Origin of the sequence: Microbacterium sp. zg-YB36, from assembly GCF_024623575.2 — a bacterium.
GTDB lineage: Bacteria > Actinomycetota > Actinomycetes > Actinomycetales > Microbacteriaceae > Microbacterium.
In genome coordinates this window covers 281,978-733,093 of record NZ_JANJFD020000001.1, presented here as the reverse complement: position 1 = coordinate 733,093, position 451,116 = coordinate 281,978, and the positions used below count along the sequence as shown (strand labels likewise).

429 protein-coding genes, 19 tRNA genes, 2 other RNA genes and 5 pseudogenes (2 of these 455 only partly in view) are annotated in these 451,116 nt (G+C 69.4%); 285 read left to right on the top strand and 170 right to left on the bottom strand.

Annotated features, from left to right (window positions below; translation table 11 throughout):
• Window positions 1-2,226, top strand: partial view of an aminomethyl-transferring glycine dehydrogenase gene (gene gcvP, locus NQ151_RS03640; RefSeq protein ID WP_502883565.1) — the 3' portion only. The gene continues 600 nt to the left of window position 1, outside the view; the window shows 2,226 of its 2,826 coding nt (coding positions 601-2,826); the start codon falls outside the window, past its left edge; it ends in the stop codon at window positions 2,224-2,226.
• 106 nt (window positions 2,227-2,332) lie between these two features.
• Here gcvP and NQ151_RS03635 read toward each other — a convergent pair whose 3' ends face one another.
• On the bottom strand, window positions 2,333-3,328 hold the full coding sequence (locus NQ151_RS03635) for a type IV toxin-antitoxin system AbiEi family antitoxin domain-containing protein (RefSeq protein WP_257527043.1): 996 nt from the start codon (window positions 3,326-3,328) through the stop codon (window positions 2,333-2,335).
• 226 nt (window positions 3,329-3,554) lie between these two features.
• Window positions 3,555-4,388 (bottom strand): CPBP family intramembrane glutamic endopeptidase, encoded by an 834-nt coding sequence (locus tag NQ151_RS03630; RefSeq protein WP_257527042.1) that lies wholly within the window; start codon window positions 4,386-4,388, stop codon window positions 3,555-3,557.
• Window positions 4,389-4,531: 143 nt separating this feature from the next.
• Here NQ151_RS03630 and NQ151_RS03625 point away from each other — a divergent pair, with 143 nt between their 5' ends.
• The 17 genes from NQ151_RS03625 to NQ151_RS03545 all read left to right on the top strand — a co-directional run bounded on the left by NQ151_RS03625 (window position 4,532) and on the right by NQ151_RS03545 (window position 24,735).
• Window positions 4,532-6,160: a peptide ABC transporter substrate-binding protein gene (locus NQ151_RS03625; protein ID WP_257508555.1), complete on the top strand. Its 1,629-nt coding sequence runs from the start codon at window positions 4,532-4,534 to the stop codon at window positions 6,158-6,160.
• Window positions 6,161-6,321: 161 nt separating this feature from the next.
• A complete protein-coding gene (locus NQ151_RS03620) occupies window positions 6,322-7,251 on the top strand; it encodes an ABC transporter permease (protein ID WP_257508556.1) in 930 nt (309 codons plus the stop codon).
• Complete coding sequence (locus NQ151_RS03615; protein WP_257508557.1) at window positions 7,241-8,188, top strand: ABC transporter permease; 948 nt, start codon at window positions 7,241-7,243, stop codon at window positions 8,186-8,188. The genes NQ151_RS03620 and NQ151_RS03615 overlap by 11 nt, the downstream gene beginning before the upstream one ends.
• Entirely contained in the window at window positions 8,185-9,864 is a 1,680-nt protein-coding gene (locus NQ151_RS03610; RefSeq protein WP_257527041.1) for a dipeptide ABC transporter ATP-binding protein, read from the top strand. The genes NQ151_RS03615 and NQ151_RS03610 overlap by 4 nt, the downstream gene beginning before the upstream one ends.
• Entirely contained in the window at window positions 9,861-10,418 is a 558-nt protein-coding gene (locus NQ151_RS03605; protein WP_257527040.1) for a PH domain-containing protein, read from the top strand. The genes NQ151_RS03610 and NQ151_RS03605 overlap by 4 nt, the downstream gene beginning before the upstream one ends.
• Before the next feature lie 171 nt (window positions 10,419-10,589).
• Window positions 10,590-12,329: an ABC transporter substrate-binding protein gene (locus tag NQ151_RS03600; protein WP_257508560.1), complete on the top strand. Its 1,740-nt coding sequence runs from the start codon at window positions 10,590-10,592 to the stop codon at window positions 12,327-12,329.
• Between the two features lie 92 nt (window positions 12,330-12,421).
• Window positions 12,422-13,942, top strand: a complete 1,521-nt coding sequence (locus NQ151_RS03595) for an ABC transporter permease (protein WP_257527039.1) — start codon at window positions 12,422-12,424, stop codon at window positions 13,940-13,942.
• Entirely contained in the window at window positions 13,939-14,991 is a 1,053-nt protein-coding gene (locus NQ151_RS03590; protein WP_257508562.1) for an ABC transporter permease, read from the top strand. The genes NQ151_RS03595 and NQ151_RS03590 overlap by 4 nt, the downstream gene beginning before the upstream one ends.
• A gap of 5 nt (window positions 14,992-14,996) precedes the next feature.
• Complete coding sequence (locus tag NQ151_RS03585; RefSeq protein ID WP_257527814.1) at window positions 14,997-16,691, top strand: ABC transporter ATP-binding protein; 1,695 nt, start codon at window positions 14,997-14,999, stop codon at window positions 16,689-16,691.
• Between the two features lie 109 nt (window positions 16,692-16,800).
• Complete coding sequence (gene typA / locus NQ151_RS03580; protein ID WP_257508563.1) at window positions 16,801-18,711, top strand: translational GTPase TypA; 1,911 nt, start codon at window positions 16,801-16,803, stop codon at window positions 18,709-18,711.
• A gap of 25 nt (window positions 18,712-18,736) precedes the next feature.
• The gene (locus NQ151_RS03575; RefSeq protein ID WP_257527038.1) at window positions 18,737-19,462 is read left to right on the top strand and encodes an AzlC family ABC transporter permease; all 726 of its coding nucleotides are present in this window, start codon (window positions 18,737-18,739) and stop codon (window positions 19,460-19,462) included.
• Window positions 19,459-19,773: an AzlD domain-containing protein gene (locus NQ151_RS03570; protein WP_257508565.1), complete on the top strand. Its 315-nt coding sequence runs from the start codon at window positions 19,459-19,461 to the stop codon at window positions 19,771-19,773. The genes NQ151_RS03575 and NQ151_RS03570 overlap by 4 nt, the downstream gene beginning before the upstream one ends.
• 21 nt (window positions 19,774-19,794) lie before the next feature.
• On the top strand, window positions 19,795-20,199 hold the full coding sequence (locus NQ151_RS03565) for a DUF6113 family protein (RefSeq protein ID WP_257508566.1): 405 nt from the start codon (window positions 19,795-19,797) through the stop codon (window positions 20,197-20,199).
• Window positions 20,196-20,513, top strand: coding sequence for a ferredoxin (fdxA, locus tag NQ151_RS03560; protein WP_257508567.1), 318 nt, complete (start codon window positions 20,196-20,198; stop codon window positions 20,511-20,513). Before NQ151_RS03565 ends, fdxA begins: the two co-directional genes overlap by 4 nt.
• Window position 20,514: 1 nt before the next feature.
• Window positions 20,515-21,621 (top strand): succinyldiaminopimelate transaminase, encoded by a 1,107-nt coding sequence (dapC, locus tag NQ151_RS03555; protein WP_257527037.1) that lies wholly within the window; start codon window positions 20,515-20,517, stop codon window positions 21,619-21,621.
• Window positions 21,622-21,721: 100 nt separating this feature from the next.
• Complete coding sequence (locus tag NQ151_RS03550; protein WP_257508569.1) at window positions 21,722-23,032, top strand: citrate synthase; 1,311 nt, start codon at window positions 21,722-21,724, stop codon at window positions 23,030-23,032.
• 98 nt (window positions 23,033-23,130) lie between these two features.
• On the top strand, window positions 23,131-24,735 hold the full coding sequence (locus NQ151_RS03545; RefSeq protein WP_257508570.1) for an L-lactate permease: 1,605 nt from the start codon (window positions 23,131-23,133) through the stop codon (window positions 24,733-24,735).
• A gap of 3 nt (window positions 24,736-24,738) precedes the next feature.
• Here NQ151_RS03545 and dapD read toward each other — a convergent pair whose 3' ends face one another.
• The gene (dapD, locus tag NQ151_RS03540) at window positions 24,739-25,686 is read right to left on the bottom strand and encodes a 2,3,4,5-tetrahydropyridine-2,6-dicarboxylate N-succinyltransferase (protein WP_257508571.1); all 948 of its coding nucleotides are present in this window, start codon (window positions 25,684-25,686) and stop codon (window positions 24,739-24,741) included.
• A gap of 43 nt (window positions 25,687-25,729) precedes the next feature.
• Between dapD and dapE the strand changes: the two genes are divergently transcribed.
• The 3 genes from dapE to NQ151_RS03525 all read left to right on the top strand — a co-directional run bounded on the left by dapE (window position 25,730) and on the right by NQ151_RS03525 (window position 28,272).
• On the top strand, window positions 25,730-26,806 hold the full coding sequence (dapE, locus tag NQ151_RS03535) for a succinyl-diaminopimelate desuccinylase (RefSeq protein WP_257527034.1): 1,077 nt from the start codon (window positions 25,730-25,732) through the stop codon (window positions 26,804-26,806).
• Complete coding sequence (locus tag NQ151_RS03530; RefSeq protein ID WP_257527032.1) at window positions 26,788-28,014, top strand: putative hexosyltransferase; 1,227 nt, start codon at window positions 26,788-26,790, stop codon at window positions 28,012-28,014. Before dapE ends, NQ151_RS03530 begins: the two co-directional genes overlap by 19 nt.
• An 84-nt stretch (window positions 28,015-28,098) precedes the next feature.
• Window positions 28,099-28,272, top strand: coding sequence for a DUF3117 domain-containing protein (locus tag NQ151_RS03525; RefSeq protein WP_257508574.1), 174 nt, complete (start codon window positions 28,099-28,101; stop codon window positions 28,270-28,272).
• Between the two features lie 55 nt (window positions 28,273-28,327).
• On the opposite strand, the gene NQ151_RS03520 is transcribed toward NQ151_RS03525, so the two are convergent.
• Complete coding sequence (locus NQ151_RS03520; protein WP_257508575.1) at window positions 28,328-28,963, bottom strand: O-methyltransferase; 636 nt, start codon at window positions 28,961-28,963, stop codon at window positions 28,328-28,330.
• A gap of 71 nt (window positions 28,964-29,034) precedes the next feature.
• Here NQ151_RS03520 and NQ151_RS03515 point away from each other — a divergent pair, with 71 nt between their 5' ends.
• Window positions 29,035-29,412, top strand: a complete 378-nt coding sequence (locus NQ151_RS03515) for a twin-arginine translocase TatA/TatE family subunit (protein ID WP_257508576.1) — start codon at window positions 29,035-29,037, stop codon at window positions 29,410-29,412.
• A 1-nt stretch (window position 29,413) separates the two neighbouring features.
• Here NQ151_RS03515 and NQ151_RS03510 read toward each other — a convergent pair whose 3' ends face one another.
• Genes NQ151_RS03510 through NQ151_RS03500 form a run of 3 tightly spaced genes read right to left on the bottom strand, consistent with a single transcriptional unit; the run spans window position 29,414 to window position 32,408 of the window.
• Complete coding sequence (locus NQ151_RS03510) at window positions 29,414-30,562, bottom strand: P-loop NTPase (protein ID WP_257527031.1); 1,149 nt, start codon at window positions 30,560-30,562, stop codon at window positions 29,414-29,416.
• Entirely contained in the window at window positions 30,559-31,122 is a 564-nt protein-coding gene (locus tag NQ151_RS03505; RefSeq protein ID WP_257527030.1) for a DUF1003 domain-containing protein, read from the bottom strand. Before NQ151_RS03505 ends, NQ151_RS03510 begins: the two co-directional genes overlap by 4 nt.
• Window positions 31,122-32,408, bottom strand: a complete 1,287-nt coding sequence (locus tag NQ151_RS03500) for a magnesium transporter MgtE N-terminal domain-containing protein (RefSeq protein WP_257508579.1) — start codon at window positions 32,406-32,408, stop codon at window positions 31,122-31,124. Before NQ151_RS03500 ends, NQ151_RS03505 begins: the two co-directional genes overlap by 1 nt.
• A gap of 73 nt (window positions 32,409-32,481) precedes the next feature.
• On the opposite strand from NQ151_RS03500, the gene NQ151_RS03495 reads away from it, so the two are divergent.
• Both NQ151_RS03495 and NQ151_RS03490 read left to right on the top strand, forming a co-directional pair.
• Window positions 32,482-33,156: a YflT domain-containing protein gene (locus NQ151_RS03495; RefSeq protein ID WP_257527028.1), complete on the top strand. Its 675-nt coding sequence runs from the start codon at window positions 32,482-32,484 to the stop codon at window positions 33,154-33,156.
• Entirely contained in the window at window positions 33,153-33,866 is a 714-nt protein-coding gene (locus NQ151_RS03490; RefSeq protein ID WP_257527027.1) for an alpha/beta hydrolase family protein, read from the top strand. The genes NQ151_RS03495 and NQ151_RS03490 overlap by 4 nt, the downstream gene beginning before the upstream one ends.
• Before the next feature lie 135 nt (window positions 33,867-34,001).
• On the opposite strand, the gene NQ151_RS03485 is transcribed toward NQ151_RS03490, so the two are convergent.
• The 4 genes from NQ151_RS03485 to NQ151_RS03470 all read right to left on the bottom strand — a co-directional run bounded on the left by NQ151_RS03485 (window position 34,002) and on the right by NQ151_RS03470 (window position 39,773).
• Window positions 34,002-35,327, bottom strand: a complete 1,326-nt coding sequence (locus tag NQ151_RS03485; RefSeq protein ID WP_257527026.1) for an HNH endonuclease signature motif containing protein — start codon at window positions 35,325-35,327, stop codon at window positions 34,002-34,004.
• Between the two features lie 123 nt (window positions 35,328-35,450).
• Complete coding sequence (locus NQ151_RS03480; RefSeq protein WP_257527025.1) at window positions 35,451-37,289, bottom strand: gamma-glutamyltransferase family protein; 1,839 nt, start codon at window positions 37,287-37,289, stop codon at window positions 35,451-35,453.
• A 2-nt stretch (window positions 37,290-37,291) separates the two neighbouring features.
• Window positions 37,292-38,719 (bottom strand): aminopeptidase P family protein, encoded by a 1,428-nt coding sequence (locus NQ151_RS03475; RefSeq protein ID WP_257527023.1) that lies wholly within the window; start codon window positions 38,717-38,719, stop codon window positions 37,292-37,294.
• 37 nt (window positions 38,720-38,756) lie between these two features.
• On the bottom strand, window positions 38,757-39,773 hold the full coding sequence (locus NQ151_RS03470; protein WP_257508585.1) for an endonuclease/exonuclease/phosphatase family protein: 1,017 nt from the start codon (window positions 39,771-39,773) through the stop codon (window positions 38,757-38,759).
• Window positions 39,774-39,854: 81 nt separating this feature from the next.
• Between NQ151_RS03470 and NQ151_RS03465 the strand changes: the two genes are divergently transcribed.
• Window positions 39,855-40,721 (top strand): PHP domain-containing protein, encoded by an 867-nt coding sequence (locus NQ151_RS03465; RefSeq protein WP_257527022.1) that lies wholly within the window; start codon window positions 39,855-39,857, stop codon window positions 40,719-40,721.
• A 13-nt stretch (window positions 40,722-40,734) separates the two neighbouring features.
• Complete coding sequence (locus NQ151_RS03460) at window positions 40,735-41,643, top strand: PfkB family carbohydrate kinase (protein ID WP_257527021.1); 909 nt, start codon at window positions 40,735-40,737, stop codon at window positions 41,641-41,643.
• A 51-nt stretch (window positions 41,644-41,694) separates the two neighbouring features.
• Here the strand turns inward: NQ151_RS03460 and NQ151_RS03455 are convergent, their stop codons facing one another.
• Complete coding sequence (locus tag NQ151_RS03455) at window positions 41,695-42,120, bottom strand: PLDc N-terminal domain-containing protein (RefSeq protein WP_257527020.1); 426 nt, start codon at window positions 42,118-42,120, stop codon at window positions 41,695-41,697.
• A gap of 118 nt (window positions 42,121-42,238) precedes the next feature.
• Window positions 42,239-43,675, bottom strand: a complete 1,437-nt coding sequence (locus tag NQ151_RS03450) for a DEAD/DEAH box helicase (protein WP_257508589.1) — start codon at window positions 43,673-43,675, stop codon at window positions 42,239-42,241.
• Window positions 43,676-43,789: 114 nt separating this feature from the next.
• On the opposite strand from NQ151_RS03450, the gene NQ151_RS03445 reads away from it, so the two are divergent.
• Complete coding sequence (locus NQ151_RS03445) at window positions 43,790-44,542, top strand: ferritin-like fold-containing protein (RefSeq protein ID WP_257527019.1); 753 nt, start codon at window positions 43,790-43,792, stop codon at window positions 44,540-44,542.
• Between the two features lie 21 nt (window positions 44,543-44,563).
• Here NQ151_RS03445 and NQ151_RS03440 read toward each other — a convergent pair whose 3' ends face one another.
• Both NQ151_RS03440 and NQ151_RS03435 read right to left on the bottom strand, forming a co-directional pair.
• Window positions 44,564-44,854 (bottom strand): hypothetical protein, encoded by a 291-nt coding sequence (locus NQ151_RS03440; protein ID WP_257527018.1) that lies wholly within the window; start codon window positions 44,852-44,854, stop codon window positions 44,564-44,566.
• Window positions 44,855-44,858: 4 nt separating this feature from the next.
• Window positions 44,859-45,083 (bottom strand): DUF3107 domain-containing protein, encoded by a 225-nt coding sequence (locus NQ151_RS03435; protein WP_257508592.1) that lies wholly within the window; start codon window positions 45,081-45,083, stop codon window positions 44,859-44,861.
• Between the two features lie 135 nt (window positions 45,084-45,218).
• Here NQ151_RS03435 and NQ151_RS03430 point away from each other — a divergent pair, with 135 nt between their 5' ends.
• Together NQ151_RS03430 and NQ151_RS03425 are read left to right on the top strand one after the other, a co-directional pair.
• The gene (locus tag NQ151_RS03430; protein WP_257527017.1) at window positions 45,219-48,365 is read left to right on the top strand and encodes an ATP-dependent helicase; all 3,147 of its coding nucleotides are present in this window, start codon (window positions 45,219-45,221) and stop codon (window positions 48,363-48,365) included.
• Complete coding sequence (locus NQ151_RS03425) at window positions 48,362-51,649, top strand: ATP-dependent helicase (protein WP_257527016.1); 3,288 nt, start codon at window positions 48,362-48,364, stop codon at window positions 51,647-51,649. The genes NQ151_RS03430 and NQ151_RS03425 overlap by 4 nt, the downstream gene beginning before the upstream one ends.
• A 7-nt stretch (window positions 51,650-51,656) precedes the next feature.
• Here the strand turns inward: NQ151_RS03425 and NQ151_RS03420 are convergent, their stop codons facing one another.
• Window positions 51,657-52,913 carry a phosphotransferase gene (locus tag NQ151_RS03420; protein WP_257508595.1) on the bottom strand — a complete coding sequence of 419 codons (1,257 nt, stop codon included), beginning with the start codon at window positions 52,911-52,913 and terminating at the stop codon, window positions 51,657-51,659.
• 64 nt (window positions 52,914-52,977) lie between these two features.
• Here NQ151_RS03420 and nudC point away from each other — a divergent pair, with 64 nt between their 5' ends.
• Together nudC and NQ151_RS03410 are read left to right on the top strand one after the other, a co-directional pair.
• Window positions 52,978-53,883: an NAD(+) diphosphatase gene (gene nudC, locus NQ151_RS03415; protein WP_257527015.1), complete on the top strand. Its 906-nt coding sequence runs from the start codon at window positions 52,978-52,980 to the stop codon at window positions 53,881-53,883.
• Window positions 53,880-55,637, top strand: coding sequence for an ATP-dependent helicase (locus NQ151_RS03410; RefSeq protein WP_257527014.1), 1,758 nt, complete (start codon window positions 53,880-53,882; stop codon window positions 55,635-55,637). The genes nudC and NQ151_RS03410 overlap by 4 nt, the downstream gene beginning before the upstream one ends.
• A 769-nt stretch (window positions 55,638-56,406) precedes the next feature.
• On the opposite strand, the gene NQ151_RS03405 is transcribed toward NQ151_RS03410, so the two are convergent.
• Window positions 56,407-57,849: a zinc-dependent metalloprotease gene (locus tag NQ151_RS03405; RefSeq protein WP_257527013.1), complete on the bottom strand. Its 1,443-nt coding sequence runs from the start codon at window positions 57,847-57,849 to the stop codon at window positions 56,407-56,409.
• A gap of 117 nt (window positions 57,850-57,966) precedes the next feature.
• Between NQ151_RS03405 and NQ151_RS03400 the strand changes: the two genes are divergently transcribed.
• Entirely contained in the window at window positions 57,967-59,088 is a 1,122-nt protein-coding gene (locus NQ151_RS03400) for a YlbL family protein (protein WP_257527012.1), read from the top strand.
• Between the two features lie 67 nt (window positions 59,089-59,155).
• Window positions 59,156-62,071, top strand: a complete 2,916-nt coding sequence (locus NQ151_RS03395; RefSeq protein WP_257508600.1) for a UPF0182 family membrane protein — start codon at window positions 59,156-59,158, stop codon at window positions 62,069-62,071.
• 9 nt (window positions 62,072-62,080) lie between these two features.
• On the opposite strand, the gene NQ151_RS03390 is transcribed toward NQ151_RS03395, so the two are convergent.
• Genes NQ151_RS03390 through idi form a run of 7 tightly spaced genes read right to left on the bottom strand, consistent with a single transcriptional unit; the run spans window position 62,081 to window position 67,615 of the window.
• Window positions 62,081-62,947, bottom strand: a complete 867-nt coding sequence (locus NQ151_RS03390; protein WP_257527011.1) for a prenyltransferase — start codon at window positions 62,945-62,947, stop codon at window positions 62,081-62,083.
• A complete protein-coding gene (locus NQ151_RS03385) occupies window positions 62,944-63,249 on the bottom strand; it encodes a lycopene cyclase domain-containing protein (RefSeq protein WP_257527010.1) in 306 nt (101 codons plus the stop codon). Before NQ151_RS03385 ends, NQ151_RS03390 begins: the two co-directional genes overlap by 4 nt.
• Window positions 63,246-63,584, bottom strand: coding sequence for a lycopene cyclase domain-containing protein (locus NQ151_RS03380; protein WP_257527009.1), 339 nt, complete (start codon window positions 63,582-63,584; stop codon window positions 63,246-63,248). Before NQ151_RS03380 ends, NQ151_RS03385 begins: the two co-directional genes overlap by 4 nt.
• Window positions 63,584-65,143, bottom strand: a complete 1,560-nt coding sequence (gene crtI / locus NQ151_RS03375) for a phytoene desaturase family protein (protein WP_257527008.1) — start codon at window positions 65,141-65,143, stop codon at window positions 63,584-63,586. Before crtI ends, NQ151_RS03380 begins: the two co-directional genes overlap by 1 nt.
• Window positions 65,140-66,006 carry a phytoene/squalene synthase family protein gene (locus tag NQ151_RS03370; protein ID WP_257527007.1) on the bottom strand — a complete coding sequence of 289 codons (867 nt, stop codon included), beginning with the start codon at window positions 66,004-66,006 and terminating at the stop codon, window positions 65,140-65,142. The genes crtI and NQ151_RS03370 overlap by 4 nt, the downstream gene beginning before the upstream one ends.
• Window positions 66,003-67,064 carry a polyprenyl synthetase family protein gene (locus NQ151_RS03365; protein ID WP_257527005.1) on the bottom strand — a complete coding sequence of 354 codons (1,062 nt, stop codon included), beginning with the start codon at window positions 67,062-67,064 and terminating at the stop codon, window positions 66,003-66,005. The genes NQ151_RS03370 and NQ151_RS03365 overlap by 4 nt, the downstream gene beginning before the upstream one ends.
• Entirely contained in the window at window positions 67,061-67,615 is a 555-nt protein-coding gene (idi, locus tag NQ151_RS03360; protein WP_257527004.1) for an isopentenyl-diphosphate Delta-isomerase, read from the bottom strand. Before idi ends, NQ151_RS03365 begins: the two co-directional genes overlap by 4 nt.
• Window positions 67,616-67,685: 70 nt before the next feature.
• Between idi and NQ151_RS03355 the strand changes: the two genes are divergently transcribed.
• Window positions 67,686-68,156 carry a MarR family winged helix-turn-helix transcriptional regulator gene (locus NQ151_RS03355; protein ID WP_257508608.1) on the top strand — a complete coding sequence of 157 codons (471 nt, stop codon included), beginning with the start codon at window positions 67,686-67,688 and terminating at the stop codon, window positions 68,154-68,156.
• A 52-nt stretch (window positions 68,157-68,208) separates the two neighbouring features.
• On the opposite strand, the gene NQ151_RS03350 is transcribed toward NQ151_RS03355, so the two are convergent.
• Window positions 68,209-68,285, bottom strand: a tRNA-Met gene (locus tag NQ151_RS03350).
• Window positions 68,286-68,386: 101 nt separating this feature from the next.
• Between NQ151_RS03350 and NQ151_RS03345 the strand changes: the two genes are divergently transcribed.
• Window positions 68,387-68,899 (top strand): DUF6328 family protein, encoded by a 513-nt coding sequence (locus NQ151_RS03345; RefSeq protein ID WP_257527003.1) that lies wholly within the window; start codon window positions 68,387-68,389, stop codon window positions 68,897-68,899.
• Window positions 68,896-69,705, top strand: a complete 810-nt coding sequence (locus NQ151_RS03340; protein WP_257508610.1) for a carbon-nitrogen hydrolase family protein — start codon at window positions 68,896-68,898, stop codon at window positions 69,703-69,705. Before NQ151_RS03345 ends, NQ151_RS03340 begins: the two co-directional genes overlap by 4 nt.
• A gap of 12 nt (window positions 69,706-69,717) precedes the next feature.
• Here NQ151_RS03340 and NQ151_RS03335 read toward each other — a convergent pair whose 3' ends face one another.
• Window positions 69,718-70,920, bottom strand: coding sequence for a pyridoxal phosphate-dependent aminotransferase (locus NQ151_RS03335; RefSeq protein ID WP_257508611.1), 1,203 nt, complete (start codon window positions 70,918-70,920; stop codon window positions 69,718-69,720).
• A 110-nt stretch (window positions 70,921-71,030) separates the two neighbouring features.
• On the opposite strand from NQ151_RS03335, the gene NQ151_RS03330 reads away from it, so the two are divergent.
• From NQ151_RS03330 to NQ151_RS03320, 3 genes are read left to right on the top strand one after another with little or no spacing between them, the layout of a single operon-like run.
• Window positions 71,031-72,563 carry a trypsin-like peptidase domain-containing protein gene (locus NQ151_RS03330; RefSeq protein WP_257527002.1) on the top strand — a complete coding sequence of 511 codons (1,533 nt, stop codon included), beginning with the start codon at window positions 71,031-71,033 and terminating at the stop codon, window positions 72,561-72,563.
• 43 nt (window positions 72,564-72,606) lie between these two features.
• Window positions 72,607-73,866 carry a CDP-glycerol glycerophosphotransferase family protein gene (locus tag NQ151_RS03325; RefSeq protein WP_257527001.1) on the top strand — a complete coding sequence of 420 codons (1,260 nt, stop codon included), beginning with the start codon at window positions 72,607-72,609 and terminating at the stop codon, window positions 73,864-73,866.
• Complete coding sequence (locus NQ151_RS03320; RefSeq protein ID WP_257527000.1) at window positions 73,863-75,314, top strand: CDP-glycerol glycerophosphotransferase family protein; 1,452 nt, start codon at window positions 73,863-73,865, stop codon at window positions 75,312-75,314. Before NQ151_RS03325 ends, NQ151_RS03320 begins: the two co-directional genes overlap by 4 nt.
• Before the next feature lie 7 nt (window positions 75,315-75,321).
• Here NQ151_RS03320 and NQ151_RS03315 read toward each other — a convergent pair whose 3' ends face one another.
• Window positions 75,322-76,422, bottom strand: a complete 1,101-nt coding sequence (locus tag NQ151_RS03315) for a glycosyltransferase family 2 protein (RefSeq protein ID WP_257508615.1) — start codon at window positions 76,420-76,422, stop codon at window positions 75,322-75,324.
• Window positions 76,423-76,463: 41 nt separating this feature from the next.
• On the opposite strand from NQ151_RS03315, the gene NQ151_RS03310 reads away from it, so the two are divergent.
• Complete coding sequence (locus NQ151_RS03310) at window positions 76,464-77,741, top strand: CDP-glycerol glycerophosphotransferase family protein (RefSeq protein ID WP_257508616.1); 1,278 nt, start codon at window positions 76,464-76,466, stop codon at window positions 77,739-77,741.
• A gap of 10 nt (window positions 77,742-77,751) precedes the next feature.
• Here NQ151_RS03310 and NQ151_RS03305 read toward each other — a convergent pair whose 3' ends face one another.
• The 7 genes from NQ151_RS03305 to NQ151_RS03275 all read right to left on the bottom strand — a co-directional run bounded on the left by NQ151_RS03305 (window position 77,752) and on the right by NQ151_RS03275 (window position 84,717).
• Window positions 77,752-79,134 carry a maltokinase N-terminal cap-like domain-containing protein gene (locus tag NQ151_RS03305; RefSeq protein WP_257526999.1) on the bottom strand — a complete coding sequence of 461 codons (1,383 nt, stop codon included), beginning with the start codon at window positions 79,132-79,134 and terminating at the stop codon, window positions 77,752-77,754.
• 55 nt (window positions 79,135-79,189) lie between these two features.
• Window positions 79,190-79,858, bottom strand: a complete 669-nt coding sequence (locus NQ151_RS03300) for a hypothetical protein (RefSeq protein ID WP_257526998.1) — start codon at window positions 79,856-79,858, stop codon at window positions 79,190-79,192.
• A 34-nt stretch (window positions 79,859-79,892) separates the two neighbouring features.
• Window positions 79,893-81,383: an HNH endonuclease signature motif containing protein gene (locus NQ151_RS03295; RefSeq protein ID WP_257526997.1), complete on the bottom strand. Its 1,491-nt coding sequence runs from the start codon at window positions 81,381-81,383 to the stop codon at window positions 79,893-79,895.
• Window positions 81,384-81,434: 51 nt separating this feature from the next.
• Entirely contained in the window at window positions 81,435-81,656 is a 222-nt protein-coding gene (locus tag NQ151_RS03290; RefSeq protein WP_257526996.1) for an SCO4848 family membrane protein, read from the bottom strand.
• Between the two features lie 39 nt (window positions 81,657-81,695).
• The gene (locus tag NQ151_RS03285; RefSeq protein ID WP_257526995.1) at window positions 81,696-82,883 is read right to left on the bottom strand and encodes a DUF4192 family protein; all 1,188 of its coding nucleotides are present in this window, start codon (window positions 82,881-82,883) and stop codon (window positions 81,696-81,698) included.
• Window positions 82,884-82,997: 114 nt separating this feature from the next.
• Complete coding sequence (locus NQ151_RS03280) at window positions 82,998-83,975, bottom strand: hypothetical protein (protein WP_257526994.1); 978 nt, start codon at window positions 83,973-83,975, stop codon at window positions 82,998-83,000.
• A 49-nt stretch (window positions 83,976-84,024) separates the two neighbouring features.
• The gene (locus NQ151_RS03275) at window positions 84,025-84,717 is read right to left on the bottom strand and encodes a phosphocholine cytidylyltransferase family protein (protein ID WP_257508623.1); all 693 of its coding nucleotides are present in this window, start codon (window positions 84,715-84,717) and stop codon (window positions 84,025-84,027) included.
• A gap of 197 nt (window positions 84,718-84,914) precedes the next feature.
• Between NQ151_RS03275 and NQ151_RS03270 the strand changes: the two genes are divergently transcribed.
• Genes NQ151_RS03270 through NQ151_RS03260 form a run of 3 tightly spaced genes read left to right on the top strand, consistent with a single transcriptional unit; the run spans window position 84,915 to window position 88,141 of the window.
• A complete protein-coding gene (locus NQ151_RS03270) occupies window positions 84,915-86,297 on the top strand; it encodes an ABC transporter ATP-binding protein (protein WP_257526993.1) in 1,383 nt (460 codons plus the stop codon).
• Window positions 86,273-87,835: a hypothetical protein gene (locus NQ151_RS03265; protein WP_257526992.1), complete on the top strand. Its 1,563-nt coding sequence runs from the start codon at window positions 86,273-86,275 to the stop codon at window positions 87,833-87,835. Before NQ151_RS03270 ends, NQ151_RS03265 begins: the two co-directional genes overlap by 25 nt.
• Window positions 87,836-87,874: 39 nt before the next feature.
• Entirely contained in the window at window positions 87,875-88,141 is a 267-nt protein-coding gene (locus NQ151_RS03260; protein WP_257508626.1) for a DUF3039 domain-containing protein, read from the top strand.
• A 13-nt stretch (window positions 88,142-88,154) separates the two neighbouring features.
• Here NQ151_RS03260 and NQ151_RS03255 read toward each other — a convergent pair whose 3' ends face one another.
• Complete coding sequence (locus NQ151_RS03255) at window positions 88,155-89,507, bottom strand: nicotinate phosphoribosyltransferase (protein WP_257508627.1); 1,353 nt, start codon at window positions 89,505-89,507, stop codon at window positions 88,155-88,157.
• 39 nt (window positions 89,508-89,546) lie between these two features.
• On the opposite strand from NQ151_RS03255, the gene murI reads away from it, so the two are divergent.
• The 4 genes from murI to NQ151_RS03235 all read left to right on the top strand — a co-directional run bounded on the left by murI (window position 89,547) and on the right by NQ151_RS03235 (window position 92,725).
• Entirely contained in the window at window positions 89,547-90,365 is an 819-nt protein-coding gene (gene murI / locus NQ151_RS03250; protein ID WP_257508628.1) for a glutamate racemase, read from the top strand.
• 13 nt (window positions 90,366-90,378) lie between these two features.
• Window positions 90,379-91,128, top strand: coding sequence for a ribonuclease PH (rph, locus tag NQ151_RS03245; RefSeq protein ID WP_257508629.1), 750 nt, complete (start codon window positions 90,379-90,381; stop codon window positions 91,126-91,128).
• Window positions 91,121-91,738 (top strand): RdgB/HAM1 family non-canonical purine NTP pyrophosphatase, encoded by a 618-nt coding sequence (gene rdgB, locus NQ151_RS03240; protein WP_257526991.1) that lies wholly within the window; start codon window positions 91,121-91,123, stop codon window positions 91,736-91,738. The genes rph and rdgB overlap by 8 nt, the downstream gene beginning before the upstream one ends.
• 72 nt (window positions 91,739-91,810) lie before the next feature.
• On the top strand, window positions 91,811-92,725 hold the full coding sequence (locus tag NQ151_RS03235; protein ID WP_257526990.1) for a cation diffusion facilitator family transporter: 915 nt from the start codon (window positions 91,811-91,813) through the stop codon (window positions 92,723-92,725).
• Between the two features lie 6 nt (window positions 92,726-92,731).
• Here the strand turns inward: NQ151_RS03235 and NQ151_RS03230 are convergent, their stop codons facing one another.
• Complete coding sequence (locus NQ151_RS03230) at window positions 92,732-95,152, bottom strand: ATP-dependent DNA ligase (protein WP_257526989.1); 2,421 nt, start codon at window positions 95,150-95,152, stop codon at window positions 92,732-92,734.
• Between the two features lie 60 nt (window positions 95,153-95,212).
• On the opposite strand from NQ151_RS03230, the gene ku reads away from it, so the two are divergent.
• Window positions 95,213-96,148 (top strand): non-homologous end joining protein Ku, encoded by a 936-nt coding sequence (ku, locus tag NQ151_RS03225; protein WP_257526988.1) that lies wholly within the window; start codon window positions 95,213-95,215, stop codon window positions 96,146-96,148.
• Here the strand turns inward: ku and NQ151_RS03220 are convergent.
• From NQ151_RS03220 to NQ151_RS03200, 5 genes are all read right to left on the bottom strand, one after another.
• Complete coding sequence (locus tag NQ151_RS03220; RefSeq protein WP_257508634.1) at window positions 96,145-96,948, bottom strand: DedA family protein; 804 nt, start codon at window positions 96,946-96,948, stop codon at window positions 96,145-96,147. The genes ku and NQ151_RS03220 overlap by 4 nt on opposite strands.
• A gap of 62 nt (window positions 96,949-97,010) precedes the next feature.
• Window positions 97,011-97,092 (bottom strand) — tRNA-Leu (locus NQ151_RS03215).
• A gap of 58 nt (window positions 97,093-97,150) precedes the next feature.
• A complete protein-coding gene (locus NQ151_RS03210; RefSeq protein ID WP_257526987.1) occupies window positions 97,151-97,987 on the bottom strand; it encodes a formate/nitrite transporter family protein in 837 nt (278 codons plus the stop codon).
• Between the two features lie 99 nt (window positions 97,988-98,086).
• A complete protein-coding gene (locus tag NQ151_RS03205; protein WP_257526986.1) occupies window positions 98,087-98,617 on the bottom strand; it encodes a universal stress protein in 531 nt (176 codons plus the stop codon).
• Between the two features lie 64 nt (window positions 98,618-98,681).
• Window positions 98,682-99,647, bottom strand: coding sequence for an LLM class F420-dependent oxidoreductase (locus NQ151_RS03200; RefSeq protein WP_257526985.1), 966 nt, complete (start codon window positions 99,645-99,647; stop codon window positions 98,682-98,684).
• A gap of 172 nt (window positions 99,648-99,819) precedes the next feature.
• On the opposite strand from NQ151_RS03200, the gene NQ151_RS03195 reads away from it, so the two are divergent.
• The 6 genes from NQ151_RS03195 (at window position 99,820) to NQ151_RS03170 (ending at window position 103,713) form a co-directional block, all read left to right on the top strand.
• Window positions 99,820-100,986 (top strand): TadA family conjugal transfer-associated ATPase, encoded by a 1,167-nt coding sequence (locus tag NQ151_RS03195; RefSeq protein WP_257526984.1) that lies wholly within the window; start codon window positions 99,820-99,822, stop codon window positions 100,984-100,986.
• The gene (locus NQ151_RS03190; protein WP_257526983.1) at window positions 100,983-101,840 is read left to right on the top strand and encodes a type II secretion system F family protein; all 858 of its coding nucleotides are present in this window, start codon (window positions 100,983-100,985) and stop codon (window positions 101,838-101,840) included. Before NQ151_RS03195 ends, NQ151_RS03190 begins: the two co-directional genes overlap by 4 nt.
• Window positions 101,837-102,760, top strand: coding sequence for a type II secretion system F family protein (locus NQ151_RS03185; protein WP_257526982.1), 924 nt, complete (start codon window positions 101,837-101,839; stop codon window positions 102,758-102,760). The genes NQ151_RS03190 and NQ151_RS03185 overlap by 4 nt, the downstream gene beginning before the upstream one ends.
• A gap of 26 nt (window positions 102,761-102,786) precedes the next feature.
• Window positions 102,787-102,924: a hypothetical protein gene (locus NQ151_RS03180; RefSeq protein ID WP_257526981.1), complete on the top strand. Its 138-nt coding sequence runs from the start codon at window positions 102,787-102,789 to the stop codon at window positions 102,922-102,924.
• A gap of 67 nt (window positions 102,925-102,991) precedes the next feature.
• The gene (locus tag NQ151_RS03175; protein ID WP_257526980.1) at window positions 102,992-103,270 is read left to right on the top strand and encodes a hypothetical protein; all 279 of its coding nucleotides are present in this window, start codon (window positions 102,992-102,994) and stop codon (window positions 103,268-103,270) included.
• A gap of 308 nt (window positions 103,271-103,578) precedes the next feature.
• Window positions 103,579-103,713, top strand: a complete 135-nt coding sequence (locus tag NQ151_RS03170; RefSeq protein ID WP_257526979.1) for a hypothetical protein — start codon at window positions 103,579-103,581, stop codon at window positions 103,711-103,713.
• A 35-nt stretch (window positions 103,714-103,748) separates the two neighbouring features.
• Here the strand turns inward: NQ151_RS03170 and NQ151_RS03165 are convergent, their stop codons facing one another.
• Window positions 103,749-103,889: a hypothetical protein gene (locus NQ151_RS03165; protein WP_257526978.1), complete on the bottom strand. Its 141-nt coding sequence runs from the start codon at window positions 103,887-103,889 to the stop codon at window positions 103,749-103,751.
• A 125-nt stretch (window positions 103,890-104,014) separates the two neighbouring features.
• Between NQ151_RS03165 and NQ151_RS03160 the strand changes: the two genes are divergently transcribed.
• Window positions 104,015-104,296, top strand: a complete 282-nt coding sequence (locus NQ151_RS03160) for a hypothetical protein (protein ID WP_257526977.1) — start codon at window positions 104,015-104,017, stop codon at window positions 104,294-104,296.
• Window positions 104,297-104,476: 180 nt separating this feature from the next.
• Here NQ151_RS03160 and NQ151_RS03155 read toward each other — a convergent pair whose 3' ends face one another.
• The 11 genes from NQ151_RS03155 to NQ151_RS03105 all read right to left on the bottom strand — a co-directional run bounded on the left by NQ151_RS03155 (window position 104,477) and on the right by NQ151_RS03105 (window position 112,437).
• Window positions 104,477-105,295, bottom strand: coding sequence for an NYN domain-containing protein (locus tag NQ151_RS03155; RefSeq protein WP_257526976.1), 819 nt, complete (start codon window positions 105,293-105,295; stop codon window positions 104,477-104,479).
• Between the two features lie 494 nt (window positions 105,296-105,789).
• Complete coding sequence (locus NQ151_RS03150; RefSeq protein ID WP_257526975.1) at window positions 105,790-106,491, bottom strand: hypothetical protein; 702 nt, start codon at window positions 106,489-106,491, stop codon at window positions 105,790-105,792.
• A gap of 145 nt (window positions 106,492-106,636) precedes the next feature.
• Complete coding sequence (locus NQ151_RS03145; RefSeq protein WP_257526974.1) at window positions 106,637-107,431, bottom strand: hypothetical protein; 795 nt, start codon at window positions 107,429-107,431, stop codon at window positions 106,637-106,639.
• A 9-nt stretch (window positions 107,432-107,440) separates the two neighbouring features.
• Window positions 107,441-107,674 carry a hypothetical protein gene (locus tag NQ151_RS03140; RefSeq protein ID WP_257526973.1) on the bottom strand — a complete coding sequence of 78 codons (234 nt, stop codon included), beginning with the start codon at window positions 107,672-107,674 and terminating at the stop codon, window positions 107,441-107,443.
• Window positions 107,671-107,922, bottom strand: coding sequence for a hypothetical protein (locus tag NQ151_RS03135; protein WP_257526971.1), 252 nt, complete (start codon window positions 107,920-107,922; stop codon window positions 107,671-107,673). Before NQ151_RS03135 ends, NQ151_RS03140 begins: the two co-directional genes overlap by 4 nt.
• The gene (locus NQ151_RS03130; protein WP_257526970.1) at window positions 107,919-108,179 is read right to left on the bottom strand and encodes a WhiB family transcriptional regulator; all 261 of its coding nucleotides are present in this window, start codon (window positions 108,177-108,179) and stop codon (window positions 107,919-107,921) included. Before NQ151_RS03130 ends, NQ151_RS03135 begins: the two co-directional genes overlap by 4 nt.
• 160 nt (window positions 108,180-108,339) lie before the next feature.
• Window positions 108,340-109,455, bottom strand: coding sequence for an AAA family ATPase (locus NQ151_RS03125; RefSeq protein ID WP_257526969.1), 1,116 nt, complete (start codon window positions 109,453-109,455; stop codon window positions 108,340-108,342).
• Window positions 109,452-109,751: a hypothetical protein gene (locus NQ151_RS03120; RefSeq protein ID WP_257526968.1), complete on the bottom strand. Its 300-nt coding sequence runs from the start codon at window positions 109,749-109,751 to the stop codon at window positions 109,452-109,454. The genes NQ151_RS03125 and NQ151_RS03120 overlap by 4 nt, the downstream gene beginning before the upstream one ends.
• Before the next feature lie 811 nt (window positions 109,752-110,562).
• Window positions 110,563-110,636, bottom strand: a tRNA-OTHER gene (locus tag NQ151_RS03115).
• 43 nt (window positions 110,637-110,679) lie between these two features.
• Window positions 110,680-111,003, bottom strand: coding sequence for a hypothetical protein (locus NQ151_RS03110; RefSeq protein ID WP_257526967.1), 324 nt, complete (start codon window positions 111,001-111,003; stop codon window positions 110,680-110,682).
• A gap of 87 nt (window positions 111,004-111,090) precedes the next feature.
• Window positions 111,091-112,437, bottom strand: coding sequence for a recombinase family protein (locus tag NQ151_RS03105; RefSeq protein ID WP_257526966.1), 1,347 nt, complete (start codon window positions 112,435-112,437; stop codon window positions 111,091-111,093).
• Between the two features lie 177 nt (window positions 112,438-112,614).
• Between NQ151_RS03105 and NQ151_RS03100 the strand changes: the two genes are divergently transcribed.
• The 4 genes from NQ151_RS03100 to NQ151_RS03085 all read left to right on the top strand — a co-directional run bounded on the left by NQ151_RS03100 (window position 112,615) and on the right by NQ151_RS03085 (window position 114,765).
• On the top strand, window positions 112,615-112,950 hold the full coding sequence (locus NQ151_RS03100) for a TadE/TadG family type IV pilus assembly protein (RefSeq protein ID WP_502883551.1): 336 nt from the start codon (window positions 112,615-112,617) through the stop codon (window positions 112,948-112,950).
• A complete protein-coding gene (locus NQ151_RS03095) occupies window positions 112,925-113,392 on the top strand; it encodes a TadE family protein (protein WP_257526965.1) in 468 nt (155 codons plus the stop codon). The genes NQ151_RS03100 and NQ151_RS03095 overlap by 26 nt, the downstream gene beginning before the upstream one ends.
• Window positions 113,389-113,811: a pilus assembly protein TadG-related protein gene (locus NQ151_RS03090; protein ID WP_257508643.1), complete on the top strand. Its 423-nt coding sequence runs from the start codon at window positions 113,389-113,391 to the stop codon at window positions 113,809-113,811. Before NQ151_RS03095 ends, NQ151_RS03090 begins: the two co-directional genes overlap by 4 nt.
• Before the next feature lie 774 nt (window positions 113,812-114,585).
• The gene (locus tag NQ151_RS03085; RefSeq protein WP_257526964.1) at window positions 114,586-114,765 is read left to right on the top strand and encodes a YjzC family protein; all 180 of its coding nucleotides are present in this window, start codon (window positions 114,586-114,588) and stop codon (window positions 114,763-114,765) included.
• Window positions 114,766-115,460: 695 nt separating this feature from the next.
• Here the strand turns inward: NQ151_RS03085 and NQ151_RS03080 are convergent.
• Window positions 115,461-115,643 (bottom strand): hypothetical protein, encoded by a 183-nt coding sequence (locus tag NQ151_RS03080; RefSeq protein ID WP_257526963.1) that lies wholly within the window; start codon window positions 115,641-115,643, stop codon window positions 115,461-115,463.
• 269 nt (window positions 115,644-115,912) lie between these two features.
• Here NQ151_RS03080 and NQ151_RS03075 point away from each other — a divergent pair, with 269 nt between their 5' ends.
• Complete coding sequence (locus NQ151_RS03075; RefSeq protein ID WP_257526962.1) at window positions 115,913-116,257, top strand: DUF1294 domain-containing protein; 345 nt, start codon at window positions 115,913-115,915, stop codon at window positions 116,255-116,257.
• A 41-nt stretch (window positions 116,258-116,298) separates the two neighbouring features.
• Here the strand turns inward: NQ151_RS03075 and NQ151_RS03070 are convergent, their stop codons facing one another.
• Window positions 116,299-116,634: a helix-turn-helix domain-containing protein gene (locus tag NQ151_RS03070; protein ID WP_257526961.1), complete on the bottom strand. Its 336-nt coding sequence runs from the start codon at window positions 116,632-116,634 to the stop codon at window positions 116,299-116,301.
• Window positions 116,635-116,788: 154 nt separating this feature from the next.
• Here NQ151_RS03070 and NQ151_RS03065 point away from each other — a divergent pair, with 154 nt between their 5' ends.
• Window positions 116,789-117,049, top strand: coding sequence for a hypothetical protein (locus NQ151_RS03065; RefSeq protein ID WP_257508649.1), 261 nt, complete (start codon window positions 116,789-116,791; stop codon window positions 117,047-117,049).
• Here NQ151_RS03065 and NQ151_RS03060 read toward each other — a convergent pair.
• On the bottom strand, window positions 117,046-117,396 hold the full coding sequence (locus NQ151_RS03060; protein WP_257508650.1) for a VOC family protein: 351 nt from the start codon (window positions 117,394-117,396) through the stop codon (window positions 117,046-117,048). The two genes, NQ151_RS03065 and NQ151_RS03060, sit on opposite strands and share 4 nt — an antisense overlap.
• 172 nt (window positions 117,397-117,568) lie before the next feature.
• Window positions 117,569-118,849: an ABC transporter substrate-binding protein gene (locus NQ151_RS03055; protein WP_257526960.1), complete on the bottom strand. Its 1,281-nt coding sequence runs from the start codon at window positions 118,847-118,849 to the stop codon at window positions 117,569-117,571.
• Window positions 118,850-119,066: 217 nt separating this feature from the next.
• On the opposite strand from NQ151_RS03055, the gene NQ151_RS03050 reads away from it, so the two are divergent.
• Window positions 119,067-119,510, top strand: a complete 444-nt coding sequence (locus tag NQ151_RS03050; RefSeq protein ID WP_257508652.1) for a YdeI/OmpD-associated family protein — start codon at window positions 119,067-119,069, stop codon at window positions 119,508-119,510.
• Window positions 119,511-119,537: 27 nt separating this feature from the next.
• Here the strand turns inward: NQ151_RS03050 and NQ151_RS03045 are convergent, their stop codons facing one another.
• The 7 genes from NQ151_RS03045 to NQ151_RS03015 form a co-directional block, all read right to left on the bottom strand.
• Complete coding sequence (locus NQ151_RS03045; protein ID WP_257508653.1) at window positions 119,538-119,942, bottom strand: VOC family protein; 405 nt, start codon at window positions 119,940-119,942, stop codon at window positions 119,538-119,540.
• Window positions 119,942-120,223 (bottom strand): ArsR/SmtB family transcription factor, encoded by a 282-nt coding sequence (locus NQ151_RS03040; RefSeq protein WP_257508654.1) that lies wholly within the window; start codon window positions 120,221-120,223, stop codon window positions 119,942-119,944. Before NQ151_RS03040 ends, NQ151_RS03045 begins: the two co-directional genes overlap by 1 nt.
• Before the next feature lie 33 nt (window positions 120,224-120,256).
• On the bottom strand, window positions 120,257-121,057 hold the full coding sequence (locus NQ151_RS03035) for a nucleotidyltransferase domain-containing protein (RefSeq protein ID WP_257508655.1): 801 nt from the start codon (window positions 121,055-121,057) through the stop codon (window positions 120,257-120,259).
• Between the two features lie 39 nt (window positions 121,058-121,096).
• A complete protein-coding gene (locus tag NQ151_RS03030) occupies window positions 121,097-122,764 on the bottom strand; it encodes an alpha-amylase family protein (protein WP_257526959.1) in 1,668 nt (555 codons plus the stop codon).
• Window positions 122,761-123,726, bottom strand: coding sequence for a TIGR03885 family FMN-dependent LLM class oxidoreductase (locus NQ151_RS03025; protein ID WP_257526958.1), 966 nt, complete (start codon window positions 123,724-123,726; stop codon window positions 122,761-122,763). The genes NQ151_RS03030 and NQ151_RS03025 overlap by 4 nt, the downstream gene beginning before the upstream one ends.
• A 104-nt stretch (window positions 123,727-123,830) precedes the next feature.
• Entirely contained in the window at window positions 123,831-124,160 is a 330-nt protein-coding gene (locus NQ151_RS03020) for a hypothetical protein (RefSeq protein WP_257508658.1), read from the bottom strand.
• Window positions 124,157-125,428, bottom strand: a complete 1,272-nt coding sequence (locus NQ151_RS03015) for an MFS transporter (protein WP_257527812.1) — start codon at window positions 125,426-125,428, stop codon at window positions 124,157-124,159. Before NQ151_RS03015 ends, NQ151_RS03020 begins: the two co-directional genes overlap by 4 nt.
• Before the next feature lie 26 nt (window positions 125,429-125,454).
• On the opposite strand from NQ151_RS03015, the gene prfB reads away from it, so the two are divergent.
• The 8 genes from prfB (at window position 125,455) to smpB (ending at window position 132,191) form a co-directional block, all read left to right on the top strand.
• Window positions 125,455-126,564 (top strand): peptide chain release factor 2, encoded by a 1,110-nt coding sequence (gene prfB / locus NQ151_RS03010; RefSeq protein WP_257508659.1) that lies wholly within the window; start codon window positions 125,455-125,457, stop codon window positions 126,562-126,564.
• Between the two features lie 109 nt (window positions 126,565-126,673).
• Window positions 126,674-127,498, top strand: coding sequence for a DUF4397 domain-containing protein (locus NQ151_RS03005; protein ID WP_257526957.1), 825 nt, complete (start codon window positions 126,674-126,676; stop codon window positions 127,496-127,498).
• Complete coding sequence (locus tag NQ151_RS03000) at window positions 127,498-128,142, top strand: sortase domain-containing protein (protein ID WP_257526956.1); 645 nt, start codon at window positions 127,498-127,500, stop codon at window positions 128,140-128,142. The genes NQ151_RS03005 and NQ151_RS03000 overlap by 1 nt, the downstream gene beginning before the upstream one ends.
• The gene (locus tag NQ151_RS02995) at window positions 128,139-128,729 is read left to right on the top strand and encodes an RNA polymerase sigma factor (protein ID WP_257508662.1); all 591 of its coding nucleotides are present in this window, start codon (window positions 128,139-128,141) and stop codon (window positions 128,727-128,729) included. Before NQ151_RS03000 ends, NQ151_RS02995 begins: the two co-directional genes overlap by 4 nt.
• Window positions 128,716-129,507, top strand: a complete 792-nt coding sequence (locus NQ151_RS02990) for an anti-sigma factor (protein WP_257526954.1) — start codon at window positions 128,716-128,718, stop codon at window positions 129,505-129,507. Before NQ151_RS02995 ends, NQ151_RS02990 begins: the two co-directional genes overlap by 14 nt.
• A 73-nt stretch (window positions 129,508-129,580) precedes the next feature.
• Window positions 129,581-130,723: a cell division ATP-binding protein FtsE gene (ftsE, locus tag NQ151_RS02985; protein WP_257508664.1), complete on the top strand. Its 1,143-nt coding sequence runs from the start codon at window positions 129,581-129,583 to the stop codon at window positions 130,721-130,723.
• Entirely contained in the window at window positions 130,720-131,634 is a 915-nt protein-coding gene (gene ftsX, locus NQ151_RS02980) for a permease-like cell division protein FtsX (protein WP_257508665.1), read from the top strand. The genes ftsE and ftsX overlap by 4 nt, the downstream gene beginning before the upstream one ends.
• Window positions 131,635-131,714: 80 nt before the next feature.
• The gene (gene smpB / locus NQ151_RS02975; protein WP_257508666.1) at window positions 131,715-132,191 is read left to right on the top strand and encodes an SsrA-binding protein SmpB; all 477 of its coding nucleotides are present in this window, start codon (window positions 131,715-131,717) and stop codon (window positions 132,189-132,191) included.
• 6 nt (window positions 132,192-132,197) lie between these two features.
• On the opposite strand, the gene NQ151_RS02970 is transcribed toward smpB, so the two are convergent.
• Complete coding sequence (locus NQ151_RS02970) at window positions 132,198-132,857, bottom strand: SIMPL domain-containing protein (protein WP_257508667.1); 660 nt, start codon at window positions 132,855-132,857, stop codon at window positions 132,198-132,200.
• A gap of 127 nt (window positions 132,858-132,984) precedes the next feature.
• Here NQ151_RS02970 and NQ151_RS02965 point away from each other — a divergent pair, with 127 nt between their 5' ends.
• Both NQ151_RS02965 and ssrA read left to right on the top strand, forming a co-directional pair.
• Window positions 132,985-133,200 carry a tautomerase family protein gene (locus NQ151_RS02965; RefSeq protein WP_257508668.1) on the top strand — a complete coding sequence of 72 codons (216 nt, stop codon included), beginning with the start codon at window positions 132,985-132,987 and terminating at the stop codon, window positions 133,198-133,200.
• 118 nt (window positions 133,201-133,318) lie between these two features.
• Window positions 133,319-133,688, top strand: a transfer-messenger RNA (tmRNA) gene (gene ssrA / locus NQ151_RS02960).
• A gap of 214 nt (window positions 133,689-133,902) precedes the next feature.
• On the opposite strand, the gene NQ151_RS02955 is transcribed toward ssrA, so the two are convergent.
• The gene (locus tag NQ151_RS02955; RefSeq protein ID WP_257526953.1) at window positions 133,903-134,412 is read right to left on the bottom strand and encodes a TetR/AcrR family transcriptional regulator; all 510 of its coding nucleotides are present in this window, start codon (window positions 134,410-134,412) and stop codon (window positions 133,903-133,905) included.
• Between the two features lie 98 nt (window positions 134,413-134,510).
• Between NQ151_RS02955 and NQ151_RS02950 the strand changes: the two genes are divergently transcribed.
• Entirely contained in the window at window positions 134,511-135,341 is an 831-nt protein-coding gene (locus tag NQ151_RS02950; protein ID WP_257526952.1) for an alpha/beta fold hydrolase, read from the top strand.
• 356 nt (window positions 135,342-135,697) lie between these two features.
• Window positions 135,698-136,612, top strand: coding sequence for a GmrSD restriction endonuclease domain-containing protein (locus NQ151_RS02945; RefSeq protein ID WP_257526951.1), 915 nt, complete (start codon window positions 135,698-135,700; stop codon window positions 136,610-136,612).
• Between the two features lie 51 nt (window positions 136,613-136,663).
• Here NQ151_RS02945 and NQ151_RS02940 read toward each other — a convergent pair whose 3' ends face one another.
• The 3 genes from NQ151_RS02940 to NQ151_RS02930 all read right to left on the bottom strand — a co-directional run bounded on the left by NQ151_RS02940 (window position 136,664) and on the right by NQ151_RS02930 (window position 138,601).
• On the bottom strand, window positions 136,664-136,942 hold the full coding sequence (locus NQ151_RS02940; protein WP_257526949.1) for a hypothetical protein: 279 nt from the start codon (window positions 136,940-136,942) through the stop codon (window positions 136,664-136,666).
• A 59-nt stretch (window positions 136,943-137,001) separates the two neighbouring features.
• Window positions 137,002-137,700 carry a hypothetical protein gene (locus NQ151_RS02935; protein ID WP_257508675.1) on the bottom strand — a complete coding sequence of 233 codons (699 nt, stop codon included), beginning with the start codon at window positions 137,698-137,700 and terminating at the stop codon, window positions 137,002-137,004.
• Between the two features lie 127 nt (window positions 137,701-137,827).
• Entirely contained in the window at window positions 137,828-138,601 is a 774-nt protein-coding gene (locus NQ151_RS02930) for a DUF427 domain-containing protein (protein ID WP_257526948.1), read from the bottom strand.
• A 74-nt stretch (window positions 138,602-138,675) separates the two neighbouring features.
• Here NQ151_RS02930 and NQ151_RS02925 point away from each other — a divergent pair, with 74 nt between their 5' ends.
• Window positions 138,676-139,347: a DUF1345 domain-containing protein gene (locus tag NQ151_RS02925; protein ID WP_257508677.1), complete on the top strand. Its 672-nt coding sequence runs from the start codon at window positions 138,676-138,678 to the stop codon at window positions 139,345-139,347.
• Between the two features lie 21 nt (window positions 139,348-139,368).
• On the opposite strand, the gene NQ151_RS02920 is transcribed toward NQ151_RS02925, so the two are convergent.
• The gene (locus NQ151_RS02920; RefSeq protein WP_257527811.1) at window positions 139,369-140,490 is read right to left on the bottom strand and encodes an SDR family oxidoreductase; all 1,122 of its coding nucleotides are present in this window, start codon (window positions 140,488-140,490) and stop codon (window positions 139,369-139,371) included.
• 314 nt (window positions 140,491-140,804) lie between these two features.
• Between NQ151_RS02920 and NQ151_RS02915 the strand changes: the two genes are divergently transcribed.
• The gene (locus NQ151_RS02915; RefSeq protein ID WP_257526947.1) at window positions 140,805-141,566 is read left to right on the top strand and encodes a DUF4352 domain-containing protein; all 762 of its coding nucleotides are present in this window, start codon (window positions 140,805-140,807) and stop codon (window positions 141,564-141,566) included.
• A gap of 61 nt (window positions 141,567-141,627) precedes the next feature.
• Here NQ151_RS02915 and NQ151_RS02910 read toward each other — a convergent pair whose 3' ends face one another.
• From NQ151_RS02910 to NQ151_RS02900, 3 genes are all read right to left on the bottom strand, one after another.
• The gene (locus NQ151_RS02910; protein ID WP_257508679.1) at window positions 141,628-141,792 is read right to left on the bottom strand and encodes a hypothetical protein; all 165 of its coding nucleotides are present in this window, start codon (window positions 141,790-141,792) and stop codon (window positions 141,628-141,630) included.
• Window positions 141,793-141,890: 98 nt separating this feature from the next.
• Complete coding sequence (locus tag NQ151_RS02905) at window positions 141,891-142,475, bottom strand: hypothetical protein (RefSeq protein WP_257508680.1); 585 nt, start codon at window positions 142,473-142,475, stop codon at window positions 141,891-141,893.
• A gap of 24 nt (window positions 142,476-142,499) precedes the next feature.
• Window positions 142,500-143,327: an inositol monophosphatase family protein gene (locus tag NQ151_RS02900; RefSeq protein ID WP_257508681.1), complete on the bottom strand. Its 828-nt coding sequence runs from the start codon at window positions 143,325-143,327 to the stop codon at window positions 142,500-142,502.
• Window positions 143,328-143,420: 93 nt separating this feature from the next.
• On the opposite strand from NQ151_RS02900, the gene NQ151_RS02895 reads away from it, so the two are divergent.
• A tRNA-Lys gene (locus tag NQ151_RS02895) sits at window positions 143,421-143,493 on the top strand.
• Between the two features lie 220 nt (window positions 143,494-143,713).
• On the opposite strand, the gene NQ151_RS02890 is transcribed toward NQ151_RS02895, so the two are convergent.
• On the bottom strand, window positions 143,714-144,505 hold the full coding sequence (locus NQ151_RS02890; protein ID WP_257526946.1) for an IclR family transcriptional regulator: 792 nt from the start codon (window positions 144,503-144,505) through the stop codon (window positions 143,714-143,716).
• Window positions 144,506-144,610: 105 nt separating this feature from the next.
• Between NQ151_RS02890 and NQ151_RS02885 the strand changes: the two genes are divergently transcribed.
• The 3 genes from NQ151_RS02885 to NQ151_RS02875 are packed head-to-tail and all read left to right on the top strand — an operon-like array spanning window position 144,611 to window position 147,226.
• Window positions 144,611-145,387, top strand: a complete 777-nt coding sequence (locus NQ151_RS02885) for a CoA transferase subunit A (RefSeq protein ID WP_257508683.1) — start codon at window positions 144,611-144,613, stop codon at window positions 145,385-145,387.
• Window positions 145,388-145,391: 4 nt separating this feature from the next.
• Complete coding sequence (locus NQ151_RS02880; RefSeq protein ID WP_257508684.1) at window positions 145,392-146,045, top strand: CoA transferase subunit B; 654 nt, start codon at window positions 145,392-145,394, stop codon at window positions 146,043-146,045.
• Entirely contained in the window at window positions 146,042-147,226 is a 1,185-nt protein-coding gene (locus NQ151_RS02875) for an acetyl-CoA C-acetyltransferase (protein WP_257526945.1), read from the top strand. Before NQ151_RS02880 ends, NQ151_RS02875 begins: the two co-directional genes overlap by 4 nt.
• Window positions 147,227-147,276: 50 nt before the next feature.
• Here the strand turns inward: NQ151_RS02875 and NQ151_RS02870 are convergent, their stop codons facing one another.
• Window positions 147,277-147,537, bottom strand: coding sequence for a hypothetical protein (locus tag NQ151_RS02870; RefSeq protein WP_257508686.1), 261 nt, complete (start codon window positions 147,535-147,537; stop codon window positions 147,277-147,279).
• Window positions 147,538-147,669: 132 nt separating this feature from the next.
• Between NQ151_RS02870 and otsA the strand changes: the two genes are divergently transcribed.
• The 10 genes from otsA (at window position 147,670) to serA (ending at window position 160,827) form a co-directional block, all read left to right on the top strand.
• On the top strand, window positions 147,670-149,085 hold the full coding sequence (gene otsA / locus NQ151_RS02865) for an alpha,alpha-trehalose-phosphate synthase (UDP-forming) (protein ID WP_257508687.1): 1,416 nt from the start codon (window positions 147,670-147,672) through the stop codon (window positions 149,083-149,085).
• Window positions 149,082-149,855, top strand: a complete 774-nt coding sequence (gene otsB, locus NQ151_RS02860; RefSeq protein ID WP_257508688.1) for a trehalose-phosphatase — start codon at window positions 149,082-149,084, stop codon at window positions 149,853-149,855. The genes otsA and otsB overlap by 4 nt, the downstream gene beginning before the upstream one ends.
• Window positions 149,856-150,070: 215 nt before the next feature.
• Window positions 150,071-151,777, top strand: a complete 1,707-nt coding sequence (gene ilvD, locus NQ151_RS02855) for a dihydroxy-acid dehydratase (protein ID WP_257526944.1) — start codon at window positions 150,071-150,073, stop codon at window positions 151,775-151,777.
• Window positions 151,778-151,814: 37 nt separating this feature from the next.
• Window positions 151,815-153,617: an acetolactate synthase large subunit gene (locus tag NQ151_RS02850; protein WP_257508690.1), complete on the top strand. Its 1,803-nt coding sequence runs from the start codon at window positions 151,815-151,817 to the stop codon at window positions 153,615-153,617.
• 2 nt (window positions 153,618-153,619) lie between these two features.
• On the top strand, window positions 153,620-154,129 hold the full coding sequence (gene ilvN / locus NQ151_RS02845; protein ID WP_257508691.1) for an acetolactate synthase small subunit: 510 nt from the start codon (window positions 153,620-153,622) through the stop codon (window positions 154,127-154,129).
• Window positions 154,130-154,164: 35 nt separating this feature from the next.
• Entirely contained in the window at window positions 154,165-155,190 is a 1,026-nt protein-coding gene (ilvC, locus tag NQ151_RS02840) for a ketol-acid reductoisomerase (RefSeq protein ID WP_257508692.1), read from the top strand.
• A gap of 174 nt (window positions 155,191-155,364) precedes the next feature.
• Window positions 155,365-158,100, top strand: a complete 2,736-nt coding sequence (gene adhE / locus NQ151_RS02835) for a bifunctional acetaldehyde-CoA/alcohol dehydrogenase (RefSeq protein ID WP_257526943.1) — start codon at window positions 155,365-155,367, stop codon at window positions 158,098-158,100.
• A gap of 130 nt (window positions 158,101-158,230) precedes the next feature.
• Complete coding sequence (locus NQ151_RS02830; RefSeq protein WP_257526942.1) at window positions 158,231-158,728, top strand: DNA polymerase III subunit gamma/tau; 498 nt, start codon at window positions 158,231-158,233, stop codon at window positions 158,726-158,728.
• Complete coding sequence (locus NQ151_RS02825) at window positions 158,725-159,087, top strand: bacitracin resistance protein (RefSeq protein ID WP_257508695.1); 363 nt, start codon at window positions 158,725-158,727, stop codon at window positions 159,085-159,087. Before NQ151_RS02830 ends, NQ151_RS02825 begins: the two co-directional genes overlap by 4 nt.
• A gap of 135 nt (window positions 159,088-159,222) precedes the next feature.
• Window positions 159,223-160,827: a phosphoglycerate dehydrogenase gene (gene serA / locus NQ151_RS02820; protein WP_257508696.1), complete on the top strand. Its 1,605-nt coding sequence runs from the start codon at window positions 159,223-159,225 to the stop codon at window positions 160,825-160,827.
• A gap of 3 nt (window positions 160,828-160,830) precedes the next feature.
• On the opposite strand, the gene NQ151_RS02815 is transcribed toward serA, so the two are convergent.
• A complete protein-coding gene (locus NQ151_RS02815) occupies window positions 160,831-161,376 on the bottom strand; it encodes a TetR/AcrR family transcriptional regulator (RefSeq protein ID WP_257526941.1) in 546 nt (181 codons plus the stop codon).
• A gap of 59 nt (window positions 161,377-161,435) precedes the next feature.
• Here NQ151_RS02815 and NQ151_RS02810 point away from each other — a divergent pair, with 59 nt between their 5' ends.
• From NQ151_RS02810 to NQ151_RS02765, 10 genes are all read left to right on the top strand, one after another.
• The gene (locus NQ151_RS02810; RefSeq protein ID WP_502883550.1) at window positions 161,436-162,989 is read left to right on the top strand and encodes an MFS transporter; all 1,554 of its coding nucleotides are present in this window, start codon (window positions 161,436-161,438) and stop codon (window positions 162,987-162,989) included.
• A gap of 30 nt (window positions 162,990-163,019) precedes the next feature.
• Window positions 163,020-164,069, top strand: coding sequence for a 3-isopropylmalate dehydrogenase (locus NQ151_RS02805; RefSeq protein ID WP_257526940.1), 1,050 nt, complete (start codon window positions 163,020-163,022; stop codon window positions 164,067-164,069).
• Window positions 164,070-164,121: 52 nt separating this feature from the next.
• The gene (locus NQ151_RS02800; protein WP_257526939.1) at window positions 164,122-165,222 is read left to right on the top strand and encodes a branched-chain amino acid aminotransferase; all 1,101 of its coding nucleotides are present in this window, start codon (window positions 164,122-164,124) and stop codon (window positions 165,220-165,222) included.
• Window positions 165,223-165,253: 31 nt separating this feature from the next.
• Window positions 165,254-166,021 carry a fumarylacetoacetate hydrolase family protein gene (locus NQ151_RS02795; RefSeq protein ID WP_257508700.1) on the top strand — a complete coding sequence of 256 codons (768 nt, stop codon included), beginning with the start codon at window positions 165,254-165,256 and terminating at the stop codon, window positions 166,019-166,021.
• A complete protein-coding gene (locus NQ151_RS02790) occupies window positions 166,014-167,273 on the top strand; it encodes an MFS transporter (protein WP_257508701.1) in 1,260 nt (419 codons plus the stop codon). Before NQ151_RS02795 ends, NQ151_RS02790 begins: the two co-directional genes overlap by 8 nt.
• An 11-nt stretch (window positions 167,274-167,284) precedes the next feature.
• Window positions 167,285-168,796 (top strand): glutamate--tRNA ligase, encoded by a 1,512-nt coding sequence (gltX, locus tag NQ151_RS02785; protein ID WP_257526938.1) that lies wholly within the window; start codon window positions 167,285-167,287, stop codon window positions 168,794-168,796.
• Window positions 168,797-168,868: 72 nt separating this feature from the next.
• Window positions 168,869-168,940, top strand: a tRNA-Gln gene (locus NQ151_RS02780).
• A gap of 196 nt (window positions 168,941-169,136) precedes the next feature.
• Entirely contained in the window at window positions 169,137-169,331 is a 195-nt protein-coding gene (locus NQ151_RS02775) for a helix-turn-helix domain-containing protein (RefSeq protein ID WP_257526937.1), read from the top strand.
• A gap of 549 nt (window positions 169,332-169,880) precedes the next feature.
• On the top strand, window positions 169,881-170,408 hold the full coding sequence (locus NQ151_RS02770; RefSeq protein WP_257508704.1) for a GNAT family N-acetyltransferase: 528 nt from the start codon (window positions 169,881-169,883) through the stop codon (window positions 170,406-170,408).
• Between the two features lie 598 nt (window positions 170,409-171,006).
• Complete coding sequence (locus tag NQ151_RS02765; protein ID WP_308211151.1) at window positions 171,007-171,558, top strand: phosphotransferase; 552 nt, start codon at window positions 171,007-171,009, stop codon at window positions 171,556-171,558.
• Between the two features lie 295 nt (window positions 171,559-171,853).
• On the opposite strand, the gene NQ151_RS02760 is transcribed toward NQ151_RS02765, so the two are convergent.
• Window positions 171,854-172,243: a hypothetical protein gene (locus NQ151_RS02760; protein WP_257508705.1), complete on the bottom strand. Its 390-nt coding sequence runs from the start codon at window positions 172,241-172,243 to the stop codon at window positions 171,854-171,856.
• Window positions 172,244-172,723: 480 nt separating this feature from the next.
• On the opposite strand from NQ151_RS02760, the gene NQ151_RS02755 reads away from it, so the two are divergent.
• Window positions 172,724-173,107 (top strand): hypothetical protein, encoded by a 384-nt coding sequence (locus NQ151_RS02755; RefSeq protein ID WP_257526936.1) that lies wholly within the window; start codon window positions 172,724-172,726, stop codon window positions 173,105-173,107.
• Entirely contained in the window at window positions 173,080-173,580 is a 501-nt protein-coding gene (locus NQ151_RS02750; protein ID WP_257508707.1) for a hypothetical protein, read from the top strand. The genes NQ151_RS02755 and NQ151_RS02750 overlap by 28 nt, the downstream gene beginning before the upstream one ends.
• 343 nt (window positions 173,581-173,923) lie before the next feature.
• Here NQ151_RS02750 and NQ151_RS02745 read toward each other — a convergent pair whose 3' ends face one another.
• Together NQ151_RS02745 and NQ151_RS16735 are read right to left on the bottom strand one after the other, a co-directional pair.
• Window positions 173,924-174,391, bottom strand: a complete 468-nt coding sequence (locus NQ151_RS02745) for a hypothetical protein (RefSeq protein WP_257508708.1) — start codon at window positions 174,389-174,391, stop codon at window positions 173,924-173,926.
• Window positions 174,392-174,472: 81 nt separating this feature from the next.
• A complete protein-coding gene (locus tag NQ151_RS16735; RefSeq protein ID WP_350338706.1) occupies window positions 174,473-174,652 on the bottom strand; it encodes a P-loop NTPase family protein in 180 nt (59 codons plus the stop codon).
• A gap of 89 nt (window positions 174,653-174,741) precedes the next feature.
• Between NQ151_RS16735 and NQ151_RS16815 the strand changes: the two genes are divergently transcribed.
• Both NQ151_RS16815 and NQ151_RS02735 read left to right on the top strand, forming a co-directional pair.
• A complete protein-coding gene (locus tag NQ151_RS16815) occupies window positions 174,742-175,521 on the top strand; it encodes a DDE-type integrase/transposase/recombinase (RefSeq protein ID WP_374113811.1) in 780 nt (259 codons plus the stop codon).
• 13 nt (window positions 175,522-175,534) lie between these two features.
• The gene (locus NQ151_RS02735) at window positions 175,535-176,293 is read left to right on the top strand and encodes an SDR family NAD(P)-dependent oxidoreductase (protein WP_257508709.1); all 759 of its coding nucleotides are present in this window, start codon (window positions 175,535-175,537) and stop codon (window positions 176,291-176,293) included.
• A 343-nt stretch (window positions 176,294-176,636) separates the two neighbouring features.
• Here NQ151_RS02735 and NQ151_RS02730 read toward each other — a convergent pair whose 3' ends face one another.
• A complete protein-coding gene (locus NQ151_RS02730) occupies window positions 176,637-177,545 on the bottom strand; it encodes an aminoglycoside phosphotransferase family protein (RefSeq protein WP_257508710.1) in 909 nt (302 codons plus the stop codon).
• A gap of 89 nt (window positions 177,546-177,634) precedes the next feature.
• Between NQ151_RS02730 and NQ151_RS02725 the strand changes: the two genes are divergently transcribed.
• Window positions 177,635-178,429 (top strand): hypothetical protein, encoded by a 795-nt coding sequence (locus NQ151_RS02725; RefSeq protein ID WP_257508711.1) that lies wholly within the window; start codon window positions 177,635-177,637, stop codon window positions 178,427-178,429.
• A 73-nt stretch (window positions 178,430-178,502) separates the two neighbouring features.
• Here NQ151_RS02725 and NQ151_RS02720 read toward each other — a convergent pair whose 3' ends face one another.
• On the bottom strand, window positions 178,503-180,059 hold the full coding sequence (locus NQ151_RS02720) for a hypothetical protein (RefSeq protein ID WP_257508712.1): 1,557 nt from the start codon (window positions 180,057-180,059) through the stop codon (window positions 178,503-178,505).
• A gap of 308 nt (window positions 180,060-180,367) precedes the next feature.
• Here NQ151_RS02720 and NQ151_RS02715 point away from each other — a divergent pair, with 308 nt between their 5' ends.
• Genes NQ151_RS02715 through NQ151_RS02700 form a run of 4 tightly spaced genes read left to right on the top strand, consistent with a single transcriptional unit; the run spans window position 180,368 to window position 184,526 of the window.
• Complete coding sequence (locus NQ151_RS02715) at window positions 180,368-181,153, top strand: DeoR/GlpR family DNA-binding transcription regulator (protein WP_257508713.1); 786 nt, start codon at window positions 180,368-180,370, stop codon at window positions 181,151-181,153.
• On the top strand, window positions 181,150-182,100 hold the full coding sequence (locus NQ151_RS02710) for a 1-phosphofructokinase (protein WP_257508714.1): 951 nt from the start codon (window positions 181,150-181,152) through the stop codon (window positions 182,098-182,100). Before NQ151_RS02715 ends, NQ151_RS02710 begins: the two co-directional genes overlap by 4 nt.
• Window positions 182,101-182,128: 28 nt before the next feature.
• On the top strand, window positions 182,129-184,237 hold the full coding sequence (locus NQ151_RS02705) for a PTS fructose transporter subunit IIABC (protein ID WP_257508715.1): 2,109 nt from the start codon (window positions 182,129-182,131) through the stop codon (window positions 184,235-184,237).
• A gap of 19 nt (window positions 184,238-184,256) precedes the next feature.
• A complete protein-coding gene (locus NQ151_RS02700) occupies window positions 184,257-184,526 on the top strand; it encodes an HPr family phosphocarrier protein (RefSeq protein ID WP_257508716.1) in 270 nt (89 codons plus the stop codon).
• A 66-nt stretch (window positions 184,527-184,592) separates the two neighbouring features.
• Here the strand turns inward: NQ151_RS02700 and NQ151_RS02695 are convergent, their stop codons facing one another.
• Window positions 184,593-185,231 (bottom strand): MBL fold metallo-hydrolase, encoded by a 639-nt coding sequence (locus NQ151_RS02695; RefSeq protein ID WP_257508717.1) that lies wholly within the window; start codon window positions 185,229-185,231, stop codon window positions 184,593-184,595.
• Window positions 185,232-185,329: 98 nt separating this feature from the next.
• Between NQ151_RS02695 and NQ151_RS02690 the strand changes: the two genes are divergently transcribed.
• A tRNA-Glu gene (locus tag NQ151_RS02690) sits at window positions 185,330-185,405 on the top strand.
• A gap of 47 nt (window positions 185,406-185,452) precedes the next feature.
• Here NQ151_RS02690 and NQ151_RS02685 read toward each other — a convergent pair.
• On the bottom strand, window positions 185,453-186,355 hold the full coding sequence (locus tag NQ151_RS02685; protein ID WP_257508718.1) for an alpha/beta fold hydrolase: 903 nt from the start codon (window positions 186,353-186,355) through the stop codon (window positions 185,453-185,455).
• A gap of 72 nt (window positions 186,356-186,427) precedes the next feature.
• On the opposite strand from NQ151_RS02685, the gene NQ151_RS02680 reads away from it, so the two are divergent.
• Window positions 186,428-187,687, top strand: coding sequence for a wax ester/triacylglycerol synthase domain-containing protein (locus NQ151_RS02680; protein WP_257508719.1), 1,260 nt, complete (start codon window positions 186,428-186,430; stop codon window positions 187,685-187,687).
• A gap of 61 nt (window positions 187,688-187,748) precedes the next feature.
• On the opposite strand, the gene NQ151_RS02675 is transcribed toward NQ151_RS02680, so the two are convergent.
• Entirely contained in the window at window positions 187,749-188,912 is a 1,164-nt protein-coding gene (locus NQ151_RS02675; RefSeq protein ID WP_257526935.1) for a DUF4349 domain-containing protein, read from the bottom strand.
• A complete protein-coding gene (locus NQ151_RS02670) occupies window positions 188,909-189,463 on the bottom strand; it encodes an RNA polymerase sigma factor (RefSeq protein ID WP_257509941.1) in 555 nt (184 codons plus the stop codon). Before NQ151_RS02670 ends, NQ151_RS02675 begins: the two co-directional genes overlap by 4 nt.
• A gap of 222 nt (window positions 189,464-189,685) precedes the next feature.
• Between NQ151_RS02670 and NQ151_RS02665 the strand changes: the two genes are divergently transcribed.
• The 7 genes from NQ151_RS02665 to NQ151_RS02635 all read left to right on the top strand — a co-directional run bounded on the left by NQ151_RS02665 (window position 189,686) and on the right by NQ151_RS02635 (window position 197,289).
• Window positions 189,686-190,798, top strand: a complete 1,113-nt coding sequence (locus NQ151_RS02665) for a TerC family protein (RefSeq protein WP_257509545.1) — start codon at window positions 189,686-189,688, stop codon at window positions 190,796-190,798.
• A 150-nt stretch (window positions 190,799-190,948) separates the two neighbouring features.
• A complete protein-coding gene (gene leuC / locus NQ151_RS02660) occupies window positions 190,949-192,403 on the top strand; it encodes a 3-isopropylmalate dehydratase large subunit (RefSeq protein ID WP_257509546.1) in 1,455 nt (484 codons plus the stop codon).
• 1 nt (window position 192,404) lies between these two features.
• A complete protein-coding gene (gene leuD, locus NQ151_RS02655) occupies window positions 192,405-193,001 on the top strand; it encodes a 3-isopropylmalate dehydratase small subunit (RefSeq protein ID WP_257509547.1) in 597 nt (198 codons plus the stop codon).
• A gap of 21 nt (window positions 193,002-193,022) precedes the next feature.
• On the top strand, window positions 193,023-194,405 hold the full coding sequence (murA, locus tag NQ151_RS02650) for a UDP-N-acetylglucosamine 1-carboxyvinyltransferase (protein WP_257509548.1): 1,383 nt from the start codon (window positions 193,023-193,025) through the stop codon (window positions 194,403-194,405).
• 53 nt (window positions 194,406-194,458) lie between these two features.
• Entirely contained in the window at window positions 194,459-195,175 is a 717-nt protein-coding gene (locus tag NQ151_RS02645; protein ID WP_257509942.1) for a lysophospholipid acyltransferase family protein, read from the top strand.
• Window positions 195,165-196,301, top strand: coding sequence for an NAD(P)H-dependent glycerol-3-phosphate dehydrogenase (locus NQ151_RS02640; RefSeq protein ID WP_257509549.1), 1,137 nt, complete (start codon window positions 195,165-195,167; stop codon window positions 196,299-196,301). Before NQ151_RS02645 ends, NQ151_RS02640 begins: the two co-directional genes overlap by 11 nt.
• A complete protein-coding gene (locus NQ151_RS02635) occupies window positions 196,201-197,289 on the top strand; it encodes a D-alanine--D-alanine ligase family protein (RefSeq protein WP_257526934.1) in 1,089 nt (362 codons plus the stop codon). The genes NQ151_RS02640 and NQ151_RS02635 overlap by 101 nt, the downstream gene beginning before the upstream one ends.
• Window positions 197,290-197,306: 17 nt before the next feature.
• Here the strand turns inward: NQ151_RS02635 and NQ151_RS02630 are convergent, their stop codons facing one another.
• Window positions 197,307-197,783 (bottom strand): DUF3515 family protein, encoded by a 477-nt coding sequence (locus NQ151_RS02630; protein WP_257509551.1) that lies wholly within the window; start codon window positions 197,781-197,783, stop codon window positions 197,307-197,309.
• Between the two features lie 65 nt (window positions 197,784-197,848).
• Between NQ151_RS02630 and thiL the strand changes: the two genes are divergently transcribed.
• The gene (thiL, locus tag NQ151_RS02625; RefSeq protein ID WP_257526933.1) at window positions 197,849-198,844 is read left to right on the top strand and encodes a thiamine-phosphate kinase; all 996 of its coding nucleotides are present in this window, start codon (window positions 197,849-197,851) and stop codon (window positions 198,842-198,844) included.
• Between the two features lies 1 nt (window position 198,845).
• On the opposite strand, the gene rsmD is transcribed toward thiL, so the two are convergent.
• Together rsmD and NQ151_RS02615 are read right to left on the bottom strand one after the other, a co-directional pair.
• Window positions 198,846-199,406, bottom strand: a complete 561-nt coding sequence (rsmD, locus tag NQ151_RS02620; RefSeq protein WP_257509553.1) for a 16S rRNA (guanine(966)-N(2))-methyltransferase RsmD — start codon at window positions 199,404-199,406, stop codon at window positions 198,846-198,848.
• 4 nt (window positions 199,407-199,410) lie between these two features.
• Complete coding sequence (locus NQ151_RS02615) at window positions 199,411-199,992, bottom strand: 1-acyl-sn-glycerol-3-phosphate acyltransferase (protein WP_257509554.1); 582 nt, start codon at window positions 199,990-199,992, stop codon at window positions 199,411-199,413.
• Window positions 199,993-200,069: 77 nt separating this feature from the next.
• On the opposite strand from NQ151_RS02615, the gene NQ151_RS02610 reads away from it, so the two are divergent.
• The 6 genes from NQ151_RS02610 to mutM are packed head-to-tail and all read left to right on the top strand — an operon-like array spanning window position 200,070 to window position 205,191.
• Complete coding sequence (locus NQ151_RS02610; protein ID WP_257526932.1) at window positions 200,070-202,232, top strand: ATP-dependent DNA helicase RecG; 2,163 nt, start codon at window positions 200,070-200,072, stop codon at window positions 202,230-202,232.
• Window positions 202,233-202,274: 42 nt separating this feature from the next.
• Window positions 202,275-202,772, top strand: a complete 498-nt coding sequence (coaD, locus tag NQ151_RS02605) for a pantetheine-phosphate adenylyltransferase (RefSeq protein ID WP_257509556.1) — start codon at window positions 202,275-202,277, stop codon at window positions 202,770-202,772.
• A gap of 30 nt (window positions 202,773-202,802) precedes the next feature.
• Window positions 202,803-203,369 carry a YceD family protein gene (locus tag NQ151_RS02600; RefSeq protein ID WP_257526931.1) on the top strand — a complete coding sequence of 189 codons (567 nt, stop codon included), beginning with the start codon at window positions 202,803-202,805 and terminating at the stop codon, window positions 203,367-203,369.
• Between the two features lie 2 nt (window positions 203,370-203,371).
• Window positions 203,372-203,581 carry a 50S ribosomal protein L32 gene (gene rpmF, locus NQ151_RS02595; protein ID WP_257509558.1) on the top strand — a complete coding sequence of 70 codons (210 nt, stop codon included), beginning with the start codon at window positions 203,372-203,374 and terminating at the stop codon, window positions 203,579-203,581.
• 19 nt (window positions 203,582-203,600) lie between these two features.
• Window positions 203,601-204,293, top strand: coding sequence for a ribonuclease III (gene rnc / locus NQ151_RS02590; protein WP_257509559.1), 693 nt, complete (start codon window positions 203,601-203,603; stop codon window positions 204,291-204,293).
• Window positions 204,286-205,191 (top strand): bifunctional DNA-formamidopyrimidine glycosylase/DNA-(apurinic or apyrimidinic site) lyase, encoded by a 906-nt coding sequence (gene mutM / locus NQ151_RS02585; RefSeq protein WP_257526930.1) that lies wholly within the window; start codon window positions 204,286-204,288, stop codon window positions 205,189-205,191. Before rnc ends, mutM begins: the two co-directional genes overlap by 8 nt.
• Before the next feature lie 19 nt (window positions 205,192-205,210).
• On the opposite strand, the gene NQ151_RS02580 is transcribed toward mutM, so the two are convergent.
• On the bottom strand, window positions 205,211-206,296 hold the full coding sequence (locus NQ151_RS02580) for a GNAT family N-acetyltransferase (RefSeq protein WP_257526929.1): 1,086 nt from the start codon (window positions 206,294-206,296) through the stop codon (window positions 205,211-205,213).
• A gap of 62 nt (window positions 206,297-206,358) precedes the next feature.
• Window positions 206,359-206,610: a hypothetical protein gene (locus tag NQ151_RS02575; protein WP_257509562.1), complete on the bottom strand. Its 252-nt coding sequence runs from the start codon at window positions 206,608-206,610 to the stop codon at window positions 206,359-206,361.
• A 413-nt stretch (window positions 206,611-207,023) separates the two neighbouring features.
• Between NQ151_RS02575 and smc the strand changes: the two genes are divergently transcribed.
• From smc to NQ151_RS02545, 6 genes are all read left to right on the top strand, one after another.
• Window positions 207,024-210,521 (top strand): chromosome segregation protein SMC, encoded by a 3,498-nt coding sequence (gene smc / locus NQ151_RS02570; RefSeq protein WP_257526928.1) that lies wholly within the window; start codon window positions 207,024-207,026, stop codon window positions 210,519-210,521.
• 18 nt (window positions 210,522-210,539) lie between these two features.
• Window positions 210,540-211,412 carry a signal recognition particle-docking protein FtsY gene (ftsY, locus tag NQ151_RS02565; protein ID WP_257526927.1) on the top strand — a complete coding sequence of 291 codons (873 nt, stop codon included), beginning with the start codon at window positions 210,540-210,542 and terminating at the stop codon, window positions 211,410-211,412.
• Between the two features lie 54 nt (window positions 211,413-211,466).
• Entirely contained in the window at window positions 211,467-211,967 is a 501-nt protein-coding gene (locus NQ151_RS02560; protein ID WP_257509565.1) for a DUF2004 domain-containing protein, read from the top strand.
• A gap of 139 nt (window positions 211,968-212,106) precedes the next feature.
• Window positions 212,107-213,057 carry a TetR/AcrR family transcriptional regulator gene (locus NQ151_RS02555; protein WP_257526926.1) on the top strand — a complete coding sequence of 317 codons (951 nt, stop codon included), beginning with the start codon at window positions 212,107-212,109 and terminating at the stop codon, window positions 213,055-213,057.
• Between the two features lie 55 nt (window positions 213,058-213,112).
• A complete protein-coding gene (gene ffh / locus NQ151_RS02550; RefSeq protein ID WP_257526925.1) occupies window positions 213,113-214,660 on the top strand; it encodes a signal recognition particle protein in 1,548 nt (515 codons plus the stop codon).
• 251 nt (window positions 214,661-214,911) lie between these two features.
• Window positions 214,912-215,766 carry a DUF559 domain-containing protein gene (locus NQ151_RS02545; protein WP_257526924.1) on the top strand — a complete coding sequence of 285 codons (855 nt, stop codon included), beginning with the start codon at window positions 214,912-214,914 and terminating at the stop codon, window positions 215,764-215,766.
• A 107-nt stretch (window positions 215,767-215,873) separates the two neighbouring features.
• On the opposite strand, the gene NQ151_RS02540 is transcribed toward NQ151_RS02545, so the two are convergent.
• Entirely contained in the window at window positions 215,874-217,037 is a 1,164-nt protein-coding gene (locus NQ151_RS02540; protein WP_257526923.1) for a glutamate--cysteine ligase, read from the bottom strand.
• A gap of 182 nt (window positions 217,038-217,219) precedes the next feature.
• Here NQ151_RS02540 and rpsP point away from each other — a divergent pair, with 182 nt between their 5' ends.
• Genes rpsP through trmD form a run of 4 tightly spaced genes read left to right on the top strand, consistent with a single transcriptional unit; the run spans window position 217,220 to window position 219,217 of the window.
• Window positions 217,220-217,645, top strand: a complete 426-nt coding sequence (gene rpsP, locus NQ151_RS02535; protein WP_257509571.1) for a 30S ribosomal protein S16 — start codon at window positions 217,220-217,222, stop codon at window positions 217,643-217,645.
• Window positions 217,646-217,649: 4 nt separating this feature from the next.
• A complete protein-coding gene (locus NQ151_RS02530) occupies window positions 217,650-217,880 on the top strand; it encodes an RNA-binding protein (protein ID WP_257509572.1) in 231 nt (76 codons plus the stop codon).
• Window positions 217,864-218,526: a ribosome maturation factor RimM gene (gene rimM / locus NQ151_RS02525; protein ID WP_257526921.1), complete on the top strand. Its 663-nt coding sequence runs from the start codon at window positions 217,864-217,866 to the stop codon at window positions 218,524-218,526. Before NQ151_RS02530 ends, rimM begins: the two co-directional genes overlap by 17 nt.
• Window position 218,527: 1 nt before the next feature.
• Window positions 218,528-219,217 carry a tRNA (guanosine(37)-N1)-methyltransferase TrmD gene (gene trmD / locus NQ151_RS02520; protein WP_257509574.1) on the top strand — a complete coding sequence of 230 codons (690 nt, stop codon included), beginning with the start codon at window positions 218,528-218,530 and terminating at the stop codon, window positions 219,215-219,217.
• A 2-nt stretch (window positions 219,218-219,219) separates the two neighbouring features.
• On the opposite strand, the gene map is transcribed toward trmD, so the two are convergent.
• Entirely contained in the window at window positions 219,220-220,002 is a 783-nt protein-coding gene (gene map, locus NQ151_RS02515) for a type I methionyl aminopeptidase (RefSeq protein WP_257509944.1), read from the bottom strand.
• A gap of 102 nt (window positions 220,003-220,104) precedes the next feature.
• On the opposite strand from map, the gene NQ151_RS02510 reads away from it, so the two are divergent.
• The 10 genes from NQ151_RS02510 (at window position 220,105) to NQ151_RS02465 (ending at window position 227,753) form a co-directional block, all read left to right on the top strand.
• Window positions 220,105-220,599 (top strand): MFS transporter permease, encoded by a 495-nt coding sequence (locus NQ151_RS02510; RefSeq protein WP_257526920.1) that lies wholly within the window; start codon window positions 220,105-220,107, stop codon window positions 220,597-220,599.
• Window positions 220,600-220,757: 158 nt separating this feature from the next.
• Entirely contained in the window at window positions 220,758-221,105 is a 348-nt protein-coding gene (gene rplS, locus NQ151_RS02505; protein ID WP_257509945.1) for a 50S ribosomal protein L19, read from the top strand.
• 158 nt (window positions 221,106-221,263) lie between these two features.
• Window positions 221,264-222,007 carry a signal peptidase I gene (gene lepB, locus NQ151_RS02500; RefSeq protein WP_257509576.1) on the top strand — a complete coding sequence of 248 codons (744 nt, stop codon included), beginning with the start codon at window positions 221,264-221,266 and terminating at the stop codon, window positions 222,005-222,007.
• Between the two features lie 4 nt (window positions 222,008-222,011).
• Window positions 222,012-222,671: a ribonuclease HII gene (rnhB, locus tag NQ151_RS02495; RefSeq protein ID WP_257526919.1), complete on the top strand. Its 660-nt coding sequence runs from the start codon at window positions 222,012-222,014 to the stop codon at window positions 222,669-222,671.
• A gap of 22 nt (window positions 222,672-222,693) precedes the next feature.
• Entirely contained in the window at window positions 222,694-223,017 is a 324-nt protein-coding gene (locus NQ151_RS02490; RefSeq protein ID WP_257493299.1) for a DUF2469 family protein, read from the top strand.
• A gap of 108 nt (window positions 223,018-223,125) precedes the next feature.
• Window positions 223,126-223,488 (top strand): YraN family protein, encoded by a 363-nt coding sequence (locus tag NQ151_RS02485; RefSeq protein WP_257526918.1) that lies wholly within the window; start codon window positions 223,126-223,128, stop codon window positions 223,486-223,488.
• A complete protein-coding gene (locus NQ151_RS02480; protein WP_257526917.1) occupies window positions 223,485-225,017 on the top strand; it encodes a YifB family Mg chelatase-like AAA ATPase in 1,533 nt (510 codons plus the stop codon). The genes NQ151_RS02485 and NQ151_RS02480 overlap by 4 nt, the downstream gene beginning before the upstream one ends.
• Window positions 225,014-226,204 carry a DNA-processing protein DprA gene (gene dprA / locus NQ151_RS02475; protein ID WP_257526916.1) on the top strand — a complete coding sequence of 397 codons (1,191 nt, stop codon included), beginning with the start codon at window positions 225,014-225,016 and terminating at the stop codon, window positions 226,202-226,204. The genes NQ151_RS02480 and dprA overlap by 4 nt, the downstream gene beginning before the upstream one ends.
• Before the next feature lie 48 nt (window positions 226,205-226,252).
• A complete protein-coding gene (locus NQ151_RS02470) occupies window positions 226,253-227,158 on the top strand; it encodes a tyrosine recombinase XerC (protein WP_257526915.1) in 906 nt (301 codons plus the stop codon).
• A gap of 55 nt (window positions 227,159-227,213) precedes the next feature.
• Window positions 227,214-227,753 carry a hypothetical protein gene (locus NQ151_RS02465; protein WP_257526914.1) on the top strand — a complete coding sequence of 180 codons (540 nt, stop codon included), beginning with the start codon at window positions 227,214-227,216 and terminating at the stop codon, window positions 227,751-227,753.
• A gap of 59 nt (window positions 227,754-227,812) precedes the next feature.
• Here the strand turns inward: NQ151_RS02465 and NQ151_RS02460 are convergent.
• Window positions 227,813-228,067 (bottom strand): annotated as a pseudogene (locus tag NQ151_RS02460) (peptidoglycan DD-metalloendopeptidase family protein); the annotation flags it as partial.
• Window positions 228,068-228,584: 517 nt separating this feature from the next.
• On the opposite strand from NQ151_RS02460, the gene rpsB reads away from it, so the two are divergent.
• The 9 genes from rpsB to NQ151_RS02415 all read left to right on the top strand — a co-directional run bounded on the left by rpsB (window position 228,585) and on the right by NQ151_RS02415 (window position 235,303).
• Window positions 228,585-229,559, top strand: a complete 975-nt coding sequence (gene rpsB, locus NQ151_RS02455) for a 30S ribosomal protein S2 (RefSeq protein ID WP_257526913.1) — start codon at window positions 228,585-228,587, stop codon at window positions 229,557-229,559.
• Between the two features lie 84 nt (window positions 229,560-229,643).
• Entirely contained in the window at window positions 229,644-230,471 is an 828-nt protein-coding gene (tsf, locus tag NQ151_RS02450) for a translation elongation factor Ts (RefSeq protein WP_257526912.1), read from the top strand.
• Window positions 230,472-230,552: 81 nt separating this feature from the next.
• On the top strand, window positions 230,553-231,272 hold the full coding sequence (pyrH, locus tag NQ151_RS02445) for a UMP kinase (protein WP_257526911.1): 720 nt from the start codon (window positions 230,553-230,555) through the stop codon (window positions 231,270-231,272).
• A 66-nt stretch (window positions 231,273-231,338) separates the two neighbouring features.
• Window positions 231,339-231,893, top strand: a complete 555-nt coding sequence (frr, locus tag NQ151_RS02440; RefSeq protein WP_257509946.1) for a ribosome recycling factor — start codon at window positions 231,339-231,341, stop codon at window positions 231,891-231,893.
• 8 nt (window positions 231,894-231,901) lie between these two features.
• A complete protein-coding gene (locus tag NQ151_RS02435; protein ID WP_257509604.1) occupies window positions 231,902-232,927 on the top strand; it encodes a phosphatidate cytidylyltransferase in 1,026 nt (341 codons plus the stop codon).
• Window positions 232,924-233,529, top strand: a complete 606-nt coding sequence (locus tag NQ151_RS02430; RefSeq protein ID WP_257526910.1) for a DivIVA domain-containing protein — start codon at window positions 232,924-232,926, stop codon at window positions 233,527-233,529. Before NQ151_RS02435 ends, NQ151_RS02430 begins: the two co-directional genes overlap by 4 nt.
• A 46-nt stretch (window positions 233,530-233,575) precedes the next feature.
• Window positions 233,576-234,286: an aggregation-promoting factor C-terminal-like domain-containing protein gene (locus tag NQ151_RS02425; protein WP_257526909.1), complete on the top strand. Its 711-nt coding sequence runs from the start codon at window positions 233,576-233,578 to the stop codon at window positions 234,284-234,286.
• An 11-nt stretch (window positions 234,287-234,297) separates the two neighbouring features.
• On the top strand, window positions 234,298-234,582 hold the full coding sequence (locus NQ151_RS02420; RefSeq protein ID WP_257509607.1) for an Rv1322 family protein: 285 nt from the start codon (window positions 234,298-234,300) through the stop codon (window positions 234,580-234,582).
• Between the two features lies 1 nt (window position 234,583).
• Window positions 234,584-235,303, top strand: coding sequence for an alpha/beta hydrolase (locus NQ151_RS02415; RefSeq protein ID WP_257509608.1), 720 nt, complete (start codon window positions 234,584-234,586; stop codon window positions 235,301-235,303).
• Between the two features lie 193 nt (window positions 235,304-235,496).
• On the opposite strand, the gene NQ151_RS02410 is transcribed toward NQ151_RS02415, so the two are convergent.
• Entirely contained in the window at window positions 235,497-236,570 is a 1,074-nt protein-coding gene (locus NQ151_RS02410; RefSeq protein WP_257509609.1) for an AI-2E family transporter, read from the bottom strand.
• Between the two features lie 160 nt (window positions 236,571-236,730).
• Between NQ151_RS02410 and NQ151_RS02405 the strand changes: the two genes are divergently transcribed.
• Window positions 236,731-238,518 carry a DUF8094 domain-containing protein gene (locus tag NQ151_RS02405; RefSeq protein ID WP_257526908.1) on the top strand — a complete coding sequence of 596 codons (1,788 nt, stop codon included), beginning with the start codon at window positions 236,731-236,733 and terminating at the stop codon, window positions 238,516-238,518.
• Window positions 238,515-239,459: a tetratricopeptide repeat protein gene (locus NQ151_RS02400; protein WP_257526907.1), complete on the top strand. Its 945-nt coding sequence runs from the start codon at window positions 238,515-238,517 to the stop codon at window positions 239,457-239,459. The genes NQ151_RS02405 and NQ151_RS02400 overlap by 4 nt, the downstream gene beginning before the upstream one ends.
• 323 nt (window positions 239,460-239,782) lie before the next feature.
• On the opposite strand, the gene glgB is transcribed toward NQ151_RS02400, so the two are convergent.
• Genes glgB through glgX form a run of 3 tightly spaced genes read right to left on the bottom strand, consistent with a single transcriptional unit; the run spans window position 239,783 to window position 246,147 of the window.
• Entirely contained in the window at window positions 239,783-241,924 is a 2,142-nt protein-coding gene (gene glgB / locus NQ151_RS02395; protein ID WP_257526906.1) for a 1,4-alpha-glucan branching protein GlgB, read from the bottom strand.
• Entirely contained in the window at window positions 241,921-244,008 is a 2,088-nt protein-coding gene (locus tag NQ151_RS02390; RefSeq protein WP_257526905.1) for an alpha-1,4-glucan--maltose-1-phosphate maltosyltransferase, read from the bottom strand. The genes glgB and NQ151_RS02390 overlap by 4 nt, the downstream gene beginning before the upstream one ends.
• A 48-nt stretch (window positions 244,009-244,056) precedes the next feature.
• Window positions 244,057-246,147, bottom strand: a complete 2,091-nt coding sequence (glgX, locus tag NQ151_RS02385; protein ID WP_257526903.1) for a glycogen debranching protein GlgX — start codon at window positions 246,145-246,147, stop codon at window positions 244,057-244,059.
• 75 nt (window positions 246,148-246,222) lie between these two features.
• On the opposite strand from glgX, the gene NQ151_RS02380 reads away from it, so the two are divergent.
• The 4 genes from NQ151_RS02380 to NQ151_RS02365 all read left to right on the top strand — a co-directional run bounded on the left by NQ151_RS02380 (window position 246,223) and on the right by NQ151_RS02365 (window position 251,431).
• Window positions 246,223-247,407 (top strand): cysteine desulfurase family protein, encoded by a 1,185-nt coding sequence (locus tag NQ151_RS02380; protein WP_257526902.1) that lies wholly within the window; start codon window positions 246,223-246,225, stop codon window positions 247,405-247,407.
• A gap of 9 nt (window positions 247,408-247,416) precedes the next feature.
• Window positions 247,417-248,514 carry a tRNA 2-thiouridine(34) synthase MnmA gene (gene mnmA / locus NQ151_RS02375; RefSeq protein WP_257526901.1) on the top strand — a complete coding sequence of 366 codons (1,098 nt, stop codon included), beginning with the start codon at window positions 247,417-247,419 and terminating at the stop codon, window positions 248,512-248,514.
• A gap of 28 nt (window positions 248,515-248,542) precedes the next feature.
• Window positions 248,543-250,870, top strand: a complete 2,328-nt coding sequence (gene ligA, locus NQ151_RS02370) for an NAD-dependent DNA ligase LigA (protein WP_257526900.1) — start codon at window positions 248,543-248,545, stop codon at window positions 250,868-250,870.
• 66 nt (window positions 250,871-250,936) lie between these two features.
• Complete coding sequence (locus NQ151_RS02365) at window positions 250,937-251,431, top strand: DUF4262 domain-containing protein (protein ID WP_257526898.1); 495 nt, start codon at window positions 250,937-250,939, stop codon at window positions 251,429-251,431.
• Between the two features lie 6 nt (window positions 251,432-251,437).
• Here the strand turns inward: NQ151_RS02365 and NQ151_RS02360 are convergent, their stop codons facing one another.
• Window positions 251,438-253,138, bottom strand: coding sequence for a long-chain-fatty-acid--CoA ligase (locus NQ151_RS02360; RefSeq protein WP_257526897.1), 1,701 nt, complete (start codon window positions 253,136-253,138; stop codon window positions 251,438-251,440).
• A gap of 70 nt (window positions 253,139-253,208) precedes the next feature.
• Between NQ151_RS02360 and gatC the strand changes: the two genes are divergently transcribed.
• The 6 genes from gatC to NQ151_RS02330 all read left to right on the top strand — a co-directional run bounded on the left by gatC (window position 253,209) and on the right by NQ151_RS02330 (window position 258,952).
• Window positions 253,209-253,508 carry an Asp-tRNA(Asn)/Glu-tRNA(Gln) amidotransferase subunit GatC gene (gene gatC, locus NQ151_RS02355; RefSeq protein WP_257509620.1) on the top strand — a complete coding sequence of 100 codons (300 nt, stop codon included), beginning with the start codon at window positions 253,209-253,211 and terminating at the stop codon, window positions 253,506-253,508.
• On the top strand, window positions 253,505-255,016 hold the full coding sequence (gene gatA / locus NQ151_RS02350; RefSeq protein WP_257526896.1) for an Asp-tRNA(Asn)/Glu-tRNA(Gln) amidotransferase subunit GatA: 1,512 nt from the start codon (window positions 253,505-253,507) through the stop codon (window positions 255,014-255,016). The genes gatC and gatA overlap by 4 nt, the downstream gene beginning before the upstream one ends.
• A complete protein-coding gene (gatB, locus tag NQ151_RS02345; protein ID WP_257526895.1) occupies window positions 255,016-256,545 on the top strand; it encodes an Asp-tRNA(Asn)/Glu-tRNA(Gln) amidotransferase subunit GatB in 1,530 nt (509 codons plus the stop codon). The genes gatA and gatB overlap by 1 nt, the downstream gene beginning before the upstream one ends.
• Window positions 256,546-256,749: 204 nt before the next feature.
• Window positions 256,750-258,015 (top strand): DNA polymerase IV, encoded by a 1,266-nt coding sequence (locus tag NQ151_RS02340; RefSeq protein WP_257526894.1) that lies wholly within the window; start codon window positions 256,750-256,752, stop codon window positions 258,013-258,015.
• 48 nt (window positions 258,016-258,063) lie between these two features.
• The gene (locus NQ151_RS02335) at window positions 258,064-258,384 is read left to right on the top strand and encodes a hypothetical protein (protein ID WP_257509624.1); all 321 of its coding nucleotides are present in this window, start codon (window positions 258,064-258,066) and stop codon (window positions 258,382-258,384) included.
• Window positions 258,359-258,952 carry a nucleoside/nucleotide kinase family protein gene (locus NQ151_RS02330; protein ID WP_257526893.1) on the top strand — a complete coding sequence of 198 codons (594 nt, stop codon included), beginning with the start codon at window positions 258,359-258,361 and terminating at the stop codon, window positions 258,950-258,952. The genes NQ151_RS02335 and NQ151_RS02330 overlap by 26 nt, the downstream gene beginning before the upstream one ends.
• A gap of 5 nt (window positions 258,953-258,957) precedes the next feature.
• On the opposite strand, the gene NQ151_RS02325 is transcribed toward NQ151_RS02330, so the two are convergent.
• From NQ151_RS02325 to NQ151_RS02300, 6 genes are all read right to left on the bottom strand, one after another.
• A complete protein-coding gene (locus NQ151_RS02325; RefSeq protein WP_257526892.1) occupies window positions 258,958-259,467 on the bottom strand; it encodes a DUF2017 family protein in 510 nt (169 codons plus the stop codon).
• On the bottom strand, window positions 259,464-259,769 hold the full coding sequence (gene clpS, locus NQ151_RS02320; protein WP_257526891.1) for an ATP-dependent Clp protease adapter ClpS: 306 nt from the start codon (window positions 259,767-259,769) through the stop codon (window positions 259,464-259,466). Before clpS ends, NQ151_RS02325 begins: the two co-directional genes overlap by 4 nt.
• Window positions 259,760-260,101 (bottom strand): metallopeptidase family protein, encoded by a 342-nt coding sequence (locus tag NQ151_RS02315; protein ID WP_257509628.1) that lies wholly within the window; start codon window positions 260,099-260,101, stop codon window positions 259,760-259,762. The genes clpS and NQ151_RS02315 overlap by 10 nt, the downstream gene beginning before the upstream one ends.
• Before the next feature lie 28 nt (window positions 260,102-260,129).
• Window positions 260,130-260,205, bottom strand: a tRNA-His gene (locus NQ151_RS02310).
• Window positions 260,206-260,242: 37 nt separating this feature from the next.
• Window positions 260,243-260,869: an oligoribonuclease gene (orn, locus tag NQ151_RS02305; RefSeq protein WP_257509629.1), complete on the bottom strand. Its 627-nt coding sequence runs from the start codon at window positions 260,867-260,869 to the stop codon at window positions 260,243-260,245.
• A 40-nt stretch (window positions 260,870-260,909) separates the two neighbouring features.
• Window positions 260,910-260,982: transfer RNA gene (locus NQ151_RS02300), tRNA-Arg, on the bottom strand.
• 101 nt (window positions 260,983-261,083) lie between these two features.
• Here NQ151_RS02300 and NQ151_RS02295 point away from each other — a divergent pair.
• A complete protein-coding gene (locus tag NQ151_RS02295) occupies window positions 261,084-261,296 on the top strand; it encodes a methyltransferase (RefSeq protein ID WP_257526890.1) in 213 nt (70 codons plus the stop codon).
• A gap of 4 nt (window positions 261,297-261,300) precedes the next feature.
• On the opposite strand, the gene yczE is transcribed toward NQ151_RS02295, so the two are convergent.
• A complete protein-coding gene (yczE, locus tag NQ151_RS02290) occupies window positions 261,301-261,918 on the bottom strand; it encodes a membrane protein YczE (RefSeq protein WP_257526889.1) in 618 nt (205 codons plus the stop codon).
• Window positions 261,919-261,979: 61 nt separating this feature from the next.
• Between yczE and yczR the strand changes: the two genes are divergently transcribed.
• Complete coding sequence (gene yczR / locus NQ151_RS02285) at window positions 261,980-263,410, top strand: MocR-like transcription factor YczR (protein WP_257526888.1); 1,431 nt, start codon at window positions 261,980-261,982, stop codon at window positions 263,408-263,410.
• Window positions 263,411-263,413: 3 nt separating this feature from the next.
• On the opposite strand, the gene NQ151_RS02280 is transcribed toward yczR, so the two are convergent.
• A complete protein-coding gene (locus NQ151_RS02280; protein ID WP_257526887.1) occupies window positions 263,414-263,662 on the bottom strand; it encodes a hypothetical protein in 249 nt (82 codons plus the stop codon).
• A 256-nt stretch (window positions 263,663-263,918) separates the two neighbouring features.
• Here NQ151_RS02280 and ssb point away from each other — a divergent pair, with 256 nt between their 5' ends.
• From ssb to NQ151_RS02260, 4 genes are read left to right on the top strand one after another with little or no spacing between them, the layout of a single operon-like run.
• Window positions 263,919-264,545, top strand: a complete 627-nt coding sequence (gene ssb / locus NQ151_RS02275; RefSeq protein ID WP_257526886.1) for a single-stranded DNA-binding protein — start codon at window positions 263,919-263,921, stop codon at window positions 264,543-264,545.
• 50 nt (window positions 264,546-264,595) lie between these two features.
• The gene (locus NQ151_RS02270) at window positions 264,596-265,111 is read left to right on the top strand and encodes a DUF6993 domain-containing protein (RefSeq protein WP_257526885.1); all 516 of its coding nucleotides are present in this window, start codon (window positions 264,596-264,598) and stop codon (window positions 265,109-265,111) included.
• A gap of 50 nt (window positions 265,112-265,161) precedes the next feature.
• The gene (ettA, locus tag NQ151_RS02265) at window positions 265,162-266,841 is read left to right on the top strand and encodes an energy-dependent translational throttle protein EttA (protein ID WP_257509636.1); all 1,680 of its coding nucleotides are present in this window, start codon (window positions 265,162-265,164) and stop codon (window positions 266,839-266,841) included.
• Between the two features lie 7 nt (window positions 266,842-266,848).
• Entirely contained in the window at window positions 266,849-267,325 is a 477-nt protein-coding gene (locus NQ151_RS02260; RefSeq protein WP_257527809.1) for an acyl-CoA thioesterase, read from the top strand.
• Window positions 267,326-267,331: 6 nt separating this feature from the next.
• Here the strand turns inward: NQ151_RS02260 and NQ151_RS16810 are convergent.
• Window positions 267,332-267,550 (bottom strand): annotated as a pseudogene (locus NQ151_RS16810) (sigma factor); the annotation flags it as partial.
• 159 nt (window positions 267,551-267,709) lie between these two features.
• Entirely contained in the window at window positions 267,710-268,309 is a 600-nt protein-coding gene (locus tag NQ151_RS02255) for a dihydrofolate reductase family protein (RefSeq protein WP_121659323.1), read from the bottom strand.
• A gap of 298 nt (window positions 268,310-268,607) precedes the next feature.
• Here NQ151_RS02255 and NQ151_RS02250 point away from each other — a divergent pair, with 298 nt between their 5' ends.
• Window positions 268,608-268,778 (top strand): hypothetical protein, encoded by a 171-nt coding sequence (locus NQ151_RS02250; protein ID WP_257526884.1) that lies wholly within the window; start codon window positions 268,608-268,610, stop codon window positions 268,776-268,778.
• Here NQ151_RS02250 and NQ151_RS02245 read toward each other — a convergent pair.
• Window positions 268,750-269,631 carry an acyl-CoA thioesterase gene (locus tag NQ151_RS02245; protein ID WP_502883549.1) on the bottom strand — a complete coding sequence of 294 codons (882 nt, stop codon included), beginning with the start codon at window positions 269,629-269,631 and terminating at the stop codon, window positions 268,750-268,752. The genes NQ151_RS02250 and NQ151_RS02245 overlap by 29 nt on opposite strands.
• 51 nt (window positions 269,632-269,682) lie before the next feature.
• Here NQ151_RS02245 and NQ151_RS02240 point away from each other — a divergent pair, with 51 nt between their 5' ends.
• On the top strand, window positions 269,683-270,354 hold the full coding sequence (locus NQ151_RS02240) for a DUF8185 domain-containing protein (RefSeq protein WP_257526883.1): 672 nt from the start codon (window positions 269,683-269,685) through the stop codon (window positions 270,352-270,354).
• Window positions 270,355-270,360: 6 nt separating this feature from the next.
• On the opposite strand, the gene NQ151_RS02235 is transcribed toward NQ151_RS02240, so the two are convergent.
• The 4 genes from NQ151_RS02235 to pepN (NQ151_RS02220) all read right to left on the bottom strand — a co-directional run bounded on the left by NQ151_RS02235 (window position 270,361) and on the right by pepN (NQ151_RS02220) (window position 276,267).
• Window positions 270,361-272,022: an FAD-binding dehydrogenase gene (locus NQ151_RS02235; protein ID WP_257526882.1), complete on the bottom strand. Its 1,662-nt coding sequence runs from the start codon at window positions 272,020-272,022 to the stop codon at window positions 270,361-270,363.
• A gap of 28 nt (window positions 272,023-272,050) precedes the next feature.
• Window positions 272,051-272,518, bottom strand: coding sequence for a globin (locus NQ151_RS02230; RefSeq protein WP_257526881.1), 468 nt, complete (start codon window positions 272,516-272,518; stop codon window positions 272,051-272,053).
• Window positions 272,515-273,591, bottom strand: a complete 1,077-nt coding sequence (locus NQ151_RS02225; RefSeq protein WP_257526880.1) for a mechanosensitive ion channel family protein — start codon at window positions 273,589-273,591, stop codon at window positions 272,515-272,517. The genes NQ151_RS02230 and NQ151_RS02225 overlap by 4 nt, the downstream gene beginning before the upstream one ends.
• A 120-nt stretch (window positions 273,592-273,711) precedes the next feature.
• Entirely contained in the window at window positions 273,712-276,267 is a 2,556-nt protein-coding gene (gene pepN / locus NQ151_RS02220; RefSeq protein ID WP_257526879.1) for an aminopeptidase N, read from the bottom strand.
• Between the two features lie 106 nt (window positions 276,268-276,373).
• On the opposite strand from pepN (NQ151_RS02220), the gene NQ151_RS02215 reads away from it, so the two are divergent.
• The 6 genes from NQ151_RS02215 to NQ151_RS02190 are packed head-to-tail and all read left to right on the top strand — an operon-like array spanning window position 276,374 to window position 282,289.
• Entirely contained in the window at window positions 276,374-277,585 is a 1,212-nt protein-coding gene (locus tag NQ151_RS02215; RefSeq protein WP_257526878.1) for a ferrochelatase, read from the top strand.
• Between the two features lie 35 nt (window positions 277,586-277,620).
• Window positions 277,621-278,166 (top strand): ribose-5-phosphate isomerase, encoded by a 546-nt coding sequence (locus NQ151_RS02210; RefSeq protein WP_257509645.1) that lies wholly within the window; start codon window positions 277,621-277,623, stop codon window positions 278,164-278,166.
• Window positions 278,166-279,164 (top strand): Fpg/Nei family DNA glycosylase, encoded by a 999-nt coding sequence (locus NQ151_RS02205; RefSeq protein ID WP_257526877.1) that lies wholly within the window; start codon window positions 278,166-278,168, stop codon window positions 279,162-279,164. Before NQ151_RS02210 ends, NQ151_RS02205 begins: the two co-directional genes overlap by 1 nt.
• A 48-nt stretch (window positions 279,165-279,212) precedes the next feature.
• Window positions 279,213-280,100: a hypothetical protein gene (locus tag NQ151_RS02200; protein ID WP_257526876.1), complete on the top strand. Its 888-nt coding sequence runs from the start codon at window positions 279,213-279,215 to the stop codon at window positions 280,098-280,100.
• Window positions 280,101-280,148: 48 nt separating this feature from the next.
• Window positions 280,149-280,790, top strand: coding sequence for an FMN-binding negative transcriptional regulator (locus NQ151_RS02195; protein ID WP_257509648.1), 642 nt, complete (start codon window positions 280,149-280,151; stop codon window positions 280,788-280,790).
• On the top strand, window positions 280,787-282,289 hold the full coding sequence (locus NQ151_RS02190; RefSeq protein WP_257526875.1) for an amidohydrolase: 1,503 nt from the start codon (window positions 280,787-280,789) through the stop codon (window positions 282,287-282,289). The genes NQ151_RS02195 and NQ151_RS02190 overlap by 4 nt, the downstream gene beginning before the upstream one ends.
• 54 nt (window positions 282,290-282,343) lie before the next feature.
• On the opposite strand, the gene NQ151_RS02185 is transcribed toward NQ151_RS02190, so the two are convergent.
• Entirely contained in the window at window positions 282,344-282,829 is a 486-nt protein-coding gene (locus tag NQ151_RS02185) for a Dps family protein (RefSeq protein ID WP_257526874.1), read from the bottom strand.
• A 129-nt stretch (window positions 282,830-282,958) separates the two neighbouring features.
• Between NQ151_RS02185 and NQ151_RS02180 the strand changes: the two genes are divergently transcribed.
• Complete coding sequence (locus tag NQ151_RS02180; RefSeq protein WP_257526873.1) at window positions 282,959-283,498, top strand: gamma carbonic anhydrase family protein; 540 nt, start codon at window positions 282,959-282,961, stop codon at window positions 283,496-283,498.
• 139 nt (window positions 283,499-283,637) lie between these two features.
• Here NQ151_RS02180 and NQ151_RS02175 read toward each other — a convergent pair.
• Window positions 283,638-283,711 (bottom strand) — tRNA-Gly (locus NQ151_RS02175).
• 117 nt (window positions 283,712-283,828) lie between these two features.
• Between NQ151_RS02175 and NQ151_RS02170 the strand changes: the two genes are divergently transcribed.
• The 10 genes from NQ151_RS02170 to NQ151_RS02125 all read left to right on the top strand — a co-directional run bounded on the left by NQ151_RS02170 (window position 283,829) and on the right by NQ151_RS02125 (window position 292,376).
• Window positions 283,829-283,902, top strand: a tRNA-Pro gene (locus NQ151_RS02170).
• Window positions 283,903-283,978: 76 nt separating this feature from the next.
• A complete protein-coding gene (gene tig / locus NQ151_RS02165) occupies window positions 283,979-285,577 on the top strand; it encodes a trigger factor (RefSeq protein WP_257526872.1) in 1,599 nt (532 codons plus the stop codon).
• Window positions 285,578-285,741: 164 nt separating this feature from the next.
• Window positions 285,742-286,359, top strand: a complete 618-nt coding sequence (locus NQ151_RS02160; protein WP_257526871.1) for an ATP-dependent Clp protease proteolytic subunit — start codon at window positions 285,742-285,744, stop codon at window positions 286,357-286,359.
• A 23-nt stretch (window positions 286,360-286,382) separates the two neighbouring features.
• Window positions 286,383-287,051, top strand: a complete 669-nt coding sequence (locus tag NQ151_RS02155; protein ID WP_257509654.1) for an ATP-dependent Clp protease proteolytic subunit — start codon at window positions 286,383-286,385, stop codon at window positions 287,049-287,051.
• A gap of 156 nt (window positions 287,052-287,207) precedes the next feature.
• On the top strand, window positions 287,208-288,476 hold the full coding sequence (gene clpX / locus NQ151_RS02150) for an ATP-dependent Clp protease ATP-binding subunit ClpX (RefSeq protein ID WP_257509655.1): 1,269 nt from the start codon (window positions 287,208-287,210) through the stop codon (window positions 288,474-288,476).
• Window positions 288,477-288,515: 39 nt separating this feature from the next.
• On the top strand, window positions 288,516-289,634 hold the full coding sequence (locus NQ151_RS02145; protein WP_257526870.1) for an epoxide hydrolase family protein: 1,119 nt from the start codon (window positions 288,516-288,518) through the stop codon (window positions 289,632-289,634).
• Window positions 289,635-289,772: 138 nt separating this feature from the next.
• Window positions 289,773-290,969, top strand: a complete 1,197-nt coding sequence (locus tag NQ151_RS02140) for a hypothetical protein (RefSeq protein ID WP_257526869.1) — start codon at window positions 289,773-289,775, stop codon at window positions 290,967-290,969.
• Entirely contained in the window at window positions 290,969-291,478 is a 510-nt protein-coding gene (locus NQ151_RS02135) for a hypothetical protein (protein ID WP_257526868.1), read from the top strand. The genes NQ151_RS02140 and NQ151_RS02135 overlap by 1 nt, the downstream gene beginning before the upstream one ends.
• A complete protein-coding gene (locus NQ151_RS02130) occupies window positions 291,471-291,761 on the top strand; it encodes a WXG100 family type VII secretion target (protein ID WP_257509659.1) in 291 nt (96 codons plus the stop codon). The genes NQ151_RS02135 and NQ151_RS02130 overlap by 8 nt, the downstream gene beginning before the upstream one ends.
• A gap of 3 nt (window positions 291,762-291,764) precedes the next feature.
• Window positions 291,765-292,376 carry a hypothetical protein gene (locus tag NQ151_RS02125; protein ID WP_257526867.1) on the top strand — a complete coding sequence of 204 codons (612 nt, stop codon included), beginning with the start codon at window positions 291,765-291,767 and terminating at the stop codon, window positions 292,374-292,376.
• 39 nt (window positions 292,377-292,415) lie between these two features.
• Here NQ151_RS02125 and NQ151_RS02120 read toward each other — a convergent pair whose 3' ends face one another.
• From NQ151_RS02120 to valS, 3 genes are read right to left on the bottom strand one after another with little or no spacing between them, the layout of a single operon-like run.
• Window positions 292,416-294,473 carry a M3 family metallopeptidase gene (locus NQ151_RS02120; protein WP_257526866.1) on the bottom strand — a complete coding sequence of 686 codons (2,058 nt, stop codon included), beginning with the start codon at window positions 294,471-294,473 and terminating at the stop codon, window positions 292,416-292,418.
• A 58-nt stretch (window positions 294,474-294,531) separates the two neighbouring features.
• A complete protein-coding gene (locus tag NQ151_RS02115) occupies window positions 294,532-294,780 on the bottom strand; it encodes a hypothetical protein (protein WP_257509662.1) in 249 nt (82 codons plus the stop codon).
• Between the two features lies 1 nt (window position 294,781).
• Window positions 294,782-297,346, bottom strand: a complete 2,565-nt coding sequence (gene valS, locus NQ151_RS02110; RefSeq protein ID WP_502883564.1) for a valine--tRNA ligase — start codon at window positions 297,344-297,346, stop codon at window positions 294,782-294,784.
• Window positions 297,347-297,843: 497 nt separating this feature from the next.
• Between valS and NQ151_RS02105 the strand changes: the two genes are divergently transcribed.
• The 5 genes from NQ151_RS02105 (at window position 297,844) to NQ151_RS02085 (ending at window position 303,828) form a co-directional block, all read left to right on the top strand.
• The gene (locus NQ151_RS02105; protein WP_257526864.1) at window positions 297,844-298,668 is read left to right on the top strand and encodes an endonuclease domain-containing protein; all 825 of its coding nucleotides are present in this window, start codon (window positions 297,844-297,846) and stop codon (window positions 298,666-298,668) included.
• A gap of 193 nt (window positions 298,669-298,861) precedes the next feature.
• The gene (locus NQ151_RS02100) at window positions 298,862-300,469 is read left to right on the top strand and encodes an ABC transporter substrate-binding protein (RefSeq protein ID WP_257526863.1); all 1,608 of its coding nucleotides are present in this window, start codon (window positions 298,862-298,864) and stop codon (window positions 300,467-300,469) included.
• 28 nt (window positions 300,470-300,497) lie between these two features.
• Complete coding sequence (locus NQ151_RS02095; protein ID WP_257526862.1) at window positions 300,498-301,481, top strand: ABC transporter permease; 984 nt, start codon at window positions 300,498-300,500, stop codon at window positions 301,479-301,481.
• Window positions 301,478-302,290: an ABC transporter permease gene (locus NQ151_RS02090; RefSeq protein WP_257509667.1), complete on the top strand. Its 813-nt coding sequence runs from the start codon at window positions 301,478-301,480 to the stop codon at window positions 302,288-302,290. The genes NQ151_RS02095 and NQ151_RS02090 overlap by 4 nt, the downstream gene beginning before the upstream one ends.
• Window positions 302,287-303,828: a dipeptide ABC transporter ATP-binding protein gene (locus tag NQ151_RS02085; RefSeq protein WP_257526861.1), complete on the top strand. Its 1,542-nt coding sequence runs from the start codon at window positions 302,287-302,289 to the stop codon at window positions 303,826-303,828. Before NQ151_RS02090 ends, NQ151_RS02085 begins: the two co-directional genes overlap by 4 nt.
• A gap of 6 nt (window positions 303,829-303,834) precedes the next feature.
• Here the strand turns inward: NQ151_RS02085 and NQ151_RS02080 are convergent, their stop codons facing one another.
• Window positions 303,835-304,494: a pentapeptide repeat-containing protein gene (locus NQ151_RS02080; protein WP_257526860.1), complete on the bottom strand. Its 660-nt coding sequence runs from the start codon at window positions 304,492-304,494 to the stop codon at window positions 303,835-303,837.
• Window positions 304,495-304,719: 225 nt separating this feature from the next.
• Between NQ151_RS02080 and ileS the strand changes: the two genes are divergently transcribed.
• From ileS to ndk, 4 genes are read left to right on the top strand one after another with little or no spacing between them, the layout of a single operon-like run.
• Window positions 304,720-308,163 (top strand): isoleucine--tRNA ligase, encoded by a 3,444-nt coding sequence (gene ileS, locus NQ151_RS02075; RefSeq protein WP_257526859.1) that lies wholly within the window; start codon window positions 304,720-304,722, stop codon window positions 308,161-308,163.
• Window positions 308,160-309,512, top strand: a complete 1,353-nt coding sequence (locus NQ151_RS02070) for a bifunctional folylpolyglutamate synthase/dihydrofolate synthase (RefSeq protein WP_257526858.1) — start codon at window positions 308,160-308,162, stop codon at window positions 309,510-309,512. Before ileS ends, NQ151_RS02070 begins: the two co-directional genes overlap by 4 nt.
• Window positions 309,509-309,913, top strand: a complete 405-nt coding sequence (locus NQ151_RS02065; protein ID WP_353477554.1) for a DUF4233 domain-containing protein — start codon at window positions 309,509-309,511, stop codon at window positions 309,911-309,913. The genes NQ151_RS02070 and NQ151_RS02065 overlap by 4 nt, the downstream gene beginning before the upstream one ends.
• Window position 309,914: 1 nt before the next feature.
• Window positions 309,915-310,328 carry a nucleoside-diphosphate kinase gene (ndk, locus tag NQ151_RS02060; RefSeq protein ID WP_257509673.1) on the top strand — a complete coding sequence of 138 codons (414 nt, stop codon included), beginning with the start codon at window positions 309,915-309,917 and terminating at the stop codon, window positions 310,326-310,328.
• A gap of 167 nt (window positions 310,329-310,495) precedes the next feature.
• Here the strand turns inward: ndk and NQ151_RS02055 are convergent, their stop codons facing one another.
• On the bottom strand, window positions 310,496-311,071 hold the full coding sequence (locus tag NQ151_RS02055) for a vitamin K epoxide reductase family protein (RefSeq protein WP_257526856.1): 576 nt from the start codon (window positions 311,069-311,071) through the stop codon (window positions 310,496-310,498).
• Between the two features lie 289 nt (window positions 311,072-311,360).
• Between NQ151_RS02055 and NQ151_RS02050 the strand changes: the two genes are divergently transcribed.
• Window positions 311,361-313,769 carry an Rne/Rng family ribonuclease gene (locus NQ151_RS02050; protein WP_502883548.1) on the top strand — a complete coding sequence of 803 codons (2,409 nt, stop codon included), beginning with the start codon at window positions 311,361-311,363 and terminating at the stop codon, window positions 313,767-313,769.
• A 3-nt stretch (window positions 313,770-313,772) separates the two neighbouring features.
• Here NQ151_RS02050 and NQ151_RS02045 read toward each other — a convergent pair whose 3' ends face one another.
• Entirely contained in the window at window positions 313,773-314,039 is a 267-nt protein-coding gene (locus tag NQ151_RS02045) for a DUF4031 domain-containing protein (protein ID WP_257526855.1), read from the bottom strand.
• Between the two features lie 226 nt (window positions 314,040-314,265).
• On the opposite strand from NQ151_RS02045, the gene rplU reads away from it, so the two are divergent.
• The 9 genes from rplU (at window position 314,266) to rsfS (ending at window position 320,773) form a co-directional block, all read left to right on the top strand.
• Window positions 314,266-314,574, top strand: a complete 309-nt coding sequence (rplU, locus tag NQ151_RS02040; RefSeq protein WP_257509676.1) for a 50S ribosomal protein L21 — start codon at window positions 314,266-314,268, stop codon at window positions 314,572-314,574.
• A 19-nt stretch (window positions 314,575-314,593) separates the two neighbouring features.
• Window positions 314,594-314,851: a 50S ribosomal protein L27 gene (gene rpmA, locus NQ151_RS02035; protein WP_257509677.1), complete on the top strand. Its 258-nt coding sequence runs from the start codon at window positions 314,594-314,596 to the stop codon at window positions 314,849-314,851.
• Window positions 314,852-314,934: 83 nt separating this feature from the next.
• Entirely contained in the window at window positions 314,935-316,437 is a 1,503-nt protein-coding gene (gene obgE / locus NQ151_RS02030) for a GTPase ObgE (protein ID WP_257509678.1), read from the top strand.
• 5 nt (window positions 316,438-316,442) lie between these two features.
• On the top strand, window positions 316,443-317,270 hold the full coding sequence (gene proB / locus NQ151_RS02025; protein ID WP_257509950.1) for a glutamate 5-kinase: 828 nt from the start codon (window positions 316,443-316,445) through the stop codon (window positions 317,268-317,270).
• Window positions 317,271-317,279: 9 nt separating this feature from the next.
• Complete coding sequence (locus NQ151_RS02020) at window positions 317,280-318,545, top strand: glutamate-5-semialdehyde dehydrogenase (RefSeq protein WP_257526854.1); 1,266 nt, start codon at window positions 317,280-317,282, stop codon at window positions 318,543-318,545.
• A 49-nt stretch (window positions 318,546-318,594) separates the two neighbouring features.
• Window positions 318,595-318,819, top strand: a complete 225-nt coding sequence (locus NQ151_RS02015; protein WP_257509680.1) for a hypothetical protein — start codon at window positions 318,595-318,597, stop codon at window positions 318,817-318,819.
• Window positions 318,820-318,828: 9 nt separating this feature from the next.
• On the top strand, window positions 318,829-319,425 hold the full coding sequence (gene nadD / locus NQ151_RS02010; RefSeq protein ID WP_257509681.1) for a nicotinate-nucleotide adenylyltransferase: 597 nt from the start codon (window positions 318,829-318,831) through the stop codon (window positions 319,423-319,425).
• On the top strand, window positions 319,422-320,399 hold the full coding sequence (locus tag NQ151_RS02005; RefSeq protein ID WP_257526852.1) for a hypothetical protein: 978 nt from the start codon (window positions 319,422-319,424) through the stop codon (window positions 320,397-320,399). The genes nadD and NQ151_RS02005 overlap by 4 nt, the downstream gene beginning before the upstream one ends.
• A complete protein-coding gene (gene rsfS, locus NQ151_RS02000; protein ID WP_257509683.1) occupies window positions 320,396-320,773 on the top strand; it encodes a ribosome silencing factor in 378 nt (125 codons plus the stop codon). The genes NQ151_RS02005 and rsfS overlap by 4 nt, the downstream gene beginning before the upstream one ends.
• A 3-nt stretch (window positions 320,774-320,776) precedes the next feature.
• On the opposite strand, the gene NQ151_RS01995 is transcribed toward rsfS, so the two are convergent.
• Window positions 320,777-321,202 carry a VOC family protein gene (locus NQ151_RS01995; protein ID WP_257526851.1) on the bottom strand — a complete coding sequence of 142 codons (426 nt, stop codon included), beginning with the start codon at window positions 321,200-321,202 and terminating at the stop codon, window positions 320,777-320,779.
• 128 nt (window positions 321,203-321,330) lie between these two features.
• On the opposite strand from NQ151_RS01995, the gene NQ151_RS01990 reads away from it, so the two are divergent.
• From NQ151_RS01990 to NQ151_RS01980, 3 genes are all read left to right on the top strand, one after another.
• Window positions 321,331-321,406: transfer RNA gene (locus tag NQ151_RS01990), tRNA-Ala, on the top strand.
• Between the two features lie 213 nt (window positions 321,407-321,619).
• Entirely contained in the window at window positions 321,620-322,060 is a 441-nt protein-coding gene (locus NQ151_RS01985; RefSeq protein WP_257526850.1) for a GNAT family N-acetyltransferase, read from the top strand.
• A 987-nt stretch (window positions 322,061-323,047) separates the two neighbouring features.
• Window positions 323,048-323,866, top strand: coding sequence for a hypothetical protein (locus tag NQ151_RS01980; protein WP_257527855.1), 819 nt, complete (start codon window positions 323,048-323,050; stop codon window positions 323,864-323,866).
• A gap of 143 nt (window positions 323,867-324,009) precedes the next feature.
• Here the strand turns inward: NQ151_RS01980 and NQ151_RS16805 are convergent.
• The 3 genes and pseudogenes from NQ151_RS16805 to NQ151_RS01970 form a co-directional block, all read right to left on the bottom strand.
• A pseudogene (locus NQ151_RS16805) lies at window positions 324,010-324,119 on the bottom strand (integrase core domain-containing protein); the annotation flags it as partial.
• 79 nt (window positions 324,120-324,198) lie between these two features.
• The gene (locus NQ151_RS01975) at window positions 324,199-324,501 is read right to left on the bottom strand and encodes a sigma-70 family RNA polymerase sigma factor family protein (protein WP_257527854.1); all 303 of its coding nucleotides are present in this window, start codon (window positions 324,499-324,501) and stop codon (window positions 324,199-324,201) included.
• A 55-nt stretch (window positions 324,502-324,556) separates the two neighbouring features.
• Window positions 324,557-324,849 (bottom strand): annotated as a pseudogene (locus NQ151_RS01970) (hypothetical protein); the annotation flags it as partial.
• Window positions 324,850-324,922: 73 nt separating this feature from the next.
• Here NQ151_RS01970 and NQ151_RS01965 point away from each other — a divergent pair.
• Window positions 324,923-324,995, top strand: a tRNA-Ala gene (locus NQ151_RS01965).
• A 30-nt stretch (window positions 324,996-325,025) separates the two neighbouring features.
• On the opposite strand, the gene NQ151_RS01960 is transcribed toward NQ151_RS01965, so the two are convergent.
• Window positions 325,026-325,628, bottom strand: a complete 603-nt coding sequence (locus NQ151_RS01960) for a DUF998 domain-containing protein (protein WP_257526849.1) — start codon at window positions 325,626-325,628, stop codon at window positions 325,026-325,028.
• A 165-nt stretch (window positions 325,629-325,793) separates the two neighbouring features.
• On the opposite strand from NQ151_RS01960, the gene NQ151_RS01955 reads away from it, so the two are divergent.
• From NQ151_RS01955 to NQ151_RS01925, 7 genes are all read left to right on the top strand, one after another.
• Complete coding sequence (locus NQ151_RS01955; protein ID WP_257509689.1) at window positions 325,794-326,306, top strand: hypothetical protein; 513 nt, start codon at window positions 325,794-325,796, stop codon at window positions 326,304-326,306.
• 39 nt (window positions 326,307-326,345) lie between these two features.
• The gene (locus NQ151_RS01950; protein WP_257526848.1) at window positions 326,346-327,203 is read left to right on the top strand and encodes a CPBP family intramembrane glutamic endopeptidase; all 858 of its coding nucleotides are present in this window, start codon (window positions 326,346-326,348) and stop codon (window positions 327,201-327,203) included.
• Between the two features lie 199 nt (window positions 327,204-327,402).
• Complete coding sequence (locus NQ151_RS01945; protein WP_257509691.1) at window positions 327,403-328,326, top strand: RNA polymerase sigma-70 factor; 924 nt, start codon at window positions 327,403-327,405, stop codon at window positions 328,324-328,326.
• A gap of 118 nt (window positions 328,327-328,444) precedes the next feature.
• Window positions 328,445-328,894 carry a DUF6069 family protein gene (locus tag NQ151_RS01940; protein ID WP_257526847.1) on the top strand — a complete coding sequence of 150 codons (450 nt, stop codon included), beginning with the start codon at window positions 328,445-328,447 and terminating at the stop codon, window positions 328,892-328,894.
• A 184-nt stretch (window positions 328,895-329,078) separates the two neighbouring features.
• Complete coding sequence (locus NQ151_RS01935; protein WP_257526846.1) at window positions 329,079-329,699, top strand: hypothetical protein; 621 nt, start codon at window positions 329,079-329,081, stop codon at window positions 329,697-329,699.
• 47 nt (window positions 329,700-329,746) lie between these two features.
• Window positions 329,747-330,361 (top strand): GyrI-like domain-containing protein, encoded by a 615-nt coding sequence (locus tag NQ151_RS01930; protein ID WP_257526845.1) that lies wholly within the window; start codon window positions 329,747-329,749, stop codon window positions 330,359-330,361.
• A gap of 45 nt (window positions 330,362-330,406) precedes the next feature.
• On the top strand, window positions 330,407-331,597 hold the full coding sequence (locus NQ151_RS01925) for a glycoside hydrolase family 3 N-terminal domain-containing protein (protein ID WP_257526844.1): 1,191 nt from the start codon (window positions 330,407-330,409) through the stop codon (window positions 331,595-331,597).
• Here the strand turns inward: NQ151_RS01925 and NQ151_RS01920 are convergent.
• From NQ151_RS01920 to NQ151_RS01905, 4 genes are all read right to left on the bottom strand, one after another.
• The gene (locus NQ151_RS01920) at window positions 331,582-332,469 is read right to left on the bottom strand and encodes a 3-methyladenine DNA glycosylase (protein ID WP_257526843.1); all 888 of its coding nucleotides are present in this window, start codon (window positions 332,467-332,469) and stop codon (window positions 331,582-331,584) included. The genes NQ151_RS01925 and NQ151_RS01920 overlap by 16 nt on opposite strands.
• A 197-nt stretch (window positions 332,470-332,666) precedes the next feature.
• On the bottom strand, window positions 332,667-333,383 hold the full coding sequence (locus NQ151_RS01915) for an SOS response-associated peptidase (protein ID WP_257526842.1): 717 nt from the start codon (window positions 333,381-333,383) through the stop codon (window positions 332,667-332,669).
• A gap of 57 nt (window positions 333,384-333,440) precedes the next feature.
• Window positions 333,441-334,490, bottom strand: a complete 1,050-nt coding sequence (locus NQ151_RS01910; protein ID WP_257526841.1) for an App1 family protein phosphatidate phosphatase — start codon at window positions 334,488-334,490, stop codon at window positions 333,441-333,443.
• A 5-nt stretch (window positions 334,491-334,495) separates the two neighbouring features.
• Window positions 334,496-335,179: a DedA family protein gene (locus tag NQ151_RS01905; RefSeq protein ID WP_257509699.1), complete on the bottom strand. Its 684-nt coding sequence runs from the start codon at window positions 335,177-335,179 to the stop codon at window positions 334,496-334,498.
• 42 nt (window positions 335,180-335,221) lie between these two features.
• Here NQ151_RS01905 and NQ151_RS01900 point away from each other — a divergent pair, with 42 nt between their 5' ends.
• The 4 genes from NQ151_RS01900 (at window position 335,222) to NQ151_RS01885 (ending at window position 342,704) form a co-directional block, all read left to right on the top strand.
• Window positions 335,222-336,532: an anthranilate synthase component I family protein gene (locus NQ151_RS01900; protein ID WP_257526840.1), complete on the top strand. Its 1,311-nt coding sequence runs from the start codon at window positions 335,222-335,224 to the stop codon at window positions 336,530-336,532.
• A gap of 70 nt (window positions 336,533-336,602) precedes the next feature.
• Window positions 336,603-339,185 carry a leucine--tRNA ligase gene (gene leuS / locus NQ151_RS01895; protein WP_257526839.1) on the top strand — a complete coding sequence of 861 codons (2,583 nt, stop codon included), beginning with the start codon at window positions 336,603-336,605 and terminating at the stop codon, window positions 339,183-339,185.
• A 418-nt stretch (window positions 339,186-339,603) separates the two neighbouring features.
• Complete coding sequence (locus NQ151_RS01890; RefSeq protein WP_257526837.1) at window positions 339,604-340,215, top strand: ComEA family DNA-binding protein; 612 nt, start codon at window positions 339,604-339,606, stop codon at window positions 340,213-340,215.
• On the top strand, window positions 340,212-342,704 hold the full coding sequence (locus NQ151_RS01885; protein ID WP_257526836.1) for a ComEC/Rec2 family competence protein: 2,493 nt from the start codon (window positions 340,212-340,214) through the stop codon (window positions 342,702-342,704). The genes NQ151_RS01890 and NQ151_RS01885 overlap by 4 nt, the downstream gene beginning before the upstream one ends.
• Here the strand turns inward: NQ151_RS01885 and NQ151_RS01880 are convergent.
• On the bottom strand, window positions 342,587-343,894 hold the full coding sequence (locus NQ151_RS01880) for an ice-binding family protein (RefSeq protein WP_257526835.1): 1,308 nt from the start codon (window positions 343,892-343,894) through the stop codon (window positions 342,587-342,589). The genes NQ151_RS01885 and NQ151_RS01880 overlap by 118 nt on opposite strands.
• A 175-nt stretch (window positions 343,895-344,069) precedes the next feature.
• On the opposite strand from NQ151_RS01880, the gene holA reads away from it, so the two are divergent.
• Together holA and NQ151_RS16725 are read left to right on the top strand one after the other, a co-directional pair.
• Window positions 344,070-345,122: a DNA polymerase III subunit delta gene (gene holA, locus NQ151_RS01875; RefSeq protein WP_257526834.1), complete on the top strand. Its 1,053-nt coding sequence runs from the start codon at window positions 344,070-344,072 to the stop codon at window positions 345,120-345,122.
• A gap of 22 nt (window positions 345,123-345,144) precedes the next feature.
• Window positions 345,145-346,008, top strand: a pseudogene (locus NQ151_RS16725) (GNAT family N-acetyltransferase); the annotation flags it as partial.
• Between the two features lie 11 nt (window positions 346,009-346,019).
• On the opposite strand, the gene NQ151_RS01865 reads toward NQ151_RS16725, so the two are convergent.
• Window positions 346,020-346,484, bottom strand: coding sequence for an NUDIX domain-containing protein (locus NQ151_RS01865; protein ID WP_257527806.1), 465 nt, complete (start codon window positions 346,482-346,484; stop codon window positions 346,020-346,022).
• Window positions 346,485-346,672: 188 nt separating this feature from the next.
• Window positions 346,673-346,933 (bottom strand): 30S ribosomal protein S20, encoded by a 261-nt coding sequence (gene rpsT / locus NQ151_RS01860; protein WP_257509709.1) that lies wholly within the window; start codon window positions 346,931-346,933, stop codon window positions 346,673-346,675.
• Between the two features lie 251 nt (window positions 346,934-347,184).
• On the opposite strand from rpsT, the gene NQ151_RS01855 reads away from it, so the two are divergent.
• Window positions 347,185-348,414: an MFS transporter gene (locus tag NQ151_RS01855; protein ID WP_257526833.1), complete on the top strand. Its 1,230-nt coding sequence runs from the start codon at window positions 347,185-347,187 to the stop codon at window positions 348,412-348,414.
• Here the strand turns inward: NQ151_RS01855 and NQ151_RS01850 are convergent.
• A complete protein-coding gene (locus tag NQ151_RS01850) occupies window positions 348,383-349,117 on the bottom strand; it encodes an alpha/beta fold hydrolase (RefSeq protein ID WP_257526832.1) in 735 nt (244 codons plus the stop codon). The genes NQ151_RS01855 and NQ151_RS01850 overlap by 32 nt on opposite strands.
• Window positions 349,118-349,188: 71 nt before the next feature.
• Window positions 349,189-353,904, bottom strand: coding sequence for an ExeM/NucH family extracellular endonuclease (locus NQ151_RS01845; RefSeq protein WP_353477553.1), 4,716 nt, complete (start codon window positions 353,902-353,904; stop codon window positions 349,189-349,191).
• A gap of 230 nt (window positions 353,905-354,134) precedes the next feature.
• Between NQ151_RS01845 and lepA the strand changes: the two genes are divergently transcribed.
• From lepA to era, 12 genes are all read left to right on the top strand, one after another.
• On the top strand, window positions 354,135-355,985 hold the full coding sequence (gene lepA, locus NQ151_RS01840; RefSeq protein WP_257509712.1) for a translation elongation factor 4: 1,851 nt from the start codon (window positions 354,135-354,137) through the stop codon (window positions 355,983-355,985).
• A 42-nt stretch (window positions 355,986-356,027) separates the two neighbouring features.
• Complete coding sequence (locus tag NQ151_RS01835; protein ID WP_257509713.1) at window positions 356,028-356,678, top strand: DUF1990 domain-containing protein; 651 nt, start codon at window positions 356,028-356,030, stop codon at window positions 356,676-356,678.
• The gene (hemW, locus tag NQ151_RS01830) at window positions 356,678-357,895 is read left to right on the top strand and encodes a radical SAM family heme chaperone HemW (RefSeq protein ID WP_257526831.1); all 1,218 of its coding nucleotides are present in this window, start codon (window positions 356,678-356,680) and stop codon (window positions 357,893-357,895) included. The genes NQ151_RS01835 and hemW overlap by 1 nt, the downstream gene beginning before the upstream one ends.
• Before the next feature lie 64 nt (window positions 357,896-357,959).
• Window positions 357,960-358,997 (top strand): heat-inducible transcriptional repressor HrcA, encoded by a 1,038-nt coding sequence (gene hrcA, locus NQ151_RS01825; protein ID WP_257509715.1) that lies wholly within the window; start codon window positions 357,960-357,962, stop codon window positions 358,995-358,997.
• 39 nt (window positions 358,998-359,036) lie between these two features.
• Entirely contained in the window at window positions 359,037-360,152 is a 1,116-nt protein-coding gene (gene dnaJ / locus NQ151_RS01820; RefSeq protein ID WP_257526830.1) for a molecular chaperone DnaJ, read from the top strand.
• A 3-nt stretch (window positions 360,153-360,155) separates the two neighbouring features.
• A complete protein-coding gene (locus tag NQ151_RS01815; RefSeq protein WP_257509717.1) occupies window positions 360,156-360,890 on the top strand; it encodes a 16S rRNA (uracil(1498)-N(3))-methyltransferase in 735 nt (244 codons plus the stop codon).
• Window positions 360,891-360,944: 54 nt separating this feature from the next.
• On the top strand, window positions 360,945-361,292 hold the full coding sequence (locus NQ151_RS01810) for an HIT domain-containing protein (protein ID WP_257509718.1): 348 nt from the start codon (window positions 360,945-360,947) through the stop codon (window positions 361,290-361,292).
• Window positions 361,279-362,373 (top strand): PhoH family protein, encoded by a 1,095-nt coding sequence (locus NQ151_RS01805; RefSeq protein WP_502883547.1) that lies wholly within the window; start codon window positions 361,279-361,281, stop codon window positions 362,371-362,373. The genes NQ151_RS01810 and NQ151_RS01805 overlap by 14 nt, the downstream gene beginning before the upstream one ends.
• Window positions 362,370-362,840, top strand: a complete 471-nt coding sequence (ybeY, locus tag NQ151_RS01800; RefSeq protein ID WP_257509720.1) for an rRNA maturation RNase YbeY — start codon at window positions 362,370-362,372, stop codon at window positions 362,838-362,840. The genes NQ151_RS01805 and ybeY overlap by 4 nt, the downstream gene beginning before the upstream one ends.
• Entirely contained in the window at window positions 362,837-364,174 is a 1,338-nt protein-coding gene (locus NQ151_RS01795; protein ID WP_257509721.1) for a hemolysin family protein, read from the top strand. Before ybeY ends, NQ151_RS01795 begins: the two co-directional genes overlap by 4 nt.
• Before the next feature lie 127 nt (window positions 364,175-364,301).
• Window positions 364,302-365,276, top strand: a complete 975-nt coding sequence (bsh, locus tag NQ151_RS01790) for a choloylglycine hydrolase (RefSeq protein ID WP_257509722.1) — start codon at window positions 364,302-364,304, stop codon at window positions 365,274-365,276.
• Between the two features lie 7 nt (window positions 365,277-365,283).
• On the top strand, window positions 365,284-366,183 hold the full coding sequence (era, locus tag NQ151_RS01785; protein WP_257509952.1) for a GTPase Era: 900 nt from the start codon (window positions 365,284-365,286) through the stop codon (window positions 366,181-366,183).
• A gap of 88 nt (window positions 366,184-366,271) precedes the next feature.
• Here the strand turns inward: era and NQ151_RS01780 are convergent, their stop codons facing one another.
• Both NQ151_RS01780 and NQ151_RS01775 read right to left on the bottom strand, forming a co-directional pair.
• A complete protein-coding gene (locus NQ151_RS01780) occupies window positions 366,272-366,880 on the bottom strand; it encodes a hypothetical protein (RefSeq protein WP_257526828.1) in 609 nt (202 codons plus the stop codon).
• Window positions 366,881-366,977: 97 nt separating this feature from the next.
• Entirely contained in the window at window positions 366,978-367,598 is a 621-nt protein-coding gene (locus NQ151_RS01775; protein WP_502883563.1) for a hypothetical protein, read from the bottom strand.
• Between the two features lie 224 nt (window positions 367,599-367,822).
• Between NQ151_RS01775 and leuA the strand changes: the two genes are divergently transcribed.
• Window positions 367,823-369,583 carry a 2-isopropylmalate synthase gene (gene leuA, locus NQ151_RS01770; protein WP_257526825.1) on the top strand — a complete coding sequence of 587 codons (1,761 nt, stop codon included), beginning with the start codon at window positions 367,823-367,825 and terminating at the stop codon, window positions 369,581-369,583.
• A 96-nt stretch (window positions 369,584-369,679) separates the two neighbouring features.
• Here the strand turns inward: leuA and NQ151_RS01765 are convergent, their stop codons facing one another.
• Window positions 369,680-370,414, bottom strand: coding sequence for a trimeric intracellular cation channel family protein (locus NQ151_RS01765; protein WP_257509726.1), 735 nt, complete (start codon window positions 370,412-370,414; stop codon window positions 369,680-369,682).
• Between the two features lie 64 nt (window positions 370,415-370,478).
• Between NQ151_RS01765 and recO the strand changes: the two genes are divergently transcribed.
• Genes recO through NQ151_RS01750 form a run of 3 tightly spaced genes read left to right on the top strand, consistent with a single transcriptional unit; the run spans window position 370,479 to window position 372,753 of the window.
• On the top strand, window positions 370,479-371,231 hold the full coding sequence (gene recO, locus NQ151_RS01760) for a DNA repair protein RecO (RefSeq protein WP_257509727.1): 753 nt from the start codon (window positions 370,479-370,481) through the stop codon (window positions 371,229-371,231).
• Window positions 371,228-372,031, top strand: coding sequence for an isoprenyl transferase (locus tag NQ151_RS01755; protein ID WP_257509728.1), 804 nt, complete (start codon window positions 371,228-371,230; stop codon window positions 372,029-372,031). Before recO ends, NQ151_RS01755 begins: the two co-directional genes overlap by 4 nt.
• A gap of 41 nt (window positions 372,032-372,072) precedes the next feature.
• Window positions 372,073-372,753 (top strand): DsbA family oxidoreductase, encoded by a 681-nt coding sequence (locus tag NQ151_RS01750; protein ID WP_257526824.1) that lies wholly within the window; start codon window positions 372,073-372,075, stop codon window positions 372,751-372,753.
• A gap of 6 nt (window positions 372,754-372,759) precedes the next feature.
• Here NQ151_RS01750 and NQ151_RS01745 read toward each other — a convergent pair whose 3' ends face one another.
• Window positions 372,760-373,263 (bottom strand): glutathione peroxidase, encoded by a 504-nt coding sequence (locus NQ151_RS01745; protein ID WP_257509730.1) that lies wholly within the window; start codon window positions 373,261-373,263, stop codon window positions 372,760-372,762.
• A 63-nt stretch (window positions 373,264-373,326) separates the two neighbouring features.
• Here NQ151_RS01745 and dusB point away from each other — a divergent pair, with 63 nt between their 5' ends.
• The 6 genes from dusB (at window position 373,327) to NQ151_RS01715 (ending at window position 380,270) form a co-directional block, all read left to right on the top strand.
• Window positions 373,327-374,490, top strand: coding sequence for a tRNA dihydrouridine synthase DusB (gene dusB / locus NQ151_RS01740; protein ID WP_257526823.1), 1,164 nt, complete (start codon window positions 373,327-373,329; stop codon window positions 374,488-374,490).
• The gene (locus tag NQ151_RS01735) at window positions 374,483-375,853 is read left to right on the top strand and encodes a deoxyguanosinetriphosphate triphosphohydrolase (protein ID WP_257509732.1); all 1,371 of its coding nucleotides are present in this window, start codon (window positions 374,483-374,485) and stop codon (window positions 375,851-375,853) included. Before dusB ends, NQ151_RS01735 begins: the two co-directional genes overlap by 8 nt.
• Window positions 375,853-377,721: a DNA primase gene (gene dnaG, locus NQ151_RS01730; RefSeq protein WP_257526822.1), complete on the top strand. Its 1,869-nt coding sequence runs from the start codon at window positions 375,853-375,855 to the stop codon at window positions 377,719-377,721. Before NQ151_RS01735 ends, dnaG begins: the two co-directional genes overlap by 1 nt.
• A 32-nt stretch (window positions 377,722-377,753) precedes the next feature.
• Entirely contained in the window at window positions 377,754-378,533 is a 780-nt protein-coding gene (locus NQ151_RS01725) for an ATP-binding cassette domain-containing protein (protein ID WP_257526821.1), read from the top strand.
• A gap of 62 nt (window positions 378,534-378,595) precedes the next feature.
• Window positions 378,596-378,668 (top strand) — tRNA-Asn (locus tag NQ151_RS01720).
• 252 nt (window positions 378,669-378,920) lie between these two features.
• Window positions 378,921-380,270, top strand: coding sequence for an HNH endonuclease signature motif containing protein (locus tag NQ151_RS01715; protein ID WP_257526819.1), 1,350 nt, complete (start codon window positions 378,921-378,923; stop codon window positions 380,268-380,270).
• Window positions 380,271-380,281: 11 nt separating this feature from the next.
• Here the strand turns inward: NQ151_RS01715 and NQ151_RS01710 are convergent, their stop codons facing one another.
• The 3 genes from NQ151_RS01710 to def form a co-directional block, all read right to left on the bottom strand.
• Window positions 380,282-380,527 carry a helix-turn-helix domain-containing protein gene (locus NQ151_RS01710; RefSeq protein WP_257509736.1) on the bottom strand — a complete coding sequence of 82 codons (246 nt, stop codon included), beginning with the start codon at window positions 380,525-380,527 and terminating at the stop codon, window positions 380,282-380,284.
• On the bottom strand, window positions 380,527-381,012 hold the full coding sequence (locus NQ151_RS01705) for a DUF2975 domain-containing protein (protein ID WP_257509737.1): 486 nt from the start codon (window positions 381,010-381,012) through the stop codon (window positions 380,527-380,529). Before NQ151_RS01705 ends, NQ151_RS01710 begins: the two co-directional genes overlap by 1 nt.
• 71 nt (window positions 381,013-381,083) lie before the next feature.
• On the bottom strand, window positions 381,084-381,650 hold the full coding sequence (gene def / locus NQ151_RS01700) for a peptide deformylase (RefSeq protein WP_257526818.1): 567 nt from the start codon (window positions 381,648-381,650) through the stop codon (window positions 381,084-381,086).
• Between the two features lie 46 nt (window positions 381,651-381,696).
• On the opposite strand from def, the gene NQ151_RS01695 reads away from it, so the two are divergent.
• The 3 genes from NQ151_RS01695 (at window position 381,697) to NQ151_RS01685 (ending at window position 383,516) form a co-directional block, all read left to right on the top strand.
• Window positions 381,697-382,734 (top strand): DMT family transporter, encoded by a 1,038-nt coding sequence (locus NQ151_RS01695; protein ID WP_257509953.1) that lies wholly within the window; start codon window positions 381,697-381,699, stop codon window positions 382,732-382,734.
• Between the two features lie 33 nt (window positions 382,735-382,767).
• Window positions 382,768-382,841 (top strand) — tRNA-Ile (locus NQ151_RS01690).
• Between the two features lie 171 nt (window positions 382,842-383,012).
• Window positions 383,013-383,516, top strand: a complete 504-nt coding sequence (locus tag NQ151_RS01685; RefSeq protein ID WP_257509739.1) for a DUF3145 domain-containing protein — start codon at window positions 383,013-383,015, stop codon at window positions 383,514-383,516.
• A 139-nt stretch (window positions 383,517-383,655) separates the two neighbouring features.
• Here the strand turns inward: NQ151_RS01685 and NQ151_RS01680 are convergent, their stop codons facing one another.
• The 7 genes from NQ151_RS01680 to NQ151_RS01650 all read right to left on the bottom strand — a co-directional run bounded on the left by NQ151_RS01680 (window position 383,656) and on the right by NQ151_RS01650 (window position 391,485).
• Window positions 383,656-384,894, bottom strand: a complete 1,239-nt coding sequence (locus NQ151_RS01680; protein ID WP_257526817.1) for a beta-ketoacyl-[acyl-carrier-protein] synthase family protein — start codon at window positions 384,892-384,894, stop codon at window positions 383,656-383,658.
• Window positions 384,895-384,947: 53 nt separating this feature from the next.
• On the bottom strand, window positions 384,948-385,196 hold the full coding sequence (locus NQ151_RS01675; RefSeq protein ID WP_257509741.1) for an acyl carrier protein: 249 nt from the start codon (window positions 385,194-385,196) through the stop codon (window positions 384,948-384,950).
• A gap of 74 nt (window positions 385,197-385,270) precedes the next feature.
• Complete coding sequence (locus tag NQ151_RS01670; protein WP_257509742.1) at window positions 385,271-386,272, bottom strand: beta-ketoacyl-ACP synthase III; 1,002 nt, start codon at window positions 386,270-386,272, stop codon at window positions 385,271-385,273.
• Between the two features lie 2 nt (window positions 386,273-386,274).
• Window positions 386,275-387,186, bottom strand: coding sequence for an ACP S-malonyltransferase (locus NQ151_RS01665; protein WP_257526816.1), 912 nt, complete (start codon window positions 387,184-387,186; stop codon window positions 386,275-386,277).
• Between the two features lie 97 nt (window positions 387,187-387,283).
• Window positions 387,284-388,504 carry a PucR family transcriptional regulator gene (locus tag NQ151_RS01660; RefSeq protein ID WP_257509744.1) on the bottom strand — a complete coding sequence of 407 codons (1,221 nt, stop codon included), beginning with the start codon at window positions 388,502-388,504 and terminating at the stop codon, window positions 387,284-387,286.
• Window positions 388,505-388,512: 8 nt separating this feature from the next.
• Window positions 388,513-391,242 (bottom strand): pyruvate dehydrogenase (acetyl-transferring), homodimeric type, encoded by a 2,730-nt coding sequence (gene aceE, locus NQ151_RS01655; RefSeq protein ID WP_257509745.1) that lies wholly within the window; start codon window positions 391,240-391,242, stop codon window positions 388,513-388,515.
• A gap of 171 nt (window positions 391,243-391,413) precedes the next feature.
• Window positions 391,414-391,485: transfer RNA gene (locus NQ151_RS01650), tRNA-Val, on the bottom strand.
• A gap of 53 nt (window positions 391,486-391,538) precedes the next feature.
• Between NQ151_RS01650 and NQ151_RS01645 the strand changes: the two genes are divergently transcribed.
• Both NQ151_RS01645 and NQ151_RS01640 read left to right on the top strand, forming a co-directional pair.
• Window positions 391,539-392,270: a zinc ribbon domain-containing protein gene (locus NQ151_RS01645; protein WP_257526815.1), complete on the top strand. Its 732-nt coding sequence runs from the start codon at window positions 391,539-391,541 to the stop codon at window positions 392,268-392,270.
• Window positions 392,271-392,282: 12 nt separating this feature from the next.
• Window positions 392,283-394,004 (top strand): bifunctional 3'-5' exonuclease/DNA polymerase, encoded by a 1,722-nt coding sequence (locus tag NQ151_RS01640; RefSeq protein ID WP_257526814.1) that lies wholly within the window; start codon window positions 392,283-392,285, stop codon window positions 394,002-394,004.
• Between the two features lies 1 nt (window position 394,005).
• On the opposite strand, the gene NQ151_RS01635 is transcribed toward NQ151_RS01640, so the two are convergent.
• Complete coding sequence (locus tag NQ151_RS01635; protein ID WP_257526813.1) at window positions 394,006-395,781, bottom strand: DUF4012 domain-containing protein; 1,776 nt, start codon at window positions 395,779-395,781, stop codon at window positions 394,006-394,008.
• Between the two features lie 5 nt (window positions 395,782-395,786).
• Entirely contained in the window at window positions 395,787-396,482 is a 696-nt protein-coding gene (locus NQ151_RS01630; RefSeq protein ID WP_257526812.1) for a cell wall protein, read from the bottom strand.
• Window positions 396,483-396,599: 117 nt separating this feature from the next.
• Between NQ151_RS01630 and rnpB the strand changes: the two genes are divergently transcribed.
• Window positions 396,600-396,961, top strand: an RNA gene (gene rnpB / locus NQ151_RS01625) — RNase P RNA component class A.
• 6 nt (window positions 396,962-396,967) lie between these two features.
• On the opposite strand, the gene ppgK is transcribed toward rnpB, so the two are convergent.
• On the bottom strand, window positions 396,968-397,789 hold the full coding sequence (ppgK, locus tag NQ151_RS01620) for a polyphosphate--glucose phosphotransferase (RefSeq protein WP_257526811.1): 822 nt from the start codon (window positions 397,787-397,789) through the stop codon (window positions 396,968-396,970).
• 71 nt (window positions 397,790-397,860) lie between these two features.
• Here ppgK and NQ151_RS01615 point away from each other — a divergent pair, with 71 nt between their 5' ends.
• Genes NQ151_RS01615 through NQ151_RS01605 form a run of 3 tightly spaced genes read left to right on the top strand, consistent with a single transcriptional unit; the run spans window position 397,861 to window position 402,473 of the window.
• A complete protein-coding gene (locus NQ151_RS01615) occupies window positions 397,861-398,091 on the top strand; it encodes an SPOR domain-containing protein (protein ID WP_257526810.1) in 231 nt (76 codons plus the stop codon).
• A gap of 34 nt (window positions 398,092-398,125) precedes the next feature.
• Window positions 398,126-399,463, top strand: coding sequence for a type I glutamate--ammonia ligase (gene glnA, locus NQ151_RS01610; RefSeq protein WP_257509752.1), 1,338 nt, complete (start codon window positions 398,126-398,128; stop codon window positions 399,461-399,463).
• Window positions 399,464-399,473: 10 nt separating this feature from the next.
• Window positions 399,474-402,473, top strand: a complete 3,000-nt coding sequence (locus NQ151_RS01605; protein ID WP_257526809.1) for a bifunctional [glutamine synthetase] adenylyltransferase/[glutamine synthetase]-adenylyl-L-tyrosine phosphorylase — start codon at window positions 399,474-399,476, stop codon at window positions 402,471-402,473.
• Window positions 402,474-402,639: 166 nt separating this feature from the next.
• Here the strand turns inward: NQ151_RS01605 and NQ151_RS01600 are convergent, their stop codons facing one another.
• Both NQ151_RS01600 and glnA (NQ151_RS01595) read right to left on the bottom strand, forming a co-directional pair.
• A complete protein-coding gene (locus NQ151_RS01600) occupies window positions 402,640-403,356 on the bottom strand; it encodes an NADPH-dependent F420 reductase (RefSeq protein WP_257526808.1) in 717 nt (238 codons plus the stop codon).
• Between the two features lie 150 nt (window positions 403,357-403,506).
• On the bottom strand, window positions 403,507-404,931 hold the full coding sequence (glnA, locus tag NQ151_RS01595; protein ID WP_257509755.1) for a type I glutamate--ammonia ligase: 1,425 nt from the start codon (window positions 404,929-404,931) through the stop codon (window positions 403,507-403,509).
• Window positions 404,932-405,061: 130 nt separating this feature from the next.
• Here glnA (NQ151_RS01595) and NQ151_RS01590 point away from each other — a divergent pair, with 130 nt between their 5' ends.
• Window positions 405,062-405,484 (top strand): RDD family protein, encoded by a 423-nt coding sequence (locus NQ151_RS01590; RefSeq protein ID WP_257526807.1) that lies wholly within the window; start codon window positions 405,062-405,064, stop codon window positions 405,482-405,484.
• A 223-nt stretch (window positions 405,485-405,707) separates the two neighbouring features.
• Here NQ151_RS01590 and NQ151_RS01585 read toward each other — a convergent pair whose 3' ends face one another.
• Window positions 405,708-406,418 carry a DUF4191 domain-containing protein gene (locus tag NQ151_RS01585; protein ID WP_257526806.1) on the bottom strand — a complete coding sequence of 237 codons (711 nt, stop codon included), beginning with the start codon at window positions 406,416-406,418 and terminating at the stop codon, window positions 405,708-405,710.
• A gap of 119 nt (window positions 406,419-406,537) precedes the next feature.
• Here NQ151_RS01585 and NQ151_RS01580 point away from each other — a divergent pair, with 119 nt between their 5' ends.
• On the top strand, window positions 406,538-407,902 hold the full coding sequence (locus tag NQ151_RS01580) for a hypothetical protein (RefSeq protein WP_257526805.1): 1,365 nt from the start codon (window positions 406,538-406,540) through the stop codon (window positions 407,900-407,902).
• A gap of 12 nt (window positions 407,903-407,914) precedes the next feature.
• On the opposite strand, the gene sucB is transcribed toward NQ151_RS01580, so the two are convergent.
• The 3 genes from sucB to NQ151_RS01565 all read right to left on the bottom strand — a co-directional run bounded on the left by sucB (window position 407,915) and on the right by NQ151_RS01565 (window position 412,602).
• Window positions 407,915-409,684 carry a 2-oxoglutarate dehydrogenase, E2 component, dihydrolipoamide succinyltransferase gene (gene sucB, locus NQ151_RS01575; protein ID WP_257526804.1) on the bottom strand — a complete coding sequence of 590 codons (1,770 nt, stop codon included), beginning with the start codon at window positions 409,682-409,684 and terminating at the stop codon, window positions 407,915-407,917.
• 78 nt (window positions 409,685-409,762) lie between these two features.
• Window positions 409,763-411,133 (bottom strand): dihydrolipoyl dehydrogenase, encoded by a 1,371-nt coding sequence (lpdA, locus tag NQ151_RS01570; protein ID WP_257526803.1) that lies wholly within the window; start codon window positions 411,131-411,133, stop codon window positions 409,763-409,765.
• Complete coding sequence (locus NQ151_RS01565; protein ID WP_257526802.1) at window positions 411,133-412,602, bottom strand: leucyl aminopeptidase; 1,470 nt, start codon at window positions 412,600-412,602, stop codon at window positions 411,133-411,135. The genes lpdA and NQ151_RS01565 overlap by 1 nt, the downstream gene beginning before the upstream one ends.
• Before the next feature lie 83 nt (window positions 412,603-412,685).
• Between NQ151_RS01565 and NQ151_RS01560 the strand changes: the two genes are divergently transcribed.
• The 3 genes from NQ151_RS01560 to NQ151_RS01550 all read left to right on the top strand — a co-directional run bounded on the left by NQ151_RS01560 (window position 412,686) and on the right by NQ151_RS01550 (window position 415,899).
• On the top strand, window positions 412,686-413,618 hold the full coding sequence (locus tag NQ151_RS01560) for a proteasome assembly chaperone family protein (RefSeq protein WP_257509762.1): 933 nt from the start codon (window positions 412,686-412,688) through the stop codon (window positions 413,616-413,618).
• Window positions 413,619-413,821: 203 nt separating this feature from the next.
• Window positions 413,822-415,186, top strand: a complete 1,365-nt coding sequence (locus NQ151_RS01555) for an RNA polymerase sigma factor (protein ID WP_257526801.1) — start codon at window positions 413,822-413,824, stop codon at window positions 415,184-415,186.
• Window positions 415,186-415,899 carry a coenzyme F420-0:L-glutamate ligase gene (locus tag NQ151_RS01550; protein ID WP_257509764.1) on the top strand — a complete coding sequence of 238 codons (714 nt, stop codon included), beginning with the start codon at window positions 415,186-415,188 and terminating at the stop codon, window positions 415,897-415,899. The genes NQ151_RS01555 and NQ151_RS01550 overlap by 1 nt, the downstream gene beginning before the upstream one ends.
• Before the next feature lie 209 nt (window positions 415,900-416,108).
• On the opposite strand, the gene NQ151_RS01545 is transcribed toward NQ151_RS01550, so the two are convergent.
• Both NQ151_RS01545 and NQ151_RS01540 read right to left on the bottom strand, forming a co-directional pair.
• The gene (locus NQ151_RS01545) at window positions 416,109-417,134 is read right to left on the bottom strand and encodes a sugar-transfer associated ATP-grasp domain-containing protein (RefSeq protein ID WP_257526800.1); all 1,026 of its coding nucleotides are present in this window, start codon (window positions 417,132-417,134) and stop codon (window positions 416,109-416,111) included.
• A gap of 78 nt (window positions 417,135-417,212) precedes the next feature.
• Window positions 417,213-417,437: a DUF7455 domain-containing protein gene (locus NQ151_RS01540; protein WP_502883546.1), complete on the bottom strand. Its 225-nt coding sequence runs from the start codon at window positions 417,435-417,437 to the stop codon at window positions 417,213-417,215.
• A gap of 196 nt (window positions 417,438-417,633) precedes the next feature.
• Between NQ151_RS01540 and NQ151_RS01535 the strand changes: the two genes are divergently transcribed.
• Window positions 417,634-419,715, top strand: a complete 2,082-nt coding sequence (locus NQ151_RS01535; protein WP_502883233.1) for a DNA gyrase/topoisomerase IV subunit B — start codon at window positions 417,634-417,636, stop codon at window positions 419,713-419,715.
• Between the two features lie 91 nt (window positions 419,716-419,806).
• On the opposite strand, the gene NQ151_RS01530 is transcribed toward NQ151_RS01535, so the two are convergent.
• On the bottom strand, window positions 419,807-422,287 hold the full coding sequence (locus tag NQ151_RS01530) for a DNA gyrase/topoisomerase IV subunit A (protein ID WP_257509768.1): 2,481 nt from the start codon (window positions 422,285-422,287) through the stop codon (window positions 419,807-419,809).
• 65 nt (window positions 422,288-422,352) lie between these two features.
• Here NQ151_RS01530 and NQ151_RS01525 point away from each other — a divergent pair, with 65 nt between their 5' ends.
• Window positions 422,353-423,477, top strand: coding sequence for an alkaline phosphatase family protein (locus NQ151_RS01525; protein WP_257526799.1), 1,125 nt, complete (start codon window positions 422,353-422,355; stop codon window positions 423,475-423,477).
• On the opposite strand, the gene sepH is transcribed toward NQ151_RS01525, so the two are convergent.
• Complete coding sequence (sepH, locus tag NQ151_RS01520) at window positions 423,474-424,523, bottom strand: septation protein SepH (protein ID WP_257509770.1); 1,050 nt, start codon at window positions 424,521-424,523, stop codon at window positions 423,474-423,476. The two genes, NQ151_RS01525 and sepH, sit on opposite strands and share 4 nt — an antisense overlap.
• A gap of 219 nt (window positions 424,524-424,742) precedes the next feature.
• Here sepH and NQ151_RS01515 point away from each other — a divergent pair, with 219 nt between their 5' ends.
• Window positions 424,743-425,036, top strand: coding sequence for a DUF4193 domain-containing protein (locus NQ151_RS01515; protein WP_257509771.1), 294 nt, complete (start codon window positions 424,743-424,745; stop codon window positions 425,034-425,036).
• Between the two features lie 6 nt (window positions 425,037-425,042).
• Here NQ151_RS01515 and NQ151_RS01510 read toward each other — a convergent pair whose 3' ends face one another.
• Entirely contained in the window at window positions 425,043-425,519 is a 477-nt protein-coding gene (locus tag NQ151_RS01510; RefSeq protein ID WP_257509772.1) for a DUF3093 domain-containing protein, read from the bottom strand.
• A gap of 12 nt (window positions 425,520-425,531) precedes the next feature.
• On the opposite strand from NQ151_RS01510, the gene dut reads away from it, so the two are divergent.
• From dut to pepN (NQ151_RS01480), 6 genes are all read left to right on the top strand, one after another.
• Window positions 425,532-425,984 carry a dUTP diphosphatase gene (gene dut / locus NQ151_RS01505; RefSeq protein ID WP_257509773.1) on the top strand — a complete coding sequence of 151 codons (453 nt, stop codon included), beginning with the start codon at window positions 425,532-425,534 and terminating at the stop codon, window positions 425,982-425,984.
• Window positions 425,981-426,580, top strand: a complete 600-nt coding sequence (locus NQ151_RS01500) for a DUF3710 domain-containing protein (RefSeq protein WP_257509774.1) — start codon at window positions 425,981-425,983, stop codon at window positions 426,578-426,580. Before dut ends, NQ151_RS01500 begins: the two co-directional genes overlap by 4 nt.
• Window positions 426,577-427,344, top strand: a complete 768-nt coding sequence (locus NQ151_RS01495; protein ID WP_257526798.1) for a DUF3159 domain-containing protein — start codon at window positions 426,577-426,579, stop codon at window positions 427,342-427,344. The genes NQ151_RS01500 and NQ151_RS01495 overlap by 4 nt, the downstream gene beginning before the upstream one ends.
• A gap of 104 nt (window positions 427,345-427,448) precedes the next feature.
• Window positions 427,449-430,316 (top strand): aconitate hydratase, encoded by a 2,868-nt coding sequence (locus NQ151_RS01490; protein WP_257526797.1) that lies wholly within the window; start codon window positions 427,449-427,451, stop codon window positions 430,314-430,316.
• A gap of 110 nt (window positions 430,317-430,426) precedes the next feature.
• On the top strand, window positions 430,427-432,409 hold the full coding sequence (gene dxs, locus NQ151_RS01485; protein ID WP_257526796.1) for a 1-deoxy-D-xylulose-5-phosphate synthase: 1,983 nt from the start codon (window positions 430,427-430,429) through the stop codon (window positions 432,407-432,409).
• Window positions 432,410-432,467: 58 nt separating this feature from the next.
• Complete coding sequence (gene pepN / locus NQ151_RS01480) at window positions 432,468-434,957, top strand: aminopeptidase N (protein ID WP_257526795.1); 2,490 nt, start codon at window positions 432,468-432,470, stop codon at window positions 434,955-434,957.
• A gap of 194 nt (window positions 434,958-435,151) precedes the next feature.
• Here the strand turns inward: pepN (NQ151_RS01480) and NQ151_RS01475 are convergent, their stop codons facing one another.
• The 4 genes from NQ151_RS01475 to NQ151_RS01460 all read right to left on the bottom strand — a co-directional run bounded on the left by NQ151_RS01475 (window position 435,152) and on the right by NQ151_RS01460 (window position 440,365).
• Window positions 435,152-437,299 carry a 3-hydroxyacyl-CoA dehydrogenase NAD-binding domain-containing protein gene (locus tag NQ151_RS01475; RefSeq protein ID WP_257526794.1) on the bottom strand — a complete coding sequence of 716 codons (2,148 nt, stop codon included), beginning with the start codon at window positions 437,297-437,299 and terminating at the stop codon, window positions 435,152-435,154.
• Between the two features lie 8 nt (window positions 437,300-437,307).
• Window positions 437,308-438,513, bottom strand: coding sequence for a thiolase family protein (locus tag NQ151_RS01470; RefSeq protein WP_257526793.1), 1,206 nt, complete (start codon window positions 438,511-438,513; stop codon window positions 437,308-437,310).
• Between the two features lie 72 nt (window positions 438,514-438,585).
• A complete protein-coding gene (locus NQ151_RS01465) occupies window positions 438,586-439,782 on the bottom strand; it encodes a ribonuclease D (protein ID WP_257526792.1) in 1,197 nt (398 codons plus the stop codon).
• Entirely contained in the window at window positions 439,775-440,365 is a 591-nt protein-coding gene (locus NQ151_RS01460) for a DUF3000 domain-containing protein (protein ID WP_257509782.1), read from the bottom strand. Before NQ151_RS01460 ends, NQ151_RS01465 begins: the two co-directional genes overlap by 8 nt.
• Before the next feature lie 25 nt (window positions 440,366-440,390).
• Between NQ151_RS01460 and NQ151_RS01455 the strand changes: the two genes are divergently transcribed.
• The 5 genes from NQ151_RS01455 (at window position 440,391) to NQ151_RS01435 (ending at window position 445,576) form a co-directional block, all read left to right on the top strand.
• A complete protein-coding gene (locus tag NQ151_RS01455; protein ID WP_257509783.1) occupies window positions 440,391-441,614 on the top strand; it encodes an alpha/beta hydrolase family protein in 1,224 nt (407 codons plus the stop codon).
• A 40-nt stretch (window positions 441,615-441,654) separates the two neighbouring features.
• Window positions 441,655-442,683 (top strand): cell division protein ZapE, encoded by a 1,029-nt coding sequence (gene zapE / locus NQ151_RS01450; protein WP_257509784.1) that lies wholly within the window; start codon window positions 441,655-441,657, stop codon window positions 442,681-442,683.
• Between the two features lie 188 nt (window positions 442,684-442,871).
• Window positions 442,872-444,098, top strand: a complete 1,227-nt coding sequence (locus tag NQ151_RS01445) for an ammonium transporter (RefSeq protein WP_257509785.1) — start codon at window positions 442,872-442,874, stop codon at window positions 444,096-444,098.
• A 336-nt stretch (window positions 444,099-444,434) separates the two neighbouring features.
• Window positions 444,435-444,944, top strand: coding sequence for a type II toxin-antitoxin system PemK/MazF family toxin (locus tag NQ151_RS01440; RefSeq protein WP_257526791.1), 510 nt, complete (start codon window positions 444,435-444,437; stop codon window positions 444,942-444,944).
• Window positions 444,941-445,576 carry a hypothetical protein gene (locus NQ151_RS01435; protein WP_257526790.1) on the top strand — a complete coding sequence of 212 codons (636 nt, stop codon included), beginning with the start codon at window positions 444,941-444,943 and terminating at the stop codon, window positions 445,574-445,576. Before NQ151_RS01440 ends, NQ151_RS01435 begins: the two co-directional genes overlap by 4 nt.
• A gap of 14 nt (window positions 445,577-445,590) precedes the next feature.
• Here the strand turns inward: NQ151_RS01435 and NQ151_RS01430 are convergent, their stop codons facing one another.
• A complete protein-coding gene (locus NQ151_RS01430; protein WP_257526789.1) occupies window positions 445,591-446,154 on the bottom strand; it encodes a small multidrug efflux protein in 564 nt (187 codons plus the stop codon).
• A gap of 168 nt (window positions 446,155-446,322) precedes the next feature.
• On the opposite strand from NQ151_RS01430, the gene NQ151_RS01425 reads away from it, so the two are divergent.
• From NQ151_RS01425 to NQ151_RS01415, 3 genes are all read left to right on the top strand, one after another.
• On the top strand, window positions 446,323-447,528 hold the full coding sequence (locus tag NQ151_RS01425) for a sensor histidine kinase (RefSeq protein ID WP_257526788.1): 1,206 nt from the start codon (window positions 446,323-446,325) through the stop codon (window positions 447,526-447,528).
• On the top strand, window positions 447,525-448,127 hold the full coding sequence (locus tag NQ151_RS01420) for a response regulator transcription factor (RefSeq protein WP_257526787.1): 603 nt from the start codon (window positions 447,525-447,527) through the stop codon (window positions 448,125-448,127). Before NQ151_RS01425 ends, NQ151_RS01420 begins: the two co-directional genes overlap by 4 nt.
• A 100-nt stretch (window positions 448,128-448,227) precedes the next feature.
• Window positions 448,228-449,820, top strand: a complete 1,593-nt coding sequence (locus tag NQ151_RS01415; protein ID WP_257526786.1) for an ABC-F family ATP-binding cassette domain-containing protein — start codon at window positions 448,228-448,230, stop codon at window positions 449,818-449,820.
• Window positions 449,821-449,875: 55 nt separating this feature from the next.
• On the opposite strand, the gene NQ151_RS01410 is transcribed toward NQ151_RS01415, so the two are convergent.
• Window positions 449,876-449,948 (bottom strand) — tRNA-Val (locus NQ151_RS01410).
• 146 nt (window positions 449,949-450,094) lie between these two features.
• On the opposite strand from NQ151_RS01410, the gene NQ151_RS01405 reads away from it, so the two are divergent.
• The 3 genes from NQ151_RS01405 to NQ151_RS01395 all read left to right on the top strand — a co-directional run bounded on the left by NQ151_RS01405 (window position 450,095) and on the right by NQ151_RS01395 (window position 450,393).
• Window positions 450,095-450,167: transfer RNA gene (locus NQ151_RS01405), tRNA-Gly, on the top strand.
• A gap of 53 nt (window positions 450,168-450,220) precedes the next feature.
• Window positions 450,221-450,294 (top strand) — tRNA-Cys (locus NQ151_RS01400).
• Between the two features lie 24 nt (window positions 450,295-450,318).
• Window positions 450,319-450,393, top strand: a tRNA-Val gene (locus NQ151_RS01395).
• A 68-nt stretch (window positions 450,394-450,461) separates the two neighbouring features.
• Here the strand turns inward: NQ151_RS01395 and NQ151_RS01390 are convergent.
• Window positions 450,462-450,713, bottom strand: a complete 252-nt coding sequence (locus NQ151_RS01390; RefSeq protein ID WP_257526785.1) for a hypothetical protein — start codon at window positions 450,711-450,713, stop codon at window positions 450,462-450,464.
• A 156-nt stretch (window positions 450,714-450,869) separates the two neighbouring features.
• On the opposite strand from NQ151_RS01390, the gene NQ151_RS01385 reads away from it, so the two are divergent.
• A protein-coding gene (locus tag NQ151_RS01385; protein ID WP_257526784.1) for a glycine cleavage system transcriptional repressor crosses the window boundary here: on the top strand, window positions 450,870-451,116 show its start. Its footprint extends 266 nt past the window's final position; the window shows 247 of its 513 coding nt (coding positions 1-247); its start codon is at window positions 450,870-450,872; its stop codon lies beyond the right edge, outside the window.

Genomic DNA, 451,116 nt, shown 5'->3' with positions numbered 1-451,116 from the left:
ACCGGGCGCGTGTGGGACCCCAGCGATGTGATCACCGCGGTCCACGCGCAGGGCGGACTGGTCGTCGTGGCCGCCGACCTGCTGGCGCTCACGCTGCTGCGCTCGCCCGGATCGCTCGGCGCCGACATCGCCGTCGGCACGACGCAGCGCTTCGGGGTGCCGCTCGGCTTCGGCGGACCGCACGCCGGTTACATGGCGGTGCGGGCGGGCTTGGAGCGGCAGCTGCCCGGGCGTCTGGTCGGGGTGTCGCAGGATGCGGCCGGGCACCCGGCGTACCGCCTCGCGCTGCAGACCCGCGAACAGCACATCCGCCGTGAGAAGGCCACGTCGAACATCTGCACCGCGCAGGTGCTGCTGGCCGTCATGGCGTCGATGTACGCCGTCTATCACGGGCCCGAGGGGCTGCGCCGCATCGCGACCGAGGTCGCGCAGAAGACCGAGGCGCTGGCTGCCGAGCTGCGCGGGTACGGGCTGACGCTGGCATCCGATGCCGTCTTCGACACCATCCGGGTGTTCGTGCCGGGTGACGCCGGCCGCATCGTGGAGCGGGCGCGCTCGCGCGGCTACCAGCTGTTCTGGGCCGATGACGCGAGCGTCGGGGTATCCGTCGACGAGACCACGACGGCCGCCGACCTCGCCGCGGTCGCCTGGGCATTCGGGGCGCTGGAGGAGCCGGGCGCCGAGCTCGCGTTCGCCGACGCGGAGCCGCTGGCTTCGGTGGCATCCGCGCTGCACCGCACTGAGACCTACCTCGAGCACGCGGTGTTCAACACCCACCGGTCCGAGACGGCGATGATGCGGTACCTCAAGCAGCTCGCGGACCGGGACTACGCCCTGGACCGCGGCATGATCCCGCTCGGGTCATGCACCATGAAGCTCAATGCGGCCAGCGAGATGGCGGCGGTGTCGTGGCCGGAGTTCTCCCGTGTGCATCCGTTCGCCCCGGCCGACGACGTCGCTGGCTACCTCGCGATGATCGAGCAGCTGGAGACGTGGCTGGCGGAGGTCACCGGCTACGACGCGGTGTCGCTGCAGCCCAACGCCGGTTCGCAGGGGGAGCTGGCGGGGCTGCTGGCGATCCGCGGGTACCACCGCGCCAACGGCGATCTCGATCGCACGGTCTGCCTCATCCCGTCGTCGGCACACGGCACCAACGCGGCATCCGCGGTGCTGGCCGGGATGAGCGTCGTCGTCGTCGCGTGCGATGAGGCGGGCAACGTGGAGCTTGCCGACCTGCGCGCGAAGATCGCGGCGAACGCCGAGCGGCTCGCGGCGCTGATGATCACCTACCCGTCGACCCACGGTGTGTACGAGCACGACGTGCTGGAGATCACGCAGGCCGTGCACGATGCCGGCGGTCAGGTGTACGTCGACGGTGCGAACCTCAACGCGCTGCTGGGCTTCGCCCGGTTCGGGGATCTGGGCGGCGACGTATCGCACCTGAACCTGCACAAGACGTTCGCGATCCCGCACGGCGGGGGTGGCCCTGGCGTCGGGCCGGTGGCGGCCAAGGCGCACCTCGCGCCGTATCTGCCCTCGCACCCGCTCGCGCAGCGCGCCGACCACGCCGGCGGGTTCGTGTTCGACGGCGGACCGGTCTCGGCATCCCCCTACGGGTCGGCCTCGATCCTGCCGATCTCGTGGGCCTATGTGCGGATGATGGGCGCCGCAGGGCTGCGCGAGGCGACCGGGGCCGCCGTGCTCGCGGCGAACTACATCGCCGCGCGGCTGCGCGAGCACTACCCGGTGCTGTACGCGGGGGAGGGCGGGCTCGTCGCGCACGAGTGCATCCTGGACTTGCGGCCGCTGCGCGAGGCCACTGGGGTCACCGTCGACGATGTCGCCAAGCGCCTCATCGACTACGGCTTCCACGCGCCGACGATGTCGTTCCCGGTGGCCGGGACGCTGATGGTGGAGCCGACCGAATCGGAGGACCTCGCCGAGATCGAGCGGTTCATCGAGGCGATGGTCGCGATCCACGCGGAGGCGCACGCCGTCGCGGCCGGTCAGTGGCCGGCATCCGACAATCCGCTCGTGAACGCGCCGCACACCACGCAGTCCGTGGTGTCGGGGTCGTGGTCGCACCCGTACTCGCGCGAGACCGCGGTGTATCCGGTGCCGTCCCAGGTGCGCACGAAGTACTGGCCACCGGTGCGGCGCATCGACAATGCCTACGGCGACCGCAACCTGGTGTGCGCCTGCCCGCCCCCCGAGGCCTTCGCGTAGCGGGTAGCGGGGTGGCGGCCCTCCGGCCCGCCCCCCACACCGTGAGACCACAGCTGGTCGCCGAGACGGCGGGAACCTCCCATCGTCTCGGCGACCAGCTGTCGTTTCAGCGGGCGGACGGGGGCTCGCCGGTGCGGTGCGGGGGATGCGGGGAGACGGCGCGGCGCGGCGAGAACAGCGCCGCCGAATCCTCGGGGGACTCGGGGCGGAGACCGGCGCCGGTGAGGATGCCGCGCAGCGGCGTGACCGTCGAGGCCTCACGCCATCCCCAGTGCGTCACCTCTCGCAGGTGCCGACGCAGCCGCGTGTCCCGCTCGCTCTGCCGCACCAGCACGACCGTGGGCGGTCCGTAACGGCCGTCGTACTTGAGGTCGCCGTCGCACTCACCCGCGAGGCCGATGCTCTCCCACACCAGATCGCTGCGATCCTCGCCGCCGGACCCCCGACGGAACGGCACCTGCAGCACCGGCGCGGGAAACCCGAGCCACTCGACGACAGCGCGGCTCATGGACTCGAGAGCCGACTCGGCCAGCGCGCTCGCGCGCGACAGCGCCCACCGCGCGATCGCGCGGCCCCGCTTGCTCGTACGGGCCTCGTTGAGCGCGACGAGCAGTTCGACGCTCGCGGTGGGGTCAGTGCGCAGCGCGGCATCCGCCACTGCCAACCCGACGGCGCGGTGCCGGTGCCGGGCGAGGTCCACGGCGGTGTCGGCGATGCTCGTCATCAGCAGGCCGCCGAGCTCGATGATCGTGCGGTCGCCGGAGTAGGCGTGGGTCCGGATGCCGCCGACGAGCCGGGACGCGCTGCGCGGGTGCTCCAGAATGTGCACCACCCCGGGATCGCCGAACACCGGTAGGCCCATCAGCACGGCGGCGGATTCGTGGCTGAACACGGCATCCGGGTGCACGAGCGCCACCGCGTGGACGCGCGCGAGGTACCTGTCCCAGGGCGCGAGGTCGCGCCACATCGCACCGGGGGTGTACACACCGTGGCGCACCTTGACCAGCGTCCCGCGCTCGACGGCGCGCTCGGGATGGGGCACGTCCGCGTGCCGGATCAAGGGGACGGGGGTCGGCAGGACCCCGAGAGTGAGGAGCGGCATCCGCCCACCCTGCCGCCCGCGCGCACCCGCCGTGGCCCCGCCACCCTCGATCCGTGCCAGATCGCCGGATCCCGTCCCTGTGGAGAAGCCCCCGTCCCCTCCCGTCCCCTCCGTCGCTCCCCGGCGCTCCCCGGCGCTCCCCGTCGCTGAAACGACACCTGGTCGCCGAGACGATGGGAAGTTCCCACGGTCTCGGCGACCAGCTGTGGTCTCAGCGATTTCAGGGCTACGGGGACGGGGACGGGGAGGGGAGGGGGGCGAAGATCGTGGGCCAGAGGGCGGCGGCCAGGGGATAGCCGACGAACGACACCACGTCGAGGATCGTGTGGGCCACCACCAGCGGCATCACCCGGCCCCAGCGGCGGTAGCACCAGCCGAACACGATCCCCATGACGAAGTTGCCGACCATTCCGCCGTAGCCCTGGTACGCGTGATAGGCCCCGCGCAGCGCGGCGGAGGAAAGGATGATCGGCCACCACCCCCACCCGAGACGGCGGAGTCGATCGAAGAGCCACCCGATCATGACGACCTCCTCCAGCAGCGCCGCGCGCAGCGCCGCGAACAGCAGGATCGGCACGGTCCACCACGCAGCATCCAGCGGCGAGGCCACGACGGCCACCGTGAACCCCAGCATCCGCCCGACGGCGTACAGCGCAAGCCCGGGGATGCCGATCACGGCGGTGACCAGGATGCCGCGGCCGAGGTCCCCGCCGAAGCGAGTGAAGTCCAAACCGATGCGCCGGAGCGCGTTGGCACCCGGTTCCCACAGGAGATAGACCACCAGCGCCACAAGCGCGAGGTCGAACACGATGTCGAGCGTCTGGTAGAGCGCATCCCACGCCGCGGCGGCGTCCAGGGATGGATTCAGCTGGGTCTGCTGCTGCCCGAGAGGGGTGGGGGAGAGCTCCCGGCGGATGAGCGCGAGCACCGAGTACAGGGCCGATTGGCCGAGCGAGATCGCGAGCACGATAGCGATTTCCCAGCGCAGTCGCGGACTGCTTGTGCAGTATGCGTTGTCGAGCGGGGGACTGGGAGCGGTCACGTTGTCAGATTGCCACATCCGAGGCGCGTTGAGTAAAGAGCATGTAACGCTTTCGCCCTCAGTTTTGATCATGGCGGCAGGGTTGCTTATCGTTGCCTCATCCCGTGTGGCCGGCACGCCCTGCGTAGAAGCGGTCACATCATCCCTGCACAGGAGGAAAAGTGAAGCGCAACAAAACTGCCTTCGCCGGCCTGGCGCTGCTGACCGTGGGCGCGCTCGCCCTCGCCGGCTGCGCCAGCGGCGACAGCGGCGACGCCGAGGAGACCGGCGACGCCGGCGCCTCGGACGCCATCATCACGACCAACGGTACCGAGCCGGAGAACCCGCTCATCCCGACCATGACGAACGAGGTCGGCGGCGGCCAGATCCTCGACGCGATCTTCGCCGGGCTCGTCTCGTACGAGGGCGACGGCACCGCCGTCAATGACATGGCCGAAGAGATCACGGTCGAGGACCCGCAGCACCTGACGGTCAAGCTCAAGGAGGGTCAGACCTTCACCAACGGCGAAGAAGTCACGGCTGACAACTTCATCGAAGCCTGGAACTACGGCGCACAGCTGTCCAACGCCCACGCCAACAGCTACTTCTTCGAGGACATCGAGGGCTTCAGCTGGGATGCCGACTCGGAGCTGACCGGTCTCGAGCAGGTCGATGACTACACCTTCACCATCGCGCTCAACAAGCCGGCGTCGGACTTCGCACAGCGCCTGGGCTACTCCGCGTTCTACCCGCTGCCCGACGTGGCCTTCGAGGACATGGAGGCCTATGGCCAGAACCCGATCGGCAACGGTCCGTACATGTTCGCCGGTGAGGACGCGTGGCAGCACGACGTGCAGATCGACCTCGTCAAGAACGAGGACTACCAGGGTGTGCGTCAGGCGCAGAACGGTGGCCTCACGATCAAGGTCTACGCCTCGGCAGACGCGGCGTACGCCGATCTGCAGGGTAACGAGGTCGACGTGATCGACGTGATCCCGCCGTCGTCCATGGCCAGCTTCGAGTCGGACCTGGGGGATCGTGCCGTGAACCAGGCGGCAGCCATCTTCCAGTCCTTCACGATCCCGCAGACCCTCCCGCACTTCGAGGGCGAAGAGGGCGCGCTGCGCCGTCAGGCCATCTCGATGGCGATCAACCGCGAGGAGATCACCGAGACGATCTTCCAGGGCAGCCGTACCCCCGCAAGCGACTTCACTTCGCCGGTCATCGACGGCTGGTCGGACTCGCTCGAGGGCGCTGAGGTGCTGGAGTTCAACCCCGAGCGCGCAGTCGAACTGTGGGCCGAGGCCGACGAGATCTCGCCGTGGGAGGGTACCTTCCAGATCGGTTACAACTCCGACGGTGGCCACGACCAGTGGGTCGACGCAGTGTCGAACTCGCTCAAGAACACCCTCGGTATCGAGGCGTCGGGTGCTCCGTACCCGACCTTCGCCGAGCTGCGTGAACTCGTGAACAACCGCACGATCACCACCGCGTTCCGCTCCGGCTGGCAGGCGGACTACCCGGGTCTGTACAACTTCCTGGGCCCGCTGTACGCCACGAACGCCGGCTCGAACGATGGCGACTACTCCAGCGCAGAGTTCGACCAGCTGCTGTCCGATGGCATTTCCGCGACGGACCCCGAGGAAGCCAACGCGCTGTTCTCCGAGGCCCAGTCGGTGCTGCTGCAGGACCTGCCGGCCATTCCGCTGTGGTACTCGAACGTCACCGGAGGCTTCTCCGAGAACGTCGACAACGTCGAGTTCGGTTGGAACTCGGTGCCGCTTTACCACCTGATCACCAAGGCCGAGTAACCTCGAGTGATCTCACTCGCGAGGCGGTGACGACCACGTCACCGCCTCGCGGGCTGTTCCCACCGGCCGCGCTACACCCGAGATCGCGGCGGCCCCACGCGGCAGCCCCTCGCCGCCACTAGCGGCGACGCGGCTCCCCAAACCCCAGAGGGAGAGCGTTCGTGCTCGGTTACATCCTCAGACGTGTGTTGCAGGTCATCCCGGTGTTCTTCGGCGCCACCCTGCTCATCTACTTCATGGTCTTCGCCATGCCCGGCGACCCCATCCTCGCGCTGTTCGGCGACCGCACGCCCAACCCGGCACTGCTGGAGCAGATCCGCGACCAGTACCACCTGAACGATCCGTTCATCGTGCAGTACTTCTACTACATCACCGGCGTCTTTCAAGGCGACTTCGGCGTCAGCTTCTCCGGGCAGCCCGTCAACGAGGTACTCGCCCGCACCTTCCCGGTGACGCTGCGTCTCGCGGCGATGGCCATCGCGATCGAACTCGTGCTGGCCATCGTGATCGGCACCGTCTCGGGCCTGCGCAAGGGCAAGTTCTTCGACAATGCCTCGCTCGTCGTGGCTCTCGTCTTCATCGCCGTCCCGGTGTTCGTGCTCGCCTTCCTCGCGCAGTACTTCCTGGCCGTACAGGCGGGCTTGTTCCGCCCGACCGTCGGAGCGCAGAACGGCTGGATGGACCTGTGGCTGCCGGCGATCGTGCTGGGTCTCAGCCTCTACGCGACCAGCATGCGCCTCACCCGCGCCTCGGTGATCGACACGCTCAACCAGGACTGGGTGCGCACGGCCTACAGCAAGGGCCTCCCGCGACGCCGTGTGATCCCTGTGCACGTGATGCGCAACTCCCTCATCCCCGTCATCACCAACACCGCGACGAACTTCGGCGTGCTGATGGTGGGTGCCACGGTCACCGAGGGCATCTTCAACGTGCCCGGCGTCGGCAACACCCTCTACCAGGCGGTCATCCGGCAGGAGGGGCCCACTGTCGTCTCGTTCGTGACCGTGTTCGTCATCGTCTACGTCTTGGTCAACCTGTTCGTGGACCTGCTCTACGGCCTGCTCGACCCGAGGATCCGCTATGCCAAGTGATCAGATTTCCGCGACGCACTTCGTCGCCCCCGTCAAGAACACCGAGATCACCGTCGATGCCGTGCGCGTCGACGCCAAGCCCAGCAACCTCTGGCGCGACGCCTGGCAGGACATCCGCCGTCGGCCGACGTTCTGGGTCACGGCTGTCGTCGTGGTCATCATCGGGCTGATGGCGGTGTGGCCGACCCTGTTCACGCAGGTGCCGCCGAACAACAACTGCCTGCTGGCCAACAGCAACGCCGGGCCCACCGCCGGCCACCCTCTCGGCTTCACCTTCCAGGGCTGCGACATCTGGTCCCGCCTGGTGTGGGGTGCGCGCACCTCGCTCATGGTCGGGTTCCTCGCCACCCTCATCGGCACCGTCATCGGCACCGTCATGGGCGCGCTGGCCGGCTTCTACGGCGGCTGGCTCGACTCGGTGCTCTCGCGTCTCGGCGACATCTTCTTCGCGATCCCGTACATCCTGGCGGCCATCGTCGTCATGAGCGTGTTCTCGCAGAACCGCACGCCACTCGTGCTCGCTTTCGCCATCGGTGGCTTCGCGTGGGCGTCCACCGCGCGCGTCATCCGCGCCGAGGTGCTGCGGGTTCGGCAAGCCGACTTCGTCACCGCCTCCCGCGCCATCGGGCTCTCCCGGTTCCGCATCCTCCTCACACACGTCATGCCCAACGCCATGGCACCGGTCATCGTCGTGGCGACGCTGACCCTGGGCGCTGCGATCTCCGCCGAAGCGACGCTGTCGTTCCTCGGTGTCGGGCTCGGCAGCTCCACCATGTCCTGGGGCCTGGACATCAGCCAGGCGCAGTCGTCACTGCGCGTCGCGCCGATGGCACTCATCTACCCCTCGATCGCGCTGACCATCACGGTGCTCGCGTTCATCATCATGGGCGAACTCCTGCGAGACGCTCTCGATCCGAAGGCGAGGGCACGGCGATGAGCTCGGCAAACCGCACACCACTGCTGTCGATCCGCGGTCTGAAGGTCGCGTTCGACTCCGGCAAGACCTCACGCGAGGTGCTGCACGGCATCGACCTTGACATCCACCGCGGCGAGACCGTCGCGATCGTCGGTGAGTCCGGATCGGGCAAGTCAACGACGGCATCGGCCATCGTCAATCTGCTCCCCGGAACCGGACACGTCACGGGCGGGTCGATTGTGCTGGAAGGTAACGACCTCACCTCCGCCACGCGGGCCCAGATGGAGCGCATTCGCGGTCGGGACATCGGCTTCGTGCCGCAGGACCCGATGTCCAACCTCAACCCGGTGTGGAGCATCGGCTTCCAGGTGAAGGAGGCGATCCGCGCGAACGGGATCGCCACCGGTCGCAAGGAGGTCGAGCGCCGCGCCATCGAGGTGCTGCAGCAGGCGGGGCTGGCAGACGCCGAACGGCGTCTGCACCAGTTCCCGCACCAGTTCTCCGGCGGCATGCGTCAGCGCGCGCTCATCAGCATCGGCCTCGCGGCCGACCCGAAGCTGCTGATCGCCGACGAGCCGACCTCGGCACTGGACGTCACGGTGCAGCGGGTCATTCTCGATCACATGGCGTCGCTCACGGCCGAGAAGGGGACCTCGGTCCTGCTGATCACCCACGACCTGGGTCTGGCCGCAGAACGTGCCGACACCATCGTGGTGATGCATCAGGGCGAGATCGTGGAATCCGGCCCGAGCCGGGAGATCCTCGAAAACCCGCAGCATCCGTACACCCAGCGGCTCGTGGCCGCCGCTCCCAGCCTGGCTTCGCAGCGGATCCAGGCCCGGGCGGAGGACCGTGGCATCCAGCACGAGTCGGACTTCGCCACGGCCGAGCCCGCGATCGTCGTGGCGGACCTGGTCAAGGAGTACAAGATCCGGCAGGGCTCGTTCCGCAGCGAGCGGTTCCGTGCCGTGGACGGCGTCTCCTTCGAGATCCCGCGGGGCCGCACGATGGCTCTGGTGGGGGAGTCGGGGTCGGGCAAGTCCACGATCGCGAAAATGGTGCTCGGCCTGGAAGAGTGCACCTCCGGCTCGATCCTGATCGACGGTCTCAACGTGGGCCGGCTCACCGGTCGTGAAGCGTTCGCGCTTCGGCGCCGGATGCAGCCGGTCTTCCAGGACCCCTATGGCTCGCTGGATCCGATGCGCAGCATCGGCGGCACCATCGCGGAGCCGCTGGACGTGCACCGCGTCGGCGACGCGAAGTCGCGACGTGCGCGGGTGGCGGAACTGCTCGACCAGGTGTCGCTGCCGCAGGAACTGGCGTCGCGCTACCCGAACGAGCTGTCCGGGGGCCAGCGCCAGCGTGTCGCCATCGCGCGTGCGCTCGCGCTGAAGCCCGACATCGTCGTGCTCGACGAGGCGGTCTCGGCGCTGGACGTCCTGGTGCAGGATCAGATCCTGCAGCTGCTGGCGGACCTGCAGTCCGAGCTGGGCCTGACCTACCTGTTCATCACGCACGACCTCGCGGTGGTGCGCGTCGTCGCTGACTTCGTGTCGGTGATGGAGCGCGGCAAGATCGTCGAACAGGGCACCGTCGACGAGATCTTCGCGAACCCCGCTGAGGAGTACACCCGGCGACTGCTCGAGGCCATCCCGGGTGCGTCAATCCCGCTCGGAGTCGGCGAAACGGGTGCATGAGTCGCAACGACTTGCCTGAGCGCCGGATCTTCCGTGCGACGTCGGCGACGATCAGCTTGATCGTCGCCGGCGTCGCGGGGGCGTTGGTGCTCGGCGACGCCCTTGTCCGCGGCGGCCTCGGACAGACCCTGCTGCTGGCCCCCTGGGTGCTGCTGATCGTGTGGGTCGTCTATGCGGTGGTTTATGTGCCGAGGGTGGAAATGGATGCCGAAGGCATCACCGTCGTCAACGTCCTGCGCACCACGCGGGTGCCGTGGCCGCGGGTGACCGACATGGACACGCGGTGGCAGCTGGTCGTGCACCTCGACGACGGTTCCCGGGTGGGGGCCTTCGGTGGGCCGAGCCTGCGTCGCTCGAGATCGCGTTCGGCGCAGCAGAGCGAGACGCCGTTCTCCGACATGGCACTCATCCGTGGTGAGTGGGACGCAGCGCGCGACGCGGGCGTACCGGCGGGTCCGGTGCAGCGACGGTGGAACGGCGGGGTCGTGGTGTCGCTGGTGGTGCTCGTGGCGAGTGCGGGGGCCTCGGCAATGATCGCAGGCGCCGGTGCCTGAGCGCCGCTACCGTTTTCGGGGGTCACAGGCGAGTTAACGGTTTGTAACTATTTACGTGTCAGTTATGCGTCACCTCTGAGGTGCCAATAGGTTCGCTATCAACGTCTGGGATGAACGTTGGTCGAAGCCGGCCGCATCGCCCCCCTTGCACACAACGAAGTAGGAGAAAAAATGCGTTCACGTCGAACCCTTATCGCCGGGGCCGCCATCGGCGTCACCGCCCTGGCGCTCACAGCCTGTGCGCCGCCAGCCGATGACGGCAACGGCGCGGAGACCGAGCCCACTGGGTCGGCGTCGATCTCGGTGTCGGTCGGGCCGAACGACTTCATCAGCTACAACGGGTTCACGCCCGAGACGTACAGCACGTACAACTCGTCGATCGTCGACCAGCTGAAGACCGGCTTCACGTTCTTCGGTCCGGACGGCACGGTCGAGGCCAACACCGACCTCGGCTCCTACGAGCTGATCTCCGAGGACCCGCTGACGGTGGAGTACACCATCGCCGAGGATGCCGCCTGGTCCGATGGCACCCCGATCACTGTCGCCGACGCCGTGCTGGCGTGGGGCGTGCAGAACACCAACCTCGCCGGTGCCGACGGCCCGCTGTTCAACTCGGTCTCGGCCGATCTGGGCGACGAGGTGCCCGAGGGCCCCCAGGGCGATGCGGACGGCAAGCAGTTCACCGTCGAGTTCGCCGTGAAGAACCCGGACTGGCAGATCCAGACGTGGATGCTCGACCCCGCGCACGTGGTGGCAGAGCAGTCCGGTCTGTCGACCGAAGAGCTCGTCGAGGCGATCCTCGGCGGCGACAGCGAGGCGCTCGCCCCCGTGGCCGAGTTCTGGAACACCGGCTGGTTCACCAACCCCGGCGAGCTCCCCGACGAGGCTCTGATGCCCTCCTCCGGCCCCTACAAGCTCTCGTCGTGGGATGCCGGTCAGTCCGTCACCCTCGTGGCGAACGAGGAGTACTACGGCGAGCAGCTCGCGCCGCAGAACGCCGAGCTCGTCTTCCGCTTCGTCGGCCAGGACGCCATGGTTCAGGCGCTGGACAACGGTGACCTCGACGTCATCGCCCCGCAGCCGACCGTTGACACGCTCGCGCAGCTGGAGCAGCTCGGCGATGCCGCCAACATCCTCACGGGCTCGACGCTGACGTGGGAGCACCTCGACTTCAACTTCATCGAGGGGTCCCTCTTCGCCGACAACCTGGAGCTGCGCCGCGCGTTCGCCATGTGCGTCCCGCGTGAGCAGATCGTCGAGAACCTCATCCGGCCGATCAACTCCGAGGCGGTCGTGATGAACGCCCGCGAGGTCTTCCCCTTCCAGGACACCTACCAGGAGGTCCTGGACGCGTCCTACACCGGTGAATACGACGAGCCGAACATCGAAGAGGCCGCGAGCATCGTCGCCGCGCAGGGCGCCACGGGCGCTGAGGTCCGCATCGGATACTCCGCACCCAACCCGCGCCGTGCCGACGAGGTCGCACTGATCAAGTCGTCGTGCGACCAGGCCGGCTTCAACATCGTCGACGCGGGCAGCGAGGACTTCTTCGCCCCGGGCGGCACGCAGGAGCGCGGTGACTACGAAGTCGCACTGTTCGCTTGGGCAGGCTCCGGTCAGATCGCCTCGGGCGAGAACATCTACGCCACCGACAAGCCGCAGAACTACGGCGGGTACTCCAACGCAGAGGTCGACGCAGCCTGGGCGACGCTCAAGGACAGCCTGGACCCCGCAGTGCACCTGGAGCAGACCAAGGTGATCGAAGAGCTCCTGTGGAACGACCTGTTCGGTCTCCCGATCTTCGCTCACCCCGGCGTGGACGCGGCGAGCTCGAGCGTCGACGGTGTCGAGCGGACCACGACCCAGAGCGGTATCTCCTGGAACGCCTACGCGTGGGCCAGCGCTGAGTAGTCAGCAATGAATCAGATGTGCGGGTCGGCCTGCGGCCGGCCCGCACATCTGTGTTCGCGACCGTCTGCGATTACCCGAAGGGAAGCACCTTTGTGCTGAAGTTCATTCTGCGGCGCCTCGTCCAGGCGTTCGGCGTCCTGCTGGGCGCCTCGGTCCTGGTGTATGTGCTCGTCATCAACGCCGGGGACCCGCTCGAAGACCTGCGCGAGAGCAACGCGAAAAACCGCGATTACCTGATCCAGCAGCGCACCGAGTTCATGGAACTCGATCTGCCGTGGTGGCAGCGCTATCTGTCCTGGCTGGGCGGAGTCAGTCGCTGCCTCATCGGGCAGTGCGATTTCGGCACCACTCGGGCGGGCGTCGATGTCGGCACGCTGCTCGGCCTGGCCGCCGCCTCGACCCTGCGGCTGGTGCTGCTGGCGACAGTGCTCGCCCTCATCATCGGCATCGCGATCGGCATCCTCACCGCCATCCGCCAGTACTCCGGCCTCGACTACGCCGTGACGTTCGGCACCTTCCTCTTCTTCTCGCTTCCGGTGTTCTGGGCCGCGGTGCTCCTGAAGGAGTATCTGGCCATCGGCTTCAACAACTGGTTGGAGGAACCCGCATTCACGCCGCTGCAGATCGGCCTGATAGCGGTGGTCCTCGGGTTCCTGATGCAGGTGCTCCTCGCGGGATCCGGCAAGAGGCGGGCGCTCACTTTCGCCGCCACGGCGGTGTTCTTCGCCGTCGCGCTGCCCGTACTGGCCGCGCTCGACCTGTTCCGCAACCCGCAGCTGGGCATGGTGGGCGTCGCCGTCCTCACATTCGGTGTCGCGCTGAGCGTCACCGCAATGACCGTGGGTCTGCGCAACCGGCAGGTGCTCACTCCCGCGCTCATCACGGCGGCGGTGGTCAGCATCATGCAGGTGGTGCTGTACAACGTCTTCGTCTACTACATGAACTGGGGCGTGCTCGTTCTCGGCGCCGTGCTCGCGGTCGCCCTTCCGTGGCTGCTCGGGCGGTTCATGGGCAAGCGCTATCGCACCCAGGCCATCCTCGCCGCCACGGTGACGGGCGTCGTCGGCGCGGGCCTGACGGTTCTCGACCACCTCTTCCGCGTGTGGCCGGGCTTCCTCGACCTCAAGCCTCGCCCGGTCTCCACCATCGGATCGCAGACGCCGAACTTCGGCGGGGGCTTCTGGGAGACGTTCCTGGACTACGGGACGCAGATGCTGCTTCCCACGCTGCTGCTGACGGTGATCTCCCTGGCCAGCTACAGCAGATACACGCGCACCTCGATGCTCGAAGTCAACCGGCAGGATTACATCCGAACCGCGCGGGCGAAGGGCGCACCCGAGCGCACCGTCATCTTCCGGCATGCGCTGCGCAACGCCCTCATCCCCATCGCGACGATCGCGGCCTTCGATTTCGCGGCCCTCATCGGCGGCGCGGTCATCACCGAGCGCGTCTTCGGCTGGAAGGGCATGGGAGACCTGTTCGCCGACGGCCTGGACCACGTCGATCCCGCACCCGTCATGGCGTTCTTCCTCATCACGGGCGGCGTGGCCGTGCTGTTCAACCTGATCGCCGATATTTCCTATGCCTACCTCGACCCGAGGATACGAGTATGAGCACCAACTCCGCACCCGACACCGACGCGATCTATGACCTCGCCGAAGCCGAGGACGCTGCCCTCGCCGCGAAACACACCAAGCCGCTCTCGCAGGGACGCCTGGTCCGGCGGAGGTTCCTCCGCCACCGCGCGGCACTCATCTCGGTCGGCGTTCTCATCCTCGTCGTCCTGCTCGCGTTCACCTCGATCGGCTTCGCCGGGATACCCGGGTGGTGGGGCAAGAGCTATCTCGCCGCCGGCGACGTCATCGACGGCGGTCGCCCGACGCTGAGTCTCATCCCGACGTGGCTCGGAGGGGAGGGCATCCGCTGGGGGGAGCACCCCTTCGGTCAGGACGGCACCGGCAAGGACTACTTCGCCCTGGTCATGGTGGGCACTCAGCGCTCCCTCATCATCGCGCTCGTCGTCGGCGTCGTCGCCACCACGATCGGCGCCGTCATGGGCGCCGTCGCGGGGTATTACCGCGGCTGGGTCGACAACGTGCTCATGCGCATCACGGACATCTTCATCGTCATCCCGCTCCTCGTGCTCGCTGCTGTCCTCGGGGCGATCGCCGGCAACGCCGGCGGAGGAATCTTCGCGCTGGCGCTGATGATCGGTCTGGTCTCCTGGACGGGGCTTGCCCGACTGGTGCGCGGCGAGGTGCTCTCGCTGCGGGAACGCGACTACGTCGCTGCCGCACGCTCGACCGGCGCCAGCTCTTTCCGCATCATCTTCAAGCACGTGATGCCGAACACGATCGGCATCATCCTCGTGAACGCGACGTTCGCGATCGGCGGCGCGATCCTGCTGGAGAGCTCGCTGAGCTTCCTCGGATTCGGCGTGCAGCCTCCCGAGACGTCGCTGGGGCTGCTGATCTCGCAGTATCAAGGCGCGTTCACGAACCGGCCGTGGCTGTTCTGGTGGCCGGGCATGATCATCCTGGTCATCGTGCTCGCCGTCAACTTCCTCGGGGACGGTCTGCGCGACGCGTTCGACCCGCGGCAGACCCGCAAGTGGAGCCGACGCAGTCTGCAACGGCTGCGCGAGGAGAAAGGACTGTCGTGACACACATGGACATGGACACGGCGGGCACGGGCGCTGCCCTGCGGCTCACGGATCTGCGGGTGGACTTCGCCGTCGAGGCGGGACTCGTCCGCGCCGTCAAGGGCGTGACCCTTGATCTGCAGCCGGGCGAAGTCGTCGCCATCGTGGGGGAATCCGGCTCGGGCAAGTCGGTGAGCTCGGCAGCGGCCATGGGGCTGCTCCCGGACAACGCCCTGATCTCCGGCTCCGCCCAGGTCGGCGGCACCGAAGTGGTCGGGATCGCGCCCGAGAAGATGCGCGCGATGCGTGCCACCGAGGTGGCGATGATCTTCCAGGAGCCGATGTCCGCGCTGAACCCCGTGCTGACGGTGGAGCGGCAGATGACCGAGGTGTTCGAGCTGCACGACGTCGCCTACGGTGACGAGGCGCGCCAGCGATCCGTCGAGTTGCTCCGGCGGGTCGGGATTCCCGACCCGGAGACCCGCATCGGACAGTACCCGCACCAGTTCTCCGGCGGCCAGCGGCAGCGCATCGTCATCGCGATGGCGATCGCGCTGAACCCGCGCGTCATCATCGCCGACGAGCCCACGACGGCGCTCGACGTGACGGTCCAGGCTGAGATCCTCGACCTGCTGCGATCGCTGAAGGACGACCTGGCCGCCGGCATCCTGCTGATCACCCACAACATGGGGGTCGTCGCGGACCTCGCCGATCGCGTCGTCGTGATGTATCAGGGCGAGATCGTGGAACAGGGCACCGTCGAGGACGTCCTCACGACGCCGCAGCACGCGTACACCCGCAAGCTTCTCGACGCCGTGCCGCGCCTGTCCGGACCGGGTGGGACCCTGACCGGCCCCATCCGCGAGATCCGGGAACGCACGCCCCCGGCGGACCGGGAGCCCGTGCTCGTCGCGAAGGACCTCGCGCTGGACTACACCATGCGCGGAAAGACGTTCCGCGCTGTCGAGGGCGTTTCCTTCGAGCTGGCCAAACGCGAGGTGCTGGGCGTGGTGGGGGAATCCGGGTCGGGCAAATCCACGATCGCGAAGGCCGTGCTCGGACTGCTCCCGGTGGCATCCGGCTCGCTTCAGGTGCGCGGCGCGGACCTGGCCAAGCTGCGGGGGCGGGCGGCCAAGGACGCGCGTCGCCAGATCGGCGCCGTCTTCCAGGACCCGGCGGCGTCGCTGAACCCCCGCTTCCCGATCGGCGACTGCATCATCGAGCCGATGGTCGTGCACCGCGTCGGCGACAAGCGTTCGCGCCTGGCGCGCGCCCGGGAACTCCTTGATGCCGTGCACCTTCCCACCGATGTCATCAACCGCTACCCGCACGAGCTCTCCGGTGGTCAGCGTCAACGGGTGTCCATCGCCCGGGCGCTCTCGCTGAAGCCGGAGCTGCTCATCGCGGACGAGCCGACCTCGGCTCTGGACGTGTCCGTGCAGGCGGCCGTGCTGGAGATGCTGCGCGAACTGCAGCGCGAGTTCGACTTCGCCTGCATGCTCGTGAGCCACGACCTGGCGGTCGTGGACATGCTCGCCGACCACGTGCTGGTGATGCAGAACGGTCGCGCGGTCGAGCAGGGTGAGACCAAGACGGTCCTGCACGACCCGCAGCACGAGTACACCAAACGATTGCTGGCCGCCTCACCCGTGCCTGACCCGGTCGAGCAGCGTGAGCGGCGTCTGGCGAGGCGAGCTCTGCTGGCCACCGTCGACGCTTGAGCCGACCACGCGGGGACTCCCAGCCCGCTTCCGGTATCCTGGAGTGTCGGCCCCTCGAGTTTCGGTGCGGGTCGCACCTCTTCTTTCCCTCTCCCCGCAAGGAACACTGATGGCGCACGCCCTCCGTCCGGACCTCCGTAATGTCGCTATCGTCGCGCACGTCGACCACGGCAAGACGACGCTCGTGGATGCGATGCTCCGCCAGACCGGCTCGTTCGGCTCGCATGAGCACATGGAAGAACGTGCCATGGACTCGAACGACCTCGAGCGCGAAAAGGGCATCACGATCCTCGCCAAGAACACGGCGATCACCTACAACGGCCTTCACACCGAAGTGCCGGTGACGATCAACGTCATCGACACCCCCGGCCACGCCGACTTCGGTGGCGAGGTCGAACGCGGCCTGTCGATGGTCGACGGTGTCGTGCTGCTGGTGGATGCCAGTGAGGGTCCGCTGCCGCAGACCCGCTTCGTGCTGCGCAAGGCGCTCGAGGCGAAGCTGCCGGTCATCCTGCTGGTCAACAAGACCGACCGCCCCGACGCCCGCATCGCGGAGGTCGAGGAAGAGGCGCACGACCTGCTCCTGGGGCTGGCGAGCGACCTCGTCGACGACGTGCCCGATCTCGACGTCGACGCGCTCCTGGACGTCCCCGTCGTCTACGCGAGCGGTCGCGCCGGCGCGGCATCCCTCAACCGGCCCGAGAACGGCAGCCTCCCCGACAACGACGACCTCGAGCCGCTGTTCGAGGCGATCCTGCAGCACGTGCCGGCGCCCGCCTACGACGACGAGGCACCGCTGCAGGCGTGGGTGACCAACCTCGACTCCTCGCCGTTCCTCGGCCGCCTCGCGCTGCTGCGCGTCTTCAACGGCACGCTGAAGAAGGGCCAGACGGTCGCGTGGGTGCGTGCCGACGGCACCACCAGCAACGCCCGCATCACCGAGTTGCTCAAGACCCGCGCCCTCGAGCGCTACCCGGCCGAATCCGCCGGCCCCGGCGACATCGTCGCCATCGCCGGTTTCCCGGACATCACGATCGGCGAGACCATCGCCGACCCCGACGACGTGCGCCCGCTGCCGCAGATCCACGTCGACGAGCCGGCGATCTCGATGACGATCGGCACGAACACGTCGCCCCTGGTCGGCAAGGTCAAGGGTCACAAGCTCACCGCGCGCATGGTCAAGGACCGCCTTGATCGCGAGCTCATCGGTAACGTCTCGCTGAAGGTCGTCGACATCGGCCGTCCCGACGCGTGGGAGGTGCAGGGCCGCGGCGAGCTGGCGCTGGCCATCCTGGTGGAGAACATGCGCCGCGAAGGCTTCGAGCTGACCGTCGGCAAGCCGCAGGTGGTCACCAAGAAGATCGACGGCAAGACGTACGAGCCGTTCGAGCACCTGACCGTCGATGCTCCCGAGGAGTACCTCGGCGCGATCACGCAGCTGCTGGCCTCGCGCAAGGGCCGCATGGAGAACATGGTCAACCACGGCACCGGCTGGGTGCGCATGGAGTTCGTCGTTCCCTCGCGCGGTCTCATCGGCTTCCGCACCGAGTTCCTGACCACGACCCGCGGCACCGGCATCGCGAACGCGATCTCGCACGGCTACGAGCCGTGGGCCGGTCACATCGTGACCCGTCAGAACGGTTCGATCGTCGCCGACCGCTCGGGTGTCGTCACGCCGTTCGCGATCATCGCGCTGCAGGAACGCATGTCGTTCTTCGTGCAGCCGACGCAGGAGGTCTACGAAGGCATGGTCATCGGCGAGAACTCGCGCGCCGACGACATGGACGTGAACATCACCAAGGAGAAGAAGCTCACCAACATGCGCTCCTCGACCTCGGACACGTTCGAGTCGATGACCCCGCCGCGCCAGCTGTCGCTGGAGGAGAGCCTCGAGTTCGCCCGCGACGACGAATGCGTAGAGGTCACGCCCGAGATCGTGCGTATCCGCAAGGTGAACCTCGACGCCAACGAGCGCGCACGTGCGACCTCGCGCCTCAAGCGCCAGGACGCCAGCGCCTGACACTGTGCCTCGCTAGCATCGACGGGTGAGTTTCGACCCGTCGCCGGCTGAGGCCGATGCCGACCGCCAGGCGCGGCGGGCGACACGCGAAGGGCTCGGGGTGGCTGTGGCCACCAGTGCTTACGGGGTGTCGTTCGGCGCGCTGGCGGTGGCGGCAGGCCTGGACATCTGGCAGACCTGCGTACTGAGCCTCGTGATGTTCACCGGCGGCTCGCAGTTCGCCTTCGTCGGCGTCATCGCCGCCGGCGGTGTGGCCGCAGCGCCGGCCGCGATCGCTTCGGCGGCGCTGCTGGGCGTGCGAAACGTCGCCTACGCGATGCGCATGGCCCCCGTGATCGGCGGGACGATCTGGCGGCGCGTCGCCGCGGCGCAGTTCACGATCGACGAATCCACGGCGGTCTCGCTGGCCCAGACGGCGCCCCGCGCCCGCACCCTCGGGTTCTGGGTGACCGGCATCGGCATCTACGTCGGGTGGAACCTCTCGACACTGCTCGGCGCGCTCCTGGGCGACCTGCTGGGAGACCCGAGGGCGTACGGGTTGGATGCCGCCGCCGCGGCGGCCTTTCTCGCGCTGCTGTGGCCGCGACTGCGGCAGCGTCAGGCGATCGTGGTCGGTGTGGCCGCGGCGGTCGTGGCGACCGTGCTGACGCCGGTGCTCATGCCCGGGATGCCGGTGCTGGTCGCCGCGGTCGTGGCGATCCTCGTCGGGGTGTTCAACTGGTTCGCGCCCGAGCGGGAGGGCCGGCCGTGACCCTGTGGCACGCGGTGCTGGTGGCATCCATCATCTGCGTCGCGCTGAAAGCGCTCGGCTACCTCATTCCGCCGAAGGTGCTGGAGGCGCCGCGCCCGGCACGGGTGGCCGATCTACTGACCGTCGCGCTGCTGGCCGCGCTGGTCGCGGTGCAGACCCTGGGCGTGGGGCAGGCGATCGTCATCGACGCCCGAGTGCCGGCAGTCCTGGTGGCGGCCGGCCTGCTGCTGGCGCGCGCCCCGTTCCTCATCGTCGTGGCGGCGGCCGCGCTCACCGCCGCGCTGCTGCGACTGTGGGGGTGGGCGGCGTAGGGCGCCGCCTAGACTGAAACGGTGGGATTTTCCTGGACTCGCGCGCTGACGTGGATCATCGCCCTCTTTGTGGGGCTCGTCTACGGCGCCGCCGGGACGGTCGCTCATGCGTTCATGCTCGGCTGGTTCCCGCTCGGGCTCATCCTGGCGATCATCGGTGTGGCTGCGCTGCTGTTGGCCGTGCGCCTGCTGACCGCCGATCGCTGGGCCGCGCTGGCAGCCGGCTTCGGCGCGATGATCGCGACCCTCGTCTTTTCCGGCGCCGGCCCCGGCGGGTCGATCATCGTGCCCGCCCCCGCTCCGGGGGAGTTCTCGGTGGGCATCGTCTGGACGATCGCGGTGCCGCTGCTGGTGGCCATCGTCGCGGCGTGGCCGGATCTGTCACGCCGTCCCGTTGCCGAGAGGTCGCCTAGACTGGGGGAGTGACGTATGTGATCGCCCTCCCGTGCGTCGATGTCAAGGATCGAGCCTGCATCGACGAGTGCCCTGTGGACTGCATCTACGAGGGCGAGAGGTCGTTGTACATCCACCCGGACGAATGCGTCGACTGCGGCGCCTGCGAACCGGTGTGCCCCGTCGAGGCGATCTACTACGAGGACGACCTTCCCGCGGAGTGGCACGACTACTACACCGCGAACGTGGAGTTCTTCCAGGACATCGGTTCTCCCGGCGGTGCAGCCAAGACCGGCGTCATCAAGCACGACCACCCGATCATCGCCGCGCTGCCGCCGCAGGCCTGACATGGCAGTCGCAGACCTCGCGGATTACCCGTGGGATGCCGTCGCGCCCTATGCCGCCACGGCGCGATCGCACCCGCGTGGGATCGTCGACCTGTCGATCGGTTCGCCCGTCGATCCCACTCCGCCGGTGGTCGCGGCGGCCCTCGCTGACGCGACCGACGCGCACGCCTACCCGCAGACGGCCGGAACGCCGCTGCTGCGGGAAGAGATCGTCCGTTGGTTCGCCCGTCGGCGCGGTGTGTCGGCGCTGACCCCCGACCATGTGCTGCCCACCATCGGCTCCAAAGAGCTGGTGGCGCTGCTGCCGCTGCTGCTGGGAATCGGCCCCGGCGATGTCGTCGTGCATCCCCGTGCCGCGTATCCCACCTACGAGGTGGGTGCGCGCCTGGTGGGCGCGACCCCCGTCGCCGCCGACGATCCCGCCCAATGGCCGGCCGCGACGCGGCTGGTGTGGCTCAACTCACCGGGGAACCCCGACGGCCGCGTGCTCGACCACGACGAGCTGCGCGCAGCGGTCGCCCGTGCCCGCGAGCTGGGCGCGGTGATCGCCAGCGACGAGTGCTACGCCGAGCTGGGCTGGGACGGCCGCTGGGCCGACGAGCCCGTGCCGAGCGTGCTGGATCCGCAGGTGGCAGGATCTGACCTCACCGGCCTGCTCGCGGTGTACTCGCTGAGCAAGCAGTCCAACCTCGCCGGGTACCGCGCCGCGTTCCTCGCGGGGGACCCGAGCCTGGTGGCGCGCCTGCTGACCGCGCGCAAGCACCTCGGGCTCATGCCACCCGCGCCGGTGCAGGCCGCCGCGGCTGCCGCTCTCGCCGACGACGCGCACGTCGCGGCGCAGAAGGAGCGCTACCGGCACCGCCGCGAGACGCTGCGTCCTGCCGTCGAGGCGGCCGGTTTCCGCATCGACCGCAGCGAGGGCGGTCTGTATCTGTGGGCCACCGAGGGCCGCGACGCCTGGGAGAGCATGGCCGCCCTCGCCGAGCGCGGCATCCTCGCCGGCCCCGGTCACTTCTACGGACCGCACTTCCCGCAGCACGTGCGGTTCTCGCTCACCGCGACCGATGAGCGCATCGACGAGGCGGCACGCCGGCTGACATCCTCGTAGGTTTCCTCCACCGGATCCCGAAATCCGTTGGGGTAGATCTGAGTAGGCTGCACCGCCCGTTAGGCTGTATTCACTGACAACCCGAGCGCAAGGAGGCTTCGTGAGCGACGCCAGCACCCAGCAGCCCACCGCCCCCCGGCCCGTTGCGACGGTCACGATCGGGGATCGCACCGCCGAGCTTCCCGTGCTGCGGGGCACCGACGGCACGTCCAGTGTCGATCTGTCGACCTTCACCAAGCAAACCGGTCACACGACGCTCGACTACGGGTTCGTCAACACCGCGGCCACCAAGTCCGCGATCACCTACATCGACGGCGACGAGGGCATCCTCCGCTACCGCGGGTACCCGATCGAGCAGCTCGCGAAGAACAGCACGTACCTCGAGGTCGCGTGGCTGCTGCTGTACGGCGAGCTTCCCACCGCCGACCAGCTCGGGGCCTTCGACGAGCGCATCCGCCGTCACACCCTGCTGCACGAGGACCTCAAGCGCTTCTTCTCGTCGCTGCCGCACACCGCGCACCCCATGTCGGTGCTCTCGTCGGCCACGGCGGCGCTGTCGACCTACTACGAGCACCAGTCCGACCCGAACAACCCCGAGCACGTCGAGTTGAACACGATCCGACTGCTGGCCAAGCTCCCCGTCATCGCGACGTACGCGCACAAGAAGAGCGTCGGGCAAGCGTTCTTGTACCCGGACAACTCGATGAGCTTCGTGGACAACTTCCTGCGCCTGAACTTCGGTGTGCTCAGCGAGCCGTACGAGATCAACCCCGTGATGTCGCGGGCGCTGGAGCGCCTGCTGATCCTGCACGAGGACCACGAGCAGAACGCGTCCACGTCGACCGTTCGCCTCGTCGGATCGACGGGGGCCAACCAGTTCTCGTCGATCTCGGCGGGCATCAACGCGCTGTACGGGCCGCTGCACGGCGGTGCCAACGAGGCGGTCCTGGACATGCTCGCTCGCATCCGCGACTCCGGCGAGAGCGTGCAGCGTTTCGTGGAACGCGTGAAGAACAAGGAAGACGGCGTGAAGCTGATGGGCTTCGGGCACCGGGTCTACAAGAACTACGACCCGCGCGCCAAGCTCGTGAAGGAATCCGCTGACGAGGTGCTCACCGAGCTGGGCGTGCACGACCCGCTGCTGGATCTCGCGAAGGAGCTCGAGGACATCGCGCTCAACGACGACTACTTCAAGGAGCGGCGCCTGTACCCCAACGTCGACTTCTACACCGGCGTGATCTACAAGGCGATGGGGTTCCCCACGCGCATGTTCACCGTGCTGTTCGCGATCGGCCGGCTGCCCGGCTGGCTGGCGCACTGGCAGGAGATGCAGAACGACCCGCAGACGAAGATCGGCCGCCCGCAGCAGCTGTACACCGGCGCCCCGCGTCGCGACTACCCGGGCGTCTGAGCCGCCCCGGACCGCCCGCAACGGGATGGGGTGACCACAGCGCTCGCGTCGCGTAACGTGAGCACGGCACGGACCCCGTCCTACCGGAGGCGTTCCATATGTGGCAGCAATCGACTGACCCTTTCGGGAGCCTCTGGCTCTCTGCCCTTGTCGCCGCGATTCCGATCGTGGTCTTCCTGGTGCTGCTGGTAGGGGTCAAGCTCAGCGGGCTGTATGCCGCTGCGATCGCTCTGGTTGTCGAGATCATCGTCGCGATGTGGGCGTTCGGGATGCCGGTGGATGTCGTCGCCGGCGCAGGCCTGATCGGGATCCTCAACGCCATCTGGCCGATCGCTTACATCATCGTGATGGCGGTGTGGCTGTACCGGCTGGCGGTGATCAGCGGCCGGTTCGACGTCATCCGCGCGTCCATCGGCGGCATCTCGCCGGATCAGCGCATCCAGGTGCTGCTCATCAGCTTCGCGTTCGGTGCGTTCTTGGAGGGTGCGGCGGGGTTCGGCGTGCCGATCGCGATCTGTGCCGCGCTGCTGGTGCAGCTGGGGTTCCGGCCCGTCAAGGCGGCCATGATCTCGCTCGTGGCCAATGCCGCCGCCGGTGCGTACGGTGCGATCGGCATCCCCGTGATCGTGGCGGCGCAGGTCACCGGCATCGACGTGATGATCCTGTCGAAGTCGATGGTGGTCATCCTGCAGCCGCTGACGCTGCTGATCCCGTTCCTGCTGGTGATGATCCTCGACGGATGGCGCGGGCTGAAGGAGACGTTGCCGGCGACCCTCGTGGTCACGATCGTGTTCAGCGGCATCCAGGCAGGTGTGCTGTGGTTCCTGGGGCCGGAGCTGGCCGACATCGGGGCGGGCCTGGGAGCGATGGTGGCCCTGTTCCTGCTCGGGCGGGTCTGGCAGCCCAAGCGGCAGTTCCGCGAGGACGGCGGCGCGGCGCCGACCATCGAGCACCATGGGCTGCGTAAGATCGCGGTGGCCTGGAGCCCGTTCTACATCCTCACCGCGTTCATCCTGGTGTGGAGCCTGCCGGCGTTCAAAGCGCTGTTCGCCGAGGGCGGCGCGCTGGCGTGGGCCGTGGTGAAGGTCCCCATCCCGGGGCTGACGAACGAGGTCACGTCCGCGGCGGGGTCGGTGGTGACCGCGACGTGGGACTTCACGCCGCTCAACGCGACCGGCACCGCGATCCTGCTGGCGGTGATCGTGTCGTTCTTCACGACGCCGAACCTGGATCGCCGTGCGTTCTTCGGCGAGTTCGCCGCCACGGTCCGGGCGCTGTGGCAGGCGCTGGCGCTCATCACGCTGATCCTGGCCCTGGCGAACATCGCCAACTACTCGGGGGGTTCCACCTCGATGGGATCGGCCCTGGCCGCGATGGGTGTGCTGGTGCCGCTGCTGGCGCCGATCATCGGCTGGATCGGGGTGTTCCTCACCGGCTCGGTCGTCAACAACAACACCCTGTTCGCCCCGCTCCAGGTCGCCACGGCGGAGGGGATCGGCGCCGACCCGGCGCTGCTGGTGGCCGGCAACACCGCCGGCGGCAACACCGCGAAGGTCATCTCGCCCCAGTCGATCGCGATCGCGGCCGGGGCCGTGGGGCTGTCCGGCCGCGAGAGCGAGATCCTGCGCGCGTCGATCCTCTACAGCTTCGGGATGCTCGTGGTCATCTGCCTGTGGAGCTTCACGCTGTACGTGGCGTTCTGACGCTCAGGCGTGCAGTGCCTCGTTGAGCGTGACTCCGGCGCCGTCGCGGCTGACGGCTTCGACCGCGCCGGTGAGGGAATTGCGACGGAACAGCAGGCCGTTGCGTCCCGACAGTTCTGCGGCCTTGACGACCGGGCGGGAACCGTCGTGCGTGACCGGCTCGGCGGCGAGGGTGACCTTCGTTCCTGCCGTGACGTACAACCCCGCCTCGACGATGCAGTCGTCGCCGAGGGAGATGCCGATGCCGGCGTTGGCGCCCAGCAGCGTGCGTGCGCCGATCGACACGCGGTGGCTGCCGCCGCCGGAGAGGGTTCCCATGATCGACGCGCCGCCGCCGATGTCGCTGCCGTCGCCGACGACGACGCCCTGCGAGATGCGCCCTTCGACCATCGAGGCGCCGAGCGTGCCGGCGTTGAAGTTGACGAAGCCCTCGTGCATGACGGTCGTGCCCGGTGCGAGGTAGGCACCAAGGCGCACCCGTGCGGTGTCGGCGATGCGCACGCCGGACGGAGCGAGGTAGTCGGTGAGCCGGGGGAACTTGTCGAGGCTGTGCACCTGGATGCCGTGACGCTGCAGCGCCGGGCGCAACGTGGCGGCGTCGTCCGGGAGCATCGGGCCGGCGTTGGTCCACGCGACGATCGGCAGGTGACCGAAGATGCCGTCGAGATTCAGCTCGTTGGGGGCGACCAGCCGGTGCGAGAGCGCCTGCAGGCGCAGGTAGGCGTCGGGTGTGGACGCGGGAGCGGCATCCAGGTCGATCTCGATCGAGACGGCGTCGACGGTGACGTTGCGACGCTCATCCGGGCCCGTCAGCCCCTCGAAGTCGGCGACGGCGTCGATGTCGACGGGGCGGGGACCGGTCTGCGGGTGCGGGAACCACGCGTCCAGCACCGTGCCGTCCGCAGCCGTCGTGGTCAGTCCTGTTGCCCAGATCCGTCGTGCATCGCTCATCCCTCCAGCGTATCCGCCGTGTCGGGCTGGCTAGACTCGGGGGATGCCACGGCTCGACCTGACTGCGTCCTCCGCCGAACTCACTCGGGCGATCTGCGACATTCCGAGTGTGTCCGACGACGAAACCGCCCTCGCCGATGCGATCCACGAAGCCGTGCTGGCGCTGCCGCACCTGGAGGTGCACCGCGACGGTGACACGATCGTCGCGCGGACCCGGCTCGGACGGGCGCAGCGGGTCGCGATCGCCGGCCACATCGACACCGTGCCGATCAACGGCAACCTGCCCACGCGGGAGATCGACGTCGACGGCGAGCCCTACCTGTGGGGCAGGGGCACCGTCGACATGAAAGCCGGGGTGGCGGTGCAGCTCAAGCTCGCGGCCGAGTTGACCGATCCCCGCGTCGACATCACCTGGCTCTGGTACGACCACGAAGAGGTGGAAGCCTCCCGCAGCGGCCTGACCCGGCTCGCCCGCACCCGCCCCGACCTGTTCGCCGCCGACTTCGCGATCCTGGGGGAGCCCTCCAACGGTGAGGTGGAGGGCGGCTGCAACGGCACGCTCCGCGCCGTCGTCCGCACCCGCGGCGCCCGTGCCCACAGCGCCCGGTCGTGGATGGGTGCCAACGCCATCCACGCGGTGGCGCCCATCCTCACCCGCCTGGCCGAGTATCGCCCCGAGGAGGTCCCGGTCGAAGGACTGGTCTATCGCGAGGGGCTCAATGCCGTGGCGATCCACGGCGGGGTGGCGGGCAACGTCATCCCGGACCTGTGCGAGGTGGAGGTGAACTACCGGTTCGCCCCGAGCCGCGACGGCGCCGAGGCCGAACGCCACGTTCGTGAGGTGTTCGCCGGGTTCGACGTGGAGATCACCGATCTTGCCGATGGCGCCCGTCCCGGGCTGGACGCGCCGCTGGCTCAGGAGTTCGTCGCGGCCGTCGGGGCGGTGCCGAAGCCGAAGTACGGGTGGACCGACGTCGCGCGCTTCTCGGCGCTGGGGGTACCGGCCGTCAACTACGGACCGGGCGACCCGCACCTGGCCCACCACGACCAGGAGCGGGTGCCGCTCGCGCAGATCGATGCCGTGGAGCGGGGTCTTCGCGCGTGGTTGACCGCGCCCTGATCACCGCTCCGGCGCGGGGGGTGGCAGCGCTGCCGCTCGCGCTGCGCATCGCCTTGCTGTATCTGGCCTCACGGCTGATCACCCACGGTCTGCTGCTGCTGGCCGCCGCACTCGCCCCGCCCGGATCCCGCTTCGGCGCCGACGCGACGGTGGGCGCACTGCTGGCCGGCTGGGACGCGCAGTGGTACTGGATGGTGGCGTTCGCCGGCTACCCGCAGACGCTTCCGCTGACCGACGCCGGCCTCGTCGCCGAGAATCAGTGGGCGTTCCTGCCGGTGTATCCCACCGTGGCAGGCTGGGTGGGCGCGCTGCTCGGCCCATCGTGGGTCGCGGGCGCGGTGGTGGTGTCCCTCGTCGCGGGCTACGGCGCGACGTACGTGCTGTGCCGGCTGCTGACCGAGCGCATCGGGGCCGGCGCGGCGCAGTGGGCGGCACTGATGTTCGCCTGCGCTCCACTGGCGGCGCTGTTCCACGTCGGCTACGCCGAGTCGCTCTTCCTGTTCCTGCTGTTCTCGGCGCTGTGGGCCGTGCAGCGCCGCAGATACGCGTGGCTGTACGTGCTGATCCCGTTGATGGGCTTCACCCGGCCCGGGGTGCTCGCGTTCTCCCTCTTCCTGGCACTGCACGGGGTGGCGCGGTGGCTCAAGCGCCGAACCGACCCGCTCACGACGCGCGAGATCGTGCACATCGTCGCCTCCGGGTTGCTGGGCGCCGCGGTGGGGTTGTCTTGGATGGTCATCGCGGCGCTGGTCACCGGACAGGCGGATGCCTATCTCGCGACCGAGCTGGCGTGGCGGCGCAACTGGGTGCCGGACGCGGGTGGCACCTTCCTGCCGTTCGAGGGTTTCGTCCAGGCCGCCGCGTTCTGGTTCAGCCAGTGGGGCTTGGGTGCCGTCGCCGGTTACATCGCCCTTGCGGCATCCGTCGCGCTCGTCGCCGTGCTGCTGTGGCGGGGGAAGCATGTGCGCCGGTTGGGGGTGGATCTGCGGCTGTGGTCGGCCGCTTACCTGCTCTACCTGCTGGCCGTCTTCTTCCCGCAGTCGAGCATCCTTCGCCTGCTGCTGCCGTTGTCGCCGCTGTGGGGAGCGGTGGCGATGCCGCCCTCGCGGGTGTGGCGGGTGGGCGTGATCGTGGTGTGCCTGGCGGGGCAATGGTGGTGGATCTACAACATGTACGCCCTCGGCAACACGTTCTGGCGTATCCCGTGAATATGTTTCCAGCGGCCCGGATTATCCCCTGTCGGTTGCACAGGATAAACTCAGGACCAGACCTACGACGAAAAGGAGCCCGCAATGGCAGCCATGAAGCCGCGAACCGGTGATGGACCGATGGAGGCCGTGAAGGAGGGACGCCTGATCATTGTGCGTGTTCCCCTCGAAGGCGGCGGTCGCCTGGTGGTCTCGGTCAATGACGACGAGGCGAAAGAACTTTACAACGTCCTCGGCGGCGTGGTCAGCGCAGCCTGACGCACAACGCACGTCCGAAGCGGCCGGTCATTGCGACCGGCCGCTTCCTCGTTGGTCACGGGGTGTAGACCGTGGTCAGCTGCAGCAGGCCTTCGCCGGTGATCGACAGGGCACCCACCACCGCGGCGGAGGACTGCGTCTCCTGGATGAGTGAGCGGTAGGCGCTGGTGATCGGGTCGCGGCGCACCGGGTCGGCGACGGCTCCGCCGCCGAGCACGCGGGGCACCAGAACGGTGCCGCCGGCGCGCACGAGGCGCAGGCCATGCTCGACGTACTCGATGACACCCTCGGGGTCGGCGTCGATCAGCACGATGTCGTAGGAGGCCTCGTTCATGCGAGGCAGCACGTCGGATCCGCGGCCGCTGATGAACCGGGCACGGGCGGGGGCGACGCCGGCGGCGCTGAACGCCTGGCGGGCAGCGCCCAGGTGCTCCCGCTCGATGTCGATGGTCGTGAGCGTCGCGCGCGGCGAGCCGTGCAGGAGCCACAGTCCCGACACTCCGGCCCCGGTGCCGATCTCGACGATATTGAGGGCCTTCGACGCGGCGGCGATGACCGCGCACTGCGCGCCGACGGGTGCGCTGATCGGATCGGCACCCAGTTCCAGTGCGTGTGCGCGTGCTCGCGCGATCTTGTCAGGTTCAACCGTGACCTCGGCTGCGAACCTGCGGTTCGCGTCGTGCTCGCCCATGGGGACCTCCAGCAGTCAGCGTACGCGGGCGCAACGCTCGAACGAGGCAGGCGCACGGGTAACCTGGTCGCATGGTGTTCGGGCTCACGTGGGAGAAGCTGCTGCTGATCGCTGTGATCGCCGGCATGCTCATCGGTCCCGAGCGACTGCCGCGGTACGCCGAAGGGCTTGCCCGCTTCACCGTGCGCGCCCGCGAGTGGGTTTCCGGCGCGAAGACGCGCGTCAAGGACGAGATGGGCGGCGAACTCGACGACGTGGATTGGCGGAAGCTCGATCCCCGTCAGTACGACCCGCGGCGCATCATCCGGGAGGCGCTGCTGGACGACGCCCCGACGCCCACGGTGCGCGCTGCGGCAGCGGGAGCGGCGATCAGCGCGGCGTCCGCAGCGCCTCAGCCCGCAGCTGTGCGCCCGGAGGGCCCGCCGCCCTTCGACGCCGAAGCGACCTGAGTCAGCGCGGCGCGAACGGCAGGGGACGGCCGGCGAGGCTGCGGCCCTGCGCGAGGATGCCGTCGGCGAGGCCGATGATCGCAGCCGCCGCCGGGTCGGCGGGGGCGCCGGCGACGACCGGCACCCCGGTGTCGCCGCTGACCCGCAGCGCGGGGCTGAGCGGCACGGTCGCCAGGAGCGGCACGGGTGCGGCATCCAGCGACAGCGCCGCGGCGACCGCTGCCCCGCCGCCGGCGCCGAACAGATCGAGCACGGTGCCGTCGGGCAGGGTCATCGCGGCCATGTTCTCCACGACGCCGATCACGCGCTGGCCGGTCTGGCGGGCGACGAGACCACTGCGCACGGCGACGTCGGATGCGGCGGCCTGCGGCGTGGTGACGACGAGGACTTCGGCGTGGGGGAGCAACTGCCCGACCGAGATGGCGACGTCGCCGGTACCAGGCGGCATGTCCAGCAGCAGCACGTCGAGGTCACCGAAGTACACCTCGGTGAGGAACTGCTGCACGGTGCGGTGCAGCATCGGCCCGCGCCAGGCGACCGCGCCGCCCCCGGCGACACCGTCGCGGGGGAGGAACATGCCGATGGAGATGGCCTTCACGCCGTAGGCGACCGGCGGCAGCATGAGGTCGTCGATGCGGGTGGGCTGCGGCGGGAGGCCGTCGGGGCCGACCAGGCCCAGCAGACCCGGGATGGAGAACCCGTGCACGTCGGCGTCGATGACCCCGACCGCCGCGCCCCGCGCGGCAAGCGCCACAGCGAGGTTGGCGGTGAGGGTCGACTTGCCGACGCCGCCCTTGCCGCTGGTGACGGCGATGACCCGGGTGAGCGAGTCGGGGCCGAAGGGCATCTGGCGTGCGGGCCGGCCGCCGCGCAGCCGCTCGGTGAGGGCGGCGCGCTGCTGCGGGGTCATGACCCCGACAGTCAGTGCCACGCCGGTGATGCCGGGGACGGCGGCCGCGGCGGCACGCACGTCGGATTCGATGCGCTGGGCGGCGGGGCAGCCGACGATCGTGAGGGCGATGGACACGTCGGCAACGCCCTCGCGCACGGCGACGGCCTGCACCATGTCGAGTTCGGCCAGCGGGCGGCGCAGCTCGGGGTCGGTGACGGCCCCGACCGCAGCGCGAACGGCATCGTCGATCGTGCTCACGCGGGCGTCGCCTCGTCGGTGGTGCCGACGGCGCTGTTTTCGTGGCCGACCTGGCCGCTGTTGCGCCCTTCGACGCGTTCCAGTGCGCGGTTGAGCTCTTGGCGCAGCACGTCCTTGGTGACGACTTCGCTGGTGACCTCAGTCAGCGCCATGCGCAGTGCGACGATCTCGCGGGCGAGGTATTCGGTGTCGGCGAGGTTGCGTTCGGAGCGCTGCCGATCCTGTTCGATCTGCACGCGGTCGCGGTCGTCCTGACGGTTCTGCGCCAGCAGGATCAGCGGCGCGGCGTACGACGCCTGCAGCGACAGCATGAGGGTCAGCGCCGTGAAGCCGTTCGCGGCCGAGTCGAAGCGCAGAGGTGCCGGCACCAGCGTGTTCCAGCTGATCCACGCGATGCAGAACAGGGTGAGCAGCAGCAGGAACATCGGCGTGCCCATGGCACGCGCGATCCACTCGGTGAAGCGGCCGAATGTGTCGCGCGACGGCTGCGCGGGGCGGGGGGTGAGCATCCCCGGGCGTCCGAGCGGCGCCTCGAGGGTCGCCTTTGGTGCGCGGGCCATCAGCGGCGTCCCATTCGCGACGGGGGAGCGGCGTGGCCGATTTCGTGCGGCGGCGCATCGTGCGATCGCCAGTCGTCGGGCAGCAGGTAATCGAGCACGTCGTCGACGCTGACCGCGCCGACCAGCCGGTGGGCCTGATCGATGACGGGAAGGGAAACCAGGTTGTACGTCGCCAGCAGGCGCGCCACTTCGGTCGCCGATGCGGTTGCCAGCACCGGCTCGAGGGTGTCGTCGATGATGGCCCCCAGCCGCTCGTGCGGCGGGTAGCGCAGCATCCGCTGGAAATGCACGACACCCAAGAGGCGCCCGGTGGGGGTCTCGAACGGCGGCAGCGTGATGTAGACCGACGCAGCGAGGGCGGGGTGCAGTTCGTGGCGGCGGATGAGGGCCAGCGCCTCGGCCACGGTGTTCTCGGCCGACAGCACGATGGGCTCGTTGGTCATCAGACCGCCGGCGGTGTCGGGACCGTACTCCAGGAGCGCGCGGACGTCTTCGGCCTCGTCGGGCTCCATGAGGCCCAGCAACTGAGCGATGCGCCCGGCGGGCAGCTGACCGAGCAGGTCGGCGGCGTCGTCGGGTTCCATGTGGTCGAGGATGTCGGCGGCGCGTTCGTCACCGAGCCGTTCGAGGATGTGCATCTGCTCGTCTTCGGGCATCTCTTCGAGCGCGTCCGCCAGCCGGTCATCCGGCAGCTCTTCGGCGACTTCGAACAGGCGCTCCTCGGGGAGGTCAAGCAGGGTGTTGGCGAGGTCGGCCGGCTTGAGTTCGGAATACGTCGCGACCAGCTGCTCAGCGGACTGGGCTTCGCCCGGAGTCTGGTCCTCGCGCACTTCAGCCCAGGAGGCGAACGTCGTCGGCCCCTTGGCGAAGGGGGAGGCGCTGGTCTTCGGGCGCCGCAGGAACAGCTGCGACACGTCCCATTCGCCGATGCGGTTGCGGTCGATAGCGACGTCTTCGATCACCGCGGTGCCGCTGCCGTCGCGGAGGTAGACCTTGCGGCCGAGCAGTTCCGCCATGACGCGCACTTCGCCCCCGCGCTGCTGGAAGCGCCGAACGTTGATCAGGCCGGTGGTGATCACCTGCCCGGTCACGATGGAGGTGACGCGTCCGATCGAGAGGAAGACGTTGCGCCGGCCGGGGATCTCCACGACGAGGCCGATCACCCGGGGCGGGTCGTCTTTTCGGAAGATGACGACGACGTCCCGAACCTTGCCGAGGCGGTCACCGGCGGGGTCGAAGACCGTACAGCCGGCCAGCCGCGCGACGAAAACCCTCTGCGTGCTCACGTCACAAGCGTAGTGCGCGGGCCGTGCGCGCGGCCCCGAAGCGCCGTGTGAGTGCCCATGCGAAGATGGGGAGATGAGCATGATGGGGGCCTTCGGTTCGGGGCGGAACACTGTCGGCGATACCGTCGCGACCTTCACCACCTACGAGGCTGCACAGAAGGCGGTGTCGGCGCTCATCGCCGCCGACGTGCCGGCGCGTGACATCGCGATCGTGGGGCAGGACCTGCGCTCGATCGAGAAGGTCACCGGGCGGCTGGGCTACGCCACCGCCGCTCGCCAAGGCGCCATCAACGGCGTGCTGCTCGGATTGCTGTTCGCGGCGATCTTCGTGCTCGGCACGCCGGATGTCCCGATCCAGTTGTTCGTCGGCGTGCTGTTCGTCGGCATCGCGATGGGCATGCTGATGAGCATCATCACGTATTCGTTCGTGCGCCGCCGCCGGGACTACGCCTCGATCACTCAGGTGGTCGCCGACCGCTACGACCTCACCGTGCTGCCCAGCAGCGTGCACCGCGCGCGTCAGGCGCTGGGGCGCGGGGACGCACCGGCCGTCGCCGTCGCCCCGACCCCGGTCGCTCCGGGCGCGGCGCCGGGAACCGCGCCTGCGCCGGCAGCGCGTCCCGCCCTTGATGACCCGAACGAGCCGCCGCGGTATGGCGAGCGCATCGTCCCGCCACAGGCGACACCCGCGGACGGCGCGGCGCCGGAGGATTCCGGCGACGCAGGCGAGGACGACCGCCGCGCATGACCGAGGGCTTCACCGTCGCACTTCCGACCGGTGAGGTGACCGTCTCGGCGGCATTCGAGACGCCCGCCGATCCGTGGGCGGCGATGGCAATCGCCCATGGCGCCGGAGCCGGATACTCCCACCCGTTCCTCGTCGGTTTCGCCCGCGGCGTGCGCGCCGCCGGCATGGCAACGCTGCGGTTCAACTTCCCGTACGTCGAAGCAGGGCGGCGGATGCCGGGACCGGCCGCGCACGCGGTGGCCACCTGGCGTGCCGCCGATGCCGCGCTGCGCGCCCAGGCGCCCGGAGTGCCGGTCTGGGCGGCCGGCAAGTCGTACGGCGGGCGCATGGCGTCGATGGCGGCGGCGGAGGGTGAGATCGCGCCTGCAGGGCTGGTGTACCTGGGGTACCCGCTGCATCCACCCGGGCAGCCCGAGAAGCTGCGCGTCGCCCACCTTCCCGATGTTGCGCCGCCGCAGCTGTTCGTCGAGGGGACCAACGACCCGTTCGTCGATCCGCACGCTCAACTGGACGATGCCGTGGCATCCTGCCGGGATGCCGCCGTGCACTGGGTCGACGGCGGTAACCACTCGTTCGAGGTGAAGGGCCGCAAGCGCCCCGCCGACGAGGTCGGCGAGGGATTGGCGGACGTCGTCGTGGCATGGTTGCGAGCACGCTCCGCTGCCGCTGAGATGCGGAGATCTGCCGGAATGCGGATGCCCGAGTACTGAACATCCGCATTCCGGAGGATCTCCTCATTTCGGCTCTGGGGCTGAGTGAAGCGGTACAGCCCTCGCAGTGCAGCAGGCACGAGCGCCACGGCCCGCCGTCCGGCAGTGCCGGACAGGCAGGCGGGTGCCCCGCACCTAGAACGGTGGGGGTGCGCCGCTGCTGGCGGCGGCGATGAATTCGAGCGGGCGCTGCGGGATGTCGGCGTAGACCCTCCCGGTGGGGCTGGTCCACGCCAGCACCCCGCCGGGGTGTTGTTCCACGGTCCAGGCGGTGTTGTGTTTGAGCATGTGGTGCCGTTTGCACAGGTGGGCGAGGTTGCACATCCGGGTGGGGCCGCCGTGGGTGTAGTCGACGGTGTGGTCGATGTCGCAGTGCCACACCGCGGCGCGGCAGCCGGGGAACCGGCAGTGCTCGTCCCTGCCCCGCAGGAACCGGCGTTGCGCCCTGGAGGGCCGGTAGGTGTCGGTGCTGTCGATCGCGCCGGTGCGGGGGTCGGTGAACATCCGGTCCCAGGCGGTGGCGTGGGAGGCATAGTGGCGGGCAGTGCCCGGGTCCATCGGCCCGTGCCCCACGAACGTCGCCGGCACATCCGCACCGGCGAGGGTCGCGGCGGGGACGGTGACCTGGATGTGCGCGACGATCGCATCCGTCTCACAGACGGTCCCGTCGGACGCTTCCGCAGTGGCGTGCCCGGTGAGCAGCAGGTCGCTGAGCACGTCGGCGCGGCGTTGGTCCATCGTGCGGGTGTCGACCGGCTGGGCCTCACCCGCGGCATCCGGGGCGCTGTCGTTGCTCGCCGTGCCGCCGTCTTCGGCGAGCAGCATGCGGGCGCACTGGGTGATCCGGTCCATGATCCCGTGAACGAGGTGCGCGGGGAGCAGAGCACCCAACTCGGCCATACCGTCCGCCAGGTCGTGCACCCAGACCCGGCGGGCTTCCGCCGCCGTCGCGTACCGTTCCGTGAACGGAACAGGGTCGATGCGTTGCGCGAGCGCGAGGATCGCCGGCCGGGCTCGGCCCGCGGTCTCCTTCTCCGCGACCGCGAGGGCGGCCTGTTCGAACAGGGCGCGCGCGTCGGGGTCGGTGAGCCGGGCGCCGGCTTCTTCGATCACCCGCAGGTGCCCGATGTCGATCCGGCCCTCCGCCAGTGCGGTGACGGTGGCGGGGAACCGGTCGCGCATCACCCCGGCCTGGTGGATGCGGTTCTGCATCCCCCGATCCGACCGGCGCGTCGCGGCGGCAAGCTCCGCCGCCATCGACCGCAACGGCAGTTCCCGCTCCCGCTGCGCGGACAGCGGGATCGCGGCGGTTTCCGCCGCCGCAATGTCCCCGGCCCGCCCCAGAAGCACCAGTTGCCGGGCCTGGATCGCGGCGAGCTGCCGGTCAGATTCCACCATCTCCGCGACCACCGCGATCGCCGACATCACATCGGTCGGGGTGGTGGTCGGGGAGGTGTTCATACCCCCAATCCTGCCGACCCCCTCCGACATCGAGAGGTCTAAAACCCAGGTCCCACGGGCATTGTGGAAAAGTCACACAAAATGATCCTGTGGAGGAAACGGCGCACAAAAACGCCGCGCAAATCACCGCCCGGCGGCGTACCCCTGCATCCCGCGAGCATTCGCCGCGGCCCACAACACGCCGCGGGAATGGTCGATCCCGACGGCGCTGAGCCGCCCCAGGGTCCAGTCCCCGGCGCGCGTTACATCGTGCCCGCGCGCGATCAGCTCGTCGATGACGTCGTCGCCCAACCGGTCTTCGGCCATGACTCCCGCGGGCGTCCAGGTGCGCGGCCAGAAGGAATCCACCAGTGCCGTGGTGTGCAGCGTCGGCGCGTCGATCGCCTGCTGCGCGGTGTACCCGCCGACGAGCATCCGCAGCAGCATCGGCAGCTGCCACTGGTCCTGCTGGTCGCCGCCGGGGGTGCCCAGCGCCATCACCGGCATCCGGCCTCGCAACACGAGGGTCGGGGTGAGGGTCGTACGAGGGCGTGCCCCCGGACGCAGCGCCGACGGCGCGGATTCGTCCAGCCACATCATCTGCAGCCGCGTGCCGAGGCAGAACCCGAGCTCGGGGACGGTGGGCGAGGACTGCAGCCACCCGCCGGACGGGGTGACCGCCACGATGTTGCCCCACCGATCCACGACATCGATATGGCAGGTGTCGCCGCGGGTCTGGCCCGACTTGCCCACGGTCGGCTCGCCGACGCCGGCGGGTGCGGGCGCAGCGGATGCCTCGGTCAGGGGCGGGCGGAACGGCACCCGGCCGGGCAGGTCGCCGGGGCGCCATTCGCGTGACGCACGATCGCCGATGTCGCTGCGCCGCGAGGCAATGTACGCGTCCGACAGCAAAGCATCGGTCAAGGCCGAGCCGTCGGGGTCGTCGCCGAAGTAGGCATCGCGATCGGCCAGCGCGAGCTTCAGCGTCTCGACGATCGTGTGCGCACCGATCCCGGTCGCAGGATCGAGACGCGCGTCGTCGAACCCGTCGAGGATCCGCAGCGCCTCCAGCAGCACCGGCCCCTGGCACCACGCGCCGCCCTTGGCCACCGTGTGGCCGCGGAACGTCGCAGTGACGGCCGGCTCGTACCCGGCGTCGAAACCGGCGAAGTCATCGGATGTGATGACGGCGGCGTGGTCGGTGCCCGACGAGTGCCGGTGCGGCCGGGCGAGGAAGGCGGATGCCGCCTGCGCGACGAGCCCGGTCTTCCACTCGTGCCGGGCGGCGTCGATGCGCGCACCCCGATCGGCAGCCCTGGCAGCCGCGGCACCCGCCGCACCCGCGGCACCCGTGGCCCCGTCACCGGCGGCCACGAGCCGCTCCAGCACGGCGGCATATGGCGGGTTGCGCATGAGGGAGCCCGCCGCGGGCACGCGACCGTCCGGCATCCACAGGTCGGCCGAACTCGGCCAGGTCGCCGTGAACAGCTCCGCCACGCGGGCGATGGTCATCGCGGCCTGCGGGAGCAGCGGATGCCCATCGCGGGCGTAGCCGATCGCATAGGCGAGCACGTCGCCCAGCTCCCATGTGCCGTGGTCGCGCAGCAGCAGCAGCCACGCGTCCACCGCGCCCGGCACGGCGGCGGCCAGGCCCCCGGCGCCCGGCACGAGGTCGAGCCCCTCGCCGCGGTAGTGGGCGATGGTGGCCGCCGCCGGGGCGGGGCCCTGGCCCATCAGCACTTCAGGCTCGGCCGCGCTGGCGGCGTGGAAGATGCCGACCAGGTCGCCGCCGGGTCCGTTGAGGTGCGGTTCGACGACATGCAGCACGAACCCACCGGCCACGACGGCGTCGAACGCGTTGCCGCCGCGCTCGAGCACGGCCTGCGCGACCGCCGTCGCGGTGGCGTGGGTGGACGCGGCCATGCCGAACGTGCCCTCTAGCGTCGGGCGCGTCGTGAAGGGCGCCGGGGGAGTGAAGCTCACTCTCAGCGAGCGTCGCTCGCGCGCGCGATCCAGGCCTCGACCTCGTCGGCGGTGCGAGGAATGCCGGCGGACAGGTTCACCGGCCCGTCCTCGGTCATGAGGATGTCGTCCTCGATGCGCACCCCGATGCCGCGGTACTCCTCGGGCACGGTGATGTCGTCGATCTGGAAGTACAGTCCAGGCTCGATCGTGAAGACCATGCCCGGCTGCAGGATGCCGTCGTAGTACATCTCCCGCCGCGCCTGTGCGCAGTCGTGCACGTCGATGCCGAGGTGGTGGCTCGTGCCGTGCACCATGTAGCGGCGGTGGTGCCCGCCCTTGTCGGCGTCGAGGGCTTCTTCGGCAGTCACCGGCAGCAGCCCCCACTCCGCGGTGCGTCGCGCCAGCACGCCCAGGGCGGTCTCGTGGAGCGTCCGGAACGTGACACCGGGCCGCGCCGCGGCGAACGCGGCATCCGCCGCCTCGCGCACGGTTTCGTAGATGCGACGCTGGATATCGGTGAAGGTCCCCGACACCGGCAGGGTGCGGGTGATGTCGGCGGTGTAGAGGCTGTCGACCTCGGCGCCGGCGTCGACGAGGATCAGATCGCCCGGCAGCACCGCGCCGTCGTTGCGGGTCCAGTGCAGGTAGCAGGCGTGCGGTCCGGACGCGGCGATGGTGTCGTAACCGACGGTGTTCCCGTCGCTGCGGGCGCGCTGGTGGAAGACGCCCTCGACGATCCGTTCGCCGCGGGAGTGCTCGATGATGCGGGGGAGGTTCGCGACGATGTCGTCGAAGCCCGCCGCGGTGACATCCACGGCGAGGCGCATCTGCGAGATCTCGTACTCGTCCTTGATCAGTCGCAGCTCGGACAGGAACCGGGTCAGGTCGCTGTCCTCGTCCAGCACGACGTCGCCCTCGGCGGCGGCGAAGCCGTCCACGTGGGCGGTCGCCAGTCCCAGGTCGGCGGCGACGCCGTCCAGCGCGGGGCGCGGCCCGATCCAGAACTCGCCGATCGACGCGTCGGAGTAGAACTCCGGCGTCGTGCGGTCGGCTCGCTCGCGGAAGTAGAGGGTGACGTCGTGGCCGTCGTCGGTCGGGTCGAACACCAGCACGGAATCCGGTTCACTGTCGGCGGCCCAGCCGGTGAGGTGGGAGAACGCCGAGTGCGCGCGGAACGGGTAGTCGGTGTCGTTGCTGCGCTGCTTGAGCGAGCCGGCCGGGATCACCAGTCGCTTGCCGGGGAACGCGGCCGACACGGCTGCGCGGCGCGCGGCGGCGTACCGCGCCTGCTCACGCAACGTGGGCATCGAGGCCGGACGGACGGCCCACCCGGTGGAGATCGTGTCGAGGAAACCCTGGCCGTAATTCTGCCGGCGGTTCGTCGTGGAGTCCGCCTGCTGCGGCTCGGCCGTGGTCGTGGTCGTGTCGCTGTCGCCTGACGTGTTCATACCACCAGTCTCGCACTCCGAGGCAGGGAGAACACAGTCAGCCGGTCGGCTCCAGCTGCACCACGAGAGGCCGGTGATCGCTGCCGGTGGCATCCATCGACGTCAGCACCACTGCGCCGACCGCGGTCCACAGATCGGTGGCCAGCACATGGTCGATAGGGGAGCCGGCCAGGGCGGGCAGATCGGTGGGCCAGGTGCCGACGGCACCGCTGCCGGCGGCGACGGCGGCGTCGTGGCAGCGGCCCAGATGCGCGCCGTCGATGCCCAGGCGCATCATGTGGTCGATCGTGGCGTTGAAATCGCCTGCCATGATGACGTTATCGGCGGCGCACTGGTCCGCCAGCCACTGCAGGTCATCCCGCCACGCCTGCATCGCCGACTGGCGGGGCGCGACGGCATGCGCTGCGACGATGATCGGCCCCGACCCGTCGACCGGCATCGCGACGGCGCTGGGCACTTCGGAGGTGTCGCTGGTGCCGTCGCGCGACGAGGCGATGACGGAGTAGGCGCCCAGATCCGGCGAGATCAGCAGCGTCGTGGAGTCGGCATCCCACTGGCCCTGCTCGGTATGGTGCGCCCACATCGGGTGTCCCATCTGGCCCATCGCGATGGCCACCGCTTCACCGGTCTCGATCGTCGTCTCTGGCAGCGCGACCACGTCGGCTTCCATCGTGACGGCGGTCTGCGCGATGGCCTCGGCCGAGGTGGCGTCGCCGCCGGCGGTGTTCCAGGTCATGACCCGCACGCTGTCGTCCGCCTTGGCGGGCAGTTCGGCGTTGCCGGTGCCCCGCTGCAGCACGATGACACTGCCGCAGACAGCGGCCACGACGCTCACCCCGGCGATCGACAGCGCGAAACCGCGCATCGGCCGCGCGATCGCGAGCATCAGTGCGAGCACCAGCACGGCGAGGAACCCGAGCACCAGGAGCGGGCGGAACGAGGTCAGCTGCACGATCGGGAACGTGCGCTCCACCCGGAAGAACGCCGGCCAGGTCAGGATCGCCGCGCCGATGGCGAACAGGATCGTGACGAGGATCCCCACCAGACGCAGCACGTCGCGACTCTATTCCCGCTGGCTGGGAGATCGACGGATGCCACACCCGTCATGCGTCGACGGCGCCGCTACGCTCGAGGGATGCGTTCAGGTGTGCAACGGTTCGAAGGACCCAGTGACCTCCACCTGCACTCAGTGCACTCCGACGGCACCGAACCGCCCGCCCAGGTGGTGCAGGCGGCCCACCGTCGCGGCCTGCGCACTGTCGCGCTGACCGACCACGACACCACATCCGGATGGGCGGAGGCGGCGGAGGCTGCGACGTCGCTGGGAATGACCTTCCTGCCCGGGATGGAATTCAGTGCGACGCAGGAGTGGCGCAGCGTCCACGTGCTGGCGTACCTGTTCGATCCCGACAACGCCGCGCTGCGCGCCGAGACCGACCGCATCCGCTCCGCGCGCATGGGACGCGCCGAGCAGATCGTCGCCAGCATCGGCGGAGACTACGACCTCACCTGGGATGACGTGGTCGCCCAGACCGGCGACGGCGCGACGGTCGGGCGGCCCCACATCGCCGACGCCCTCGTCGCACGCGGGCTGGCGGCCGACCGCGCCGAGGCGTTCGCCGGCATCCTGCACCCCAGTGCCGGATACTACGTGCCGCACTACGCCCCGGATGCCGCCACCGCGGTGCGCCTCATCGCCGCCGCCGGCGGCGTGCCGATCATCGCGCACCCTGCCGGGCGCGGACGGATGCTGCCGGTTCCGGTGCTGGAGGAGCTCATCGGCCTGGGGCTGGCGGGGTTCGAGCTCGGGCACCGGGAGAACACCGCGTCGGGCATCGCGGCGCTGCGCAAACTCGTGGCACGCCACGACCTGATCGTCACCGGGTCCAGCGACTACCACGGCCTGGGAAAGCCCAACCTCCCCGGCGAGCACACCACCACCGACGAGATGGTGGCCCGCATCATCGACCGTGCCAGCGGGAGCACCCCGGTCTATCCGTGAGAGAGGATGCCGCATGAGCGCTGCCCCTGACGTCGTCGTGATCGGCGAAGCGCTCGTGGACATCGTCCACGCGCCGGACGGCACCCGGGAAAGTCCCGGCGGCAGTCCCGCCAACGTCGCCCTCGCCCTCGGCCGTCGAGGGCTGCGGCCGCTGCTGGTGACCCAGCTCGCCGGCGACGCCCACGGCCGCGCGGTGCGCGCCTGGCTGGACCGGTCGGCCGTCACGGTCCACGTACCGGGTGCGCCGGCGCGCACCTCGACCGCCGTCGCGCACCTGGACGACGAAGGGGCCGCGACGTACGAGTTCGACATCGCGTGGGACCTCGCGCCGTGGCGCGCGCCGGTGACGCCGGTGGTGCACACCGGCTCCATCGCCGCGGTGCTACACCCCGGCGCCGACACGGTCGAACAGGCGCTGCGCGATGCGCGGCGGACGGCGGCGGTGACGTTCGACCCGAACGTGCGGCCCTCGCTCATCACGGACGCGGCGGACGTGCGCGCGCGGGTCGCGCGGCTGGTGGCGCTGTCGGATGTCGTCAAGGTCAGCGGCGAGGACCTCGACTGGCTGCACCCCGGGCGCGATCACCGCGACATCGCGCGGGAGTGGCTGCGCGCCGGCCCAGCGCTCGTGGTCGTCACCGAGGGCGCGGCTGGTTCGTTTGCACTGCACGCGGCGGGGGTCGTCGAGGCAGCGGCCGCCCCGGTCGCCGTGGTCGACACCGTCGGGGCGGGGGACACCTTCATGGCGGCCCTCATCGCGCAGCTGCATGCGCGCACCGGCGCGGACGTGCGCGCGCGCATCGCCGGGTGGGATGCCGCCGACATCGCCGCGGTGCTCGCCCGCAGCGCCGCCGCCGCGGCGATCACGGTGTCCCGGCCCGGCGCCGACCCGCCGTGGGCGCACGAACTGGCGACCCCGTGACGCAGTCCGGCCCCGGAGCGCGGACGCTTCGGGGCCGGATGAGCGGGGCGGTCAGCCGCCCGCGAGCGCTTTGGATTTCAGCGCCTCGTACTCGGACGGGGTGATCGTGCCGTCGTCCAGCAGCCGCTTGGCCTTGGCGATCTCCTCGCTCGGGCTGGAGCCGCTGCCGGCGACGGTCTTGATGTAGGCATCCTGCTGCTCGCGGTAGCTCTGCGCGGCCTGCGCGCTGCGCTCGGCCATGCCGCCACCGCGGGCGACCAGGTAGATCAGCGCGGTGATGATCGGGAAGAAGATGAGGAAGAAGATCCACACCGCTTTCCACCAGCCGCTGAGCTTGTGGTCACGGAACAGGTCTCCGATGATCGAGAACAGCGCCATGAGGTAGGCGAAGAACACGAACGCCCACAGGAACCACCACACCAGGTCCCAGAACGAACCCCAGAAACCCTGGTATTCCACCGCGTCGAAGAATCGCACGATACGCGCCTTTCTCACGAAGAGCGACGCCCGCCGCGCCGTCAGCGCTCACCCTAGCGACGCGTTGCCCCCACCGGAATGGCCCTGCCTGCGGACGCCCGAAGCGCCCTGATGCGGGTCAGGAAGCAGTCGGTGCGCCGGTGCCCGAGCCGCGACGACGACGACGCCTGCGGGGCGCGGTCTTGCCGTCGTGGTGCTCTTTGCCGCCACCGTCGTGCGTCCCGCCGCCATCGGCGGTGTGGGCCGTCTCGGCGGTGTCGGGCGTAGCCGTCGCAGCTTCGCCGGCGCGGTGACGACGACGGTTGCGGCTGGCGCTGCCGTCGGCGGCGGGCGCGGACTCCTGCGTCTTGACCGTCTGCGTACGAGGCGCGGTCACGATGCGACCCTTGGTGCCGGCGGGGATGTCCATATCGCTGAACAGGTGGGGGCTCGACGAGTACGTCTCGGTCGGCTCGGGCTGGCCGAACTCGAGCGCACGGTTGATGAGCGCCCATTTGTGCAGGTCGTCCCAGTCGACGAAGGTCACCGCGATGCCGGTCTTGCCGGCGCGGCCGGTGCGGCCGGCGCGGTGCAGGTAGGTCTTCTCGTCGTCGGGTATGGTGTGGTTGATCACGTGGGTGACATCGTCGACGTCGATACCGCGTGCGGCGACGTCGGTGGCGATCAGGACGTCCTTCTTGCCCGCCTTGAACGCGGCCATCGAGCGCTCGCGCGCCTCCTGGCTCATGTCGCCGTGCACGGACGCGGTGTTGAATCCGCGGTCGCTCAGCTCATCGGCCAGCTTCTGCGCGGCGCGCTTGGTGCGCGTGAAGATGACGCTCTTGCCGCGGCCCTCGGCCTGCAGGATGCGGGCGATGATCTCGTCCTTGTCCAGCGAGTGCGCGCGGTAGACGACGTGCTTGATGTTGGCCTGTGTGAGCCCCTCGTCGGGGTCGGTCGCGCGGATGTGGATCGGGTTGGACATGAACCGGCGCGCCATCGCGACGATCGGGCCCGGCATGGTGGCCGAGAACAGCTGCGTGTGCCGCACGGCGGGCACCTTCGAGAAGATCTTCTCGATGTCGGGGAGGAACCCCAGGTCCAGCATCTTGTCGGCCTCGTCGAGGACGACCTCGGTCGCGTGCGACAGATCCAGCAGACGCTGGTTGTTCAGGTCGATCAGGCGCCCGGGGGTACCCACGACGATCTGCGCGCCGGCCTTGAGCTGGTCGATCTGGCCTTCGTAGGCCTTGCCGCCGTAGATCGCCACGACGCTGGTGGCGCGGCCGGACGTCAGCATGTCGATGTCTTCGTAGACCTGCACGCACAGCTCACGGGTGGGAACGACGATGAGCGCTTTGACGCCCGGCTCCGGGTTGAGCCCCAGACGCTGCACGACGGGGATGCCGAAGCCGAAGGTCTTGCCCGTTCCGGTCTTGGCCTGGCCGATGATGTCCTGGCCGGGAAGGCCCAGCGGAATCGTCTGCTCCTGGATCGGGAAGGCGTCCACGATGCCCTTGCTGGCGAGGACATCGACGATGTCCTGGTCGACGCCGAGTTCGGCGAAAGTCGTCACAATGCGAGCCTGTCTGGCGGTGAGATGCCGCCGGGGGAGAACGTTCCACGCCCTTCACTCAGCCGCAGGCGCGGGGCCCCGATCCACTGCCGGGGCCCATTCAGCCTACCGGAGATGCCTGAACGGCCCGTCGGCGTATCGTGGTCTCTCGTGGCCTGGTCGTTCTTCACACGCAAGCGGCCTGCCGCGCGCCCGCTGGCGCTGCGGTCCCGCGGCGACATGGGCGACGCGCACCGGGTCGATTTCGAAGCGCTCGCACCCGACGTGGACACGTTCCTCGGGCAGGCGACGTATCTGCAGCTGGGCTACTTCGAAACGCTCAGCCACCTGATCGCGTCGACCCCGGAGCTGTCCCAGAAGGAGTCGCTGTCGCTCGCGTCCGGCGCGGCGCTGCTCAAGCACCGCCGGTTCGTCACCCTCATCCGGGAGCGCGGGGACGACGCGCTGGAGATCATGCTGCCGTTCCGGGAGCCGCTGGACGCGTTCCGCCGCGCCACGCACGGCGCGAGGCCCCTGGAGACGGTGCTGTCGGTGCACATCACCGCCGGCATGCTGGACGACTTCTACCTGGCCCTGTCCTCGAGCTACGGGGAGACCGGGCGGGGAGCCGCCGCGATCCTCGCCGCCGCCGACGACCGGCAGGCGCTCGTGGACATGATCGTCGCGGCCGTCGACGCCGACGAGGAGTGGCGGTCGCTGCTGGCGATGTGGGGGCGCCGGCTCGTGGGCGACACGTTGCTCATCGCCCGCGCCGCGCTGCGCCCCACGACGCTGGACGCGGCGGACGAGAAGAAGGTCGAGCCGGTGTTCACCGGACTGCTCGCCGCGCACTCGCGCCGGATGGGCGCGATGGGCCTGGACGCCTGAGCGCCGACCCGACCGCGGCGGTCAGAGAATCTTCAGTCGTGCCCGTTCGTGCGCATCGTGCGTGCGGCGTGCTCGGGTGAGGAGGATCAGGACGGGGAACACCACGACCGCAGGGGCCGCGAACGACGCGACCCAGATCCACGGGTTGTCGATGCCCAGGCCTGCCCAGGTCAGCGCCAGCCAGACCGCGCCGCCGACAACGGCACCCAGCAGGGGACCGATGGCCGCCCCGCGCGTGGCGCGACCGGCGACCAGGAAGTGGGCGAGGACGCCCAGCCCTGCTCCGAAGATGAGGGCGAGCAGGATCTGCATGCGATCAGCCGACGAAGCCGATGCGGCGGGACTCTTCGGTGCCGACCTCGATGTACGCCAGGACCGCAGTGGGCACGATGTAGGAGTTGCCCTTGATGTCCATGAACGTCACGTGTGTGGCGCCGGAATCCAGTGCCTGCGCGACGCTGGTCTTGACGGCCTCTGCCGGCTCGTTGGTCTCGAAGCCGAGCTCGCGGCCGGTGTTGACGATGCCGATGCGGATCTCCACGGGTGACTGCCTTTCCGGCCCCGGCTGTCGCCGCGGGCGCATCACGACTCTACGACACGGCGGGGCCTGCCCGGCCGCCGGAGGGCCCGCGCTCGCTGTCGGCGAACGTCGGCGGGTGCGGCTACCGTGGGCTCGATGCGACACAGCGATCGACGGGCACCCGAGCCCGCCTCCGACGCCGCCTTCGTCCCGGATGCCGCACAGCGGCGAGTGCTGGATCTGGCACCCCAGACATCGGCGGTGGTGGTCGGCGCGCCCGGGACCGGCAAGACGGCCACGCTCATCGCACGTGTGCATGCCCTCGTGGAAGCCGGCGTCGACCCCGACGCCATCGTGGTACTCACCTCCAGTCGCACCGCTGCCACCGAGCTGCGCGATCGACTCGCGCTGGCCGTGGGCCGCGCGACGGCGGGTCCGCTGGCCAGATCGGTGGCGTCGCTGGCGTTCCAGCTGGTGCGTGCGGGCGAGGTGCACGCCGGCGGCGAGCCGCCGCAGCTGCTCACCGGGGCCGATGAGGACCAGCTGGTGCAGGAACTGCTCGCCGGCGACGCCGAGGACGAGGCATCCGCCCCCTCCCGGTGGCCACAGTGGCTCCCCGCTCCCATTCGCGGTACCGCCGGCTTCCGCGCCGAGGTGCGCACCTTCCTCGCGGAGTGCACGACGCTGGGTCTCACGCCGGCCCGACTGCGCGCGCTCGCGGAGCGGCTCGACCTGCCGGCATGGTCGTCGCTGGCCTCGTTCGCGACCGAATACGAACGGGTCCGTGCCGACATGCGCGGTGCGCACCGCGACGCGGCGGGTCTCGTGCGCGAGGCGGTCGGCATCCTCCGCTCCAGCGCCCCCGGTGCGCCCGTGCTCGGCGCGTTCGCCGGGGTGCGCGTCATCCTCGTCGACGATGCGCAGGAGCTCACCCTGGGCGGAGTGGAGTTGCTGGAGGCGTGCCGCGCCCACGGCATCGCGGTCATGGCGTTCGGCGACCCCGACGTCGGGTCGGGCACCTTCCGCGGCGCCTCGCCCCGCAACTTCGCCCGCCTGGCCGCCGCCGCGCCGCCGCTCGTGCTCACCGCCGCGCATCGGGGCAGCCGCGCGCAGCGGGCGCTGCTGGCGTCGGTCACCGAGCGCATCGGCGCCGTCGGCATCGTGAGCCACCGGCTGCGTCCGACGGCGCCGGAGGAGTCCGCACCGGCGGATGCCACGGTGCGCGCGTTCACGCTGCGATCGCCGTCGGAGGAGTACGACGCCATCGCGCGGCTGCTGCGCGAACGCCACCTGCGCGACGGTGTGCCGTGGGACCGCTGCGCCGTCATCGCGCACGACACCCGTCAGGTGGCCGCGTTGGAGGCGGAGTTGGCGGCACGCGAAGTGCCGGCGCGTGCCAGCGGACCCGGCCGCGCGCTGGGCGTCTTGCGACCCGTACGCGACCTGCTGCGCCTGGTGGAGCTGTCCGCCCGTCCCGGCGACCAGTGGACCATCGACGACGTCTCCGACGTGCTGCTCGGCGTGGCAGGGGGCATGGACCCGGTGGAGCTGCGGCGACTGCGCACCACGCTGCGGCAGACCGAACTGGCCCACGAGGGCGAGCGCGGCGGGCAGGCGCTGCTGGTGTCGGGCATGGTGCGGCCGCTGGAGCTGGACCTCATCGACACCCGTGAGGCGCGTCGTGCGCGGCGGGTGGCACGCACCCTGGCGCAGCTGGCGGCCGACCACGCCGCCGGGGCCACCGTGCACGAACTGCTGTGGACGGCGTGGGAGAAATCGGGCCTGCAGGCTCCCTGGGCCGAAGCGGCCAACGGTCACGGGCCGCTGGCGGAGCAGGCCAACCGCGACCTGGACGCGGTGGTCGCGCTGTTCCAGGCCGCCAAGCGGGCCGTCGAGCGGGAGGACGGCGCCCCGCCGCTGGCATTCGTACGCGGCATCCTCGACAGCGATGTCGCTGAGGACCGCCTGACCGCGCCGCCGCCGGAAGCCTCGGTGCGGGTGCTCACCCCCGCCGGTTCGCTCGGGCTGGAGTTCGACACCGTCGTGGTCAGCGGCGTGCAGGACGGGGTGTGGCCCAACACCCGGCTGCGCGGCAGTCTGCTGGAGACCTGGCGGCTCGCCGACGCAGTGGAGGGGGAGGATGCCACCGACGTCCTCGACCGCCGGCGCCAGGCGATGCACGACGAACTGCGCCTGTTCGCCCGCGCCGTCTCCCGTGCCACGGCTCGGCTCATCGTCACCGCCGTCGATGACGATGACACCGGGCCGAGCGTGCTGTTCGAATTGCTGCCCGACCCGGAGCCGGCGCCCCGCGAGGCGGAGCATCCGCTGACGCTGCGAGGCCTCGTGGCGCTGCACCGACGGGCGCTGACGGACCCGCGCGCCCCCGCCGCGGCGCGGGCGGCCGCCCCGGGGCAGCTCGCGCTGCTGGCCGACGCGGGCGTCGCCGGGGCGGACCCTGCGCAGTGGTACGGCGTGGCAGGCCCCACCTCCACCACGCCGCTGCGCGACCTTGCCCGCGAAGCGGTGCGGGTGTCTCCGTCGAGGCTGCACACGCTCGAGGAGTGCCAGCTCAACTGGGTGATCGGCGACCTCGGCGGCGATCCCGGCGGGTCGGTGGCGGGGCTGGGGACGCTCATCCACGCTGCCCTCGAGCACGGCTCCGAACTGGACGAAGCGGGCCTGTGGCGCATTGTGGAGCAACGGTGGGGCGAGCTGGAATTCGATGCCGAGTGGCGGGGGCGTGCCGAACTCACCCGCGCTCGCGACCTGGTGCGGCGGCTGCACCGGTACCTGCGGGACACCGAACGCGATGGGGTGACGCTCTTGGGCGCGGAACCGCATTTCGAAGTGCCCATCGAGATCCCCGAAGCAGGCGCGCACGGCGCGGTCCTCAGCGGTTACATCGACCGGGTGGAGCTCGGCCCCGACGGGTCGGTCGTCATCGTTGACCTGAAGACCGGCAAGGCCGAGCCGCAGACCGACAAGGCCGTCGCCGACAACCCGCAGCTGGCGGCGTACCAGCTCGCCTTCGAAACCGGCGCGATCGAGGCGCCCGAGGGGGCGCGGCCCGGCGGCGCGAAGCTGCTGGTGCTGCGGCCCACCGCGGCATCCAAGGAGTACGTCACGCCGCGCCAGGTGCCCTTCGACGACGAGACGCGCACCGCGTTCGTCGGCCGGGTCGTCGCGGCCGTCGACGTGATGCGCGGCAGCGCGTTCGTCGCCCCCTACGAGGAGCACTGCCGCGATGAGCATTCCTATGGCTTGTGCCGCATCCACACGATCGGGGCGGTGAGCTCGTGACCACGCTCATCTCCGCGCACGCCATCGCCGCCGCCCTCGGTCAATTCCCGCCGACGGCCGAGCAGGCCGCCGTCATCGAGTCGCCGCTGCAGCCGGGACTCGTCGTCGCCGGCGCCGGCAGCGGCAAGACCGAGACGATGGCGGGGCGCGTGGTGTGGCTGGTGGCCAACGGCCTCGTCCGCCGCGACCAGGTGCTGGGGCTCACCTTCACCCGCAAGGCAGCGGGGGAGCTGGCCGAACGCATCCACAAGCGCCTGCAGCGCCTGGCGGAGTTCGAGCGGCGGGGCCTGCTGCCCCACCTGTCGGCGCTGCACGCCGAGGGGCGGCTGGACCCGTTCGCCACGGCGGACACGGATGCCGCACGCCGGGTGGTGCTGGCGAATCTCGTCGGCTACACCGGCGCGGAACCCGCCGCCGGAGACGACGAGGCGCTGCTGCACCGGCCCACCGTGGCGACCTACAACAGCTTCGCCGACAGCATCGTGCGCGAGCACGCGGTGCGCATCGGCCGCGACGGCGAGGCGGCGGTGCTCAGCGACTCCGCGGCGTGGCTGCTGATGCGTCGCGTCGTGCTGGCCTCGGACGACCCGCGACTGGAGGAGCGGGGCGAGTCGGTGCGCACCCTCATCGACGCGGCCCTGCGCATCGCGCGCGACAGCGTCGACAACCTGGTGTCGCTGGACGAGCTGGCCGCCTTCCCGGAGCGCTTCGCCGACGTGCTGGAGCGGCCGTCGGAGAACAAGCGCACCGTCGTCTACGCCGATATCGCCCGCGCCGCCGAGAAGGTGGGCGCGCTGGCGCTGCTGACCGATCTCGCGCGGGAGTACGCGCGGCAGAAGCTGCGCCTGGGGGTCATCGACTTCTCAGACCAGGTCGCCGGCGCGCTGGAGGTCGTGCAGAGCCATGAATCGGTCGCCGCGGAGCTGCGGGACCGGTACCGGGTCGTGCTGCTGGACGAGTACCAGGACACCTCCGTCGTGCAGACCGACCTGCTCGCGACGCTCTTCCGTGGCACCGGGGTGATGGCCGTCGGCGACCCCCACCAGTCCATCTACGGCTGGCGCGGCGCCAGCGCCGGCAACCTCGGCGACTTCGCCCGCGCGTTCGCCCCCGACGGCGTCAGTGGACGGTTCGCGCTGCGCACCAGCTGGCGCAACAGCCACCGGGTGCTCACGGCGGCCAATGCCGTGCTCGCCCCGCTCGCCTCGAGCGCACCGGTGCCGGTGGACGAACTGCTCGCCCGACCCGGTGCGACCCTCGGCGACGTGCAGATCGCGTTCGATGACGATCTGGATGCCGAGACCGATCGGGTGGCCGCCTGGTTCGAACAGGTACGAGCCGCTCGTGCCGCGGCGGGGGAGTCCACCACCGGCGCGATCCTGTTCCGCAGCAAGAAGCACATGGTGCGCTACGGCGATGCGCTGGCCAGACGCGGTATCCCGCATCGCATCCTGGGCCTGGGCGGATTGCTCTCCACGCCCGAGGTGGTCGATGTCGTCTCGGCGCTGCGTGTCATCGCCGACCCGTCGGCCGGCTCGGCGCTGATCCGGCTGCTGTCGGGGCCCCGCTGGGCGATCGGACTGGCCGACCTTCGGGCCCTCGCCCAGCTGGCGCGCCGCATCGTGCGCCACGATCATGCCCTCAAGCCCCTGGCGCCCGAGGTCGCCGAGCGGATGCGCGGCTCCGCGGGCGAGGATCAGGGGTCGCTCATCGACGCCCTCGACTTCGTGCTGCGCCACCCCGCCGACCACGGCTGGCTGGCAGAGTTCACCCCCGCCGCGCGGGAGCGGCTGCGCGAGGCCGGTGCCGTGTTCGCGGGCCTCCGCCGGGCGGCGCGGCTGCCGATCCCGGAACTGGTGCGCCTGATCGAGCTGGAGCTGCGGCTGGATGTGGAGCTGGCCGCCAACGAAGCCCGCGGGCCGGCGCGCATCGCCTCGGAGCAGCTGCGGGCGTTCGTCGACGAGCTGCACGGGTTCCTCGCCGCCGATGAGACCGGGTCGCTCACGAGCCTGCTGGCATGGCTGGACCACGCCGAGAAGCTCGACGAGTTCGCCCCGCGCACCGAGCCGCCCGAGGACGACGTCGTACAGCTACTGACCATCCACGGCTCCAAAGGGCTGGAGTGGGATGCCGTCGCGGTGGTGCGCCTGGTCAAAGACGAGCTGCCGTCGGCGGCCAAGGACACCAAGGGGTGGCTCGCGTTCGGTGTGCTGCCGTACGAGTTCCGCGGTGACGCGCCGTGGCTGCCGCGGCTGCAGTGGGGGCGTGAGGACGCCCCCACCCAGCAGGCGCTGAAGCTGGCGCTGGAGGACTTCATCGCTGCCCAGCGCGCCCGGCAGCTGGAGGAGGACCGGCGGCTCGCGTACGTCGCGGTCACCCGCGCCCGCGATCACCTGCTGCTGACAGGGTCGAGCTGGTCCGGCACGCGCAGTGCCCGCGACCCCAGCGTGTTCCTCGTGGAGATGGCCGACGCGCTCGGCATCGAGCCGCCCGCACCGGTGACCGACGAGAACCCCTACCTCGGGGAGCGGCGGCTGTTGACCTGGCCGATCGACCCGCTGGGTTCACGCGCCGAGGTCGTCCGCACCGCGGCGGCCACGGTCGCCGCCGCCCGCGAGGCCGACCGCCCTGCTGCGCACCCGGAGCTGGAGCTGCTGCTGGCCGAGCGCGCCGCCAGGGCCGCCGACCGGGTGCGGTCGGCGCCCACCCGCATCCCGGCGTCGCGGTACAAGGACTTCGTCGCCGACTTCGCCGGCACGGTCGCCGCCATCGCGCGTCCGCTGCCGGAGCGACCCTTCCGGCAGACGCGGCTGGGTACGCTCTTCCACGCCTGGGTGGAGCACCGCTCCGGCCTGGTCGGCGCCGGCTCCTCCGCAGACGACGCACTGTGGGAGTCCGACGACGAATCGGCCGACGGATCCGCGCCGCTGTCGGGCGACGACGCCGCGGCGATGGCGGCGCTGAAGGAGGCGTTCGCCGCCACCGAATGGGCGCCGCTGCGCCCGATCGCGGTGGAGACCGAGATCGACTTCACCATGACCGGGCCGGATGGCCGCGACCATGTCATCATCTGCAAGCTCGACGCGGTCTACCGCCGCGGGGAGCGCATCGAGATCGTCGACTGGAAGACCGGCCGCCCTCCCGGCAGCGCCGCGGAGCGGGAGCAGCGCATGGTGCAGCTGGAGCTGTACCGCCGCGCCTACCACGAGAAGCACGGTGTGCCGATGGGGCTGATCGACGTGGCGCTGGTGTACGTCGGCGCCGGTGTGGTGCTGCGCGGGTAGCGGCGCGTCAGTCGGTCGCTGTCCAGCGGCGCAGCGCATTGCGCGCGCTGTCGTCGCGGTCCTGCTCGTGCGAATCCGACTGCTCGGTGATGTCCACCGCCGGGCGGGCGGCGGGCTCGGTCGCCGCTTCGTCGGGCGAGAACAGGGACAGCTCGATGGGCTGGGTCACCTGGTCGGCCGGGTGGGAGTCGTCCTCGGAGGTGTCCTGCGTGAACATCGACATCAGCGACGGGTCGTAGGTGTCGGTCTGCATCGAGGTGTCGACGATCTCACCGGTGGCATCCGACATGCGGCCTACACGGGCCAGCGCGTCGTCGACGTCCACGGCATCCGCCGAGACCAGCGCGGTCTCGCCGACGCCCTCCGCGAGGGATTCCAACAGGGCGACCGCGTCGGCCACGACCTTCTCGCTGCCGGCGGCGTGCCCGTGGACGAGCCACTTGGCGAACTCGAGCTCGGCGTACAGCCGGGCACGGTCGCGCAGTCGCGCATCGGGCGCGCGGTGGGCGCTGGAGAGGTACCCGTCGTAGACGGCATCCGCCGCAGTGGGAGCAGACGCCAGCCACCGCAGGTCGGTGGCGGGGTCTCCCACGCTCAGGCCATGCCAGTCCAGCAGGCCGGTGACGGTCGGGCCCAAATCGGTGTCCTCGAGGAGGAACGCGGTCGGCTCGACACCGCCGAGGGTGACGGCCGCTTCGAAGCGCCACAGCTGCTCGGCAGCCAGCGCCGTGCTCCACCGGCGCAGCAGCGCGAACGGCAGCAGCCCGGTCGCCTCCGCCCGGTCCAGCAGACGCTCGGCCTCGTCGCGCACCTGCGCGGGGGAGCGTGCGGGGAGCCCGGCATCGCGGACGACGGAGACGGGAATGGCGTGCACGTTCGCCAGCGCTGCGCCCAGCGACGTGGCCACCCCGGGGCCCGGCGGCACGTGGCCGGCCTCGACGCGGTAGCCGGGAAGCAGGTCGGACACCAGCACGCGGGAGGAGCCGAGGCCGGCTTCGCCGAGCACCTCGGGGGCGCGGAAGGGCAGCACGCCGCGCACGCCCGCCGACAGCGCACGCAGCACCCGCACCTGGGCGGCGAGCTCCTCGGCGGCCTCCGGCGAGTTCGGCACGCGCACCACGACGCGGCGGCCGTCGTCGAGATCGGCGACGGCGGTATCGAAGCGACCGGTCGATCCTTCCGTCAGCTCGCCGACTCCCACCACGGCGACCCGAGGAAGGGCCGACGTGACGGACGCGGCTAGAGTGAGGGGTGAGCGTGCCATGCCCCCAAGGGTAGGTCGCGTGCGCTCCGACACCCCCGCGCCACGCCCGCAAGAGAGGTCCTGGATGACGGTGCCCGACAGTTCGCAGGCTCCCGCGACCGCCCCACTCGAGTGGGACCGTGCCGCCGAGGAGCGCACCGCCGAAGGCCTGCTCGACGCCGCGCGAGCCGATGCCGGCACCCGTGTGCTCGTCGTCCACGGCGACCGTGCGCCGCTGGCCGGCGACACCGCGCTGCGGTTCCTGAGCCCGAACGAGGTGGCAGACCAGGCGCAGTGGGCGTTCCTCGGCCGTGACGCGCAGGGCGTCGCCCTCCTGCTGGCCGCGCTGCCGGTGGACGCGCCGCTGCCGGACGGGCGGTGGGGCGCGCTGCGCGCCGTGGGCGGCGACCTCGTCTCCCACGATGCTGCGGTGTTCGTCGCGGGACTGAGCCTCGGCCGCTGGCTGCTGGACGCACCGTTCTGCCCGGCGTGCGGCGCGGCCACCCGCGTGCACGCGGCCGGCTGGGCGCGCACCTGCCAGGGATGCGGCCGGGAGCACTTCCCCCGAACCGACCCGGCCGTCATCGTCGCCGTTACCAGCGCCGACCGGCAGCGGCTGCTGCTGGGTTCCAACGCGCTGTGGGCGCAGCAGAACCGGTACTCGACCTTCGCCGGATTCGTCGAGGCGGGCGAGTCCCTCGAAGCCGCCGTGGTGCGGGAGGTGCAGGAGGAATCCGGGGTGCGGGTCGCCCAGCTGCGCTACGCCGGCTCCCAGGGCTGGCCGTATCCGCGTTCGCTCATGCTCGGCTTCCACGCCGTCACCGATGACGAGCAGGCGGCGCGTGCCGACGGCGAGGAGATCGTGGCGGTGCGCTGGTTCACCCGCGACGAGATCGGCGCCGCCCTCGCCGGCGGCGGCGACGTGCTGCTGCCCGGCACCGCCTCGATCGCCCACCGCCTGATCACGCAATGGCACGAGGGACTCGCGTGAACGTCGAACCGCTCGCAGGACTCGACGACAACCAGCTGAAGGCGGCCACGGCGCTGCGGGGACCGGTGTGCGTGCTCGCCGGTGCCGGCACCGGCAAGACCCGCGTCATCACGCACCGCATCGCGCACGGCGTCGACACCGGCGCGTATTCGCCTGGCCGCGTCATGGCGGTCACCTTCACGACGAAGGCCGCCGGCGAACTGCGCGGCCGGCTGCGCGCGCTCGGGGTGCCGGGAGTGGCCGCCCGCACCTTCCACGCCACGGCGCTGGCGCAGCTGAACTTCTTCTGGCCGCAGCTGGCCGGCGGCAGTGCGCCGTCGATCGTCAACGGCAAGGTACGCGCCCTCGCCCATGCCGCCGACGGTCTGGGATTCGACCCGGGCCCGGCGGCGCTGCGCGACGTCGCGGCGGAGATCGAGTGGCGCAAGGTCACGATGCGCTCCATCGAGGACTACGCCATCGCCCGCCCGCGCGGGGTCGCCGGGCTCGACCTGGAGCAGGTGGTGGACCTGCAGCGCGCGTACGAGAAGCTCAAGGACGAGCGGCATCAGCTCGACTTCGAAGACGTGCTGCTGGCCTGCGCGGGCATGATCGAAGCCGAACCCCACGTCGCGGCCGCCGTGCGCGAGCAGTACCGCCACTTCACCGTCGACGAGTTCCAGGACGTTTCGCCGGTGCAGAACCGGCTGCTGGAACTGTGGCTCGGCGACCGACGCGACCTGTGCGTCGTCGGCGACGCGAGCCAGACCGTCTACTCGTTCGCGGGGGCAGACCCGCAGTTCCTGCTCGGTTTCGCCGACCGGCATCCGGATGCCAGAGTCGTGCGCCTGGACCGCAACTACCGGTCGGATGCCGCGGTGCTCGCCGTCGCGAACGACCTGATGCGCGATCGCCCCGGCGCGCTGACGCTGGTCGCCGCCTCCGGCGCCGAACCCGGCCCGACGCCGGTGGCGACCACCTACCCGCACGACGCGGCCGAAGCCGCCGGCGTCGCCCGGGCCATCGCGGCGCAGATCGCCGCCGGCACCGACCCGCACGACATCGCGGTGCTGTATCGAACCAACTCGCAGTCGGCACCGCTGCTGGCAGCCCTCGCGGAACGCCACATCGCCGCGACCGTGCTGGGCGGCAAGCGCTTCTTCGACCTGCCGGAGGTGCGTCAGGCGCTGCTGGAACTGCGGGCGGCGACCGTCGCCCCGCTGGAGACGGCGTTCCTGCCGACGGTGCGCGACATCCTGCGCCGGTCGGGCCTGAGCGACGAGCCGCCTCCCGCCGGCGGCGCGGTGCGCGACGCCTGGGAGGCGCGGGCGGCGATCCTGCGCCTGGCGGAAGAGTCGCCGGAGGGCACCACGCTGCGCGGCTTCACCGACGACCTGCTCGCCCGCGCGAAGGACCAGCACGAGCCGTCGCTGCGCACCGTGACGCTGGCGACCCTGCACGCGGCCAAGGGCCTGGAGTGGGACCACGTCCACCTGGTGGGGCTGGCCGAAGGCCTGCTGCCCATTTCCTACGCGACGACCCCGGAGACCATCGACGAGGAGCGGCGCCTGGCCTACGTCGGCATCACGCGCGCCGCGCGGACACTGTCGCTGTCATGGGCTCGGGGAATGGGACAACGCGAGAGGTCGGTGTCCCGCTTCCTGCGAGAGATCGGCACCGACACTCTTCGTGTGGTCGATGCTCGTGCCACGTCGGGCGCGCGTGCCGGGCGCGGATCGTCACAGAGCGCGACACGGAGCGAGAGCCCGAGCTGACGATGCGCCGGGCCAGGATCGCCGCGTCGTAGAGGATGCTGCGCGGCGTCGCAGGCGCCGGCAGCATCAGCAGCTGGGCGGCGATGGCCGGCCACGCCGGGTCGTCGTCGCGGCGGTGGGCGGCAAGGCACGCCAGACACGGCGTCACCCCCGGCACGACGAGCGGGCCCACCTCGACGCGGTCGTGCGCGAGCACGATCGGCAGGTGCCGCACGTCGTCGCGCATGAACCGTGCCGATCGTCGCGGGTCGAGGACGTGGGGTGCCACGGCGACCACCGGGGTTCCGGCGGGCACCGGCAGCGACGCCAGATCCCACCACGGCGACACCTCGGCATCCGCCCCGGTCTCCGCGAACGCGTCGATCAGGGTGTCGGCGAGCAGCGGCGGCAGATCGTGGGGCAGCTCCAGGCGCACTGCCGGCGCCGGCGGGTCGTCGCGTTCGCACAGCACCGGTTCCAGCAGCTGCCGGAACGCCGCCGCCTCGTTCGGATCCGCGCCGAACGCTCGCGCGCACGCGTCGAATGCGGACGAGGGGATGCCGTCGCCCAGCGCCGCAATGAGCCTTGTCTGCCAGGGGGCAAGAGGATCGACGACGGCGAGGCCGGCGGCACCGAACTGCAGGCTCGTGTCGCTGCGCCACAGCGGCGGGTGGAGGGGATTGAGGCGAAGCATGCCCCGATTGTGCGCCGCCCGGTGACCGCCTGGGCGGCGCTGTCCACAGACCTCACGCCGGAACGGCGCGAGGGATGGCTGGGGAGGAGACCCCGATCAGACCGGGCGGGGACCGGCCGGGTCGTCGCCGGAAGGATCGCCCGAATCCTCGCCGGCGCTGCCGGAGCCGCCGGAGTCGCCGGAATCCGCGCTGTCGGCGGACGCGTCGTCCGCCGCCTGGCTCAGCAGCGCGTCGAGTGCGTCGTCCATCGCGTCGCGCTGCGGCTCGTCGCCGCGGGCGTGCGCCTGCAGTCGCGCCACGAGCGCGGCGGGGTCGTCGATGTCCTCCGAGCTGGGCATGAGGTCGGGGTAATCCCAGAGCGCGTCGCGGCCGGCGATGCCGACCGCGTCGGTGACGGCCCGCCACATCGCGGCAGCCTCGCGCAGCCGCCGCGGGCGCACTTCCAGTCCCACGAGCGACCCCAGCGCCTGCTCGGCCGGGCCGCCCACCGCACGGCGGCGGCGGACGACCTCGGTGATGCGGTGCGCTTCCGGCAGCCGCGTCGTGGCGGCTTCCGTGACGACGTCGACCCAGCCTTCGATGAGGGCCAGCAGATTCTCCAGACGCGCCAGTGCCGCCGTCTGCGCTTCGGAACGCTGCGGCAGCAGCGCGCCGCTCTCCAGCGCCTGGCGCAGCTCCTCGGGCTGGGACGGGTCGAACCGCGACGCGAGGTCTTCCAGCGCTTCGGTGTCGACGTGGATGCCGCGGGCGAAGTCGGTCACCTGCGAGATGACGTGCAGCCGCAGCCACCGGGCGTGACGGAACAGGCGGGCGTGGGCGAGTTCGCGCGTTGCCAGGTACAGCGCCAGTTGATCGTCGGCAATGCCGAGGTCGCGGCCGAAGTCGGCGAAGTTCTGCGGCAGGATGGCCGCGTCGCCGGCGGGCATGACCGGAAGGCCCACGTCGCCGCCGCTGACCACCTCGGTGGACAGTCGCCCGACCACCGCTCCCAGCTGGGCGGCGAACAGCGACCCGCCCACGGTGCGCATGAGGCGCCCGGCGCCCTGCACCATGGCACGCATCTCCTCGGGCACCTGGGCATCCAGCGCCGCCGTCAAGGCGTCGGCGATGCTGAGGGCCACCGGCTCGGCCAGCTCCTGCCACACCGGCAGGGTCGCCTCGACCCAGCCGCCGCGGGTGAGGGTGCGGGGCGGCTGCGTGAGCTCCGGCACGGTCGTCGCCTCGCTCAGCCACAGCGCCGCCAGCGAGAACGCCTCGCCGAGGTCGGTGCGCTCACCGGTGGTGATGCCCATCCCGTCCTGGTTGGCGATGTGCAGCGCCTGCCGTTTGGCCATGTCCCACGAGATGCCCTCCGCGGGGGCGTTCGCGAACGCGCCCTGCAGATGCCGCATCACCTGCTGCATCATGGCGGGGTCGATGCCCAGCCCCGACAGCCGGGAGAGCTGCTCGGGATCGATCGCGCCGGGCTGTCCGCCGAACAGCTGGCGCATGAGCTCCTGGAACTCGTCCTCGGGGGAGCGGTCTTCGCCGTCGGCCATGTCAGGTGCCTTTCAGCAGGTGGGGGGTGTCCCGCTCTACGCTAGTGGCACCCTTGACTCGCACCACCCGGCACGTTTTCGCCGGTCGCGAACGACCCGGCACAGAAAGGCCCCCCGTTGGCCCTCTTCGATGAGAACGTCACGATCGTTCCGGCCCCCCGGCGACAGCCGCCGCGCGGAATGATCGCCGGCATCTGGTCCCTTGTGGTCGCCCTGGTGATCCTGCTGACCCTCACGTTCCTCCCCACCGCGTACGTCATCCAGCAGCCGGGCCCGGTGTACGACACCCTCGGCACGGCGACGACCGGTGACGGCGAGGAGGTTCCCTTGATCTCGGTGGAGGGGGCCGAGACCTACCCCACCGACGGCGCGCTGGATCTGCTGACGGTGCAGGTGGTCGGCAACCGGGAACACCCCCCGTCGTGGTTCGAGCTCGTCCTGGCGTGGTTCGACCGCACCCGGGCGGTGATCCCCATCGAGGAGGTGTTCCCCGTCGGGCAGACCACCGAGCAGCGCAACGAACAGAGTTCGGCGATGATGATCGACTCCCAGCAGGAGGCCACCGCCGCCGCGCTGGGCGAACTGGGCTATGACATCGGCGCCGAGCTGACGGTGTACTCCCTCACCGAAGATTCGGCCGCGAACGGCGTGCTGGAAGAGGGCGACGTCATCCTTGCCGTCGAGGGGCGCGAGGTCGCCGACGCCGTGGAGGTGCGCGAGATCGTCGGCGAGGCCGCCGGCGAACCGGTGACGCTCACGATCGAGCGCGACGGCCGGCAACGCGACGTGTCCGTCACGCCCGCCGAGCAGAAGATCGACGGCGAGACGGCGTGGCTGCTGGGGGTGACCCTCATGAACGCGTACGACTTCCCGATCGACGTGACGATCCAGCTCGACAACGTCGGCGGACCCAGCGCCGGCATGATGTTCGCACTGGGCATCATCGACACCCTCACCCCCGGCGAACTCAACGGCGGCGCGCAGGTCGCCGGCACCGGCACCATCAGCGGCGCCGGCGAGATCGGGCCCATCGGCGGCATCCGACAGAAGCTGTGGGGGGCGGAGGATGCCGGCGCGGAGATCTTCCTCGCGCCCACAGCGAACTGCGGCGAGGTCGTGGGGCACGTGCCCGACGGGCTGGACGTGTTCGCCGTGGCGACCCTCGACGACGCACTCGAGGTGCTCGAGACGGTCCGCGACGACGGTGACCTGGAGGCGCTGCCTACCTGCACGCCCTGAGTCTGCTGAGCATGTCCCCGGCATCTCCTCGGCGTTTCCTCAGAACCCGGACGCCTAGGATTGCAGGGTGACCACCACCTCAGCGCCGAATCAGGCCACGCCGAGCACCTCACGACGCGCGATCACGATCACCCTCGCGGTCATCGCAGCGCTCGTGGTGGCGTTCTTCGCGTTCTCGACCCTCTATGCGGACTGGCTCTGGTACGAGCAGCTCGGCTTCGACAGCGTGTTGGTCACGCAGTGGACCGCGCGGGTATCGATGTTCGCGATCGGGTTCCTGGGCATGGCGGTGCCGGTGTGGGTCGCCATCCAGCTGGCGTATCGCCTGCGCCCCGTGTACGCGCGGCTGAGCTCTCAGCTGGACCGCTACCAGGAGGTCGTCGAGCCGCTGCGGCGCCTGGCGATGTGGGGCATCCCGGTGTTCTTCGGCTTCTTCGCCGGCTTCGCCGCCTCGTCGCAGTGGGAGACCACGTGGCTGTGGGCCAACGGCGTCGCCACGAACACCACCGACCCCGAGTTCGGTCTCGACACCGGTTTCTACCTGTTCGCCATGCCGTTCTACTCGGCAGCACTCGGGTTCATCTCCGCTGTCGTCCTGGTGTGCCTGCTGGTCACCGCGGTCGTGTCGTACCTGTACGGCTCGGTGCGGGTGGGCCAGCGGGAGCTGCGCATCTCCAAGTCCGCGCGCATCCAGCTGGCGGTGCTGGCGGGCCTGTACCTGCTGCTGCAGGCGGTGAGCCTGTGGCTGGACCGCTACAAGAACCTCGTGCAGGACAACGATCGCATCACCGGTGCCAGCTACGTCGACGTCCACGCGATCATCCCCGGTCAGGCGATCCTCGCCGTCATCGCGGTGCTCGTCGCGGTGCTCTTCTTCGTCACCGCCGTCATCGGCCGCTGGCGCTACCCGCTGATCGCGACGGCGCTGCTGATCGTGTCGTCGCTGGTGGTCGGCGTGGCCTACCCGTGGTTCGTCCTCAACGTGCAGGTGCGCCCGAACCAGCAGACGCTGGAAATGCCGTTCTACGAGCGCAACCTCGAGGCCACCCAGGCCGCGTACGGCATCGACGCCCTGGAGCGCACCGAGTTCGAGGCCGTCACGGACGTGGAACCCGGGCAGCTGCGCGAGGATGCCGAGACGACCGCCTCCATCCGCATCATGGACCCCGCGATCATCAACCCCACGGTGCGCCAGATCGAGCAGTACCGCTCGTACTACCAGTTCACCGACCCGCTGGACGTTGACCGGTACGAGATCGACGGGCAGTCTCAGGACACCGTGGTGTCGGTGCGCGAGCTCAACCTCAACCAGCTGGGAAACGCGGCATCGTGGTACACCACGAGTCTCGTCTACACCCACGGCTACGGCATGGTCGCGGCCAAGGGCAACGAGCGCACCGCCGACGGCAACCCGGTCTTCATCGAACGCGGCATCCCCGTCAGTGGCGAGCTCAGCGACATCGGCGACGGCTTCGAGCCGCGCGTGTACTTCGGTGAGACCTCGCCGCCTTACTCGATCGTCGGTGCGCCCGAGGGTCGGGCCCCCGTCGAGCTGGACTACCCCAGCGGTGAAGACGGCGCCAACGAGACGAAGACGACCTTCACCGGCGACGGCGGCCCGAGCGTGGGCAACATGTTCAACCGCCTCATCTACGCGCTGAAGTTCCAGGCGACGGACATGCTGTTCTCCGATGCCATCAACGACGAGTCGCAGATCCTCTACGACCGCGACCCGCTCACCCGCGTGCAGAAGGCGGCGCCGTACCTCGAGCTGGACAGCGACCCGTACCCGAGCGTCGTGGACGGGCGCATCGTCTGGATCGTCGACGGCTACACGCTCAGCGAGAACTACCCGTATTCGTCCACGGTGAGCCTGAGCGACGCGATCTCGGACTCGACCAACCCGACCCCGACGGTCGCGCTGGACAACATCAACTACATCCGCAACTCGGTCAAGGCCACCGTCGACGCCTACGACGGCTCGGTGAAGCTGTACGCGTGGGACGAGGAAGACCCGCTTCTGCAGGCGTGGCAGAAGATCTACCCGACGACCGTCGGGTCGATCGACGAGATGTCGGGCGAGCTGATGAGTCACGTGCGCTACCCGACCGACCTGTTCAAGGTGCAGCGGGCCATGCTCGGCAACTACCACGTCGACGACGCGCAGTCGCTGTATCAGCGCGACAACGCATGGAAGACCCCGGACGACCCCCAGGATGACGGCCAGCTCCAGCCGCCGTACTACCTGACGATGCAGATGCCCGGTCAGGAAGCACCGGCCTACTCGATGTTCACCACCTTCATCCCCGGCGGTGAGGACACCCGCAACGTGCTGATGGGTTACCTCGCGGTCGATTCGGACGCCGGCAGCGAGCAAGGCGTGAAGGCTGACGACTACGGCAAGCTGCGGATGCTGGTGGTCGATGCCGAGACCCCGGTGCCCGGCCCGGGTCAGGTGCAGAACACCTTCGACGCCGATCCCGAGGTGTCGTCGTTCGTGAACATCCTCCAGCAGGGTCAATCGCAGGTGCTCAACGGCAACCTGCTGACACTTCCGGTCGGTGGCGGTCTGCTGTACGTGCAGCCGGTGTTCGTGCAGTCCTCCGGAGCCACGAAGCTGCCGACGCTGCAGAAGGTGCTGGTCGGCTTCGGTGACCAGGTCGCGTTCGAGGACACCCTGCAGGAGGCACTTGACGTGCTGTTCGGCGGCGACTCCGGTGCCAGCACCGGGGACGAGGGGGTCACCCCGACCGACCCGGCCGAGCCGGCCGACCCGAATGCCCCGGCAGAGCCGGAGGCACCGGCGGTCCCGGCGGCTGACTACGAGGCAGCACTCGAGCAGGCGCGTCAGGCGATGAGCGATCGCCAGGCCGCTCTGCAGGCCGGCGACCTCACCGCGTTCGCTGAGGCGGACGAGCGCCTGACCGCCGCGGTGGAGACGCTGCTGCAGCTCAGTGAGGCGGAGGAGACCGGCGGGGAGTGACCCGGCAGCTCATGAGGTGAGCAGCCACCACCAGATGAGCAGCACCGTCACGCCGAAGCCGGCGAACTGATTGAGCCAGAGGAAGCGACGCCATCCGCGCGTCGCTTCCTCTGCTGTTTCGTCCGTGATCGACCGGAACGGCCACAGCGTCGCCAGGTACGGCAGCACCAGGACCGCGGCGAGCGGGCCGGGCCACGTCGTGCCGAGCATGACCAGACCGGATGCCGCATAGCAGGCCAGCGCGAAACGCACGGTCCACCGCGCCCCGCGCACCGTCGCGATGGAGGCGATGCCCGCCTCGCGGTCGGCCACCACGTCCTGCACGGCGCCGAACGCGTGCGAGGCGACACCCCACAGCGCGAAGGCGATGACGATGAGCACGAGTTGCCACGTCCACGTGGCATCCGCCAGCACGAAGCCGTAGACGGCCGGGGAGAAGAAGTGGATGGCGCTGGTCAGCGAGTCGGCGAACGGCACTTCCTTCAGCCGCAGCGGCGGGGCGCTGTAGAAGACGACGAAGAACAGGCTCGCCGCCAGCACCGCCCACGACGCCGTCGAGCCCGCCACCACGAGGAACACCACGAACGGGGCGCAAGTCACCCCCGCCGCCCACAGCGTCGTGGCGTGCAGCCGGCGCTCCAGCACCGCGCCGTGTACCCCGCCCTTGCGGGGATTGCGCAGGTCGGATTCATAGTCGAAGACATCGTTGACGCCGTACATCGCCAGGTTGTACGGCACCAGGAAGAACAGCGTCCCCACGATCAGGACCACGTCGACCTCGCGGGCGGTGAGCAGATACGCCGCCGCGAACGGGTAGGCGGTGTTGACCCAGCTGACCGGGCGCGAGGACACCAGCAGTTGCGTCGCGGTGTTCACGCGCGGCTCCGCGGCGTGAGCAGCGTCCACACCGCGGGGACGAGGAAGGCCGCGCACACCGGGTAGGAGAAGTCCTCGATGGGCGCGAGTCCGATGCGGATGCCGGTGATGTCGTCCTCCGGGTAGGTGAACAGGTCTGCCGCGATCATCGCATTGTCGAACACCGCAGTGAGTACCACGAGCACGGCGGCGGCCACAGCGGAGGCGATCATGCGGCGGCCGAAGTGCGGCCGGACGGCGCTGGCCCCGGTGACGACGACGGTGACCAGCGCGAACGGGAGGATGACCCAGGCGTAGGTCATGCCGGTTCCTCCCGGCGCTGCCGCAGGCGCCGGTGCACGCGCTCCGCGCCGCGGAAGCACACCAGCGCGAGATAGCACAGGAAGGCCAGGAACAGCGGCTCCTCCATGGGCAGGTGCGGAGCGAGATCGATGCCGATCAGCAGCGGGCTGTCGCCCTTGATGAAGACGCCGGCGGCGATGCCGGCGGCATCCCAGGCGACGAAGAACGCCGTGCCGATGCCCACCGCCGCCACGGTGCGGCCCGGCGCATCCCAGAACGCGAGCCGCAGCCGGGCATCAAGCAGCGCGATCCCGGCGGCGGACAGCAGGATCGCCAGCAGGTACAGCCCCGGCATCACGTCTCCGCGGCGGTGGGGACCGGCAGCGGACCTGTCGTGCGGTCGCCTCGTAGACGCTTGACGACCAGCTCCGCCGAGATGAGGCACATCGGCAGTCCGATCCCCGGCAGCACCGAGGCGCCGGCGTAGTAGAGGCCCTCGACCTTGCTCGAGGTGTTGCGCGGGCGGAACAGGGCGCTCTGCCCGAGGGTGTGCGCCAGCCCCAGCGAGTTTCCGCGCCAGGCATGCAGGTCGACGGCGAAATCGGCGGGGGAGACGGTGCGACGAACCCGCACCCGTTCGGCCAGGTCCGGGATGTCACACCAGGACGCGATCTGGTCGATGACGGCATCCGCCGCCCGCTCGATGAGCGCGTCGCCGGTGCCGGCGACGCCGCCTTGGCCCAGGGCGGGGTCGGCGGGGATCGGCACCAGCACGAAGAGGTTCTCGCTGCCGGCGGGGGCGACGGTGTCGTCGGTCGCGCTGGGGCGACACACGTACAGCGACGCCGGCTCCGGGATGCGGGCGTCGGTGCCGAAGATCGCGGCGAAGTTCTCCTGCCAGTCCCGCGCGAACAGCAGCGTGTGGTGGGCCAGTTGCGGCAGCGGCCCTTCTACGCCGAGCATCAGCAGCAGCGCACCGGGGCTCGGCGTGCGCGTGCGCCACCACCGCTCCGGGCGCTCCCGCAGCGAGGGGGGAAGCAGCGCCGTCTCGGTGTGGTGCAGATCGGCGGTGGAGACGACGACGTCGGCATCGAGGATCGCGCCGTCGACGAGGCCCACGCCCGTCGCGCGGCGCCCGCTGGCACGGATGCGCGCCACGCCGGTGCCGGTGCGGATCGTCACGCCGCGCTCCCGGGCGAGCCGCTCGATCGCGGCGATCACGGTGGTGAAGCCGCCCCGCGGGTACAGCACGCCCTCGTCCAGGTCGAGGTGGCTCATCAGGTGGTAGAGGCTCGGCACCTCGAAGGGCGAACCGCCGAGGAAGACGGCCGGGTACCCCAGCACCTGTCGCAGCAGCGGGTCGGAGAACTCCCGCTGCACAAGGGTCGCCAGCTTGCGGGTGAGCAGCGGGGCCAGCTGGGGCAGCCGGCGCAGGAGCGCCGGGTCGCGCAGCCCCGCCATCGTCTCGTACGTGTCGTAGAGGAAGCGGGTGACCGCCAGGTCGTAGGCGTCCCCGGCGGAGTCGAGGTACCGGGACAGGCGGGCGCCCGCCCCCGGTTCACGCGACTCGAACAGCGCGGTCGCCGCCTCGCGGCCCGAGACGACGTCGAGGCGGTCGGCGGGGTGGCCGCCGGTCGGCTCGCCGTACACGCGGTACGCCGGATTCAGCGGCACGAGATCCAGCTCGGCGGCGGCACTCGTGCCCAGCAGGGCGAAGAAGTGCTCGAACACCTCGGGCATGAGATACCAGCTGGGCCCGGTGTCGAAACGGAATCCGTCGCTCTCCCAGGATCCGGCGCGACCGCCGAGATCGTCGCGAGCCTCCACGAGGGTCACCTCATGCCCCTCTTGGGCCAGCAGTGCCGAGGTGGCCAGGCCCGCGATGCCGCCGCCGATGACGACCGTGCGGGTCACGTACGTGCCCCTCTCGGGCCGAACCCCAGCATCGCGCGAGCGGCGAGGGTCGCCTTCACCGGGTCGGGCACCCGCACGCGCAGGTCCTGCCCGATGCCGTCGTCTGCACGCAGACGCTGGGCCAGCGCGGCGAACAGGTCGTGGGCGACGGTCACCGCCCGGCGGCAATCGGAGGGCAGCTGCAGCACGACGGCGGCCGCCGCCGCGAGATCGGCGTCGACGCGGTCGAGCACCTCGGTGCGTGCGGCGCCCCCCGCCCGCACGCCGAGGTAGTCCCGTCCCAGCGCGGTGGCGTCGTGGGAGAGGTCGCGGAGGAAGTTGACGTCCTGGAAGGCGGCGCCCAGTCGCCGGGCGCCATCGCGCAGCTCCGCGGAAGGGGTGACGGGGGAGGAGGCCCCGATGTTGAGGAAGATCTGCAGGCACATCAGGCCCACGACTTCGGCAGAGCCGTACACGTAGCTGTCGTGGCTGCGCGCGTCGTGGGCGGCGACGGACAGGTCAGTGCGCATCGACGCGAAGAAGGGGCGCACGAGGGAAGAGTCGATGCCCGCTTCGCGCGCCGTGCGGCAGAAGGCGTGCACGATGAGGTTGGTGGAGAACCCGCGGGTGATGGCCGTCAGGGTCTCCGCCTCCAGCTCGTCCAGCACCCGCCGCAGGGTCTCCGGCGCCAGCCCCGCCTCGGCGGCGGGACCGTCGACGACCTCGTCGGCGATGCGCACCAATGCGTAGACGTTGCGCACATGCGGACGCACCCGGGTTCCCAGCAGCCGCGCAGCGAGCGAGAACGACGTGGAATACGCGGTGATGACCGTGCCGGCGGCGGCCTGCGCGGCGCGATCGTACAGTTCCAGGCCGGTGCTCATGGGATGCGTCTCTGGATCGCGTCGCACAGTTGCGCCAGCAGTAGGGTCGCCTGCGCCGGCAGCGCCTCGTCGGCGGCGGCCGCGCGGGCGTCGGCGAGGGTGTGCTCCACCAGCACCACCAGGCGCCGCCGTGCGCCGCTGGCATCCAGCGCCTGCTGCGCGTGTCGCACGGCGACAGGTCCGGTCCACGCCAGCGAGAGGGCGACGTCGACCTGCGCCCAGGAGGGGCTCTCCCGTGCGAGCGCGACCAGCGGGGTGCGCTTGGCCGCCCGCAGGTCTGCCCCCTCGACACGCCCGGCGCGCGCGGCCGGTGCGAACGCGCCGATGAGGTCGTCGACCAGCTGGAAGGCGAGGCCGGCCAGTCCGCCGGCACGCTGCAGTGCGGCGTCGGTGGCTCCCGACGATCCGGCCAGCAGTGCGCCGGCGCGCAGCGGCGAGGCGAAGGAGTAGACGGCGGTCTTGTCGTGGGTGGCCGCGAGGACCTCGTCCGCATCCGGGTAGTCCCGGCGCACGGTATTGGCGACGTCGGCGAGTTCCCCGGCGGCCGAGACCAGCACGGCGTCGTCGAGCAGATCCAGCACTGCCGCCCGGCTCGCCGCCGGCAGGTCCGTGAGGGACACCGTGCGCGTCGCCTCGTGCAGCAGCACGTCGCCGGCGAGGATGCCGGCCGTCTCACCCAGCAGCGCCGCCCCCGCGGCATCCGCCCCCTGATCCCGCGCGAGCACGGCGAACTCGCCCGCGATGTTCGGGGTGCCGCGGCGCTCGGTGTCGCGGTCGATGACGTCGTCATGGATGACGAAGGCGGTGTGGAGCAGCTCGAACGCCGCGGCGATCTCGTACACGCCGTCCGCGGCGGGAGTCTCCCCGCCGCACGCGCGGTAGGCGGCGGCCACCAGGGCCGGGCGGAAACGCTTGCCGCCCGCCGCGGCGCGGCGCATCGCCCCGGCGAGGGGCCGGATGTCGCCGGACAGCGGCGCGATGCGGGCGTCGAGTCGGTCGAAGGCCGCGTCGATGGCCTCGTCGATGCCGGTGCGGTCGACCGTCTCCAGCGCGATCATGTCGCACCCCGCCCGGACGCGGTGAGTGAATCGAACACGTGCAGCTGGCGGGCCTGCAGCACGAGCCACGGGCTGAAGGCCCACGGCGTCGCCTCGAGCGACCGGGTCAGCGCAAGCGGGTCGACCCAACGGGCCTCGGCGACCTCGTTCGGGTTGAGCACCGGCTCCGCGCTCGTGCGGGCGGTGTACACCGGGCAGAGCTCGTGCTCGACGATGCCGCTGGCATCCACTGCGCGGTAGCGGAACAGTGGCAGCGACAGCTCGATGTCGGTGAGGGTGAGGCCGAGTTCGTATTCGGCGCGGCGGCGCACCGCGGAAAGCAGGGGTTCGGCGGGCCGCGGGTGCCCGCAGAAGGAGTTGCTCCACACCCCGGGCCAGGTCTTCTTCGTGACCGCGCGGCGCGTCACGAGAAGCTCGCCGGCGGGGTTGAGCACATGGCAGGAGAACGCGAGGTGCAGCGCCGTGTCGGTCCCGTGCACGCTGGACTTGGCGGCGGTGCCGATCTCTCGGCCGTCGTCGTCGAGAAGCACGACCAGCTCTTCGTCATTCATTAGCGCTCCTGGTTGCTAGTTTATCTAGCGATCTGGCACGATGATACCGATGGTGAGCGGGGGTGTCCACATGACCGCGGAGCACCGGCAGTCCACGGAGCATGACCGCGCTGTGCGGTCAGCGCTGGAAGCGGTGAGGACGTTCAGCGACGCCGTCGACCGCATGCACAGCGGCATGAAGGACGACATGGACATGAACGCCACCGACGTGGCGGCGCTGCGGATGCTGATCATGCGCGAGCAGCGGGGGCAGCCGGTGAGTCCCCACGACGTCTCCCGGCACCTGCGGATCTCCACCGCGTCGACGACGAAACTGCTGGACCGGCTGAGCGAATCCGGGCATGTGCAGCGTCGGCGGCATCCGCGCGACCGGCGCGCACTCATCGTGGAACTCACCGATCAGACGCGCGAGGAGTTCCAGCGCACCTTCGGCCGGCGGATGCAGGAACTGCGCGCCGTGGCGGAGCAGTTCGACGACGAACAGCTGCAGGCGATCGCGCGCTTCATCGAAGGCACCGCCCAGGTGCTCGATCCGGGGTGAGACCGGCGGGGGAACGAAGAAGGCCCTCGCTGACGCGAGGGCCTTCTTCTCTTGGTTGCGGGGGCAGGATTTGAACCTACGACCTCTGGGTTATGAGCCCAGCGAGCTACCGAACTGCTCCACCCCGCGGCACGTTTAATAGCCTAACACGGCTGTGAAGGGCTCCGCGACATGGGCGGGCCCGGCGCCGCGGGTTGCCCCCGACCGGCGGCCTGGCCAGGATGAAACGCATGCCCGATGCATCCGACGACGAACCACACCGACACCTGCCGGACGGGCGCGATGAAACGCCTGCGGAACGGGCCGATCGCAACTGGAACGAGGTGCTGCAGGAGCTGCGGGTGTTGCAGACGGGCACCCAGATCCTCACCGGGTTCCTGCTCGCGCTGGCGTTCCAGCCCGCTTTCGCCGACCTCGGCGACGGGCAGCGGGTGTTCTACCTCGTGCTCATCGTGCTGGCCGCCCTCAGCGCCATCGTCGCGCTGGCGCCGGTGGCGCTGCACCGCCTCCTCTTCCAGCAGCGGGCCAAGGGCACCGTGGTCATCTACGGCCACCTCGCACTGCTGATCTCGCTGCTGACCGTCTCGCTGCTGCTGGTGGGTGTCGTCGCCTTCGTGTTCGACGTGGTCGTCAGCGACACGGCATCATGGACAGCGGGCATCGCGCTGAGCGTCCTCATCGCCGTGCTGTGGATCGTCGTACCGCTCGTGGTGCGCGCCCGCCGAGAAGGGGAGAGCCGATGAGTGCCGAATCCGTCGCCGTCGCCGTCGCGCAGTTCGGGCCCACCGCGGGGGCTGACGCCAACCTGGCGCACATCGAGCAACTCGTCGCGCGCGCCCACGACCGCGGTGCACGCGTCGTGCTGTTCCCGGAGTACTCCAGCTACTTCGTCGACCCTTTCGACGAGTCCCTCGCCCGCAACGCTCAGGACATCGACGGCCCCTTCGTGCAGGGGCTCATCCAGATCGCCGCCCGCTACGACCTGCACGTGGTCGCGGGGCTGCTGGAGCGGGGCCGGGACGCTCAGAAGGTGCGCAATACGGTCGTGGCGGTGGATGCCACCGGGGTGCTGGCCCGCTACCGCAAGCTCCACCTCTACGACGCGTTCGGGCAGCGGGAGTCGGACTGGGTGGAGCCGGGGGAGCTGACCCCACCGGAGACGTTCGAGGTCGGCGGCCTGCGGTTCGCCCTGATGACCTGCTACGACCTGCGGTTCCCGGAGGTGTCCCGGCTGCTGGCCGATGCCGGTGCCGATGTGATCCTGGTGGCCGCCGAGTGGGTACGCGGGGCGCTGAAGGAGCACCACTGGCGGACGCTGCTGACGGCCCGGGCGATCGAGAACACCCTGTTCGTCGCGGCATCCGACCATCCGCCGCCGCTGGGGGTGGGGCACTCGATGATCGTGGATCCGCAGGGCGTGCAGCTGGCCGCCGTCGGCACGACCACCGACGTCGCCGTGGCCCATCTGGAAGTGGATGCCGTCGCGCGGGTGCGCCGGGTGAACCCGTCGCTGGCGCTGCGCCGGTTCACCGTGCAGCCGCGGGGCTGACCCGGGCGCCGCTCAGCCGCCCAGGACCGCCAGGCGCGAGACCGCGTCGTCGAGCACCTCGGTGCGCTTGCACGCGGCGAAGCGCACGAGCGTCGCGTAGTCGTCGCGATGCTCGGCGGCGGCGAACGCGGTGAGCGGGATCGCCACGACACCGGCGCGTTCAGGAAGTTCGCGGCAGAACTGTGCGGCATCCGTCGCACCCAGCGGCGCGGCATCGGCGACGGTGAAGTACGAGCCCTGGGGCGTGGAGACGCCGAACCCGGCGGCGCGCAGTCCCCGCCCGAGCAGGTCGCGCTTGGCGCGCAGGGTCGCCGCCGCACCGGCGAAGAAGTCGTCGGGCAGTCGCAGTCCGGTCGCGATGGCGGGCTGGAACGGGGCGCCGTTGACGTAGGTGAGGAACTGCTTGACCGTCAGCACCGCCGTCACGAGATCGGCCGGTCCCGAGATCCAGCCGATCTTCCAGCCGGTGGTGGCGAAGGTCTTGCCGGCCGACGAGATCGTCAGCGTGCGCTCCCACGCGCCCGGCAGCGTCGCGATGGGGATGTGTACGGCATCGAACACGAGGTGCTCGTACACCTCGTCGGTGAGGACGATCGCATCGTGGCGGTCGGCGAGTCGCACGATCTCCTCGAGCGTCTCGCGGGTGAACACGGCGCCGGTGGGGTTGTGCGGGTCGTTGACGAGGATGACCCGGGTGCGGTCGGTCACCGCACGGCGGAGGTCGTCGAGGTCGGGCTGGAAGTCGGGCCAGCGCAGTGGCACCGTCACCAGGCGCGCGCCGGCCAGTGCCACGCACGCGCCATAGCTGTCGTAGTAGGGCTCGAACACGACGACCTCGTCGTCGGGCCCGTCCACGAGCGCCAGGAGTGCGGCGGCGAGCGCCTCGGTGGCCCCGGCTGTGACAAGCACGTGTCGCTGCGGATCCAGGTGCAGCCCGTAGAAGCGCTGCTGGTGTTCGGCGATCGCCTCGAGCAGCTCCGGCATGCCGCGCCCCGGCGGGTACTGGTTCACGCCGTGGGAGATGGCTGCGCGCGCGGCCTCGAGCACTTCTGCTGGACCGTCCTCGTCGGGGAACCCCTGCCCGAGGTTGATTGCTCCGGTGCGGGCGGCCAGCGCGCTCATCTCGGCGAAAATGGTGGGAACTGCGGTACCGTCTGCGGCCAGCAGTCCCGCTCCGGTTGCGGCGCGGCGCCAGGCGCCGGGAATCTCTCGCATCCCGCTCACGCTACACGCATAGGGTGATCCCATTCGGGGCATAAGCAACACACAGCATCGGGCGGCAATCTGTACTTGCCTGTCAGATTGCCTGCCAGAAGGAGATTTGCATGAACGAGAACGAGGGCATCCGCCCCGAAGACATTCCTGCCTCGGGCTCACCCGAGCAGCCGGCTCCGGTCGCTCCTGAGCGCCCGCCGCTGCCGACGCAGCCCGCGGCGCAGTCCGCGTCCCAGCCCGGCCCGTACGCCGGGCAGCCGTACCCCGGCGCGCCGCAGCGGCCCGGCGTCCAGCCGCCCTACGGCTCCGGACAGCCGGCCGGTCGTCCGTACGGTGCACCCGCCCCCGGCTACGGTGCGCCGCAGCAGTCGTACGCCGGCAACGCGTCGGCGACCCAGCCCACCGCGCCGCTGAGCGGCACCGAGTCCGGCGGGACCCGGTCCGAGAAGTCGACCGTGGGCGCCGGCAAGGTCGCCGCGCTGATGGTCGCCGCAGCCCTCGTGGGCGGCACGGCGGGCCTCGGCGGCGCGTACGCGGGCGTCAACATCTGGAGCGCTTCGCAGCCGGTCACCGCCTCGGGTCCGGCTTCGGTCACGATCAACGACCCTGATGAGGTCAACCAGACCACCGGGGTCGCGGCGAAGGTCGTGCCCAGCTCCGTCACGATCGCGGCCAGCTCCGGCGACGCCGGCGGCACCGGGTCGGGTGTGATCCTCACCGAGGACGGCTACGTCGTCACCAACACGCACGTGGTCACCCTCGACGGCGCGACCTCGGATGCCGAGCTGTCGGTCACCACGGCCGACGGCCGCGTGTACGACGCCGAGATCGTGGGCCTGGACCCGCTGTATGACCTCGCCGTCATCAAGCTCGTCGACGCGGAGGGCCTGACCCCGATCGAGTTCGCCGAATCGGGCGACCTCAACGTCGGTGACGTCGCGATCGCCGTCGGCGCGCCGCTGGGCCTGTCGAACACGGTGACCAACGGCATCGTGAGCGCGCTCAACCGTTCCATCCAGATCGCGTCGTCGGCCGCTCCCGAAACGCCCGAAGACGGCACGGAGCAGACGCCGCCGGGCGAGGGCGAAGAGGGCCCGTACTACTTCGACTTCGGTCAGGGCGAGCCGCAGCAGGCCACCTCGACCATCTCGATCTCGGTGCTGCAGACCGACGCCGCGATCAACCCCGGCAACTCCGGCGGCGCGCTGGTGGACGATGAGGGCAAGCTCATCGGCATCAACGTCGCGATCGCCACGGCCGGCTCGTCCGGCGAATCGGGCTCGATCGGCGTGGGCTTCTCGATCCCGTCGGACATCGTCAAGCGCATCACCGATGAGCTGATCGAGACCGGCGAGGCCTCTCACGGGCTGCTGGGCGCCATGGTCGCCCCGGCCGCCAGCGTGGAAGGCGCCACGACGACCGGTGCCTACATCGACGAAGTCACCGAGGGTGGCGCGGCCGCTGAGGCTGGCCTGCGCGCCGGCGACATCGTCACCGGATTCGACGGACTGCCGATCACCGACGCCACCGACCTCACCGCCCAGGTGCGTGCCGTGGCCGGCGGCAGCGAAGTGAGCCTCACGGTCATCCGTGACGGCGAGACCCGCACGGTCGACGTGACCCTCGGTGACCTGACCGACTGATCCACGACCGAACCAGGACGCCACCCCGCGATAGGCTCGCGGGGTGGCGTCCTTCTCGTTCGGTGCAGGCAACGCCGGAAAGCTGGCCCGCATCCCGTTGTACGCGGCGGGCCGTCTTGCCACCATCGTCATCCCGCGCACCGGCGACGAGTGGGTCTTCGGATCCGCGGCCGGTCTGGCCGACGGTGGGTGGGCGCTGTGGCGCGAAGCCGTGGAGCGGCACGGTGTCAGCGCGACCTGGCTCACCGGCACCGCCGCCGAGGCCGCGCAGGCGCAACGCCGCGGCATCCGCTGGGTGCCCAAGCACTCCTTCCGAGGCTTCTGGCGCACCGCCCGCGCCCGCGTCGTGGTCGTCACCCACGGGTTCGGCGACGCCAACCGGTACGCGCAGTCGGGGGCGTTCATCGTGCAGCTGTGGCACGGCATCCCGCTCAAGCGCATCGGGCTCGATTCCGAAGAGACCCTCCGCAGCCGCTTCCTGCCGCGCTCACGCGCGGTGCGGACCCTGCTGCGCGTGATGTTCCGCCACTCCGCGGCGGCCATCGCCGTGCTTCCCGCTGCCTCGCACCTGGTGCGCGGGCGCTTGGAATCGGCGTTCGGCCTGCCGGACGGTCGCGTCGTCGTCACCGGCGAGCCGCGCGTCGACGTGCTGTCGCAGGGCACCGCCGATGACCGGCGTGCCGCCGGCCGGGCGGTCATCGCTGCGGCCACCGGTCCGGTCACCGACGCGACCCGCTTCGTGCTGTACGCGCCGACGTGGCGTGACGGTGATGTGGACCCGTCGATCCCGGATGCCGCGCAGTGGCAGCGCATCGTCGACGTGCTGACCCGGCACGACGCGGTGCTGCTGGTGCGACCGCACCATCTGGGCGCCGGCCACTACGCACCGCCGGCAGGCACCGACCGGGTGCGCCTGATGGGCAGCGACGTGGTCGCCGACGTCACGCCCGCGCTCCCCGGCGTGGACGTGCTCATCACCGACTACTCCTCGCTCGCCTACGACGCGGGGCTCGTGCCGCTGCCGGTGCTGTACCTCGCGCCGGACCTGCAGGCCTATGCGGCGCGGCGGGGGTTCTACGGCACGTATGCCGACGTCGCCGGGGAAGATCCGGCTGCGAACTGGCAGGAGGCCTGTGGCCAGCTGGACGCAGTGCTGGGGGAGGATGCCGCCCGCGCCGAGCGTGTCGAGCGGTCGCGGCGGCTGAGCGAGCGCGTGCACGCGTATCGTGACGGCGGCAACACTGCGCGGGTGTACCGCGTCATCCGGGCGGGGCTTTCCGCACGATCGAAGGGTTCCGTATGATCCGAGCACGTCTCATCGCCGACGACGGTGCCGCGCTCGAGCTCTCGGGCACCGGGGCCCGGCCGGCCGGTGCCGAGCTGGTGGGTCCCCGTGCGCGGGTGGCGGCCAAGCTCACCGGCCGCGGTGCGACGTGGCGGGCCGTGTTCGCGCTGCGCGCGGCGCGGTGGGGCGGCCCCGAGCTGCCGCTGCCGACGGGTTCGTACGACGTGGTCGTCACCGGTGCCGACGGGGAGCGGCTGGAGGCGGTGGCGGCCGTGCCGCTGACCATGCTGGGGACGCTGCGGGCGGAGCTTGCGGGCACCGTGCTGCAGGTGGGTCCGCCGGTGAACCCCGCCTACGACTCCGGCGACGGGCAGGCCGCGCTGGAGCGGCGCTACGCGACCCGCTCGGGTGACCTCGAGAACGCGGTGTTCTTCGAGAGCTTCTACGGCCGCAACGCCAGCTGCAACCCGCTCGCAATCGATCGCGAACTGGCGCGGGTGGCACCGGGCGTGACGCGCTACTGGAGCGTGGTGGACCTGTCGGTCGCGGTGCCCGACGGTGCGATCGCGGTGGTCGAAGGATCGCCGCAGTGGTGGCGGGCGCGCGGGGCCTCACGGCTGCTCGTGGTCAACGATTGGCTGCGCCGCCGCTTCGAGCGTCGCCCCGGGCAGGTGGTGCTGCAGACCTGGCACGGCACGCCGCTGAAGCGCCTCGCGCTGCACCGACCCGGATTCGACCCGCGGCGCACCGTGGCGGTCGTCCGCGAGGCGCGGCGATGGAACGTGCTGCTGGCGCAGAACCCGTACGGCGGACGCATCATGAAGAAGGCATACGCCTTCTTGTCCCGCCCGATCTGGGTGGAGGGCTACCCCCGCAACGACGTGCTCGTCACCGGCGACGGTGCGGCCACCCGGGCAGAACTCGGGATCGGCCCGGGCGAGCGCGTGCTGCTGTACGCACCCACGTGGCGGGAGGACCGCGAGCAGATGGTCGATTTCGTCGATCCGGGGGCGCTGGCGGCGGCATCCGATGCCGTCGTGCTCGTCCGCGGGCACTCGCGCACGCTGCTGCCGGGGCGCGACGCGTCGGGTCCGCGCGTCATCGACGTGACGGCCTTCCCCGACACCGCCCGGCTGCTGCTGGCCGCCGACGCGCTCATCACCGACTACTCGTCGATCATGTTCGACTTCAGCGTCACCGGAAAGCCGATGTACTTCCTGGTGCCCGATCTCGACCACTATCGCGGCGAGCTGCGCGGCTTCTACTTCGACCTCGCCGCACACGCACCCGGACCAGTGGTGCGCTCGACGGATGAACTCGTGGCGGCGCTGGCCGACGACGAGGGGCCGCAGCGCCACGCGGCGGCGTATGCGACGTGGCGCGAGCGGTTCAACCCGCGCGATGACGGCCACGCCGCCGAGCGGGTCGTGGCCCGCATCCTCGACCAGGGGTACGTGGCGCGCTGACCGCTCGCTAGGGCAGCGGGGTGTTGCGCGAGCCCAGCCGTGACGTGTCGACGGTGTCGTGCGCGCCGCGCAGCACGCCGCTGATGAACCCGGTGCCCCAGGACAGGTGCATCGAGGGCAGCACCGCGGCCGTCCACAGCTTGTCGCGCCAGCCGGTGCCGCCGCCGGGGCCCAGCGCCACCGCAGTGATGAGCACGGCGTAGGCGGCGATCGGCAGGTAGACGACGGATGCCGCGAGCGACCACGGTCCGGCGATGACCCCGGTGAGCTGCAGGACTGCGATCACGACGGCGAGGAGGGCCAGTCCCACCAGCGCCGGCGGCGCGAAGTAGCGCAGCGAGTTGCGCCGTCCGTAGCGGCGCACCAGTTCGCCGCGCCACTTGCCGGTGGCGTAGAACTGGCGCACGAGCCGCTTCCAGCTCTCGCGCGGCCAGTAGGTCACCGCCAACTCCGGATCGAACCACACCCGGTAGCCGGCGCGGCGGATGCGCAGGTTCAGTTCCCAGTCCTCGCCGCGGCGGATGGATTCGTCGAACATGCCGACTTCCTCCAGCACTGCCCGGCGCATGACGCCCAGGTACGCCGACTCGGCGGGGCCTTCGGCGCCGCCGCTGTGGTACGCCCCGCCGCCGAGGCCGATGGGGGAGTTGTACGCGCGGGCGACGGCGCGCTGGAAGGGCGTACGGCCATCGGCGCGCATGATGCCGCCGACGTTGGCCGCACGCACCCGGTCGAGGGTCTTGAGAGCCTCGATCGTGTAGCCGGGGGTCAGCTCGGAATGAGCATCCACCCGCACGATGGTGGGGTACCGCCCGGCGCGGATGGCCAGATTCAGGCCGACGGGGATGTCGGCGGCAGGGTTTTCCACCAGCACGATGCGGCTGTCTTCGGCGGCCAGTCGCGCTGCCAGCTGGTTCGAGCCGTCGGTGGACGGTCCCAGGGCCAGCACCAGTTCCACGGGTCGGCCGGCGACGTCCTGTTGCAGCACGGTGCGCACGGCCCGTTCCAGGTAGTCGCGTTCGTTGAGCACGGGCATGACGAAGGTGACGCCGGCGGTTGCGGGGACGACGGGCGCGTCCTTGCCGGAGTGCGGGGCGTCGTCGAGCATCAGTCGATCATGTCACGCGGGCGGCGACGTAGGCTGGAGGGGTGGGTGTCGTATCGGATGGACGCAAGGCCGCCAAGCTGCTGAGAAGGGCACTCGAGCATAGAACCGCCGTGCGGGAGGTGCGCCGCGAGCTGACCGCACGCGGACCGCATCCGTTGATGCACTACCGGGTGGCGGTCTACTTCGCCGACGGTGCGGTCAACATGTACCAGATGCGGCAGTGGTACAAGCCGCTCGCCGAGCTGGCCAAGCAGTGGCCCGTCGTGGTGCTCAGCCGCGCGGCGACGGGTGCGCGGGCGCTGGTGGGCGACGACGCGCTGCCGGTGGCGTTCGTGCCGACCGTCCGCGACCTCGAGCGGTTCATCGCCGACCAGGACATCCGCGTCGTGCTGTACGTGAACCAGAACACGCGCAACTTCCAGATGTTCCGTTACGGGCGTCGCTGGCACGTGTTCATCAACCACGGCGAGTCCGACAAGATGTACATGACCACCAACCAGTTCAAGGCGTACGACTACGCGCTGGTGGCAGGGGATGCCGCCCGCGAGCGCCTCGGCCGGGTGCTGTGGGACTACGACCTCGAGCGCCGCGCGATCGAGATCGGCCGGCCGCAGGCCGACCATTACTCCGGCGTGCTGCCCTACACGCCCGACGGGCGCATCGTGGTGCTGTACGCGCCCACGTGGGAGGGTGACCGCCCCTCGGCGCACTACGGCTCGATCGCGTCGCACGGCGAGGCACTGGCCCGCGCGGTGCTGAACAGCTCGACGCACCGGCTCATCTACCGCCCGCATCCGCGTTCCGGCGTCGTGGACGACCAGTACGGCGCGGCCAACAACCGCATCATCGCGGCGATCGCGGCGGCCAATGTCGCCGACCCGACCGCGCAGCACGTCTTCGACGACGCTCCCGACCTCGGCTGGCAGCTCGCGGCGGCCGACGTGGCGGTCGTCGACATCTCGGCGATGGTCTACGACCGGCTGGCCGCCGGTCGCCCGCTGCTGGTGACCCGTCCGGTCGATCCGCAGGCGAGCATCGACACGCACGGCTACCTGTCGGCCTGCGACTGGTTGGATGCCGACAAGGCCGGCGAGATCCTTGTCGAGGCCGGCCGCGTGCTGTCCGATCCGGAGTCCGCCGCTCGGCTCGAGGGTTGGGTGCGCCACTATTTCGGCGACACGACGCCCGGGGCCGCCACCGCGCGCTTCCACGCCGCGATCCGCCAGCTGATGGCGGAGTGGGACCGTTGGCACGCACTGACGGCCGGGGAACCGGTCGACGAGGACCAGGACGACGCCGAGCTCGACGACGCGGAGTGACGCGCCGGCGTCAGATCGCGGGAGCGGCGACGAGTCGCTCGATGGCGCGCAGCGGAATGGTGACCCAGGTGGGGCGGGATCGGGATTCGTACGTCGCCTCGTAGACCGCCTTGTCCAGTTCGAGCGCGTCCAGCAGTGGACCCGTGGTCGTGACGCGGCTCCCGGCTCGGTGGCTGTAGCCGGCGAGGAATCCCTCCCGTGCGACGCGCGCCCAGTCGCGGACGGCGGCGGAGCGGTCGGGGTGGTCCAGGCGGATGGACCCGGCGACGTAGTCGAACGAGCGCAGCATGCCCGCGACGTCGCGCAGCGCCAGGTCGGGCAGCATCCGCTCCGTCATCGCGCGCAGCGGCTCGCCCTCGAAATCCAGCAGCACCCAGCCGCGGTCGGGCACCAGGACCACTTGGCCCAGGTGATAGTCGCCGTGGATCCGCTGCAGGGGCGGCCAATCCACCTCGAGGGCGCGGTCGTAGACCGCTTCGATCGCCTGCCGCGCCTCGGCGAGCGGGCGCACCTCGGCGATCGCGGTGGCCAGCCGCCGCTGCCACGCGTCGCGCAGTGCGGCGCGGTTGCCGGTGGAGGCCGGTGCCGCCGGAAAGACGTGTGCGAGGGACCGGTGCACATCGGCGGTCGCCGCACCCAGGTCGTAGGCCGATTGCCCGAAGTCCACGCCGTGCGCCGCCGAACGCAGCGCGACGCGCCACGCGTCTTCGACGCTGGGGAAGAACTCCTGGGCGAAGGCGAGTGAACCGGTGACAGCCCCGGCGGATGTGGCGGTGTCGGGCCACTCGCATGCGAGCCAGCCGACCGCACGCGGTACATGCGGCGATCGCGCGTCGCTCAGCGCGGTGTTCAGCTCGATGTCCGGGTTCAGGCCCGGCTGCACCTGCCGGAACAGCTTGCAGATGACCGGTGGGGTGTCATCGGCGAAGTGGAAGACGATCGAGGTGTTGGACTGTTCGCCGGTGACGACACCGGTCTGATGGTCGGCGGTGGCCGATGCCGGGTACGACGCCGCAGTCACGGGGCGCCCAGTGGCGACGGTGCGAGGGCCGCGCGCGGTGCCGCCGGCGGTGACCAGGCCCAGCAGCGCCGCGCAGTAGGCCGGGTCATGCGGGCCGTCGATGAGGGTGGTGCCCGGTTCCGGGTGGCCGATGATGTGCGCCGCCGCGGCGGCGGAGACCGCGCTGGTGGCGCGGGCGACGAGCGGCACCTGGTAGACGACGGCGGGCAGGGCGCCCTCGTCGACCACGAGCAGCGTGCGCACGCGCACGCCCGGTTCGGCGGTGGGGATGTCCCACGACGCGATGTAGCGCAGGTGAAGAGTGCGACCCTTAGCCGCGTACCAGCGCTGACGTGGCATCCATGCAGCCAGGCACGCCAGCGTGCTGTCCATAGTCGTGAGCGTATTGCCGCGGTGGCGCGGTGTCGAGGCGGCGCCCGGCGCGCCGTCAGCGTGCGTCGTTGTGCAGCGTGGCGTCGGGGTGGACGGCGGGTGCGGGGGAGCGGTTCACCTCGACGGTCTCGGCGCCCGATTGCAGCGCAAGGACCAGGGCGATCACGCCGAGCCCGAGCGTCCCCACGAGGTTCGCCACCAGGCTGAGTGTCAGGATCAGGCTCACGAGCCCCTGCGGATCGGCGGTGCCGGCGCCCACCAGGAGGATCTGCAGAACGACCCACACCGCCGCATGTGCGGCGAATGCCCACAGCGGCGCCCAGCGCCACGGAGACGGGACGATGCCGGCGCGAGCGATCTGGATCACGGCGATCACGCCGGCGGCGACCCGGACGATCAGGTCGATGTAGGTGAAGACGGTCGGCCCGTCGCCGGGCGACGTCTGCTCTTGGATCAGGATCGGCAGCAACATCGAGGCGATGATCGGCCACACCGCGACGACGATCAGTGCCGCCATCCCGAGCGGCTTGCGGTTCACCACGCTCGCCTCGCGCGACAGCCCGATCGCGAACAGCAGCACCATGGCGGCGAACGGCAGCTCCCCGGGAAAAGTGAATAGAGCGGCACCCGGGCCGCGGCTGATGGTGTACTCGAAGATCGCGAGCAGCCCGCAGACAATCAGTCCCAGGCCTCCGATGGTCCAGGTGGTGCGGCGTGTCTGCATGGGCTCACGCTAGCAGTGGTCCGACCTCTCGTTCTCACGCGACGAGTGGTCGGAACAGCGGCGATTTCGACCGGAGGACGACGGGTCCCCTCCCGAGGCTCGACGGCGCGTGCAGCACGAAGGGCCCGAGCCCGTCGCGGCTGATCCACCACCCGTTGTTGTGCAGCAGCATGTGATGAAACCGACACAGCAGGATGCCCTCGTCCACGTCGGTGCGGCCGCCGCGCTGCCACTGGTTGCAGTGGTGCGCTTCGCAGTAGGACGCCGGCACCGGGCAGCCGGGGGCCATGCAGCCGCCGTCGCGCACCGCCATGGCGATCCGCTGCTTGGCCGAGAACAGGCGCTGCTCACGCCCGAGATCCAGCGGGTTGCCGCAGCCGTCGACGACCACCTCGCGGTAGCCCGTCGTGCACAGCGTGCGCTCGATCACGGGACCTGCGACCGCAGCGCCGCCGTCCTCGAGATGCCCCACGCCGACCGCCTTGCCGAACGCATCGCGGCGGCCGGTCGCCTCGACCGTCACCACGACGCGCACGCCCGGCTGGCGCGCTCCGAAGACCGCCTCCGCAGTGGCGAGCGACCCGGCCTTGAGCGTGTCCATCAGCAGGTCGTACTCGAGCTGCTCATTGCTGCGCGGGTCGGCCACCAGCTGGTCGGCGGTCTCGCGCTCTTCCGCGGTCACGAACCGGGGACCGCCGCGACGCGGGCGCAGTGCCGCGTCGACCATCGCGCGGATCCACGCGGCCATCTCGTCGTCGAGCACCAGGTGGGCGCGGTGCTGACCGTGTTCGTCCTGCCACATGCGGACCGACCGCGCTTCGTAGCGCTGCTGAAAGCGGTCAGCCGCGCCGCTCTCATCCAGCTGATCGCGCAGGTACCGCGCTCGACGCAGCAGATCCTCCGCCGTGCAGTCGCGTGCCTCCTCGATGAGCTGTTCGGCCGCGACGCGCCAGATCTCGCGGAACTGTGCCTCTTCGCTCGCGGCGGCAGTCTCATCGGCCGCCGCGTCGGCACTGCGCGTCGGCGGGGTGCCGAGGCCCCGCATGATCGCGTCGTGCTGCGCGGGGGTCAGGATGCCCCCGAGCATCGCCGTCCGCAGCGGTTCGTGCCACGGCGGCGGCGGTGGCGTGGGCGGACCGGCCGCATCCGCAGCCCCCACCGGCGCCGGGGGACCGGCGTCGGCACCGTCGAGCAGGGCCTCGCCGAGCCGCACGTGACGCTTCACCTCACCGATGCTCTGGCCCGTGATCGACTGGATCAGCGAGGTCGGCGTGCGGTGGCCCTTCGTCTGTGCCAGCCCGCCGTAGCCACGGTCGCGGGAGGACCGCTCGGCGGCGATGCCGGCCGCAGCGATGCGCACGTGCTCAAGGGTGTCGATCAGCGCCGTCGCGTCGGCCAACACGCCGAGCACCCGCTCGCTGTCCAGCTCACGCAGCGCGGCCGCCAAGCAGGCGGGCTCGACGTCGAGTTCAGGCGTGCTGTGGAGCTTGTCCAGCAGTCCCTGTGTCTCGAAGAAGAAGGCCATGCTTCATGGTAAAACGGGCCTCCGACATTCGAATATAATGCCGCTCCGGGCTCAGCCGCGACTGAGCAGAGCGACCACAGCGCCCACCGCGGAGGCCACCGCGAGCAGCAGGGCCAGGCCGATCAGCACGGCGTGCACGATCAGGAACTTCGTCGGCTTGCCCGCGGCATCCTTCGCGCGCGGGTCCTTCGCCACTCGGCGGAAGAACGTGGGCCACACCACGACGTTGAAGACGGCGTTGGCCAGGAGCAGTGCGATGAGGAGGATTGCCACCGATCGAGCCTATCGGCGTGGCCGGCCGCCCGGCCGCCGTCACTTCCGGTGGCGCGCCGCCGCTCGGCGAGCCGCACGGTTCAGTGCCGGCTGCGGGGCGCGGTCGAAGATCCACGCCGGAATGCAGTGCGTGACCAGGGTGCGGTAGACGGGCACCATGGTGTTGTCCGGGTTCACCGACTCGGCCGAGTCGAGCATCTCCTCCGCAGCCGCCGTGAGCCCGAGCGCCCAACGGATCCACCCGAGTGCGCACATCGCCCACACCCGCTCGGGCATGTTGCAATGCGCGATCGCGCGACCCAGCAGCAGGGCGCCTTTGCGCAGCCGCGCTGCAGACGGTCGCTCATCGGTCTCACCGAGCAGCATCCAGCCGAAACGCTCGCCGGTTCTGTCGCCTTGGAGGTAGTCGCGTGCGAGGAGCGTTGCCGGCTCGCACCCGGCCCTGCGAGCACGCTCGCGTGTCGCAAGCGTCAGCTCCCACGATGCTGCGGCCACGTCCTTCCCGAAGACGATCTGCAGCACCGTTCGATCGACCGCCCCCTCTGACTGCATGAGCGTGATGATGCGGGCCAGCGTCGCCGGCCCCACGCGGTCGGGGTCGCCCGCGAGCGCTCGCTCGAGATGGTCGATGGGTTCGGGGTGTGGCGCCGGATGCAGGCTGCCGAAGGCGTCGTGCTCCATGTCGATCAGCACCCTCGTCACGACGTGACGCGACACGGTCCTCATCAGTTCGGGGTCGACCGGCGGGAGGGTGTGCAATGCAGGGCGATCGGGGAGAGCCGGCGCGCGGCTCGCCGCTGCCTCGAGCTCGGCGAGCGCACGCTTGGTCGCCCCGTCGAGAAAGCAGCCCCAGCCGTCGGCGGCGACGATCGCCGCTTCCGCGATGTGGAAGCCCGCGCCGTGGATCCGCTCGAGCAGGTGATTGAGCATCTCTTCCCACCCGCGCAGCGCCGCGTCATAGGACTCGTCGGTGTAGACGGCGACGGCGACCCGGTCGCACCCATCGAGCCTGCTGAGGTGCGCGAGCAGCGCTCCGGCATGGCGCTGGTACGCGCTCTTGGTGTGCTCGTGGGGCAGATCGATGCGCAGCGCGCTGGAGGTGAGCTTTCCCCAGAACGGGGCGACTACGACGCTGTTGTGCACCGGCACCCCGGTGAACGACGGCATTGCAGCGATCAGCTCGGCGGTGGAGGCATTGCGTTGGATGTGCGGCTTGGCGTTGGGCATGGCGACCATGCTGCGCGTGCCGCCGCGGCCGCGACCGGGGCGAACCCCGGTTCCGTGGACAACCCCGCCACATTCGCGCCTGTGGAGGAGGCGCTGGATGCTGCGGGGCGGCTGTCAGTCGTCGCCGAGGTCGTCCGGCGTTGCGGCGTCGTGCGCCTCGGCATCCGATGTCGTGCTGGTGATCGCGCGCCGCCGCCGCGGTCGGACTGCGCCCCCGACCCGCTTCGCCGCGCGCTGCACACCGTGCGCTGCGCCGACGCCGGCGTGCGCGACCGCGTCGCCGGCGCGTCGCACCCCGCGCACCGCCGCGTGCTCCAGGCGTGCGGCACCCTCCTTCGGCTCGAGGGCCGGCGGGTACTGCTCCGGCGGCACGCCGAAGCCGCGCCGCGCGTTGACGAGCACGCGCCGCCCGAGAATGTGGTTGCCGGTGCCACCGATCGCCGCGCCGATGCCGAAGGGCATCGCCTTGCCGACGACGGACGCGCCGCCCTTGGCCGCGAACTGATGCACGAACGAGGTCTTCAAGCGATCCACCAGCGGACCCACGGCGGCGCGGGGGAGCGTCTTGGTGATCATCTCGCCCCAGTATTTGTCGCGCGTCACACCCTTGCCCGCCACCTGACCGGCCAGTTGCGACACGAGGTCGACGCCCTCCTTGCCGAGCATGAGGGTCAGCACCAGCGCCCGGGCGCGGTCGGGGTTGTCCACCGGGATGCCGTGCAGCTCCGACATCGACTGCGCGAACAGTGCCGTCGCGTCGAGGAACCCGACCGTCTCCACGCCGCTGAGGGCGAGGGTCACCCCCGTGCCGATTCCGGGGACGACGGCAGTGGCGCCCACGGCCGCACCACCGGTGGTGACGGCGGCCAGATAGCGGCGCTCGAGCATGCGCACGATCTGCGCGTTAGTGGCATCCGGATGCCGCAGGCGAATGCTGCGCAGGTGTGCCACGACGACCGGTCGCTGGACCGCCAGCACGCGATCGAGCACCCGCACCATGCGCGGATGCTCGTCGGAACCCACCGGCGGAAGTCCGCCCGTCCAGGGCGCGTCCTCCGGGAGCGTGTGGATGCGGTGCACCTTGTCGGCCATAGGCCGATCCTATGCGCGCCGCCCTGAGCGCACGCTGGGGCGCGAAGGGTCAGACGTAGAGGTTCGCCCGCTCGAGGTCTTCGGCGAAGTCCACCTCGACGGCGTACAGGTCCGAAATGTCCAACGGCTGCAGGCGCACGCCGTCTTCGATGATCGCCAGCTCCAGGCCGCGCTCGAAGTAGTCCTGGTCGTCGACGCGGGACAGCTGGCGCATGAATGCGCGCTTGTCCGCGGCGGAGATGTAGTTGATGCCCACGGCTTCGCCGATGCCGCCGGAGACGGTCTTGGACAGTTCGTTGATGTACCCGGCGGCGTCCACCGTGTACTTGACCTCTTCGTCGCTCACCTTGGCGGTGTTGACGGTCACGAACGAGCGCTCCGCCTCGATGAGGGCGATCGCCCGACCGAGTACGCGCGGGTCGAACACGACGTCGCCGTTCATCCACAGCACACCGCTCTTGCCGGTGGCGGCCAGGGCACGCAGCAACGACTTGGAGGTGTTGGTCTGGTCGTAGCGGTCGTTGTAGACGTAGTCGGCGTCGGGGAACGCTTCGACGATGGTCTCGGCGCGGTAGCCGACGACGGTGGTGATGCGGGCGGCCTTGCCGAAGGCGGCGCGGATGTTGTCGTGCTGCTGCTGCATGATGCTGCGGCCATCGCCGAGTTCGGTCAGCGGTTTGGGAAGGCTGCGGCCGAGGCGTGAGCCCATGCCTGCGGCGAGGATGACGGTTTGAAGAGTCACGGGGTTGCTCCTGAAGTCTGTGTTCACTATCGGTTCACCGAAAGGACACCCCTTCGTGCCTGGTTCATGGTAGCGAAATGTCCTGAGAAGGCGCAGAATGCAGCGCCTCCGTTGTCGTTTCGTGACAAACGGCCGAGTGTGTGACGCCGCGCGAGAGACACAGTCGCGCGGAAGATTCTCCTTGATACCGTGGACGCGTGACAGCGTCGCTGCCTTTGCCCCACGACTCTGATTCGGACGATGCTCCGGAGCAGTTCATTGTGGCGCAGCCGCGGCCTCGCACCGCGACCGCGCCCCGCAAGCCCCGCCCGCGGAAGGCGAAGCAAGGGGCGTCGGATGCCGCTCAAGCGGCGGTTCTGACGCCGCCCCCGCTGCCGCCCGTCCCGGCCGAGCTCGCCGCAGTGCAGCGGGCGCTTCCCGTCAAGCCGGCGGAGTCGGCGGCCGAAGTGGCAGCGCGTCTGGCGCAGCCCGTCGCCGCGCCCGAGCCGCCCGTCGTCGCCGAGCCCGAGCCGGCGCCGGAGCCGCTTGTCGAGGAGTGGCAGCCCGAAACCGACGCCGAAAGCCTCGAAACCGACGCCGAAGTGCTCGCGGAACTGGGAATCGCCCCCCAGACCGCTGAAGATGCCACGGCTCTCATCGAGCCGGAGACCGTGGTCGACACCGCGACCGACCTCCAGACCGTGCCGCGCGGTCCCCGCACCCTCGACGACATCGCCGAGCCCGACGCCGAGGCGATTGCCGACGCGGCAGCGGATGCCGCTGCCGTCGCGGCGGTCGTCTCCGGTCTGGATGACGAGCCGCTCGCGGTGTCCGAGACAGCCCTGCCCGCACTGCGCCTGCGCGGCGTCTCCAAAATCTTCAGCGGAACCCCCGCCGTCGACGGCATAGACCTCACCGTGCCCGCCGGATCGTTCTACGGCCTCGTCGGCCCCAACGGGGCCGGCAAGACCACGACCCTGTCGATGATCGCGGGGCTGTTGCGGCCCGACCGCGGCAGCATCCAGGTCAACGGGGTGGATACCGCAGCCGACTCCGCCGCCGCGAAGCGGCTGATGGGGGTGCTGCCCGATCGGCTGCGCACGTTCGACCGGCTCACCGGGCGTCAGCTGCTGCACTACTACGGCCTGCTGCGCGGGCTCCCCGCCGCTGTCACCGACAGTCGCGCCGCCGACCTCGCGCGCGCATTCGACCTCACCGACGCGCTGTCGCGCCCAGTGTCGGACTACTCCGGCGGCATGACGAAGAAGATCATGCTGGCGGGGGCGATGATCCACTCTCCACGCGTGCTTGTGCTCGATGAGCCGTTCGAGGCCGTCGACCCGGTCTCCAGCGCCGTGATCCTCGACATTCTCGGGGCGTACGTGGCCCACGGCGGCACGGTGATCCTCTCCAGCCACGGCCTGGACCTCGTCGAGCGCGTCTGCTCGCGGGTCGCCGTCATGGTCGCAGGACAGGTGCTCGCCGAGGGCACCGTCGACGAGGTGCGAGGAGAACTGACCCTCGAGCAGCGCTTCGTGGAGCTCACGGGTGGGCTGAGCGACGTGGAGGGCCTGGAGTGGCTGCACACGTTCTCCGGCTGAGGCTCGCGCTGCTGATCGGCGGGCTGCGCGGCGACACCGGCCACGTGGTTCGCACCGTCGCAGGCCTCGTCGGGCTCGCCGTCGCCGTGGCCGTAGGTTGCTGGGGACTGCTGGGTCTGTCCGATGCACCGACGAACGTGACGCTGGCCGTCACCGTCCTCTGCGGCTCCGCGGTGACCCTCGCGTTCGCCATCGCACCGCTGGTGACCGGCATCGAAGATCCGCTCGATCCACGCCGGTTCGCCGTGTTCGGCATGACGCCGGGCGCACTGTCGGGGGTGCTCATCGCCGCCGGGTTCCTGAGCGTGCCGATGATCGCGCTGCTCCCACTGGCAGTGAGTCTCGTCATCGTCTGGATCGCTCACGGGGTCGCGCCCTGGATCGCCGTGCTAGCCGTCGTCGTCGGGCTCGCCACCTGCGCGCTGCTGGCGCGGGTCGCCCACGCGGTGGCCGCGCTGGTGTTCAACGCGCGGCGGTCGCGTGAGCTGACCGGCATGTTCCTGCTCGCCCTGCTCGTGGTCGTCGTGCCGGTCGTGGTGTTCGTCGCCTCGCTCGAATGGGGCGGGCGTGTGCCGCCGCGGCTGGCCGACGTGGCCGACGCTCTGGCGCGCAGCCCGCTGGGCGCCGGGTTCGGTCTCGCCGCCGTGGCAGCTCAGGATGCCGGTGCGCTCTGGATGCCGCTGCTGGTGGCGCTGGGGACTCTCACCGTGCTGGTCGGGGTGTGGTTCCTGCTGGTGCGGCGCATGCTCACCACCACGGCGCGGCCCGTCTCGGTGCGCGAGCGCGGGGGCCTCGGTTGGTTCACCGTCATGCCCGGCACGCCAGGCGGCGCGGTGGCTGCGCGCAGCCTCGTCTACTGGTTGCGCGACCGACGCTACCTCGTCAACATCGCGGTGATCCCCCTCGCCGCCGTCCTCACGATCGTGCCGTTGGCCGTCGTCGGGGTGCCGGCATCGGTCATCGCCCTCGTGCCGGTGCCGCTCATGGCGCTGTTCCTGGGCTGGCTGCCGCACAACGACCTCGCCTACGACAACACCGCCATCTGGATGCACATCGCCAGCGCCATGCGCGGTGCCGCCGAGCGCTTCGGCCGGCTCGTGCCGGTGCTGTTCATCGCGGTGCCGTTGCTCGCGGTCACCGTGCCGCTGTCGATCTGGGTGCACGGCCGCTGGGAGATGCTGCCTGCGCTCGTCGGCGTGTGCGCGGCGCTGTTCTTCTCCGGCCTCGGCCTGTCCAGCATCGCGTCCGCAGCCGCCCCCTATGCGGTGTCGCGGCCCGGTGACAGCCCGTTCCAGCAGCCGCAGCGCACCGGCGGCTCGCTCTCACAGGGACTCGTGCTCGCCGGCGCGCTGATCGCCGCCACCCCTTCGCTGTGGTGGGCCTGGCTGGCCCTGACCGGCGACGCGGACGACGCGTGGATCTCACTGTGGGCCGGCGCCGGGGTCGGCGTGTTCGTGCTCGTCGCCGGCATCCTGATCGGCGGTCGCGTGTTCGATCGCGGCAGCACTCGCCTGATGGAGTTCGCCGAAGCGACGTGAGGCCCGCTGGTGCGGATGCCGCGGATAGACTGACTGACCATGAGCACGCCCATCGACAGCCCCGACCAGGGGGGTCTCGCGACCCTCGACCGCGAGCTCGAGGAGCTCATCCGCGAGGAGAACCTCGAACCCGGCGATCACGAGCGCTTCTCGCACTACGTGAAGAAGGACAAGATCCTCGAATCGGCCATCACCGGCAAGCCGGTGCGGGCCCTGTGTGGCAAGAAGTGGACTCCGGGTCGCGACCCGGAGAAGTTCCCGGTCTGCCCCGCCTGCAAAGAGATCTACGAGTCGCTGAACACCTGACCCCGACGTGGCCTCAGGCCACGTCGATGAAGCGGGTGGGCAGTGCGGGTTCGGAGCGACTGAGCGCAAGGGCGCGCACGGGCAGCTCCTCCCTCACCTGCAGGTGATGCGCGCGGGCGGCGTCAACGCCGTCGTGGCCGAGATACGCGGCATCCGCCTCGCCCGCCTCGACGAGCGTGACGTGCAGCGCCCGCGCTTCGGGGTGGTCCGCCCCCGTCGGCACCGTCTCGAACCCGTCGGCCACGGCGATGAGCTCGCTCGTGGCGACACCGCGCTCGAGCGTGCGGAACGCGGCCTTGCGCCCGCCCTTGGAGGCCTTGTCGGTCGAAGTCTTCGCCACCGCGACCCAGGATCCGGCGCTGTCCTGCCGCGCCACGAGCTTGTAGACCATCCCCGCCGTCGGTGCCCCCGACCCGGTGACGACCGAAGTGCCCACGCCGTAGGAGTCGACCGGGGATGCCGCCAGAGCGGCGATCGCGAACTCGTCCAGGTCGCTGGTCACCGTGATCTTCGTGCCTGTCGCGCCGAGTGCGTCCAGCTGGGCGCGTACCTCGGCGGCCACCGTCGGCAGGTCGCCGGAGTCGATGCGGACACCCCCGAGGCCGGTTCCGGCCACCCGGATCGCGGTTTCAACGCCCTCGCGGATGTCGTACGTGTCCACCAGCAGTGTGGTGCCGGTGCCGAGGGCGGCGATCTGCGCGCGGAAGGCGTCTTCCTCGCTGTCGTGCAGCAGTGTCCACGCGTGCGCGGCGGTGCCCATCGTGGGGATACCCCAGGTGCGCCCCGCTTCGAGGTTGCTGGTGGCGCCGAAGCCGGCGATGTACGCCGCGCGGGCGGCGGCGACGGCGGAGTGCTCGGACGCGCGGCGCGACCCCATCTCGGCCAGCGGCCGGTCACCGGCGGCGATGCTCATGCGGGCGGCGGCGTTGGCGACGGCGGAGTCGTGGTTGAGCACGCTCAGCGCGAGGGTCTCCAGTACGACCGCCTCAGCGAACGTGCCCTCGACGGTGAGCACGGGGGAGCCGGGGAAGTACAGCTCGCCCTCGCGGTAGCCGGTGATCGTGCCGGTGAAGCGGTAGTTCTCGAGGAACGAGATCGTCTCAGCATCCACCACCCTGTTGTCGCTGAGGAAGCGCAGTTCCTCATCGCCGAAGCGGAAGTCCTGCAGCAGCGACAGCAGCCGCCCGGTGCCGGCGACCACGCCGAAACGGCGGGCACCGGGGAGGCGCCGGCCGAACAGCTCGAACACGCAGCGCCGCTGCGCGGAGCCGTCGTGCAGCGCCGCGTCGAGCATCGTCAGCTCGTAACGGTCGGTGAACAAGGCGGTGCTCGCCACGCGGGCGGTGGCGTCGGGCGCGGCAGTCATGCGGGCCAGCCTATCCAGGCGCTCGCGTAGGCTGGGAATGTGAACGACGCCCCCATCGGAATCTTCGACTCCGGCGTCGGCGGACTCACCGTGGCCCGCGCCGTCTCGGCGCAGCTGCCGCGGGAGTCGATCCTGTACCTGGGAGACACGGCCCACTCGCCTTATGGCCCCAAGCCCATCGCCGACGTCCGCCGCTACTCGCTCGAAGTGCTCGACACCCTCGTCGACGAAGGCGTGAAGATGCTCGTGATCGCGTGCAACACCGCCTCCGCTGCGATGCTGCGCGACGCCCGCGAACGCTACGACGTGCCGGTGGTCGAGGTGATCGGCCCCGCCGTGCGCACCGCGATGTCGACGACCCGGAACGGCCGCATCGGCGTGATCGGCACGGAGGGAACCATCGGGTCCCGCGCGTACCAGGACATGCTCGAGGTCAACGAGAAGCTCACCGTGTCGGCCCAGGCCTGCCCGCGGTTCGTGGAGTTCGTCGAGGCGGGCGTCACCGATTCGCCCGAGGTGCTCGCCGTCGCCGAGGACTACCTCGCGCCGCTGCGTCACGCGGGCGTCGACACCCTCGTGCTCGGCTGCACCCACTACCCGTTCCTCGAGGGCGCGATCAGCTACGTCATGGGTCCGGACGTCTCGCTGGTCTCCAGCGACACCGAGACGGCCAAGGACGTGTACCGGCAGCTGGTTTCCCGCGATCTGCTGGCTGGTCCGGATGCCAGAGCGCACCATGACTACCAGGCCACCGGATCCTCGGCCGACGATTTCTTGCGCCTCGCGCACCGGCTGATGGGGCGCGAGGTCAGCACCGTGCGCCTCGTGCAGACCGGCGCCATCGACTTGCCCCGCTGAACTCAGGAGAGACATGACCGACATCACCCGCGCCGACGGCCGCGCCGTCGACCAGCTGCGCCCCATCACGATCGAACGCGGCTGGAGCGCGCACGCGGAGGGGTCGGCGCTGATCTCCTTCGGCGGCACCAAGGTGCTGTGCACCGCGTCGTTCACCAACGGCGTGCCGCGCTGGCTCACCGGCAAGGGCAAGGGCTGGGTCACCGCGGAGTACGCGATGCTGCCCCGCGCGACCAACTCCCGCAACGACCGCGAGTCGATCAAGGGCCGCGTCGGCGGACGCACCCACGAGATCTCGCGCCTGATCGGCCGGTCGCTGCGTTCGGTCGTCGACACCAAGGCCCTCGGCGAGAACACGATCGTGATCGACTGTGACGTGCTGCAGGCCGATGGCGGCACCCGCACCGCGGCGATCACCGGCGCCTACGTCGCTCTGGCCGACGCGATCGCGTGGGGCAAGCAGAAGAAGTTCATCGCGCAGCGCTCGGACGTGCTGATCGACTCGGTCGCCGCCGTGTCGGTGGGCATCATCGACGGTGCGCCGATGCTCGACCTGGCCTACGTCGAGGACGTGCGCGCCGAGACCGACATGAACGTCGTCGTCACCGGCCGTGGTCTGTTCGTCGAGGTGCAGGGCACCGCCGAGGGCGCGCCGTTCGACAAGCGCGAGCTCGATGCCCTGCTGGAACTCGGCGTCAACGGCTGCGCCGACCTGCGCGACCTGCAGGCCGCCGCCCTGGCCGTGGAGGCCGCCGGTGAGTGAGGAAACCTCGCGGCCGCAGCGCGTGGTTCTGGCGACCCACAACCCGCACAAGGTCGAGGAGTTCCAATCGATCGTGCGGGCCACCCGCCCCGACATCGAGGTCATCGGCTACGACGGCCCCGAACCGATCGAGGACGGCGTCACGTTCGCCGAGAACGCGCTGATCAAGGCGCGTGCCGCCGCCGCGCACACCGGGCTGCCGGCCCTGGCCGACGACTCCGGGCTCTGCGTGGACGTGCTCGGCGGTGCTCCGGGGGTGTTCTCCGCGTATTGGGCGGGGCACGCGAAGGATGCCACCGCAAACCTCGAGTTGCTGCTGGACCAGCTGAGCGACATCGCCGACCCGCACCGCACCGCGCGGTTCATGTCGACGATCGCGCTGGTGATCCCCGGCGGACCCTCGCACGTCGTCGAGGGCGCGTGGCCCGGGCGACTGGCGACCGCGGCCTCCGGGGCGGGCGGGTTCGGCTACGACCCGATCTTCATCCCCGACGACCAGCCCGAGGGTGCCGAGCGCACCGTCGGCGACTGGGAACCGGGGGAGAAGAACGCCGCCTCCCACCGCGCCCGTGCGTTCGCCGCGCTCACGCCGCTGCTGGCCGACCTCTGAACTGAGAACCAGACTCATTCCCGACTAGCCGTCCGTGGCGCGCCGCCGGCCGCGCCGCCGTACCGTGGAATCATGCACGACCACGCACCCGCACCCGGCATCCGGGGCGCCGGCAACCGGCGCCTGCTGGCGGTGTCGCTGACGATCACGTCGGTCGTGCTCGTCGCGCAGGTGGTCGGCGCGATCTTCTCGGGGTCGCTGGCGCTGCTGGCCGACGCCGGACACATGTTCACCGATGCGGCGGCGCTGGTGATCGCGCTGGTGGCGAGCACCGTGGCCGCCCGGCCCGCCGATGACCGCTCCACCTTCGGCTACCAGCGCGCCGAAGTGTTGGGGGCGCTGGCGAACGCCGTGATCCTGATCGCGCTGTCGGTGTGGATCGCGATCGAGGCCGTGCAGCGGCTGATGCGCCCCGAGCAGCCCGAGGTCGCCGGCGGTCTCATGCTCGTCGTCGCGATCGTGGGCCTCATCGCCAACGCGGTGGCGCTGTGGCTGCTGAGCGGGGCGCAGCGGCACAGCATCAATGTGCGTGGCGCCTACCTCGAAGTCCTCGGCGACCTGCTCGGCTCGGCGGCGGTCATCGTCGCGGCGGTGATCATCGTGCTGACTGGATGGACGCAGGCGGATGCCGTGGCGTCGCTGCTGATCGCCGCGATGATCGTGCCGCGAGCGATCTCGCTGCTGCGCGAGGTGGCATCCGTGCTGGGCGAGAGCGTGCCGCGCGGCATGCAGGTCGCCCAGATCCGCACCCACATCCTCGAGACGCCGGGGGTCGTCGACGTGCACGACGTGCATGTGTGGCAGCTGACTCGCGGGGCGCCGGTGTTCATGGCGCACGTCGTCGTGGAGGACGCGTGCCTGGCGGATGGGCGGGCCATCGGCATCCTCACGCGGCTGCAGGAGTGCCTGTCGGATCACTTCGACGTCGCGCATTCGACGTTCCAGCTGGAGCCGGCCGGGCACATCGAGCACGACGCGCACGCCTGAGCCCGCTCAGGACTCGCGCGTCACCTCGTCGGCGGACTTGTCCGGCCGCAGCCCGCGCCACCGCGCGTGGCGCAGCGTGCCACCGGGAGTGAACTCGGCGAACTCCACCTCGGCGACGACCTCGGGGCGCACCCACAGCGCGTCGGAGGCGTCGGCGCGAGGGATGCCTACGAACGGATTGACGGTGTTGCGCAGCGGCGTGAGGGTCTCGGTCAGCCGCGTGATCGTGCGGTCGCTGAACCCAGAGCCGACGCGGCCGACGTACTGCAGGCCATCGGGGCCCGGGATGCCCAGCAGCAGCGAGCCGATCGACCCGCTGCGGCCGCCCTTGCCGGGGCGGATCGCGCCGATCACGACCTCCTGCGTGTGGGTGAGCTTGACCTTGAGCCACTGCTCGGAGCGCTGCCCGCGGCGGTAGGTCGACTGCGGGTCCTTGACGACGACGCCTTCGAGGCTGTGCCGGCGGGCGGTGGCCAGCGCGATGTCGAGGTCGTCGAGCACGGGGGGCGTGTCGATGCGCGGCGGCGCGATCGGCAGCGCCTCCAGCAGCGCGCGCCGCTCGGCCAGCGGCAGGGCACCGACATCGATGCCGTCGTAGGCGATCACATCGAACAGGTACCAGGCGGTCGGGGCGCGCTGGGATTCGCGCGCGATGTCCCGCGCGCCGGTGAGGTGCATGCGGTTCTGCAGCAGCGTGAAGCTGGGCCGACCGCTGTCGTCGAGGGCGACGATCTCTCCATCAACGGTGATCGGGGTGTCGCCGAAGACCGCGGCCGCCTCGGCGGTGAGTTCGGGGTAGCGCGCCGTGATGTCCGTGCCGTTGCGCCCGCGCAATTGCAGGGCCTTGCCGTCCCAGGCGCCCAGCGCCCGGATGCCGTCCCACTTCAGTTCCGCCCAAGCGTGGTCGCCCCAGCGGTTCGCGGCCTCGTGCGCACGGACCGGCGTCGCCGAGGTCGCGAGCATGGGCCGCAGGTCGCCGACCGGCGAATCGCCCCGCGGCGCGTTACTGACCGGTGCATCCCCGAGCGGTGCCTTGGCGGACGGGGTGGCAGCGGCCTTCATGCGGTGCAGCAGCCACGTCGACTTCTCGCCCGACCCGTCGGTGCGGATCAGCGCGAGCCGCACGTCGCCGAGCGGTCCGCCCGGCTGGCCGTGCAGGGTGAAGATGATCTCGTCGTCGCGCCACTTCTCCAGCTCGTAGACGCCGTCGTCCCAGATCGTCATGGTGCCGGCGCCGTACTCCCCGTGCGGGATCTCGCCCGAGAACGTGGCGTACTCCATCGGGTGATCCTCGGTCATCACGGCGAGGTGGTTGCGTGACGCGGTCTCGGGCACTCCCTTGGGCACTGCCCAGCTCGCCAGCACGCCGTCCCGCTCCAGGCGCAGATCCCAGTGCAGCCGCGAGGCGTGGTGCTCCTGGATGACGAACCGGGGGAGTCCGGATGCCGCGCGGCCACCGAGCGCGTTGCTCGGCACCGGCTCGGGGGTCACCCCGGCGGTGCGCTTGGCGATGTACGACGCGAGCGGGCCGTCGGCCGACGCGCGCCCACCGGCGTGGAAACCCAGCGACGCCAACGGGTCGCCGTCGCTTTCGGCCCGGGCCAGCACCTCCGTGAACAGCAGATGCCGCAGCTCGGGGTCGTCGAGTTCGTCCCACGTGCGCGGTGCGGCCACCGTGGGCTCGTCGCGCCCACGCAGCGAATACGGCGCGATGGTGGTCTTCGAGCCGTTGTTCTGGCTCCAGTCGATGAACACTTTGCCGGTGCGCTGCACCTTGGCCATCTGGCTCACCACGAGATCGGGATGGTCGGCCTCGATCGCCCGCGCCAGCTCACGCGCTACGCCGGTCACCTGCTCACTGGTCTGCGTGCCCGGCAGCGCCGCGTACAGGTGGATGCCCTTGCTGCCGCTGGTGACCGGGTAGGGGTCCAGTCCCATCCCGGTGAGGATGTCGCGCAGCAGCCGCGCGACCTCGGCGCATTCCGCCAGCCCGGTGCCCGGTCCCGGGTCGAGATCCAGCACGATCCGGTCGGCGGGGGAGCGCCCGCCGTCGGGCGCGAACCGCCACTGCGGCACGTGCAGCTCCAGGCTTGCCACCTGCGCGAGGTAGACCAGCGTCGGCCGGTCACCGACCAGCGGGTAGTCCTTGTCTCCGGTCGAGTGGCCGATCGGCATCCGTTTGATCCAGTCAGGCGCACCCCGTTCCAGATCCTTCGCGAAGAACGACGGCTTGTCCACGCCCTCGGGCCAGCGCTTGCGAGTGACCGGCCGCCCGGAGATGTGGGGGATCATGAACGGCGCGATGCGGGTGACGTAGTCGATCACCTCGCCCTTGGTGGTGCCGCTGGCGGGGTAGAGCACCTTGTCGAGGTTCGTCAGACGCAGCCGACGACCGTCGATGCGCACCAGTTGTCCCTCGCCTGCCATGTCAAGAGGCTAATGCGCAACCTCTAGGCGTGACGTATGCGACAGGTGTTCACTAGTGGGATGCGAGCGATCTGGAAGGGTGCGCTGACCTTCGGTCTGGTGAATGTGCCGGTGAAGGTGTACTCAGCGACGGAGGACCACGATGTGCCGCTGCACCAGGTGCACAATGCCGACGGCGGACGCATCCGGTATCAGCGCATCTGCGAAGTCGACGGCGAAGTCGTGCCATACGCCGACATCGACAAGGCCTACGACGACGGCGAGCGCACCGTCGTACTGACAAAGGAAGACATCGCATCACTGCCGTCAGAGCGCAGCCGCGAGATCGACGTCGTCGAGTTCGTGCCGAGCGAGCAGATCGACCTGCTCACGCTCGACAAGGCGTACTACCTCGAGCCGGACTCCGCATCGCCGAAGGCCTACGTGCTGCTGCGCAAGACGCTGGAGCAGACCGACCGCACCGCGATCGTACGCTTCTCGCTGCGACAGAAGACCCGTCTCGCCGCCCTCCGCGTGCGCGGGGACGTGCTGGTGTTGCAGACGATGCTGTGGTCCGACGAGGTGCGCGAGGCCGCGTTCCCCGCCCTGGACGAGAGCGTGCGCATCTCGGCGAAGGAGCTGGAACTGTCGGCGAGTCTCGTGGAGAGCTTCGCCAGCGACTTCGACCCCGCCGACTTCACCGACGAGTACCAGCAGGAGCTGCGCACCCTCATCGACGCGAAGCTCGAGAAGGGCGACGCGCTGGACACCTCCGAGACGTTCGGCGAGACCGCGGAAGCGGATGCCGGGGGTGAGGTCATCGACCTGATGGCCGCCCTGCGGGCGAGCGTCGAGCGCTCCCGTGCCGCGCGCGGCGGCGGCAGCAAGGCTGCGAAGGACGAGGACGAGGACGAGGCCAAGCCCGCCAAGAAGGCACCTGCGAAGAAGACCGCAGGAAAGGCACCGGCGAAGAAGGCCCCCGCGAAGAAGCCCGCGGCGAAGCAGAAGGCCAGTTAGCCGCGCGGTGCGGGCGGGGTGTCGTCGCCGGCCTCGGGGCCGCGATCGAACACCTCCGTGTCGAGCACGAGTTCGTCTGCCTCCGCGGCATCCGTCACGACGTCTTCGCCTGCGGCAGCAGCCTTCTTGGCCTTGTGGCGCTCGGAGAAGTAGTGCCACAGCGTGATCAGTGCGGTACCGCCGACGGCGGCGAGCAGGATCAGGTCGATGTACTCCTGCACGAACCAGGCCACCGGCGGGATGAACCCGATGACGTAGCCGAACATCGTCAGGCCGAAGCCCCAGAGCACGGCGCCGATCAGGTTGTAGAGCGTGTACTTGCCCTTGTGCATGTGGCCGACACCGGCCGCGACCGGGGCGAAGGTGCGCACGATCGGGACGAACCGGGCCAGGATGATCGTCAGTCCACCGAACCGCTCGAAGAACGCGTTCGTGCGCTCGACGTTCTTGCGGCTGAACAGGCCCGATTCCTTGCGCTCGAAGATCGCGGGGCCACCCTTGTGGCCGATGTAGAACCCGACCTCGCCGCCGAGGAACGCCGACAGTCCGATGAGCAGCGCGACCCACCAGACGCTGATCCCGAACACGCCCTCCGGCGCGTAATCCTGAGCGTGGGAGAGCAGGCCGGAGATGACCAGCAGGGTGTCGCCGGGCAGCAGGAAGCCGACGAGCAGGCCGGTTTCGGCGAAGACGATGAAGCACACCACCAGCAGAGCCCACGGCCCGGCCGCCGTGATGATCTGCTCCGGGTCCAGCCACGGGATCAGAGCGGTCGGCGCTTGCAATGCGAGGTCGAGCACAGAGGTCCCGTCGTCAGGCCGTGGCCATGGTCAGTGGCAGCGGATGCCGCGGCATCCACTCGTGCGGAAGGTGGGACTTGAACCCACACGCCCGAAAGCACAGGAACCTAAATCCTGCGTGTCTGCCAATTCCACCACTCCCGCGAGTTGCCCCAGTCTAGCGGGGCCGGCGACACTGCCTCCGGGGGTTAGCCCGACGATCTCAGTGGCTCTCGGCGGCGGGGATCCTCTCCGCACCAGCTGCCACGTCGGCGACCACAGCGCGGCGCGGCGAGCCGCCGATGAACCAGTACGCGACGCCCACCAGCAGCGCACCGCCGACGAGGTTGCCCAGGCCCACCCACAGCATGTTCGCGCCGAAGTGCTCCCACGTGGCGTGTTCGACGCCGGTCATCATGCCGAGGGAGTAGGTGGTCATGTTCGCGACCACGTGCTCGAAGCCGGAGGCGACGAACGCGAGGATCGCCAGCAGGATGACCGCGATCTTCGGGCCGTCCGAAGTGAGCCGGGCGCACATCCAGATCGCCAGGCACACCAGCACGTTGCACAGGATGCCGCGCAGGAACAGTTCCATCGGAAGCTCGTGTGCCTTCGCGGCGAGAATGTCGCCCAGCATCGCCTCAGCACCGGGGTTGCTGTGCAGAACGCCGGCGCCGGCGATAAGAGCCGAGAAGGCCACGGCGCCGCCCATGTTCGACACGAAGGTGGCGATCAGCGCGACGAGCGCACGCATCGGGCGCACCACCCGCATCAACACCCCCTGCGGGAGGGTCATCATGCTGGAGGTGGCAAGCTCCCCGCCCGCGAACAGCACGAGGGTCAGCGCTGCGCCGAAGACGGCGCCGCTGACGAGTTTGCCCGCGCCCGACCCGGCAGCGGTGAGGGGTCCGGCGGCGCTGATCATGAGCACCACGCCGATGCCGAGGTAGGCCCCGGCGAGCATGCCCGCCACGACGAAGCGTGCCGGGGTGCGGAGCCCCGCGACCTTGTGGGCCGCTGCGTCGCATTGCACCACGAGCGCCTGCTCGATGCTCAGCACGAGGTCTGCTCGAACGAAGGGGTGCGGCGGGTTGTGCCCATGCACTCATGGTGCTCCGGTGGGGTTTCTCCCGCCCGGCTCGTCGCCGTGCAAAATGCGTCAGGACCGTCCTGCAGCCGCACCAGGATCGGCCACGTGATCGCGGTCGCGCACGACGACCACCGGGCAATGCGCATGGGACGCGCACGCGCTGCTCACGGAGCCCAGCAGCAGCCCGGCGAAGCCACCATGACCGCGACTGCCGACGACGAGCATCTCGGCATCCGCTGAGGCGTCGATGAGTGTTCGCGCGGCGCTGCCTGGCCACGCTGCCGCGGTGACCCAGTCGGGGACTTCGTCCGGAAAGACCCGCGCGATTTCAGCGTTGACCAGCTGCTTGGCGTTGGCTTCGAAGTCCACCTCGGGTTCACCGAAGTAGGTGTACGGGTCGCCCCACAGCAGCGACGGGTTGTCCCAGACCGCGAGAACGTGCAGGGGGAGCCCGAGCTTGCGTGCGAGGTCTGCGGCGTAGCTCAGCGCGGCGTGCGACGGCTCGGATCCGTCGACGCCGACCAAGATGCCGGGCTGCGACCAGGGGATGGTCGGGCGGGTGACGGGCGAAGGGCTGAGGTCGGAGCGGCGTTTGGACATGTCGTCATCATCCCGCGCCGGTGTGATGCGGTCCAGAGCGAGGATCCCGTCCCGGGGCGGATCATCAGAGCGCGCGCAGCTTCTCCAGTAGTGGCTCGGCGATCTCCGAGACGAAGCGGTCCTGCTGCTCGTCGCCGACCTGAATGAGCGCGACGTCGGTGAAACCGGCGTCGATGTACGGCTGCACGCTCTCGGCGAGCGCATCGAGGTCGGGACCGCAGACGATCGATTCGGCCACGTCTTCGGGCCGCACGAACTGGGTCGCCCCCGCGAACCCGGCCGGTGTTGGCAGGTCGGCGTTGACCGCCCACCCGCCGGCGAACCACCGGAACTGGTCGTGTGCACGCGCGATGGCGGCGTCACGGTCGGGGTCCCAGCAGATGGGGATCTGTCCGATCTTGCGGGATTCGGCCGGATGGGCGGCATCCCACCCCTGGATCAGCTCCGGGTCGGGCTCCACGGCGATGAGGTGGTCTCCGAGTTCGGCGAAGCGCTCGATCGACTTCTCGCCGGAGACGGCGACGCCCAGCGGCACCCCGCCGTCGGGGCAGTCCCAGATGCGGGCGGAGTCGACGCGGAAGTACTGGCCGTCGTAGGTGACCAGGTTTCCGGTGTGCAGCTCGCGGATGATCTCCATCGCCTCGACGAGCATGTCCTGACGCACGGTCACTGCGGGCCAGCCTTCACCGACCACGTGCTCGTTGAGGTTCTCGCCCGAGCCGAGGCCCAGCGTGAAGCGCCCCTCGGAGAGCAGCTGGAGCGTCGCGGCCTTCTGCGCGACCACGGCCGGGTGGTACCTCATGGTCGGGCAGGTGATGTACGTCATCATCTCCACGCGAGAGGTCGCATAGGCGACGGCGCCCAGCACGCTCCACGCGTAGGACGAGTGCCCCTGGGTCGTGAGCCACGGCGAGTAGTGGTCGCTCGACACGAGAAAGTCGAAGCCGGCTGCTTCCGCCTTGACGGCGTAGTCGACGAGCTGGCGGGGGCCGCTCTGCTCGGTCATCAGGGTGTATCCGAAACGGGTCATGACTGTCCTCCTGTACGGCGTTGTCCTCGCACGATACGAGCGCTCGGCCCCAGGCGCTTGGGGCTTGCGGGGTGGTCGGGATGGTGCAACAGGGCGGATGGCCCGCCTGCGGCATCCGCCCTGTTGTGGATAAATCCCGACGCGCCCGCCGCGACGTTGGGAGGATGCGCGGGTGAGCCTCGCCTTCGCGCCGACGGGTGCCGCGCATGTGACCGCGGCGGTCACCGAGCGCGTGCGGGACCGGCTGCGCGCCGAGCAGATTGAGCCTGCCCGCGTCGCCGAGGTCGCCGCCGACATCGCGCTGGCCGAGGTGCGCCGGCACAATGACTTCGCGCTCGCCCGGGGGCTCGTCACCGTCGATGACGAGGGTGCCTGCGTGCGGGATGTGCTCGCTGCGGTCTCGGGGTTCGGGCCGCTGCAGCAGTACTTCGATGATCCGACGGTCGAGGAGGTCTGGATCAACGCGCCCGACCGCATCTTCATCGCCCGTGATGGGCGCGCCGAGCGGCTGCCGCTCGCCCTCACCGACAGCGGGGTGCGCGATCTGGTCGAGCGGATGCTGCACGCCACCGGTCGCCGCGTGGATCTGAGCCAGCCGTTCGTCGACGCTTCGCTGCCCGACGGGTCGCGATTGCACGTCGTCATCCCGGACATCACGCGCAAGCACTGGACCGTCAACATCCGACGGTTCCTGCCGATGTACCGCGACCTCGACCGGCTGGTCGCCGCAGGTTCGCTCACCCAGCGCGCCGCCGACATGCTGCGCGGCGCCATGACAGCCGGCCGCAGTGTGCTGGTGTCGGGAGCGACCCATACCGGCAAGACCACGCTGCTCGGCGCACTGATCGCCGCCTGCCCGCCCGACCAGCGCATCGTGACGGTGGAGGAGACGTTCGAGCTGGCAGTGGATGCCGAAGACATCGTCGGGCTCCAAGGACGGCAGCCGAGTCTGGAGGGCACCGGGGAGGTGACCCTCCGCCGCCTCGTGAAGGAGGCGCTGCGGATGCGCCCCGACCGGCTCGTGGTCGGGGAAGTTCGCGATGCAGAAGCGCTCGACCTGCTGCTCGCGCTCAACACCGGCGTTCCGGGCGCGGCCAGCATCCACGCGAACTCCGCGCAGGAGGCGCTGGCCAAGCTCGCCGCGCTGCCGCTGCTGGCGGGGCGCAACATCGACCCGGGGTTCGTGCTGCCCGCTGTCGCGGCATCCGTCCACCTCGTCGTGCACTGTGAACGCGAGCCATCCGGCCACCGCCGCATCGCCGAGATCGCCGCTCCGACCGGTCGCGCCGTCGACGGATTCGTCGAGGCGCAGCCCCTGTACCGAGCGGGCGACGTGTGACCTTCGTCTGGGGCGGAATCCTGGCGGCCGGGATCCTCCTGGCCCTTTCGCCCTGGCTGTGGCCCTCCGGCACCGAGCGGGCGCGACCGGTCACCACCGGAAGCGTCGATCGCTTGCTCGCCGCGGCCGGGTTCGCGCGCACCCGTGCGCGGGTGTTCGCGGCGGCGACGGTTCTGCTGGGCCTGGTTGCAGCATCCGTGGTCTGGCTGTTCACCGCGCTTCCCGCTCTCGCCTTCGTCGCCGGTGTGGCGGGTGCGGTGGCGCCGTACGCGTGGCTGCGCTCCCGGGGATCCCGGCGACTGCGCAGTCGCCGGGGGCTGTGGCCCGACGTGTGCGATCTGCTGATCGCGTCGGTGCGGGCGGGCATGTCGCTCCCCGACGCCGTGTCGAGCCTGGCGCAGTCGGCACCGGCCGAACTGCGCCCCGCATTCGCGGTGTTCGCGCGCGACCTGAACGCGTCGGGACACTTCGATTCGGCGGTGATGCGCCTCAAGCACAGCCTCGCCGACCCGGTGGCGGATCGGATCATCGAGACGCTGCGGATGACCCGGCAGGTAGGCGGAACGGAGCTTCCTACCGTGCTGCGTGCGATGTCGAGCTCGGTCCGGGCTGACGCGTCGCTGCGCGCGGAGGTGGAGGCGCGGCAGTCGTGGATCCGCGGGGCGGCGGTGCTCGGCGTCGTCGCGCCGTGGGTGATCCTGGGTCTCCTAGCGCTGCGGCCGGAGGGTGCGCGGGCGTACGGCAGCGCCGAAGGCGTCGTGGTCGTGCTGGTGGGTGCCGCGGTCTCGGTCATCGCGTACCGCATCATGGTGCGGATCGGGCGACTCCCGGAGCCCCGGCGGTGGTTCGGATGAGCGGCATCACGGAGCTCGCCCTGGCGATGGTGCTCGGGGCCGGACTGGCGCTGGGACTCGCGCTGGTGGTGACGCGGATGCCGCGGTGGCGCGCGCCCCGCCTAGCCGACCGCATCGCCCCCTATCTGCGTGACGCCGCGGACCCCCTCGGCCTCACGCCGCTGGGCGCGCAGACGCTCGATGTCTCGGGTGCATGGCGGGCCTGGCGCGACCGGCTCGCCGCCGCTCTCGGCGGCTCGGCGGTGATCTCCCGGCGCCTGCGGCAGGCCGCGTGGGACATGGATGCCGCGCAGTTCCGGGGCCGCCAACTCGGCTGGGTTCTGGGTGGTCTCGGCATCGGCGCGCTGGCAGTCGTGGCGCTCGCCGTCGCCGGTCGGTTCTGGGTTGGCTCCGTACTGCTGCCACCGATCGCCGCAGTGGCCGCGGTGGTGTTCTGCGACATGCGGCTGAGCCGTGCCGCGCGGGCGCGGGTGACGCGGGCGCAGGAGGAACTGCCCACGGTGCTGGAGTTCCTGTCCCTGTGCCTGGCCGCGGGGGAGGGTGTGCTCGACGCGCTGCGCCGGGTGGGTGATGTCGGCTCGGGGGAGTTGCCGGGCGAGCTGCGGCGGGTGGTGGTCGCGGTGGGCACGGGAGCGCCGCTGCCCGACGCCCTCCAGAGCCTGGCCCGCGACCTCGACATTCCGGCGCTGACGCGCAGCATCGATCATCTCGTCGCGGCGCTGGACCGGGGAGCGCCGCTCGCGCAGGTGCTGCAGGCTCAGGCGACCGATACGCGGGAAGACGCCAAGCGGGTGCTGATCGAACAGGCCGGGCGCAAGGAAATCCTGATGCTCCTGCCACTGGTGTTCCTGATCCTGCCGCTGTCGGTGCTGTTCGCGATTTTTCCGGGTGTGTTCATGCTTCGAGTCGGATTCGGGTGACCGCGTGCGGTCGGAAGGGGGCGGTGATGTTCCGCGAACAGAGGGAACGAGTGGCGGTGCGGCTACGCACGGCGTGGGGTGGGCTGCGCGACGACGAACGAGGAGACGTACCCGGCTGGGTGCTGGTGACGCTCATGACGGCGGGACTGCAAGCCAGAACATAAACTGGGCGATAATTGAGAAGCGTTCTCAACACCGGCAGGACGGCCCTTGCCCCGCCAGGATGGAGGAATGAAGAGTCTGGGTGGCGGGTATGTCTACGACGACAAGCACCACGAACGCGAAACAATGCACAACACAAAGGCCGCCGCCCGGGCTGCCGAACGGACCGAGCAGACCATGGTCGAAATAGCCGATGCCATGCGCCGCCAACTCGACCTCGCAGAGAGCACCCGACTCGACGCTCAACGATCCGAGAAGTTCACCCGGATGATGGGCTGGATCTCACTAGGTGTTTCGGTCGCCTCCCTCGGCGCAGCGGTCGCCGCGGTCGTCGTAACCGTCAGCTAGCCGGCATACTGCGGAGGCACTGAATCGAAGTCAGGCCCCACCCCCGGAGACGTCCGAGTTTGGCCTTCGGTCGCGGATCTGTTGACGGATTCCGACTGCACTGGATGATGGACTCGACGATTCGCGCAACCACGGTTTCTGGTCTTGGACCTGTGCTGCGAGTGAGAGATCGTCGGCGGTGCGGGCGTTCCGTGAGTGATAGCTAAGACGCGACCACTCCGCCAAGGAGTGGCATACCACTCGTCGACTTCTCGTAGGCCATTCTTAGAGGGGGTATCCCGCCAGCGCTCACACGGAGAGAAGGACAGATGACGAGCAACGAGGAGATCGAGGCAGCGATCCAGCAGGAGTTGCTGGCCGCGGTGAAGCTGGACCTGACGCCACAGCAGGTCGACGCATTCGAGAAGAAGATCACCACCCTCCGGAAGCTCAACCAGAGCTGACTACCGACGCCCCGCCGCGCGCGCAGCGGGCCGCCTCAACCGATTGCTGCCGACACGACCAGGATCCCCGCGCGTGAGGAGACCGCCTCGGCGCGCGACCGCGGATCATCGAGCCGTGACAGTGTCTCTGCCAGGAGCACATCTGCCTGCTGCGCGCGACCCTCGATGATCCGCACACGAAGAGCACGCTAGCGACATGCCAGAAAATGGCATCGCCCTCAATTCCTTCCCGGGGCGGGAGTAGCCACTCGGCGGCGTAGGATCGAATCCTCTCGGCCGGGGAAAAGGGGACACCCAGCCGATGGGATCAACGCTCGTCACCGACGAGAAGCTGCAGCAGGTGCTTGTCCGCATCCCGCCGTGCACCCTTCCGATGCAGGCTTACGGGCCGCAGGAGGTCATGTGGGCGCGGAAACGGCCTCCGGTGTGGGCTTGGGTCTCGTGGCCGCACAAGCCCGCTGAGCGCCTCGAAGCGTGGGCTGAGGGATGGAACGATCGGGTGGTGTTCGTCCGTTGGAACACTCCCGCTGGCGACGTCAGCACCGTGGTGTGGCGCAACGCGGTCACGAAGCGGACCACCTGACCGCGCCTCCTCTCGACTGTGCGTGGCCTCGGGGTTGGGTTGCCGGCCAAGCTGCAGGTTGGACCGATGCAGGCAGCGCTCACACCTGTGCCGGCTCCGCGCTGATCGTCCAAAAAAAAGACCCGCCCTCACGAAGGAGGGACGGGTTGGTTTGTCAAGCGTAGCAAACTGAGCCCCGAATCACCAGCTAGACGGCTTGTGCACTCTGGCCACAGGATTCGGCAGTTGCGATGCGAGCACGTCGGCGGTACGGAGCCGTGTCCACCAGTGCCCGCCAACGCCGTCACCGGGCAGTCCTTTGAGCGCTCCGGCCAGGTAATTGGTACCGGGATTGATGAGACCGACCGGCACGTGATCTCGCGCGAAACGGATGGGGAGAGCGAGATCAGAATCGTTGGAGATAACGATCGCACCGCCGACACTGCCGGTCAGCACATCGTTGAGGAGATGGGCGGCAACGTTGACGTCTGAGCCTTTCTCCTCCCGCTTGCGCACCGTGGCCAGGAGTGTGCCATCGGCCGAAGCTCGCCTCACTCGAACGCCAGGAGTCCAAGACTGCAGCGACTGGGGGTCACGGAGAACATGAGGGTCTTTGGTGCCGGGCCCCTCAATCGTCATGACGGACTCCTTCGCCCAGGAGCTGTAGTAACCCTCTTCAACTACATCAACAGATCCGCTCAACTCCAGCGCGCGAAGGTAATGCTGTTGGCGCTGCGTCTGGGGGGCGTCATCCGGGTCATTCACTCGGGCAGTGCAGTAGACCACGCGCCCCACGGAGGCCCCTGGCCAGCGCGTCACGTAGTTCGCAGCCAGGGCGCGCAGATCTATCCACTTCCAACCGGTGGAGATCGCGCCGAATTGACGGCTGGCACCATAATAAAGATTGAATCCGTCAACGTAGACGCCAACTAGCATGCTCGAATCGTAGCGAGACATGGTGTGCGCAGCGACTTCGCGCAATACCCAGATCCGGACGCTCGTCCGCATGACGACCACCATGTTCCGGCTGCGACGTTTCAGGCATCAGGTCACGCGCCGGCACCGCTCCAGGAGTGCTCGCGATTTGACGACTCCCGTGACCCCGGGCACCTACCCCCTCCCAGGCCATTGTTTTCACTCCCCTCGGCTAGCGGGACTTTCACACACAGAGCGCGTCACCTTTCGCTTGGTGGGCGCCGAACGAGCCTGATGACGAGCCGGCGTCGTCCGTAGATCGGCTGGTACTGGACAGTCACAAGCCCGCGGTCAGCGAGGGAAAGGGCTGCGCGCCGCGTGTTTCCGCCACCGTCACCGGGAAGGATGCCCGCGCCGGGGGCGAGTCGCTTGAGTTCCTCGAGAAGTTGGCGTTGCACAGCGCCCAGTCCACGGCTCATGTGTTCCTACTTCCTAAGTGATGCGGATGTGGAAAAACGTCGGAGGGATATGGGCCCTTGCCGAGGGGGGTGCCTTCACGGGGAAGGGAGGGGGTGTGCATCCCCTCCCCGTGAGTGGGTTCACAGCGGGGAGAGAATGATCGGTGCGTCTGCGGGTGTCGTGTTGCTGAGGTCGAGGTGCAGGAGGTCGTCGCGCTCATCGTCCTTGACGCACTTGAGATGGACGCTGCGGAACGTTCCGGGTCGCCAATCCTGCGGGGGGTGGGTGAAGTAGATTGCTCCCGCTCCGCCACACACAACGCACCAGCCGCCGGTTCGTTGTATCGCGCGGAGCATCCGCAGGTTGAGGTTGCGGGGGGACGGTCGCAGCTTGAGGTGTTCTTCGCACCGGACGTCCTCGAGGGCATCCTCCGTGCAGCTGTAGAACTCACAGGGCACCCGGGTCGGGTTGATGAGGCCCGGGTCAACGATGAGTTCGCTGAGGCCGCGGGTTGTGAGTGTCGCGAGGACCGCTTCCTTCGGGACCTCGGCGCTGTACAGGTACATGGTGCTTCGGGTGCCGTTGGCGTGCATCTCCCGGAACGCTTCGGCTAGTTCGATGTGGAAGGTCCAAGACACTCCGTTCTTGGAGCCGCCCCGGTACACAGTCATCGTGTCGCTGAGGGCGTTCTGCATCCGCCGTCCGTTCCACGTGTAACCGGCTGCTCGGAACACGGTCAGCGCCCATTCCACTGTGTGGGGGTAGCTCAACCATTCGCGGGGGAGGAAGCGCTCTAGCTCGCTGTCAGTGGCGGCGGCGATCTGCTTAGCGAGTTCATCCATCGGTGCGTGCCGATCGATCGATGGACCTTGCCCGATCGCTCGGTTGGCGTCGTCGATGATGTCGAATACGTGCTTGTTTTGCATGGGTGTCCTTCGGGTAGAGGTGGGGGGCGGGCGGGGTTAGCGCCCGCCCGGGGGACCGGGATCAGAGGATGATGCGCTCCCGAGCGGTTAGGGTGGCGCCGGCGTCTTCGGGGTCGACCTCGACGTTGCGCCAGGTTCCCCGGCCCACCTGCTCGTGCTGAATCTCGATCGGGAGCGGTTCGCGGTACTCCTCGTACTCGTGCAACTCCGGAGCGCGGAGGGTTGCGCCGAGTTCCACGAGCGCCGTCCAGCCCTGTTCGAACGCCTCCCACACCCGACGTCGGTGCAGCCCGTTAACGTCTGCCACAAGCCCGATGGGGGCCGTGGGGTTGGTGATGCTGGTGCCGGCGAGTTCCGCTGCGAGAATCAGTAGCGGCATGGTCGCGGTGAGTGCGAGCGTCGCGTTCTGACCGTCTGCCCATGCCTGCCGCACCTTGTTGGCGGCGGTAACAAGCGTTGCCGGGTCTGCGGTCGCTGGAACGATCTTGTGCGCCGCGGTGAGTGCGTCAGCGTGCTTGTTGAATTCGTCTCGGAACGTGTTGTAGTTCGCGACTGCTGTCTTGGCGTATTCGACGCTCATTGCCTTGTGCACGACGGCTTCCACTGCGTTTCGCACGGTCGCTGCGTGAACGAGGTTCGTGGCTTCCTGCGCTACAGCCATCGCCCGCAGGTCCGCGATCGTGGACAGAGGTGCATCCGTGATCACAGCCTCAGTCAGCCGTTCCAGGAGGTCATTCTCGACGTTCGCGAACTGGTCGAGCCGGTCGGTGAGTCGGTCATATTCCTTCGTGACAGTGCCGCCGGCGGCGACGATGCGGTCGATGTGGGCGATACGGGTCATTTCGGTGAGATTCATGTTTGGTCCTTAGTTCGTGAAGTGAGTGTTGTGTCCGAGCGGCATACCGAGGACACGGGCAAGGCCTGCGTCATCGTTTAGGGCGAGCGTTCGCCCACCAACTGCCGATTCGAGCTGAGCAAGCAGCTCTCGGTTGCCCGTGTCCCGGCGTTCCTGTTCCTCGCGTTCCTCTTCCGGGAGTCGTTGCGGGCGTGCGACCGCCTCCTTCAGTGCGGCGAGCAGTCCATCGTCGTTGGTGGTCATCGGGATTCCTTTCGGGTGATTGAGATGAGTAGTCCGTGCGAGAGGCAGTCGATGTTGACCTTCCATTCGCCGGTGGCTATGAGGTGGGCGATGCTGACGAGACCGTTGTTCGCCAAGTAGCGGGTGGTGTATGTCCAGCGCTGCCGTCCACCCCGCACGGTGGGTTCTTTGTCTGCGGCCCACTCGGGGAGCCGTAGCCCCATATCGGCAAGCGCCTGCAACGGTGTCGGCGCGGTTGTGGTTGTCATGTCGTCTCCTTCGTGGTGCGCTTGTACGAGCGGGATCCGTAGTCCCCGGCCCAGAACCCTCCGGTCGGCTTCGCTGCGTTCGCGTAGGCGGCGCAGAGGGCGAATAGGGGGCAGCCGTCGCAGATTCGACGCATGTGGTCTAGGTCGTCGGCGTGCATGTCCTCGCGGTCGCGGATGAACCGTTCGTCGTCGGCGCAAGCGGCCTTCGTACCCTCGAGTGCGGTCGCCAGCGATTCCCACTGCTGCGCGCCCTTCATGACTCGGCTCGCTTCGTGTCGACGCGGTGCTGTTTCGGCCAGACGTGGCACTGCTCCTCGTGCATGGCTTGCACGATCGGCTCGCGCGTCAGGGGATGTTCGACCACACGGGTCCACGGTTCACAGCCCTTGCAGATCTCGAGCCAAACGCGATGAGATCTCATGCCGCCACCGCCTTCCCGCCGCACTTGGTGCAACGCGCATCGACGGTGATCCCGTGAGAGCAGCACCCGGGGTCCGGCCAGTTCCCGACCCCTAATACCCCCCTGTGATTAGTGTGAGAAGCGTGAGTTTCGGTAGGTTCCGGCGCGGGGGAACTCACAGAACTAACGAAACTCACGGGGGCATAGAGGCCCCGGGTGAGTTTCGCCAGGCGACCAGCGGTGACAGCCCGACGCAGGTACTCATCGACGTTGGACACGTCCGGGAGGAGCGCGCGCAGATCCTTCGGGGTGACACCTTCCGGACGTCGACTCACAGCCTCGATGACATCCGCCATGCGATCGCCCACGCCCTGCGTCTGCTTCATCGTCTGAGCCGATTGGGCAGCGGATGTGAGGTCAGCGCCGTCGAGAGTCCATGCGCCGTCGACCATCGACAGCGCGTACTCACCTTCGGCGGCATCTCGGGAAGTCACTTGTAGCGTCCCGGACAGCTCGTGCCGTTCCCTCTTGAGAACCAGCACGGTGTCTGCGGCGCCAGCGATGCCCTGGGTGCCGCTCACAGCATCCAGGAAGTCGCCTCCGTCGCTCTTGCGCGTGTGGTGGACGATGACGAGGCTCGAACCGGGAACGGCGTCAGCGGTGCCCTTGAGCATCGACAGCACCCGGTAGTCGTGTCCGTACTGGGACGCGTTTCCGGCCGGCGGCATCACCTTGCCGAGCGTGTCCAGGATGACCACCGGGTCGGCACCGGCATGAGCCGTCATGAACGCCGCAATGGTCTCCGTCACCGCCGCTTCACCCATTGCTGTGCGGAACTCAAGCAGCGGGGAAGCAGCGAACGCGCCGAGCTTCATCATCCGGTCCTGCAAGCGCCGAGGACCATCCTCAAGCGCCAGATACAGCACTGGGCGGGGCTCGCCAACCGGGATGCATCCCAGCGCGTCAGAACCCTCACTGAGAGCGATAGCCGACCCCAGGACCATCCATGACTTGCCGATCTTCGGAGCCGCGACAAGCAGCGTCATGCCTTCCGGGATCACGCCCGGGACGACGTACTTGACGGGCGGAAACTCTTGACGCATCAGCCAGTCGGCAGTGAACGTTGCGCTCATGCGGACACCTCCGAGGGCATCCCGGCATCCCAGTACGCACGCCACCCGTCATCCATCGCCTTGAGCCGCATCTCGCGGAGTTCAGCGGGGGAGTAGCGCGCTTCGGTGTACCAGTGGTCCGCGTCGGCATTCGCGCGGTCGACCCTGGGCTGCATCCGCTCACAGCCGGCACGGAAGCCGTCCGACCAGACCTGCCAGATAGAAAAGGGCAGATCATTGGGGGGAATCTCACCTGCGAGGAACCGAGTGACGGTAGCATTGGGAGTAGTCGAACCCGCCGCCACAGCAGAGTTCACGGGAGCCGCCTCCGGGCGGCTTTTCCCGTTCAAAGGGCACCACCGCCTGAGGGGGTCCCGCGGAGGATCGACGCGAGACGATCGCGCTGATCCGGAGTGAGCGGCGGAGCGTTCGCCACGACGCGCTCGATGTACTGCTCGAGCTTTGCAGCAGCGAGGTTACGGCTCGCTTCGACCAGTGCGGCTGCGTCACCGCGACGAGCGGCTACGGCCTTCTGGGATCGAGCCTGGAAAACAGTCGGTGCCATCACCAACCAGCCCTTCTTGGGGCTATCTCCGCTCTAACCCGACGGAGTGGTTGGCCTTACGGCTCTACGACTTGTTGTTTATGTTACAGCACGGTTCAGACAGAGATGGGGCGTTTGACCGATCGGCGCGTGGTTCGTGCTCTTTCTGCGTCGGTGCGAAGGAGGGAAAGGGGCACCCTTCCGATCTTGTGGCGAGAACACCCGATTTCGAACAACGCCGCAGGCCACTCGGAAGTCTCGAGGGGCAGGGGACGCTGCAAGCCGTCAACCTTTCCCGCATCCATAACGGCCATCCCGTCGTACTCATCGCGGGACATCCCCACGCGGCTCAGCCAGTCGTCCAGCGGCTCCGAGAACCCCTCACTCAGAAGGAACCATCCTTCCGGGCGGAGGTAAAGCCGCAAGACCCGCTTGCGGCATCCAGCGTGAAACCAGGTGACTAGCGGCGGGCTGTTGCGGTCCTCCGTGGGCAGCTCATACCCCCGCTTTTCGAGTGCGTCATGCAATCGCGCTCGGACTCCTGGGTCCTTCGTCATCGTGTCTCCGTTCACTTGGTTTATGCGTCCTGGTGGCAGGAATCGAACCTGCGGCAATCGGGGTAGAAGACCCGTCGCTCTGTCCTCTGAGCTACACCAGGTAGGGGGGTGGTGGGCTGGCCGGCGCGCACCACCCCGGTCTGATTAGGGCGCAAGCGCCTCACGCGCCTTGCCAAGCGCGGACAGGAGGTTGTCGAGGTCTGCGGCACGGATAGCGAACGATTCGGTATTGCTCGCGCCCTCACTCCACGATGAAACCCAGCGGATGAAAGCGTGTGCATCGCCGGTGTCGACGTCGCCACCCTCAAAGCGGTGCGACACCTGCAGCTCGACGCGGAAGATCCCCTCATCGAACGCATGCTCATCGATCAACACCCGGTCGTCGTCATCGAAATACCGGTTCGTCGTCCAAGGGGCGCGCGGAATCTCCGGGTGGATCGTGTTCTCGATAGTGTTGATGGTGGTCATTTCAACTCCTTAGGTTGTGGTGACTCGCCCCCGGTCGAGGTTCCAGCTCGTCGGGGGCTCTTCATATCGGCGGGCGCCGACAAGTCTCTACGTGGCCACTGACAGCCACTCGATCCGCACCGATTCCGGGTCAAAGGATCTCTGCCCCGGTCTGGCCTTCAGAACGCTCACGCGCAGCAGCATCTGAATGACCTGACGTTGCACCGGCATGGCTAGTTCCGCCCACCGGTCAGGCACCCGGGCAGCCAACGCGAGATCCGTCAACGGTGAACCCGCACGCACAGCCTCCACGCGGCCCTCCAGTGCGGCAATCTTGCGGGTGAGTTCTCCAGCCTGCTCCTTTACCGCGTCACGGCTCAGAACGCCCTCAGCGAGCAGCGCGGCGAGATCATCACGCCGACGCCGCAACGCCACTAGTTCGGTCTCGAGCGGCTTCAGATCCGGTGTCTGTGCGATCCGTGAAACGATTGCGGGATCTTGCAAGCGGGCGATGACTACCCCACTCACAAGTGCTTCGAGCACTGCCGCGCCACGGGACGTGCACCAGTTCGTCGTGCACGCGTACACCTTGCGGCCTCGGTCAGGGCGCGCCATCATCGGGCACTCGCATACGCCACAGAAGATGATCCCGGATAGCAGGTGCTTTGTCTGTGTCGACCAATCGCCGGCGCGCTTCCTGCGGCTACGCATCCGCACGTAGGCGTCCCATGTGTCTCGGTCGATGATCGGCTCCCACGCGCGCTCAGCGGTCTCCAGCACTTCGCCACGGTAGGTGACAATCCCGGCGTAACGCTCGTTCCGTAGCATCGCGCGCACCCGAGCCATAGACCACGGGCCAGTGAACGTCGGAACCCCGCGCTCGTTCCAATCGTTAGCGATCGCGTAATACGAATCCCCGGCAAGGTAGCGGCGGTAGCCCTCACGGACGATCGCGGCTTCTGACTCCACGATGCGCACCTTTCCGTCCCGACGCTCATAGCCGAACGGGCGCCGGCTGAACTGGTACGCACCAGCCTCCGCCCGCTGCAGGTTCGCCGCCCGCTGACGGACTGCTTTCTGCTCACCCTCGTATGTGGACCACGCCGCAACCGTTCGGGCGACAGCGCGCCCCGCAGGGGTGGTGAGATCGAGAGTTCCTGCCGTGACGGTATATACGGGGACGTCGAGCGAAATCACACGCTCAAGATCGGCGGTCAGGCGCAACAGACGGTCCTGGTGCCACGAGATGATCGCAGCGGGACGTGCAGCAAGCATCGCTTCAAACTGCGGACGCGTCTTCCCCGACGTCGCGGAGATGTCGTTGTCTGTGTAGACGTGGTCGACGGTCATCCCGAGCTTCTTGGCGAGCTGTCGACAATCCTTCAACTGACGTTCGACGCCCGCCTGTTGCCCAGTCCGGTCCTGCGAAATTCGGCAGTAGATCACTGCGTTCATGTGTCATCACCTCCCTTACATCCAACACGCTACCTCTGACACGACCGGGCTGGTGGTGGTGATCTGGGCCGTGGCCGGTCCCGCGCTTGCCGGCTTGTTCGAGCAAGCCATTCAGAGCGTCTCCGGACTTTAGCTGCGCAGGACGACCAGGGGTCGAGTCCGGTCGAATTCGTTCTCGTGGGAGCACTGCTGACGGTCCTCACTCTGGCGGTGCTGCAGTTCGGTCTCGCGGTGTACGTGCGCAACGTGGTGCACGATGCCGCGGTGGAGGGCGCGTTCCATGCCGCGCTCGCCGACACGACCCTCGCCGACGGTGCCGACCGCACGCGCACGATCATTCGCCGCAGTGTCGGCGGCCAGTTCGCCGAGACGGTGGAGGTGGTGGAGACGACTCACCTCGGGCACGACGCGGTGCAGGTGACGGTTAAGGCGACCCTGCCGCTGCTCGGTCTGCTCGGCGCCCCACGCGCGTTGGAGGTGAGTGCGCATGCCCCGGCTGAAAGCCTGGAGTGACCGCCTGTCCCGCGGCGACGAGGGCGCCGCCGCGCTGGAGTTCATCCTCATGGGCGTGATCCTGCTCGTGCCGCTGGTCTACCTGATCCTCGCCCTCGGCGCCGTACAGGGGCAGACGCTCGGCGCGGAATCAGGCGCCCGGCATATCGCCCGCGCCGTGGCGACGGCTCCGGATGCCGCGACCGCCGCCGCGCGAACCGAGGCCATCCTCGCCTCCGTCGTGGACGAGTACGGTTTGGCTCCGGATGCCGTGGAGGTCGCCATCACCTGCACGCCAGCGGGATCGGAGTGTCCGACGTCGGGGGCGACGTTGCATGTCACCGTAGCGACGCGCGTGACTCTGCCGCTCGTGCCACCGTTGCTGGGGCTCGATCACATCGCCAGCATCCCTGTCGAGGCGGCGTCCGTGCAGAAGGTCTCGCGATTCTGGGGTTCACAGTGACGCGCCGGTCGCGCCGGCCGAACGACGAAGAGGGCAGCATCCTGCTGCTGTCGCTCGGGTACGCGCTGCTGGCGATCGTGCTGATCCTGGTGTGCGTCGACGCGACGAGCCTGTACCTTGCGCAGAAGCGTCTGGAGTCGGTGGCGGATGCCGCGGCGCTCGCCGGAGCGGACGGGTTCACGCTCACAGTCGAGGCGGGGGAGCCGACCGCGGATCTGACCGATACGGGAGTCTACGACCAGGCCGCCGACATCGTTGGTGCCGCCGGTACTGCCTCGCTGGTGTCGGCGGGGACCCCCGACGGTGTCTCCGCGCGCGTCACGGTCGCGACCGTGTGGCATCCACCGATCCTGACACTGTTCGTCCCCGACGGGGTGCCGCTGGAGGCGACGGCGACCAGCCGCAACGCGCTGTTGTGACACTCCAGATGGGGATCAGCGCGCGCGCAGTTTCTCCAGTAGCGGTTTCGCGATCTCCGAGACGAAACGATCCTGCTACTCATCGCCGATCTGCACGATCACGATGTCGGTGAAGCCGGCGTCCACGAACGGATGCGCGCTCGCCGCAAGGGCATCCAGGTCGTGTCCGTTCGATGCCGTTTCGTGGTGCAGCCCGTCGCGAGCAAAGAGCGCGGGCGCTGCGACTGCGCGCGGTGTGGACCGCGCGCAGGATAACTCCGAGAAGTCGCCTGCGAGAATCTAGTCGCACGACCATTGCCCCAAACTCTTCTCGCCGCGGAGCGAAGAGTGCAAGACGCCTGATCCACAAGAATTCGTAATTCTTTGCAGATGGTCTGAGGTCACGCCGGGCGGCGCATTGGCCCGCAGCATCCACCGCTGCCCACTAGTCAACCGCGGAATCATGCGGCTTAATCGGCGCCCGAACGTCGGCCGCCATACGGATTGACCGTTCGGTAACCTACGGATTCCGCAAAGACGAGCTGAGGAAAACTACAGCGGTGTAACTACCTTGCTGCCAGACCGCCGAAACGTGTTTCACGGCGACTAAAATTGTGCGTGAAAGGACGAACACGACCCCGAACAGTTCGGGGAAGACCGAAGCGGTTCGGGGTCAACGCACCATGTGTGAGAAGCGGGGCGCGTAGAGACTCTAGCACCGGTAACGGCAGGTGAACTACCCATTAGCTCACGTGCCCGTTGGTCGAAACTGTTGATCGTTCGGATTGGAATGTGATGGCAAAGTCCACCACCTTCAGCCCGGGGGACCGCGCGCCGCGGTCCGGTCAGTACGAGATCGTCGGCCCTCGCGGGGGTCGCACGGGAAGCGAGCGAACGGTTACGCGCGGTGAACCGCTTCCCCCCACGCCGAAGCCTGGCATGGGGTTCATCCTCAGTGATCCGACTAAGCACTGAGGTCAGATCATGGTTACGCGTCGCGTCAATGGTCTGATCTACGTTCCCTGCCCCAAGTGCCCCAATACGATGGGGCCATTCACCTATCTATCCGCGGGGCGGACGCGGTGCACTAGGTGCGGACACGAGTTCACTGTGCGTGTCTAGCGTTTAGCTAGCACTACACCTGAAGAGGTCCCAACTATCCCGCTGGGGCCTCTTCGGCGTCAGGCCGGTTATAGACCGCATCGCGCTGAGTGTGCCCCCTGACCCCAGGGATGCGGGGCGTGAACTGGATCCACTCGAGGCTTTGAGCGGAACGAGGGTGGAGTTGGTGTCGGCTGATGGAGCCGGGGTCGCGATCGGTTAAAAGATCACCCGCAGGCAACTCCCGCCACCGTACGGCGCGATAGTCGACGTGTGAATTCGCTTGTCCGCTGAGCCGGGATTGCGACATAGTGCAGGAATGGGTCAAAGCTCCCCTCACATTCTCGTGGTGCTCATCGTCGTTTTGCTGCTCGCCGCCGCTGCCGCCCTCTTTGTATTCGCCATCGTCGGCATTACGGGTTCCGCTATGACGCAGACGGCGAAGGCGGTCTGGATTCTGATCACACTGTTCTTCCGCTGCTCGGACCAATCGTCTGGTTCTTCTTTCGCGACAGCATCGTCGGCGGGCAGAGCAACAATCGCTTCGGCGCTCCATAGGCGTCGCGCCCTCAGCATCCTCGAAACCCCGTCCACAGCGCGGCCCACTGCTCCGGCGTCAGATCCCGTGGCAACGCGCTGACCGGCACGTGCGCCTCGACCATCACGCTGGTCATGGTCGCGCGGTCGAGGCGCGTCACGTGCTGCAGCACCCGCGCGAGCGACCCGCCCGGTCCGGTGAACACCGCCCGCACGAAGTTCTCTTAGTCGCGGCGGTCGCGATCGGGCACGACCGAGTGTTCACCGCCGCGACGGCACGCGACTATGGGCTCATCGATCACGTGATCGAGCAGCGCTGAGGGGTGGATGCCGCGGCGACGCCTAGGATCGGCGAGTGACCACCCGATACGACCGATCGCGCCCCGCCACAGATCGCCCCCGCGATCTCTCACGACCATTGCCGGCGGCGCTGAGCTGGTCTGTGTTGTGCGCGTTCGTGCTCGTATTCGCAGTCGCTCTTGCCGTGCTCGACCTTCCCTGCTGGATGCCGGCGCTTTACGGCGTCCTGAGCGTCGTCGCCTTCGCGGCATACGGGATCGACAAAGCCGCCGCCCGCGGTGACCGGCATCGGATCTCGGAGCAGACGCTCCTCGCGCTCGGCCTCTTCTGCGGCTGGCCGGGCGCCCTCATCGCGCAGCAGCTGTTCCGGCACAAGACCCGCAAACGCTCGTTCCGCCGCGCGTTCTGGGTCACTGTGGTGATCAACGTCGCCGCACTCGCCGGGCTCGTCACCTTCGCGACGATCAATGGCGTCGCGCTCGAGCTCCCACTCGGCACGCTTTTGTCGCAGGGGTCGCCTGACCTGTGACGCTGAGGGGTGGATGCCGCGGCATCCGTTCCTCGGAAGAGTCAGGCGGCCAGTGCGACCGTGGACTGCCGCAGCGACACCGGTTGCACTGATTGCTGCGCCGCGATGAGACTCTCCGCGATGTCGAGTGTGAGGTCGACCAGGGTGATGCCCAGGGCGCGCATCACCGCCGCGATCATCTCGCTCGACGGCTCCTTGAGGCCTCGCTCGATCTCGGAGAGGTACTGGGGCGAGACTCCGGCGCGACGGGCGACCTCGCCGAGCGACTTGCCGCTTTCGTGTCGCAGACCGCGCAGGCGATCACCGAGCACGTGCCGCCACAGGGGCCCCGGGTGCTGCGGGCTGTCGCGCGCGGGCGGCCAGCGGGGCGCGTTCATTCTCCGCGTCTGCGGTCAAGGCGAAATCGACCATGGCCGATCGTAGAACGTGGGCCTGCAGCGGGCGAAGCGATTCTGCTCACAGCAGACAGGCCGATCTCGCAATGAGCAGAGGCTAGTCCTCATCGAACTTCTGTTCTAGTATTGGTTCGCTATGGCAGAGACGTCGATCGAACATGAAACGACCCTGTGGATGGTCAACGACGTCCCAGCACGGATGGTCTACGGCGGGCGGCGGTGGCGCGTGAGCGACACCCCGACCCGGCTGCGAGAGTCGGTGTGGAGTGCGCCGCTGGAGGAGATTCGCGGGTTGTACGGCTGGCGGTTTCAGGCCACCGACCCGGCGGGGGAGAGCTGGGTGTTCGACGTCTATCGAGCCGAGGACCACTGGCACGTCCACCGCGCGTACTCCTAGCTCAGCTCGGTGACGAAGCCGATCTTGTTGCCGTCGAGATCGGTGAGTTCGAAGAACTCCACGACACCCTCGAACCGCTGGATGGGTGAGACCTCCAGGCCCAGCCCGTTCAGGCGCCGATGCTCGCCTCTGGCGTCCTCGACGCTGATGTTCGCCGAGATACCGTCGACACCGGCGAGCTCGGGTGCGAACGCCAACTGCAGCCAGAAGGAGCCGAGGTTGAACTCCGCGAGCCCGTCCAAAGGCCTCAGGTCTGGTTCCGCGAGTTCAAACGCGTTCTGGTACCAGTCGACGGCTCGTTCGAGGTCACGAACGGGGACACCGATGGTCACAGCCTTTGCCTGCATGAACGCACGCTAGCAGGCGGTTCCAGCGCTCCGATCGCGCGCCGGGCGACGATAGCCCCATGCGGACGATGTCCAGTGGCCAGGGCCGCATCCGGCATCCAGGATGCTGCCGGTCATGGTCTCGGCCCAGCTATCGATGAGCTGGCGATCGGCGGGCGGGTGCGCGCCGAGGTCACGGCAGCGGTGCCTCCACTTCCTCGATGCGTTGGCCGGCGGGCGTGTTCTCTGCGTTGTATTGGTAGATCCCGATCACCGCAGACGAAGGATCGTTCGCCGCGTTGAACGGCCCGGCGCCGGAAACGGAGCGATAGGCGATGCGTTCGCCCTCGTCGATCAGGCGCGCGCACTGCGTCCACCCGCTGCACTCGGTCCCGCCGGCCGCGCCTGAGACGGAACTCAGGTGCTGCCGGATGGTGTCGGCATCCACGCCGTCACCCTCGAGCGCCGCGAGGGAGATGAGCATCGTCGCGTCGTAGGCTTCCGGGCCGTAGGAGATTGTCGTCAGATCGGGGTCGACCGCCGACATCCGCGCGGCGAATTCGTCGGGCGGGGGCTGTCCGGGGAGGGTTCCCTGAGCGCCCGTGAGCGCACCGGCGGGTAGGCCCTCCGCTCCCACCCCGTAATTCACGACATTGCTGTCCGCGAGGTAGACCTTGGACATGTTCTGGCCCGCCGCCACGAGGGCCAGGAGAACCTCTCTCGTCCGATCCGGGGACGCGAGCACCACGACGGCCTCTGGGCCGCTGGAGAGCGCGTCGGCGACGATGGCGGAGAACGTCGTCGTGCCCGCGTCGAACTCCTGCCCGGAGTTGCCGCTCACCAGCTGCCCGCCGGCGTCGTAGATGGTCGCCGCGGCGGCGTCACGCAAACCCATCGCGTGCGGGTCATGGGCGACGATGAAGGCGACGTTGCTGGCGCCGTCGCTGATGACCACATTCCCGAGTACATCGCCGTGAACCGTGTCAGGCGGCACGACTCGGAAGAACAGACCCGAGGAGCCCGAGAGCCCCGCGAACGTGTCCGACGGCGACACCATCACGATGCCCGCCGCGCTGATCTCGTCGATGATCTCCAGAGACACGGAGGAAGAGGACGATCCGATGATTGCCGGAACTCCGTCCTCGATCAGTGCCTGTGCGGAGGAGGCCGCCACGTCGGGGTTCTGGGCGTCGGACGCGTCCTTGACGGCGACCTCGACGTCGAGACCCGCAATCCCGCCGCCGGCGTTGATCTCGTCGATCGCCACCTGGACGCCGGCGATCTGCGCGGCTCCGAGCTCGGCGAACGATCCCGTGCGCGCGAGAATCGCCCCGATGCGGAGCCCCTGGGCCTCGAGGTCCGAATCCGATGGCGGCGCAGAGGATGCCGAGGGTTGGCTGACCGAGTCCGAACACGACGTGAGCGTCGCGATGCACACAAGCGCGACGATGATCGCACCGGTCCGACGATTCATGGTGACCTCCGCGATCCCACTCCCGCACACGCTTTCGCCGTCAGTGTGACACCGGCGCACGGCGAGTGGAAGCGTTCGCCTTGGCCGGTCGCGCTGCTCATCGTCCTGCAGTCTTGCCTCGTAGCGGTGGGGCGTGAAGCATGAGCTCAATGGCGTTCAATGACGAGCCGATCACCGTTGTCGGCTGTCTCTGTTTGTATCCACGAAAGGAGTAGCCGTGGTCAGTTTCCACACCACGCTCTGGGCCGCCGGCGGCAACAACGTGGGCATCGTCGTCCCAGAGGAGATCGTGCTCGGCTTCGGCCAGGGCAAACGCGTGCCCGTCGTCGTCACGATCGACGGGGCCTACTCGTACCGAAACTCCATCTCCTCCATGGGAGGTCAGCTCCTGATCGGCTTCAATTCCGAGACCCGAGCCGCCACGGGCAAGGGCGCAGGCGACGAGGTCGAGGTGACCCTTGAGGTCGACGATGCTCCGCGCACCGTCGATGTCCCTGCGGCGCTGGCGGCGGCGTTCGAGTCGGATGAGCCGGCGACGAAGGCGTGGTCGACTCTCTCGTACAGCAAGCAGCGCGCACACGCCCAGGCCGTGGAAAGCGCCAAGACCGACGAAACCCGATCGCGACGAGTGGCGAGCATCCTGGAGACGCTGCGGTCCTAACCGCGGGGTGGCAGATCAGCTAGCGCGTCACGCCCTCGCCTCGGTGCCTGTGGGCTGCGCGAGCTGAAGAAGGTTGCCACAGGTGTCGTCGAGCACCGCGATGGTCACGGGCCCCATAGCGGTGGGTGGCTGGGTGAACGTCTCGCCGAGGGCGGTCAGCCGGTCGTACTCCGCCTGCACATCATCGACGCCGAGGATGCAGAACGGAATGCCGTCGGCCACGAGGGCATCGGTGAACGGCCCCACGGCTGGGTGCACCTTCGGCTCGAGCGAGATCTGGGTGCCGTCGGGCTGGTGCGGGTCGACCACGGTCAGCCAGCGATATTCCCCAAGTGGGATGTCGTGGGCGACGTGGAAGCCGAGTCGCGAGGTGTAGAAGTCAAGAGCACGCTGTTGGTCGTCGACGAAGATGCTCACGGTTTGCAGTTTCATCACTGCGCCTGCTTTCTCGGGGGCCATCGCTGGGAGATCTGCGACAGCGGTGATGTGTCGATCGTGTGGAACTTGTAGCGGCCGCGGCGCTCGGTGCGCACGAGTCCCGCTTGCTCGAGCACGTCAAGATGCTGCGAGACGGCTTGGCGCGAGGGCGTCAGGTCGTGGTTCATCGCGAGCTTCGAGCAGAGTTCGAACAGTGTCTGCTCGTCGCGCTGCAGCAGCTCGTCGAGCAGTGCGCGCCTGGTCTCGTCGGCTATCGCCTTGTAAACGTCTGGCACAGGCCTCACCGTAGGCAAGTAAATACTTGCCTGTCAAGGACGGGGAAGCTCCCGGAGTTCCGCAATGGACCGCTGCAGCTCGTCCGACGTTGATCCCAGCGCGCCGAGAACGGATGCCGCTCGCGCGCTGAACCCACGCGAATCCAGCGCGAGGCGGGCGGCATTCGGGATCAGCCCCTTCTCGTTGGTCACCCACACGCCGGCCGCCGCGTGCCACCCGTGAGCGAGGAGCATCGCCGCCGTCGACGCGCACAGCGCGACGTATCCGGCGTCCGCCTGCCTGGCGCCCTTCGTCGCACCATCCAGCAGGAAGTCCACTTGCCACAGGTTGCGCAGCAGCGCGTCGCGCAGCGGCGCGGGATAGGGGGTGAGGCGCGCAGCCCACGCCGCCAGCAACCCGCCCTCATCGCTCAGGGGCTGGCACGTGGCAACTTCGCCGGCGTACGCGATATCGAGAAACCCGAGCGGGTGCCCCGGCTGCGCATGGAACGCGTACTCGCCGCGTGCCGCACGCGCGCACTGTTCGGCCACGCGGTCCACATCGCGCAGGATCAGATCCACCTGGATGCCGTCGACCACCAGCCATGCTCCGCTGTCGACCCAGGGACCCCACCCGCCGCGCGGCGAGACCGTCACCGGCGCGCCCATCCAGTCGCGGGCGACCGCAGCGATGCCGTCGCGGTCGACGTCCGCCGTCACGTACAGGCCCAGGTCGACGTCGGAGTCGGGGCGGTGGGTGCCGCGTGCGCGACTTCCTCCGAGCGCGACGGCGCGGACCCCGGGCACGGCGGCCAGCTCATAGGCCATGGCCCTCAGGCGGTCATCGTCGAACACACGCCGAGCCTAGTCCGCGGCATCCGTCGCCGACGTGTGTCAGGTCACCCGGCCGTCCCCGGGGCGAGACACCCGCAGCCACCGGTAGCCGTAGGCGGGGAGGGTCATCTCGATCCCACTGCGGTCGTCGAGCGGGAGTCGCTCGGAGTCGAGAAGGTCGACCAGGGTCGTGCCGTCGGGCTCGTCGTCGAGGGTGAAGGCGAGCGCCGCGGGGACGTCGGTGAAGTTGTGCACGGCGACGGTGCGGCCGACATCCGCGCGCAGCGAGTGGACGAGCACACCCGGCGCGTCGTGATCGATGACCTCGAACTCGCCCCACCCGAGCTCGGGGGAGATGCGGTAGCGCGAGGTCAGGTCGCGGAAGAAGTGCAGGAGCGACTCGCGGTCTTCGATCTGGTCGGCAACGTTGACGTGCACCGGGGCGTAGCCGTCGCCGGGCGGCAACGCGGTCAGGCGGGAAGGTGGAGCAGTCGAGAACCCCCCGTTGCGCTCCGCCGACCACTGCATGGGGGTGCGCACGGCGTGGCGCTTGTCGAGGTCGGCGTTTTCTCCCATGCCGATCTCCTCGCCGTAGAAGAGCACGGGCGTGCCCGGCAGGGTGAACAGCAGGCTGTATGCCATCCGGATGCGGCGGGGGTCGCCCGCGAGCATCGGAGGCAGGCGCCGTGTAATGCCGCGCCCGTAGACGCGCTGACCCTCGTCGGGAGCGAAGGCCTCGAACACCTCCTGCCGCTCCTCCTCGGTCAGTTGGTCGAGGGTGAGCTCGTCATGGTTGCGCAGGAAGTTCGCCCACTGTGCCTCGATCGGCAGGCTCGGGCGCGACGAGAGTGCCGCCGCGAGGGACGTCGGATCCTGCCGGACGAGCGACAGGTAGAACGCCTGCATGCCCGCGAAGTCGAACTGCATCGTCAATTCCTGGCCGTCGTTGCCGGCGCCGAAGTACGCCGCCTGCTGCTCATAGGGGAGGTTGACCTCGCCCAGCAGCACCGCTTCGCTTGAGCGCCGCTGCAGGAAGCGCCGGATGTCGCGCAGCATGTCGTGCGGGTTGGCCATCTCGGCACCCTCGGGCACTTCCAGCAGGAACGGCACCGCATCCACCCGGAACCCGGAGATCCCCAGTTGCAGCCAGAACCCGATGGTCTTGGCGATCTCGTCGCGCACGGCCGGGTTGGCGATGTTCAGGTCGGGCTGGTGCGGATAGAAGCTGTGCATGTACCACTCGCCCGACGCGTCGTCGCGCGTCCAGATGCCGTCGGCCTCGCCGGGGAAGACCGGGTTCTTCTGGCCTTTCGGGGGCGGAACGGATCGCCAGACATAGAAGTCGCGGTAGCGCGACGAGGTGCTGCGCTTCGCGGAACGGAACCACGGATGCCGGTCGGAGGTGTGGTTCACCACGAGGTCGACGATCACGCGCATTCCCCTGTCACGCGCGGTGCGGATCACCTCGACGAGGTCGCCGTGCGTGCCCAGTCGCGGATCGACGCCGTAGAAATCGGTGACGTCGTACCCGTCGTCGCGGTCGGGCGTCGGGTAGAACGGCATGAGCCAGAGGCACGTGACGCCCAGTTGGGCGAGGTAATCGATGCGGGATGCGAGCCCCTGCAGATCGCCCACGCCGTCACCGTCGGAGTCGAGGAACGTCTCGACGTCGAGGCAGTAGACGACTGCGGACTTCCACCACAGGTCGCTCGTGTCGGTGATCCTCACAGCAGTTCCTTCAGTCGAGGCAGCAGTCGGTCGCGCGCCGCAGCCAGGAACGGTGCCTGGTCCTGGCCGACGTGGTGCAGGTAGATGCGGTCGAAGCCGAGCCGTGCGTGCTCGGCGATGCGCCCGGCAAGCTCGTCGAGGTCGCTCGAGACGAGCAGCGCGTCGCGCATCTGCTGGTCGCTCGGGTCGCCTGCGGCGGCGTCGAAGTCCTCGGGCTGCTCGAGGTCCCAGATGGTGGGTGGGCTGAGCATCGCGTGGGACCACTGATCGCGCGCGATCGAGAGGGCCTCGGCATCCGTCGGAGCCCAGCTGACATGCACCTGCAGCGCGCGGGGGCCGGTGCCGCCGGCGGAGTCGTATGAGGTGAGCACCTTCTCGAGCGCCTCGGGGGGCTGCAGTGCGGTCACCAGGCCCTCCGCCCATGATGCCGCCCAGCCTGCGGTCTCGGGGCTGATCGCGGTGGCGAGAAGCGGTGGCGGCTCGTCGGGCAGCGACCACAGCCGCGCGCGGTGCACGCGGACGAGGCCGTCGTGATCGACCTCCTCGCCGGCCAGGAGCCGGCGGATGACCGAGACGGTCTCGGCGAGCCGCGCGTTGCGCTCGGGCTTCGGCGGCCACGGGTCGCCCGTGACGTGCTCGTTCATCGCCTCGCCGCTGCCGAGCGCCGCCCAGAAGCGCCCGGGGAACATCTCCTCGAGCGTCGCGTATGCCTGGGCGGCGAGCACGGGGTGATAGCGCTGCCCGGGCGCATTGACGAAGCCGATGGAGAAGTCTGTGCGAGCAAGGGCAGCGCCGAGCCAGCTGGGCGCGAAGCCCGACTCGCCCTGCCGCACGCCCCAGGGCGCGACGTGGTCGGAGCACATCGCGCCGTCGAAACCGGCGGCCTGTGCCGCTTCGACGTCGCGCAGGAGCCGGCCGGGCGGGATCTGTTCGTGCGATGCGTGGAATCCGAGGAAGACCATGCCGGCGATTCTGGCCGCTCGGCCGTCGCGGGCGGAACCGTTTGCATTCGACCGCGGACGTACGGTAGGCGCGCAAAGGCGTGAGGGCCCGCGGTCGCGAGGCGTCAGCCCAGGGTGTTGAACCACGCCCGCCGGGCGGCGATCTCGGCATCGCTCTCGTCCGCCGGGGCCGCATCGTGTTCAGCCAGCCGCTCGTCGACAAGCGGCACGAACGTGAAGCACCGACGGCACAGCGCGCGGCCGTGCGGGTACCCTTCGGGCATGGCGGCGACGGGGGTGCCGACCTCGCCGGATCCCGCGCAGCGGGCGGGGTCGGCAGTGGCATCCGACCACATGATCGTGCGGTGCCGGTGCAGCCCCGGGTGCTCCAGCGGCCGGGTGCACCGGCGGTCGTTGCTACGGCTGCGGCAGAACCGCACCACGCCGTCGCTCACGCGCGCTCCCGCGGGACGAACCGGGGGACCCAGCGCAGGAACGCGTACGCACCGAGCAGCCCGAGCATTCCCATCGCGCCGGCGGCGACCGAGAGTGAGAAGGTCGCGAGGGCCGAGACGATGAGCGGTGCCGCCGCGCCGCCGGCATCCGTCAGCGTGCGCCAGGATCCGAGATAGGGCGCCGGGTCGTCCTTCGGCGCGGTGTCGGCGCCGAGGGTCAGCAGGATGCCACTGGAGAGCCCATTGCCCACGCCCAGCACGGCGGCGAACATCGCGAACCACACCGCTGCCTGCTCCAGGTCGTGCGTGACGGACAGGGCGAGGAACCCCGCGCCCATCAGCACCATGGCCGGCAGCGCCGCCCAGAGGCGCCCGAACCGGTCCATCACCTGGCCGCTGGCGTAGAACAGCGCGAAATCGATCGCGCCCGAGATTCCGACGATGAGCGCGATGGTCTGCGCGTCCAGCCCGATCGACACACCCCACAGCGGCAGCACCACCTGGCGGGCCGAGCGCATCGCCGATAGCGATGCCGCCGCGAGCCCCAGCCGCGACAGCACGCCGCGGTTTCGCCACATCGTGCGGAAGACGCCGGCACGCTGCTGCACGGGGATGGATCCGGTCACGGCCTCGCCGGTGTCCTCGGCGTCGCGTGTGTCCGCACCGGGGACGATGACGACGGTCTCAGGGTCGGGTCCGAGCAGCACCAGCAGCACGGTGGCCACGAGGCACCCGCCGAAGAACCAGATGGCCGAATGCGGGTCGCCGAACAGCGCGAGCAGACCCGCGGCCACGAACGGGCCGATGAACATCCCGAGGCGGAACGTTCCCCCCAGCAGCGACAGCGCCCGCGCCCGGAACGCCAGCGGCACCCGCGTGGTCATGAACGAGTGCCGCGCCAGGCCGAACGCTGCCGCGCAGAACCCGATGAGGAAGACGGATGCCGCCAGCACCGGCAGGCTGGGGGAGGCGAGCAGTCCCGCCACACCGCCGATCGCCACGGTGCCGGCGATGGTCATGGTGAGGCGTTCACCCAGCCGCGCGACCGCCCATCCGGCGGGGATGTTGCCGCACAACTGGCCGACGACCAGGGCGGATGCCACGAGTGCTGCGGTCGGCAGATCGGCGCCGAGCCCGGCAGCGATGATCGGCAGCAACGGGATCACCGCGCCCTCACCGAGCGCGAACAGCACGGTCGGCCCGTAGATCATGGGGGCGAATCGCCACAGCGCGCGGGCGATGGGGATCTCGTCTTCGCCGTCAGCCATCGGCATCCAGGTTAGTCTGAACTGTCATGCTTGAATTCGATCTTTCCGCCGAGATACAGGCGCTGCGCTCCACTTTCTCCGATATCGAGTCGGTGGTGGACGTCGAGTCGCTGACCGCCGAGATCGCCCGCCTCTCCGAGGAGGCCGGTGCTCCGAACCTCTGGGACGACGTCGACAAGGCGCAGCAGGTCACCAGCGCGCTCAGTCACCGTCAGACGGAGCTCAAACGCGTCACCGACATCGAGCGCAAGCTCGACGACCTCGAGGTGCTCGCCGAGCTCGCCCTCGAGATGGACGACGAGGACTCCGCCGAAGAGGCCCGCAAGGAACTCGCTGAACTGCAGGACGTCATCGGCCAGCTGGAGGTGCAGACGCTCCTCGACGGCGAGTACGACGACCGCGGCGCCGTCGTGACGATCCGCTCCGGCGCCGGCGGCGACGACGCCACCGACTTCGCCGAGATGCTCATGCGCATGTACCTGCGCTGGGCCGAGCGCCACAAGTACCCCGTGAAGGTGCTCGACATCTCCTACGCCGAAGGCGCGGGGATCAAGTCGGCGACCTTCGAGGTCGACGCGCCCTACGCCTACGGCACGCTGTCGGTCGAGGCCGGCACCCACCGCCTGGCGCGCATCAGCCCGTTCGGCTCCGCCGACAAGCGCCAGACCAGCTTCGCCGCCGTCGAGGTCATCCCGGTGATGGAAGAAGCCAAGGAAGTGGACGTCCCCGAGAGTGACATCCGCGTCGACGTGTTCCGCTCGTCGGGCCCCGGCGGCCAGTCGGTCAACACCACCGACTCCGCCGTGCGCATCACCCACCTTCCGACCGGCATCGTCGTGTCGATGCAGAACGAGAAGAGCCAGATCCAGAACCGCGCCGTCGCAATGCGGGTGCTGCAGACGCGCCTCCTGCTGCTCAAGCGCGAAGAAGAGCATGCCAAGAAGAAGGAGCTCGCCGGCACGATCACCGCGAGCTGGGGCGACCAGATGCGGTCGTACTTCCTCTACGGTCAGCAGCTCGTCAAGGACCTGCGCACCGGCTACGAGGTGGGAAACCCCGCGGCCGTGTTCGACGGTGACCTCGATGGCCTGATCGCGGCCGGCATCCGCTGGCGCAAGCGCAAGATCGAAGACTGAGCCGGGCGGGGCTGAGAAAATTCTCCGCCCTCCTGCATCCAAACGGTCCGCTGCCCCGGAATACCTCTGTAACGCGCGAAAAGGTCGCGCCACACAGAAGGAGTTCCTCGTGCGTAAGACACTCTCAGCGGGCGTGGTGATCGGCGCCGTCGCCGCCTTCGCCGCGTTCGCCCCGGCACACGCCATCTCGGACAGCAGTGCGGACCTGTCCGTGCTGCACGGCATCCCCGACACTCCCGTTGACGTCTACGTCAACGGCGATCTGACCCTCGACGACTTCCAGCCGGGCAGTCTTGCCGGCCCGCTCGACCTCCCGGCAGGCGACTACGAGGTCGCACTGACGGCGACGGATGCCGCAGACGCCTCCGCCCCGGTGCTCGGTCCGATCACCCTCACCCTCGAGGCAGGCAAGAGCTACACCGCGGTGGCGAACCTGGATGCCGACGGGGAGCCCACGGCGAACCTGTTCACCAACGACATCTCGCCGACCGCTCCCGGTGACGGCCGGCTGACCGTGCGCCATGTCGCCGCCGCCCCCGCGGTGGACGTCCTCGCGAACGGCGCTGCGGTGGTCACCGGCCTGGTCAACCCCGAAGAGGCGACCCTCAACCTTCCCGCCGGTGTCGTGTCGGCAGCAGTCGCATTGGAGGGAACCACCGATCCGGTGATCGGCCCGGCCGATGTCGACGTGCAGGAGGGCGTGCTCACGATCGCGTACGCGTGGGGCAGTGCCGAGGACGGCAACCTCGCCCTCGCAGTGCAGACGGTCACCGGACTGCACTCCAACCCCGGTGGCGTGAACACCGGCTCCGCGGGCCTGGTCGCCGAGAGCCAGCCGCTCATCTGGACGGTAGCGCTGGGCGGCGGCCTGCTGCTCGTGCTCGCAGCCGGTTCCGTTGTGGCGGCGCGCAGGTCGACCGCCCAGCGGCGCTGATGACGATGTCGCGCGGGCTCGGCATCGCCGTGGTCATCACGGCGGTGCTGGCCCTCGCGGCCTGCTCACCCCCCGACGCGGAGGGCGGGGACCCCACCCCGTCCTCCGCGGCGGCGCGCCCCGAGGCGCCACGGCCGACGCCGGCGGTGCAGGTTCCGATCTCCCCGGCGACCCCGCCGCCGGTGCAGCCCCGCAGCGCAGAGCCGCAGCAGCTGACCTCTGCGGATCTGCAGATCGACATGCCCGTGGTGCCGGTCGGGGTGCAGGACGACGGGTCTATGGAGATTCCCGCCGACCCGGCGGTCGCCGGCTGGTACCGGTTCGGACCGGCGCCGGCTGACGCGGCGGGCTCGACGGTGCTGGCGGCGCACGTGGATTCCCGCGTCTACGGCGTCGGTCCGCTCGCACGCCTGCGCGAGGCCCAGCGGGGGCAGACAGTGCAGGTCACGGACGCCGCGGGAGCGGTGAGCGGCTACACCGTCGAGAGCGTCACCTACATTCCGCGGGCCGAACTGCCGGTCGACCAGCTGTTCGACCGCAACGGTCCTCGCAGCCTGGTTCTCATCACCTGCGGAGGTCAATTCGACGAGCGGACTCGCACCTACAGCGATAACGTGGTGCTCGTCGCCCGGGCGTCACCATGACCAGCCTCGTGGGTGCCGCCGGTCGCGACGCGCGGAAGGAGAGCCTCATCGACGACGAGGGCGAGCTTGCCAGCCGGTTCCGCGCCGGCGATCCCGACGCGCTTAAGGCGATGTATGACCGCTGGGCTCGCCTGGTCTACACGATCGCCGCGCGATCGCTCGGCGACCTGGCCGAGGCCGAGGACGTCACCCAGCGCACCTTCGTCTCGGCCTGGACCTCGCGCGATGCCTTCGCGCCCGAGCGGGGAAACCTCGGCGGATGGCTCGTCTCGATCGCCCGTCGCCGCATCGCCGACGCCCACGAGGCCCGTTCTCGCGCCGCCCGCCTCGAGCAGGCCGTGGCGTCCGAAGCGCTCGCCCCGGCCGCGGTCACTGTCGATGTCGAGGACTCGCTGATGATCGCCCAGGAGATCGAGCAACTTGAGCCCGACGCGCAGAGCGTCATCAGGCTCGCGTTCTATGACGACCTCACCCACGCGCAGATCGCCGATCGACTCGCGATGCCGCTGGGTACGGTGAAGAGTCACATCCGAAGAAGCCTGTCCAGACTGCGCACACGATTGGAGGCCGCCGATGTCGCACCTTGACCCCGAACTGGCCGCCCTCATCGCGATGGGCGAGACGGATGCCGCCGACGCGCAGCAACTCGATCACCTCGCGCAGTGCCCGGAGTGCGCCGACGAGGTGGCGGCCTTCGCCGCAGCGGCCGGTGCCGCGCGCGGTGCGCTCGCAGAGCAACCCCTGCTCACTCCACCGCCGCGCGTGTGGCAGGCCATCAGCGCTGAAGTGGGTTTCACCGGGTCAGCGCCGATGGCCGCGTCCGCTTCTCCCGCTGACCACCTCGCCGATGCGCCGGCCTTGGCCCCGCTCGCGGCGACCCCCGCGGGGCCGCGAGCCGGTGCACATCGCGTTGCGCGCGGCAGTCGTCGGCGCCGATTCACGCTGGCGATCGCGCTGGCCGGCACGGTTGCGGTCGCGGCCGTGGTGGCCGGCGTGTGGGTTGCTCAGGATGCCGGCATCCAGTCCCCGACCATCGTCGCCGAGGCGACGCTCGACGCGTTCCCCGATCATGAGGGCGCGCAGGGCGAGGCGTTGCTGGAAGATGTCGACGGTCGCACCCAGGTGGTGGTCACCCTCGATGCCTCCGTCCCGGATGACGGACACCGCGAGGTGTGGCTGATTGCGGCGGACGGCTCCGATCTGGTGAGCCTCGGGGTGCTCGACGGCAGCGAGGGCACCTTCGAGGTGCCGGCCGGCGTGGATCTCGACCGCTTCACGCTGGTCGACGTCTCGCAAGAGGCCGACGACGGCGACCCTGCGCACTCCGGCGACTCGATCGTGCGCGGCGCCCTCGAACCTGCCTGAGCCGCGGTGGATGCCGCAACGCGCGAGTGTCGCTCGCGGCGCCGCGCGGCGCGCCGCATAGGCTCAACGGGTCATGATCCGGTTCGAGAACGTCACGAAGCGCTATCGCGGCACGAGCAAACCCGCACTCAGCGATGTCGACTTCGAGGTGCAGCGCGGCGAGTTCGTGTTCCTCGTTGGCGCGTCCGGCTCGGGTAAGTCCTCGTGCCTTCGGTTGATCCTGCGCGAAGACAGCCCCAGCGAAGGGCGTGTGGTCGTGCTCGGCCGCGACCTGCGGACGCTGTCCAACCGCAAGGTCCCTTACTTCCGCCGCCACATCGGCTCGGTCTTCCAGGACTTCCGGCTACTGCCGAACAAGACGGTGTTCCAAAACGTCGCGTTCACGCTGCAGGTGATCGGTTCATCCCGCGCTTTCATCCATCAGGCGGTGCCCGAGGTGCTCGCACTGGTCGGGCTGGAAGGCAAGCAGAAGCGCCTGCCCCATGAGCTGTCCGGTGGTGAGCAGCAGCGCGTCGCGATCGCCCGCGCGCTGGTGAACCGCCCTCAGGTGCTGCTGGCCGACGAGCCCACCGGAAATCTCGACCCCGCAACGTCCGTCGACATCATGCAGCTGCTGGCCCGCATCAATGCCGGCGGCACCACGGTGGTGATGGCCACCCACGAGGCCGGCTTCGTCGACGCCATGCAGCGGCGGGTGATCGAGCTCAGCGGCGGCGTGATGGTGCGCGATGAGCGCCACGGCGGTTACGGCGACATCTCTGCGATCCCGACCCTCATGCCCGCCGAGGAGAGGGGCGCGGCCGCGGTCGCCGCCCTCACCGCAGTGCTCGAACTGCAGCGCGAGATCATCAGCACCGCCGATGGCGAGACCCCGGCGGCGACGGATGCCACCGTGTCCCGCGTCGCCACGACCCGCCTCGACACCGCGGTATCCGCCGGCCCATCGACCAACGGCACTCCCGCCGTCCCGGCGCCGCCGCTGCCGCCCGTACCGGTCGTGACGCCGTTGCCGCCGGCATCAGCCCAGCCTGCGGCGCCCGTGCCGCAACCGGCATCCGCTCCCGATGAGCAGCCCGCCGCCGAGTCGGCCGAGCCGCCCACCCGAACCAACCCGGTGACGATCGAACTGCCTCCGGTGGAGCTGGACGAGCTGGGCCTGGCCGACCGGCTGGGCCTGCGCGGTCGCTCCGACGACGAAGTGGGGCCGACCTCGTGAGAATCGGACTGATTCTCGGCGAGGCCCTGTCGGGCCTGCGCCGCAATGTCTCGATGGTGATCTCCGTCGTGCTCGTCACGTTCGTCTCGCTCACGTTCGTGGGCGCCGGCATGCTGATGCAGATGCAGATCGGCAAGATGCAGGACTACTGGGTCGATCGCGCCCAGGTTGCCGTCTACATGTGCACCGGCAACTCGCAAGCGCCCACCTGCGTCGATGGGGTCGCCACCGAGGAACAGGTGGCGCTGGTGCAGGAGAAGCTCGACAGCGCGGCACTGACGCCGCTGATCGGCGATGTGCGCTTCGAAACCCAGGACGAGGCGTACCAGAACGTCATCGATCTGCTGGGCGAGGACTACGCCAGCATCGTCACCCCCGACCAGCTCAACCAGACCTTCTGGATCAACCTCGTCGACCAGACGCAGTCTGAGGTGATCATCGAGGCGTTCGGCGGGATGACGGGCGTCGAGGAGGTGGCCGATCAGCTGCAGTACCTTGATCCGCTGTTCTCCGCCCTGACGGTTGCGACCTACCTGGCGGTGGGGATCGCGGCGCTCATGCTCATCGCCGCGGTGCTGCTGATCGCGACGACCATCCGGCTGTCGGCGTTCGCGCGCCGGCGAGAGCTCGGCATCATGCGCCTCGTGGGTGCGTCCAACCGGTTCATCCAGACCCCGTTCATCCTCGAGGGTGTGTTCGCTGCGTTCATCGGATCGCTGCTGGCGTGCGTGGCGATCATCGCGGGGGTGCAGATCGGCGTCAACGACTACCTGCGCGGCCGGGTCGAATTCATCACCACGTGGGTGGACATGGGGGATGCCGCACTCGTGCTGCCCGTCATGATCATCATCGGAGTCGTGCTCGCCGCGGTTTCCGCCGGTTTCGCCATCCGCCGCTGGCTGCGCACGTAGCCGGATCCGGGCGGGCGCGCCACGACCCGCTATGCTGGTGGGCTGCCGCACGCCCGTCGCGGCCTACCAGAGGAGTGATCATGCCCAGGGAACGCGGGGAGAAGGTCATCGCGACCAATCGTCGCGCGCGCCACGATTACGCGATCGAGAAGACGTACGAGGCGGGCATCGTGCTCACCGGTACCGAAGTGAAGTCGTTGCGGCAGGGTCGAGCCAACCTCACCGACGGGTACGCGTACATCGACGGGGGAGAGGCCTTCCTCGACTCCGTGCACATCCCGGAGTACTCCCAGGGGCACTGGACCAATCACGCCACCAAGCGCACCCGCAAGCTGCTGCTGCACAAGGACGAGATCGTGAAGATCTCGCACGCCGTCTCGGCGGGCGGCTACACCCTGGTGCCGCTGAAGCTGTACTTCGCCGACGGCCGCGCCAAGGTCGAGATCGCGGTCGCGAAGGGCAAGCGCGAGTTCGAGAAGCGTCAGACGATCCGCGAGCGCGAAGACAAGCGCGAGGCGGAGCGCGCCATGCGCTCCCGCAACCGCCTCGGCGAGTGACCCGGCTCAGCGGGCGCTGAACCGCGCTTCGACCGCCGCGCTCACGACGATGTCGTCGGGCTGAAACTGCAGGCCCGGCGACCCCGCGGCATCCGTCATGAACGCCGCCCGCATCATTCCGGATGCCGGTGCCGGCTCCGGGCGTGCGACGAGAAGGCCCACGTCGGCGACTTCGAGCGGCGTGACCGCCACGAGTCCCAGCGCAGACGCGTAGGCGGTCGCGCGCTCCACTGCGACGCCGACGGCTTCGGATGCCACCTCGCGCTCTACCGACGCCCGCGTCTCGCGGGTGAGCTGCCAGATGACGTCGCCGATCTGCACGCCGTCGCGTTCGGCGACCTCGCCCACCCACCAGGACAGGGCAGCGGGATCGTCGAAGGTCGCGCTCATGTCGACGGTCGCGTGGTAGACGGGGGCCAGTCGCCGGCCCTCATTCCACGGGCGCTCTGACCACACCGATACGCGCTTGCTGGACCACTCCACCACGCCGCCGACATCCTTGCGGGCGGCCAGGTCGGCCGTGACCGGCTCGGCGAGGGCGGCGATGCGCTCGACGACCTGGCTGCGGTCGGGGCCTTCGACGGTGATGCTCAGCGCCACGACGGCACGCTCGGGGGAAACCCGGCGGTCGTGCTCGCCGCGGACGGTGATGATGACCTCGCTCATGGCTGTGACTCTACGCGGGGCGTGCGGGTTCGTCAGTCTCAGCGTGCAGGCGATGGGGCGGTGCGTGAGGGAGCGCGTCCCTAGGCTGAACCGGCACCGCGCGCGCGGTGCGGACGGGAGAACACGCATGCCACTCATCCAGGTCTCCATCGGTGCCGGTCGCACCGATGATCAGGTCCGCGCGCTCGTGACCGAGCTGACGGATGCCACCGTGCGCGCGATCGGCGCCAGGCGCGAGGCGGTCAGCGTGATTGTCACCCAGGTGGAGGGCACCCACTGGGCCAACGGCGGGACTACGCTCGCCGACAAGAAGGCCGCACGCGAGGCGGCCGCGCAGTCCTGACGATGGCCGGAATAGCGAGCGCGCGGCATCCGTTGTAGTCTGAGATGCTTCGGGTGCTACGGCTCCCGGGTTGGCAACTCCACAGTGTGACAACGGTTCCTTCGAGAGAAGGACACGCGGGGATGATCGGTTTCGACATCGCCTGGGTGTCTGCGAGAAGCGGGCCGAGGATGCAGGGTTATCTCGTTAACGATCTCTGCAAAACCAATAAGTGCCGAAACCAAGCGCACTGAGTTCGCCCTCGCTGCATAAGCGAGCCTGAACTCCATCAGACCGTAGGCGTTCCCGCTACGGACCCTGGTGTCATCTAGGGAACTTGCTGCGTGATGGCGTCTGGACGTCACGCGGGACTTTTCCCAGGCTGGGCTCGTCGACTTAGGTGTCTGTGACAAAGGTCGGAGCCGAGCAGAACGTCTCTACAGACTGCGCCCGGAGAAAACGCAGTATCGCAGCGATGGACGGGGGTTCGATTCCCCCCATCTCCACAAACCGTTGTCACGGAACAAGGCCTCGAAAGCCGCGTAATTACGCGGGTTTCGAGGCCTTCGTTCGTCGCTGGTGAGGTGCCCTGAAGCCAAATCGCCCACAAATCGCCCACAAACCTTTGGGCCAAATGGGTCGAAAACCGAGTCCGAAAACCGCTAGTTGTCGGTTCGGCTCTCCGGTCGTTGAGCCAGCGAAGCGAGGCGAAACGAAGGTCGCTCAGCGCAGAAGCGGGGTCAGCAGTTCGGTGACCGCGAGTTCGGTCTGGGCCGTGGACAAGTTGCCGTCGAATCGCAGGATCCGCCAGGTGGTCGCGTCGCAGATGGACACGATCTGGGCGAGCCGCCTCTGTCGGGACGCGTCGTCGGAGCACGGCGAAAGGTGCTCAGAAAAGGCGCGTCGGCACCAATCAAGGTGATACGCCCTGCCGCGCGCGACGATGTCCGGCAGCCCTGGCACGAGTGAGGCCTCGGAGTAGGTCTTGAGGATCAGCAGCCCGTATTCGTCGTAGTGCTCCACCAGCGCTCGAATCGTCTCAGCTGAGCCGGATCGCAGCGCTGCCTCGCGCTTCGCCGTGATGCGTCCGAGTTCGCGTTCGACGGTTGTGGTCATCAGCACCGGTTTGCTGCCGAACCGGCGGATCACCGTCTGCGAGGTCACGCCGGCGTCCGCGGCGACGTCGTCAAGTCTGATCCGCTCGTATGGGGTGGTGCGCAGGCGCTCGAGCATGCAATCGATGATCCGCTGACCCGTGAGCTCTGCAGCGTCTGCTCGGGCCGACATCCGGTACTTGCGCGCTTTCATGTTAGTCATGATAACGTGAAATGATGAAGACCTCCTCCGAACGCTCCGAGCGTGTCGATACCCGCCTCGGCTCCCTCGCCGTTCGTCGCGTCGGCGCGGGCGACATGACCGTGCTGTGGTCATCGATGTTCGTCGACAGCCACACCTGGGACGTCGTGCTACCCCTGTTACTGGCCGGTGCCCCCGAACGAGAGTTCGTCCTCATCGACCCGCCCGGGCTGGGTCTCAGCGATGCGCTTACACGGCGCAGCAGCATCGCCGAAGCAGCGGATGCCGCGCGGGACGCCCTCGCCGGGCTCGGTGCGACCACCCCTGTCGACTGGGTGGGCAACGCATTCGGTGGGCACATCGGCTATCAGCTCGCGACCGACCCCTCCATCATCCGTAGTTTCGTTGCGATCAGCGCGCCTACTGAGCCGATACCTGCTCACCTCCGGCGCCAGATCGCCGTTCTTCATCCGGTCCTGCGCTGTTTCGGAGCGATCCGACCGGTACGCGCGGCAGTGATTTCGGCGATGTTGACGGATGCTTCGGCCGCGATTCCGGGTATCCGCGACGTGATCGTCGAAAGTCTCAACCGACCCACGCGAGCCAGCATGAGTTACGCGCTGCGCGCGTTCATCATCGATCGAACCGACGTGACCGATCGCCTCTCGGACATCGGCGTCCCCAGTCTGTTCATCGCATCCGATGACCGGGGAGACTGGAGCCCCGAGGATGCTGTGCGCGCGGCGGCATCCGTGCCGCACGCCAGATCCGTCACAGTCACCCGAGCGCGCACGCTCATTCCGCTCGAGCAGCCCGTTGCACTTGCGCAGGCGATCCTCACATTCTGGGCAGCCACCGGCGCGTAGCCGGTGGCGCCCACCGCGCGGTATTCTTTCCGCGCGATGTGGCTCGCCGAGTGCATTGCTCCTCAGGATCGCCTGCGCAACCACCGTGCTGGGGCCGCCATGAGCGCCCGAGTCCGTCGACTGCTCATCGCTATAAGCGCGACCTCTGCCGCTCGCTGTCGGCTTGCTTGGGCTCGCGGGGTGCGCTCAGTCGCGTGTCCACGGGGCCCGGGGCGCTCGCGCTCCGGCAGTCCCGGCACACCAGCCCGCTTAGGCTTGAGAGACCGAATCTGGGAGGAATCAGCACACAATGGTGCTCACTGCGCGCGTGACCGTCGACCCGACCGGCACAGGCACAAAGCCGGTGGACGCCGCCCGTGGCTGAGCGCAAACGCCGCCTCCCTGCCTGGGCTTGGTCGCTGATCGGTGCCGTCGTGCTGGGCGTCGGGCTGCTGGTCTCACCGCTCTTTGCCAGTGGTGACGAGGTCGTCGCGACCTGGCCCTCCGAGGCCCCCACCGGGACGATCGCGGAACCCACCGCGACCACCGGGCAGACCGCTGTCGCTGTGCTGTCCACGCTCGAGGTCAAGGGGCGCGCCCCGCAAACCGGGTACGAGCGCGAGGAGTTCGGGCAGCGCTGGCTCGACGTCGACCGCAACGGCTGCGACACCCGCAACGACATCCTCGCCCGTGATCTGGCCGAGGCAGTCACCGAGGGCGGGTGCAAGGTGATCACAGGCACGCTGGCGGACCCCTTCACGGGGGAGACGATCTCCTTTCTGCGAGGGCAGGACACGTCGGATGATGTGCAGATCGACCACGTCGTGGCGCTCTCAGATGCCTGGCAGAAGGGCGCGCAGCAGCTCACCCCGGAGGAGCGAGCGCGCTTCGCGAACGACCCGCTGAACCTGCTGGCGGTCGACGGTCCCGCCAACGCCCAGAAGGGCGATAGCGATGCCGCGACATGGTTGCCGTCGAACAAGGGCTACCGGTGCGCGTACGTCGCCCGGCAGGTCTCGGTGAAGGCCACCTACGGACTGTGGGTGACACCGGCAGAGCACGACGCGATCGCGCGGGTGCTCGAAGGCTGCCCGGACGAGCCCGCGCTCGCGCCGGCGTATGCGCCGGATGCCGTGGAGTCGGGGCCCGCACCACCACCGGCACCGGCCGAGACCCACTATGCGAACTGCGACGCGGTGCGGGCGGCCGGAGCTGCGCCCATCCGTCGGGGCGAGCCGGGTTTTGCCGAACACCTGGACCGAGACAACGACGGCGTCGGCTGCGCCGCCTGAGCATCTGGCGCTTACACGGCGACGCCTTACTGAGCTGCCGTCTGCGCGTCCTCAGTCCTCCGCAGGACGCCCAGGCATGTTCAGGTCGGCGGGATCCACCTCGACGTCGCCCGCATCGTCGGGACCCCCGGTACCCGGCGTGACGTTGATGTTCTCGGTGTCGATGTCGTCGTCGAGAGTGTCGGGGAGCGGGTCCTCCTGCTTGCGGCGGGTCTCCTCTTCGCTGGACGGGCTGTAGGTCATGTCCTTCTCGACCGCGTCGGAGGCCGACATTCCAACCCGGTCATCGTCGTCAGCTGGGCGCGCCTGCATGTTGTCGTCTGAGGTCATGCCGACAGCTTCTCCGAGGCGACGGCGGCGTGCATGGGGCTTGACAGGACGCCTCCCTGCTAACGGGGAGCGCGGGTGGCGAGCGCGAGCTCGAGGTGGGGCAGGTATTCGCGGGAAACCGCGACAGTGACCGCCACGTCGCGAGTGATCTCCGCGCCGATCGCGTAGACGAACGGGTCGGTGTCGACCTCCATGGCTGCGTGCATCACGCCGTCGATCTCGAGTGCGGCCGCGGGGTTCACCGCCGACTCCGACACGTTCCATCCGGTCTTCGTGATGCGCTCGTGCCCCTGCCCCAAGCCGAGCTCCTCGCGGAACTCGTTCATCAGGATGTAGTTCGCGTGCTGCACGAGCTGAAAAGGAAGCGTCGTAAGTTCCGACGGGTCGCGGTTCCACGTCGTCCGCACGGCTGACCAGACCTGGGGGAAGCGCATGCGGTGCGCGGCTTCGACCAGCCACTCCGGACGCGGCCACGGCGGGTCCACATCGAGCGCGGCCAGCGTCTGCTCGTCCAGGTCGGCGAGGTTGCGCGGGTCTGCTCGGTCGTCCGGCTGCCGCCACAGCGTGTACCCGATGCTCACCTCTACCTGCGAGGTCACCCGCGAGTCGCTCATCTCGCCGATTCCCACCGCGCCCCAATCCTCAATCGATGGCTGCGGGCGCAACCCGAACACCGGAAAGTGCAGGGCCCGCACCCGCGCCTCGATCTCGTCCCGCGGGTTCGGCGCGTCGGGAGGTAAGACGCCGGCTGTGTGCATGCGCCGAGCCTGGCCGAACGCGGTCTGCGCCGCAAGCAAAAAAGGTCGGGTCCCTGCAGTGGCGCCGGGTTTCGATACGGCGCTTCGCGCCTACTCAACCAACGGGGCGAGGGGGAGGTGGCCTCGATCAGCCCACCGTGACGGTCACGCGGTCGTCGTAGAAACAGAGCTGGTCGCGCACCGGCGCGCCATCGTGCAGCGGGTGCGGATACGTCCACGCGGCATCCCGGATCAGCTCGTCGCCGATGCGTGCGGAGAAGTACGACGCCTGCCCCTTGTACGCGCAGACGGTGTGCGTGGGGCTCGGCTCGAGTAGGTCCATATCCACGTCGGCGCGGGGGAGGTAGTAGCGCGTCGGCAGATGCGTCTCCAGCAACAGCGTCGGGCGTCGCGAGTCCGCGAGAACGCGATCGCCAACGGACACCACGACGTGGCGATCCGACATCAGGCAGTCGATCCGCTGGAACGGATCGTGTGGATGCCCGAAGACGGTCTCTTCCTCTTCGAGCCACTCGTCGAACGCCGCCCAGTCGATGATCGCGAACCCGGTGAGGTCGGCGTCGTCCGTAGTGAATGCCGCGTCGACCAAGGGGTCGCCGCGCGTGGGGATCGTCCAGGCGCTACCTGACGTGGTGTGGATTGCGAACGCGTTGCCGGGATCGAGCCACGGCCGCGGCGGCGGCATGGGTGCGACCGCGCGCGGCTCGATCAGTGGCGCGTGGATGTCGGCAACGGGGACGGCGTACGAGGGCACCACCCGGTGCGGCTCCCACACGAGGCGTGCATTCATCGAGTCGACGATCGTTTCACCCGATACCCGGGCCCGAACGCGGCGCCGCGGATCCGCCCAGCGCAGCGACCCCAAGTGCAACAACGACCAGTCGTCCATCGCGGTAGCCATGTGCACATCGTCCTCCCGGCATCCGATCGGCGAAAGGCGGGTCGCCGCCGGTGGGACTTGGATACGATCGCCGCATGACGCCGCCGGCAACCGGTGTTCCGTGGCTCGCAGTCGACCCACGCCGAAACCTCTGCGCCCTCGCCACCGCCGTTCCGGTGGCGGTACTTGCAGTCGTCGCCTATTCGCTCGCCGTTCCGGTGCGGTTCACCGTCGACACGGTCGCCCTCACCGTCTTCGTGTTCTGGATCGCCTACTCCCTGGTGTGGTTGATCCTGACCCATTGGGTCTTCGGACGAGTGGATGCCAAAACGTTGCGCGGCTGGCTCGTCGCGACCACGCCGGAGGCGGGCAGGATGCCGACGGTGAATGTGCAGTGGTCTATCCTCGCCACGGCATCCGTGGGTCTGGTGATCGTGCTGCCTGGGCTCATCAGCAGCCCGCTGGCCAACGCGCTCAGCGTCTTCGTGGTGCTGAGCGCCTGGCTGGTGACGGTGTCGACGTACGCCGTGCACTACGCGCGGCTGAACGCGGTCGAGGATGCCGTCGAGTTCCCCGGCAAGGCGGTGGGTCCGGTGTTCACGGACTACTACTACCTGGCCGCGCAGATCGCGACGACCTTCTCCTCGTCGGACGTCACGATCCTCACCACGCGTTCCCGTGCAGTGGTGACGGGCCAGACCTACATCTCCTTCGCGTTCAGCACCTTCATCATCGCGCTGCTGATCACCGTGCTGTTTCTGGGCTGAGTCGGGGCGGTACGACTACGACTACGCGCCCGGGATGAGCCGAGCGGCGCGGTAGCGGTCGAACAGCTCGGTGAACGAGTCGACCGTGCGGTGATGCACGCCGAACCCGGCCAGCCGCGACTTGCTGATGTCGGTCACGACCTCGATCTCGCGCCCGAGGTCGGCGTCGGTGTGCCACCACGACGCGATGCGGCCGAGGTCGGACTCTGCGAGGTCGTGCTCACGGGCGATCTGCGTCCACACGTCCTGCGCGGCGGCCATCTGCCGCTCGAGCGGCTGCGGCTCGGCGTCGGGACCGACCGGCTCGACACCGAAGTACTCGGCCAGGCGCGTCCACATCCAGCGCCACCGGAACACGTCGCCGTTGACGACGTTGAAGGCCTCGTCACGGCCGGCATCCGATGTCGCGGCCCAGAGCATCTGGTCGGCGAGCACGGTGGCATCCGTCATATCGGTCAGCCCGTTCCACTGCGTGAGTGAACCGGGGAAGACGAACGGTGTGCCCAGGTGCCGGCAGATCGACGCGTAGACGGCGAGGGTCAGGCCCATGTTCATCGCGTTGCCGACGGCGTACCCGATCACAGTGTGCGAGCGGTGCACCGACCAGGCGAACCCGTCGCGCTCCGCAGCGGCGAACAGTTCGTCCTCCTGCGCGTAGTAGAAGTTGGGGGCATCCAGCCGCGCCTCCTCCTCGTGGAACGGAGTGTCGGGCATGTTGCCCTGGCCGTACGCCTCGAAGGGTCCGAGATAGTGCTTGAGGCCGGTGACGAGCGCGGCGTGCTGCACCGGCGCGTGCGAGAGGGCGGCGAACAGGTCACGCACCATGCCGCCGTTGACAGCGATGTTTTGCTCCTCGGTGTCCTGCCGCGACCACGCGGTGAAGAAGACGTGCGTCGGCTTCTCCTCGGCGAGGGCATCGGCTAGAGCGGCGGCTGAGCGCAGGTCTGCGGAGAGCGCGCGCACACCGGGGCGGTCAGCGAGGGGCCGCCGTGACAGTGCGGTGACAGGCCAGCCCTGCTCGACAAGCAGATCGACGAGGGCAGACCCCCCGATGCCGGTGGCACCCACCACGAGCGCGCTGCGCTGCGAGACGGACGAATCGAGGTCTAGCGGGTGGGACGGGGTCTTGCCGGGGGAAGTCATCAGGGACCGCAACGTCATGGGTGGGGATTCATTCCGCCTTGCAGGCGTGTCGCCCGTATCGGTCGCAACGGGGGGCGGCGGGTGCGGGGGGCCCGTCGCACTCACTGCCAGGATGAGCGAATGACTACACCTGAGCCTCTGGGGAGGCTCGTGTGCCCGGCGAGCCGGCACCGACCCCCCAGCATCCTTCTCCGCCGGCCGGATACCCGTACGCCGCTTCCTATCCGCCCGCGCAGGGGTATCCGCCCGCGCAGGGGTATCCGCCCGTCCCGCCCCGCCAGGGGCCGCCTGCCGCCGCCGGGAAGCCGCTCAACGTGCTCGGCCTGATCTCCGTGATCGCGGGCGGGCTCGGTTTCGTGCTTGCCTGCTCCTCCCTGATGCAGGGCTGGGGTGCGATGATTCCTGCCGGCATGTTGCTTCTTACCGGGTTCGTGCTCGCGATCGTGTCGCTGTTCCGTAAGGGCCAGGGCAAGGGTCTCGGTATCGCCGGGCTCATCGTTTCCATCGTCGGCAGCATCGTCGGCTTCGTCGCGCTCGTCACAGCGATCACGTTCGCCGTCGGTAACGTATTCGTGGACGAGACCGGGGAGCTGTTCGATTCGATCGAGGAGCAGGCCCAGGAAGAGGCCCAGGAGCCGCCGGCATCATCTGAGACAGGCCCCGTCGAGCTGCTGCCCCTGGGCAGCACGGTGACCTCGGAGGATTGGGAAGTCACCGTCAACAGCGTCTCGCTGGCGCAGACCGATGTCGTCCTGGCAGAGAACGCGTTCAACGGGGAGCCCGAGCCCGGCTACGAGTACATCCTCGTGAACGTCACCACGACCTACGTCGGCGATGCTCCCGATGGGGAGATGCCCGGATTCGTGTCTTTCGACTACGTCGCCGCCTCGGGCGAGGTCACCCCGCCCCCCTTGCTTCTCATCCCTGACGAGCTTGACCGCGTCACGGTCCTGCAGCAGGGTGGATCCGCCACCGGCAACATCGTGCTGGTAGCACCGACCGAGACCGCCTCGGACGGTGCCATCGCCGTGACGCCCGGGCTGATGGCCGACCCAGAGTTCGTCGCGACCCAGTGACAGACACGAAACCCCCGGCGCTGTTTGAGTGCCGGGGGTTTTCGCGCTCTGTGGCTCGCGCCTAGGCCTGCTCGTCTTCTTCCGGCTCGAACGTCGATGCCTCATCGGTGACACCCGCGGCAACGCCGTCGGGGTGGGCGGGAATGGTGCCGTCCTTGCCGAGGCCGTCAGGCTTGGTGGTGCCGTCTTCTTCTTCCGGGCTCTGCTGGCCCGATGCGTCGCTCATCATCTGAGTCTCCCTCCGTCGGACCGTCCAACTTACGTGGCGAACGGCGCTCGGGCATCCCGATTGACAACCCAGCCGTGAGGAGTCATACAGCGCGGTTAGCCCTGCGGGCGCTCGATCAGCAGCAGGCTCTGCTTGGTGTCGGCGAGGGTCACCCAGCCGTCGCCGAACAGGTATGTCATGCCGTACCCCTCGGCGTCGGTCGTCAGCGCCATCTCGGGGTTCTCGGTGACGTAAACGCCCTCGTCGCCGTTCTCGCGCAGCCAATCTGCGGCCAGCAGCTCGGTCTGCGCGTCCTTGGCGAGAGCATCCTCGATCGGCGCCCACCCGAAGATCTGCGCCGGTCCACCCGGCACCGCGAAATCCGCCCAGGAGCACTGGATGCCGTCGGGCACGTCCATCTCCCCAATGCGGAACGGCTCCTCGCGGTGTGTCCAGCCGAGCTCTTCGAAGTCGGCGACCGTCGTGGCGGCGATGATCGTCGTGCACGTCGGATCGACGACGGGCTCGGCCGTCTCGGCCGGCTCGGGCGCGGGAGTCGCCGGTGCGGTATCGGCCGAGCCCGCGGTCGGCGCGGGGCTGGCGCGGGGTTCGGTCACTTCGGGTGTGGCACATGCGGTGAGCGCGAGGGCGACGGCGAAGAGCAGCGCGGCGGCGGCAGGGCGGTGGTGCGGCGAGGGCATCTGTCGTTCCGTCGGGGTCGTCGGTCAGGAGGGGGAGTGCAGCAGGCGAAGGAAGTCGTCGTGGAGGATGCCGTTGGTCGCCACGGCTGAGCGCTCGCCGATCGAGTCGGTCCCGTCGAAGGAGGTGAAGCGCCCGCCGGCTTCGGAGATGATCGGCACGAGTGCGGCGATGTCGTATTCCTTGACGTCGAATTCGGCGACGAATTCGAGGCGGCCCTCTGCCAGAAGCATGTAGGGCCAGGTGTCGCCGTAGCCGCGGTCACGCCACACCGCGCGGGACAGACGCACGACGTCATCGAGGTGACCGGCGTCGTCCCACTGCGAGATGCTCTGGAAGCTGGCGCTCGCTTCGGCGATCGAGTCGATGCGTGACACGGCGAGACGGCGCGGTTCGCCGCCCGGTGTGTTCGTCCACGCACCCAGGCCGGTCGCGCCCCACCATCGGCGTCCGAGCGCAGGCTGGCTGGCCACGCCTATGCGCGGCACGCCGTCCACAGCGAGGGCGATGAGGGTCGTCCACATCGGGATGCCCTTGAGATAGTTCGCGGTGCCGTCGATCGGGTCGATGATCCACTGCCGCGCGGCATCCCCGCTGGAGCCGAACTCCTCACCGAAGATGCCATCGCCGGGTCGCTCATTCTCGAGGATGGCGCGGATCGCGCGCTCGGTCGCGAGATCGGCTTCGGTGACGTGCGAGGCATCCGCCTTCAGCTGCACGTCGAGGTCGGCGGCGTCGAAACGCCCCATGGACACGGCGTCGGCGGCATCGGCCAGGCGCAGCGCGAGCGCGAGGTCGTCACCCAGATCCCCATCGAACGGTGCTGACCAGGGCGACGGGGGAGAGGTGGGCACGACACCACGATAGCGGGGCCGGTCCACGTCGATTGGCGATCCGCGGTCTCGTGATGGTAACGTTGTCCCTCGGTTCGGCAAGTCCGAAATCACGCACCTCTAGCTCAATCGGCAGAGCAACTGACTCTTAATCAGTGGGTTCTGGGTTCAAGTCCCAGGGGGTGCACGAAAGGCCTCGTACACTCTCGCCAGTGTGCGGGGCCTCTCGTTTTTCCGGCCGAGATGCCGCATTCGCCACGCCCGGGATGCACGAGCGCGTGAAATTCCTCCGTGCGAATTGCCGCCCCGCGCCGAGCGTAGGAGATGTGCCGAAGGTAGGAATTTTCCTGCGGCATCCGTCCTACGCTCGCCCCATTTCCTACGCTCGAAACGCGTCTGCGAACGCGTCAGGCGCGGGCCGCGGCGATGCGCGACGACAGCTGATGTGCGTGGGCCAGCAGCGTGCGCCCGAGCGCGGGCAGTCGGTCCGGTGAGAACCGGAACTCCACGCCAGTGAGGCTCAGCGCCCATTCCGGGCGGCCCGCGCGGTCGAACACCGCGGCGCCCATGCCCCAGGAGCCCTCGACGATCAGGCCCGGGTTGACCGCGTAGCCGCGGTCGCGAGTGTCGGCGAGCCGGGTGCGCATCGCGGCGGCGGAGTGCCGGGAGCCGAAGCGCTTCACGATCTCCGGATGCCGCGCCAGGTACGACTCCACGTCGTCGTCGGGGAGGAACGCGAGGATGGCCAGCCCCGCGGATGCCACGCCCAGCGGGAACCGCACGCCTTCGCTCAGCACGAAGGAACGGATGGGGAAGGCCCCCTCCTCACGCAGCAGGCACACCGTCTCGTCGCCGCGGCGCACCGAGAGGAACGCGCTCTCCTCGGTCTTGACCGCGAGGGAGCGCACGATGTCGCGGGCCAGCTCCGTGATGTCGTAGCGAGCGGCCGCCACGGTGCCCATGAGGAACAACTCGGGGCCCGGCATCCATCTGGCCGACGGCGAGTCCTGGTCCACCAGTCCCTCGGCGCGCAGCGCGCTCAGCAGCCGGTGCGCCGTAGTGCGGGAGAGTCCCGCGTCGGTCGCGAGTTGCTGCAGCCCGGCGCCACCCGGTCCTGCTGAGGTCACCAGGCGCAGCAGCCGCGCCGCACGTGCCACTGTTTGGGCGCCGGCCACGGGGCCGCGGGTCGAATTGTCCACATAGTGGACGCTACGGCGGGATGCGTCCACATCGCAAGGCCACGGTTGCCCCTCCGGCAGCCGGAGACCCAGGCTGGCATCACTGCTGCGCACGAAGGAGTGAGCGTGATCGACAAGACCTATCCGTCGGCGGCCGAGGCCGTCGCCGACATCCCGGACGGCGCTTCGCTGGCCGTCGGCGGGTTCGGGCTGTCCGGCAACCCGATTGCCCTCATCGAGGCGCTCCTGGCCCAGGGCACCCGCGACCTGTCGGTCGTGTCGAACAACTGCGGCGTGGACGATTGGGGCCTCGGCGTGCTGCTGAGCGCCAAGCGCATCCGCAAGATGACCTCGTCCTACGTGGGGGAGAACAAGGAGTTCGAGCGGCAGTTCCTCAGCGGCGAGCTCGAGCTCGAGCTGACCCCGCAGGGCACGCTTGCCGAAAAGCTGCGGGCCGGCGGTGCGGGCATTGCCGCGTTCTACACCCAGACCGGGGTCGGCACGCAGGTCGCCGAAGGCGGTCTGCCGCGGCGTTACGACGGCGCCGGCGGTGTGGCGATCGCCTCGCCGGCCAAGGACGTGCGCACCTTCGACACGTCGGGACAGTCGCTTCCCTACGTGCTCGAGGAGGCGATCGTCACCGACTTCGCGCTTGTGCACGCGGCGTACGGCGATACGCACGGCAACCTGATCTTCAACAAGGCCGCCCGCAACTTCAACCCGCTCGCGGCGATGGCCGGGCGGGTCTGCATCGCGCAGGTAGAGCGGCTCGTGGCACCGGGGGAGCTCGATCCGGATGCCGTGCATCTGCCCGGCATCTACGTGCACCGCATCATCGAGGTCGGCACCGACATAGCGAAGCGCATCGAGCGTCGCACCGTGCGCTCGACGGAAGGGAAGTGACCCGGTGGCTCTGACCCGCGATGAGATGGCGGCGCGCGCAGCCCGCGAGCTGACCGACGGCGCCTACGTCAACCTCGGCATTGGCCTCCCCACCCTCGTTCCCAACCACGTGCCGCACGGCGTCACCGTCGTGCTGCAGTCCGAGAACGGCATCCTCGGGGTCGGGCCTTATCCGACCGAGGATAACGTCGACCCCGACCTGATCAACGCGGGCAAAGAGACCGTCACCGTGCTGCCGGGTGCGGCGTACTTCGACTCCGCGACGAGTTTCGGCATGATCCGCGGCGGCAAGATCGACGCGGCGATCCTAGGGGCCATGCAGGTGTCGCGCACCGGAGACCTGGCCAACTGGATGATCCCGGGAAAGATGGTCAAGGGCCCAGGTGGTGCCATGGACCTCGTGCACGGCGCAGCCCGCGTGATCGTGCTGATGGAACACGTGGCCCGTGACGGCTCCCCGAAGATCGTCGAGGAGTGCTCTCTGCCGCTTACCGGTCGAGGGGTCGTGGACCGCATCATCACCGACCTGGGGGTGATCGACGTGACCGACGACGGTCTCGTGCTCGTCGAGACCGCCCCCGGCGTCACCGTCGACCAGATCATCGCGGCGACCGAACCGGCGCTGCGCATTCCCGAGACTCTTATGGTGGAAACATGAACTACGAAGATGTCGTCATCGTCGCCGCTGCCCGCACGCCGCAGGGCCGGCTGAAGGGCCAGCTGGCCTCATTCAGCGCCCCGGAACTGGGTGCCCTCGCCATTCGCGGCGCGCTCGAGCGGGGCGGCATTCCCGCCGATGCCGTCGACGCGGTGCTCGTGGGACAGGTGCTACCTGCCGGGGCGGGGCAGAACCCGGCGCGCCAGGCCGCGATCGGCGCGGGCCTGGGCTGGGACGTTCCGGCAGCCTCGGTCAACAAGGTGTGCCTCTCGGGGCTGTCGGCGGTCATCGACGCGAAGCGGATGATCCTCACCGGCGACGCCCTGGTCGTGGTGGCCGCCGGGATGGAATCGATGACGCGTGCCCCGCACCTGCTCACCGGTTCCCGCGACGGGTGGACCTACGGCAGCGTCGAGGTGCTCGACCACATGGCCCACGACGGGCTGACCGACGCCTACGACCGCGAGAGCATGGGAGCGTCCACCGAGCGGCACAACGGCCCCCTCGGCATCACGCGGGAGGCGCAGGACCACGTCGCGGCGCTGTCGCACCAGCGGGCTGCGGCGGCGCAGGATGCCGGCGTCTTCGACGACGAGATCGTCCCCGTGCACGTGCCGCAGCGCAAGGGCGACCCGATCGTGCTGACGCGCGATGAGGGTGTGCGCCCCGACACGACGGTCGAGACGCTTGCGGGCCTCCGACCGGCGTTCACGAAAGACGGAACGATTACGGCCGGCAACGCGTCGCAGATCTCCGACGGCGCGTCGGCGGTCGTGCTCACCACCCGCAGCCACGCCGACGATCAGGGCTGGGAGGTGCTGGCGGTCGTCGGCGCGTCGGGTCAGGTCGCCGGCCCCGACAATTCGCTGCACGCCCAACCCGCGCGCGCGATCGAGCAGGCGCTGGGCAAGCAGGGCATCGCAGCATCCGATCTCGATGTCGTCGAGATCAACGAGGCGTTCGGCGCCGTCGTCGCGCAGTCGCAGGCGGAGCTCGGGTTGGACGAGAGCGTCGTGAACATCCACGGCGGCGGCATCGCCATCGGGCATCCGATCGGTGCCAGCGGCAACCGCCTGGTCGTGCACGCGGTGCACGAACTGATCCGCCGCGGCAGCGGGACCGCCGCGGTGGCTCTGTGCGGCGGCGGTGGTCAGGGCGACGCGCTGATCCTCACGCGCTGACCCTCACCCGCGCAGGCTCGGCGGCTGAGAAGAGGGCCGGGAGTCGGGCGTCAGGCCGACTTCTTGAGGCGCTTCTTCATGAGCTTCTGCTCCTTGCCCTTGACCGGGGAGTCGCCGGGGATGATGTGCCCACGCTTGGCCCGACGCGTGTCGACGATGACGCCGATCGCCAGCGACAGCGAAATCGCCCAGCTCAGCCACGCCAGAGCAGTACGCCACGTGAAGGACTCCTCGCTGCGCAACCCGCGCAGCAGCGTGATGCCGCCGGTGATGGCGGTGAGCAGTCCGGAACCGAAGAGATAGGCGCGCATGTGGCCACGTTAGCGCGCCGAACCGTCTCTTGACTCGGTCTTGACAGACGGCGGGCATCCGCGCAACCCCGGGGGAGCTATGCAGGTCGCGCGATAGCCTGGAGCCCCCGCCTGCTGTACGGAGGAACACCCATGGGAACTGCCGATTTCGTCGTCGTCGCCAATCGTCTGCCGGTCGACCGAGCGGCAAACGGGGACGGTGAGGAGCAGTGGCGGCCCTCGCCCGGTGGCCTGGTCACCGCACTCGCACCCGTCATGCGTCGCGCCGACGGCGCCTGGGTGGGCTGGCCGGGTCAGGCGGACCTGGAGGTCGAGCCTTTCGAGTTCGACGGCATGCAGCTGGTCCCCGTCGCGCTCAGCGCGGAAGACGTGGAGCTGTACTACGAAGGCTTCTCGAACGACACCATCTGGCCGCTGTACCACGACGTGATCGCCGCGCCCCGGTATCGCCGCGAGTGGTGGCAGGCCTACGTGCGGGTGAACCGGCGCTTCGCCGAGGCCGCAGCGGCTGCCGCCGCCGACGGCGCCACCGTGTGGGTGCAGGACTACCAGCTGCAGCTGGTCCCGAAGATGCTGCGGGAGCTGCGTCCGGACCTGGTTATCGGATACTTCCACCACATTCCCTTCCCTGCATACGGCTTGTACTCGCAGTTGCCCTGGCGGCGCCAGGTGCTGGAGGGTCTGCTCGGCGCCGACGTCATCGGCTTCCAGCGCGTCGCGGACGCCAGCAACTTCGCCCGCGCGGTGCGGCGCCAGCTGCGCTATGACACCAAGGCCAGTGGCATCCGGGTGCCGACCGAGGAAGGGGGCGAGCGCCTGGCGCTGGCCAAGGCGTTCCCGATCTCGATCGATGTCGACGACTACGTTCAGCTCGCCCAGCGCCCCGACATCCGCGCCCGGGCCGCCGAGATCCGCGAGAGCCTCGGCAACCCGAAGAAGGTGCTCCTGGGGGTCGATCGTCTTGACTACACCAAAGGCATCCAGCATCGTTTGAAGGCGTTCGGCGAGCTCCTCGAGGACGGCAAGCTGGCCGTGGAGGACGTGACCCTGGTGCAGGTGGCCAGTCCCAGCCGCGAGCGGGTCGGGGCGTATGTGCAGCTGCGTGACGAGATCGAGCAGACCGTCGGGCGCATCAACGGCGACTACGACACGATGCACCACACCGCCATCCGGTACCTGCACCAGTCGTTCCCGCGGGAAGAGATGGTCGCGCTGTACTTGGCGGCGGACGTCATGCTCGTCACCGCGCTGCGTGACGGCATGAACCTCGTGGCCAAGGAGTACGTGGCATCCCGCATCGACAATCGCGGCGTGCTGGTACTGAGCGAGTTCGCCGGCGCCGCGGACGAGCTGGGTATGGCGCTGCGCATCAACCCCCACGACATCGAGGGGATGAAGGATGCCATCGTGCGTGCCGTGGAGATGCCGGCCGCCGAGCAGGGTCGGCGCATGCGGGCGCTGCGCAAGAAGGTGCGCGACCACGACGTGAAGGACTGGTCGCGGGAGTTCCTTGAGGCGCTCGACGCGGTGCGGAGGGCGCGCTCGTGACCGCCCTGGACGAGAAGATCGCCGCGGTCGCGACGACGCCACGGCTGCTCGTGGCACTGGACTTCGACGGCACGCTGTCCCCGCTGCAGGACGACCCGATGCAATCGCGCATGCTGCCGGTCGCCCGTGACGCGGTCGAGGCCCTCGCGGCGCTGCCCGACACGATCGTCGCGCTGGTGTCCGGGCGCAGCCTGGTGGATCTGCGGCTGATCGCGGAGCACGACGATGACTCCGCGCTGTGGCTGGCCGGTTCGCACGGGGCGGAGTTCTGGGAGCCGGGAATCGGCGCGCGCGAGCCCGAGGATGACTCGGCCGACGTCGCTCTGCGCGACCGGCTGCGCGCGCATGCCGAGCAGGCTACGGCCGAGCTGGACGGCGTCTGGATCGAGCCGAAGACCTTCGGACTCGGTGTGCACACGCGTCGGGCCGATCCGGCGGCGGCGGCCGAGGCCAATCGCATCGTCGACGAGTTGGTGCGCACCGAGGCATCCGCGTGGCGCCGGCGCACCGGGCGGGACATCGTCGAATACGCGTTCCGTCACGAGGGCAAGGACACGGCGGTGGCCGTACTGCGCGAGCGCACCGGCGCGACCGCGGTGCTGTTCGCCGGCGACGACGTGACCGACGAGGACGCGCTGCGGAGCCTCGGCGAGGGCGACCTCGGCGTGCGCGTCGGCGCGGGGGACACCGCTGCGAGCGTCACCGTCGCCGACATCACCGAGTTCGCGGGCTTGCTGAACCGCATCGCCGAGCTCCGCGCCGCCCGGTAGCCGCCACCCCCACCCAGCTCGCCTGTCACGAATCGGGCCCCACGACCCCCATATTCGACAGGGGAGCATGGGGCGGCGGCATCCACCCTCCGCCGGCCGGGACGGCCACGGTCCCGCCGACGGTGTGCAGCAGCGCGAATGCGGCCGCGGCGGCTGGCACAGGGGTCCGCTGCGCGCCGCCGACCGAGCGTGCGCTGCCGCAATAGAATGCAGCGGTGAGCCATCCCGACGAAACCATCGACATCAAGCCCCGCAGCCGCGTCGTGACCGACGGCATCGAGGCGACCACCTCCCGCGGGATGCTCCGCGCAGTGGGAATGGGCGACGACGACTGGGACAAGCCCCAGATCGGCATCGCCTCGAGCTGGAACGAGATCACCCCCTGCAACCTGAGCCTGGACCGCCTCGCGCAGGGCGCCAAGGAAGGCGTGCACGCCGGTGGCGGCTACCCGCTGCAGTTCGGCACCATCTCGGTCTCCGACGGCATCTCGATGGGCCACGAGGGCATGCACTTCTCGCTCGTGAGCCGCGAGGTCATCGCCGACTCGGTCGAGACCGTGATGATGGCCGAGCGCCTCGACGGCAGCGTGCTGCTGGCCGGCTGTGACAAGTCCATCCCCGGCATGCTCATGGCATCCGCCCGGCTGGACCTGTCCAGTGTCTTCCTCTACGCGGGCTCCATCGCCCCGGGTTGGGTCAAGCTCAGCGACGGCACCGAGAAGGACGTCACGATCATCGACTCGTTCGAAGCGGTCGGGGCGTGCCTGGCCGGCAAGATGAGCGAGGCCGACCTCAAGCGCATCGAATGCGCGATCGCGCCGGGCGAAGGCGCCTGTGGCGGCATGTACACCGCCAACACGATGGCCTCCGTCGCCGAGGCGCTGGGGCTGAGCCTGCCCGGCTCCGCCGCGCCGCCGTCGGCCGACCGCCGCCGTGACTACTTCGCACACCGTTCCGGCGAGGCCGTCGTCAACCTGCTGCGACTGGGCATCACGACGCGCGACATCCTCACCAAAGAGGCGTTCGAGAACGCGATCGCCCTGGCGATGGCCCTCGGCGGCTCCACCAACGTCGTACTGCACCTGCTCGCGATCGCGAACGAGGCCGAAGTAGACCTCACACTGCATGACTTCAACCGCATCGGCGACAAGGTGCCGCACGTGGCGGACATGAAGCCCTTCGGCAAGTACGTCATGAACGACGTCGACCGTCACGGCGGCATCCCCGTCATCATGAAGGCGATGCTCGACGAGGGCCTGCTGCACGGCGACGCACTCACCGTCACCGGCAAGACGCTCGCCGAGAACCTGCGGGACCTGAACCCCGACCCGCTCGACGGCGAGGTCATCCACCGCTTCGACGACCCGATCCACGCCACCGGCGGGATCACGATCCTGCACGGCTCCCTCGCCCCGGAAGGTGCGGTGGTGAAGACCGCCGGCTTCGACGCCTCGGTGTTCGAAGGACCCGCGCGGGTCTTCGAACGCGAACGTGGTGCGATGGATGCGCTCGAGGCGGGCGAGATCAACGCCGGCGACGTCATCGTCATCCGCTACGAAGGCCCCAAGGGTGGTCCCGGCATGCGCGAGATGCTCGCGATCACGGCTGCCATCAAGGGCGCCGGGCTCGGCAAGGATGTACTACTGTTGACGGACGGCAGATTCTCAGGCGGCACAACCGGCCTGTGCATCGGCCACATAGCACCCGAAGCGGTGGACTCCGGTCCCATCGCCTTCGTGCGCGATGGTGATCTGATACGGGTCGATATCGCGGCTCGCACTCTCGACTTACTCGTCGGTGACGCAGAGCTGAGTTCCCGCCGAGAAGGCTGGGAGCCCCTTCCCCCGCGCTATACCCGTGGCGTTCTGGCCAAGTATTCCAAGCTCGTTCGTTCCGCTGCCGAAGGCGCGGTCACGGGCTAAGGCCCGTCGCCACTTCAGGACCTCGAGGTAATTCACCATGTCCTCAGACACCGTTTCGGCCGTTCCCCGGCCGCCCGCCCGTGCCGCCACGGCACCAGTGATCACCGGCGCGCAGGCCGTCGTCCGCTCGCTCGAACTGCTGGGCGTCACCGACGTGTTCGGACTGCCCGGCGGTGCGATCCTGCCCGTCTACGATCCGCTCATGGATACGGACAAGATCCGTCACATCCTGGTGCGTCACGAGCAGGGCGCCGGTCACGCCGCCGAGGGCTACGCCTCGGCATCCAACAAGATCGGCGTTGCGATCGCGACGAGCGGCCCCGGCGCCACCAACCTCGTCACCGCCATCGCCGACGCCTACATGGACTCGGTGCCGATCGTCTGCATCACCGGGCAGGTGTTCTCGACCCTCATGGGTACCGACGCCTTCCAGGAGGCCGACATCGTCGGCATCACGATGCCGATCACCAAGCACTCGCTGCTGGTCAAGCGCGCCGAGGAGATCCCCGCCGCGATCGCGGCTGCGTTCGAGATCGCCGGCACTGGCCGGCCCGGCCCGGTGCTGGTGGACATCACCAAGGACGCGCAGCAGCAGGAGGCGCCCTTCGTCTGGCCGCCCCGCGTCGACCTGCCCGGCTACCGGCCGGTCACGAAGGCGCACGGCAAGCAGATCCAAGCCGCGGCTCAGTTGCTGGCCAACGCGAAGAAGCCGGTGCTGTACGTCGGCGGCGGCGTCATTCGCTCGCAGGCATCCGCCGAACTGCTGCGCCTGGCCGAGGCCACGGGAGCCCCGGTCGTGACGACGCTGATGGCCCGCGGCGCGTTCCCCGACTCGCACCCGCAGCACCTGGGCATGCCCGGGATGCACGGCACGGTGCCGGCGGTGCTCGCGCTGCAGGAATCCGACCTGCTCGTCTCGCTCGGCGCGCGCTTCGACGATCGTGTCACCGGCAAGGCGTCGCTGTTCGCCCCGAACGCGCAGGTCGTGCACGTCGACATCGACCCGGCGGAGATCTCGAAGATCCGCACCGCCGACGTGCCGATCGTGGGCGACTTGAAGGACGTGCTGGTCGACCTGGATGCCGCATTCGCCGGTGCCACGGCCGCCGGGGCCCCCGACATCGACGAGTGGTGGTCTTACCTCGACGGATTGCGTGACGAGTTCCCGCTCGGCTACACGCAGCCCACCGACGGCCACATGTCCCCGCAGTACGTGATCTCACGGATTGGCGAGCTCACCGGCCCCGAGGGCGTGTACGCCGCGGGGGTCGGGCAGCACCAGATGTGGGCGGCGCAGTTCATCAAGTACGAGCGCCCCAACTCGTGGCTCAACTCCGGCGGCGCCGGCACGATGGGCTACGCGGTCCCCGCGGCGATGGGCGCGAAGGTCGCCGAGCCCGACCGTGCCGTGTGGGCGATCGACGGCGACGGCTGCTTCCAGATGACCAATCAGGAGCTCGCCACCTGCGTCATCAACCAGATCCCGATCAAGGTGGCGATCATCAACAACTCGTCGCTGGGCATGGTGCGCCAGTGGCAGACGCTGTTCTATGACGGCCGGCACTCCAACACCGACCTGAACACCGGCCACGGCACGGTGCGCATTCCCGACTTCGTGAAGCTCGCCGAGGCGTACGGGTGCCTCGCGCTGCGCGTCGAGAAGGAGGAAGACGTGGATGCTGCGATCAAGACGGCCCTGGAGACCAACGACCGCCCGGTGGTCATCGACTTCGTGGTGAGCGCGGACGCGATGGTGTGGCCGATGGTCCCGCAGGGCGTCAGCAACAGTTACGTCCAGTACGCCCGCGACCACGCGCCGACCTTCGATCAGGAGGCATGAGCATGAGCAAGCATGTCCTGAGCCTCCTCGTGGAGGACAAGCCAGGTCTACTCACCCGCGTGGCGGGGCTGTTCGCCCGCCGCGGGTTCAACATCGACTCCCTGGCCGTCGGTGTCACGGAGGTGCCGGGGCTGTCCCGCATCACCGTCGTCGTCGATGTCGAGGAGCTCCCGCTGGAGCAGGTGACCAAGCAGCTGAACAAGCTCGTGAACGTCATCAAGATCGTCGAGCTCGACCCCGCGGCGTCCGTGCAGCGCGAACACATGATCGTGAAGGTCCGCGCAGACAACCAGACGCGTTCGAACGTGATCGAGGTCGTCAACCTCTTCCGCGCCTCGGTGGTCGACTACGCCACCGACGCCCTGGTCGTGGAAGTGACCGGCGACCGCGGCAAGGTCGATGCGTTCCTGCGCGCCGTCGAACCCTTCGGCGTCAAAGAGCTCGCCCAATCGGGCATGGTCGCCATGGGCCGCGGCGGTAAGAGCATCACCGAGCGCGTCCTGCGCGGCTGACCCACAGAACCCCCACTCAAGGAGAAACACACACTATGGCCGAGATCTTCTACGACTCCGACGCCGACCTGTCACTCATCCAGGGCAAGAAGGTCGCGATCGTCGGGTACGGCTCGCAGGGCCACGCCCACGCGCAGAACCTGCGGGACTCCGGCGTCCAGGTCGTCATCGCGCTCAAGGACGGCTCGAAGTCCATCGCGAAGGCCCAGGAGGACGGCTTCGAGGTGAAGTCGGTCGCCGACGCCGCCGAGTGGGCCGACGTCATCATGATCCTCGCGCCCGACCAGCACCAGCGCGCGATCTACAACGACGAGATCAAGCCGCACCTCACCGAGGGCAAGACGCTCGCGTTCGCGCACGGGTTCAACATCCGCTTCGGTTACATCCAGGCACCCGAGGGAGTCGATGTCATCCTCGTCGCCCCCAAGGCCCCGGGTCACACCGTGCGGCGCGAGTTCGTCGCCGGCCGCGGCATCCCCGACATCATCGCCGTCGAGAACGACGCCTCCGGTCACGCCTGGGACCTCGCCCTGTCGTACGCGAAGGCCATCGGCGGCACGCGTGCCGGCGTCATCAAGACGACGTTCACCGAAGAGACCGAGACCGACCTGTTCGGGGAGCAGGCTGTGCTCTGCGGTGGTGTGTCCCAGCTGGTGCAGTACGGCTTCGAGACGCTGACCGAGGCGGGTTACCAGCCGCAGATCGCGTACTTCGAGGTCCTGCACGAACTCAAGCTCATCGTCGACCTGATGTGGGAGGGCGGCATCGCCAAGCAGCGCTGGTCGATCTCCGACACCGCCGAGTACGGCGACTACGTCTCGGGCCCCCGCGTCATCGACCCGCGCGTCAAGGAGAACATGCAGGCCGTGCTGGCCGACATCCGTTCGGGCGCATTCGCGGAGCGGTTCATCAACGACCAGGACAACGGCGCCGTCGAGTTCAACGCTTTGCGCGAGAAGGCCGCCGCCCACCCGATCGAGGCCGTCGGCAAGGACCTGCGAGCACTGTTCTCGTGGAAGCAGACCGACAGCGACTACGTCGAGGGCAACGCCGCGCGCTGACCCTGGACCGGCCGACCCACCAGGCTCGGCTCCGGCCCGATCGCCGCTTCTCCTCACCGGGGAAGTGGCGATCGGGCCATTTCTTTTTTTCCTCTTCCTGTGGTCTGACCACAGCGCTATGCTTGGAGGGAAGCAAGGGCGCGGTCATCGCGTCCGCGCCGGGTTGGAGAGAAAATGTCCCCCGAGATCGACGCATTGGTGGCACGGGCGCAACACGCGCTGAACGCCTATGCGACATTCACCCAGGAGCAGATCGACCACATCGTACGCAAAGCGTCGGTGGCCGCGCTCAGTCACCACGCCGACCTCGCCGTCATGGCGGTCGAAGAGACCGGCCGCGGATTGTTCGAGGACAAGGCGGTGAAGAACATGTTCGCGTGCGAGCACGTCACGCACTCGATCATCAAGCAGCGGACGGTCGGAGTCATCTCGGTCGACGAGATCACCGGAATCACCGAGATCGCCGAGCCCGTCGGCGTGGTCTGCGGCATCACGCCGGTGACCAACCCGACGTCCACGACCATTTTCAAGTCGCTCATCGCGCTGAAGACCCGCAACCCCATCGTGTTCGCCTTCCACCCCTCCGCCCAGCGCTGCTCCGTCGCCGCCGCCACGATCGTGCGCGACGCGGCGATCGCCGCCGGTGCGCCGGCAGACTGCATCCAGTGGATCGGGGAGCCGTCGCTGGCGGCATCCGGCGAACTCATGAACCACCCCGGCGTCGCGCTCATCCTCGCCACCGGCGGCAACGCCATGGTTCGGGCGGCGTACTCGTGCGGCAAGCCGGCACTCGGTGTCGGCGCGGGTAACGTGCCCGCGTTCATCGAGCGCACCGCGAAAGTGGCTCGGGCCGTCAACGACGTCGTGCTGTCGAAATCGTTCGACAACGGCATGGTGTGCGCGAGCGAGCAGGCCGTCATCCTCGACGCGCCCATCGTCGAAGAGGCGATGGCGGAGTTCGCGCGACTGCACGCGTATCTAGTGAACGCCGACGAGAAGCGGATGCTGGAAGAGCTCATCTTCGGCGTCAGCGCCGAGGACTCCTCCTGCGCGGAGGCAAAGCTCAACGCCGCGGTCGTGGGTCAGCCCGCCGCGCGTATCGCGCAGATGGCCGGGTTCGAAGTTCCCGAGGACACCTCGGTGCTGCTGGCGCAGGTCACCGGTGTCGGTCCGCACGAGCCGCTCACGCGCGAGAAGCTCGCCCCTGTGCTCGCGGTGCTGCACGCGGCCGACGCGCAGGAAGGCATCGACCTGTCCGAGCAGATGGTCGCCTTCGACGGACTGGGCCACTCAGGCGCCGTGCACAGCAACGACCCCGCGGTGATCGCGGATTTCGCCGCGCGCGTCAAGGCGGTGCGCATCATCGAGAACGCCCCGGCGGCACTCGGTGGCATCGGCGACATCTACAACGCGTTCATGCCGTCGCTGACCCTCGGCTGCGGCTCGTACGGCCGCAACTCGGTCTCCAACAACGTCTCCGCCGTCAACCTGCTCAACATCAAGCGGGTCGGGCGCCGCAACAACAACCTGCAGTGGTTCAAGGTGCCGGCCAAGACCTACTTCGAGCCCAACGCGCTGCGCTACCTCATCGACATGAAGGGCATCGAACGGGTGACCATCGTCACCGACGCGACGATGACCAAGCTGGGGTTCGTCGACCGAGTGCTGGATGTGCTCGGTCGCCGGCCCAACCGAGTGCACCTGCAGATCATCGATGATGTCACTCCGGAGCCGACGGTCTCCAGCGTGCAGCGCGGCGCTGCACAGATGAGGGACTTCCAGCCCGACACGATCATCGCGCTCGGCGGCGGCTCGCCGATGGATGCCGCCAAGGTCATGTGGCTGCTCTACGAGAACCCGGACGTGCACTTCTCCGACATGCGCGAGAAGTTCTTCGACGTGCGCAAGCGTGCATTCCGCTTCCCCGAGCTGGGGGAGAAGGCGAAGCTGGTGTGCGTGCCGACGACGTCGGGCACGGGCTCCGAGATGACCCCCTTCGCGGTGATCACCGACGACGAGACGGGGATGAAGTACCCGCTCGCCGACTACGCGCTCACCCCGTCGGTGGCGATCGTCGACCCGCTGCTGACCACGGCGCTGCCTGCGTTTCTCGTCGCCGACGCCGGCTTCGACGCGCTGACGCACGCCACCGAGGCGTACGTGTCGGTGTACGCGAACGACTTCACCGACGGCCTCGCGCTGCACGCGATCAAGCTCATCTTCGAGAACATCCAGCGCAGCGTGCAGGCGGGACCTGGGAGCACCGACGCGGCAGACATCCAGGCGCGGGAGAAGATGCACAACGCGGCATCCATCGCCGGCATGGCCTTCGGCAACGCGTTCCTCGGGATCGTGCATGCGATGGCCCACGTCACCGGGTCGAAGTTCCACCTCGTGCATGGGCGGACCAACGCGATCTACCTGCCGCACGTGATCCGCTACAACGGACAGCGTCCTGCGAAGGTCACCGCGTGGCCGAAGTACGAGCGTTACGTCGCGCCGGAGCGGTACCAGCAGATCGCGAAGCACCTCGGGCTGCCCGCCGAAACGCCGGAAGAGGGGGTCGAGTCCTACGCGCGCGCCATCGAGCGGCTGCGTGAGGCGGTCGGCATCGAGAACTCCTTCCAGGCCCAGGGGGTGCCGGAGGAGTCGTTCATCGGTCGCCTCGATGAGCTGGCCATGGCCGCGTACGGCGACCAGTGCGCGCCGGCGAACCCGCGCATGCCGCTGCTGGCCGACATGCGCACGCTGATGGAAGCGGCCTATTACGGCACGTCCTACGACGCCGTCCGCGCCGCGCGCGCACACGCCGCCATCGCGGCGGATTCGGCGCCGGTGGTCGACGTGGCGGCTGAGGTTGCTGAGGGCGCCGGTCAGTCCGCTGTCGGTCGCAAGAAGTCCGCGCGGTAGCCGCACCCGGCACGAAGGCCCGGTCCCGAGCGGGGCCGGGCTTTCGGCTTCGTGTTCCGGCGCCGCTGATCCCGCCACCCGAAGCCCGCCGCCCGCGAGCGCGGGGCGGCGGCCGGGATACCCTGGAGTCATGGCCCGACCCGACGATGATGCGCTCACGTGGGATGGCGACGACGATCCCACGCTCGCCGGGAACACCGGCCCGGCCGCGCCGCTCCCCGCCGGGTATCGTGCCGTCGGCAAGGGCAGCGAACGTCTCGACCACCCCCCACACACGGATGCCGCAGCGGACCGCCCCGCCACCGAGACCGAAACCGCGGCCGACGCGCCCGCTCCGCTGGGCAACGCCGCGCTCGTCGGCATCGGCGTGTTCGCCGGCGTGTACCTGCTGTTCTGCCTCGGCTGGCTGCTCGGCGCCCGCAACCTGCAGCTGGTGGCGCAACTGTTCCTCGACCCGATCGCCTTCCAGGTGACGCTCTGGCTTGCTGTCGCCGCCCCGCCGCTGTGGTTCGCCACCGTGTTCTTGCTCACCCGCTCCGCGCGGGTCTGGGTGCGACTGACCCTCCTCGCCGCCGGCGCCGTGCTGCTCGTGCCGTGGCCCTTCGTCCTGTCGGGAGCCTCCCTGTGACCGCCGAGACGCCCACGGCGACGCCCGCACCCGCGCGCCGCACCGCACTGCCGATGTGGCTCGTCACCGTCATCGCCGGGGTGTTCCTGGTGCTGTACGCGTTCGTCTTCTGGACGGCCTTGGGCTTCCTGATGCAGCAAGCCGGGGGAGTGGCCGGGCTCACCGGGTACGGCTGGTTCGTACTGCTGCTGCCGGTGATCTTCGCCCCGGCGGTCTTCGCCGCCGCCTTCGCCATCGGGTGGCGCCGGCGCGCACTGCCGTACCTGGCCGTCATGCTCACCGGCCTGGCGTTCGTCGCGGTGTTCTGGCTCGACGTACTCGCCTACGCCGCGGTCACCACCGCACTGTTCGGCGCCTGACCCCGGCGTCACACGGTCAAAGCCACCGGTGCACGCGCGATAGGCTGATTTCGCCCCCGTCCGGCGCTGTGACGGGGGTCTCCCCTCAGTCGCGGTGCACGCGATCGCGTGCGCTGCCACATCGAAGGATCCAGCGTGCCCCAGCCTGTTGTGCTCATCGCCGAAGAACTCTCACCCGCCACGATCGACGCCCTCGGGCCGGACTTCGATGTCCGCCAGGTCGATGGCGCCGACCGGGCCGCGCTGCTGCCCGCCCTCGCGGACGCACACGCCGTGCTCATCCGCTCGGCGACGAAGATGGATGCCGAGGCGATCGCCGCGGCACCCTCGCTCAAGGTCATCGCACGCGCAGGGGTTGGTCTGGACAACGTCGACATCAAGACGGCCACCACGGCCGGCGTCATGGTGGTCAACGCCCCGACATCCAACATCATCTCGGCCGCCGAACTGACCATCGGCCACATCCTCAGCCTCGCCCGGCGCATCCCCGCCGCGCATGACTCGCTGGCGGACGGCCAGTGGAAGCGCAGTGCCTACACCGGCGTCGAGCTGTATGAGAAGACCCTCGGCATCATCGGCCTCGGCCGCATCGGCGCGCTCATCGCCTCGCGGCTGCAGGCGTTCGGCATGAACGTGGTCGCGTTCGACCCGTATGTCACCAGCGCTCGCGCGCAGCACCTCGGCGTGCAGCTGCTGAGCCTGGACGACCTGCTGCAGCAGTCCGACTTCATCACGATCCACATGCCCAAGACGCCCGAGACGACCGGCATGATCTCCACCGAGCAGTTCCGGCTCATGAAGCCCAGCGCCTACATCGTCAACGTCGCCCGCGGCGGGCTCATCGACGAGGAGGCGCTGTACACGGCGCTGACCACCGGCGAGATCGCCGGAGCGGGCCTGGACGTGTTCACCAGCGAGCCCCCGGTCGAAGGCGGCACCGCCCGGCCGCTGCTGGACCTTCCCAACGTCGTGGTCACCCCGCACCTGGGGGCCTCGACCGACGAAGCGCAGGAGAAGGCCGGTGTCTCCGTCGCGCGCTCGGTGCGCCTCGCGCTCGGCGGCGAGCTCGTCCCGGATGCCGTCAACGTCGCCGGCGGCGTGATCGACCCGTATGTCCGCCCCGGCATCCCGCTGGTGGAGAAGCTGGGTCAGATCTTCAGCGCCCTGGCCCACTCGCCGCTGACCAGCCTCGACGTGGAAGTGCACGGCGATCTCAGCCAGTACGACGTCAGCGTGCTCAAGCTCGCCGCGCTCAAGGGCGTGTTCACCAACGTCGTCAGCGAGACCGTGTCGTACGTCAACGCGCCGCTGCTGGCCGAGCAGCGCGGCATCGAATGCCGCCTGATCGTCGATGACCGCTCCGACGAGTACCGCAACGTCATCACCCTGCGCGGCGCCCTCTCGGACGGCTCGCAGCTGTCGGTGTCGGGCACGCTCACCGGCACGAAGCAGATCGAGAAGCTCGTGGGCATCAACGACTACGCCGTGGAGCTGCCCATCGAACGGCACCACATCGTCATGCTCTACACCGACCGGCCCGGCATCGTCGCGGTCTACGGACAGAAGTTCGGCGAGGCGGGCATCAACATCGCCGGCATGCAGATCGCCCGTCGTGCCGCCGGGGGACAGGCGCTCTCGGTGCTCACAGTCGACTCGCCGGTGGCCGATGACGTGCTCGACGAGGTGCGCTCGGCCATTCAAGCCGACCTGTTCCGTCAGATCGAGATCACCGAGTCTTAACGCTCAGTCCGAGATGGCCCGCTCGACCAGCGCGATCAGGGCGTCCATGTCAGCGCCCTGCGGCACCGGACCGGGCACGGCTCCGGTGCCGAGCGCGTTGTTGAAGTAGAGCCCATCGCTGACCAGCAGCACGAGCTGCAGCGCGGTCTCGTCGCGGGTGTGCGGGCGCAGCGCCTGCTCCCACAGCTCCCGCACCCGGCGCAGCGCATCGATTGCCGCCGCGCTGCCGTTCTGCGCGAGCTTGGATGCCGCGATCAACGCGCGATCCAGCGGGGAGTCGTTCATGACACTCGACCGCAGGAACGCCGCGACGATGCCCTCCGGAGCCTCCAACATCCCCGCGACGTCGTCGCGGGCGAGGGCTTCCATGCGCAGCAGGAGGGCTGATTCCAGCGCCTCCTTCGAGGCGAAGTGGTAGAGCAGGCCGCCCTTGGAGACGCCGGCCGCGTGCGCGGCGGCGTCCATCGTCGCGCCGCGGGCGCCGTCGGAAATGAGCAGCGACTCGAACGCGTCGAGCACGCCCTCTCGGGCGCGGGGTGGCCGGCTCATGACAGTCCTCTCTCGGCTGATCCCTGTTACTATACCGGCTGGACGGTAAAGAAATGATGATGACACTTACTGAAGAGATCCGCCTCGCCGACAGCCGTGGCGCTCGTGTGGGCTGGCGCGGCTGGGCCGCGCTGGTCGTGCTGATGCTGCCGGTGCTCCTGGTCTCGGTCGACAACACGGTGCTGAGCTTCGCGCTGCCTGACATTGCGCGCGACCTCGCGCCCACCAGCGCCGAGCAACTGTGGATCATCGACGCCTATCCGCTCGTCCTTGCGGGGCTGCTGGTGACGATGGGCACCCTTGGCGACCGGTTCGGCCGGCGCCGGATGCTGATGATCGGCGCCACCGGCTTTGCCGCCGTCTCAGTGCTCGCCGCCTTCGCCCCGACGGCCACGCTCCTCATCGCGGCGCGGGCCGCGATGGGTGTGTTCGGTGCCATGCTCATGCCGTCCACACTCTCTCTGCTGCGCAGCATCTTCACCGACCGCGACCAGCGCCGGTTCGCCATCGCGGTGTGGGCGGCGATGTTCTCCGCCGGTGCCGCGCTCGGCCCGATCGTCGGCGGCATCCTGCTCGAGCACTTCTCCTGGGGCTCGGTGTTCCTGCTGTCGGTTCCGGTGCTGGTGCCGCTGCTGGTGTTCGCGCCGCTGCTGTTGCCCGAGAGCCGCGATCCGCACCCGGGACGCATCGACCCGCTCAGCATCGTGCTGTCGCTGGCGACCATGGTGCCGTTCGTCTACGCGATCAAGGAGTTCGCCGTCCACGGAGCCGGACTGCTGCCCCTCGTGCTGCTCGTCGTGGGTGCGCTGTGCGGGGCGCTGTTCGTGCGCCGACAGCTGCGGACTTCATCGCCCATGCTCGACATGCGCTTGTTCCGTCAGGGCACGTTCAGCGGTGCGCTGCTGGTAAACCTGCTCAGTGTGGTCGCCCTGGTCGGCTTCCTCTTCTTCGTCTCGCAGCATCTGCAGCTGATCGTCGGGCTCTCACCGATGCAGGCCGGGCTCGCCCTCGTCCCGGGCATGGCCGCAATGATCGCGTCGGGACTGCTCGTGGTGCCCATCGCGCGCCGGGTGGACGCGCGGATCGTGGTGAGCGTGGCACTGGTGTTCTCCGTCGCCGGGTACGTCATGGTCGCCCTCACCGCCGCCGACAACGCGCTGGGCTTCCTGATCGGCGCGTTCGCGCTCCTCGGGCTCGGCATCGGCGCGGCAGAGACCGTCTCGAACGACCTCATTCTCGCCAGCGTCCCACCGGCGAAGTCTGGGGCCGCCAGCGCGGTGTCGGAGACGGCGTACGAGCTGGGTGCGGTGCTGGGCACGGCGGTGCTCGGAGGCATCCTGACCGCGCTGTACCGCACCGGCATCCTGCTGCCGGCCAGTCTCCCGGCCGACGTCGCCGCCGCCTCGCGGGAGACCCTCGCCGGGGCCATGAGCGCCGCGGAAGGCCTGGACCCGGCCACCGCCGAGGCGCTGCAGACCGCCGCGGCGCACGCGTTCCACGCCGGCGTCGGGGTGACCGCACTGATCGGTGCCGGCCTGGTCGTCATCGCGGCCATCATCGCGGCTACTACCCTGGGTACATCCCGCCCTGCGCCCGAGCGCGTCGACCACTGACACGCGAGCGCGCCCCCGCAAAGGAGTGTCATGTCGCGCGTCGTCAAGCTCGCCGTCATCGCCGGTGACGGCATCGGCCCCGAAGTGACCACCGAAGCGGAGAAGGTGCTCGACGCCGTCACAGCGCGCTCCGACGTGACCTTCGACAAGACGCGCTTCTCGCTCGGCGCCGAGCGGTTCCTCGCCACCGGCGACACCCTCACCGACGACGACCTCGCCGCCATCGCGGCGCACGACGCGATCCTGCTCGGCGCCGTCGGGGGAGTGCCGGGCGACCCGCGACTGAAGGATGCCAACATCGAGCGGGGGCTGCTGCTGAAGCTGCGCTTCGCCCTCGACCACTACGTGAACCTGCGTCCGTCCAAGCTTTACCCGGGCGCGCCGGGCCCGCTGGCCAGCCCCGGCCACATCGACTTCGTCGTCGTGCGCGAAGGAACCGAGGGGCCCTACGTCGGCAACGGCGGCTCCATCCGCACCGGCACCGCGCACGAGGTCGCCAACGAGACCAGCGTCAACACCGCCTTCGGCATCGAGCGGGTCGTCCGTTACGCCTTCGACCTCGCCGAGCGACGCCGCAAGCGGCTGACCCTGGTGCACAAGACCAACGTGCTCGTGCACGCCGGCGGCATGTGGAAGCGCATTGTGGATGCCGTCGCCACAGAACACCCCGAGGTGGCCGTAGACTACCTGCACGTCGACGCGGCGACGATCTTCCTGGTCACGAACCCGGATCGCTTCGACGTGATCGTCACCGACAACCTGTTCGGGGACATCCTCACCGATCTGGCCGGCGCCGTCACCGGAGGCATCGGTCTGGCCGCCTCGGGAAACATCAATCCCGACGGTGCGTTCCCGTCGATGTTCGAGCCGGTGCACGGATCGGCTCCGGACATCGCCGGACAGCAGAAGGCCGATCCCACCGCCGCGATCCTCTCGGTCGCTCTCCTGCTCGATCACCTCGGGCTGCAGGGCGAGGCACAGCGCGTGATCCGCGCCGCCGAAGAGGACATCGCCGCCCGTGACGGCAACCCCCGCACCACGGCGCAGATCGGCGACGCGATCGCCGCTCGGCTCGCCTGACGCAGGCGTACCCTGATATCCGCGCCGTCGGCGCCCCACGACAGGACTTGACATGACTCTCCTCGACTCCGACGCCGGGCTTGCGCCCCTCGAGTTCGCCCGCACCCGCAACCTCGCGGCCAAGACGCCCGCCCAGCGGGCCGAGATCCTGCGCGATCCGGCGTTCGGCACCGTTTTCACCGACCACATGGTCGACATCTGCTGGTCGGTGCGCGGCGGCTGGCACCGCCCGCGTGTGCAGCCGTACGGTCCCATCTCGCTGGACCCGGCCGCGGCGGTGCTGCACTACGGACAGGAAGTGTTCGAGGGCATCAAGGCCTACCGTCACGCCGACGGGTCGATCCACACGTTCCGCCCCGACCAGAACGCGCGCCGCCTGCAGCGCAGCGCGCGCCGGCTGGCGCTTCCCGAGCTGCCGGTGGAGTACTTCGTGCAGTCGCTGCGCGAACTGATCGCCGTCGACGCCGACTGGGTGCCCTCCGGCGAGGACCAGAGTCTGTACTTGCGGCCGTTCATGTTCGCCAAGGAGGCGTTCCTCGGTGTGCGGCCGGCCAACAAGGTCGCGTACTACCTCATCGCCAGCCCCGTCGCGGCGTACTTCAAGGGCGGCGCGCAGCCGGTGTCGATCTGGCTCAGCGAGGACTACGCCCGCGCCGGCAAGGGCGGCACCGGGTCGGCGAAGACCGGTGGAAACTACGCCGCCAGCCTGCTGCCGCAGGCCGAGGCATACGAGCAGGGCTGCGACCAGGTGGTGTTCCTCGACCAGGACCGCAACGTCGAAGAGCTCGGCGGCATGAACATCGTCTTCGTCTACAAGGACGGCACCCTGGTCACGCCGCAGTCCGACTCGATCCTCGAGGGCATCACCCGCGACTCCCTGCTGCAGCTGGCCTCCGATCGCGGGCACCGCGTGGTGGGCCGCGACGTTCCGATCGAGGAATGGCGGGCGGGGGTGGCATCCGGAGACATCGTCGAGGTGTTCGCCTGCGGCACCGCCGCCGTGGTGGCCCCGATCGGGCAGCTCAAGGGCTCGGATTTCATCGACGAGCAGCCGACCGGCCAGCTCGCGCTGTCCCTGCGCCAGGAGCTCACCGACATCCAGTACGGCCGCGTCGAAGACCGTCACGGCTGGCTCATGCGCCTGGACGCCTGACGCGGAGAGCACACGCCTCTAAGCTGGGCGAGTGAGAATTGCGCGCTTCAGCCACCAGGACGTCATCACCTACGGCATCGTCGACGAGACCGATCTGGTCGTACTCGCCGGCGATCCGCTGTTCGCCGGATTCGAGACCACCGGCCAGCGGGTGCCGGTGTCCGAGGTGACGCTGCTTGCCCCGGTGATCCCGCGGTCGAAGATCGTGTGCGTCGGCAAGAACTACCGAGACCACGCCGCCGAGATGGGCGGCGAGGCTCCTGCCGCGCCGCTGCTGTTCTTCAAACCGAACACCTCGGTCATCGGCCCCGGCGACACCATCGTGCGCCCGGTGCAGTCCGAGCGCACCGACTTCGAAGGTGAACTGGCCGCCGTCATCGGACGCGTCGCCAAGAACGTCCCGGCCGACAAGGCACTGGACTACGTCTTCGGCTACACGATCGCCAACGACGTCACCGCGCGGGATCTTCAAAAGAGCGACGGCCAGTGGGCGCGCGCGAAGGGCTTCGACACGTTCTGCCCCCTCGGCCCCGCGATCGAGACCGACTTCGATCCCGCCGGCGACGCCCGCGTCGTCACCCGTGTCAATGGCGAGGTGCGCCAGGACGGCGCCATCGCCGACATGGTGCACTCGGTGGCCGACGTGATCGCCTACGCCTCGGCGGCCTTCACACTGCTGCCCGGCGATGTCATCCTCACCGGCACGCCGGCTGGGGTCGGCCCGTTCGTCGCGGGCGACGTCGTGGAGGTGGAGATCACCGGGCTCGGGATTCTGCGCAACCCCGTGCGGGATGCCTGAACCCACCCGTGCCGACGGGCTGAACCTCGACAGTATCCGGCGCCGCACCATCGGGGTGCTGGCGATCGGGCAGGTGCTCGGCGGCATCGCCTTCGGCGCGACGATCTCGCTGGGCGCGGTGCTGGCCGCCGAGATGTCCGGCGACGAGTCGCTGTCGGGGCTGGCTGCGGCGGCGGTGACCCTGGGCGCTGCGGCGCTGGCGGTGCCGCTCGCCTCGCTCGCGGCACGCCGCGGCCGGCGCCTGTCGCTGTCGGCGGGCATGCTGATCGCCCTGCTCGGGGTGGGCATGGTGATCGTGGCGGTCCTGCTCGACGTCTTCCCGCTGCTGCTGCTGGCGTTCGCGCTCATCGGCGCCGGGCAGGCGGCGAACCTGCAGTCCCGCTTCGCTGCCACAGACCTGGCCACCGATGCTTCGCGCGGCCGCGACCTGTCGCTGGTGGTGTGGGCCACCACGATCGGCGCGGTGCTCGGCCCGAACCTCGTCGGACCGGGTGAGGCGCTGGGAGCGATGGTGGGGATGCCGGAGCTGACCGGACCGTACCTGTTCACCGTGGCCGCGCAGTTGCTGGGGGTGGCGCTGTACCTCGTCGCGCTGCGGCCCGACCCACTGCTGCTGGCGCACCGGTTGGCGGGGGAGGCATCATCGGTGGCGCGCGCCATCGTCCGCGCCGATCAACCGACCGCCGCCCGCTACGCGATCACCGCGATCGCGGCGAGCCACGGCGTGATGGTGGCGGTCATGTCGATGACTCCGGTGCATCTGATGCACCACGGCGCCGAGCTGTCGATCGTCGGGCTCACGATCAGCCTGCACATCGCCGGGATGTACGCGCTGTCACCGCTGTTCGGATTTCTCGCCGACCGCGCCGGTCGAGTGCCGACGATCCTGCTCGGGCAAGGGCTGCTGACGCTCTCCCTGATCGTGGCCGCGCTCGGCCAGAGCTCGACGACCCTCGTGACCATCGCCCTCGTACTGCTCGGACTGGGCTGGAGCGCCTCGACCGTCGCCGGCTCGGCACTGCTGACCGAGTCCTCCAGCGAGTCGCGACGAACCCAGCGGCAGGGTCGCAGTGACCTGGCGATGAACCTCGTCGGCGCGTTCGGCGCGATCGCCGCCGGCGGCGTGCTCGGGTTCATCGGGTACGGCGGACTCGCGCTGGTCGCCCTTGCCGCCGTCGCCGTCGTGGTCGTGCTGTCCCCGGCGGGGCGGCGCTCGAAAGGAGCGCCGCTGGCCGAGGCGGCCGAGAACTAAGCTGGAAGGCGATGTCTACACCAGACCCCCGCACCACGACCGCTGCCGGCGCCGACGTTCGCGTCCGCTTCTGCCCTTCGCCCACCGGCCTGCCGCACGTCGGCATGATCCGCACGGCCCTCTACAACTGGGGGTACGCGCGCCACACCGGCGGCAAGCTGATCTTCCGCGTCGAAGACACCGACGCCGCCCGTGACAGCGAGGAGAGCTACCGCCAGCTCGTCGACGCGCTCACGTGGCTCGAGATCGACTGGGACGAGGGTGTGGAGAAGGGCGGCCCGCACGCGCCGTACCGCCAGTCCCAGCGCGGCGACATCTACGCCGGCGTGCTGCAGCAGCTGATCGCATCCGGCGCGGTGTACGAGTCGTACTCGACGGCCGAAGAGATCGATGCTCGCAACGAGGCCAACGGTCGCGCCAAGCAGCTCGGCTACGACAACTACGACCGCGACCTCACCGACCAGCAGAAGGCCGCGTTCCGTGCCGAGGGCCGCGAGCCGGCCTGGCGCCTGCGGGTGCCCGACGAGGATCTGACCTACGTCGACCTCATCCGCGGCGAAGTGACCTTCCCGGCTGGTTCGTTCCCCGACTTCGTCGTGGTGCGCGCCGGCGGTCAGCCGCTGTATACCTTCACCAACCCGGTCGACGACGCCCTCATGGGCATCACCCACGTCATCCGCGGTGAGGACCTCATGCCCTCGACGGCACGCCAGCTCGCCCTGTACGGCGCGCTCATCGACGCGGGGGTCACCACCTTCGTGCCGCGCTTCGGTCACATGCCGCTGGTGCTGGGGGAGGAGGGCAACAAGAAGCTCTCCAAGCGGGATCCCAAGGCCGACCTGTTCCTGCAGCGTGAGCGCGGCTTCATCCACGAGGGGCTGCTGAACTATCTCGCCCTGTTGGGCTGGTCGCTCTCGCACGACCGCGACGTGTTCTCGCTCGAGGAGTTCATCGCAGCCTTCGACATCGCCGACGTCAACCCCAACCCGGCGCGCTTCGACCAGAAGAAGGCCGAGTCGATCAACGGCGACCACATCCGCATGCTGGATGCCGCAGACTTCGCCGCACGCATCGTGCCGTACCTCGTCTCGGCGGGTGTCGTCGCCGACCCGCCCACCCCCGAGCAGCAGCAGATGATCACGGCATCCGCCCCGCTCGTTCAGGAGCGGGTGCAGCTGCTGGGCGATGTGCCCGGGCTGCTCGGCTTCCTCTTCACAGATGAGATCTCGTATCAGGACGACGCGCTCAAGGGGCTGCCTGCGAACGCGAACGAAGTGCTGATCGCATCGGTGGGCGCACTCGAGCTGGTGCCGGACCAGTCGTTCACGACGGCTGCGGTGCAGGAAGCCCTGGCCTCGGCGCTGATCGAGGGACTGGGGCTGAAGCCGCGCATCGCGTACGGGCCGCTGCGGGTCGCACTCAGCGGCCGCCGCGTGTCGCCGCCGCTGTTCGAGTCGATGGAGCTGCTCGGCAAGGCCGAGACGATCCGTCGCCTGGGTGCCTTGGTCAATCGGGCTGGCTGACCCGCGCGGATTGGTGCCCAGGCCGCCGATCCGCTAAGCTTGATCTTCGGTGCGAGGGCGACTTCAAACCGATGGGGTATGGTGTAATTGGCAACACGGCGGTTTCTGGTACCGTTGTTCTTGGTTCGAGTCCAGGTACCCCAGCAACAAAATCGGCAGGATTCCGCCACAGAATCCCCCCTCGTTTCAGGGTCATCTGAGCGGCCGTAACGGCCCGGAGACCAGAAACGAGACCAAATACTCGCGCGCGCGTCCTCGCGGAGTAATTGCGTCCCGATTCCCACGTGGGAACACGGGGCCGTACCGGTCGCCCCGGAACAATCCGGCGCACCTTGCGAGCATGGACGCATCGACCCTCGGCCCCCTCGGGTTCAAGACCCAGGCGGAGATCGCCGAGCTCCTGCAAGTGCCCGAACGCACGCTTGAGGACTGGCGGCTTACCCACCACGGTCCGCCGTACCTGAAGCTCGACCGACACGTGCGCTACGACCCGGCTGACGTGTACGCCTGGGCCAGAAAGCACCGGCATGCCTAGGCCGCGGATCCCCGCCGGGGAGGTGGGCGCGGTGCAGATCACCACGCTCGCCCACGGGCGGTATCGCGCCCGCGGGCGGATACGCGACGACGCCGGTGAGCTGCACGATATCGCGACGGGATGCTCGCGACACGATCTCCGGCGGCGCCCGCGGACGTTGGTGCGGCTGTGGATCAGCGCTGACTCACGCGGCGCTCGTTTCGGGGGCGATCATCGGGCATTGCTGCGGTCGGGTCGTCTGGGCGCGACGCGCTGTACGCCGGCGCCGTAGTGGCAGGTCGTGCGGAGTTCAGCGCTCTTTGGCGGTGTTCTGCGATCGCTCCGTGTCGAATCGCATGCGTTTTGAGACAGTCAGGTTAGGAGACACCCGACCCTTCCTGACTGTCTCGCAAAAGTGTGGGTCCAACGCAGTTGTCTTTAGCGGCACGGCGACGCTGCGGGTCCCTTAGGCGGAACCCTCATCGCATCAGTGCGGTGTGCATATTCCGGCCCAGGTTTGCTGATGACACTTGACGGAGGCGCAGGCGTCTCCAACGGTAATCTGTGCTCATGATCGAACTGCGGCCACTTACCGGCGTAGACGTCGACGCACACAACGCGGGCGAGGACGACGAGGTAGTTCGGTGGCTGTCTGGGCAGCCAGCAACCCATGATTCGACGCGTCGGCACTTTGCGATGCTGGCGGACAATGCCAGCCGCGCCACCGGTAAACGCGGATTCGGAGTTTGGTTGGAGGGCAAGCTCGCCGGCTATATCGACTTCGACCCTGGCGCCGACGACCTGCCAGCCGCCGGCGACGTCAATATCTCCTATGCCATTCATCCTTGGGCACGCCAGCGGGGCGTAGCAACATCTGCCGTGCTTCTGCTTTGCGATTACCTTGCGGGTATGAACATCGGCAAGAGAGCCATTATCCGCGCGCAACCCCTGAACACTGCTTCAGTGCGGGTGGCCGAACGAAGTGGTTTCCGCTTTCTTGCCGAGATCTCTTCGACCCATGACTACCATCCCGACGGTTCCGCCGTCATATACGCGACGTATGCCCTTGACTTTCGTGATGACGTGAGCGCGTGCTAAGGAGCCCTTGATCACGTCATCGCAATGCCATCACTTTGACCCATCCAACGATGTGTCGTGGCGGAGTGCCTCGACTGGCTGGACTTCGCTCCGGTTTCCTTCGAGTGGTGGGTCGACGCCGTGCGCACCTACTGCGCATGGACGCCGTAGACAGCGTGACGTTCGAACTCTGGGGATTGGAGAGACTCCTCAATGTCATCGAGCTCGCGCTGTATCGCTGCTTGACGTCGCCGCGGAGCGCGACGCAATCACTCGATCCGTGGGCGACGCCACGACCTTGGCGTGCCGCCCGGATGGCAGCTCGCTCGATAAAAGCGCGACCAACGAAGCCGACCGGTTTCGAACCCCGGTCGATATCGGGCTACTGTGCGTCACAGTGAGGTTGGGAGGTTGCGTGACTCAAGAGGAACCCTTGACGGGTGGCAATGCGAGCGGGGACACCGTTGTTCGAGTTGGCGACACTGTTCGCAAGCCTTGGGCGGCTTCGACGGGGAGCGTCGTTGCTTTCGTAGATGCACTCCGTTCAGCCGGGGTGGATGCACCGGCTCCGATGGGGAGGGACGACGCGGGGCGACAGATACAAGAGTTTGTTCCCGGAGTGCTCGCTATCGACGCCGATCCGCTTTCTCGAGCGGACCTTCACCGGGTCGGAGCGATGGTGCGAGCCATCCACGATGCGAGCGAAACGTATACACCGCCGGCTGACGCCATCTGGGAAACAGCGATACCCGCGCCCGCCGCGGAACTCGTCTGCCACAACGACCTCGCTCCCTGGAACCTGCTGGTCGGCGACCGATGGGTGTTTATCGATTGGGACGCGGCCGCTCCCAGCACCCGCGCCTGGGACTTGGCCTACTCCGCACAGGCATTCACGCTCTCCGAGCCAACCCGCGACCCGCTCCGGGCCGCGAGCGACCTCGCAGCATTCGTCGACGGCTACCGCGCAGACGACCGTACGCGACGTCTCCTCCCCGACACCATGGGTGAGCGCACGACCGCAATGCACGATCTGCTGAGCACATCTCACGACGCTGGCGAGGAACCCTGGGCATCAATGTTCACCGCCGGCCATGGCGATCATTGGTCGGCGGTAGACAACTACGTGCGCTCCCACCGCGACACATGGCTGGCAGCCCTACGCGTCGCTTGACGTTCCATGTCCGCGAAAACGATGGTGGTCTCAACCGGTCAACCATCGTTTTCGGCGCGAGGGCTTCTGATGCTCGATACGTCCAAGTCACAACCCAGAATCGCGGTGGGTGATCAAGGGCATCCAATGCGCACGAGCGAGTGTGCCGCACGCGGTGATCTTGCTGGAGGCGACGCCGGAGCGAAAGTCCGCCCAGTCTGCGCCCGAGTCCGCCCAATTCGTGCACCCTGCCTCGATCGAGCTATGCACGCAAGGGGATCCCTACCCGTACACACCAGCGTCCGCTGCTTTGTAGCTATTTCCGGCTGATCCAGACGTTCTCGGAGAGCATTTCCCGACCTTCCCCGCCACGGTGGTTGATCTCGGCCGCGACGCTTGCGCTGTCGCTGATCTCGACGGATACATAGTCACGCTCGCAGTCCGTGCTCTGCCACACCTCATCAAGAACGAGCGAGAGGCACAGCTTGCCGCTGTCGTCAGATCCGCGCGCGAAATAGACGTCGTACTCATCTGCCTTTCCGACGTGACGAAGAGTCGCGACGTCGACTTCGCCGGCGGACCCGTCGACGACAGAATCTGGCCGATCCTCTGCAGTCTGTTCGCGCGCGAACTCGGCTGCCGAGCACGATGTCAAGAACAGTACGGTCGCGACCAGGGTCGGTGCCACGAAGCGTCGTGAGCTCATAAGTCGAAATGTACATGGCTGTCCAGGACGAGGTTGAACCCGCGCGGCCGTCCGTAGGCCGATCCTCCTGCGCGGCACTATATCCGGCGGTAGCTCGCGGTCCCAGGCTGAGCCGCATGGACCTCCGCGTCGCGGTGCGTGGTCACGCGTGGTCTGTCACGGGGGCCGCGGTGGTCCGGCGCGCATGAGATCCCTCCTTGGTGGGGTGGCGGGCGATAATCTCCGCGATGGGCGGGATCTGCTCGATGCCCTGCGGCGCGCCGAGCAGGAGACTGACCACCGGAACCATCAGCCACGCGGGGCGTGCACCCTGCACCTGCCTGGGGCACGCCAGATACGCGATCAGCGCATCCGCGGAGTTCGCGGTCGACGCAAGCCTCTCCCCGTGCCGTGGCGCGAGGTCTCTTCTTGGCGTATTCGTCGTAGTCTCCCAATCTTGTCGGACGCCGAATAAGGTGACAGGCAAGTGCGAATAGTCTCATGAGCGAGCGAGCGGAGAGCTTTGCGGTGAATGCCAGCAATGTCGCTCTCGCTGGGGCGCTCTTCTTCGAGTTTCCGTTCTTGCGCCCGCTGCTTCAAGAGAGTCTCGACGACAACGATGGTGAGGTGCTGGCGCATCTGCTGTTTCCGGATGTCGTCCGTTGGATGATGTCTCCAGAGGCAAGCCAAGCGCAGGCCCTCGCCGTATGGCAGTGGCTCGAGACGATCTATCCGCGCACTGACACGGCACAACAGGAAGTGATCGTGTTCAGTGCCATCGAGATGATTCCGCCCCCAGGGGAGCCCGGTTCGCACATGCGAGGCATGCTGGGGCCGAAGCTGCGTAAGGAAGATCCTTGGCTGAACCCGCGTTTCCGTCCGTGAGGGCAATGAACGGTGCCCTCACGTGGCAATTGTTCTTCCGCCGGTGGCCGGCTCCCGCCGGTTTGACGGGTGCCGTGGCCCTCGTGGCCGGGAGCATCGTCAGTCTCACCGTGCCCGGGTCGGAACTCGCCAGCGTCGCGGGACTATTGGCTACCTGGTCTGCCGGTGGGGCCCTGTTCGGAGGTAGCGCGATCGCGATTCAGCACGCGTTCCGCCAACCGCGCGTGGTCGCGCCGCTCTTCGCCGTCGGCCTCATGGTGCTCATGGGTGGAATTGCCTGGATGCTGATCGATCTTCTTGACCCCGGGTCCATCGCCCTTTACAGCCTCGCGGTGGCCGCACCATTCGCGTTGGTCGGCGTCTTCGTGCTGACGTTGACCGCCGTGCTGATTCCGGCCCGATTCCGCGGACGAGTCAGTGGCGCGGCGGTCGTTCTGACCGTGGTCATCACCTTGGTGGGTCTGGTCTTGTAGATACTCAGCCGCCGTTCGATGCGGATCCGGCACGACTGCGGTCAATCGCGGATCCCGTGATCGCCCGGCGGGAGGCGATGGGCGACAACCTCCGCGCGTCGGTAACGAGCCCACCCGTCACCATCTGGTGCGTCCCATTGAAGACTGGCACCGGCACGATTCAGACGATCGTGCTCCTCACGAGTAACCCAACACTTCTGCAGAAGCCGGTCGCAGATCAAGATCAAGTGTTCCGGCGACGTCGCCGGGCCGCCCGCGATCGGGTCATTGCGGGTGTTCGAACGAGGATCGCTGAGCTGCACCCGCCCGAGACGGTCCTGAGGCCGGGCGCTGGTCCCCGTCGCTAGCTGCCGCGACGGGCAGGCTGGAAGAGGCGGGTGAGACGCGCAAACGTGCCGCGCTCGCGTCGCGCCGAGCGCAGCGCGGGGAAAGCGGCCACATCCCAGCACCATGTCGTGGCTTTTGACTCCCAGTCGCGTCCTCGGTCGTCGGTGATCGTCGCGGTGACGACGACCCTGTGGACCGGGACACCGGCTTCCCAGGCAATGCGAGTGACGTCGTCAGCGGGCGGCTCCACGCCACGCGTGAAGCTCACGCGCAGATACGCGCCATCGATCCACTGCCGGGGCACCTGCGTATCCACGATCCTTCGACGAAGCCAGATGACCGCCCGAGCCGCGAGTGCATCAGCCGAGTTCAGGAGGTCATAAGTGATGTCATTCTTGGATGCGTCCGAGAGGGATTTCGACAGGATACCCACACCCCACAGGCCATCGATATCGTTCGAGCGACTGACGAACTGGCTGACCACGCCGTGAGTTAGGTCCAGAAACTGTTTCCGACTAGGCAACGGGCACGCCCTCCCAGGACCACGGACCCGTGGAGGGTCAGCTTATCGGCGCTCGCCCTCAAGACCGGCTCCGAGACGCGCCCATGGAAGGGAACGGGCATGCTCGAGTAATGCGGTCTTGCCGATGCCGGCTTCACCTCGCACCACCAGCGTCCCGCTGCGGCCGGCCTGCGCCCCGACGAGCAAGTGGTCGACCGCGTCGCCCTCTGCGCGACGCCCCAAGAGAGTTACCAAGGCGGTTCCCGTCCCAGCCTCGCGGGTTCCGTTCGAACCCGGTGAAAGTGTGTGCTAACCACACCATATATTCACGGATGATAGCCACGGATGGGGAATTCGGTGGCTACATATGCTGCTCAGCGCGAACCGTTCCCGGTTCTTTGCGCTCCTATGCGGGTGCCAGCACGGGTTGGACTGGCGTTTTGTGGCCAGCGTGGTACGCGGCCTCGAATTCGTCGGGCGGACGTTGTCGAGGGCCGAATGCAGACGTCTGGCGTTGTACCCGTCGACCCACCCGGCGGTGCTCAGCGTGCAGGGAGGCCGGGGTGACGTCGTGCCGTCTATCGTCGGCAAACGATTGGTCGAACGCAGGATCGCCCTCCACGAGCTCGTCGACGACGGCTGCAGGGTCAACCGCATTGGTGGCGCGGCTGCGGCTCGGACTCGGTGTTCACGTCGGCCGCAAACGCGTCGCACGGCTGATGCGGCTCGGCGGGATGGTCGGTGTCTCGCATCGGCGCAAGCGCCGTGGCTGGAAGCAGGACACCGCGGCGCACGAGGATCTCGTGAAGCGGCGGTTCCGCGCGGATGCGCCTAACCGGCTCTGGTTCTGCGATATCACGCAGCACCGCGCCCGCGACGGGTGGGTTTACTGCGCCGCCGTCATCGACGCGTTCAGCCGCCGAATCGTGGGCTGGTCGATCAGCGACCGGATCACCGCCGAGCTCGTCGTCGACGCGCTTGAGATGGCGCGCTGGCGGCGCGGCCCCGAACCCGGCCACCGAAATCGCGGCATGATCAACACACAAGAACCGTCCGGGAAATCGGGTCAGGCTCCGGCGATCTTCCTGAACTTCAATGCGTCGGAACAATAAGGAGACACGACCTATGGCATCCACGCTCGTCACGGGAGCATCCCGAGGGATCGGACGCGCAATCGCCGTGGCCGCAAGTGCGCGGGGCGACCGTGTCGCCGTGCATTACGGTCGCGATCGCACCGCAGCGGAGCGCACTCTCCAGGAGCTCGAGGGGAACGGCCACGTCCTCGTCGCTGGGGATCTTTCGGACCCTGCGACAGCGCAGAGTGTTTTCGAGGAAGCAAACGAGGCCCTCGGAACCATCGAGGTCCTCGTGAACAATGCGGCACTCGCCCCAACCGCCGCTACCTCCCACCGCGTTGCAGACACCGACTACAGCACCTGGGTGGACATCTGGCGACGGATGATCGACGTCGACCTGCTCGCTGCCACTAACGTGACCTACCTCGTGGCGCAGAGCCTCATTGCGGCAGATCGCCCCGGCGCGATCGTCAATGTCGGCTCTCGCGGCGCGAACCGTGGTGAGCCCGACTTCCCTGCCTACGGCGCAGCGAAGGCCGGCTTGCATGCGTTTGGCCAGTCGATGGCAGTTGCGTTGGCGCCGCACAGCATCAGCGTGACCACCGTTGCCCCCGGCTTCATCAGCACCGAGCGGCAGGCCTCGGCCCTGGCGGGGGAGGGGGGCGACGGTATCCGCGCGCAAAGTCCCTTCGGGCGGGTGGGTACTCCTGACGAGATCGCTGCCGCAGTGATGTACCTAACGTCACCGCAAGCTCAATGGGCCTCCGGCGCGGTTCTGGACTTGAATGGCGCATCCCATTTGCGCTGATGCTCCGTGAGTGAATAGTTCCTGGCTTCCCGGCGGATCTCATCCGCGTCGAATGGCTCGACAAAAGGCGCCCTGTCCATCGTCGGCGTGACCTCGCGAGGGCCTCGGAGGTCACCCCGCCACCGTGACCAGAAACGAGACCAGAAACCCTCAAACGACCCAGGATCAGCCCGTTCACGCCGGTGCCAGCCGTTATAACGAGCCCATGAAAACCGCGGAAATCCGCGGAATCATGCGGCAACACGATGGGGGAGTCGTCACCTCGACGCCCTACCGTTGTTCTTGGTTCGAGTCCAGGTATCGCAGCAATTTGGGAATCCCCCGGTGAGCCGGGGTTTTCTCGTTAACGGGCGTTGCTGTTCCGCAATTCGCCCACGATCTCGCGACCGAGTGCCCGGTACTCCGGGGAATCGTCGCTGTGCGCGATGAGCATCGCGCCGATGGCCGCCGCCCACGCGCGCGATCGCACCCAGGTGTGGGCGTCGTAGGCGAGCGCGCGCGTGAAGATCTCGCGTCCGGCCTCGTCGAATGCGAGCCAGGCGACCGCCAGGTCGTAGGCGGGGTCGCCGGCGGTGAGGTCGGAGAAATCGATCACGCCCGCCAGCCTCCCGTCTCTGATGACCAGGTTCCCGGGGTGCAGATCGCCGTGAACCCATACCGGTGCGCCGGCCCACGGAGACGCCCGGACTCCCTCTTCCCACAGCCGACACAGCATGCGGGCATCGCCATCGGTGACGGCGGCGAGGGCGTCGAGGTTGGCACGCACCCCGGCGTCCCGCTCGAACAGTGGGCCGCCGCGGTAGGGATTGTGCGGTGCGGCGGCGTCGGCCGGAACGTGCAGAGCGGCAATCGTCTCGGCAAGTTGTGCAGCCCACGCGGTGCGATCCGACCGGGCCTCGGCCATCGCGGACGCGCCATCGATCCACGGCACCACCGACCACGGCCACGGGAAGCGTGCGGTCGGTTCACCCGCGAAGATCGGCGCAGACAATCGCACCCCATCCCGGTCGATCGCGGGTGCGAGAATCGGCAGCCATCGCTGCTCGCTCAGCACCGCCGGCACCACGATCTCCCGGCGCGGCACGCGCAGGGCCAGATGCTCACCCCACCGCCACATGCTGCAGTCCCAGCCGTTCACGAGCCACACCGGGTCGTCTGCGGGTGCGTCGGGCACCGACGCGCGGGCGATGGCGGCGAGGGAGGCCACGGTGGCGGTATCGACGGTGATGTCGGCGCGGGGCATGTCTGCCATGACCCGAGGCTAGCGCCCGGCTCTGCCGCGGTCCTGAGGTGTCAGGGCGTCTCGCGCGAGCGGCGTCGCGCTCCCGACATAATGGGCCCGTGGAGACCCGGACGATGACGCCCGCCGAGACTGCGGAGCTCGCGGCCCTGCGGCGCCGCGCGTATGGCCCCGCCGCCGACATCGGGGCGGATGCCGCCGCGCTGGCGCGACTGCACGAACTCGAGCGTGCCGCAGTGCCGACGCGGCATCGCACCGAAGCTGCGCCAGTCGGCGCCGAGCCGGATGCCGTCGTCACAGCGATCCCTGAGTTCGCCGTGCAGGACGAGCCTGGTTCAGCGTTGACCGCGGCTGCTACGGGATGGAAGTCGATACCGCCGGCATCCGTTTCCGCACCCGTGGAGCCGAGGACTCTCACTCGCATCCGCCGTTTCGGGCACCGTCACCCGCTGTCGACCGTCGTGGGAGTGACCGTACTCGCCGCGGCGTTCACAGGCATCGCGACACTGGCGGCGCAGGCTCGACCCGAGGCGGTCTTGCCGGTGTTGGATGATGCGGCCGCGGCCCCCGAGTTCCTCACCAGAAGCGGCATGCTCGACTACCTCGGCATTGCATCGGACGCCGAGGTGACCGTCTATGGCTCCTACGAGGGGATGGATGCCTACGCCGCCGCCGCGCACCTCGGCGGGGACTGTCTTTTCGTCGCGCGGGATGAGGCATTCCTCGGCTACAGCTGTGGGCGGGGCGGACTCGATCCCATGATCGACATGCTCCTGGGGACAGAGTTCCCCGAGTCGGACTTCGACGCGCCCGTCGGCACGCTACTGCGGTTCATCCATCGTGGCGACCATGTCGAGGTGTGGGTCGGGGAGCCGGACTCCCCGCCGACGGCTTGACCGGGTCGGATCGCGGCAGCGCCGCCTTTCCTGGGGCGTCGACCAGAGCCGACGCCCCAGGGGGTGAGGCGATTCAGGCCGTGGCGGCCACGGCGCTGTTGCGGTGATTGATGCGGTGACCGACCCAGAACCCCAGGGCGATGAGACCTGCGAGCCCGATGCCGAGCATCCACGGCATCAGGTTGGGTACGGCCGTCGACGCGCCGGTGTGCAGTTCATCCGAGCCCGCAGCCAGTTGCATGTTGCCATCCGCGAGCGACGCGGCACCGGTGGCAAGCTCATCACCGCCGGCGGCGAGGTCTGCGGCACCGTCGGCCACGGCGGTGGAGCCGGCGGCCAGGGTGGAGACGCCTTCGGACAGTGATCCGGCGCCCTCGGACAGGGTGCCCGTGCCGGTGGCGAGGTCACCCGCACCGGTCAGCAGACGACCCGCGCCCGCGTTGAGGTTCTGCGCGCCGGCGTCGAGGGTCGAAGCCCCGCCGGCGAGCGTGCGGGTACCGGATGCCAACGTGGTTGCGCCGTCGGACAGCGACCGCACACCGGTGGCGAGGCTTTCCGCGCCGACGCTGACCTTTGCGCTGCCGGCGGCGAGGTCCCATGCTCCCGCGGCGAGGGCGGGTGCGCCTGCCTTCTCGTCGGCAAGTGCGATCGTGCCCGGCCACTCTGCATCGTTACCGTTGACCAGAACACCGAGGCCACCGGCGAGCTGCTGAGCGCCATCGCGGGCTGCGAGGATGCCTGCCGCGAGCTGGGGCGCTGCCGCGGTCGGGCGGGCCATCAAGTTGGTCTGCGTGTTGACGCCCTCGGACAGCCGGGTGAGGTCGGCGAGGGTCTCGGCGAGCAGTTGCTTCACATCGGGGTCTGCGAACGCCGCGTCGGGCAGGTTCGTGACCTCCGTCTTCAGCGTCTGCAATCCCGCGTTAAGCGCCGCGCTGTTGACAGGCGCGGCTGCAGCCAGCCCGGCGAGCGCTTCGCCGTTGCCGGCCAGTGTGGAGACGTCAGCGGTGATTCGGGCGTTGAGCGTGTCGAGCATGCCTTGCGCTCCGGGAAGGAGACGCTCGGTCGCGATACCGTGCGCAGCCACCACGCCGGCGGCCAGGCTCGCGGTCTTTCCGGCGAGTACGGACGCCCCCGCAGCGGCATCCGCGGCTCCCGTGGCGAGAGTGTTGGCGCCTACCGCGGCGTCGCGGGCTCCGCTCTCCAGACGCCCCGCGCCGGCGGCGGCCGTCGATGCGCCCGAAGACACCCGGGACGCTCCGGATGCCGCCGACTCGGCACCTGTGGAAAGCGAAGCAGCACCGTCTGCCAGCGTGGCAGCTCCCGTGGCGGCCGAGACCGCGCCGGTGGCGAGGGACTCGGCTCCCGTCGCGGCGGTGGCGGCGCCGGCGTCGAGTTCGGCGGCACCGTCAGCGAGCGTCTGCGCGCCCGAAGACAGGGTGGCGGCGCCGTCGACCAGTCGCTGCGAGCCGTCGTCTGCTTGCGACGCGCCGGCCGCGAGTTGGGAGGCGCCGTCGCTGAGACGGTGCACGGTGAGCAGGTACATGACCGTCATCGCGGCCAGCAACGCTGCCAGCACGACGACGGTGATACGCATCCCCAGGCCATGGGTGTGCGTCGTGGTTCTCGACATTGAGACTCCAGGGTTCGCGCCTGCGGGCAGGCGGGTTCGGGCACGCCCGATGGCACAGGGTGGATCGCAGTGCGTCGGTGCGTCCGGGTGAACGCGGTGACGGATGCCGTCGGGTCGCCCGAAAGTAGCAGTCACCACATGCCGCGCGGTGACATTCGACAGAATCTGCATGGCGGAACTAAGTGCCACAGCGCATGAGACCGAGTTTCTTGTACCCGATCCACAACCCCCACAGAATCGCAGGCGGGGTCTTGAGATCATCTGTGTTTGTGTTGTATCGTGTGGGAATTCAGGGAAAGGAACCGGACGTGTATGCAATGGAGCGCCACCGGCTGATCGAGCATTTGGTCTCCCAGGACGGGCGCGTCGCCGTGGTCAACCTCGCCGAGCGCTTCGGCGTCACCACTGAGACGGTGCGCCGCGACCTGGACCAGCTCGAGCGCTCGGGCGCATTGCGCCGCGTGCACGGCGGCGCCGTCGCGCGCGGTCGCACCAGCGTGGTCGAACCCTCGCTCGCGGAACGCTCCTCCCAGCGCGGTGCCGCGAAGCTGGCGATCGCCAGTCGGGCACTCGATGTCCTCGGCGACGGATTCCGCGGGTCGATCTTCCTCGACGCGGGCACCACGACCGCTGCTGTCGCGACGCTCCTTCCCACCAGGCTCGCCGAAACCGGCGGCTCCGCCGAGGTCGTCACCCATGCCATGTCGATCGCCAGCAGCCTCGCCGGGTCGCCCCGCATCTCGCTCACCGTCATCGGCGGGCGCGTGCGCGGTCTCACCGCCGCCGCGGTCGGCGCACACACCGTCCGCGCGATCGAGGAACTGCGCCCCGACGTCGCGTTCATCGGCACGAACGGGCTGTCTGCCGCGTTCGGGCTGAGCACCCCCGACCCCGACGAGGCGAGCGTGAAGCGGGCCATCGTGCGCAGTTCGCGCCGTGTGGTGTTGGTCACCGATGCCGAGAAATTCGATGCGGAGCTGCTGGTGGGATTCGCAGGGCTCGAGGACATCGACATCCTCACCACCGACCGTGCTCCCGAAGCGGGACTCGCCGTGGCACTGGATGAAGCCGGAACGGAGGTGTGGACCGCATGATCGTCACCCTCACTGCGAATCCCTCGCTCGACCGGACCGTCGTGCTCGCCGACCCGCTGCAGGTGGGTCAGGTGCAGGTGGCCCGCGCTGCGCGGGAGGATGCGGGCGGCAAGGGCATCAACGTGTCCCGCGTTGTCGCGGCATCCGCAGTCCCCACTCGTGCGGTGCTGCCCCTCGCTGACGACGACCCCTTCGCCGTTGCACTGCAGACCACGGCACTCCCCAGCAGCCTGGTGCCCGTCGCCGGGCACGCCCGCGCCAACGTGACCATCACCGATCCCGCCGGCGTGACCACGAAGATCAATCTTCCCGGCGCGGAGTTGACCGCAGCGGATGCCGCTGCGGTCACCGCCGCCGTCGTCAGCGCCTGTGCCGACGCCCGCTGGCTGGTTTTGGCCGGGTCGCTGCCGCCCGGGGTGGCCGACGACTTCTATGTCGACGTCATCGATGCGGTGCGATCACGCTGGGGAAGTGGGGCGCCGCGCATCGCGGTCGACACGTCCGGCCCCGCGCTGCGGGCCGTCGTCGAACGCGCCCGGCCCGACCTGATCAAACCGAACGAGCACGAACTGGCCGAACTCGCCGGCGTGACTCTCGACCCGGCCGTCGACCTGGTCTCCTCGGTAGCCACGATCGCGCGTGGGCTCGTGCCCACTCGCGTCGGAGCTGCGCTGGTGACCCTGGGCGGCGCCGGGGCCGTGCTCATCACACCGGATGCCGTCTGGGCGGGGACGCCGCCGACGATCCGGGTGCAGAGCACCGTCGGCGCCGGGGACAGTTCGCTGGCCGGCTACCTGATCGCAGACGTATCCGCCGCTGAACCACACGAAAGGCTGCGCAGCGCCATCCGTTACGGCGCTGCGGCAGCCACCCTGCCGGGCACGCAGGCCCCGACACCGCTGGATCTCCCCACCGGAGATGTGCCGGTTCGTGCCCTGGAAACCTGACCCAATCACGCAACACCTGGAGGTCATCATGACCCAGACAATCACCCCAGAACTGGTCAGCCTCGACGAGTCCCTGGGAAACGACAAGCAGTCGGTGATCCGCGCGCTGGCGGCGCGGGTCGTCGCTCAGGGGCGCGCAAGCGACACCCACGCACTGTTCACCGATGCGTGGGCGCGAGAGCAGAAGGATGAGACCGGGCTGCCCGGTGGCATCGCGATCCCGCACGCCAAGAGCGCCGCGGTCTCGGAGCCCTCGCTCGCCTTCGCCCGGCTGTCTCCCGGGGTGCCGTTCGGCGCGCCCGACGGCCCCGCCGACCTGGTGTTCCTCATTGCCGCCCCCGAGGGCGCCGCGGAGGCGCATCTGGCCGTGCTCTCTCGGCTCGCCCGGTCCCTCATGCAGGAGGAGTTCACCTCGGGCCTGCGCGCGGCGGCCACCCCTGACGAGGTCGTGCACATCGTGCGGCGGGCGATCGGGGAAGAGCCGGACGCCACGGCCCCCGCAGCAACGGCGACTGGGGCGACCGCCGCGACGACCGCCGCCGCGGCCACCGAGCCGACCGTCGCTGCCCCCGCGGCCGTGGCGGCATCCACCGGGGGTGTCGCCCCGGAGCTGACCGTCGACGGGCGCCCGGCGCGCATCGTCGCGGTGACGGCCTGCGCGACCGGCATCGCCCACACCTTCATGGCGGCCGACGCCCTCACTGCTGCAGGCAACAAGGCGGGTATCGATCTCATCGTCGAGCCGCAGGGCTCCAGCGGCTACAAGGCCCTCCCGAAGGACGTGATCGATCAGGCGGATGCCGTGATCTTCGCGACCGACGTCGACGTGCGGGAGCCCCAGCGGTTCGCCGGCAAACCGCTCGTGCGATCCGGCGTGAAACGCGGCATTGAGCAGCCTGCCCAGATGATCGAAGAGGCGGTCGCCGCGGCGAAAGACCCCGGCGCCCAGCGGGTGACCGCGACTGCGACGAGCAGCTCCGCCGACACGGCATCCGAGCGACCCGGCGTGGGTGCCCGCATCCAGCGCTGGCTGCTGACCGGTGTCAGCTACATGATCCCCTTCGTCGCCGGCGGCGGACTGCTGATGGCGCTGGGCTTCCTCCTCGGCGGCTACGAGGTGAGCAACGACGCGGCATCCGTCATCATCGAGAACTCGCTCTGGCAGCTGCCCGCGGGCGGGCTCGGGCAATACCTGGGCTCGGTCGCCTTCATGATCGGCAGTACGTCGATGAATTTCCTCGTACCTGCCCTCGCCGGGTACATCGCCTATGCGATCGCCGATCGGCCGGGTATCGCGCCCGGCTTCGTCGCGGGTGCTGTCGCACTGCTGATGAACGCGGGGTTCATCGGCGGTATCGTCGGCGGTCTCCTGGCCGGTGGTGTCGCGTGGTGGATCGGCAAGCTGGACGCCCCTCGGTGGCTGCGCGGGCTCATGCCGGTTGTGATCATCCCGCTGGTCGCGTCGATCGTGGCATCGGGGCTCATGGTGCTCTTCCTCGGCCGGCCCATCGCCTGGCTCATGGAGCAGATGACCAACGGTCTGAACGATCTCGCCGCCACCGGGCTGATCGTCCTGGTGGGTGTGATCCTCGGGCTCATGATGTGCTTCGACCTGGGGGGCCCCGTCAACAAGGTCGCCTATGCGTTCGCCGTCGCCGGCCTCGGCACCGCCTCGGCGACGAACACCACGCCGTACCTCATCATGGCCGCGGTCATGTGCGCCGGTATGGTGCCGCCGTTGGCGATGGCCCTGGCCTCCACCGTGCTCGGCCGCCAGCTGTTCACTCCGGTCGAACGCGAGAACGGCAAGGCTGCGTGGCTGCTGGGTGCATCGTTCATCTCCGAGGGCGCGATCCCGTTCGCCGCGGCAGACCCGCTGCGCGTGATCCCGGCGTCGATGGTCGGCGGGGCGGTCACGGGCGCGTTGAGTATGATCTTCGCTGTCGAGTCCCGAGCGCCCCACGGCGGGATCTTCGTCTTCTTCGCCATCGACCCCATCTGGGGGTTCCTGGTGGCGCTGGCGGCAGGTACCGTCGTGACTGCGCTTATCGTCGTAGCCCTGAAGAAGTGGGTTGCCCCGAAAGAACTCGCCGAAGCCGAAGCGGCGCCTGCCGCGCAGGCTCCGGCGACCGTTTGAGATCCCCTAGGAGGACACCATGGCAGAACGCCAGGCCACCATCGCCAGCAGCTCCGGGCTGCACGCTCGCCCCGCGAAGCTGTTCGTTCAGGCGGTGCAGGAAAAGAGCGTCCCGGTGACGATCGCGGTCGACGGCGGGCCCGACCTCAACGCGGGCAGCATCCTGTCGCTCATGGGTCTCGGTGCTTCGCACGGCACCGTCGTGACGCTGAAGGCCGAGGGTGACGGCGCCGAGCAGGCGCTGGACGAGCTGGCGCAGCTGCTGGAGACCGATCTCGACGCGCAGTGACATCGGTACACACCGGATAGACGGATGCCGCGGGGCAGGACCCCGCGGCATCCGTCGTTTCAAGGGTCAGAGGTCGAAAGTCCCGCCCGGCTCGAGCTCCAAGAACTCACCGCCACCCTGTTCGGTGGCCCACTTCAGCCGGGCGCGGCCCATCTGCAGGCCGACCCGCGACAGCGTCATGTCGTGGGTGGCGAACGCACGACGTGGCCCGACGGCCAGGACGAAGTCCATCGCCTCGCCGATCTTGAGCCAGGGCGCTCCGACAGGCGCCGCGAGCAGGCGTACATCGGCGCCCTTCGGCACGGCATACGAGTCGCCGGCGTAGTAGAACTCGTCGTTGACGAGCACCCCGACGTTGTCGACGACGGGGATGGACTCGTGGATGACGTTGTGACGGCCGCCGAAGAACGTGAGGGTGAACGGTTCGAGCGTCACGGTGTCGCCGGGGGAGACCACGGTGATGTCGTACCCCGGGGCGGCCGCGGCCACCCCCGCCGGGGCGAAGATCGGGGTGTCCGCGGCGAGAGCCAGCAGCCGATCGAGGTGATCGGGTGTCCAGTGGTCGGCGTGCTCGTGCGTCACCACGATTCCCACGAGCCCTTTGACGTCTGTGAGGGGGAGGGTGAAACTGCCGGGGTCGATGATCAGCGTCTTGCCGTCGCGCTCCAGGCGCAGGCACGCGTGTTCGTGCTTGGTCACTCGCATGAGTCGAGTCAACCCCGCGACACGCCCGGGGGCAACCCGGCCCGCCCCGATTTGGTCGCATCATGCACGCCGTGGCATACTTTAACGGTTGTCGCAACGGCCCCATCGTATAGCGGCCTAGTACGCCGCCCTCTCACGGCGGTAACGCGGGTTCGAATCCCGCTGGGGTCACCACCCAAGAAAACCCCCGGTCATGCCGGGGGTTTTCTGCATTTCCGGGCTCATTCGCTCCCGCGCAGCCAGTTCACCACGTACGCCGGCGCCGTGTCGGCGGCCTCCAGGGCGAACGCGACGTGGGAGCCGTCCATCCAGTACAGCTCGGAGCCGGCGATGCGCTCGTGGGCGTACTCGGCATTGACCGGCGGGACGTTCCTGTCCGAGCGGGCGTGCACGATCAGCGTCGGGCACCTGATGCGCGCCACCGGTGCGGGAGTGAACGGCATGAGGTCGTTGTCCAGCCCCTGGCGGCGCCGCGCCGCGCCGAGCGACGCCTGAAGCGTCACCTCCAGCGGCGCAATGCGGCCCGGAACGGCAGCGAGTGCCGCGGCGCGTCGGGCGACGATCTTGCCGCTGTCTATGCCGCTCATGCGGAGGAGGGCGGCCAGGGTCGTCTTCGGTGCATGGCGCAGCAGCCAGAGCTGCGCCTTGGCGAGACCGTCGCGTGCGGCGATGCGTACCGCCGCGCGCGGTATCCGGCCGGGAATGCACACGGCGTCCACTTGAACGAGGCGCGCCACCCGGTCGCGGTGGCGGGCTGCCAGTTCGTAGGCGGCGGGGCCGCCGCCGGAGAGCGCGAGCACGATGATGCTGTCGACGTCGAGCGCGTCCAGCAGTGCCGCGAGCGCGTCGCCCTGCTCGGCGAAGGTGCGGCCGCTCGCCAGCGGCGTCCCCAGGTACCCGGGTCTGCTCGGCGCGATGATGCGGAATCCGTTCACACGAAGGAACTCCGCGGAGACGAGTCCCTGATCCCACCCGCCGAGCGTGCCGTGGATGGACAGCACCGGCTCGCCATCCCCGCGTTCGGCATACTCGACCGGTCCCACCGCTGTCGTCACGGTCCGCGGCGACTCCGCCAGGCAGGCGCGAAGTTCGGCCGGCGTGGGAAGTCTGGGCGCGGTGGCCATGAATCCACTATCGCAACGCCGCCGCCTGTCGGCCAGAGTGTGGGTGGGTGCAATTGACGGAGGGGAGAGCGGATGCCGTGGCAGACACTCGCGCGGGTTGACGCGGCGAACCTCGTGCTCGACCACGCGGGGCAGGTGAACGTGTTCCTCATCGCCGGCGTCGCGGAACCCGGCGGTTTTCTCGGCGGGGACGGCTCCGTCGACCTCGCCCTGCTGCGCGCCGACCTCGCGGAGCGCGTCGTCGAGATCCCGGAACTGCGCCAAGTGCTCGCCACGGACCGGCGGGGTCGGCACGGCTGGAGCGACCGCGCCCCCGACCTGGATGCGCACGTTCGGCTGCTGCCGCCGTTGGCCGATCTCGGCGACCTGCAGCAGCGGTGCGCGCAGCTGATGAGCGAACCTTTGCCGCGCGATCGCCCGCTCTGGGAACTGCTGTTGCTGCCCGGCGCGGGCGCGGGGCGTGCCGCGTTCATCCTGCGCATCCACCACGCCATCGCAGACGGGGCAGCCGCCGTGCAGCTGGTCCGCCGGCTGTTCGCCGCGCCCGGAGCGCGGGATGCCGAGTCGCCGCCTGCCGTCGCGGACGACCGCAGTGCGACGCCCTGGGATGTACGCCGCGCGCTGGTCGCCCTGCGGCGCATCGTCGCCACCGTCGCCGGGCGTGGCACCGGGGCGACGGTGCTGACCGGCGAGCGCAGCGCGACCCACGGCGTCGCGTTCTGCCGGGCGGACGTTGCGACGCTTCGCGCACGCGGGGCGGAGCACGGCGCCACCGTGAACGATGTGCTGCTCTCGGCGGTCGCGGCCGGCTATCGGGCGCTGCTCACCGCGGATGGCCTGCCGGCACCTCGGGAAGTCACCGTCTCGATCCCGGTCGCGTTGGCCAGGCGCGGCGCCGCCCGCAACCAGGTCGGCGTCATGCTGGTCGCGCTCCCGCTGTCGGACATGACACCCGAGGCGCGACTGGCCGCCATCGCGGCACGGACCCGCCGTGAGAAGGTGCAGGCACGCGCGCAGGGAACCCTCGAACTGATGCGCGGCCCCATCGGCGCGCGGATCATGGACCGCGTCGCCGCGCGGCAGACGCTCGTCGACGGGTTCGTCACCGACGTCCCCGGGCCGCGGGGAGCCCTGAGCCTTGCCGGAGCACCCGTGCTGTCGGTGTGGCCGGTCGCGGTGCTCGCGGCGAACGTGCGGCTGGGCGTGGCCGCGGTCTCCTACCGTGGGTCGCTGTGGTGTGGCATCCACTTCGACGCCGGCCACGTCCACGGGGAGACGTTCGCCACTGCGATGCGCGCTGACTTGGCCGCTGCACCGCCCCCGACCCGCTGAGACCACACCTGGTCGCCGAGACCCTGGGAACTTCCCATCGTCTGGGCGACCAGCTGTGGTTTCACGGGGTGGGGGTGGGGGTGGGGTCCGCGGGCGGGGAGGGGGAGCGGCGGCGGCGGGCGATGCGGAGGGTGAGCCACACCAGCAGGGCCACCAGGGCGGCGACGGCGAGCCAGGGGAGGAGGAACCCCAGCGCGATGACGATGCCGTTGACTGTGGCGACCAGACCGTTCCAGCCTGCGGCCAGACCGTCGCCGAACCCGGCGGGATCGGCCTCGACCCGCTCGGGCGGCGTCACGATGCTCACCGACAGTGACGACAGCGCCACCTGCTGGTCGAGGTACTCCAGCTGCTGCTGCCACGACTCCAGTTCGGCCTGGCGCTCGGCGAGGGCGCTTTCGGCCGCGATCAGGTCGGCGAGCGACCCCGCCTGCGCCATCAGGTCGGTGAGGCGATCGACGGATGCCTGAGCCGACGCGATACGCGCACGCAGATCAACAGTCTGCGTGGTGACATCCTGCCGAGAGATCTGGGATGCGGTGACCGTGCCGTGCTCCGCCAGACCGGCGATCGTGCTCTGCAGTTCGTCGGCCGGAATGCGCACGCTGATCCAGGTGCCCGACGGGGGGTACGGGATCGTCGTGGTCATCTCCCGGATCACACCGCCGGTGGCGCCGGTGTCCACCGCGGCCCCTCCGATGCTCAGCGATTCGACGTAACCCCCGGATGCCTCTGCGGCGGCCGCGATCGCCTCGGCCGCGTCCCTGGCCGCACTGTCGGCGTCGGTCACCTCGAGGGTGGCAGTGGCGGTCGCGATCACCTCGCGCGCCGACCCCTCCACCGCCTGGACGTCGCCGCCGGAGGCTCCCACAGCAGCATCCGGTGCCGCCTCCGGAGCGATCCATTCGGGCATCGACTCCGCGCCCTCCCACGTCTCGGTCGTCGTGAAGTCGCCGGCTTCCATGGAGTCGCTCCCACTGGTCCCGCGCACGATGCCGCCGATCGACGGCGCGATAGCCGCCGCCACGACCACCACGACCGCGGCGGCGCCTCCGGCGATCCACCACCGGCCCCGCCGGGCGCGTCGGCGCCGGTCGGCTTCGTCGTCGGCGCGGCGCACCGCGGCGATCTCGCTGAAGACGGCATCCTCGATGCGCGTCACCGACGCGTCGCTCAGCTCGGGCAGCCCAGTGGGGTTCTCCGGCTTCCCAGTCGTGTCGTTCATGTGCTCTCCGTTCCGACCTCGGTCCGCAACCGGGTGCGGATGCGGGAGAGACGGTTGCGTACGACGCCGTGGCCGACACCCAGTTCCTCGGCTGCCGCCTGATAGGCGTATCCCTCTGCCGCGCACAGCCGGAAGATCTGCTGGTCCAGCGGCGTCAGCTCTGCCACGGCGGCGAGGATCCGGTCGGCGAGGTCCTGACCGATGACCTGCTGCTCCACGTCGACGGTGTCCGGCAGGTGCTGGTCCACCGCATCGGCGGTGTGCTCGCGGTCACGCCGCAGTCTGCGCACCCGGTTCGCTGCCTGGAAACGGCAGATCGTCACCAGCCAAGGCAGCAGCGAGGGCCCGGCCAACTGCAGGCCGGGGAGCTTGCGCCACGCCGCGAGGAACGTCTCCTGCGTGACGTCCTCGGCGTCGACGGCGGTACCCACCAGCCCGTGAGCGACCCAATACACCGGGCGCACGTACGCACGGTAAAGCGTGCGGAACGCCTGTTCCGATCCACCCGCGGCCAGCGTCACCAGTGCCGCGTCGCCCGGCTGCTCGCCCATGCGCGTCCTTTCGTCTCTCACCTGAGAAGTGTCAGCCCGCGCCCGATCGTCTCATGCGGGCTGCCACCGAGCGCCGCGCCTGTATCCTTGTCCGAGCGAGAGGGAGTATCCCGATCTCGCGCGTCCGTCATCACGGGTCCCAATCGAGTGACCCCGGGCGCGCGCCGCAGCCTGCGGGGGAGAGACTTTCGGCCATCTACCGCACCCCTCCGAAAGGCTCCCATGGGCTTCGAGATCCCCGTCTGGTTCGAGATCAGCGCGTTCATCGTGCTGCTCACGATCCTCATCGCCGATCTGCTTCTGATCATCAAGCGCCCGCACATCCCCTCGGCGAAGGAGTCGACGCTGTGGGTGGTGTTCTACGTAGGGCTGGCGATCGCCTTCGCCTTCGTGCTGTTCGCCGTCACCGGCAGCGGGGACGTGACCGGGCAGTTCGTCGCCGGCTGGCTCACCGAGTACAGCCTGTCGATCGACAACCTCTTCGTCTTCGTGCTGATCATGGGCCAGTTCGCGGTGCCCCGGCAGTACCAGCAGAAGGTGCTGATGGTCGGCATCATCATCGCGCTGATCCTGCGCGGCATCTTCATCCTGCTCGGCGCCGTGATCATCGAGCAGTTCCTGCCGATCTTCTACCTGTTCGGCGCGTTCCTCATCTACACCGCCTGGAAGCAGGCCTTCCCCGCCAAGGAGCATGAGGACGAGATCAAGAAGGAGAGCGCCATCGTGCGCCTCCTGCGCCGCCGCGTCGACATCAGCGAGGAGTACGACGGCGCCAAGGTGCGCACGGTCGTCGGGGGCAAGAAGATCTTCACCCCGATGATCATCGTGTTCGTCGCCATCGGCATGACCGACCTGCTGTTCGCGCTGGACTCGATCCCCGCGATCTTCGGTATCACGCAGGACCCGTTCATCGTCTTCACCGCGAACATCTTCGCGCTGATGGGGCTGCGTCAGCTGTACTTCCTGCTCGGCGGGCTGCTGGATCGCCTCCGCTACCTGCACTACGGCATCGCGTTCATCCTCGCCTTCATCGGCGTGAAGCTCATCTTCCACGCCATGCATGAGAACGAGCTGCCCTTCATCAACGGCGGCGAGCACATCTCGTGGGTGCCCGACATCTCCACCTGGATGTCGCTGGGTGTCATCATCGCCTCCATGACGGTGGCCACGGTCGCCAGCCTCATCGCGTCGTCCCGCGACCGCAAGGCGCAGACTCCGCAGGCGGCGGCAGCGGCGGTGGCTCACGAGCACCGCACGCCCGCGACGGTCGAGGAGCCGGACGCGCACGCCACGCACCCGGCGGCGGAACGCCCGGACGAGCCCACCGGTCACTGAACCGGAGAGCGATCCGCACGGTGCTAATGTGGGCCCGTGCGGATCGCTCGGCTTCTCCTTAGCAGCCGCGACGAGGCCTCGTTCTGAGCCCCTCCTCGTCGCGGAGTTCGTGGCGGGCTTGATCCGGTTCGCAAGGAGAACGAGATAGTCATGAGCACACCCGCAGCGACGATCCCCGATCGCCCCCGCACCCTCCCCGAGAAGGTGTGGGATGACCACGTGGTGGTCAAGGGCGAAGACGGCGCACCCGACCTCATCTACATCGACCTGCACCTCGTGCACGAGGTGACCAGCCCGCAGGCCTTCTCGGGTCTCCGCGCCGAGGGCCGCCCGGTACGGCGCCTGGACCTCACCATCGCCACCGAGGACCACAACACCCCGACGCTGGAGATCGACAAGCCCATCGTCGATCTGACCAGCCGCACGCAGATCGAAACCCTCCGCCGCAATGCGGAGGAATTCGGCGTCCGCCTGCATTCGCTCGGTGACAAGGAACAGGGCATCGTCCACGTGGTCGGGCCGCAGCTCGGGCTCACCATGCCGGGAATCACCGTCGTGTGCGGCGATTCCCACACCTCCACGCACGGCGCGTTCGGCGCCATGGCGTTCGGCATCGGCACGAGCGAGGTGGAGCATGTGTTGGCCACCCAGACGCTGCCGCTGAAGCCATTCAAGACGATGGCGATCACCGTCGAGGGCGACCTGAAGCCCGGCGTCACGGCGAAGGACATCATCCTCGCCGTCATTGCGAAGATCGGCACCAACGGGGGACAGGGCTACGTCCTCGAGTTCCGCGGCAGTGCGATCCGCGCCCTCTCGATGGAGGGGCGGATGACCATCTGCAACATGTCGATCGAAGCCGGCGCTCGCGCCGGCATGGTTGCACCCGACGAAACCACGTTCGCCTACCTCAAGGGCCGCCCGCACGCGCCGCAGGGTCAGGATTGGGACGACGCCGTGGCGTACTGGCGAACGCTGCCCGGCGACGAGGGCGCCGTGCACGATGCCGAGGTGTTCCTCGACGCGGACTCGCTGGAACCCTTCGTGACGTGGGGCACCAACCCGGGCCAGGGCGTGTCGCTCAGCGACGTCGTGCCTTCCCCGGAGGACTTCGCCGACCCCAACGACCAGGCCGCCGCCCGCCGCGCTCTGGAGTACATGGACCTGGTCCCCGGTACGCCGCTGAAGGACGTGCCGGTGGATGCCGTCTTCATGGGCTCCTGCACCAACAGCCGCATCGAGGACCTGCGTGCCTTCGCGTCGATCGTGCGCGGCAGGACGAAGGCCGAGGGCGTTCGCGTCATGGTGGTGCCCGGTTCCGCCCGGGTGCGCCTGGAGGCCGAGGCCGAGGGCCTGGACCAGGTGTTCCTCGGCTTCGGTGCCGAGTGGCGCTTCGCAGGCTGCTCCATGTGCCTGGGGATGAATCCCGACCAGCTCTCCCCGGGGGAGCGCTGCGCATCCACGAGCAACCGCAACTTCGAGGGCAGGCAGGGCAAGGGCGGGCGCACCCACCTCGTCTCGCCGCTGGTGGCCGCCGCCACCGCCGTGCTCGGGCGACTCGCCAGCCCCAGCGATCTGCCGGTATCGGCCGGAGTGGAGGCCTGACATGGAGAAATTCACCACCCACACCGGCGTCGCCGCAGCGCTCACCCGCTCTGCCGTCGACACCGACCAGATCATCCCCGCGGTGTATCTGAAGCGGGTCACGAAGACCGGTTTCGAAGACGCACTGTTTGCGAACTGGCGCCAGGACCCCGACTTCGTGCTCAACCAGCCCGCGTTCGCAGGTGCCTCGATCCTCGTCGCCGGTGCCGACTTCGGTACCGGGTCCAGCCGCGAGCACGCCGTGTGGGCGCTGCGCGACTACGGGTTCCAGGTGGTGCTGAGCCCCAAGTTCGCCGACATCTTCCGTGGCAACGCGGGCAAGCAGGGCCTGGTTACAGGTGTCATCTCGGAGAGCGATCTCGAGGCCGTGTGGGCGCAGATCGCCGCGCAGCCCGGCATCGAGATGACCGTCGACCTCGTAGCACGAACGGCGCGAATCGGCGACCTCAGCCTTCCCTTCGAGATCGATGATTACACTAGATGGCGCCTGCTCGAAGGTCTGGATGACATCGGGCTGACGCTGCGCGACGAGGCTGCGATCGCGCAGTTCGAAGCCCGCCGCGAGGCATGGCGCCCGCGGACCCTCCCGGTCCGGTAGCAATCAAGTGAGGTCCACCGCATGAAGTCACTCCCCAGCGAGAACCGGTCGGCGACGAAGGAGTCGGAAGGGCTAGCGCAGGGACTGACAGGAGACTCCATCGCAATCCGCGGCGGCCGTCCTCTGGTCGGCCGTGTCGATGTCAAGGGTGCGAAGAACCTCGCCACGAAGGCCATGGTCGCCTCGCTCCTGGGCGAGAGCGTCAGCGTGCTGCGCGACGTCCCCGACATCAGCGACGTCGGCGTGGTCCGCTCGCTGCTCGAAGTGCACGGTGTGCGCGTCGATGACGGCGACGAGCCGGGAAGCCTCGTGTTCGATCCCAGCGACGCCAAGTCGGCGCACTTCGAGGAGATCGACGCACACGCCGGATCCTCGCGCATCCCGATCCTGTTCTGCGGCCCGCTGCTGCACCTGCTGGGGCAGGCGTTCATCCCCGACCTCGGTGGATGCCGCATCGGCGACCGCCCCATCAATTTCCACCTCGATGCGCTCCGGAAGTTCGGCGCGATCGTGGAGAAGCAGCCCAGCGGCATCCGTCTGTCCGCTCCGAACGGTCTGCACGGCGCCGACATCGAGCTGCCCTACCCGAGCGTCGGCGCCACCGAGCAGGTGCTGCTGACTGCGGTGCGGGCCAAGGGCACCACGGAGCTGCGCAACGCCGCGATCGAACCCGAGATCATGGATCTCATCGGCGTGCTGCAGAAGATGGGCGCCATCATCTCCTACGAGCCGAACCGCGTCATCTTCATCGAAGGCGTCGACTCGCTCTCGGGCTTCGACCACCGCAGCATCTTCGACCGCAACGAAGCCGCCTCCTGGGCGAGCGCGGCGCTGGCCACAGACGGCGACATCTTCGTCGGCGGAGCACGCCAGCAGGACATGCTGACGTTCCTCAACATCTTCCGCAAGGCCGGCGGCGCGTTCGACATCGCCGAGAACGGCATCCGCTTCTACCGCGGCGGCCCCCTCAAGCCCGTCGTGGTGGAAACCGACGTGCACCCCGGCTTCATGACGGACTGGCAGCAGCCGCTCATCGTCGCGCTCACGCAGGCCAACGGCACCTCCGTCGTGCACGAGACGGTGTACGAGAATCGCTTCGGCTTCACCGAGGCACTCGTGAAGATGGGCGCCGACATCGTCGTGCACCCGCAGGGGCTGGAAGGCGAGTACCGCCGGGTCCCGCGCCGCGCGCTCGAGCAGGCCGCAGTCATCACCGGACCCACGCCGCTGCACGGCGCCGAGATCGTGGTGCCCGACCTCCGAGGCGGCTACAGCCACGTCATCGCCGCGCTGGCAGCCGAAGGCGAATCGATCGTGCACAACGTCGGAATCATCCGCCGCGGGTACGAGAACCTCTTCGACAAGCTGCAGGCGCTGGGCGCCGACTTCGACGTCATCGGCTGACCGTGGCCGCATCCCGCAAGCGCCGCGCGTCCGCCGAGAAGCGCCGGCCCAGCATGTTCTGGCCGCTGGCCGGCATCGTCGTGCCGGTGGCGAGCATCTTCGCGAAGATCGAAGTCAGCGGGGGTGAGCACCTTCCCGAGGAGGGCGCGTACGTCCTCGCGCCCAACCACTACAGCGAGATCGACCCGGTCATCGTCGCCGTCGCGACGTGGCGGCTGGGACGGGCGCCGAGCTTCATGGCCAAGGAAAGCCTGTTCCGCATCCCGGTGCTGGGTTGGGCGCTGCGCGCCACCGGCATGATCCCCGTTGCCCGCTCCGCCTCCGCCGCCAGCGCGAAGCAGACGATCCAGACCGCCGAGCAGCTCATCGCCTCGGGCCGCGGCGTGATCGTCTACCCCGAAGGCACCCTCACCCGGGACCCGGAGCTGTGGCCCATGCGCGGCAAGACCGGCGCCGTGCGCGTCGCGCTGGCCGGCGGCCTGCCGGTGGTCCCGATGGCCACGTGGGGTGTGCAGCAGATCATGCCCCGCTACGGCAAGCTGAGTCTGTGGCCGCTGCGCAAGCGTGTGAAGGTGCTGCTCGGTCCTCCCGTGGACCTGTCGGCCTATCAGGGACGTGCCGCGCAGCAGTCGGCGCTGGTCGAGGCGACCGACGTCGTCATGGCGCGCATCGCCGAGTTGCAGGGGGAGTTGCGCGGTCAGACGCCTCCGCTGGAACGGTGGAACCCGTCGGACCACGGGCAGAGGGAGACAGGGCGCCTTGAGTCGTAGACCCGATGCCGGAGCTCCGCGCGTCGCCGTGATCGGCGCCGGCAGCTGGGGAACCACCTTCGGCAAGATCCTCGCCGACGGCGGCGCACACGTGGTGATGTGGGCACGCCGACCGGAGCTGGCCCACGAGATCGACCAGGCCAAGCGCAACAGCCAGTACCTGCCCGGCATCAACCTGCCGCGCGGCATGTCAGCGACCCACCACCTGTCCGAGGCCCTGGACGGCGCCACGCAGGTGTACCTGTCGATCCCCAGCCAGACCGCCCGGCAGAACCTCAAGGCGCTGCGCCCGCTGGTGGCCGGCAGCGACGTGCCGATCGTGTCGCTCATGAAGGGCGTCGAGAAGCGCACCGGCCTGCGGATGAGCCAGGTCATCGAGCAGGAACTGCACTGCGACCCGTCACGGATCGCCGTGGCATCCGGGCCGAACCTCGCCTTGGAGATCGCCCGCGAGCAGCCCACCGCCGCCGTCATCTCCTCGACCAGCCAGGAGACCGCCGATGCGGTGGCACGCCGCGCACGCAACCGCTACTTCCGCACGTTCGTGAACACCGATGTGATCGGGACGGAGTTCGGCGGGGTACTGAAGAACCTCATCGCGGTGGCCATCGGTATCGTCGACGGCGTCGGGTACGGCGAGAACACCAAGGCATCCATCATCACCCGGGGCCTGGTGGAGATGACCGACTTCGCCGTCGCGCAGGGCGCCCATCCCGAGACGCTGCAGGGCCTGGCAGGGCTCGGCGACCTGATCGCCACCTGCCAGTCGCCGCTGAGCCGCAACAACACCGCCGGGCGGCTGCTCGGGCAGGGCTACAGCTACCAGGACGTCGTGAAGCAGATGGACCAGACCGCAGAGGGTCTGGGCTCGGTCGCACCGATCCTGCAGCTGGCGCGCGAGGCCGGCATCGTCATGCCGATCGTCGAGCAGGTCAAGATGGTGCTCGACGGCACGATGCATCCCCGTGACATCGCCCCCCACTTGACGACAGACGACGACCAGCCCCAGGGCGAGAGGACGCAGAATGAACAAGCCGGCGGTGGCGGTGCTCTTTGGAGGTCGCTCCAGCGAGCACTCGATCAGCTCCGCAACGGCGGGAGGCGTCCTTCGGGCAATCGATCGTGACCGCTACCGGGTGATACCCATCGGGATCACCCGCGACGGCGCGTTCGTGCTGGAAGACGACGACCCAGAGAAGTTCTCCCTCGCCCACGGCAGGTTGCCCGAGGTCGTCGACAACGGCACCCGCGTTCGCTGGCCCGACTCGACGCTCTCCCGTGAACTTCGGGTGGTGGATGCCTCCGGCACAGAGCGCAGCCTCGGTGACGTGGACGTGGTCTTCCCGATCCTGCACGGCAAGTTCGGCGAGGACGGCACGATCCAGGGGATGCTGGAACTGCTGGACCTGCCGTACGTCGGCGGTGGTGTGCTCATGTCGGCGATCGGCATGGACAAGCACGTGACCAAGAGCATCCTGCAGTCCGCCGGTGTGCCGGTGGTGCCGTGGCGACGGGTCACCCGCGCCGACCTCCGGTACGACCGGGCGCTGTGGGACCAGCGGGTGCGTTCACTCGGGCTTCCGGTATTCGTGAAGCCCAACCGCGCCGGATCCAGCGTGGGCGTGTCGAAGGTTGAGAACTGGGCTGACCTGGACGCTGCGCTCGAGGTGGCGTTCGCCGAGGACTCGAGCGTGCTCGTGGAGCAGGCTGTGGTCGGGCGCGAGATCGAGTGCGGCGTGCTGCCCGGCCGTGACGGCGGACCGGTGCGGGTGAGCGTGGCGGGCGAGATCGTCGTCACCGGGCGGGCGTTCTACGACTTCGATGCGAAATACCTCGATGCCCCCGGCGTGGAGCTGGTGTGCCCCGCGACGCTCTTCGACGGCGAACTCGCCGAGATGCAGCGGATCGCCGCGCGTGCCTTCGAGGCGCTCGGCGGCGAAGGCCTCGCACGCGTTGATTTCTTCTACACCGGGACCGAGTTCTTCGTGAACGAGGTGAACACCATGCCCGGCTTCACGCCGATCTCGATGTTCCCCAAGTGCTGGATCGCCTCCGGGATGACCTATCCCGAGCTAATCACCGAGCTGATCGAGCTGGCCCGCGCGACCCGGTGACGTCCCGGTGCGGGGCGTCAGCCGAGCAGCTCCGACGTCGCGGTGCACTCGCGATCGCGCGGCAGCGTGTCGACGATGTACGGCGCGAACTGGTCCAGCACATAGCCGGGATCGAGCCGGTCATTGTCGACGAAGACCTCGACGGCGGGGGCTCGGCCATAGGTCGTGATGCGCAAGCGGGGCCGGTCGGTGTCGTCGACGATCCAGTCGACGCCGTTGATCGTGATGCACTTGGCCACGGAGGGACCGGGAGGCGTCACACCGCAACTGAGGATGACCGCCGTCGGGTCACCCCACGCCGCGGTGGCCTGTGCGTCGGTCCAGCGGCGCGCCTGGCCGTCGATGGAATCGGGCAGTCGCACCATGACCTCTGCGCACAGCGGATCGTTGGCCTCGTCGGCGGCGGTCAGCGACACCGAGGTCGTGCAGCCTGCCAGGGCGGTGACCGCGAGGAGTGCGGCTGCGAGAGCGGCGATGGCGCGGGGGCGGGACACCCTTCCAGGGTAATCGCCCGCGTCCGGCGCGAGCGCCGCCGGACGCGCGCGGGTACGGTGGAGCGGTGACAGACGCGCCCGACCCGACCGTGGGCGAGATCGGTGAGAGCCGGATTCTGCGGGAGATCTTCGCCGTCCTCGCCGGCTCCTCGCAGGCGCTGGTCGGCCCCGGCGACGACGCCGCGGTCCTGGCGGTTCCCGACGGCCGGGTCGTGGTGACCACCGACACCCTCGTGCACGGTCCCGACTTCCGCCTGGCATGGTCCGGCGGCGAGGACCTCGGCTGGAAGGCCGCCGCGGTGAACCTCGCCGACATCGCGGCGATGGGGGCGCGCCCGGTTGCGCTGTTCGTCGCCCTCGCGATGCCCGCCGACACGCGCCTGACGTTCGTCCGCGACCTGGCCACCGGGCTGCGGGCGGCCTGTGACGCGCTGGCACCAGGCTGCGCGGTCGAGGGCGGCGACCTGACCATCTCGGACACCCTGACCATCGCGGTGACCGCCGTGGGCATGCTGGACGGCGGCGAGCCCGTCCGGCGCTCCGGCGCGCGACCCGGCGATACCGTGGCCCTCGCCGGTGAGGCGGGAATGGCCGCCGCCGGCCTGCGGCTGCTGTTCGCCCGTTTCCGCAGCACCGACGGCGAGGCGATCGCTGTGCCTCGCAACAGGCTCACTCCGCAGGAGACGGCCGCCCTCGACGCGCAGCTGCGCCCCCGGCCGCCCATTGCCCTCGGCGTGCAGGCCGCGGCCGCCGGCGCGACGGCGATGATGGACGTATCAGACGGGCTCGCGCTGGACGCGCGGCGGCTGGCTGCGGCATCCGGGGTCACGCTCGCGCTGTCCGCGGCCGCGCTCGGAGGCGACCCGATCGCTGCGCTGGAGGGCGGCGAGGACCACGCGCTGCTGGCGGCCTTCCCGCCGGAGGCGGCTCTGCCGGAGGGCTTCCGCTCTATCGGGGTCGTGCAGCAGCCCGGCGGGCATCCGCTCCTCGTCGACGGCGCGCCCTATGACGGACCGGGCGGGTGGGATCCCTACCGCGACTGGGATCGCCGCAGCGGCTGAGTCATTCGGCGGTGGCCCACCACAGCGTCGTGTCGCCGTAGCGCTTGTCGCGGGCGTGCACGAGCCCTGCGGGCAGCGTGGGCTGAGGCGACCGGCGCGCCCGCTCGATGACGACGGTGGCGTCGGATGCCAGCCGCGGCACGAGCAGCGCGAGGGTCTGTGCCAGTTCCGCATCGCCCACGTCATACGGGGGATCCAGGAACACCAGGTCGAAAGTGTCGCTTCCCGAGCGCAGGAACGTGTCGACGCTGGCGCGGTGCACCCGCCACGACGCTGCCCCTCCGACGGCTTTCGCGACCGCCCCGGCGTTGCGCTGCGCCGTCGTCGCGGCGCGCGGGGCCTTCTCCACGAGATCGACCGACGCCGCTCCGCGGCTCAACGCCTCCAGGCCCAGCGCGCCGGACCCGGCGTACAGATCCAGCACGCGCGCGCCCAGCACCACGTCGGCTGCTTCGAGTGCGCTGAACAGCGCCTCGCGGACGCGGTCGCTCGTGGGGCGGGTACCGGCGTCGGGGACGACGAGCGTGAGGGATCCGGCGGCGCCGGAAATGATGCGTGTCACACCTTCACGCTACCGGCGCCGTCGACTCGTCACGCAGTCGCGGTTCGGTGCGCAGCTCCGGACGCAGTCCCGACTTGTCGGCGTAGAAGGCGCGGATGCGGTCCATGTCGGCCCGCACATCGCCGGTGAGATCTACGGTGATGCCCAACCCTGCCGTCATCGTGGTGCGGTCGATGTACCCGAGCGTGACGGGCATGCTTGCATCGCGGGCGATGCGGTAGAAACCCGACTTCCAGTACTCGCCCGCGCCACGGGTGCCCTCGGGCGTCACGACGAGCCCGAAGACCTCGCCGGCGTGCACGCGCGTCACGACTTCGTCGACCACGTGTCGGGGGTCGTCTCGGTCGACCTCGATCCCGCCGAGCGCGCGCATGATCGGCCCGCGCCAGCCTCGGAAAAGACTCTTCTTGCCGAGCCACCGCGCCGGGATGCCCAACCGCCAGGCGATCGCGAGCATGATGACGAAATCCCAGTTGGAGGTGTGGGGCGCGCCGATCAGGACGGAGGGGCGGTCGGGTGCCGGAGTGGTGACGAGTCGCCACCGGCTGAGTGCCCAATAGGCGCGTGCGATGGAGCGTCTGATCACCTGCCCACATTACGGTGCGGCGCCTGAGGGATCCCTCAGCGCGGAGGGTGTCGGACGCGCGCCATAGAATCGCAGGCATGGTGTCGCTCGAGTCGCGTCTGCAAGCGGCGGTCGGCGACAAAACCGCAAAACTGCTGGAACGCGCCTTCGGCATGCAGACGGTCGGCGACCTGCTCGCCCACTATCCGCGCCGCTACGCCAAGCGCGGCGAGCTGACCCCCATCGACTCGTTGCCGCTGGGGGAGCAGGTGACGATCGTCGCCGAGGTGCGCTCAGCGACCGAGCGGCGCATGCGCAACCGGCCGGGAGTGATCCTGGAAGTGGTCATCAGCGACGGGCAGGGCGCGCTCGTGCTCACCTTCTTCAATCAGAAGTGGCGCGCGAACGAACTCGTACCAGGCAGGCGCGGCATCTTCTCCGGCAAGGTCGGCCTCTACAAGGGCGTGCAGCAGTTCGCGCACCCCGACTACGAGCTGTTCGAGGATGAGGCCGAGGGCCGCCTGCAGGCGCAGACGCGGTCGACCGAGCCGGTTCCCATCTACCCCGCGACCAGCACCGTGGCCAGCTGGCAGGTGAAGAAGACCGTCGACACCGTCCTGGACATGCTCGACGAGGTGCCCGACCCGCTGCCGGAGTCGTTCCGCACGGCACTGCACCTGCTCGACGCCCGCACGGCGCTGGAGCGCATCCACCGCCCGGAGACCTTCGAGCAGATCGGGCAGGCGCAGGAGACGCTGCGCACGCATGAGGCGTTCGTGCTGCAGGCGGCGCTGCTGCAGCAGCGGGAGCAGGTGCGAGCGCTGGCTGCCACGTCGCGCCCCGCCCGCGCCGACGGACTGCTTGCCCGCTTCGACGCGGGGCTGCCCTTCCCACTCACGCCGGATCAGCTCAGCGTGGGGGAGCGCATCGCCGCCGATCTGGAAGGCGCGTGGCCGATGAACCGGCTCGTGCAGGGCGAGGTCGGCTCCGGGAAGACCCTCGTGGCGCTGCGGGCCATGCTGCAGGTCGCCGAGACCGGTGGACAGGCCGCCCTCATCGCACCGACCGAGGTGCTCGCGGGCCAGCACGTGCGCTCCATCGCCCGCATGCTCGGCCCCAAGCTGGCGCCGGAACTCATGCCGACGCTGCTGACCGGCCAGATGACCGCAGCGGAGCGGCGCAAAGCCGCGCTGCGCGTCGCATCAGGTCAGGCGCGCATCGTCGTGGGCACCCACGCGCTGCTGAGCGCCTCGACGACGTTCGCCGAGCTGGGCCTGGTCGTCATCGACGAGCAGCACCGTTTCGGGGTGGAGCAGCGTGAGACGCTCCGGGCCAAGGGCACCGCGCCGCACGTGCTGGTGCTGACGGCGACTCCCATTCCGCGCACCGTCGCGATGACGGTCTTCGGCGACCTCGACGTGTCGACCATCCGCACCATGCCGGCCGGGCGCGCCGGCATCTCCACGTTCGTCGCTCCCCTCGCCGAGAAGCCGGGGTGGTTCGCGCGGGTGTGGGAACGCATCGCCGAAGAGGTGGCTGCCGGGCATCAGGCGTTCGTCGTGTGCGCGGCCATCGACGCCGAAGCAGCGGTGAAGGACGACACCGCCGACGAGCCGGCCGGCCCGGGGGAGGGAGCGCCGGAACGCACCCGCTGGGGCGTCGTGCAGGTGCAGGAACTGCTGGCGCAGCATCCCGCTTACGACAATCTCCGCGTCGCGATCCTGCACGGGCGGATGCCGGGGGAGGAGAAGGATGCCGTAATGCAGGCGTTCGCGCGCGGCGACATCGACGTGCTGGTGGCGACGACCGTGATCGAGGTCGGTGTCGACGTGCCCAACGCCTCCACCATGGTCATCCTCGAGGCCGACCGGTTCGGGGTGTCGCAGCTGCACCAGCTGCGCGGTCGCGTCGGCCGCGGCTCGGTCCCGGGACTGTGTCTCCTCGTCACCGAGGCGACCGCGTACAGCCCGGCGCGCGAGCGGGTGGAAGCGGTCGCTGCGACGACCGACGGATTCGAACTCGCCGAGGTGGACCTCGAGCTGCGCGGCGAGGGCGACGTGCTCGGCGACGCCCAATCCGGCGCCCGGTCCTCGCTGCGGCTGCTGCGGGTGGTCAAGGATGCCGACCTCATCGCGATCGCCCGGCAGGAGGCGGAGCGGGTGCTCGCGGAGGACCCGACGCTGCGGCATCATCCCGGCCTGGTCGCCTCGATCGATCGGCGTCTCGACCAGGAGGAACGCGCGGCGCTGGCCAAGAGCTGACCGGTGTCAGGGAGCTGGTGTCGGCGGCTATACGCTGGGGTCATGAACCCTCGGATCGCCGTTGTTCCCGGTTCCTTCGACCCGCCGACGCTCGGACACCTCGATGTCATCCGGCGCGCCGCGGCGCTGTACGACCAGCTCCACGTGCTGGTCGTACACAACCCGGGCAAGGAGGCGATGCTCCCGATCGCCCAGCGGTTGACCCTGCTGGAGCAGTCGATCGCGGAGAACGAGATCGCCGGCGACGTGATCGTCGCGTCCTGGAGCATGGGGCTGCTCGTTGACTACGCCACCGATGTGGGGGCGGGCGTGCTCGTCAAAGGCATCCGCTCGCAGGTCGACGTGGCCTACGAAACGCCGATGGCGATCGTCAACCGGCACCTCGCGCACGTCGAGACCGTCTTCCTGCTGCCCGATCCCGCCCATGCGCTGGTATCCAGCTCGCTGGTGCGCCAGGTCGCCTCGCTCGGCGGCGACGTTTCGCCCTTCGTTCCGGCCCCGGTCGCCCGCTTCCTCGACACCGGCGCGCGCCACATCTGATCCGGGAGCGCTCGCGCCCAGGTAGCATTGATGACCGTGGTGAGAATGCATGTCAGCGGTCCCTTCGTGTTTCCCGCGCGCGACATCGTCAACCGCCCAGGCGAGATGCGCGAGTTCGTCGTCGACGCTCCCGCCCCGCAGCGCTGGGGTGAAGGACTGGTCTCGGTGGCGCATGGTGAGCCGGTGCGGCTGGACGTACGCCTCGAGTCGGTCCACGAGGGAATCCTGGTCACCGGCGAGGCATCCGCGGTCTACCGCGGCATCTGCGGGCGCTGCCTCATCGACATCGCCCAGCCCGTCGAAGTCGAGTTTCAGGAACTCTTCGGTTATCCTGGGGAGGAAGCGACTGACTTCGAACTCCAGAACGACTATGTCGACACGGGGCCACTTGTCAGGGACACCATCGTCCTTGCGCTTCCGTTCCAGCCGGTGTGTCAGCCGGACTGCCCGGGGCTTGACCCGATCACGGGCGAGAGGCTGACCGAGGAAGCGGCGCAAGAGCCCCGCGAATCCGTAGATCCGCGCTGGGCGACCCTGAAGACCTTTACCAACGACGCGGTGGCTGATCGCCGCGACGAGACCACAGAAGAGAGCTAGCCATGGCAGGCAACCCCCCGAAGCGCAAGGTTTCGCGTTCCAACACCCGCTCGCGCCGCGCGCAGTGGAAGGCGGCGCCCATCGCGCTGGTGAAGACCATCGAAAACGGCGCGGTCGTCTACAGCCGTCCGCACCAGGCCAAGGTCGTCACGGACTCGCAGGGCACTGAACTGTTCCTGGAGTACAAGGGCCGCAAGGTCGCTGACGTCTGATCCGCGATCGGCGGACGGCGTGACAGACGTCTCCCACCAGCGCGCAGCGCTGGTGGACAAGCTCGGGGTCGACATCGACCCCGAGCTTCTGTCGCTCGCCCTGACGCATCGATCCTTCGCGTATGAGGCCGGTGGCATCCCCCACAACGAGCGCCTCGAATTCCTCGGCGACTCGGTGCTGGGCCAGGCGGTGACCGTGCGACTGTTCACGGCGCACCCCGATCTGGACGAAGGCGAGCTGGCCAAGCGCCGGGCGAGCGTCGTGTCGACGGTGGCTCTGGCCGAGGTCGCACGCGGCATCGGGCTGGGTGATCACCTGCTTCTCGGACGCGGTGAGCAGCAGACCGGCGGACGAGACAAGGACTCGATCCTCGCCGACACCATGGAAGCGGTGATCGGAGCGACGTACATTTCGGCCGGTCCGGATGCCGCGACGGGCCTGGTGCTGCGCCTGGTCGAGCCGCTGCTGCAGGACCCCGACCGGTACGGCGCCGCGATGGACCCCAAGACGAGCCTGCAGGAGCTTGCGGCGCGCAACGCGTTCGGCCCCCCGGTGTACGCCATCGAAGCGGCCGGGCCCGATCACGACCGGGTGTTCACGGCATACGTGACCGTCGGTGACTTCACGGCCGCCGGTTCTGGCACGAGCAAGAAGCAGGCCGAAATGGCGGCCGCGCTCAGCGCGTGGCGCGAACTCAGTACGCGTGCCTGAGCTTCCCGAAGTCGAAGTGGTCCGCGCGGGGTTGGCGCCCGCGGTCACCGGCTCGCGCGTTGCCGGCGTCACGGTATGGGATGAGCGAGCGCTGACCCGTCACGACGGCGACGCCCGCTCGTTCGAAACCGCGCTCACCGGCCGCCGCGTCACCGGCGCCGCACGCCGCGGCAAGTTCCTCTGGCTGCCGCTGGACGGCGGCGATCACGCCGTCGTCGGCCACCTCGGCATGAGCGGACAGCTGCTGCTGCGACCCCCGGCTGCTCCGGCCGAACGCCACGAGCGCGTACGTCTGGACATCGATCATCCCGAGCACGGCGAGCTCGCCGTCGTCTTCGCCGACCAGCGCACGTTCGGCTCGCTGGCACTGGACACGCTCGTGCCGACACCCGACGGCGCCGCCGGCGGGTGGGGGACGGATGCCGCGACGGTGCCGACCCAGGTGTCTCACATCGCCCGCGATCCGCTGGATCCGGCGTTCCGCGACGATCTCTTCCGCGCTGCGCTGAGCCGCAAGGCCTCCGCGATCAAGCGGGTGCTGCTGGATCAGACCGTGCTCAGCGGCGTCGGCAACATCTACGCCGACGAAGCCCTGTGGGCCTCGCGCATCCATCCCGAGACTCCGGCTGCGGCGCTGTCGAGCCGTGCCGCGCGAAAGTTGCTCGCCGAGATCCGCGCAGTCCTCGAGAAGGCGCTGGCCGAGGGCGGCACGAGCTTCGACGCCCAGTACGTCAACGTCAACGGGCAGGCCGGCTACTTCGCCCACTCGCTGAACGCGTACGGCCGCACCGGTCAGCCGTGTCCCAGGTGCGGGGCACCGATCGTGCGGGTGTCGTTCACGAACCGGTCCAGCCACTTCTGCCCCCGCTGCCAGAAGGCACCGAGGCCGCCGCGCTGAGCACGCCGGCCCCGGGCCATCAGGCCGAGAGCACCTTCTTCCAGCCGCCCTCGTAGGCGACCGGGACGAACCCCATCGCCTCGTTGATGTCCAGCATCGGGCGGTTCTCCTCGGCGTTGTAGGTCAGCACGCGCGGCGAGTCCGGCATGAGCTCGCGCCACGTCATCAGGCCGGCGCACTTGACGAGCGTGCCGAGGCGATGCCCGCGATGCTCCTTCAGCACCAGTGTGTCCTCCTGCTGTGTGGCCAGGCTGTGGTCCGGGCCGATGACGAGCTCGTTGAACGCGCACAGCTCGCCGGTGGCGATGTGCTGTGCCGCGGTGACGAGCATCGTGCGCCCGGCGGCTGTGTACTTCGCGTCGTGGCGGGCGACGCGGTCGGCATCCCACGCCTCCTCGTCGAACTCGAGTGCCGCGGCCGGCGCGTCGGTCGACATGCGCGACTTCATCCAGGCGTAGCCCTCGCGATACTCCGCGGGAGTGGGGGCGTGCCACTGCACCACCCGGTACCCCGACGCGGCATCCTTCGCCTGCGCCAGGAGTCGCTCGATCCCGTCGAAGGATGCGGTCAGATCCAGGATGCTGCTGCGATCCACCTGCTCCAGCGTGTAGCCGTGGCGCAGGTAAAAGCGCGTGATGTTGTCGTGCGGAATGCTGCCGAACCCCGTCGGCGGGGCCAGCATCGGCCCATCCGCGGCAGGGTTCATCGCCCAAGACTGCAAGACCGTACGCCCGTGCGTGCGTGCGGTGTCCTCGACGAGTGCGTAGGCGGCGGTACCGATTCCGCGCCCCCACACCTCGCGGAGGAGTTCGATGAGCCAGAACGCGCTTCGCGATCCCTTCGCGAGGGGGATGTCCACGCCGATCCGGCCGACGACCTCGCCGTCGACGACAGCGAGCCAGACGTAGCGGATCTGATCTGGGTCGGGGTCGTAGTGGGGGCGCAGCTCGGCCGGGGTGATGGATTCGTCGTCGTGACCGGAGACTTCGCGGTACACGGTGTTGCGCACGCGGACCATTTCGGCGAAGTCGCCTTCGTCGGGCGGGTCGCCCGTGCCGGGCGCGATGAGGGGGCGGAACTCGACGTCGAGTGCGGTGGAGGTCATGGTGGTTCTTTCGTTGGGGAGGTGGTGTCCGCAGCGTTGAGTGCTCCGGACACCACCGGGGTTCACAGCGGTCGGGTGCCCAGGGCCAGCCACAGCCAGGCCGCCTCGCGTTCGCGGCGGTCGTCGGCCGCACGCCGCGCCAGCGCGGCTTCGGCTTCGTCGGCACTGAGTTGGGGCCGCGTGCTCCACAGGAGCAGCGCGAGCGCGACGCGCATGGCGACGCGGTCGACGAACGACGTCCGAGGCGTCCGTCCAGCCAGCTGCAACGTATCGGGCACGCCCGATGAGCGCTGCGGCGCAGTGTTGGTTCGCATGATCTTTCTCTTTCAGGCAGAGATGGATGCCGCCGAGGGCGGCGGGATGCCGTGCCGCAGCACGGAGCGGGGGAGCCGTGATGGGGCACGGCGCGGAGGGGCGGCGGAGCGCGAGCAGCTGCCTCAGACGAGGCGGCGGGGAGCGATCATGCCCCGGGAGGGGCAGAGTTCTCCTACGCGGTGCGGCTCAGCCGGCTTCGTGGGCGAGGACGCTCTGGAGCGTTCCAAAGGAGACGGTCCCCGCAACACGAGACGGGCGTACTGGATACGCGACCTCGGTGGTGTTGATACGAATCATCGGGGGACCTCCTTTCTCGACTTCGGATGCGAGAGCCGACGCTAGCGCGTGGCGCACATCCCGTCAAGTGACATGCCGGTAGCGTGGTGCGGTAACCGCTGACGGAGGACTGCCCATGCACCTGAAGAGCGTGACGCTCAAAGGGTTCAAGTCGTTTGCGCAGCCGACGACGTTCGCCCTGGAACCGGGGGTGACCTGCATCGTCGGGCCCAACGGATCAGGCAAGTCCAATGTCGTCGACGCGCTCGCCTGGGTGATGGGGGAGCAGGGCGCCAAGACGCTCCGCGGCGGCAAGATGGAGGACGTCATCTTCGCCGGCACCGCCACCCGCGGCCCGCTGGGACGCGCCGAGGTGCAACTGACCATCGACAACAGCGACGGTGCGCTGCCGATCGAGTACAGCGAAGTGACGATCAGTCGCACCCTGTTCCGCAACGGCGCCAGCGAGTACGCCATCAACGGTGAGAGCTGCCGGCTGCTGGACGTGCAGGAGCTGCTGAGCGATACCGGTCTGGGCCGCGAGATGCACGTGATCGTCGGCCAGGGCCGGCTGGACAGCGTGCTGCAGGCGTCGCCGGAGGAACGTCGCGGTTTCGTCGAGGAGGCCGCCGGCATCCTCAAGCACCGCAGGCGCAAGGAGAAGACCCTGCGCAAGCTCGCCGCGATGGAGGCGAACCTCACCCGGCTGTCGGACCTCGCCGGGGAGTTGCGCCGGCAGCTGAAGCCGCTGGGGCGCCAGGCCGAGATCGCCCGCGAAGCCGCCACGATCGCCGCCGTCGTCCGCGACGCCAAGGCGCGCCTGTTCGCCGACGATCTGGTGAGCCTGCGCGCGCAGCTGGCCGACCACGCGCGCAACGAGCAGGAGCGTCACTCCGAACGTCTCGTGCTCCAGGATCAGGCCGAGCAAGTGCGCGCCCGGATCGAGCGGCTGGAAGCCGAGCAGCGCTCCGAGGCGGTCGACCGCACGCGGCGCACGACCTTCGCCCTCGAGCAGGTGCAGGAACGGCTGCGCGGGCTCTACACCCTCACCGGGCAGCGGCTGTCGCTGCTCTCCGGCGACGACGCCCCGCTGTTCGAACAGACCACCGTCTCGCAGACCACCATCGACGATGCCCGTGCCGAGATCGACGAGATCGCCGCTGGACTGGGCGCCGCGCAGGACGCCGCAGCCGCGGCATCCAGGGACGTCATCCGGTCCCGGGCAGAACTGGACGCCCTCGACGCCGACATCGCGGCACAAAGCGCGCTGGTGTCCGAACACGACATGCGGCTGACCAAGCTGCGCGGTGCCGCCGACGCGGCGCACTCCGGACTATCCGCGGTGCGCGCCGCGCTGGAACGCCAGCAGACGGCACTGGATGCCGCCCTCGCGCGCCGTGCGGAAGCGGAAGAGGCACTGGCGGCTGTCGACCCGGAGCTGGTGCCGGAGGGCACTTCCGCCGAATACGCCGCACTCTACGAGAAGGCGCAGCGCGACGCGACCGAGGCGGAATCGACCGTCGCCGGCATCCGGGAGCGGCTGCACGCCGCCGAGCGGGAACTCGAGGCGCTCACGGCGCAAACCGCGGCGCTGGGCCGGGCCCTCGATGTGCGCAACGCCGCCGCTGAACTGATCGCCGGCGGTGGCGCGGGCATTCGGGGCCTGGTCGGCGACGCGGTCAAGGTGACCGCCGGCTACGAAGCGGCGATCGCCGCCGTGCTGGGGCCGCTCGCCGAAGGCGTGCTGGTCGATTCGGTGGACGAGGCGTACGCGCTGGCGCGCGTGGCGCGCGACGCCGACCTCGGCACGGTCGACATCGCCATCGCCGCCGGGGATGCCACGGCGCCCGCGACCGCGCTGCCTGGCGCGATCGCGGCGACCGCGGTCGTCACCGCGCCGCCGGGCGTGCTTGGCCTGCTGTCGTCGGTCATGATCGTCGACGATCTGGATGCCGTGCGGCAGGTTCCTCCCGGGCTGACCGTCGTCACCCGCGCGGGAGAGATCGTCACGGCACACACGGTGCGCGCCGGCAGCGGCGGTGGGCGCTCCCGCCTCGAACTCGCGGCGGAGCGCGATGCCGCCGCCGACCGGCTGACGGAGATCGTCGTCGTGGCCGACTCGCTGCGCGATGCGCTGGCAGACGCACAGGGCCACCTCGACGGTGCCCGCCAGCGGACCAAGGCGTCGCTGGAGACGCTGCGCGCGCACGACGCGGCGTTGGCCGCACACACCGAGCAGGTCAACCGTGCCACGGTGCGCCACGAGGGCGCGATGGCCGAGTGCGAACGGCTGGAAGCAGGGCTGAGGCCGGCGCAAGCGGCCGTCGCGGACGCCGAGGCCCGCGTGCGCGCCGCCGACGAGGCGCTGGAGCGGGCGCAGCAGATGCCGCGACCCATTCTCGACGCCTCCGCCCGCGAGGGCATGCTCGCCGCTGTCGAGCGCACCCGCGACGCCGAGATGCGCGCGCGGCTGGATGTCGAGACGCTGAAGGAACGCATCCGAGCCGGCGAGCAGCAGGTCGTGCAGCTCGAGCGTCAGCGGGAGCGGGAACGCGCCGCCGCAGAGGAAGCCGCCCGCCGCGCCGTGATCCGCCGCGCCCAGCGCGCCGTCGCCGCAGACATCGCCGCGCAGCTGCCGCCGCTGCTTGACTCGGTCGATCGGTCCGTGTCTCAGGCGCGCGTGGAACTGGCCGCCGCCGAATCGGCGCGCACCGCGGTGACCGCTGAGCTGAGGGAGCTGCGCGCCCAGGAGACGACGGTGCGGGAGCGGCTCGCGGGGCTCACCGAGAGCGTGCACGGGTTGGAGCTGCAGATCCACGAGAAGCGCCTGCACGTCACGAGTCTTCTCGAGCGGGTGGCATCCGAGCTCGGTCTCGACGAGCGTATTCTCGTTTCGGAATACGGTCCTGACCAGCCGGTACCGGTCGCCGATTCGAAGGGTGGCGACACCGAGCCGCGTACCGAGCCCTATGATCGCGCGGCGCAGCGCCGGCGCCTGCAGGAGGCCGAACGCAAGCTCGGTCAGCTGGGCCGGGTGAATCCGCTCGCGCTGGAGGAGTTCTCCGCGCTCGAGCAGCGGCACGCGTTCCTCACGGAGCAACTGAGCGACCTCACCCGCACGCGCGCCGACCTGATGACGATCATCGACGAACTCGACGAGCGCATGCAGACGATCTTCCTCGCCGCCTTCGAGGACACCCGCGTCGCCTTCGGCGAGGTGTTCCCGATCCTGTTCCCCGGCGGCACCGGCAGCATCTCGCTGACCGATCCCGACAGCCCGCTCACCACCGGCATCGAGGTGATGGTGCGTCCGGCCGGAAAGAAGATCGAGCGCCTCTCGCTGCTCTCCGGCGGTGAACGCTCCCTCGCGGCGGTGGCGCTGCTGACGGCCATCTTCAAGGCCCGGCCGAGCCCGTTCTACATCCTCGACGAGGTGGAGGCCGCGCTGGACGATGCGAACCTCGGGCGACTGCTCGGAGTGTTCGAGCAACTCCGCGAGTCCAGTCAGCTGATCGTCATCACGCACCAGAAGCGCACGATGGAGATCGCCGACGCCCTGTACGGCGTCTCGATGCGCCAGGACGGCGTCTCCGCCGTCGTCGGGCAGCGCGTGCGCGATCGGCAGAGCGCGTAGCGCGCCTAGGCTGGAAGCATGGCGGAGAATTCCTGGTCGCTCGGCCGCGCACTGCGCGGCATGTTCGTCAAGCCCGCGATCGATGAGACCACGTGGGAAGACCTTGAGACGGCGCTGTTGACGGCGGACTTCGGTCCCGACATCACCGAGCGCATCGTCGAGGAGCTTCGCGAGAAGGTGGAGCGGTTCCGCACCACCGACCCGCGCGACCTGCAGCGCATGCTGCGGGAGACCCTCGAAGAGCACTTCGCCAAGTTCGACACGACCCTGCGGCTCACGGAGCGGCCTGCGGTTGTGCTGGTGGTGGGCGTGAACGGCGTGGGCAAGACCACGACGATCGGCAAGTTCGCGAAGTTCCTGCAGCGCTACGGCCGCACCGTGGTCGTCGGCGCCGCCGACACGTTCCGCGCCGCCGCCGTCGATCAGCTGGCCACCTGGGCAGAACGCGGGGGAGCGGCGATCGTGCGTCCGCAGCAGGAAGGCCAGGACCCGGCATCCGTCGCGTTCCAGACGATCGAGTATGCCAAGCGCACCGGCACCGAGATCGTGCTCGTCGACACCGCCGGTCGCCTGCACACCAAGGGCGGTCTCATGGACGAGCTCGGCAAGATCCGCCGGGTCATCGAGAAGCAGGCGCCGATCAGCGAGGTGCTGCTGGTGCTGGATGCCACGACCGGCCAGAACGGCGTCATGCAGGCCGAGGCCTTCCTGCAGCACGCCGGTGTCACCGGGCTGGTGCTGACCAAACTGGATGGCTCCGCCAAGGGCGGATTCGTGCTGGCGGTGCAGGAGCGCACCGGGATTCCGGTAAAGCTCCTCGGCCAGGGCGAAGGCATCAATGACCTCACCGGATTCACCCCGCACGTCTTCGCCGCTTCGCTGGTGGAATGACCGGCGCGGCGCGGCGGACTACCGCCTGGGCAGTCGTACTGCTTTCATAGGACCATGGCGATCGAGCACGACTACTTCGGACTCTTGGAAACAGGTCCGGACGGATCGATCTTCTGGTCGGAGAACGTCGAGTTCGCCGACCAGATCGTCACCGTCGATCTCACGGCGCCCGACCAGGACGACGTGTCCTCCGCCGCGCTCGATGTCGCCGCCGCCATGATCTCCACGCTCGAGACGATCGACATGACCGCGCGCAACGCGATGGTCACCGAACTCGACGACCGTGCCAGCGAAGTGACCGAGTACATCCTGCAGCAGCAGGACCGGTTGGGGGACCGCATCGAGGAGTACCTCGTCGACATCTCCGGCGACGTGCACGTCGACGTGATCCGCTCGCTGCAGCTGATGAGCATGACGATCCTCGCCGACGAGCACGGTGGCAGCGACCCGTTCGCCGTCCTCGAGTACGCCCTCGACCCGGATGCCACCGACGACGTGCTGCTGGTCAATCTCGCGTCCGACGGCTCCGTGCAGTCGGTCACCAGCGCTGAGTAGGCCAGCCGCTACACGGCAGGTGACGCGGGCTCGGCCGCAGGTACTGGGTGATCGTGATGATGTCGGTGCCGGCGTCGTTGGATTTCGTACAACAACACCTGATCGCGTGTGCGCACGCGGGGGTCCGTACGCTGAAGTCATGAACCGGGTGGGTAGGCCCAAGGCATCGTCACAGGAGACGCTCGCCGAGGCGGCGTGCGAACTGTTCCTCGAGCGCGGCTACGACGCAACCTCGGTGGCCGACATCACCACACGCGCCGGGGTGAGCCGGTCGAGCTTCTTCAACTACTTCGCCTCGAAGGCGGACGTGCTGTGGGCGGGGCTGGACGAGCGACTGGATGCCGCGACCGCGGCGCTGCTGGCACGCACGCCGGTGCGGGACGCGCTGTGCGCGATCGGCGCCGACTTCGCACCGGACCACCTGGCACTGGCCATCACGAACATGGATGCCATGGGTCTTGCCGTCGAGCTCGACCGGGAACGGGCGATCCGCCAGCTGCGTCTGGCGCGCGCGGTCGCGGAGCGGTTGCGCCGCGACGGAGCCGCGGCACTGCGGGCCGAGGTCTCCGGCGCCGCGAGCGCGGGCGCGGTGTTCTCCGCCGTCTGGGAGTGGGCCGCCGGCGGCGCCGGCCGCGCCGCGCTGGCGCCCCTGCTGGCCGACGCCCTGGATTTCGTCCCCACCGCTCATGGTCGGGTGCGGCAGCTGCGTCTGGTGGTGCAGGCCGAGCAGTACGACGACGCCCTCGCCTTCTACCGCGACGTGGTCGGCATGCCGCAGGCCGAGGCATACGAGGCCGACGGCGGGGCGCGCGTGGCGATCCTCGACGCGGGGCGGGCGACGCTGGAGATCGCCAACCCGGCGCAGGTGGCGTTCATTGACACGGTCGAGACCGACGGCGACGCACCGAGCGACCGGCTGCGCGTCGCGCTCGAGGTCGACGACGCCGCCGTGGCCGTCGACGCGCTGCTGGCCGCCGACGCGACCCTGGAGGCATCCGCCCGCCAGACACCCTGGCGATCGGTGAACGCACGGGTGCGCGGCCGGGCGAACCTGCAGCTGACGCTGTTCCAGGAGCTGGGCCCGGAGTGACGGCTTCGTGAGGGCGCCGCGAGGCTGCCCCGAGTCCACGTAGAATCGGGGGATCATGGCTACCTTCGGCACGCTCTCAGATCGTCTCACCGAGACCTTCCGCAACCTCCGCACCAAGGGCAAGCTCAGCGCTGCTGATGTCGACGGGACCGTGCGCGAGATCCGTCGCGCACTGCTGGACGCCGACGTCGCGCTGCCGGTCGTGAAGGAGTTCACCGCCAAGGTGCGCGAGCGCGCCCTCGGCGACGAGGTCAACCGTGCACTGAACCCGGCACAGCAGGTGGTGCAGATCGTCAACGAGGAGCTCGTGGCGATCCTCGGCGGCCAGCAGCGCCGGCTGCAGTTCGCCAAGACCCCGCCGACGGTGATCATGCTCGCCGGCCTCCAGGGGTCGGGTAAGACCACGTTCGCCGGCAAGCTCGCCAAGATGCTCGAGAAGGACGGCCACACCCCGCTGCTGGTCGCCGCCGACCTGCAGCGCCCGAACGCCGTCAACCAGCTGCAGGTCGTCGCCCAGCAGGCCGGTGCCGCCATCTACGCCCCGGAGCCCGGCAACGGCGTGGGCGACCCGGTGCAGGTCGCCCGCGACGGTGTTGAGACCGCCCGCCGGCAGCAGCACGACGTCGTCATCATCGACACCGCCGGCCGCCTCGGCGTCGACGCGGAGCTGATGAAGCAGGCATCCGACATCCGCAAGGCGACCGACCCCGATGAAGTGCTGTTCGTCATCGACGCGATGATCGGTCAGGACGCCGTCAACACCGCCAAGGCCTTCCAGGAGGGCGTCGACTTCACCGGCGTCGTGCTGAGCAAGCTGGACGGTGACGCCCGCGGTGGTGCCGCGCTGTCCGTGGCATCCGTCACCGGCCGCCCGATCATCTACGCCTCCACCGGTGAGGGCCTCGACGACCTCGAGGCGTTCCACCCGGACCGCATGGCCAGCCGTATCCTCGACCTCGGCGACATCCTCAGCCTCATCGAGCAGGCGCAGGGCGCGTTCGATGAGGAAGAGGCGATGAAGGTCGCCGAGAAGCTGGCGACGGACAGCTTCACCCTCGAGGACTTCCTCGACCAGATGCAGCAGCTCAAGAAGATGGGCTCGATGAAGAAGATGCTCGGCATGCTGCCGGGCATGGGCCAGATGAAGCAGCAGCTGGACAATTTCGACGAGCGGGAGCTCGACCACACCGAGGCCATCATCCGCTCGATGACGCCGGGGGAGCGCCGCAACCCGAAGGTGCTCAACGGCTCGCGGCGGCTGCGCATCGCGCGCGGTTCGGGCATGACCGTCACCGACGTGAACCAGCTCGTGCAGCGGTTCGAGCAGGCATCCAAGATGATGAAGACCGTCGCGCGCGGCGGTGTGCCCAGCATCCCCGGCATGGGATCGATGGGCGGCAAGCCCGGTGCGACCACCAAGCGCGGCAAGCAGCAGAAGAGCCGCGCGGTGTCGCGTTCGGGTAACCCCGCCAAGCGGGCCGCGGAGGCCGCCGGCCTGGCCGCTGCCGCGCCGACCGGATCCGGTTTCGGCCTGGGCGGCCCGCAGCAGGCGCCGAGCGAGGCCGAGCTCGCCGAGATCCAGAAGCTCTTCGGCAAGGGCTGAGCCCGCGCCGCCGCGTCGCGGCATCCACCCTGCGTCGTGTCGCGAGCGTAGGAGATGGGGCCAGCGTAGGACGGATGCCGCCGCGGATCTCCTACCTCCGACCCATCTCCTACCTCCGACCCATCTCCTACCCTGGCTTCGCCGCGCGCGCCGGTCACCGTCTCCTCCCCAGGCCCGCGGCACTCGGATCCATCCACGGTTCGGGGGTTGCGCTACCCGCTCACCCACGTGGCCGCGCCAGTGTGGACGGCATGGCAGCGGCATTGGTTCTCCTTGATTGGCTCACGCGCCGCGGCGGCGTCGCCCACACCGCCGAGGCCCGCGCACAGGGTTTCTCGGCCCGCACGATGGCGGATGCCGTGGCGAGCGGGGTTCGACGGGTGCGGCGCAGCTGGCTGGTGATGCCGCACGTGGAGGATGTCATCGTGCGCGCCGTCGAAGCGGGCGGCCGGGTGACGTGCCTCACGCAGGCGCGCCGGCTCGGACTGTGGGTGCCCGAGCACGACGGCATCCATGTCGCGGTCGCACCGACGGCCTCCCGACTCGGTGACGGCGTGCACGCCCACTGGGGAGCCGCCCCCACGCCGGTGTCGCGGTACGCGGTCGTCGACGGCATCGTGAACACGCTGCAGCAGGTCGCGCGCTGCGTTGCCGAGGCCGACGCGCTGACGGTGTGGGAATCGGCGGTGCGCAAGAAGCTGATCGATCCTGCGACGCTGGCAGCCGTGCAGTGGCGAGGCACTCGCGCCTCGGCCGTGAACGAGCTGGCATCCCTGCTGAGCGACTCGGGACTGGAGACCGTGTTCCTGGCGGGGCTGCGGGCGTTCGACCTGCCGATCCGCCAGCAGGTGCGCATCGACGGGCACGCGGTGGACTTCCTCATCGGCGACCGGCTGGTCATCCAGCTCGACGGCTGGGAGTTCCACAGCGCCCCCGCCGACCGACGTCGCGACCTCCGGGCAGACGCGCGGCTGGTGCTGCGCGGCTACACCGTGCTGCGCTTTGACTGGATGCAGGTGCTGCGGCAGTGGGCATTCGTCGAGGAGACGGTGCTGCTGGCGGTCGCGCAGGGCAAGCACCGCGCCCCCGCGCTGTCACGAGCGTAGGAGATGGGACGAGCGTAGGACGGATGCCGCGACAGAACTCCTCCCTTCGCCACATCTCCTACGCTCGTAACGGCAGAAGCGGCGAAAGCCGAGCCGGATGCCGCGGCTCAGGCGCCCAGGCGGCTGAGATGCTCGCGCAGCGTCGGTCCCTTGCGGAACTCGCGGATCAAGTGCTGCACGACTTCCCGCAGGTCGCCGTCGGCGGCAGCGGCGACCGTCAGCTGCCGGGCATAGCTGGCGCCGCCGGTGAGGATGGTCTCCACCTCGGCGAATTCGCGGGCGCACTTGAGTTCGACCGCGATGTCGGCCAGCTGCTCGACCGTCGTGCGCAGGTGTTCGGTGACGGGCAACTGCGTGCCGTCGCGGTCGACGATGATGCGGGCATCCAGGCCGTAGCGGGCGGCGCGCCACTTGTTCTCCCGCACGAACCACGGCTGCAGGAACGGCAGCTCCCGGCCCGCATCGAGCTCGCGGGAGAAATGCTCCACGAGCGCCTGCACCAGCGCGGCCACGGCGGCCAGCTCCGGCAACGTCGACATGCCGTCGCACGCGCGCACCTCGATGGTGCCCCAGCGGGGCGCCGGGCGGACGTCCCACCGCACCTCGGTGGCATCCGCCATCACTCCGGTATGGGCCATGTCGTCGAGGTAGCTCTCGTACTCCGCGTACGTCTGCAACGGCCAGGGGAGACCGGCGGTGGGCAGCTGCTGGAACACCAGGGCGCGATTGGACGCGTACCCGGTGCTCTCGCCGGCCCAGAACGGGCTGGATGCCGACAGCGCCTGAAGATGCGGCAGGTAGGCGGCCAGGGCGTTGACGATCGGCATGACCTTGTTGACGTCGTCGACGCCGATGTGCACGTGGATGCCCCAGATCATCATGTTGCGTCCCCACCACTGGGTGCGCTCGATGAGCTTGTGGTAGCGGGTCTTGTCGGTCACCTGCTGGTCGAACCACTGCGCGAACGGGTGACTGCCGGCGCACAGCAGCTCCAGCCCCAGCGGGTCGGTCACGGTGCGCACCGCGGCGATGGCGTCGGCGATGTCGTCGACGGCGGCAGCCACGGTCTGGCCGATGCCGCTGGTGACCTCCAGGGTGTTGGTCAGCAGTTCCCCGGTCACGGTGTAGCGCTCGAGCGCCGTTGATTCGCCGAGCGCGGCGATCACTTCCGGCGCGCGGGGCACAAGATCCCCGGTGCTTCCGTCGGCGAGCATGAGCTCCCATTCGAGCCCGACGGAGGAGCGGGCGGATGTCGCGAAGGGCACCGTCATGCGCACAGTCTGGCACGCGCGCGAGCGGGTGGTTCGCGGCATGCCCCAGCATCTGGCAAAATAGAAGGCTGGACCGCGCGCTCGACCCTCTAACCGGGCTCGCGATCCACTCTCGAGCTTTTGCCGGGTGTGCACCCCACGCTCCAGGCGACGTTCATCCTTCCAACACATTCAGGAGAATTGTGGCTGTCAAGATCCGTCTCAAGCGGCTCGGCAAGATCCGTGCCCCGTACTACCGCATCGTCGTCGCCGACTCGCGCACCAAGCGCGACGGTCGTGTCATCGAGGAGATCGGCAAGTACCACCCGACCGAGGAGCCCTCGTTCATCGAGGTCAACTCCGAGCGGGCGCAGTACTGGCTGTCCGTCGGCGCGCAGCCGACCGAGCAGGTCGCCGCACTGCTGAAGCTCACGGGTGACTGGGGCAAGCACAAGGGTGACAAGAACGCCGTCTCGACCGTGAAGACGGCCGAGCCCAAGGCACCCTTCGAGGTCGACGCCGCGAAGAAGTCCGTTGTCAAGCCGAAGGTGGAGAAGAAGGCCGACCAGGCTGCTTCCACCGAGGCTGCGTCCGACGAGGCGCCTGTCGCCTCCACCGACGCCGAGTAAGCCGTTGCTGGCCGCCGCGCTCGAACACGTCGTCAAGGGGATCGTCGATCACCCCGAGGACGTGACCGTGAACACTTCCACCTCGCCTCGCGGCGACGTGCTGGAGGTGCGCGTGCACCCCGATGATCGGGGTCGCGTCATCGGGCGCGGCGGACGCACGGCAAAGGCGCTGCGCACCGTCGTGTCGGCTCTGGCCGACGGACGACGCGTGCGCGTCGATGTTGCGGACGACTGAGGTGTCGGCTGCGAAAACCCCCCGCGCCCAGTTGCGCGTCGGTCGACTGGTCAAGGCGCACGGGCTCAAGGGCGCACTCAAGCTCGAGCTGTACACCGATGACCCTGATCGCCGTTTCACCACCGGTGCCGTCTTCACACTGCAGGTGCCGGAGGCTTCACCCTGGCATGGCAAGTCCATCACGGTGCGTGAGTTCCGCTGGATGAACTCGCACCCCGTCGTGTTCTTCGAAGACGTTGAAGACCGCGAAGCGGCCGAGACGCTCGTGCGCGCCATCCTGTGGATCGACCAGGACGAGGACGAGGACTCCCCGGAGTCGGATGCCTGGTACGACCACCAACTCGTCGGCCTCGATGTCGTCCGCGACGGCGACGTCGTCGGACGTGTCGTGCGGGTCGACCACCTCCCGGCGCAGGACCTGCTGATCGTCCGCCCCACCGGCGACGGCGACCGCGAGATCCTGGTGCCGTTCGTCACGGCCATCGTGCCCGACGTGGACATCGCCGCCGGACGCGTCACCGTCACCCCGCCCGCAGGGCTCTTCGAAGAGCTGGCGCCGGAACCGGATGCCGCGGCGGACGCAGCCCCCGATGACGCAGCGCCGACTGATGGCGACGCTCCCGAGGCGGACGCCGACAAGGACTGACGTGCGCATCGACGTCGTCTCGATCTTCCCGTCGTTCTTCGACGTGCTGGAAGTCTCGCTGCTGGGCAAAGCCCGCGGCGCAGGGCTCCTGGACATCCGCGTGCACGACCTGCGCACGCACACCCACGACCGTCACCGCACCGTGGACGACACCCCCTACGGCGGCGGCGCGGGCATGGTGATGAAGCCCGAGCCCTGGGGCGAGGTGCTGGACGAGATCACAGCGGATGCCGGCGACCGGCCGGTGTTCGTGTTCCCCTCGCCCGCGGGGGAGCGGTTCACTCAGGCCACCGCGCGTGAGATGTCGCAGCTGCCGCACCTGGTGTTCGGCTGCGGCCGTTACGAGGGGATCGACGAGCGGGTGTTCGACTACGCCGCGACCCTCGGCGAGGTCCGGCTGGTGAGCCTGGGCGACTACGTGCTCAACGGCGGCGAGGTCGCGGCGATGGCCATGATCGAGGCCATCGGCCGTCTCATCCCCGGCGTCGTCGGCAACCCCGCAAGCCTCGTGGAGGAGTCCCACGAGGACGGCCTGCTGGAGTACCCGTCGTACACCAAGCCGTCATCCTGGCGCGGCTACGACGTGCCGCCGGTGCTGCTCAGCGGCAACCACGGCGCCGTCGACACCTGGCGCCACCAGCAGCAGCTGGAGCGCACGCGCGAGCGTCGCCCCGATCTGCTCGCCGACTGAGGTCAGTCCACCCCGAGGAACGACCGATCGGTCAGCACGATGGGGCCGTCTTCGGTGATGGCGATCGTGTGCTCGGCGTGAGCACCCCGCGAACCGTCGACGCTGCGCAGCGTCCAGCCGTCGGAGTCGGTGATCAGCTCGTCGGTGGTCTGCAGGAACCACGGCTCCAGCGCCAGCACCAGCCCCGCACGCAGCGGATAGCCGCGCGCCGGCTTGCCGTCGTTGGGCACGTGAGGGTCGCCGTGCATGACGCGGCCGACGCCGTGCCCGCCGAAGTCGGTGTTGATCGAGTACCCGTCGCCGTGGGCGACCTCGGCGATCGCGTGTGAGATGTCGCCGATCCGGTTGCCGACCACGGCCGCGCCGATCGCGGCATCCAGCGCCCGCTCGGTGGTGTCGATGAGGGCGAGGTCCTCCTCGCGCGGCGTGCCGACGACGAACGAGATGGCGGAGTCGGCGACCCAGCCGTCGACCGACACCGCGAAGTCCAGCGATACGAGGTCGCCGTCGCGCAGCGCGTAGTCGTGGGGGAGCCCGTGCAGCACGGCGTCGTTGATGGACGTGCAGATCACCTTGCCGAACGGACTCGCGCCGAACGAGGGGTGATAGTCGATGTAGCAGGACTCTGCCCCGGCGCGGCGGATCAGCTCGTGGGCGCGCTTGTCGATCGCCAGCAGATTCGTGCCGACCTTCGTCTCGTCACGCAGGGTCGCCAGTACCTCCGCAACAAAGCGGCCCGCCGGTCGCATCGCGTCGATCTCGGCGGGGGTGCGCAACTCGATCATCGGGTTCCTTTCGTCCGGCATCCATTCTCCCTGATGCCGGGGTGTGCGGGTGCGAACGGATGCCGGTGTGCGCCGTGACACGGCAGGCGTAGCATCGAAGCCATGTGGCTGCGACGCGCGTTCTATCTCTGGCTCCTGCCGGCCGCGTTCGTGCTGCCGATGTGGTTGGTCGTCGGATGGGTCATCTTCGACGGCGGCGGCTGGGCGCTGCTGTGGGTGCTGTTCCTCGCGGTGCCGGCGGTGTTCATCGCCGAACTGGTGCTGATGCTGCTGGTGCGAGCAAGAGGCACGGTGCGCGCGCAGGGCGCGGTGTCGTGGTGGGACGTGCTCGGCTTCGGCCTCTGGCACCTCTCGATCATCGCGCTGGGGTTCTTCGGACCCGCCTGGATCCCGCAGGCGCTGGGCGCCGCGGGCCTCGCGGTCGGGGTGTTCTGGCTCTCGCTGTGGCAGCTGTGGACCGAAGCGCGTCCGCGACTGACCATGGTGCGCGCCGGCAACGGCACGGCCTTCATTCCGGCCGCGGAGCCCCGGCGCGAGCCCGACGAAGTGGCCGATGTGGTCATCATCGAGGAGAAGCGGCTCCCACCCACGGTGTAAGGCGGTTTGGTGGGCGCCAGTGCGCATGGCAGAATAGAGCTTCGTGCCCTGATTGACTCTGCCTCAGGGGAGCGGACCGCGCAGACGGTTCCGGGGCACCACTTCTCTTATTCCTCTATCTCGCGGTCGACCTGTGGCGGCTGCAGGAAGTGACGATCATGCAGATCCTCGATTCAGTCGACGCAGCATCCCTGCGCTCCGACATCCCCGTCTTCGGTCCCGGCGACACCGTCAAGGTGCACGTCAACATCACCGAAGGCAACCGCTCCCGTATCCAGGTCTTCCAGGGCACCGTCCTCGGTCGCTCGGGTGACGGCGTGCGTGAGACCTTCACCGTTCGCAAGATCAGCTTCCAGGTCGGCGTCGAGCGCACCTTCCCGGTGCACAGCCCCGTGATCGACCACATCGAGGTCGTCACCCGCGGCGACGTGCGCCGCGCCAAGCTCTACTACCTGCGTAACCTTCGCGGCAAGAAGGCCAAGATCAAGGAGAAGCGCGACCGCTGACGCGTCTTTTGCAGACGGATGCCCCGGGGGTCGACCCCCGGGGCATCCGTCGTTCCACGGTCGCTGCGCACGCGTCGTATGCCGCGGCCGGATGCCGAATGTGCGACGCTTGAACATGTCGCCTCATGCTTCGAGAGGCGCCGGAAGAAGGATGGTCGATGACGGCTGAGCAGACGGCCCCGCCGCACGATCCGGGGCTGCCGCGTCGCCGGCACGGCTGGTGGCCGTTCGTGCGCGATGTGCTCATCATCGTGCTCATCGCGGTGGTGGTGTCCTTCCTCGTGAAGACCTTCCTGGTGCGGTCGTTCTACATCCCCTCCGGGTCGATGCAGCAGACGCTGCAGATCGAGGACCGCATCCTCGTCGACGAACTCACGCCGCGCTTCGGCGGCTTCGACCGGGGCGACATCGTCGTCTTCCGCGACCCGGGCGGGTGGCTCACCCCCGCCGTCGAGCCGGAGCGTTCCGCGGTGGTCGTGGCCTTCGACTGGGCGCTGTCGCTGGTGGGACTGTCCGCACCCGACAGCAAGGACCATCTCATCAAGCGCGTCGTCGGGCTGCCGGGCGACCACGTGGTCTGCTGCAATGCGCTCGGACAGCTGACCGTCAACGGCATCCCCATCGACGAGAGCGTCTATCTCAACCTCGCGGTCGGTGAAGCCGCCCCGCAGGAGTACGAGTTCGACGTCGTGGTGCCGGAAGGTTCGCTGTGGGTGCTCGGCGACAACCGCGATCACTCCCGCGACTCGCGCTACAACCAGGATCAGCCGAACAAGGGTTTCGTGCCCATCGAGAACGTCGTCGGCCGAGCGTTCCTCATCACGTGGCCGCTGGATCGCGTGGGCCTCATCGACGGCCACCACGACGTGTTCGCCGGTGTGCCCGACTCCGAAACCGAGTGACACCATGACCGTCGTCGAGCCGCGCCTGACGCTGGAGCGTCGACTGCTGCGCGAGCACACGATGGTCATCGCGTGCGACGAGGTGGGGCGCGGGGCCCTGGCAGGTCCCGTGGCCGTCGGCGCCGTCGCAGTGGATGCCGCACGCGCCCGTCGTCGCGTCCCCGAGGGCCTGCGCGACTCCAAGCTCGTCCCCGCCGCCCGGCGCGCGGAGGTGGCCGACCGCGCCGCAGCGTGGGTCGGGGCGTCGGCAGTGGGCTGGGCAAGCTCCGCGGAAGTCGACCAGGTCGGCATCATCCGGGCGCTCGGGATCGCGGCTCTGCGCGCCGTCGACCAGCTGCGCGGTCACGGCATCGTGCCCGAAGAGGCGATCGTGCTGCTGGACGGCAACCACGACTACATCACGCCTGCGGGCGGGGCGGGGCTGCTGGTGCGCCCCGTCGTGAAGGCCGACCGCGACTGCGCCAGCGCGGCGGCGGCATCCGTCATCGCGAAGGTGGCCCGCGACGGCCTCATGACCGATCTGCATGACGACTGGCCGGATTATCAGTGGGCTCGCAACAAGGGCTACGCCAGCGAGGAACACCGCGCCGCGATCCGCTCGCTCGGGCTCAGCACGCACCACCGGGCGTCGTGGGCGATCCTCGACGCACCGACGCTCTTCTGAGCGGCCATAGGATGGTCTCACCATGGACGATGAGGGCTTCGAGGACTACGACCGCGAACTTGAGCTGGCGCTGTATCGCGAGTACCGCGATGTCGTGTCGCAGTTCGCCTACGTGATCGAGACCGAACGTCGGTTCTACCTCGCCAACGAGGTCAACGTCGTACGTCGTGACACCGAGCACGACTTCTACTTCGAGATCTCGATGACCGACGTGTGGGTCTGGGACATCTACCGTGCCGACCGGTTCGTCAAGTCGGTGCGCGTGCTGACGTTCAAGGACGTCAACGTCGAGGAGCTCACTCGCCGCGACTTCCACCTGCCCGAGGAGCTCTCGCTCGATTCCTGAGCGTTTTCCGCCCCGTAGCCTCCTCCCCAGGGTGCAATAGCGGCCGCCGGTCCCCGATCCGGCGTATGCGCGCCGACGTCCCCCTCGCGCACGCGCGACGATCGCTGCATGGCAGCCAAGGACGAACGAGGACGAGACGGCGAAGCGCGCGCGGCACGCTATCTGGAGGATGCCGGCTGGCGGGTGCTCGCGCGCAACTGGCGCTGCCCGCAGGGTGAACTCGATCTGGTCGCCACCCACGCCGATGTCATCGCCGTCGTGGAGGTCAAGACGCGGCGCACCGATGCATTCGGGCACCCGTGGGAGGCCGTGGACGACCGCAAACGCCGACGGCTGTGGCGATTGGCCTATGCGTGGCTTGCCGCGCACCCCGACCTGATGCAGGGACACCGGCTGCGCCTGGACGTCATAGCGATCACCGGGGAGGACCCTGCCACGGCGTCACTGGAGCACCTGCGGGACCTGCGATGACGGTTGCGCGCACGTGGGCGGTCGCGCTGACCGGGTTGGAGGGCGCGCTGGTCGAGGTCGAGGCGGACCTGTCCCGGCAGACCCCCGACTTCAAGATCATCGGCCTGCCTGACAAAGCGCTGGGCGAAGCGCACCAACGCGTGCACAACGCCTGCGAGAACAGCGGCCTGCAGTTGCCGCGACGGCGGCTCACGGTCAATCTGTCGCCGGCGAGCCTGCCGAAACAGGGCGCCGGCTTCGACGTCGCGATCGCCGTCGCCGCGCTGGCGACCGAGCACCGTCTCGACCCGGCGTCCCTCCGCTCCGCAGTGCACCTGGGCGAGCTCGGCCTGGACGGGCGGCTGCGTCCGGTACCGGGGGTGCTGCCGGCGGTGGTGGCCGCCGTCCGCGCCGGGATCACCCGCGTCGCGGTGCCCTTCGCCAATCGGGCAGAGGCGGCACTGGTGGACGGCGTCGAGGTGCTCGGTGCGGTGAGTCTGCTCGACGTGCTGCGGTGGCACGGTCTGGACGTCGAGCATCGCGAGTTGCCGCCGGTCACCGACGACGCCCCTCCCGAGCGGGCTGTCGAGCGACTGGAGCTGGCGGAGGTGATCGGCCAGCGCGACGCCGTCGAGGCGATCGTCCTGGCGGCATCCGGCGGACATCACGTGCTCATGAGCGGACCACCCGGGTCGGGCAAGACGATGCTGGCGCGCCGCCTCCCCGGCATCCTGCCGGAGCTCGACGATTCCGCAGCGCTGCAGGCCGCATCGATTCGGTCGCTCGGCGGAGCCCGGGTGGTCGCCCTGGAACGCACCCCGCCGTTCGAGGCGCCGCATCACACCGCGAGTGTCGCCGCGCTCGTCGGCGGCGGCAGCCGGGTGATCCGCCCCGGTGCCATCGCCCGGGCCAGTGGCGGAGTGCTGTTCCTCGACGAGGCAGGGGAGTTCGCCTCCGGCGCCCTGGATGCGCTGCGGGAGCCGCTGGAGAACGGGTCGATCCAGATCCACCGGGCCGGGGCGAGCGCGACCTTCCCGGCGCGCTTCCAGCTGGTGCTGGCGACCAACCCGTGCCCGTGCGGCGCGTACGGCGTGCCCGGCGGTGACTGCGTGTGCCCGCCCTCGGGCATCCGCCGGTATCTGGGACGCCTGTCCGGTCCCATCCGCGATCGCATCGACATCGAGCTCGCGGTCATGCGCGTATCTGTGGCACATGCGCAGGCCCCTGCGGACAGCCCGATCACGACGGCGCAGGCACGGACCCGGGTGCACGCGGCACGTGAGCGGGCGGCGCGCCGGTTGGCGGGAACGCCGTGGCGCACGAACGCCGAGGTCTCCGGCGCGTGGCTGCGGCAAGGCCCCCTCGCGCCGCCGCCGGCCGTGCGACGCCCGCTGGACGCGGCACTGCATCGCGGGTCGCTCACGCTGCGCGGGTACGACCGGGTGCTGCGGGTGGCGTGGAGCAATGCCGACCTCGCGGGACGTCCCCGGCTGGACATCGACGACATCGGACGCGCGCTGTACCTGAAGAAGGGGATGACACCGCTGTGAACCCACCACTGCACGATCCCGATGCCGCTCGCACGGCCCTGCAAGGGGTGGTCGAAGCGGACCTCGACAACGACCAGGTGGCGGACCGCCATGCCCGCGGGGTGTGGTCGGGGATCTGCGAACCCGGCGACGGCGACGCCGGTCTGCTGGTGGCCGCCGTCGGCGCGGCCGGGGCCCTGCGCCTCGTCGCCGCCGACGACGCGCCGGCCGTCGCGGCGGCCGCGGCGATCGACCGCGACCGGGCGCGCGAGGCGCTGGAGCGCTGGCGACCCCGCCTCGCATCCGGCCCCAGCGCCGCGGGGTTCGACACCGCCCGCCGCGTCGGGGTGCGGCTGATCGTCCCGGGCGACGCGACGTGGCCCACCCGGGTGGACGATCTCGGACCGCACGGTCCGCTGTGTCTCTGGGTGCGCGGCCGACTGCCGGAGCACCCCGTCCCGACCGTGGCGATCGTCGGCGCCCGCGCCGCGACCTCGTACGGCGAGCACGTCGCGATGGAGTTGTCGGCGGAGCTTGCGGCGACGGGGGTCCGCATCGTGTCGGGGGCGGCATACGGCATCGACGGTGCCGCCCATCGCGCGGCGCTCAACGCCGGCGGACTCACCGACGCGCTGCTGGCAGGCGGAGTTGACCGCCCCTACCCGGCAGGGCATGAGGACCTGCTGGGGCGGATCACCCGCACCGGCGCGGTGATCAGCGAGGTGCCCTGCGGGGCGGCGCCCACCAAATGGCGGTTCCTGTCGCGCAACCGCATCATCGCGGCGATCTCCGACGCGACGGTCGTCGTCGAGGCCGGCTGGCGCAGCGGGTCCCTCAACACCGCCGCGCATGCGGCCTCCCTGGGGCGGCCGCTGGGTGCCGTGCCGGGGCCGGTGACGAGTCCCGCGTCGGCCGGATGCCACCGCATGCTGCGGGACTTCGACGCGCGCTGCATCACCCGCAGCGCCGACGTACGGGAACTGCTGGGGCTCGACGACGACTTGCTCCCCGGTGCCGACGGCTGGGTCGACGAGGCGACGGCACTGCGCGACGCGCTCAGTACCCGCTCCTGGCGCACCGTGGACGACGTGGCGCGGCGGTGCGGTCAGAGCATCGCCCACGTCGAACGGGGCCTGGGACTCCTGCTGCTCGACGGCCGCGCGCAGCACGGCCCGGCGGGTTGGCGCCTCATCGTCACCCGCCGCTGACCGGAGCGTCGGACCGGGACCGCGGCAGGGACGCGGCATCCTGGAGGCATGCGGATCACCGAGGCCATCGAGCAGTACACGCGGCACCTCGCCGACGTGCGGCGGCTGTCTGCCGCGACCGTGCGCGCCTACCGCTCCGACCTGACCGACATGACCGCCGTCGTGGGCGACATCCCGCTGGCAGAGGTGGACCTCGAGGGCCTGAGGGAGTGGCTCTGGGCCGCCACCAAACGAGGTGACGCGCGGGCGACGCTTGCTCGGCGCACCGCCGCGGCGCGGGGGTTCTTCGCCTGGGCCACCGAGTACGGCCACCTCGCCACCGACCCGAGCCTGCGCCTGGTCGCGCCCAAGCGGGGCCGCACCCTACCGCGCGTGGCCACCGCGGAGGCGGTGGGGGGCGTCCTGGACGATCTGCGGACGCGTGCCGATGAGGGCGACCCGCGGGACCTTCGCGACGCCGCCGTGCTGGAGCTGCTCTACGGGGCAGGCCTTCGGGTGTCGGAACTGTGCGGCGTGGACCTCGGCGACATCGACCGCGGCGCGGCGACCGTGCGGGTGCTGGGCAAGGGGTCGAAGGAACGCGTCGTGCCGTTCGGGCTGCCGGCGGCCCGCGCCCTGGACGCGTACCTCGTGCGCGGCCGGCCCGCGCTGGCGGCCCGGGCCGAGAAGCCGGATCCCGCCGCGGTGTTCCTGGGCCTCCGCGGCGCGCGTCTCGGCCCGCGTGCGGTGTATGACCTGGTCGCGCGGGAGATCGCCCCCCTGGTCGGCGCCGAGACGGTCGGGCCCCACACGCTGCGGCACTCCGCGGCCACCCACCTGCTCGACGGCGGGGCGGACCTGCGGGCGGTGCAGGAGATGCTCGGGCACGCCAGCCTCGGGACCACGCAGATCTACACCCATGTGTCGGGTGAGCGCCTGGCCGCCGCCTATCGGCTGGCCCATCCCAGAGCGTGATCGGGGCCCTCCGCAAGGGGTAGCGGGGCCGCCGGACGCGACTTAGCGTGAGGCCATGTCCCCTCGCCGTCTGCTCGTGACCGTCACCGCCGCCGCGTTCGCGCTCTCCTTGAGCGCTTGCGTGCCCATCAGCACCGACGGGGCACGTCCCGCCGACGACGATGCGCGCCCGTCCGCGTCGGCTGCACCCTCCGCGCCCGGTGCGGCCACCGGCGGCGATTGCGGGGGAGAACCGGTCACCGTCTCATCCGGCAGCGACCTGGATCTGTCGGGCGATTGCCCGCAGGTGACCCTCAGCGGCACCGACATCGAGCTCGACCTCACTCGCGCGACCGTGGACGAACTCCAGATATCCGGCGACCGTCACGAGGTCGACGCGGGTGATGTCGTCACGGTGGCCATCTCGGGTCAGGACAACAACCTCGAAGCAACCTCCGTCATGAGTCTCGAACTCACCGGCGACCGCAACGAGATCGACGTACGCGGTGAGATCGGCGAGGTCGTGGTCAACGGCAACGACAACGAGGTGGATGCCGGGGCGCTGGGCGATGTCGTCGACAACGGCGACCGCAACTTCATCGTCGTCGACCGCTGACAACACGGCAGCAGCACCGCCCGGGGAACCTCGCCGAACAGCAGCATCGGGTTGATGTAGTCGCCGGAAAGCCGCACGCCCACGTGCACCGACCCGCGCCCGGTGTGTCCGCCGACGGCGATCTCACCGATCGGATCGCCTCGGGCGACCGGCTCCCCGGCGCTGACACGCGGCGCGACCGGTTCGAAGGTCGTCACCAGCCCCTGGCCGTGGTCGATCGTCAGCAGCGGCCGGCCCGCGACGGAGCCCGCGAACGCCACCACGCCGTCCGCGGGCGCCACGACGACGCGGGAGTCGCCGGCGGCCAGGTCCATGCCGCGATGACCCGGGCCGTACCGGTGGGCGGGGGCGCGGAACGGCTCCTCGAGTCGCGCACCGGCCAGCGGCCACAGCCACCGCTCCGCCGCAGCGGGGAGCCGGTCTGCCCGGATGCCGGCACCCGCCGGTGCAGCGGCCACTGTGCTCGCCGCCAGCAGCAGTACGAGGGACAGCACAGCGAGCACGCGATGACCGGGCATCGCCCCATGCTTGCCGCTTCGGTGCCGCCGCGCGGATGCCCACCCGGGCAATGGGGGACAACCTCCCGCACCGCAGCGCGGGGGAGGATGCGGCGGCTGATAAGATGATCCCGCACCTCGCCTCGGCGGGGTGACTCCGCGTGCCCACAGCACAGCGCTCGCCCCAGGTAAGCGCATCGCGGCATCCACACCCCAGGTCTTCCCGCACCAGCGGGAGGTGGGTGTGCGCCGGGCACCAGGCTCGCCGGTCGAACGACCAGGCGTGGACAACCGAAACAACGGCGCATCCTGCGCCGAGAACAGGAGAACGGCCATGGCCGTCGTTACCATTCGCCAGCTGCTCGACAGCGGTGTGCACTTCGGACACCAGACCCGCCGGTGGAACCCGAAAGTCAAGCGCTTCATCCTGACCGAGCGCAGCGGCATCCACATCATCGACCTGCAGCAGTCGCTCGGGTACATCGACAAGGCGTACGAATTCGTCAAGGAGACCGTCGCCCACGGCGGCACCATCCTCTTCGTCGGCACCAAGAAGCAGGCGCAGGAAGTCATCGCCGAGCAGGCGACCCGCGTCGGCCAGCCTTACGTCAACCAGCGCTGGCTCGGTGGTCTGCTGACCAACTTCACCACCATCTCCAAGCGTCTTGCGCGTATGAAGGAGCTCGAAGAGCTCGACTACGAGACCCCCGCCAACAGCGGCTTCACCAAGAAGGAACTCCTTCTCAAGAAGCGTGAGCTGGACAAGCTGCACAAGTCGCTCGGTGGTATCCGCAACCTGCAGAAGACGCCGTCGGCCATCTGGGTCGTCGACGCCAAGCGCGAGCACCTCGCCATTGACGAGGCACGCAAGCTCGGCATCCCGGTGATCGGCATCCTCGACACCAACGCCGACCCGGACGAGTTCCAGTACCCGATCCCCGGCAACGACGACGCCATCCGCGCCGTCGGCCTGCTGACCCGCGTGATCGCCGACGCCGCCGCTGAGGGCCTGATCCAGCGTCACCAGCCCGCCGGTGAGGCCGAGGCTGAGGTCGCTGAGCCCCTCGCCGAGTGGGAGCGCGAGCTGCTCGAGCAGAGCGCACCCGCCCAGTCCTCCGCCGAGACCGAGAAGGTCGCCGACGTCGCCGTAGCCGAGGCCGAGGCGAGCGAACTCATCGCCGACGAGCAGGCCATCGAGGGCGAAGCCGCCACGGAGTCCGCCGACGACGCCGCTGCTGCAGAGGCCCAGGAAGCCGCCGCGGAGGAGGCTCCCGTCGAGGAGCCCGCCGCCGCCAAGGCTGCCGAGTAAGTCCAACCGGATTCTGTCGGGGCGGGCGCACGCGCGCTCGCCCCGACTTCCCTGAGAACTCACCGAACCAAGGAGCCACTTCCCATGGCAAACTTCACCATCGCCGACATCAAGGCGCTGCGCGAGCAGCTCGGCACGGGCATGGTCGACACCAAGAAGGCGCTCGAGGAAGCCGACGGCGACCTCGAGAAGGCCGTCGAGATCCTCCGCCTCAAGGGCGCGAAGGGCAACGCGAAGCGGGCCGACCGCTCCACCAGCGAAGGCCTCGTCGTCGCCCGTGAGCAGGGCGGCAAGGTCACGTTGATCGAGCTGAACACCGAGACCGACTTCGTCGCGAAGAACGACCGCTTCATCGCGCTGGCCGACAAGGTCGCCGACGCCGCCGCAGCTGTGGCCGCCGACTCCGTCGAGGCTGCACTGGCCGCCGACGCCGGTGGCAAGACCGTCGCGCAGCTGATCGACGACGAGGCCGCCATCATCGGCGAGAAGGTCGAACTGCGTCGCGTCCGCACGCTCTCCGGCGACCACTTCGAGATCTACCTCCACAAGACCAGCAAGGACCTGCCCCCGCAGATCGGCGTGGTCGTGGCCTACTCGGGTGACGACGCCGAGACCGCCCGCAGCATCGCTCAGCACATCTCGTTCGCTAACCCGACCTACCTCACGCGTGAGGAAGTTCCCGCCGCCGACGTCGAGAAGGAGCGCGAGATCGTCACCGAGATCTCCCGCAACGAGGGCAAGCCCGAGGCTGCCCTGCCGAAGATCGTCGAGGGCCGCGTGAACGCGTTCTTCAAGCAGGTCGCGCTCCTGGACCAGGACTACGCGAAGGACAACAAGCTGTCCGTCGCCAAGGTCGCCCAGGATGCCAGCATCAGCATCACCGACTTCGCCCGCTTCAAGGTCGGCGCGTAAGTCGCGCGAAAGGCCCGCATCGCTTCGGTGCGGGCCTTTCCCATGCCCGACGGTAGGTTGTACCAGACGAGAGGATGACACGTGATCGATGAGGCCACGGGACGCCGGCGCGTTCTGCTGAAACTGTCCGGTGAAGCGTTCGGAGGGGGCCAGCTGGGAGTCAATCCCGACGTCGTCAGCCAAGTCGCCCGGGAGATCGCTGCCGCGGTGGACCGCGTCGAGATCGCCATCGTCGTCGGCGGCGGAAACTTCTTCCGCGGCGCCGAACTCAGCCAGCGGGGAATGGACCGCGGGCGCGCGGACTACATGGGGATGCTCGGGACCGTCATGAACGCCCTCGCGCTGCAGGACTTCCTCGAGCAGGCCGGAGCTGCCACCCGCGTGCAGTCCGCGATCTCGATGACGCAGGTCGCCGAGCCGTACATCCCCCGGCGTGCAGAGCGTCACATGGAGAAGGGCCGCGTCGTGATCTTCGGCGCCGGCGCCGGACTGCCCTACTTCTCCACCGACACCGTCGCCGCCCAGCGTGCGCTGGAGATCGGTGCCACCGAGGTGCTCGTGGCCAAGAACGGCGTCGACGGGGTGTACACCGCGGACCCCCGCATCGACCCGTCAGCCACTCGCCTCGACAGGCTGACCTATAACGATGCCCTGCAGCGGGGCCTGAAGGTCGTTGATTCCACGGCGTTCAGCCTGTGCATGGACAACCGCATGGACATGCGGGTGTTCGGCATGGAACCTGCCGGCAACGTCACCCGCGCCCTGCTTGGCGAGCAGATCGGCACCCTGGTCACGGCGTAGCGCCCGATCCGGGTGACCGGCCTCAACTAGACTTGACAACGACTTGTCCCGACGAATGGAGTGACCGTGATCGCCGATGTGCTGGCCGATGCCGGAACCCGCATGGACCGCGCCGTGGAGGCTGCGAAGGATGACTTCGCGACCGTCCGCACCGGGCGCGCCAACCCGCAGCTGTTTCAGAAGATTCTCGTGGACTACTACGGCACCCCCACGCCGCTCGCGCAGCTGGCGTCCCTGAACAACGCCGAGGCCCGCACCCTCGTCATCACGCCGTACGACAAATCGGCGCTCAAGGCCATCGAGCAGGCCATCCGGGACATGCCGAACCTCGGGGCCAACCCGAGCAACGACGGCACGATCGTGCGCGTGTCGATGCCGGAGCTGACGGCGGAGCGCCGCAAGGAGTATGTCAAGCTCGTGCGCACCAAGGGCGAGGATCACAAGGTCCACGTCCGTGGCATCCGTCGTAAGGCGAAGGACGACCTCGATGCCCTCAAGAGCGACGTCGGCGAGGACGAGATCGCCCGCGGCGAGAAGGAACTGGACGCGCTGACGCGGGCCCACGTCGACGCGATCGACGACGCGCTCAAGCGCAAAGAGACCGAGTTGCTCGAGGTCTAGGCCCGCCCATGACCGACGCTTCCGACGAACCGGAGCGCTCGCCCGAAACGCCCTTGCGGCGTTCGGACGCCCGCCGGCCCTCCGGCGACGCCGGCGACGAATTCACCTCGCACCTGCGCTCGGCCCGTTCCGAGTTCGAGCAGCAGGTGGAGCGTGCGCGCGCCGACTTCGACCTGGCCAACGAGAAGATCAAACAGCGCACCGGTCGCGACCTCATCGTCGCGACGCTGATCGGGCTGGCGCTCGGGGCCATCGTGATCGGCTCGCTGATGTTCTTCAAGGAGTTCTTCCTGCTCTTCGCCGTGCCGGTGGCGCTGCTGGGTGTGTTCGAGTTCTCCCGGGCGCTGCAGGTTTCCGGGCGCCGCGTGGACGTGGTGCCGCAGCTGATTGCGGCGCTGGCGCTCGTGCTGGCCGGCTACTTCCTCGACTACTGGACGCACTGGACCGTCGCGTTCGTGGCGGTCGCCTTCGTCATCGTGTGGCGCCTGATGGCGCAGATGGCATCGCGCAACGGCCGCACCTACGGTGATGTGCTCTCGGACGTGCTCGTCGCCGGGTTCATCCAGCTGTACGTCGGTTTCCTCGGCAGCCTCCTGCTCATCCTGCTGCGCCAGGAGCAGGGGGAGTGGTGGGTGCTGGCGATGATCTCGACAGCCGTCGCCGCCGACACCGGCGCATATGCGTTCGGGCTCATGTTCGGCAAGCACCCGATGGCGCCGCGCATCAGCCCGAAAAAGACGTGGGAGGGCTTCGGTGGCGCCGTCCTGGCGGCGCTGACCGCCGGCGTGCTGCTGGGCCTGTACATGCTGCACGTGCCGTGGTGGGCCGGGCTCATCCTCGGTGTCGCGATCCTCGCGACGGCCACGATCGGTGATCTCGGTGAGTCGATGATCAAGCGCGACCTCGGCATCAAGGACATGAGTTCCTGGCTGCCCGGTCACGGTGGGGTGCTCGACCGCCTCGACTCGATCCTCCCCTCGACCGTCCCCGCCGTGGCGCTGTACTTCGTGTTCTTCCCCCTGGTGGTGGCATGACCCTGTCCGACACCGACGCCGACGCTGACGCCGACGCTGTGGAGCAGCAGGCGCCGGCATCGCCGTTTCCGGAGACGCACGGGCGTCAGAAGGGCTACGACAAGCAGGCCGTCGATGACTTCCTCGCCCACGCGCGCGAGGCCTTCGAGGCGGATCCCGCCGAGGCATCCGTCACGAGCGCAGATGTGCGTCGCGCCGGTTTCCCGCTGGTGCGGCACGGCTACGCCGTGGCTGCGGTGGATGCTGCGCTCGGCCGCATCGAGGACGCCTTCGCCGCGCGGGAGCGTGAACGCGCGCTGTCCCGCGCCGGTGCCCGGGCGTGGGTGGGCCGTTCGCGGGACCTTGCGCAGGAGATCCTCGACCGACTGTCGCGGCCGCGCGGAAAGAGGTTCGTGCGGGTGGGCCCGCTTCGCTACGGCTACCGCATCGATGAGGTGGACGTCGTCGCGGACAAGCTCGTGGCGTACCTCGAGACCGGAGAGCCGATCACGGTGGAGCAGGTGCGCATGGTGGCCTTCCGGATGCAGCGCGGCGGCTACCGCGAGACCCAGGTCGACGCGGTGCTGGACTCGGTCGTCGAAGTGATGTTGGCGATCGGATGATCCGAGGATGCCGTCTTCGCGCTCACCCGGTAGACTCTGGCCCACTGTGACTTCCGGCAACGAGTTGACTTCCCCGGCAGCCCGCCAGGCTGTCGCCGACCGTCCCGCGGCGACGCGGCGGTCTTTGAAGGCCTCGGCAGCACCTCGCTGGTCGCGGCGTCGCGGTGTGCTGGGTGTCTTCGCCGGCCTCGCGGTCGTCGGTTTCGCCGCCGCCTACATCGGTCCGATGGGCGGAGCGCTGTCGAGTGCGGTCGCCGAAGACGACTCGCGGATCTCGCTGTACGCCGACTCGGCCGACGATGCCCAGGCGCTGGACGTGCCCGCAGCAGACACACCGGCCGCGGTGGCATTCGAGCGCAGCGGGTACACCGTCTACGTCACGCCCAAGCCCACTCCCACGCCCGAGCCGAAGCCTGCCGCAAGGTCGTCGTCGTCGTCGTCCTCCTCGGCGGCTGCCGCGCCGCTGTTCTACACCGGCGGCGGCAGCGCGGCAGAGTGGATGGCCGCGGCGGGCATCGCCGAGAGCGACTGGGGCTACGTCGACTACATCGTCGGCCGCGAAAGCGGCTGGAACCCGAACGCCACCAACCGCTCCTCGGGCGCGTGCGGGCTGGTCCAGGCGCTGCCGTGCAGCAAGGTGCCGGGCAACGGCTATGACCCCGTGGACAACCTGCGCTGGGGCAACGGATACGCCGTCGGGCGTTACGGCAGCTGGGCGGCCGCCTACAACTTCTGGACCAGTAACCACTGGTGGTGAGCGGTCCCGACATGCCTCGATCCCATCGCCGTCGTCCCGACCCGTCGCCGGATGTCGCCCTCGACCGGCTCATCGCGGGCTGGAAGCGCACCGAGCTGCGCCGTGGCGCGCAGTGGACCGTGCAGCCGGTGTCGGCGGTGCAGGCGCTGAAGGCCTACACCTGCCCCGGGTGCGCGCGGATGATCGAGCCCGGTGTCGCGCACCTGGTCGCCTGGCGCGCCGACGGTGTGCTCGGTGACGCCGCAGCCCTCGCGGATCGACGCCATTGGCATCCACAGTGCTGGAGGATCGGCTGACGTGGAGATCCGCGGACCGGTGCTGCTTCCTGCGCACCGCGAAGACATCGAGCTGCACACTCTTGACGGTCTGACCCTCGTTGGCGAGCTCGCCTCGCCGGCCGACGGCGACCCCGTCGCGACGCTGGTGACGCTGCATCCGCTGCCGACGGCCGGCGGATTCATGGACTCCCACATTCTCCGCAAGGCGGCCGCACGCCTGCCGGCGCTTGCGCAGCTGGCCGTGCTGCGGTTCAACACGCGCGGCACGTCGTCGCCGCGCGGGACGAGCGAGGGCCAATTCGACGGCGGTCACGCCGAGGAATTCGACGTCGCCGCGGCGATGGCGTTCGTGCGCGAGCGGGGACTGCCGCGGCCGTGGCTGGTGGGGTGGTCGTTCGGTACCGAACTGGCACTCAAGTACGGCCGCGACCACGACGTCGAAGGCGTGATCCTGCTCTCCCCGCCGCTGCACCGTGCCACCGCCGAGGACATCGCGGCGTGGGCGGGGGATGAGCGCACTGTGGTGGTGGTCGTGCCGGAGCTGGACGACTACCTGCGCCCGCCCGAGGCCGCCGAGCGCTTCGCCGCGATCCCGCATGCCGTGGTGATCCCCGTCACCGGCGGGCGCCACCTCTGGGTGGGGGAGAGCCAGACCCGCCGCGTACTGACCGAGATCGTCGCGGCCGTGAACCCCGACGCGCTGCCGCTGCCCACCGTGTGGGACGGTCCCGAGGGCTGACCCCGCGGGCGGATGTCGGCGGGTGGATGCCGCGGCGCGCATCCCCACGGCTTCGTGCATTCCGGCATCCGGCGCCCGAGATGCGGAGATCTGCCGGAACGAGGGCCGAATCCCGGCAGGCATCCTCATTCCGGCAGATCCCCTCATCCCGGCAACGGCGGAGGGCGGTAACCGGGGCGCCGACGAACCCGCGCTAGCGCTCGTTCTGCCGGGGGATGATCACCTGGCGGTAGATGATCAGGATGCTGGCGGCCACCGGGATCGCGATGACCGCGCCCAGCAGGCCCAGCAGCGACCCGCCCGCGAGGGCGGCGATGACCACGACGGCCCCGGGGATCGAGACAGCGCGGTTCATGATCCGCGGCGACAGTATGTACGCCTCGACCTGCATGTAGATCGCGTAGTAGATGAGCGCGGCCAGCGCCGTCGCGGGCGATGCGAGCCCCGGGATGAGGCACGTCAGGATGATGATCGCCGAACCGGTCAGGGTACCCACGAGCGGGATCAGCGAGAAGAAGAACGCGATGACCGCGAGCACGGCAGGGAACGGTGCGCCGATGATCGTGAGGAAGATCGCGCTCAGCACACCGTTGATCACACCGAGGCTGATCTGACCGATGACGTAGAAGCCCACCGAGTCGGTGATCTGCTCGGCCAGGTCGATGAACCGCTCACGCTTGGATGCCGGCACCAGCTGGTACACCGCCGCCTTCAGCGACGGGGTGGATGCGGTGAAGTAGATCGTCAGGATGAGCACGATGAACCCGCCGGTGAACCCGGCGATGAGCGCGCCGCCGAGAGCGAGGATGCTCTCACCCAACGTGGTGCCGATCTCCCCGAGATCCAGGGATTCGTACCAATCCTGCAGGTACCCGAACACCTCATCGACGTTGAGCGCAGGGAAGACGCCGTGCAGCCATTCCTTGATCACCGTCACCGGGTCATCCAGCGCACCGGAGCGGAACAACCGCTGGATCTGCCGCACCAGCTCGGAGATCTGCCCGACGATGATCGGTACGACCATCAGCACGATGCCGGCGAACGCGGCAAGGACGGCCAAGATCGTCGTGAGCACCGCCGCCCAGCGGGGGAACTTGCGCCGCTCGAGCCAGGAGATGATCGGATCGAGGCCGAGCGAGAGGAACAGTGCGGTGCCGACGTAGAGCAGGATCGTCTGGAGCGTCGAAACGCCCGAGAGGATCAGCAGCCCCACGCCGACTCCGAGCGTCGCTATCAGCGCCGTGCGGAACGGATGCTGGATCTTCACGGTTTCCTCCTGCGAATGTCGGTCCCGTCAGGATACGCACGCTGGGCGTCCAGCTGTGTCGGCGCGCCCTCCCGGGCGACATTCAGGTCTTTGTCGCTAGGCTGAAATGTCGAATGTGTGCCCGTTCGTACCCTGCGGCGGGACCAGAGAGGTGTTCTTCGTGCGATTCGTATGGGCCGTGGCAGCCTTTGTGCTGGCCGCCCTCATGCTCGGCGCCGGCATCGCCCAGCGGACGGTGTTCCAGGGCCCGACCGCGCAGAGCGAGACGATCGAGGTGGCCGAGGAGGTGCCCTACCTGCTCGTCGACGGGGCCGTGCTGCGTAGCCAGCCGGGTTCGCAGACGCTGCGGGCACAGGGCGAGGGCGAGATCTTCGCCGCCTACGGCCGCACCGCAGACCTGGAAGCCTGGCTTGCCGGCTCCGAATACGCGCACATCAAGCTCGACGGCGAGGCCATTGAATCCGAGGTCGTGGCCCCCGAGACCGAGCCGACCGCCGAGGGCGAGACGGCACCTGCCCCCGCGCGGAATCCGGCCGGCTCGGACCTGTGGCTCGACGAGTTCGTGCAGGAGGACCTGCTCATCGAGACGCTGCAGCTGCCCGAGGGGATGAGCGTGCTCGTCGCCGCCGACGGTGTCGCACCGGCCCCGTCGAAGCTCATCGTCACCTGGCCGCTCGTGAACGCCACCCCGTGGGCCGGTCCGCTGTTCGTCGGCGGCACGATCCTCATGGCCGTAGGCGTCGTGCTGTACTTCCTCGCCATCCGCAACGTGCGCCGCTCGCGCGGGCCGCGCCGCAAGGGGCTGCCGATGCCGCCGGCTCCCCAGCCCGCCGACATGTCGGTCGAACAGAGCGACAAGGGCGTCATCAGCGCGTCGCCGACCCGCCGTGCGCTTTCCGGCAAGCGTCGTGGGTTCCTCGTCGTCCCCGCCGTCGCCGTCAGCGCGCTCCTGTTCGCCGGCTGCTCCTCGGATGCCTGGCCGCAACTGGGCGGGACGCCGACACCGACCCCGACCGCCACGGTCATCACGCCCGAAAGCCAGCAGGCACCGGCGGTCACCGAGGCGCAGGCTGAACGGATCCTGCAGCGCATCGCCGACCAGGTCGCCACCGCTGACCAAACGAGCGACGCCGCCGCCGCAGCCGTGCGCCTGACGGGCCCCGCGCTGGCCGAGCGCGAGACCAACTACCGGCTGCGCGCGGCGATCGCCGAAGAAGAGCCGCTGCCGGCCGTACCCGCCGGCCCCCTGACCGTGCTGCTGCCGCAGGCGTACGACGAGTGGCCGCGCACGTTCATGGCCGTCGTCGGCGACGAGGAATCCGGCAACACGATCATGTTCGTGACGCAGGCCGACCCCTGGTCCGAATACAAGCTGTCCTACATCGGCAGCCTTGATTCGACCACCGAGCTGCCGCTGGCCCCCGAATACGTCGGCGCCACCCAGGTGTCGCCCGACAACGCATTCCTCGCCGTAGCGCCGGAGGACCTCGCCGCCGCCTACGCGGACGTGCTGGACAGCGGGGCCGACAGCGCGTACTCGGACCTGTTCGACGAGGCGGCTGACCAGTTCCGCATTGGCGTGGCCAACGACCGCCAAGCGCGTCTGGCGGCCTTCAACGAGACCGGCGCCCAGACGGGCAGCCTCGCGTTCGACAGCGTGCCCGGCACGCAGCAGCCGGTGGCCCTCGCTACCCTTGAGAACGGCGCGATCGTCGCGGTGACGATCAACGAGAACGAGACGGTCAAGCCGACCAACGCCGATGCCGTCATCAAGCTCGACGGCAACCCCACCGTCTCGACGCTCGCGGGAGCGACCCAGTCGGCGACCGGGTTCACCACGACGTTCGGCGACCAGCTCTTCTTCTATGTGCCCGCGAAAGCATCCTCCGAGCGAATCCAACTGCTCGGGTACACGTCCAACATCCTCGACGCGAAGGTGATCCCGTGACCGATCCGACCTCGAGTGCCGTCCTGCGCGGCGCCGTCGACCTCTCCTCGCTGCGCAACCGGCCGCAGCCCCCGGCGGGCGCCGAGGCGCCCCCGGCAGCGGCGGCCGCGGGCGCGGTGGCGTCGGTGCCTTCGCTCATCGTGGACGTCACGGATGCCACCTTCGGCGATGTGCTCGAACTTTCACGTACCGTCCCGGTCGTGGTCGACCTGTGGGCGGAATGGTGCGGCCCCTGCAAGCAGCTGAGCCCGGTGCTGGAGAAGGTCGTCACGGAGCTTGCCGGCCGCGTCGTGTTGGCCAAGGTCGACGTCGACGCGAACCCGCAGCTCGCGCAGGGCTTCCGCGCGCAGTCGATCCCGATGGTCGTTGCACTCGTCGCGGGGCAGCCGGTGCCGCTGTTCACCGGAGCAGTCCCTGAGGCGCAGGTGCGCGAGGTCTTCGCCCAGCTGCTGCAGCTCGCAGCCCAGAACGGCGTGACCGGCACCGTGCAGACCGGCGAGCCGGTCGCCGAGCCCGAGGAGCCGGCGATCCCGCCGCTGCATGCAGAGGCGTTCGAAGCCATCGAGGCCGGCGACTACGCCCGTGCCGTCACCGCCTACGAGCGTGCCCTCGCCGAGAACCCGCGCGATGAGGAAGCCCGCTCCGGCCTTGGCCAGGTGCGCCTGCTTGAGCGTGTGCAGGGTGTCGACCTCCAGGCGGCGCGTGCCGCCGCCGCAGCCTCGCCCCGCGATGTGGCCGCGCAGTTTACCGTGGCCGACCTGGATCTGGCCGGCGGGCACGTTGAGGACGCGTTCATCCGGCTGCTGGACCTGTTCGCGGCACTGCCGGACGACGAGCGCGCCCCCGTGCGTGAGCGACTGCTGGAACTGTTCGGGCTGGTCGGCGACGCCGATCCCCGGGTGCTGCAGGCGCGTCGGTCGCTTGCCAACCTGATGTTCTGAGCCTCACCGCCGAGTGAGTATTGCTCGCGCCGAGTGAGTATTGCTCGCGCCGAGTGAGTATTGCTCGCGTCGAGTGAGTATTGCTCGCGTCGAGTGAGTATTGCTCGCGCCGAGCGCGCGGTAGACGGGCTCCATTCGCCGTTCGCCGAGTGAGTACTGCTCGCGCCGAGCGCGCGGTAGACGGGCTCCATTCGCCGTTCGCCGAGTGAGTACTCGTGACCACGAATACTCACTCGGCGACGCGAATACTCACTCGGCGGCGCGAATACTCACTCGGCGGCGCGAATACTCACTCGGCGACGCGAATACTCACTCGGCGCGGGTCAGGCGTCGCGGCGCAGCCAGAGCACCCCGAGCGGGGGAAGCACCATCGTGGCGCGCCCGCCCTCGGCGGCGTGCACGGTACCGAGATTGCCCACGCCCGATCCGCCGAACTCCTGCGCGTCGGTATTGAGCACTTCGCGCCAAGTCCCCGCGGAGGGCAGGTCCAGCTCGTAGCCGTGGATCGGCACGCCCGAGAAGTTGCAGATCACCGCGACCGCTTCGCCGTCGTAGTCATGCCGGGCGAACGCGATGACGTTCGGGTTCCACGTCGGGCCGCCCAGGCGCCCGAAGGCGGCGGCGTCGTGGTCACGCTGCCACAGCGGCGCCTGGTCGCGGTACACGTGGTTGAGGTTCGCCACGAACGAGTGCAGCTGCGCGTGGGAGGGCTGCTCCAGCAACCACCAATCAAGGCTCCGGCTCTCGGACCACTCCGACAGCTGCCCGAACTCCTGGCCCATGAACAGCAGCTGCTTGCCGGGGTGTCCCCACATGTAGGCCAGGTACGCGCGCGTGTTCGCGAGCTTCTGCCAGTGGTCGCCGGGCATGCGCCCGAACAGGCTCCCCTTGCCGTGCACGACCTCGTCGTGGCTGATGGGCAGCACGAAGTTCTCGGTGAACGCGTACGCGAACGAGAACGACAGCTCCCCCTCGTGGTGCGCGCGGAACATCGGATCACGCTTGATGTACTGCAGCGAGTCGTTCATCCAGCCCATGTTCCACTTGAACCCGAAACCGAGCCCGCCGCGGCTGGTCGGTGCGGTGACGCCGGGGAAGCTGGTGGATTCCTCGGCGATCATCGCGATCCCGGGGAAGCGCTTGTACGCGGTGGCGTTGACCTCCTGCAGGAACCCGATCGCCTCGAGGTTCTCCCGGCCGCCATGGATGTTCGGCAGCCATTCGCCCGCCTCGCGGGAGTAATCGAGGTAGAGCATGGATGCCACGGCATCCACCCGCAGCCCGTCGATGTGGAACTCCTCGAACCAGTACAGTGCGTTGGCGACGAGGAAGTTGCGCACCTCGCTGCGGCCGTAGTCGAAGATGTAAGTGCCCCAGTCACGGTGCTCGCCGCGGCGGGGGTCGCCGTGCTCGTACAGCGGCTCACCGTCGAAGCGGGCCAGCGCGAACGCGTCCTTCGGGAAGTGTCCTGGCACCCAGTCCATGATCACGCCGATGCCGGCCTGGTGCAGCCGGTCGATGAGGTAGCGCAGGTCGTCGGGCTGGCCGAACCGGCTGGTGGGCGCGTAGTATCCGCTGACCTGGTACCCCCAGGATCCGCCGAAGGGATGCTCGGCGAGGGGCATGAACTCGATGTGGGTGAAGCCCTGCGACGTGACGTAGTCGATGAGCTGGTCGGCGGCATCCCGGTAGGACAGCCCCGGTCGCCACGAACCCAGGTGCACCTCGTAGACCGACATGGGCAGTTCGTGCGGGCGGGACTCGGCGCGCGCGGACACCCAGCCGTCGTCGTTCCAGGAGTACTCGCTGGCGGTGACGACGGATGCCGTGCCGGGCGGCACCTCGGCGAGGCGTGCCATCGGGTCGGCCTTGAGGATCCACTGGCCCGCGCGGGTGAGGATCTCGAACTTGTACACCGTGCCGGCGCCGAGCGCGGGCACGAACAGCTCCCAGACGCCGCTGGAGCCCAGCGACCGCATCGGGTGCCCCTGGCCGTCCCACAGGTTGAAGTCGCCGACGACGCGGACGGCCTGGGCGTTGGGCGCCCACACCGTGAAGGCGACGCCGTCGACCCCATCGATCACGCGGACGTGCGCGCCGAGCACGTGCCACAGCTGCTCGTGACGCCCCTCGCGGATGAGATGCAGGTCGAGCTCGCCCATCGTGGGCAGGAAGCGGTACGGGTCCTCCGCGGTGTAGCCGGAACCGTCGCCGTACGTCGTGACCAGCTGGTAGGGGAGAGCGGCGGATGCCGTGAAGCCGCCTTCCCAGATGCCGGCGCGCAGGTGCGACAGGGTGACGTCGCGCCCGTCGGCGAGTCGGGCGGTCACCGTCTCGGCGAGCGGACGCCTGGCACGCACGACCCAGCGGCCCTCGCCGGCGCTGTGCAGCCCCAGCACCTCGTGAGGCGCGTGGTAGGAGCCGGTCGCGACGGTGTCGAGAACTCGGTCATCGGGCAAAGTCATCGTTGCTCCTTCTTCACGTGCAGGATGTGTGCGGGCTCATGGAAAGCATCCAGGCGCACGAAGTTGTGATCGGCCCAGGTCCACTCGGCGCCCGTGATGAGGTCGACGACCTCGAACGAGTCACCGGGCCGCACCCCCCACTGGCGGGTGTCCAGGTGCACAGTCGTCTGGCGCGCGGAATGCGGATCCACGTTGGCCACGACGATGATCGTGTCGTCGACGGCGTCGGGCGACAGCGCGGCCGGCAGGTGCTTGGCGTAGACGAGGACCGCGTCATCGTCGCTCCAGTGCAGCCGGAGGTTGCGCAGCTGCCGCAGCGCCGGGTGCGCGCGGCGGATCTCGTTCAGGCGGGTGAGGAACGGCGCCAGCGAGTCGCCGCGGGCCTGGGCGCCGGCCCAATCGCGCAGCTTGTACTCGTACTTCTCGTTGTCGATGTTCTCTTCGGAGCCCGGCCGGGCGACGTTCTCGTACAGCTCGTAGCCGGCGTAGACGCCGTAGGAGGCACCGGCGGTGGCCGCGATCGCCGCGCGGACGCGGTAGGCCGGGCGGCCGCCGTACTGCAGGTACTCGGTGAGGATGTCGGGGGTGTTGACGAAGAGGTTCGGCCGCATGAAGTCGGCCGTCTCGTCGCTCACCGACCCGAGGAACTCCTCCAGCTCTGCCTTGGTGTTGCGCCACGTGAAGTACGAGTAGCTCTGCTGGAATCCGGCGATCGCCAGTCGCTGCATCGGCGCGGGACGCGTGAACGCCTCGGCGAGGAAGATCACGTCGGGGTTCTCGTCGGTGACCGTCGCGATCAGCCACTCCCAGAACTGCAGGGGCTTGGTGTGCGGGTTGTCGACGCGGAAGATCTTCACGCCCTGGGCGATCCAATGCCGCACGATCCGCAACACCTCCGCACGGATGCCGTCGGGGTCGTTGTCGAAGTTGACCGGGTAGATGTCCTGGTACTTCTTCGGCGGGTTCTCGGCGTACGCGATCGTGCCGTCGGGCAGGGTCGTGAACCACTCCGGGTGCTCGGTGACCCACGGGTGGTCGGGTGCGGCCTGCAGGGCCAGGTCCAGGGCGATCTCCAGCCCGTTGTCGGCTGCCGCGTTGACGAAGTCGCGGAAGTCGGCGAGCGTGCCGAGGTCGGGGTGCACGGTGTCGTGTCCGCCGGCGCTGGATCCGATGGCCCACGGCGAACCGGGGTCGCCCGGGTTCGTTTCAAGGGTGTTGTTGCGGCCCTTGCGGTTACGCTCCCCGATCGGGTGGATCGGCGGCAGGTACAACACGTCGAACCCCATCGCCGCGACGGCGGGCAGACGCTGGGCTGCGGTGCGGAACGTGCCGCTGCGCACGGTGCCGTCCTGCTGCACGGTGGCACCCTCGGAACGAGGGAAGAACTCGTACCAGGCGCCCACCCCGGCGCGCTCCCGCTCCACGAGCAGCTCGTACGTGGCGCCGATGGTCACCAGGGACTGCAGCGGACGGGCGGCGAATGCGGCGGCCAGGTCGCCGTCGCGCACGATCTCCAGCGCGGCATCGTCGGTGACGGTGGCCTCGCGCAGCCGCGCGGCGGCCGCCTCGAGCCGGCGCCGCTCGGCGGTCGGACGGGTCTTCTCGGCAGCGGCGCGCTGGAACAGCAATGCTCCGGATTCACGCATCAGGGCGACATCCACCCCGGCGGCGATCTTCAGTTCAGCGGCGTGCGCCCACGTGGCGAAGTCGTCGCCGAAGGCCTCGAAGCGGAACCGCCAGATGCCCTGCGCGGTCGGGGAGACCAGCACGCACCAGCGGTCGAATCCATCGTGCAACGGCGAGAGCCGGTGCAGCGATTCTTCGCCGGTGGGGGAGAACAGCCGCACGTGCACACCGATGAGGTCATGGCCCTCACGGAAGGCCGTCACCTGGAAGGGGACAGCCTCTCCGGCGAATGCGGAGGGGCGGAAACCGGGGTCCGGGACGCTCGGTCGCGGCAGCGTCAACGGGATGCGGCCGGCGACGGTGTCGGGTCGTGCCTGGTACGGGGTGACGGGCCGAAGCGGCAGCTCTGCGGTGCTGCGCCAGCCTTTCGACGGGGCGGTTCGTGTCGTTGTGGCCATCTATCGAACCTACCGTCCCCGCATGGGCAGGACACACAGGCGACGCGTTCACTCCGCCCGGAAAAGCCGCATCGATGTGCCGGTCATGGTCACGACATCCCCCTGGTGGAACACCGGCTCGTCCTGTCCCGGACGTTCGTCCGCGCTGGACCACAGCGATACGAAGCGGGTCACCCCGTCTATCGCGGGCAGGGTGACATCGATGGGGCGCTCGTTGCCGTGCACGATCAGCAGGATGCGGTTGGGCTGCTCCGTCTGCGGGGTGGATGCCGCGGCGTACTGCAGCGTGCGGTGCGCGGGGTTGGTCCAGCGTTCGCCGGACATCGTCCGGCCCTGTTCGTCGTACCAGTCCATCTGCGACGCGCCGGGGACGACGCGTTCCTCGTGCGCGAACCGGGTGGGCCGCAGCGCCGGGTTCTCGCGGCGCAGCCGGATCAGGTGCTGCACGTGCGCGAACTGGTCCTCCTGCCACGGGGCGTGGTCCCACGGCATCCAGGTCAGCGGGGAGTCGTGGCAGTAGGCGTTGTTGTTGCCCCGCTGCGAGCGGGCGAACTCGTCGCCCGCGGTGAGCATGGGAACCCCCGCGGACAGCAGCAGCGTGCCGAGCAGGTTGCGCATCGCCTTGCGCCGGGTGGCGAGGATGCCGGGGTCGTCGGTGGGGCCCTCGGCGCCGTGGTTGAACGACCGGTTGGTGTCGGCGCCGTCGCGGTTCTGCTCGCCGTTGCCGAGGTTGTGCTTGACGTCGTAGGAGACGAGGTCGCGCAGGGTGAACCCGTCGTGCGCGGTGACGAAGTTGACGCTCGCGAGCGGACCGCGGTCGGGGCTGAAGGTGTTCGAGGATCCCGCCAGGCGGGTGGCGAAACCGCCGATGCCGACCGGAGCGGTCGCGGCGCGGCGGGCGTAGTCGACGTCGCTGAGCCAGAAGTTGCGCACCCGGTCGCGGTAGCGGTCGTTCCACTCGTGCCAGCCGTCGCCGAACCCGCCCACCTGCCAGCCGCCGGCGCCGATGTCCCACGGCTCGGCGATCTTCTTCACGCCCGCAAGCGCCGGGTCGTCGATGATGGCGCGCAGCAGCGGGTGGTCGGGGGTGAACGCGTGGTCGCTGTCTCGACCGAGGGTGACGGCCAAGTCGAACCGGAACCCGTCGATCTGCACGTCGTTCGCCCAGTACCGCAGTGAATCCAGCACCAGCCGCGCCGCGGCATCCGTCGCGGTGTTCACCGAGTTGCCGCATCCGGTGACGTCGATGTAGGCGCCGTCGTCGCGCTGCCGGTAGTAGTCCCGGTTGTCCAGCCCGCGCAGGCTGGTGCGCGGGCTGCCGATCTCGCCCTCCGCGGTGTGGTTGTACACGACGTCGAGGATCACTTCGAGGCCCGCCTCGTGCAGGTCCTTGACCATCTGCTTGAACTCGCGCAGCACCGCGTCGGGTCCGGCGCGCCGGGCGGCCTCGGTGGCGTACGGGGCATGCGGGGCGAAGAACCCCACGCTGTTGTAGCCCCAGTAGTTGGTCAGGCCCAGGTGCAGCAGGCGCGGTTCGGACGCGAAGGCGTGCACCGGGAGGAGCTCGACGCTTGTGACGCCCAGGGTGCGGAAGTGCTCGATCATCGCCGGGTGCGCCAGGCCCGCGTAGGTGCCGTGCAGCGCCGGTGGCACGTCGGGGTGGCGCTTGCTGAGCCCTTTCACGTGCGCTTCGTAGATCACGGTGCGATCCAGCGGCACGGCGGGCTTGACCACTCCGCCCCAGTCGAACGTGTCGTCCACGGCCACGCAGCGCCAGTCGGTGGCACCGCCGGAGATCAGTCCGCGCGCATAGGGCTCCAGCAGCAGCGACTGGATGTTGAACATGTTGCCGTTGCCGCTGGGTCCATCCACGCGCACGGCGTAAACCACCCCGGCGCGCAGCGCCCGGGTGGTGACCTGCCAGACGTCGCCCGGCCCTCGTTCCAGAGCGAACGTGTCGGTGGCCCAATCAAGGTCGTCGGTATCGAAGAGCACCAATTCCATCGACGTGGCATGCGCCGACCAGACCCGCAGGGTCCCGCCGTCGTCGCTGAAGGTCACACCGAGGCCGTCCAACTGGCTGCTGAGCAGCCCGGGCGAGAGGGTGGGTGCGGCCGGGGTCGAGCTCGGGCTGGCCATGGCGACCAGACTAACCGTCGCGGCATGCCGCCGGCGCGACTGGCGCCGCGCCCGCGGCTGGGCGAGAGTGGAGGGATGAGCGTTTATCTCGACCACGCGGCCACGACACCGTTGCGCCCGCAGGCGCGCGACGCGTGGCTGCGGGCGAGCGAGACGGTCGGCAATCCGTCATCGATCCACGGCGGCGGCCAGGCGGCGCGTCGGGTGCTGGAGGATGCGCGGGAGCGGCTGGCCGCGACGCTGGGGTGCGAGCCGATCGAAGTGGTGTTCACCTCAGGCGGGACCGAAGCGATCAACCTGGCGCTGAAGGGCCTGTGGTGGTCGCGGCCGCCGGGGACGGCCGCCGTGGTGCTTCCCGACGGCGAGCATCACGCCACGAGCGACACGGTGGGCTGGCTGCACACTCACGAGAAAGCCGAGGTGCGCTCGGTGCCGTTGCAGCCCACCGGGCGCATCGACCAGGCCGCATTCGCGGCGGCGCTGCCCGGCGCAGCGGTGGCCACAGCGCTCGTGGCCAACAACGAGGTCGGCACTCTCAACGACGCCGGCGCGCTCGCAGCGGCCGCAGCAGCGGCGGGCGTGCCGCTGCATCTGGACGCCGTCGGGGCATTCGGACACGTCGGCGTCGATTTCGCGCGGTGGCGTGGCGCGGCGACGGGCGCCACCGGACTGTGCGCGATGAGCGTGTCGGCGCATAAAGTCGGCGGGCCGGTGGGAGTGGGGGCGCTGGTGGTCTCCCGTCACGCCAATCCGACGGCGCTGCTGCACGGCGGCGGTCAGCAGCGTGCGCTGCGCTCTGGAACACAGGATGCCGCCGGCGCCGCCGCGTTCGCCGTCGCTGCCGAATGCGCCGTCGCGGAGCTGAGCGAGGAGTCCGCCCGGCTGAGCGCGCTGCGCGACCGGCTCGTGCGCGGCATCCGCCAGATCGTCCCCGATGCGCAGCTGCTGGGCGATGAGCGGCAGCGACTGCCGGGCAACGCCCACCTGCTCTTCCCGGGGGTGTCGGGGGAGACGCTGCTGTTCCTGCTCGATCAGCACGGGATCGCGGTGTCGACCGGATCTGCCTGCCAAGCCGGGGTTCCCGAACCCTCGCATGTCGTGCTGGCGCTGGGCCGGTCCGAGGACGAAGCCCGCAGCGTGATCAGGCTGACCCTGGGCCGCACCAGCACCGACGCCGACGTCGACGCCCTGCTCGCGGCGCTGCCGGATGCGCATGCGCGGGCAGCGGCCTCCGGAGCCCGCGCACGGGAGCGCTCGTAGACTGGACGCATGCGAGTTCTTGCGGCGATGAGTGGTGGGGTGGATTCCGCCGTCGCTGCCGCGCGCGCCGTGGACGCCGGACACGAGGTCGTCGGCGTTCATCTGGCGCTCTCCCGCGCCGGCGGCACCCTGCGTGCCGGCAGCCGCGGCTGCTGCACGATCGAGGACGCCCTCGATGCCCGCCGGGCCGCCGATCGCCTGGGTATCCCTTTCTACGTGTGGGACTTCTCGGAACGGTTCCGCGACGATGTCGTGGCCGACTTCATCAGCGAGTACCAGGCGGGGCGCACCCCCAACCCGTGCATGCGCTGCAACGAGAAGATCAAGTTCGCAGCTCTCCTGGAGCGCGCGCTCGAGCTCGGCTTCGACGCGGTGTGCACCGGGCACTACGCCACCCTCGTGGATGGACCGAACGGGCGCGAGCTGCATCGGGCGTCGGATGCCGCGAAGGACCAGTCCTACGTCCTCGGGGTGCTCACCGCCGAGCAGCTCGCGCACACGTACTTCCCGCTCGGGTCCACCCCGTCCAAGGCTCTGGTGCGCGCCGAGGCTGAGCAGCGCGGCCTCACCGTCGCGCAGAAGCCCGACAGTCACGACATCTGCTTCATCCCCGACGGCGACACGCGCGGCTGGCTCGCCGAGCGGGTCGGCGCCGAGACCGGTGAGATCCTCGACCGCACCGGCGCGGTCGTGGGCACTCACGAGGGGGCGCACGCGTTCACCGTCGGGCAGCGCCGCGGGCTGAAGCTGGGCATGCCGGCATCCGACGGCAAGCCCCGCTTCGTTCTCGAGGTGCGCCCGGTGTCCAACACCGTGGTCGTCGGACCCAAGGAAGCTCTGGCCACGGCGCAGATCTCGGGGGAGCGGTTCACGTGGGCCGGTCACCCGCCCACGACGGACGCCTTCGACTGCCACGCGCAGATCCGCGCGCATGCCGACCCGGTGCCCGCCCGCGCGGTGCTTGCCGACGGCACGCTGACGGTCACCCCACACGAGCCGTTCGAGGGCGTGGCCCCGGGACAGACGGCGGTGCTGTACGACGGCACCCGTGTGCTCGGTCAGTTCACGATCGACCGGACGGTGTCGGCGGTTCCGATAACCGTGTGATGTCCGCGGGTCGTCCTACACTTGCCGGGTGACGGATGCCGCTGACTCCACGCCCGCGACGCTCGACGAAGCCCGCACCGAGGCCGCAGGCCTGACCGACCGCATCCTGGATGCGCGCGACGCGTATTACGGGGAGAACGCCGAGATCGTCGACGACGCCACCTACGACGGGTGGATGCTGCGGCTGGAGCAGCTCGAGCGGATGCATCCCGAGCTGCAGGGGCAGGACTCGCCCACGCAGACGGTCGGCGCGGCGCAGAGCTCGATGTTCGCACCGGTCGAGCACGCCGAACGCATGCTGAGTCTGGACAACGTGTTCACCGTCGAAGAGCTGCGGGACTGGTGCGTCAAGGCGCAGGCCTCCGCCGGACGCGCGGTGCGGTGGCTGACCGAGCTGAAGATCGACGGTCTGGCGATCAGCCTGCGCTACGAGAACGGCCAGCTCACCTCGGCGGCCACGCGCGGTGACGGGCGGGTGGGGGAGGACGTCACCGTCAACGCCCTGCAGGTCACCGGCATCCCGCAGCGCCTGGCCGGCAGCGGTCACCCGTCGCTGGTCGAAGTGCGCGGCGAGGTGTTCATTCCGGTCGCCGCGTTCGATGAGCTCAACGCGCTGCAGGCGCGCATGCGGGATCGCGTCTTCGCCGATGCCCGCGCCCGCGGCGTGGACGAGGAGAAGGCGACCCGCAGCGCGGCGCGCCGGTTCCCGGCGTTCGCCAACCCACGCAACGCCGCCAGCGGTGGCCTGCGTCAGCAGCTGGAGAAGAAGAGCGGTCTGGAGCTCGAGGCCGGTCGGGCGCGGCTGGACTCGCTGCGGCTGTTCGTGCACGGCATCGGTGCCTGGCCGAACCCGCCGGTCGCGTCGCAGAGCGAAATCTACGGGCTGCTCGCCGAATGGGGCCTGCCTGCGAGCCCCTACTTCCGCACGTCCGACGACATCGATGGCGTCGTGGACTTCGTAGCGAACTACGGCGAGCACCGTCACGCCGTCGAGCACGAGATCGACGGTGTCGTGGTCAAAGTCGACGAGCTCGCCCTGCACGACGAACTCGGCGCCACCAGCCGCGCGCCCCGCTGGGCCATCGCCTACAAGTACCCGCCCGAGCAGGTGAACACCAAGCTGCTCGACATCGTGGTGTCGGTCGGGCGCACCGGCCGGGCGACGCCGTTCGCCGTGATGGCGCCGGCACGGGTGGCCGGCAGCGTCGTGCGTCAGGCGACCCTGCACAACCAGGACGTCGTCAAGGCCAAGGGCGTGCTGATCGGCGACACCGTCGTGCTGCGCAAGGCGGGGGATGTGATCCCCGAGGTCCTCGGCCCGGTCGTGGAGCTGCGAGACGGCAGCGAACGGGCCTTCGTCATGCCGACGGACTGCCCCGAGTGCGGCACCCCGCTCGCCCCCGCCAAAGAGGGCGACATCGACCTGCGCTGCCCGAACACGCGGGCCTGCCCCGCCCAGGTGCGCGGCCGCGTCGAGCACATCGGGTCCCGCGGCGCCCTGGACATCGAGGCCCTGGGCGAGGTCACCGCCGCCGCGCTCACCCAGCCCACCGTGCCGGAGCAGCCGCCGCTGCAGAGCGAGGCGGGTCTGTTCGACCTCACCCTCGACCAACTGGTGCCCATCGAAGTCGTCGTGCGCGACGCCGAGACGGGGGAGCCGCGCGTGGACGACAAGACCGGTGAGATCGTGCGTCGGGCTCCTTTCCGACGCAACCCCAGCCCGGCGGAGAAGAAGCAGGGCCGTACCGGACCGCAGCCGTCGGCGCAGGCCCTCACGCTCCTCGACGAGCTCGAGAAGGCCAAGACGAAGGAGCTGTGGCGGTTCCTCGTGGCGCTGAACATCCGCCATGTAGGGCCGGTCGCCGCCCGCGCGCTGGCGCAGTGGTTCGGCTCCGTTTCCGCCATCCGCGCGGCATCCCGAGACGAGCTCGCCGCCGTTGACGGCGTCGGCGGGATCATCGCCGACGCGCTCATCGACTGGTTCGAGGTCGACTGGCATCGGGAGATCGTCGAGCGATGGGAGGCCGCGGGCGCCCAGCTGGCGACCCCGGGCCACCCCGGTCCCGGTGCCGCAGCGGCGGCGGGCGGCGTGCTCGAGGGCATCACGGTCGTGGCGACCGGATCGCTTGAGGGCTACACCCGCGAAGGCGCGCAGGAGGCCATCCTCGCCGCCGGCGGCAAAGCGGCGTCAAGCGTGTCGAAGAAGACGGACTTCGTCGCGGCGGGTCCCGGGGCGGGGTCGAAGCTGGGCAAGGCCGAGCAGCTCGGGGTTCGCATCATCGACGCGGCCCAGTTCAAGGTGCTCGTCGAGCAGGGGCCTGCGGCGCTGGGTGCGCCGCCGGCCGACGAGGGATGATCCGACTTCACCGCGCAGTGTCGTAGGTATGTTCTACTCTCGCCGGAAAGCGAGAAAGGACACACCATGACCCTCACCCCCGACCCCGCCATCCAGGCGTGGCTCGACCAGGAGGACCGGCACACGGCGGAAACGATCCGCAGGTACGGCACCTACATCCAGTACGTCGGCGGCGACTCCCGCGCGCGGGAGACCACGTTCGCCTACACCGTGGGTCTGTTCGGCCTGGGGCATCCGGAGCTGCTCATCTTCGGGCTCTGCCCCCACGACACCGCGATGGTGCTCAACGACGTGTCGGAACGGATCCGTGCCGGTGACGACCTCGCGCCGGGAGATCTGCTCAGCTTCGACCACTGGTCGCGTCGGGTGCTGGTGGAGACCGTGCCGAACCCCGGGAGCATCGTCTTCGCCGCGAACCGGTTCTATCAGCGACCCGACGAGGCCTCGGTTCCGGTGCTGCAACTGAGCCACGACGACAGTGGTGGACGTTTCCCGAACGAACCGGGCTATACGGATGAGCCGTGGGTGCAGCCGAGACCGGGGGAGTTCACCGCGCTGTAGCGCCGGTCACCGACCCGAGACGAGCTGTTCCAGCGACTCACGCACCTGGCGGCGCAGCACCTTGCCGATCAGTGATTTCGGCAGCTCATCGACGATGAAGATGCGGCGAGGCACCTTGTAGGGCGTCAGGATCCCGCGGGCGAATTCCCGGACCGCTTCGACATCGACGGGGGCGTTGCCGTCCACGACGATGGCGGCGACCACTTCTTCACCGGACTTTCCGTCGGGCAGGCCGACGACGGCGGCATCCTTGACCAACGGGTGCTGGCGCAGCGCGATCTCGACCTCGGTCGGGGCGACGTTGAAGCCACCGGTGATGATGAGTTCCTTGATCCGGTCGACGATCCGGACGAACCCGGCCTCGTCGATCGTCACGATGTCGCCGGTGCGGAACCAGCCATCGACGAACACGCGCTCGGTCTCCTCCGGCCGGCCGTAGTAGCCGCTGAACACCTGCGGACCACGCACCAGCAGTTCGCCGCGTTCGCCTGGCACGACGTCGACGGTCGGCGCATCCGGATCGACGACGCGGCACTCGGTGCCGGGCAGCGGCAGCCCCACGGTGCCGGGCACGCGGTGAGTCGCCACGGGGTTGGCCATGAGCACCGGGGAGCATTCCGACAGCCCATAGCCCTCGACGAGGTAGCCGTCACTGGCCGCTTCGAAGGGGACGACCAGTTCGTGTGGGAGCGCCATGGCGCCGGAGATCGCGATCTCAGTGCCCGCCAGCGACACGCCCTGCGCGCGGGCGGCGGCCAGCAGGCGGTCGGCGATCGGCGGGACGAGTGGCAGGAAGGTGGCGGGGTGCTTCTTGACCACCGCGAGCACCAGGTCCGGGTCGAACTTGGGGAACAGCACCAGGCGCGCTCCCATCGACATCGCGAAGGTGAGGCACAGCGTCAGTCCGTACGCGTGGAACATCGGCAGCACGGCATACACGACGCATCCCTTGCCCCGCTTGATCGACGGCACCCACGCCTGTGCCTGCGCCGCGTTCGCGAGCAGGTTGCGGTGCGTCAGCGCTGCGCCCTTGGGGCTGCCGGTCGTGCCGCTGGTGTACTGGATGATCGCGAGGTCATCGGTGGCCGGTTTCGGGTGCGAGAGCGGAATCGGATCGTGCGACACGATCTGCTGCCACGTGGTCACATCGCTGACGTGCTCGGTCAGTGCCGCACGGGACTCCCGCGCCTTCGCGATCGGGAGCCGCAGGGCGAACTGCGTGGAAAGCGGCATCGCCGTCGTCACGTCGACCGCGATGAGGTCGGTGACCTGCAGATCGATGGGCAGATCCTTCATCGTCGCGATGACCTTGCTCCACACGATCGCGTGCTTGGCGCCGTGGTCCTCGAACTGCTTGCGCAGCTCCCGCGGCGTGTAGAGCGGGTTGTGCTCCACCACCACGGCGCCCAGGCGCAGCACGGCGTAGAACGCCACGATGTGCTGCGGGCAGTTGGGCAGCACGATGGCCACCGGGTCGCCGGCGCGCACGCCGCGGGCGTGCAGCGCCCCGGCAGCACGGTCGATCTGCTCATGCAGGCGGCGGTAGGTGGTCTCGCGGCCGAAGAACTGCAGCGCGGGGGCGTCGGGGTAGTCGCGGGCCGATGCGGCGACGATGTCGACGAGCGAGCCCGTCACCGGCGCCAGATCCGCGGGAACGCCCTCGGCATAGCTGCGGGTCCACGGGCGCGGCGGATCGTACGAGGTCACGCGCTCACTCTATTGCGCCCGGGACGTCAGCCGCGCGAACGGCGGCGGAGCGCCCAAGTAGACTTACCGGGTGTCAGAAATCACCCCCGATCTCGTGCGTCATCTCGGCGTTCTCGCCCGGATCCAGCTCAGCGATGAGGAGGTCGAGCAGCTCACCGGGCAGCTCGACGTCATCGTCGACAACATCGCGAAGGTGTCGCAGGTGGCTACCGCCGACATCCCCGCGACGAGCCACCCGGTTCCCCTGCAGAACGTTTTCCGCCCCGATGTCCCTGGGGACATGCTGACGGTCGCCGAGGTGCTGCAGAACGCCCCGGAGTCCGCCGACGACCGCTTCCGCGTGACCGCCATCCTGGGAGAAGAGCAGTGACCGATCTGACCCGGCTGACAGCCGCCGACCTCGCCGCCGCGCTGAGCGCGGGCGAGGTGTCCAGCGTCGAGGCCACGCAGGCCCACCTGGACCGCATCGCCGCCGTCGACGGCGACGTGCACGCCTTCCTGCACGTCAGCGACCACGCGCTGGACGTCGCCGCCGACATCGATCGCCGGCGCGCCGCCGGTGAACAGCTGGGCACCCTCGCCGGCGTGCCGCTGGCGATCAAGGACGTGCTCGTCACGACCGACATGCCCTCCACGAGCGGGTCGAAGATCCTCGAGGGCTTCATGTCCCCGTACGACGCGACCGTCGTGGCGCGCTCACGCGCCGCCGGCCTCGTGCCGCTGGGCAAGACCAACATGGACGAGTTCGCGATGGGCTCCTCCACCGAGCACTCCGCGTACGGCGCGACGCACAACCCGTGGGACCTCGACCGCATCCCCGGCGGGTCCGGTGGCGGCTCCGCCGCCGCCGTCGCCGCTTTCGAGGCGCCGATCGCGCTGGGTTCGGACACCGGCGGCTCGATCCGCCAGCCGGCGCACGTCACCGGCACGGTGGGCATGAAGCCGACGTACGGCGGGGTCAGCCGGTACGGCGCCATCGCCCTGGCATCCAGCCTCGACCAGGTCGGTCCCGTCTCGCGCACCGTGCTGGATTCGGCACTGCTGCACGACGTCATCGGCGGGCACGACCCGCACGATGCGACGTCACTTATCGACCGGTGGCCGTCGTTCGCCGAGGCCGCCCGTGAGGGCGCCCGTGGTGACGTGCTCAACGGTCTCAAGGTCGGCGTCATCCGGGAGCTCCCCGACAGCGGGTTCCAGTCCGGGGTCTCCGCGTCGTTCCATGAGGCGCTCGAGGCGATGCAGGCTCAGGGCGCGGAGATCGTCGAGATCAGCGCGCCGCACTTCGAGTACGGCGTCGCCGCGTACTACCTGATCCTGCCCGCCGAGGCATCCAGCAACCTGGCGAAGTTCGACTCCGTCCGCTTCGGTATGCGCGTGAATGTCCCCGGCGGCACCGTCGAGGACGTCATGGCCGCCACCCGCGACGCCGGCTTCGGTCCCGAGGTCAAGCGTCGCGTCATCCTCGGCACCTACGCGCTGTCGGCCGGTTACTACGACGCCTACTACGGCTCGGCCCAGAAGGTGCGCACGCTCATCCAGCAGGACTTCGACCAGGCGTTCGCGCAGGTCGACGTCATCGCGACGCCGTCCGCGCCGACGACCGCGTTCCGCCTCGGCGAGAAGATCGACGACCCGCTGCAGATGTACCTCAACGACGTCACGACGATCCCGGCGAACCTCGCCGGGGTACCCGGTATCTCGGTCCCCTCCGGGCTGGCCGCCGAGGACGGACTGCCCGTCGGCATCCAGTTCCTCGCGCCGGTGCGCGAGGACGCCCGCCTGTACCGCGTCGGCGCCGCCGTGGAGGCGATGCTCGTCGACCGCTGGGGCGGCCCGCTGCTCGACCGTGCTCCGATCCTGGGAGGGACCCGCTGATGGCGAAGGCAAAGCTGATGGACTTCGACAAGGCCCTCGAACTGTTCGAGCCGGTGCTCGGATTCGAAGTGCACGTCGAACTGAACACCGAGACGAAGATGTTCTCCTCGGCGGGCAACCCCGCCAACGAGAAGAACCACAGCGCCGCTCCCAACACGCTGGTGTCGCCCGTCGACATGGGCCTGCCGGGTTCGATGCCGACCGTCAATGAGCAGGCAGTGCGGTCCTCGATCAGCCTGGGCCTGGCCCTTGGTTGCTCCATCGCGCCGTCCAGCCGGTTCGCGCGCAAGAACTACTTCTACCCGGACCTGGGCAAGAACTACCAGATCTCGCAGTACGACGAGCCGATCGCGTACGAGGGGTCGGTGGAGATCGAGCTGTCCGACGGCGACATCGTCACGATCCCGATCGAGCGCGCGCACATGGAGGAGGATGCCGGCAAGCTCACCCACATGGGTGGCTCGACCGGCCGCATCCAGGGTGCCGAGTACTCCCTCGTGGACTACAACCGCGCCGGCGTGCCGCTCGTGGAGATCGTGACCAAGCCGATCATCGGCGCGGAGCACCGGGCGCCCGAGATCGCGAAGGCGTACATCGCCACCATCCGCGACATCGTGCGGGGCCTGGGCATCTCGGAGGCGCGGATGGAACGCGGCAACCTGCGCTGCGACGCGAACGTGTCGCTGCGCCCCCGGGTGGCCCCGGGCGAGCCGACGCCGCCGCTGGGTACACGCACCGAGACGAAGAACGTCAACTCGATGCGCTCGGTCGAGCGGGCCGTGCGGTACGAGATCCAGCGGCAGGCGGCGATCCTCGCCGACGGCGGCTCGATCAGGCAGGAGACCCGTCACTGGCACGAGGACACCGGCACGACCTCTCCCGGTCGCCCGAAGTCGGATGCCGACGACTACCGGTACTTCCCCGAGCCCGATCTGCTGCCGGTGGCGCCGTCCATCGAGCTGATCGAGGAGCTGCGCGCCGCCCTCCCGGAGCCGCCTGCTGCCCGCCACCGCCGGCTCAAGGCCGACTGGGGCTTCACCGACCAGGAATTCCAGCACCTCATCAACGGTGCGCTGCTGGTCGAGGTGGAGGCCACCGTCGCCGCCGGGGCCTCGCCCGCCGCGGCCCACAAGTGGTGGACCGGTGAGATCACCCGCACCGCGAACGCCGCGGGGCGCGAGCCCAGCGAGCTGGTGTCGCCGGAGGACGTGGCCGCGCTGCAGAAGCTCGTGGATGCGGGCACCCTCAACGACAAGCTCGCGCGCCAGGTGCTCGAGGGCGTCATCGCCGGTGAGGGATCGCCGCAGGAGGTCGTCGACGCCCGCGGGCTGGCCGTCGTCTCGGACGACGGGGCGCTGATCGCCGCGATCGACGAGGCGCTGGCATCCCAGCCGGACGTGATGGCGAAGATCCGCGAGGGCAAGGTGCAAGCCGCCGGCGCCGTGATCGGTGCCGTGATGAAGGCGATGAAGGGCCAGGCCGACGCCGCGCGTGTGCGCGAACTGATCCTCGCCCGCGCCGCCGAGTGAGTATTCGCGCCCTCGAGTGAGTATTCGCGCCGCCGAGTGAGTATTCGTGGCCTTGAGTGAGTATTCGCGCCGCCGAGCGAGCACTCGCAGGCGCACGTGAGTGCCAGCGCCGAATACTCACTCGGCGCGAGCAATACTCACTCGGCGCGAGCAATACTCACTCGGCGCGAGCAATACTCACTCGGCAGCGGGGATGATGGGGATATGGGACGTGGTGACGGTACGGGGCGTATCGTCTCGCCCGACGGCGCGGACGACACCGGGACGCGCATCCTGCACGTCGACATGGACGCCTTCTACGCTGCTGTCGAGGTGCTCGACGACCCGACCCTGAAGGGCAAGCCGATCATCATCGGCGCCCCGGAGGGACGCAGCGTCGTCTCCAGCGCGTCGTACGAGGCGCGCCGGTTCGGCGTTCGCTCGGCGATGCCGGTGAGCCAGGCGTTGCGGCTGTGCCCCCACGCGGTCGTCGTCATGCCGCACTTCGACCGCTACCTCGCGCTGTCGCGCCAGGTCATGGCGATCTTCCACGACGTCACCCCGCTGGTCGAACCGCTGTCGATCGACGAGGCCTTCCTCGACGTGCAGGGTGCGCGCCGGCTGTGGGGGAGCCCCGGCCACATCGCACGGATGCTCCGCACACGCGTGCTGGAGGAGACCGGCCTGGTCTGCAGCATCGGGGTCGCCGCCACCAAGCACGTCGCCAAGATGGCCTCGACGATCTCCAAACCCGACGGCCTGCTGATCGTGCCCGCCGCCGAGACCCAGGCCTTCCTGGCCGCCCGCCCCGTCGGCGCCCTCTGGGGCGTGGGCCCGAAGGCGGCGGCGTCGCTGCAAGGCCGCGGCATCCACACCGTCGCCGATGTGCTCGCCACGCCGCGTGGTGTGCTCGACCGCGCCCTGGGACCGGCCATGGGGGAGCGCGTCTGGCACCTCGCGCGCGGCATCGACGCGCGGGAGGTCGAGACCGAACGCATCGAGAAGAGCGTCGGCCACGAAGAGACTTTCCACGACGACATCGCCGACCCGGCCGTGCTGCGCACCGAACTGCGCCGCCTCGCCGATCGCGTCGGCGCGAGGCTCCGCGCCAACGGCTGGGAGGCGGCGACGATCGCCCTGAAGCTCCGATTCGCCGACTTCACCACCATCACCCGCTCGCAGACGCTGCCCGAGCCCACCGCGGTCAGTCAGCGGATCGGGGATGCCGCATGGGAGCTGTTCTCCCACGTGGACCTGCGCATGCCGGTGCGTCTCATCGGCGTCCGCGCCGAGAACCTCCGCCCCTCCGGTGGCGCACCGCTGGCGCTGTGGGACGACGACGGGGACTGGCGCCGGGTCGAAGAGGCGTTGGACGGCGCCCGGGAGAAGTTCGGCCGCGCGGCGGTGACCCGCGCGACGCTCCTCGGCACCGCGCGCGACCTGGGCGCGCTGCCGTCGAATCCGAAGCCGCCGCGCCCGCACGAGCGCTGACAGCGCAAACCGCTGGGCCAGACCCGGTCCGGCCGGTACGGTGGGGGCATGCCCAACATCGCATTGGATCTCGGTAAGCAGTCCGCTTCTTTCGGCGTCACCAGCGCCTATGGCGAGAAGCAGGAGCTCGACGGCATCACCCTCGTCCCGGTCGCGCTGACTTGGTCCGGCTTCGGCGGCGGGTCGGATGCCGACGGCAACGGTGGCGGCGGTGGCGGCGGTTACGCCGTGCCGCTGGGCGCATACGTCCGCAAGGGCGACGACCTGCGGTTCGAGCCGAACCTGGTGTCGTTCCTCGCGGTGGCGATTCCCTTCGTGTGGGTTGCCGGGCGCGCTCTCAGCCGTGTCATCCGCGCACTCAAGAAGTAACGCCGCACCGCTCTCAGCCGCCCTCGCCGCTGCCGTCGATGTCCTGGTCGGCGCGGTGCGGGCGGTGGATGCCGGCAACGCGGTGGTCCTGATCGACGGTCGCAGTGGCGCCGGTAAATCCACGCTCGCCCGGGATCTCGTGGCGCGGTGGCCGCAGCCTGCGGGGGTGCAGCTCGTCGCGCTGGACTCGCTCTACCCGGGTTGGGACGGGCTGGCAGCCGGTGCGACGTACGCGCGCGAGCAGATCCTCCAGCCGCACCGCCACGGCCTCCCCGGCGCCTGGCGCCGCTGGGACTGGGCGACCGGCATGCGCGCGGAGGAGCACGCCGTCGACCCGTCACTGCCGCTGGTCATCGAGGGCTGCGGCATCCTCACCCCGCAGACGGCCGCGCTGGCCGACATCCGGGTGTGGCTGGAATCACCGGAGCCGTCGCGCAAGGCGCGGGCGATGGGGCGTGACGGGGATACCTACCGCCCCCATTGGGAGCGTTGGGCCGAGCAGGAGGAGCGTCATCTCGCCCGCGACACCCCGCGCGCGCTCGCGACACACCTGTTCGACGTGCCCTGACCCGCTCAGTCGTCGAGTGCGGCGACCAGCCCGTCGAGTCGGTAGCCGAGCCAGTCGAAGATCGCGAAGCGTGGGTCACCGGCGGCGTGGTCGTCCTCGGTGTCGATGCCGAGCCGGGTCGCCAACACGAGGCGCAGTGCGTTGAGTGTGCGCAGCCAGGCGCGGCTGCGCTCCGGCGGAAGGCGCACGACGAAGGTGTGCATCAACGTGTCGTCGTCAAGGTTCGAGGCGTCCAGCGGCACACCGTCGGGGGAGAGGTCCTGCAGGACGGCACCGGCGTCGTCCAGGCGCCGGTCGAGAAGGTCGGCCGACGTGAGCGCGCGGAACTCTCGCGCCGCCTCCGCGTCCTCGCGGTAGGCATCGGGCACGAGGCGCGCGATGGCGGGGTCATCCGGCACGGTCGTGCCGTCGGCAGGTCGATCGGCGAGTAGATCCGCGAACTGCGTGACGAGGTCGGCAAGGTGCGCGCCCTCGATGAGGGTGAGCTCCAGTACGACCACGTGTTCGCCGGTCATTCCGGCGCCTGCCGCACGGTGGCCCACAGCCCGTAATCGTGCATCGCTTGGGCGTGCAGTTCCATCTGCTCCCTGGCGCCCTCGGCGACGACGGCGCGTCCCTCATGGTGCACCGCGAGCATCAGACGGGTCGCGACCTCGGGCGGGTGCCCGAAGTACTCCCGGAACACGTGCACGACGTAGGTCATCAGATTCACCGGATCGTTCCAGACAACGGTCTGCCAGGGCCGCTGGGCATCGGGACGCTCGTCGAGATAGGCCGTCTCGTCGACGTCGGGCAGTGCGATGCTCATCAGGCCCATCCCAGTTCATGCAGGCGCTCGTCGTCGATGCCGTAGAAGTGCGCGATCTCGTGCACGAGGGTGGTGTGCACTTCATCGCGCAGCGCTTCCACCGACTCGCACGCGTGCAGATGCGGCTCCCGATACACGATGATGCGGTCGGGCAGTTCGCCCATCCCGTATCGATCGCGTTCGGTCAGCGCCCAGCCGTCGTACAGCCCGAACAGATCCAGGCTGCCGTCTTCGGGACGGTCTTCCACAACGAACACGACATTGTCGAGTCCGCCGATCATGTCGTCCGGAAGGCGATCGAGTTCGTCGACCACGAGGGCCTCGAATGCTGTGGCATCCATATCGATCATTTTGCCTGCCGGCACTTCTTGGGGTGAGTAACGGGACTTGAACCCGCGGCCCCCTGGACCACAACCAGGTGCTCTACCAACTGAGCTATACCCACCATGTCTCCCGCTTCAGCGGGCAACCTCTAAATTCTCTCATAACTCCGGAGCGAAAGATGACACGGCTGCAGCAGCGGCTGCGCGCGCGTCGTCGCTGGTCGGACCGGGCTGCGGCACGAACACCGCTTCGCGGTAGTACGCCAGTTCGCGAATCGACTCGCGGATGTCAGCGAGAGCGCGGTGCCCGCCCTCCTTCGCCGGAGCGTGGATGTAGGCCCGCGGGTACCAGCGACGTGAGAGTTCCTTGATGCTGGACACATCGATGTTGCGGTAGTGCAACCAGCGGTCCACGCGCGGCATGTACTTCGCCAGGAACATCCGGTCGGTGCCGATCGTGTTGCCCGCGAGCGGAGCCTTGCCATCGAGGGGGACGAACCGCTGGATATACTCCAGCGCCTCGTGCTCGGCCTGCGCGAGGCTGACGCCACCGGGGAGTTCCGACAGCAGACCGGACGACTCGTGCATCTTGGTCACGAAGTCGTTCATGTTCGCCAGCGCAGACGCGTCGGGCTTGATCACGATCTGGAACCCGGGATCCACGGCGCGAAGCTCGAAATCCGTGATCACGATGGCGATCTCGACCAACTCGTCAACGGCGAGGTCCAGTCCCGTCATCTCGCAGTCGATCCATACGAGTCTGTCGTTCTCAGAAGCCCCAACCATGCGTCCATCCTATCGATGGGGTCGGACGCCCCCGGCCGAGTCCCCCCGAGGCGATTCGAACGCCTGACCAAGAGATTAGAAGTCTCCTGCTCTATCCACTGAGCTACGGGGGGTCGCCATTCAGGTTACCGGTGCCTCCGCGTCGCCACCGGAAGGACACTGGCCAACGCCGTGAGCCCCAGGTAGCGTCGCACCTGTCGGAAGGAGTTCGATGATGAGTGCGACCGAAAACCGCACCCCCCTGTGGGTGGCATACGGCCCCGGCGGTGTTGCCGGCACGATTCGCAAGCTGGACGCCGGCTACCAGGTCACCATGGCCGGCGCCGACGACGTGCTCGGCACGTATCCCTCGATGGAAGTGGCCAAAAATGCGCTGCATTCTCAGATGACCCCGGGGTCGGACTGGCCGCAATTCCGGGAACACTGACGCGTCAGACGGCAGGTTGTGCCGCGGCATCCGTCGCCGGCGCGACCGGTCGGCGCGTGTCGAGAAGCGGCAGCGCGACGTGCGCGAACGGGCCGATCAGCACCGCGAACAGTACGGTCCCGAGGCCCACGGTGCCGCCCAACAGCCAGCCCGCCAGCAGCACGGACGCCTCGACAACCAAGCGACTCAGCCAGATCGGCCACCCGAACCGCGCGTTCAATCCCGTCATGAGGCCATCGCGCGGACCGGGTCCGAAGCGGGCACCGATGTAGAGACCGGATGCCACGGCGACCGACAGGAGCCCGGCAACGAATACCGCGCCCTGCATGAGCCAGCCGGTCACTGCTGGCAGCACATTGAGCGTCAACTGCATGCTCGTGCCGACGAGCGCGATGTTGGCCACAGTGCCGACACCGGGACGCTGGCGCAACGGAATCCACAACAGGAGGACCGCGAAGCCGAGGAGGTTGGTGATCCAGCCGATGCCGATCCCTGTCTGCACCGCGATCCCCTGAGCGAACACCGTCCAGGGATCCAGTCCAATGCCCGCCTCCACCATCAGCGCACAGCCTGCCCCATACAGGATGAGGCCGATCAGCAGCTGCGTCACGCGTCTGGTCATAGGACAAGTCAACCGCGGGATTGGACTGTGCACACCAGTCCAATTGCAATAATGTGGCGCCATGCTCTCCCGGATCTCCGCGCGGGCGCTCACGGCCGCGCTCGGCGGCTGGCGCACCCGTGAGCCCGCCTACGAAGCACTCGCAGACGGCATCCGGCTGCTGTGCCTGGACAACCGCATCGCACCGCGCACCGCGCTGCCCGCAGAGCGGGAACTCGCCGCCGCACTCGGACTCAGCCGCAGCACGGTGGCCGCTGCCTACGGCAGCCTTCGCGCTTCCGGCCATATCGAGAGCGTGCGCGGCTCGGGGAGCATCACGATGCCGCTGGGCCGGCGCGACGTGGGACGGGTGACGCCCGACACCGACTCCATCGATCTGCAGCAGGCCAGTCCGGCAGCGTGGCCCGGGCTTGCCGGTGTGATAGCTGCCGTCGCCTCCGACGCCCCGAGCATCGTCGCGCGCTCGGGCTACGACGTGCTCGGCACACCTGCACTGCGCGCGCTGATCGCCGACGACTACAGCGCACGAGGCATCGCCACCGATCCGTCGCAGATCATGGTGACCACGGGCGCGCAGAGCGCGATCCACCTCATCGCCGGTGTGCTGGTGGGCAGGGGTGACCCGGTGGTGCTCGAGACGCCGACGTACCCGCATGCCGCCGACGCCTTCGCTGCCGCCGGCGCGCGGCTGATCGGTGTGCCGGTGACGACCCAGGACGGTTGGGACCTCGACCGCGCCACACAGGTGTTCTCCCGGAGCCTTCCGGTGCTGGCGTACCTCATGCCCCGCTTCCAGAATCCCACCGGTCGCACAATGCGCCCGGAGGAGCAGCAGACCATTCTCACCGCCGCCGAGCGCGCCGGAACCTTCCTGGTGCTGGACGAGACGACCGCCGACCTCGGCATCGACCAGACGTCGGCGGAGGCGTCATTCGCGATCGCTCCTGCTTCCTCCCGCACCGTGCTGCGTGTCGGTTCCCTGGGCAAGACCGTCTGGGGCGGACTGCGGATCGGGTGGATCCGCGCCGATCCGGACGTGATCCGGCGCCTCGTGGCGGCCCGACCGGCACGAGAACTCGGCACGCCGGAACTCGAGCAGGCGATCGCGGCGGCGCTCTTCGCGCACATGCCGGCCATTCGCGAACAACGCTCGGCCGTGCTTCGCGAAGGCCGCGACGCGCTCACGGCTGCGCTATCCGCACACATCCCGGAGTGGCAGGTCCCGTCGACCGCCGGTGGTGTCGCACTGTGGGTGGGCCTGGGCGCACCGCTCAGCTCGTCGCTGGTCTTGCGGGCACGCAACGAGGGTGTGCTGCTCTCGGCGGGTCCCCGGTTCTCCATCGACGGGGGACACGAGCGCCATCTGCGGCTGCCCTTCACCGCGCCGGCGGACCAGCTCGTCCGCGCAGTCGAGGTTCTCTCTCGCGCGTGGGATCGGGTGAGGGGCGAGACCCCCGCCCAGTTCGGCGAACCGCTCGAAGCCGTGGTGTGAGGTTCATCCGCCGCGACGCAGGCATTCCACGGCATCGTCGGCGGACCAGAAGTCCCCGATGGGCAGAAGTCGAGCGTGCCCGCGGTGATAGCGCAGTGCGCGGTAGCGCACGTCGGCCCCCTCGGCCGCGCGTTGGAGGTGGCCCAGGATGCGTCCGGCGTCGTCGACGACGCGCCACAGTTCGGGTCCTACCGGAATCAGACGGAGAGCGCCGAAGCGGCTGCGCAGCGCCGGACTGCTGGTGGTGATCATGTCATTCTCCTTTCGCATGTCGAACATATGTGCGACCTCCGACACTGCGTGCCATCACCGACGCGAAGGCGCGGGAGGTGACGGCACGCTTCCTCCCCAGCCGGCGAAGTGGGCGATCCCTCCCCGTTTCGCCCCCATCCGCCCCACACCGGTTTTCACACCGCGACAGGGTGGGAGTGCTCCGGCACCCGACGGGCACGCGGGTGCCGGAGTGGCGGGTACTCCGCCCGCCCGACACCGAGAGGACAGCACCACCATGAGCGAATCCATCACCGTCACCGGCAACCTCGCCGCCGACCCGGAACGCCGCGCCACCGCCGGTGGCGACACCATCGTCGCGTTCCGTGTGGGCAGCACCCAGCGCCGCTATGACAAGGAGTCCAACACCTGGGTCGACGCCTATACGAACTGGTACCACGTCTCTGCCTTCCGCGGACTCGCCGAACACGCACTGCGGTCACTGCGCAAAGGCGACCGGGTCATCGTCACCGGCACGCTGCGATTGCGCACGTGGGAGAACGAAAGCCGCAGCGGCGTCACCGCCGACATCGACGCCTACGCGGTCGGCCCCGACCTGCGTTGGGGCACGACCGTCTTCACACGCGCCGCGCGGCCCGGCGAGTCCGGCGGCCCGGGCGAGTCGGGGGAGGCGGGGGACCCGGGGGAGCAGCGGCCCGCCTCCGACGCGCCACCGGCACCGGTGGATGCCAACGGCTGGTCTCTGCCCACAGGAACTGACACCACCTCGGTCGGCCTCGGCCAGGGGCCTGTACCGGCGGGCGCACCCGCGACCCAGGGCCACACGCCTGGCGACGACGCGCAGTCGCTGGAGGAACGGCAGTTGGCGTGGGCCGGCGCCGGTGGTGACGAGCCGCCCTTCTGAACGTCTGGTCACCGGAACGGACGTGTGGGATACCCCCCTAGACTTCCGGAGTGCTCCGACTCACCGCCACCGCCCCCGCCCCTCGTCGCGGTGCGACCGCGGTGGTGATCGCGCTCGCGCTGGTTCTGCTGGCCGGATGCACCGCCGAACCGCAGCCCGCACCGTCCACGCCTGCCACCACCGCGCCTGAACCCACGCCCGCACCGACACCGACGGCGACCGAGCCCGCCGCGCCGCAGTTGATGCCCGCGGGCACGGCCGAGGACAACCTGCCGCTGTTCGCTGCGGTCGCCGAGTCGGTCTGGGCGTCCCCGCAGAAGGCCGAGGGCCGTGCGTACATCGACGCCCTCGTCGCGGCAGGGTTCGACAAGGGCGCGATGCAGGTGACCGACGACGTGACGACCATCGGCAACGCCGTCGAGACGCTGCAGTTCTCGGTGCAGTGGGGTCAGGAGTGCCTCGTCGGCCAGGTCGGACCGGTCACCGGCACGGTGGTCACCGTGGTCACGGCCGCTCTCGCCGGCGGCGGGTGCCTGCTCGGCGCCACCCGCCCCATCGACTGGTGACGTGCGCAGGAGTCTGCGGCCGGCCGATCGCCCCGTAGACTTGAACGGATATGGCTGAGTACATCTACCAGATGGTCCGTGCCCGCAAAGCGGTCGGCGACAAACTGATCCTCGACGACGTCACGATGTCGTTCCTCCCCGGTGCCAAGATCGGCATGGTCGGCCCCAACGGTGCCGGCAAGTCGACGATCCTCAAGATCATGGCCGGGATGGACACGCCCTCCAACGGGGAGGCGAAGCTGACGCCCGGCTTCACCGTCGGCATCCTGATGCAGGAGCCGGTGCTCGACGAGAGCAAGACCGTGCTGGAGAACATCCAGGACGGCATCGCGATCAAGGCGAAGGTCGACCGGTTCAACGAGATCTCCGCTCTCATGTCCGACCCGGATGCCGATTTCGACGCGCTCCTGGCCGAGATGGGCACCCTGCAGGAAGAGATCGACGCCGCCGACGCCTGGGACCTCGACTCCCAGCTGGAGCAGGCGATGGACGCCCTGCGCACGCCCCCGGGCGACGCCTCGGTGTCGAACCTCTCCGGTGGCGAGAAGCGCCGCGTCGCGCTGACCAAGCTGCTGCTGCAGAAGCCTGACCTGCTGCTGCTGGATGAGCCGACCAACCACTTGGACGCCGAGAGCGTGCTGTGGCTCGAGCAGCACCTGCAGAAGTACGCAGGCGCCGTCATCGCCGTCACCCACGACCGGTACTTCCTCGACAACGTCGCGGAGTGGATCGCTGAGGTCGACCGCGGTCGCCTGATCGGCTACGAGGGCAATTACTCGACGTACCTGGAGAAGAAGGGCGAGCGCCTCGCCGTCCAGGGCAAGAAGGACGCCAAGCTCGCCAAGCGACTGGCCGACGAACTCGAGTGGGTCCGCTCGAACGCGAAGGGCCGTCAGGCCAAGTCCAAGTCGCGTCTGGCCCGCTACGAGGAGATGGCGGCGGAAGCCGATCGCACGCGCAAGCTCGACTTCGAAGAGATCCAGATCCCGCCGGGCCCGCGCCTGGGTGGCATCGTGATCGAGGCGAAGAAGCTCGAGAAGGGCTTCGACGGGCGCGTGCTCATCGACGGCCTGAGCTTCAGCCTGCCGCCGAACGGCATCGTCGGCGTCATCGGCCCCAACGGCGTCGGCAAGACCACGCTGTTCAAGACCATCGTGGGCCTCGAGCCGCTCGACAGCGGTCAGCTCAAGATCGGCGAGACGGTCAAGATCAGCTACGTCGACCAGACCCGCTCCAACATCGACCCGAACAAGTCGCTGTGGGAGGTCGTCTCGGACGGCCTGGACATCATCACGGTAGGCAAGATCGAGATCCCGTCCCGCGCCTACGTGTCGAAGTTCGGCTTCAAGGGCCCGGACCAGCAGAAGAAGGCCGGCGTGCTCTCCGGTGGTGAGCGCAACCGGCTGAACCTCGCCCTCACTCTCAAGGAGGGCGGCAACCTGCTGCTGCTGGATGAGCCGACGAACGACCTGGACGTCGAGACGCTGCAGTCGCTCGAGAACGCGCTGCTGGAGTTCCCCGGCTGCGCCGTGGTCATCACACACGACCGGTGGTTCCTGGACCGCATCGCGACGCACATCCTCTCGTACGAGGGCACCGAGGAGAACCCCGGCCAGTGGTACTGGTTCGAGGGCAACTTCGAAGCCTACGAGACGAACAAGGTCGAGCGGCTCGGCCCGGATGCGGCGAACCCGCACCGGTCCACCTACCGCAAGCTCACGCGTGACTGACACCGCGATGCGGGTGCACGTCCCGATCCACCTGCGCTGGGGGGATCTGGACGCGCTCAACCACGTCAACAACACCTCCCTGCTGAAGCTGCTCGAAGAAGCGCGTCTGCGCGCCTTCTGGCAGCCGGATGCCGGAATGGAAGGCCCGCCCACCGCGGTGCTGGAGGCGGGGTTGAACGTCCATGGCGAGACGATGACCCTCATCGCGCGCCAGGAGATCGAGTATCTGGCGCCGGTGCCCTATCAGCAGCGTCCGCTGGACGTGCAGCTGTGGATCGGGCGCCTCGGCGGCTCGAGCATCGACGTCTGCTACGACGTGTTCAGCCCGCAGGGCGAGACGCCGCAGACGCTGTACGCCCGCTCCACCGCGGTGGTCGTCATGGTCAGCACCGCCACCGGTCGCCCGGTGCGGCTCACCCCGCGCATGCGCGAGGCATGGGAGCCGTACGTCGGCGACCCGATCGTCTACGCGCACCGCCGCTGACGGCGGCACACGCACGATCGCCTTGCGGCTCGCTGTCGTGGTGAGCCAGGCGCCAGGGTTGGGCGGTATGCCGTCCACCGGCCAGCGCTCCGTGGCGATCGCGAAGGCTTCCGCGGCCGCGTCCTCGGCAGTGTCGAGATTCCCGAACCGCCTGGCGGTTGTCGCCACGACCCGTGCCCACTCGTCTCGGTGGGCGCGGGTCAAGGCGTCCTGCGCGTCGATCAGGGATCCGACAGGAGGGGCCGCACTTCGAGCCGACGGTTGCAGGCTTTCGAGCCCTCGCACATCAGCTTGAGGGCGACGTCCAGGTCAGCCGCGTCGATGATCCAGAATCCGGCGGCCCACTCCGTGGCTTCGACGAACGGTCCGCATGGCTTGGTCCTCTCAGGCGTAGTTGGGGCGGCCGGTGAGCCGGTAGGTGTGAGCGAGGACACCGGTCGGGAACGCCCGCGTCTCGACCAGTTCGAGACCGAAGTCTTTGCCTTGCTGCGGGAACAGCCGAAGGCCGTCTCCCACGATGACCGGGCACACGATGAGGTTGATCTCGTCGACGAGTTCGTTCTCGAGCAGCCAGCGCGCCAGCACGCCGCTGCCCACGACCACCAGCTCGCCTCCCGGCTGTGCCTTCAGTTCCCTGATGCCCGCGGCGATATCCCCCGAGATAACCGTCGTGTTCTTCCACGCCGGGTCGGTCAGGGTGTTGGACACGACGTACTTCGGCCGAGGATTCATCGCGCCCGAAAACGGGTTCGAGTCGTCCGCCTGACCACCCCAGTAGCTCGCGAACAGTCCGTACGTCTTGCGGCCGAGCAGGAACGCGTCCGCGCGCTGCCACGTCGAAGCGATGTACGCGGCCGACTCCTTGTCGCCGGTCGGGATGGCCCAGCCGCCGCGCGCAAAACCGGGGTCGAGCTCGTCATTGTTGCCGCCATTTGCCTGCATGACGCCGTCGACGCTGACCTGGATCGAGATCGTGAGATTCATGGTATTGCTCCCTCGCTCCGAGCCACCTCTGGGGGCGGCTTCACTACTTCAACGAACGCGATCACCCGATTCGACAATGTTCCTCAAGACCGTCACAGTGTTTACACCTGCAGCGTTAGCCAGGGGAGTCGAGAACCCGATGCAAGAGCTCAGCATCGGATGGGAGTCGGCGACGACACCCGAGCTATCTCTATGTTCAGGTCTCGCAAGACGTTCGGCTACCTCGACGAAGAGATATCAACGAGATGCCGGCGATCGAGGGTCAGTCGATCGCATCGCGCGCGACGTCTGCTACGACGTGTTCAGCCCGCGGGGCGAGACGCCGCAGACGCTGTACGCCCGCTCCACCGCGGTCGTCGTCATGGTCAGCACCGCCACCGGTCGCCCGGTGCGGCTCACCCCGCGCGGCGGCAACCCGGCACGCAACACCGCGGCGCGGCTCAGCGCAGGCCGGGCACCCGAACCATGATCTCCTGCGCGACGCTGGCCAGCAGTGCGCCGTCCCTGCTGTAGATGCGACCGGTGGACAGGCCGCGTCCGCCGCGTGCGCTGGGGGACTCCTGCACGTACAGCACCCACTCGTCCACGCGACCGAAACGGTGCCACCACATGGCGTGGTCCAGGCTCGCGACCTTCAGCCCGGGAGTCGACCATGCCAGACCGTGCGCGCGCAGCACCGGCTCCTGAATCGTGAGATCACTCAGGTAGGCCAGCACCGCGCGGTGCAGCGCCGGATCGTCCGGCAGCGCAGAGCGCGTGCGCATCCACACCGCCTGCTGCGCGACGTGGTCGCCCTCCACGGTGTCGTAGATCGGCGACGAGATGTAGCGCAATTCGATCGGCCCGTCGGCGAGCGCCCGCTGCGACACCGGGTGCGTGATCGGGCTCAGTTCATCGATGCTCGGCAGGTCTTCCGGTGCCGGCACATCCGTGGGCATGGGCGCGTGGTGCTCGAGCCCCGGGTCCTCATCTTCGAAGGAGGCGATCATCGAGAAGATCGGCACGCCCTCCTGGTAGGCCTGGGTGCGGCGCGTGGAGAACGAACGGCCGTCGTGGATGCGGTCCACGGCGAAGGTGATGCCCTTGGACGCGTCACCGGGACGCAGGAAGTAGCCGTGCATCGAATGCGGGACCCGCTCCGGGCCGAGCGTGCGAGCCGCGGCCGCGATCGCCTGCGCCAGCACCTGGCCGCCGAAGACGCGGCCAGTGGGCATCGCGTGGGACGCGCCGGTGAAGATGTCCTCGGTCGTGCGGGCAGCCGATGCCGCCAGGTCGATCACGGAGAGCATTCGCGCGACAGGATCGGGCTTCGAATCGGTCACGCTTCTCCTGTCTGCACGGCGCGGTCAGCACCGGTTGATAGTTTAGGCCGGATGCCGCACCGTCTTCACTTCCCCGATCCCCGCGCCGCTGCCGACGCCGCCACGTTCGCCTCACGCGCAACCCGACTAGGCGACGGCGCAGTGCGCCTGCAGGCGTCGGGCGGCACGCTGCTGATGACCTGCGCCCCGCTCGCGCCGCGCGGGCTGCTCGACGGCACCCCCACGGTGCTGGGCCTGCGGGTGTCGGCGGTGGACCCCGAGCTGGTCACCGACATCGTCGTGGACGGCACCGCCCTGGTCATGTCGGAGGATCCCACCGCGCTGGAGCTGCCCGACGTGGCGGTATCCGCGCCGTGGGCGGGCATCGCGCCGCCGCGTGAGGGCTGGGCGGAGGCGACGACACTGGATGCCGCGACGATCGCGGCCCGCGCCCAGTGGGGCATCGCCGCGGTGGCCGAGACGGTGCCGCGGGACGCCGGCGAGGACGCCGTACGAACGGTGCGGGCGTCGGTGTGGGGGCCAGCGGATGCCGCGCTGTCGGACCTGCCGCTGGGGGTCGCGTTCGCCGCGTTCGGGCTCGGGTTCATCGGCGGCGCCGAGACGGTGTCGCTGCGCACCGCCGGCCCGTGGACCCGGCTGACCTTCCGACGCGGGCACGTGCTCGTGCGGGGACCGGTGAAGTCCGGGCTCACCCCGGTGCGCACGACCGGCGCGACGGCCTGACCGGATTCAGGCCAACGCGGCCGCCGCTCGCCCGGCGGCTCGGCCGCTGAACAGGCATCCGCCCAGGAATGTCCCCTCCAGCGCGCGATAGCCGTGCATGCCGCCGCCGCCGAACCCGCTCGCCTCACCTGCCGCGAACAGTCCCGGAATGGCCTCACCGTCCGCGCCGAGGGCGCGAGAGTGCAGGTCGGTCTCGATGCCCCCGAGCGACTTGCGGGTGAGCACGTGCAGCTTCACGGCGATGAGCGGTCCCGCACCCGGATCCAGGATGCGGTGCGGGGAGGCCGTGCGCACCAGCTTGTCGCCACGGAACGATCGTGCGGAGCGCAGCATCGCGATCTGCGCGTCCTTTGTGAAGTCGTTTGCCATCTCGCGGTCACGCGCCTCCAGTTCGCTGCGCACCGTCTCGGCATCCAGCGCGTCACCGCCCGGCAGTGCCCGCATCCCTGCGATCAGGTCGTCGAGGTTGTCGCGCACCACGAAGTCGGCGCCGCGATCGAGGAAGGCCTGCACCGGGGCGCTGGCGCCTTTACCCAGCCGCGACGACAGCAGCAGCGGCACGTCCTTGCCGGTCAGGTCGGGGTTCTGCTCGCTGCCCGACAGCGTGAACTCCTTCTCGATGATCTTGTACGACAGCACGAACCAGGAATGGTCATGACCGGTGCGCCGCAGGTGCGCGAGGGTGCCGAGCGTGTCGAACCCGGGGAACAGGGGAACCGGAAGGCGGGTGCCGGTGGCATCCAGCCATACCGAGGACGGACCGGGCAGAATGCGGATGCCGTGCTGGGGCCACACCGGGTTCCAGTTCTGGATGCCTTCGACGTAGTGCCACATACGGTCGCCGTTGATCTCGCGCGCCCCCGCCGCCGCGGTGGCGGTGAGCATGTGCCCGTCGACGTAGGCGGGCACGCCCGCGACCATCGATGCCGGGGGAGTGCCGAGACTCGCCGGCCACCGTTCTCGCACGAGGTCGTGGTTGCCGCCGATACCACCCGACGTGACGATCGTGGCGCCCGCGGCGATGTCGAAGGCGCCGACCACCTCTCGTGAGGTCGCGACGCCTCGGGCAGCGCCGGAGGGGGCGAGCACCTCGCCGCTGGCCCCCGTGACGGCGCCGTCGACGACGGTGAGAGCCGTGACGCGGTGGCGGGCGAGGATCGTGATGCGCCCCTGCTGTTCGGCCTGCTCGACCGCCGCCTGGAACGGCGCGACGACGCCCGGTCCGGTGCCCCAGGTGATGTGGAAGCGCGGGACGGAGTTGCCCGGGCCGGTGGCGGTGTAGCCGCCGCGTTCAGCCCAGCCCACGATCGGGAAGAAGCTCATGCCCTTCTCCCGGAGCCACGCCCGCTTCTCGTGGAGCGCGAACTGCAGGTAGGCCTCAGCCCAGCGGCGGGGCCAGGCATCCTCGTCACGATCGAATCCTGCCGTGCCGAACCAGTCCTGCCGAGCGAGTTCCAGGGAGTCGTGCACGCCCAGCCGGCGCTGTTCGGGGGAGTCGATGAAGAACAGGCCACCGAAGGACCACCATGCCTGCCCGCCGAGGTTGGTGCGCGGCTCCTGGTCGACGATCACCACCCGCTTGCCCAGCGCGGCCGCCTCCGCGGCGGCGACGAGGCCCGACAGCCCCCAGCCGATGATCAGGACATCTGTTGCGGCGGGGGCGGTCATGGCGACTCCTTCGTCGTCGAAGCGTGCTTCAGCTGGGGTCGGGTGGCCGGGTGACGAGGGTGAGGCCGTTCGTGTCCCGACCGGCGGATGCTGGTCCGATGCCGGTCGGTTCGAACGTGTTCACCATCGCGTGCGCCGCCCTCTCGAGATAATCCCACAGGGTGGCCTCGTGGAGGGGAGAAAGGCCCAGTTCGTCCACCGCGACGCGCATGTGGGCGAGCCACCGGTCACGGGCATCCGGGTTCACGTGGAACGCCACGTGCCGCATCCGCAGGCGTGGGTGACCTCGTTGCTGGCTGTAATCGTTCGGCCCACCCCAGTACTGCTCGAGGAACATCGCCAGTCGGTTCGTCGCCGGCTCCAGGTCGAGTTCGGGGTACATGGGGCGGAGCACGTCGTCGTCGGCGATGCCACGGTAAAACGCGGCGGCGAGGCGGACGAACGTCTCGTGACCGCCGACCTCGTCGTAGAACGACACGGGAGCACCCTCGGTCATTTCGGCTTCTCTTCCTTGCCGGTGGATGCCGCGCCGCCGGGCTCCGTCGGCGGTGTGGGCTTGCCGGTGCGCTTGGGCTTCCACACCGGCCGCGCGTCGCCGGCGGGGGTGGGGGTGGGCTTGGTCATGGGCGGATTGGCGCCGCGCACGCGCTGGGCACCGTCGATGCCGGAGAGCACGATCGAGTTCAGCTGCGGCAGGGACAGCCCCATGGCGTCGATCGAGCGCTTGAGCCGCATCCGCAGTTCGCGTGCCACGTCGTCCTTCGCGTTCGGGCGCGTCTTCATCACCAACCGGATCACCAGGGCGTCGCCGTCGATGGATTCCAGGCCCCACACCTCGGGGTTCTCCAGCACCCGGGTGCGCCACCGGGGATCCTTCTGCATGCTGCGCGCGGCCTCGAGCATCTCCCGCTCGACCTCGTCGATGTCGGCGTCGACGGGCACCGCGAGGTCGATGATGACCCGCGACCAGCCCTGCGACATGTTGCCGATACGGAGGATCTCACCGTTGCGCACGTACCAGAGCGTGCCGTTGACGTCGCGGACGTGGGTGACGCGCACCGAGACGTACTCCACGACGCCGGTGGCAAGCCCCAGATCGACGACGTCGCCGATGCCGATCTGGTCTTCCGCCACCACGAAGATGCCGTTGAGCACGTCCTTGACGATGTTCTGCGCGCCGAAACCCAGACCGGCACCGATGGCGGCCGAAAGCAGCGCGAACGAGCCGAGAGCCGTGGGGGCGATCACCTGCACGACCAGCAGCACCACGACGATGACGATCGCGACGTTGACGATGTTCTGCAGGATCGTGCCGAGTGTGCGGGTGCGCTGCACGAGTCGTACCTGGGCGATGGGCGAGCGGTCCAGCGCCTGGGTGTCCTCGACGCGCGCCTTCGACTTGGCTCCGGTGACGATGCGGTCGACGGTGCGGTGGATGACGCGGCGCAGCACCCACGCCGCCACCCAGCCGCCGCCGATGATCAGAGCCACCGCAAGCAGGTTCCAGCCGGCGGCGACCAGGAAGTCGAGTATTCGCTGCCAGAAGTCGGGGTTGGTCACGTCGTCCATTCGTTCGATCCTAGCGACGGGGCCTCGGTGCCGCCTGAGCGGAGTGGGGTGGCGGCGGACACACACCGCGCCCCGGCAGCCCACGCAGGTGGGCGCCGGGGCGCGGTGGTGACGTGAGGCCTACTCGGCGTCGCGGGCCTGCACGGCCAGGGCGCGCTCCACGCCGGCGAGGTTCTCGGCCACGAGGCGGCGCAGCGCCGGAGGTGCGTCCTGGTTGGCTGCGAGCCACCCGCGCGTGGCGTCGCGCAGCGCCACATCGGCCAGCGGCGCGGGGTACAGCCCGACGATCAGGTACTGCGCGATCTGGTACGTCCGCGACTCCCAGATCGGCAGCAGCATGTCGAAGTATGCGGGCACGGACTCGGCCAGCAGGTCACGGCCGGCGGGGTGGACGAACCCGGCTGCGGCGGCGCGCACGATCGTGTTCGGAGCATCCGCGGTATCGATGAGCGACGACCACGCGGCCCGCTTGGCGTCGACGTCGGGCAGCGCGGCCCGAGCCTGGGCGGCAAACTCGCCGCCCTTGGCGGTGTTGTCTGCGGCGAGGGCCTCGTCGATGTCGGCACCGGTGACGCTGCCGGCCGCTGCCAGCGAGATCAGCAGCTGCCACGCCAGGTCGGTGTCGATTTCCAGCCCCTCCAGCGCCGTCTCGCCGGTGCGCAGCGCCCGCACCGTCTCGGCGTGTGCGGGGGTGCTGGCGGCACCGGCGAACGCGGTGACGAACTGCAGCTGGCTGTCGCTTCCGGCCTCGGCGGCCTGAGCCAGCTCCCACAGGCCGTCCGCGACGCGGGCGCGGGTCGCCTCCCGTCGCTCCGGCGTGACGTACGAGTTCGCGGCGAGCAGCAGCTGGCCGAGCGTGGTGCGCACCGTGGTGGACTCGGTCTCGGTGCCGATGTTGCGCAGCACCAGGTCGACGTAGTCACTCGCGGCGGACTCACCGTCGCGGGTCTGATCCCACGCGGCACCCCAGACCAGCGAACGTGCGAGCGGGTCGGTGATGTCCTGCAGGTGCGCGATGGCCGTCTGCAGCGACCGCTCGTCGAGGCGGATCTTCGCGTACGCCAGGTCCTCGTCGTTGAGCAGCACGAGATCGGGACGCGTGAGGCCCTTCAGCTGTGGCACCTCGGTGAGGTCGCCGTCGACGTCGAGCTGCTCGTGGTGCACGCGCACCAGGGCGTCGCCCTGCAGCTCGTAGAAGCCGACGCCCACGCGGTGCGGGCGGATCGTGGGGTAGTCGGCGGGGGCGGTCTGCACGATGGCGAACCGCGTGATGGTGCCGTCGTCGGTCGTGGCGATCTCCGGGGAGAGCGTGTTGACCCCGGCGGTCTCCAGCCACTTCTTCGACCACGTCGACAGGTCCCGGCCGCTGGTGTTCTCGAGCTCGACCAGCAGGTCGGAAAGCTCGGTGTTGGACCATTCGTTCTTCTTGAAGTAGGCAGCGACGCCCGCGAAGAACTGCTCGATGCCGACCCACGCGGCCAGCTGCTTGAGTACCGAGCCGCCCTTGGCGTAGGTGATGCCGTCGAAGTTGACCTGCACGTCTTCGAGATCGTTGATCTCCGCGACGACAGGGTGAGTCGACGGCAACTGGTCCTGACGGTACGCCCAGGTCTTCTCCATCGCGTTGAAGGTGGTCCACGCCTCGGTCCACTCCGTGGCCTCCGCGGTCGCCATCGTCGAGGCCCACTCGGCGAACGATTCGTTCAGCCACAGGTCGTTCCACCAGCGCATCGTCACCAGATCGCCGAACCACATGTGTGCCAGCTCGTGCAGGATCGTGACGACCCGGCGCTCCTTGGCGGCGTCGGTCACCTTGCTGCGGAACACGTACGTCTCGGTGAACGTCACCGCGCCGGCGTTCTCCATCGCACCGGCGTTGAACTCCGGCACGAACAGCTGGTCGTACTTGGCGAACGGGTACGGGTAGTCGAACTTCTCCTCGAAGTAGGCGAAGCCCTCGCGCGTCTTGTCGAAGACGTAGTCGGCGTCGAGGAACTGCCACAGGCTCTTGCGGGCATACACGCCGAGCGGCACGACGCGCCCCGAAGCGCTGGTGAGCTCGGAGAAGGTCGCCTCGTAGGGTCCGGCGATCAGCGCGGTGATGTAGGACGAGATCGGCGGGGTTGGTTCGAAGGTCCAGGTGGCCGTGCCGTCGCCGTGACGCTTCGGCTCCGGCGTGGGGGAGTTGGAGACGACCTTCCACGGCTCCGGCGCCGTGACGGTGAACTGGAAGGTCGCCTTGACGTCGGGCTGCTCGAACACGGCGAACATGCGGCGGGAGTCAGGCACTTCGAACTGCGAGTAGAGGTAGACCTCGCCGTCGACGGGATCGACGAAGCGGTGCAGGCCCTCGCCGGTGTTGGTGTACAGGCAGTCGGCATCGATGACCAGCTCGTTCTCAGCGGCCAGCTCCGACAGCGCGATGCGGGAGTCGGCGAAGACGGCCGCCGGGTCGACGGTGTGACCGTTCAGAGCGAGCTCCCGCACATCACGCGCGATGAGGTCGATGAAGGTAGCGGCGCCTTCGGTGGCGGCGAAGCGCACCGTGGTCCGCGAACCGAAAACCTCCGGTCCGCGGGTCAGATCCAGTGCGACCTCATACGAGACCGCCACTGCGGGGTCGATGACTGCGCGGCGCTCCTGCGCTTCGATGCGGGTGAGGTTCTCTCCGGGCACGGCGGTTCTCCCAATGGTTTGGCTGTGAAGTCCCGGTTGCGCGGGCACGCCCCACAGCCTAAGGCTTCACGTGCGACCCGCCCACGGTGGGTGCGAGGATAGAGGGGTGAGCTCCACCGAACATGTCCCACCGTTCACGAGTGCCGAACCCGCGAAGGTCCCCTTCGCCTCGGCTGCAGCAGCGTCCGGCGCCCCCCATGTCGAGGTTCCCGTCGCCTACGACGCGATCCTGCTCGCAGGCTTCGGCGGACCGGAGGGCCAGGATGATGTGATCCCGTTCCTGCGCAACGTCACGCGCGGCCGCGGCATCCCGGACGAGCGACTCGAAGAGGTCGCGCATCACTACCGCCACTTCGGCGGGGTCAGCCCGATCAACGACCAGAACCGCGCGCTCAAGGCTGCGATCGAGGACGAGTTCACTCGCCGCGGCATCGCCCTGCCGGTGTACTGGGGCAACCGCAACTGGGGTCCCTACCTCGAGGACGCCGTGAAGGATGCCGCAGCAGCGGGGCACACCACTCTGCTCGGCATCGCCACGAGCGCGTACAGCTCGTTCTCCAGCTGCCGTCAGTACCGCGAGGACTTCGCGCGGGTGCTGGAAGAGACCGGCCTGGGTGATGTCGTCACGATCGACAAGGTGCGTCAGTTCTTCGACCACCCCGGGTTCGTGGCACCCTTCAGCGCCGGCGTGCGCGATGCGATCGTCGGGTTCCTCGACGACGGCGTCGCCCCCGACCAGATTCGGGTGCTGTTCTCCACGCACAGTGTGCCGATCGACGACGCCAAGCGCTCCGGTCCGCGTGACGTCGACTGGGGCGACGGCGGCGCGTACGCGGCGCAGCACCGCGCAGTGGCCGAAGTGATCATGTCCGACGTCGTCGCGGAGCGACCCGACGCGGCATCCGTCACCTGGGACCTGGTCTATCAGTCGCGCTCCGGCCCGCCCTCGCAGCCGTGGCTCGAGCCCGACGTGGTCGAAGTGATCGAAACACTGCCGGATGCCGGCGTGCGTGCGCTCGCGATCGTGCCGCTGGGCTTCGTCAGCGACCACATGGAGGTGCTGTGGGATCTGGACACCGAGGCCCTCGAGGCGGCGGAGGAGGCCGGTTTGCGCGCGGTGCGTACGCCGACGCCGGGCGTGGACCCCGCATACGTCTCCGGACTGGTCGACCTGGTCGTGGAGCGGCTCGAGGGCACACCGGTGACTGAACGCCCCCACCGCACGGAACTGGGACCCTGGTTCGACGTGTGCCGGCCGGGGTGCTGCGAGAACGTGCGCGCCGGGTTCAAGCCCGCCGCCGCCGGCGTCGCCCCCTAGCCTCGGCGGTGGATGGGCGACCCTAGGATTGACCCATGCGCATCCACATCGCGACCGACCACGCCGGCCTCGAGTTCTCGACGCACCTGCAGCACCACCTCGCGGGGCAAGGTCACGACCTCGTGGACCATGGTCCGCTCGAGTACGACGCGCTCGATGACTATCCGGCGTTCTGCATCCGCGCCGCCCAAGCGGTCGTGCGCGATCAGGATGCCGGTGTCGAAGCGCTCGGTGTCGTTTTCGGTGGCTCCGGCAACGGCGAGCAGATGTCGGCGAACAAGGTGCGGGGCGTCCGTGCCGCGCTGGTGTGGAGCATCGCCACCGCGGAGCTCGCCCGCGAGCACAACGACGCCAACGTGATCGCCATCGGCGCGCGTCAGCACACGTTCGACCAGGCTGCCTCGTTCATCGACCGTTTCATCGCCACGCCGTTCTCGGGCGACGAGCGTCACGCCCGCCGCATCGCCCAGATCGCGGCGTTCGAGACCGACGGGACGCTCGAGCCCGACCCGCGGGCCGACGCGTTGCAGCCCGACGTGCTCGCCGCCGACGACAGCAGCTTCGACCCGGAAGCAGGCTGATGCCCGAGGGCCACTCCGTCCACCGCATCGCGCGGCAGTTCGACCGCAACTTCGTCGGACGGCCCGTTGCGGCATCCAGCCCGCAGGGCCGCTTCGCGGAGGGCGCCGCCGTGCTCGACGGGCGCACGCCGACCGAGGTGCGCGCCGTCGGCAAGCAGATGTTCCTCGCGTTCGAAGGCGACCTGTGGCTGCGCGTACACCTGGGGCTCTACGGCGCGTGGGACTTCGCCGGCGAGATCCTGATGGACCCGACCATCGCCTCCGCCAACGGGCGGATGGGGCAGACCAACCAGCGCGGCACCGTGCTGGAGGGCGCTCCGATTCTGGATGCCGCGGGGGAGAACTCGCTGTCGTCGATCGGTGCGCCGCGGCGCACGCGCGTGCACGTGCGGATGTCGGAGCAGACCACCGGCCTGGGCAACGACCTGGAGTGGCCGCCGGCGATCGTCGGACAGGTGCGTCTGCGGCTGATGACCGACATCACGTGCGCCGACCTGCGCGGCCCGACCGCGTGCGAGCTGCAGACGCCGGAGGAGATGGCAGCCACCGTCGCCAAGCTCGGCCCCGACCCGCTCGTGGACGACGTCGCGGCGGGCGAGGAACGGTTCACCTCGATCGTGCGGCGCAAGCCCACCGCGATCGGCCAGCTGGTGATGGACCAGAGCGTCGTCGGCGGCATCGGCAATGTCTACCGTGCCGAGATGCTCTTCCGCGCGCGCCAGAATCCGCACACGCCGGGGCGCGACGTGCCCGAAGACACCGTGCGGGCGCTGTGGCGTGACTGGGTGCGGCTGCTGACCATCGGCGTGGAGACCGGCCAGATGATGACCATGGACGACCTCGCGCCCGAGGATTACCGCAAGGCGATGGCTTCGCGCGATGATCGTCACTGGGTCTACCACCGCGCCGGGCTGCCCTGCCGCGTGTGTGGCACGGCGATCGTCGTCGAGGAGATGGCGACCCGCAAGCTCTACTGGTGCCCTTCCTGCCAGGCCTGAGACACCCCCACCCCACCGGCCCTCGTGGCCCTGACGACGGAGTCACGCATGCCCAAAACCAAGAAGCGCAAGAAACCGAGCACCCGGCCGAAAACGCCCGGCCAGGTTCCACGGGACGGGCTGGGCCGACGGACGACGGGCTCGATCGCCACCACCCGAAAAGTGATCGCCATCGTCGGTAACCTGGTCGGTGCCGTCGCGCTGCTCGTCGCGATCTGCGCGGTGGTCTGGCTGCTCCTCCACACGGCGGGCGGGGGCAGAATCAGCGAGGTCTTCCCCGATGACATCGGCGGCACGGAGACCATTGCGTTCCCCACCCTCATGGCGGGCCTGTCGATGATCGGCTTCTTCTTCGGCCAGTACGCCGTCCGCGGCCGGTGGGAAGTGGTCGTCAGCGAGGGCAAGTCGGGCGGGTCCTTCGGCGTCCACCTGCGGCCCATCAGCGTCCGCCTGCACGTCCTCCTGCTCGGGCTCACCCTGGCGGCGTGGGCGCTGGTGATGGTCGTGCCGGTCGTACTCGATGCGCAGGGCATCCTCGACATCCCCTTGGGCTCGTCCGCCGTCGACCAGTTCTGGTTCACCGTCACGGTCTACGGCGTGCTCACCGGCATCCTGGCCGCCATGATCTCCCTCTCGCTCTTCAAGAAGCTGACGTACAACGACCTGCTGGCACGTCACTCCTCGACCATCGTCCCTGGTTCTGCTCGCCAGCTGTGGTGGGCAAAGTTCTCCCACATCTGGCGCGCGGAGCTCGGTATCGCCGGCTTCGCCGGTGCCGCGCTGGGCCTCAGCCCGCTCGGCGTGCACCTCGATAGCCCCGCCTACGGGTTCGGTGCCCTCGCGATCGGTATCGCCCTCATGACGGTCGCCGTGCTGTTGGCGCGCAACTCGTGGCGGTCGGGGCTGGCCGTGGAACGCGTCGGCTCCTACATCTGACCGCTCCCGCGCGACACGACGGTAGCGGCACGCAAATAGGCTGGGGGCATGCGCCAGAATCCCAGCTTCGCCATGACGGACGTCGCAGAATTGCGCCGCCTCATCGACGAGAACCCGTGGATGACGCTCGTCAGCGGCACCCCGGACGGGCTCGTCGCCTCGCACTACGCGGTGCTGCTGGACGATACCCGGGATGACCTCACGGTCGTGGCGCACATGGGCAAGCCCGATGACCTCATCCACGGGCTGGGGGAGCGTGAACTGCTGGTGGTGGCGCAGGGGCCGCACGGCTACATCTCGCCCGGCTGGTACGGCGATGTCGCCGCAGTGCCGACGTGGAACTTCGTCTCCGTGCACCTCAGCGGCGTGCCCGAACTGCTCTCGCCGGAGGAGAACCTCGCCGTGCTCGACCGGCTGGTCGCCCGCTTCGAAAGCGGGATGTCGCAGCCGCGGCTCATGTGGGAGCGACCCAACGACGCAGACTTCATCCACCGCCTCGAGAAGGGCACCGTCGGGTTCCGGCTCACGCCGACGCGCGTGGTCGCCAAGCGCAAACTGAGTCAGAACCGCCCCGACGAGGTGGTGGAGACGATCATCGCGGAGTTGGATGCCGGGTCCAGCCCCTATGCCGACCCTCGACTGGCCGACGAGATGCAGCGCGCGCTCGACGCCCGCCCCGGCCGCGCATGAACCCCGGGGCAGGCGAACAGGTCACGGTGGTCGCGAACGCGCACCTGACCGGCGCCGATCGCACCGACCCGTTCGGCGGCGACCTCGTCGACGTGCACCTGCGCGCCGGTGCGATCGTCGACATCGCGCCGGCACGCGCACTGCCGCGCACCGGCGTGGTCCTCGACGCCGACGGCGGCTGGCTGGTGCCGGGGCTGTGGGACCACCACGTGCACACCGTGCAGTGGGCGCTGGGGTCCCAGCGTCAACCGCTGGGACACGCCACGAGCGCAGCACACGCTGCCCGGATCATGGCCGATGCACCCGTGCTCGACGACGGGCGCCGGGTGGGCACCGGGTTCCGCCACGCCCTGTGGCCGGACGAACCCACACTGGAATCGCTGGATGCCGCCACCGGGGGCGTGCCGACATATCTCATCAACGCTGACGTCCACAGTGTCTGGCTCAACTCCGCCGCACTGCGCCGTGAGGGGCATCCGGTGGGCGGGGCGGGGCTGCTGCGCGAGGCGCCGGCGTTCGAGATCTCCCGGCGTCTGAACCTCGTTCCCACCGATGTGTCGGACGCCGCCGTTGACCGGATGGCGCGCGCTGCGGCATCCCGCGGCGTCGTCGGAATCGTCGATCTCGACATGGCCTGGAACGCCGACGCATGGGCGCGGCGTGCCGCCGCCGGATTCGACACGCTTCGCGTGCGGTTCGGGATCTATCCGCCCGACCTCGACCGGGCGCTCGGCCTGGGGCTGGAGACCGGCGACGCCGTCGATCCGGCGGGTCTGTTCCGCGTGGGCTCGCTGAAGGTGATCACCGACGGGTCGCTCGGCACGCGCACCGCCGCCTGCTCGCACGCGTACCCCGGCGACCCGTTCAACCACGGCATGCTCACGGTGCCGCCGGACGAGCTGATCACGTTGATGACGCGGGCCACCGGCGGGGGACTGTCCAGCGCGATCCACGCGATCGGCGACGTCGCCAACGCGCATGCCCTCGACGCCTTCGCGCTCTCCGGCGCCACCGGCACGATCGAGCATGCCCAGCTGGTCGCGCACTCCGACGTGCGCCGCTTCGCCGCGCTCGGCATCGGCGCGAGCGTGCAGCCCGAGCACGCGCTCGATGACCGCGACGTCACCGACAGCGTCTGGGCCACCCAGACCGCCCTGCCGTATCCGCTGCGCGCCTTCGCCGATGCCGGCGTCAACCTGCTGTTCGGCTCGGACGCGCCGGTGTCGCCGCTGGACCCGTGGGCGGCGATGGCCGCTGCCGTGTACCGCACCCGCGACGGCCGGGAGCCCTGGCAACCGGGTCAGGCGGTGGGGGCGGCCACCGCTCTCGCGGCATCCACCGCCACGGGCTCGGCCGAGGGTTCAGCCCTGCGCATCGGCGATGTCGCCGACCTCGCGGTCGTGTCGCACGACCCGCTGGTCGCGGACGAGGCCACCCTGCGGGCAATGGGCGTCGCGGCGACGATGATCGCCTCGCGCCTCACCCACGTGGCCGGCTGACACGACAAAGCCCCGCACGACGGGGGTGCGGGGCTTCGTGGAAGATCTGAGGGCTTACTCGGCCAGATGGGCGAAGAGGAACCAGCGGTCCTTCTCCAGACCCGCCTTGACGCTGATCGCGACGTCCTGGCTGGTGAGGTCGACCTCGTCCAGACCGTCGATGGCTGCCTGGACGTCGATGAGCACGCCGTCGATGTCGGACAGGACACTGCGCACGACGGCATCCCACTGCGTGAAACCGGCGGGAACGGCGGTGGGCTTGGCCTTCTGCGCGACGGTCGCCAGGCGCGCGTCGATGGGAAGGCCGAGGGCGACGATGCGCTCGGCGGCCTCGTCGGACCACGCCTGGGCGTGCTCGACGACGGTGTCGAGAAGTTCGTGGATCGACTGGAAGTTCGCGCCGCGGACGTTCCAGTGCGCCTGCTTGCCGTTGACGACGAGGGCCTGCAGCCCCATGACGACGGGTGTGAGGAACTGCGCGGTTCCGGCGGCCACCGTCGGGTCGGCTGCGGTTGCGGCGATGGTCTGGTTCTTCGTCATTTCGTCGTCTCCATTCGGCGGGGTGTCACCCCGCTTTGAGACAACGGTACTCAGGCCGTGTTATTCCGCAAGCAAGCTGAGGATGGGCTAATGAAGGTTGCATCGGCCCTGCGGGCCTACCCTCAAGGCATGACCGTTGCCGACGAAGCCTCTGTCCTTTCCGTATCCGGCTCCACCCCGCGCATACCGCCGTCCGCTTTCGTGGCCGCCGGGGCCCGCCTGGTGGGCGCGGTGACGCTGGGGCAGGAGGCGAGCGTCTGGTACAACGCGGTGCTGCGCGCCGACAGCGACAGCATCACGATCGGCGCCGGCAGCAACGTGCAGGACAACGTGACGGTGCACGTGGATGCGGGGCACCCCGTGGTGATCGGCGAGAAGGTGTCGATCGGGCACAACGCCGTCGTCCACGGCTGCACGGTGGAGGACGGCTCGCTGATCGGGATGGGCAGCGTCATCCTGTCGGGCGCGGTGATCGGTGCCGGTTCGCTGGTCGCCGGCGGGGCGGTGGTGCTGGAGGGCACGGTCATCCCGCCGGGGTCGCTGGTGGCGGGGGTCCCCGCGAAGGTGCGGCGCGAGCTGTCGGACGACGAGCGGCTGAAGCTACGCCGCAACGCCGACATCTACCGCGCGCACCTGCAGAACCACTCCGCGGTGACGCGGGTCGACTGAGTCTTCGTCGCCGAGGTGTCGGAATTCAGCCTGTGGGGCACATTCCACCCCATTTCGGGCGGTTTCGCTCGCGTCAGGCTGAATTCCGCCGCGAAGACAAATGCCCCGGCACATCGCGGGTGGCGATATGTCGGGGCAGTGGAGGGGATGACGGGAATCGAACCCGCACCATCAGTTTGGAAGACTGAGGCTCTACCATTGAGCTACATCCCCGCAGCGGTCGAGCCGCGGCCTCCGCAAGTCTAGACGAACTGCGCGCACAGCGCGGACACGGTGCGGTCGGCTAGACTTCCCGGGGTCGTTTCGGCGCACGCGTGCGTGTGCACAACCCGGGGCGTAGCTCAGCTTGGTAGAGCGCCCGCTTTGGGAGCGGGAGGCCGCAGGTTCAAATCCTGTCGCCCCGACGAAAACGACTTCCCAGACATCCAGACTTTCCGCCTCCGCGCGTCTGCGCGGATCACCCAAGGAGAAGCAACAGGCATGGTCAACGCCACCGTCGAGAAGCTCACCCCGACCCGGGTCAAGCTCCACATCACGGTCACCCCGGACGAACTGAAGCCCGCTATCGCTCACGCGTACGAGCACATCGCCCAGGACATCCAGATCCCCGGTTTCCGCAAGGGCAAGGTGCCCGCGCCGATCATCGACCAGCGTGTCGGTAAGGGCGCCGTCATCGAGCACGCCGTCAGCGAGGGCCTCGACGGGTTCTACCGCGACGCCGTCAAGGAGACCGAAGTTCGCGTCGTCGGCCGTCCCGCCGCCGAGGTCATCGAGTGGCCCAGCGACAAGGACTTCTCCGGTGACCTCGTCGTCGAGGTCGAGGTGGACGTCCGCCCCGAGTTCGAGCTTCCCGCCTACGAGGGCCTGACCATCGAGGTCGACGCCGTCGAGACCGATGAAGCTGCCGTCGACGCCGAGCTCGACCGCCTGCGGAGCCGCTTCGGCACGCTGGTGACGGTTGACCGCCCCGCCAAGACCGGCGACTTCGTCGAGCTGAACCTCGTCGCCACGATCGACGGCGCCGAGATCGACCGCGCCGAGGGCGTGTCCTACGAAGTGGGTTCGGGCGAGCTGCTCGAGGGCACCGACGAGGCCATCGAATCCCTCACCGCCGGTGAGGACACGACGTTCCGCTCCAAGCTCGTGGGCGGCGACCACGCCGGTTCCGAGGCCGAGGTGGCCGTCACGGTCGTCGCCGTCAAGGAGCGCGAGCTTCCCGAGGCCGACGACGACTTCGCGCAGATCGCCAGCGAGTTCGACACCATCGCCGAGCTGCGTGCCAGCCTGGCCGAGCGCGTGTCCGAGCAGTCCGGCTTCGCGCAGGCATCCGCCGCTCGTGACAAGCTCGTCGAGAAGCTCATCGAGCTGACCGACATCCCCGTTCCCGAGCAGCTGGTCGAGGACGAGGTGCACACGCACCTCGAAGGCGAAGGCCGCCTCGAGGACGACGAGCACCGCGCCGAGGTCACCGAGGCGAGCAAGAAGCAGTTCCGCACCCAGATGGTGCTGGACAAGATCGCCGAAGAGTTCAAGGTTCAGGTCTCGCAGGACGAGCTCACCCAGTACCTCATCCAGTCGGCCGCCCAGTACAACATGGCTCCGCAGGAGTTCGTCAACGCGCTGCAGCAGGGCAACCAGCTCCCCGCGATGATCGGTGAGGTCGGCCGCAACAAGGCTCTGGCCCTCGCGCTGGGCAAGGTCACGGTCGTCGACACCGCCGGCAAGCCGGTCGACCTGAGCGGCTTCATCGCCCTCGAGGACGAGCCCGCCGCTGAGGAAGACGTCGTGGAAGAGGCCCAGGAGATCGCGGATGCCGCGGCTGACGCCGACGCCGTGATCGAGGCCGAGGAGAAGCCGGCGAAGAAGGCCGCCGCCAAGAAGGCTCCCGCCAAGAAGGCCCCGGCCGCCGAGGCCGCCGCCGATGAGGCGCCCGCCGAGAAGGCTCCCGCCAAGAAGCCGGCTGCGAAGAAGCCGGCTGCGAAGAAGGCCGCCGACGCGAAGGATGCCGCCGACGCGGCTCCCGCGAAGAAGCCCGCCGCCCGCAAGCCTGCCGTCAAGAAGGCAGCGGACGACAAGTAAGTCGAGTCGAATCGACGACGACGACGGGGCGGGTGCTGCGGCATCCGCCCCGTCGGCGTCTCATCCGCAGCGGCATCCGGCACTCTGCCCAGGGCGAACACGGGCGGGTCGCCCTCGGGGCGCCGGTAGATTCGTTGCGACGGACCACGGAAACAGGAGTGAACATGGCCGAACCCCTTGTCGCGACCAGCGTCTTCGACAGGCTGCTGAAGGACCGCATCATCTGGCTCGGGTCGGAGGTGCGTGACGACAACGCAAACGAGATCTGCGCCAAGATCCTGCTGCTGGCAGCGGAGGACTCCGAAAAGGACATCTACCTCTACATCAACTCGCCCGGCGGCTCCATCACGGCCGGCATGGCGATCTACGACACGATGCAGTTCGTCCCGAACGACATCGTCACCGTCGGCATCGGCATGGCCGCCTCCATGGGCCAGCTGCTGCTGACCAGCGGAACGAAGGGCAAGCGGTACATCACGCCCAACGCCCGCGTGCTGCTGCACCAGCCGCACGGTGGATTCGGCGGCACCGCCAGCGACATCCAGACGCAGGCGCAGCTGATCCTGTCGATGAAGAAGCGCCTCGCCGAGATCACGGCTGCCCAGACCGGCAAGACGGTCGAGCAGATCAACATCGACGGTGACCGCGACCGCTGGTTCACCGCGGACGAGGCCCTCGAGTACGGCTTCGTCGACCACATCCGTGAGCACGCCGCTGATGTGACCGGCGGCGGCGGAACAGCCGTCGACGGCGTCACCGTCGACGACGAAACCGCCAACTGAGACCACCGGAGGAGACACAGAGAATGCACACCCCCACCTTCGGCGGCGCCCCTCAGGGCCTTCAGATGCCGAACAGCCGTTACATCCTCCCGCAGTTCGAGGAACGCACGGCCTACGGCTACAAGCGCCAGGACCCGTACAACAAGCTCTTCGAAGACCGCGTGATCTTCCTGGGCGTCCAGGTCGACGACGCATCGGCCGATGACGTCATGGCGCAGCTGCTCGTGCTGGAGTCCCAGGACCCCGACCGCGACATCATCATGTACATCAACTCGCCCGGTGGCTCGTTCACCGCGATGACGGCGATCTACGACACGATGCAGTACGTGTCGCCGCAGATCTCCACCGTCGTGCTCGGCCAGGCCGCTTCGGCTGCCGCCGTGCTGCTGGCGGCCGGTGCTCCCGGCAAGCGTCTGGCGCTGCCCAACGCCCGCATCCTGATCCACCAGCCCGCCGTCGGCGAGGCCGGTCACGGGCAGGCATCGGACATCGAGATCCAGGCGGCCGAGATCCTGCGTATGCGCACGTGGCTCGAGGAGACGCTCGCGAAGCACTCCAACCGCTCGCAGGAGCAGGTCAACAAGGACATCGACCGCGACAAGATCCTCTCGTCCGTCGAGGCGCTCGAGTACGGTCTCGTCGACCAGGTGCTGACCACGCGTAAGCGTCAGCCCCAGGCGATCACCAGCTGACACCCGGATGCCGCGAAGCCCCGCCCCTCGATGGGCGGGGCTTCGTCGTTCGTGGGGCACTCGTGACCCAGATGAGACGCCGCAAATGCGGCCCTATGTCGTGGGCAGCGGTTAGGCTCGGAGGGCGCCCGACTGGGGGCAGTGAGGAGGAGCCTGATGGCTCGCATCGGTGAAAGCGCCGACCTGTTCAAGTGCTCCTTCTGTGGCAAGAGCCAGAAGCAGGTCCAGCAGCTGATCGCGGGACCGGGCGTGTACATCTGCGACGAGTGCGTCGAGCTGTGCAACGAGATCATCGAAGAGCGCATGGCCGAGTCCGGCACCGGCGAAGTCGCCGACTTCGACCTGCCCAAGCCCCGCGAGATCTTCTCGTTCCTCGAGGAGTACGTCGTCGGCCAGGAGCCCGCCAAGCGCGCCCTGTCCGTCGCGGTCTACAACCACTACAAGCGCATCCGTGCGCACGCCACCCTTCAGCCCGCAGAGCAGCGCGCCGACGACATCGACATCGCCAAGAGCAACATCCTGCTGCTCGGCCCCACCGGGTGCGGCAAGACCTACCTGGCTCAGACGCTCGCGAAGCGACTGAACGTGCCGTTCGCAGTAGCGGATGCCACGGCGCTGACCGAAGCAGGCTACGTCGGTGAAGACGTCGAGAACATTCTGCTGAAGCTGCTGCAGGCCGCCGACTTCGACACCAAGCGTGCCGAGACCGGCATCATCTACATCGATGAGGTCGACAAGATCGCCCGTAAGGCCGAGAACCCGTCGATCACGCGCGACGTGTCGGGCGAGGGCGTGCAGCAGGCGCTGCTGAAGATCCTCGAAGGCACGGTCGCCTCGGTACCGCCGCAGGGCGGTCGCAAACACCCGCACCAGGAGTTCATCCAGATCGATACGACGAACGTGCTGTTCATCGTGGCCGGCGCGTTCGCCGGGCTGGAAGAGATCATCTCCTCACGCGTCGGCAAACACGGTGTCGGCTTCGGCGCACGCCTGTACGACAAGGGCGAGAACATCAACCTGTTCAGCGAGGTGCTCCCGGAGGACCTGCACAAGTTCGGCCTGATCCCGGAGTTCATCGGTCGCCTGCCGGTCGTGGCATCCGTCGCCCCGCTCGACCAGGACGCGCTCATGGAGATCCTCACCGAGCCGCGAAACGCCCTCGTCAAGCAGTACCAGCGCATGTTCGAACTCGACGGCGTGCAGCTGGAGTTCGAGGAAGACGCGCTGCGCGCGATCGCCGACCTCGCGGTGCTCCGCAAGACCGGCGCGCGCGGGCTGCGGGCGATCCTCGAAGACGTGCTCGGGCCGATCATGTTCGAGATCCCGTCCACGGAAGACGTCGACAAGGTGATCATCACGCGCACCTCGGTCGAGGAGGGCAGCACTCCGACGCTCGTGCTGCGGCAGAAGCGCAAGAGCGCCTGACCCCCTGCCGTGTCGGCGGCCCGCGCTACCGTCGCGGCCATGACGCAACCGCAACCCTTCTCGTTCCGCGCTTCGGACGAGCTACTCGACGATCTGCGCCACCGTCTCGCCACCGCGCGCTTGCTGCCCGACTCGCCACGCCGCCCCGCCTCGGGGATGGCTGCCGACTACCTGGCTGAGCTCGTCGCCGCATGGCGCGATTTCGACTGGCGCTCGCGCGAGCAGTGGCTCAATTCCCATCCCCAGTTCCTGGTCGACATCGGCGACGCGACCGTGCACTTCGTGCACCGACGATCGGCACGCGACGACGCACCCGTGCTGCTGGTGATGCACGGCTGGCCGCACACCTTCGCCCTGCAGCTGGACTTCACCGACCTGCTGCCCGACTTCCACGTCGTCGTGCCGAGCTTCCCCGGGTTCGCGTTCTCCCCGCCCTACCGCGACGGTCCGATCACCGAACGGCGCCTGGCCGACACGATGCACGCCCTCATGACCGAGGTGCTGGGTTACTCCCGTTACCTGACCTATGGCGAGGACGTCTCCGCCAACGTCAACGATCTGCTGGCCGCCACCCACCCCAAGGCGGTCGCGGGCGTGCTCGTGACGCACGCGCATTTCCCTTCGCAGCACGAGCGCGAACAGCTGACGGATGCCGCCGAGACCGCGTTCTTCGCGGAACTCGCCGCCGCTCACGGCACCGACGGCGCCTACGGGCACGTGCAGGCGACGCGACCCGATACCCTCGCGGTCGCGCTGAACGACTCGCCCGCGGGTCTGCTGGCGTGGCTCACCGAGAAGCTCGTGGAGTGGAGCGACACCCCGGCGGGCGATCCGCACGCGGTGGAACTGCGCATCTCGCGCGAACGCATCCTCACCGAGGCGATGATCTACTGGGCGACCCAGAGCATCGGCACGTCGTTTCGTCCCTACTATGAGGGTGCCGACCAGCCCGAACCGATGCCGCCGGTCACGGTACCCGCGTCGGTGCACATCCAGCGCCACGAGGGCGATTATCCGGAGTCCCTCGCGCTGCGGTTCTACCTGGACCTGCGCACCTTCGAGCGTCTCACCGAGGGCGGGCATTTCGCTGTTGCCGAGATCCCAGCAATCATGGCAGACCGGGTGCGCACCTTCTCCCGGAGCCTCGGCATGCTCTGATCGGCCGGCCGGCGTGTAGAGGCGCGCGCGAAATGCAAATTCGCACAATGCGACAATACAAAATCGCCACGCGCAAAAGCGCCTGAGGATCTGCTCAATCCGCTACAGTCGGGCCACGACTGACTCGATGGGGAGACCGTGGATATCGACTTCACACAACTTCAACTGGCCGGCCAGGTGCTGGAACGCCAACGGGGCCATGCCGATGCGATCGGCACGCACCTGGAGACCTACGCTCGCTTGAACGCCGGCGAACTCGGGCTCATCCTGCAGCTGGTCCAGCCCATCAGCGATGCGATGGTGGATGCCGGCAAGAAGGCGACGGCATTCTCCTCGCTGGCGTTCAACGAAGGCACCGCGCGGATGGAGCAGACGGTCAGGACGTATGTCGATGCCGAGCGCACCGCCCACGAGGCGACCGCGCAGGTGATCGGGATGCTCGGCGGTGACAGTGCCCCCTATGCCCCGCCGAACGCACCGACGCTGGGCGCACCGCAGACGGCGGCGCCGTCGCGTTACGACGAGCCCGACGGCAATGTGTTCAACCAGGCCTTCGGGGACGGCTATTCCGCCGGGGAGTGGGCGTTGGGGACAAGGGACGACGTGGCCGGTCGGGCCAAGGACGCGCGGTCGCGGTCACGCACCGTGACCGAGGCCGTCGACGTGCGCTCGTTCCTGCCGACGCCTCGGGGCGAGGATCCCGAGATCGAGAGCATCCGCTGGAAGGCGGGTCCGATCTTCGGCAGCGTGGACTGGGTCTTCGAGAAGCTCGTCGGATATTCCCTCCTCGAAGAGGTCACCAAGCCCTTCTCCGGCGACTGGGAGCGGATGCGGGAGGCGCAGATCGCGTGGACGCACACCGGCGACGCCATGACCGCGGTCGGTCGCAACGCGATGGGGCTGCTGCCGCCGATGGCGAGTTGGACGGGCAGGGGATCGGAGGCTTTCGCCGCCGCGGCCGCGGTCATCTCTCAGGCCCACACCGCAGCAGCTGGCCCGGCGGGCACCGTCGCGTCGGCGATCAAGATGCTCATCCTGCTCTGCAAGCAGGCAGTGGGGAAGATCCTCGCGAAGCTGGAGGAACTCAGCGAGAAGCTTCTCAGGATCGCCGCGAAAGCCTCCATTCCGGTCGTAGGGTGGATCGCCGCCGTCGCAGACGCGGGTCTCACGGTGCACGAGCTGATCAAGGACGCGCAGTGGGCATACAAATGGATCAACCGCATCTACGACCTGGCCTCCGGCATGGTGAGCAGCATCGGCGCCATCGTGGACAACGCGATGCGCATGGCCGATCTGTATGAGGGCCTGGCCCGCGGCGCGATGGCGAGGGCGTGATGACGACGGATCGCCAGGAACCCAATGTGACGCGGGACGACCTCCCCGAGCTGCGCGGAGATTTCCAGGACATGGCTGACCAGTTCGCACAACTGCTGCGCGAAGCGGACGCTGAGCTGGCCGCGCGGGATGCCCAAGCTGACGCCACAGGCGCTGAGTCGGACGAGGAACATGCCGAGCAGGCCCGCTCGGGAGCGCTCGGCCCCGACTGGCGCGTCGTCCAGGGGCGTATCGACCTCGGCCGGACGACGCTGAAGGCCGTGTTCTCCGGGGAGGATGCCTCGCCCGAGGCGGAGCGCCTGCGCGCTGTCGCCAGACGCAATCTGGAGGAGTTGCGTGAGTCCTGGTCCGCCGAGGAGCGCGACGAGGGTGACTCAGCGCCTCCTGCACCCGACGTGGTCTTCGCGCAGACGTTGCGCGACTCGCGCGCACGCTTCGAGCAGGCTGCCGCACGGATTCAGGACGCGCTGAACGCCATGGGGCGCCGGGAGGGGCAGGAGAATGTCTGATCTGTCGGTCACGCCGGCGAGCGTCGAGTCGCTGTCGGCGTCCGTGGACGCGAGCGCCTCGGGCATCGAGGGCCAGCTGTCAACGCTGCGCGGCGCGAAGCAACAGCTGCTCGGCGCCTGGGTCGGCGAGGCGGCGAACGCGTACAGCGTTGCGCAGGATGAGTGGTTGCAGAAGGTGCAGGCACTCGCCGGCGTCGCACACGCAGCTGCGGAGGCGGCGCACACTGCTGCGACCGCTTACCGTGAGGCGGACGAAGCGGTCGGCAAGGCCTGGGGGCTGTAGCGGATGCCCGACGAACGCGCTTTCGAGCCCGTGACGCGCCGCAACATCAACACGGCCGGTGCCGGCGAGGAGATGCGCATCGCTCCGATCGGTCGGCACGGGTTCACCTCCGGCGGCGGGAGGTTCGTCGTGCGGACCGACCCGGGAACCGTCATGGAGGTCGCCGTCGCGCAGCTCCAGGCGGTGGGGTTCGCGCTGGGTGACGACACGTTCCAGCGGCTGCTGACCGAATCGGGGTCGGAGTGGCTGGCCCAGGATCTGCGTCTGGGTGACATCAAGCGATCGCGCAAACGCGGACTCATCGCCTGGGCCGTGGAGGACACCGGGCTGGAGTTCTTCCGGCGGTTCTGGCGCGGCGCGACCCCGACGCTCGTCGTGGCGTCTGCACGGGCGACGCCGGCCGGCGCGGAACTGGTCATCTTCCCCCACGCCTCGACTCGCGGTGGCCCCGGCGGGAACGACGCCGGGCCGCTGATCCGCACGACCCTCGCGGTGCTGAATGACCATTTCTCGGATGCCGGAACGCTGGTCTCCTTCGAGCGCATGCGGGGGATCAAGAACGACGGGTCCCCGGCGTCGCAGGCTGTCGTGCGTGACCTACTGGGGTGGCGCTGAGCACCCGCCGGTGACGACACCGGCGGGTGTTGTCCCCGGTCAGTCGTTCAGGCCGCGGCGCTCCAGCAGTGGCTCGATCTCGGCGTCCCGGCCGCGGAAATCGCGGTAGGCCTCCAACGGATCCTTCGAGCCGCCCACGCCCAGCAGGCGCTGGCGGAACCGGTCGCCGTTCGCCCGCGTGAGGCCGCCGTTGTGCTCGAACCACTCGACCGTGTCGGCGTCGAGCACCTCGCTCCAGATGTACGAGTAGTAGCCGGCGCTATAGCCGCCGGAGAAGACATGCGCGAAGTAGGTCGAGGAGTAACGCGGCGGCACCACGGAGTTGTCCAGGCCGATCTCGGCGAGGGCGGCAGCTTCGAAACCGCCCACGTCGCTCACCTCAGCCGCCCCGGCCGCGCCCAGGCGATGCCACGCCTGGTCGAGCCACGCCGCCGCCAGATACTCGCTCGTCGCGAAGCCCTGGTTGAAGACTTCGGATGCCGCCAGCTTGTCGACGACCTCGGCCGGCAGCGGCTCGCCGGTGTCGATGTGGCGGGCGTAGTTGGCCAGCACCTCCGGCCAGTAGATCCACATCTCGTTGACCTGGCTGGGGAACTCTACGAAGTCCCGGTACACGTTCGTGCCGGCGAAGCTCGGGTAGGTGACCGTGGCGAACAGGCCATGCAGGGCATGGCCGAACTCGTGGAAGAGCGTTGTCACTTGGTCGAGGGTCAGCAGCGTGGGCTGCCCGGGGGCGGGACGCGGCACGTTGAGGTTGTTCACGACGACCGGCGCAGTGCCACGCAGGCGGGACTGGGACACGATCGAGTTCATCCACGCCCCGCCGCGCTTGGTGTCGCGCGTATACAGGTCCAGCACGTAGAGCCCGAGCGGCGAACTGTCGGCGTTGTGGATCTCGAACACCCGGGCGTCGCGGTGATAGGCCGGCAAGTCGGTGCGCTCGGTGAACGTGATGCCATAGAGCGCCGTGGCAGCGTAGAAGACGCCGTCGCGCAGCACCCGCTCCGCCTCGAACCAGGGTCGCAGCGCGGCGCGATCCAGGTCGTAACGCGCTTGGCGCACCTGCTCGGTGTAGAACGCCCAGTCGTGCGCCTCGAGCGCGAACGCGTCGGGGCGCCCGTCGATGATCTCCTGCAGCGCCGCGCGCTCGCGCGCCGCGTTGCGGGCGGCGGGCTCGGCCAGGCGGAAGAGGAGGTCGCGGACGGCTTCGGGGGAGCGGGCCGTCTCATCGGAGGTGATGTAGGCGGCGTGGCTGTCGTAGCCCAGCAGCTCAGCGCGCTGTGCGCGCAACCGCACGATCTCGCGCAGCACGTCGCGGTTGTCGTGCTCGTTGCCGCGCGAGCCACGCGAGCGGGATGCCTCCAGCAGCCGGCGACGCGACTGACGGTTCGTCAGCGAGGAGAGGTACGGATGCCCCGTGAACAGGGTGAGTGCGATGACGTAATGCCCGTCGAGGCCGCGATCGGCGGCCGCTTGCGCTGCCGCGGAAAGCTCGCCCTCGGTCAGTCCGTCGAGTTCGGCGGCATCGTCGAAGACGACGGCGAGGTCGTTGGTGTCGGCGAGGAGGTTCTTCTCGAACGTCGTGGTGAGGATCGACAGTCGCTGGTTGAGTGCGGTCAACCGCTCCTTCGCGTCTTCGGACAGCCCCGCCCCGGCATGGGTCATCTCGGTGAAGCGGCGCTCCAGGAGATAGCGCTGCTCGGCGGTCAACTCCAGTTCGTCACGACGCTGATGCAGGTTCTCGATGCGGGCGTACAGCTCGCTGTCGAGTCCGATGGCGTCCTGGTGGGCAGACATCAGCGGGGCAAGCGTTTCTTCGACTGCCTGGATCTCGGGCGTGGCATCCGCCGATGACACCGTGAGGAAGGTCCGCGCGACTCGTCCGAGCAGATCGCCGGAGCGTTCCAGCGCCTCCAGGGTGTTCTCGAAGGTCGGCTCATCGCTCTGCCCGGTGATGACGGCCATCTCGGCGCGCTGCTGCGCGAAGGCCACGTCGAACGCGGGGAGGTAGTGCTCCGCCCGGATCTCGCGGTAGTCGGGCAGCCCGTAGGGCAGCTCGCTTGCCATCAGCAGAGGGTTCGTCGCGGCATCCGTCATCGCATCAGCCTATTGGCGCGCCGAGCGATCACCCGCGCACCCGCGCCGCTGGCGCGCGTCAGGCGAAGTCGTCGTCCGGGTCGTGCCCGACCACGGCGTTGCCGTGAGCATCGAGCGTCACGGTCACACCGGTGTCGAGCTCGGCGATGGGCCGGCGCTCGAGCCAGGTAAGCGTCCAACGGGGGCGAGGCTGACCGAGTTCGTCGCCGGGCATCGCCCGGTCGACCGCGCGGATCTGCTCACGCAGCACGTCCGGCACCGCGGCGGGCGGTTCGTCTCCTGAGGTCCAGCGGGTTCCTAACTGCACGTCACACCTCCTGCGGGGCAAGCACGATGTCGAGCACCGAGGTGGACTCGGCCTCCTGATACACGATCTCGGCGATGCGGCCGACGGCCTTGAGGTCGCCTTCCGCCAGGCGCAGGGCAGCGGTGGCCGTCGCGGTCGCGGCGATCGTCGCGCTCTGCACGTGGGTCTTCTGCGATGCCTTAGCCTCCGTCTTGGCGCGACGGATGCTGATGAGCGCTTCGCCGACGATGCGAAGCACCGCCGGGTCGCCCTCGATGCCGAGCGGCTTGGGCCACGGCGCAGTGTGCACCGACCCTTCCTCGAACCACGACCAGGCCTCTTCGGTCGCGAAGGCCAGCACCGGCGCGAGCAACCGCAGCAGCGTCGACAGCGCCAGGCGCAGCGCCAGCGCAGCGGAGGGCTGCCCCACATCGGCCTGGTTGTAGGCGCGTTCCTTGACCAGCTCGAGGTAGTCGTCGCAGAACGTCCAGAAGAACGCCTCGGTCACTTCCAGCGCGCGGGCGTGGTCATACGCCTCGTAGGCCTTCGTCGCCTCGCGCACGACGCCGTCCAGGGTCGCGAGCATCGACGCGTCCAGCGCGTGGGTCACCTCGGCGCCCTCGGGCACCGGGAACGAAAGCACGAACTTGGCGGCGTTGAGAACCTTGATCGCCAGGCGCCGGCCGATCTTGACCTGAGTGGGGTTCTGCGGGTCGAACGCGGCATCCGCGCCCAACCGGCTCGACGCCGACCAGTACCGAACGGCATCCGTCCCGTGCTGGGCGAGGATGTCGGCGGGCGTGACGACGTTGCCCTTGGACTTCGACATCTTCTTGCGGTCGGGATCGACGATGAAGCCGGAGATCGCGGCATCTGTCCACGGCGCGCGGCCGTCTTCCAGGGCGCTGCGCAGCATGGTGGAGAACAGCCAGGTGCGGATGATGTCCTGGCCCTGCGGGCGCATGTCGAACGGGGCGACGAGATCCCACAGTTCGGGGTCGCGCTCCCAGCCGCCGGCCAGTTGCGGGGTGAGCGACGAGGTCGCCCAGGTGTCGAAGATGTCCTTCTCGGCGTCGAAGCCGCCCGGAACGCCGCGCTGGTCCTCGGTGTAGCCCGGGGGAACGTCGCTGGTGGGGTCAACGGGCAGGCTCGCCAGGTCGGGCGTGAGCACGCGGCTGTAATCGCGCTCCCCGTCCTCGTCCAGGGCATACCAGACCGGGATCGGCACGCCGAAGAACCGCTGGCGGGAGACGAGCCAGTCGCCGGTGAGGCCGTTGGTCCAGTTCTCGTAGCGCACGCGCATGAAGTCCGGATGCCACGACATGCCGGCGCCCAGCTCGATGAGCTTCTCGCGCAGGGCCGCGTCGCGCGCGCCGTTGCGGATGTACCACTGGCGGGTGGAGACGATCTCCAGCGGCCGGTCGCCCTTCTCGTAGAACTTCACCGGGTGGGTGAAGGGCTTCGGGTCGCCGATGAGCTCGCCGGATTCCTGCAGCAGTTCGACGATGCGCTTCTTGGCGCTGAATACCGTCTTGCCGGCGATCTCGGCGTACGCCGAGCGTGCGGCATCCGTCACGATCACATCGGGAGCGTCGGCGACGATGCGACCGTCCTTGCCGAGGATCGTGCGGTTGGGAAGGTCCAGTTCCCGCCACCAGATGATGTCGGTAACGTCGCCGAAGGTGCAGATCATGGCGATGCCCGATCCCTTGTCCTTCTGCGCGAGGGAGTGCGCGAGTACCGGCACCTCGACATCGAACAGCGGGCTGCGCACCGTGGTGCCGAACAGTGGCTGGTAGCGCTCGTCGTCGGGATGCGCGACGAGGGCGACACAGGCGGCGAGGAGCTCGGGGCGCGTGGTCTCGATGTGGATGTCGCCGTTGCCGTCGGTGCGGTGGAATGCGACGCGGTGGTACGCGGCGGGCTGGTCGCGGTCTTCGAGCTCGGCCTGCGCGATAGCAGAGCGGAAGTCGATGTCCCACAGCGTGGGCGCGAGCGCCTGGTACGCCTCGCCGCGCTCGATGTTGCGCAGGAACGCCAACTGGCTGGTGCGGATCGTGTCGTCCGAGATGGTGCGGTAGGTCTGCGTCCAGTCCACGCTCAGCCCGAGCTGACGGAACAGCGCCTCGAAGTGCTTCTCGTCCTCCACGGTGAGGCGTTCGCACAGCTCGATGAAGTTGCGGCGGCTGATCGGCACCTGGTCGGCGGCCTTGCTGCTCTTGTTGTCGCCGCCCTCGAACGGCGGCGTGAAATCGGGGTTGTACGCGAGCGACGGGTCGCAGCGCACGCCGTAGTAGTTCTGCACCCGGCGCTCGGTGGGAAGGCCGTTGTCGTCCCAGCCCATCGGGTAGAACACGGTCTTGCCGCGCATGCGCTCGTAACGCACCTTCACGTCGGTGTGCGTGAAGGAGAAGACGTGGCCGATGTGGAGGCTCCCGGATGCCGTCGGCGGGGGAGTGTCGACCGAGTAGACCCCGGCGCGGCCCTTGGCCTTGGCCGCGTCACGGTCGAAGAGGTACGTGCCGCGGTCGCTCCACGCGGCATCCCACTTCTGCTCGAGGCCTTCCAGCGCGGGCTTTTCGGGGATCTGCGGCACGGGGTACTCCTCGATATGTGCGGCACTGTGTGAGCGTGCCTGAGTGTGGACTGTCGCCCAGTTTACCGGGGCCGTGGTGCCGGAGTTGCGCATGCGTTGGCTAGCCCGGGTGAGGGGATCTGCCCGGGGGAGGACGGATGCCGCGTACGGGACCGCGCCCGGGCAGATCTCCTCGCCTCGGCAACCTCGCGGGCGGGTGGTCACCTTGAGTTGCCGAAATGCGGGGATCTGCCGAAATGCGGACGGATGCCGCGACATCGACCGCGCCCGGGCAGATCTCCTTGCCTGGGCAAACGCGGTTGCCGCGATGCGGGGATCTGCCGAAATGCGGGGATCTGCCGAAATGCGGACGGATGCCGCGAACGCGACCGCGCCCGGGCGGATCTCCTTGCCTGGCGTCTCCTCCCCAGGCTCCAATCGCGGCGCGCCGTCCCGATCTCGGCCCCGCCGCCCCTCGAGGAAGTTCCGCGGGTGGCCACACTGTCCCGATGGAGCTCATCACCACCGTCATCGCCCTCGGCGGAGTTGCCCGTTGTACGTCGCTGTACGCCGCCGGGTTCAGCAAGTACCGCATCGCGCTGGCCGTTGCCGCCGGCGAGTTGGTGCGTGTGCGGCGAGTGTGGGTCGCCACCCCGGATGCCGACCCGTTCCTCGTCGCCGCCGCGCGCGACGGCGTTGTTCTCACCTGCGTGACCCAGGCACGCCGGCTCGGCCTGTGGGTGCTGTCCGACCCGGTCCCGCACGTCGCCGCGAAACCGCACGCGGGCGGCATCCGGGTCACGAAGGCGCACGTGCATTGGGCTGCGCCGCTGCTGCCGCGGCATCCGAATGCGCTCGTCGACCCGATGGAGAACGTGCTCGCTCTGGTCGCCGCGTGCGTCCCCTTCGAGCAGGCGCTCGCCGTCTGGGAATCGGCCCTGCGTCGGCACACGGTCGAGCGCGGTGCGCTGGAGCGGCTACCTCTCGGTGGTCGGGCGCGCCGGCTGCTGACCCTGGCGAACCCGTTCGCTGACTCCGGCCTGGAGAGCTTCGTGCTGCCCCGTCTGCGGTGGCTGGACCTGCCGATCGTGCCGCAGGCGTGGATCGCCGGGCATCGCGTCGATTTCCTCATCGGACAGCGGCTAGTGCTGCAGATCGACGGTGGCCACCACGTGGGAGCGCAGCGCGAAGCGGACATCGCCCACGATGCCGAGCTGATGCTGCTCGGCTACCACGTGATCCGGGTGGGATACCGCGACGTCGTGGAGAACTGGCCGCGCGTGCAGGACCTGATCCAGCGCGCCGTCGCGCAGGGCCTGCACCTCGCGCGTTGACCGAAACGCGGGGATCTGGCGGAACGAGGGCGGATGCCGCGGCTACGACCGCACCCGGGCAGATCTCCGCAGCCCGGCACACCGCGACGACGGCCCGGCCAGGCGCGAAACCAACCCTCGACCGATAGATCCACCCCGTCCAAAAAGGGGTTACGGTGGAATGTCACCCCCTCCGCACCCCTCGAGGACCCGCATGCCTTCTCTCCGCCGCTTGCTGCCCGTTTCCGCCGTCGCCGTCGCCGTCGCGACCGCCCTCGCCCTGAGCTCCTGCGCCGCTCCGGGCGACGAGGCCGCGGGCTCCGAGGTGGTCTGGGCCATCGAAGGGGCGAACCTCTCCGCCGGCCACATGGACCCGCAGACCAGCCAGCTCGACGTCTCATCGCTCGTGCAGCGCGCCGTTCTCGATTCGCTGGTCTTCCAGGAAGCCGACGGCACGTTCTCGCCGTGGCTGGCCGAGTCATGGGAGGTGGCAGAGGATGCCACCAGCTACACGTTCCAGCTGCGTGAGGACGTCACGTTCCACGATGGCGAGGTCTTCGACGCCGCCGCGGTGAAGGCGAACTTCGACCGCATCGTCGACCCCGAGACGGCATCGGCGCAGGCGGCAAGCATGATGGGCGCAGAGTTCTACGCCGGCACCGAGGTGGTCGACGAGCACACCGTGCGGGTCGACTTCACTCAGCCCTACGCGCCCTTCCTGCAGGCGGCGAGCACGGCGCACCTCGGCTTTTACTCACCGGCCGTACTGGAGGAATCCGCCGACCAGCTGAAGGCCGGCGGCCCCGGCATCACGGTGGGCACCGGTCCGTTCGAGCTGACGGAGTACGTCGCCGATCAGGAGATCGTCTACTCCCGCAACGACGACTACGCGTGGGGTCCGGGAGGCCAGGAGGCCGCGCAGTTCGAGACGCTGCGCGTGTCGATCCTGCCCGAGGCGGCGGTGCGCGCCGGCGTCATCGACAGCGGCGAGGCCGACATCGCCAGCCAGCTGCCGCCGAACCTCGCTGCGGAGCTCGAGGGCGTCACCGTCGACACCAAGGAGTACCCGGGCCTGCCCTATTCGCTCTACCTCAACGAGGCCTACGGCGTCTTCGCCGACCAGCGGGTGCGCGAGGCCTTCAGCCGCGCGATCGACATCGACACCGCCGTCGAGGAGATCTTCTACGGCCAGTTCCCGCGCGCGTGGAGCATCCTCGGTTCCACCACTCCCGGCTACGACGCGTCGCTCGAAGAGGCATGGCCGTTCGATCCGGATGCCGCGAACGCGCTGCTCGACGAAGCCGGCTGGACCGAGACCGACGCCGAGGGCTACCGAGTCAAGGACGGCAAGCGCCTCTCCGCACGGTGGATCGCGTGGACCCCGGTCCCCGACGACCGCACCGCGCTGGCCAACGCGATCCAGTCGGACCTGAAGGCCGTCGGCTTCGAGGTCGTGCGCGAGGTCCTGGAGCCCGGCGCCTACAACGAGCAGTACGAGCCGAAGACCTTCGATCTCACCGACTGGGGCTTCTCCGGCATCGACCCCGACCTGCTGCGCAGCCACCTGCACACAAACGGCTTCCAGAACGCCTCCCAGGTGAGCGACCCCGAGATGGACGCGCTGCTGGAATCGGCGGTGGCGACGACGGATGCCGACGAGCGTGCGGCGGCCTACGGCCAGGTGCAGCAGTGGAACGCCGAGCACGTCGCGATCGTGCCGCTGTACAGCCCGGCGTTCATCACCGCCGTCGGCGAGACGATCTCCGGCCTGGCCTACGATCTGTACGGACGCCCCCTGTTCTACGACGTGACCGTCGAGTGAACGAGCGCCCACGGGCGCGGAGGTCACGATGAGCACAGCGGCGCAGACGGCACGCCGGATCGCCGTGCGCGCCGCCGCGCTCGCTGCATCCGTCGTCTTCGTGCTGTGGGGTGCGGCCACGCTGGCCTTCCTGGCGTTCCGGGTGATCCCCGGCGACCCGGTCGATGTGATGCTCGGCCCGCAGGCGCAGGTGAGCGAGGAGGTGAAGGACGGCATCCGTGCCGAACTGGGCCTGGATCGCCCCCCGCTGGAGCAGTACTTCGCCTACCTCGGCCAGCTGTTGCAGGGCGATCTGGGCGAGTCCTACCAGCTGCGGATGCCGGTGACCGAGGTGATCGGCCGGCAACTGGGGGCGACGGTGCAGTTGTCGCTGCTGGCACTGCTGATCGCTGTGGTGATCGCCTTCACCGTGGCACTCGTCGCCCGTGGGAAGGCCGCTCGCACGGTCGCCGCCGGCGTGGAACTGGTCGTGCTGAGCTCCCCGGTGTTCTGGATCGGGCTGGTGCTGTTGAGCGTCTTCGCGTTCGGGCTGGGCTGGTTCCCGGTGTCGGGGTCGCGCAACCCCGCCACCCTCGTGCTTCCCGCCATCACGCTGGCGCTGCCGGTGGCGGCGCTGCTCGGGCAGGTGCTGCGGGACGGGATCGAGGCGGCCGAGCGGCAGCCGTTCGCCACGACCGTCCGGGCCCGGGGCGCTGGCGCCACCCGCCTCACGGTGCACCACACGCTGCGTCACGGCGCGACCGGGGCGGTGACGCTCGCGGCGTACCTGGTGGGGTCGCTCCTGGGCGGCGCCGTGCTGGTGGAGACGGTGTTCGCCCGTCCGGGGCTCGGCCGGGTCACCCTCACCGCCATCACCGACCGCGACCTGCCCGTGATCACCGGCATCATCCTCATCAGCGCGCTGGTATTCGTGATCGTCAACACGATCGTGGAGCTCATGTACCCGCTGATCGACCCGCGGCTGCGCCGCGTGCCGCCGTCGGTCACGCTGCGCGCCGGGGTACCAGCGTGAAGCCCGCGCAGCGCGCGCTGCTCGGCGCGGCCCTCGCCGTGCTGGCTGTGGTCGCCGCCGCCGCTTTCGCGCCGCAGTGGTTCACTTCGCTGGACCCGCTGCAGACCGACGTGCGTGAGGCGCTGCGCGCTCCCGACGCCGAGCACCTGTTCGGCACCGACCAGAGCGGCCGCGACGTGTTCGCCCGTGTCGTCTACGGGGCGGGGCGGTCGGTGGGCATCGGTCTGCTCGCCACCGCCCTCGCGTTCGCCATCGGCCTGATCATCGGATCACTGTCGGGGCTCGCCCCCCGCGTCGTCGACGCGGTGGCGATGCGCGCGACCGACGTGCTGCTGGCCTTCCCGGAGTTCCTCATCGCACTCGTGGTCGTCGCGGTGCTGGGACCCGGACCGGCCAACGTGGCGCTGGCCGTCACGATCGCCGCCGTCCCGGTGTACGTGCGTCTGGCCCGCGCCCAGACCCGCAGCCTCGGCGCCGCGGAGCACGTCGAGGCGGCCCGCATCCTGGGGGTACCAGGACCGCTGGCGTTCGTCCGCCACGTCGCGCCGGGGGTGATCGGGTCGCTCAGCGTGCTCGCCACCATCGGCATCGGCTCCAGCATCCTCGCCGCCGCCGGCCTGAGCTTTCTGGGGCTCGGGCCCACCGAACCCACCCCGGAATGGGGCCTCATGCTCTCCGGCGGCCGCAACGTGATCGGGCAGGCATGGTGGGTGTCGGTGTTCCCCGGAGCCGCGATCACCCTCACCGTCATCGCCGCGACTGTCGTCGGCCGCACGCTGCGCGCCCGCGCGGACGGGCGGCGCTCGTGACCGCGCTGCGGGCAGCGGGCCTGCGCATCGCATTCGGAGAGGCGACCCCCGTCAAGGGCATCACACTGTCGGTCGCTCGGGGTGAGTGCCTCGCGATCGTGGGGGAGTCCGGCGCCGGCAAGTCCCTCACCGCACGCGCTCTGCTGGGACTCGCGCCCGACGGCGCCCGAGTCACCGCCGACGAGCTGACCGTCGACGGCGTCGACGCCCGCGACCTCGACGAACGGGGCTGGCGCCGGCTGCGGGGGGCGCGCATCGCCCTGGTGTCGCAGGACGCCCTGGTCTCGCTCGACCCGCTGCGGCGCATCGGCGCCGAGGTCGCCGAGCCCCTGCTCATCCATGACCCGCGGATGCCGCGCCCCGCCCGCCATGCGCGCGTCGAGGCCCTGCTGACCGACGTGGCGATGCCCGAACCCGGTCGCCGGGCGCGTCAGCATCCGCACGAGCTGTCCGGAGGGCTCCGCCAGCGCGCGCTCATCGCCTCGGCGCTGGCGGGGGACCCTGCCGTGCTCATCGCCGACGAGCCGACCACGGCGCTGGATGCCACCGTGCAGGCGCGCGTGCTCGAGCTGCTGCGCAGCATCGCCGACCGCGGCACGGCCGTCGTGTTCGTCAGCCACGACTTCGCCGCGGTGCGACGGGTCGCCGACCGCGTCGCGGTGATGCGCGACGGCGAGTTCGTGGAGGAGGGCGCGACCGCCGACGTGCTCGATGCCCCGCAGCATCCCTACACCCGGCAGCTCGTGGCCGCCTCCCGGCACGTGCCGCGGGCGCCCCGCGCCGTCGACGATGCCGACGTCGCCGCCGCCGACCCCGTGGTCGTCGTGGACGGAGTATCGAAGGCGTTCGACCGGCCGGCGGTGCAGGACGTCTCGTTCACCCTGGCCCGCGGGCGCACGCTGGGCGTGGTGGGGGAATCAGGGTCGGGAAAGACGACGCTGGCCCGCATGATCGTCGGCGTGGAGCGCCCCGACGCCGGCACGGTGCAGGTCGGCGGCGTACCGTGGTCGCGCCGCGAGGCGGCTGGCCTCCGCCGCCGCGTGCAGCTCGTGCACCAGAACCCACTGGGCGCCTTCGATCCGCGCTGGAGCGTGGGCCGGTCGCTGCGTGAGGCGCTCGCCGCGGGCGGGGTGCCGCGGGCGGCTCGCCAGGCAAGGGCCACCGCACTGCTGGCGGAGGTGGGATTGGATGCCGCGCTCGCGCGCCGCCGCCCCGCCGAACTGTCCGGCGGGCAGCGTCAGCGCGCCGCGATCGCCCGTGCGCTCGCCGTCGACCCCGACGTGCTGGTGCTGGACGAGCCGGTGTCGGCGCTGGATCCCACGGTGCGCGAGCGCGTACTCGCGCTGTTGCGCCGCCTGCAGGAGGAACGCCACCTCACGATGATCTTCGTCTCGCACGACCTCGACGTCGTCGCCGCCGTCGCCGACGACGTGCTGGTCATGCAGGACGGAGTCGTCGTGGAGGCGGGGGCCGTGGCGGAGGTCTTCGCGACGCCGCGGCATCCGTTCACGCGGGAGCTGCTCGCCGCAGGACGGTGAGGCCCGTCAGTCGCGTACGTCGATGCCGAGGGCGACAGCGAACGACTCCGCCAGCGCCGCCACCTGGTGCGGGGCGAGGGTGACGCCACGCAGCGCCCGCAGATCGGTGAACCCCAGCACCTCCAGCCCGCGGAGGTCGAGATCGGTCGCGCGCAGTTCCCGCGTATCGACGTCGTCGGCGCGGCATCCCTCGAACCGCACCCGGTCCAGCTGTGCCGCCGGGATGTCGATCGTGCCCAGCACGCAGTCGGCGATGAGGATGTCGGCGGCGCTGGCCTGCCCGAGTGAGAGGTAGTCGATGCGGGCCCCGCGAATCTCCACGGCGTCCAGCTGGGCGCGCGAGAGGTCGAGGGTGCCGATCCGGCCGCCGGTGATGCGCACCGAGCGCCAGGTGCCGCTCACCGCGGCCAGGGTCGTGGCCCGTAGGTCCTCGATCTCGACGTCGATGAGCGTCGCGCCGGTCAGGTCGAGACGGTCCACCGACGCCGGGGCGAAGACGCATTCCACCAGCCGCGCGTGTGCGGCATCCACCTCGCCGGCAAGCGCCTCGAAGCGGCTCTGCGAGATGTCCGCACGGCGTGCGATCGTCGTCGTGGCGGACAGGCGTGCGGGCAGATCGGGGGCTGCGGAGCGAGGCGGGGCAGGGCGGGTGGGACGCGGCGGCATGCACAAGAGCCTACGGACGCGTACAATCGGACGATCAGCATCGATCCGGCTATCACCGGGGAGCTCTCGGAAGAACGCGGGAAACCGTCAGTAGAACCGAGCGGGGCAGGCCCGTCACCGCCGCAGTGAGAGTGGATCCACGGTGCAGACCGGGATCAAAGCGGGGTGGTACCGCGGCCCGGACGGGTCGTCCTCGCAGGACGCATCGCAACCTGCTGGAGTGACATGACCTACCCCCGACCTTCATCACGCTCGGCCGCCGAGGCGACCGCACCGGATGCCGCCGGCGCCGCGCCAGGCGCCTCCTTCGGTCCGGGCGTCGTGCCGAGCCCGCGCTTCCCCGACATCGAGCAGGAGGTCCTCGCCTTCTGGGCAGAGGACGACACGTTCCGCGCGTCGATCGCGCAGCGCGAGGGCGCCCCGGAGTGGGTGTTCTACGACGGCCCGCCGTTCGCGAACGGCCTGCCCCACTACGGGCACCTGCTCACCGGGTACGCCAAGGATCTCTTCCCGCGGTTCCAGACCATGCGCGGCAAGAAGGTCGACCGCGTGTTCGGCTGGGACACACACGGCCTTCCGGCCGAGCTCGAGGCGATGAAGCAGCTCGGCATCACCGAGAAGAGCCAGATCGAGCAGATGGGCATCGCCGCATTCAACGCGAAGGCCCGCGAATCGGTTCTGGAGTACACCCACGAGTGGGAGGACTACGTCACCCGCCAGGCCCGCTGGGTGGACTTCGACCGTGGCTACAAGACGCTCGACCCCGGGTTCATGGAATCGGTGCTGTGGGCGTTCAAGGAGCTCTACGACAAGGACCTCGCCTACGAGGGCCACCGCGTGCTGCCTTATTGCTGGCGCGACGAGACGCCGCTGTCCAACCACGAGCTGCGCATGGACGACGACGTCTACAAGATGCGTCAGGACCCATCGGTCACCGTCACGTTCCCGCTCGTTGGTACGAAGGCTGAAGCCATGGGGCTGACCGCCGTGCGCGCCCTCGCGTGGACGACGACGCCGTGGACCCTCCCCACCAACCTGGCGCTGGCCGTCGGCCCCGACGTCACCTACGTCGTCGTGCCCGGTGGCCCCCACGGCGCGGCGGACGTGCACGAGGACCGCGCGGAAGGCGAATCGCATCGCTACCTGCTGGCCGAGGAACTGCTGCCCGGGTACGCCAAGGACCTCGGCTACGACAGCGTCGAAGCCGCCCGCGAAGCGGTGCAGCAGCGCGTGCAGGGCCGTGAGCTGGAGGACGTGCACTACGACCGGCTGTTCGACTACTACGCCGATGCCGAGGTGTGGGGGACCGACCGCGCCTGGCGCATCCTGGTCGACGAATACGTCACCACTAGCGACGGCACCGGCATCGTGCATCAGGCGCCGGCGTACGGCGAGGACGACCAGCGCATCACCGAAGCCGCCGGCATCCCGCTGATCATGAGCCTGGATGACGGCGGACGTTTTCTGCCGCAGGTCACCGACGTCGCCGGCGAGCTGTGGATGGATGCCAACCGGCCGCTGATCCGGCTGCTCAAGGCCGAGGGCCGGCTGCTGCGCGAAGCCAGCTACGAGCACTCGTACCCGCACTGCTGGCGCTGCCGCAATCCGCTGATCTACAAGGCCGTCTCCAGCTGGTTCGTGCGCGTCAGCGCGATCAAGGACCGCATGATCGAGCTCAACGAGCAGATCACGTGGGCGCCGGAGAACATCAAGCACGGCCAGTTCGGCAAGTGGCTGCAGGGCGCGCGCGACTGGTCGGTCAGCCGCAACCGCTATTGGGGTTCACCGATCCCGGTGTGGCGCAGCGATGACCCGGCGTACCCGCGGGTGGACGTGTACGGCTCGCTCGACGAGATGGAGCGCGACTTCGGGCGCCTGCCCCGCAACGAGCAGGGCGAAGTGGACCTGCACCGCCCCTACATCGACGACCTGACCAGGCCGAACCCCGACGACCCGACCGGGCAGTCCACGATGCGACGCATCGAGGACGTCTTCGACGTCTGGTTCGACTCCGGATCGATGCCCTACGCCCAGGTGCACTACCCGTTCGAGAACCGCGAATGGTTCGACGAGCACTCCCCGGCGGACTTCATCGTGGAGTACATCCCGCAGACCCGCGGGTGGTTCTACGTCATGCACGTGCTCTCCACGGCGCTCTTCGACCGCCCGGCGTTCATCGGCGCGTCCTGCCACGGCACCGTGCTGGGCAGCGACGGGCAGAAGATGTCCAAGTCGCTACGCAACTACCCCGACGTGTCCGAAGTGTTCGACCGCGACGGCTCCGACGCGATGCGATGGTTCCTCATGGCCAGCCCGGTGCTGCGCGGCGGCAACCTCGTCGTCACCGAGGAGGGCATCCGCGCCGGCGTGCGCGAGTTCCTGCTGCCGTTGTGGAACGCGTGGTACTTCTTCGCCACCTACGCCAACGCCGCCGGCGGTCCTGCCGGCGGGGCCGGCGGCTACGAGGCATCCTGGCGCACCGACTCGACCAACGTGCTGGACCGCTATATCCTCGCGCTGACCGGCGACCTGGTCCGCGACGTGGCAACCGAGTTGGACGCACTGGATTCCACCACCGCCGCGGCCAAGCTGCGGGAGTTCGCCGAGGCGCTGACCAACTGGTACATCCGCCGGTCTCGCGACCGGTTCTGGACGGGCGTCACCGACGACCCGACGAGCCGCGAGGCGTTCGACACGCTGTACACGGTGCTCGAGACCGTCACCCGCGTGGCGGCACCGCTGATCCCGCTGGTGTCCGAGCAGATCTGGCAGGGCCTCACGGGTGGCCGCAGCGTGCACCTGGAGGACTGGCCGGATGCCGAGGTCTTCCCGACCGCCGACGACATCCGCACCGCGATGGATGCCGTGCGCGAAGTGACCAGCGTCGCCAACGCGCTGCGCAAGCGCGAGGGCAAGCGCGTGCGGCTGCCGCTGCCCCGGCTGACAGTGGTCGTCCCGGGGGCGGGCTCGCTCGCGCAGTTCGATGAGCTGCTGCGCGACGAGCTGAACGTCAAGGCTGTGGAGCTCGTGGAACTGCGCGAGGACACCGCCGCCGAGTACGGCATCACCCACCGCCTGTCGGTCAACGCGCGTGCCGCCGGCCCGCGCCTGGGCAAGCAGGTGCAGCAGGTCATCCAAGCCGCCAAGAGCGGCGACTGGTCCGAGACCGACGGTGTCGTCACCGCCGGTGGCGTGACACTGGAGCCGGGCGAGTACGACCTGGCGCTGGAGACCAGCGGTCGCCCGGACGGCGAGGCGCTCTCCCTGCTGCCGAGCACCGGTTTCGTGCTGCTGGAGACCACCACGACACCCGAGCTGGAAGCCGAGGGCTTCGCGCGCGACGTCGTGCGCGCCGTGCAGGACACCCGCAAGGCCGCCGGTTTCGACGTGAGCGACCGCATCCGTCTGCAGCTGCTGTTCGAGTCCGCCGACGACGCGTCGGCGCTCGAGGCCGGGGTGGATGCCGCCGATGTCGCGGGGGAGACCCTCGCGGTGGATCTGGCGGCGCGCGTCGCCGGTCGCGACATCGGGGTGCCCTCGGACATGGCCGGTGACCAGTGGCATCCGGATGTCTTCGGCGCCACGCCCGACCACGTCGCGTACGTGCCTGCCGGCACCTACGCCAACCGGGGCGGCTTCTACGTCGCGGTCAGCCGGGTGAGCGCATGAACGATCGCCGCAGGGCCGACACCGTCTACGAGACACTCCTCGCCCGCGCCGGTGAGCGGTGGGTGGAGCCGCGCAAGGAGCGCACCGCGCGGTTGCTGGAGTTCCTCGACGACCCGCAGCGCACCTACCGGGTGGTGCACGTGACCGGGACCAACGGCAAGACGTCCACGAGCCGCATCATCGACAGCATCGTGCGAGCGCACGGGCTGCGGGTGGGGCTGTTCACCAGCCCCCACCTGGAGCGATTCACCGAGCGGATCATGATCGACGGCGAGCCCATCGCCGATGCCGCCGTCGCTGACGCCTGGGACGAGGTCGCACCGTTCGTCGAGATCGTCGACGCCGAACTGGCAGAGGCCGACGAGGAGCCGTTGACGTTCTTCGAGCTGCTGACCGCGCTCGCGTTCGTAGCCTTCTCGGATGCTCCGGTGGATGTGGCCGTCATCGAAGTGGGCATGGGCGGGTCCTGGGACTCGACCAATACCGCCGACGGCGACGTCGCAGTGTTCACCCCGATCGACATGGACCACGCCGACCGTCTGGGCGGCACGATCGCGGAGATCGCCCAGGTCAAGGCTGGAATCATCAAGGACGGCGCCGCGGTCGTCTCCGCGCGACAGGATGCCGCCGCCGAGCGGGTGCTGCGCGCCGCGGCATCCGCCCACGACGCCACGATCGCGTTCGAGGGGGAGGGATTCGACCTCACCGCCGACCGCCTCGCCGTCGGCGGGCAGCTGATCTCGGTGCGCGGGCTCGCCGGCACCTACGACGACCAGTACCTGCCGATCTACGGCGCGCACCAGGGTCACAACGCGGCCCTCGCGATCGCCGCGGTGGAGTCGCTGCTCGGCGCGGCGACCCAGCCGATCGCCGCCGACGTGCTCACCGAGGGCCTCGCGGAGGTCACCTCGCCCGGCCGCCTGCAACTGGTGGGCGTGTCCCCGACGGTGATCGTCGACGGCGCGCACAACCCGCACGGTGCGCGGGCGCTGGCCACAGCGCTGCGTGACGTGTTCGACTTCGACGAGTGGGGCGTGGTGCTCGGTGCCCTCGCCGACAAGGACGTCGCCGGTGTCGTCGCGGAACTCGCGCCCCTCGCGGCGCACGTGTTCGCGACCGCTCCGCAGTCCGACCGCGCCAGCGACCCCGATGCGATCGCCGACCTCGCCGAGGAGCGGGGCGCTCAGGTCAGCGTGCATCCGGATGTCGCCGACGCCGCGGAGGCGGCGCGGGAGTGGGCTGCGGCATCCGACCGCCGCGCCGTGATCATCGCCGGCAGTGTCGTACTGGCCGGGGAAGCGCTGACGGCGGCATCCGCAGGGGATTGGAAGAGCGGGTGGAGCGCGTGAGCGCGGCCGCACCGCAGCCGCGCCGTACGCGGGGCGCTGCGGAGTCGCTCGGGTCGATCGTGCTGGTGTTCGAGGCGATCGTGGCGTTCCTCGCGGGCCTGGCGATCTACGGGCTGCGTGTGCTGCCCGAAGGCGTCGAGCCGTGGTGGGGGATTGTCGCCGGCAGCGTCGTGGCTGTGCTCATGGTGATCACGGCGGGCCTGTTGCGTCACCGGTGGGCGGTGGCGTTCGGCTGGGTGCTGCAGGTCACCGTGGCCCTCGGCGCCGTGTTCGTGCCGGCAATCCTGCTCATCGCGCTGATGTTCGGCGCGATGTGGGCGTATGCGACCATCAAAGGGGCCTCGCTCGACCGGCGCAATGCGCGCCTGGTCGCCGAGGCCGAACAGCGAAACGGAGACTGACATGGCCACCGAAGAAACTCTCGTCCTGGTGAAGCCGGACGGCGTGGCACGGGGACTCACGGGCGTGATCCTCGCCCGCATCGAGGCGAAGGGGTACTCCCTCGTGGACCTGCGGCTGGTGGAGCCCGACCGCGACCGCCTCGAGCAGCACTACGCCGAGCACGCCGGGAAGCCCTTCTACGAGCCGCTCGTGGAGTTCATGATGTCTGGTCCGTCGGTGGCGATCCGCCTCGCCGGCAACCGGGTGATCGAGGGGTTCCGGTCCCTGGCCGGCACCACCGACCCGACCACGGCAGCGCCCGGCACGATCCGCGGCGACCTCGGCCGCGACTGGGGCGTCGCCGTGCAGCAGAACCTGGTGCACGGCTCCGACAGCCCCGAGTCCGCCGCCCGCGAGCTCGCGATCTGGTTCTGACCGCTCCCGAGTGAGTATTCGTGCCCGCGAGTGAGTATTCGTGCCCGCGAGTGAGTATTCGTCGTCTCGAGCGAGTACTCGCCGCCCTGGCGAGTACTCACTCGGCAGCATGAATACTCACTCGGCAGCATGAATACTCACTCGGCAGCGTGAATACTCACTCGGCGTCAGAGCTGGGAGAGCCAATCGAGACGCAGCTGCGCGATCACCGCGACCACGGCGTAGCTCAGGAACGTCGCCAACGGCACCCACGGTCCCAGGCGACGGGCCCAGCGGATGCCGGATACCCGCAGCACGTGCACCGTCACGGCATAGAACGTCGGGATGGTCACCGCCCAGGTCACCATGCACCACGGGCACAGCGTCGCCAGCACGAACACACTCTGGCCGATCAACCACACCACGAAGCCGAAGGCGAACGCGGTCCCGGCCCAGAAGCACCACCAGAACCATCGCGCGAACCGCGCCCCGGCCAGCACCGCGACCCCCACGACGACCGGTGCGACCCAGCCGGTCAACCCGAGAATCGGGTTGGGAAACCCGAAGACGCTGCCCTGAGCGGACTGCAGATTCGCTGTGCACTGCACCAGCAGACTGAAGTCGCACGACGCGATCGCATCGGGATCGGCCAGCAAGTGGAACCGCTCCATCGTGAGCGAAAACGCCGCCCACCACCCGACGACACCGGCGATGACGAGCCACACGGCAAGGACGGTCGGGCGCGCGGAACGGGTGTCGGGCATGCCCCGGATTATGCCATCGCAGCCCCTGCACAACCCCGGCGGACGACGCCGGGCCACACCTGCGCCACAAGAAGCGCCGGAGGTGCGATAATGGTGGCTGATGCACCCGCGGCCGCGCCGCGAACGCATCTCCGAAGACTTCGGGCGATGAACGCCCAGCGCAGCCCGCCGAGCGCCGGCTGCAGACCGAGTGAGAGTTCGCGAGCCGCACCGTCACAGACGAGACGACAGCGGTACCGCACGAGATTTAGCCGGGCGACGCGCGGTGTCGCCCGCAAGGAGTACGCCGGTGATATCCGATGAGACCCGCACAAGTCCCGCCAACGATGACGACGCGCTGACGCCTTCGCAACTCGACATCGAGGCGCCCGAGCAGACCGACGAGACGTCGGCCGACGAGCCGACCGTCGAGCAGGATGCCGAGACGACGGATGCCGCTACGGAGCCCGACCCGGCTCCCGCGGTGGCGCCGGAGGCACCTGCAGACGACGCGCCCGAGCCGACGGCATCCGACGACGCAGCATCCGACGACGCAGCATCCGACGACGCAGCATCCGACGACACGGCATCCGAGCCCGAGCCCACCGGGCCGGTCACGGCCGTGAGTCTCGGCCTGCTGCCGGAGAACTTCGTCTCGGCCGTGTCGACGCAGCTGCACTTCTACGCTCCCGCCGTCGCACCGCTGCCGGCTCACACCGGCCGCGCCGTGCCCGACGACTTCGACGAGGTCGACGAACGCCCCACCGCGTCCGCCCCGCGCCCGCGCCGCGGTCGCCGTCGTGGCGGCGACGACATCGACGACGCCCCTGCTGCGGCGCCTGCGCAGCCGCGCCAGCGTGCCGTCGAGCTCATCACCGAGCCGCAGCGCATCAAGGGCTCCACGCGCCTGGAGGCCAAGAAGCAGCGCCGCCGCGACGGCCGTGAAGCCGGACGCCGGCGCACCGTGGTCACCGAGGCCGAGTTCCTCGCCCGCCGCGAAGCCGTCGACCGCATGATGATCGTGCGCTCCAAGAACGGGCGCGTGCAGATCGCGGTGCTCGAGGACAACGTGCTCGTCGAGCACTACGTCGCGCGCAGCCAGGACGCCTCGCTCATCGGCAACGTGTACCTCGGTCGCGTGCAGAACGTGCTGCCGAGCATGGAGGCAGCCTTCGTCGACATCGGCCGCGGCCGCAACGCGGTGCTGTACTCCGGCGAGGTGGACTGGGATGCCGTGGAGACCGGCAACCAGCCGCGTCGCATCGAGCTCGCACTCAAATCGGGCGACCGCGTCCTGGTGCAGGTGACCAAGGACCCGATCGGCCACAAGGGCGCGCGCCTGACCAGCCAGATCTCCCTTCCCGGCCGCTACCTCGTGTACGTCCCGGGCGGCGCCATGAACGGCATCTCCCGCAAGCTCCCCGACACCGAGCGGGCGCGCCTCAAGCGCATCCTCAAGGAGGTGCTGCCCGAATCAAGTGGCGTCATCGTGCGCACTGCGGCCGAGGGTGCCACCGAGGACCAACTGACGCGCGACGTGCAGCGGCTGACCAACCAGTGGGAGCACATCAGCAAGCAGGTCGAGTCGGGCCAGGCCCCGTCGCTGCTGCACTCTGAGCCCGATCTGCTGGTGAAGATCGTCCGCGACGTCTTCAACGAGGACTTCACGCGGATGCTCATCCAGGGCGAAGACGCGTTCCAGACGATCACCAGCTACCTCGCCGGTGTCGCCCCGGACCTGCTCGACCGCGTGCAGCCGTTCGAAGGCGACCACGACCCGTTCGACGAGTTCCGCATCACGGAGCAGATCGAGAAGGCGCTGGACCGCAAGGTCTGGCTGCCCTCCGGCGGCTCGCTCGTGATCGACCGCACCGAGGCGATGACGGTCATCGACGTCAACACCGGCAAGTTCGTCGGCTCCGGGGGAAACCTGGAGGAGACGGTCACCAAGAACAACCTCGAAGCGGCCGAGGAGATCGTGCGTCAGCTGCGGCTGCGTGACATCGGCGGCATCATCGTGGTCGACTTCATCGACATGGTGCTCGAGACCAACCGTGACCTCGTGTTGCGACGGCTCGTGGAATGCCTCAGCCGCGACCGCACCAAGCACCAGGTCGCCGAGGTCACCTCGCTCGGCCTCGTGCAGATGACCCGCAAGAAGCTGGGCCTGGGCCTGCTGGAGACCTTCAGCGAGGCGTGCGAGGTGTGCGCCGGCCGCGGCGTGATCGTGCATCACGACCCCGTGGTCAAGCACCGCAGCAGCAACAACAACAACGGCGGTGGCAGCTCCTCCGCACGTCGCCCCCGCCAGGCCGCGCCCGCCCCGGCGACCACCGGCGGTACGCACGTGATCACCGAAGGCGTGAAGTCGGCTCTCGCACAGATCGCGGCATCCACCATCCACCCGACTCAGGACGACGCCACGGTGGAAGCCGAGGTCGAGGTGGTCGAGGCTGAGGTTGACGTGCCGGTGATCCCCGTGGTGCTGCCGCCATCGGCCGACCGAACCGAGCGGACCGAACGCGCCGAGCGGGCGAAGAAGCCGCGCAAGAAGCGCACCGATTCGGCCGCGCCCAAGACCGAGAAGGACCTGCTGCTGGACTCCGTCCTGCAGGCGCTGCCGGAGCCGAAGGCACCCGGTCAGGGCCGGGGACGTCGGCGTGTATCCACCGCGGCGCTGACGGGCACGCCCGTGCCCCACGTGGCCGACGGGGAGTAGCCCTCAGCGTCGGTCGCGCGCTCGTACGCGCAGCCCCGACGCAATCAGCCTGCGCACCAGCTCGTGGCCGTCGACGTGATTCGCGCCGGCGGCCACGAGGCGTGCGTGGGCCTCATCAGGAACGTCATAGTGATCCAGATCGAAACTGCGCGGCGGGATGCCGTTGGCGGCGGCGAACGCGTGCAACTCGCTCAGCTTGCTGTCGCTGATCAGGTGCGCCCACAGGCGGCCGTGCGCGGGCCAGCGCGGGTCATCGATCAGGATTGCCATCCGCCGATCCTAGAGCGCCGGCGCGACACACTGCGCCGCCCTTTTGGCATGTCGGCCCGCATCGGCTAAACTCTACCTTTGGGTGCGCGGCGTTTCCACGTCTTAGGACGGAACGCGTACGGCGGTAGCTGACAGCGACCGACCAGGCACCAAGACTTATCTTTCCCAGAGCGAGTCTCGCAAGACAACCGGAGCCGTGCGCTCCCCAGACGAAAACAGGTGTGAAGTGGTTTACGCAGTTGTGCGCGCCGGCGGCCGCCAGGAAAAGGTCGAGGTCGGCACGATCGTCGTCCTGGACCGTCAGCGGACCAAGGTCGGCGAGACCCTTGAGTTGCCCGCGGTGCTGCTCGTCGACGGCGACGCCGTGACGACGGACGCCGAAAAGCTCGCGAAGGTCACCGTGACCGCTGAGGTTCTCAGCGAACTGCGTGGCCCGAAGATCGTGATCCAGAAGTTCAAGAACAAGACCGGTTACAAGAAGCGCCAGGGGCACCGTCAGGACCTCACGCGCGTCAAGGTCACCGGCATCAAGTAAGCCCAGGGGAGACGCAGAGATGGCACATAAAAAGGGCGCAAGCTCCACCCGTAACGGTCGCGACTCCAACGCCCAGCGACTGGGCGTCAAGCGCTTCGGTGGCCAGGAAGTCAACGCCGGCGAGATCATCGTCCGCCAGCGCGGCACCCACTTCCACCCGGGCGCCAACGTCGGCCGCGGCAAGGACGACACGCTGTTCGCTCTCGCCGCAGGCGCGGTCGAGTTCGGCGCGAAGGGCCGCCGCAAGGTCGTCAACATCGTCGCAGCCGCGGAGTAATCGCGGTATCGCAATAAATTCTCGGCGAGGGGCGGGCTTCGGCTCGTCCCTCGCCTGTTTTTCCGAAAGCTGAGGAGCAGCTCATGGTGACCTTCGTGGATCGAGTGACGCTGCATCTGCGCGCGGGCAAGGGTGGCAACGGCTGCGTGTCGGTGCGGCGCGAGAAGTTCAAGCCACTCGCCGGACCGGACGGCGGCAACGGTGGCAACGGCGGTGACATCGTGCTGGTCGCAGATCCGCAGGAGACCACCCTGCTGTCGTACCACCACTCGCCGCACCGCACCGCCGCCAACGGCGGGTTCGGCATGGGCGACAACCGCTCCGGCGCGGCGGGGGAGTCGATCGAACTCACCGTTCCGGTGGGCACCGTCGTGAAGAACGCCGCCGGCGAGACGCTCGTCGACATGGTCGAGCCGGGCACGCGCGTCGTGGTCGCCCCCGGCGGTCAGGGCGGGCTGGGTAACGCTGCCCTTGCAAACCCCAAGCGCAAGGCCCCCGGCTTCGCACTGCTGGGCACGCCCGGCTGGGAAGGCGACATCCTCCTCGAGCTGAAGACCGTCGCCGATGTCGCGCTGGTGGGTTTCCCCTCCGCAGGCAAGTCGAGCCTCATCGCCGCGGTCTCGGCCGCGCGCCCCAAGATCGCCGACTATCCGTTCACGACGCTTCACCCCAACCTCGGTGTCGTTCAGGCCGGCGAAGTGCGGTTCACCGTGGCCGATGTGCCGGGTCTTGTTGAAGGTGCGAGCGAAGGCAAGGGCCTGGGTCTTGAGTTCCTGCGCCATGTCGAGCGCTGCACGGCTCTCGTGCATGTGCTGGACTGCGCGACGCTGGAGCCCGGCCGCGACCCGCTGACCGACCTCGACGTGATCCTGGCCGAGCTCGGCGCCTACCCCGTGCCGGAGGGCCAGACCCCGTTGCTCGAGCGGCCGCAGCTGATCGCGCTCAACAAGATCGACGTACCCGAAGCGAAGGATCTCGCCGAGCTGGTCCGCCCTGACCTCGAAGCCCGCGGCTACCGTGTGTTCGAGATCTCCACGGTCAGCCACGAAGGTCTGCGCCAGCTGAGCTACGCGCTGGGCGACATCGTGTCGCAGCACCGCGCGACGCTGGCTGCCACCCCGGCACCCGAGCGCATCGTCATCCGCCCGAAGGGTGCGGACAAGGACTTCGAGATCCGCGTCGAGGGCGGCACGTACGGCAACCTCTACCGCGTGCTGGGCGAAAAGCCCGTGCGCTGGGTGCAGCAGACCGACTTCCAGAACGAGGAGGCGGTGGGCTTCCTTGCCGATCGCCTCGAGAAGCTCGGGGTCGAGGACGGCCTGTTCAAGGCAGGCGCGCAGGCCGGTTCCACCGTCGTGATCGGCGACGGCGACGGTGTCGTGTTCGACTGGCACCCGACGATGGCCTCTGCCGCGGAGCTGAAGACCGCGCCGCGTGGCACCGACCCGCGACTGGACCTCAACCCGAGGCGCAACACGTCGCAGCGTCGTGAGCGTTACTACGAACGGATGAACGCCAAGGCCGAGGCGCGCGCCGACCTCGAAGCGGAGCGCATCGCCGGAGGCGACGGGGAGAGCGCTCGGTGACAGCAATGGATCGCGCAGCGGTGCGCACAGCTCGGCGGTTGGTCGTCAAGGTCGGCTCGTCGTCGATCAGCGGTGAGAACGCCGGCGCGATCCAGGGCATCGTCGAGGCCCTGGCTGCGGCACACGCCCGCGGTGTGGAGGTGGTGCTGGTCTCCTCCGGTGCCATCGCCACCGGCATGCCGTTCCTCCAGCTCGACGAGCGTCCCTCGGACCTTGCCACGCAGCAGGCTGCGGCCGCGGTGGGACAGAACATCCTCATCTATCGGTATCAGGAAGCGCTGCGCGCTTTCGGCATCATCGCCGGCCAGGTGCTGCTCACAGCCGGCGATCTGGAGAACCCCACTCCTCGCTCCAACGCGCGCCGCGCGATGGAGCGCCTGCTGGGCCTGCGCATCCTGCCGATTGTCAACGAGAACGACACCGTGGCGACGCATGAGATCCGCTTCGGCGACAACGACCGCCTCGCCGCCCTCGTCGCCCGTCTGGTCGGCGCCGACGCGCTGGTGCTGCTCAGCGACGTGGAGTGCCTCTACACGCGCCCACCCTCCGAGCCAGGCGCCCGCCCGATCACGCACGTGGACTACGGCGATGACTTGGCCGGCTACGAGTTCGGATCGGTCGTCGTCAACAGCGTCGGCACCGGGGGAGCGGCCACGAAAGTCTCCGCCGCGCGGCTGGCTGCGGCATCCGGAGTCGGCGTTGTGGTCACCAGCGCCCAACGCGTCGGTGAGGCGTTGTCCGGCGCGCAGATCGGCACGTGGTTCGCACCGAACCCGGCGGGCGCGGTACCGACGACGGGCCCGATCGAGACGGGTGCCAGGGGCCACGGCTAAACTGGCGGGATGACCACCCTCACAGCGACAACGACGGCGCGCGAACGGATGCAGCGCGCCAAAGATGCCGCGCGCAGCGTCGCTCTCCTCGGCGATGCCGAGAAGGCTGCCGCTCTGCACGCGATCGCCGACGCCATCGACGCTTCGGTGGATGAGATCGTCGCCGCCAACGCCGAGGATCTACAGCGCGGCGCCGCGGGCGGCATGACCGCCGGACTGCAGGACCGACTGCGCTTGGATGCCGCACGCATCGGCGCCCTCGCCGCGGCGGTGCGGGATGTCGCCGCGCTCCCCGACCCCGTGGGGCGCGTACTGGACGAACGGGTGCTGCCCACCGGTGTTCGCCTGCAGAAGGTGTCCGTGCCGTTCGGCGTGGTCGGCGCCATCTACGAAGCCCGCCCGAACGTGACCGTCGACATCGCCGCCCTCGCGCTGCGCTCCGGCAACGCCGTGGTGCTGCGCGGCGGAACCGCGGCGCAGCACTCCAACGCCGCCCTCGTCCGCGTCATGCGCGACGCCCTCGCGGGCGCCGGCGTCGACCCGGAAGCAGTGCAGAGCGTCGACGACTTCGGCCGGGACGGTGCCCGCGAACTGATGCAGGCGCGTGGCCTGGTCGACGTGCTGATCCCTCGCGGCAGTGCCCAGCTGATCGAGACCGTCGTGACGGAGTCCACCGTTCCGGTCATCGAGACCGGTGCCGGAGTGGTGCACATCGTGCTGGATTCCACCGCGCCGCTGGACTGGGCCCGAGAGATCGTCGTGAACGCCAAGGTGCAGCGCCCAAGCGTGTGCAACGCGGTGGAGACCGTGCTGGTGCTCGCGGATGCGGCCGACCGCCTGGTCGCACCCGTCGTGGCAGCGCTCCAGGCCGAGGGTGTCACCGTCCACGGCGATGACACCACGCGCCGCCTCGCCGCCGACGTCGTCCCCGTGACCGACGACGAGTACGCCGTCGAGCACATGAGCCTGGACCTGTCGATGCGCGTCGTCGACGATCTCGACGAGGCGCTGGCGCACATCCGCCGGTATTCGACCGGGCACACCGAGTCGATCATCACCGCCGACGACGCGCGCGCAGAACGCTTCCTCGCCGAGGTGGATGCGGCCGTTGTCATGGCCAACGCCTCCACCCGGTTCACCGACGGCGGCGAATTCGGCTTCGGCGCCGAGGTCGGCATCTCCACCCAGAAACTCCACGCCCGCGGCCCCATGGGGCTGCCGGAGCTGACCAGCACCAAGTGGCTTGCCCGTGGCGCCGGGCAGATCCGCCCTTGACGCAATAAGCTGGAAGCCGCGCCACCAACGCAACCCGAACGGAGCCCGCATGACTTTCGCTACGATCACCGCTCTCGCCGCGGCGGAGACCGAACACCACGTCGGACTCTTCGACAACGTCGGCTACGGCATCGTCGCTTTTGTCGTGTTCATGCTGCTGGGGCTGGTGACGCTGTCCTACCGCAACGTCGCCAACCGTCACTCCCACAAAGCCGACGCGTACGCGCGCGCCCACGCCGACGAGCTTCCGCAGGCGGGGCACGGCCACCATTAGGCCGGCCGTATGAATTCTCCGCGCGCACCGCGCATTGGAGTGATGGGCGGAACGTTCGATCCGATCCATCACGGACACTTGGTGGCGGCCAGCGAAGTCGCCCAGTCGCTCGACCTCGACGAGGTCGTGTTCGTGCCCACCGGCCAGCCCTGGCAGAAGCACGATGTCTCGGCGGCGGAGCACCGTTACCTCATGACCGTGATCGCCACGGCATCCAACCCCCGGTTCACCGTGAGCCGCGTCGACATCGACCGCGGGGGACCGACCTACACCACCGACACGCTGCGCGACCTTCGCGCGCAGCGACCGGATGCCGAGTTCTTCTTCATCACCGGCGCAGATGCGATCGCGCAGATCTTCACGTGGCGTGACCACGCGGAACTGTGGCGCATGGCCCACTTCATCGCCGTTTCCCGCCCCGGCCACGTCCTGAACATCGAAGATCTGCCCCCCGAAGGCGTCAGTCAGCTGGAGGTCCCGGCGCTGGCGATCTCGTCCACCGACTGCCGTTCCCGCGTCCACCGGGGTTATCCCGTGTGGTACCTGGTTCCCGACGGCGTCGTCCAATACATTGCGAAGCACCACCTCTATCGGAGCATGGCATGAGCACACCCGAGCAGCCCACTCCGCCGCTGACGCGCAAGACGCTGCGCGACCTGCGTAACACGGCGGCGAACCAGATCATCCCGCCGGACGCGCCACCGGCCGAGCCGCCCGTCGTGGCCGCGCCGTTGCCGCGACCAGCGGCGCCCGTCGAGGTGCCGCCCGCACCCGCGACCGACGAGAGCGTCGACCTCGGAGCGCATCCGCTGACGCGGCGCCAGGCCCGCCAGCAGGAGCGCATCCGCACGGCATCCGTGCCGGTCATCACGGCGGATGTGCTCGCCGCTCACGCGGCCGAATCCGAGCAGGCAGAGCAGGCGCAAGCGCCCGCCGAAGACGTCTCACCGTTCGCGCCGCCCGCCGAGCAGGCACAGGAAACCGCTGACGACGCGCACGGCGACGAGGCGGTGGATGCCGAGACTCACGATGCCGGCGTCGAGGAAGTAGCCGAAGTCGAGGTCGAGGAAGAAGAGCGGCCGGTCGTCAACAGCGCACTGGGCGCCGAGCTCCTTGCCGGCGACGCGGAGGCAGTTGAGCTTCCGGCATCCTTCGACCACATCCTCGCCCGCAGCGGCAGCAACGGCACGCTCGCAGCGTCCAACGCGCTGATCCTCTCGCAGACGCCGACATCGGGCCCGCTGGTCGGTCCCGTCACGGCGACCGGCGAGGTGCTCATCACCGGCACGTTCGCGCTGCCGGAAGGCCTCGGCTCCAACGGGCATGCGCCCGGTGTGGCCGACGGCAAGGACATCGACGCGGCGCTGATGGACGGCGAACTGCCGCCGGCGTCCTCGCCCACTCCGATCGCCGCCAGCGCCGCCGTCAGTACGTCCAAGACGTCTGGCGAAATCATCCAGCCACCGGCACCGGAAAAGGGCGGGCGTCTCATGATGGCGCTTGCCATCACAGCCGGTGCACTCGCCCTCACGCTCGTGGGTGTGCTCATTCTCGCCGTTACCACAGGAGTTTTCTCATGACCGCCAGCGCGCAATCGCACGAAATGGCCCAAATCGCCGCACAAGCGGCCGATGCAACCGGCGGTGAGGACATCATCGCCCTCGACGTCTCCGAACCACTGCCGCTGGTGGACGCGTTCCTGATCGTCACCGGGCACGGTGAGCGGAACGTCGCCGCAATCGCCGACCGCATCGAAGAGAAACTGCTCGAAGCCGGCCACAAGCGCCTCCGCCGCGAAGGACGCGACCAGTCCCGGTGGGTTCTGTTGGACTTCGGAGATCTCGTCGCGCATGTGTTCCACGAGGAGGACCGCATGTTCTACAGCCTCGAGCGGCTGTGGAAGGACTGCCCGGTCATCCCCATCGAGCTGGCCACGCCCGCCAACAAGGACTGAGCCTCACTGCAGGCAGAACTCGTTGCCCTCAGGGTCACGCAGTTGGTAGTACATCTCGGGCCACGGGCCCCAGGTCTGCTCGACGAGGCGGACGACTTGCGCGCCTAGCTCGACCAGTCGGTCCTTCTCCTCGTCGAGCTGCTCGCGGGTGGGCCTTCCCTCAGCGACCGCCTGCACGTCCAAGTGCAGGCGGTTGCGTCCCGCCTTCGGCGAATCGGCGTGGTGAAAGAACAGCCGCGGGCCGACGCCCGCCGGATCCTCGGCAAGTGAGCGAGTGGCCAGATCGGCCTCGGTCAGCCCGGCGTCGAGAAGTTGCTGGCGCAAGGGATCCTCCCATTCGAGGAGGGGGTAGCCGAACACCCCTGCCCAGAAATGGGCGAGCCTGCGCGGATCGTTCGCGTAGAAGGTGATGTTGCCGAGCGTCGCCATGTCACGCCTCCATCGGTCGAATGTGGCCCCCACTGTACGGACACGCCCGGACATCGCAGCCGATTCGATCCGCGCCCTGGACGTGTTGTAGTCTTTACGAGTTGCCGCGCGAGAGTGAGGCAGTGTTTGGGCCTGTGGCGCAGCTGGTAGCGCACCTGCATGGCATGCAGGGGGTCAGGGGTTCGAGTCCCCTCAGGTCCACCAAATCCCCGGTTCGCCGGGGATTTTGTGTTTTTTGCGGCGCAGAGCCTGTCGCGGCCGTGACACCATGGCTGGGTGACGATTACCGGCCTGCCGTGGCAGCATCCCGATAAGGGTGGGTCGCGCCTCTCACTCGTCCAGGTCCCTGTTGACGTGATCCACAGACTCGCCCGCGGTGTCGTGACCCGAGATGACGAGACAACGCTGAGTCCGTACGTGACTGGCGATGCGTGCGCCGGTCTATGGGCCATGCGCAGCGAGCAGCTCGCGGCTGCCCAGGGAGATGCGCCGTGGGTGACGCGACTGGTCATCGCCCCCGGTGTCAGGCATCCGGTCGGCCTGGCAGGCTTCCACGGACCACCCGATGCCGTGGGCATGGTCGAAGTCGGATACCGCGTCGACCCGCAGTACCGCCGCAAGGGCTACGCGCGCCAGGCGCTGGAGACGCTGCTAGCCGTCGCACGAACTCAGACCGAGGTGCAGGTCGTGCGCGCGACGATCAGCCCCGATAACCTCGCCTCTCGCGCTCTCATCGCCGACTACCGCTTCACGGAAGTCGGCGAGCAATGGGATGCCGAGGACGGACTGGAGCTCATCTTCGAGGTCCCAGCAGTCCGCATCTCGATTCAGCGACGGCGCACCGGATCGCGCAGGTGAAGTGTTCATATCGGATGGGTATGACCGGCGCGTCCGGCGAAACTGCCGCTGGCAATTCCCGACGCGTCCCGAGTTATCAGTCGCTTCTCGAGAAATGCCGCCCGCAATCCATCCGTATGCGGTCAATGTCGTCGAATGCTCCACGGGCTGGACACGGCGCACGAGGTGACGTTCGCGACGCAGGATGCTATGCAGTTGAGGCGCAACCAACGGGTTGTGGAGCACGTGATCCCGGTCAAGCGAATCATCGTCGAAATTGTGGATCCGAGCCAGGCGGACCCCAGGTCGAACACGCACCATGCACCAATCGCTGGGGGCCCCGCTACTTCGCCGGAACACTTGATCTCAATCTTCGACCGCCTCCTTCAGAAGTGCTGGGTTACTCAAGATGAGCACGACCGTCTGAATCGAGCCGGCCGCAGTCTCCAGTGGGACGCGCCCGATGGTGACGGATGGTCTCGATACCGACTCGCGGGGGTTGTCGCGCATCGCCTAATTTCAGTCGACACCCCAAGCCGCGAATAGCCATCCGAGCCGGACCGTTCGAAGCACGGGGTCCGTCACCACCGACGACGGCGCACCGGATAGCGCAAGTGGAGCACCCGTTCCCCAGAATCATCGCGTCAGGGTCCTCCAACAGGTGCAGGGGTTCGAGTCCTCTCAGGTCCACCAGAACTCCCGGTAAAGCCTCAAATCTTCCAGTATCGACCCAACGCTCGCTGCTGTCCCTAACCCTCCCTCAGTGGGAGCGGGACTGCGCCGGCTTGATTCGGTCGAAATGATCGGCCGTGCCGGATGCTCCGGTGATCCAACCGTCTGTAACTGCTCTCTTTCGGGCATGGCACGGTGAGGTATCTCTCGCCGAGAGTTGATTCCGTAGCGCAGGCCCGCTCTCGAGCACGCGCGTACCGCTGACAGGGCGGCGTTGCGGGTGTAGCTTGCTCACGAAGGTCGAGCGTGGGGGCTTGACCGAGGGGTAGGTGCTCCATGCGTCTCCGGGCTCTCGCAGCAATCGCAATCGCATCCATAGTCGTGCTCGGCGGTACGCAGCTCTCGCTCCCGGCACGGGCGGCGACGGAGGAGTGCCCCATCGTGTACTACCGGTCAAGCCCTCCCGAGCTGTCGCACCGAGGGACCCTCGTCGCCGACGATCCCGGGTCGAACGCGTACGTGGGCGACCTCAGGTGGTGCTTGGCGACCGGGTTCAATCAGATCACCAATGACTCCGAAGCGGTCTGGATCGTAGGCGGTAGCGTGACTCCGCGCGGCTCGACGACGCTGATGAGGTCGATGCGGGCGCAAGCGGTCCAGGCATACCGCGACGCAGGTCTACTTGCCCCAGCTTTCATACTCCCCGGGGAAACGGTCTCGCTCGAGCGGACGAGGTTCACACTGAGCATCGACCCCGGGCTGACCCGCCAGTGGGTCGCGTTCAGCGCGATTGGCGCACCACTGATCGAACTCGTCGATCTCATCACGGCCGAAGCGACTCCTAAGTGGAACGCCGCCTGGAAGTGCGCACAGGGTGCCGCGGCGTTTGTGGAGACGGCGTCACTCGAGCAGGTCACGATCGAGCAGGTGATTGAGGCCGCCTACGAAGTGCCCGAGACGGCGAATAGCTGTAGCGAGCTGGCGACCGAGGCCAAGCGCATCAGTCGGAAACGCACAGGACAAGTTGTCGTTTCGACGACTGCCGACGACCTCATCAGGGCAGCTTCCAACGTCGACGAGATCTTGAATCCCGCGGCTGCACATTCAATGCTCGCCGCATACTGTCGCCTCGTTCCCAGTCGGCTGGGCTGCTGAGATGTGCGATCTGAGTTCTGGTGGCAGCGACTGACTCTTGAGCCTGTGGGCTCAGTTCCACGCGCACTCCGGTGGACGATGCGACTCCTATGGGGACCGAGATCCCTGCCCGCGCGGACCGCCTCGGGACCGCGGGGCGTGGTGGCGCGGGGGCGGGCGGTGAGCCAGCGTTTCATGGTCTGGTGAAACCGTTCGATCTTTCCCTGGGTTTGCGGGTGGTTCGGGTGCCGTTCTTCTGGATCACGTTCAGCGCGCTCTCGGACCGTCTCGAACTATCGGGAAGTACGCGGCAGTGAGTCTCGTCGGGGCGGTGGGGTGCAAGCCCGACAGCCTCATTCGTCAGTGCGACGTGGCGAGCGAGTCGCGCTGGTTCGGCGGTCCCACGCCCGAAGCTTCTGCGGATTCCGCATGGCCCAGATGTGTTGGATGAGGCCGCCGACGATCTCAAAAGCAAGCACGACCGCGAGTGAATCGTGTTGTTCTGCCACCGGACCGGGCTGACCGTTCACCGTCTGTTCCATCACCACAAGATCCGGTGCTCGAGCTGCCAACGCAGCGAAAGACTGGGCGATCTGTTGCCGACCCTCGACGGGCTGAACTGCGGCCGCGACGATGCCGCCGCCATCGGCGATCATGGTTGCTTTCGGATCGTCGCTTACACACGTGTCTAAGCGAGCGTCCGCTGCCCGTCACGAAACTGCGGAAGTCGGCCGCCCGATCGGCGATAGTGACCTCTTCGACTGACGGTGCCGGATCCTCTCCGGGCCACGCGGTCTGCCGGGTCGCCCTGTCGCGGTCGAGCGGTGTACCGCAAGCGGCGACCCAGTCGTGCAGGCGTTCTCGTGCCCGTCGAAGTCCTGGTGCCAGCCGAGGGGAGCGGAGCCGTGCTGCTCCTCGTCGTAGGCGCAGAGCCAATGCAGGTGTAGGGCGGAGAGCTCCCAGACCAGTTCGGAGTGGCGATGCCATAGCGGCGGGATGATTGACGGGTCCGTCCGGCGTTGGGGGTCGAACTCGAAGGCTAGATTCCGGGGGCTTTGGACATCCGCAAGACGATCCGGGCCCGTGGCGCAGCTGGTAGCGCACCTGCATGGCATGCAGGGGGCAGGTCGCAGACGTAGCGGGCTCGCCATGAATCATGGCTGTGAGCGTCGCTGCTTCGTCACACGGCGTTCAGCACGACGGTAGTGGCGAGCACCACCCATGCCAGGTAGGCGAGGAGGCAGAACCTGTCCGGCCACCCGATTCGGATCTCAGGCGAGCCGCCCCGACCGTGGGCGGGGCGAGCGGCACTGAGGAACCACACCAGGCCGACAAACGGAACTACGGATGCGATCGCCAGCAGCCAGCCGAGGGCGGTCGCCACCCCAACCCCCGCGACCAGTGCGGCAGGGGGAAATCCGGCGAGGCACACTCCGCCCAATACCGTGTGCACCCGGCCCACGGGCGTGGCCTGATCGCGCGGAGTCATGATCGGATCGGAGTCGATGAACGCGGCGCCCAGCGCGCCTAGTGCGACGGCGGCAAGGCCGACTGTCCACGCTTCGCCGAACGACCACAAGGCGACGCACATCGCGGCAGGACTGATCGCCATCGTGACGAAGGCGAGGCGCATGACCCACCCGAACCGCCCGAGGGAGTACTCGCTGATCATCCGCCAGGACGGGTCGTACTCGGGCTCGATGACGTGAAGGATCGCAATCAGCCCAGCCGTGATCCCGCCGGCGACGAGCGCCGTCACCGCAGCGATGGCAGCGACGCTCAATATCCGACAGCGATACCTGCAGTGACCAACGGCATCCTCCTGCGCGGCACTATATCCGGCGGTGGCTCGCGATCCCAGGCGGACGCGACAGCGGAGGAGCAGAACTTCAGCGTCTGAGAGGGTCTCCGCCCTCGATTCAGCCGCGGTGGGGGATACGGTGGCCGCGTGAACCTCACCGCTGATCCGACCGTCTACGAGGCTTGGATGCTCGGCGCGCAGTGGGTGGGCGCTCTCGCAGCACTCGGCTCGGTGGTGGTGGCGGTCGTGTTCGGTGTGATCACCCTCGGCAACAACCGCAGGTCGAAGGACACCCAGGAGCGCGCGACGCTCATCGCGGCGTTCGAAAGCCCGCAACAATCGCAGGGGGTGCTGCCCGACCGGCGTAGCGGCGACCGCGTTGACTTCACGGTGCGCTCGGCCGGCGGCGAGAGGTGGCTGCTCCTCAACGAAGGCCCCGGCACCGCGTTCAGCGTCAGGATCGACGGTCTCACCGCGCTCGACAACGACCGGCTGCAGCCGGTCACGGCGGGCCAGGGGACGATCGCACCGGGCGATGCGCGTGAGTTCGGGCTGGTGTCGAGGTACACGAGATCGGGACCGGCCAACATCCGGGTGACATACCGTCTCGACCCGGAGGGGCAGGAGCTGCAACGCGTGCTAGTCGTCCCGGCCCCGTAGGGGCGCCTCGTGTCCGCCGGGTCCGCTATCTTCTCGAGCATGGCGACGACGACGCAGCCGCGCACGCGCGTGGGCACAGCATGGCGGATCGCGCTCGTGCTGGTGGGCACCGGCGCGATCTGGACCCTCATGGTCTGGGTGGGAGCGAGTGTCTTCGGCGGCGAGGTCACCCGGGCCAGCCGCATTGTCAACGCGCTACTCATCTTCTGCCTCGCGGTGCCGATGGTCGTCGTCGCCCGACGGTTCCTCGATCAGCGACCGTGGGCAGGTCTGGACCTGCAGGGGCGGGCCTCAGGATGGCGGCACTTCCTCATCGGCGTCGCCTCTTTCTTGCTTCCGTCGGCGATCGGGCTTTCCGTGGCGCTCCTCGCGGGGTGGTTGCAGATCACATCCGTCGTGCCCCCGATCGAACTGATCCTCGCGATCGGTTTCACGGTCCTGACTGTCTTGCTGCTGGAAGCGATCCCGGAAGAACTCATCTTCCGCGGGTACATCTACCGGAATCTCTCCGCCAGGATGGCACCGATCATGGCCGTGCTCGTGCAGGCCGTGCTATTTGCCATCTTCGGTACCGCCCTGTGGGTCCTGACGGCGGGGTGGGGGATTCTCGGCGAGCGGGGCGCACTCTTCCTCGCGATCGGCGTCGTTCTCGGCATCCTGCGCGTCAACTCCGGCAGCCTCTGGAACCCCATCGGGTTCCACCTCGCGTTCCAGGCCGTCGCACAGACGCTCCTCGGACACCCCGGCATCGAGGTGAGTAACCCGGGTGCGGTAACGATGGCCGGGATCATCCCTGCATTCGTGCTGGGTGGCACCCTCACGCTCGCGCTCACGCGCCGGCGGCCGAACTGGCTGACGCCTGAGCCGGACGAGCGCCCAACCTCGGGACGTGGCTGACCTACCGCGCCTGTCACGCGATGGCACTATCGAGCGCCGATCAGCCACAGCTGGCGATCCCCGTGACCTCGAACGGGAACCACTCGGCATCACTGCCGATCCAGTCGGGCGGAAGGCCGAGATCGGGTTGCTCGCGGCCGTCTCGGCGCCCAGGCGGACGTCGACGTCGAACCCGAGATGCCACGGATATGCTGTCCTGGTGATCGGTGCCGAGAGGTTCGAGGAACTGCGGCCGCTGTTGTTCTCCATCGCCTATCGCATCCTGGGCAGTGTGGGCGCGGCCGAAGATGTGGTGCAGGAGGCGTGGCTGCGGGCTGATGCTTCCGACAGCCGTCCCGAGTCGCCGAAGGCATTCCTGGCGACCGTCGTGACCAGGTTGTCGATCAATGAGTTGCGGTCGGCTCGGGCGCGCCGAGAGCAGTACGTCGGAGCATGGTTTCCGGAGCCCTTGCTGGAGGATCCGTACCAGGATCCGGACCGTGCCGTTGAACTCGCAGAATCCGTGTCGACCGCGGCTCTGCTCTTGCTGGAGCGTCTCAGCCCGCTGGAACGCGCCGTGTTCGTCCTGCAGGATGTGTTCGGCTTCGGGTTCGCAGAAATCGCGGCCATGGTCGAGCGTTCTGAGGCCGCATGCCGTCAGTTGGCGGTACGGGCGCGGCACCATATGGCCGAAGGCCGCCCGCGATTCGATGCCGATCCCCGCGAACATGAGCGGCTGGCCACCCGCTTCTTCGCTGCGCTGAAGGACGGGGACGTGGCTGGACTGCGGGAGCTTCTGGCCGCTGACGTCGAGATGGCTTCGGACAGCGGTGGCAAAGCACCAAGTCTGCCCAGGACCATTGTCGGGGCGGACAAGGTCGCGAAGCTGCTGGTGTCGGTCCTGCCCCAGCTCACGCAGATCGGTCTCACACAGGAGGCGCGCTCATTCAACGGCCAGCCGGGCGGGCTGTTCCGCGACAGCGCGGGAATGGTCGTGAGCGTGACCATGCTCGACATCGTCGCCGGGCGGATCCAGGCGATCCGCACAGTGACCAACCCGCAGAAACTCGCCCACCTCGGGCCCGTGGTTGATGCTTGGTCGGTCCACGAGGCGTATCGCGCGGCAACACGCAAGCCTCAGTAAGCCGCGAACGCGCCGCGCAAGCGCGAGCGCGAGCGCGAGCGCGAGCGATGTCACAATCGTCCGGCGTGTCTTGTCTCCCAGATAGCAGCGTCGCTACCGACCTCATCTGGAGGAAGACATGACTGGTTCACCTGCCCGCATCCGCAAGCCGTCTGAGCGCGCGTGGCCCTCGCGGAGCTTTGCGCTGGCGAGCGCGATCTGTATCGGGGCAGCCACTGCGACGAACCTTGGCCTCTATGCCATCGGACGGGCAACCGCCGCCGCTCTCCGGATAGATCCTGGTCTAGGTCAACCCAACCATGTGATCGTTCCCTGGGATGTCGCATGGAAGACCGCCGTACCCCTCGCCGTCGGTGCACTTGTGCTGGCGCTGGTCGCGCGGCGCTTTCCTCGATGGACAATTCTCGCGATCAGTGCGGGCGCCGTCCCCGTAGTGATCAGCATTCCGTTCGTCCTCACCGGAGCGCACGACCTCGCGACAGGTCTCCTCCTCGCCGGAATGCACACGATCGGAGGACTGGCTTACGTCGTGATAGGGATCATCGCCCGGTGGAGCAGCAACCCATAAGCGTCGAGGACCGGGATCCCCGTCGGCTCCCGCCTGCTCGTGAAGGACTCCGGTGCGCGCAGCGCGGTCGTGAGCCGCAGGGCAGCGGGCGCAGCCGCTGCGCGCACCCCGATCGGTGGGACCTATGACCGTTCACTCCCGGTGGCGCTGCAGCTGACGGGCCCCACTCCGGTACGTTCGACGGATGAGCGCTTTGCAGCAGGTCATGCGTCGTGAAGCGTTCATCTACCGCATGCAGTTGTTCCTCGTCGTCGGCGTGGTGCTGTTCGGTCTGATTCCCTTGATCGCGATGATGGTGCTGTCCATGCTGTTCGGGAACGTTCCCAGCGACGTCGGCCCGACTCCCGAGGGGTACCCGGCATTCACACCACCACGGCTGCCCATGTATCCACTGGTCGCCCTCCAGATCGTGCTGACGATCGCGGCGTACCCCGTTCCCATGCGCGACCGTCCAGGTGCGAATCGCCTTGTCCTGCTCCAGTTCAGCACGATCCTGATGGCCTTCACGTTCGCCAATGGCGCCATGGCGTACGAACGGGAGGGCTCGTTCTGGGGGCTCGACTTGCTGGGTTTCGTCTCGCTGGCCGGCGTCGCCGCCCTGCTGCTACGCGCGATCCTCGGCGGTCTCGGGTGGCTTCCACGGGCATGGCAGTTCTACCTCGATCGCGACGGCAACGTGATCGACCCGCAGGACGTCATCCGCGAGTTCCCCACCCGGTCGTGGGAGTGGCGGTTCATCTCCGTACTCGATGCCAAGCTCGCCGCGCACCGGGAGCGGCGGTGGGCGGCGAAGCGGTCGCGGTAGCGATCAGACGTGGCCGGCGTCTGAGCCTCGTGCCAGGATCGGGCACCATGAAGGCCGACTTCAAGAAGACACTTGACGCCTACCAGGCGGCATCCGGGATCTTCCGCGTCGTCGACGTGCCGCCGCTGCAATACCTCGCCGTCGACGGCCGGGGTGACCCGAATACGTCGGCATTCGCGGATGCCATCTCGACACTGTTCCCCGTGGGCTACAAGCTGAAGTTCGCCAGCAAGCAGCAACTGGACCGCGACTACGTCGTGATGCCGCTGGAGGCGCTGTGGTGGGCGGAGGACATGGATGCCTTCACCGCACGGCGCGACAAGTCCGCTTGGCAGTGGACCGCGCTGATGATGGTGCCCGATTGGATCACGCCGGACATGTTCGATTCCGCAGTGGCCACGGTCGCCGGCAGCCGTGATCGGCCGGCCCGGCTCGATGACCTGCGTCTGGAGACCCTCACCGAGGGCCGTTGTGTCCAGACGCTGCACATCGGCTCGTTCGATGACGAAGCGGGCGTGCTCGACCGGATGCATCACGAATTCATCCCGGATGCCGGACTGCGGCTGACCGGGAAGCACCACGAGATCTACCTCAGCGACTTCCGCAGGGTCGAGCCCGCCAAGCTGCGGACGATTCTGCGTCAGCCCGTCTTGGGCTTCTGAGCGCACTCCCAAGGGCGCGTCGGATGCCGCACGTACACTGGCCCGATGCGTCGTGTTGTGCGAATTGTGGGGGTTGCGGCGTGCGCCGTGACGCTGGGGCTCGTCATGCCGGCGGCCGCCTCCGGCGCGGGCGCCGGGGCGGGGAGCGGCTCCACGGTCACGGTCACGTCGGCCGACGACGCCGCTGTTTCAGCGCGCGCCGACAGGCTGGTGGCCGAGATGTCGACCCGTGAGCGCGCGGCATCCGTCGTCATGGGACACATCCCCACAACCGACCCCGCCGTGTTGCGCGACTACATGGCGGCCACCGGTCTGGGCGGGTTCATCCTGATGGGGTCGAACATCCCCGCCGACGAGGCCGCGCTGCGCGCGGTCACCGAGTCCCTCAGCGTCGACCCGGCGCTGCCCCCGCTCATCGGCATCGACGAGGAGGGCGACGACGTGACGCGCCTGCCCTGGGACGACTATCCCGGCGCGGCGACGCTGAAGGACGCTCCGGCGGCGGCCACGACGGATGCCTTTGCCGGCCGCGGCGCCCTGCTGCAGCGGGCGGGCGTGAACGTGAACTTCGGCATCGTCGGCGATGTCCCCGCTGATTCGGGCAGTTTCATCTTCCGCCGCGCCCTCGGCACGATGCCGCAGCCCTCGGCCGAACGGGTCACCGCCGCCGTCACGGGCGAAGCAGGCGCGGTGGCGAGCACGCTCAAGCACTTCCCCGGACACGGCGCGGCGCCGGGGGACTCTCACCACATGCTGCCGACGACCGACCTCTCCCGTGAGGAGTGGGAGCAGGCGGATGCCGCGCCCTTCCGAGCCGGAATCGACGCGGGGGCGCAGGTGCTGATGTTCGGTCACCTCGTCTACACCGCGGTCGACCCGACCCCCGCCACTCTGTCCGCGGAGTGGCACCGTATCGCCCGGGAGGACCTCGGCTTCGACGGGGTGTCGATCACCGATGATCTGGGCATGCTGCAGAACACCGGCGACCCGCGGTACGCCGACCCGGTCGCCACGGCGGTCGCCGCCATCGCGGCGGGCAACGACATGGTGATGGCCGTGATGCGCTCCGATGCCGGTACGGCAGGGCGGATCGTCGACGGCATCGCCGCCGCGGCGGATTCCGGTGCGCTGGCGCCCGAGCGACTGACGGAAGCGGCGACCCGCGTCACCGAACTGCGGCTGCAGCACACGTCAGGTGCGCTGTTGCCCTGCGCGGACTGTCAGCCCGCGGACTGATCCGGCCGCCAGGCGTCGAGGATCGCCGTGCGTAATGCGTTGCCGCGTTCGGTGAAGCCGCGCTGCTGCCGCACGTAGTCGGCCTTGCCCTCGACGGTCTCGATGGCGACAGGCGTCACGCCCCAGTCCGCGAGGTCGTAGGGGGAAGCAGCCATGTCGAGGGCGCGGATGTCGCGGGCGAGCTCGAACGCGTCGAGCATCAGCTCACCCGGCACGAGCGGGCCGAGCTTCATCGCCCACTTGTAGACGTCCATCCCGGCGTGCAGGCACCCGGGCTGCTCGCGCTGCGGCTGGTCGGCGCGCGTGGGGATGAACCGGTTTCGGGGGACGGCGTCGTCGGTGAAGAACCGGAACGCGTCGATGTGGGTGCAGCGCAGTTCGTGCGCGTCGACCACGTCATCGGTGCCCGCCTGCCCCAACCGCAGCGGGACGGCGTGGCGGGCTTCCGGCGCGCGGTAGACCATCGCCCACTCGTGCAGGCCGAAGCACCCGAACCGCGGCGTACGCGCGGCCGTGAGCCGCAGCATCCGCTCACAGAGGGTGAGCAGGTCCGACTTCGCGGCGGCGAAACCTGCGGCGTCGATGCGCAGGCTGCCGGCACCTGCGCCGGACGTGTACCAGCGCCAGGCGGAGCGGTCGGTGTCCGCGGCATCCGCCAACTCCACCCCGGCTCCCGGATGCCAGCGCCGCAGCAGCCCGGGCTTGTACGAGTAGTACGTGTAGAGGAAGTCATCGACCGGGTGGGTCTGCCCGCGGGCGGCCCGGTCGCGCCGGCCAGCGGTGAGCGCGTCCGCACGTTCGTGGTGCGCATGCTCCCGGTCCTGCCACTGCGCACGGGTCAGCACCGTGTCGGTGTGCGTGGCGAGGCTCATCCTGCGAGCCTACGCGGGGTCGCGGTGCCCGCGTCCGTCGCCCGAGATGCGGAGATCTGCCCGGATGCGCACCCGCACCGGCATCCGGCCCGCATTTCGGCAGATCTCCTCATCTCGGCAAGCAGCGGCGCCGGGGACGGCACGGACTCGCCACCGTACGCGAGGGAGTACCCGAGCACCCGCGCGGGTGAGGGGACTCAGCCGACCGGTTCGATGAGGTCGGGGGAGTCGTTGCGCACGTTGCCGACGGCTGCGGAGACCACGTGGTCCTCGAGGGTGTCCGCAAGGGCGGGGGCAGCGCCGATCGCGGCATCCAGCAGATCGCGCACGTTGTGGTCGTCGGTGTCGGTATCCAGCCACGCATCGGCGAAGTCGCCGTCGATGAACAGCGGCATGCGGTCGTGGATCGACCCCAGCCGCCCGATCGATTCCCGCGTGAGGATCGTGAAGCTCAACAGCCACCGCTCGGGGTCATCGTCGGCCTTCTGCGGGTCCTTCCACCACTCGTACAGTCCGGCGAAGAACATCGGCTGGTCGTCGGCGGGATGGATGTAGTGCGGCACCTTGCCGCCGTCGACCTGTTTCCACTCGTAGTAGCCGGATGCCGGCACCACGGCGCGCCGCTTGATGAGCGCGCTGCGGAACATCGGCTTGTCTTCGAGCTCTTCGGCCCGGGCGTTGAACGCCCGCACACCGACGCTCGGGTCCTTCGCCCAGCCGGGCACCAATCCCCACCGCGCCGACTCCAGGCGACGGGTCGCCGGCTCGGTCTTGGCGGAATCGAGCACGATCGCCGCCCGCGCCGTGGGCGCGATGTTGTACGACGGCTGAGGCAGCACATCGCCTTCGACATCGACGCGCAAGACGCCGACCAGTTCGGATGCCACATTGGCGACGACGAAGCGACCACACATGACTGCAAGCGTACGCGGCGGGTCCGACATCCGAGCCCGGCGCCGCGTCACCCGGTGTTAGACAGGGGGATCGGGCTGAAGCACCCCGACGCCGGCGAGGCGGTCGAGCAAGCCTGCGCCGTCGGACTCCGTCACCCACGGCACGCCGGCTGCCGAGTGGTCGTCGACGACCGTGCGCCCACCGGCGAGCACCGCTTCGGTCGTGGACAGGCGCCGAATCGCCACCGCACGGACGTGGTCCGGATGCTCGACGGCGAAGGCGGTGTACAACGCATCATCATGCTGGCCGTCGTCACCGAGCAGGAGCCACTTGATCTGCGGGAACTCTCGCGCCAGGCGCGCGAGGTTCTCCGCCTTGTGCATCTGCCCGCTGCGGAACCACCGGTCGTGCGTCGGTCCCCAGTCGGTAAGCAGCATCGCGCCCGGCGGAAAGACATGGCGCCGCAAGAACCGCATGAGGGTGGGCGCGACATTCCAGGCACCCGTGGAGAGGTAGACCATCGGGGAGCCCGGGTTCTCACGGACGATCCGCTCCAGCAGCACCGCCATGCCCGGAACCGGCTGGCGTGCGTGCTCGTCCAGGACGAACGAGTTCCACGCCGCGACGAGCGGACGAGGGAGAGCGGTGACCATGACGGTGTCGTCGACGTCCGAGACGATCCCGAAGCGCACATCCGGGGCGACGATGAACACGCGGGTCTCGACCGGTTCACCGTCTTCGACGGACATGGTGATCGGCTGCCACCCAGGCTCCAGCGTCCCCGGCAACGTCTGGTCGATCACACCGCCCCGATCGGCAACGACCTCGTGCACGACGCCATCGATCTCGATGCGGACCTGGGCGAAGCCCACCGGAACCGACGCGAAGCTGCGCCACCCCCGCACGCCGGCGAATTCGCCGCTGGCATCAGCGGGTACCGAGGGAACGATCAGCACGCGTCCGAGCACGCGGACCCAGTCAGGGCCCCCATATCCGGGGAACGCAGCGACGGTCGGGCGCTGGCCGCGCCGCCTCGCCCGGCGCTCACGCCAGGAATGGAAGCGGTACTCCAGACGCGCTATCCAGAGGATCTTCGGGCGCGAGGTTGCGGGGTCTGTGCCGGGCATCCCGATCAGTCTCCCATGCCCTCTCCAGCATGTGGTGACGACGGGGTGTCCTCGGCATCCAAATGGCGCCGTTCACGGCGCGAAATCAGGAGCTTGGCCAGGTATGCCAGCAGCAGGAACGCCACGATGATGCCGACGAAGATGTAGCCGGCGGAGTGCAGCTGGTCGGATAGTTCCCGATAGGTGCCCGCGGCTGCGGCCGCCACACCGACGTACGCGATCGCCCACAGCACACACGCGGGCGCTGTCCAGGCCAGGAATCGTCGGTACGCGAAGCCACTCATCCCGACCGTCAGCGGCACGAGCGAATGCAGCACCGGCAGAAAACGGGAGATGAAGATCGCCGGCCCGCCGCGCCTGCGCAGATACACCTCGGCCCGCACCCAGTTGTGCTCGCCGATCTTCGCTCCCACGCGGGAGAAGCGGATGCGGGGCCCGAGCACGCGGCCCAGCCAGAATCCGATGCTCTCGCCCGCCAGCGCCCCCAGGATCACCGCGACGACCAGCAGCACCGCCTCCAGCGGTGAGGCCACCGCGGTGCCGGCGACGATGACGACAGTGTCGCCCGGGACGACGAGACCGATCAGAACGCTGGTCTCCAGCATGATTGCGAGTCCCGCCAACACCGTCCGAAGCACCGGGTCCACGCTTTGAACCGCGTCAAGAATCCAGGTGAGGAACTCGTTCACGCTCCGAGCCTAGGGCCGCACCCCGCCCTCTAGCCTGAGAAGGTGCTACCCACTCTGTCCGCCCTCCCGTTGCGCTGGGCAGATCCGTCGGCGGTATTCGCCGCCGGCCCGGCAAACGAGCAGCACGCCTACTGGCTCGATGCCGGACCGGATGCCACCACCGGGTGGAGCTGGATGGGAGTCGGCGACCCGGAGACCGACCCTTCGGTCGTACAGGCCGTGGTCTTGGGCGCGCCGCACCGCTGCGCACCGGAGCCGTGGGGCCCGTTCCACGGCGGGTGGATCGGCTGGATGGGCTACGACCGCGCGTCCGGCCGCGCCGGCGCTGCGTACGAAGAGGATTCCGCGGCCCCCGAAGAGCTGTGGCTGCGCGCGACTCGCTTCGTCGCCGTCGACCACGCGCGCAAGCGGCTGTGGGCCGTCGCGCCCCCCGACGAGGTCGACGCGTTCGCCGCGCGGGTCACGTCCTGGTCGGCAGCCGCGACGCCCTCAGTGCCGGCGGCAGCGCCGCACCGCGCCCGCGCGCGCGTAAGCGCGCAGGAGTACGCGCACCAGATCGAGCAGTGCCGCGACGCGATCCGCGAGGGCGACGCCTATCAGCTGTGCCTGACGACGCGCTTCGACGTCCCGGCATCCGCGCCGTTCGATGCTCATGCCGTGCACCTGCGCCTGCGTACCTCGTCACCCTCCCACCACGGCGGGCTCATTCGCAGTGACGGCGTGGCGCTGATCTCCGCCAGCCCGGAGCGGTTCCTGCAGGTCTCGGACGGGGTCGTGCACACCCGACCGATCAAGGGCACCCGGCCGCGCGGGGCGGATGCCGCGCAGGATGCCGCATCGGCGGCCGAACTGCAGGCCAGTGCCAAAGAGCGCGCCGAGAACGTCATGATCGTCGACCTCATGCGCAACGACCTGTCACGGGTGTGTGAACCGGCATCCGTCGCCGTCGACCAACTGCTGGCCGTGGAGACCTACCCCGCTGTGCACCAGCTGGTGAGCACGGTTGAGGGCCGCCTGCTGCCGGAGGTCACGGTGGGCGATCTGCTCGCGGCGACGTTTCCTGCCGGCAGCATGAGCGGGGCGCCGAAGCGGTCGGCCATGACGATCCTGCACCGGCTGGAACAGGGCCCGCGGGGGGTGTTCGCCGGCTGCTTCGGCTGGGTCGGATCCGACGGCGCCGCCGACCTGGCGATGGTCATCCGTTCCGTGGTGGTGCACGCCGGGGGCGCCTACGTCGGAGCCGGCGGCGGGATCACGTGGGGATCCGACGCTGCCGCCGAAGTGGCCGAGGTCGCGCTGAAGGCCCGGGCGCCGCTGGCCGCGCTGGGAGCGCAGTTGCCGACAGAGTGGTGACAGACACATTCCGGTAATGTGGGACGACGCGCTTCGCGCTACCCGAGCACTCCCACGATTGGCCTTTTCCGTGTCCCAGACGCCTCTCTCAGACTCCACCGGCGACAGCGTCGGCTTCGACGTGCATGCGATTCAGGAGAAGTGGCAGCGACTCTGGGAGCAGGCCGATCCGTTCCGCGCCGGTGGCGACACCGACACCCGCCCGCGCAAGTACGTGCTGGCGATGTTCCCGTACCCCTCCGGCGACCTGCACATGGGGCACGCCGAGAACTACCTCTACTCCGACATCGTGGCGCGCTTCTGGCGCCACCGCGGCTACAACGTGCTCAACCCCATCGGGTGGGACTCGTTCGGTCTGCCGGCCGAGAATGCCGCCATCACCCGCGGTGCCGACCCGCGCGCGTGGACGTACGCCAACATCGACCAGCAGAAGGAGAGCCTCAAGCAGTACGGCGTCTCGTTCGACTGGAGCCGGGTGCTGCACACCAGCGACCCCGACTACTACCGCTGGAACCAGTGGCTGTTCCAGCAGCTGTTCGAGCGCGGGCTGGCGTACCGCAAGAAGAGCCCGGTCAACTGGTGCCCCAAGGACCAGACCGTGCTGGCGAACGAACAGGTCGTGGACGGGCACTGCGAGCGGTGCGGCACCGAGGTCGTGAAGAAGAAGCTCACGCAGTGGTACTTCCGCATCACCGACTACGCCGACCGGCTGCTGGACGACCTGAACCAGCTCGAGGGGTTCTGGCCGCACAAGGTGCTGCAGATGCAGCGCAACTGGATCGGCCGCTCCGTCGGCGCCGACATCGACTTCGAGATCGAGGGGCGCGCCGACAAGGTCACCGTCTTCTCGACCCGGCCGGACACGCTGCACGGTGCGACGTCCTTCGTCGTGGCTCCCGATTCCGATCTGGCCGCGGAGCTGGTCGCCGGCGCCTCCGCCGAGGTGCGTATGCGCTTCCAGGACTACCTGTCGAGCGTCCAGAAGGAAACCGACATCGACCGCCAGTCCACCGACCGCCCGAAGACGGGTGTCTTCCTGGAGCGGTACGCCATCAACCCGATCAACGGGGAGCGGCTGCCGATCTGGGCGGCCGACTACGTGCTGGCCGACTACGGGCACGGCGCCGTCATGGCCGTCCCAGCCCACGACCAGCGTGACCTTGATTTCGCCCGCGCCTTCGACCTGCCTGTACGGGTGGTGGTCGACACGACCGCCCCTGTCACCGGGTCGATCCCGGTGATCGAGGTGGATGACGCCGGTGAGCCGGTGGATGCCGCCGGCGACCTGGCATCCGATGAACTCGACCCCGCCAAGACCGGCATCGCGCTCACCGGCGAGGGGCGTCTGATCAACTCGGGCCCTCTGGACGGCATGAACAAGCGCAACGCGATCGCGAAGGCGATCGAGCTGCTGGAGGCATCCGGCACCGGTCGCGCGGCGAAGACCTATCGCCTCCGCGACTGGCTGATCTCGCGTCAGCGGTTCTGGGGCACGCCGATCCCGATGGTTCACACCGCCGATGACCGCATCGTGCCGGTGCCGGCCGACCAGCTGCCCGTCGAGCTGCCGTCGGTGCAGGGTCTGGACCTCACCCCGAAGGGTGCGTCGCCGCTGGGCGCCGCCACCGACTGGGTCTCCACCGTCGACCCCGAGACCGGCGAGCCGGCGCTGCGCGACCCCGACACGATGGACACGTTCGTCGACAGTTCGTGGTACTTCCTGCGGTTCCTCTCGCCCGGCGACAGCACCCAGCCGTTCTCGCAGCGCGAGGCCGACCGCTGGGGTCCGGTGGACTTCTACATCGGCGGCGTCGAGCACGCGATCCTGCACCTGCTGTATGCGCGCTTCATCACCAAGGCGCTGTACGACATGGGTCAGGTCGACTTCACGGAGCCGTTCTCGAGCCTGATCAACCAGGGCATGGTGATCCTCAACGGCACCAAGATGTCCAAGAGCAAGGGCAACCTGGTGTTGTTCCAGGAGGAGCTCGACGCCCACGGCGCCGACGCGCTGCGCGTGGGCCTGGCCTTCGCCGGGCCCGTCGAGGACGACAAGGACTGGGCCGACGTCTCCACGGTCGGTGCCGCGAAGTTCCTGGCGCGCGCGATGCGCGTCGCGAACGACGTCACCAGCAAGCCCGATGTCGTCTGGGCCGAGGGTGACACCGGGCTGCGCCGCGTGACGCACCGGCTGCTCGCCGACGCGCCCGCGCTGGTGGAGCAGACCAAGTTCAACGTCGTGGTCGCTCGCCTGATGGAGCTGGTCAACGCCACCCGCAAGACCATCGACACCGGGGCCGGCCCTGCCGACCCTGCCGTGCGCGAGGCCGCCGAGGCGACCGCAATGATCCTGGATCTGTTCGCACCGCACACGGCCGAGGAGATGTGGGAGATCCTCGGCTACGAGCCGTTCGTCGGTCTCGTGCCGTGGCGTCAGGCAGACCCGACGCTGCTGGTCGAGGATTCGGTGAAGGCCATCGTGCAGATCGACGGCAAAGTGCGGGCGACGCTCGACGTGGCAGCGCGTATCGACGCGGCCGACCTCGAGGCCCTCGCCCGTGGCGACGAGCGCGTCGTGCGTTCGCTTGCCGGTCGTGAGATCACGCGCGCCGTCGTGCGCGCCCCGAAGGTCGTCAGCTTCACCACCGCCTGAGGCCTGCCGCGGGCGGCCGCGTTCGCGCGCGGTCGCTTGCGGCGGCATCCGCGCGCCAGTTCTTCGGAGAACTGCAGTTCTTCGGACCGATCCGGGCGTTTCGGTCCGAAGAAGCGGCGTTCTCCGAGGAAGTGGCGCGGGCTGCGGATGCCGCGACGCGGGTGAGCGGCGGCATCCGCGGGCCAGTTCTTCGGAGATCTGCACAACTTCGGACCGACCCGGGCGTTTCGGTCCGAAGAACCGGCGTTCTCCGAAGAAGTGGCGGCGGGCTGCGGATGCCGCGGCGCGCGGTGCCCGCACCCCGCGAGGCGCGGGCGGCGGACCGGCGCTTCCTCCACGGCGCGCGGTACACCGCGACCCTCCACGGATGCGGCCACACGCCGCGATGCGGAGGAGACGCCGCGCCTAGCGTGGCGGAGTGACCGGCGAGCACACCGCACCGCGCGCCCGGCGGCGTCTCGGCGTCGGCGCGGTCACAGTCGTGGTCATCGCGGCCCTCGCCGTGACGGTGGCGATCGGCATCCTGCGCTCCGCTGCCGCGCCGGTCGAGACGGTCACGATCGCCGGGACGGATGCCGCGCCCGACCCGACCGCTCCGGTCGCGGCGGTCTACGTCCACGTCTCGGGGGCGGTCGCCGTCCCAGGGCTCTACCGGCTCGGCGACGGCGCGCGCGTCGTCGACGCCATCGCCGCGGCGGGCGGATTCGGTGAGGGAGCAGACGAGGCGGCGGTGAACCTCGCGCGCATCGTCGTCGACGGCGAGCAACTGCATGTGCCGGTCGTCGGCGAGGCGGTCCCGCCGAACGTGGTGCAGCCCGGCGGGGCAGGCCCGGCCGGCGCCAAGGTCAATCTCAACACCGGCGATCTCGCGGCGCTGGACACCCTTCCGCGCATCGGACCCGCCCTGGCCCAGCGCATCATCGACTGGCGCGACGAGAACGGCCGGTTCACCAGCGTCGACGACCTGCTGGCCGTCCCGGGGATCGGCGACAAGATGCTCGCGGCGCTGCGCGACCTGGTGACGCTGTGAGCCTGGGCCGGGCCCGCAGACGCGACCTGCGGCTCGTCCCGGCCGCCGCCGGCGCCTGGGCGGCGGCGCTCCTCGGCGCGGCGCACGCCGACGCGGCTGCGGGTGCCGCGGTCGTGGTGTGGGTGCTGTGCTTCGGCGCGCTGGCCCTGGCTGTCGCAACACCGAGGGCTCGGACGGTGGCCACCGTGGTCGTGATCACGTGTGCCGGTGCCGCTGCCGCGCTCTCGCACCTCTCCCTCGCCCAGGCGGGACGGACCACCGACCATCTCGCCATCGACGGCGGCCGCGCGCTGCGCGTGCAGGCGACCGTGACAGGCAAAGTAGAGCCCTCGGCAGGCGGGCTGGGGTTCGACGCCGTCGCCGAGCGGATCGGCATCGGTCCCGACGAGTACCCCGTCTCGCTGCCGGTCACGGTGCGAGTTGCGCCAGGAGACGTCACGGGGCACGGCGCCCTCGCTCCGGGCGCGCGTATCGAGGTGCTCGGCACGGCGTTCCCCGCCGACCCGGGGGAGCGCGCGGTGCTCGTCCTGCAGGCCGGCACCGGTCTCACCGTGCTGGCCGCACCCCAGGGCGCCCTCGCCGCCGCGGCTCACCTGCGCCAGAGCCTGGTGGCCTCCACCTCGGATCTGCCGCCGCCGGGCGCGAACCTCGTCCCGGGCCTTGCCGTCGGCGACACGTCCGCGGTCTCCGAGCAACTGGATGCCGCCATGAAGACGTCATCGCTGTCACACCTGACCGCGGTGTCTGGTGCGAATTGTGCCCTCGTGGTGGGTATCGCGTTCGCCGCGGCGGCGCTGTGCGGTGCACGTCGCGGCATCCGCGTCGCCGTCGCGCTCGTGGCGCTGGCTGGATTCGTCGTGCTCGTCACTCCCGAACCGAGCGTGGTACGCGCCGCAGTCATGGCCGGTATCGCGATGCTGGGGGTGATGCTCGGCCGCGTCGGTGCGGGGCTGTCGGTGCTGTGCCTGGCGGTCCTGGTGCTGCTGGTGGGCGATCCGTGGCTGGCGGGGGAGATGGGGTTCACACTGTCGGCCGCCGCGACCGCATCACTTCTGCTGCTGGCGGGGCCACTGGCAGACGGCATCTCCCGATGGATGCCGCGCCCGCTCGCCCTCGCGCTGTCGCTGCCGCTGGCGGCTCAGCTGGTCTGCGGGCCGCTGCTGATCGTGCTGGAACCCTCGGTCTCGCTCTACGGGATCGCGGCGAACCTGCTCGTCGCGCCCGCGGCGCCCATCGCGACGATCGTCGGGCTTGCGGCGTGCATGGCGGCACCCTTTCCGCTCGTGCAGTCGGGCCTGGCTGCGCTCGCCTGGGTGCCGGCCGCCTGGATCGCGGGCACCGCCGACACCGTGTCGCGCCTCCCCGCGGCGTCTGTGCCCTGGCCGGAGGGCGGCTGGGGCGTCGTGCTGCTTGCCACGGTAGGGGCCGCGATCGCGGTGGTGTGCATCGCGCGCGGCGCGACCCCGCTCCTGCGCACCGTGCGTGCGGGCAGCGCGCTGATGCTGGCCCTTCTGCTCGGAGTCGGCGCGGGCGGGGCGGCCTTGTCGAGCGTGCTCGGCCCGCTCACCGTGCCGTCACGGTGGACCGTCGCCGCATGCGACGTGGGGCAGGCCGACGCCGTGCTGGTGCGCTCCGCCGGCGCGATCGCCCTCATCGACACCGGTCCCGATCGTGACGCGCTGGAGGGGTGCCTGCACCGGTTCGGCGTGGACCGTGTCGACCTGCTCGTGCTGACCCATTTCGATGCCGACCACATCGGGGGAGCGGAAGCGCTGGCGGGTCGTGTCGATGTCGTGCTGCATGGCCCGGCGTTGAAGGCCGGGGCGCGTGCGACGCTGCGACGGCTTCTCGACGCGGGTGCACGGTTGGTCGCCGGGACGACGGATGCCGCCGGGCAGCTGGGTGACGCACGCTGGCGTGTGCTGTGGCCGCCCACCCGCTCGGCGGCCTTCGCCTCCGGCAACGACGCCTCGGTCGTGCTGGAAGTGGTCGGTGGCGACGTGCCGTCGAGCCTGTTCCTCGGCGACCTGTCGGCGGCGCCGCAACGGGCGCTCCTGGCGTCAGGCGAGCTGCTTTCGCGGTACCACGCGGTGAAAGTCGCCCACCACGGCAGCGCGGACCAGGCCGATGAGCTGTATCGGGCGCTGCGTCCCGCTGTCGCGGTCGTGACCGTCGGTGCCGACAACGAGTACGGGCATCCGCGTGCCGAGATCCTCAACCTGCTGGCGAATATGGGCGCGACGATCGCGCGTACCGATCGTGACGGCATCGTCGTGCTCTCTACGGACGAGCGCGGAGTCGGAGTGTGGCGCGAGCGGGCGCCGCCGCTGTGGCGGGGCCCGCTCGCGAAGACGGGCCGAGGCTCGTCAGGTCAGGAGCGAGACGAGCCGGCAAGTCGGCGACGGCGCGCGACCAGGACGAGAGCGGCACCGCTCAGAAGCAGCAGCGCGCCGCCGGCGAGCGGGTTGACCGCGTTCGAGCCCGAGTAGGCCAGTTCCGTAGCGTCACCGGTGGTCGTGCCGGCTTCGTAAGCCGGTGCGGGTACAAATGCCGGGGCGCGGTCCGGAGCGGGCGCAGGTCCCGATCCCGGAGCAGGGGCGGGCGCCGGTTCCGGTGCGGGTGCGGGTCCCGGTTCCGGAGCAGGTGCGGGTCCGGGTGCCGCCACGGCTGCGGGCTCGACGACTACCGTGTACGTCTCCCCGTCTGAGGGCGTCGTGCCGTTGCCGGCGACGATGGTAAAGGTGTTCTCTCCCGCGGTGGTCGGCGTGCCGGAGATGACGCCGGTCGTGGCATCCAGCGTGAGGCCTGCAGGCAGAACGCCGATCACGGAGAAGGTGGGGCGCGACGTCCCGGTTGCCGTCACGGTGAACGCGTACGGGGTGCCGGCGATCGCGCCCGTGGGGGCGCCTGAGGTGATCACCGGGGCGACGGTCTCGTAGGGTGTGGCCGGCGGCGCGCATCCGGTCGGGGCGGTGATGGTGTTGCCTGCGAGGGTGACGGCTGCATTCCGTGCGATGAGGCGGCCGGTGATGTCGGCGCCCGCTGTGGCGGTCACCGCCTGATCGGCGACGATCGTGCCGTGAAACTGCGCGTCGATGCCCAGGCTCGCCGAGCTGCCGACCTGCCAGAACACGTTGCACGCGTTCGCGCCGCCGGTGATGAGAATCTGGGTGTCCGAACCGATCGTCAGCGTGGATGACGCCTGGAACACCCACACCGAGTTGGCGTTCCCGGCCAGGGTGAGGATGCCGTTGTCGGACAGCTGCAGTGCGCCGCCGTTGTAGACCCCCGGTGTCAGGCTGAGCCCGCTGAGTTCGCCGATCCCGGTCTGCGTCGGCGTGAGGGAGGCAGCGACGTTGTACGCGGTGGTGGCGGCTGTCTGCGCTCGCGCGGCCTCGGCATCCTTCTGGTGGACGGTGCCGGTGACGATGCCGGGGCCGAACCCGGTGATCGAGGTCCCAGGCGAAACGCCGAGATCCCCATTGAGGACGGAAGTGCCGGTGTTCGTCACCGCGCTCGCGCCGAGGACCGCGAACTCGGCGGCTGTGCCGAGGTCGATGGGCCCGTCGATGACGGTCGCGGCCGATGCGGCGGATCCTCCGCCGATGGCCAGCGATGCGGCGAGACCGATGCCCGCCGCGGCGACGATGAATGAACGGAAAATGGTCGTACTGGCCAACGTGGCCCCTGCCTGAGAGAGGTAATGTCTTCGGAGCGTCGACGACGATCCGGCCGTGCTGCTTGCGGGCGCGTCATCCATTCCGCGGGGGTTCGCACCGAAATTCTCAGCATAGCGAACCACCAACACGCGCCCCCGCCGGTGGGGCGTCGGTGCCGCGGGATAGGCTGGAGTCATGGCATCTCCCGCGCGCAGACCCGCAGCGCGCAAGCCGGCCGGCAAGGCCCCCGCCAGCAAGATCCGCCAGCTGTCGTGGCGCAGTCCGGAACCGGCGCCGATCGTACTGGTGTCCGGCCCCGAAGAGGTCTGCGCCGAACGCGCCATCGCCGGTGTGCGCGACTTTCTGCGCGCCGAGGACCCGAGCCTCGAGGTCACCGACATCCGCGCCGATGACTACGCCGCCGGCACGCTGCTGGGGGTGACGTCGCCTTCGCTGTTCGGCGAGCCGCGCCTGGTACGGGTGTCAGGGGTAGAGAAGTGCTCCGACACATTCCTGGCTGAGGCGATCTCGTACCTTGAACACCCGCAGGACGGCGCGACGGTGGTGCTGCGCCACACCGGCGCGAGCGTGCGTGGCAAGAAACTGCTCGACACGATCCGCGCGGGCACCGGCGGCGGCGTCGAAGTCGCGTGCCCCGCGGTCAAACGCGACAGCGACCGCTATGACTTCGCGGCGGGGGAGTTCTCCGCTGCCCGCAAGCGCATCGCCCCCGGCGCGCTGCGCGCGCTCGTCTCGGCGTTCGCCGACGATCTCACGGAGCTCGCCGCTGCCTGCCAGCAGCTCATCTCCGACGTCCCTGACGACATCACCGAGGCCATCGTCACGCGCTACTACGGCGGTCGTGTTGAGACGTCGGCGTTCGCCGTGGCCGACACCGCCATCGCCGGGCGGTACGGCGAGGCGCTGCTGGGACTGCGGCAGGCATTGGCATCCGGTTCGGACCCCGTGCCCATGGTCGCGGCGATCGCGATGAAGCTTCGCACGATGGCGCGGGTCGCGGGCCACCGCGAGCCGTCCTCCGCGCTGGCCGGTCGCCTCGGACTCAAGGACTGGCAGGTCGACCGCGCCCGCCGCGATCTGATGGGCTGGAACGAGACGTCGCTGGGCATGGCGATCCAGGCCGCCGCGCGCGCCGATGCCGAGGTCAAGGGCGGCTCGCGGGACGCGGTGTTCGCCGTGGAGCGGCTGGTGACCGTCATCGCGACGCGCCAGCCCTTCGGCACCTGACCGTCGCTCGCGGACCGCTTGGATGGAGCGCGTGACGATCGAACTCGCTACTCCAGTCGTGGCAGACCTGCCGCGCTTGATCGCGGAACTCAGCGGCTGGCAGAACGATGACTGGCCCGGCCACCTCCACCCCGGTGACGTGGGCTGGCACTCGATGGTCGGCGCTGAGCAGACCGCCACACACCTGCGTATCTGGACCAGTGATGCCTCACTGGTTGCTGTGGCGATGCTCGACGGAAACGCCCTCCGGATGGCTCTGGATCCGTCTGCGGTCGACGATGAGGTACTAGCCGCCCGAATCGCGGGCGACCTGACAGACCCCGCAACGGGGGTGATCACATCGAGCGAAGCTGTGATCGAAGCTCGCGGCGCTCGCGCACTGCTCGCTCAGCTTCGACGCAGCGGTTGGGCTGATGACGAGCCCTGGACTCCGCTTTGCAAGGACCTCACCGGACGAGTGGGGCCGCGTCGGTCGAGCCAGGCCGACCTCCGTGTGGAAAGTGTGGGGTTCGAGAAGGCGGATGTCTGGATCGGCGTGCACTGGTCCGCCTTCAAGGGAACACCGCTCGACGAGGCGACCCACCAGCGCCTGACCCAACGGTGGATCACGATGGCCACCGGTCCCTTCGCCAGGCCAGGGCATCACCTGATCGGTTACGACACTCACGACGTCCCCGTCGCCGTCACTAGTGTCTGGACCGCGGGACCCGGCCGACCGGGCCTGATCGAGCCCATGGGCGTCCACCGCGACCACCACGGTCACGGATACGGGTCGGCCATCACCCTCGCGGGTGCGTACGCTCTGCAGCAAGCCGGCGCATCGACCGCCGTCGTGGTCGCGGAGAACTCAAATGAGGCCGCCCTCGCCACCTATATCAAGACCGGGTTCACCGCACGTCAACCGGTGACCGACCTCCGCCGCGACCGAGACACCCGGTCTGCGATCGCGTCGTCGAGCGCAGAGATCGCAAGCTCCGACTCGCTCAACGGCTTCCTCCATACGAAGTGCTGCATCTCATCGCTGGCGGCTGCTTGCTGGCCAGTGACCTCCGCTCGGTAAACCGCTCCCAGTTCCTCGCGGTTCGGATCCGTCAGAGCGAAACGCGCGTAACCGACGAGGTCGAGAGTCTCGACGCGAATTGCGGTTTCTTCTTCGAGTTCGCGGCGAGCTGCTTCGACGAACGCTTCCCCGGACTCGACGATTCCGCCGGGAAGCTCATACTCACGTCGCCAGGTGTTCAAGCCGAACAACACGTCTCCCGTCACACTGTCAATGAGTACGACGAGCGCGAGCGGGCAAGGAGTGTGGGCTGCGGCGTCGTCGAGCTCTTCGGCTGTCGCTGTAGTGATGGCGATGAGCATGTTCCCGCGGCGGTCAGTGGCAATGGGCGCGCTCATCGAGAAAGGCTAGCAGGAGCCGAGAGATGAACTCGAAGCTCCTGTCGCTTGCACGCGCGCGAGGCGACAACTGCTGCCACCAGAACGCAGGCATCCTGGGCAACGAAAAAGGCCCGCCCCACGAGGGGACGGGCCTTCATGCTCGAGGTGCGTCAGAGCGCGGCAACCTGCTTGGCGATGGCCGACTTGCGGTTCGCTGCCTGGTTCTCGTGGATGACGCCCTTGCTGACGGCCTTGTCCAGCTTCTTGGCCGCCTTGATGAGAGCCTTCTCGGCAGCGGCCTTGTCGCCTGCGGCGATGGCTTCGCGGGTGCGACGCACCTCGGTGCGCAGCTCGCTCTTCACAGCCTTGTTGCGCTCGCGTGCCTTCTCGTTGGTCTTGTTGCGCTTGATCTGCGACTTGATGTTCGCCACGTTCGACGTATCTTTCGTTCGGAGTGATAGTGGAATGTCGGGCGACAGTAGAGGGGTGCCGCACGACGGTCGTGTGAGAGAGGAAGCCCACACGCAAGTCAAGCACCGAGTTTAGCAGGTCTCCGCCCCTCGCCTGGTCACGGCCACCCCCCCGCCGCACCCTGGCACGATCGCCCGCACCTACGGCATGATCGGTTCCGCCGGCACCCGACCGGCTCGCCGCCCGGCCGAGACGCCGGGGGAGGATCGCGATGACGCACCCCGCCCAGACCGGTCACCGTGTCGGTGCGCCCTGGTTCACGCTGTTCACCCTGGCCTGGCTGGCGCTATGGGCGGTGCAGCTCGTCCCGGTGCAGCTGTTGCTGCCGCTGCAGCTGGACACGCCCGACGACGCCGACGGCTGGATCTCGGGGGTCATCTGGTCGGGGCTCGTTCTGGCCGCCGGGGGAGTGGCGGCCATCGTGGTGGGCCCGCTGGCCGGTGCGCTGTCCGACCGCACGCGCTCGCGCATCGGCCGCCGTCGGCCCTGGGCTCTGGGTGGCAGCTGGCTCGCCGCGGCGGCGCTGGTGACGACCGCGTTCGCCGAAGGACCCTGGCTGATCGGGATCTCGTGGATCGGGGTGTCGATCGGGTTCGCCACGGCATCCGCCGCGTTCACCGCGCTGATCGCCGACCAGCTCACCTCTCAGCGTGGCACCGCGTCGGCCGCGGTGGGCTCGGCGCAGGCGCTGGGCCTCGTGGTCGGGGTGGGAGTCATCGCCCTGTTCGAGCTGGACATCGTCGCCGGTTACCTGCTGCTCGCGGTGCTCATGGCCGTGCTCGGCACGGCCGCGGCGCTGCGGCTGCCCGACCCGGCCGTGCAGATCCCGCCGATCGTGAAGACGTCGTGGGCCGGGCGCCTGGTGGCACTGCGCGATCGCGACTTCACCTGGATGCTCGCCGGCCGCCTCTTCGTGAACATCGGCAACGGGCTCGGCACCGCCCTGCTGCTGTTCTTCTTGATCTACGGCCTGCACCGGCATCCGACGGACGCGGAGTACGACTTGCTACTGCTGATCCTCGTCTACACGGTGTTCGTCGTGGTCGCCTCCGTCGCCGGCGGCTGGGTGTCCGACCGCACGCACCGCCGCACCGGGATCATGGTGGCATCCGCGCTCGTGCAGGCCGTCGCCGCGCTGCTGCTGGCCGTCGCGCCGACGTATGAGACCACGCTCGTCGCCGGCGCCCTGCTGGGTCTCGGGTATGGCGCGTTCACGTCCGTGGGGCTGGCGCTGGCCGCCGATCTGCTGCCAACCGCCGCCGACCACGCCCGCGATCTCGGCATCGTCAACGTCTCAGCGAACCTCGGCCAGCTGCTCGGGCCACTCCTGGGCGCGCTGCTGGTGGCGGCCGTCGGCGGGTTCTGGCTCCTGTTCGCCGCGGCCGCGGCGTTCTCGGTGGCCGGCGCCGTCATGACGGCCCGGGTGCGCCTCGTTCGATAGTCGCCACGGCGAGTCCGAGCACTGCGTTGAACACCCCGGGCCGCATCGCCGTCACCAGGTGGGTGGTGCGCGGCACGACGATCAGTTCGGCGTGCGGCACCAGGGTGGTGAAGAGCCGCTCATTGACCCGCAGCTGGTCGTACTGTCCGTTGACGAACCAGGTGGGCACCTCGATGCGCCGCAGCGCCGCGAGCAGATCGAGCACCGACAGACTCCGCATCGCGACGTCCTGCGCGTCGAGGGCGTAGCCGCCGGCTCCGAAGTCCTCCCGGGTCTCCGGCGGCAGGGTGCGGGCGAGCATCCGCCGGGTGAACCACATGCCCCGACCCGGGAGCGCGTCGAACCCGCGGGCGAGCAGCCGGTAGGCGGCCAGCCCCACCCCGCGCGGGATCGCAGTGCACGAGGCCCCCACGAGACCATCCAGCGGCGGACGGTCCTCGCGGCCGGCGTATTCGGTGGCCAGCAACCCGCCCATGGAGTGGCCCACCAGCAGCACCGGCCCCCGCGTCGCGGCATCGCGTACCGCGTCGTCGATGGTGTCGAACGCGCCCTCCAGCGTGAACGTCTCGGCCATGCGGGTGCCGTGGCCGGGGAGGTCCAGCGGGCGTGCCGCCACGCCCCGCGCCGTCAGGTAGTCCACCTGTGCGCGCCACATGCTCGCCGACGTGCGGATCCCGTGTACGAATACGACCTGCACCGTCATGGGTTCAGCCTACGAGTCGACCGTGCGGTGAGGGGCCTCGGGCAGCCCCTCACCGCCGGCCGGCTGAACCGTCAGCCGATGACCCTGACGGTGGCACTGCGGCTGGTCGAGCCGGCCACGGCGACGGTGTCCTTCGGCACGAACACCGCCGTGTAGGAGTGGATGCCGCGGCTGAGGGTGCCCAGTCGCAGGCTTGCCAGCCCGTTGCGCACGGTGGCGGTCCCCACGATCGCACCGTCGGCGCCGCCCCTGCGGAATTCGACCACGCCGTCGGGACGCCCGCCGTCCTGCTGCACGTACGCGACGAGCGTCGTGGGCAGGAACCGGTTGACGTGCACCGGCAGCAGCGGCACCAGGCGCGTCGTGGTCTGGGCCTGCTCGACGGTGTCGGTGACCTCGATCGGCACGGTCACGACGGTTCCGGACGGCTGGGCGGTGAGGGTCAGCGCTGCGGCCCCGGCGGGCAGATCCGCCGGGAGGGTCACCGCGACGGTCGCCGCTCCCGCGCTGACGGGTACCTCACCGAGCACGGTGTCGCCCAGTGACACCGACAGGGTGGTGTTCTCCGGCGCGCCCCGGCTGGTGAGGTTGAGCCCCGCCACCGAGAACTGCACTGCGGCGCCGGGATCGACCGTCTCGGGCACCCCGCTCACCTGTACGGCGTGCTTCGCGAATGACGGGGCCAACGCTGAGTTGTCGGCGATGTAGTCCACCCACGCCTCGTAGTCCTGCAGCCCGGTGTCGACGTATCCGGTGCCTTCGGTGAAGACCCGGAAGTTGTCACCCCCGGCGGCGAGGAACGAGAACGTTCCGATGCGGTACTCGCCCGCCGGGTCCAGCGGCTGGCCGTCGATGGTGACCGAGGTGATGCGCTGGCCTGCAGGCAGCGCCGGGTCGAACGTGTAGGTGACGTTGTCGGAAAGTCCCAGCTGCAGATACGGCCGCTGCGGGATGGTGCCGTCGGCGTTGGTCTGCCACTGCTGCTCGAGCATCGTGACGAACTGTTCGCCGGTCAGCGTCACGAGGCCCAGCGTGTTGTTGAACGGCAGCACCGCGTTGGCCTGCGAGAACGACACGGTGCCGTCTGGGAGGCCCGGCACCGCGGTCCCCTGGAACTCCGCTTGGGTGTCCCACAGTTCGGCGCGCAGCCCACCCGGGTTGGTGACGCCGATGACGGCACCGTCGGGGAGGTCCGCGAGCGAATCGCGCAGCATGTTCGCGACGGTGTTGCCCAGCGCCGACTCCGACGCCCGGTCGTCGCGGGTGCCACCGGTCCACACCCCGTTCACGAACGATCCGCCGGCGTGTGCCGTGGTGATGTCGGCGGCGACTTCACCGACGGCGGTGTTGCCGACCTCTGCGGCGGCGGCGATTGCGGCATCCACGATCCCGTCGACCTCCGCCACCCGCGGGTACTGCGCGATGAGCACCGCGTCATCGACCGTCGTGCGCGGGACATTGCGCTCGGTGTGCGCGGCGACCTCGCCGGTGGCGGCATCCACCGTCAGTGTGATCTCGCCGATGCGGGCGCCGTAGGAGCCGGTCTGCACCACGGGGCGGGTGCGGTCGGTGCCGGGGATCGGCGCCGACCACGCGTATTCCTTGTGGGTGTGTCCCGTGAAGATCGCGTCCACGTCGGCGGTGGTGTCGTTCACCAGGGCAGCGAACGGTCCACCGGCGGCGAGTTCCTCCTCGAGCGTCGAGCCGTCGGGCGTGCCGGCACCGGCACCCTCGTGATAGAGCGCCACGAGCACGTCGGCCTCGCCGTTGGCGGCATCGCCGTCTGATAGCTGGGCCGCGACGCGGTTGACCGCCTCGACGGGGTCGCCGAACTCCAGCGCCGTGATGCCGGCGGGCGAGACCAGCGACGGGGTCTCCTCGGTGACGGCGCCGATCACGCCGACGGTGAGATCATCCGCCTCGTGCAGCGAGTACTCCGGCAGCGCGGGAGTCTCGGTGCCGGCGAGGTAGACGTTCGCGCCCAGCTGCGGGGCGTCGAATGCGTCCTGCACGCGCCCTTCGAGGTCTGCCCAACCGCGGTCGAACTCGTGGTTTCCGACGGCGCTGCTGTCCAGTTCCAGCGCGTTGAGCACATCGATCGTCGGCTGGTCCTGCGCGATCGACGAGGCGAACAGCGACGCGCCGATGTTGTCACCCGACGACAGGAACAGCACCGGTCCGGATGCCGCATCGCGCAACTGCTCCACGGTGCCGGCGAACTTCACGGTGTTGGTGTCGATGCGACCGTGGAAGTCGTTGATCCCCAGCAGGGTCAGCGCGACCGGCGCGGCATCCGCGCTGAGTCCGACCTTGATCGGGTCGTGATCGCTGGAGCGGTAGACGTCGTCGGCGTAGAACTCGGTGCCGTGGGAGCGGAAGCGGCTGTACTCCAGTGACAGCGCCTCGCCGGAGTTGATGTTCCAGATGTCGGCGCCGCTAGCGCGCCCCCGTGCCTCGTCGTTCAGCAGCACGTGGTCGAGCGATCCCGATAGTCCGGAGAAGCTGTACGACTGCGTGGTCACGCCGAACGCCTGCTCGGCGCTGACGTAGCCGGCGTCGTAGAGCACGTGCAGCGGGTCTTCCTGGCCGTAGGAGTTGAAGTCGCCGACGAGCGCGACGGCCTCGACGTCGCCCTGGATCTGTGCCACCCAGTCGCGCAGCGCGGTGGCCTGGCGCACGCGGGATTCGTTCGACGCGCCCTGTCCGTCGCCGCTGTCGGCGTCGCCGGGCCACGGGCCTGCGGAACCCTTCGACTTGAAGTGGTTGACGACGAACAGGAACGGCTCGCCGCCGTCGGCGGGTTCGAACACCTGCGCGATGGGTTCGCGGGCGTTGCCGAACGCCTGGTCGTCGCCGCTCTCGTCGCCCAGGGCGCGCGCGGCGCCGACGGGGGAGACGGCGGCGGGCTGGTAGATGATCGCGTTCGTGATGACGTCCTGCCCGGCGGGATCGGGTAGCTCGGTGGACGACGGGACGTAGGCCCACGTGTCCTCGCCCGCCGCGTCGTTGAGAGCGGTCACGAGGGTCGCGGTGGCCTCGTCGGCCTGCTCGCCGAGGGCAGCGGAGTTCTCGATCTCCATCAGGCCCACCACGTCGGCGTCGAGTTGCTCGATGGCGGCGACGATCTTCGCCTGCTGGCGTGCCAGATCCTCGGCATCCCACGCCCCACGCTGGTCGCAGCCTTCGCGCACCGTGACGCCGTCACCGAACCGGTCGGAGTACGCGACACAGGAGGCGTTCTCGGTGCCGAGGGTCGTGAAGTAGTTGAGCACGTTGAAGGACGCGATCGACAGGTCGCCGCCGACGGACTCGGGGGCGGCGGTGCGGGGGTTGGTGAACACGACGCCATCAGTGCCGGAGCCGTCGCCGGCCAGCGGCGTGAGGGTGTTGAACTTCCACGTGTTGTTGCGGTAGTCCACGATGACCGGTGCGGTGAGCGTCGCGGTCCCGCCGACGACGACCGGCTCGACCAGCGACACGTAGGCGGGGGTGAGCGCACTGTTGGCGGCGCTGAGGAAGTTCCGGCTGGCCCCGTCGTCGAGTGTCACGGCGCGGGCGGCGTTGTCGGCGGCGATCGCGGCTGCCTCGGCGGAACCGGGGCGAGCGGCATCCGTCGGCTGACGCAGCGGCGTGGCCCCTGCCGCGAGCCCGACCTCGCCGTATTGGCCGGTGTTGTAGGTGTTGGTGACGGTGAACGCGCCCTGCGGGGCCACGAGCATGGATTCCAGCGCTTCGCGCTGAGCGGCGGCACCGGGCCAGCCGACGGTGGCCGGGGTCGGTGCCGCGGCGGGGGCGAGCTTCGTCGCCGCGCCGGGCGCGACGGTGATCTCGGTGAGACCGTCGAATTCGGACACGACGCCGGTGACCTGCACGGTGTCTCCCAGCGCGACCTCACCGGATGCCTCCGGCGCGTACACGAACACGGCGTGGGATGCCACGTGGGTCGCCTGATCCAGCGTGCCACCGGTGCCGGGGGTCTGGATGACGTACCCGTTGTACCCGCCGGAGGGGTAGTGGGCCGTCACGACACCGCTCGTGATGACGGTACGCCCGGCCAGCGGGGAGACGTCGGCCGTTCCCTGGATCTCCGCGATCGCGACGACCTCCGGCTCGGGCTCCGGCTCTGGGTCGGGGTCGGTTCCGCCTCGTCCGACGGGGGTGGGGGTGGCCAGGGCGAAGTCGGCGGCGTTGTCGGCGGTGTGGGAGAACTCCGCGTTCCTGCTGACGCTTTGGGAATTTCCGGTCGCGGGAGCAGCGGCGGTGCCTGCGAAGTGGTTGGCCGCGCCCCAGCCGACGAAGTCGACCACTTCGGGCAGGTCCACCAGCCCGGTGGAGCCGGACAGCGGTGTCTGCGCCGACACCAGGGCGACCTTGCCCTGTGATCCGCTGAGCGCGATGGCGCCTTCCACGTCCGCGGTGAATCCGGGCTGCGTCGCATCCGCCCCGGTCGCCTGCCCGATCAGCAGCTGCGCGCCGGCGGGCAGGGTGACGCCGCTCAGCGCCGTCACCTGCCAGTTGCCGCCCGTGGCGGAGGCGTACTGCACGCTGTAGCCGGACAGGTCCACCGCGGCATCCGACACGTTCGCCAGTTCGATGAAGTCCCGGTTGAACGCGCCGCCGGCGTTGCCGCCACCGCCGTACACCTCCGAGATGACGACGGGGGCGTCGACCGTGACGGCGGCGTGCGCGGCCGCTGGCGCGAAGGTCAACCCGGCAGCGGCGGTCGCGAAGGCCGCGACGACGGCAATGGGGCGGCGCGCAGGGCGGGGGTGGGTGCGGTGCGTCACGGTGATCTCCCGAGCGGTTCGGGCGCGTTGGGGGGATTCGCGCAGACACCGTCCGCCGTACTGAGCATTCGGTGCAATCGTTACCTTCGGCAAGAGGCAATTTGGTTAACTCTTTCTCACCGGGCATTTGCTGGCGTGTCAGCGGCAAGCTCCCCTAAACTCCCCCTCCGCCAAGCAGGTACCGATGCACCGACTCAGGCTCAGCCGGGCGCCGGTAGACTCGAGGGGACATGTCACCCCGTGCCCTGAAGCCTCTCGCTCCCGCCGCTACGCCGCCCGAGCAGCTCCGTAACTTCTGCATCATCGCCCACATCGACCACGGCAAGTCGACGCTGGCGGACCGTATGCTGCAAATCACCGGCGTCGTCTCCGACCGCGACATGCGTGCGCAGTACTTGGACCGCATGGACATCGAGCGCGAGCGTGGCATCACGATCAAGTCGCAGGCAGTCCGCATGCCGTGGGCGGGCGCCGACCAGACCTACGCGCTGAACATGATCGACACGCCCGGGCACGTCGACTTCACCTACGAGGTCAGCCGTTCGCTCGCCGCGTGCGAGGGCGCCGTGCTGCTGGTGGATGCCGCCCAGGGCATCGAGGCGCAGACGCTGGCGAACCTGTACCTGGCCCTCGAGAACGACCTGCACATCATCCCGGTGCTGAACAAGATCGACCTGCCGGCGGCAGACCCAGAGAAGTTCGCGGCGGAACTGGCCGGCCTCATCGGCGGCAGCCCCGACGACGTGCTGCGCGTCAGCGGCAAGACCGGTGTTGGCGTGGAAGAACTCCTCGACCGCATCGTGCGTGACATCCCGCCGCCCAAGGGCGACCCGAATGCGCCGACCCGGGCGATGATCTTCGACTCGGTGTACGACTCCTACCGCGGCGTCGTGACCTATGTGCGCATGATCGACGGCAAGCTGGAGCCGCGTGAGCGCATCCAGATGATGTCCACGCGCGCGACCCACGAGCTGCTGGAGATCGGCGTCTCCAACCCCGAACCGGTACCCACCAAGGGACTCGGCGTGGGCGAAGTGGGCTACCTCATCACGGGCGTGAAGGACGTGCGCCTGTCGAAGGTGGGCGACACGATCACCACGGCGCGCAAGCCCGCAACCGAGGCCCTCGCCGGTTACACCGATCCCAAGCCGATGGTGTTCTCGGGTGTCTACCCGATCGACGGCAGCGACTACGGCGACCTGCGTGAGGCGCTCGACAAGCTGAAGCTGTCGGATGCCTCGCTGCAGTACGAACCCGAGACCTCGGTCGCACTGGGCTTCGGCTTCCGCTGCGGGTTCCTGGGGCTGCTGCACCTGGAGATCATCACCGAGCGGCTCTCGCGCGAGTTCGGACTCGACCTCATCACCACCGCCCCGAGCGTCATCTACGACGTCACGACCGACACCGGCGAACAGGTCATCGTGACCAACCCCAGCGAATATCCCAACGGGCGGGTCGCTTCGGTGGCCGAGCCCATGGTGAAGGCCGCGATCCTCACGCCGAAGGACTACGTCGGCACGGTCATGGAGCTGTGCCAGTCGCGTCGCGGCTCGCTGCTGGGGATGGACTACCTCAGCGAGGACCGCGTGGAGCTGCGTTACACCATGCCCCTCGGCGAGATCGTCTTCGACTTCTTCGACCAGCTGAAATCCCGCACGCAGGGCTACGCGAGCCTGGACTACGAGCCCACCGGCACGCAGGAAGCCGACCTGGTCAAGGTCGACATCCTGTTGCAGGGTGAAGCGGTCGACGCATTCAGCTCGATCGTGCACCGCGACAAGGCGTACGCCTACGGCGTCATGATGACCGAGCGGCTGCGCAAACTCATCCCGCGCCAGCAGTTCGAGGTGCCCATCCAGGCCGCCATCGGGGCGCGCATCATCGCCCGCGAGAACATCAGCGCGATCCGCAAGGACGTGCTGGCCAAGTGCTACGGCGGTGACATCACCCGTAAGCGCAAACTGCTCGAGAAGCAGAAGGAGGGCAAGAAGCGCATGAAGATGGTCGGCCGCGTGGAAGTCCCCCAGGAAGCGTTCATCGCCGCCCTCTCCGGCGATATCGAGGGCAAGGAGAAGAGGTAACTGCACGCCGTCAACGCAACCCCAGGAAGTAGGCTGGATCCCATGCGCCGCGGGACTTTCAGGGACGAGACGGTCGACTACGCCGCCGTCGGGGCGACGCAGGCGTCCGATCTGCTGCAGTACCCGCCCGAGCGCAGCATCCCCGCTCACGAGTCATGGCGCATCGGCAGCGGCGAGGCCCGCTTCCACACCGCCGGTGACGCGCTGCTGTCGTGGGGTCCGCTGCGCGGTGCCGGTCTGGAACTGTCCGACGTCCGCCCTGCTTCCGGTCCGACGTACTCCGGTGTCGCCTTCGACGCCGAGGGCACCCCGGTGGCCCCGAGCCGCCACGAGACCGAGCAGCGCTACGACGCCGACGGCACCCCCTATGTGGGTCCCGGTACCACCGTGCGCGTGCAGGGTCGTGTCAAGGGACATCGCGCCGACGCGGAGCTGCGGGTGATCTTCTGCACCGAGGAATCCCGCCGCATCGGTTTCGCCCTGGGCACCGTCGGTGGTTCGGTCGTCAGCGGCGAAGAGTCGTTCATGCTGGACTGGCTCGACAACGACGAGGTCTGGTTCACGGTGCGAGCATTCGACGCGCCGGCATCCGCGCTGTACCGAGTGCTGCCGGCGCTGATCCGCCGCCGTCGGCGGGAGCTGTTCCGCAGGTATCTGCAGGCGATCTCGCCGCTGTACACCACCTCCTCCTGATGGTCTCCACCCTTCCCGTCGGCGAGCCAGCGCCGGCCGACGGCGCGCTGCCCGCCGACCTGGCGCCGGATCCCACCATCGATTTCGGTGCCTACCTGCACGTGCCGTTCTGCCGGGTGCGCTGCGGCTACTGCGACTTCAACACCTATACCTCCAGCGAACTGCGCGGCGCCCGCCAGGATCAGTACGCCGACACGGTGCTGCGGGAGATCGCCCAGTCACGTCAGGTGCTGGCCGATGCCGGTGCGCTCCGCCCCGCCACCACGGTGTTCTTCGGCGGCGGCACGCCCACGCTGCTGCCGGCGGGGGATCTGGGTCGCATGCTCGCTGGTGTGCGCGACTGCTTCGGACTGGCCCCCGGCGCCGAGGTGACCGTCGAAGCCAACCCCGACACCGTCACCGACGCCGTCGCGGCAGACCTCGCCGCCTCCGGCGTGAACCGACTGTCGATCGGCATGCAGTCCGCCGTGCCGCGCGTGCTGGCGGCGCTGGACCGCACCCACAACCCCGAGAACGTCGCCACCGCCGTCGCATCCGCCCGACGCGCGGGTCTGGACGTCAGCGTGGACCTCATCTACGGCGCACCGGGGGAGACGCTCGACGACTGGCGTCGTTCGCTGGAGACCGCCGTGGCTCTGGAGCCCGACCACATCTCCGCATACGCGCTGATCATCGAAGAGGGCACCAAGCTGCACCGCCAGATCCGCCGTGGCGAGGTGCCCGCCCCCGACGACGATCTGCAAGCCGACATGTACGAGCTGGCCGACGGTACGCTCGCGGCCGCCGGCTTCGACTGGTACGAAGTGTCGAACTGGGCGCGCGGCGAGGCTCACCGCTCGCGGCACAACCTCGCCTACTGGCGCGGCACCGACTGGTGGGGGTACGGACCCGGAGCGCACAGCCACGTCGCTGGCCTGCGCTGGTGGAACGTCAAGCACCCCGCCGCCTACGCACAGCGGGTGACCTCAGGGCAGTCGCCGGCCGCCGGCCGGGAGCGACCGGATGCCGCATCGCGGCGGCTCGAGGACGTGCTGCTGCGCTCGCGCATCCGCGACGGGATCGAGATCGCCGAGCTCGAGGACTCCGGCCGCGCAGCGGTGGCACCCCTCATCGCCGACGGCCTGATCGACGGCCCCCAGGCACTGCGGGGCCGCATCGCGCTCACCCTCCGCGGCAGGCTGCTGGCCGACGCGGTGGTGCGCGCCCTCACCGCGTGACGCTTTCGGCGGTCGGCGCGATAGAATTGGCACTCACGGACGACGAGTGCCAGGGGGGAGCAACATGGTCAGCGAACGCGGATTGCAGGTACTGCGCGCCATCGTGCAGGACTATGTCGACACCCACGAGCCGGTCGGCAGCAAGGCCATCGTCGAGCGGCACGCCTTCGGGGTCTCCGCCGCGACGATCCGCAACGACATGGCGCTGCTGGAGGACGAAGAGCTCATCGTCGCCCCTCACACCTCGTCCGGCCGCGTCCCCACCGATAAGGGCTACCGCGTCTTCGTCGACCATCTGGCGCAGCTGCGCCCGCTGACGGCGGCGCAGCGGGCCGCCATCGAGTCGTTCCTCGACGGTTCCGGCGACCTCGACGACCTCCTGGCGCGCACCGTGCGCGCGCTGACCCGGCTCACCGGTCAGGTCGCCATCGTGCAGTACCCCTCGTTCGCCCGCGCGAACGTCTCCCACGTCGAGCTGGTCGACCTCGGCTCCGGCCGTGTCATCGTCATCGTGGTCACCGACATCGGCCGTGTCTCCCAGCGCATCGCGATGGTCCCGCCGGACCTCGACGACGAGGGCATGTCGCGGGTCCGCACGCGCCTGGCCGCCATGCTCACCGGCAACAGCGTGCAGGGCGGGGCCCAGGCGATCGCCGAACTGCTGGCCAAGCCCGCCCAGCACGGATCGTTCGATGCCGCCATGCGCGCCATCGCCGCTGTCGTCGCCGAGGAGCTGGAGGAGTTCCGCCAGGACCGCCTGGTGCTCGCCGGCAGCGCGACGCTCGCGCGGCGCGAGCAGGATTTCCGGGGGAGCATCTCGCCACTGCTCGAGGCCATCGAGGAGCAGGTGACGCTGCTGAAGCTGATGACCGAGATGGTCCCCGACGAGCAGGGTCTAGCCGCGAGCATCGGGCGCGAGAACGAGCCGTTCGGGCTGGCCGAGGCATCCGTCATCACCGGCGACTACGACGCCACCCGCTCCCGCGCCCGGATCGGCCTGCTCGGCCCCACCCGCATGGACTACCCCACGAACTTGGCGGCCGTCCGCGCCGTCGCCCACTATCTCAGTCGGCTGCTCGAAGAAGACGAGAACTCCCGCTGACCAATCCCACGCCGCGCTCGCGCGGCACGAAAGGCGAATGTGGCTGACCACTACCACGTACTCGGCGTGTCTCGCGATGCGACTCCTGATGAGATCAAGAAGGCGTACCGACGTCTCGCGCGCGAACTGCACCCCGACGTCAACCCCGGCGAGGACGCGTCCGAGCGGTTCAAGCTCGTGACGCACGCGTACGACGTGCTCAGCGACCCCGACCAGCGCGCCCGCTACGACATGGGCGGCGACGGCAGCGGGTTCGCCGGTGCCGGCGGCTTCAGCAACTTCGGCGACATCTTCGAGACCTTCTTCGGCGCCGGTGGTGGCGGCGGGGGCCGCGGCGGACGTCCGCGCTCCCGGCGCGAACGCGGCCAGGACGCGTTGGTGCGGGTCACGCTGCAGCTGGGCGACGTCGTCTTCGGCGTGCACCGCGACATCGACGTGGACACGGCCGTGCTCTGCGATACCTGTGAGGGTTCGTGCTGTCAGCCCGGCACGCAGCCGGCCACCTGCGACATCTGCCACGGCACCGGGCACGTGCAGCGCACGGTCCGCAGCCTCCTCGGCAACGTCGTCACCTCGCAGCCGTGCAACGTCTGCCAGGGCTACGGCACCACGATCCCGTTCCCCTGCACCACCTGCCAGGGCCAGGGGCGCGTCCGCGCCCGCCGCACGGTGTCGCTGGACATCCCCGCCGGCGTAGAGACGGGACTGCGCCTGCAGCTGCCCGGCTCGGGCGAGGTCGGACCGGCCGGCGGCCCCAACGGCGACCTGTACATCGAGGTCACCGTGGCGGCCCACGAGGTGTTCAGCCGCGACGGCGACGATCTGCTGGCGACGCTGGAAGTATCGATGCCGGATGCCATCCTCGGCACCACGACAACCATCGAATCCCTCGACGGTCCGGTCGACCTGGAGGTGCGCCCCGGCGTGCAATCAGGGGATGTGCTGACGATCAAGGGCCGCGGCATCACGCCGTTGCGCGGCTCGCAGCGCGGTGACCTGCGCGTGGGCGTGCAGGTGGTGACCCCCACCCGGCTCGACAGCAAGCAGCGCGCGCTGATCGAGGACTTCGCCAAGAAGACGAAGGCGCCCGCGCCCCGGCTGGCCGAGTTCCACCAGGGGCTGTTCACCAAGTTGCGCGACCGCTTCCGCGGCTGACCTATGGCCCTTCACTTCGTCGACGATGCCGCCGAAACCGCCCGCACCGGCGATCGGGTGACCCTCACCGGTGCGGAGGCACACCACGCCGCCGCCGTCCGGCGCGTGCGCGTGGGCGAGGCCGTGACCCTCGGCGACGGCCGCGGCACGTGGCTGACCGGCGTGTGCGCGTCAGTCGCGCCCCGTGAAGTGGTCGTCGAGGTGACCGGCCGCCAGGACGTCCCCGCGCCGCAGCGGCGGGTCGTGCTGGTGCAGGCTCTGGCCAAGGGCGACCGCGACGAACTGGCCGTGCAGGCGGCGACCGAGCTCGGCGTCGACGAAGTGGTGCCGTGGCAGGCCGCGCGCAGTGTTTCCCGCTGGGATGCCGCCAAGGCCGAGAAGGGCCGCGCCCGCTGGGCGACCATCGCCCGCGAAGCCGGCAAGCAGGCCCACCGCGCGTGGCTTCCCACCGTGAGCGCTGCCGTGTCCACGCGTGAACTCGCGCAGCGCGCCGCCACCGCGCGGATGCTGGTGCTCGAGCCGACGGCATCCGTCGCACTGAGCGCACTGGACCTGGGCGACGATACGCGGGACGTGCTGCTGGTGGTGGGCCCCGAGGGCGGCATCGCCCCCGACGAACTGCAGGCGCTGGATGCCGCGGGCGCGGTGCTCGTGCGCCTGGGCGACACCGTGCTGCGCACCTCGACCGCCGGCCCCGCCGCGCTGGCGCTGGTCAACGCGACGCTCGGGCGCTGGTGAGTGCTGTCCGCACCCACCCGAAGCCCGGGCATGAAGGCTCGGTAGACTGAAGGCATGACCGAAGCGAGCGTGTTCACGCGCATCTTCAACGGCGAGATCCCCTCGGAGATCATCGCCGAGACCGAGAACGCCTTCGCGATCCGCGACATCGCGCCGCAGGCCCCGGTACATCTGCTCGTCATCCCCAAGACGCAGGAGTACCGCAACGTCGCCGAACTCGCCGCGGGCGACCCGAGCCTGCTCGCCGAACTGGTGGGTCTGGCCTCGAGCCTGGCCGCCGAACACGGCGACGGGGACTTCCGGTTGGTGTTCAACACCGGCCCCGATGCCGGGCAGACCGTCTTCCACGTGCACGCCCACGTGCTCGCCGGAGGACTGAAGGAGTCGCATGTCGGTGGCTGACACACCCGACGCCCCGGAGGGCGTCACTGTCGACCGCATCTGGGCGGACGGCGTCGCGATGGTGCAACTGCTCGGCCCGCAGGACCGGCTGCTGCGCGTGGTCGAACGCGAACACCCCGACGTCGACGTGCACGTACGAGGCAACGAGATCACCCTCTCCGGCGAGGAGGCGGCCGTCGCGGCCGCTCGCGGGCTCGTGGACGAGCTGATCGTGATGACCCGCACCGGCCAGGGCCTGGACCCGCGGGACGTCACCAGCTCCAGCCGCATGCTCTCCGACGGGCTGCGCCCCTCGGAGGTGATGGGCGAGGCGATCCTGACCTCGCGCGGCAAGATCATCCGGCCGAAGACGGCGGGACAGAAGGCGTACGTCGACGCGATGGACGAGAACACGATCGTGTTCGGCATCGGCCCGGCCGGTACCGGCAAGACGTACCTCGCGATGGCCAAAGCAGTGCAGGCGCTGCAGCGCAAGGAAGTCAACCGCATCATCCTGACGCGGCCCGCCGTGGAGGCGGGGGAGCGGCTGGGGTTCCTCCCCGGATCGCTCACCGACAAGATCGACCCGTACCTGCGGCCGCTCTACGACGCGCTGAACGAGATGCTCGACCCCGAACTCGTACCCAAGCTCATGGCCAGCGGCACCATCGAGGTCGCCCCGCTGGCGTACATGCGCGGCCGCACCCTGAATGACTCCTTCGTCGTGCTCGACGAGGCGCAGAACACCACGCCCGAGCAGATGAAGATGTTCCTCACCCGGCTCGGGTTCGGCACGCGGATGGTCGTCACCGGCGACATCACCCAGGTCGACCTGCCGCAGGGCGCGTCGGGGCTGCGGCTGGTCACGCGCGTGCTGAAGGACATCGACGACATCCACTTCGCCCGGCTCACCAGCGACGACGTCGTGCGGCACACCCTCGTGGGCCGCATCGTCGACGCGTACACCGTGTACGACGAGGAGCGCCTGGCGCACCGTCGTGAGCGCGACGAGGCATCCGAATTCTCCAACCGCGTCGATCGCAGGGGCGGGCATCGCCCGGCCGGCCCGCGTGACCACCTGCCCAAGCGAGGACACTCATGACCATCGAGATCAGCAACGAATCAGGAGTGCCCGTCGACGAGACGGTGCTGCTGCGGCTGATGGAGCACAACCTCGCGGAGCTGCACGTCAGCCCCGACGCGGACGTCGCGATCCTCCTCGTGGATGAAGGGGCCATGGAGGCCCTGCACGTGCAGTGGATGGACGAGCCGGGTCCGACCGACGTGCTGAGCTTCCCCATGGACGAGCTGCGGCCCGGCACCGAGGACATGCCCGCCCCGCCCGGACTGCTCGGCGACATCGTGCTGTGCCCGCAGGTCGCCGAGGCGCAGGCGCTGGCCGCTCACCACTCGACCCTGGACGAGCTCGTGCTGCTGACGACGCACGGCCTGCTGCACCTGCTCGGCTTCGACCACGCGGAGCCCGAGGATGAGCGGGAGATGTTCGGGCTGCAGAAGCAGCTCATCATCGACTTCGGCTCCGCCGAGCGTCGCCGCCCCCGCACATGACCGAGGTACTGCTCCTCGCCGCTGCCGCCCTCCTCGTCGCCACCGGCGGGCTGATGGCCGCGCTCGACGCCGCCCTCGCGGTCACCTCCCGCGCGGGACTGGCCGATCTCGCGCTCACGGCGCGCTCGCCCAAGGCGCTGCGCAAGGTCGCCGACGACCCCGAAGCACACGGCAACGCCGTGGTGTTCATCCGTATCCTCGCCGAGACGACGGCGGCCGTGCTGGTGACGGTGGCGTTCACGCTGGCCTTCGAGAACATCTGGTGGGCCATGCTCGCCGCCGCAGTGCTGATGACGGCGGTGTCGTTCGTGCTCGTCGGCGCGAGCCCCCGCTCGGCGGGCCGCCAGCATGCCGAGGGACTGCTGCGCACCGCGGCACCCATCGTGCGCGGCGCGCGGATCGTGCTCGGCCCCCTCGCTCACCTGCTCGTGATCCTCGGCAACCGGTTCACCCCCGGAGTGTCCCGCAACGCCTCGTTCGCCTCCGAAGAGCAGCTGCTGAGCATGGTCGACGAGGCGGCCTCGCACGACCTGATCGAAGAGGACGACCGCGAGCTGATCCACTCCGTCTTCGACTTCACCGACACGTTCGTCCGCGCCGTCATGGTGCCGCGCACCGACATGGTGTCGGTGGATGCCGCTGCGACCACGCACGAGGCCATGACGCTGTTCCTCGACCGCGGCGTCTCCCGGCTGCCGGTCGTCGACGACGACGCCGACGACGTGGTCGGGGTGCTGTATCTGAAGGACCTGGTGCAGTTCGCCTTCCGCGACGAGAGCGCGTGGCGCAATGCGCCGGTGAGCCGCATCGCCCGCAAGGCCGTCTTCGTGCCGGAGTCGATGAAGGCCGAGACGCTGCTGCAGCAGATGAAGCGCGACGCGGTGCACGTGTGCCTCGTCGTCGACGAGTACGGCGGTGTGTCGGGCCTGGTGACCCTGGAGGACCTCATCGAGGAGCTGGTCGGGGAGATCGCCGACGAGTACGACGCCCGCGCGACCGAGATCGTCGACCTCGGCGACGGCCGCTACCGCGTCAGCGCGCGACTCGGCCTGGACGAAGTCGGTGAGCTGTTCGGCCTCGAGCTCGAGGACGACGAGGTCGACTCCATCGGCGGCCTGCTCGGCAAGGCGCTCGGCCGGGTTCCGCTGCCGGGTGTGACCGTGGAGACCCACGGGCTCGTGATCACCGGCGGCACCTCACGCGGACGCGGCCGGGGCCTGGCCACCGTGTTCGTGCAGCGCAGCGAGGCGTTCGACGCCGCGGAGGACGCGTTCTCGCGCGGCCCGCGCACCGGAGAGACGCCCGAGCACCGCGCGCAGGAGAGATCCGCGTGAACCGCCGCGCGGACGCGCGCGCAGACCAGCCCTGATCCACGCGTCACGCAACCCCGTTGCGCATGCCTCGACCCGCTCACACAATGAGCACACCGAGGAGCTACAACCTCGCCAACCGGAGGTCGTCATGTGCACAGGAGCCAACTACACAACGCAGGATCACTATTTCGGGCGCAATCTCGACCTGGAGTTCTCCTACAACGAGACCGTCACCGTCACGCCGCGCAACTTCCCGTTCGAGTTCCGCAAGGCTCCCACGCTCGCGACGCATCACGCGATCATCGGGATGGCGACAATCGCCGACGGCTACCCGCTGTACTACGACGCCACGAACGAAAAGGGCCTCAGCATGGCGGGCCTGAACTTCCCCGGGAACGCCGACTACAAGCCCGAGGCGTCGGACAAGACCAACATCACGCCGTTCGAGTTCATCCCCTGGATCCTCGGGCAGTACGAGACGGTCGACGAGGTGAAGGAAGCCCTGACCGGCCTGAGCCTGGTGAACATCTCGTTCAGCGAGACGTTCCCGCTGTCGCCGCTGCACTGGATCATCTCGGACCGGACGAAGTCGATCACCGTCGAAAGCGTCAAGGCGGGACTGAACGTCTATGACAACCCGTTCGGGATCCTCACGAACAACCCCACCTTCGACATCCAGAGCTTCAACTTGAACAACTACATGCACCTGTCGAAGAACCCGCCGGAGAACAAGTTCTCGGACGAGCTGGAGTTCGACACGTACAGCCGGGGGATGGGCGCGATCGGGCTTCCGGGCGATCTGTCCTCGTCGTCCCGTTTCGCCAAGGCGGTCTTCACGAAGATGAACTCCGTCTCGGGAGATTCCGAATCCGAGTCGATCAGCCAGTTCCTGCAGATCCTCGGTTCAGTCGCCCAGCAGCGCGGGGCCGTGCAGGTCTCGCCGGGCAAGTACGAGATCACGATCTACTCCTCGTGCTGCAACACCGACAAGGGCATCTACTACTACACGACCTACGAGAACAGCCAGGTCACCGGCGTCGACATGCACAAGGAGGATCTCGATGGAAGTAGACTGGTGGATTACCCCTTGATCAAGGGGCAACAGATCCTCATGCAGAATTGAGCACCGCATCGACGAGAACGTCAAGCGCTCCGGCTTCGTCACCTTCGTGGGACGCCCCAACGTGGGCAAGTCCACGCTCACCAACGCCCTCGTCGGCGAGAAGGTGGCGATCACCAGCGACAAGCCACAGACGACGCGGCGCGCGATCCGCGGCATGCTGAACCGCCCGGACGGACAGTTGGTGATCGTGGACACCCCCGGCATCCACAAGCCGCGGACGCTCCTCGGTGAGCGCCTGAACGACCTCGTCGACCATGTGCTGGGCGACGTGGACGTCATCGGGTTCTGCGTGCCGGCGACCGAGAAGGTCGGCCCCGGCGATCGGCGCATCGCCGCCTCTCTGGACGGCTACAGCCGTGCCAAGAAGGTCGCGATCGTCACCAAGACCGACGCGGCCTCACGCAAGCAGATCGCCGAGCGCCTGCTGGAAGTGGATCAGCTCCGGGAGGACTGGGCTGCGGTGATCCCGCTGTCCGCTCTGACCGACGACCAGCTCGACGTGCTGAGCGACGAGCTGCTCTCGCTCATGCCGATCGGGCCCGCGCTGTACCCCGACGACATCGTCACCGACGAGTCGACCGAGGACCGCATCGCCGAGATCATCCGCGAAGCGGCGCTGGAAGGTGTCCGCGACGAGCTGCCGCACTCCATCGCCGTGACCGTCGATGACATCTCCGAGCGCGAGGGCGGCGGGATGACCGACATCTTCGCGAGCATCGTGATCGAGCGCGACAGCCAGAAGTCGATCATCATCGGTCACCGCGGCTCGCGGCTGAGCGATGTGGGCGCCCGGGCGCGCGCACAGATCGAGCCGTTGATCGGCACGCGGGTGTTCCTGAAGCTGCACGTGCGTGTGGCCAAGGAGTGGCAGCGCGATCCCAAGCAGCTCGGCCGACTGGGTTTTTGAGGCGAGGCGGGTCAATGCGCGCAAAGCGCGCGTTGACGCGCCTGCGCCTCAAGGTTGAGTAGGCGCCGCAGGCGCCGTATCGAAACCCTCAGAGTTCCGCCCGGAAGCTCTCCAGGATGGCGACCAGCCCCGCGTTGCGCTCGTCCTCCGTTGCCACCTGCACGATGGCCACGACGTTGTCGCGGGCACGGTTGAGCGCCGAGACCACCACGGCATCGGTGCCGGCGCAGTCCCACACCGCGAACACCCCGTTGTGCACGGCGTCCCGGTAGGGCGCGGGCTCCGCGCTCAGCGCGCAGTCCGTGTCGAACGTGCGGGCCAGCGCGAGAAACGTCGTCTCGGCGTTCTGACCGGTACCGCGCGCCGCCATCACCTGCACTCCGGCGGCGGCGGAACTGTCGCCGAACGCCTCCAGCGAGGGCGCGGCGGCCACGGCGTACCAAGCGACGCCTGCTTCGTCGGTGAACCCGACGTCGGCCATGTCGCTCCAGCCCGCGGGCACCCGCACGCTCACCGCTCCGGTGTCGTCCGCGACGACACGCAGCAGGCTCGGGTCGACGATCGTCGCGGTCGGTGTCAGGGTGGGATCGCGGCCGGTCCCGAGCGGGGCCAGCGGGCCGAGGCATCCGGTCAGCAGCATCGCGACGGCGGCCGCGACGACGACCGGCACGACACCCCACCGCTGCATCCGCCCCATCGGCTGCTCCCCGCGGCCGCGTCAGTGCGGTCGCTGCCGGTCAGTCTGGCACCGCCTCGTGCGCCGCAGAAGCCGGGCCGCGCACGAGACGGGCCGCTCAGTCGTCGAAGTCGCGCAACGCCGACTCGACGATGACCACATCGTCGCCGAACTCGGCGTCGGCGGCGTGCTGCAGCGTTCCGTCGTCCCAGACCACCTGCGCCCACACGTAGCCCCGGTCGAGGTATGTGCCGAGCAGGTCGGCGCCGAGCCGCTCCACGATCTCCGCCTGCACCTGCTCCAGCTGCGCGGCATCCGTCGTCCCCATCACGCCGTCGGCCGGATCGTCCCCCCGGATCGGGTCGTAGAGGGCGAGCAGGATGGGTGTGTCGGTGACCGTGAGCGCCTCGCCGTCGTAGTCGCCGCGCACGGCGTACACGCCCCATGTGACGTCCCCGGCTGACTCAACACCGTCCAGATCCGCCCACGACCATCCGGCCAGCGCAACGCCCGCGCACGCCGGCGGGAAGGACTCCATCACGGGGCCGAGGCACAGCTCCGCCTCGCCGCCGACATCGATCACCGTGCCGGTGCCGACCACCTCACCGGCGGGCGGCTGAGGCCAGACCGCGCCGAAGGAGGCGGGGGGAGTGCCGGGCCCGGCACCGGGCGACGCGGCCGTGGCGCAGGCCGTCAGCACGCCGAAGGACGCCACGGCGAAGCCGATCACGGTGAGCATTCTGCTCGACGAATGGGGTCTCATACCCCGATAGTGTCAGCTTCGACCCGATCGTCTCACCCTCGACGCGGCATCCTGCTACCATCGACGCATGCGCGCGGGCACGCTTCTCCTTCTTAGCTGCCGCGACGAGTCCTCGATCTAGGGCCTTCTCGTCGCGGAGCTTCTGGTCGGCCCGCATCAGCCTTGAGCCGCCCCACCGGGCGAGAGAAGAAGCCACCATCATGGACAACACCCAGAAGCCGTCCGGCATGCCGATCCACAAGTACCGGCCGTACCACCAGCAGCTGCCCGTCGAGCTGCCCGACCGCACGTGGCCGGACGCCCGCATCACCACCGCACCTCGTTGGTGCGCCGTGGACCTGCGCGACGGCAACCAGGCCCTCATAGATCCGATGAGCCCGGAACGCAAGCGCATCATGTTCGAGCTGCTCGTCGGCATGGGCTACAAGGAGATCGAGGTCGGTTTCCCCTCGGCGAGCCAGACCGACTTCGACTTCGTCCGGCAGCTGATCGAAGAGGATCTGATCCCCGACGACGTCACCATCCAGGTGCTGACGCAGGCGCGCGAGCACCTCATCGAGCGCACCTACGAGTCGATCGCCGGCGCCAAGCGTGCGATCGTGCACCTGTACAACTCCACCAGCGTGCTGCAGCGCGAGGTCGTGTTCCGCACCGACAAGCAGGGGATCATCGACATCGCCCTGGAGGGCGCCCGGCTGTGCCGCGAGTTCGAGAAGCGCATCCCCGAGACCCAGGTGTTCTACGAGTACTCGCCGGAGAGCTACACCGGCACCGAGCTCGAGTTCGCCGTGGACATCTGCAACCAGGTGATCGAGATCTTCGAGCCCACCCCCGACCGCAAGGTCATCATCAACCTGCCGGCGACGGTGGAGATGGCCACCCCCAACGTCTACGCCGACTCGATCGAGTGGATGAGCCGGCGGCTGGCGCACCGGGAGAACGTGATCCTGTCGCTGCACCCGCACAACGACCGGGGCACCGCGATCGCGGCGGCGGAGCTGGGCTACATGGCCGGCGCCGACCGCATCGAAGGATGCCTGTTCGGCAACGGTGAGCGCACCGGCAATGTCGACCTGGTCGCGCTGGGGATCAACCTGCTCACGCAGGGCATCGACCCGCAGATCGACTTCAGCGACATCGACCAGGTCAAGCGCACGGCGGAGTACTGCAACCAGCTGCCGGTGCCCGAGCGCAGCCCGTGGGCGGGAGACCTGGTCTTCACCGCGTTCAGCGGGTCGCACCAGGACGCGATCAAGAAGGGCTTCGAGGCGATGGAAGCCCGCGCCGCGGCATCCGGGGTCTCCGTCGACGACATCGAGTGGGCAGTTCCCTACCTGCCGATCGACCCGAAGGACCTGGGGCGCTCGTACGAGGCGGTCATCCGTGTCAACTCGCAGTCCGGTAAGGGCGGGGTGGCGTACCTGCTGCGCTCCGACCACGCGCTGGATCTGCCCCGCAAGCTCCAGATCGAGTTCTCCGGCGTCGTGCAGGCCAAGACGGATGCCGAGGGTGGCGAGGTCACCAGCGAGCAGATCTGGGCGATCTTCACCGATGAGTACCTGCCCTCGACGGCCACCGACGAGAAGTGGGGCCGGTTCGAACTGCTCGGCACCCGCACGCAGAGCGACCTGTCGGGCAACGTGACCCTCGAGGTCGCGCTGCGCGACGGCGACGGCCGCGAGGATGTCGCCGGCGTCGGCAACGGCCCGATCGCGGCGTTCCTGGCGATCCTCGCCGACCGTGGCTTCGACATCTCGCTGTACGACTACGTCGAGCACACGCTCAGCGCCGGCGGCGACGCCCAGGCCGCCGCCTACGTCGAGCTGCAGGTCGACGGGGAGCGGCTGTGGGGCGTCGGGATCGACGGCGACATCTCCACCGCGAGCCTCAAGGCCGTCGTGTCGTGCGTCAACCGCGCGATCCGCACCCGCACCCGCGAGGCGGAGCTCACCGCCGTCTGACCCCCACCTACACCGTGAGACCACAGCTGGTCGCCGAGACGCTGGGAACTTCCCACGGTCTCGGCGACCAGCTGTCGTTTCAGCGGGGGAGTGGCGTCAGCGAGAGCGGGGGCGGAAGCGCGAGCGGAACCGGAGACCCGGGCGCGGGGCGTCGGGCTTGATCGTGGGGATCGCCGAGGTCTCCACGGCCACCTTGCGGCGGTGCAGGCGGCGCTGCTCGGGCAGCGAGATGTCGAAGATCACCGCGAGCAGCCGGATCACCGTCGTCACGACCACGCCGGTGATGGCCGCCGCCGCCAGCGGCGTGCCGAAGGCGCCCAGCGTCGCGAGCACGGCACAACCGACCAGCGCCGCCACCGCATACAGCGAGCCGACGTGCATGATCGCCACCGGCAGTCCCATGATGACGTCGCGCAGGATGCCACCGCCGACGGCCGAGCACACCCCGACGAAGACGGCGGGTACGAAGGGCAGACCCACTGCCAGCGCCTTGCTGGTGCCGAACGCCCCGAACAGGCCGATCGCCACGGCATCCAACCCGATGATGAGCTTGTTCAATCGCTGGAAGATCCCTGCCAGGAGCATGCCGACCAGCGACGCTGCCACCGCGGTGAGCAGGTACCAGTTACTCTCCAGCGTCGCCAGTGTTGCGTTCAGCAGCAGGTCGCGGATGAGACCGCCGCCCATCCCCATGACGATGCCGATGATCGCGACGCCCAGAAAATCGAGCCGCCGCCCGGTGAATCCGGAGGCGAAGAGGGCGCCCTGGACGCCGCCCAGACCGACGGCGAGCAGGTCGGCCCACAGGGGGATGACGAACGAAGACTCCACTTGATCATTGTGGTCGTCGCCGCGCTGCGACGCGACAGCGCCGCGCCCGGTCGATAATGGTCATGTGCCCACCTATCGCGACGAAGTCGTGGTCCTGCGCACCCACAAGCTGGGTGAAGCCGACCGCATCGTCACGATGCTCAGCCGCCGCCACGGCAAACTGCGCGCCGTAGCCAAGGGCGTGCGTCGCACGTCGTCCCGGTTCGGAGCGCGGCTGGAGCCGTTCATGGTCGCCGATGTGCAGCTGTACCAGGGCAGATCCCTGGACATCGTGCAGCAGGCGGAGTCGCTCGGCACGTACGGCGCCGACATCGCCGCCGATTACGACCGCTACACCGCCGCCAGCGCCATGGTCGAAACTGCCGACCGCCTCAACGAGTCCGAGACAACGCCGCAGCAGTACCTGCTGCTGGTCGGCGGCCTGCGCGCCCTGTCGCTCGGGGAGCACGCGTCCCGGGCCGTGCTGGATTCGTACCTGCTGCGGGTCATGTCGCTGTCGGGATGGGCGCCGGGCCTGCACGAGTGCGCGCGTTGCGCCGCCGCCGGCCCCCACGAGTGGTTCGTCGCCCAGCTGGGCGGCATGGTGTGCTCGTCCTGCGCCCCGGCCGGTTCCGCCCGGGTGCACCCCGAGACCGGCGACCAGCTGCGGGCGCTGCTGGCGGGGGAGTGGGATGTGGTGGATGCCGCCACTCCCGGCGCCTCGGGAGCGGCCTCGGGCCTGGTCGCCGCGTATGCGCAGTGGCACATGGAGCGCGGCATCCGTTCGCTCTCGCACGTCTCCACAGCCCAGACCCTGAGGACCGGAGCTCCACGGTGACCCCCAAGCCCTACACGCATCGTGATGCCGTGCCCTACCGGCCGCTGGACTGGACCGGCCTGCAGCCGCCGGCGTTCCCGAAAGGCCGGGTGCCCAAGCACATCGCGATCGTCATGGACGGCAACGGGCGGTGGGCCAACCGCCGCGGCCTCACGCGCATCGAGGGCCACAAAGCAGGCGAAGAGGTGCTGCTGGACGTCGTGGCAGGTGCCGTGCAGGCAGGAGTGAAGAACCTCTCGGTGTACGCGTTCTCCACCGAGAACTGGGCGCGCTCACCCGATGAGGTGCGCTTTCTCATGGGCTACAACCGCGATGTGCTGCACCGCCGTCGCGATCAGCTCAATGAGTGGGGCGTGCGCATCCGTTGGGCGGGGCGCAAGCCGCGGCTGTGGGGCTCAGTCATCAAGGAACTGCAGTACGCCGAGCAGCTCACCGCCGGCAACGACGTGCTGACCCTCACGATGTGCGTCAACTACGGCGGCCGTGTGGAGATCGTCGACGCGATGCGCGCGATCGCCGAGGACGTCGCCGCCGGACGGGTGAAGCCGTCCGCCGTGAGCGAGAAGCTCATCCGCCGTCACCTGTACGTCCCCGACATGCCCGACGTCGATCTGTTCCTGCGCTCCAGCGGCGAGCAGCGCACCTCGAACTTCCTGCTGTGGCAGGCCGCGTACGCCGAGATGGTGTTCCTCGACACCCTCTGGCCCGACTTCTCCCGCGCCGAATTGTGGCGCGCGATCGAGATCTACCTCGACCGCGACCGGCGCTTCGGAGGCGCCGTGGACGCGCCGACTGCATGACCGCGAGGGAATAGACCTCCACCTCCTGCGTTGTGCCCGGTATGACGGATGCGATCAAGATCGACGTGTGGAGCGACATCGCTTGCCCCTGGTGCTACATCGGCAAGCGGAACCTCGAGAACGGGCTGGCCGCGGCATCCGCCGACGACGACGCCCCCGTCGTCGAGGTGACGTACCACTCGTTCGAGCTGTCGCCCGATACCCCGGTGGACTTCGACGGCGACGAGCTGCAGTTCCTCGCCGATCACAAGGGGATGCCGCGCGAACAGGTGCAGCAGATGCTCGACCGCGTCGTGGGCGTGGCCGCCGAGGCAGGGCTGCAGTACCGCTTCGACCTGCTCAAGCACACCAACACCGTCAAGGCGCACGAGCTGCTGCATTTCGCCAAGGCGCAGGGTCGGCAGCTCGAGATGGCCGAGCGCCTGATGGCGGCGTACTTCACCGAGGGCCGTCACCTCGGTCGCATCGACGACCTCGTCGCCCTGGCCGCCGAGGTGGGGCTGGATGCCGACGCCACGCGCGAAGCCCTGGAATCCCAGCGGCATCTGCCCGACGTGCGCGCCGATCAGGCGCAGGCTCAGGCCTACGGCATCAGCGGCGTGCCGTTCTTCGTCATCGACGGCAAGTACGGCGTCAGCGGCGCGCAGCCGCCGGAGGCGTTCGCGCAGATCACCCGCCAGGTGTGGGCCGAGCGGCGCGAAGCCGTCCCCGCCGCTTCCTGACGACGCTCAGCGCGGCAGCGCGGCCTCGATGGCCTCGATCACCTCGGGGGCATCGGGCTTGGTCTGCGGCCGGAAGCGGTGCACCTGCCCGGAGGGGGTCACCAGGAACTTCTCGAAGTTCCACATGACCGGGCCCTTGGCCCCTTCCGGGTTGCGCGCCTTCTTCAGCGCCTTGTACAGCGGGGCGGCGTTGCGCCCGTTCACGTGCACCTTCTCCTCGACGGGGAAGGTGACGCCCCACGTGGTCGAGCAGTACTCCAGGATCTCGTCCATCGAGCCAGGCTCCTGGCCCATGAACTGGTTGCTGGGAAAGCCGACGACAGTCAGCCCGCGCTCCCCATAGGTGCGCTGGAGCTGCTCGAGCTGCTCGTACTGAGGAGTCAGGCCGCATTTGGATGCCACGTTCACCACCAGGACAGGCCCGTCGCCGAGTTCGGCGAGTGTCTTCTCCTCACCCTCGGGGGTGCGGAACGGGATCTGACGGATGTCCACAGTCTGTTCGTCGGCCATGTTGTCCACGATAGGACCGCAGCGCCGACGATGGGCACCGTAGTGTCTGGGAGAATGGATGCGATGTCCTCCACCCTTGCCACCGCGCCCTCGCTGCGCATCGGGCCGATCGCGCTCGATGCGCCCGTCGTGCTCGCACCCATGGCTGGTATCACCAACACCGCATTCCGGCGACTGTGCCGCGAATACGGTGCCGGCCTCTACGTCAGCGAGATGATCACCACTCGCGCGCTCGTGGAACGAAACGCCACCACGATGCGCCTCATCCGCCACCACGAGTCCGAGACGCCCCGCTCGATCCAGCTGTACGGCGTGGACCCGGCAACCGTCGAGGCGGCGGTGCGGATCCTCGTCGAAGAGGATCACGCCGACCACATCGACCTGAACTTCGGCTGTCCCGTCCCCAAGGTCACCCGCAAGGGCGGGGGAGCGGCGCTGCCCTGGAAGCTCGGACTGTTCCGCGACATCGTCACCCGTGCCGCCCGCGCCGCCGGTGACATCCCGCTGACGGTGAAGATGCGCAAGGGCATCGACGGCGACCACCTCACTTACCTCGACGCCGGCCGCATCGCCGAAGACGCCGGGGTCGCCGCCGTTGCACTCCACGCCCGCACCGCCGCGGAGTTCTACTCCGGCGAGGCGGACTGGTCAGCCATCGCCCGGCTGAAGGAGACCGTCACGAGCATTCCGGTGCTCGGCAACGGCGACATCTGGTCGGCTGACGACGCCGTGCGGATGATGGCCGAGACCGGCTGTGACGGCGTCGTGGTCGGCCGCGGCTGCCTCGGCCGCCCGTGGCTGTTCGGCGATCTCGCCGCCGCTTTCACCCCGGGCAGCGACCGCCGGCCCACTGTCGATGCCACGCTCGGCTTCGTCGCGGCGGCGTTCCGCCGGCACGCCGAGCTGCTCGTGGAGTTCTACGAAGACGAAGGCCGCGGCTGCCGCGACATCCGCAAGCACGTCGCCTGGTACTTCAAGGGGTACCCCGTCGGCGGCGAGACCCGCGCGCGGCTGGCGACGGCATCGAGCCTGACCGAGATCGACGACATCCTCGCCACCCTCGAACTCGACGCCCCTTACCCGGGCATGGCGGCAGAGGGCCAGCGCGGCCGCGCCGGCACCCCCAAGCGACCTGCGCTGCCCGACGGCTGGCTCGCGTCCCGCGACCTCGGCGCCGAGGCATCCACGACCCTCGCAGAAGCGGAGCTCGATCACAGTGGTGGCTGAGCAGGCAAGCGGCGTCGGGGTCGCTGCAGGTCGCCCCGGCGGCTACGACGACTTCGACGCAGAACGATTCCATCCCGAGCAGCACCGGTCCCTGCGCGACAGCTTCGCCCGCGACCGCGCGCGCGTGTTGCACTCTGCGGCGCTGCGACGCCTGGCATCCAAGACCCAGGTGCTGAGCCCGGCGAGCCCGTTCGACTTCGCGCGCAACCGCCTCACGCACTCGCTCGAGGTCGCCCAGGTCGGGCGTGAACTGGCGATCGCGCTGCAGCTGTCGCCTGATGTCGTGGACACCGCGTGCCTCAGCCATGACATCGGGCACCCGCCGTTCGGCCACAACGGCGAACGTGCGCTCAACGAGTGGGCCGAAGACATCGGCGGATTCGAAGGCAACGCGCAGACGCTGCGGATCCTGTCACGCCTGGAGCCGAAGGTCGTCGACGACTCGGGGGAGAGCTTCGGCCTCAACCTCACCCGCGCGAGCCTGGACGCCACGTGCAAATACCCGTGGACGGCAGCCAACCCGGTGCCCGACCCCGGCGGCCGGCTCAAGTTCGGCGTGTACCCCGAGGACGAAGCGGTGTTCCGTTGGATGCGCGAGGGCGCCCCGGGCCGGGTGCGCTGCATCGAAGCCGAGGTCATGGACCTCTCCGACGACATCGCCTACTCCGTCCACGACTTCGAGGACGCGATCGTCAACGGCTACCTCGACCCGGCGCGACTGTCCGACCCTCACGAGCACGAGGCGATCCTCACCGCGATCCAGACTTGGGTGGGGTACGACTTCGCCCGTGACGAGTTGGCCGATGCCCTCTTCCGACTCATGCGGATGCCGGAATGGATCACGTCCTTCGACGGCTCGCGGGCGGCGCTCGGACGGCTGAAGAACCTCACCTCCGACCTCATCGGGCGATTCGCGCGCGCCGCCACCTCCGCCACCCGCGAGAGCTACGAGACCCCGGTGCTCACCCGGTATCGCGGCCACGTCGTCGTGCCCCGCGTGATCGAGGCCGAGATGGCCGTACTCAAGGGCACGATCGGGGCGTTCGTCGTGTCGATCGAGGGGCGCAAGGGGCTCTACAAGGAGCAGCGGCGGCTGCTCAAGAGCCTCGCGAGCGTGCTGTGGGAGCGACCCGAGCACCTGGACGTGCTGCACGCCGGGGACTTCGCCCGCGCCGACTCGGATGCCGCTCGTCGCCGCGTGGTGGTCGACCAGGTCGCCAGCCTCACCGACCGCTTCGCGATCTCGTGGTACTCCCGCCTGGTCGGGGCGGTGGATCTGACGAGCCTGGGTATCTGGGCACCGGACGGCCGTGCGGTGACCGCGGACGCCTTCGCGGTACCGGAACCCATCGAGGGCCTCTGATGGCAGGGCGCATCCGGCAGGCGGACGTCGACGAGGTGAAGGCGCGCACCAACATCGCCGACATCATCGGGGAACGGGTGGCCCTCAAATCCGCCGGTGTCGGGTCGATGAAGGGGCTGTGCCCCTTCCACGACGAGCGCAGCCCCAGCTTCAACGTGCGCGCGCAGGCTGGTTTCTACCACTGCTTCGGCTGCGGCGAATCAGGCGACGTCTACACATTCCTGCGTCAGATGGACCACGTCTCGTTCACCGAGGCCGTCGAGCGTCTCGCCGGCCGCATCGGCTTCACGCTGCACTACGACGACGGTGGCGCCGCCGCCCCCGAGACCTCCGGGCGCAGCAGACTGTACGCCGCCAATGCCGCCGCCGCCGAATGGTTCCGCGCGCAGCTGTCGATCCCCGAGGCCGAGGCCGCTCGCAGTTTTCTCGGCGGACGCGGCTTCGACGCGGCATCCGCTGCGCACTTCGGCGTCGGCTATGCACCGAAGGGCTGGTCGAGCCTGCGCGACGCCCTCAAGACGAAGGGGTTCACCGACGACGAGATGGTCGCCGCGGGCCTGCTCTCGCAGGGTCAGCGCGGTGTCTACGACCGCTTCCGCGGGCGCCTGATCTGGCCGATCCGCGACGTCACCGGTCAGGTGATCGGGTTCGGCGCGCGCAAGCTCTACGACGACGACCAGGGCCCGAAGTACCTCAACACCCCCGAGACGATCATCTACAAGAAGTCGCAGGTGCTCTACGGGCTCGATCTCGCCAAACGCGACATCTCCCGCCAGCACCGCGTCGTCGTCGTCGAGGGCTACACCGATGTCATGGCCTGCCACCTCGCCGGGGTGACGACGGCGATCGCCACCTGCGGCACGGCCTTCGGCTCCGATCACATCACTGTGCTGCGGCGAGTGATGGGCGACAGCGATGTGTCGGGTGAAGTGGTGTTCACCTTCGACCCGGATGCCGCCGGGCAGAAGGCGGCCCTGCGCGCCTTCTCGGAGGAGAAGCGCTTCGCGGCACAGACCTATGTAGCCGTGGCGCCCGGGGGCCTGGACCCCTGCGACCTGCGCGTCCAGCGCGGCGACGGCGCGGTGCGGTCCCTGATGGACGCGAAGACGCCGATGTTCGAGTTCGTCATCGAGCAGCGCCTCGCCGGTTACGACCTGGCCAGCGTGGAGGGTCGCGTGGGGGCACTGCGCGCAGCGGCGCCCATCGTCGCCGACATCCGCGACCCGTCCCTGCGGCCCGGCTACACCCGGGTGCTCGCCCGCAAGCTCGGACTGGAGCTGGGTGAGGTCTCCGCCGCGGTGGAGCGCGCTGCGCGCGGCGGCGGGCCGCGCCATCCGTCGTCGGCCCCTGCGGCTCCCGCACCGGCGGCTTCCGCCGACACCGGTGAGACGCCGGTCCCGCGCGTCACGCTCGCGACCCTGCCGCGCACGGCGGACGTGGCGCTGGAACGCGACGCGATCATGGGGGTGCTGCAGTACGGGCACGCGGTGGATGCCGACATGCTCGACCCCGCGCTGGCGCTGCCGTTTCATCACCCCGCGCTGGAAGCCATCCGCCGGGCGGTCGTGGAACACCCCGACCGCACGCGCATCGGATGGTCCGGCGCGGTCGTGGAGTCGGTGCGCGAGCCCTATCGGACTCTTGCCGCCGAACTGCTGACCGCCGACTTCCCGGCGCGCACCGAAGCAGGTGCGATCGCCTCGACCGCGGATCTCGCGCGGCGGCTGCGCCTGCGGGTGGTCGAGCGGGAGAAGACCGAACTGCTCGGGCACATCCAGCGTGTCGCCGCCGATTCTGACGGTGGCCGCTCGGTGCGCCTGCGCCTGCGCGAACTCGACATGGAGCGCGCGCGACTTACCGCCGAGTAGCCTGCGCGAGGCAGAGCGGGCAGGATGAGGGCATGAGCGTTCGCACCGAGCCCGAGCTGTCCATCCGGTGCGACGACCTCTCCATCGCCCACAGCGGGTCAACGCAGCGCGCCGTGGAGGGCGTCAGCTTCACGCTGCCGCGGGGCGGAACCCTGGCGCTGATGGGCCCGACCGGGTCCGGAAAATCGAGCCTGGCAGCGGTCCTCGCCGGCCGGGGCGGCTCGGCCCTAACGGTGGCAGGGGGCAGCGCCGTGGTCGAAGGAGTGCGGCTCGGCCGCCGGGGTCGCGCACACCGGGTGCACACGTACGTCACCGGTTACCTCGCGCAGCGCGCCGGCGCCGACCTGCCCGCCCGCATGACCGTTGCCGAAGTCGTGGGGGAGCCGATCACCAGCCGTGACCGCCGCGTCAACCCCCGTGCGCTGGCCGTTCGGGTGGCGGCGCTGCTGGACGAGCTGCACCTGCCGCTCGGGGCGGCGCAGAAGTACCCGTACGAGCTGAGCGCAGGGATGAGACAGCGCGTGGCGCTGGCACGCGCGCTGGTGCTGCGGCCGCGGCTGCTGGTGGCCGACGAGCCGTATGCCAACCTCGACGTGGAAGTTCGGCACGCCGCACGCGACGCCATCCTGCGCCGGCGGCACGAATACGGCATGGCAGCGCTCCTGGTGACCAACGAGGCAGCCGTCGTGGACGAACTCGGAGCGGATGTGCTGGTGCTGAGAGGCGGCCACATGGTCGCGATCGGTCACGGCACGCGCGATCTGCTGTGGACACCGGGCGACGACGGCAACCAGCGGATGGTCGTGTCCTGAGTCACGAGCACCCTTTTCTGTTTGCTAGGATTGACGAGTTGTCCGCCGCAAGGTGGTCATGATCCTCGGTAGCTCAATTGGCAGAGCAATCGGCTGTTAACCGATAGGTTCTTGGTTCGAGTCCAAGCCGGGGAGCGAGATGTCCCACGCATTCTACGTGGGCTCTCAACTAAGGCCCGGGCTTCCACCCCGGGCCTTTCCTTTTGCCCCGAGCCGGGGTTTGAGGCTGCCGGTGGCTGGTTCTTCCTGAGTTATGGTCCGGCCGGCGGGCCGAGGATCGGGTGCCGTTTCCTCCCCAGGCGGGGATGTGGTGGGTTATCCACAACCCCAGGTCAGGCGTTGTTTCGGCGCCCTTCAATGTCGGAGGGGGTCGACAGGATTAGGGGTATGAACACCTCCCCGACCACCACCGCCCCGGCGGCTCTGCTGTCGCATGAGCAGGTGATCTCCGGGCTGGAAGACGCCCGGCGGCGTCGGGCGGAGGCGGATGCCGACGAGGTGTGGTTCCTGTCGCAGGCGGAGGCTGTTGCCCAGGCGCAGACCGCCCGCATCCCCACCAGTGACGGTCGGGAGCGGGAGATGCCGTTGCGGTCGATGGCCGCGGAAGTCGGCGCGGTGCTGCGCCGCTCGGACCACGGCATGCGCGACCGGATGCACGACGCCACCGTGCTCGTGGACGAGTTCCCCGCCACGTTCACTGCGCTGCGAGAGGACCGGATCGACCGGGTCCATGTGCGGCTCATCCAGGATGCTGGCGCCCGGATCGCCGACCCCGACGCGCGTGCCCGGTTCGAACAAGCCGCGCTGGTGGCGTGCGAGAACGACACTCCGGGACGGGCGAAGCCACTCGTGCTGATGCTGGCGCAGCGGCTCAACCCGGTGCCGCTGGAAGAGCGGCACAAGGAGGCCGCGGCCGGCCGGCGAGTGTGGGTGCGGGACCTGGACGACGGGATGGCCGAACTGGCCGCGCTGCTGCCGGCGGAGCTGGCGTACGCGATCCGGGACCGGCTGAACCAGCAGGCCCGCCAGGTCGCCGACGCCCACCGCGCCGCGGCCAAAGCCGCTGCCGCAGCGGAGGCCGAAGCCGAAGCCACCGCGGCAGAGATCCTCGCGACCGATACCCGCACGATGGACCAGATCCGCGCGGACGTGCTCACCGACCTGCTGCTCACCGGGCACGCCACCGCACCCGCCGCCACCGGGGCGATCCCGGAGGGCACGGCGATCGTCGCGCAGGTCCAGGTGGTGATCCCTGCCAACACCCTCGTCGGGATCGGCGACGAGCCGGCCGAGCTCGTCGGATACGGGCCCATCAGCCCCGACACCGCCCGACGGCTCGCCGCGACCGCCGAGGTGTGGGAACGGCTGTTCACCTCACCCACCACGGGCGCGGTGCAGCAGGTGCTCACCTACCGGCCGACCCGGGAAATGCGCAGACACCTCGACGCGAGGGACGAGCACTGCCGGTTCCTGGGGTGTCGAAGACCGGCCCGCCAGTGCGACCTCGACCACACCCACGATGCCGCCCTGGGTGGGCCGACCTGCCTCACCAATCTCGCGAACCTGTGCCCGGGGCGACATCACCCGGTCAAGCACGGCACCGCGTGGAGCGTGGTGCAGAAAGCCGACGGCATCCTGGAATGGACCAGCCCCACCGGCCGGGTCTACACCGACATCCCCCGACGGGTGCTGGAGTTCATGGCCCTGGCCGCCATCGAAGAACCCGCGCCCTTCTGAGGCCGGCAGCTCTAGTCCGCCCGTGCGCGAACCGGCTGCGTGGCATCAGCGCCCGCGGGCTCCCACCGCAACAGGTCACCGGGCTGGCACTCGAGCGCCTCGCACAGCGCGTCAAGCGTGGTGAAGCGCACCGCCTTCGCGCGACCGTTCTTCAGGACCGCCAGGTTGGCGGGGGTGATGCCGACACGCTCCGCGAGCACCGACACCGGCATCTTGCGGCGCGCGAGCATCACGTCGATGTCCACGACGATGGGCATCAGATCACCTCGCTGAGCTCGGAGCGCAGTCGGCGGGCTTCCGCTTCGCGCTCGACCGCCTGCGCCAGCAGCATGCGCAGCACGAAGACCACCAGCGCCACCCCGCCGATCACGAGCGACGCGCCGCACACGAGCCCCACGACCCCCGGCGCAGCGCCCCCCGGAGCCAGCAGCACCGCCAACGCGAACACGAGCACCGCAGCGCACAGGATGGCGCCGATCGTGACGTCGACGTAGCGGAACGCCCCCGACGTGAAGACCGATCCACGACGCACCATCGTCAGCAATTGCCAGACGCACACCGCGCACACCTGCAGCATGAGGATGCCGAGCACCACGATCGCCACCACGGCGACTCTCGCGCCCTGCGGGACACCCTCGAGGTCGACCCACAGCAGGGGCACCATCACGGTCTGCACGAGCAGCGAGCCGGCGAACGACACGGCAAGCACCGCCCGCAGAACGAGAATCACCACAGCACCCATGACGGCACCTCTCGTGAAGCGATCAGCATCTATCGTTAAACGATAGCTCCGTCGTTCCCGCGACGGAAGGGTCAGTCTTCGAGGTTGTCGATTCCCGGCATCCAGCTCGCGCCGGGGCGACCCCAGCCGCGCTTGCGGGCGATCTTCTGCACGGTCTTCCAATCACCGTCATCCAGGCGGTCGACGTAAAGGATGCCGTCGAGGTGGTCGAACTCGTGCTGCAGGATGCGGGCCCGCCAGCCGTCCACTTCGATGCGCACCGGAGCGCCCTCAAGGTCGATGCCGGTGACGAGCGCGCTATCGGAACGACGCAGCGGGAACCGCTCACCCGGGAACGACAGGCACCCCTCCGACTCCTCGTCGGGGTCGGGGGAGCCGGGCTCGAGCGGGCGCACCCACAGCTCGGGGTTGACGATCACGCCGCGCCAGGGCTGACCCTCGTCGTCCTCGTAGGAGTACGTGAAGATGCGCAGCCCCACCCCGACTTGGGGAGCGGCCAGGCCCACGCCGGGCGCGGCATCCATCGTCTCGAACATGTCGCGCACCAGGTCGCGAACCTCGTCGGTGATCTCCGCCACAGGTGCGGCGGGGGAGTGAAGGACAGGGTCGCCCATGATGCGAATCGGAAGAACAGACACGCCCTTGAGCCTACCGAGAGCGCTGTGACGATATTGTCGAGGGGTGATGTGGGCGGGGAGTCTCGAAGACGTCGGCGATCAGTTCGTCGGGGCGTTCCAGAACCCCGGCCTGCTGCTGGGGATCCCGCTGGCGCTGGCCGGCGCGGTCTTCATGTCCTTCGGGGCGCAGTACCAGCACCGAGGCGTCGAGAAGGTGGAGCGCCTCAGCGGCACCGACGGCTCCACCGGCCTGACCGGCGGCCAGCTGAAGCAGCTGCTGGCGCGCCCGTCGTGGGTGGTCGGCACGATCATGCTGGGTCTGGCCATCATCTGCCAGCTCGGCGCGCTGAGCGTCGCACCGCTGATCGTCGTGCAGCCCCTCGGCGCCGTCGCGCTCGTGATCACCACACTGCTCAACGCGCGAGTCACCGGGCACACGCCCACCCGGCGGTCACTGCTGGCCATCATCGCCTGCGTGGGCGGCATCTTCTGGTTCGTCATCGTGGCCGCCCTGTTCGCCACCGAGCAGACAGTGACCAGCCGCCAGATCATCATCGTGCTGGTCATCCTCAGCGTTATCGCCCTGCTCCTGGTCGGCTTCTGGCTGCTGGTGCGGCGACGCCACGGCATCCGTGCGCTCTTCTACATCCTCGCCGCCGGCATCGTCTACGGGTTCGTCGCGACCCTGGCGAAGATCGTCATCAAGCGCATCCAGGCCGGCGACTTCGAGTGGCTCACGATGCTGTGCGTCGTTGCGCTGCTGGCCAGCACCGCGCTCGGTGCCTACTTCGTGCAGACGGCATACTCTTCGGGTCCACCCGACCTCGTCATCGCCGGGTTGACCGTCGTCGACCCCATGGTCGCCGTACTCATCGGCCTGCTGGTACTCGGCGAGGGCGCCGCGGTGCCGCTGTGGGGCATGATCATGTTCGGTATCGCCGGCGCCATCGCCATCTGGGGCGTGACGACGCTGGCGCGCTACCATCCGCAGGTGGTCTCGGAGAGCCGGGAGCTGCCGTTCAAGCGGGGCAGTTCCGGCAGTTCCGGCAGTCCCGGGACTCCCGGCGCTCCCGACTCCGGCGCCGACGAGGATCCGCTCGCCTGATCCTCGCCGGCCTCACGATAGGCTCGAACGCGAGGGGCGGTGGCCAAGCTGGTCAAGGCAGCGGGCTCATAACCCGACGATCGTGGGTTCAAGTCCCACCCGCCCTACAGAAACCGTCGCAGCACACGCGCGCACGGATCATCGGCGTCAACGGGCGGAGAAATCACACACTTGTGATTTCTCGGACCCATCGGGGATAATGGCCGCAGCACAACCGAACAGCACGCCGTGCTCCGAATCAGGTCGTAGGGGAAGACGCACCTGACGAAGGAGAAACCATGGCGACACCACAAGCGCGCGGAGTGATCTTCATTCACTCAGCGCCGCGGGCGTTGTGCCCCCACCTCGAGTGGGCTGTCGGGCGAGCGCTCGGCCGCGCCGTGAACTTCGAGTGGGTCGAGCAGCCGGTGCTGTCCGGCAGCCGCCGGGCCGAGTTCTACTGGGAGGGTCCTGCCGGCACCGGCGCGGCCCTCGCGACCGCGATCCGCGGCTGGGAGCACCTGAGGTTCGAGGTGACCGAAGACCCCACGCCCCGCAGCGACGGCGGCCGGTGGCTGCACACACCAGGTCTGGGCATCCACTACGCGCAGACCGACAGCGCCGGCAATGTGGTGATCGGCGAAGACCGGGTGCGCTACGCGATCGAAGTCGCCGCCGGTGACCCGATGGAACTGCAGCGTGAGCTGCAGGTCGCTCTGGGCGCCGCGTGGGACGAAGAACTCGAGCCGTTCCGTCACGCCAGCGACGACGCACCTGTCGTCTGGCTGCACAAGGTCGGCTGACAGCTTCAGGCGGTGCGCGGCGCCAGTATCGGACCTCGGTGAGAACTCCCGGGGACCGGGACAACGTCCGCTCCGTCTGATCACGAAAACGCCCCCGGATGCCCGACGAGTCGGGTGTCCGGGGGCGTGGTGCTTTCGCTCAGGCCGAGCGGAAGGCGGCGACGGCGTTGTGCCCGCCGAAGCCGAACGAGTTGGTGATCGCGAGCTGGTCACCGTCGCCAAGCGGCGTCGGCTCACCCGACAGGCGGAACGGCACGGCCGGGTCCTGTTCGGTCAGGTTGATCGTGGGCGGTGCCACGCGGTCGCGCAGGGCCAGCACCGTGAAGATGGCCTCGAGCGCCCCCGTGCCGCCGAGCAGGTGCCCGGTGGATGCCTTGGTGGCGGAGACCGGGATCTCGTCGACGCGAGACCCGAACACGGCCTTCAGAGCCTGGTATTCGTTGGGGTCGCCGACGGGCGTGGAGGTCGCGTGGGCGTTGACGTGCGTCACGTCGTCGGCCGAGGCGTCGGCCTGCGCGAGCGCCATCTCGACGGCGCGAGCAGCGCCCGTGCCCGCGGGGTCGTTCGCGGTGATGTGGTACGAGTCCGCGGTGACGCCGCCGCCGGCGACGACAGCGTAGATCTTGGCGCCGCGCGCCTTGGCGTGCTCCTCGGTCTCGAGGATCAGCACACCGGCGCCCTCGCCCATGACGAAGCCGTCACGGTCGATGCTGGCCGGCCGCGATGCGGTGGCGGGATCGTCGTTGCGACGCGAGAGCGCCTGCATCGAGGCGAACGCGGCGAGGGTGATCGGGTGGATCGCCGACTCGGTGCCACCGGCGATGACGACGTCGGCCAGACCAGCTCGGATGTGCTCCACGGCGTTGACGATCGACTCCGTGCTCGACGCGCACGCGCTGGCCACGGTGCGCGCATACGCGCGGGCACCGAAGTGAAGCGAGAGGTTGCCCGCGGCGGCGTTGGGCATGAGCATCGGCACCGTCATCGGCATGACCCGACGCGGCCCCTTCTCACGCAGCGTGTCCCAGGCATCCAGCAGGGTCCACACGCCGCCGATACCGGTGGCGAAGTCCACGCCGAGGCGTTCGGGGTCGACCTCGGGTGAGCTGGCATCCGCCCACGCCTCCATCGCCGCCACCATCGCGAACTGCGACGCCGGGTCCAGACGCTTGGCGACGGGTCGGTCCAGCACCGTGTCGGGGCGAACGGCAGCCTGCGCCGCGAACGTGACCGGCAGCTGGTACTTCTCGACCCAGTCGTACTCCAGCGTGCGCGAACCGGAGACACCGGTCAGCAGGGCCGACCAGCTCTCGGGCGCGGTGCCGCCGATCGGCGACGACGCACCGATCCCGGTGACGACGATGCGGGGACTGCTCATGTGGTGCTTCCTCCAACGGAGCCGTGGGGGCCGAAGCCCCCACCGCTACCGGCTCAGGCCTGGTTGGACGTGATGTATGTGACGGCGTCGCCGACGGTCTTGAGGTTCTTGACCTCTTCGTCCGGGATCGTCACGCCGAACTTCTCCTCGGCGTTGACGACGATCGTCATCATCGAGATGGAGTCGATGTCGAGGTCGTCGGTGAACGACTTCTCCAGCGACACCTCTTCGGCAGAGATGCCGGTCTCGTCGGTGATGAGCTCTGCGAGCCCGGCGAGGACCTCTTCGGTGCTGAATGCCATGGGTATTCTCCTGTTTCTTCTGGGTCTTCGGCCCGGGCGGGCCGTATTTCAGTCTAGGGTTGCCGGTCTCCCACTCAGGGGAGCACGACCACCTGCGCGCCGAACACCAAGCCGGCGCCGAAACCGATCTGCAGGGACAGACCGCCCGACAGTTCCGGGTGCTCTTCGAGCAGGCGGTGGGTGGCGAGTGGGATGGATGCCGCGGAGGTGTTGCCCGTGGTTTCGATGTCGCGGGCGATGACGACAGAGTCGGGCAGCTTCAGCTGCTTGGCGAACTCGTCGATGATGCGCATGTTCGCCTGGTGGGGGACGAACGCGGCGAGGTCGGCGGCCGTGACGCCCGCGGCATCCAGTGCCTGCCGGGCGACCTTCGCCATCTCCCACACCGCCCAGCGGAAGACCGTGGGGCCTTCCTGGCGGAGCGTCGGCCACGGCGCCTTCCCGTCGCGGAAGTCGACGAGGGTGGCGTTCATGCCCACCGCGTCGGACTTCGAACCGTCGGAGCCCCACACGGTGGGTCCGATCCCGGCGAAGTCGCTGGGACCGATCACGACCGCGCCAGCGCCGTCGCCGAGGAGGAAGGAGATCGACCGGTCGGTCGGGTCCACGATGTCACTGAGCTTCTCGGCGCCGATGACGACGGCGTAGTGGGCGGCGCCCGCGCGGATGAGCGCATCCGCCTGCGCGACGGCGTACGCGAAGCCCGCACAGGCCGCGTTGACGTCGTACGCTGCCGCCGGGTTCGCCCCGATGCGGTCGGCCACGATCGCCGACACGGAGGGAGTCTGCTTCGGGTTGGACACCGTCGCAACGATGACCGCGTCGATCTGACCGGGCTCCACGCCCGAGCGGGCCACCGCCTCGGCGGCGGCCTCGGAAGCGAGGTCCACGGCGGTGGTCTCGGCGACGGCGCGTGCGCGGGTGACGATGCCGGTGCGCTGGCGGATCCACTCGTCACTGGAGTCGATGGCGCCGACGAGGTCGTCATTGGGCACCGACACTTCGCCGCGCGCCGCGCCGTAGGCGTAGATGCGCGTGTGCGCCGCGCCGGAGGACTGGCGGAGGGTTGCGCTCATGTTCATGCTCCCAGCAACGCCGCAGCTGCGGCGAGATCGTCGGGCGTCTTCACTGCAACCGTTGGTACACCCCGGAGGGCCCGCTTGGCGAGCCCGGTGAGCGTGCCGGCGGGGGAGAGCTCGATGATGCCCGTGACGCCGCGCTCGGCGAACGACGCCATGCACAGGTCCCAGCGCACCGGCGAGGCCACCTGGGCCACCAGCAGGTCGAGGGCCTCACGGCCGGCGGAGACGGTCGAGCCGTCGTGGTTGGTCCACAGCGTCATCGCAGGGTCGGCGGGCTGCACGTCGGCGGCGGCACTGCGCAGCGTCTCGACGGCGGGCACCATGTAGCGGGTGTGGAAGGCTCCGGCCACCTGCAGCGGGATCACCCGGGTGGCCCGCGGCGGCGCGGCGGCAAGCTCGGCAAGGGGGGCGAGGGCGCCGGCGGCGACGATCTGCCCGCCGCCGTTGTAGTTCGCCGGTGTGAGGTCGAGTTCGGTCAGCCGCGCGAGCACGGCATCCTGGTCGCCGCCGATGACGGCGCTCATTCCGGTCTGTTCCCGCGCGGCGGCGTCGGCCATGGCGCGACCGCGGATGCCGACCAGGCGCATGCCTTCGTCGGCCGTGAGCACACCGGATGCCACGAGCGCCGTGATCTCGCCGACGGAGTGGCCCGCCACGCCCTGGGGCTGAGCCGGTGCGACGTCCTGGAGAGCGGCCCACGACAGCAGTCCCGCCGCCACGATGAGCGGCTGGGCGACCGCGGTGTCGCGGATGCGATCGGCATCCCACTCGGTACCCGCGGCGACCAGATCCACACCGGCGGCGTCAGAAGCCTGCGCGACACGGTCGGTGGCTCCGTCGAGCTCGAGCCAGGGGGAGAGGAACCCGGGGGTCTGCGAGCCCTGGCCCGGGAAGACGGCAATGATCACTTAACCCATCCTGCCAACATCGGGCGCCCGGGTTCTGGCGAACGCGTCACAAGAAACGGACGAAGCCTTGTGAACCCGACACAATCCGCCACGGCGCTCAGACGTGCTGCCGGCGATGCGGGGTGGGCCGGCGACGCGCGGCATCCGTCCCGATGGAGCCGAGCACCAGGGCCGTCTGCAGGATGAGAGCTTCGCGGGGCCCGGTGGCATCCCAGCCGATCACGTCGGAGACCCGCTTGAGCCGGTAGCGCACCGTGTTGGGGTGCACGAACAGTTCCCGCGCCGTGGCCTCGAGCGAGCGCCCGTTGTCCAGGTAACTCCACAGGGTCGCGACCAGGTCGGTGCTGTGGGCCTGCAGGGGCCGGTAGATGCGCTCCACGAGCGTCTGCTTGGCCACCGGGTCGCCCGCCAGCGCGCGCTCGGGCAGCAGGTCGTCGGCTTCGACCGGGCGCGGGGCGTTGCGCCAGGCACGCGCGACGGCGAATCCGGCCAGGGCGGCGCGAGCGCTCTGGCTCGCCTCCACCAGTGCCGGCACGGCAGGGCCGAGCACGAGATAGCCGGGGCCGAAGCAGGGCTCCAGCCGTTGCGCGATCTCGGTGAACGGCAGTTCGTTCTCTGGAGTCTCCTCGCGCCCCGGCGGGCGGGACCTGCCGATGACGAGCACCAGGCGCAATCCCTGCACACCGATGAGCACGTCGACGTCGAGCTTGCGCGCCGTACGGCGCACCTGGTCCACGTCGAACTGCGGCGGCGTCGTGCCCACCAGCACCGCGACCTCGCCATGACCGTGCCAACCGAGCGCCGCGATCCGGCTGGGCAGTTCTTCGTCGGTCTCGCCCGTGAGGATCGAGTCGACCACGAGAGCTTCGAGGCGCGCATCCCAGAGACCGCGCGCCTCGGCGGCACGGGCGTAGACGTCGGCTGCCGCGAAGGCGACCTCCCGCGAGTACAGCAGGATCGCCTCGCCCACATCCTCGGCACGCCCGGTCACCCGCTCCTCGGTGACCGCGACGGTCACCCGGATCAGCTGCAGCGTCTGGGTGAGGCTGACACTTCGCAGCAGCTCACGGGGAGCTGCTGCGAAGATGTCAGCCGCAATCCACGGCGTCGAGGTCGGGTCGTCGTACCACTGGATGAACGACGTGATCCCGGCCTGGGCGACCAGGCCCACCGACGATCGGCGCGCCGGCGGCATCTCCGCGTACCAGGGGAGCGTGTCCTCCAGTCGCTTGATGGTCGCCGAGGCGAGATCGCCCGAGACACGTCGCAACCAGGCGAGCGTCTCAGCTTTCTCCGATGCTGTCGGGCGGGATGCCATGCGGTTTATCAGCTCTCGCCGCCCGCATTGCCGCTGGTGCCGGCGGTGACGTCGTACAGACGGTACTTGTCGATCGCCTGCGCGGACAGGCCGCGGTCGACCACGCCCTCCTCGGCAAGCGCCTGGAGCGTGCGCACCACGATCGACGGGCCGTCGATCTTGAAGAAGCGACGCGCAGCGGGGCGGGTGTCGGAGAAACCGAAGCCGTCGGCGCCGAGCGTGACGAACCGCTGCGGAACCCAAGGCCGGATCTGATCCTGCACAGCGTGCATGAAGTCACTGACGGCCACCACGGGACCCTGCGCCTCGCGCAGCTTCTCGGTGAGGTAGGCCGTGCGCGGCTCATCCGCGGGGCGCAGGAAGTTGTGCTCGTCGGCGGCGAGTCCGTCGCGGCGAAGCTCCGACCACGAGGTGACCGACCACACATCGGCGATCACGCCCCAGTCGTCCTTCAGCAGACGCTGGGCCTCAAGTGCCCACTGCACACCCACGCCCGACGCCATCAGCTGTGCGCGAGGGCCTTCGCCCTCACCGACCGAGATGCGGTGGATGCCGCGGACGATGCCGTCCACGTCGACCCCCTCGGGCTCGACCGGCTGCACGTAGGGCTCGTTGTACACCGTGAGGTAGTACATGACGTTGGGATCCGGGTGGGTCCCGCCGTACATGCGCTCCAGACCGGTACGCACGATGTGGGCGATCTCGTAACCGAACGCGGGATCGTAGGAGATCGTCGCCGGGTTCGTGGATGCCAGCAGCAGCGAGTGCCCGTCGGCGTGCTGCAGACCCTCGCCCGTCAGGGTGGTGCGGCCTGCGGTCGCACCGATGATGAACCCGCGGGCCATCTGGTCGCCGGCTGCCCACTGAGCGTCGCCGGTGCGCTGGAAGCCGAACATCGAATAGAAGATGTACACCGGGATCAGCGGCTCACCGTGCGTGGAGTACGACGTTCCCACGTTGGTGAACGCTGCCACCGCGCCGGCCTCGTTGATGCCGACGTGCAGGATCTGGCCCTGCGGGCTCTCCTTGTACGCCAGCAGCAGCTCGCGGTCGACGGAGGTGTAGTTCTGACCGTGCGGGTTGTAGATCTTCGCCGTCGGGAAGTACGCGTCCATGCCGAACGTGCGCGCCTCGTCGGGGATGATCGGCACGATGCGGTGACCGAAGCCCTTGGAGCGCAGCAGATCCTTCAGCAGGCGGACGAACGCCATCGTGGTGGCGATCTCCTGCGTGCCCGAGCCCTTCTTCGGCAGCGCGTAGGCGGTGTCGTCGGGGAGCGGGATGGGCACGTGCTTGGTGCGCCGCTCCGGCAGGAACCCGCCGAGGCTGCGACGACGCTCCACCATGTAGCGGATCGTCTCGTCCTCCATGCCGGGGTGGTAGTACGGCGGCAGGTACGGGTTCTCCTCGAGCTGAGCATCCGTGATCGGGATGCGCATCGAGTCGCGGAAGTGCTTGAGGTCCTCGAGCGTCATCTTCTTCATCTGGTGCGTCGCGTTGCGCCCCTCGAAGTGATGACCGAGCCCATAACCCTTGATCGTCTTGGCGAGGATGACCGTCGGCTGGCCCTTGTGGGCCTTGGCGGTCTGGTACGCGGCGTAGACCTTCTGGTAGTCCAGTCCGCCGCGGCGGAGCTTGCCCCAGATGTCATCGTCGGACCAGTCCTCGACCATCTTCGCGGTGCGCTCATCGCGCCCGAAGAAGTGGTCGCGGATGTACTTGCCGTCTTCAGCGCGGTACGTCTGGAAGTCGCCGTCGGGCGTGGTGTTCATCAGGCGAACCAGCGCGCCCTCGTCGTCCTGCTGCAGCAGCTCGTCCCAGCCGCGTCCCCAGACCACCTTGATGACGTTCCAGCCGGCGCCGCGGAAGAAGCTCTCCAGCTCCTGGATGATCTTGCCGTTACCGCGGACCGGGCCGTCGAGGCGCTGCAGGTTGCAGTTGACGACGAAGGTCAGGTTGTCCAGACCCTCGTTGGCAGCCACCTGCAACTGGCCGCGGCTTTCGACCTCGTCCATCTCGCCGTCACCGAGGAACGCCCACACGTGGGAGTCGGAGAGATCCTTGATCCCGCGGTTGGTGAGGTACTTGTTGGTCATCGCCTGGTAGATCGCGTTGATCGGTCCCAGACCCATCGACACGGTCGGGAACTGCCAGTACTCCGGCATCAGGCGCGGGTGCGGGTACGACGGCAGACCGTGGGGCGCCTTCGACGCCTCCTGACGGAAGCCGTCGAGCTGCTCGGTGGTCAGACGCCCCTCGAGGAACGAGCGGGCGTAGATGCCGGGGGAGGCGTGACCCTGGATGAAGACCTGGTCGCCGCCCGACGGGTCGTCGAGGCCGCGGAAGAAGTGGTTGAAGCCGACTTCGTACAGCGACGCGGACGAAGCGTAGGTCGAGATGTGACCGCCGACACCGATGCCGGGCCGCTGGGCGCGGTGCACGGTGACCGCGGCGTTCCAGCGGATCCACCGGCGGTACCGGCGCTCCAGCTCCTCGTCACCGGGGAACTCAGGCTCGTTCTCGGGCGCGATGGTGTTGATGTAGTCCGTCGTCGGAACCTGCGGCACATTCAGCTGCAGTTCGTGGGACTTCTGCAGCAGGCTCAGCATGATCTCCCGGCCACGGCCGGAGCCGCGGGAGTCGACGAGCTGCGAAAGCGACTCTTGCCACTCCGCGGTCTCCTCGGGATCGCTGTCGAGAGCCTCCTGCGAGTACGGATCCTGATCGTTGACAGTCACGGATGACCTTTCTCGTATGGCAGATCGTGCCAGGCACTCACGATGCGGGCCGTGCGGGCTCTTGTCAGCACCACACAACACGCCATCATTCAGCCTACCCACTAGGCGGCTGCTCGTGGCGTCGACCGCACACCGATCCGAGCGAGCGGAACGGGTGCGGAAGTGATGTCGTGGCCGGTACCAGGATCGAACTGGTGACCTTCTCCGTGTAAAGGAGCTGCGCTACCGCTGCGCCAACCGGCCATCAGCCATCCTAGGCCTCGGCCGGCGGGGTGCGCGGGAGGTAGGTTGGGAGGGTGAATGCCAGCCCAACCGACCAGCGTCGACTTCTCGACATCGCCGAACTCGACGCACGCATCGGACAGGCCGAGCGCCTCCGCAGCAACCCGCCGCAGGCTGCCCGCGTGAAGGAGCTGCTCGCGCAGCGCCAGACCTACCAGCAGGAGCTCACCCGCATGCTGGGTGTGCGCGACGACGCGCGCACCGAACTGTCGCGCATCGAATCCGATGTCGCGGTGGTGCAGGCCCGCAGCAACCGTGACGCGCAGCGGCTTTCCACCAGCGCCAATGCCAAGGAAGCGCAGGGTCTCGAGAGCGAGATCGCGTCGCTGGCCAAGCGCAAGAACGCGTTGGAAGATGCCGAGCTCGAGGTGATGGAGCGCCTGGAGCGGTGCGACGCCGACGTCACCGCGCAGGAGAAGTTGATCGCCGAGACCAACGCGGAGGGTAGCCGGCTTTCCGACGAGGCGAAGGCCGTCGTCACCGACGCGACCGCCCGGCTCGAGGAGGCCAAGCGCGATCGCGCGGCCCTCGTCGCCTCGCTCCCCGACGCGCTCATCGCCCTGTACGACCGCATTGCCGCGCGTTCGACCGGCGCTGCGCTGCTGCGTCGGGGCACGTGCGAGTCCTGCCGCATGGTGCTGTCCGAGACCGATGTGCAGGCAATCCGCCAGTCGACTGCGGACGCCGTGCTCACCTGCCCCGAGTGCGGCTGCATCCTCGTGCGCACGGAGGAGTCCGGCCTGTGACCGGCACGGCCGGTGGCCGAGTCTGACCCCGCGCCGACGTGGATCGTCGTCGGCCGCACCGCCGACGGCGTCGCCGTCGCACTGCTGGACGCTGACGGCACCGAGACCGGGCGGCGCCCCGTCGCGGATCTGCCGGCGTGGGTGGCCGAGACCGAGGCGACCCACGCGCCCCGCTGGGTGTGGAACGACACCCCGTCGTGGTACGACGCCATGCTCGCCACCGGCATCCGGGTCGCGCGCTGTCACGACCTGCGGCTGAGCCACGCCATCCTGCGGGACTGCATGTACGTCACCGACGCCGCAGCCCTCCACGCCGCCGGCGACTGGGATGCGGCGGTCGGCGACATCGGCGACGCCCCGCCCGCCCTGTTCGAACTGGATGCGGTTCCAGGCAGAGCGCTGCCGGACGGCCTCGACGATGCGCTGGCGGAGTTCCGCCGGCAGCGCGACGCGCTCGCCTCGGCACGGGATCCCGCCCGCCTGCGACTGCTGATCGCCGCGGAGTCGGCCGGCGCGTTGCTTGCCGCCGAGATGCGCGCAGCGGGCCTGCCGTGGGACGCCGATGCCCACGACGCACTGCTCACCGGGCTGCTCGGTTCCCGCCCTCCCGCCGGCGGCGTGCCGCGCGAGTTGGAGCGGGCGGCGGGCCGCGTGCGCGAAGCGCTGGGGGACCCCACCGCGTCGCTGGACTCGCAGCCGAAGCTGCTGCGGGCGCTGCACCGGGTCGGAGTGCTGGCGCAGTCGACCAGCAAGTGGGAGCTGGCCCAGTACGACCATCCCGCGATCGCTCCGCTGCTGGAATACAAGAAGCTGGCACGACTGATGAGCGCCAACGGCTGGGCGTGGCTGGACGAATGGGTGCGTGACGGCCGGTTCCACCCGGTGTACGTGCCCGGCGGGGTGGTCACCGGCCGCTGGGCCTCGTCGGGTGGGGGTGCGCTGCAGCTGCCGCGCCAGCTACGCGGCGCGGTGCGCGCCGATCCCGGCTGGGTGCTCGTGGTCGCCGACGTCGCCCAGCTGGAGCCGCGCGTGCTCGCGGCGATGTCCGGCGACACCGCTCTGGCCGACGCCGCGCGCGGCCGCGATCTCTACGCCGGCATCGTCGCGCGCGGAGCGCTGCAGACCCGCGCCGAGGCGAAGGTCGCGATGCTCGGCGCGATGTACGGCGCGACGACGGGCGACAGCGGCCGTCTCGTGCCGGCGCTGCGGCGGGCGTTTCCCCGTGCGATGGCCCTGGTCGACGACGCCGCGCGCATCGGCGAGGGCGGCGGCATCGTCGCCACCCGGCTCGGTCGCACCTCACCCCCGGCCTCCGGGGACTGGCGCGCCGCTCAGGGGCGTGCCGGCGAGGCGGAGGCGACGGATTCCGATGAGTCGCGGGCGCGTCGCTGGGCACGCGACCGCGGCAGGTTCACCCGCAACTTCGTGGTGCAGGGGACCGCCGCGGAGTGGGCGCTGGCGTGGCTGGCCGATCTGCGCGGCCGTCTCGCCGCGCTGCCCCCGGTGCCGCAGCACGAAGCCGCGCCGCGCTCGGGTGCGGCCTTCGAGCGCCGCGCGCACCTGGCGTTCTTCCTGCACGACGAAGTGATCATCCACGCGCCGGCCGCGCAGGCGGATGCCGCAGCGCAAGCGGCCGTCGACGCCGCGGACGCCGCGGGACGGCTGCTGTTCGGCTCGTTCCCACTGGATTTCCCGCTGGATCTGCGCATCGCCGAGTCCGCACAGAAGGACTGACTCAGCGGCACGCGACGTCGGCCCCCGTGGTCAACGAGGGATCGTTGAGCAGCGGCGTGTGCAGCAGGTGCGGGGCGACGGGGCCGGGCTCGGGGGCGATGAAACGGAACTCGAGGGTGTTCACCTCTGCCGGGGACAGGTTCACCCGCGCCAGGCTCGTCGGAAAGCCGTCGTCCACGGCATCCACTGCGGGCTCGGGTTCACCGTTCTTGCGCACCTCGTCGACGAACCAACCAGGCGGTGCTGCCACTGACACGTTCGTTCCGATGTCGCCCCAGGCCGTACCCCACAGCCCGCCCCCGGTCAGACTGATCGGCAGCATCGGGTCGGCGTCCGCCGGTGCGGTGCTCCCCATCGTCAGCAACACAGAGACCTCGGCGCGCCCATCGGAGCGGCAGATGGCGGCGCCGGTGGCGATGTCGACGTGCAGGAAGGTGCCCATCTTGCCGCCGGTGGCGTCGTTGAAGTACACCGCGAACGCATCCTCCCCGGCGGCAGCGTGGCGCGCACCGGGGCCGGCCAGCGCGGTGCCCACCAGCACCGCCTGTTCGTCGGGCTGCGCACTCCACAGCGACACCCGCCCCTGCGCGAGCGGCGTGGACAGCGCCTGCGCCCACGCCACCGGATCGATGCCGCCGGTCGCGAGACGCTGGAACAGTGCCTCGGTCGCCGACTGCAGGAACGCCGTCTGACCGACGGAGTCCAGCGCGACATACGGGTCGACGAGCAGCCGCTGCACGAGGTTGTCCGCCGTGAGCTCAGTGCCGTCGCCGAGCACGGCGGGGCCGGTGACGGCGAGGAGAGCACGCACCACGAGCGGGTCGATCGACAGCACCGCGTCCGGGGCCGCCCCGCCGCGTTCCTGCCACCACGCCGAGGCCAGCTCGGCGGTCAGTTCGAAGTCCGCCGTCATCGACGCGTTCTGCACGAAGCGCGCAACCACGTCGCCGTGCAGGTGCGTCGTCGCGTCGGGGACCGGCAGCAGCGGGGCAGTCAGGTGCGGGAATTCCCCCGAGTCGGCCTGTTCCAGCAGCGTCACCCGCCCGGCATCCGCCGACAGCAGGGCGAACGAACCGGTGATCCCGCCGCCGGTGCGCAGTTCGGCGTTGTTCTGGATGACCACCAGCACCGTGCGCGGCTCCTCGGCACCGAGGATGCCGGGAAGCACCGCCGTGGCATCCGCGATTCCCGCCGCAGCCGGCGCACCGACCGCGACGGCGTCGCGCAGCGCGGCCACCCCGGCGGCGACCGGCGGCAGCAGCGCGTCCACGTCGATCAGCGCGAGCTTCACCGCGGCGGCGTTGAGGACGCTCGCCGCGCGCAGGAGCGGTTCGTGCGCCGCGGCGAGAGCATCAAGGTCGACCACCGTGTCCTGGCCGCCGGTGCCGAAGGTGGCGGCGACGCCCGGTAGCGGTGCGACCGCGTCGGCGACGGCTGTGGTGTGCCGGGCGACCGTCGCCAGTGCCGCGACGTCACCGCCGAGCAGCGGCAGCGCCTCGGCCACGCCCCACACCGGGTCGGCAGCGGCCTGGGCGGCACGGTGCGCGTCGCCCTGCACGGATGCCAGGGCGGACTCGAGAGCGGACAGATCGCGCGCCTCGACCGCTGCCGGCAGGCTCCGCACTGCGGCGGCGGCCTGCGCCAGCCCGGTGCCCGCGACCAGGACCCGGGTGGTGAGCCAGCCGAACGCCACCAGGAGCAGGCAGAGCATCCCCACGCTCGCCCACACCATCGCGCGTACCGGCCCGCCGCGCCGCGCAGGCGCGGTGGCGGTCACCGCCGTCACCCCTGGCGGCGACGACGACGCAGCAGCAGCAGCAGCCCCGTGCCGCCGAGCACGATCACCCCACCGGCGATCGCGGCGGGCAGCACGCCGCCGAGCGTGCCGCCGGTGACCGCGAGACCCGCCGCGGCGGGGCGTGGCCCCGTGACGCAGTCCGGACTGGTCGGCGGGTAGGCCAGCGCCACGGCGATCTGCGGGTTCACCTCGAGCACGGCGGAGATGCGCCCGCGCACCCAGGCGAAGTTGCCGTCGGTCTGCGTCCAGGCACCGTCGACCAGTTCCCAACCGGGCCAGCCGGTCGGGTTGCCCGCGGCATCCACCGATGCCCCCGGCCACAGCACCCGGCCCGACAACTCGTTGCCGACCAGCTCGCCCAGGGCGATGGTCGTGCTGTGAGCGCCGTCGCTGAGCACCAGTCTCGCCGTGGGAGCGGTGACCTGTGAGTCCGGGTCGGTGAGCGTCACCGAGTACTGGATCCAGGGCACATCCCGGTCGCACTCACCGACCGCGGACGACCCGGCCAGCGTCGGTTCCTCCGGCGTCTTCGGCGTGTAGCCGTCCGTCGCCTCGGCCACAGCAGCACCACCGCCCGGCCGAGTCGATGTGGCGTCCGTGGCCGCGGATGCCGCAGCGGGCACCCCGATCACCACGAGCGTCGCGAGCGCGATCGCAGACAGCGACAAACGAATAGTCATCATGCCTCCCCAAAGGCTGATGGCGGGCACCCCCGTGCCCATTCCCCAATAGTCGCGAGGCTAGCGCACCGATGCGCTCCTCGGCAATCATCGCCGCGGATAGACTCTTAGCGCGAATGGGTCGGCTGGATGGTCGCGTCGCGGGAAACCGCGCCGAGGAACGTCCGGGCTCCACAGGGCAGGATGGTGGGTAACACCCACCCGGAGTGATCCGCGAGACAGTGCCACAGAGAGCAGACCGCCAGGACTTCGGTCCCGGTAAGGGTGAAAGGGTGGTGTAAGAGACCACCGGGGTCGTGGTGACACGACCCGCAAGGTAAACCTCGTCCGGAGCAAGGCCATACAGGGGATGTTGACGCTGCCCGCCGAGTCCCCGGGTAGGCCGCTAGAGCGGCACGGCAACGTGTCGCCGAGAGAGATGGCCATCGACGGGGCTTTCAGCCCCCGAACAGAACCCGGCGTACAGGCCGGCCCATTCGCACCTCTCAGGCCGTCGTCGCCTCGACGAGCGTGTCGGCCGCGCCGGCCACGGCATCCGTCCCGTCGCTGGCCAGTGCGAGGGCAGCCGCGCCGATGATGCCGGCGTTGTTGCGATGCACGGCCGGGACGATCGGGGTCTTCAGGTCCAGCAGCGGCAGGAACTGATCGGCGTGCTTGGAGACGCCGCCGCCGACGATGAACAGGTCGGGGCTGAAGAGGAACTCCACGTGGCTGTAGTACCACTGCAGACGCTCGGCCCACTGCTGCCAGTCCAGCCGTTCCCGCTCCATCGCCGAATACGCGGCATACGCTTCGGCGTCGGTGTCGTGACCCGCCCGCTGCAGGTGCCCCAGCTCGGAGTTGGGCACCAGCACGCCCTCGTGGATCATCGCGGAGCCGATCCCGGTGCCCAGTGTGGTGAGGATCGTCAGGCCCGACACTCCGCGGGCCGCGCCGAAGCGCAGCTCGGCGACGCCGGCAACGTCGGCGTCGTTGGCGAAGTGGATGTCGCGGCCGAGGCCGTCTTCGAAGAACTTCTCCGCCCCGAACCCGATCCAGGTGTCGGCGACGTTGGCGGCCGACAGCGTGCGGCCGTGCTTCACGATCGCGGGGAACGCCACACCCAACGGCACGTCAGCGTCGGCGACGCCGAGCGTGTCGAGCACGACGCGCACGGCGGCGAGCACGTCCGCTGGTTCCGCACCGGCGGGCGTTGCCACCTTCACCCGGTCGCTGATGAGGGTTCCGGACTCGAGGTCCACCAGGCCCCCCTTGATGCCGGTGCCGCCGATGTCTACTCCGACTGCACGGATCGCTTTGGTTGCCATGTGTCCAGCCTATCCAGCCCGGAGGCACCCCTCAGTAGGATCGGCCTTGCACACCGACGAGGGAGCAGATCATGACCAGCGGCGCCGAGAAGTACTGGTACAACCTGACGACGGGCAAGGTCGAGCGAGGCTTCGAGTCTCCAGCGATCGACCGCGCCGGTCCCTTCGACACCGAGGAGGAGGCCGCGAAGGCCCCCAAGCTGCTGGCGGAACGCTCGCGCGCGTGGGCGGAGGACGACGCCCGCGACGACACGTGGGGCAGCGGCGCCGCCGGGAGCCGCGCGGGCACCGACGACCAGTAGGCTGGCGGAGGCGACACCCGCCGGAGGGATGGCGATGGACAAGCAGCGTGACTTCGTACTGCGCACGATCGAGGAGCGCGGCGTCAAGTTCGTCCGCCTGTGGTTCACCGATGTCATCGGGACCCTCAAGTCGGTCGCGATCGCACCCGCCGAGGTGGAGGGCGCCTTCACCGAGGGCCTCGGATTCGACGGTTCCGCCATCGAGGGGCTGACCCGCTCCTACGAGTCGGACCTGCTCGCCCACCCGGACCCGACGACGTTCCAGGTGCTGCCGTGGCGCGGGGAGATCGACCCCACCGCTCGCATGTTCTGCGACATCACGACCCCCGACGGACAGCCGGCGGTCGCCGACCCGCGGCATGTGCTCAAGCGCACGCTCGCGAAGGCCGCCGATGCGGGATTCACGTTCTACACGCATCCGGAGATCGAGTTCTACCTTCTGAAGTCGTCCTCGTACGGCCCCGAGGGCCCCGAGCCCGTCGACTCCGCCGGCTACTTCGACAACGTCCCCGGTGGCACGGCGCACGACTTCCGCCGCCGCTCCGTCCGCATGCTCGAAGACCTCGGCATCTCGGTCGAGTACAGCCACCACGAAGGTGGACCGGGTCAGAACGAGATCGACCTGCGCTACGCCGATGCCCTGGCCACCGCGGACAACATCATGACGTTCCGCACGGTGGTCAAGGAAGTTGCCATCGAGCAGGGCGTGTATGCCACGTTCATGCCCAAGCCCCTCAGCGGCAAGCCCGGCAGCGGCATGCACACGCACATGTCCCTGTTCGAGGGCGACCGCAACGCCTTCTACGAGGAGGGCGCGCAGTACCAGCTCTCCCGCACCGGCCGCCAGTTCATCGCGGGGCTCCTGCACCACGCACCCGAGATCACCGCGGTCACCAATCAGTTCGTGAACTCCTACAAGCGGCTGTGGGGTGGCGACGAGGCCCCCAGCTTCATCTGCTGGGGCCACAACAACCGCTCCGCTCTCGTGCGCGTGCCGATGTACAAGCCGCACAAGGGCCAGTCGTCGCGGGTGGAGTACCGCGGCCTGGATTCCGCGGCCAACCCGTATCTCGCGTACGCACTCATGCTCGCTGCGGGCCTGAAGGGCATCGAAGAGGGCTACGAGCTGCCGCCTGAGGCCGAGGACAACGTGTGGTCGCTCAGCGACGCCGAGCGTCGCGCCCTGGGCTACCCGCCGCTGCCGGCGAGCCTCGACCGCGCGCTGGAGCGCATGGAGGAATCCGAGCTGGTCGCCGAGACTCTCGGCGAGCAGGTCTTCAACTACGTGCTGCTCAACAAGCGTCGCGAATGGCAGGAGTACCGCTCCCAGGTCACGCCGTTCGAGCTGAAGAGCAACCTGGAGATGCTCTAGACCCCCGCGTATGGCCACGAATGAACGTTCGTCGGCTCTCACCGACCTGGCACGCCGGGGCTTCACCCGCCTCGACGACGCGGACCGGTTGTTCGCCGAGTTGGAGCAGACGCTCGGCGTGGACCGGACGCTCATCGTCACCGATGCGGATGTCGCCGCCGACCCGAGCGGTGCGCTCGAGGCGTTCGCGCGCATCGCCAGGCGCGACCCTGAACCGGTGCGGGCGTTGTTCGCACCCGGCGCGTCCGCCCGCTCCGCGTGGGCGCTGCTGGGCGCCTCCAGCGGGTTCGGGGAGTTCTTCCTGCGGCATCCACCCGAGCTGACCCACCTGCCGGCCACCGCCGAGACCCTCCCGACAGCCGACGAACTGAGCGCGAGCCTGCTGCAGTCGGTCGGCGCGCTCGACGGCTTCGCCGCGACGGGTGACGACGATGCGTGGGTCGCGCTGCGGGTGCGCTACCGCCGCATGCTCGCCCGCATCGCGGTGTTCGACCTGCTGAGCCCGGCCCCCGAGGATGTGCTCGCGGTCGTAGCGGCAGCGCTGGCGGATGCCGCCGGGGCCGCCCTGGAGGCCTCACTGTGCGTCGCGCGCACGCGGGTGAGCGGACCCACCGGCCCGGGACTGTTCTCGCGGGAGCATGTCGCGGCGACGCAGCTGGCGATCATCGGGATGGGCAAGGCCGGCGCACGGGAGCTGAACTACGTCAGCGACGTCGATGTGATCTTCGTGGGCGGCGCCGACGACGACATGCTCAGTGAGCTCAGCGAGAGCCGCGCCATCGACATCGCGACGCGGCTGGCGGTGCTGACGATGCGCGGCATCTCCAGCGTCGAGATCGAGCCGCCGCTGTGGGAGGTCGATGCCAACCTGCGCCCGGAGGGCACACAGGGCGCCCTGGTGCGCAGCCTCGATTCACACCTGGCCTACTACGACCGCTGGGCCAAGAGCTGGGAGTTCCAGGCGCTGCTGAAGGCCAGGCCGCTCGCCGGCGATGCCACGCTGGGCGCCCGCTACGTCGACGCGGTGCAACCGAAGATATGGACCAGCGCGGCGCGCGAGAACTTCGTCGACAGCGTGCAGCGCATGCGCGAGCGGGTCACCGAGCACATCCCCGCCGAAGAGGTGGCCTACCAGTTGAAGCTCGGCCCCGGCGGCATCCGCGACATCGAATTCACCGTGCAGCTGCTGCAGCTGGTGCACGGCCTCGCCGACGAGGCCATCCGGCAGCGGGGCACGCTCGACGCGCTCGAGGCGCTCGTCGCGGAGGGATATATCGGGCGGGCGGATGCCGCCGTGTTCTCGCGGGACTACCGCCTCCTGCGGGTACTGGAGCATCGCCTGCAGCTCCGAGGGCTCAGCCGCACGCACCTCATGCCCCGCACCCCCGAGGGGCTGCGGGAGCTGGCCCGCGCATCGCACCTCGCCGGCACCGGCGACGGGGTCTGGAAGCTGTGGGAGTCGGTCAAGCGCGAGGTGCGCGAGATTCACGTGCGGCTGTTCTACAAGCCGCTGCTGTCGGCGGTGGCGGCGCTGCCCGCCGAAGAGCAGACGCTGTCGATGGCGCAGGCGCACGACCGACTGGCGGCCATCGGATTTCAGGACCCGGCGGGGGCGCTGCGTCACATCGGCGCTCTCACCAGCGGGCTGAGCCGCAAGGCGGCCATCCAGCGGCACCTCATGCCGGTGATGCTGCGCTGGTTCGCGGACGGCGTGGACCCTGACTACGGGCTGCTGGCCTTCCGGCGCATCAGCGAGCGGCTGGGGGATACCCCGTGGTTCCTGCGGATGCTTCGGGACTCCTCGGGAGCGGCCGAGCGACTCACCCGTGTGCTGTCGGGCTCGCGCTACGTCGGCGACCTGATGGAGTGGATCCCCGAGTCGGTGGCATGGCTGGACTCCGGTGAGCAGCTGCGGCCCCGTGCCGGCGTCGTGCTGGAGGATGAGGCACGCGCCATCCAGGCGCGGCACACCTCGATCGAGGACGCGATGCGGGCCGTGCGGGCCCTCCGCCGGCGCGAGCTCCTGCGCCTGGCGATGGCGTCGATGCTGGAAGACCTCACGATCGAGCAGATCGCCCACGCCTTGACGACGGTCACCGAGGTCACGATCCAGGCGACGCTGCGCGCCGTCCGCCGCGAGGTCGTGCCGCCCGAGGACGCCGAGCTTGATTTCTCGGTCATCGCGATGGGCAGGTTCGGGGGAGCGGAGTTGGGGTTCGGCTCTGATGCCGACGTGATCTACGTCTACCGGGCGAACGGCGTGGACGCGCAGCGCGCGCACGAGCTGGCACTGAAGCTCGTCGCCGGCCTGCGTAACCACTCCGAGGACAACCGCGTGCCGCTGGACCTCGACGCCGACCTGCGTCCCGAGGGGCGCAATGGGCCGCTCGTGCGTTCCCTGGACGCCTATGCGGAGTACTACCGCCGCTGGTCGGTGTCATGGGAGGCGCAGGCACTGCTGCGGGCGCGGGGGGTCGCAGGCAGCACAAAGCTGATCCAGGCCTTCACCAAGGTCGCCGACGACGTGCGCTATCCGGCATCCGTCGATCCGCAGGCGGTGCGCGAGATCAAGCGCATCAAGGCGCGGGTCGAGAACGAACGTCTCCCGCAGGGCGCCGACCGCACGCGTCACCTCAAGCTGGGACCCGGTTCGCTCAGTGACGTGGAGTGGCTCGTACAGCTGCTGCAGCTGCAGCACGGCCACGAGCTGGCGGGGCTGCGCACGACCTCCACGATCGCGGCGCTGCAGGCTGCGGTCGACGCGGGGCTCGTGCCGGATGCCGCGGCCGACCTGCTCGCGCACGCGTGGCGGCTGTCCAGCCGGCTGCGTTCGGCGAACACGCTGCTGTCGGGGCAGACCAGCGACATCCTGCCCGCCGACCGCCGGCGCCTGGACGGCATCGGCCGGCTGCTGGAGTACCCGCCGCGCTCGGCAACCCGGGTGGAAGAGGACTACCTCGGCGCCACCCGGCGCGCCCGGCGCGTGTTCGAGAAGCTCTTCTACGGGTGAGCCCGGTGCTTCAGGTGGCAGTTGTGGTCGCTTGACCCGCGTCCGAGCGGCACGCACTGCCACCTGAACCATCAGGCATCCGCTTCAGGTGGCAGTTGTGGTCGCTTCACCCGCGTGCGAGCGGCACGAACTGCCACCTGGGCTACTGCGGGCTGACCGCCACCTGCTAGAACTGGCGGTCGGCCACGCTCACTCGCTGCGCATCGCGCAGTGCCTGTACGACGCGGTCGGTGCCCACGGGCGCGGCGGGGGCGGACAGCATGCTCTCCGCGGGTACGGTCGGGTCGGCCAGGTAGAGGCGGGTGTATGCGAGCGCTTCGGGTTCGAAGCGCCAGCTGTCGCGGTGGGCACCCGCGTCGACGGTGTCGAAGCCCAGCCGATGGATCAACTCTGCGGCCGTCTGCTTCGCCTCGTCATCGTCTCCGGCGATCGGCAGCGCGGATCGGTCCGTCGCGCCCGCAGGGCGGGCCAGCAGCGGGATGTGGTGGGCGAGGATGTTGGAGAACGCCTTCACCACGTGCGCGCCGGCGAAGTGCTGCTGCACCCGTTCGCTGGTCGTCACGGCATGGGAGTCCAGCTCGGCGATACGACTGTCGCGGTAGGGGTAGTAGTTGCTGGTATCGAGCACCACTTTTCCGTCGAAGAGACTCGGTGGCACGTCGCTGACGGCAGTGAGCGGGACGGAGAGCACGACGACGTCGCCGGCCGCGGCGGCTTCTTCCACGGTGCCGGCGGTGGCCAGGTCACCGAGATCGCGAACCAGGTCAGCGAGGCTCTCCGGTCCACGGGAGTTGGCGATCACGATGGGAATCCCTGCGCCGACGGCGAGCCGCGCGATCGCTCCGCCGATACTTCCGCTGCCGATAATTCCGAGGGTGTTCATGGTGGTCTCGTCTCAGTCGGGCGAGGTCGCACCGCGAAGGAGGGCGCGACCGGCAGAACCCGCCAGCTTACGCGACGGAGCCCCGGTTCTCACCGGCTCCTCATCGGAGAAGCCGGGAGAGCCGGGGCTCGGTCGTGGCGTCAGCGCCGCTCAGACCCCGAAGTACAGCTCGTACTCGAACGGGTGCGGGCGCGCGGCGAGCGGCTTGATCTCGTTCTCGATCTTGTACTCGATCCACGTCTCGATCAGCTCGGGCGTGAACACGTTGCCGCGCGTGAGGAAGTCGTGGTCGGCACGCAATGCCTCCAGCGAGTCCAGCAGCGAGTTCGGCACCTGCGGGATGTTCTTGGCCTCCTCGGGCGGCAGCTCGTAGAGGTCCTTGTCCACCGGCTCGTGCGGCTCGATGCGGTTCTGGATGCCATCCAGACCGGCCATCAGCTGCGCCGCGAAGGCGAGGTAGGGGTTGCCCGAGGCATCCGGCGCGCGGAACTCCACACGCTTGGCTTTGGGGTTGGACCCGGTGATCGGGATGCGGATGGCAGCGGAGCGGTTACCGGCCGAGTACACCAGGTTGACGGGGGCTTCGTAGCCCTTCACCAGACGACGGTAGGAGTTCAGCGTCGGGTTGGTGAACGCCAGCAGCGCCGGCGCGTGGGCGAGGATGCCGCCGATGTACCAGCGCGCGAGGTCGGACAGCTGCGCGTAGCCCTTCTCGTCGTAGAAGAGCGGCTTACCTTCGAGCCACAGCGACTGGTGGGTGTGCATGCCCGAGCCGTTGTCGCCGAACAGCGGCTTGGGCATGAAGGTCGCGACCTTGCCCCACTCCAGCGCGGTGTTCTTGACGATGTACTTGAACTTCAGGATGTCGTCAGCCGCGTGCACCATGGTGTCGAAGCGGTAGTTGATCTCGGCCTGGCCGCCGGTGCCCACCTCGTGGTGCGCGCGCTCCAGGATCAGCCCGGCGTCGATGAGCCGCAGGCTGATGTCGTCGCGCAGGTCGGCCTGCTTGTCGACGGGGCTGACGGGGAAGTAGCCACCCTTGTAGGGGGTCTTGTTGGCGAGGTTGCCACCCTCCTCGGCACGGCCGGTGTTCCAGGCGCCCTCTTCGGAGTCGACGTGGTAGAAGCTCGTGTTCTGCTTCACTTCGTAGCGCACGTCGTCGAAGATGTAGAACTCGGCCTCGGGGGCGAAGAACGCCGTGTCGGCGATGCCGGTGGAGGCGAGGTACTTCTCAGCCTTCTTGGCGACCTGGCGCGGGTCCTTGGCATAGATCTCGCCGTTACGCGGGTTGTAGATGTCGAAGATCATGATCAGCGTCTTCGCTTCGCGGAACGGGTCGAGGTATGCCGTCGACACGTCCGGGATCAGCTGCATGTCGGACTCGTGGATGTTCGCGAAGCCGCGGATCGACGAGCCGTCGAAGAGCTGACCGACGGTGAAGAACTCTTCGTCGACCGTGGAGGCAGGGATGTTGAAGTGCTGCTGCACACCCGGGAGGTCCGTGAAACGGATGTCGAGGAACTTGACGTCCTCGTCCTTGATGAACTTCAGCACCTCGGATGAATCACGGAACATGCGTTCTCCAAAGGTGGGGCTTGGTGTCGGGACCCGTCGGGACGGGCACTTACGAACTTAGTCGGAGGGAGTTGCTCCGCAGTATCCCCGACGTTTCGGGCGTGTTACGCGAGGCCGTTAGGCTTGGGATGTGCCCGAAACCCCGATCGACAACGCCTACCCCGGGGAGCGACTGGGCTTTCCCGCCACCGGCTCCGGCAGCATCGCCCGCCTCGGGCGCCGTGTGGGAGCGCTGTTCATCGACTGGATCAGCGCATACGTCATCGCCGTCGCCATCACGGTGGTGACCACGGGCGACTACGCGGCGGATTCGCTGCTGATCCTGTCGATCTTCGCGATCGTGCAGGTGCTGTTCATCCCGACCATCGGCGGCAGCCCTGGCCACCGCCTGCTCGGCATGCGGGTCAACCTGGTCACCGGGGGCTGGCCGGGACTGTGGCGGCCGATCGTGCGCACGCTGCTGCTGATCGTCGTGATCCCGGCCGCGATCTGGGATGCCGACCAGCGCGGTCTGCACGACAAGGTTGCCGGCACCGTGCTGGTTCCCGCGTAGCGCGGACGGCCGCGCCGCATCGTGTCGACCCAGCCTGGCCCCTAGCGCCGGTCGTTCGGTCGCCGCATCCGCACCCCTCGGCACGCCCGAGGGTCCTTTTGTGACGACCCAGCTCCCGCCGGTCGCGTTCGGTCGTCGCGTCCGCACCCCTGCGGCCACGCGACAGGGCAATTCGTGACGACCCAGCCGCGCCCGGTCCCGCGTAGCGGCCCAGCCCGACTCGTCAGCGAGGGCGCGGTGCGCGTGCCTTGGTCGGGTCGATGCCCTTGGGGATCGGCAGCGAGGTCACCGACTTCGACACGGAGTCGACGCGCTTGATGACGGCCGCCATCGTGGCGCGGTCGATCTTCTTGGGCAGCTTCTTGATGGTGGATGCCAGCTTGGAGATGTGGACCTCATCCGCGCCGTGGCCGATGTAGAGCACGGTGACGGGCACGCCCGAGGCGACACGCTGCACTTTGGCGCGTTCGTCGGCGACGAGCCGCGTGAGCCGACCGCGTGCGCCTTCGCCGATGATGACGACACCGCCGCGACCGATCACCCGGTACACCGCGTCCTGCGTCTTGGGGTTGACCCCCACCGGCATCTCGTTCGCCTGCCAGTTGCGCCCGAGACCCGACGAGAGGATGTGGCCGGCAGCGCCGGGCATGCCGTCGATCTTGCGGTACATGGCGCGCGTGGACAGCCGCGTCATGGTGATCATCGCGCCGAGGAGGCCGGCCATGAGGCCGCTGATGCCCCAGAGGATGACGCTCCACACGGCGACCGGCGGGACGAGGAATCCGATTCCGATACCCGCCGCGATGCCGAGGATGATGATCCCGATGAGCACCCACGCCAGCCACGGGTAGGCCTGCTTCGTGAAGACGAAGAGGGAGCGGAGCTGGGAGAAGAAGCCCGGGCGCTTCTCGGGTGCGGGCGTGCGTGCTGCCATACCCCCAGCCTACCTTTGAGCGCGCCCTGACTCCTGCACAGTGTGCAGTTCTCGGAGCGTATCCCCGGATGCCGCATCCCGCCTTCCCGGGTTCGGCCGGTGCCGCGCAGACTCGTCGGATGAGCACCCGCGCACACGCCGCCGCCGCGCCGCCGGCCGGTAGCGGAACGGTGGTGCGCGTCGTGAGCGACGGCACGCCGTGGCCGGGCGCGATCGTGCGCGAAGACGACGGGCGCGCCACCCTGCACGTGGACGTGACGTTGTTACAGGAGACCGCCGTGTGGTGCGCCGCAGCCGACCGCCACCTGCTGACTCCGGTCGACATCGTGCGCACCGCCGGCGGGCAGGAGGCGGTGTTTGCGCTGTGCCAACAGCGCCTGGACGACCTGCTGCGATCGCGGGCCGAGGCCGGAGCGGAATTGGCTGCGGGCGAGTGCGTCACCGTCGCGGTGAGCGTGCTGCGCGGTACCGCGGAAGCCGGCGACGCGCCGTGTGGACACTGGTGGCTCACCGAGGAGGGGCGCCCGGTGCTGGCGCTGGGCGGCGATGCGTCGGCGGTGGATGCCGCGCGCGGCATCCTGGCCCTGTTGCGAGAACACGCACGCGGTGAGCTGGCCACTGCCCTGGCAGCAGCACTCGACGCGGTCGCCGACCCTCGTGCCGACCTCGCGGAGGCGGAGGACGCGCTGTTCGCCGCCGCAGCGCCCACCCCGCTCATCACGACGGTGCTGGCGCCCGCCCGCGCCCGGTCGGTGGCCACCGCGCTGCGCGCCGAGACGCCCGCGCCGCGATCGGCGCTGCGTGCCACCATCGAGCGGCACGTCGACACCGAGGTGGCCGATCGGGTGCTGGGCGCGCGTGAGGACCTGCGGGAGCGATGGGCGGTGCGCCGCGCGCGACGGGCCGAGCGTCGAGCGGCGCGGGTCACGAAAGCCTCGCCGCGGACGCTGAAGGAGGCCAGCGATCCGAAGCCGCCTACCGTGCGCGTGCGGCGGCGTGCGCCGCTGCTGACCGGCGCAGCGGTGGCGGCGGTCGTACTGGGCGCGGGGCTGCTGTGGCCTGCGGACGAACCGTCATCGGCCGGGTCCTCGGCGCCGCCGCCTGCCGCCAAGCCGTCCACCGCAGCGACGGCGGAAGCGACGCCAGCGCCGGACGGGCCTGCGGCCGCGCCCGCGCCGGATCCGGCAGCAGCCACCGACCCCGTGGCGATCGCCGATGGGCTGCTGAGCGCGGCATCCGCCTGCGCAGACGAGGGGTGTCGGGACGCGCTGCGCGAGATGCCCGGCCGGCCGGTGATCGACGGCGTGCTGAGCCTCCCGGCAGGCGAGCGCCAGATCGTGCTTGTGGATGACTACGGGGGAGTCGCCGTGCTGCGCGTGTCGGCCCCAGCGGCGGGGAGTGCGCCGGACCGGCTGCTGGTCACTGTCGAGACCGACCAGAAATGGCTGATCCGCGACGCCTACGACGTCGCGGATCAGCCATGAGTGGATTCAGATTCAGATTCCGAGTGAGCCCTCGAAGTCCGCCGTCTCCAGGCGCGACTTCACCGCACCGAGGAAGCGAGCCGCGTCCGCGCCGTCGATGACACGGTGGTCGTACGACAGTGCGAGGTAGACGTAGGAGCGCACCGAGATGGCATCCTTACCGTCGACCGAGACGATGCCCGGACGCTTGACGACGGTGCCGGTACCGAGGATGGCCGTCTGCGGCAGGAACACCACGGGGGTGTCGAACAGCGCGCCGCGCGACCCGGTGTTGGTCAGCGTGAAGGTACCGCCGGCCAGCTCGTCGGGCTTGAGCTTGTTGTTGCGCGTACGAGCGGCGAGATCGGCGATCTCGTGGGCGATCTGAGCGAGGTTCTTGTCCGCGGCGTCGCGCAGCACCGGCGTGAGCAGGCCACGCTCGGTGTCGACGGCGATCGAGAGGTTCTCGGTCGCGGGGTAGACGATCTTGTCGCCGTCCACGGTCGAGTTGATCACCGGGAACGCCTTGAGCGCCTCAGCGGCGGCCAGGGCGAAGAACGGCAGGAACGACAGCTTGTCGCCGGTCTTCTCCTGGAACGTGCCCTTGACCTGGTCGCGGAACGTCGCGAGCTTCGTGACGTCGACCTCCACGACGGTGGTCAGCTGAGCGGTCTGCTGCATCGAGGCGACCGCACGCTCGGCGAGCACCTTGCGCAGGCGCGACATCGGCTGGGTCGTGCCGCGCAACGGCGAGACCTCGAGCGCCGGAGCAGCCGGGGCTGCCGCAGGAGCCGGAGCCTCGGCGGCGGGAGCGGGAGCGGCTGCCGCGAGCACGTCTTCCTTGCGGATGCGACCGCCCACGCCGGTGCCCTTGACCTTCGCGAGGTCGACGCCCTGCTGCTGAGCGAGGCGCCGCACGAGGGGCGTGACGTAGGTGAGCGAGTCGTCGTCCGCGGCAAGCGACAGCGACGGAGCCGGAGCGGCAGCGGGAGCCGGAGCAGCGGCCGGAGCCGGTGCAGCGGCGGGAGCCGGGGCTGCGGCGGGAGCGGGAGCTGCCTCCGGGGCCGGGGCGGCGGGCGCCTCGGCGGAGGGTGCAGGAGCAGCGGATGCCTCGGCAGGAGCAGCAGGAGCCTCGGCAGGAGCAGCAGGAGCCTCGGCGGCAGGAGCACCCGAGCCGATGCGGGCCAGCGCAGCGCCGACCTGAACCGTCTCGTCCTCCTTGACCAGGATCTCCACCAGCGTGCCGGCGAACGGAGCCGGGATCTCGGTGTCGACCTTGTCGGTCGAGATCTCCAGCAGGGGTTCGTCCACGGCGACGTCGTCACCGATCTGCTTGAGCCAGCGGGTCACGGTGCCCTCGGTGACGCTCTCACCGAGTTCGGGCAGCAGCACGTCCTTGGCATCCGATGAGCTCGCCGGCGCGGCGGCAGGCTGCTCGGCCGGAGCCGGCGCTTCTGCCTGAGCCGGGGCCGGAGCCTCAGCGGGGGCCGGTGCCTCGGCGGGCGCCTCGGTCTGGGCGGGCGTCTCAGCCGCGGGGGCCTGGTCAGCGGGGGCGGCGGCACCAGAGCCGTCGCCGATCTTCGCGAGTACCGCGCCGACCTCGACGACCTCGTCCTCCTGGACGAGTATTTCCTGGATCACGCCGCTGACGGGGGAGGGGATCTCGGTGTCGACCTTGTCGGTCGAGATCTCCAGCAGACCCTCGTCCGCCTCGACCGTGTCCCCGACCTGCTTGAGCCAGCGGGTGACCGTTCCCTCGGTGACGCTCTCGCCGAGCGCGGGGAGGACCACGGAAGTGCTCATGGGCGTTGTCTCCTTATGATGACGAATTCATTGATGGCGAATTCTCGTCCAGCTTAGTTGCCCCGGCGGCCGGGTATGTCAGCGCGCGTGCAGCGGCTTTCCGGCGAGGGCCAGGAATGCCTCGCCGAGCGCTTCACTCTGGGTGGGGTGGGCATGCACGAAAGGTGCGATGTCCTCCGGGTGGGCCTCCCATCCGACGGCCAGCTGGCCCTCGGTGATCAGCTCGCCGACACGGTCTCCTGCCAGGTGAACTCCGAGGATGGGCCCATCGGAGAGTCGCACCACCTTCACGATGCCGGCGGTGCCCAGGATCTCGCTGCGGGCGTTGCCGGCGAGGTTGTACTCGTAGGCCACCACCGCGTCGCCGTGCAGTTCACGCGCGGCCGCTTCACTCAGGCCCACGGATGCCACCTCGGGGCTGCTGTACGTGACCCGGGGGACCTGCGTGTCGGGGACGACGGCGGGGGAGAGCCCCGCGATGCGCTCGGCCACCGCGATGCCCTGCTGGAAGCCGCGGTGGGCCAGCTGCAGGCCCGGCACGATGTCGCCGACGGCCCATAGGCCCGCCACGCCGGTGCGCAGCTGCTCGTCGACCATCACGAAGCCACGATCCAGCGTGACGCCGGCGTCCTCGAACCCGAGGCCCTCGGTGACCGGACCACGACCGACGGCCACGAGCAGGTAGTCAGCCTCGATCTCGGTGCCGTCCTCGAGCCGCACCGTCACGGCATCCGCGGTCTGGGTCGCGCCGGCGAACCGCACACCGAGCCGGGAGGCGATGCCGCGCTTGCGGAACGCCCGCTCCAGCGTCTTGCTCAGGGCGACGTCCTCGGTGGGGACAAGGTGATCGAGTGCCTCGACGATGGTCACCTCGGCACCGAAGGAGCGCCACACGCTCGCGAACTCGACGCCGATCACGCCGCCGCCGAGGATCACCACGCGGCCGGGGATCTCGTCGAGCTCGAGCGCCTGCTCGCTGGTGAGGACGCGGCCGCCGATCTCCAGCCCCGGCAACGTGCGGCTGTAGGAACCGGTCGCCAGCACGACGTCGCCGCCGCGGTAGAGGTCGTCGCCGACCTGCACGGCGCGGTCGGCGGTCAGCCGTCCGGTGCCGGCGACGACGGTGATGCCGCGCGTCGCGATGAGACCTTCGAGACCCTTGAACTTCTTCGCCACGATCGCCTCGCGGTACTCGCGCACCCGGTCGATGTCGACGCCCTCCAGCGTGGCCAGCACGCCGACGGACGCGGCGTGCCGGGCGGAGTCGGCGACCTCGCCGGCGTGCAGCAGGGCCTTCGTGGGGACGCAGCCCCGGTGCAGACACGTGCCGCCGAGCTTGTCCTTCTCGATCAGCACGACGCTCTTACCCAGCTCCGCCGCCCGCAGCGCCGCGGCGTAGCCGCCGCTGCCACCGCCGAGGATGACGACATCCGAGGTGTGTTCGGCCATCAGCGACCTCCCGCCGCGACGAATTCGATCAGGCTGCGCACCGCCGCCGCGGTGGGTCCCTTGTCTGTCGCGCCGAAGCCCGACCCCTTGTTCCAGCCGGAGCCGGCGATGTCCAGGTGCACCCACGGGATGGGCGCGGCGTCGGGTTCGTCGGACACCGGCCCGATGAAGTGCTGCAGGAACAGCGCCGCGAACATCGAACCGCCGGCGGAATCGCCGATCTTCGAGTTCTGCAGGTCGGCGATGGGGGAGTCCAGCTCCTCCTTCATGTGCTCCGGCAGGGGTAGGCTCCACGCCGGCTCACCGGCACGGTCGGCGGCGGCGAGGAACGCCTGCACTGCGGCATCCTCACCCATCACGCCGGTGTGCCGGGTGCCGAGTGCGACGATGATCGCCCCGGTGAGGGTGGCGATGTCCACGAGCACGTCGGGACGCTCCCGGCTTGCGGCGACGAGTCCGTCGGCCATGACCAGGCGCCCCTCGGCGTCGGTGTTGAGCACCTCGACGGTGGTGCCGTCCAGCATCCGCAGCACGTCGCCCGGGCGTGTCGCGCGCCCGGAGGGCATGTTGTCGGCGATGCACAGCCACCCCGACACGCGCACCGGCAGTTCCAGCACGGCGGCGGCACGCACGACTGCCAGCGCGACCGCGGCGCCGCACATGTCGTACTTCATGCCGACCATGCTGGTGGCGGGCTTGAGCGAGAGCCCGCCGGTGTCGAAAGTGATGCCCTTGCCGACGAGGGCGATGTGACGGTCGGCGCCGGCGGGGGCGTAGTCCAGGCGCACGAAGCGCGGCGGCCGGTCGGAGCCCTTGCCGACGCCGAGGATGCCGCCGAAGCCCTGCTCCGCCATCTGCACCTCGTCCAGCACGGTCACGGTGATCGGAAGCTCGGTCACGGCCGCCTCGGCGCTGGCAGCCAAGTCGGCGGGGGACTGCCAATCCGCCGGGGTGTTCACGAGATCCTTGACGAGGGCTGCGGCATCGCCGATGGCGGTGACGGCGGCCAGCTCCGCGTCGGTCACGTCCTGCGGGGTGTGAAGCACGACGCGGCCGGCGCGTGCGCTGCCGGAGTCGGTCTTGTAGCTGTCGAAGCTGTAGCCGCCCAGCACCGCGCCTTCCGCGGCGGCCCGCCACAGCTGCGGGGCCAGCGGGATCGCGACGGCGAGGGTGGCGAATCCGGTCGCCGTGCGCACCACCGCGCCGACGGCGTCGCGCACCGCGGCGGCATCCGGGTCTGCGCCGGTGCCCACGACGATCACCGGAACGTCGGAGATCTCGGGGAGGAACACCCGCTGCTGGGTGCCCGGCTTGCCGGTGAAGGCGAGGGCGGTGAGCGCGGATGCCAGGCCGGGCCAGGCGTCCAGCGCCTCGGCGGCCGCATCAAGCGGGGGGAGGGCGAGGACGAGGGCATCTGCCTGCGCCTCGGTCAGCGGACGGGTGCTGTGCGCGAGCTCGGGATACGGCATTCCCCCATCCTAGGTTCGGCGTGTTCGCTGTCAGCGGGAGCCGAGACGGCCGAGGGGTGCGAACCGACTCGTAAAGTTGGTTCATGCCCTTTGCCGGACCTCTCTACGAGCGCGTCGCGTCCGCGCCGCCCGTGCCTGCCGGGTTGCCCCTGGTGATCGCCCTGACCGGCTTCACGGATGCCGGTGGCGCCGTGGCCCGCGTGATCGAGCACTTCCGCACCGATCTGGAGCCGGCGCCGGTGATCTCGTTCTCCAACGACGCGCTGCTGGACTACCGCGCCCGCCGCCCGATCGTGGCGTTCCAAGCCGACCACCTCACCGACTACCGCCCGCAGCGCCTCGAACTCTCGCTCGCGCACGACGCGGTGGGTCAGCCGTTCGTGCTGCTGGCCGGGTACGAGCCCGACTTCGCCTGGGATGCCTTCTCGGAGACCGTGCTGGGACTGGCCGAAGGCCTGGATGTCTCGACGGTGACCTGGGTGCATTCGATCCCGATGCCGGTGCCGCACACCCGGCCGCTGGGCACCACCGTCAGCGGCACGCGCGCGGAGCTCACCGAGGCCCACTCGGTGTGGCAGCCGCACACCCAGGTGCCGGCGACGGTCGGCCACCTGCTGGAGTACCGCTTCGCGCAGTCCGGCGCACGCGTGTCCGGGTTCGTGCTGCTGGTGCCGCACTACCTGGCCGACACCGAGTACCCGGCCGCCGCGCTCGCGGCGCTGGACAGCCTCACCGTCGCGACCGGTCTGGTCTTCGACGGCGACGAGCTGCGCGAGGACAACCGCGAGTTCGTGGAGAAGGTGACCGAGCAGGTCGCCGGCAGCGACGAGCTCACCCGCATGCTGCAGGGCCTGGAAGAGCGGTACGACGCCTACATGGCCGGTTCCAACCTCGGCCAGCCGATCATCCACACCGGAGATCTGCCCAGCGCCGACGAGCTGGCCGCCGAGCTGGAGCGGTTCCTGGCCAGCCGCCCGCGCAACGAGGACGACAAACGCGGCGGCGGCCTGGCCTGAACCGCGGGAATTTGCTCCTTGCGCTCGACGTTGTATGTGCGGTACGGCCCCGGTGCGGGTGTCCGTGCAACGTATGAGACAATGAAGGACCTGACCCGTTGTCGACCGGTCGTGGCTCCGCCCGCGGAACCCTACGGACTTGACAAGGGTCTTACTAGTGTCCGAGAACCAACCGACGATCGTTCGTCGGTGAAAGGCGAACCGTGACGTCAGGCACGAAGACCACCCCGCGCTCCCCGGCGAACGCGGCCGCTGAAGCCGAGATCGAAGAGACGACGGCGTCTCCGGCCAAGAAGGCGCCCGCCAAGCGCGCGCCCGCCGCCAAGAAGCCGGCCGCCGCGAAGGCACCTGCGAAGGCGCCCGCCAAGGCACCCGCGAAGAAGGCCACCAAGGCCAAGGCCGCGGACGACGAGGTCGACGAGGAAGAACTCGAAGAGGTTGAGGTCGATCTCGAAGTCGACGCGACCGACGACGAAACCGTCGCCACGCCGGCACGCACCAAGGCCAAGCCCGGTGACGACGCGGCATCCGATGATGACGACGACGAAGACGAGAAGAAGCCGGCGTTCACTGAGCCGCTGCCGACAGGCGCCATCGTCATCTCGTCCAACGACGAGGACGATGTCCCCGTCTACTCGACGCAGATCACCGGCGCCACCGCCGACCCGGTCAAGGACTACCTGAAGCAGATCGGCAAGGTGCCGCTGCTGAACGCGGCCGAAGAGGTCGAGCTGGCGATGCGCATCGAGGCGGGCCTGTTCGCCGAAGAGAAGCTGTCGCACATGTCGGCCGCCGAGAAGTCGTCGCAGCTGGGCCTTGACCTGCAGTGGGTTGCCCGTGACGGTCAGCGTGCCAAGAGCCACCTTCTGGGCGCGAACCTGCGTCTGGTCGTCTCGCTCGCCAAGCGCTACACCGGTCGCGGCATGCAGTTCCTGGATCTCATCCAGGAGGGCAACCTCGGCCTGATCCGCGCCGTCGAGAAGTTCGACTACACCAAGGGCTTCAAGTTCTCCACGTATGCCACGTGGTGGATCCGCCAGGCGATCACCCGTGCCATGGCCGACCAGGCCCGCACGATCCGTATCCCCGTGCACATGGTTGAGGTCATCAACAAGCTCGCCCGCGTGCAGCGGCAGATGCTGCAGGACCTGGGCCGTGAACCCACGCCCGAGGAGCTCAGCCGCGAGCTGGACATGACCCCTGAGAAGGTCATCGAGGTGCAGAAGTACGGCCGTGAGCCGATTTCGCTGCACACCCCGCTCGGCGAAGACGGCGACAGCGAGTTCGGCGACCTGATCGAGGACACCGAAGCGGTCGTCCCGGCCGACGCGGTGGGCTTCACCATGCTGCAGCGTCAGCTCGAGTCGCTGCTGGACTCCCTCTCCGAGCGCGAGGCGGGCGTGATCCGCATGCGCTTCGGCCTGGGCGATGGTCAGCCCAAGACGCTCGACCAGATCGGCGACACGTTCGGCGTGACCCGTGAGCGGATCCGTCAGATCGAGTCGAAGACCATGGCGAAGCTGCGGCATCCGTCGCGTTCGCAGTCGCTGCGGGACTACCTCGAGTGATGAACGACGCCCCCCTGTCTGCGGTTCCGAACGATGGCAAGGCCCTCACCGTCACGGTGGACGGCAGCACCTTCGAGCGGATTCCGATCCGTACCCGCGTCGTGCTGCCCGGCGACGACCTCGACGCGTTCATCCGTGAATACGCCGCCGATGTGGTGCGCCCCGACGACCTGCTGTTCGTGACGGAGAAGATCGTCGCGATCACGCAGGGCCGGTCGTACCCGATCGACTCGGTCAAGCCGCGCAAGCTCGCGACGTTCCTGTCGAAGTACGTCACGAAGACGTCCTACGGCATTGGCCTGGGCATGCCCGAGACGATGGAGATGGCGCTGCGCGAGTGCGGGACGCCCCGCATCCTGTTCGCCGCCGGTGTTGCAGCCGTCACGAAGGCCTTCGGGCGCAAGGGCGACTTCTACCGCATCGCCGGCGACAAGGCGCGCGCCATCGACGGGCCCACGAGCGGCACGATCCCGCCGTTCAACAAGGCGGTCGTGCTCGGTCCGGAGCGTCCGCGCGAGGTCGCGGCACACCTGAAGACGATGCTGGGCGGCACCGCCGACGTCGCTGTCGTGGACATCAACGACATCGGCGGCAACGTCCTGGGTTCCACCCTCGACAAGGCCGGCGAGGCGCTGCTCGTGCGCATCCTGCGCGACAACCCGCTGGGTCAGGGCCACCAGTCCACCCCGCTGGGCATCGTCCGCAAACCCTGACTGCCGAGTGAGTATTGCTCGCGTCGAGTGGGTATTCGTCCGTAAGCCGAATCGCCCCCGTGAGCACGTGCTCGCGGGGGCGATTTCGCTGTCCGGACTGATCTCGCGGCCTCCGAGTACTCACTCGGCATCCGAGTACTCACTCGGCATCCGAGTACTCACTCGGCAGCGCGAATACTCACTCGGCAGCGCGAATACTCACTCGCGGGCTAGAAGCCCATCGCGGCGCGGTAACGGGGGAGGTGTCCGTGACGGATGCCGGTGGCGGTGGGCTTGTTCTCGAACACACCAGCGCCCCAGTTGCCTTCCACCAGCAGGGGAGCGTCCGGTCCCACCACGATGTCCCAGCCGACGTAGCGCACCTGCGGCACGACCAGCGCGACCTCGGTGATCAGCTCACGGACCTGGTCCATCCTCGGCAGCTGGAAATCGGCGATGCGGTATCCGGTCTCCGGATGCGTCTCGAAAAGGTTCCCGTGGATGTCGTAGCCCTTGCCCTGGGCATGGCCGTTCTCGTCGAGCACAGTGTAAAAGCCGCCGAAAGTGCCCTGGTCACTGACCTGGCCGCGCCCGAACTTCTGAGCCATGTTGATGATCTCGACCGTGCCGTCATCCTTGACGAACGTCGTCACCCGCGTGGTGTTGACCGTTCCCGGGCACGTCGCCGCGATATCGGGGTGCTGCTCGATCTTCTCCTCGATGAGCACCTCGCCGCGCGCGAGCAGTTCGGCGTGGAAGCTGGACCAGTCCGACACGTCGGACGCGAAGTAGCGGCGCACCCCGAGACCGGACTTGCTCACCGGCTCCTTGCCGATGAGCACCGGATGCCGCGACGCGAAAGCCTCGAGTTCTGCGGCGTTCCCCTCGGTCAGCTCCAGCCACTCCCGGCCCAGGAAGCGGTCGAACGCGCGGTTGAACTCCACCTTGTGGTGGAAGGTGTGCACGTAGGCCGCGTCATCGAAGCGGTTGGACAGTTCGAGGGCGAGCGGGCTGGTGACCCACGTGGCACGCTCGGCGCGGGTGAGGATCGCGAAATCGAACTCCAGGTAGTCGTTGAAGCCGACGCGGTGCCGCGCGGCCGACCACAGCATGTCGGCGAGCACCACCGGATAGCTCTTGCCGTGGATCTTCGCCGTGCGCCGCGCCCGGTCGGTCACCGACGAGACGTCGATGTTGCGGGCGCGCTGCAGCAGCACGCGAAGACGGTGTTGGAGCGCGAGGCCACGCGAGGCCATGTGGTGTCCTCCCCGGACGGAAAAAAGGTGCCCCGCCAGTTTAGGCGGGGCACCGGAAGTGGCCGTATCGGCCAGATGTCAGAGCGACTCGATCAGGCGTGCGGTCTCGTCGTGCCAGCTGGTGGCGACGGCGCGCAGCTTCTCTTCGTACTTGCGACCGTGGTGGGCGCAGAACAGCAGTTCACTGCCATTGACCTCGGCGGCGATGTACGCCTGCGCGCCGCAGGAGTCACACCGGTCGGCCGCGGTCAGGCGGTAGTCGAGGACGGCGGTCTGGTCGGTCGGTGTCGATGTCATGCTCATCTCGGTGCCTCCTCGGGATGTGTCGCTGCTCGTTCCAGGTCTATGCCATACAACCACGCGGATGTTGCGAGAATGCCGCGATCGCATCACATTTCGCTGTACGCGTACGCCCCCAGCACCCCCGGGCGTGTCGGTGAGGTTTCCTCACGTGTGTCGACGACCGTCGTGTCGGATGCCGCGGATACGCTTGAGGATTGTGACCTCCGAGTACTCCGCCCACCATCTCCAGGTGCTGGAAGGCCTCGAGGCCGTCCGCAAACGCCCCGGCATGTACATCGGCTCGACCGACTCGCGCGGGCTCATGCACTGCCTCTGGGAGATCATCGACAACTCCGTCGATGAGGCGCTCGGCGGCCACGGCAACCGCATCGACATCGTCCTGCACGCCGACGGCAGCGTCGAGGTGCGCGACCGCGCCCGCGGTATCCCCGTCGACATCGAACCGCGCACCGGACTCTCCGGTGTCGAGGTCGTCTTCACCAAGCTCCACGCCGGCGGCAAGTTCGGCGGCGGCTCCTACGCGGCATCCGGCGGTCTGCACGGTGTCGGCGCGTCGGTCGTCAACGCCCTGTCCGAGCGCCTCGACGTCGAGGTCGACCGCGGCGGCAAGACGTGGGCGATGTCGTTCCACCGCGGCGAACCCGGCAACTTCGCAGGTCCCACCCCCGACGCCCCGTTCACGCCGTTCGAGCGCGCCAGCGAACTGCGCATCGCCGGCAAGACGGCCAAGGGCGTCACCGGCACGCGCATCCGCTACTGGGCCGACCGGCAGGTGTTCACCAAGGATGCCGCGTTCAACCTGGACGAGCTGGTGCAGCGCGCCCGGCAGACCGCGTTCCTGGTGCCGGGTCTGGAGATCGTCATCCGCGACGAGCGCGGCACCGCCCGCGGCGAGGAGCCGATCGAGACGAGCTACCGTTTCGACGGCGGCATCTCGGAGTACGCGGAGTTCCTCGCCCCCGATGCGGCGATCACCGACATCTGGCGACTCACCGGCACGGGCACCTTCACTGAGACGGTGCCGGTACTGCAGGCCAGCGGCGCGATGGTGCCCACCGAGGTGGAGCGGGAGTGCGTCGTCGACATCGCGCTGCGCTGGGGGACCGGCTACGAAACCGTGACACGGTCGTACGCCAACATCATCGCCACCCCGAAGGGCGGCACGCACCAGCAGGGGTTCGAGCAGGGCCTCATGAAGGTGCTGCGCGCGCAGGTCGACCAGAACGCCCGCCGGCTGAAGGTCGGCAACGACAAGATCGAGAAGGACGACATCCTCGCCGGGCTCACCACCGTGCTGACGGTGCGCCTTCCGGAGCCGCAGTTCGAGGGGCAGACCAAGGAGGTGCTGGGTACTCCGGCCGTCCGCCAGATCGTCGCGAACGTGGTCACGCGGGAGCTCACCGCCCGGTTCACCTCCACCAAGCGCGACGACAAGTCCCAGACCGCGCTCGTGCTGGACAAGGTCGTTTCCGAGATGAAGGCGCGCATCTCGGCGCGCACCCACAAGGAGACCCAGCGCCGCAAGAACGCGCTGGAGTCCTCGTCGCTGCCCGCGAAACTCGCCGACTGCAGGACCAACGACGTATCGGCATCCGAACTGTTCATCGTCGAGGGTGACTCGGCGCTGGGCACCGCCAAGCACGCGCGCAACAGCGAATACCAGGCGCTGCTGCCGATCCGGGGAAAGATCCTCAACGTGCAGAAGGCCTCGATGAGCGACATGCTCTCCAACGCCGAGTGCGCCGCGATCATCCAGGTGATCGGCGCCGGTTCCGGGCGCTCGTTCGACCTCTCCGCCGCGCGCTACGGCAAGATCATCCTGATGAGCGACGCCGACGTCGACGGTGCGCACATCCGCACACTGCTGCTGACCCTGTTCTTCCGGTACATGCGCCCGCTCATCGAGGAGGGCCACGTGTACGCCGCCGTGCCGCCGCTGCACCGCGTCATCGTGATGAACCCCGGGTCCAAGCCCAACGAGACGATCTACACCTACAGCGAGGCCGAGCTGCACACGCTGCTGGCCAAGCTCACGAAGTCGGGCAAGCGCTGGCAGGAGCCGGTGCAGCGGTACAAGGGCCTGGGTGAAATGGATGCCGACCAGCTCGCGACCACCACGATGGACCGCGCCGGACGCACGCTGCGCCGCGTGCGCCTGAAGGATGCGGATGCCGCGAACGCGATGTTCGAGCTGCTGATGGGCAGCGACGTCGCCCCGCGCCGCGACTTCATCGTGGAATCCAGCGACCGTCTCGGTCGCGACCGCATCGACGCCTGACCCCGCCCCGCCCCGCGACCGCTCGCCTGTCACAGATCGTCGCGCAGGAGCCCCATTCCTGACAGGGGAGCGGGCAGGGGCGGCCGCGCGGTCAGGCGACGGCGGTGCCGACCGCGCCGACGACATCGTCCAGCGGCTGCCCGGACGCGTCGCGCTTGGCGCCGGAGGCGGGCAGCACCCGCACGGCGCCGTCGGGACCCACGGCGCGCGGGTCGGTGCCGACCCACGCGAGCGAGAGGGTGTCCTCGCCCTTCAGGAACCGCTGCGCCCGCACCCCGCCGGTCGCCCGGCCCTTGGTCGGGTACTCCGACAGGGCCGACACCTTGCCGCTGCCGGCATCCGCCCCGGCCAGCGTCTGCGACGTGTCGGCGATCGTCACGACGACGGCCTCGTCCGCGGAGCCGGCGGGAATCACGCCGAAGTAGATCGCGTGCTGATCCGGCGCGACACGGATCCCGGCCATGCCGCCGGCCGACCGGCCCTGCGGCCGCACCGCGATCGCGTCGAAGCGCAGCAACTGCGCGTCGGAGGTGACGAACACCAGCTCCGCGTCATCGGGGGCGACCTCGGCACCGACGACGCGGTCGCCGGGCTTGAGCGAGATGATCTCGACGTCGTGCTTGGTGGCGATCTCGCTGGCCGCGACCCGCTTGACCACACCCTGAGCCGTGCCGATCGCGATCGGCGGGTTCTCCGCCAGCGGCACGAGCGCCACGACGTGCTCGCCACTGCCGAGCCCCAGGTACTGGTCGGCGCGGGTGCCGGCGGCCGGCTGCACGGAGTTGCCCGGCACCGACGGCAGGTCGACGGGGGAGAAGCGCACCAGGCGCCCGGTGCTGGTGACCGCCCCGACGTCGCCCCGCGTCGTCGTGTCGACGGCGGAGCGGATGGCGTCATGCTTGCTGCGCCGGGTCGGCGCGACGATGCCGGTGCCCGCGTCGCCGCCGTCCTCAGAGGCCGGTCGCAGGTCGGCGCGCACCATGCGGCCGGTGGCCGAGAGGAACACCCGGCACGGGGCATCGGCGATCTGCAGGTCGGCGGGGGCCGCGGCACGAGAGCGAGCCGACACCGGCGGGCCGCCGTTGAGCAGCAGTGTGCGCCGCGGCGTGCCGAAGGTCTCCGCCGCGGCATCCAGCTCGCGGGCGACCTGCGCACGCAGCAGCACCTCGCTCGCGAGCAGTTCCTCCAGCTGTGCGATCTCGGCCTTGAGCTGATCGCGTTCAGTCTCCAGCTCGACGCGGGAGAACTTCGTCAGTCGACGCAGCCGCAGCTCGAGGATGTACTCGGCCTGCGCTTGTGACAGGTCGAACACGTCCATGAGTCGGGTGCGCGCCTGCTCGCCGTCGTCGGACGCACGGATGACCTGGATGACCTCGTCGATGTCGAGGATCGCGATGAGCAGACCCTCGACCAGGTGCAGCCGGTCCTGGCGCCGGGCCAACCGATAGCGGCTGCGGCGCGTGACGACCTGGATGCGGTGCTGCAGGTAGACCTGCAGCAGCTGCTTCAGGCCGAGCGTCTGCGGCTGCCCGTCGACGAGGGCGACGTTGTTGATGCCGAAGGAGTCTTCCAGCGGCGTCAGCCGGTACAGCTGGGTGAGCACCGCCTGCGGGTCGAACCCGGTCTTGATGCCGATGACCAGACGCAGCCCGTGGCTGCGGTCGGTGAAGTCGGCAACATCGGAGATGCCCGTGAGCTTCTTCGCGGTGACGGCATCCTTGATCTTCTCGATCACCCGTTCCGGACCGACCATGTAGGGCAGTTCCGTCACGACGAGGCCGGTGCGCCGCGGGCCGAGGGACTCGACCGACACCTTGGCGCGGGTGCGGAAGGTGCCGCGGCCCGTCGCGTAGGCATCCTTGACGCCGTCCAGCCCCACGATCACGCCACCGCCGGGCAGGTCGGGACCGGGGACGAACTCCATCAGCTCTTCGAGCGTCGCTTCGGGGTTGTCGAGCAGGTGCACCGCGGCGGCGACGACCTCGATGAGGTTGTGCGGGGCCATGTTGGTGGCCATGCCGACCGCGATGCCGGCGGCGCCGTTGACCAGCAGGTTCGGGAAGGCGGCGGCCAGCACTTCGGGCTGCTGGAACTGCCCGTCGTAGTTGGGGACGAAATCGACGACGTCCTCGTCCAGGTTCTCCGTCAGCGCCAGCGCCGACGGAGCCAGCCGCGCCTCGGTGTACCGGGCGGCGGCGGGACCGTCGTCGAGCGAGCCGAAGTTGCCGTGCCCGTCCACCAGCGGCACCCGCAGCGCGAACGGCTGCGCCAGCCGCACCAGGGCGTCGTAGATCGCGGAGTCGCCGTGGGGGTGCAGCTTTCCCATGACCTCGCCCACAACGCGGGCGCTCTTGACGTGACCACGGTCGGGCCGCAGGCCCATCTCGGCCATCTGGTACAGGATGCGCCGCTGCACCGGCTTCAGCCCGTCGCGGGCGTCGGGCAGCGCCCGCGAGTAGATCACCGAGTACGCGTATTCGAGGAACGATCCCTGCATCTCCGTCGAGACGTCGACGTCTTCGATGCGCTCGGTGAGCGGTGCGGGGGAAGGGTCGTTGCGCGATGCTGCCATTGAACTCGGTGCGTCCTCGGGTGGCGGGAAAGGTGGCCGTCCACCCGTATGGGAGACTTGCCGCGATGTCTCTCAGCGTACCTGCGGACCCGGCCTCCGCCCGGAGCCTCACCGATGTCATGCCGCACATGGTGGCCTCTCTCTCAGGTCACGACGACTGGCTGCCGCCCGCACAGAGCGCGATCGTGTTCGTCGTCGATGGGCTGGGCCGCTTCAATCTCACCTCCCGCGCCGGTCACGCCCGGTTCCTGGTGGGCGCGATGGCCAAGCGCGATATCGCCCACACGGTCTTTCCGAGCACCACGGCAGCCGCCCTCACGAGCCTGCTCACCGGCCAGGGCCCTGGTCGCCACGGCATCGTGGGGTATCGCGTGCGCATCCCGGGCACCGATGAGGCCCCGAACCAGCTGAAGGGCTGGGAGTCGCACGGCCTGGATCCGCACTCCTGGCAGCGCGCCCAGCCGATCTTCGAGCGCGAGCACGGCCGGCCCTGCTTCGTCGTGACGAAGTCGGAGTATGCCGGCACCGGGTTCACCGAGGCGATCCTGCGGGGCGCCGAGTTCGTCGCCGCGGACGATCTGGACGAGCGCGTGCAGCAGGCCGCCGAGTTGGCCGCCCGTCACCCGGGCGCGCTGATCTACCTCTACGCCAACGAGCTCGACGCGCTCGGCCACCGCCACGGGTGGGAGTCCGACGCCTGGTCGGCGGGGCTGGAGCGGGTGGATGCCGCGGCCCGCCGGCTCGCGCAACTGGCGTCCCCGCGCACCGGCGTCGTGGTGACCGCAGACCACGGCATGGTCGACGTGCCGCGGCATCGCCACCTGCTGCTGCGCGAAGGAGACGGGCTCACCGACGGCGTGCGCGTGTTCGGCGGGGAGCCGCGGATGCTGCATCTATATGCCGACCCGGACCGGGCCGCGGCGGTGCATGCCGCGTGGCTTGCGTCCGAGGGTGACCGGTCCTGGGTGTTCACCCGTGACGAAGCCGTGCAGGCGGGACTGTTCGGACCGACCGACGCGGAGGTGATCCCGCGCATCGGCGACGTGATCGTCGCGGCTCGAGCCGGTGTGGCCTACTACGATGACCGCGGCGCCGACAAGGCGTCACAGAAGATGGTCGGCCAGCACGGATCGATGACCTCGGAGGAGCGGATCGTGCCGCTCATCCGACTAGGCGCCTACGCCGGTTAGGACTCTTCGGTGCGGGCGCCGAAGACGATCTCGTCCCACGACGGCATCGAGGGGCGTCCGCCCTTGCGCCGGCCACCGGCATCGGCAGCCTGCGTCTCGTGTGCCGACGGGCGCGTCTCTTCGGCAGGCTGTTCGGACCGGGCGGCGTCATAACCGGGATCCGCCGGCTCGAACAGCGCGATCGGCGACGAGGAGACAGGGGAGGGTGCAGCGGCGGTCGTCCCCGGCAGCGGCTCGCGCTGACCGCGGCGACGACGCAGCGCCTCGAGCAGGTCGGCGGTCTCCGAGGAGGTCACCGGTGCGTCGGGGGCACGCTTGATCGCGGCGGACTGCACCGCGGGTGTGGCGTGGGCGCGCACTTCCGGCGCGTCGAAGTCTTCGGGCTCCACCGGGCGACGGGGGCCGAACGCACCGCTGTCGAAGCGGGACTCGTCCTTGCCGACGGGGTGGTCCAGGGCACGCAGCCGCGGGATGAGGCCGTCCGGCAGCGATCCCTGACGCGAGAGCTGGGTGGCATCGCTGTTCTGCGGTGCCAGCGTGCTGCGGCGCGGGTCGAAGGTCCACCGGGCGTCGTGGTCGACGTCGTTCGCGGTGAACTCGAGCTTGACGATCCAGCCGGTCTGTTCGCGCCAGCTGGTCCAGCGTTCGCCGACGGCACCGGCCTCGGCGAGCTTGGCTCGCACGGCCGCGCCGAATGTCGGCTGCGCGTCGGGTTCGAGTTCGCTGCCAACGAGAACGGGCACGGCGAGGGCTTGCCCCACGATGTGCTCGCGCTCGGCGAGCACCGGTCCCTCGTACCGCTGGATGTCCTCCAGTCGCGCGCCGAACAGGTCCGCGACCTCCGCCGCCGACATGCCGGAGCGGATGTGCGCCTGAATCTCGCGCGGACTGGACTTGGGTACGCGTCGTTCCCCGTCGCGGTCGCGCCGTGCCTTGCGCAGTTCTGCGCGCAGCACGTCGTCGACGGGAAGGGCGAAGCGTTCGCCCGTCTCGGTTGCGAGGACGATCGTGCCGTCTTCGGTGCCGATCACCTTGAGCTGTTCCATGCGAAACACCCCTCCGAATCTGCCGTGTGGGCCCATGGTGTCACAGCACACGCCGTACGCCCGGAATAACCAGGGCGCGCCGCGAGTTTCACGCCCTGACGATCGGGGCTGCAGCGGCCCGCGCCGCGCGGCATTTGCGAAAAGGCATCCCGTCATGCAAACTATCGCCGCCCGATCGGGCGAACACGCACGCTGAACTGGAAGAAGAGACGTTCGAGAATGGCCACCGATTACGACGCACCGCGCAAGACCGAGGATGACAGCGAGTCGATTGAAGCGCTCAAGGAGCGAGTGCCCGACAAGCTCTCGGGCGCAGTCGACGTGGAGGATGCCGACAACCCGTCCGGCTTCGAGCTTCCCGGCGCCGACCTCTCCGACCTCGAGCTCGATGTCGTGGTGCTTCCCCCGCAGGAGGACGAGTTCACCTGCTCCAACTGCTTCCTCGTGAAGCACCGCTCGCAGATCGACCACGACACCCCCGCTGGCGCCGTGTGCATGGAGTGCTCCGCGTAAGACCCCTCAGTCGCCCGGCCGTGCAGCGCGGATAGCAGCGCTGAGACGGTCGGGCGTTCGGGTGGAGATGACCCACATCGGCACGGGGTCGCGAGGGTCATCGACCGGCACGCGAACGATCCCGTCCACGCCGCCACGCACCACCAGCCACGAGCGCGAATCCAGTTCGGTGCCACGCGCCGCGCGAGCGGCATCGCCTGCCAGCGCCTGCGGCTCACCGAGGTAGCGCACCTGGATCTTCGCGCGTCCGGCGTGGAGCCAGCCGTCGCGCACTTCGATCACGGGGGACAGGCCCATCAGCAGCGCGACCGCGCCGATGCCGACGACAGCTCCCACCGCCAGGCCGAGGGTCGGGTCGAGGGGCGTGAGCACCAGGGCGGCCATCGGGCCGACCACGGCGGCGCTCACGAGCACCCAGAGCGAGGGACTGAGCCGCTCGCGGTATGTGTATGCCGGGCGAATGCCGGCCGCTGTCTTCTGCATTAGCCTCGTGGGGTGACCGAATCCGTGGACGTTCCCATTGTTGCATCCGAGGTTCCCGGTTACGCCCACCCCGGCGACGCGGGAGCCGATCTCGTCTCGGCCGAAGCGCTGCGACTCGAACCAGGCCAGCGTGCCCTCGTCGGCACCGGTGTCCGGATCGCGCTGCCCGACGGGTACGCCGCTTTCGTGGTGCCCCGCAGCGGCCTGGCAGCCAAGCACGGGATCACGATCGTCAACTCGCCCGGCACCGTCGATGCCGGCTACCGCGGCGAGATCAAGGTCGCGCTACTGAACACCGATGCGACCGAGCCGTACGAGATCGCCGTGGGCGACCGCATCGCACAGCTGATCGTCATGCCCGTCACCCGCGCGCGCTTCCTGCCGATGCCTGATCTGCCCGGCAGCGTGCGCGGCGACGGCGGGTTCGGCTCCACCGGGTACGACAAGACAGGAAACCACGCATGACCGACCCGACGTCACAGGACCTCCCGCCGCGCAAGGCCGCGCCCGAAGACCGAGCCGAGCACGGCCCGTTCGACGAGTCCGAAGCCAACCCGGTGCGCCCGTACATCGATCTCGGCGGCATCAAGGTGCTGCCCCGCGAGGGGTTGAACCTGCGCCTCGAGGTCGAGGAGCAGACCAAGCGCATCGTCGCGGTAGGCCTGGACTACGCCGACTCGACCCTCCAGGTGCAGCCGTTCGCCGCACCGCGCTCGGCAGGGCTGTGGGACGAGACCCGTGAGCAGATCCGCCAGCAGATCCGCCAGCAGGGCGGGCGCGTCGAGGAGCGCGAGGGTCCGTTGGGCCCCGAACTCCTCGCCGAGGTTCCCGTCGCCGACACCGGCGGCGCCACCGGAAAGCGCCTGGCGCGGTTCGTCGGCGTCGACGGCCCCCGCTGGTTCCTGCGGGGCGTCATCGGGGGAGCTGCGACCTCCGACGCGGATGCCGCGGAGCGCGTGGAAGACCTGTTCCGCTCCCTCGTGGTGGTGCGCGGCGGCACTCCGATGCCCCCGCGGGACCTCATCCCCCTGAAGATGCCGGCCACGCCGGGCAGCGCGTGAGCACACCGCACGACCCCACCGCCGACCGCGATCCCGACCGCGACCGCGACCTCACGCCGCCCGAGCCGTCCACCGCGGATGTGCTGGGCCAGGCACTCAGCGGTGCCGCGCGTCGCGCCGGCCTGGATCCCACCGATGAGCGACCCACGGGCCATGTCGTCTGGCATGCGATGGGTGGCTGGCGCGGGGTGCTGGAATCCGTCCTGCCGGGCCTCGTCTTCGTCGTCGCGTACACGCTGACCGTCGATCGCGAGACGGGGGAGGCCAACCTGCCGCTGAGCCTCGGGCTCTCCGTCGGCCTCGCGGTCGTCTTCACGCTGCTGCGTCTCGCGCAGCGCACCCCACCCTCCGCCGCCCTCGGCGGGCTGATCGCCACCGCGGCGGCCGCGGGGCTGGCACTGCTCACGGGCCGCGGCGCCGACAACTTCGTCCCCGGCTTCATCACCAACGCCGCGTACGGCACCGCACTGCTCATCTCGGCCCTGATCGGCTGGTCACTGATCGGTCTCGCGGCCGGTTATCTCATGGGGGAGGGGACGACCTGGCGGCGGGACCCCCGCAAGCGTCGGGTCTTCTTCTGGCTCACGCTGGCGTGGGCGGCACTGTTCTACGCCCGGCTCGCGGTGCAGCTTCCGCTGTATTTCGCCGATGACGTCGCGACGCTGGGAACCCTCAAGCTGATCATGGGTCTGCCACTGTTCGCGCCCCTCATCGCGGTGACGTGGCTCGCCGCGCGCGCGCTCTACGCACGCCCGGCGGAGTGATACATTTATCTTGATATCAAGATAAATTTCCTCCCCTGGCGGGTTAGGCGGGCCTCACTAGCCGCCGTCCGCCAAGCCGGGGATGATGGGGGAACGGGCCAGTGATGGCCACCCCGCGGCCGACGAAGGAGACACGCGTGTCCAGTGTTGACAGCTTCGGTGCCAAGAGCACCCTGACGGTCGGCAGCACCGACTACGAGATCTTCCGCATCGAGACGGTGCCGGGGTACGACAAGCTCCCGTTCAGCCTCAAGGTGCTGCTGGAGAACCTGCTGCGCACCGAGGACGGCGCGAACGTCACGAAGCAGCAGATCCAGGCGCTGGGGTCGTGGGATCCCGACGCGCAGCCCGACACGGAGATCCAGTTCACCCCCGCGCGCGTGGTGATGCAGGACTTCACCGGTGTGCCCTGCATCGTCGACCTCGCCACGATGCGCGAGGCGGTCACCACCCTGGGCGGCGACCCGAACAAGATCAACCCGCTGTCTCCTGCGGAGATGGTGATCGACCACTCCGTGATCGCCGACCTGTTCGGCACCGCCGACGCGCTGGAGCGCAACGTCGAGATCGAGTACCAGCGCAACGGTGAGCGATACCAGTTCCTGCGCTGGGGCCAGAGCGCGTTCAACGACTTCAAGGTCGTCCCGCCTGGCACCGGCATCGTGCACCAGGTCAACATCGAGCACCTCGCCAAGGTCATCTACGACCGCCAGGTCGACGGTGTGCTGCGGGCCTACCCCGACACCTGCGTCGGCACCGACTCGCACACCACGATGGTCAACGGCCTCGGCGTGCTGGGCTGGGGCGTCGGCGGCATCGAGGCCGAGGCCGCAATGCTCGGCCAGCCGGTGTCGATGCTCATCCCGCGCGTTGTCGGCTTCAAGCTCACCGGCGAGATCCCGGCCGCAGTGACCGCCACCGACGTCGTGCTGACGATCACCGACATGCTGCGCAAGCACGGCGTCGTCGGCAAGTTCGTCGAGTTCTACGGTGCCGGCGTCGCCTCGGTGCCCCTGGCCAACCGCGCCACCATCGGCAACATGAGCCCCGAGTTCGGCTCGACCGCGGCGATGTTCCCGATCGACGACGTGACGCTGGAGTACCTGCGCCTGACCGGTCGCGACGAGCAGGCCGTGGCACTGGTCGAGGCGTACGCCAAGGCGCAGTCCCTCTGGCACGACGCGTCGGTGGAGCCCGCCTTCAGCGAGTACATGGAGCTGGACCTGTCCACGGTCGTCCCCTCGATCGCCGGCCCCAAGCGCCCCCAGGACCGCATCCTGCTGTCGGAGGCCAAGACGCAGTTCGAGAAGGACATCGTCGGCTACGCCACGGCATCCACGTCCGACGACATCGTCGACCTCGAGTCGAAGCACTCGTTCCCCGCCTCCGACCCGGGCCAGGTGCCCGGTGTCGAGGAGCCGGTGACCCGCGAGGTGCACATCGGCAGCGGCGGACCGGCTGCAACCTCCAAGCCGGTCAAGGTGACCCCTCCCGAGGGTGACCCGTACATCCTCGACAACGGCGCTGTGACGCTGGCCGCGATCACCTCGTGCACCAACACGTCGAACCCGTCCGTCATGATCGCCGCGGGTCTGCTCGCGCAGAAGGCGGTCCAGAAGGGTCTCAAGCGCAAGCCGTGGGTCAAGACCACGCTCGGCCCCGGTTCCAAGGTCGTCACCGACTACTACGAGAAGTCCGGCCTGGACAAGGCACTGGAAGCCGTCGGCTTCTACACCGTCGGCTACGGCTGCACCATCTGCATCGGCAACTCGGGACCGCTCATCGAAGAGGTCTCCGCCGCCGTCAACGATCACGACCTCGCCGTCACCGCGGTGCTGTCGGGTAACCGCAACTTCGAGGGGCGCATCAGCCCCGACGTGAAGATGAACTACCTGGCCTCGCCGCCGCTGGTGGTCGCCTACGCACTGGCCGGCTCGATGCACTTCGACTTCGAGACCGACGCGCTGGGCAAGGACACCGAGGGCAACGACGTGTTCCTCAGGGACATCTGGCCGGCACCGCAAGAGGTGCAGGACGTCATCGCCACCTCGATCTCGCGTGAGCAGTTCATCAAGCAGTACGCCACCGTGTTCGACGGCGACGAGCGCTGGAAGAACCTGCCCACCCCGACCGGCCCGATCTTCGAGTGGGACGAGCAGTCGACGTATGTGCGCAAGGCGCCGTACTTCGAGGGCATGTCGATGGAGCTGACCCCGGTCGCCGACATCACCGGCGCCCGCGTGATGGCGACCCTGGGCGACTCGGTCACGACCGACCACATCAGCCCGGCCGGCAACATCAAGCCCGGTACCCCCGCGGCGCAGTACCTCATCGAGCACGGTGTGGAGCGCAAGGACTTCAACTCCTTCGGCTCGCGCCGCGGCAACCACGAGGTCATGATCCGCGGCACGTTCGCGAACATCCGGCTGAAGAACCAGCTGGTCAGCGCGGTCAACGACGGCAAGGTCGTCGAGGGCGGCTACACCCGCGACTTCACGCAGCCGGGCGGCCCGCAGGCGTTCATCTACGACGCGTCGATGAACTACCAGGCCGAGGGCACCCCGCTGGTCATCTTCGGCGGCAAGGAGTACGGCTCCGGCTCGTCGCGCGACTGGGCGGCCAAGGGCACGAGCCTGCTGGGCGTGAAGGCCGTCATCACCGAGAGCTTCGAGCGCATCCACCGCTCCAACCTCATCGGCATGGGCGTCGTCCCTCTGCAGTTCCCCACCGGTCAGAGCTGGGAGTCCCTCGGCCTGGACGGCACCGAGATCGTCGCGATCACGGGTCTGGAGCAGCTGAACGAAGGCGTCACCCCGAAGACGGTCCGGGTCACCGCCACGCCCAGCGAGTTCTCCGCCGAGGGCAAGCAGCCGGTGGAATTCGATGCCATCGTGCGCATCGACACCCCCGGTGAAGCGGACTACTACCGCAACGGCGGCATCCTGCAGTACGTGCTGCGCAGCCTCGTCTGAGTCACACTGTGAACAGGCCCGGAGTCGACGACTCCGGGCCTGTTCACATTCGGCGCCACGACCGCGCGAGTAGACTCAGGAGCCCGTGTGGCCCCCAAGGAAGGACACGCATGTCGCTGCTCGCTTCGGTCTCCGGACCCCGCGACCTCGATCGGATGACGGTCGCGGAACTCGATGCACTCGCGGCGGAGATCCGTGAGTTCCTCGTGGAGAACGTCGCCCGCACCGGCGGTCATCTCGGTCCGAACCTCGGCGTGGTCGAGCTGACCATCGCGATCCACCGCGTCTTCCGCTCGCCGGAGGACCCGATCATCTTCGACACCGGCCACCAGTCGTACGTGCACAAACTGCTCACCGGCCGCCAGGACTTCTCACAGTTGCGCGCCCGGGGCGGGCTTGCCGGCTACCCGCAGCGCAGCGAAAGCCCACACGACGTCGTGGAGTCCTCACACGCGTCCAGCTCGCTCAGCTGGGCCGACGGCATCTCCCGCGCCCTCAACCGCACCGGTCGCACCGACCGTCACGTCGTCGCAGTCGTCGGTGACGGCGCGCTGACCGGCGGGATGACCTGGGAGGCGCTCAACAACATCACCGACGACAACGACCGCAACCTCGTGATCGTCATCAACGACAACGGCCGCTCCTACGCGCCCACGATCGGCGGCATGGCGCGCTACCTCAACCGGGTGCGCACCGCCGAGGCCTACCGCACCCTCCATCGCGGTTCGGATTCGCTGTTCCGCCGGCTCGGGCCCGCAGCCCGCGCGGTGTACCGCGGCGTGCGCGGCGGCACGCACGGGTTCCTGACGCGCTTCGTCAACAACGCCGCGCTGTACTCGAACCTCGACATCAAATACCTCGGCCCCGTCGACGGGCACGACATGGCGTCGCTGCTGGAAACCCTGGAACTGGCGAAGTCCTACGGCGCCCCGGTGATCGTGCACGCGATCACCGATAAGGGCCGCGGCTTCGGGCCCGCCCTCAGCGACGAGGCCGACCAATTCCACGCCGTCGGCCGCATCGACCCGATCACCGGTGAGGCGATCGCCGGCGCCGGCGCCGGCGCCACCGCCTGGACCGACGTATTCTCCGAAGAACTGGTCGCCGCCGGGGAGCAGCGCGAGGACATCATCGCGATGACCGCGGCGATGCTGCGCCCCACCGGCCTGCTCCCGTTCGCGCAGCGCTTCCCCGACCGCGTCTACGACGTCGGCATCGCCGAACAGCACGCCGTGGCCTCCGCCGCCGGGCTGGCCTACGGCGGACTGCACCCCGTGGTCGCGCTCTACGCCACCTTCATCAACCGGGCGTTCGACCAGGTGCTGATGGACGTGGCCCTGCACAAGGCCGGCGTCACGTTCGTGCTGGACCGCGCGGGTGTCACCGGTCCCGACGGCCCCAGCCACCACGGCGTGTGGGACCTGGCCATGCTGCAGCTCGTGCCGCAGATCCGCATCGCCGTGCCCCGCGACGCGGAGCGGCTGCGCGAGGAGTTCCGCGAGGCGATCGCCGTTTCCGACGCCCCCACCGTGGTCCGCTTCCCCAAGGGCGCCGTCGGCACCGATCTTCCGGCGATCGAGCGGCTGCGCGACGGCGTCGACGTGCTGGCCCGCAGTGACGCGGAGGACGTGCTGCTGGTGGGCATCGGCCCGATGGCGCACCTCGCGATGGACGTCGCCGAACGCCTCCGCGCGCAGGGGATCGGCGCGACGGTGGTCGACCCTCGCTGGGTGATCCCGGTGCAGCCGTCGATCGTCGAGCTCGCCGCGACGCACCGCCTGGTGATCACGCTCGAAGACGGCATCCGCGTCGGCGGCATCGGCACTCGGGTGCGACAGGTGCTGCGCGAGGCGGGCGTGGACACCGCCGTGGACGAGCTGGGTCTGCCCGACGAGTTCATCGACCACGCCACGCGCGAGCAGATCCTCGCCGACGCCGGCCTGACCGCCGCGAAGATCGCGCAGGACGTGGTGTCGCAGGTGCTGGGCATCCGCATCCCGGTCGCTCGCCCCACGACCGACACCGGGGCGCTGTGGATGACCCAGGTCACGTCCCCCGACGACTCCGCTCAGAACCGCGACGACCAGTCCTGACCGACCCGCCGTGCGCGCCGTCATCGACGAGGCGCGGCGTGCGTGAAAACATGGACGGATGAGCAGCGCCAACCTCGGCCGGGACGAAACCGCCGCCCGATCCGCCCACGTCACCCTCCACACCGTGCGGGTCGAGCTGGATGTGACCGGTGCACCGGATGCCGCCACTACCGGCTTTCCCACCGTCAGCACGCTGCAATTCGACGCCGACGTGCCGGAGACCTGGATCGACTTCATCGGCGAAGCCGTGGAGTCCGTGCACGTCAACGGCGTGGCCCACCCTGTCGAGTGGGACGGCGCGCGCATCCGTGTCGCCGGGCTGGCACCGCAGAACACGGTGCGCATCGCCGCGCGTGGCGCGTACAGCCACACCGGTGAGGGCCTGCACCGGTTCGTGGACCCCGTGGATGCCGCGACGTACCTGTACACGCAGTACGAACCGTCCGACTCCCGACGGGTCTTGGCGTGCTTCGAGCAGCCCGATATGAAGGCGCGCTACGAGTTCGTCGTCGCCGCACCCGCCGGCTGGCACGTGCTGTCCAACCAGCCCGCCGTGGACGTCCAGGTCACCGGCGACACGCAGCGGGTGGCGTTCGGCCAGACACCGCCGCTGTCCAGCTACATCACCGCCGTCGCCGCGGGCCCGTACCACCGCGTCGATTCCGAGTGGCGGCGCGGCGACCAGACCGTCGCGCTGGGTGTGCTGTGCCGCGCGTCGCTGGCGCAGCACCTGGACGCGGACGAGATCATCGAGATCACCCGGCAGGGGCTGGACTTCTTCACCGATGCCTTCGACTATCCGTACCCGTGGGGCAAGTACGACCAGATCTTCGTGCCCGAGTACAACCTCGGCGCGATGGAGAACCCGGGGCTGGTGACCTTCAGCGAGGGGTTCGTGTTCCGCGGCGCCGCGACGGTCGCTCAGCGTGAGGGCCGGGCGAACACGATCCTGCACGAGATGGCGCACATGTGGTTCGGGGACCTCGTCACCATGCGGTGGTGGGACGACCTGTGGCTCAAGGAGTCGTTCGCCGACTACATGGGCGCCCACGCGACGGCGGCCGTCACCCGTTTCACCGACGCGTGGGTCACGTTCGCCGTGCGACGCAAGGCCTGGGCGTACCAGCAGGATCAGCTGCCGACCACGCATCCGATCGTCGCGGACATCCCCGACCTGGAAGCGGCCGAGCTCAACTTCGACGGCATCACCTACGCCAAGGGTGCCGCCGTCCTGAAGCAGCTGGTCGCCTTCGTCGGCGAGGACGCATTCTTCGACGGGGCCAGGCGCTACTTCGCCGCCCACGCGTTCGGCAACACCACGCTAGAGGATCTGCTGGCACAGCTGGAAGCCGTCTCCGGCCGCGATGTGCGCGCCTGGTCGCGCGCGTGGCTGCAGACCACCGGCGTCAGCACGGTGTCTGTCGAGCGGGGCGAGGAGGGCCTGACGCTCGTGCAGACCGACCCTCGCCCGCACCGCCTCGGCGTGGCCGCGTACGACCTGCAGGACGGGCGCCTGGTGCGCGGTGCGGCCATCGAGGTGGACATCCGCGACGCGCGCACGCCCGTGCCGCTGCCGGCGGCCGGTGCCGCGCTCATCCTCGCCAACGACGGCGACCGCACCTATGCGAAGGTGCGGCTGGATGCGGCATCCGTCGACGCCGTGCAGGCCGCGCTCTCAACGATCGACGACCCCCTCGCCCGCGGCCTGGTGTGGTCTGCGCTGTGGAACGCCGCCCGCGACGGCGAACTGCCCGTCGCGCGCTACCTCGACATCGTGCACCAGCACGCCCCCGCGGAGTCGAACATCGCGCTGCTGACCGACGTACTCGCCAATACCGCGGTCGCGATCGGCCACTACGTGCCTGAGGCCGCACGTGACGCCCAGCGGGCGGCGTGGCTGGAGACCTGCTGGCAGGCGATGGCGGATGCCGCGCCGGCCAGCGGTGCCCAGCTGGCGTGGGCGCGGGCGGTGGGGGAGGCCGCGGCGTACGACCGGTCACGCGCGGCGCAGCTGCGGTCCTTCCTCGAGGGCGCCGACGCTCCGCCTGCGGGCCTGTCACTGGACCCGGAGCTGCGGTGGACCTGGTGGACCGCGCTGGCCACGACAGGTGATGCCACCACGGCGGATGCCGATGCCGAGCTGCACCGCGACGCCACCGCCACGGGGCGCACCGCGCACATCCGCATGTGCGCCTCCCGGCCGGACCAGGACGTGCGGGCCGCCGCATGGCAGGCGGCGTGGGAGGACACCACGCTCACGAATGACCACCTCAGCGCCACGATCGCCGGTTTCCGGGCCGGCGGCCGGCGCGACCTCATCGGGGCGTACGACGCGGATTACTTCGCCCGCATCCGTGAGACGTGGGCGGACCGCAGCATCGAGATCGCGCGTCGCCTGGTGCGGGGACTGTTCCCGGCATCCGATTCCCTCGAGCCGGCCGACGCGTGGCTGGCCGCGCATCCGGACGCGCCCGCCGCACTGCGGCGCATCGTGATCGAGCAGCGGGACCACCTCGCCCGCGACCTGCGCGTGCGCGCGGCGCAGTAGCGGGCAGGCGCGTCGCCGAGTCGCCCGCCACAACTTCGGGGAACGCCACAACTTCGGACCGAACACGCCGATCGGCTCCGAATCACCGGCGATCTCCGAGGTTACGGCGCGGGCCGGAGCGGATTCCGACACCATGACCCCGCAACGCAGGGGCGGCCCCGAGCCGAAGCCCGGGGCCGCCCCTGCGCGCCGTGTCAGACGGCCGCGATGCCGCGGATCGGCGGGTGGTGGAACGTGTCGCCGAAGACGCGCTCCGATGCCCCCTCGCGGTCGAGGTACGGCGAGGCACCGCCGTCGATGAACGGCCAGCCGGCACCGAGGATGAGGCACAGGTCGATGTCCTCGACCTCGGGCACGACCCCCTCATCGAGCATGATGCGGATCTCCTGCGCGAGACCGTCCTGCACGCGACGCAGGATCTCCTCGGCGGAGGCCGGCGACGAGCCGACCGCACCCTTGAGCACCTTCTCGGCCTGCTTGGTCCAGCCCGAAACGCGACCCGACTTGTCCTTCTCGACCACGGCGTCCAGCTGCGCGAGCGCGTGGAAGTTCTCATTCGCGTAGAACCGGTCCGGGAAGGCGGCGGTCATGGTGTCCTGCACGTGCGCGGCCACCTTCCAGCCGACCAGGTCGATCAGCTGGAACGGCGTCATCGGCAGGCCGAGCGGGCCGAAGGCCTTCTCGACGGTCAGCAGCGGCGTGCCTTCGTACACCGCACGCGCCGCTTCACCCATGACCTTCGCCAGCAGGCGGTTCACCACGAAGCCGGGCGCGTCGGCGGTGAGCACCGCGTTCTTGCCGAGCCCGCGTGCCACCACGAACGCCGTCGCCAGCGCGGCATCCGCCGTATGAGGCGTCTTCACGATCTCGATCAGCGGCATGGCCGCGACCGGGTTGAAGAAGTGGAAGCCGACCAGGCGCTCGGGGTGCGCCAGCTTCGCGCCGATCTCCTCGACCGACAGCGACGAGGTGTTCGTCGCGAGGATCGCGTCCTCGGCGATGACCTTCTCGATCTCGCCGAACACCTGCTGCTTGACGCCGACCTCTTCGAACACCGCCTCGATCACGAAGTCGCAGTCCGCGTACTGGGTCTTGTCGGTCGTGCCGGTCACGAGCGCGCGCAGCTGGTTGGCGGTGTCCGCATCCAGGCGGCCCTTCGCCTCGAGCTTGCCGATCTCCTCATGGATGTACGCCACGCCCTTGTCGACGCGGCCCTGGTCGAGGTCGGTGATCAGCACCGGCACCTGCAGCTTGCGCACGAACAGCAGCGCGAACTGACTGGCCATGAGACCCGCGCCGATGATGCCGACCTTGGTCACCTTCTTGGCCAGCTGCTTGTCCGGGGCGCCGACGGGGCGCTTGGCGCGCTTCTGCACGAGGTCGAACGCGTACATGGATGCCGCGAACTGGTCGCCGGTCACCAACTCGGCCAGCGCCTCGTCCTCACGGGCGAAACCCTCCGCCTTGGTGCCGCTCTTGGCCCGCTCGAGCAGTTCCAGGGCGACGTAGGGCGATTTCGGCACCGTGCCGATCTTGGACTCGAGCATGCCGCGGGCCATCTTGATCGCGATGGGCCACTTGGTGAGGCGCTCCATCTTGCCCGGCTCGTTCTTGCGGACGACCTTCACGGCGCCCGACAGCACGCCGTCTGCCCAGCGCAGCGAATCCTCGAGGTAGTTCGATGCCGGGAAGATGGCGTCCATGATGCCGAGGTCGAACGCCTGCTGCGGCTTGAGCGTGCGGTTCTGCTTGAGCGGGTTGGAGATGACCACCTCGAGCGCGTTCTCGATGCCGATGAGGTTCGGCAACAGGTACGCGCCGCCCCAGCCGGGGATGATGCCGAGGAACACCTCGGGCAGCGCCACCGCGGCAGCCGACGCGTCGACGGTGCGGTAGGTGGAGTTCAGCGCGATCTCCAGGCCCCCGCCGAGAGCCAGGCCGTTGACGAACGCGAACGACGGCACCCCCAGGTCACCCAGCGAACCGAGCACCTTGTGCCCGAACTGGGCGACCAGCCGGGCATTGTCCTTCGAGTCGAGGCGTGAGATGTCGGACAGGTCCGCACCGGCGGCGAGGATGTACTGCTTGCCGGTGATGCCGACGGCGTGGATCTCAGCTCGGGATGCCCGGTCCTTCAGGCCCGCGAGGGTCTGTTCGAGTTCGGCGAGCGTCGCCGGGCCGAGTGTGTTCGGGCGGGTGTGGTCGCGCCCGTTGTCGAGCGTGATGAGGGCGAGCACCTTGCCGCTGGGCAGGGTGATGTCGCGCACGGGGGAGTGCGTGATCACCTCGCCCTCGGTGCCGGCGAGGATCGGCGAGAAGTCGATGGAGTTGTAGTCGGTCATCGCGGTTCCTACTTCTTCTTCTTGCCGTTGAAGTGCGGGTTCTCCCAGATGACCGAGCCGCCCTGCCCGAGACCGACGCACATGGCGGTCAGACCGTAGCGGACGTCCGGGCGTTCGGCGAACTGCGCGGCCAGCTGGATCATCAGGCGCACGCCGGATGCCGCGAGCGGGTGGCCCACGGCGATGGCGCCGCCCCACGGGTTGACGCGCGGGTCGTCGTCGGCGATGCCGAAGTGATCCAGCAGCGAGATCACCTGGATCGCGAAGGCCTCATTGAGCTCGAACAGTCCGATGTCGGAGATGTCCAGGCCCGCCTTGCGCAGCGCCTTCTCGGTCGACGGGATCGGGCCGATGCCCATGATCTCCGGCTGCACGCCGGCGAACGCGAACGAGACCAGCTTCATCTTCGGGGCAAGCCCGAGCTGCTTCACGGCGCCGCCGCCGGCCAGCAGCGACATGGTCGCGCCGTCGGTCAGCGGCGACGAGGTGCCTGCCGTGACCCGGCCGTGCGGACGGAACGGGGTCTTCAGGCTCGCGAGGTCTGCCATCGTGGTCTGCGGGCGGCGGCCTTCGTCCGCCGTCGCGAGCCCCCACGCGCCCTCGGCGTCCTTGACGGCGACCGGCACCAGGTCGGGCTGGATCTTGCCGGCGTCGTATGCCGCCTGCAGCTTCTGCTGGCTGAGCATGCCGTAGCGGTCGGAACGCTCCTTGGTCAGATGAGGGAACCGGTCGAAGATGCGCTCGGCCGTCACGCCCATGTTCAGCGCGCCGGGGTCGACCATCTTCTCCGCCACGAAGCGGGGGTTCGGGTCGGCGTCGGCGCCGATGGGGTGGTGCCCCATGTGCTCCACGCCGCCGGCGAGGGCGACGTCGTACATGCCGACGCCGATGGAGCCGGCCATCGTCGTGACGCTCGTCATCGCGCCCGCGCACATCCGGTCGATTGCGAAACCCGGCACGGTCTGCGGGAGACCGGCGAGGATCGCGACGGAACGGCCCAGAGTCAGGCCCTGGTCGCCGGTCTGGCTGGTTGCGGCGATCGCGACGTCGTCGACGCGATCTGGGGGAACCTCGGGGTTGCGGTCCATGAGCGCGATGGTCGCCTTCACAGCGAGGTCATCCGCGCGGGTGTTCCAGTACATGCCTTTTTCGCCTGCGCGTCCGAACGGCGTGCGCATGCCGTCGACGAAGAAGACGTCCGAAATCTCGGCCACTCTGCCTCCAAAAATAGGGATCATGTCAGCCTAGAAACCCGCGTCGGCGCAGGAGAATCGGTTGGGGTGATCCTACGAAGTCGTTTCAGGCTCTTCCGATGGCGCTTGCAGGGAACGCACAAACGCGTCGGTGATCACCTGTGCGGTTCGTTCAATCTGCCAGCGACGCGCACCCTGCGCGGCCAAGGCGGCCGAGACGGATGCCGCGTCGAGCGGTTCCGGCGGCGTCCAGGCGATGCGGCGCAGCGTGTCGGGCGTCAGCAGGTTCTCCGTCGGCATCCCGAGCTCTTCGGCGACACGCTCGATCTCCGGTCGGGCCGCCTTGAGGCGGGCGTCGGCGGCGGGATTGCGGTCCGCCCAGGCCCGGGGCGGCGGCATGCTGTCGCCCGGGACGCGTTCCGGCGGCAGCGCCTCGTCGGCGCGACCGGCCTCGATCGCCGCCCACCATCGGTCCAGCTGCGAGCGACTGGCCCGCCCGGTGAAGTCCTTCACCTTCGCGAGGTCTGCTTTGGTCGCCGGGTCCGCCAGCACGGCGGCCACGAGGGCGCGGTCGGGCACGAGTCTGCCGGGGGAGACGTCCTGCTCGCGGGCGTAATCCTCGCGTGCGGTCCACAGCGCCCGCGCCACCGCGAGGCCACGCCGCCCTCGCACCGTGTGCAGTCCGCTCAGGCGCCGCCACGGTTCTTCGCGCGGGGGCTTGGGGGCACGCTCCAGCACGGCTTGGAATTCCTCCGCGGCGAGCTCGGTCTTACCCTGCTCGTCGAGCTCGGCAACCAGCACGTCGCGCACGTCCACGAGCAGCAGCACGTCGAGCGCGGCGTACTCCAGCCATGCCTGCGGCAGCGGCCGGGTGGACCAGTCCGCGGCGGAGTGCGCCTTGTCCAGAGTGATGCCCAGGGTGTCCTCGACCACGGCGCCCAGCCCCACCCGCTCGTGGCCCAGCAGCCGGGCGGCGAGCTCGGTGTCGAAGATCGACGGGGGCTCCAGGCCGATCTCCCGCAGCGAGGGAAGATCCTGGCTCGCGGCGTGCAGAATCCACTCCTCGCCGCCGATGGCATCCTGCAACGGGGTCATGTCGCCGATGGCGGGCGGATCGAACAGGTACACCCCGGCGTCGCGCCGGAACACCTGCACCAGGTACGCGCGCTGGGAGTAGCGGAAGCCGCTGGCCCGCTCCACGTCGACGGCGACGGGACCGTCGCCGGCGGCCAGTGCCGCACACGCGGCAGCGAGCCCCGCGGCATCCTCGATGACGACGTACTCAGCCACGTGCACCTCGGCGCGGTCCAAACACTGCAATCTCCTCCGACCCGGGCGGCAAACCCGCCAGCATACAAACCAGTTCACCCCACGCCTGGACGTGCTGGACGATGTCGCTGGACGGCGACCAGGACGCGCGCAGCTCGATCTGGGCGCCATCGCCCTGATCGGCCAGCGTGCCGAAACCTTTGGAAAGCGTCTTGGTGGCGGTGCCGGATGCCGCCTCATACTTCGCACTGCGGGACTCAAGTGCGTCGACCAGCCATGACCAGGCCACATCGGCCAGCATCGGATCGGTGCCGATCTCGGTCTCCAGGGGCGCTTGCGCGAAGCAGACGATGCGCCACGGACCACCCCACGCGTCGACGTCGGTGTCGTCGTGCAGCAGGATGAAGCGCCCGGTGCCGTAGGGGGAGTCGACCCCGTGCTGCTCGGGTCGCACGTCGCCGGCGAGGGCGATGGCGTCGGGGGCCAGCCCGCTGGGCGCGGGGATCTCGCGCACGACGAAGTCGGAACGGAAGGCGAGCGAACGCACCCGCTCCGCTGCTTCAGCGAATGCGGGCGGTCCCGCCGGAGGGCGCGGATCATCCACGTCGACAGACTAGAGTGAGGCCACCATGATGGCCTCCAGGCGCGCCGTCCCGCCCGGCGCCTCCCTCTCTGCCCTGATCCTCGTGCGTGCACTCGTGGTCACCCTTGTCGCCGCCCTGACCGGGGTGATAGGCGCGATGGGCGTGCTGGCGGTGCGGATGGCACGTCGCGTGGTCACCCCCGCCGGCCGGGTGCCCGACACCAAGATCGTCGATCTGGACACCGCCGCTCAGACCATCACCCTCTCGCGCACCGCCGACACCGCGCTGCCCGGCAGGTATGGCCTCTTCACGACCGGCACCGCGCAGTACATCAAGCTCGGCTCGGTGCTCTCCGAGGACGCCTCGACGGTCAAGCGCAAGCTCCTCACGCACGTACCCGCCGAGGCGCATCTTTCCTCCGAGGCCGCGTTCAGCGGCTGGTACTTCGACGACCCCACCCAGCTGCAGCTGCCGTTCACCTCCGAACTGATCGGCGGACCGCTCGGCCCATGCCCGGCGTGGCTGTTCCCGGCGGCCGAGTCCGCCGACACCTGGGTCGTGCAGGTTCACGGCCGCGGCACCACCCGCGCGGAGTGCCTGCGCGCTGTGCCGGTGTTCCACGAAGCCGGGATCACCTCCCTGCTGGTGTCGTACCGTAACGACGGCGAAGGGCCGCGCAGTCGCAGCGGCACCTATGCGCTGGGCGCGACGGAGTGGCGCGACGTGGATGCGGCGGTGGGCTTCGCCCGCAGACGCGGCGCGAAGCGCGTGGTGCTGATGGGCTGGTCGATGGGCGGCGCGATCGCGCTGCAGGTGGCGCTGAACTCCGCGCACCGCGACCTCATCGTCGGTGTCGTCCTGGAGTCACCCGTCATCGACTGGCGCATCGTGCTGGGCTACCAGGCCAAGCAGTTGAAGGTGCCCGAGCCGGTCACCCAGCTGGCGATCGGGGCGCTGCGCGCCGACTGGGCGACCACCGTCACCGGTGCCGGCGCGCCCATCCCGTTCGACCGCCTCGACGTGGTCGCCCGGGCGGGGGAGCTGCGGCATCCGATCCTCATCCTCCACAGCGACGATGACGGATTCGTGCCCTCCGACGCCTCCCACGATCTGGTGGTCGCCCGCCCGGACCTGGTGGAGTTCGAAGTGTTCGACGTGGCGCGCCACACGAAACTGTGGAATTACGACCAGCAGCGCTGGAACAACCGCATCCTGACGTGGCTGCGCGCGCACGGCATGACGTCGGTGCAGACCCCCTCGTACGACTAGCGGCGACCCGAGGCGCCTCGCGCGACTACGATCGACACCCATGACCACCACCGGCACGGGCATCGTGCGTCTGATCGAACGCCAGCCCCAGGTCACCGGCGATGAGATGATCGCCTCGCTCGTCCCGCCGCCCCAGTTCGACGACGCGACGTTCGAGACCTACCGGTCAGATCATGCCTACCCGTCGCAGCAGGACGCGAAGGAAACGCTCATCGCGTTCTCCGGCGGGGGTGCACCCGCAGCGCGCGGCGGACTGTTCCGCCGGGCGAAGAAGACGCCCGAGCTCAAGCCAGGCGTATATCTGGACGGCGGCTTCGGTGTCGGCAAGACCCACCTGCTCGCCGCGATCTACCATGCGGTGCCCGCGCATCGGAAATACTTCGGCTCCTTCATCGAGTACACCGCGCTGGTCGGGGCGATCGGCTATCAGAAGACCGTCGAGCTGTTCCGTGGCGCTGATCTGCTGTGCATCGACGAGTTCGAACTCGACGACCCGGGCGACACGATGGTTATGACCCGGCTGCTCGGCGAGCTCGTGGCATCCGGCACCCGGCTGGCGGCGACATCGAACACGCCGCCGAACGCGCTGGGCGAAGGTCGCTTCGCCGCACAGGACTTCCTCCGCGAGATCCACGCGATGTCGGCGAGCTTCCAGACTCTGCGCATCGACGGCACCGACTACCGCCAGCGCGCCGTCGACGGGCACGCGGTGGTGCTCACCGACGCCGAGTACGAGCGGGTGCTGGCGGATGCCGCCACCACCGGCCCCGCATCCGACGACCGGTTCGCGGCGGTCGTGGCCCACCTGGCCACCGTGCACCCCTCCCGCTACATCCGGCTCATCGAGGGGCTGTCGGCGGTCGGGCTGCGGGATGTGACGCAGCTGGACGACCAGTCCGCGGCGCTGCGTTTCGTCGCCTTCGTGGACCGTGCCTACGACGCGCAGATCCCCCTTCGAGCCACCGGCACTCCGCTCGATCAGGTGTTCGGTGACGAGATGCTCGCCGGTGGGTACCGCAAGAAGTACCTGCGCGCCATCTCCCGCCTCGTGGCCCTCACGCACTCCTGACCCATCCGGGGCCGCGTTCCGGGCGGGACGAAACGTGATGTTTACCGCGGATGCCACTGCGTAACCAACGCGAAACACGACCTGCATGCTGTCAGTAACGGCGCCTGGCGAGACTGGGCGAACACGAAGCGGCCACCCGTACCCATCCGCGACGTGTCCCTGTCACTGATCAATGTGAGGTAACACCTATGGACGCACCCGGCAACATCGCCTGGGGGATCATGGCCACCGCGCTCGTGCTATTCATGACGCCCGGTGTCGCCTTCTTCTACGGCGGTCTGGTCAAGGCCAAGAGTGTCGTCAGCATGATGATGATGAGCTTCGGAGCTCTCGGACTCATCAGCGTGCTGTGGATTCTGTACGGCTTCAACATGAGCGCGGTCGGCAGCACGTGGGAGTTCTCGGGCAACCCGTTCAGCGACTTCGCCCTCAGCGGCCTCGCTTCGGGTGAGGGCGCGAACACGTCGCTCATCGGCGTCGCGTACGGCGCGACCTTCGCGATCATCACGGTCGCGCTCATCTCCGGTGCGATCGCCGACCGGGCCAAGTTCGGCTCGTGGATGCTGTTCGCCGGTCTGTTCGCGACCATCGTCTACTTCCCCGTCGCCGCGTGGGTGTGGGGTGGCGGCTGGATCTTCAACCTCGGCACCAGCATGGGCTTCGGCACGGAGGTCATCGACTACGCCGGTGGCACCGCGGTGCACATCAACGCCGGCGCCGCAGCCCTCGCCCTGGCCCTGGTCCTCGGCAAGCGCATCGGTTTCCAGAAGGGCATCCACAAGCCGCACAACGTGCCGCTCGTCATGCTGGGCGCCGCGATCCTGTGGTTCGGCTGGTTCGGGTTCAACGCCGGTGCCGAGTGGCTGTCCGAGGACATGGGCGGCGTCGGCCTCATCGGGATCAACACGCTCGGCGCCACGGCCGCTGCCGTGCTCGGCTGGGTCATCGTCGAGAAGCTCAAGGACGGCAAGGCCACGTCGATCGGTGCGGCATCGGGTGCGGTCGCGGGTCTGGTCGCCATCACCCCGGCCTGCGCCAACCTGTCGCCGGGCTGGGCGCTGCTCCTGGGCATCATCGCGGGTGCGGCCTGCGCCCTCGCGATCGAGCTGAAGTGGAAGCTGGGCTTCGACGACTCGCTCGACGTCGTCGGCATCCACCTCGTCGGTGGCCTCATCGGCACGATCTACCTCGGCTTCTTCGCCACCGACACCGGCCTGTTCGTCGGTGGCAACGCGGAGCAGCTGCTGCTGCAGGTCATCGCCGCACTCGGTGTCATGGTCTACTCCTTCGTCGTCGCCGGCATCCTCGGCTTCGCGATTCAGAAGACGCTCGGCTTCCGCATCAAGAACGAGGACGAGATCGCCGGTGTCGACACGGTCGTGCACGGCGAAGAGGGTTACGCCCTCGCCGACTGACCTTCAGTCCACACCTGCAGGGGCGTCGCGGCTTGGCCGCGGCGCCCCTGTCGCGTGTCCGGGGGCTCGCCGGCGCGCTCGGGGTCGCTGGCTGCGGCATCCGTCGCCGGATACCCCCCCCCCCGGAACCCGGGTTCGGTGCCCGATACGCGCCCCAAACCCCGCGGAACCCGGGTTCGGTGCCCGATACGCGCCCCAAACCCCGCGGAACCCGGGTTCGGTGCCCGATACGCGCCCCAAACCCCGCGGAACCCGGGTTCGGTGCCGAATACGCGCCCCAAACACCGGCCGTGTGGCACCGGGGGACGCTGCGGGGTCGGGGGATAGGGTGACGCCGTGAGTACCCGCGGCTTCCTGCAGCGCCTCGCGTCGCTGTTGCGGCCGTCGAGGCGCCCGATGTCCCGCGCGGGCACGGACGAGACGCCCGGACGGTCGGGAGCCACCGCCACGATCGGACTCGCCCCGCCGGCGGCGCTGCGCATCGCGTACTCGCCCGACCCGGACGGCGAGCCCGACGCGGGGGAGGTGGTGTGGACCTGGGTGCCGTATGCCGAGCGCGACGGCCGTGGCAAGGACCGGCCCGTCCTCGTTATCGCCCCTCAGAACGCCGACCGCGTCTATGCGCTGCGGCTGACCAGCGCGCCGCACGACGGCGAAGCGAACTTCGTGCCGATCGGCGCGGGGGAGTGGGACTCGAAAGGACGGCCTTCGTGGGTCGATATCGGCCAGCTGTACAGCGTGCACACAGCGGGGATGCGCCGCGAGGCGGCCGCTGTGGACCGCAGCACCTTCGCCCGCGTGGCGGCGGCACTGAAGCGCCGGTACGGCTGGAGGGTCGCCGGATGAGGCGCCCCGGACTGGCCGCTGCGGCGGCTCTCACGCTGCTGCTGACCGGGTGCAGCGCCCCGGCGCCGGAGGCGACCCCTACAGCGTCTGCGCCACCGTCACCGGCCGTCACGAGCCCGGCGACGCCGAGCCCCACGCCGACAGCAACCACGCTCGTTCACCCTGCGTGCGACGAACTTGTCCCGCTGACGGTCGTGCGTGAGAACTTCAGCAGCACCGCGGTGCTGTATGACACCCCGGGCGAACTGGAGCGCGAACAGGCGCTCGGCGCGCTGGGTCCCATTGCGCAGAAGACTCTCGCCAGCGCCGAGAACGAGCAGTTCTGCGAGTGGATCGTCGAGGGCGGGTCGGACGGGCGCGTGGCAGTCTTCAGTGCACAGCTCCCGCCGTCGGATCGAGAGGAACTGGTCACGGCACTGCGCTCCTCGGCGTACACGCCGCTTGAGCTCAACGACGCCACGGCATTCGGTCTGTATGAAGAGGGGTCGATCAGCACGTACTACACCGTCCAGGCCTTCGTGGGCTCGGCGTGGGTGATCGCGCTCGGATCCGGATCGGTCGATCACGGGGTACCCGTCGCGCAGGCGGCCGTGGACTCGCTCCGCGCGGCGAACCCGCAGCTCTCCGGCTGAGGGAGAGGTCCGAATCAGCCGACCGCGTTGACGACGCCCGTGATGAGGACGGCGATGATCGTGGTCCATCCGATGATCGCGAGGGCCTGCCACACCAGGATGCGCGCCTTGCCCACGCCGACAGCGGCAAGCATGGTCGCCGTGAACTGGGTCGGCAGCAGCAGCGGGCCCAGCAGGCTCACTCCGGGCACGCCGTAGCGGTCCAGCGCGCGCAGGAACTTCGCGCGGCGGGTGGGGTTCCCGCCCAGATGCTCGGCCGGTGTCGACGTGGATGCCGGCTCGAGCGCCGACCCACCACCGACGGCAACAGCTTCCCGGGTAGGAACGCTTTCGCTGCGACGCGTGACGACCGCGGTACGCGCACCGGAGCTCAACAGCACCAGCACCGCGACGCACAGGAAGTTGCCTGCCGCGCCGGCGATCACGGCGACAACGGGATGGATGCCGCCGATGATCCCGATCGTGGCCGCCCCCTCGCCCTCGATGAACGGCACCGCGCCGGCGAGAGCGAGGATGAGCGGCTGGACGAGGTCGGGCACCTGCGCGACGAGGTCCTGGAAAGTGTCGATGAGGCTCATGTTCTGCTCCTGGTGAGGCGATGAGGGCAACCGTGCTGCGATGGCCGCGCGGTGATGATCACAGTCCACCGCTTCGGCCAGGCGGCCGGAAGTGTCGCTCTGTCACCGCTGCAGGTGCGGTCTGCACGCGGCGTCCATGACATTTGTCACGCGCCCTAGGGTGGACGGGTGACCCGCACCTCCGCGCCCGCCGTCGCCCTCTCCGCGTCCGGGGGAGCGGCGCTGAGCAGGGGCATCAACGCCACGTGGTGGTACACCGTGTCGGCGATCCTGCTGTTCGAACTGATCCTTGTCATGGTCTGGTTCTCGGCGCTGGGGGAGGCGGGGGTGGATGCCTGGGCCGTGCTCGCCGTCGGGCTCGGCGCCCTGGTGTGGTGCGCCTCGACGCTGGCGCTGATGGTGGACTACCGGCATCGCACCGAGGGTGCGCCCGTCGCGAGCTGGCGCAGAGTGGTTGCGCCGCTGGCGATCGCCGCCGCCTATGGCGTCGTGGTGTGGATCGCCAGCGGAAGCTGGGCCATCGCACTGCTGCCGCTCGTGCAGTCGGTCGTGCTGCTCAACTGGCCCGCGGGCGTGCGCCTGCGCGTGGTGCTGGCGGCGACGCTTCTGCTCGCCGGGTTGTGGGTCATCGACGCGCGCTTGGGCTTCGGGCGGGTCGGCGTTATCACCGCGGAGCCGAGCTGGTGGCTCATCGGGTTCTACACGGTCTTCCTCCCGGGGATGACGGTGTTCTCGCTGTGGTGGTGGGACGTGCTCATCGCCCTCGACCGTGCCCGCGCCTCCGAGGCCAAGCTCGCCGCCACGCAGGAGCGCCTGCGGCTGGCGACCGACGTGCATGACCTCCAGGGCCACCACCTGCAGGTGATCGCCCTCCAACTCGAGCTGGCCGAGCGGCTGATGTCGCGCGATCCCGCCGCATCGTTGCAGCATCTGCAGACGGCTCGCGCCAGCGTCGACGAGGCGCGGCAGGGTACCCGGGACCTCGCCATGCGCTTCCGGTCGGTGCCACTGCGAGACGAACTCGCCAACGCCGTGGATCTGCTGCGTGCGGCCGGTACGGACGCCGACGTGACAGTGGACGAGGATGCCGACCGCGCGCCGGCCGACGTGATCGGCCCCGTCATCCGCGAGACCACCACGAACGTGCTCCGCCACGGCGGCGGGGGATGGGCACGGCTCTCTCTCACCCGGGATGCATCGTCGTGGCGGTACGCGATCTCCAACGACGCGTCGGATGCCGCACCGCAGCAGGACGGCGCGGGCCTGGCCGGTCTGGGCCGACGCGCCGCCGACGCCGGCGGCACGCTCGACGTACGCCGCGGCGACGGCGAATTCACCGTGACCATGACCGTGCCCGCCGGCGGTGCCCGATGATCCGGGTGCTGCTCGCCGACGACGAAGCCATGATCCGTTCCGCCCTCGCGGCGCTGCTGCGCCTGGAGGACGACATCGACGTCGTGGCGGAGTGCGCCGACGGCCAGCAGGCGGTGGAAGAGGCGCTACGGCTGCAGCCCGACGTCTGCCTGCTCGACCTCGAGATGCCGCACCTGGACGGGGTGCAGGTCGCCGAGCGACTGAAACGCACGCCCGCAACCCGCTGCATCATCGTGACCCGTCACGCCCGTCCCGGTGTCCTGCGCCGTGCGCTGGAGTCGGGCGTCGCGGGGTTCCTGCCCAAGTCTCGCGGTGCCGACGAGGTTGCCGCCGTCATCCGCCGGATCGCGGCAGGGGCACGCTACGTCGACCCGGAGATCGCCGCCGATGCCCTCAGCGACGAGCGGTCCCCCTTGACAGCGCGCGAACTCGACGTGCTGCGGGCGGGCCGACGCGGCGAGACGTCGGAGCAGATCGCCCGTACGCTGTCGCTGGCTCCCGGCACGGTGCGAAACCACGTGTCCGCCGTCCTGGCCAAGCTCGCGGTCGACTCCCGGCAGCAGGCCACCCTGCTGGCAGAGGAGCGCGGCTGGCTCTGAACGTGCCGGCATCCATCGCGCGTGCAGGTGCCGTCGCTAGAGTGGGCGGTCGGCCCGAGGTATCCGTCTCGCAGCTTTTTACCCGACCGCGAGGACACCCGTGAGCCTGATCCGCCTGAACGACGTGAGCATCGAATTCGACGGGAAACCGGTGCTGCGGGAAGCCTTCCTCAAGCTGCGCCAGGGTGACCGCATCGGCCTCATCGGCAAGAACGGCACCGGCAAGACCTCGTTCCTCGAGATCGTGCTCGGTCGCCGGGAGCCGTCCGGTGGCACCGTGTCGGTGACGCTCGGCACCACGATCGGGTACTTCTCGCAGTTCTCCGAGCTCGACGGCGAGCAAAGCGTGCAACAGACGCTCAGCGGCCACTTCGCAGCGGTGCACGAAACCCAGGCCCGCCTCGACGAGATCGGCGGGCAGCTGGCGGAGCCGATGACGGATGCCGCGATGACCCGCCTCCTCGCCGAGCAGGGCGAGCTGTTCGAGCGCATGGATGCCGTCGGTGGCTGGACCTACGAGAACACGATCGACACGGTGCTCACGAGCCTCGGGTTCGACCAGGAGCGCCGGCGCTTGCCCGTCGGCCGGCTTTCCGGCGGGTGGCGCAACCGCGCCGCGCTCGCGCTCATCCTGGTGCAGGCCCCGGATGTGCTGCTGCTGGACGAGCCGACCAATTTCCTCGACCTCGACGGCGTGCGCTGGATCGAAGGGTGGCTCGGCGGGTTCCCCGGCGCGGTGCTCGTCGTCTCGCACGACCGGCAGTTCCTCGACGGCGTGGTCACCCGCATCGTCGAGATCGAAAACCTGCGACTGCAGGACTATGAGGGCAACTACTCCGCCTATGTCCACGCGAAGCAGTCGCGGCTGAAGATGCTCGAGCGCCAGTTCGCCCACGAGGAGGAGCTGCTCGCCTACGAGCAGGCAGCCTCCACCGCGCGGCGGGAAGCGGCCCGCAACCCCTCGAACGCGGTAACCCGGCGCCTCGCCGACATCAAGAAGCGCCAGGCGCCTCGTCCGATCGACCAGATCATCACCGGCATCTACGACGGGCTGCGGGTCAGCAACGACCTGCTGACGGTCACCGGGCTGGCGAAGGGCTTCAACGGCACGCCGCTGTTCGAAGGGCTCTCGTTCGACCTGCAGCGCGGCGACCGGGTCGCGGTGCTGGGCTCGAACGGATCCGGAAAGTCGACGCTGCTCGATGTCCTCACCGGCGAGACCCAAGCGGATGCCGGCACGGTGCGCTGGGCCAAGGGGGCACGGTTCATCTCGTACAACCAGGTCTTCGCCGAGCTGGATCTGACGGACAGCGTGGGACACGCCGTCAACGCCTACCCCGACTCGCTCGCGTTGACGGCGACGAAGAAGAGCGTGAACCGGTTCCTCGCGATGCTGCAGTTCTCCGAGGCCGATCTGCAGCAGAAGATCGGCACCCTGTCGGGCGGTCAGCGCGCGCGTGTCGCGATCGCGCAGTGCCTGCTGTCGGGGGCAGCGGTGATCATCCTCGACGAGCCGACCAACCACCTCGACATCACCTCCACGCAGGTGATGGAACGCGCGCTGACTCATTTCCCGGGCGCGGTGATGGTGGTCAGCCACGACCGGTTCTTCGTCGACAAGCTCGCCGACAGGCTGCTCGTGTTCGACGGATCGCCGCAGGTCATCGAGACGCCGGCTACCGGGGCACTCTGAGGCATCCGCGTCCTGAAATGACGAAAACCCCCGGCGAGCCGGGGGTTTTCTGTTGTGGGCGATACCAGACTCGAACTGATGACCTCTTCCGTGTGAAGGAAGCGCGCTACCAACTGCGCCAATCGCCCGTCGCCCCGAGGGGCCTGAATGAGCATACCGGATGCCGCGGCCGGCAACGAACCAACGGGCGAGACACGCGCGGGGCGCGCGGGTTTTGCACTCGGCAATTAGTCGGCTAAAGTCATTCAAGTGCCGGAGCGATCCGGTGCAGAATGCGGATGTAGCGCAGTTGGTAGCGCACAACCTTGCCAAGGTTGGGGTCGCGAGTTCGAGTCTCGTCATCCGCTCGAGTGTACGGAACCTCTCCGGGGGTTCCATGGCACGTGGGGTCAAACCACACGGTGGCGTGGCCGAGCGGCTAGGCACCGGCCTGCAAAGCCGTTTACACGGGTTCGAATCCCGTCGCCACCTCCACTCAGAACTCAACAGCCCTTACGGGCGCGATTGGCGCAGCGGTAGCGCGCTTCCCTGACACGGAAGAGGTCACTGGTTCGATCCCAGTATCGCGCACCACCGAAAAACCCCCGGCTCGCCGGGGGTTTTTCGTTTCCGCTCCCGCATCGCCTGGCGAGCCGGACGCGTCAGCTCCGGCGCCTCACCGCACGGGAGACACAGAGGGCTGCGACGAGCGCCCACGCACCCCAGGCCACCCACACGCCGGCGACGCCGAGCATCGGGCCGCTGTCGCAGTGGGTCGCGGCGGGATCGGCGGAGTCGTAGCACGTGCCCACCGTGGTGCTCGTGACGAAAAGAACGACAACGCCCAGGACGACCGGCAACACGAGCCACACCCAGCGGCCCGATGCGCGATCCCGCGGCGGCCCCTCGATCATGCGACAGACGCTACCGTCCCGTCCCGCGAGAAACCATTTCTCGGTCGAGACATCACGCATTGCGTGGTTTCTCACCCGAGAAGTGGTTTCCCGAACGCATGCGACGGACGGATGCCACCCGCCCGCACGCGATACCCGCGGGGCTAGGCTCGGCGCATGGCCCACCTCGTGCTCACCATCGTCGGCGACGACCGCTCGGGTCTCGTACAGACCCTCGCCGACACCGTTGCCACCCACGGCGGAAACTGGGAACGCAGCGAAATGGCCGAACTCGCCGGGGCTTTCGCCGGGATCGCGCTCGTTTCGGTCCCAGACGACCGGGTCGACGCACTGCGAGCGGCGCTGGACGGACTCGGCGGACTGCTGCGCATCACGACGCACGAGAGCAGTGCGCGGGCGGATG

What these genes read in the sequence shown, in the direction of transcription:
- clpX (WP_257509655.1), top strand. Translation starts at nt 287,208, where the DNA reads ATGGCTCGCATCGGTGAAAGCGCCGACCTGTTCAAGTGCTCCTTCTGT.
- NQ151_RS02380 (WP_257526902.1), top strand. Translation starts at nt 246,223, where the DNA reads ATGAGCGTTTATCTCGACCACGCGGCCACGACACCGTTGCGCCCGCAG.
- prfB (WP_257508659.1), top strand. Translation starts at nt 125,455, where the DNA reads ATGCTTGAATTCGATCTTTCCGCCGAGATACAGGCGCTGCGCTCCACT.
- otsA (WP_257508687.1), top strand. Translation starts at nt 147,670, where the DNA reads ATGGGAACTGCCGATTTCGTCGTCGTCGCCAATCGTCTGCCGGTCGAC.
- NQ151_RS03000 (WP_257526956.1), top strand. Translation starts at nt 127,498, where the DNA reads ATGACGATGTCGCGCGGGCTCGGCATCGCCGTGGTCATCACGGCGGTG.
- NQ151_RS02950 (WP_257526952.1), top strand. Translation starts at nt 134,511, where the DNA reads ATGAAGACCTCCTCCGAACGCTCCGAGCGTGTCGATACCCGCCTCGGC.
- NQ151_RS02995 (WP_257508662.1), top strand. Translation starts at nt 128,139, where the DNA reads ATGACCAGCCTCGTGGGTGCCGCCGGTCGCGACGCGCGGAAGGAGAGC.
- smc (WP_257526928.1), top strand. Translation starts at nt 207,024, where the DNA reads ATGCACCTGAAGAGCGTGACGCTCAAAGGGTTCAAGTCGTTTGCGCAG.
- NQ151_RS02390 (WP_257526905.1), bottom strand. Translation starts at nt 244,008, where the DNA reads ATGGCCACAACGACACGAACCGCCCCGTCGAAAGGCTGGCGCAGCACC.
- rpmF (WP_257509558.1), top strand. Translation starts at nt 203,372, where the DNA reads ATGGCAGGCAACCCCCCGAAGCGCAAGGTTTCGCGTTCCAACACCCGC.
- glgB (WP_257526906.1), bottom strand. Translation starts at nt 241,924, where the DNA reads ATGACTTTGCCCGATGACCGAGTTCTCGACACCGTCGCGACCGGCTCC.
- NQ151_RS03285 (WP_257526995.1), bottom strand. Translation starts at nt 82,883, where the DNA reads ATGCCCAACGCCAAGCCGCACATCCAACGCAATGCCTCCACCGCCGAG.
- NQ151_RS03330 (WP_257527002.1), top strand. Translation starts at nt 71,031, where the DNA reads ATGAACGAGAACGAGGGCATCCGCCCCGAAGACATTCCTGCCTCGGGC.
- NQ151_RS02020 (WP_257526854.1), top strand. Translation starts at nt 317,280, where the DNA reads ATGACCACCCTCACAGCGACAACGACGGCGCGCGAACGGATGCAGCGC.
- glgX (WP_257526903.1), bottom strand. Translation starts at nt 246,147, where the DNA reads ATGGCCAGCCCGAGCTCGACCCCGGCCGCACCCACCCTCTCGCCCGGG.
- NQ151_RS02485 (WP_257526918.1), top strand. Translation starts at nt 223,126, where the DNA reads ATGGCAGCCAAGGACGAACGAGGACGAGACGGCGAAGCGCGCGCGGCA.
- NQ151_RS03520 (WP_257508575.1), bottom strand. Translation starts at nt 28,963, where the DNA reads ATGGGCGAGCACGACGCGAACCGCAGGTTCGCAGCCGAGGTCACGGTT.
- NQ151_RS03445 (WP_257527019.1), top strand. Translation starts at nt 43,790, where the DNA reads ATGCCTGAACGGCCCGTCGGCGTATCGTGGTCTCTCGTGGCCTGGTCG.
- ftsE (WP_257508664.1), top strand. Translation starts at nt 129,581, where the DNA reads ATGATCCGGTTCGAGAACGTCACGAAGCGCTATCGCGGCACGAGCAAA.
- ssb (WP_257526886.1), top strand. Translation starts at nt 263,919, where the DNA reads ATGAGCGAATCCATCACCGTCACCGGCAACCTCGCCGCCGACCCGGAA.
- NQ151_RS02005 (WP_257526852.1), top strand. Translation starts at nt 319,422, where the DNA reads ATGAGCACACCCGAGCAGCCCACTCCGCCGCTGACGCGCAAGACGCTG.
- NQ151_RS02510 (WP_257526920.1), top strand. Translation starts at nt 220,105, where the DNA reads ATGTGGCTGCGACGCGCGTTCTATCTCTGGCTCCTGCCGGCCGCGTTC.
- NQ151_RS01805 (WP_502883547.1), top strand. Translation starts at nt 361,279, where the DNA reads ATGTCGGTGGCTGACACACCCGACGCCCCGGAGGGCGTCACTGTCGAC.
- NQ151_RS03170 (WP_257526979.1), top strand. Translation starts at nt 103,579, where the DNA reads ATGACGAGCAACGAGGAGATCGAGGCAGCGATCCAGCAGGAGTTGCTG.
- rnhB (WP_257526919.1), top strand. Translation starts at nt 222,012, where the DNA reads ATGACCGTCGTCGAGCCGCGCCTGACGCTGGAGCGTCGACTGCTGCGC.
- NQ151_RS03135 (WP_257526971.1), bottom strand. Translation starts at nt 107,922, where the DNA reads ATGACAACCACAACCGCGCCGACACCGTTGCAGGCGCTTGCCGATATG.
- NQ151_RS03525 (WP_257508574.1), top strand. Translation starts at nt 28,099, where the DNA reads ATGGCAGCCATGAAGCCGCGAACCGGTGATGGACCGATGGAGGCCGTG.
- NQ151_RS02490 (WP_257493299.1), top strand. Translation starts at nt 222,694, where the DNA reads ATGGACGATGAGGGCTTCGAGGACTACGACCGCGAACTTGAGCTGGCG.
- NQ151_RS03300 (WP_257526998.1), bottom strand. Translation starts at nt 79,858, where the DNA reads ATGCAGACACGCCGCACCACCTGGACCATCGGAGGCCTGGGACTGATT.
- NQ151_RS02545 (WP_257526924.1), top strand. Translation starts at nt 214,912, where the DNA reads ATGGCAGCGGCATTGGTTCTCCTTGATTGGCTCACGCGCCGCGGCGGC.
- NQ151_RS02420 (WP_257509607.1), top strand. Translation starts at nt 234,298, where the DNA reads ATGCCTCGATCCCATCGCCGTCGTCCCGACCCGTCGCCGGATGTCGCC.
- dapD (WP_257508571.1), bottom strand. Translation starts at nt 25,686, where the DNA reads ATGAGCGATGCACGACGGATCTGGGCAACAGGACTGACCACGACGGCT.
- NQ151_RS02340 (WP_257526894.1), top strand. Translation starts at nt 256,750, where the DNA reads ATGGGACGTGGTGACGGTACGGGGCGTATCGTCTCGCCCGACGGCGCG.
- NQ151_RS02100 (WP_257526863.1), top strand. Translation starts at nt 298,862, where the DNA reads ATGCCTTCTCTCCGCCGCTTGCTGCCCGTTTCCGCCGTCGCCGTCGCC.
- NQ151_RS03175 (WP_257526980.1), top strand. Translation starts at nt 102,992, where the DNA reads ATGAAGAGTCTGGGTGGCGGGTATGTCTACGACGACAAGCACCACGAA.
- NQ151_RS01420 (WP_257526787.1), top strand. Translation starts at nt 447,525, where the DNA reads ATGATCCGGGTGCTGCTCGCCGACGACGAAGCCATGATCCGTTCCGCC.
- leuA (WP_257526825.1), top strand. Translation starts at nt 367,823, where the DNA reads ATGGACAACACCCAGAAGCCGTCCGGCATGCCGATCCACAAGTACCGG.
- NQ151_RS02905 (WP_257508680.1), bottom strand. Translation starts at nt 142,475, where the DNA reads ATGCCCTCGCCGCACCACCGCCCTGCCGCCGCCGCGCTGCTCTTCGCC.
- ppgK (WP_257526811.1), bottom strand. Translation starts at nt 397,789, where the DNA reads ATGGCAACCAAAGCGATCCGTGCAGTCGGAGTAGACATCGGCGGCACC.
- NQ151_RS02190 (WP_257526875.1), top strand. Translation starts at nt 280,787, where the DNA reads ATGAACCCCGGGGCAGGCGAACAGGTCACGGTGGTCGCGAACGCGCAC.
- pepN (WP_257526795.1), top strand. Translation starts at nt 432,468, where the DNA reads ATGAGCAGCGCCAACCTCGGCCGGGACGAAACCGCCGCCCGATCCGCC.
- NQ151_RS02875 (WP_257526945.1), top strand. Translation starts at nt 146,042, where the DNA reads ATGAACTACGAAGATGTCGTCATCGTCGCCGCTGCCCGCACGCCGCAG.
- proB (WP_257509950.1), top strand. Translation starts at nt 316,443, where the DNA reads ATGGATCGCGCAGCGGTGCGCACAGCTCGGCGGTTGGTCGTCAAGGTC.
- ku (WP_257526988.1), top strand. Translation starts at nt 95,213, where the DNA reads ATGCGAGCGATCTGGAAGGGTGCGCTGACCTTCGGTCTGGTGAATGTG.
- NQ151_RS01705 (WP_257509737.1), bottom strand. Translation starts at nt 381,012, where the DNA reads ATGGGTGCTGTGGTGATTCTCGTTCTGCGGGCGGTGCTTGCCGTGTCG.
- NQ151_RS01455 (WP_257509783.1), top strand. Translation starts at nt 440,391, where the DNA reads ATGATGGCCTCCAGGCGCGCCGTCCCGCCCGGCGCCTCCCTCTCTGCC.
- NQ151_RS01930 (WP_257526845.1), top strand. Translation starts at nt 329,747, where the DNA reads ATGAAGGCCGACTTCAAGAAGACACTTGACGCCTACCAGGCGGCATCC.
- NQ151_RS01950 (WP_257526848.1), top strand. Translation starts at nt 326,346, where the DNA reads ATGGCGACGACGACGCAGCCGCGCACGCGCGTGGGCACAGCATGGCGG.
- NQ151_RS02315 (WP_257509628.1), bottom strand. Translation starts at nt 260,101, where the DNA reads ATGGATGCCACAGCATTCGAGGCCCTCGTGGTCGACGAACTCGATCGC.
- NQ151_RS03600 (WP_257508560.1), top strand. Translation starts at nt 10,590, where the DNA reads ATGCGTTCACGTCGAACCCTTATCGCCGGGGCCGCCATCGGCGTCACC.
- NQ151_RS02120 (WP_257526866.1), bottom strand. Translation starts at nt 294,473, where the DNA reads ATGACGGATGCCGCGACGAACCCTCTGCTGATGGCAAGCGAGCTGCCC.
- NQ151_RS02205 (WP_257526877.1), top strand. Translation starts at nt 278,166, where the DNA reads ATGCCCGAGGGCCACTCCGTCCACCGCATCGCGCGGCAGTTCGACCGC.
- sucB (WP_257526804.1), bottom strand. Translation starts at nt 409,684, where the DNA reads ATGAGCACTTCCGTGGTCCTCCCCGCGCTCGGCGAGAGCGTCACCGAG.
- NQ151_RS01920 (WP_257526843.1), bottom strand. Translation starts at nt 332,469, where the DNA reads ATGAGCCTCGCCACGCACACCGACACGGTGCTGACCCGTGCGCAGTGG.
- NQ151_RS01685 (WP_257509739.1), top strand. Translation starts at nt 383,013, where the DNA reads ATGGCGACACCACAAGCGCGCGGAGTGATCTTCATTCACTCAGCGCCG.
- NQ151_RS03065 (WP_257508649.1), top strand. Translation starts at nt 116,789, where the DNA reads ATGGCAGAGACGTCGATCGAACATGAAACGACCCTGTGGATGGTCAAC.
- NQ151_RS03630 (WP_257527042.1), bottom strand. Translation starts at nt 4,388, where the DNA reads ATGTGGCAATCTGACAACGTGACCGCTCCCAGTCCCCCGCTCGACAAC.
- NQ151_RS03605 (WP_257527040.1), top strand. Translation starts at nt 9,861, where the DNA reads ATGAGTCGCAACGACTTGCCTGAGCGCCGGATCTTCCGTGCGACGTCG.
- NQ151_RS01565 (WP_257526802.1), bottom strand. Translation starts at nt 412,602, where the DNA reads ATGCCGTATCCCGAGCTCGCGCACAGCACCCGTCCGCTGACCGAGGCG.
- NQ151_RS02870 (WP_257508686.1), bottom strand. Translation starts at nt 147,537, where the DNA reads ATGCGCGCCTATCTCTTCGGTTCCGGACTGCTCACCGCCATCACCGGC.
- NQ151_RS01515 (WP_257509771.1), top strand. Translation starts at nt 424,743, where the DNA reads ATGGCCACCGATTACGACGCACCGCGCAAGACCGAGGATGACAGCGAG.
- NQ151_RS03365 (WP_257527005.1), bottom strand. Translation starts at nt 67,064, where the DNA reads ATGATCGCGCTGGAGACGGTCGACCGCACCGGCATCGACGAGGCCATC.
- ettA (WP_257509636.1), top strand. Translation starts at nt 265,162, where the DNA reads ATGGCTGAGTACATCTACCAGATGGTCCGTGCCCGCAAAGCGGTCGGC.
- gatB (WP_257526895.1), top strand. Translation starts at nt 255,016, where the DNA reads ATGGCGAAGGCAAAGCTGATGGACTTCGACAAGGCCCTCGAACTGTTC.
- NQ151_RS01585 (WP_257526806.1), bottom strand. Translation starts at nt 406,418, where the DNA reads ATGGCAGCACGCACGCCCGCACCCGAGAAGCGCCCGGGCTTCTTCTCC.
- tsf (WP_257526912.1), top strand. Translation starts at nt 229,644, where the DNA reads ATGGCAAACTTCACCATCGCCGACATCAAGGCGCTGCGCGAGCAGCTC.
- NQ151_RS03070 (WP_257526961.1), bottom strand. Translation starts at nt 116,634, where the DNA reads ATGAACGCGCCCCGCTGGCCGCCCGCGCGCGACAGCCCGCAGCACCCG.
- NQ151_RS02760 (WP_257508705.1), bottom strand. Translation starts at nt 172,243, where the DNA reads ATGAGCTCACGACGCTTCGTGGCACCGACCCTGGTCGCGACCGTACTG.
- NQ151_RS03055 (WP_257526960.1), bottom strand. Translation starts at nt 118,849, where the DNA reads ATGAATCGTCGGACCGGTGCGATCATCGTCGCGCTTGTGTGCATCGCG.
- NQ151_RS02560 (WP_257509565.1), top strand. Translation starts at nt 211,467, where the DNA reads ATGGCGATCGAGCACGACTACTTCGGACTCTTGGAAACAGGTCCGGAC.
- smpB (WP_257508666.1), top strand. Translation starts at nt 131,715, where the DNA reads ATGCCCAGGGAACGCGGGGAGAAGGTCATCGCGACCAATCGTCGCGCG.
- NQ151_RS03255 (WP_257508627.1), bottom strand. Translation starts at nt 89,507, where the DNA reads ATGACTGCCGCGCCCGACGCCACCGCCCGCGTGGCGAGCACCGCCTTG.
- nudC (WP_257527015.1), top strand. Translation starts at nt 52,978, where the DNA reads ATGACGGTGCCCGACAGTTCGCAGGCTCCCGCGACCGCCCCACTCGAG.
- rpmA (WP_257509677.1), top strand. Translation starts at nt 314,594, where the DNA reads ATGGCACATAAAAAGGGCGCAAGCTCCACCCGTAACGGTCGCGACTCC.
- murA (WP_257509548.1), top strand. Translation starts at nt 193,023, where the DNA reads ATGAAGTCACTCCCCAGCGAGAACCGGTCGGCGACGAAGGAGTCGGAA.
- dapE (WP_257527034.1), top strand. Translation starts at nt 25,730, where the DNA reads ATGCCACGGCTCGACCTGACTGCGTCCTCCGCCGAACTCACTCGGGCG.
- NQ151_RS03145 (WP_257526974.1), bottom strand. Translation starts at nt 107,431, where the DNA reads ATGAATCTCACCGAAATGACCCGTATCGCCCACATCGACCGCATCGTC.
- NQ151_RS02280 (WP_257526887.1), bottom strand. Translation starts at nt 263,662, where the DNA reads ATGATCACCACCAGCAGTCCGGCGCTGCGCAGCCGCTTCGGCGCTCTC.
- ftsY (WP_257526927.1), top strand. Translation starts at nt 210,540, where the DNA reads ATGGCGGAGAATTCCTGGTCGCTCGGCCGCGCACTGCGCGGCATGTTC.
- NQ151_RS03495 (WP_257527028.1), top strand. Translation starts at nt 32,482, where the DNA reads ATGAGCATGATGGGGGCCTTCGGTTCGGGGCGGAACACTGTCGGCGAT.
- NQ151_RS03405 (WP_257527013.1), bottom strand. Translation starts at nt 57,849, where the DNA reads ATGGCCGACGGCGAAGACCGCTCCCCCGAGGACGAGTTCCAGGAGCTC.
- NQ151_RS02730 (WP_257508710.1), bottom strand. Translation starts at nt 177,545, where the DNA reads ATGGCAGACATGCCCCGCGCCGACATCACCGTCGATACCGCCACCGTG.
- sepH (WP_257509770.1), bottom strand. Translation starts at nt 424,523, where the DNA reads ATGGAACAGCTCAAGGTGATCGGCACCGAAGACGGCACGATCGTCCTC.
- NQ151_RS03380 (WP_257527009.1), bottom strand. Translation starts at nt 63,584, where the DNA reads ATGCCGGGGCTGTACCTGCTGGCGATCCTGCTGTCCGCCGCCGGGATC.
- NQ151_RS03110 (WP_257526967.1), bottom strand. Translation starts at nt 111,003, where the DNA reads ATGACCACCATCAACACTATCGAGAACACGATCCACCCGGAGATTCCG.
- yczE (WP_257526889.1), bottom strand. Translation starts at nt 261,918, where the DNA reads ATGACCAGACGCGTGACGCAGCTGCTGATCGGCCTCATCCTGTATGGG.
- NQ151_RS03515 (WP_257508576.1), top strand. Translation starts at nt 29,035, where the DNA reads ATGGTGTTCGGGCTCACGTGGGAGAAGCTGCTGCTGATCGCTGTGATC.
- nadD (WP_257509681.1), top strand. Translation starts at nt 318,829, where the DNA reads ATGAATTCTCCGCGCGCACCGCGCATTGGAGTGATGGGCGGAACGTTC.
- NQ151_RS03385 (WP_257527010.1), bottom strand. Translation starts at nt 63,249, where the DNA reads ATGACCTACGCCTGGGTCATCCTCCCGTTCGCGCTGGTCACCGTCGTC.
- zapE (WP_257509784.1), top strand. Translation starts at nt 441,655, where the DNA reads ATGACCACCACCGGCACGGGCATCGTGCGTCTGATCGAACGCCAGCCC.
- NQ151_RS01750 (WP_257526824.1), top strand. Translation starts at nt 372,073, where the DNA reads ATGACGGATGCGATCAAGATCGACGTGTGGAGCGACATCGCTTGCCCC.
- NQ151_RS02430 (WP_257526910.1), top strand. Translation starts at nt 232,924, where the DNA reads ATGACCCTGTCCGACACCGACGCCGACGCTGACGCCGACGCTGTGGAG.
- NQ151_RS02635 (WP_257526934.1), top strand. Translation starts at nt 196,201, where the DNA reads ATGAACAAGCCGGCGGTGGCGGTGCTCTTTGGAGGTCGCTCCAGCGAG.
- NQ151_RS02135 (WP_257526868.1), top strand. Translation starts at nt 290,969, where the DNA reads ATGACGACGGATCGCCAGGAACCCAATGTGACGCGGGACGACCTCCCC.
- NQ151_RS03105 (WP_257526966.1), bottom strand. Translation starts at nt 112,437, where the DNA reads ATGAACGCAGTGATCTACTGCCGAATTTCGCAGGACCGGACTGGGCAA.
- NQ151_RS03590 (WP_257508562.1), top strand. Translation starts at nt 13,939, where the DNA reads ATGAGCACCAACTCCGCACCCGACACCGACGCGATCTATGACCTCGCC.
- NQ151_RS01540 (WP_502883546.1), bottom strand. Translation starts at nt 417,437, where the DNA reads ATGAGCATGACATCGACACCGACCGACCAGACCGCCGTCCTCGACTAC.
- NQ151_RS02670 (WP_257509941.1), bottom strand. Translation starts at nt 189,463, where the DNA reads ATGGGCGAGCAGCCGGGCGACGCGGCACTGGTGACGCTGGCCGCGGGT.
- NQ151_RS02800 (WP_257526939.1), top strand. Translation starts at nt 164,122, where the DNA reads ATGACTCTCCTCGACTCCGACGCCGGGCTTGCGCCCCTCGAGTTCGCC.
- NQ151_RS03440 (WP_257527018.1), bottom strand. Translation starts at nt 44,854, where the DNA reads ATGCAGATCCTGCTCGCCCTCATCTTCGGAGCAGGGCTGGGCGTCCTC.
- NQ151_RS02990 (WP_257526954.1), top strand. Translation starts at nt 128,716, where the DNA reads ATGTCGCACCTTGACCCCGAACTGGCCGCCCTCATCGCGATGGGCGAG.
- NQ151_RS01855 (WP_257526833.1), top strand. Translation starts at nt 347,185, where the DNA reads ATGACGCACCCCGCCCAGACCGGTCACCGTGTCGGTGCGCCCTGGTTC.
- NQ151_RS03155 (WP_257526976.1), bottom strand. Translation starts at nt 105,295, where the DNA reads ATGGTGGTCGTCATGCGGACGAGCGTCCGGATCTGGGTATTGCGCGAA.
- NQ151_RS02965 (WP_257508668.1), top strand. Translation starts at nt 132,985, where the DNA reads ATGCCACTCATCCAGGTCTCCATCGGTGCCGGTCGCACCGATGATCAG.
- NQ151_RS02045 (WP_257526855.1), bottom strand. Translation starts at nt 314,039, where the DNA reads ATGGCAATCCTGATCGATGACCCGCGCTGGCCCGCGCACGGCCGCCTG.
- NQ151_RS02680 (WP_257508719.1), top strand. Translation starts at nt 186,428, where the DNA reads ATGCCGTGGCAGACACTCGCGCGGGTTGACGCGGCGAACCTCGTGCTC.
- NQ151_RS02770 (WP_257508704.1), top strand. Translation starts at nt 169,881, where the DNA reads ATGATCGAACTGCGGCCACTTACCGGCGTAGACGTCGACGCACACAAC.
- NQ151_RS03150 (WP_257526975.1), bottom strand. Translation starts at nt 106,491, where the DNA reads ATGGATGAACTCGCTAAGCAGATCGCCGCCGCCACTGACAGCGAGCTA.
- dapC (WP_257527037.1), top strand. Translation starts at nt 20,515, where the DNA reads ATGGCAGTCGCAGACCTCGCGGATTACCCGTGGGATGCCGTCGCGCCC.
- NQ151_RS02470 (WP_257526915.1), top strand. Translation starts at nt 226,253, where the DNA reads ATGCGGATCACCGAGGCCATCGAGCAGTACACGCGGCACCTCGCCGAC.
- NQ151_RS03140 (WP_257526973.1), bottom strand. Translation starts at nt 107,674, where the DNA reads ATGACCACCAACGACGATGGACTGCTCGCCGCACTGAAGGAGGCGGTC.
- NQ151_RS02480 (WP_257526917.1), top strand. Translation starts at nt 223,485, where the DNA reads ATGACGGTTGCGCGCACGTGGGCGGTCGCGCTGACCGGGTTGGAGGGC.
- NQ151_RS01550 (WP_257509764.1), top strand. Translation starts at nt 415,186, where the DNA reads ATGAACGACGCCCCCCTGTCTGCGGTTCCGAACGATGGCAAGGCCCTC.
- mnmA (WP_257526901.1), top strand. Translation starts at nt 247,417, where the DNA reads ATGCGAGTTCTTGCGGCGATGAGTGGTGGGGTGGATTCCGCCGTCGCT.
- NQ151_RS01915 (WP_257526842.1), bottom strand. Translation starts at nt 333,383, where the DNA reads ATGTGTGGTCGCTTCGTCGTCGCCAATGTGGCATCCGAACTGGTCGGC.
- tig (WP_257526872.1), top strand. Translation starts at nt 283,979, where the DNA reads ATGGTCAACGCCACCGTCGAGAAGCTCACCCCGACCCGGGTCAAGCTC.
- NQ151_RS02940 (WP_257526949.1), bottom strand. Translation starts at nt 136,942, where the DNA reads ATGACCTCAGACGACAACATGCAGGCGCGCCCAGCTGACGACGATGAC.
- NQ151_RS02705 (WP_257508715.1), top strand. Translation starts at nt 182,129, where the DNA reads ATGACCCAGACAATCACCCCAGAACTGGTCAGCCTCGACGAGTCCCTG.
- NQ151_RS01490 (WP_257526797.1), top strand. Translation starts at nt 427,449, where the DNA reads ATGGCCACCCCGCGGCCGACGAAGGAGACACGCGTGTCCAGTGTTGAC.
- NQ151_RS02955 (WP_257526953.1), bottom strand. Translation starts at nt 134,412, where the DNA reads ATGCTCGAGCGCCTGCGCACCACCCCATACGAGCGGATCAGACTTGAC.
- NQ151_RS02935 (WP_257508675.1), bottom strand. Translation starts at nt 137,700, where the DNA reads ATGCACACAGCCGGCGTCTTACCTCCCGACGCGCCGAACCCGCGGGAC.
- NQ151_RS01475 (WP_257526794.1), bottom strand. Translation starts at nt 437,299, where the DNA reads ATGACCGACTACAACTCCATCGACTTCTCGCCGATCCTCGCCGGCACC.
- NQ151_RS02055 (WP_257526856.1), bottom strand. Translation starts at nt 311,071, where the DNA reads ATGCCCGACACCCGTTCCGCGCGCCCGACCGTCCTTGCCGTGTGGCTC.
- rpsB (WP_257526913.1), top strand. Translation starts at nt 228,585, where the DNA reads ATGGCCGTCGTTACCATTCGCCAGCTGCTCGACAGCGGTGTGCACTTC.
- NQ151_RS02735 (WP_257508709.1), top strand. Translation starts at nt 175,535, where the DNA reads ATGGCATCCACGCTCGTCACGGGAGCATCCCGAGGGATCGGACGCGCA.
- NQ151_RS03185 (WP_257526982.1), top strand. Translation starts at nt 101,837, where the DNA reads ATGAGCGGCATCACGGAGCTCGCCCTGGCGATGGTGCTCGGGGCCGGA.
- NQ151_RS01435 (WP_257526790.1), top strand. Translation starts at nt 444,941, where the DNA reads ATGAGGCGCCCCGGACTGGCCGCTGCGGCGGCTCTCACGCTGCTGCTG.
- NQ151_RS02685 (WP_257508718.1), bottom strand. Translation starts at nt 186,355, where the DNA reads ATGGCCACCGCGCCCAGACTTCCCACGCCGGCCGAACTTCGCGCCTGC.
- NQ151_RS03315 (WP_257508615.1), bottom strand. Translation starts at nt 76,422, where the DNA reads ATGCTCGACGACGCCCCGCACTCCGGCAAGGACGCGCCCGTCGTCCCC.
- NQ151_RS02920 (WP_257527811.1), bottom strand. Translation starts at nt 140,490, where the DNA reads ATGACTTCCCCCGGCAAGACCCCGTCCCACCCGCTAGACCTCGATTCG.
- NQ151_RS01780 (WP_257526828.1), bottom strand. Translation starts at nt 366,880, where the DNA reads ATGGGGCGGATGCAGCGGTGGGGTGTCGTGCCGGTCGTCGTCGCGGCC.
- NQ151_RS01630 (WP_257526812.1), bottom strand. Translation starts at nt 396,482, where the DNA reads ATGACTATTCGTTTGTCGCTGTCTGCGATCGCGCTCGCGACGCTCGTG.
- NQ151_RS02145 (WP_257526870.1), top strand. Translation starts at nt 288,516, where the DNA reads ATGACGCAACCGCAACCCTTCTCGTTCCGCGCTTCGGACGAGCTACTC.
- coaD (WP_257509556.1), top strand. Translation starts at nt 202,275, where the DNA reads ATGAACCCTCGGATCGCCGTTGTTCCCGGTTCCTTCGACCCGCCGACG.
- NQ151_RS01430 (WP_257526789.1), bottom strand. Translation starts at nt 446,154, where the DNA reads ATGAGCCTCATCGACACTTTCCAGGACCTCGTCGCGCAGGTGCCCGAC.
- NQ151_RS02695 (WP_257508717.1), bottom strand. Translation starts at nt 185,231, where the DNA reads ATGCGAGTGACCAAGCACGAACACGCGTGCCTGCGCCTGGAGCGCGAC.
- map (WP_257509944.1), bottom strand. Translation starts at nt 220,002, where the DNA reads ATGATCGAGTTGCGCACCCCCGCCGAGATCGACGCGATGCGACCGGCG.
- NQ151_RS01530 (WP_257509768.1), bottom strand. Translation starts at nt 422,287, where the DNA reads ATGGCAGCATCGCGCAACGACCCTTCCCCCGCACCGCTCACCGAGCGC.
- NQ151_RS03160 (WP_257526977.1), top strand. Translation starts at nt 104,015, where the DNA reads ATGGGATCAACGCTCGTCACCGACGAGAAGCTGCAGCAGGTGCTTGTC.
- orn (WP_257509629.1), bottom strand. Translation starts at nt 260,869, where the DNA reads ATGGTTGGGGCTTCTGAGAACGACAGACTCGTATGGATCGACTGCGAG.
- ilvC (WP_257508692.1), top strand. Translation starts at nt 154,165, where the DNA reads ATGGCCGAGATCTTCTACGACTCCGACGCCGACCTGTCACTCATCCAG.
- NQ151_RS02700 (WP_257508716.1), top strand. Translation starts at nt 184,257, where the DNA reads ATGGCAGAACGCCAGGCCACCATCGCCAGCAGCTCCGGGCTGCACGCT.
- lepA (WP_257509712.1), top strand. Translation starts at nt 354,135, where the DNA reads ATGTCACCCCGTGCCCTGAAGCCTCTCGCTCCCGCCGCTACGCCGCCC.
- NQ151_RS03295 (WP_257526997.1), bottom strand. Translation starts at nt 81,383, where the DNA reads ATGGCCTTCTTCTTCGAGACACAGGGACTGCTGGACAAGCTCCACAGC.
- NQ151_RS01795 (WP_257509721.1), top strand. Translation starts at nt 362,837, where the DNA reads ATGACCGAGGTACTGCTCCTCGCCGCTGCCGCCCTCCTCGTCGCCACC.
- NQ151_RS01810 (WP_257509718.1), top strand. Translation starts at nt 360,945, where the DNA reads ATGACCGAAGCGAGCGTGTTCACGCGCATCTTCAACGGCGAGATCCCC.
- lpdA (WP_257526803.1), bottom strand. Translation starts at nt 411,133, where the DNA reads ATGGCCGAACACACCTCGGATGTCGTCATCCTCGGCGGTGGCAGCGGC.
- glnA (WP_257509752.1), top strand. Translation starts at nt 398,126, where the DNA reads ATGGACAAGCAGCGTGACTTCGTACTGCGCACGATCGAGGAGCGCGGC.
- NQ151_RS03280 (WP_257526994.1), bottom strand. Translation starts at nt 83,975, where the DNA reads ATGGCCGACAAGGTGCACCGCATCCACACGCTCCCGGAGGACGCGCCC.
- NQ151_RS03205 (WP_257526986.1), bottom strand. Translation starts at nt 98,617, where the DNA reads ATGTCCAAACGCCGCTCCGACCTCAGCCCTTCGCCCGTCACCCGCCCG.
- NQ151_RS02720 (WP_257508712.1), bottom strand. Translation starts at nt 180,059, where the DNA reads ATGTCGAGAACCACGACGCACACCCATGGCCTGGGGATGCGTATCACC.
- NQ151_RS01995 (WP_257526851.1), bottom strand. Translation starts at nt 321,202, where the DNA reads ATGGCGACGCTCGGCAACATCACCTTCTACGCGAACGATCCGCGCAGG.
- NQ151_RS01865 (WP_257527806.1), bottom strand. Translation starts at nt 346,484, where the DNA reads ATGCTCATCGCCATCACTACAGCGACAGCCGAAGAGCTCGACGACGCC.
- NQ151_RS02200 (WP_257526876.1), top strand. Translation starts at nt 279,213, where the DNA reads ATGCCCAAAACCAAGAAGCGCAAGAAACCGAGCACCCGGCCGAAAACG.
- ileS (WP_257526859.1), top strand. Translation starts at nt 304,720, where the DNA reads ATGACCTACCCCCGACCTTCATCACGCTCGGCCGCCGAGGCGACCGCA.
- NQ151_RS02240 (WP_257526883.1), top strand. Translation starts at nt 269,683, where the DNA reads ATGCCGCACCGTCTTCACTTCCCCGATCCCCGCGCCGCTGCCGACGCC.
- NQ151_RS01850 (WP_257526832.1), bottom strand. Translation starts at nt 349,117, where the DNA reads ATGACGGTGCAGGTCGTATTCGTACACGGGATCCGCACGTCGGCGAGC.
- NQ151_RS02335 (WP_257509624.1), top strand. Translation starts at nt 258,064, where the DNA reads ATGCCCAACATCGCATTGGATCTCGGTAAGCAGTCCGCTTCTTTCGGC.
- NQ151_RS02160 (WP_257526871.1), top strand. Translation starts at nt 285,742, where the DNA reads ATGGCCGAACCCCTTGTCGCGACCAGCGTCTTCGACAGGCTGCTGAAG.
- NQ151_RS03045 (WP_257508653.1), bottom strand. Translation starts at nt 119,942, where the DNA reads ATGAAACTGCAAACCGTGAGCATCTTCGTCGACGACCAACAGCGTGCT.
- NQ151_RS02125 (WP_257526867.1), top strand. Translation starts at nt 291,765, where the DNA reads ATGCCCGACGAACGCGCTTTCGAGCCCGTGACGCGCCGCAACATCAAC.
- NQ151_RS03305 (WP_257526999.1), bottom strand. Translation starts at nt 79,134, where the DNA reads ATGGACAGCACGCTGGCGTGCCTGGCTGCATGGATGCCACGTCAGCGC.
- NQ151_RS03125 (WP_257526969.1), bottom strand. Translation starts at nt 109,455, where the DNA reads ATGAGCGCAACGTTCACTGCCGACTGGCTGATGCGTCAAGAGTTTCCG.
- NQ151_RS02080 (WP_257526860.1), bottom strand. Translation starts at nt 304,494, where the DNA reads ATGCCGCCGCGTCCCACCCGCCCTGCCCCGCCTCGCTCCGCAGCCCCC.
- obgE (WP_257509678.1), top strand. Translation starts at nt 314,935, where the DNA reads ATGGTGACCTTCGTGGATCGAGTGACGCTGCATCTGCGCGCGGGCAAG.
- NQ151_RS02645 (WP_257509942.1), top strand. Translation starts at nt 194,459, where the DNA reads ATGTTCTGGCCGCTGGCCGGCATCGTCGTGCCGGTGGCGAGCATCTTC.
- NQ151_RS02230 (WP_257526881.1), bottom strand. Translation starts at nt 272,518, where the DNA reads ATGACCGAGGGTGCTCCCGTGTCGTTCTACGACGAGGTCGGCGGTCAC.
- NQ151_RS02235 (WP_257526882.1), bottom strand. Translation starts at nt 272,022, where the DNA reads ATGACCGCCCCCGCCGCAACAGATGTCCTGATCATCGGCTGGGGGCTG.
- NQ151_RS03130 (WP_257526970.1), bottom strand. Translation starts at nt 108,179, where the DNA reads ATGAAGGGCGCGCAGCAGTGGGAATCGCTGGCGACCGCACTCGAGGGT.
- glnA (WP_257509755.1), bottom strand. Translation starts at nt 404,931, where the DNA reads ATGTTCCGTGATTCATCCGAGGTGCTGAAGTTCATCAAGGACGAGGAC.
- NQ151_RS03610 (WP_257527041.1), top strand. Translation starts at nt 8,185, where the DNA reads ATGAGCTCGGCAAACCGCACACCACTGCTGTCGATCCGCGGTCTGAAG.
- NQ151_RS02095 (WP_257526862.1), top strand. Translation starts at nt 300,498, where the DNA reads ATGAGCACAGCGGCGCAGACGGCACGCCGGATCGCCGTGCGCGCCGCC.
- NQ151_RS16815 (WP_374113811.1), top strand. Translation starts at nt 174,742, where the DNA reads ATGATAGCCACGGATGGGGAATTCGGTGGCTACATATGCTGCTCAGCG.
- NQ151_RS03015 (WP_257527812.1), bottom strand. Translation starts at nt 125,428, where the DNA reads ATGGCTGACGGCGAAGACGAGATCCCCATCGCCCGCGCGCTGTGGCGA.
- NQ151_RS02910 (WP_257508679.1), bottom strand. Translation starts at nt 141,792, where the DNA reads ATGAGCGACGCATCGGGCCAGCAGAGCCCGGAAGAAGAAGACGGCACC.
- bsh (WP_257509722.1), top strand. Translation starts at nt 364,302, where the DNA reads ATGTGCACAGGAGCCAACTACACAACGCAGGATCACTATTTCGGGCGC.
- holA (WP_257526834.1), top strand. Translation starts at nt 344,070, where the DNA reads ATGGCATCTCCCGCGCGCAGACCCGCAGCGCGCAAGCCGGCCGGCAAG.
- adhE (WP_257526943.1), top strand. Translation starts at nt 155,365, where the DNA reads ATGTCCCCCGAGATCGACGCATTGGTGGCACGGGCGCAACACGCGCTG.
- NQ151_RS03370 (WP_257527007.1), bottom strand. Translation starts at nt 66,006, where the DNA reads ATGAGCACCGGCCTGGAACTGTACGATCGCGCCGCGCAGGCCGCCGCC.
- NQ151_RS03060 (WP_257508650.1), bottom strand. Translation starts at nt 117,396, where the DNA reads ATGCAGGCAAAGGCTGTGACCATCGGTGTCCCCGTTCGTGACCTCGAA.
- NQ151_RS03235 (WP_257526990.1), top strand. Translation starts at nt 91,811, where the DNA reads ATGCACGACCACGCACCCGCACCCGGCATCCGGGGCGCCGGCAACCGG.
- gltX (WP_257526938.1), top strand. Translation starts at nt 167,285, where the DNA reads ATGTCTACACCAGACCCCCGCACCACGACCGCTGCCGGCGCCGACGTT.
- NQ151_RS03095 (WP_257526965.1), top strand. Translation starts at nt 112,925, where the DNA reads ATGCCCCGGCTGAAAGCCTGGAGTGACCGCCTGTCCCGCGGCGACGAG.
- NQ151_RS02180 (WP_257526873.1), top strand. Translation starts at nt 282,959, where the DNA reads ATGACCGTTGCCGACGAAGCCTCTGTCCTTTCCGTATCCGGCTCCACC.
- NQ151_RS02365 (WP_257526898.1), top strand. Translation starts at nt 250,937, where the DNA reads ATGACCCTCACCCCCGACCCCGCCATCCAGGCGTGGCTCGACCAGGAG.
- NQ151_RS01815 (WP_257509717.1), top strand. Translation starts at nt 360,156, where the DNA reads ATGGCCCTTCACTTCGTCGACGATGCCGCCGAAACCGCCCGCACCGGC.
- NQ151_RS01510 (WP_257509772.1), bottom strand. Translation starts at nt 425,519, where the DNA reads ATGCAGAAGACAGCGGCCGGCATTCGCCCGGCATACACATACCGCGAG.
- NQ151_RS01445 (WP_257509785.1), top strand. Translation starts at nt 442,872, where the DNA reads ATGGACGCACCCGGCAACATCGCCTGGGGGATCATGGCCACCGCGCTC.
- NQ151_RS01670 (WP_257509742.1), bottom strand. Translation starts at nt 386,272, where the DNA reads ATGAGCGCAACCCTCCGCCAGTCCTCCGGCGCGGCGCACACGCGCATC.
- NQ151_RS02195 (WP_257509648.1), top strand. Translation starts at nt 280,149, where the DNA reads ATGCGCCAGAATCCCAGCTTCGCCATGACGGACGTCGCAGAATTGCGC.
- NQ151_RS01910 (WP_257526841.1), bottom strand. Translation starts at nt 334,490, where the DNA reads ATGCCCGGCACAGACCCCGCAACCTCGCGCCCGAAGATCCTCTGGATA.
- dnaG (WP_257526822.1), top strand. Translation starts at nt 375,853, where the DNA reads ATGGCAGGGCGCATCCGGCAGGCGGACGTCGACGAGGTGAAGGCGCGC.
- NQ151_RS01560 (WP_257509762.1), top strand. Translation starts at nt 412,686, where the DNA reads ATGCCCTTTGCCGGACCTCTCTACGAGCGCGTCGCGTCCGCGCCGCCC.
- NQ151_RS01940 (WP_257526847.1), top strand. Translation starts at nt 328,445, where the DNA reads ATGACTGGTTCACCTGCCCGCATCCGCAAGCCGTCTGAGCGCGCGTGG.
- NQ151_RS03335 (WP_257508611.1), bottom strand. Translation starts at nt 70,920, where the DNA reads ATGCGAGAGATTCCCGGCGCCTGGCGCCGCGCCGCAACCGGAGCGGGA.
- typA (WP_257508563.1), top strand. Translation starts at nt 16,801, where the DNA reads ATGGCGCACGCCCTCCGTCCGGACCTCCGTAATGTCGCTATCGTCGCG.
- NQ151_RS02260 (WP_257527809.1), top strand. Translation starts at nt 266,849, where the DNA reads ATGCGGGTGCACGTCCCGATCCACCTGCGCTGGGGGGATCTGGACGCG.
- NQ151_RS03085 (WP_257526964.1), top strand. Translation starts at nt 114,586, where the DNA reads ATGGCAAAGTCCACCACCTTCAGCCCGGGGGACCGCGCGCCGCGGTCC.
- NQ151_RS01725 (WP_257526821.1), top strand. Translation starts at nt 377,754, where the DNA reads ATGAGCGTTCGCACCGAGCCCGAGCTGTCCATCCGGTGCGACGACCTC.
- NQ151_RS03545 (WP_257508570.1), top strand. Translation starts at nt 23,131, where the DNA reads ATGTGGCAGCAATCGACTGACCCTTTCGGGAGCCTCTGGCTCTCTGCC.
- NQ151_RS02610 (WP_257526932.1), top strand. Translation starts at nt 200,070, where the DNA reads ATGGTGTCGCTCGAGTCGCGTCTGCAAGCGGCGGTCGGCGACAAAACC.
- NQ151_RS02775 (WP_257526937.1), top strand. Translation starts at nt 169,137, where the DNA reads ATGGACGCATCGACCCTCGGCCCCCTCGGGTTCAAGACCCAGGCGGAG.
- NQ151_RS03260 (WP_257508626.1), top strand. Translation starts at nt 87,875, where the DNA reads ATGAGCACGCCCATCGACAGCCCCGACCAGGGGGGTCTCGCGACCCTC.
- NQ151_RS01390 (WP_257526785.1), bottom strand. Translation starts at nt 450,713, where the DNA reads ATGATCGAGGGGCCGCCGCGGGATCGCGCATCGGGCCGCTGGGTGTGG.
- NQ151_RS02600 (WP_257526931.1), top strand. Translation starts at nt 202,803, where the DNA reads ATGACCGTGGTGAGAATGCATGTCAGCGGTCCCTTCGTGTTTCCCGCG.
- dusB (WP_257526823.1), top strand. Translation starts at nt 373,327, where the DNA reads ATGTCCTCCACCCTTGCCACCGCGCCCTCGCTGCGCATCGGGCCGATC.
- NQ151_RS01695 (WP_257509953.1), top strand. Translation starts at nt 381,697, where the DNA reads ATGTGGGCGGGGAGTCTCGAAGACGTCGGCGATCAGTTCGTCGGGGCG.
- NQ151_RS03355 (WP_257508608.1), top strand. Translation starts at nt 67,686, where the DNA reads ATGACCGCGGAGCACCGGCAGTCCACGGAGCATGACCGCGCTGTGCGG.
- NQ151_RS02185 (WP_257526874.1), bottom strand. Translation starts at nt 282,829, where the DNA reads ATGACGAAGAACCAGACCATCGCCGCAACCGCAGCCGACCCGACGGTG.
- NQ151_RS03180 (WP_257526981.1), top strand. Translation starts at nt 102,787, where the DNA reads ATGTTCCGCGAACAGAGGGAACGAGTGGCGGTGCGGCTACGCACGGCG.
- NQ151_RS01500 (WP_257509774.1), top strand. Translation starts at nt 425,981, where the DNA reads ATGACCGACCCGACGTCACAGGACCTCCCGCCGCGCAAGGCCGCGCCC.
- NQ151_RS02815 (WP_257526941.1), bottom strand. Translation starts at nt 161,376, where the DNA reads ATGAGCCGGCCACCCCGCGCCCGAGAGGGCGTGCTCGACGCGTTCGAG.
- NQ151_RS03615 (WP_257508557.1), top strand. Translation starts at nt 7,241, where the DNA reads ATGCCAAGTGATCAGATTTCCGCGACGCACTTCGTCGCCCCCGTCAAG.
- NQ151_RS01525 (WP_257526799.1), top strand. Translation starts at nt 422,353, where the DNA reads ATGTCTCTCAGCGTACCTGCGGACCCGGCCTCCGCCCGGAGCCTCACC.
- NQ151_RS02710 (WP_257508714.1), top strand. Translation starts at nt 181,150, where the DNA reads ATGATCGTCACCCTCACTGCGAATCCCTCGCTCGACCGGACCGTCGTG.
- NQ151_RS02970 (WP_257508667.1), bottom strand. Translation starts at nt 132,857, where the DNA reads ATGAGCGAGGTCATCATCACCGTCCGCGGCGAGCACGACCGCCGGGTT.
- ybeY (WP_257509720.1), top strand. Translation starts at nt 362,370, where the DNA reads ATGACCATCGAGATCAGCAACGAATCAGGAGTGCCCGTCGACGAGACG.
- rsfS (WP_257509683.1), top strand. Translation starts at nt 320,396, where the DNA reads ATGACCGCCAGCGCGCAATCGCACGAAATGGCCCAAATCGCCGCACAA.
- NQ151_RS03585 (WP_257527814.1), top strand. Translation starts at nt 14,997, where the DNA reads ATGGACATGGACACGGCGGGCACGGGCGCTGCCCTGCGGCTCACGGAT.
- leuD (WP_257509547.1), top strand. Translation starts at nt 192,405, where the DNA reads ATGGAGAAATTCACCACCCACACCGGCGTCGCCGCAGCGCTCACCCGC.
- NQ151_RS02435 (WP_257509604.1), top strand. Translation starts at nt 231,902, where the DNA reads ATGACCGACGCTTCCGACGAACCGGAGCGCTCGCCCGAAACGCCCTTG.
- NQ151_RS02070 (WP_257526858.1), top strand. Translation starts at nt 308,160, where the DNA reads ATGAACGATCGCCGCAGGGCCGACACCGTCTACGAGACACTCCTCGCC.
- hrcA (WP_257509715.1), top strand. Translation starts at nt 357,960, where the DNA reads ATGGTCAGCGAACGCGGATTGCAGGTACTGCGCGCCATCGTGCAGGAC.
- rimM (WP_257526921.1), top strand. Translation starts at nt 217,864, where the DNA reads ATGTTGCGGACGACTGAGGTGTCGGCTGCGAAAACCCCCCGCGCCCAG.
- NQ151_RS03465 (WP_257527022.1), top strand. Translation starts at nt 39,855, where the DNA reads ATGCGTTCAGGTGTGCAACGGTTCGAAGGACCCAGTGACCTCCACCTG.
- NQ151_RS02925 (WP_257508677.1), top strand. Translation starts at nt 138,676, where the DNA reads ATGACGCCGCCGGCAACCGGTGTTCCGTGGCTCGCAGTCGACCCACGC.
- NQ151_RS03490 (WP_257527027.1), top strand. Translation starts at nt 33,153, where the DNA reads ATGACCGAGGGCTTCACCGTCGCACTTCCGACCGGTGAGGTGACCGTC.
- ilvN (WP_257508691.1), top strand. Translation starts at nt 153,620, where the DNA reads ATGAGCAAGCATGTCCTGAGCCTCCTCGTGGAGGACAAGCCAGGTCTA.
- NQ151_RS03430 (WP_257527017.1), top strand. Translation starts at nt 45,219, where the DNA reads ATGCGACACAGCGATCGACGGGCACCCGAGCCCGCCTCCGACGCCGCC.
- yczR (WP_257526888.1), top strand. Translation starts at nt 261,980, where the DNA reads ATGCTCTCCCGGATCTCCGCGCGGGCGCTCACGGCCGCGCTCGGCGGC.
- NQ151_RS02540 (WP_257526923.1), bottom strand. Translation starts at nt 217,037, where the DNA reads ATGACGGTGCCCTTCGCGACATCCGCCCGCTCCTCCGTCGGGCTCGAA.
- NQ151_RS01980 (WP_257527855.1), top strand. Translation starts at nt 323,048, where the DNA reads ATGCGTCTCCGGGCTCTCGCAGCAATCGCAATCGCATCCATAGTCGTG.
- NQ151_RS02665 (WP_257509545.1), top strand. Translation starts at nt 189,686, where the DNA reads ATGGGCTTCGAGATCCCCGTCTGGTTCGAGATCAGCGCGTTCATCGTG.
- NQ151_RS01710 (WP_257509736.1), bottom strand. Translation starts at nt 380,527, where the DNA reads ATGCCCATCGTCGTGGACATCGACGTGATGCTCGCGCGCCGCAAGATG.
- NQ151_RS02580 (WP_257526929.1), bottom strand. Translation starts at nt 206,296, where the DNA reads ATGACCTCCACCGCACTCGACGTCGAGTTCCGCCCCCTCATCGCGCCC.
- rplS (WP_257509945.1), top strand. Translation starts at nt 220,758, where the DNA reads ATGCAGATCCTCGATTCAGTCGACGCAGCATCCCTGCGCTCCGACATC.
- NQ151_RS01935 (WP_257526846.1), top strand. Translation starts at nt 329,079, where the DNA reads ATGAGCGCTTTGCAGCAGGTCATGCGTCGTGAAGCGTTCATCTACCGC.
- NQ151_RS01545 (WP_257526800.1), bottom strand. Translation starts at nt 417,134, where the DNA reads ATGGCCTCGCGTGGCCTCGCGCTCCAACACCGTCTTCGCGTGCTGCTG.
- NQ151_RS02805 (WP_257526940.1), top strand. Translation starts at nt 163,020, where the DNA reads ATGTCGCGCGTCGTCAAGCTCGCCGTCATCGCCGGTGACGGCATCGGC.
- NQ151_RS02155 (WP_257509654.1), top strand. Translation starts at nt 286,383, where the DNA reads ATGCACACCCCCACCTTCGGCGGCGCCCCTCAGGGCCTTCAGATGCCG.
- NQ151_RS02295 (WP_257526890.1), top strand. Translation starts at nt 261,084, where the DNA reads ATGAGTGCGACCGAAAACCGCACCCCCCTGTGGGTGGCATACGGCCCC.
- NQ151_RS01675 (WP_257509741.1), bottom strand. Translation starts at nt 385,196, where the DNA reads ATGGCATTCAGCACCGAAGAGGTCCTCGCCGGGCTCGCAGAGCTCATC.
- NQ151_RS02465 (WP_257526914.1), top strand. Translation starts at nt 227,214, where the DNA reads ATGTCCCCTCGCCGTCTGCTCGTGACCGTCACCGCCGCCGCGTTCGCG.
- NQ151_RS02255 (WP_121659323.1), bottom strand. Translation starts at nt 268,309, where the DNA reads ATGAATCTCACGATCTCGATCCAGGTCAGCGTCGACGGCGTCATGCAG.
- NQ151_RS03345 (WP_257527003.1), top strand. Translation starts at nt 68,387, where the DNA reads ATGCCCGATGCATCCGACGACGAACCACACCGACACCTGCCGGACGGG.
- idi (WP_257527004.1), bottom strand. Translation starts at nt 67,615, where the DNA reads ATGAATGACGAAGAGCTGGTCGTGCTTCTCGACGACGACGGCCGAGAG.
- NQ151_RS01615 (WP_257526810.1), top strand. Translation starts at nt 397,861, where the DNA reads ATGACCAGCGGCGCCGAGAAGTACTGGTACAACCTGACGACGGGCAAG.
- NQ151_RS02575 (WP_257509562.1), bottom strand. Translation starts at nt 206,610, where the DNA reads ATGCGAACCAACACTGCGCCGCAGCGCTCATCGGGCGTGCCCGATACG.
- NQ151_RS01925 (WP_257526844.1), top strand. Translation starts at nt 330,407, where the DNA reads ATGCGTCGTGTTGTGCGAATTGTGGGGGTTGCGGCGTGCGCCGTGACG.
- NQ151_RS02850 (WP_257508690.1), top strand. Translation starts at nt 151,815, where the DNA reads ATGTCCTCAGACACCGTTTCGGCCGTTCCCCGGCCGCCCGCCCGTGCC.
- NQ151_RS02755 (WP_257526936.1), top strand. Translation starts at nt 172,724, where the DNA reads ATGAGCGAGCGAGCGGAGAGCTTTGCGGTGAATGCCAGCAATGTCGCT.
- NQ151_RS01600 (WP_257526808.1), bottom strand. Translation starts at nt 403,356, where the DNA reads ATGAACACCCTCGGAATTATCGGCAGCGGAAGTATCGGCGGAGCGATC.
- NQ151_RS03460 (WP_257527021.1), top strand. Translation starts at nt 40,735, where the DNA reads ATGAGCGCTGCCCCTGACGTCGTCGTGATCGGCGAAGCGCTCGTGGAC.
- NQ151_RS01745 (WP_257509730.1), bottom strand. Translation starts at nt 373,263, where the DNA reads ATGGCCGACGAACAGACTGTGGACATCCGTCAGATCCCGTTCCGCACC.
- leuC (WP_257509546.1), top strand. Translation starts at nt 190,949, where the DNA reads ATGAGCACACCCGCAGCGACGATCCCCGATCGCCCCCGCACCCTCCCC.
- NQ151_RS01975 (WP_257527854.1), bottom strand. Translation starts at nt 324,501, where the DNA reads ATGATCGCCGATGGCGGCGGCATCGTCGCGGCCGCAGTTCAGCCCGTC.
- clpS (WP_257526891.1), bottom strand. Translation starts at nt 259,769, where the DNA reads ATGGGCCTGATGAGCATCGCACTGCCCGACGTCGACGAGACGGCCTAT.
- NQ151_RS02130 (WP_257509659.1), top strand. Translation starts at nt 291,471, where the DNA reads ATGTCTGATCTGTCGGTCACGCCGGCGAGCGTCGAGTCGCTGTCGGCG.
- dxs (WP_257526796.1), top strand. Translation starts at nt 430,427, where the DNA reads ATGTCGCTGCTCGCTTCGGTCTCCGGACCCCGCGACCTCGATCGGATG.
- NQ151_RS03230 (WP_257526989.1), bottom strand. Translation starts at nt 95,152, where the DNA reads ATGGCAGGCGAGGGACAACTGGTGCGCATCGACGGTCGTCGGCTGCGT.
- NQ151_RS03635 (WP_257527043.1), bottom strand. Translation starts at nt 3,328, where the DNA reads ATGCCGCTCCTCACTCTCGGGGTCCTGCCGACCCCCGTCCCCTTGATC.
- NQ151_RS01775 (WP_502883563.1), bottom strand. Translation starts at nt 367,598, where the DNA reads ATGCTCACCGTGATCGGCTTCGCCGTGGCGTCCTTCGGCGTGCTGACG.
- NQ151_RS02675 (WP_257526935.1), bottom strand. Translation starts at nt 188,912, where the DNA reads ATGAACGACACGACTGGGAAGCCGGAGAACCCCACTGGGCTGCCCGAG.
- NQ151_RS01680 (WP_257526817.1), bottom strand. Translation starts at nt 384,894, where the DNA reads ATGAGCAGTCCCCGCATCGTCGTCACCGGGATCGGTGCGTCGTCGCCG.
- NQ151_RS01835 (WP_257509713.1), top strand. Translation starts at nt 356,028, where the DNA reads ATGCGCCGCGGGACTTTCAGGGACGAGACGGTCGACTACGCCGCCGTC.
- NQ151_RS03475 (WP_257527023.1), bottom strand. Translation starts at nt 38,719, where the DNA reads ATGAACACGTCAGGCGACAGCGACACGACCACGACCACGGCCGAGCCG.
- NQ151_RS03485 (WP_257527026.1), bottom strand. Translation starts at nt 35,327, where the DNA reads ATGAACACCTCCCCGACCACCACCCCGACCGATGTGATGTCGGCGATC.
- NQ151_RS02225 (WP_257526880.1), bottom strand. Translation starts at nt 273,591, where the DNA reads ATGGACGACGTGACCAACCCCGACTTCTGGCAGCGAATACTCGACTTC.
- NQ151_RS02015 (WP_257509680.1), top strand. Translation starts at nt 318,595, where the DNA reads ATGACTTTCGCTACGATCACCGCTCTCGCCGCGGCGGAGACCGAACAC.
- NQ151_RS01605 (WP_257526809.1), top strand. Translation starts at nt 399,474, where the DNA reads ATGGCCACGAATGAACGTTCGTCGGCTCTCACCGACCTGGCACGCCGG.
- NQ151_RS01715 (WP_257526819.1), top strand. Translation starts at nt 378,921, where the DNA reads ATGAACACCTCCCCGACCACCACCGCCCCGGCGGCTCTGCTGTCGCAT.
- NQ151_RS02555 (WP_257526926.1), top strand. Translation starts at nt 212,107, where the DNA reads ATGAACCGGGTGGGTAGGCCCAAGGCATCGTCACAGGAGACGCTCGCC.
- hemW (WP_257526831.1), top strand. Translation starts at nt 356,678, where the DNA reads ATGGTCTCCACCCTTCCCGTCGGCGAGCCAGCGCCGGCCGACGGCGCG.
- NQ151_RS02105 (WP_257526864.1), top strand. Translation starts at nt 297,844, where the DNA reads ATGGAGCTCATCACCACCGTCATCGCCCTCGGCGGAGTTGCCCGTTGT.
- NQ151_RS02325 (WP_257526892.1), bottom strand. Translation starts at nt 259,467, where the DNA reads ATGACCGGCGAACACGTGGTCGTACTGGAGCTCACCCTCATCGAGGGC.
- lepB (WP_257509576.1), top strand. Translation starts at nt 221,264, where the DNA reads ATGACGGCTGAGCAGACGGCCCCGCCGCACGATCCGGGGCTGCCGCGT.
- NQ151_RS03320 (WP_257527000.1), top strand. Translation starts at nt 73,863, where the DNA reads ATGATCCGAGCACGTCTCATCGCCGACGACGGTGCCGCGCTCGAGCTC.
- NQ151_RS01660 (WP_257509744.1), bottom strand. Translation starts at nt 388,504, where the DNA reads ATGGCATCCCGCCCGACAGCATCGGAGAAAGCTGAGACGCTCGCCTGG.
- NQ151_RS03420 (WP_257508595.1), bottom strand. Translation starts at nt 52,913, where the DNA reads ATGGCACGCTCACCCCTCACTCTAGCCGCGTCCGTCACGTCGGCCCTT.
- NQ151_RS02810 (WP_502883550.1), top strand. Translation starts at nt 161,436, where the DNA reads ATGACACTTACTGAAGAGATCCGCCTCGCCGACAGCCGTGGCGCTCGT.
- NQ151_RS03025 (WP_257526958.1), bottom strand. Translation starts at nt 123,726, where the DNA reads ATGGTCTTCCTCGGATTCCACGCATCGCACGAACAGATCCCGCCCGGC.
- ndk (WP_257509673.1), top strand. Translation starts at nt 309,915, where the DNA reads ATGGCCACCGAAGAAACTCTCGTCCTGGTGAAGCCGGACGGCGTGGCA.
- NQ151_RS03200 (WP_257526985.1), bottom strand. Translation starts at nt 99,647, where the DNA reads ATGACCCGTTTCGGATACACCCTGATGACCGAGCAGAGCGGCCCCCGC.
- NQ151_RS02930 (WP_257526948.1), bottom strand. Translation starts at nt 138,601, where the DNA reads ATGGCTACCGCGATGGACGACTGGTCGTTGTTGCACTTGGGGTCGCTG.
- NQ151_RS01580 (WP_257526805.1), top strand. Translation starts at nt 406,538, where the DNA reads ATGAGCACCCGCGCACACGCCGCCGCCGCGCCGCCGGCCGGTAGCGGA.
- NQ151_RS03505 (WP_257527030.1), bottom strand. Translation starts at nt 31,122, where the DNA reads ATGGCCCGCGCACCAAAGGCGACCCTCGAGGCGCCGCTCGGACGCCCG.
- NQ151_RS02790 (WP_257508701.1), top strand. Translation starts at nt 166,014, where the DNA reads ATGCCTGAACCCACCCGTGCCGACGGGCTGAACCTCGACAGTATCCGG.
- rph (WP_257508629.1), top strand. Translation starts at nt 90,379, where the DNA reads ATGACCGACATCACCCGCGCCGACGGCCGCGCCGTCGACCAGCTGCGC.
- NQ151_RS03340 (WP_257508610.1), top strand. Translation starts at nt 68,896, where the DNA reads ATGAGTGCCGAATCCGTCGCCGTCGCCGTCGCGCAGTTCGGGCCCACC.
- NQ151_RS02830 (WP_257526942.1), top strand. Translation starts at nt 158,231, where the DNA reads ATGGCCCGACCCGACGATGATGCGCTCACGTGGGATGGCGACGACGAT.
- ffh (WP_257526925.1), top strand. Translation starts at nt 213,113, where the DNA reads ATGGCTACCTTCGGCACGCTCTCAGATCGTCTCACCGAGACCTTCCGC.
- NQ151_RS02210 (WP_257509645.1), top strand. Translation starts at nt 277,621, where the DNA reads ATGCGCATCCACATCGCGACCGACCACGCCGGCCTCGAGTTCTCGACG.